The 461,373-nt window shown below is 35.8% G+C and carries 393 protein-coding genes, 14 tRNA genes, 6 rRNA genes, 1 other RNA gene and 2 riboswitches (2 of these 416 only partly in view); of the genes, 236 read left to right on the top strand and 178 right to left on the bottom strand.

The features are described from left to right. From ATE47_RS14840 to ATE47_RS14820, 5 genes are all read left to right on the top strand, one after another. On the top strand, positions 1-904 hold the 3' portion of the coding sequence (locus tag ATE47_RS14840; RefSeq protein WP_062162691.1) for a polyamine aminopropyltransferase. It extends 611 nt beyond the left edge of the window; only the last 904 of its 1,515 coding nucleotides appear in the window; its start codon lies off the left edge, out of view; its stop codon occupies positions 902-904. A 19-nt stretch (positions 905-923) separates the two neighbouring features. Beyond that, positions 924-2,462 carry an NAD(P)/FAD-dependent oxidoreductase gene (locus ATE47_RS14835; RefSeq protein WP_228376282.1) on the top strand — a complete coding sequence of 513 codons (1,539 nt, stop codon included), beginning with the start codon at positions 924-926 and terminating at the stop codon, positions 2,460-2,462. A 42-nt stretch (positions 2,463-2,504) separates the two neighbouring features. Further along, positions 2,505-3,530 (top strand): hypothetical protein, encoded by a 1,026-nt coding sequence (locus tag ATE47_RS14830; protein WP_062162690.1) that lies wholly within the window; start codon positions 2,505-2,507, stop codon positions 3,528-3,530. 28 nt (positions 3,531-3,558) lie between these two features. Then, the gene (locus ATE47_RS14825) at positions 3,559-5,313 is read left to right on the top strand and encodes a discoidin domain-containing protein (RefSeq protein WP_062162689.1); all 1,755 of its coding nucleotides are present in this window, start codon (positions 3,559-3,561) and stop codon (positions 5,311-5,313) included. 168 nt (positions 5,314-5,481) lie between these two features. Then, a complete protein-coding gene (locus tag ATE47_RS14820) occupies positions 5,482-6,699 on the top strand; it encodes a serine hydrolase domain-containing protein (RefSeq protein WP_062162688.1) in 1,218 nt (405 codons plus the stop codon). Positions 6,700-6,774: 75 nt separating this feature from the next. Here the strand turns inward: ATE47_RS14820 and ATE47_RS14815 are convergent, their stop codons facing one another. The 7 genes from ATE47_RS14815 to ATE47_RS14785 form a co-directional block, all read right to left on the bottom strand. Then, positions 6,775-7,632, bottom strand: coding sequence for an alpha/beta hydrolase (locus ATE47_RS14815; RefSeq protein ID WP_062162687.1), 858 nt, complete (start codon positions 7,630-7,632; stop codon positions 6,775-6,777). A gap of 151 nt (positions 7,633-7,783) precedes the next feature. Continuing rightward, positions 7,784-10,045, bottom strand: a complete 2,262-nt coding sequence (locus ATE47_RS14810) for a TonB-dependent receptor domain-containing protein (protein ID WP_062162686.1) — start codon at positions 10,043-10,045, stop codon at positions 7,784-7,786. Positions 10,046-10,397: 352 nt separating this feature from the next. Further along, positions 10,398-10,736 carry a DUF3817 domain-containing protein gene (locus tag ATE47_RS14805; RefSeq protein WP_062162685.1) on the bottom strand — a complete coding sequence of 113 codons (339 nt, stop codon included), beginning with the start codon at positions 10,734-10,736 and terminating at the stop codon, positions 10,398-10,400. Positions 10,737-10,742: 6 nt separating this feature from the next. Continuing rightward, complete coding sequence (locus tag ATE47_RS14800) at positions 10,743-11,543, bottom strand: hypothetical protein (RefSeq protein ID WP_062162684.1); 801 nt, start codon at positions 11,541-11,543, stop codon at positions 10,743-10,745. A 5-nt stretch (positions 11,544-11,548) separates the two neighbouring features. Continuing rightward, positions 11,549-12,133: a nicotinate (nicotinamide) nucleotide adenylyltransferase gene (gene nadD, locus ATE47_RS14795; protein ID WP_062162683.1), complete on the bottom strand. Its 585-nt coding sequence runs from the start codon at positions 12,131-12,133 to the stop codon at positions 11,549-11,551. A gap of 7 nt (positions 12,134-12,140) precedes the next feature. Then, positions 12,141-13,853 carry a single-stranded-DNA-specific exonuclease RecJ gene (gene recJ / locus ATE47_RS14790; protein WP_062162682.1) on the bottom strand — a complete coding sequence of 571 codons (1,713 nt, stop codon included), beginning with the start codon at positions 13,851-13,853 and terminating at the stop codon, positions 12,141-12,143. A gap of 151 nt (positions 13,854-14,004) precedes the next feature. Then, positions 14,005-15,627 carry an ABC-F family ATP-binding cassette domain-containing protein gene (locus ATE47_RS14785; protein ID WP_062162681.1) on the bottom strand — a complete coding sequence of 541 codons (1,623 nt, stop codon included), beginning with the start codon at positions 15,625-15,627 and terminating at the stop codon, positions 14,005-14,007. 213 nt (positions 15,628-15,840) lie between these two features. On the opposite strand from ATE47_RS14785, the gene smpB reads away from it, so the two are divergent. From smpB to ATE47_RS14760, 5 genes are all read left to right on the top strand, one after another. Further along, on the top strand, positions 15,841-16,299 hold the full coding sequence (gene smpB / locus ATE47_RS14780) for an SsrA-binding protein SmpB (protein ID WP_062162680.1): 459 nt from the start codon (positions 15,841-15,843) through the stop codon (positions 16,297-16,299). 77 nt (positions 16,300-16,376) lie between these two features. Beyond that, complete coding sequence (locus tag ATE47_RS14775) at positions 16,377-17,864, top strand: OmpA family protein (protein ID WP_062162679.1); 1,488 nt, start codon at positions 16,377-16,379, stop codon at positions 17,862-17,864. Positions 17,865-17,954: 90 nt separating this feature from the next. Next, entirely contained in the window at positions 17,955-18,695 is a 741-nt protein-coding gene (locus ATE47_RS14770; protein ID WP_062162678.1) for a YebC/PmpR family DNA-binding transcriptional regulator, read from the top strand. Positions 18,696-18,752: 57 nt separating this feature from the next. Continuing rightward, positions 18,753-19,580, top strand: a complete 828-nt coding sequence (locus ATE47_RS14765) for a UDP-2,3-diacylglucosamine diphosphatase (protein WP_062162677.1) — start codon at positions 18,753-18,755, stop codon at positions 19,578-19,580. Then, complete coding sequence (locus ATE47_RS14760; protein WP_062162676.1) at positions 19,577-20,548, top strand: glycosyltransferase family protein; 972 nt, start codon at positions 19,577-19,579, stop codon at positions 20,546-20,548. Before ATE47_RS14765 ends, ATE47_RS14760 begins: the two co-directional genes overlap by 4 nt. On the opposite strand, the gene ATE47_RS14755 is transcribed toward ATE47_RS14760, so the two are convergent. Together ATE47_RS14755 and ATE47_RS14750 are read right to left on the bottom strand one after the other, a co-directional pair. Next, a complete protein-coding gene (locus ATE47_RS14755) occupies positions 20,537-20,827 on the bottom strand; it encodes a GNAT family N-acetyltransferase (RefSeq protein ID WP_062162675.1) in 291 nt (96 codons plus the stop codon). The two genes, ATE47_RS14760 and ATE47_RS14755, sit on opposite strands and share 12 nt — an antisense overlap. 161 nt (positions 20,828-20,988) lie before the next feature. Further along, on the bottom strand, positions 20,989-21,738 hold the full coding sequence (locus ATE47_RS14750) for an RDD family protein (protein WP_062162674.1): 750 nt from the start codon (positions 21,736-21,738) through the stop codon (positions 20,989-20,991). Between the two features lie 26 nt (positions 21,739-21,764). On the opposite strand from ATE47_RS14750, the gene ATE47_RS14745 reads away from it, so the two are divergent. The 8 genes from ATE47_RS14745 to ATE47_RS14710 all read left to right on the top strand — a co-directional run bounded on the left by ATE47_RS14745 (position 21,765) and on the right by ATE47_RS14710 (position 29,187). After that, complete coding sequence (locus ATE47_RS14745; RefSeq protein ID WP_062162673.1) at positions 21,765-22,748, top strand: stage II sporulation protein M; 984 nt, start codon at positions 21,765-21,767, stop codon at positions 22,746-22,748. Beyond that, on the top strand, positions 22,732-23,694 hold the full coding sequence (locus tag ATE47_RS14740; protein WP_062162672.1) for a DUF4013 domain-containing protein: 963 nt from the start codon (positions 22,732-22,734) through the stop codon (positions 23,692-23,694). The genes ATE47_RS14745 and ATE47_RS14740 overlap by 17 nt, the downstream gene beginning before the upstream one ends. Next, a complete protein-coding gene (locus tag ATE47_RS14735) occupies positions 23,687-24,487 on the top strand; it encodes a hypothetical protein (RefSeq protein ID WP_062162671.1) in 801 nt (266 codons plus the stop codon). The genes ATE47_RS14740 and ATE47_RS14735 overlap by 8 nt, the downstream gene beginning before the upstream one ends. Positions 24,488-24,495: 8 nt before the next feature. Then, complete coding sequence (locus tag ATE47_RS14730; RefSeq protein ID WP_062162670.1) at positions 24,496-25,653, top strand: hypothetical protein; 1,158 nt, start codon at positions 24,496-24,498, stop codon at positions 25,651-25,653. A 50-nt stretch (positions 25,654-25,703) separates the two neighbouring features. Further along, the gene (locus tag ATE47_RS14725; protein WP_062162669.1) at positions 25,704-26,735 is read left to right on the top strand and encodes an AAA family ATPase; all 1,032 of its coding nucleotides are present in this window, start codon (positions 25,704-25,706) and stop codon (positions 26,733-26,735) included. Positions 26,736-26,897: 162 nt separating this feature from the next. Continuing rightward, a complete protein-coding gene (locus ATE47_RS14720) occupies positions 26,898-27,389 on the top strand; it encodes a hypothetical protein (RefSeq protein ID WP_062162668.1) in 492 nt (163 codons plus the stop codon). 26 nt (positions 27,390-27,415) lie between these two features. Continuing rightward, complete coding sequence (locus ATE47_RS14715) at positions 27,416-28,738, top strand: DUF58 domain-containing protein (RefSeq protein WP_062162667.1); 1,323 nt, start codon at positions 27,416-27,418, stop codon at positions 28,736-28,738. Positions 28,739-28,761: 23 nt separating this feature from the next. Continuing rightward, positions 28,762-29,187 carry an OsmC family protein gene (locus ATE47_RS14710; RefSeq protein ID WP_062162666.1) on the top strand — a complete coding sequence of 142 codons (426 nt, stop codon included), beginning with the start codon at positions 28,762-28,764 and terminating at the stop codon, positions 29,185-29,187. Positions 29,188-29,258: 71 nt separating this feature from the next. Here the strand turns inward: ATE47_RS14710 and ATE47_RS14705 are convergent, their stop codons facing one another. Together ATE47_RS14705 and ATE47_RS14700 are read right to left on the bottom strand one after the other, a co-directional pair. Next, positions 29,259-30,941, bottom strand: coding sequence for a T9SS type A sorting domain-containing protein (locus ATE47_RS14705; RefSeq protein WP_062162665.1), 1,683 nt, complete (start codon positions 30,939-30,941; stop codon positions 29,259-29,261). A 224-nt stretch (positions 30,942-31,165) separates the two neighbouring features. Then, on the bottom strand, positions 31,166-33,781 hold the full coding sequence (locus ATE47_RS14700) for an MGH1-like glycoside hydrolase domain-containing protein (protein WP_062162664.1): 2,616 nt from the start codon (positions 33,779-33,781) through the stop codon (positions 31,166-31,168). A 189-nt stretch (positions 33,782-33,970) separates the two neighbouring features. Beyond that, positions 33,971-34,077: riboswitch (SAM riboswitch) on the top strand. A 65-nt stretch (positions 34,078-34,142) separates the two neighbouring features. Between ATE47_RS14700 and ATE47_RS14695 the strand changes: the two genes are divergently transcribed. The 7 genes from ATE47_RS14695 (at position 34,143) to metF (ending at position 43,862) form a co-directional block, all read left to right on the top strand. Further along, positions 34,143-35,081 (top strand): alpha/beta fold hydrolase, encoded by a 939-nt coding sequence (locus ATE47_RS14695; RefSeq protein WP_062162663.1) that lies wholly within the window; start codon positions 34,143-34,145, stop codon positions 35,079-35,081. Position 35,082: 1 nt separating this feature from the next. Then, positions 35,083-36,621, top strand: coding sequence for an ACT domain-containing protein (locus ATE47_RS14690; RefSeq protein WP_062162662.1), 1,539 nt, complete (start codon positions 35,083-35,085; stop codon positions 36,619-36,621). Between the two features lie 125 nt (positions 36,622-36,746). Next, positions 36,747-37,907, top strand: a complete 1,161-nt coding sequence (locus ATE47_RS14685) for an O-succinylhomoserine sulfhydrylase (RefSeq protein ID WP_062163573.1) — start codon at positions 36,747-36,749, stop codon at positions 37,905-37,907. A gap of 134 nt (positions 37,908-38,041) precedes the next feature. Beyond that, positions 38,042-39,052 carry a homocysteine S-methyltransferase family protein gene (locus ATE47_RS14680; protein ID WP_062162661.1) on the top strand — a complete coding sequence of 337 codons (1,011 nt, stop codon included), beginning with the start codon at positions 38,042-38,044 and terminating at the stop codon, positions 39,050-39,052. Positions 39,053-39,136: 84 nt separating this feature from the next. Beyond that, complete coding sequence (locus ATE47_RS14675) at positions 39,137-40,228, top strand: fatty acid desaturase family protein (protein ID WP_062162660.1); 1,092 nt, start codon at positions 39,137-39,139, stop codon at positions 40,226-40,228. A 6-nt stretch (positions 40,229-40,234) separates the two neighbouring features. Then, positions 40,235-42,895, top strand: a complete 2,661-nt coding sequence (gene metH / locus ATE47_RS14670) for a methionine synthase (protein ID WP_062162659.1) — start codon at positions 40,235-40,237, stop codon at positions 42,893-42,895. Between the two features lie 7 nt (positions 42,896-42,902). After that, positions 42,903-43,862, top strand: coding sequence for a methylenetetrahydrofolate reductase [NAD(P)H] (metF, locus tag ATE47_RS14665; RefSeq protein WP_062162658.1), 960 nt, complete (start codon positions 42,903-42,905; stop codon positions 43,860-43,862). Positions 43,863-43,929: 67 nt separating this feature from the next. On the opposite strand, the gene ATE47_RS14660 is transcribed toward metF, so the two are convergent. Then, positions 43,930-45,087, bottom strand: a complete 1,158-nt coding sequence (locus tag ATE47_RS14660) for a hypothetical protein (RefSeq protein WP_062162657.1) — start codon at positions 45,085-45,087, stop codon at positions 43,930-43,932. A 97-nt stretch (positions 45,088-45,184) separates the two neighbouring features. Here ATE47_RS14660 and folE point away from each other — a divergent pair, with 97 nt between their 5' ends. The 8 genes from folE to ATE47_RS14620 all read left to right on the top strand — a co-directional run bounded on the left by folE (position 45,185) and on the right by ATE47_RS14620 (position 54,519). Continuing rightward, complete coding sequence (folE, locus tag ATE47_RS14655) at positions 45,185-45,850, top strand: GTP cyclohydrolase I FolE (RefSeq protein ID WP_062162656.1); 666 nt, start codon at positions 45,185-45,187, stop codon at positions 45,848-45,850. A gap of 11 nt (positions 45,851-45,861) precedes the next feature. Continuing rightward, positions 45,862-46,293 (top strand): DinB family protein, encoded by a 432-nt coding sequence (locus ATE47_RS14650; protein ID WP_062162655.1) that lies wholly within the window; start codon positions 45,862-45,864, stop codon positions 46,291-46,293. A gap of 169 nt (positions 46,294-46,462) precedes the next feature. After that, complete coding sequence (cysS, locus tag ATE47_RS14645) at positions 46,463-47,929, top strand: cysteine--tRNA ligase (RefSeq protein WP_062162654.1); 1,467 nt, start codon at positions 46,463-46,465, stop codon at positions 47,927-47,929. A 187-nt stretch (positions 47,930-48,116) separates the two neighbouring features. Further along, complete coding sequence (locus ATE47_RS14640; protein WP_062162653.1) at positions 48,117-49,280, top strand: T9SS type A sorting domain-containing protein; 1,164 nt, start codon at positions 48,117-48,119, stop codon at positions 49,278-49,280. Positions 49,281-49,403: 123 nt separating this feature from the next. Further along, positions 49,404-52,055 (top strand): 4-alpha-glucanotransferase, encoded by a 2,652-nt coding sequence (locus ATE47_RS14635; RefSeq protein ID WP_062162652.1) that lies wholly within the window; start codon positions 49,404-49,406, stop codon positions 52,053-52,055. A 139-nt stretch (positions 52,056-52,194) separates the two neighbouring features. Next, on the top strand, positions 52,195-53,235 hold the full coding sequence (locus tag ATE47_RS14630) for a hypothetical protein (protein ID WP_062162651.1): 1,041 nt from the start codon (positions 52,195-52,197) through the stop codon (positions 53,233-53,235). A gap of 180 nt (positions 53,236-53,415) precedes the next feature. Continuing rightward, positions 53,416-53,883 carry a hypothetical protein gene (locus ATE47_RS14625; protein ID WP_062162650.1) on the top strand — a complete coding sequence of 156 codons (468 nt, stop codon included), beginning with the start codon at positions 53,416-53,418 and terminating at the stop codon, positions 53,881-53,883. Between the two features lie 126 nt (positions 53,884-54,009). Next, positions 54,010-54,519 carry a ferritin gene (locus tag ATE47_RS14620; RefSeq protein ID WP_062162649.1) on the top strand — a complete coding sequence of 170 codons (510 nt, stop codon included), beginning with the start codon at positions 54,010-54,012 and terminating at the stop codon, positions 54,517-54,519. 75 nt (positions 54,520-54,594) lie between these two features. On the opposite strand, the gene ATE47_RS14615 is transcribed toward ATE47_RS14620, so the two are convergent. Together ATE47_RS14615 and ATE47_RS14610 are read right to left on the bottom strand one after the other, a co-directional pair. Then, positions 54,595-55,380 carry a hypothetical protein gene (locus ATE47_RS14615; RefSeq protein WP_062162648.1) on the bottom strand — a complete coding sequence of 262 codons (786 nt, stop codon included), beginning with the start codon at positions 55,378-55,380 and terminating at the stop codon, positions 54,595-54,597. 48 nt (positions 55,381-55,428) lie between these two features. Next, positions 55,429-58,569 (bottom strand): UvrD-helicase domain-containing protein, encoded by a 3,141-nt coding sequence (locus tag ATE47_RS14610; RefSeq protein ID WP_062162647.1) that lies wholly within the window; start codon positions 58,567-58,569, stop codon positions 55,429-55,431. Between the two features lie 181 nt (positions 58,570-58,750). On the opposite strand from ATE47_RS14610, the gene ATE47_RS14605 reads away from it, so the two are divergent. From ATE47_RS14605 to ATE47_RS14595, 3 genes are all read left to right on the top strand, one after another. Then, a complete protein-coding gene (locus ATE47_RS14605; RefSeq protein WP_062162646.1) occupies positions 58,751-59,488 on the top strand; it encodes a carboxypeptidase-like regulatory domain-containing protein in 738 nt (245 codons plus the stop codon). 14 nt (positions 59,489-59,502) lie between these two features. Then, positions 59,503-60,288 carry a hypothetical protein gene (locus ATE47_RS14600; RefSeq protein WP_062162645.1) on the top strand — a complete coding sequence of 262 codons (786 nt, stop codon included), beginning with the start codon at positions 59,503-59,505 and terminating at the stop codon, positions 60,286-60,288. A 101-nt stretch (positions 60,289-60,389) separates the two neighbouring features. After that, complete coding sequence (locus tag ATE47_RS14595) at positions 60,390-61,124, top strand: SIMPL domain-containing protein (RefSeq protein ID WP_062162644.1); 735 nt, start codon at positions 60,390-60,392, stop codon at positions 61,122-61,124. Between the two features lie 146 nt (positions 61,125-61,270). On the opposite strand, the gene ATE47_RS14590 is transcribed toward ATE47_RS14595, so the two are convergent. Genes ATE47_RS14590 through ATE47_RS14570 form a run of 5 tightly spaced genes read right to left on the bottom strand, consistent with a single transcriptional unit; the run spans position 61,271 to position 66,165 of the window. Beyond that, the gene (locus tag ATE47_RS14590) at positions 61,271-61,783 is read right to left on the bottom strand and encodes a GNAT family N-acetyltransferase (RefSeq protein ID WP_062162643.1); all 513 of its coding nucleotides are present in this window, start codon (positions 61,781-61,783) and stop codon (positions 61,271-61,273) included. 2 nt (positions 61,784-61,785) lie between these two features. After that, entirely contained in the window at positions 61,786-62,007 is a 222-nt protein-coding gene (locus ATE47_RS14585; RefSeq protein WP_062162642.1) for a PspC family transcriptional regulator, read from the bottom strand. A gap of 1 nt (position 62,008) precedes the next feature. Further along, positions 62,009-63,274, bottom strand: a complete 1,266-nt coding sequence (locus tag ATE47_RS14580) for a DUF2851 family protein (RefSeq protein WP_062162641.1) — start codon at positions 63,272-63,274, stop codon at positions 62,009-62,011. Positions 63,275-63,301: 27 nt separating this feature from the next. After that, the gene (gene bshA, locus ATE47_RS14575; protein WP_062162640.1) at positions 63,302-64,450 is read right to left on the bottom strand and encodes an N-acetyl-alpha-D-glucosaminyl L-malate synthase BshA; all 1,149 of its coding nucleotides are present in this window, start codon (positions 64,448-64,450) and stop codon (positions 63,302-63,304) included. Next, a complete protein-coding gene (locus ATE47_RS14570) occupies positions 64,450-66,165 on the bottom strand; it encodes a glycoside hydrolase family 3 protein (RefSeq protein WP_062162639.1) in 1,716 nt (571 codons plus the stop codon). Before ATE47_RS14570 ends, bshA begins: the two co-directional genes overlap by 1 nt. 159 nt (positions 66,166-66,324) lie before the next feature. Here ATE47_RS14570 and ATE47_RS14565 point away from each other — a divergent pair, with 159 nt between their 5' ends. Next, on the top strand, positions 66,325-66,813 hold the full coding sequence (locus tag ATE47_RS14565; RefSeq protein WP_147297027.1) for a hypothetical protein: 489 nt from the start codon (positions 66,325-66,327) through the stop codon (positions 66,811-66,813). An 81-nt stretch (positions 66,814-66,894) separates the two neighbouring features. Here the strand turns inward: ATE47_RS14565 and ribA are convergent, their stop codons facing one another. The 8 genes from ribA to ATE47_RS14525 form a co-directional block, all read right to left on the bottom strand. Beyond that, positions 66,895-67,491 carry a GTP cyclohydrolase II gene (gene ribA, locus ATE47_RS14560; protein ID WP_062162637.1) on the bottom strand — a complete coding sequence of 199 codons (597 nt, stop codon included), beginning with the start codon at positions 67,489-67,491 and terminating at the stop codon, positions 66,895-66,897. Between the two features lie 27 nt (positions 67,492-67,518). Beyond that, positions 67,519-67,971: a hypothetical protein gene (locus ATE47_RS14555; RefSeq protein WP_062162636.1), complete on the bottom strand. Its 453-nt coding sequence runs from the start codon at positions 67,969-67,971 to the stop codon at positions 67,519-67,521. Next, entirely contained in the window at positions 67,968-68,582 is a 615-nt protein-coding gene (locus ATE47_RS14550; RefSeq protein WP_062162635.1) for a DUF4254 domain-containing protein, read from the bottom strand. The genes ATE47_RS14555 and ATE47_RS14550 overlap by 4 nt, the downstream gene beginning before the upstream one ends. Before the next feature lie 28 nt (positions 68,583-68,610). Continuing rightward, positions 68,611-68,802: a twin-arginine translocase TatA/TatE family subunit gene (locus tag ATE47_RS14545; protein ID WP_062162634.1), complete on the bottom strand. Its 192-nt coding sequence runs from the start codon at positions 68,800-68,802 to the stop codon at positions 68,611-68,613. A gap of 28 nt (positions 68,803-68,830) precedes the next feature. Next, entirely contained in the window at positions 68,831-70,390 is a 1,560-nt protein-coding gene (locus tag ATE47_RS14540) for a peptidoglycan DD-metalloendopeptidase family protein (protein ID WP_062162633.1), read from the bottom strand. Next, complete coding sequence (locus ATE47_RS14535) at positions 70,387-71,235, bottom strand: DUF4292 domain-containing protein (protein ID WP_062162632.1); 849 nt, start codon at positions 71,233-71,235, stop codon at positions 70,387-70,389. Before ATE47_RS14535 ends, ATE47_RS14540 begins: the two co-directional genes overlap by 4 nt. A gap of 113 nt (positions 71,236-71,348) precedes the next feature. Then, positions 71,349-72,365, bottom strand: a complete 1,017-nt coding sequence (locus tag ATE47_RS14530) for a sugar phosphate nucleotidyltransferase (protein ID WP_062162631.1) — start codon at positions 72,363-72,365, stop codon at positions 71,349-71,351. Positions 72,366-72,503: 138 nt separating this feature from the next. Continuing rightward, complete coding sequence (locus ATE47_RS14525) at positions 72,504-73,925, bottom strand: lipopolysaccharide biosynthesis protein (protein ID WP_062162630.1); 1,422 nt, start codon at positions 73,923-73,925, stop codon at positions 72,504-72,506. A gap of 198 nt (positions 73,926-74,123) precedes the next feature. Between ATE47_RS14525 and ATE47_RS14520 the strand changes: the two genes are divergently transcribed. Continuing rightward, positions 74,124-75,461 (top strand): dihydroorotase, encoded by a 1,338-nt coding sequence (locus ATE47_RS14520; RefSeq protein ID WP_062162629.1) that lies wholly within the window; start codon positions 74,124-74,126, stop codon positions 75,459-75,461. A gap of 132 nt (positions 75,462-75,593) precedes the next feature. Here the strand turns inward: ATE47_RS14520 and ATE47_RS14515 are convergent, their stop codons facing one another. From ATE47_RS14515 to ATE47_RS14495, 5 genes are all read right to left on the bottom strand, one after another. Continuing rightward, complete coding sequence (locus ATE47_RS14515) at positions 75,594-76,490, bottom strand: helix-turn-helix domain-containing protein (protein WP_062162628.1); 897 nt, start codon at positions 76,488-76,490, stop codon at positions 75,594-75,596. Between the two features lie 174 nt (positions 76,491-76,664). Then, positions 76,665-77,666: an aldo/keto reductase gene (locus ATE47_RS14510; protein WP_062162627.1), complete on the bottom strand. Its 1,002-nt coding sequence runs from the start codon at positions 77,664-77,666 to the stop codon at positions 76,665-76,667. A 165-nt stretch (positions 77,667-77,831) separates the two neighbouring features. Then, positions 77,832-80,129 (bottom strand): GH92 family glycosyl hydrolase, encoded by a 2,298-nt coding sequence (locus ATE47_RS14505; protein WP_082632616.1) that lies wholly within the window; start codon positions 80,127-80,129, stop codon positions 77,832-77,834. Positions 80,130-80,205: 76 nt separating this feature from the next. After that, a complete protein-coding gene (locus tag ATE47_RS14500; protein WP_062162626.1) occupies positions 80,206-80,886 on the bottom strand; it encodes a response regulator transcription factor in 681 nt (226 codons plus the stop codon). An 11-nt stretch (positions 80,887-80,897) separates the two neighbouring features. Beyond that, the gene (locus ATE47_RS14495) at positions 80,898-82,151 is read right to left on the bottom strand and encodes a sensor histidine kinase (protein ID WP_062162625.1); all 1,254 of its coding nucleotides are present in this window, start codon (positions 82,149-82,151) and stop codon (positions 80,898-80,900) included. A 168-nt stretch (positions 82,152-82,319) separates the two neighbouring features. On the opposite strand from ATE47_RS14495, the gene ATE47_RS14490 reads away from it, so the two are divergent. The 9 genes from ATE47_RS14490 to ATE47_RS14450 all read left to right on the top strand — a co-directional run bounded on the left by ATE47_RS14490 (position 82,320) and on the right by ATE47_RS14450 (position 90,957). Further along, a complete protein-coding gene (locus ATE47_RS14490; RefSeq protein WP_062162624.1) occupies positions 82,320-82,733 on the top strand; it encodes a DUF1573 domain-containing protein in 414 nt (137 codons plus the stop codon). A gap of 421 nt (positions 82,734-83,154) precedes the next feature. Then, positions 83,155-84,036: an SDR family oxidoreductase gene (locus tag ATE47_RS14485; protein ID WP_062162623.1), complete on the top strand. Its 882-nt coding sequence runs from the start codon at positions 83,155-83,157 to the stop codon at positions 84,034-84,036. Between the two features lie 290 nt (positions 84,037-84,326). Then, on the top strand, positions 84,327-85,196 hold the full coding sequence (locus ATE47_RS14480; RefSeq protein WP_062162622.1) for a DUF2589 domain-containing protein: 870 nt from the start codon (positions 84,327-84,329) through the stop codon (positions 85,194-85,196). Positions 85,197-85,211: 15 nt separating this feature from the next. Further along, complete coding sequence (locus tag ATE47_RS14475; RefSeq protein WP_062162621.1) at positions 85,212-85,934, top strand: hypothetical protein; 723 nt, start codon at positions 85,212-85,214, stop codon at positions 85,932-85,934. Next, positions 85,934-86,512 (top strand): hypothetical protein, encoded by a 579-nt coding sequence (locus tag ATE47_RS14470; protein ID WP_062162620.1) that lies wholly within the window; start codon positions 85,934-85,936, stop codon positions 86,510-86,512. Before ATE47_RS14475 ends, ATE47_RS14470 begins: the two co-directional genes overlap by 1 nt. 13 nt (positions 86,513-86,525) lie before the next feature. After that, positions 86,526-87,782, top strand: a complete 1,257-nt coding sequence (locus tag ATE47_RS14465) for a S8 family peptidase (protein WP_062162619.1) — start codon at positions 86,526-86,528, stop codon at positions 87,780-87,782. A gap of 2 nt (positions 87,783-87,784) precedes the next feature. Further along, positions 87,785-87,988, top strand: a complete 204-nt coding sequence (locus tag ATE47_RS14460) for a hypothetical protein (protein ID WP_062162618.1) — start codon at positions 87,785-87,787, stop codon at positions 87,986-87,988. Between the two features lie 70 nt (positions 87,989-88,058). Beyond that, positions 88,059-88,886: an endonuclease/exonuclease/phosphatase family protein gene (locus ATE47_RS14455; RefSeq protein WP_062163571.1), complete on the top strand. Its 828-nt coding sequence runs from the start codon at positions 88,059-88,061 to the stop codon at positions 88,884-88,886. Positions 88,887-89,094: 208 nt separating this feature from the next. Next, on the top strand, positions 89,095-90,957 hold the full coding sequence (locus ATE47_RS14450; RefSeq protein ID WP_062162617.1) for a M1 family metallopeptidase: 1,863 nt from the start codon (positions 89,095-89,097) through the stop codon (positions 90,955-90,957). A gap of 53 nt (positions 90,958-91,010) precedes the next feature. On the opposite strand, the gene ATE47_RS14445 is transcribed toward ATE47_RS14450, so the two are convergent. The 6 genes from ATE47_RS14445 to clpB all read right to left on the bottom strand — a co-directional run bounded on the left by ATE47_RS14445 (position 91,011) and on the right by clpB (position 97,747). Next, positions 91,011-91,997, bottom strand: coding sequence for a zinc metalloprotease (locus ATE47_RS14445; protein WP_062162616.1), 987 nt, complete (start codon positions 91,995-91,997; stop codon positions 91,011-91,013). 295 nt (positions 91,998-92,292) lie between these two features. After that, complete coding sequence (locus tag ATE47_RS14440) at positions 92,293-92,934, bottom strand: response regulator transcription factor (RefSeq protein ID WP_062162615.1); 642 nt, start codon at positions 92,932-92,934, stop codon at positions 92,293-92,295. Then, entirely contained in the window at positions 92,931-93,698 is a 768-nt protein-coding gene (locus ATE47_RS14435; RefSeq protein WP_228376281.1) for a sensor histidine kinase, read from the bottom strand. Before ATE47_RS14435 ends, ATE47_RS14440 begins: the two co-directional genes overlap by 4 nt. Next, positions 93,695-94,342 (bottom strand): hypothetical protein, encoded by a 648-nt coding sequence (locus tag ATE47_RS14430; RefSeq protein ID WP_062162613.1) that lies wholly within the window; start codon positions 94,340-94,342, stop codon positions 93,695-93,697. The genes ATE47_RS14435 and ATE47_RS14430 overlap by 4 nt, the downstream gene beginning before the upstream one ends. A 40-nt stretch (positions 94,343-94,382) precedes the next feature. Next, positions 94,383-94,931, bottom strand: coding sequence for a hypothetical protein (locus ATE47_RS14425; RefSeq protein WP_062162612.1), 549 nt, complete (start codon positions 94,929-94,931; stop codon positions 94,383-94,385). A gap of 221 nt (positions 94,932-95,152) precedes the next feature. Further along, entirely contained in the window at positions 95,153-97,747 is a 2,595-nt protein-coding gene (gene clpB, locus ATE47_RS14420; RefSeq protein ID WP_062162611.1) for an ATP-dependent chaperone ClpB, read from the bottom strand. Between the two features lie 573 nt (positions 97,748-98,320). Here clpB and ATE47_RS14415 point away from each other — a divergent pair. The 18 genes from ATE47_RS14415 (at position 98,321) to ATE47_RS14330 (ending at position 114,871) form a co-directional block, all read left to right on the top strand. Next, the gene (locus ATE47_RS14415; protein WP_062162610.1) at positions 98,321-98,896 is read left to right on the top strand and encodes a TetR/AcrR family transcriptional regulator; all 576 of its coding nucleotides are present in this window, start codon (positions 98,321-98,323) and stop codon (positions 98,894-98,896) included. A gap of 233 nt (positions 98,897-99,129) precedes the next feature. Beyond that, positions 99,130-100,449, top strand: coding sequence for a phenylacetate--CoA ligase family protein (locus tag ATE47_RS14410; RefSeq protein ID WP_062162609.1), 1,320 nt, complete (start codon positions 99,130-99,132; stop codon positions 100,447-100,449). Continuing rightward, positions 100,446-101,531 carry a 2Fe-2S iron-sulfur cluster-binding protein gene (locus ATE47_RS14405; protein ID WP_062162608.1) on the top strand — a complete coding sequence of 362 codons (1,086 nt, stop codon included), beginning with the start codon at positions 100,446-100,448 and terminating at the stop codon, positions 101,529-101,531. The genes ATE47_RS14410 and ATE47_RS14405 overlap by 4 nt, the downstream gene beginning before the upstream one ends. An 82-nt stretch (positions 101,532-101,613) precedes the next feature. Further along, complete coding sequence (gene paaA, locus ATE47_RS14400; protein ID WP_062162607.1) at positions 101,614-102,552, top strand: 1,2-phenylacetyl-CoA epoxidase subunit PaaA; 939 nt, start codon at positions 101,614-101,616, stop codon at positions 102,550-102,552. A 10-nt stretch (positions 102,553-102,562) separates the two neighbouring features. Continuing rightward, the gene (locus ATE47_RS14395; protein WP_062162606.1) at positions 102,563-103,507 is read left to right on the top strand and encodes a hypothetical protein; all 945 of its coding nucleotides are present in this window, start codon (positions 102,563-102,565) and stop codon (positions 103,505-103,507) included. A 50-nt stretch (positions 103,508-103,557) separates the two neighbouring features. Further along, a complete protein-coding gene (paaB, locus tag ATE47_RS14390; RefSeq protein ID WP_034712733.1) occupies positions 103,558-103,839 on the top strand; it encodes a 1,2-phenylacetyl-CoA epoxidase subunit PaaB in 282 nt (93 codons plus the stop codon). 87 nt (positions 103,840-103,926) lie between these two features. Further along, positions 103,927-104,676: a 1,2-phenylacetyl-CoA epoxidase subunit PaaC gene (gene paaC, locus ATE47_RS14385; protein ID WP_062162605.1), complete on the top strand. Its 750-nt coding sequence runs from the start codon at positions 103,927-103,929 to the stop codon at positions 104,674-104,676. Between the two features lie 178 nt (positions 104,677-104,854). Continuing rightward, the gene (gene paaD / locus ATE47_RS14380; protein ID WP_062162604.1) at positions 104,855-105,319 is read left to right on the top strand and encodes a 1,2-phenylacetyl-CoA epoxidase subunit PaaD; all 465 of its coding nucleotides are present in this window, start codon (positions 104,855-104,857) and stop codon (positions 105,317-105,319) included. Between the two features lie 160 nt (positions 105,320-105,479). Continuing rightward, the gene (locus ATE47_RS14375) at positions 105,480-106,280 is read left to right on the top strand and encodes an enoyl-CoA hydratase/isomerase family protein (protein ID WP_062162603.1); all 801 of its coding nucleotides are present in this window, start codon (positions 105,480-105,482) and stop codon (positions 106,278-106,280) included. A gap of 83 nt (positions 106,281-106,363) precedes the next feature. Next, positions 106,364-107,497 (top strand): 3-hydroxyacyl-CoA dehydrogenase NAD-binding domain-containing protein, encoded by a 1,134-nt coding sequence (locus ATE47_RS14370; protein ID WP_062162602.1) that lies wholly within the window; start codon positions 106,364-106,366, stop codon positions 107,495-107,497. Between the two features lie 101 nt (positions 107,498-107,598). Continuing rightward, positions 107,599-107,913 (top strand): hypothetical protein, encoded by a 315-nt coding sequence (locus tag ATE47_RS14365; protein WP_062162601.1) that lies wholly within the window; start codon positions 107,599-107,601, stop codon positions 107,911-107,913. 2 nt (positions 107,914-107,915) lie between these two features. Further along, entirely contained in the window at positions 107,916-108,329 is a 414-nt protein-coding gene (locus ATE47_RS14360; RefSeq protein WP_062162600.1) for a PaaI family thioesterase, read from the top strand. Between the two features lie 82 nt (positions 108,330-108,411). After that, positions 108,412-109,620, top strand: a complete 1,209-nt coding sequence (pcaF, locus tag ATE47_RS14355) for a 3-oxoadipyl-CoA thiolase (protein ID WP_062162599.1) — start codon at positions 108,412-108,414, stop codon at positions 109,618-109,620. 136 nt (positions 109,621-109,756) lie between these two features. Beyond that, on the top strand, positions 109,757-110,350 hold the full coding sequence (locus ATE47_RS14350; protein ID WP_062162598.1) for an acyltransferase: 594 nt from the start codon (positions 109,757-109,759) through the stop codon (positions 110,348-110,350). 76 nt (positions 110,351-110,426) lie between these two features. Further along, entirely contained in the window at positions 110,427-111,005 is a 579-nt protein-coding gene (locus tag ATE47_RS14345; protein ID WP_062162597.1) for a transposase, read from the top strand. Positions 111,006-111,074: 69 nt separating this feature from the next. Further along, positions 111,075-113,570 carry a phenylacetic acid degradation bifunctional protein PaaZ gene (paaZ, locus tag ATE47_RS14340; protein ID WP_062162596.1) on the top strand — a complete coding sequence of 832 codons (2,496 nt, stop codon included), beginning with the start codon at positions 111,075-111,077 and terminating at the stop codon, positions 113,568-113,570. Positions 113,571-113,635: 65 nt separating this feature from the next. Further along, positions 113,636-114,172 carry an SMI1/KNR4 family protein gene (locus tag ATE47_RS14335; RefSeq protein WP_062162595.1) on the top strand — a complete coding sequence of 179 codons (537 nt, stop codon included), beginning with the start codon at positions 113,636-113,638 and terminating at the stop codon, positions 114,170-114,172. 12 nt (positions 114,173-114,184) lie between these two features. After that, positions 114,185-114,871, top strand: coding sequence for an SMUG2 DNA glycosylase family protein (locus ATE47_RS14330; protein WP_062162594.1), 687 nt, complete (start codon positions 114,185-114,187; stop codon positions 114,869-114,871). Positions 114,872-114,906: 35 nt separating this feature from the next. On the opposite strand, the gene ATE47_RS14325 is transcribed toward ATE47_RS14330, so the two are convergent. The 4 genes from ATE47_RS14325 to ATE47_RS14310 all read right to left on the bottom strand — a co-directional run bounded on the left by ATE47_RS14325 (position 114,907) and on the right by ATE47_RS14310 (position 117,992). Then, positions 114,907-115,842, bottom strand: coding sequence for a phosphatidylinositol-specific phospholipase C (locus ATE47_RS14325; RefSeq protein ID WP_062162593.1), 936 nt, complete (start codon positions 115,840-115,842; stop codon positions 114,907-114,909). Between the two features lie 160 nt (positions 115,843-116,002). Continuing rightward, positions 116,003-116,830 carry a T9SS type A sorting domain-containing protein gene (locus ATE47_RS14320; protein WP_062162592.1) on the bottom strand — a complete coding sequence of 276 codons (828 nt, stop codon included), beginning with the start codon at positions 116,828-116,830 and terminating at the stop codon, positions 116,003-116,005. Positions 116,831-116,869: 39 nt separating this feature from the next. Next, positions 116,870-117,412 carry a phage tail protein gene (locus tag ATE47_RS14315; protein ID WP_062162591.1) on the bottom strand — a complete coding sequence of 181 codons (543 nt, stop codon included), beginning with the start codon at positions 117,410-117,412 and terminating at the stop codon, positions 116,870-116,872. A gap of 40 nt (positions 117,413-117,452) precedes the next feature. Further along, the gene (locus ATE47_RS14310; RefSeq protein WP_062162590.1) at positions 117,453-117,992 is read right to left on the bottom strand and encodes a phage tail protein; all 540 of its coding nucleotides are present in this window, start codon (positions 117,990-117,992) and stop codon (positions 117,453-117,455) included. A 268-nt stretch (positions 117,993-118,260) separates the two neighbouring features. Here ATE47_RS14310 and ATE47_RS14305 point away from each other — a divergent pair, with 268 nt between their 5' ends. The 10 genes from ATE47_RS14305 to ATE47_RS14260 all read left to right on the top strand — a co-directional run bounded on the left by ATE47_RS14305 (position 118,261) and on the right by ATE47_RS14260 (position 124,684). After that, complete coding sequence (locus ATE47_RS14305) at positions 118,261-119,025, top strand: enoyl-CoA hydratase/isomerase family protein (protein ID WP_062162589.1); 765 nt, start codon at positions 118,261-118,263, stop codon at positions 119,023-119,025. 238 nt (positions 119,026-119,263) lie between these two features. Next, positions 119,264-119,881 (top strand): hypothetical protein, encoded by a 618-nt coding sequence (locus ATE47_RS14300; protein WP_062163570.1) that lies wholly within the window; start codon positions 119,264-119,266, stop codon positions 119,879-119,881. Between the two features lie 68 nt (positions 119,882-119,949). Further along, positions 119,950-120,240 carry a winged helix-turn-helix domain-containing protein gene (locus tag ATE47_RS14295; protein ID WP_062162588.1) on the top strand — a complete coding sequence of 97 codons (291 nt, stop codon included), beginning with the start codon at positions 119,950-119,952 and terminating at the stop codon, positions 120,238-120,240. 64 nt (positions 120,241-120,304) lie between these two features. Further along, a complete protein-coding gene (locus ATE47_RS14290) occupies positions 120,305-120,595 on the top strand; it encodes a hypothetical protein (protein ID WP_062162587.1) in 291 nt (96 codons plus the stop codon). Between the two features lie 36 nt (positions 120,596-120,631). Then, positions 120,632-120,922, top strand: coding sequence for a hypothetical protein (locus tag ATE47_RS14285; protein ID WP_062162586.1), 291 nt, complete (start codon positions 120,632-120,634; stop codon positions 120,920-120,922). A gap of 13 nt (positions 120,923-120,935) precedes the next feature. Then, positions 120,936-121,421, top strand: coding sequence for a Coq4 family protein (locus ATE47_RS14280; RefSeq protein ID WP_062162585.1), 486 nt, complete (start codon positions 120,936-120,938; stop codon positions 121,419-121,421). Positions 121,422-121,442: 21 nt separating this feature from the next. After that, a complete protein-coding gene (locus tag ATE47_RS14275; RefSeq protein ID WP_062162584.1) occupies positions 121,443-122,813 on the top strand; it encodes a DUF4153 domain-containing protein in 1,371 nt (456 codons plus the stop codon). A gap of 5 nt (positions 122,814-122,818) precedes the next feature. Further along, a complete protein-coding gene (locus ATE47_RS14270) occupies positions 122,819-123,499 on the top strand; it encodes a DUF1361 domain-containing protein (protein ID WP_228376280.1) in 681 nt (226 codons plus the stop codon). 81 nt (positions 123,500-123,580) lie between these two features. Then, entirely contained in the window at positions 123,581-124,120 is a 540-nt protein-coding gene (locus ATE47_RS14265) for a hypothetical protein (protein WP_062162583.1), read from the top strand. A gap of 51 nt (positions 124,121-124,171) precedes the next feature. Further along, positions 124,172-124,684 (top strand): hypothetical protein, encoded by a 513-nt coding sequence (locus ATE47_RS14260; protein ID WP_062162582.1) that lies wholly within the window; start codon positions 124,172-124,174, stop codon positions 124,682-124,684. A 66-nt stretch (positions 124,685-124,750) separates the two neighbouring features. On the opposite strand, the gene ATE47_RS14255 is transcribed toward ATE47_RS14260, so the two are convergent. From ATE47_RS14255 to ATE47_RS14245, 3 genes are read right to left on the bottom strand one after another with little or no spacing between them, the layout of a single operon-like run. Next, complete coding sequence (locus ATE47_RS14255; protein ID WP_062162581.1) at positions 124,751-125,434, bottom strand: FKBP-type peptidyl-prolyl cis-trans isomerase; 684 nt, start codon at positions 125,432-125,434, stop codon at positions 124,751-124,753. 32 nt (positions 125,435-125,466) lie between these two features. Beyond that, positions 125,467-125,916 carry a D-aminoacyl-tRNA deacylase gene (dtd, locus tag ATE47_RS14250; RefSeq protein ID WP_062162580.1) on the bottom strand — a complete coding sequence of 150 codons (450 nt, stop codon included), beginning with the start codon at positions 125,914-125,916 and terminating at the stop codon, positions 125,467-125,469. Between the two features lie 2 nt (positions 125,917-125,918). Beyond that, positions 125,919-126,371, bottom strand: a complete 453-nt coding sequence (locus ATE47_RS14245; protein WP_062162579.1) for a hypothetical protein — start codon at positions 126,369-126,371, stop codon at positions 125,919-125,921. Between the two features lie 109 nt (positions 126,372-126,480). Here ATE47_RS14245 and greA point away from each other — a divergent pair, with 109 nt between their 5' ends. The 7 genes from greA (at position 126,481) to ATE47_RS14210 (ending at position 132,439) form a co-directional block, all read left to right on the top strand. Further along, positions 126,481-126,951, top strand: a complete 471-nt coding sequence (gene greA / locus ATE47_RS14240; protein WP_062162578.1) for a transcription elongation factor GreA — start codon at positions 126,481-126,483, stop codon at positions 126,949-126,951. Between the two features lie 41 nt (positions 126,952-126,992). Then, positions 126,993-127,382, top strand: a complete 390-nt coding sequence (locus ATE47_RS14235; protein ID WP_062162577.1) for an HIT family protein — start codon at positions 126,993-126,995, stop codon at positions 127,380-127,382. A 68-nt stretch (positions 127,383-127,450) separates the two neighbouring features. After that, positions 127,451-128,638, top strand: a complete 1,188-nt coding sequence (clpX, locus tag ATE47_RS14230) for an ATP-dependent Clp protease ATP-binding subunit ClpX (protein ID WP_062162576.1) — start codon at positions 127,451-127,453, stop codon at positions 128,636-128,638. 120 nt (positions 128,639-128,758) lie between these two features. After that, positions 128,759-130,750 carry a T9SS type A sorting domain-containing protein gene (locus tag ATE47_RS14225; protein WP_062162575.1) on the top strand — a complete coding sequence of 664 codons (1,992 nt, stop codon included), beginning with the start codon at positions 128,759-128,761 and terminating at the stop codon, positions 130,748-130,750. A 4-nt stretch (positions 130,751-130,754) separates the two neighbouring features. Continuing rightward, complete coding sequence (locus tag ATE47_RS14220) at positions 130,755-130,973, top strand: hypothetical protein (RefSeq protein WP_062162574.1); 219 nt, start codon at positions 130,755-130,757, stop codon at positions 130,971-130,973. 61 nt (positions 130,974-131,034) lie between these two features. Continuing rightward, entirely contained in the window at positions 131,035-132,321 is a 1,287-nt protein-coding gene (locus ATE47_RS14215; protein WP_062162573.1) for a TlpA family protein disulfide reductase, read from the top strand. A 44-nt stretch (positions 132,322-132,365) separates the two neighbouring features. Beyond that, positions 132,366-132,439: transfer RNA gene (locus tag ATE47_RS14210), tRNA-Met, on the top strand. Positions 132,440-132,546: 107 nt separating this feature from the next. Here ATE47_RS14210 and ATE47_RS14205 read toward each other — a convergent pair. The 11 genes from ATE47_RS14205 to ATE47_RS14155 form a co-directional block, all read right to left on the bottom strand. Next, the gene (locus ATE47_RS14205; RefSeq protein ID WP_150114832.1) at positions 132,547-133,476 is read right to left on the bottom strand and encodes a hypothetical protein; all 930 of its coding nucleotides are present in this window, start codon (positions 133,474-133,476) and stop codon (positions 132,547-132,549) included. 293 nt (positions 133,477-133,769) lie between these two features. Next, positions 133,770-135,071: an HlyD family secretion protein gene (locus ATE47_RS14200; protein ID WP_062162571.1), complete on the bottom strand. Its 1,302-nt coding sequence runs from the start codon at positions 135,069-135,071 to the stop codon at positions 133,770-133,772. 105 nt (positions 135,072-135,176) lie between these two features. Further along, positions 135,177-135,380 carry a bacteriocin-like protein gene (locus tag ATE47_RS14195; RefSeq protein WP_062162570.1) on the bottom strand — a complete coding sequence of 68 codons (204 nt, stop codon included), beginning with the start codon at positions 135,378-135,380 and terminating at the stop codon, positions 135,177-135,179. Positions 135,381-135,427: 47 nt separating this feature from the next. After that, positions 135,428-137,620 (bottom strand): peptidase domain-containing ABC transporter, encoded by a 2,193-nt coding sequence (locus tag ATE47_RS14190; RefSeq protein ID WP_082632656.1) that lies wholly within the window; start codon positions 137,618-137,620, stop codon positions 135,428-135,430. 97 nt (positions 137,621-137,717) lie between these two features. Beyond that, a complete protein-coding gene (locus tag ATE47_RS14185) occupies positions 137,718-139,229 on the bottom strand; it encodes a vitamin K epoxide reductase family protein (RefSeq protein WP_062162568.1) in 1,512 nt (503 codons plus the stop codon). A 76-nt stretch (positions 139,230-139,305) separates the two neighbouring features. Continuing rightward, positions 139,306-140,106 (bottom strand): GLPGLI family protein, encoded by an 801-nt coding sequence (locus tag ATE47_RS14180; protein WP_228376353.1) that lies wholly within the window; start codon positions 140,104-140,106, stop codon positions 139,306-139,308. 4 nt (positions 140,107-140,110) lie between these two features. Beyond that, the gene (gwsS, locus tag ATE47_RS14175) at positions 140,111-141,208 is read right to left on the bottom strand and encodes a grasp-with-spasm system SPASM domain peptide maturase (protein WP_062162566.1); all 1,098 of its coding nucleotides are present in this window, start codon (positions 141,206-141,208) and stop codon (positions 140,111-140,113) included. Further along, complete coding sequence (locus ATE47_RS14170) at positions 141,205-141,405, bottom strand: hypothetical protein (RefSeq protein WP_062162565.1); 201 nt, start codon at positions 141,403-141,405, stop codon at positions 141,205-141,207. Before ATE47_RS14170 ends, gwsS begins: the two co-directional genes overlap by 4 nt. Next, the gene (gwsG, locus tag ATE47_RS14165) at positions 141,395-142,393 is read right to left on the bottom strand and encodes a grasp-with-spasm system ATP-grasp peptide maturase (RefSeq protein ID WP_062162564.1); all 999 of its coding nucleotides are present in this window, start codon (positions 142,391-142,393) and stop codon (positions 141,395-141,397) included. The genes ATE47_RS14170 and gwsG overlap by 11 nt, the downstream gene beginning before the upstream one ends. Further along, positions 142,390-142,917, bottom strand: coding sequence for a hypothetical protein (locus tag ATE47_RS14160; protein ID WP_185097099.1), 528 nt, complete (start codon positions 142,915-142,917; stop codon positions 142,390-142,392). Before ATE47_RS14160 ends, gwsG begins: the two co-directional genes overlap by 4 nt. Positions 142,918-142,934: 17 nt before the next feature. Next, positions 142,935-143,129: a hypothetical protein gene (locus ATE47_RS14155; RefSeq protein ID WP_062162562.1), complete on the bottom strand. Its 195-nt coding sequence runs from the start codon at positions 143,127-143,129 to the stop codon at positions 142,935-142,937. A gap of 324 nt (positions 143,130-143,453) precedes the next feature. Here ATE47_RS14155 and ATE47_RS14150 point away from each other — a divergent pair, with 324 nt between their 5' ends. The 5 genes from ATE47_RS14150 to ATE47_RS14130 all read left to right on the top strand — a co-directional run bounded on the left by ATE47_RS14150 (position 143,454) and on the right by ATE47_RS14130 (position 150,787). Next, a complete protein-coding gene (locus ATE47_RS14150) occupies positions 143,454-145,193 on the top strand; it encodes a helix-turn-helix domain-containing protein (RefSeq protein ID WP_062162561.1) in 1,740 nt (579 codons plus the stop codon). Between the two features lie 122 nt (positions 145,194-145,315). After that, a complete protein-coding gene (locus ATE47_RS14145) occupies positions 145,316-145,507 on the top strand; it encodes a hypothetical protein (protein WP_062162560.1) in 192 nt (63 codons plus the stop codon). A 64-nt stretch (positions 145,508-145,571) separates the two neighbouring features. Beyond that, positions 145,572-147,755, top strand: a complete 2,184-nt coding sequence (locus tag ATE47_RS14140; protein ID WP_062162559.1) for a prolyl oligopeptidase family serine peptidase — start codon at positions 145,572-145,574, stop codon at positions 147,753-147,755. Between the two features lie 2 nt (positions 147,756-147,757). Further along, a complete protein-coding gene (locus ATE47_RS14135) occupies positions 147,758-149,941 on the top strand; it encodes a lantibiotic dehydratase family protein (RefSeq protein WP_062162558.1) in 2,184 nt (727 codons plus the stop codon). Between the two features lie 3 nt (positions 149,942-149,944). After that, positions 149,945-150,787 (top strand): thiopeptide-type bacteriocin biosynthesis protein, encoded by an 843-nt coding sequence (locus ATE47_RS14130; protein WP_062162557.1) that lies wholly within the window; start codon positions 149,945-149,947, stop codon positions 150,785-150,787. A gap of 389 nt (positions 150,788-151,176) precedes the next feature. Here ATE47_RS14130 and ATE47_RS14125 read toward each other — a convergent pair whose 3' ends face one another. The 4 genes from ATE47_RS14125 to ATE47_RS14110 form a co-directional block, all read right to left on the bottom strand. Beyond that, on the bottom strand, positions 151,177-152,142 hold the full coding sequence (locus ATE47_RS14125) for a DUF3810 domain-containing protein (protein ID WP_082632612.1): 966 nt from the start codon (positions 152,140-152,142) through the stop codon (positions 151,177-151,179). An 85-nt stretch (positions 152,143-152,227) separates the two neighbouring features. Then, entirely contained in the window at positions 152,228-153,988 is a 1,761-nt protein-coding gene (locus tag ATE47_RS19395; RefSeq protein ID WP_062162556.1) for an MFS transporter, read from the bottom strand. 43 nt (positions 153,989-154,031) lie between these two features. Next, complete coding sequence (locus ATE47_RS14115) at positions 154,032-154,760, bottom strand: lysophospholipid acyltransferase family protein (protein WP_082632611.1); 729 nt, start codon at positions 154,758-154,760, stop codon at positions 154,032-154,034. Between the two features lie 3 nt (positions 154,761-154,763). Next, positions 154,764-155,222 (bottom strand): GtrA family protein, encoded by a 459-nt coding sequence (locus ATE47_RS14110; RefSeq protein WP_062162555.1) that lies wholly within the window; start codon positions 155,220-155,222, stop codon positions 154,764-154,766. 231 nt (positions 155,223-155,453) lie between these two features. On the opposite strand from ATE47_RS14110, the gene ATE47_RS14105 reads away from it, so the two are divergent. The 20 genes from ATE47_RS14105 (at position 155,454) to ATE47_RS14005 (ending at position 187,831) form a co-directional block, all read left to right on the top strand. Further along, positions 155,454-155,717, top strand: coding sequence for a hypothetical protein (locus ATE47_RS14105; RefSeq protein WP_062162554.1), 264 nt, complete (start codon positions 155,454-155,456; stop codon positions 155,715-155,717). A gap of 84 nt (positions 155,718-155,801) precedes the next feature. After that, positions 155,802-156,653, top strand: a complete 852-nt coding sequence (locus ATE47_RS14100; protein ID WP_062162553.1) for an ATPase — start codon at positions 155,802-155,804, stop codon at positions 156,651-156,653. A gap of 17 nt (positions 156,654-156,670) precedes the next feature. Next, on the top strand, positions 156,671-158,965 hold the full coding sequence (locus ATE47_RS14095) for an NADP-dependent malic enzyme (RefSeq protein WP_062162552.1): 2,295 nt from the start codon (positions 156,671-156,673) through the stop codon (positions 158,963-158,965). Between the two features lie 26 nt (positions 158,966-158,991). Then, positions 158,992-159,636: an HAD family hydrolase gene (locus ATE47_RS14090; protein WP_062162551.1), complete on the top strand. Its 645-nt coding sequence runs from the start codon at positions 158,992-158,994 to the stop codon at positions 159,634-159,636. 182 nt (positions 159,637-159,818) lie between these two features. Next, on the top strand, positions 159,819-160,403 hold the full coding sequence (gene ruvA / locus ATE47_RS14085) for a Holliday junction branch migration protein RuvA (protein WP_062162550.1): 585 nt from the start codon (positions 159,819-159,821) through the stop codon (positions 160,401-160,403). Between the two features lie 54 nt (positions 160,404-160,457). Continuing rightward, a complete protein-coding gene (sprA, locus tag ATE47_RS14080) occupies positions 160,458-167,486 on the top strand; it encodes a T9SS outer membrane translocon Sov/SprA (RefSeq protein ID WP_062162549.1) in 7,029 nt (2,342 codons plus the stop codon). 110 nt (positions 167,487-167,596) lie between these two features. Further along, positions 167,597-167,974, top strand: a complete 378-nt coding sequence (gene gcvH, locus ATE47_RS14075; protein ID WP_062162548.1) for a glycine cleavage system protein GcvH — start codon at positions 167,597-167,599, stop codon at positions 167,972-167,974. After that, the gene (locus ATE47_RS14070) at positions 167,967-168,326 is read left to right on the top strand and encodes a VanZ family protein (RefSeq protein WP_115982548.1); all 360 of its coding nucleotides are present in this window, start codon (positions 167,967-167,969) and stop codon (positions 168,324-168,326) included. The genes gcvH and ATE47_RS14070 overlap by 8 nt, the downstream gene beginning before the upstream one ends. 1,071 nt (positions 168,327-169,397) lie before the next feature. Beyond that, positions 169,398-170,914 (top strand): 16S ribosomal RNA (locus tag ATE47_RS14060). A gap of 221 nt (positions 170,915-171,135) precedes the next feature. Beyond that, positions 171,136-171,209 (top strand) — tRNA-Ile (locus ATE47_RS14055). Between the two features lie 89 nt (positions 171,210-171,298). Continuing rightward, positions 171,299-171,372 (top strand) — tRNA-Ala (locus ATE47_RS14050). 156 nt (positions 171,373-171,528) lie between these two features. Beyond that, a 23S ribosomal RNA gene (locus ATE47_RS14045) occupies positions 171,529-174,285 on the top strand. Between the two features lie 160 nt (positions 174,286-174,445). Further along, positions 174,446-174,553 (top strand): 5S ribosomal RNA (gene rrf, locus ATE47_RS14040). 1,743 nt (positions 174,554-176,296) lie between these two features. Further along, a 16S ribosomal RNA gene (locus ATE47_RS14035) occupies positions 176,297-177,813 on the top strand. A 221-nt stretch (positions 177,814-178,034) separates the two neighbouring features. Continuing rightward, a tRNA-Ile gene (locus ATE47_RS14030) sits at positions 178,035-178,108 on the top strand. An 89-nt stretch (positions 178,109-178,197) separates the two neighbouring features. Beyond that, positions 178,198-178,271, top strand: a tRNA-Ala gene (locus tag ATE47_RS14025). Between the two features lie 156 nt (positions 178,272-178,427). Continuing rightward, positions 178,428-181,184, top strand: a 23S ribosomal RNA gene (locus ATE47_RS14020). Between the two features lie 160 nt (positions 181,185-181,344). Next, positions 181,345-181,452, top strand: a 5S ribosomal RNA gene (rrf, locus tag ATE47_RS14015). The 16S, 23S and 5S rRNA genes sit together here with 4 tRNA genes alongside, the layout of an rRNA operon. 1,557 nt (positions 181,453-183,009) lie before the next feature. Then, entirely contained in the window at positions 183,010-185,916 is a 2,907-nt protein-coding gene (locus tag ATE47_RS14010) for a SusC/RagA family TonB-linked outer membrane protein (RefSeq protein WP_062162546.1), read from the top strand. Positions 185,917-185,935: 19 nt separating this feature from the next. Further along, a complete protein-coding gene (locus tag ATE47_RS14005; RefSeq protein WP_062162545.1) occupies positions 185,936-187,831 on the top strand; it encodes a SusD/RagB family nutrient-binding outer membrane lipoprotein in 1,896 nt (631 codons plus the stop codon). Positions 187,832-187,916: 85 nt separating this feature from the next. Here the strand turns inward: ATE47_RS14005 and ATE47_RS14000 are convergent, their stop codons facing one another. The 5 genes from ATE47_RS14000 to ATE47_RS13980 form a co-directional block, all read right to left on the bottom strand. Further along, on the bottom strand, positions 187,917-189,521 hold the full coding sequence (locus tag ATE47_RS14000) for a hypothetical protein (RefSeq protein WP_062162544.1): 1,605 nt from the start codon (positions 189,519-189,521) through the stop codon (positions 187,917-187,919). A gap of 129 nt (positions 189,522-189,650) precedes the next feature. Then, the gene (locus tag ATE47_RS13995; protein ID WP_062162543.1) at positions 189,651-190,448 is read right to left on the bottom strand and encodes an SDR family oxidoreductase; all 798 of its coding nucleotides are present in this window, start codon (positions 190,446-190,448) and stop codon (positions 189,651-189,653) included. Next, on the bottom strand, positions 190,448-191,671 hold the full coding sequence (locus tag ATE47_RS13990; RefSeq protein ID WP_062162542.1) for a 3-phosphoshikimate 1-carboxyvinyltransferase: 1,224 nt from the start codon (positions 191,669-191,671) through the stop codon (positions 190,448-190,450). The genes ATE47_RS13995 and ATE47_RS13990 overlap by 1 nt, the downstream gene beginning before the upstream one ends. Before the next feature lie 84 nt (positions 191,672-191,755). After that, positions 191,756-192,082 (bottom strand): nucleotide pyrophosphohydrolase, encoded by a 327-nt coding sequence (locus tag ATE47_RS13985; protein ID WP_062162541.1) that lies wholly within the window; start codon positions 192,080-192,082, stop codon positions 191,756-191,758. Then, on the bottom strand, positions 192,082-193,494 hold the full coding sequence (locus ATE47_RS13980; protein WP_062162540.1) for a hypothetical protein: 1,413 nt from the start codon (positions 193,492-193,494) through the stop codon (positions 192,082-192,084). The genes ATE47_RS13985 and ATE47_RS13980 overlap by 1 nt, the downstream gene beginning before the upstream one ends. Positions 193,495-193,677: 183 nt before the next feature. Between ATE47_RS13980 and ATE47_RS13975 the strand changes: the two genes are divergently transcribed. From ATE47_RS13975 to guaB, 7 genes are all read left to right on the top strand, one after another. Next, positions 193,678-193,929, top strand: a complete 252-nt coding sequence (locus tag ATE47_RS13975) for a type B 50S ribosomal protein L31 (RefSeq protein WP_002976190.1) — start codon at positions 193,678-193,680, stop codon at positions 193,927-193,929. 217 nt (positions 193,930-194,146) lie between these two features. Next, entirely contained in the window at positions 194,147-195,307 is a 1,161-nt protein-coding gene (locus tag ATE47_RS13970) for a GlmU family protein (protein WP_062162539.1), read from the top strand. A gap of 97 nt (positions 195,308-195,404) precedes the next feature. Continuing rightward, positions 195,405-195,914 (top strand): RNA polymerase sigma factor, encoded by a 510-nt coding sequence (locus ATE47_RS13965; protein ID WP_062162538.1) that lies wholly within the window; start codon positions 195,405-195,407, stop codon positions 195,912-195,914. Beyond that, entirely contained in the window at positions 195,889-196,566 is a 678-nt protein-coding gene (locus tag ATE47_RS13960; RefSeq protein WP_185097098.1) for a hypothetical protein, read from the top strand. Before ATE47_RS13965 ends, ATE47_RS13960 begins: the two co-directional genes overlap by 26 nt. Before the next feature lie 68 nt (positions 196,567-196,634). Further along, entirely contained in the window at positions 196,635-197,903 is a 1,269-nt protein-coding gene (locus tag ATE47_RS13955) for a DUF4252 domain-containing protein (protein ID WP_062162537.1), read from the top strand. Between the two features lie 11 nt (positions 197,904-197,914). Then, the gene (locus ATE47_RS13950) at positions 197,915-198,415 is read left to right on the top strand and encodes a DUF4252 domain-containing protein (RefSeq protein ID WP_062162536.1); all 501 of its coding nucleotides are present in this window, start codon (positions 197,915-197,917) and stop codon (positions 198,413-198,415) included. Between the two features lie 168 nt (positions 198,416-198,583). Next, complete coding sequence (guaB, locus tag ATE47_RS13945; RefSeq protein ID WP_062162535.1) at positions 198,584-200,044, top strand: IMP dehydrogenase; 1,461 nt, start codon at positions 198,584-198,586, stop codon at positions 200,042-200,044. A 153-nt stretch (positions 200,045-200,197) separates the two neighbouring features. Here guaB and ATE47_RS13940 read toward each other — a convergent pair whose 3' ends face one another. The 6 genes from ATE47_RS13940 to ATE47_RS13915 all read right to left on the bottom strand — a co-directional run bounded on the left by ATE47_RS13940 (position 200,198) and on the right by ATE47_RS13915 (position 204,094). Next, positions 200,198-200,716 (bottom strand): DsbA family protein, encoded by a 519-nt coding sequence (locus ATE47_RS13940; RefSeq protein WP_062162534.1) that lies wholly within the window; start codon positions 200,714-200,716, stop codon positions 200,198-200,200. Positions 200,717-200,719: 3 nt separating this feature from the next. Next, positions 200,720-201,187: a redoxin domain-containing protein gene (locus ATE47_RS13935; protein WP_082632610.1), complete on the bottom strand. Its 468-nt coding sequence runs from the start codon at positions 201,185-201,187 to the stop codon at positions 200,720-200,722. A 118-nt stretch (positions 201,188-201,305) separates the two neighbouring features. Continuing rightward, positions 201,306-201,503 (bottom strand): KTSC domain-containing protein, encoded by a 198-nt coding sequence (locus ATE47_RS13930; protein WP_062162533.1) that lies wholly within the window; start codon positions 201,501-201,503, stop codon positions 201,306-201,308. Positions 201,504-201,607: 104 nt separating this feature from the next. Continuing rightward, positions 201,608-202,306 (bottom strand): T9SS type A sorting domain-containing protein, encoded by a 699-nt coding sequence (locus ATE47_RS13925; protein WP_062162532.1) that lies wholly within the window; start codon positions 202,304-202,306, stop codon positions 201,608-201,610. Between the two features lie 3 nt (positions 202,307-202,309). Beyond that, on the bottom strand, positions 202,310-202,903 hold the full coding sequence (locus ATE47_RS13920; RefSeq protein ID WP_062162531.1) for a phage tail protein: 594 nt from the start codon (positions 202,901-202,903) through the stop codon (positions 202,310-202,312). 120 nt (positions 202,904-203,023) lie between these two features. Next, positions 203,024-204,094 carry a DUF4407 domain-containing protein gene (locus ATE47_RS13915; protein WP_062162530.1) on the bottom strand — a complete coding sequence of 357 codons (1,071 nt, stop codon included), beginning with the start codon at positions 204,092-204,094 and terminating at the stop codon, positions 203,024-203,026. Positions 204,095-204,262: 168 nt separating this feature from the next. On the opposite strand from ATE47_RS13915, the gene ATE47_RS13910 reads away from it, so the two are divergent. Genes ATE47_RS13910 through ATE47_RS13900 form a run of 3 tightly spaced genes read left to right on the top strand, consistent with a single transcriptional unit; the run spans position 204,263 to position 207,139 of the window. Further along, positions 204,263-206,161 (top strand): zinc-dependent metalloprotease, encoded by a 1,899-nt coding sequence (locus ATE47_RS13910; protein WP_062162529.1) that lies wholly within the window; start codon positions 204,263-204,265, stop codon positions 206,159-206,161. A gap of 39 nt (positions 206,162-206,200) precedes the next feature. Beyond that, complete coding sequence (locus ATE47_RS13905; RefSeq protein WP_150114831.1) at positions 206,201-206,671, top strand: lipocalin family protein; 471 nt, start codon at positions 206,201-206,203, stop codon at positions 206,669-206,671. A 57-nt stretch (positions 206,672-206,728) separates the two neighbouring features. Next, positions 206,729-207,139, top strand: a complete 411-nt coding sequence (locus ATE47_RS13900; protein WP_062162527.1) for a hypothetical protein — start codon at positions 206,729-206,731, stop codon at positions 207,137-207,139. A gap of 14 nt (positions 207,140-207,153) precedes the next feature. On the opposite strand, the gene ruvC is transcribed toward ATE47_RS13900, so the two are convergent. Beyond that, the gene (ruvC, locus tag ATE47_RS13895) at positions 207,154-207,708 is read right to left on the bottom strand and encodes a crossover junction endodeoxyribonuclease RuvC (RefSeq protein ID WP_062162526.1); all 555 of its coding nucleotides are present in this window, start codon (positions 207,706-207,708) and stop codon (positions 207,154-207,156) included. A 68-nt stretch (positions 207,709-207,776) separates the two neighbouring features. On the opposite strand from ruvC, the gene ATE47_RS13890 reads away from it, so the two are divergent. From ATE47_RS13890 to ATE47_RS19575, 3 genes are read left to right on the top strand one after another with little or no spacing between them, the layout of a single operon-like run. Next, complete coding sequence (locus ATE47_RS13890) at positions 207,777-208,007, top strand: hypothetical protein (RefSeq protein WP_062162525.1); 231 nt, start codon at positions 207,777-207,779, stop codon at positions 208,005-208,007. After that, entirely contained in the window at positions 208,007-208,276 is a 270-nt protein-coding gene (locus ATE47_RS13885) for a hypothetical protein (RefSeq protein ID WP_062162524.1), read from the top strand. The genes ATE47_RS13890 and ATE47_RS13885 overlap by 1 nt, the downstream gene beginning before the upstream one ends. Beyond that, positions 208,245-208,514, top strand: a complete 270-nt coding sequence (locus tag ATE47_RS19575) for a T9SS type A sorting domain-containing protein (protein ID WP_082632655.1) — start codon at positions 208,245-208,247, stop codon at positions 208,512-208,514. The genes ATE47_RS13885 and ATE47_RS19575 overlap by 32 nt, the downstream gene beginning before the upstream one ends. Positions 208,515-208,616: 102 nt before the next feature. Here the strand turns inward: ATE47_RS19575 and ATE47_RS13880 are convergent, their stop codons facing one another. The 5 genes from ATE47_RS13880 to ATE47_RS13860 form a co-directional block, all read right to left on the bottom strand. Continuing rightward, positions 208,617-209,144 (bottom strand): 2'-5' RNA ligase family protein, encoded by a 528-nt coding sequence (locus ATE47_RS13880; protein WP_062162523.1) that lies wholly within the window; start codon positions 209,142-209,144, stop codon positions 208,617-208,619. Between the two features lie 10 nt (positions 209,145-209,154). Next, positions 209,155-210,297: a serine hydrolase domain-containing protein gene (locus tag ATE47_RS13875; protein WP_062162522.1), complete on the bottom strand. Its 1,143-nt coding sequence runs from the start codon at positions 210,295-210,297 to the stop codon at positions 209,155-209,157. A 97-nt stretch (positions 210,298-210,394) separates the two neighbouring features. Then, a complete protein-coding gene (locus ATE47_RS13870) occupies positions 210,395-211,105 on the bottom strand; it encodes a diphthine--ammonia ligase (protein ID WP_062163564.1) in 711 nt (236 codons plus the stop codon). 16 nt (positions 211,106-211,121) lie between these two features. After that, positions 211,122-211,892 (bottom strand): hypothetical protein, encoded by a 771-nt coding sequence (locus tag ATE47_RS13865; RefSeq protein WP_062162521.1) that lies wholly within the window; start codon positions 211,890-211,892, stop codon positions 211,122-211,124. Positions 211,893-212,007: 115 nt separating this feature from the next. After that, on the bottom strand, positions 212,008-215,355 hold the full coding sequence (locus tag ATE47_RS13860) for a methylmalonyl-CoA mutase family protein (protein ID WP_062162520.1): 3,348 nt from the start codon (positions 215,353-215,355) through the stop codon (positions 212,008-212,010). Positions 215,356-215,541: 186 nt separating this feature from the next. On the opposite strand from ATE47_RS13860, the gene ATE47_RS13855 reads away from it, so the two are divergent. Further along, positions 215,542-215,874, top strand: a complete 333-nt coding sequence (locus ATE47_RS13855; protein ID WP_062162519.1) for a hypothetical protein — start codon at positions 215,542-215,544, stop codon at positions 215,872-215,874. A gap of 38 nt (positions 215,875-215,912) precedes the next feature. On the opposite strand, the gene ATE47_RS13850 is transcribed toward ATE47_RS13855, so the two are convergent. Then, positions 215,913-217,022 (bottom strand): DUF3667 domain-containing protein, encoded by a 1,110-nt coding sequence (locus ATE47_RS13850; RefSeq protein WP_062163563.1) that lies wholly within the window; start codon positions 217,020-217,022, stop codon positions 215,913-215,915. Between the two features lie 193 nt (positions 217,023-217,215). Between ATE47_RS13850 and rplM the strand changes: the two genes are divergently transcribed. The 3 genes from rplM to rpsB all read left to right on the top strand — a co-directional run bounded on the left by rplM (position 217,216) and on the right by rpsB (position 219,025). Beyond that, positions 217,216-217,671, top strand: coding sequence for a 50S ribosomal protein L13 (gene rplM, locus ATE47_RS13845; protein ID WP_062162518.1), 456 nt, complete (start codon positions 217,216-217,218; stop codon positions 217,669-217,671). 5 nt (positions 217,672-217,676) lie between these two features. Then, entirely contained in the window at positions 217,677-218,063 is a 387-nt protein-coding gene (rpsI, locus tag ATE47_RS13840) for a 30S ribosomal protein S9 (RefSeq protein ID WP_042722891.1), read from the top strand. Between the two features lie 200 nt (positions 218,064-218,263). Further along, the gene (rpsB, locus tag ATE47_RS13835; protein ID WP_062162517.1) at positions 218,264-219,025 is read left to right on the top strand and encodes a 30S ribosomal protein S2; all 762 of its coding nucleotides are present in this window, start codon (positions 218,264-218,266) and stop codon (positions 219,023-219,025) included. Positions 219,026-219,111: 86 nt separating this feature from the next. Here the strand turns inward: rpsB and ATE47_RS13830 are convergent, their stop codons facing one another. The 13 genes from ATE47_RS13830 to tsf all read right to left on the bottom strand — a co-directional run bounded on the left by ATE47_RS13830 (position 219,112) and on the right by tsf (position 243,939). Next, positions 219,112-219,582 carry a DUF6759 domain-containing protein gene (locus tag ATE47_RS13830; RefSeq protein WP_062162516.1) on the bottom strand — a complete coding sequence of 157 codons (471 nt, stop codon included), beginning with the start codon at positions 219,580-219,582 and terminating at the stop codon, positions 219,112-219,114. A 31-nt stretch (positions 219,583-219,613) separates the two neighbouring features. Then, positions 219,614-220,261 carry a DUF6759 domain-containing protein gene (locus ATE47_RS13825; RefSeq protein ID WP_062162515.1) on the bottom strand — a complete coding sequence of 216 codons (648 nt, stop codon included), beginning with the start codon at positions 220,259-220,261 and terminating at the stop codon, positions 219,614-219,616. A gap of 114 nt (positions 220,262-220,375) precedes the next feature. Continuing rightward, the gene (gene trmB, locus ATE47_RS13820; protein ID WP_062162514.1) at positions 220,376-221,053 is read right to left on the bottom strand and encodes a tRNA (guanosine(46)-N7)-methyltransferase TrmB; all 678 of its coding nucleotides are present in this window, start codon (positions 221,051-221,053) and stop codon (positions 220,376-220,378) included. A gap of 78 nt (positions 221,054-221,131) precedes the next feature. Further along, complete coding sequence (locus tag ATE47_RS13815) at positions 221,132-221,920, bottom strand: DUF6759 domain-containing protein (RefSeq protein WP_062162513.1); 789 nt, start codon at positions 221,918-221,920, stop codon at positions 221,132-221,134. A 207-nt stretch (positions 221,921-222,127) separates the two neighbouring features. Beyond that, positions 222,128-222,916: a hypothetical protein gene (locus ATE47_RS13810; RefSeq protein WP_082632608.1), complete on the bottom strand. Its 789-nt coding sequence runs from the start codon at positions 222,914-222,916 to the stop codon at positions 222,128-222,130. A 161-nt stretch (positions 222,917-223,077) separates the two neighbouring features. Then, positions 223,078-226,485, bottom strand: a complete 3,408-nt coding sequence (locus ATE47_RS13805) for a T9SS type B sorting domain-containing protein (RefSeq protein ID WP_062162512.1) — start codon at positions 226,483-226,485, stop codon at positions 223,078-223,080. A gap of 111 nt (positions 226,486-226,596) precedes the next feature. Beyond that, the gene (locus tag ATE47_RS13800) at positions 226,597-229,413 is read right to left on the bottom strand and encodes a T9SS type B sorting domain-containing protein (protein WP_062162511.1); all 2,817 of its coding nucleotides are present in this window, start codon (positions 229,411-229,413) and stop codon (positions 226,597-226,599) included. Positions 229,414-229,526: 113 nt separating this feature from the next. Further along, positions 229,527-232,343 carry a T9SS type B sorting domain-containing protein gene (locus tag ATE47_RS13795; protein ID WP_062162510.1) on the bottom strand — a complete coding sequence of 939 codons (2,817 nt, stop codon included), beginning with the start codon at positions 232,341-232,343 and terminating at the stop codon, positions 229,527-229,529. Between the two features lie 138 nt (positions 232,344-232,481). Continuing rightward, complete coding sequence (locus tag ATE47_RS13790) at positions 232,482-235,301, bottom strand: T9SS type B sorting domain-containing protein (protein ID WP_062162509.1); 2,820 nt, start codon at positions 235,299-235,301, stop codon at positions 232,482-232,484. Between the two features lie 366 nt (positions 235,302-235,667). Next, complete coding sequence (locus ATE47_RS13785; protein ID WP_062162508.1) at positions 235,668-236,033, bottom strand: hypothetical protein; 366 nt, start codon at positions 236,031-236,033, stop codon at positions 235,668-235,670. A 294-nt stretch (positions 236,034-236,327) separates the two neighbouring features. Beyond that, positions 236,328-239,480 carry a T9SS type B sorting domain-containing protein gene (locus tag ATE47_RS13780; protein ID WP_062162507.1) on the bottom strand — a complete coding sequence of 1,051 codons (3,153 nt, stop codon included), beginning with the start codon at positions 239,478-239,480 and terminating at the stop codon, positions 236,328-236,330. 78 nt (positions 239,481-239,558) lie between these two features. Beyond that, positions 239,559-242,918 carry a T9SS type B sorting domain-containing protein gene (locus tag ATE47_RS13775; RefSeq protein WP_062162506.1) on the bottom strand — a complete coding sequence of 1,120 codons (3,360 nt, stop codon included), beginning with the start codon at positions 242,916-242,918 and terminating at the stop codon, positions 239,559-239,561. A gap of 196 nt (positions 242,919-243,114) precedes the next feature. After that, positions 243,115-243,939: a translation elongation factor Ts gene (tsf, locus tag ATE47_RS13770; protein WP_062162505.1), complete on the bottom strand. Its 825-nt coding sequence runs from the start codon at positions 243,937-243,939 to the stop codon at positions 243,115-243,117. Between the two features lie 147 nt (positions 243,940-244,086). On the opposite strand from tsf, the gene ATE47_RS13765 reads away from it, so the two are divergent. Further along, a complete protein-coding gene (locus ATE47_RS13765; RefSeq protein ID WP_062162504.1) occupies positions 244,087-244,788 on the top strand; it encodes a DUF6759 domain-containing protein in 702 nt (233 codons plus the stop codon). A gap of 57 nt (positions 244,789-244,845) precedes the next feature. Here the strand turns inward: ATE47_RS13765 and ATE47_RS13760 are convergent, their stop codons facing one another. Then, complete coding sequence (locus ATE47_RS13760) at positions 244,846-245,802, bottom strand: acetyl-CoA carboxylase carboxyltransferase subunit alpha (protein WP_062162503.1); 957 nt, start codon at positions 245,800-245,802, stop codon at positions 244,846-244,848. Between the two features lie 48 nt (positions 245,803-245,850). Then, positions 245,851-247,356, bottom strand: coding sequence for a glutamate--tRNA ligase (gene gltX, locus ATE47_RS13755; RefSeq protein WP_062162502.1), 1,506 nt, complete (start codon positions 247,354-247,356; stop codon positions 245,851-245,853). A 118-nt stretch (positions 247,357-247,474) separates the two neighbouring features. Between gltX and ATE47_RS13750 the strand changes: the two genes are divergently transcribed. The 4 genes from ATE47_RS13750 to ATE47_RS13735 all read left to right on the top strand — a co-directional run bounded on the left by ATE47_RS13750 (position 247,475) and on the right by ATE47_RS13735 (position 251,025). Continuing rightward, the gene (locus ATE47_RS13750; RefSeq protein ID WP_062162501.1) at positions 247,475-247,819 is read left to right on the top strand and encodes a phosphomannose isomerase type II C-terminal cupin domain; all 345 of its coding nucleotides are present in this window, start codon (positions 247,475-247,477) and stop codon (positions 247,817-247,819) included. A gap of 118 nt (positions 247,820-247,937) precedes the next feature. After that, complete coding sequence (locus ATE47_RS13745) at positions 247,938-249,107, top strand: glycosyltransferase family 2 protein (RefSeq protein ID WP_062162500.1); 1,170 nt, start codon at positions 247,938-247,940, stop codon at positions 249,105-249,107. Then, entirely contained in the window at positions 249,100-249,744 is a 645-nt protein-coding gene (locus ATE47_RS13740) for a glycosyltransferase (RefSeq protein ID WP_062162499.1), read from the top strand. The genes ATE47_RS13745 and ATE47_RS13740 overlap by 8 nt, the downstream gene beginning before the upstream one ends. Positions 249,745-249,765: 21 nt before the next feature. Beyond that, positions 249,766-251,025, top strand: a complete 1,260-nt coding sequence (locus tag ATE47_RS13735) for a glycosyltransferase (protein ID WP_062162498.1) — start codon at positions 249,766-249,768, stop codon at positions 251,023-251,025. A 1-nt stretch (position 251,026) separates the two neighbouring features. On the opposite strand, the gene ATE47_RS13730 is transcribed toward ATE47_RS13735, so the two are convergent. The 12 genes from ATE47_RS13730 to pdxA all read right to left on the bottom strand — a co-directional run bounded on the left by ATE47_RS13730 (position 251,027) and on the right by pdxA (position 262,416). Continuing rightward, a complete protein-coding gene (locus ATE47_RS13730) occupies positions 251,027-252,271 on the bottom strand; it encodes a glycosyltransferase (protein ID WP_062162497.1) in 1,245 nt (414 codons plus the stop codon). A 3-nt stretch (positions 252,272-252,274) separates the two neighbouring features. After that, positions 252,275-253,462: a glycosyltransferase family 4 protein gene (locus ATE47_RS13725; protein WP_062162496.1), complete on the bottom strand. Its 1,188-nt coding sequence runs from the start codon at positions 253,460-253,462 to the stop codon at positions 252,275-252,277. Positions 253,463-253,465: 3 nt separating this feature from the next. Next, complete coding sequence (locus tag ATE47_RS13720; protein ID WP_062162495.1) at positions 253,466-254,452, bottom strand: glycosyltransferase family protein; 987 nt, start codon at positions 254,450-254,452, stop codon at positions 253,466-253,468. A 4-nt stretch (positions 254,453-254,456) separates the two neighbouring features. Continuing rightward, a complete protein-coding gene (locus tag ATE47_RS13715; RefSeq protein ID WP_062162494.1) occupies positions 254,457-255,206 on the bottom strand; it encodes a glycosyltransferase family 2 protein in 750 nt (249 codons plus the stop codon). A 41-nt stretch (positions 255,207-255,247) separates the two neighbouring features. Then, complete coding sequence (locus ATE47_RS13710; protein WP_082632605.1) at positions 255,248-256,012, bottom strand: polysaccharide deacetylase family protein; 765 nt, start codon at positions 256,010-256,012, stop codon at positions 255,248-255,250. Then, positions 256,009-256,797 carry a glycosyltransferase family 2 protein gene (locus ATE47_RS13705; protein WP_062162492.1) on the bottom strand — a complete coding sequence of 263 codons (789 nt, stop codon included), beginning with the start codon at positions 256,795-256,797 and terminating at the stop codon, positions 256,009-256,011. The genes ATE47_RS13710 and ATE47_RS13705 overlap by 4 nt, the downstream gene beginning before the upstream one ends. Positions 256,798-256,803: 6 nt before the next feature. Further along, the gene (rocD, locus tag ATE47_RS13700) at positions 256,804-258,048 is read right to left on the bottom strand and encodes an ornithine--oxo-acid transaminase (protein ID WP_062163561.1); all 1,245 of its coding nucleotides are present in this window, start codon (positions 258,046-258,048) and stop codon (positions 256,804-256,806) included. Positions 258,049-258,379: 331 nt separating this feature from the next. Continuing rightward, positions 258,380-259,735, bottom strand: coding sequence for an acetyl-CoA carboxylase biotin carboxylase subunit (gene accC / locus ATE47_RS13695; RefSeq protein WP_062162491.1), 1,356 nt, complete (start codon positions 259,733-259,735; stop codon positions 258,380-258,382). 104 nt (positions 259,736-259,839) lie between these two features. Beyond that, positions 259,840-260,325, bottom strand: coding sequence for an acetyl-CoA carboxylase biotin carboxyl carrier protein (accB, locus tag ATE47_RS13690; protein WP_062162490.1), 486 nt, complete (start codon positions 260,323-260,325; stop codon positions 259,840-259,842). 127 nt (positions 260,326-260,452) lie between these two features. Continuing rightward, entirely contained in the window at positions 260,453-260,656 is a 204-nt protein-coding gene (gene rpmF / locus ATE47_RS13685; protein WP_007843326.1) for a 50S ribosomal protein L32, read from the bottom strand. Positions 260,657-260,715: 59 nt separating this feature from the next. Continuing rightward, positions 260,716-261,240, bottom strand: coding sequence for a YceD family protein (locus ATE47_RS13680; protein ID WP_062162489.1), 525 nt, complete (start codon positions 261,238-261,240; stop codon positions 260,716-260,718). A gap of 84 nt (positions 261,241-261,324) precedes the next feature. After that, positions 261,325-262,416: a 4-hydroxythreonine-4-phosphate dehydrogenase PdxA gene (gene pdxA, locus ATE47_RS13675; protein ID WP_062162488.1), complete on the bottom strand. Its 1,092-nt coding sequence runs from the start codon at positions 262,414-262,416 to the stop codon at positions 261,325-261,327. A 49-nt stretch (positions 262,417-262,465) separates the two neighbouring features. Here pdxA and ATE47_RS13670 point away from each other — a divergent pair, with 49 nt between their 5' ends. Genes ATE47_RS13670 through ATE47_RS13660 form a run of 3 tightly spaced genes read left to right on the top strand, consistent with a single transcriptional unit; the run spans position 262,466 to position 265,207 of the window. Further along, the gene (locus ATE47_RS13670) at positions 262,466-263,071 is read left to right on the top strand and encodes a riboflavin synthase (RefSeq protein WP_062163560.1); all 606 of its coding nucleotides are present in this window, start codon (positions 262,466-262,468) and stop codon (positions 263,069-263,071) included. Then, a complete protein-coding gene (locus ATE47_RS13665) occupies positions 263,064-264,506 on the top strand; it encodes a sensor histidine kinase (protein WP_228376279.1) in 1,443 nt (480 codons plus the stop codon). Before ATE47_RS13670 ends, ATE47_RS13665 begins: the two co-directional genes overlap by 8 nt. Next, complete coding sequence (locus ATE47_RS13660) at positions 264,506-265,207, top strand: tRNA1(Val) (adenine(37)-N6)-methyltransferase (RefSeq protein ID WP_062162486.1); 702 nt, start codon at positions 264,506-264,508, stop codon at positions 265,205-265,207. The genes ATE47_RS13665 and ATE47_RS13660 overlap by 1 nt, the downstream gene beginning before the upstream one ends. Before the next feature lie 47 nt (positions 265,208-265,254). Here the strand turns inward: ATE47_RS13660 and ATE47_RS13655 are convergent, their stop codons facing one another. After that, complete coding sequence (locus ATE47_RS13655; protein ID WP_062162485.1) at positions 265,255-265,965, bottom strand: cell division ATP-binding protein FtsE; 711 nt, start codon at positions 265,963-265,965, stop codon at positions 265,255-265,257. Positions 265,966-266,121: 156 nt separating this feature from the next. Continuing rightward, a complete protein-coding gene (gene rpmH / locus ATE47_RS13650; protein ID WP_007843334.1) occupies positions 266,122-266,280 on the bottom strand; it encodes a 50S ribosomal protein L34 in 159 nt (52 codons plus the stop codon). A gap of 234 nt (positions 266,281-266,514) precedes the next feature. Here rpmH and ATE47_RS13645 point away from each other — a divergent pair, with 234 nt between their 5' ends. Next, complete coding sequence (locus ATE47_RS13645) at positions 266,515-267,522, top strand: DHH family phosphoesterase (protein ID WP_062162484.1); 1,008 nt, start codon at positions 266,515-266,517, stop codon at positions 267,520-267,522. Positions 267,523-267,583: 61 nt separating this feature from the next. On the opposite strand, the gene ATE47_RS13640 is transcribed toward ATE47_RS13645, so the two are convergent. From ATE47_RS13640 to tilS, 6 genes are all read right to left on the bottom strand, one after another. After that, positions 267,584-268,384 carry a patatin-like phospholipase family protein gene (locus ATE47_RS13640; RefSeq protein ID WP_062162483.1) on the bottom strand — a complete coding sequence of 267 codons (801 nt, stop codon included), beginning with the start codon at positions 268,382-268,384 and terminating at the stop codon, positions 267,584-267,586. A 1-nt stretch (position 268,385) separates the two neighbouring features. Beyond that, entirely contained in the window at positions 268,386-269,168 is a 783-nt protein-coding gene (locus tag ATE47_RS13635) for an alpha/beta fold hydrolase (protein ID WP_062162482.1), read from the bottom strand. A gap of 11 nt (positions 269,169-269,179) precedes the next feature. Then, a complete protein-coding gene (locus tag ATE47_RS13630; protein ID WP_062162481.1) occupies positions 269,180-269,689 on the bottom strand; it encodes a hypothetical protein in 510 nt (169 codons plus the stop codon). A 66-nt stretch (positions 269,690-269,755) separates the two neighbouring features. Beyond that, positions 269,756-270,283 carry an ExbD/TolR family protein gene (locus tag ATE47_RS13625; RefSeq protein WP_062162480.1) on the bottom strand — a complete coding sequence of 176 codons (528 nt, stop codon included), beginning with the start codon at positions 270,281-270,283 and terminating at the stop codon, positions 269,756-269,758. A 209-nt stretch (positions 270,284-270,492) separates the two neighbouring features. Beyond that, complete coding sequence (locus ATE47_RS13620; RefSeq protein WP_062163559.1) at positions 270,493-272,562, bottom strand: protein-disulfide reductase DsbD family protein; 2,070 nt, start codon at positions 272,560-272,562, stop codon at positions 270,493-270,495. Between the two features lies 1 nt (position 272,563). Further along, positions 272,564-273,901 carry a tRNA lysidine(34) synthetase TilS gene (tilS, locus tag ATE47_RS13615; RefSeq protein ID WP_062162479.1) on the bottom strand — a complete coding sequence of 446 codons (1,338 nt, stop codon included), beginning with the start codon at positions 273,899-273,901 and terminating at the stop codon, positions 272,564-272,566. An 86-nt stretch (positions 273,902-273,987) separates the two neighbouring features. On the opposite strand from tilS, the gene ATE47_RS13610 reads away from it, so the two are divergent. The 5 genes from ATE47_RS13610 (at position 273,988) to ATE47_RS13590 (ending at position 278,396) form a co-directional block, all read left to right on the top strand. Then, positions 273,988-274,821 carry an OmpA family protein gene (locus tag ATE47_RS13610; RefSeq protein ID WP_062162478.1) on the top strand — a complete coding sequence of 278 codons (834 nt, stop codon included), beginning with the start codon at positions 273,988-273,990 and terminating at the stop codon, positions 274,819-274,821. Positions 274,822-275,211: 390 nt separating this feature from the next. Further along, a complete protein-coding gene (locus ATE47_RS13605) occupies positions 275,212-275,859 on the top strand; it encodes an O-methyltransferase (RefSeq protein ID WP_062162477.1) in 648 nt (215 codons plus the stop codon). 86 nt (positions 275,860-275,945) lie between these two features. Further along, positions 275,946-276,662, top strand: coding sequence for a C40 family peptidase (locus ATE47_RS13600; RefSeq protein ID WP_062162476.1), 717 nt, complete (start codon positions 275,946-275,948; stop codon positions 276,660-276,662). 20 nt (positions 276,663-276,682) lie between these two features. Continuing rightward, positions 276,683-277,150, top strand: coding sequence for a DUF1648 domain-containing protein (locus ATE47_RS13595; RefSeq protein ID WP_062162475.1), 468 nt, complete (start codon positions 276,683-276,685; stop codon positions 277,148-277,150). 16 nt (positions 277,151-277,166) lie between these two features. Further along, positions 277,167-278,396 (top strand): 3-deoxy-D-manno-octulosonic acid transferase, encoded by a 1,230-nt coding sequence (locus ATE47_RS13590; protein WP_062162474.1) that lies wholly within the window; start codon positions 277,167-277,169, stop codon positions 278,394-278,396. Here the strand turns inward: ATE47_RS13590 and ATE47_RS13585 are convergent. Genes ATE47_RS13585 through ATE47_RS13575 form a run of 3 tightly spaced genes read right to left on the bottom strand, consistent with a single transcriptional unit; the run spans position 278,388 to position 280,768 of the window. Further along, positions 278,388-279,014, bottom strand: a complete 627-nt coding sequence (locus tag ATE47_RS13585; RefSeq protein WP_062162473.1) for a hypothetical protein — start codon at positions 279,012-279,014, stop codon at positions 278,388-278,390. The two genes, ATE47_RS13590 and ATE47_RS13585, sit on opposite strands and share 9 nt — an antisense overlap. After that, positions 279,014-279,772, bottom strand: a complete 759-nt coding sequence (locus ATE47_RS13580) for a glycosyltransferase family 2 protein (protein WP_062162472.1) — start codon at positions 279,770-279,772, stop codon at positions 279,014-279,016. Before ATE47_RS13580 ends, ATE47_RS13585 begins: the two co-directional genes overlap by 1 nt. Before the next feature lie 18 nt (positions 279,773-279,790). Continuing rightward, a complete protein-coding gene (locus ATE47_RS13575; protein WP_062162471.1) occupies positions 279,791-280,768 on the bottom strand; it encodes an acyltransferase family protein in 978 nt (325 codons plus the stop codon). A gap of 198 nt (positions 280,769-280,966) precedes the next feature. Between ATE47_RS13575 and ATE47_RS13570 the strand changes: the two genes are divergently transcribed. The 11 genes from ATE47_RS13570 (at position 280,967) to ATE47_RS13520 (ending at position 291,437) form a co-directional block, all read left to right on the top strand. Then, positions 280,967-281,437 carry a lipocalin family protein gene (locus ATE47_RS13570; RefSeq protein ID WP_062162470.1) on the top strand — a complete coding sequence of 157 codons (471 nt, stop codon included), beginning with the start codon at positions 280,967-280,969 and terminating at the stop codon, positions 281,435-281,437. A gap of 174 nt (positions 281,438-281,611) precedes the next feature. Next, positions 281,612-284,428, top strand: a complete 2,817-nt coding sequence (gene leuS / locus ATE47_RS13565) for a leucine--tRNA ligase (RefSeq protein WP_062162469.1) — start codon at positions 281,612-281,614, stop codon at positions 284,426-284,428. Positions 284,429-284,670: 242 nt separating this feature from the next. Further along, complete coding sequence (locus tag ATE47_RS13560; protein WP_062162468.1) at positions 284,671-285,534, top strand: MotA/TolQ/ExbB proton channel family protein; 864 nt, start codon at positions 284,671-284,673, stop codon at positions 285,532-285,534. A gap of 59 nt (positions 285,535-285,593) precedes the next feature. Beyond that, complete coding sequence (locus ATE47_RS13555) at positions 285,594-286,202, top strand: ExbD/TolR family protein (RefSeq protein WP_062162467.1); 609 nt, start codon at positions 285,594-285,596, stop codon at positions 286,200-286,202. 12 nt (positions 286,203-286,214) lie between these two features. Then, complete coding sequence (locus ATE47_RS13550; protein ID WP_062162466.1) at positions 286,215-286,787, top strand: ExbD/TolR family protein; 573 nt, start codon at positions 286,215-286,217, stop codon at positions 286,785-286,787. Positions 286,788-286,811: 24 nt separating this feature from the next. Continuing rightward, entirely contained in the window at positions 286,812-287,654 is an 843-nt protein-coding gene (locus ATE47_RS13545) for an energy transducer TonB (protein WP_062162465.1), read from the top strand. Between the two features lie 73 nt (positions 287,655-287,727). Then, positions 287,728-287,925 carry a DUF308 domain-containing protein gene (locus ATE47_RS13540; RefSeq protein WP_185097097.1) on the top strand — a complete coding sequence of 66 codons (198 nt, stop codon included), beginning with the start codon at positions 287,728-287,730 and terminating at the stop codon, positions 287,923-287,925. Beyond that, on the top strand, positions 287,915-288,787 hold the full coding sequence (locus ATE47_RS13535; protein ID WP_062162464.1) for a PstS family phosphate ABC transporter substrate-binding protein: 873 nt from the start codon (positions 287,915-287,917) through the stop codon (positions 288,785-288,787). The genes ATE47_RS13540 and ATE47_RS13535 overlap by 11 nt, the downstream gene beginning before the upstream one ends. Positions 288,788-288,875: 88 nt before the next feature. After that, positions 288,876-290,525 carry a tetratricopeptide repeat protein gene (locus ATE47_RS13530; protein WP_062162463.1) on the top strand — a complete coding sequence of 550 codons (1,650 nt, stop codon included), beginning with the start codon at positions 288,876-288,878 and terminating at the stop codon, positions 290,523-290,525. A gap of 81 nt (positions 290,526-290,606) precedes the next feature. Next, the gene (gene bshB1, locus ATE47_RS13525; RefSeq protein WP_062162462.1) at positions 290,607-291,326 is read left to right on the top strand and encodes a bacillithiol biosynthesis deacetylase BshB1; all 720 of its coding nucleotides are present in this window, start codon (positions 290,607-290,609) and stop codon (positions 291,324-291,326) included. A gap of 35 nt (positions 291,327-291,361) precedes the next feature. Continuing rightward, a tRNA-His gene (locus tag ATE47_RS13520) sits at positions 291,362-291,437 on the top strand. Between the two features lie 180 nt (positions 291,438-291,617). Here ATE47_RS13520 and ATE47_RS13515 read toward each other — a convergent pair. Together ATE47_RS13515 and ATE47_RS13510 are read right to left on the bottom strand one after the other, a co-directional pair. Then, the gene (locus ATE47_RS13515; protein WP_027375472.1) at positions 291,618-291,953 is read right to left on the bottom strand and encodes a DUF3276 family protein; all 336 of its coding nucleotides are present in this window, start codon (positions 291,951-291,953) and stop codon (positions 291,618-291,620) included. A gap of 99 nt (positions 291,954-292,052) precedes the next feature. Then, positions 292,053-293,714 carry an ABC transporter ATP-binding protein gene (locus tag ATE47_RS13510; RefSeq protein WP_062162461.1) on the bottom strand — a complete coding sequence of 554 codons (1,662 nt, stop codon included), beginning with the start codon at positions 293,712-293,714 and terminating at the stop codon, positions 292,053-292,055. An 89-nt stretch (positions 293,715-293,803) separates the two neighbouring features. Between ATE47_RS13510 and ATE47_RS13505 the strand changes: the two genes are divergently transcribed. From ATE47_RS13505 to ATE47_RS13490, 4 genes are all read left to right on the top strand, one after another. Next, complete coding sequence (locus tag ATE47_RS13505) at positions 293,804-294,709, top strand: transcription antitermination protein NusB (RefSeq protein ID WP_062162460.1); 906 nt, start codon at positions 293,804-293,806, stop codon at positions 294,707-294,709. Position 294,710: 1 nt separating this feature from the next. Continuing rightward, positions 294,711-295,217 (top strand): DUF1573 domain-containing protein, encoded by a 507-nt coding sequence (locus tag ATE47_RS13500; protein ID WP_062162459.1) that lies wholly within the window; start codon positions 294,711-294,713, stop codon positions 295,215-295,217. A gap of 4 nt (positions 295,218-295,221) precedes the next feature. Continuing rightward, a complete protein-coding gene (gene yajC / locus ATE47_RS13495; protein ID WP_062162458.1) occupies positions 295,222-295,593 on the top strand; it encodes a preprotein translocase subunit YajC in 372 nt (123 codons plus the stop codon). 227 nt (positions 295,594-295,820) lie between these two features. Beyond that, positions 295,821-296,552 carry an SDR family NAD(P)-dependent oxidoreductase gene (locus ATE47_RS13490; protein ID WP_062162457.1) on the top strand — a complete coding sequence of 244 codons (732 nt, stop codon included), beginning with the start codon at positions 295,821-295,823 and terminating at the stop codon, positions 296,550-296,552. Here the strand turns inward: ATE47_RS13490 and ATE47_RS13485 are convergent, their stop codons facing one another. The 4 genes from ATE47_RS13485 to ku all read right to left on the bottom strand — a co-directional run bounded on the left by ATE47_RS13485 (position 296,553) and on the right by ku (position 300,494). Next, positions 296,553-297,092, bottom strand: a complete 540-nt coding sequence (locus ATE47_RS13485; protein ID WP_062162456.1) for a hypothetical protein — start codon at positions 297,090-297,092, stop codon at positions 296,553-296,555. A 47-nt stretch (positions 297,093-297,139) separates the two neighbouring features. After that, complete coding sequence (gene ligD / locus ATE47_RS13480; protein WP_062163557.1) at positions 297,140-299,029, bottom strand: DNA ligase D; 1,890 nt, start codon at positions 299,027-299,029, stop codon at positions 297,140-297,142. Between the two features lie 77 nt (positions 299,030-299,106). Beyond that, the gene (locus ATE47_RS13475) at positions 299,107-299,709 is read right to left on the bottom strand and encodes a DNA polymerase ligase N-terminal domain-containing protein (protein WP_062162455.1); all 603 of its coding nucleotides are present in this window, start codon (positions 299,707-299,709) and stop codon (positions 299,107-299,109) included. Then, on the bottom strand, positions 299,709-300,494 hold the full coding sequence (gene ku / locus ATE47_RS13470; protein WP_062162454.1) for a non-homologous end joining protein Ku: 786 nt from the start codon (positions 300,492-300,494) through the stop codon (positions 299,709-299,711). The genes ATE47_RS13475 and ku overlap by 1 nt, the downstream gene beginning before the upstream one ends. Before the next feature lie 175 nt (positions 300,495-300,669). Between ku and ATE47_RS13465 the strand changes: the two genes are divergently transcribed. The 3 genes from ATE47_RS13465 (at position 300,670) to ATE47_RS13455 (ending at position 303,263) form a co-directional block, all read left to right on the top strand. Beyond that, positions 300,670-301,443 carry a hypothetical protein gene (locus tag ATE47_RS13465; RefSeq protein WP_062162453.1) on the top strand — a complete coding sequence of 258 codons (774 nt, stop codon included), beginning with the start codon at positions 300,670-300,672 and terminating at the stop codon, positions 301,441-301,443. A 135-nt stretch (positions 301,444-301,578) separates the two neighbouring features. Next, on the top strand, positions 301,579-302,034 hold the full coding sequence (locus ATE47_RS13460; protein ID WP_062162452.1) for an Hsp20/alpha crystallin family protein: 456 nt from the start codon (positions 301,579-301,581) through the stop codon (positions 302,032-302,034). Between the two features lie 86 nt (positions 302,035-302,120). Next, positions 302,121-303,263 carry a cation:proton antiporter gene (locus ATE47_RS13455; protein ID WP_062162451.1) on the top strand — a complete coding sequence of 381 codons (1,143 nt, stop codon included), beginning with the start codon at positions 302,121-302,123 and terminating at the stop codon, positions 303,261-303,263. 23 nt (positions 303,264-303,286) lie between these two features. Here ATE47_RS13455 and ATE47_RS13450 read toward each other — a convergent pair whose 3' ends face one another. Continuing rightward, on the bottom strand, positions 303,287-303,514 hold the full coding sequence (locus tag ATE47_RS13450; protein ID WP_062162450.1) for a DUF7660 family protein: 228 nt from the start codon (positions 303,512-303,514) through the stop codon (positions 303,287-303,289). Between the two features lie 42 nt (positions 303,515-303,556). Next, positions 303,557-305,311 (bottom strand): aspartate--tRNA ligase, encoded by a 1,755-nt coding sequence (gene aspS / locus ATE47_RS13445; RefSeq protein ID WP_062162449.1) that lies wholly within the window; start codon positions 305,309-305,311, stop codon positions 303,557-303,559. A gap of 331 nt (positions 305,312-305,642) precedes the next feature. Between aspS and ATE47_RS13435 the strand changes: the two genes are divergently transcribed. The 4 genes from ATE47_RS13435 (at position 305,643) to ATE47_RS18925 (ending at position 308,403) form a co-directional block, all read left to right on the top strand. Beyond that, the gene (locus tag ATE47_RS13435; protein ID WP_062162447.1) at positions 305,643-306,230 is read left to right on the top strand and encodes a sigma-70 family RNA polymerase sigma factor; all 588 of its coding nucleotides are present in this window, start codon (positions 305,643-305,645) and stop codon (positions 306,228-306,230) included. 2 nt (positions 306,231-306,232) lie between these two features. Further along, the gene (locus tag ATE47_RS13430; RefSeq protein WP_062162446.1) at positions 306,233-306,499 is read left to right on the top strand and encodes a hypothetical protein; all 267 of its coding nucleotides are present in this window, start codon (positions 306,233-306,235) and stop codon (positions 306,497-306,499) included. A gap of 201 nt (positions 306,500-306,700) precedes the next feature. Continuing rightward, positions 306,701-308,095 carry an MATE family efflux transporter gene (locus ATE47_RS13425; protein WP_062162445.1) on the top strand — a complete coding sequence of 465 codons (1,395 nt, stop codon included), beginning with the start codon at positions 306,701-306,703 and terminating at the stop codon, positions 308,093-308,095. A 185-nt stretch (positions 308,096-308,280) separates the two neighbouring features. Further along, positions 308,281-308,403 carry a 30S ribosomal protein THX gene (locus tag ATE47_RS18925; RefSeq protein WP_082632603.1) on the top strand — a complete coding sequence of 41 codons (123 nt, stop codon included), beginning with the start codon at positions 308,281-308,283 and terminating at the stop codon, positions 308,401-308,403. 56 nt (positions 308,404-308,459) lie between these two features. Here the strand turns inward: ATE47_RS18925 and ATE47_RS13420 are convergent, their stop codons facing one another. After that, complete coding sequence (locus ATE47_RS13420; RefSeq protein WP_062162444.1) at positions 308,460-309,119, bottom strand: DUF937 domain-containing protein; 660 nt, start codon at positions 309,117-309,119, stop codon at positions 308,460-308,462. Between the two features lie 123 nt (positions 309,120-309,242). Further along, a complete protein-coding gene (locus tag ATE47_RS13415) occupies positions 309,243-309,752 on the bottom strand; it encodes a DUF2480 family protein (RefSeq protein ID WP_062162443.1) in 510 nt (169 codons plus the stop codon). A 146-nt stretch (positions 309,753-309,898) separates the two neighbouring features. Between ATE47_RS13415 and lpxB the strand changes: the two genes are divergently transcribed. The 9 genes from lpxB to ATE47_RS13370 all read left to right on the top strand — a co-directional run bounded on the left by lpxB (position 309,899) and on the right by ATE47_RS13370 (position 320,980). After that, positions 309,899-311,002 (top strand): lipid-A-disaccharide synthase, encoded by a 1,104-nt coding sequence (lpxB, locus tag ATE47_RS13410; RefSeq protein WP_062162442.1) that lies wholly within the window; start codon positions 309,899-309,901, stop codon positions 311,000-311,002. Positions 311,003-311,150: 148 nt separating this feature from the next. Further along, positions 311,151-312,920 (top strand): ComEC/Rec2 family competence protein, encoded by a 1,770-nt coding sequence (locus ATE47_RS13405; RefSeq protein WP_062162441.1) that lies wholly within the window; start codon positions 311,151-311,153, stop codon positions 312,918-312,920. 144 nt (positions 312,921-313,064) lie between these two features. Next, entirely contained in the window at positions 313,065-313,730 is a 666-nt protein-coding gene (locus tag ATE47_RS13400; RefSeq protein ID WP_062162440.1) for a succinate dehydrogenase cytochrome b subunit, read from the top strand. A 14-nt stretch (positions 313,731-313,744) separates the two neighbouring features. After that, positions 313,745-315,757, top strand: coding sequence for a fumarate reductase/succinate dehydrogenase flavoprotein subunit (locus ATE47_RS13395; RefSeq protein ID WP_062162439.1), 2,013 nt, complete (start codon positions 313,745-313,747; stop codon positions 315,755-315,757). A gap of 24 nt (positions 315,758-315,781) precedes the next feature. Beyond that, on the top strand, positions 315,782-316,549 hold the full coding sequence (locus tag ATE47_RS13390) for a succinate dehydrogenase/fumarate reductase iron-sulfur subunit (protein ID WP_062162438.1): 768 nt from the start codon (positions 315,782-315,784) through the stop codon (positions 316,547-316,549). Positions 316,550-316,685: 136 nt separating this feature from the next. Then, a complete protein-coding gene (locus tag ATE47_RS13385; protein WP_062162437.1) occupies positions 316,686-318,236 on the top strand; it encodes a TlpA family protein disulfide reductase in 1,551 nt (516 codons plus the stop codon). 154 nt (positions 318,237-318,390) lie between these two features. Continuing rightward, positions 318,391-319,800: a 23S rRNA (uracil(1939)-C(5))-methyltransferase RlmD gene (rlmD, locus tag ATE47_RS13380; RefSeq protein ID WP_062163556.1), complete on the top strand. Its 1,410-nt coding sequence runs from the start codon at positions 318,391-318,393 to the stop codon at positions 319,798-319,800. 72 nt (positions 319,801-319,872) lie between these two features. Further along, positions 319,873-320,355 carry a DUF6452 family protein gene (locus ATE47_RS13375; protein WP_062162436.1) on the top strand — a complete coding sequence of 161 codons (483 nt, stop codon included), beginning with the start codon at positions 319,873-319,875 and terminating at the stop codon, positions 320,353-320,355. Next, positions 320,321-320,980, top strand: coding sequence for a DUF6048 family protein (locus ATE47_RS13370; RefSeq protein ID WP_062162435.1), 660 nt, complete (start codon positions 320,321-320,323; stop codon positions 320,978-320,980). The genes ATE47_RS13375 and ATE47_RS13370 overlap by 35 nt, the downstream gene beginning before the upstream one ends. Here ATE47_RS13370 and ATE47_RS13365 read toward each other — a convergent pair. After that, complete coding sequence (locus ATE47_RS13365; RefSeq protein ID WP_062162434.1) at positions 320,977-321,459, bottom strand: hypothetical protein; 483 nt, start codon at positions 321,457-321,459, stop codon at positions 320,977-320,979. The genes ATE47_RS13370 and ATE47_RS13365 overlap by 4 nt on opposite strands. A 99-nt stretch (positions 321,460-321,558) precedes the next feature. Here ATE47_RS13365 and ATE47_RS13360 point away from each other — a divergent pair, with 99 nt between their 5' ends. From ATE47_RS13360 to ATE47_RS13345, 4 genes are all read left to right on the top strand, one after another. Beyond that, the gene (locus tag ATE47_RS13360; RefSeq protein ID WP_062162433.1) at positions 321,559-323,571 is read left to right on the top strand and encodes a M43 family zinc metalloprotease; all 2,013 of its coding nucleotides are present in this window, start codon (positions 321,559-321,561) and stop codon (positions 323,569-323,571) included. Positions 323,572-323,791: 220 nt separating this feature from the next. Then, a complete protein-coding gene (locus ATE47_RS13355) occupies positions 323,792-326,710 on the top strand; it encodes a reprolysin-like metallopeptidase (RefSeq protein ID WP_062162432.1) in 2,919 nt (972 codons plus the stop codon). A gap of 283 nt (positions 326,711-326,993) precedes the next feature. After that, positions 326,994-329,003, top strand: coding sequence for a M43 family zinc metalloprotease (locus tag ATE47_RS13350; RefSeq protein WP_062162431.1), 2,010 nt, complete (start codon positions 326,994-326,996; stop codon positions 329,001-329,003). A gap of 312 nt (positions 329,004-329,315) precedes the next feature. Then, complete coding sequence (locus ATE47_RS13345) at positions 329,316-335,768, top strand: GEVED domain-containing protein (protein ID WP_062162430.1); 6,453 nt, start codon at positions 329,316-329,318, stop codon at positions 335,766-335,768. A 208-nt stretch (positions 335,769-335,976) separates the two neighbouring features. On the opposite strand, the gene coaE is transcribed toward ATE47_RS13345, so the two are convergent. The 4 genes from coaE to ruvB are packed head-to-tail and all read right to left on the bottom strand — an operon-like array spanning position 335,977 to position 339,150. Beyond that, positions 335,977-336,612 carry a dephospho-CoA kinase gene (gene coaE / locus ATE47_RS13340; RefSeq protein ID WP_062162429.1) on the bottom strand — a complete coding sequence of 212 codons (636 nt, stop codon included), beginning with the start codon at positions 336,610-336,612 and terminating at the stop codon, positions 335,977-335,979. An 8-nt stretch (positions 336,613-336,620) separates the two neighbouring features. Further along, the gene (locus ATE47_RS13335; protein ID WP_062162428.1) at positions 336,621-337,487 is read right to left on the bottom strand and encodes an MBL fold metallo-hydrolase; all 867 of its coding nucleotides are present in this window, start codon (positions 337,485-337,487) and stop codon (positions 336,621-336,623) included. Positions 337,488-337,513: 26 nt separating this feature from the next. After that, complete coding sequence (locus ATE47_RS13330; RefSeq protein WP_062162427.1) at positions 337,514-338,122, bottom strand: FMN-binding negative transcriptional regulator; 609 nt, start codon at positions 338,120-338,122, stop codon at positions 337,514-337,516. A gap of 5 nt (positions 338,123-338,127) precedes the next feature. Continuing rightward, entirely contained in the window at positions 338,128-339,150 is a 1,023-nt protein-coding gene (gene ruvB, locus ATE47_RS13325; RefSeq protein ID WP_062162426.1) for a Holliday junction branch migration DNA helicase RuvB, read from the bottom strand. A gap of 255 nt (positions 339,151-339,405) precedes the next feature. On the opposite strand from ruvB, the gene hutI reads away from it, so the two are divergent. From hutI to ATE47_RS13305, 3 genes are all read left to right on the top strand, one after another. Then, a complete protein-coding gene (gene hutI, locus ATE47_RS13320; protein WP_062162425.1) occupies positions 339,406-340,635 on the top strand; it encodes an imidazolonepropionase in 1,230 nt (409 codons plus the stop codon). Positions 340,636-340,876: 241 nt separating this feature from the next. Continuing rightward, the gene (gene hutG / locus ATE47_RS13310) at positions 340,877-341,791 is read left to right on the top strand and encodes a formimidoylglutamase (RefSeq protein WP_062162423.1); all 915 of its coding nucleotides are present in this window, start codon (positions 340,877-340,879) and stop codon (positions 341,789-341,791) included. Positions 341,792-341,926: 135 nt separating this feature from the next. Then, the gene (locus ATE47_RS13305) at positions 341,927-343,219 is read left to right on the top strand and encodes an NAD-dependent succinate-semialdehyde dehydrogenase (RefSeq protein WP_062162422.1); all 1,293 of its coding nucleotides are present in this window, start codon (positions 341,927-341,929) and stop codon (positions 343,217-343,219) included. 75 nt (positions 343,220-343,294) lie between these two features. Here ATE47_RS13305 and pyk read toward each other — a convergent pair whose 3' ends face one another. Genes pyk through ATE47_RS13280 form a run of 5 tightly spaced genes read right to left on the bottom strand, consistent with a single transcriptional unit; the run spans position 343,295 to position 347,473 of the window. Further along, positions 343,295-344,740, bottom strand: a complete 1,446-nt coding sequence (gene pyk / locus ATE47_RS13300) for a pyruvate kinase (protein WP_062162421.1) — start codon at positions 344,738-344,740, stop codon at positions 343,295-343,297. After that, complete coding sequence (locus ATE47_RS13295; protein ID WP_062162420.1) at positions 344,733-345,206, bottom strand: IPExxxVDY family protein; 474 nt, start codon at positions 345,204-345,206, stop codon at positions 344,733-344,735. Before ATE47_RS13295 ends, pyk begins: the two co-directional genes overlap by 8 nt. Next, positions 345,184-345,945, bottom strand: coding sequence for a ribonuclease III (gene rnc / locus ATE47_RS13290; protein WP_062162419.1), 762 nt, complete (start codon positions 345,943-345,945; stop codon positions 345,184-345,186). Before rnc ends, ATE47_RS13295 begins: the two co-directional genes overlap by 23 nt. 9 nt (positions 345,946-345,954) lie before the next feature. Then, positions 345,955-347,199 (bottom strand): beta-ketoacyl-ACP synthase II, encoded by a 1,245-nt coding sequence (gene fabF / locus ATE47_RS13285; RefSeq protein ID WP_062162418.1) that lies wholly within the window; start codon positions 347,197-347,199, stop codon positions 345,955-345,957. Positions 347,200-347,233: 34 nt separating this feature from the next. After that, positions 347,234-347,473, bottom strand: a complete 240-nt coding sequence (locus tag ATE47_RS13280; protein WP_002976354.1) for an acyl carrier protein — start codon at positions 347,471-347,473, stop codon at positions 347,234-347,236. A 327-nt stretch (positions 347,474-347,800) separates the two neighbouring features. Between ATE47_RS13280 and ATE47_RS13275 the strand changes: the two genes are divergently transcribed. From ATE47_RS13275 to ATE47_RS13265, 3 genes are read left to right on the top strand one after another with little or no spacing between them, the layout of a single operon-like run. Further along, positions 347,801-348,697, top strand: a complete 897-nt coding sequence (locus ATE47_RS13275; protein ID WP_062162417.1) for an oxidoreductase — start codon at positions 347,801-347,803, stop codon at positions 348,695-348,697. A 54-nt stretch (positions 348,698-348,751) separates the two neighbouring features. Further along, positions 348,752-349,558, top strand: a complete 807-nt coding sequence (locus ATE47_RS13270; RefSeq protein ID WP_062162416.1) for a helix-turn-helix domain-containing protein — start codon at positions 348,752-348,754, stop codon at positions 349,556-349,558. A gap of 6 nt (positions 349,559-349,564) precedes the next feature. Beyond that, positions 349,565-350,044, top strand: a complete 480-nt coding sequence (locus ATE47_RS13265) for a thermonuclease family protein (RefSeq protein ID WP_062162415.1) — start codon at positions 349,565-349,567, stop codon at positions 350,042-350,044. Between the two features lie 54 nt (positions 350,045-350,098). Here ATE47_RS13265 and ATE47_RS13260 read toward each other — a convergent pair whose 3' ends face one another. Both ATE47_RS13260 and ssrA read right to left on the bottom strand, forming a co-directional pair. Continuing rightward, positions 350,099-351,523, bottom strand: a complete 1,425-nt coding sequence (locus ATE47_RS13260; protein ID WP_062162414.1) for a hypothetical protein — start codon at positions 351,521-351,523, stop codon at positions 350,099-350,101. A 143-nt stretch (positions 351,524-351,666) separates the two neighbouring features. Beyond that, positions 351,667-352,068: a transfer-messenger RNA gene (ssrA, locus tag ATE47_RS13255) on the bottom strand. A 242-nt stretch (positions 352,069-352,310) separates the two neighbouring features. On the opposite strand from ssrA, the gene rpsU reads away from it, so the two are divergent. The 33 genes from rpsU to ATE47_RS13085 all read left to right on the top strand — a co-directional run bounded on the left by rpsU (position 352,311) and on the right by ATE47_RS13085 (position 382,100). Continuing rightward, on the top strand, positions 352,311-352,508 hold the full coding sequence (gene rpsU / locus ATE47_RS13250; RefSeq protein ID WP_062162413.1) for a 30S ribosomal protein S21: 198 nt from the start codon (positions 352,311-352,313) through the stop codon (positions 352,506-352,508). 81 nt (positions 352,509-352,589) lie between these two features. Continuing rightward, complete coding sequence (locus ATE47_RS13245; RefSeq protein WP_062163555.1) at positions 352,590-353,477, top strand: tyrosine-type recombinase/integrase; 888 nt, start codon at positions 352,590-352,592, stop codon at positions 353,475-353,477. Next, on the top strand, positions 353,474-353,764 hold the full coding sequence (locus ATE47_RS13240) for an HPF/RaiA family ribosome-associated protein (protein WP_062162412.1): 291 nt from the start codon (positions 353,474-353,476) through the stop codon (positions 353,762-353,764). The genes ATE47_RS13245 and ATE47_RS13240 overlap by 4 nt, the downstream gene beginning before the upstream one ends. Before the next feature lie 108 nt (positions 353,765-353,872). Further along, a tRNA-Thr gene (locus ATE47_RS13235) sits at positions 353,873-353,946 on the top strand. Positions 353,947-353,966: 20 nt separating this feature from the next. After that, positions 353,967-354,047: transfer RNA gene (locus tag ATE47_RS13230), tRNA-Tyr, on the top strand. 85 nt (positions 354,048-354,132) lie between these two features. Further along, positions 354,133-354,205: transfer RNA gene (locus tag ATE47_RS13225), tRNA-Gly, on the top strand. Between the two features lie 92 nt (positions 354,206-354,297). Next, positions 354,298-354,371: transfer RNA gene (locus tag ATE47_RS13220), tRNA-Thr, on the top strand. A 20-nt stretch (positions 354,372-354,391) separates the two neighbouring features. Further along, a tRNA-Tyr gene (locus tag ATE47_RS13215) sits at positions 354,392-354,472 on the top strand. A gap of 85 nt (positions 354,473-354,557) precedes the next feature. Beyond that, positions 354,558-354,630 (top strand) — tRNA-Gly (locus ATE47_RS13210). A gap of 42 nt (positions 354,631-354,672) precedes the next feature. Next, positions 354,673-354,744, top strand: a tRNA-Thr gene (locus ATE47_RS13205). A gap of 270 nt (positions 354,745-355,014) precedes the next feature. Continuing rightward, positions 355,015-355,695: a response regulator transcription factor gene (locus ATE47_RS13200; protein ID WP_062162411.1), complete on the top strand. Its 681-nt coding sequence runs from the start codon at positions 355,015-355,017 to the stop codon at positions 355,693-355,695. Then, positions 355,696-357,060 (top strand): ATP-binding protein, encoded by a 1,365-nt coding sequence (locus ATE47_RS13195; protein WP_062162410.1) that lies wholly within the window; start codon positions 355,696-355,698, stop codon positions 357,058-357,060. 213 nt (positions 357,061-357,273) lie between these two features. Continuing rightward, positions 357,274-358,515 carry a TolC family protein gene (locus ATE47_RS13190; RefSeq protein ID WP_082632601.1) on the top strand — a complete coding sequence of 414 codons (1,242 nt, stop codon included), beginning with the start codon at positions 357,274-357,276 and terminating at the stop codon, positions 358,513-358,515. Position 358,516: 1 nt separating this feature from the next. Then, the gene (locus ATE47_RS13185) at positions 358,517-359,602 is read left to right on the top strand and encodes an efflux RND transporter periplasmic adaptor subunit (protein WP_062162409.1); all 1,086 of its coding nucleotides are present in this window, start codon (positions 358,517-358,519) and stop codon (positions 359,600-359,602) included. Positions 359,603-359,651: 49 nt separating this feature from the next. Then, positions 359,652-362,750 carry an efflux RND transporter permease subunit gene (locus ATE47_RS13180; RefSeq protein ID WP_062162408.1) on the top strand — a complete coding sequence of 1,033 codons (3,099 nt, stop codon included), beginning with the start codon at positions 359,652-359,654 and terminating at the stop codon, positions 362,748-362,750. Between the two features lie 257 nt (positions 362,751-363,007). Next, positions 363,008-364,219: an elongation factor Tu gene (gene tuf, locus ATE47_RS13170; protein WP_062162406.1), complete on the top strand. Its 1,212-nt coding sequence runs from the start codon at positions 363,008-363,010 to the stop codon at positions 364,217-364,219. Between the two features lie 57 nt (positions 364,220-364,276). Then, positions 364,277-364,347: transfer RNA gene (locus ATE47_RS13165), tRNA-Trp, on the top strand. A gap of 12 nt (positions 364,348-364,359) precedes the next feature. Beyond that, the gene (gene secE / locus ATE47_RS13160; protein WP_039369543.1) at positions 364,360-364,566 is read left to right on the top strand and encodes a preprotein translocase subunit SecE; all 207 of its coding nucleotides are present in this window, start codon (positions 364,360-364,362) and stop codon (positions 364,564-364,566) included. A 21-nt stretch (positions 364,567-364,587) separates the two neighbouring features. Beyond that, complete coding sequence (nusG, locus tag ATE47_RS13155; RefSeq protein WP_062162405.1) at positions 364,588-365,130, top strand: transcription termination/antitermination protein NusG; 543 nt, start codon at positions 364,588-364,590, stop codon at positions 365,128-365,130. Between the two features lie 365 nt (positions 365,131-365,495). Then, positions 365,496-366,359, top strand: a complete 864-nt coding sequence (locus ATE47_RS13150; protein ID WP_062162404.1) for a hypothetical protein — start codon at positions 365,496-365,498, stop codon at positions 366,357-366,359. A gap of 245 nt (positions 366,360-366,604) precedes the next feature. Beyond that, a complete protein-coding gene (rplK, locus tag ATE47_RS13145; RefSeq protein ID WP_062162403.1) occupies positions 366,605-367,048 on the top strand; it encodes a 50S ribosomal protein L11 in 444 nt (147 codons plus the stop codon). Positions 367,049-367,059: 11 nt separating this feature from the next. Next, the gene (rplA, locus tag ATE47_RS13140; protein ID WP_062162402.1) at positions 367,060-367,752 is read left to right on the top strand and encodes a 50S ribosomal protein L1; all 693 of its coding nucleotides are present in this window, start codon (positions 367,060-367,062) and stop codon (positions 367,750-367,752) included. A gap of 17 nt (positions 367,753-367,769) precedes the next feature. Next, on the top strand, positions 367,770-368,363 hold the full coding sequence (gene rplJ, locus ATE47_RS13135; protein WP_062162401.1) for a 50S ribosomal protein L10: 594 nt from the start codon (positions 367,770-367,772) through the stop codon (positions 368,361-368,363). Positions 368,364-368,409: 46 nt separating this feature from the next. Then, on the top strand, positions 368,410-368,778 hold the full coding sequence (rplL, locus tag ATE47_RS13130) for a 50S ribosomal protein L7/L12 (protein ID WP_042721315.1): 369 nt from the start codon (positions 368,410-368,412) through the stop codon (positions 368,776-368,778). A 638-nt stretch (positions 368,779-369,416) separates the two neighbouring features. Further along, a complete protein-coding gene (gene rpoB / locus ATE47_RS13125; protein ID WP_062162400.1) occupies positions 369,417-373,238 on the top strand; it encodes a DNA-directed RNA polymerase subunit beta in 3,822 nt (1,273 codons plus the stop codon). Between the two features lie 122 nt (positions 373,239-373,360). After that, positions 373,361-377,626, top strand: a complete 4,266-nt coding sequence (gene rpoC / locus ATE47_RS13120) for a DNA-directed RNA polymerase subunit beta' (RefSeq protein WP_062162399.1) — start codon at positions 373,361-373,363, stop codon at positions 377,624-377,626. Between the two features lie 92 nt (positions 377,627-377,718). Then, positions 377,719-378,024: a DUF3467 domain-containing protein gene (locus tag ATE47_RS13115; RefSeq protein ID WP_034723398.1), complete on the top strand. Its 306-nt coding sequence runs from the start codon at positions 377,719-377,721 to the stop codon at positions 378,022-378,024. Positions 378,025-378,294: 270 nt separating this feature from the next. Next, on the top strand, positions 378,295-378,945 hold the full coding sequence (locus ATE47_RS13110) for a Crp/Fnr family transcriptional regulator (RefSeq protein ID WP_062162398.1): 651 nt from the start codon (positions 378,295-378,297) through the stop codon (positions 378,943-378,945). A 123-nt stretch (positions 378,946-379,068) separates the two neighbouring features. Next, on the top strand, positions 379,069-379,911 hold the full coding sequence (locus tag ATE47_RS13105; protein ID WP_062162397.1) for a DUF5777 family beta-barrel protein: 843 nt from the start codon (positions 379,069-379,071) through the stop codon (positions 379,909-379,911). Position 379,912: 1 nt separating this feature from the next. Further along, the gene (locus ATE47_RS13100) at positions 379,913-380,263 is read left to right on the top strand and encodes a c-type cytochrome (RefSeq protein WP_082632599.1); all 351 of its coding nucleotides are present in this window, start codon (positions 379,913-379,915) and stop codon (positions 380,261-380,263) included. Positions 380,264-380,274: 11 nt separating this feature from the next. Beyond that, positions 380,275-380,820 carry a YceI family protein gene (locus ATE47_RS13095; RefSeq protein ID WP_062162395.1) on the top strand — a complete coding sequence of 182 codons (546 nt, stop codon included), beginning with the start codon at positions 380,275-380,277 and terminating at the stop codon, positions 380,818-380,820. Beyond that, complete coding sequence (locus tag ATE47_RS13090) at positions 380,817-381,344, top strand: ankyrin repeat domain-containing protein (protein ID WP_062162394.1); 528 nt, start codon at positions 380,817-380,819, stop codon at positions 381,342-381,344. The genes ATE47_RS13095 and ATE47_RS13090 overlap by 4 nt, the downstream gene beginning before the upstream one ends. Positions 381,345-381,347: 3 nt before the next feature. Next, complete coding sequence (locus ATE47_RS13085; protein WP_062162393.1) at positions 381,348-382,100, top strand: T9SS type A sorting domain-containing protein; 753 nt, start codon at positions 381,348-381,350, stop codon at positions 382,098-382,100. A gap of 168 nt (positions 382,101-382,268) precedes the next feature. Here the strand turns inward: ATE47_RS13085 and ATE47_RS13080 are convergent, their stop codons facing one another. From ATE47_RS13080 to ATE47_RS13065, 4 genes are read right to left on the bottom strand one after another with little or no spacing between them, the layout of a single operon-like run. Beyond that, positions 382,269-382,622 carry a hypothetical protein gene (locus ATE47_RS13080; RefSeq protein ID WP_062162392.1) on the bottom strand — a complete coding sequence of 118 codons (354 nt, stop codon included), beginning with the start codon at positions 382,620-382,622 and terminating at the stop codon, positions 382,269-382,271. Further along, on the bottom strand, positions 382,622-386,068 hold the full coding sequence (locus ATE47_RS13075; RefSeq protein WP_062162391.1) for a DUF6443 domain-containing protein: 3,447 nt from the start codon (positions 386,066-386,068) through the stop codon (positions 382,622-382,624). Before ATE47_RS13075 ends, ATE47_RS13080 begins: the two co-directional genes overlap by 1 nt. Positions 386,069-386,075: 7 nt before the next feature. Then, on the bottom strand, positions 386,076-389,213 hold the full coding sequence (locus ATE47_RS13070) for a hypothetical protein (RefSeq protein ID WP_185097096.1): 3,138 nt from the start codon (positions 389,211-389,213) through the stop codon (positions 386,076-386,078). A gap of 12 nt (positions 389,214-389,225) precedes the next feature. Next, positions 389,226-390,812 (bottom strand): T9SS type A sorting domain-containing protein, encoded by a 1,587-nt coding sequence (locus ATE47_RS13065; protein WP_062162389.1) that lies wholly within the window; start codon positions 390,810-390,812, stop codon positions 389,226-389,228. A gap of 384 nt (positions 390,813-391,196) precedes the next feature. On the opposite strand from ATE47_RS13065, the gene ATE47_RS13060 reads away from it, so the two are divergent. Next, positions 391,197-392,480: an alkaline phosphatase family protein gene (locus ATE47_RS13060; RefSeq protein WP_062162388.1), complete on the top strand. Its 1,284-nt coding sequence runs from the start codon at positions 391,197-391,199 to the stop codon at positions 392,478-392,480. Positions 392,481-392,544: 64 nt separating this feature from the next. Here ATE47_RS13060 and ATE47_RS13055 read toward each other — a convergent pair whose 3' ends face one another. After that, on the bottom strand, positions 392,545-393,429 hold the full coding sequence (locus tag ATE47_RS13055; protein WP_062162387.1) for an NmrA family NAD(P)-binding protein: 885 nt from the start codon (positions 393,427-393,429) through the stop codon (positions 392,545-392,547). 81 nt (positions 393,430-393,510) lie between these two features. On the opposite strand from ATE47_RS13055, the gene ATE47_RS13050 reads away from it, so the two are divergent. Beyond that, positions 393,511-393,873, top strand: coding sequence for a winged helix-turn-helix transcriptional regulator (locus ATE47_RS13050; RefSeq protein WP_062162386.1), 363 nt, complete (start codon positions 393,511-393,513; stop codon positions 393,871-393,873). A 190-nt stretch (positions 393,874-394,063) separates the two neighbouring features. Next, positions 394,064-395,392 (top strand): carboxylesterase family protein, encoded by a 1,329-nt coding sequence (locus tag ATE47_RS13045; RefSeq protein ID WP_062162385.1) that lies wholly within the window; start codon positions 394,064-394,066, stop codon positions 395,390-395,392. Positions 395,393-395,486: 94 nt separating this feature from the next. Here the strand turns inward: ATE47_RS13045 and ATE47_RS13040 are convergent, their stop codons facing one another. The 5 genes from ATE47_RS13040 to lpxK form a co-directional block, all read right to left on the bottom strand. Beyond that, positions 395,487-396,959, bottom strand: coding sequence for an alpha-amylase (locus tag ATE47_RS13040; RefSeq protein WP_062162384.1), 1,473 nt, complete (start codon positions 396,957-396,959; stop codon positions 395,487-395,489). A gap of 40 nt (positions 396,960-396,999) precedes the next feature. Further along, the gene (gene dinB / locus ATE47_RS13035) at positions 397,000-398,100 is read right to left on the bottom strand and encodes a DNA polymerase IV (protein ID WP_062162383.1); all 1,101 of its coding nucleotides are present in this window, start codon (positions 398,098-398,100) and stop codon (positions 397,000-397,002) included. 97 nt (positions 398,101-398,197) lie between these two features. Further along, positions 398,198-398,713, bottom strand: coding sequence for a TlpA family protein disulfide reductase (locus tag ATE47_RS13030; RefSeq protein WP_062162382.1), 516 nt, complete (start codon positions 398,711-398,713; stop codon positions 398,198-398,200). Between the two features lie 104 nt (positions 398,714-398,817). Then, entirely contained in the window at positions 398,818-399,633 is an 816-nt protein-coding gene (locus ATE47_RS13025; RefSeq protein WP_062162381.1) for a purine-nucleoside phosphorylase, read from the bottom strand. Beyond that, the gene (lpxK, locus tag ATE47_RS13020; protein WP_062162380.1) at positions 399,617-400,642 is read right to left on the bottom strand and encodes a tetraacyldisaccharide 4'-kinase; all 1,026 of its coding nucleotides are present in this window, start codon (positions 400,640-400,642) and stop codon (positions 399,617-399,619) included. The genes ATE47_RS13025 and lpxK overlap by 17 nt, the downstream gene beginning before the upstream one ends. A gap of 108 nt (positions 400,643-400,750) precedes the next feature. Between lpxK and truA the strand changes: the two genes are divergently transcribed. The 5 genes from truA to ATE47_RS12995 all read left to right on the top strand — a co-directional run bounded on the left by truA (position 400,751) and on the right by ATE47_RS12995 (position 405,611). Continuing rightward, the gene (gene truA / locus ATE47_RS13015; RefSeq protein ID WP_062162379.1) at positions 400,751-401,485 is read left to right on the top strand and encodes a tRNA pseudouridine(38-40) synthase TruA; all 735 of its coding nucleotides are present in this window, start codon (positions 400,751-400,753) and stop codon (positions 401,483-401,485) included. A 20-nt stretch (positions 401,486-401,505) separates the two neighbouring features. Beyond that, positions 401,506-401,847, top strand: a complete 342-nt coding sequence (locus ATE47_RS13010) for a hypothetical protein (protein WP_062162378.1) — start codon at positions 401,506-401,508, stop codon at positions 401,845-401,847. A 107-nt stretch (positions 401,848-401,954) separates the two neighbouring features. Next, entirely contained in the window at positions 401,955-402,542 is a 588-nt protein-coding gene (locus tag ATE47_RS13005; protein ID WP_062162377.1) for a Crp/Fnr family transcriptional regulator, read from the top strand. Between the two features lie 82 nt (positions 402,543-402,624). Beyond that, positions 402,625-403,395: an alpha/beta hydrolase gene (locus ATE47_RS13000; protein WP_062162376.1), complete on the top strand. Its 771-nt coding sequence runs from the start codon at positions 402,625-402,627 to the stop codon at positions 403,393-403,395. 458 nt (positions 403,396-403,853) lie between these two features. Beyond that, on the top strand, positions 403,854-405,611 hold the full coding sequence (locus ATE47_RS12995) for an ABC transporter ATP-binding protein (RefSeq protein ID WP_062162375.1): 1,758 nt from the start codon (positions 403,854-403,856) through the stop codon (positions 405,609-405,611). Between the two features lie 8 nt (positions 405,612-405,619). Here the strand turns inward: ATE47_RS12995 and ATE47_RS12990 are convergent, their stop codons facing one another. Beyond that, positions 405,620-408,013 carry a patatin-like phospholipase family protein gene (locus ATE47_RS12990; RefSeq protein ID WP_062162374.1) on the bottom strand — a complete coding sequence of 798 codons (2,394 nt, stop codon included), beginning with the start codon at positions 408,011-408,013 and terminating at the stop codon, positions 405,620-405,622. 355 nt (positions 408,014-408,368) lie between these two features. On the opposite strand from ATE47_RS12990, the gene ATE47_RS12985 reads away from it, so the two are divergent. After that, positions 408,369-408,581: a hypothetical protein gene (locus ATE47_RS12985; protein ID WP_062162373.1), complete on the top strand. Its 213-nt coding sequence runs from the start codon at positions 408,369-408,371 to the stop codon at positions 408,579-408,581. 56 nt (positions 408,582-408,637) lie between these two features. Here ATE47_RS12985 and ATE47_RS12980 read toward each other — a convergent pair whose 3' ends face one another. The 11 genes from ATE47_RS12980 to ATE47_RS12930 form a co-directional block, all read right to left on the bottom strand. Beyond that, positions 408,638-409,930 (bottom strand): MFS transporter, encoded by a 1,293-nt coding sequence (locus ATE47_RS12980; protein ID WP_062162372.1) that lies wholly within the window; start codon positions 409,928-409,930, stop codon positions 408,638-408,640. 107 nt (positions 409,931-410,037) lie between these two features. After that, entirely contained in the window at positions 410,038-410,898 is an 861-nt protein-coding gene (locus tag ATE47_RS12975; RefSeq protein WP_062162371.1) for a hypothetical protein, read from the bottom strand. A 95-nt stretch (positions 410,899-410,993) separates the two neighbouring features. Beyond that, complete coding sequence (locus ATE47_RS12970; RefSeq protein ID WP_062162370.1) at positions 410,994-411,749, bottom strand: DUF3575 domain-containing protein; 756 nt, start codon at positions 411,747-411,749, stop codon at positions 410,994-410,996. Between the two features lie 205 nt (positions 411,750-411,954). After that, positions 411,955-412,953: a T9SS type A sorting domain-containing protein gene (locus ATE47_RS12965; protein ID WP_062162369.1), complete on the bottom strand. Its 999-nt coding sequence runs from the start codon at positions 412,951-412,953 to the stop codon at positions 411,955-411,957. A 231-nt stretch (positions 412,954-413,184) separates the two neighbouring features. After that, positions 413,185-413,835 (bottom strand): 3,4-dihydroxy-2-butanone-4-phosphate synthase, encoded by a 651-nt coding sequence (gene ribB, locus ATE47_RS12960; protein WP_062162368.1) that lies wholly within the window; start codon positions 413,833-413,835, stop codon positions 413,185-413,187. Between the two features lie 93 nt (positions 413,836-413,928). After that, positions 413,929-414,059: riboswitch (FMN riboswitch) on the bottom strand. Positions 414,060-414,174: 115 nt separating this feature from the next. Then, entirely contained in the window at positions 414,175-414,753 is a 579-nt protein-coding gene (locus tag ATE47_RS12955) for a peroxiredoxin family protein (protein WP_062162367.1), read from the bottom strand. Between the two features lie 97 nt (positions 414,754-414,850). Then, positions 414,851-416,092: an RNA polymerase sigma factor gene (locus ATE47_RS12950; RefSeq protein WP_062162366.1), complete on the bottom strand. Its 1,242-nt coding sequence runs from the start codon at positions 416,090-416,092 to the stop codon at positions 414,851-414,853. 19 nt (positions 416,093-416,111) lie between these two features. Then, positions 416,112-416,462 carry a YciI family protein gene (locus ATE47_RS12945; RefSeq protein WP_062162365.1) on the bottom strand — a complete coding sequence of 117 codons (351 nt, stop codon included), beginning with the start codon at positions 416,460-416,462 and terminating at the stop codon, positions 416,112-416,114. A 68-nt stretch (positions 416,463-416,530) separates the two neighbouring features. Continuing rightward, positions 416,531-417,286 carry an SDR family oxidoreductase gene (locus ATE47_RS12940; RefSeq protein WP_062163553.1) on the bottom strand — a complete coding sequence of 252 codons (756 nt, stop codon included), beginning with the start codon at positions 417,284-417,286 and terminating at the stop codon, positions 416,531-416,533. A 180-nt stretch (positions 417,287-417,466) separates the two neighbouring features. Beyond that, on the bottom strand, positions 417,467-417,793 hold the full coding sequence (locus ATE47_RS12935) for a DUF2200 domain-containing protein (protein WP_062162364.1): 327 nt from the start codon (positions 417,791-417,793) through the stop codon (positions 417,467-417,469). 38 nt (positions 417,794-417,831) lie between these two features. After that, on the bottom strand, positions 417,832-418,377 hold the full coding sequence (locus ATE47_RS12930) for a dihydrofolate reductase family protein (RefSeq protein WP_062162363.1): 546 nt from the start codon (positions 418,375-418,377) through the stop codon (positions 417,832-417,834). 534 nt (positions 418,378-418,911) lie between these two features. Here ATE47_RS12930 and ATE47_RS12925 point away from each other — a divergent pair. Next, positions 418,912-419,331, top strand: a complete 420-nt coding sequence (locus ATE47_RS12925; protein WP_147296971.1) for a hypothetical protein — start codon at positions 418,912-418,914, stop codon at positions 419,329-419,331. A 14-nt stretch (positions 419,332-419,345) separates the two neighbouring features. After that, the gene (locus ATE47_RS12920; RefSeq protein WP_062162361.1) at positions 419,346-420,008 is read left to right on the top strand and encodes a hypothetical protein; all 663 of its coding nucleotides are present in this window, start codon (positions 419,346-419,348) and stop codon (positions 420,006-420,008) included. A gap of 70 nt (positions 420,009-420,078) precedes the next feature. Here the strand turns inward: ATE47_RS12920 and ATE47_RS12915 are convergent, their stop codons facing one another. The 8 genes from ATE47_RS12915 to ATE47_RS12880 form a co-directional block, all read right to left on the bottom strand. Next, a complete protein-coding gene (locus ATE47_RS12915; RefSeq protein WP_062162360.1) occupies positions 420,079-420,597 on the bottom strand; it encodes a DinB family protein in 519 nt (172 codons plus the stop codon). A gap of 90 nt (positions 420,598-420,687) precedes the next feature. Beyond that, complete coding sequence (locus ATE47_RS12910) at positions 420,688-421,419, bottom strand: hypothetical protein (RefSeq protein WP_062162359.1); 732 nt, start codon at positions 421,417-421,419, stop codon at positions 420,688-420,690. After that, complete coding sequence (locus ATE47_RS12905; protein WP_062162358.1) at positions 421,416-423,008, bottom strand: RNA-directed DNA polymerase; 1,593 nt, start codon at positions 423,006-423,008, stop codon at positions 421,416-421,418. Before ATE47_RS12905 ends, ATE47_RS12910 begins: the two co-directional genes overlap by 4 nt. 120 nt (positions 423,009-423,128) lie before the next feature. Then, positions 423,129-424,754, bottom strand: a complete 1,626-nt coding sequence (groL, locus tag ATE47_RS12900; protein WP_062162357.1) for a chaperonin GroEL — start codon at positions 424,752-424,754, stop codon at positions 423,129-423,131. 109 nt (positions 424,755-424,863) lie between these two features. Further along, entirely contained in the window at positions 424,864-425,142 is a 279-nt protein-coding gene (locus ATE47_RS12895; RefSeq protein WP_027381417.1) for a co-chaperone GroES, read from the bottom strand. 148 nt (positions 425,143-425,290) lie between these two features. Continuing rightward, a complete protein-coding gene (locus tag ATE47_RS12890; protein WP_062162356.1) occupies positions 425,291-426,493 on the bottom strand; it encodes a cation:dicarboxylate symporter family transporter in 1,203 nt (400 codons plus the stop codon). Positions 426,494-426,586: 93 nt separating this feature from the next. After that, on the bottom strand, positions 426,587-427,873 hold the full coding sequence (locus ATE47_RS12885; protein ID WP_062162355.1) for a CitMHS family transporter: 1,287 nt from the start codon (positions 427,871-427,873) through the stop codon (positions 426,587-426,589). Positions 427,874-427,890: 17 nt separating this feature from the next. Continuing rightward, entirely contained in the window at positions 427,891-428,583 is a 693-nt protein-coding gene (locus tag ATE47_RS12880; RefSeq protein WP_062162354.1) for a DUF2490 domain-containing protein, read from the bottom strand. A gap of 229 nt (positions 428,584-428,812) precedes the next feature. Here ATE47_RS12880 and ATE47_RS12875 point away from each other — a divergent pair, with 229 nt between their 5' ends. The 3 genes from ATE47_RS12875 (at position 428,813) to ATE47_RS12865 (ending at position 431,179) form a co-directional block, all read left to right on the top strand. Continuing rightward, positions 428,813-429,847, top strand: a complete 1,035-nt coding sequence (locus tag ATE47_RS12875) for a sensor histidine kinase (RefSeq protein ID WP_062162353.1) — start codon at positions 428,813-428,815, stop codon at positions 429,845-429,847. Further along, positions 429,840-430,538, top strand: a complete 699-nt coding sequence (locus ATE47_RS12870) for a LytR/AlgR family response regulator transcription factor (RefSeq protein WP_062162352.1) — start codon at positions 429,840-429,842, stop codon at positions 430,536-430,538. The genes ATE47_RS12875 and ATE47_RS12870 overlap by 8 nt, the downstream gene beginning before the upstream one ends. Positions 430,539-430,615: 77 nt before the next feature. After that, on the top strand, positions 430,616-431,179 hold the full coding sequence (locus ATE47_RS12865) for a hypothetical protein (protein WP_062162351.1): 564 nt from the start codon (positions 430,616-430,618) through the stop codon (positions 431,177-431,179). Between the two features lie 57 nt (positions 431,180-431,236). Here the strand turns inward: ATE47_RS12865 and ATE47_RS12860 are convergent, their stop codons facing one another. The 3 genes from ATE47_RS12860 to ATE47_RS12850 form a co-directional block, all read right to left on the bottom strand. Next, positions 431,237-432,124 (bottom strand): hypothetical protein, encoded by an 888-nt coding sequence (locus ATE47_RS12860; protein WP_062162350.1) that lies wholly within the window; start codon positions 432,122-432,124, stop codon positions 431,237-431,239. A 92-nt stretch (positions 432,125-432,216) separates the two neighbouring features. Continuing rightward, positions 432,217-434,595, bottom strand: a complete 2,379-nt coding sequence (locus ATE47_RS12855) for a M1 family metallopeptidase (protein ID WP_062162349.1) — start codon at positions 434,593-434,595, stop codon at positions 432,217-432,219. A gap of 68 nt (positions 434,596-434,663) precedes the next feature. Further along, a complete protein-coding gene (locus tag ATE47_RS12850) occupies positions 434,664-435,242 on the bottom strand; it encodes a HupE/UreJ family protein (protein ID WP_062162348.1) in 579 nt (192 codons plus the stop codon). A 69-nt stretch (positions 435,243-435,311) separates the two neighbouring features. On the opposite strand from ATE47_RS12850, the gene ATE47_RS12845 reads away from it, so the two are divergent. Together ATE47_RS12845 and ATE47_RS12840 are read left to right on the top strand one after the other, a co-directional pair. Beyond that, positions 435,312-435,812 (top strand): DUF6702 family protein, encoded by a 501-nt coding sequence (locus ATE47_RS12845; RefSeq protein ID WP_062162347.1) that lies wholly within the window; start codon positions 435,312-435,314, stop codon positions 435,810-435,812. 177 nt (positions 435,813-435,989) lie between these two features. Then, entirely contained in the window at positions 435,990-437,237 is a 1,248-nt protein-coding gene (locus ATE47_RS12840; protein WP_062162346.1) for a hypothetical protein, read from the top strand. A 44-nt stretch (positions 437,238-437,281) separates the two neighbouring features. Here the strand turns inward: ATE47_RS12840 and ATE47_RS12835 are convergent, their stop codons facing one another. From ATE47_RS12835 to radA, 3 genes are all read right to left on the bottom strand, one after another. Next, positions 437,282-437,875 carry an acyl carrier protein phosphodiesterase gene (locus ATE47_RS12835; protein ID WP_062162345.1) on the bottom strand — a complete coding sequence of 198 codons (594 nt, stop codon included), beginning with the start codon at positions 437,873-437,875 and terminating at the stop codon, positions 437,282-437,284. A 105-nt stretch (positions 437,876-437,980) separates the two neighbouring features. Further along, complete coding sequence (locus ATE47_RS12830) at positions 437,981-439,324, bottom strand: M57 family metalloprotease (protein ID WP_062162344.1); 1,344 nt, start codon at positions 439,322-439,324, stop codon at positions 437,981-437,983. 73 nt (positions 439,325-439,397) lie between these two features. Continuing rightward, a complete protein-coding gene (gene radA, locus ATE47_RS12825; RefSeq protein ID WP_062162343.1) occupies positions 439,398-440,747 on the bottom strand; it encodes a DNA repair protein RadA in 1,350 nt (449 codons plus the stop codon). Between the two features lie 127 nt (positions 440,748-440,874). Here radA and ATE47_RS12820 point away from each other — a divergent pair, with 127 nt between their 5' ends. From ATE47_RS12820 to yidC, 3 genes are all read left to right on the top strand, one after another. Beyond that, positions 440,875-441,444 carry a YceI family protein gene (locus tag ATE47_RS12820; protein WP_062162342.1) on the top strand — a complete coding sequence of 190 codons (570 nt, stop codon included), beginning with the start codon at positions 440,875-440,877 and terminating at the stop codon, positions 441,442-441,444. 210 nt (positions 441,445-441,654) lie between these two features. Then, a complete protein-coding gene (locus tag ATE47_RS12815; protein WP_062162341.1) occupies positions 441,655-443,262 on the top strand; it encodes a CTP synthase in 1,608 nt (535 codons plus the stop codon). Between the two features lie 177 nt (positions 443,263-443,439). Next, on the top strand, positions 443,440-445,236 hold the full coding sequence (yidC, locus tag ATE47_RS12810; protein ID WP_062162340.1) for a membrane protein insertase YidC: 1,797 nt from the start codon (positions 443,440-443,442) through the stop codon (positions 445,234-445,236). A 93-nt stretch (positions 445,237-445,329) separates the two neighbouring features. Here yidC and ATE47_RS12805 read toward each other — a convergent pair whose 3' ends face one another. Further along, positions 445,330-445,914, bottom strand: coding sequence for a ribonuclease HII (locus ATE47_RS12805; RefSeq protein WP_062162339.1), 585 nt, complete (start codon positions 445,912-445,914; stop codon positions 445,330-445,332). A gap of 112 nt (positions 445,915-446,026) precedes the next feature. On the opposite strand from ATE47_RS12805, the gene ATE47_RS12800 reads away from it, so the two are divergent. From ATE47_RS12800 to argS, 5 genes are all read left to right on the top strand, one after another. Further along, positions 446,027-449,026, top strand: coding sequence for a SusC/RagA family TonB-linked outer membrane protein (locus ATE47_RS12800; RefSeq protein ID WP_062162338.1), 3,000 nt, complete (start codon positions 446,027-446,029; stop codon positions 449,024-449,026). 8 nt (positions 449,027-449,034) lie between these two features. Next, positions 449,035-450,687 carry a SusD/RagB family nutrient-binding outer membrane lipoprotein gene (locus ATE47_RS12795; RefSeq protein WP_062162337.1) on the top strand — a complete coding sequence of 551 codons (1,653 nt, stop codon included), beginning with the start codon at positions 449,035-449,037 and terminating at the stop codon, positions 450,685-450,687. 396 nt (positions 450,688-451,083) lie between these two features. Further along, on the top strand, positions 451,084-454,104 hold the full coding sequence (locus ATE47_RS12790) for a SusC/RagA family TonB-linked outer membrane protein (protein ID WP_062162336.1): 3,021 nt from the start codon (positions 451,084-451,086) through the stop codon (positions 454,102-454,104). Positions 454,105-454,116: 12 nt separating this feature from the next. Then, positions 454,117-455,574 (top strand): SusD/RagB family nutrient-binding outer membrane lipoprotein, encoded by a 1,458-nt coding sequence (locus tag ATE47_RS12785; protein WP_062162335.1) that lies wholly within the window; start codon positions 454,117-454,119, stop codon positions 455,572-455,574. A gap of 135 nt (positions 455,575-455,709) precedes the next feature. Beyond that, complete coding sequence (gene argS, locus ATE47_RS12780) at positions 455,710-457,470, top strand: arginine--tRNA ligase (protein WP_062162334.1); 1,761 nt, start codon at positions 455,710-455,712, stop codon at positions 457,468-457,470. A 42-nt stretch (positions 457,471-457,512) separates the two neighbouring features. Here argS and ATE47_RS12775 read toward each other — a convergent pair whose 3' ends face one another. The 3 genes from ATE47_RS12775 to tamL all read right to left on the bottom strand — a co-directional run. Beyond that, positions 457,513-459,105, bottom strand: coding sequence for a discoidin domain-containing protein (locus ATE47_RS12775; protein WP_185097095.1), 1,593 nt, complete (start codon positions 459,103-459,105; stop codon positions 457,513-457,515). 264 nt (positions 459,106-459,369) lie between these two features. Continuing rightward, entirely contained in the window at positions 459,370-460,311 is a 942-nt protein-coding gene (locus ATE47_RS12770; RefSeq protein WP_062162332.1) for a YihY/virulence factor BrkB family protein, read from the bottom strand. 75 nt (positions 460,312-460,386) lie between these two features. Further along, positions 460,387-461,373: the 3' end of a translocation and assembly module lipoprotein TamL gene (tamL, locus tag ATE47_RS12765; protein WP_062162331.1), read on the bottom strand. Its footprint extends 1,341 nt past the window's final position; the window shows 987 of its 2,328 coding nt (coding positions 1,342-2,328); its start codon lies beyond the right edge, outside the window; its stop codon occupies positions 460,387-460,389.

The following is a 461,373-nucleotide window of genomic DNA, read 5'->3' as shown; positions in this document are numbered from 1 at the left end:
AGCCTTCGTTTTTCTTTTGGCGCTTTTCATTTTTTCGGATAAAATTTTATCATTTTCAGAAGAGAAATTATACGGTGAAAATGTAGTCTATACTAAAAGTTCACCTTATCAGAGAATTGTTTTGACGAGGAATAACCGTGAGTTTAGGTTATATTTAAACAACAATTTACAGTTTTCCTCCACCGATGAATATCGTTACCATGAAGCATTGGTTCATCCCGCAATGTCGATGGCGAAAAATATCGATCATGTTCTAATTCTCGGTGGTGGAGATGGTTTTGCTGCCCGAGAGGTTTTAAAGTATAAAGAAGTTAAAAATGTCACGCTTGTAGATTTGGACGGAGAAATGACGAATTTTTTCAAAACCAATCAGACCATGCGTGAGCTGAATCAGAGTTCACTTTCAAATCCAAAAGTTAAGGTGATCAATAAAGACGCTTACATTTGGGTAAAAGAAAACAAACAAAAATATGGTGTGGTTATCATTGATTTTCCGGATCCATCCAACTACAGCTTGGGAAAATTATATTCGTTACAGTTTTATAAAGAACTGGAAAAGCTGACAAACCTTGATACAAAAATCGTTGTTCAGACAACTTCACCCTATTTTGCTCCAAAATCTTTTTGGTGTATAGAAAAGACGATCAATCAGATATTTCCCTTTACTTCGGCGTACCATACGTATGTTCCGTCTTTTGGGGAATGGGGGTTTTCGATGGGATCTTTTGAGCCGGTCAACAACAGGATTTACAGAAAAATCCCGAATTTAAAATTCTATGATTATAATTTTCCGCAATTATCCTATTTCACAAAAGATATGAAAGCGAAAGATATAGAAGTCAATCGTTTAGATAATCAAATTTTAGTGCGCTATTTTGATGAGGAGTGGGGGAAAGTACAGTAGAAAAGATTTCCTTAAAACAATGTTTTTAGGCAGTCTGATGCTTCCTTTTTTGCAATATTGCGAAAAAAAAGGAAAGTCATTGTTACTTAAAGTTACCGGAACCAATCACGTTCTAGGGCATAAGCTTTGGGCTAAAGATTTTCCGGAACCAACAGAAGAAGTTCATACAAAATATCTTATCGTTGGCGGAGGTATTTCAGGGCTTTCAGCGTGTAGATTTTTCAGTCAGAATAATGAAAATGACTATCTTTTACTGGAAATGGAAAATCGTTTGGGAGGAAATTCATCAAATGGACAAAATAAATTCACAAAATTTCCTTTGGGAGCGCATTATTTACCATTACCCAATAAAGAAAATACAGAAATCATCGACTTTTTAAAAGAATGCAAAATTTATCAGGGCGAAGATGAAAACGGTGATCCGATTTTAGATGAATATCAGATGACTTTTCCTCAGCAGGAAAGATTATTTTTTAAAAATTCATGGCAAAACGATATTGTTCCACAAAAAGGAATTTCCACGGAAACGCAGAAAGAATTTGACCGCTTTTTCAAATTGATGGATGATTTTCGCGAAAAAAAGAGTGAAGATGGAAAATATTGGTTTGCTATTCCGGTAGAAGATTCCAGTTTTGATCCGGAGGTAATCCAATTGGAAAAAATGTTGTTTAAAAGCTTTCTTACAGCAGAAAATTTTAAGTCGGAAGAGCTTCTTTGGTTACTGGATTATTCTTGTCGTGATGATTACGGGTTGGGGATTGATTACGTTTCGGCTTGGGCCGGAATCCATTATTTTGCAGGAAGAAAAAATAATTGGAGCAAAAAATATAAAGATCAGGTTTTTACCTGGCCGGAAGGCAATGCCTGGTTAGCAAAGCATTTATCAGAGTATTCAAAAGGAAAGTCTTCAACTAATCATTTAGTTTTTAATGTTAAAATCAATGATAAAGTTGAGGTCTTAAGCTTTGATAATGTTCAGAAAAAGACAAAAAAAATCATTGCTGAAAAAGTATTATTTGCGACTCCACAATTTGTAAACGAAAGGATTTTCAATAAAAAAAGAGCTGGAAACTTCAACTATGTGCCGTGGCTTTTGACGACGATTACCTTGAAAAATGAATTCGGGGGTGACGAAGAATTAGCTTGGGATAATGTGATTTATGGCTCAGACGGATTAGGTTATATTTACGATCAGCACCAGAATGTGGACCAGATTATCGGCGAAAAAGTAATCACTTATTACAGAAGTTTTTCAACGGGTGATTGTAGAAAAGCAAGAAAAAAACTATACGCTTTAAAAGAAGAACAGCTGAAAAATTTAGTATTGGAAGATTTAAAGAAAGCTCATCCTCTGATCGAAGATTTTATCATAGAAATGCAGTTTCATAAAATCGGTCATGCAATGATTGCCCCCGTTCCGAATCAAATTTTTGGGAAACAGGAGGCAAAACAGCCAATTGAAGGAAAAATTTTCTTTGCACATTCAGATGTATCGGGGATTTCAATTTTTGAGGAAGCTTTTTATCAAGGACTTAGAACAGCAAAACAGATGTTATGAAATCGTTTACGATTGCATATGATCATAAAATAATATGTAGATATGAAACAGCCTTGGATACATAATGCAAAAACAGACGGTTGGTTTATTTTATCACCACCTTTTTTGATTTTGCTTATTATTTTTCTTTTCCAAAAACAAATTCAGGGATTAGAAAACCAGTATTCTTTTTATACCTGGCTTTTTCTGATTGTTTTTGTGGATGTTGCGCATGTTTATTCAACATTATTTAAAACGTATTTCGTCAAAGAAGAAATTCAAAAAAGAAAACTTTTATATTACGGAATTCCAGCCTTAAGCTGGGTATTGGGATTGATTTTATACCAGTTTGGAAGCTTGACCTTTTGGTCGGTTCTGGCTTTAATTGCAGTTTTTCATTTTATTCGCCAGCAATATGGTTTCATGAGAATTTATGCTCGTTTCGAACCCAACAATTGGAGTAAGAGAATCGATGAGGTTGCCATTTATTCAGCAACAATTTATCCGATGCTGTATTGGTTTAAGACGCCTCGTGCTTTCACATGGTTTGTAGAAAATGAATTTAATTGGCTTCAAAATATTCCCGATTACAGAAACTTTATTACCGTTCTATATTTCATAATTTTAACGATTTGGGTTTTTAAAACTATTTTTGAATTTGTTAAATCAAGAAAGTTCAACATCCCTAAAATCGCTTTGATTATAGGTACTTATCTGTCATGGTATTTCGGTATTGTGTATTTTAATAATGATTTGGTTTTTACTTTTCTTAATGTCATTTCTCACGGAATTCCTTATGTAGCCTTAATTTATATCAGGGAAATCCAACAAAAAGAATCGCAGCAATTGAATAAACTTTCCATATTTAAATCTGCTTTCGGAATTGTTTTATTTATTTCAATAATTCTTGGTTTTGCTTTATTTGAGGAATTTTTATGGGAAATTTTGATTTGGCGCGAACATTTTTCTTTTAATTTTAAAATTTCATTAAATTGGTTCCAGGTTTTAGTTCCGTTGCTGGTTGTTCCGCAGTTAACACATTACCTATTAGACGGTTTTATTTGGCGTAAACCGAAAAAAGTTAACTAAATTTGCTTTTAATGTAAAAATTATGAAGATGCAGAAGTACTTATTTTTGTGTGCTTTTTTGTTGGCAATAGGTTTCAACGCACAACAAAAAACATTTTGTAACCCAATTAATATCGATTACGGTTACACCCCGTTTGAAAATTTTTCAAAACAAGGAAGACACCGCGCTACAGCGGATCCTGTGATTGTTAATTTTAAAGAAAAATTATTCCTTTTTTCTACCAATCAGGAAGGATACTGGTATAGTGATGATATGCTGGACTGGAAGTTTGTTAAGAGAAAATTCCTTAGAGACAACAAATATATCCATGATTTGAATGCACCTGCCGTTTGGAAAATGAAAGATACACTATATGTGTTCGGATCAACCTGGGAACAGGATTTCCCGATCTGGAAAAGTACAAATCCCACAAAAGACGATTGGCAAATAGCAGTCGATACATTGAAGGTAGGGGCTTGGGATCCCGCTTTTCATTATGACGAAGACAAAAATAAGCTGTACCTCTATTGGGGATCCAGCAACGAATGGCCGTTATTGGGAACCGAAGTGAAAGTAAAAACATTACAGTCCGAAGGTTTTGTAAAACCGATTATCAGATTAAAACCTGAAGATCACGGCTGGGAAAGATTTGGAGAATATAATGATAATGTTTTCCTGCAGCCTTTCGTAGAAGGGGCTTGGATGACAAAGCACAACGGAAAATATTATATGCAGTACGGAGCGCCGGCAACGGAATTCAGTGGATATTCCGATGGGGTTTATGTAAGTAAAGATCCTTTGGAAGGCTTCGAATATCAACAGCACAACCCATTTTCCTATAAACCCGGAGGTTTTGCCAGAGGAGCGGGACATGGCGCCACTTTTGAGGATAACTACAAAAACTGGTGGCATGTTTCAACGATTTTTATTTCCACTAAAAATAATTTTGAAAGAAGATTAGGAATTTGGCCGGCAGGATTTGACAAAGATGATGTGATGTACACCAACACAGCTTATGGAGATTACCCGACTTTGCTTCCGAAATATGCACAGGGAAAAGATTTTTCTAAAGGCCTTTTCGCCGGCTGGATGTTGCTGAACTACAATAAACCGGTTCAGGTGTCTTCAACACTGGGAGGATATCATTCTAACTATGCGGTGGATGAGGATATTAAAACGTATTGGAGTGCAAAAACCGGGAATTCAGGGGAGTGGTTCCAGACAGATTTAGGAGAAGTTTCTACAATCAATGCTATTCAAATTAATTATGCGGATCAGGATGTTGAGTTTTTAGGTAAAACTTTAGGCAAAATGCATCAATATAAAATTTACGGTTCCAATGACGGTAAAAAATGGAATGTAATTGTAGATAAAAGCAAAAATACAAAAGACGTTCCTCACGATTATGTAGAACTGGATAAGCCTGCAAAAGCAAGGTTCCTGAAAATGGAAAATTTAAAAATGCCAACAGGAAAATTTGCATTAAGTGGTTTCAGAGTGTTTGGAAAAGGACCGGGCGCAGCTCCTAAAAAAGTGGAAGATTTCGTTCCACTAAGATCAGATCCGAAAAAGTTTGGTGAAAGAAGGAGCATCTGGATGAAGTGGAAACAAAATCAGGATGCAGACGGATATGTGATTTATTGGGGGAAATCTCCGGATAAATTGTACGGAAGCATCATGGTGTACGGAAAAAATGAATATTTCTTCACCGGAGCAGACAGGGTAGATTCTTATTATTTTCAGATCGAAGCTTTCAATGCGAATGGTATTTCGGAAAGAACAGAAGTTTTTAAATCAGAATAAAATATTTAATTGAAAATATAATAGCCTCGGGAATTTAATATTTCTGAGGCTTTTTATTTTAAATAAGTGAATTTGAAGCAATGAAAAGAAAAATTTTAAACAGTCAATCCCTATTCGTTGAAATATTTATAAAAAATAACGAAATTAGCATCATAAATAAATTAAACTATGAAAAAACTCAGACTTCTTACTCTTTCATTGTTTTTGCCCTTTGTTTTTGCGGGATGCGGAGATGATGAAAAAGAGAATAACTATCAGCTTGAGCTGGACGCTGTAGTGAAAAATATTCACTCTAATCTTCAGAGAGATCTCAATACGGATGTTCCTTCGTTAAGCGTTTATATAGTTTCACCGAGAGGTACTTATTTCAGTACGGTAAAAGGCACCAATGGTACAGCCGTAACACCAAATACGTATTTCCGTTTTGCAAGCAATACCAAGAATTTTACCTCAACGGCAATTTTAAAAATGATGCAGGACGGCTGGCTGAATCTAGATGATAAAATCACAGCTAATATTCCCGGAACAACAGTTCCGTACACTCCGGATGTGGCAGACTGGAACTTTCCACACAAAAATGAAATTACGATTCGTCAGATTTTACAGCATAATGCGGGAATCTATGACCTGACAAATGATGCTTCACAATACAATATCGGTGGAGAAACTTATGCAGAGCACATGCTGACAACCAATCCTGATTTCCAGTTTTCGGCTTCAGATTATGCAAAAGTTCTGAAAGATCATAATTTGACGTATGGTCCGCCGAATACGGTTTATCATTATTCCAATACGGGATATACGATTTTAAGTGAGATTATTGCAAGAATTTATTCTCAAAAAACAAATTCAATCAAAACGTACGGAGATTTTATGTTTGACCAAATTGTAGGTCCGGGTTCAAAGAAACCTTTAGGAATCAAGTTTCCTGAACTGGCTTCAGATAAGCAACTGCCTTCGCCGTACGTAAAAGGATTAATTAAATTTTCCAGTCATGATGAGGTAACGGATCAGAAAAATGCAAGCGCCCACATCGGGGAAGGAAATGGAGTAGGAACTATGGTAATGCTGAGCGATTATATCAGAACTCTAATGAAAGGGCAGAATGTTTTGTACGCTTCAAGTGCAGAATTGATGAGAACCAGCAAAGGTCCTGCTACAACTTCCGGATATGCTCTGGGATGTTCAGATTTTACTGGAATCGGGTATGGACACAACGGTGCAACGGAAGGATATTTGTCTTTAATGGCTTATGATCCGAAATCCGATGTTTCTGTGGTAGTGCTGTTTCCTTTCTGGGATGTTAGAAGCGATGAGAAGTTTACAAGATGTTTAAATACCCTGAATACCACTGCTATTGAGGCGAAAAGAACTTTGGGATATTAGTTTTAAATACAAAAAACACTAATTTTTTCAAGAATAAGCACAACTAAAATTAAAATAAAAACGCTTTGAAAACTTTCAGAGCGTTTTATTTTTGTCTATGTTCTTCAGGAAATTACTGATCTTATTAATTAGAAAAGTTGAATGAGATTTCTCCTCCCATGAAAGATGGTTTCCGTTAAACTCATAAGATTCATGGTATACTTTATTTTTATCCATAGTTGAATCTAGAATCTTCTTCTGAGACATCGGAACCACTTCGTCCTGAGTTCCATAAAAAGAAATGGTTGGCGTTGAAGTAGCGGTAATCCAGTGAGTAGGGCTTCCAAAATTCATTGGAGATATATTTTTATCAACAATTTTAGGATCTATCAAATGTTTTTCAAGAAAAGAATAATCATCATAATTTTTGAAATCTGGATCGCTGAGATCGGCAGGACCAACAATATTTACAACGGCTTTTACCTTTTTATCCTGATCAAATTTATAAGCATAGAGCATTGACAGGCTTCCGCCGGCGCTGTTTCCGAGAAGAATGTATCTGGGTTTATAATTTAATTTCTTTTCTACTTTTAGCATTGCATTTTTAATGTCGTCCATTTGGTTTGGAAGGGCAAATTGTTTGGTGGAAGCGAGCCTGTAATCCATATTTACAAAAGTATGGGTAGGAAATTTTTTCATTAAATCGAAAGTAAAGCTTGTGATCTGAGATCTTTCCCCTCCACGCCATCCGCCACCGTGAATAATGATGAAGACACCTTCTTTAGACTTATTTTTGGGGATGTAAATGTCCATTTCCTGTTGTGGATCTTCACCATAAGAAACATTTTTTTCGATGGTAAAGGATGCATTTTTGCCAAGTTCAATTTTTTTCTGACAACCAGTTGAAAGTGCCATCATTAATAAGCCCCCGAGAATTAATACATACTTTTTCATACTTATTTATTATAATTGACTTAAATAAATTAATACTAAAATCAAGCCGTTGACAGTAAAATATTAACTTAATAATTAAATTTTAAAAAATAAAAAACCCGCCGAATTGCCGACGGGTTACCACAAAATAATTTTATATGAAGAATGATTGTTATCTCGTTCTGTTTTTAATAGCATCAGAAGCACTTTCGATGTCTCTTACTTTTTTCACCTTTTGGTTTCCGAAGTTGTAAGTAATGCTTACCGTTAGGTTTCTTCTGTACTGGTCATTTCTGATGTAATTGTAGTTTCCATTGTCCTGGAAGTCTTCAATTTCTACGATATTAGTTCTCAGAACGTCATTTACATTTACGGCAAAAGTCCAGTCGTTCCAGTTTTTCTTTAAGCTTAAATCTAAGCTCATCAAGTTTTTAAGCACTCCAAGCTCGATTTGCTGTTTGTCTATATAGAAGAAATTTGCACCTAAGAACCAAGTTTTCTTTTTGTCAAGACGAAGCGTGTTGTTGGTTTGAATAACAACGCTGGTAGACTTTCTGTTGTTGATGTAATCGTCAAAAACCTGTCCTGTCGTAGGATCTGTATTCAAGAATCCATCATTGATATTGTGCTGCACTCCAACATTGAAATTGGTGGTAAGGTATTGTTTGAAGAACGTTTTTTGAATTCCCACCATAGCAGACATTTCCTGCTTGTCTCCGAAATTGGTTCTGATATAGGCCAATTGTATTCTTTCCTGATTCGTTTTTGGGTCGATATAGCTTCTCTGTAAAGGAACTTGGGTAATCTGATCTTTTACATACGTGTGATTTAAAATAAAGAAGTATGAGTTTTTATACATATATGTTAACTCCTGATTGTACGTAGATGAAGCTTTTACAAAAGGGTTGTTTTGGGTATAATTATCTTCTGTAATAAGGTTTTTCACAGGGTTCAGCTCCCAGAAACTAGGTCTTCTCATTCTGCTTGAAAATGAATAAGACAAATTATTCTTATCATTTATGGCATAATTGAAGCTTAAATAAGGTAAAAGATTATTATAATTTCTTTCAATTTTCTGGTTGGATTCTACATTGTTTTTCCAGCTGTCCGCAGTTCCTAAACTGTTGGTGATCTCATATCTTGTCCCCACTTTCCCGGATAATTTATCAGAGAATTTCTTTTCAAAAGTTACATATACACCGTAAATGTTTTCATCATAAATGAAATGGTTAAAATCATTTTCTGAAGGAAGCTGGTTCCCTGAAATATCGTATGGATAGGTGTAATTTTTTGTATCGTTGTCGGTTTTAGTTTTGTTAAAATTCCCTCCGGCAGAAAAAGTAAAGTCATTTTTAAACTTTTGGATGTAATCTACCGTTCCGGAAAAGTTATTGATGATCTGAGGGATATCCTGGATTATTTTTTTGCTGTTTTGGGTGAAATCTCCTGCTGGATCTTTAATCATCGTATTATTATCAGAATACTGGAATCTTTTATAATTAAGATAAGCGGCATTCAAATTCAATTTGCTTCCCAAAGAATCAAGCTTTAATTCATAGTTTAAATTGACTGAATTGTTGTAATTCCTTGCATCTTCTTTATTTTTCGTTTTTGTGTAATTGGTAGAAGCCAAATTTCCATTTTCATCATATCTCGTTATCGTATTTAATAAATTAATAGTTGAGTTGTAGCTTTTATTCGCCCAGGAATTCCAGGATAGAGCCAGATTACTTTTTTCGGTTAATTGATAATCAATATTTAAATATCCACCAATGTTTTTGTTCGGATCGTCGATATCACCAACGGATTCATTTTGGACGTTACCGGTTCTATTTCTTAAAATATAAGATTGCGGATTAATACTTTCGCCGCCGCTCAAATTTGCATTAATTCCCAGCTTATCTTTTCTGTAATTCACGGAAAAGCTTGCATTGCTGGAGTTATATTTATTCTGTGAGTTCGACATTCTCATATTCCCGCTTGTCCCGTCACTCATTTTTTTCTTCAGCACGATATTGATGATTCCGTCTGAAGATTCTACCTGATATTCACTTCCAGGAACGGTAATCACCTCAATTCTCTGGATGTTTTCGGCAGGTGTATTTTTTAGGAATTGAGTTAAGGATTCTGCATCCATATTGGTTTTTCTCCCGTTGATGAAGATTAGTGCGTTGTTTTTTCCTGTGATTTTCAATGTTTTATCATCCGTTGTCGATAAAAGTGGAGTTTGCTTTAATAAATCAAAAGTTGTATTTCCTTTTGTAACAGGAGATGCGGCAACGTCATACACAAAACGGTCACTTTGTTTTTTGAAGATCTGTTTTGTCATCGTTACCCCTTCAATGGTTTTAGTTTTTACAGTGTCTTGTTTTTTTTCCTGTGCGAAGGTTAATCCGCTGAAAAATATAGCTGCGATGAGAATTGGCGTTTTCATGATGTTTATTTTAGAAAGTTTAATAGCTTGTATTTTTTATTATCTAACATTGCAAAGATATATAATAAATTTAGTATCATGCAATACAAAGTACTTAAAATATTTGTAATACTAATTTAACTAATTGATTTTCAGTGACTAAAAATTTATGTTAAATATGAATTTCAAAGGCTTTGTTATTTAATGAGACAATTTTGCCCCGACTTTTGTTACATCACAGGGTGAAATTTGTTGAGAATTAAAAGAAAATTAATAATCAGGAAGAGGAAATTGTTGTGAAAATTTAATTGTAAACAGCTCCTCGGAAATGTATTTAGCAAAAAAAAGAACCAAATTTTGGTTCTTTTAAATTTTATTCTCTATCGAAACGGGCGAGTTTTTTATCGACCCAAATGGTGGCAAAAGGAAAAAATGCCGAGAGTAGGGCAAACACAAAATCCTCATCATCCCATTGGAAAATCTTTCTCGCAGGCAGGCAAAGCAAAAGGTAAAGCGTAAAAAATAACCCATGCAAACTACCGATCACGCTAATGAAAATAATAGAATATAAATTTTCATCATAACGTATCCAGATCATCGCAACACCATACAGTAATAAACAGGAAATAGCTTCCGCCAGACAAACCTGTCTGAACCATTTAATGACTCTTTCCTGAGAATATTTTGAGAAAAATTTTTCTATGAAATTCATTTTAAGTTATTTATAATAAATTTTGAAAGATGTTTTTACTCCATCATATCTTCCACTATTTTCTGAGAGTACAAAGATAGGGGAATTAATAAAATCTTTAATCTTCCTTTCGAGATAAGGAATGAATTGTTTGTTATGATTATCATCAATATGATGCTCAAAACTCTCTAATAATAATTTATGATTTTCATAATCAAAGTTCAATTGGACTATTGTAAAAGAAGCGTTTTTCAGTAGAGAACTTTTATAACCTTTCGGATAAATAAAATTTTTGAAAAACAATTTATTAATCATTTCATCTGCAATTGCATCGTTATTATCATAAATCCAATCTAAATGCTCGTTGTATTCAAAAATTATCGATGGATTTTTATTAATATATTCCAGAAGAGATTGCCTAACAAGACTTAACATGAAATCTTCACCAAACTTTTTCTCAGTGAAAACATTCATGTAACGATGATAACATTTATCCGTTGTATAATGATGAGGTAGATCGCTGCCAGATCCTATTCCTCCCCAACTTATATTATGGTTTTGTAATAAACTTTGAAGTTCTTTTTTAGCGGGAAAATCGCTGTCAGAAGGAACAGAGTTGTAAATATAATATTTGTTTTGAGTTTTAGAATCAGCAACTGCTCTTAGAGAATCCTTACTACAACGCTCATTGTAATATTTTATACGTTCTTGAAATATCTTGATACGTTCTTCTAAATCCTGTTGTTTTTTAATAGAATCTTCCTTAGAAATAGTTTGCCCGAAAGCAAACAGCTGAGCAAAAAGAAATAAAAAAAAATAGAATCTCATCTCAATTATTTATAAAAACTACTACCGTCCAAATATTCAAAAACTTCCGGCGGCAACATTGGCCGTACATTTTTACCGTCTCTGATCATGTTTCGGATTTCCGTTGCAGAAAGTTCAATAACAGGAGCTTTAATCAAAGAAATATTGTCATGCTGAAGATATTCTGAATCTTTTTTTTCACCCTCAAACATTCTTGGATAAACAATAATATGATGATTTTTAATTAAAGTTTCAGAATTTTTCCACTTATGAAGGCTGCCCAAATTATCTTCACCCATAATTAAGCTAAAAGAATAATCGGGATATTTTTCATGAAGATATGTCAGAGTATCAATCGTATAGCTCGGTTGTGGAAGTGAAAATTCTACATTAGAAGCACGCATTTTAGGATAGTTTTTTACGGCAAGCTGCACCATATCCAATCTGTTGTGATCCTTTAACAAAGATTTTTTTTCTTTAAAAGGATTTTGCGGACTTACCACAAACCACAATTCATCCATATCGGAATTCTCCAGAATGTAATTTGCCAGAATTAAATGCCCAATATGAATCGGGTTAAACGAACCAAAAAACAAACCTATCTTTTTCATGATATTTCTAATCCCTAAACTTTACATCCTTGATATTCAGATAATGCGTAACATTGCCTTTCCAGTGATTCTCTTCAAGTGTGAAAGCAAGATCAAAGCTTTTATTTCTAAAATCATCAGCATGTTGGCCTAGTTTAAAACCTACACATTCTATATTTCTTCCGGTAGATTCCTGTTTGATATAAAATTTCAGGTGATTATTATCTTTACCCATCGTTTTTATATATCCGGAAATCTTTTGATTGGTTAAAGCTAAAATCGGTTTCATATTATGAGGCCCGAAAGGAGCCAGTTTTCTGTGGAAATTGATAAACTCCCTGTTGATCTCATCAACCTGGATCACAGAATCTATCGTAATACAAGGTTCCTTCTGGTGTTCCTGGATCTTTTCAGAAACCACTCTTTCAAACTTTTCTTTGAAAGCATCAAATTTGTCCTTCTCCATGGAAAGTCCCGCCGCTGCATGATGCCCTCCAAATTTTAAGAAATATTCCGAGCACATATCTAATGCCTCATGCACATCAAAATCTGAAACGGATCTTGCCGAAGCTACCATTTCACCATTATTTCCGTCGGTAAAAACAAGGGTAGGTTTGTAATAGGTTTCAATTAATCTTGAAGCCACAATCCCGATTACGCCTTTGTTCCATTCCGGGTGGTAAACAATGGTGGTATATTTTGTTTCCTGTTGAGATTCAATGACTTGGTTTAATGCTGAAAGGGTAGAATTCATATCCAGTTCTCTTCTTTCATCATTAAGATCCATAATGTCGCTTACAATCTGATGAGCGTGTTTGAGATTATCCGAAACCATTAATTCAACAGCTGCTCTTCCGTGTGAAATTCTTCCTGCAGCATTGATTTTCGGGGCAATTTCAAAAACGATGTTTGAGATTTCGAAGTGAGAAAGCTTATCATCAGGAATTAATAATCTTAATCCTAAATTTCTTGTTTTTCGTAACACTTTCAGTCCCATTTTAGCCAAAACCCTATTTTCGCCCGTCATAGAAACGATATCTGCAGCAATGGAAATGGCGAGAAGGTCTGTTAATTCAAATAATTCCGCTTCGGGAAGTTTATAAATTGTATTTAAACCCTGGCAAAGCTTAAAACCAACGCCACATCCGGAAAGTTCCTTGAATGGATAACGGCAGTCAATTCTTTTTGGATCCAGAACTGCAACAGCGTTTGGAATTTCATCTCCGGGTAAATGGTGATCACAAATGATAAAATCAATGCCTAAATTTTGTGCATAGCTTATCATATCCAAAGCCTTGATCCCGCAGTCCAGAGCAATGATTAGGGAAAAGCCATTTTCTTTGGCAAAATCTATCCCTTCGGTAGAAATACCGTATCCTTCAGAGTTTCTGTCTGGAATATAATAATCTAAATATTTTTTCTGAACAATTTTGCTGAGGTAAAGGTACATCAGGGCAACAGCGGTGGTTCCGTCTACATCATAATCACCGTAAACAAGTATTTTTTCTCCGTTTTCGATGGCTGTGGCAATTCGCTCTACGGCTTTCTGCATATCCGCCATCAGGAAGGGGTTGTGGATGTCGCTAACGTTTGGTTTGAAAAACTCTCTTGCCTTCTGATAATTGTCAATTCCTCTAAGAACGAGGAGTTTAGATTCGAAAGTTCCAAAACCAAGTGACGAACTTAATCCATCCACAATTTCCTCATCAGGTTCGGGCTTATAAATCCATTTTTGACTCATTTCACAAAAATAAGGAAAATATATTTTAAAAAGTAGTGCTGCCTTGTTAATATAAAAATTTAGATTCTAATAATTATTACTATCCGGCAAACAAAATAGCTACTCACAGGAGTAGCTATTTTTATTTTTGAACTAAGAATTTAGTTTACTATTAAGAGTACATTTTCTCTCTTAATTCCTTTACTTTTTTATCAGCAAGATATTCATCGTAAGTCATCTCTCTGTCGATGATTCCTTGCGGAGTCAGTTCGATGATTCTGTTACAGACTGTCTGAAGCATTTCGTGGTCATGAGATGCCAGTAAAAGATTTCCTTTAAAGTTAGACAATGAGTTGTTCAAAGTCGTGATACTTTCAAGGTCTAAGTGGTTGGTAGGCTCGTCTAATAAAAGAACGTTTGCCTTCTGAAGCATCATTCTGCTGAACATACATCTCATTTTTTCACCACCAGAAAGTACTTTACAAGATTTCAAAGCTTCATCTCCTGAGAAAAGCATTCTTCCCAAGAATCCTCTCATGAATTCTTCGTGGCGCTCTTCATCATTTTTTGTGAATTGTCTCAACCAATCAACTAAGCTGATATCTTCCTGGAAGAAATTGGTATTGTCTAAAGGCATGTGAGACTGGTTTGTAGTAACTCCCCAGGCAACAGTTCCTTTATCTGCTTGAACATTTCCGGCTAAAATCTCAAAGAATTCTGTAATTGCCAATGAATTTTTAGACAAAACAGCAACTTTATCCCCTTTTTTAAGGTTTAAATCAATGTTTGAGAATAATAATTCTCCGTCTTTAGTTTTTTCAAGACCTTTTACATCCAAAATCTGATCACCCGCTTCTCTTTCCATTTCGAAAATGATGGCAGGATATCTTCTTGAAGATGGTTTAATATCATCGATATTTAATTTATCGATCATTTTCTTTCTTGCAGTTGCCTGTTTAGCTTTTGCAACGTTTGAACTAAATCTTGCGATGAAGTCCTGCAGCTCTTTCTTCTTTTCTTCCGCTTTCTTGTTAGCCTGAGCTCTTTGTCTCGTAGCCAATTGTGAAGCCTGATACCAGAAAGAGTAGTTACCTGTATAAAGGTTAAGTTTAGCATAATCCAAGTCACCGATGTGCGTACAAACCGTGTCTAAGAAGTGACGGTCGTGAGATACAACAATTACCGTATTTTCGTAATCTGCAAGGAAATCTTCCAACCAAGAAATTGTGTCAATATCAAGGTCATTCGTAGGCTCATCCAGAATCAATACATCAGGGTTTCCGAAAAGTGCCTGAGCTAATAGAACTTTTACTTTGTCCTTATTCTCAAGCTCACCCATCATCTGCCAGTGCATATCGTCTTTAATACCAACGTTTGAAAGCATGGTCTGTGCATCTGATTCTGCAGTCCATCCACCCATTTCATCATAGATTACTCCAAGTTCACCTGCTTTGATGCCGTCTTCGTCGGAAAAGTCTTCTTTTGCGTAAAGCGCATCCATCTCCTCCTTTATCTCGAATAATCTTTTATTTCCTCTTAAAACGGTTTCAAGAACCGTAAAATTATCATATGCAAAGTGATCCTGCTCAAGAACTGACATCCTTTTTCCAGGTTCCAAAGATATGTGTCCTGTAGTCGGGTCCTGCTTTCCTGTTAATATTTTAAGGAATGTAGACTTTCCTGCACCATTTGCTCCGATGATCCCGTAGCAGTTTCCTTTCGTAAACATAATGTTTACCTCGTCAAAAAGAACCCTTTTCCCGAATTGTAAAGATAAGTTAGATACTGTTAACATATAGTTTTGTAAATTTGGCGCAAAAATACGAAAAGAATTTGGGTATTTGTAATAATGTAATAGTCAAGTTTTTAAATGTGGAGTATTTTTTATATATTTCATTAATTATTTAATGTGTGGGAGTTGTGGAAAAGGATTAATAAAGATGATACACTCCTAGATATTATGATTTTAACAATTTAATTATAAATTATAATTAAAAAGAATTTTAGAATGAAGATTGAAAAGACAGTTAATATATTAAATAGAAGAGCTAGATTTGAATACGAAATTCTCGAAGAATTTGAGGCGGGAATGGTTTTAACGGGGACAGAAATAAAATCTTTGCGTTCTTCGAAAGCGTCTATCGCAGAATCGTTCTGCCAGTTTATTGATGGGGAATTGTATATCATTAATATGATGATTGATGAGTACAAATTAGGCACTTTTTACAATCACAAGGCAAAAAGGGAACGGAAATTGCTGTTGCACAAAAAAGAATTGCAAAAGCTCGAAAAAAAGCTAAAGGATGCAGGGAACACTATAATTCCCTTAAAACTATATATCAACGACAGGGGAAAAGCGAAGGTTTTGATTGCCTTAGCCAGAGGGAAAAAGCTTTTTGATAAGAGGGAGAGCATAAAAGATAGAGAAAATAAACGTAACCTGGACAGAATATTAAAGAAAAGTTAAAAATCATTTGAAAAACTTTGTATATAAAGAAAAATTATATTTATTTTGCATTATCAATTATTTAATCATTTAATTCTATGAAAAATCTAAAATTAGGAATTTCAGCATTGGCACTTACTGTTGCTTCTACTGTGTTCGCTCAGACTACCAACAATCCGTGGATGATCGGGGTTGGTGCTCACGCGGAAAACCATATGGCACAGAGAGACAATTTCAGTAATACGTTCTCTGCTAATAATTTGACGAAGACAATGTTCAATATGAACAACTTCTCTATTACACCTCCATTGTCTAAGCTTATCGTAGCTAGAAACATTGGTAAGGGTTTAGTAATCGACTGGCAAACTACAGTAGGAAATGTTGAAAACAAAAGATTCAACATGGGGAAAGAATTCTTCCTTCAAACTGGTCTTGGTTTCCAAGCTAAAGCTGCAGGTCTTTTATGGAATGAAGAATCTTGGTTCGATCCATATTTAAGAGTTGGTGCTAACTACCTAAGACATGACCATTCTTCTCTTACTTTCCCAAGAACTGACGCAAATGGAGCGATTGTTACAAACGGAGAGAACGGTAATGAAAATGGTAAAGCTAACTTCTTTACTCTTGCTACTGGTGCAGGTATCAACTTCTGGGTAACTAAAAACTTCGGTCTTGGTATCCAAGGTGATTATGTTTCAACTCCAGGTAACAAGTCTGGTGTTGCTAACTTCTGGCAAGCTGGAGCATCATTGAACTTCAGATTTGGTAACAGAGACAGAGATAAGGATGGTATCTTAGATAAAGACGATTTATGTCCTGATACACCAGGTTTACCAGAATTCCAAGGATGTCCTGATACTGACGGTGATGGAGTTCCAGATAAAGACGATCAATGTCCAGATGTGGCTGGTCCAGTTGAAAACAACGGATGCCCTTGGCCAGATACTGACGGTGACGGTGTAATCGACAAAGATGATGCTTGTCCTACAGTTGCAGGTCCTGCTGAAAACAACGGTTGTCCTTGGCCAGATACAGACGGTGACGGTATCCTTGATAAAGATGATGCTTGTCCTACTGTTCCAGGTCTTCCAGAATACAACGGATGTCCTAAGCCTAAAACTGTAGTTGCTGACGAATTAGAAACTAACTTTAGAGCTGTATTCTTTGATTTCAACAAAGCTACTATCAAAGCTGAGTCTACTCCAGCATTAGATAAAGCTGCTGACATCATTAAGAAAGAAGGTGGTAACTATCTATTAGAAGGTAGAACTGATAAAAAAGGAACTGAGGCTTACAACTTGAAGTTATCTAGAGAAAGAGCTGCTGCTGTAGTTGCTGCTTTAGATGCAAGAGGTGTAGATCCAAACGCTCTTAAATCAGTAGGTGTTGGTGAAGCTAAAGCTACAATCGATGAAAAAGCGACTGATGCTGAAAGACAAGCTGACAGAAAAGTAGTTGTAAAAGCTATTGAAAATGCTGACGAGTGGAACGCAATCAAGAAAAGAGATTACGAAGATGCTCCAGTGAAAAAAGCAACTAAGAAGAAAGCTACTGCTAAGAAAAAAGTAGTTAAAAAAAGAAAATAATTAAATTTTTCTAAATATAATACCTCCAATTATTTGGGGGTATTTTTTTTTCGTTGACTTTTAATTAATTTTGTGGAAATTTAAAATAAAATGGGAAGAGCGTTTGAATATAGAAAAGCTTCTAAAATGGCCAGATGGGATAAAATGGCCAAAACTTTCTCTAAAATTGGTAAAGACATTGCCTTGGCTGTAAAAGCAGGTGGATCCGATCCCGAAGCAAATCCGGCATTAAGAAGATGTATCCAGAATGCAAAAGGGGCAAACATGCCAAAAGATAATGTAGACAGAGCCATCAAAAAAGCAAGCGGTGCAGATGCAGAAAACTATGAAGAGGTTACTTATGAAGGATATGGACAGGGTGGTGTTGCATTCTTTGTAGAATGTACTACTAATAATACAACAAGAACTGTTGCCAATGTAAGAGCAATTTTCAATAAGTTTGATGGTAACCTTGGAAAGAATGGAGAATTGGCGTTTATCTTCGACAGAAAAGGGATTTTCAGTATCGATATGTCTCAAATCAAAATGGATTGGGATGATTTTGAAATGGAAATGATCGACGGTGGAGCAGAAGATGTGGAAAAAGATGAGGAAGAAGTAATGATCACAACGGCTTTCGAAGATTTCGGTTCATTGTCTCATAAGCTAGACGAGTTGGGGATTGAAGCAAAAAGCGCAGAACTTCAAAGGATTCCAAATAATACCAAAGAAGTAAACGAAGAGCAATTCAAAGCGAATATGAAAATGCTTGAGCGTTTTGAAGATGACGACGACGTACAAAACGTTTATCACAACATGGAAATCACAGAAGAGTTGATGAACTCGTTGTAAAAAATAATATAACATTCATATATAGTTAACTTTCAATTAGTTTCTTTGCATAAAACTATGAAAAGAAACGTTGAATTAGTTATCATATCGGATGTTCATTTGGGGACTTATGGATGTAAGGCTAAAGAATTATTAAGATATCTTAATTCTATTCAGCCTAAAACTTTGGTTTTGAATGGTGATATCATCGATATCTGGCAATTCAAAAAGTCTTACTTCCCTAAACCTCATTTAAAAGTGATCAAAAAGATCCTTTCATTTGCTACAAAAAACACAGATGTCTTTTACATTACCGGAAACCACGACGAAATGTTCCGGAAGTTTACCGACTTCGAATTGGGTAAGCTGAAAGTCTGCAACAAAATCTTCTTAGAACTCAATAATAAAAAAGCATGGATCTTCCACGGGGATGTTTTCGATGCATCCGTTCAGCATTCTAAATGGATTGCCAAGCTCGGGGGGAAGGGCTACGATCTTTTAATCATAATTAATAATGTCGTAAATTGGTTTCTTGAGAAAATGGGCAGAGAAAAATATTCGTTTTCAAAGAAGATTAAAAACAATGTAAAAAAAGCGGTAAAATATATCGGTGATTTTGAACTGACGGCTTCTGAACTGGCTATTGACAACCATTACGATTACGTGATTTGCGGACACATCCATCAGCCGCAGATTCGGGAAGTGATCAATAAGAAAGGTTCCTGCACTTATCTGAATTCAGGAGACTGGATTGAAAACCTTTCGGCCTTGGAATACAATGATAATGAATGGAAAATCTTCTATTATGACGAACATAAAGATTCGTTAAAAGATGACGAAACAGAAGAAATTCAGGAGATGGATAATGCCGAGCTTTTGAAAATAGTTACCAATTTTACACTATGAAAATTTTATACGCATTTCAGGGAACCGGAAACGGTCACGTGGCCCGTGCACAGGAGATTGTTCCTATTCTAAAAAAATATGCATCGGTTGATACTTTGATCAGTGGACATCAATCGCAATTAAAGGCTGATTTTGACGTTAATTTTCAACACAAAGGAATTTCCCTTCTTTATGACAAAACAGGCGGTTTATCCTATCGAAAAACTTTCACAGAGAATAAATTTCTTGAAGCCATTAAAACGATAAAAGAAATTGAGCTCTCAAAATACGATTTGATCATCAATGATTACGAACCTCTTACAGGTTGGGCCTGTAAATTAAAGAAACTTCCAATGATCGAATTGAGCCATCAGGCTTCCATGTTGTTTAAGGAAACACCCAAGCCTGAAAAGAAAGACTTTTTCGGTGAACTGGTGTTAAAATATTATGTTCCCAGTGACAGGAAAATAGGTTTTCATTTTGAAAATTATCATCCTCAGATTAAAAAACCGGTGATCAGGAGAAAAATACGAAATCTTCACCCTGATAAAAAAGGTTTTTATTTGGTTTATCTTCCCAGTTTTTCAGATGAAAATATCATTAAAGTATTAAAGCAGATTTCTGTTGAATGGAAAGTTTTTTCCAAGTACAGCAAGCTTCAGTTTAAAGATAGCAATGTTGAGGTTTTCCCGATTGATGAAATTCAATATTTAAAATCTTTTGAAAATTGTGACGGAATTCTTTGCAACGCAGGTTTTGAAAGCCCTGCAGAAGCACTTTTTATGGATAAGAAATTGTTTGTAATTCCTATTCATAATCAGTACGAGCAGGAATGCAATGCCTGTGCTTTAGATAAAATGGGAATACCGAATTCTAAGGTTTTGAAGCTGGAGGAAATACAAAATTGGGTAGCCTCCGACCAGCATCTTAAAGTCAACTACCCTGATGATATTGAAGAAATTTTGGTAAATGAAGTTTTAACGCTGTAAAAAAACATCGTCTACATCACTCATTCTCATCATCACAGATCTTGCGTAAGAACAGTGCGGATACACTTTCCAGTTATTCTCCCGTGCAAATTTAATGGCTTCTTCCACTAAATATTTCCCCATTCCGCGTCCTTCAAATTCCGGATGCACCAACACAAAAGAAATGATGAATCTGTTTTCTTCAGGGAAAATTGTATATGTCAATCTTCCGACTTCTTTAATTTCATTATTTAATGTAATGACTCCGCCGTTTCCTGATTTATTGTTTTCAAATTTCATAATCTAAGCTTTATAATTGTAAAAATACAAAAACCACACCGCGGGCATTTTGATGTAGATCAATTAATGTGAATGGTGAATTTGTTTCAATTGTCAATTTATTAAACCTTAATTAAAAGATACACAATTAACTTGCAAAACAAAATTAATCATTGACGGAATTAGCTGTCTTTCCCGGTGTAATAATTGTAATCTTTAATTATAACCCCGATAAACTGCCTTTCCGTCATCTTTCTGGGGTCTACTTCCACCTTTATGATACTTTTTATTTTGTCAGAAAGCTTGCTGATAATCTGTCGGTCGTCGACTCTTAATGCTTTTGTATAATTGTCTTTAATAATTCTCATATCATTGTCGCTCAGTACAATAACCTGTGGAAAAGTGGGAATATAATCTTCATGAATGTTTTCCAGAATGGTATGGGAAATATTAATGTTGTTTTTTAATGAAATTACAGCTGTTCCGGCAGCCATGTCGCCCAACCGTTGGTTGTTTTTAGAAACAATCATTGAAACCAATCCAACAACACAGATAAAGGTTGTATCAATAATTCTGAAAATCCATCGAATCATATAATCTCCAAATCCGGCTTGATAACCATCGATTTTCACCACACGGATTTTCATCAGTTTTTTACCAGGAGTTTGTCCTTCCATCAGGCTTTCCAAAACTAAAGAATAAATAAAAGTAGGGAAAAGAAGAATGATATAAACAGCTCGTACAGACCAATTATCCAGGCCGTTTAAGAGGTAGCCCAAATCTAGAATGTTGAAAAAAAGATAGAAAATACAGAAACCATAAGCCACTTTTATTAATAAATCAATAATAAATGCAATCATCCGGTCTCCAACACTTGCAATGTTGAAATTAATATTTACATTTTGTGAAGTATTAATCGCGATTTGAGACATATTTTTTATTATTTTAGCCTTACAATATGAGAGAGGTTTATTTCATTAAACAAAATAAAGAAAAATGGTTGGGAATCGAACAGGTTATTCAAGGGAAAATTAAAAAAAATCCTGATGACCTGTCTTCGTTGTACATTAATCTCGTTAATGATCTTTCCTTTGCCCAGACCTACTATCCCAAAAGCAATACAACAGTTTACCTGAATCACCTGTCTTCTCAGATCTTTCAGAAAATTTATAAAACAAAAAGGGTTGAAGAAAACCGGTTTTTGTATTTCTTCAAAACAGAAGTTCCTTTGTTGGTTTATCAGTACAGGAGATATTTGGGATATGCTTTTTTGTTTTTTGCCTTGTTTACCTTGATCGGGGTGCTTTCAGCAATTTATGATAAAGATTTTGCCAATGTTATTTTAGGTGAAGATTATGTCAATCAGACCATTGAGAATATTAAGGACGGAAATGCTGTCGGAATATATCAAAGCGGCTCTACTTGGGGAAGCACAATCGGGATTATTTTTAATAACATTGGCGTGGGGGCCAAGCTTTATATCTACGGAATTACCGGCGGTGTCGGGACTTTGTGGGCACTGCTTTCCAATAGTGTCATGTTGGGGTCTTTCCAGTATTTCTTTTATGATTATGGAGCTTTAAAAGACAGTGCGAGAGGAATTTGGCTTCATGGTGTTTTTGAAATTTTTGCCATGGTCATTGAGGCAATGTGTGGATTGATTTTGGGGGCATCTATTTTATTTCCAAGAACTTTTTCAAGATTTAATTCTTTTAAAAACGGATTTAGAGATTCATTTAAAATATTTTTGAGCACGGTTCCATTCACGATCTGTGCAGGAATTATTGAAGGATATGTGACACGACATGCTCTGAAAATGCCTTTATTTTTAAATTTAATAATCATTTTTGGATGTTTGGCTGTCATCGGATTTTATTATTTTGTGTATCCTTCTATTGTAAACAAAAAAATTAATAACCAAATCAATGATGCAGTTTTATAAAAAGAGAGATTTTGGAACTTTTATAAGTGATAGTTTCGCTTTTTTTAAGTTACACGGAAAAAATTACTTCAAGAATTTTATTCTCCTGAACGGATTATTGCTAATCTTAATGGTTGTTTTAATAATCTTAGGATTCAGAGAGTTTTTCGGAGTATTGTTAGGCTCGAATATTGGCGGGCAAAGCTACTATTTTGAGCAGATGCTTACCGATAACTTAGGGCTGTTTATTCTGTTGGGTGTTTTATTGTTCATTATTTCAACAGCTTTAATGACCATTAATTTCCTTTTCCCGGTTTTCTATATGAAAAGAGTCGCAGAAGGACATAAGGATATAAAAACGGATGATCTTTTAAGCGATTTTAAAGCAAACGGAAAAAAAGTTTTTCTTACCTACTTGGGGCTGACTTTCCTTGTAATGCCCGCTGCAACAATCCTTTTTGGATTTTCATATTTTCTGATTATTATTTTTATCGGGATTGTTTTGATGCTGTTTGTAGGGCCTACTTTGTTCAACATCATCCTTTTTCTTTGCTATGATTATTTTAATTCAGAAAGAGGCTTTTTTGAAAGCCTAAGCTATGCAGTGCGGTCACAATTTTCCTATACAAACGGAAGAGAAGGCTCTCCTTACTGGAAATATTGGGGATCAACTCTTATCATGGGCATCCTTTTTTATATTATCACCGCGATCTTTTCATCAATTCCGATGATTTTGTATTTTGTAACCCTTACTACAACGACATCCAACGCCGAATTTGAAAAAAATCCGCTCGGAGGCAGCTTCGGAATGCTTATATTTTTTCTTTATGGGGTTTCTACATTGGTTTCGTCTTTTTTGATGAACGTAATGTATGTCAATTCCGGGTTGATGTATTATGACAGCCGGACGGATCTCCACCAGAAAGTAGAATTGGAAGAAATAGAAACCATTGGTATTAATGAATAAAATTCTTCTTTTTTTACTGATTTTTTTCTCTGTTGAATTTGCCTACGCTCAGACAGAAGACGATCCGCCACCGCCGATCGAGGAAGTGTATGTAGATTCTCTGGATACGGGACACTACAAAAATATGTACCGTGCAGATTCTATTTTAGCGAAAAGTCCCGTTACGGAAAACACTGTTTATCCTAAGAAATTCAAGGAAAATATTCCCTCAAGATATAAAGGAAAAGACTTCGATTACACCACCGTAAAACCAAGAATGTCTTTTTTTGAAAAGCTGATGCAAAAAATTGAGAGGATTTTACAGAGCATTTTCGGAGAGACCATTTTTACAAAATCAGGGAATTTTGCAGGGGTTCTGCTTCGTTTTTTTGCTATTGTTCTTGTCGGGTTCCTGTTGTATTTTATTATTAAATTTTTGCTGGGGAAAAACGGAAATTTCTTGTTTGGAAAGAAAAACAGGAAAGTTGACATCAAAGATGAAGAATTGCACGAAGATATTCATGAGATCAATTTTCCGGAAAGTATTTTGAAATTTGAAAAATCAGGTGATTTCAGGTCTGCCGTTCGTTACCAGTTTTTATTTACTCTAAAAAAGTTAAGTGATAAAAAACTAATTGTCTGGAATCCGGAAAAAACAAATAAAGATTATGTTTCAGAACTAAAAGCTCCACATTTGAAGGATGAGTTCTACAACCTTTCTTATATCTTCGATTATGTCTGGTATGGTGAATTCGCTATTGATGAAGAAAACTACCTGAAATTTAAGAATCAGTATCAATCCTTTAAACCGTAAAATTTATCATGAACAAAACTTTCAAAATATATGCTGTGATTTTCATCGTTGTGATGATTATTATTGCGTTGTTTGAAGTAAATAAAACGGAAAGCACAGACTGGCGAAAAAATTTTGATCTCAATCAGAAATCGCCTTTCGGGTTATTTGTTTTTGATCATGAAATAAAAAATCTTTTTAAAAATAAGGTTAAAAAAATAGATCAGACACCTTATGATTACTACAATCAGAACAAAAAAGAATCGCACAATATTTTAATTATTGAAAGTGAAATCGATAGGCAGTCGTGGAATAAAATCTTAAATGCAGTTTCCACCGGTTCGGATGCTATGCTTATCGTAAGCGAAATTCCAAGGGATATTTCCGATAGTATAGGATATTACGACTCAAAGATTTCTTTTGAAGACGAAAATGTGTTGAAATTAACAGATACAAAATATCAGAACGACTTTATTAAGCTTGACAAATTCCCGTCCGGAAGGGGCTTTACGTTCATTAAACCCAATGTTGAAGTATTAGGAAAAACCGTAGAAAAAAATAATACCGACCAGGCGAATTTTATTAAGATAAAGTTTGGAAAAGGAAATATTTATGTTCATTGTGAGCCGCTTTTCATTACAAATTATTATTTATTAAAGTCAGGAAATGTAAAATATACACAGGATGTTTTTTCGTATCTTGAGGATAAGGAAACACTGTGGTTTGTGGAAAGTAATTCCAAAACATCGCAGTTTTTCCTGAGATTTATCCTTTCAAATCCTGCCCTGAAATATGCATGGTGGGTGTTGTTGGGAGGTCTGGTTTTATTTATTTTCTTTAATGCAAAAAGAAAACAGCGTATTGTTCCGGTAATTGAACCGTTAAAAAATACTTCCGTTGATTTTGTGAAAAGCATCGGGAATTTATATTTGCAGGAGGGAGACTTCCACGATATGATGGCAAAAAAAGCCCAGTATTTTTTAAATAAAGTAAGAATGGACCTTTTAATTGATACCCAAAATTTAGACGAAGAATTTGCAAAAAAACTTCAACTGAAAACCGGAAAACCAATGGAAATGATCAATGAAGCTGTCGGTTTTATCAAAAAAGCGCAGGATCCTTATGCGAGTGTCATGAAAGAAGATCTGGGAAGAATGAATAAATTGCTGGACGAAATTTTAAAATAAATTAAAACATAAAATTGATGGAAACATCAAAATTAAAAAGATAAAAATTTATGGAAAACCTTGAAAACCAAAATGTAGAAAATCAAAGTTCTATAAATATTGATAAAAAAGAAGATCAGTTCCAGTCGAGAATTGACATGATTGAGCTTAGAGCAAGCCTGGAGAAAGTAAAATCCGAGATTGCAAAAGTAATTGTAGGCCAGGAAAATATGGTTGAGCATCTTTTGGCTGCGCTTTTATCAAACGGTCACGTTTTGATCGAAGGCGTTCCGGGAGTGGCAAAAACCATCACGGCAAAATTACTGGCAAAAACCATTGATGTGGGCTTCAGCAGAATCCAGTTCACTCCGGATCTGATGCCTTCCGATATTTTAGGAACATCAATTTTTAATGTAAAAAATTCTGAATTTGAATTTAAACAAGGTCCAATTTTCTCTAATTTCATTTTAATAGATGAAATCAACAGATCGCCGGCGAAAACCCAGGCTGCTTTGTTTGAAGTAATGGAAGAAAGGCAAATCACAATGGATGGGACCCGTTATACGATGGAAGAGCCGTTTTTGGTGGTAGCCACTCAAAACCCGATCGAGCATGAAGGAACGTACCGACTTCCGGAAGCTCAGCTAGACCGCTTTCTTTTTAAAATAAATGTTGGATATCCGAACCTTGAACAGGAAATATCGATCATCAAAAACCAGCACGAAAGCAAAAGAGAGGATAAAACTGACGTCGTCAACAAAGTAATCACGGCCCAACAATTGAAAAATTATCAACATTTGGTAAAAGAAATCATAGTTGAGACACAGCTAATGGAATACATCGCGAAAATCATCGTCAACACAAGAGAAAACCAATTCTTGTATTTGGGAGCTTCTCCGAGAGCCAGTTTGGCTTTGTTAACGGCTTCAAAGTCATTTGCAGCATTAAGAGGAAGAGATTTTGTAACCCCGGAAGACATCAAAGAAGCAAGTTATGCCGTATTGAGACACCGGGTAATTGTATCGCCGGAAAGAGAAATGGAGGGCTTAACCGCAGATGAAATTATCAGACAGATTTTAGAAGGAATAGAAATCCCAAGATAGGTGGCAGATATAAGGTTTTAGGTTATAGTTTAACAATTCGAGTTGTAAGATTTGGAGTTATGGCTAATTTTAAAGAGCTTTTAGTTTGGCAGAAATCAATTGAAGATAAATGCTTTTAATTTTTTAAAGCTATAAATAACTATCAAACAGCTAATGTAGGAAATGAAGAGTATAAAAATAGAAATTATTGTAATGATTTTACTTTGGATTAGTGTCATTGCATCAGTAAATATAAACCAGGATTTTAATCCTCTGTTTCTTTGCGGGGTTATAGGGTTATTTTTATCATCAGTATTATACATAAAATTCAAAGATTATAGTTTGATTATTTTATTAGTGTTGCTCTTTTTAGGATCTTTAAATTTTATTCAGCTTTTTACATTTATAAGAATAAACTTTATTAAATTAAATCTTCCAATCACAATTTTGTTTGCTTTGGTTTTATATAAAAGATATAATGAATTAAAAGACAATTTTTCAGGAACAACCAATCATGATCGAAAAGAGGAAAGAAATAAAAAGATAATTTATTTCAAAGAAAAATTTCAAAATTTATCCATTGAAGAGCTAGAATATAATTTAGAAAATGAGCATTTAACTGATGAAGCAAAGATTGCATCAAATATACTTTTAAATGAAAAAAAGCAGGCATAAATCTTAAAAGCCTGCAACCCGGAAAAATGAAAAACTTATACATCAATACACGCTTTTTTTTCGCACTCATTGGAGTGGGGATTCTGTATGTTTTTGCATTTTTCTTTCCGTTTTTGATGTGGGCTGCACATATTGCTCTACTGTTGTGTTTCCTAGCAGCGATGGTGGATTATCTTTTTGTATTTAATCAAAAGGACGGGATTTCAGCGCAAAGAATTTTACCGGAGAAATTGTCGAATGGCGATGAAAATCCCGTGAAAGTTGATATTAAAAATAATTATGGTTTTAAAATTAATGTTAGAGTTATTGATGAAATTCCGTTTCAGTTTCAGAAGAGAGATTTTTTGATTGAAAAGCAGATTGAACCGGGAAGGAACAACTTTTTCCAATATATTTTAGAGCCGAAAGAAAGGGGAGAGTATAACTTTGGGAGTTTAAATATCTATGTTTCATCCCCGTTGGGTTTTGTTTCAAAGAGGTTTAATTTTCAGAAAGATGCCAATTTGCCAGCCTATCCATCATTTATTCATCTTCGAAAATATGAATTGATGGCGTTGCAAAGCGAATTTTTATTAGGCGGAATAAAAAAAATCCGAAAACTGGGACACACCATGGAATTCGAGCAAATCAAAGACTATGTTCCCGGTGATGATATCAGAACAATCAACTGGAAAGCAACATCCAAGACCAACCGTTTAATGGTCAATCAGTTTCAGGACGAAAAATCTCAACGGATTTTTATGCTGATAGATACCGGACGAACAATGAAAATGCCTTTCAAAGGATTGAGTTTACTGGATTATTCGATTAATGCAACGATGGCTTTATCTCACATTATCCTTAAAAAAGGGGACCGCGCAGGAATGATGACATTCTCAAAGAAAACCGAAAATAAAATCGCAGCCGAAAATAAATCCGGACAGCTGAGAAAGATTTCTGAAGCGCTTTATAATATTAAAACTGATTTCTTTGAAAGTGATTTTAACCGGTTGTATCAGGATGTAAAATATTCATTAAATCAGAGAAGCTTAATATTATTATTCACTAATTTTGAAACATTGGACGGGTTAAACCGACAGTTGAAATACCTTCGGGGAATTGCTAAGAATCATTTATTGGTCGTGGTTTTCTTTAAAAATGCAGAGCTTCAGACTTTAATTCATAAAAATCCGGAAAGCATGCAGGAAATTTATGACGAGATCATTGCTGAGAAATTTGAGTTTGAAAAAAAATTAATTATCCAGGAACTCAGAAAATACGGAATTTATACGGTCTATACCTTGCCTGAGAATTTAAATATCGATGTTATCAATAAATATCTTGAGATAAAAGCGAGGGGAATTTTATAATTTAGCAATAAGCAATAAGCAAAATGAAAATAACACTTAATAGAATCAACGACGATTATTTATTTGAATGTACCAATTCTCAAGGAAATTCAATTCTTTTGGATAATACAACCCAGCCCGGTGCGAAAGGCGTTTCACCAATGGAAAGCGTTCTAATGGCGGTTGCCGGATGCAGCGGAATCGATGTGGTTTCTATTTTAAAAAAACAAAGACAGGAAATTACAGATTTCAAGGCGGAAGTAGAAGGAGAGAGGATTCCTGTGGATGATGCAAAACCTTTTAAATCAATTAAAGTTAAATTCCTTCTTGAAGGGAATATCGATCCTAAAAAAGCTCAGAAAGCAGCACAATTATCTTTTGAAAAATATTGCTCTGTTTCCAAAACTTTGGAGCCGACGGTTGAGATTGGATATGAAGTCTACGTAAACGGAGAGATCGTTCAGGCTTAAATCAATTTTAAATAAAAATAAAACCCGGATAAAATTATTTATCCGGGTTTTTAGTATGAATGTGTAAATTATTATCTCTTGATTGTTTTCATGCTTTTTACAGAGCCATCTTTCATTGTTAATGTCAAAATATACATTCCTGATTTCAGTTCTCCCAGGAATAATGTAGAAGATGGATTTTCAACAGTTTTTACAGTAATTCCTGAAAGGTCTGTTACCACTGCTTTTTTCACATTTTCTGCTTTTTCGATAGATAAAGTATTGACAAATGGATTTGGGTAAGCAATTCTTTCTTTTTCTTTTGCGTTGATTTCGTTTGTTGCTAAAGCCAGCGGCTGAAGAGTAATGGTTACCGTTAAGGTATTATTATCAACCTTATTGTAGTCTGCGCTGCAATCTGATCCTCCGTAAACTCTCCATGCCCTAAGTTCGAAGTTTACAGCTCCGGTAAGATCATTGGCTAGCGTAAGGCCGGTTCTGTTGTAAGAATATGTTCCGCCGGTAGATCCCGCACCTTCTGCTATAGAAGCTTCAGTATTTCCGTTTGAAGTACAAACCAGTAAGCTTCTCTGTTCAGACATCCATCCGTTGCTTGCTGTGGTCATTGTGTAGGAAACGGCAGTGGATTTGATTTTATATCCTGCCGGTACATTTACCGTTAATCCTCCTGCACAGTTTGTAGTGGAAGTTGTTGTAACTCCTGTGTCATCAAATTGTGTGTTGATATCACCCAATGTATAAACCGTACTGATCTGCCCCGGAGTAAATTCTTTCATTTTCCAGAAGCTTTGTGAAGAGCCTCCACAATTGGATCTTACCCAGAAATAATAGGTTTGTCCTATTGTTAAGTTATTTAATGTTACAGAAGTTCCCGATGTTACTGATCCTGTAGGCGTTGTTGTAGCTGTAGGTGCCGTAGGAGAAGTGCTGTAATAATACTGATATCCTGAAGAAGGCGCACCTGTTGCAGGAGCTGACCAGCTTAAAGTTCCGCTATCTGTTGTGGTTGTAGCCGTAATATCTGTAGGGGTAGGACACGGATTGAAGGCGTCCGCAGAAATTGCGAATATATTCGGAATCCCTCCTGTTCCGGTCTTAGTGATCGTAACGCTTTTTACACTTTTTGCTTGGTTGGCAGCGTCGATTGCTAAAGGAATCTGGTATAATCTCGGATCTGTCCCATATCCAGACTCTAAATTGTCATTAGCAATATTAATCCTCCCGATTCCCTGGATGGCATAATTGCTTCCGTAATACCAGTCTGTAATACTGATTCCCGTAAAGGTTTGTGAAGTATTGTCTGTAAAATTCACATCCACATCTACAGTGCAATCTCCACTTCCTCCTGTTGCCAGCATGTATAAGCTTATGGCAGGAAGAGGTGTTGTAAACATCAAAGTCCCGTTGTTATTGGTGTTTTCCAGTCTCAATGAATTGTTGGCGCTGTAAGATGCCATCTGGTAAGACAATCCCGGAGTAGAAGCTACGGCGGTGTTGATAATTCCGTTGATGGGAAGTCCGTAAGTAAGTGGTGCATCTGTTGCAGATAATTGAAAATCTTTCGAAACAAATGCAAAGTTAACACCATCCACATCATCATTGGTTGAGGTAGCGGAAGATCCTACTCCATTTGCGATCACATCAGCGTTGAAGCCGCTTTGTACGGGTATCGGCTGATATTGCTGGGCGCTCATCTGAGTAGTAAACATGCTGGCTAAAAATAAGCCTGCAAGAGGTAGTAGTTTTTCTTTCATAAAAAAAAATTTTGGCTTTTCAGGTGCTAAGATAATTATTTTGTTGTTAAAAATTTAAAGCATATTAAAACTTAATGTTGATTTTTTACTGTTTTTAAGAAATAAATGTATTATTTTTCAGTTTAAATAGATTTTAGCTATAATTTGTTAATTTGTGATTGAGGTCATAAATATAATGTGGTACATAGTAAAAAAAATCCCCTTCGTTTGAAAGGGGGATTAAATTATATAGTCATTCTAGGTTTTAATAATTTCGCGACCGTCGCCGTCCATCCTGTCTGATGGGAGGCACCAACTCCTCGGCCGTTATCTCCATGGAAATATTCAAAGAAAGTAATGTAATCCTTAAAATTTTCATCATAATTAAACTTCGCATTTCCACCGTTGAATGGTCTTTGCCCGTATTCATCCTTTAAGAAAATAGAGCACAGCCTTTTTCCGATGTTTTGTGCGACTTCATCCAGGTTTTTCTTCTCGCCACTTCCCGTCGGAAGCTCCACTTTCATGCTGTTTCCATAATAAAAATGAAATCTCTGTAAGCTCTCAACAATCAAAAAATTGATAGGGAACCAAATCGGGCCTCTCCAGTTGCTGTTTCCGCCAAACATCCGGCTGTCACTCTCTGCAGGAGTATAATACACCATATTTTCATTCCCATGAACAGAAAAAACAAACGGGTTTTCTTCATACACTTTCGACATGGCGCGAATTCCGTACGAGCTTAAAAACTCATTTTCATCCAGCATTCTTGAAAGAACTTTTGTTAATCGGGTTTTACGGAGAATGCTCATCAGATGTTTTCTTCCGTGGCCCTCCTCATCCCAATGTGAAACAAGCTTTGTCAGTTCAGGTTTATTCTTCAAAACCCAATCCATCCTCTCACGGAAATTAGGCATTTTTTCTAATAGTTTATGATCGACAATCTCCACCGCAAACATAGGAATTAAACCAACAATACTTCTTAATTTCAATGAAACACTGTCACCATTTCCAAGCTGTAATACATCATAGAAAAATCCGTCTTCCTCGTTCCAAAGTCCTTTTGTACCTTCACCAAGATTTTCCATCGCTTCGGCGATATAAAGGTAATGTTCAAAAAACTTGATCGCCATATCCTCATAAACTTGATAATACTGAGCCAGTTCCATAGCAATTCGCATCATATTCAAAGCATACATCGCCATCCAGCTTGTTCCGTCGGCCTGCTCAAGGTGCTGTCCGTCCTTCAAAATCATATTTCGGTCAAAAGCACCGATGTTATCGAGTCCCAGAAAGCCTCCTCCGAAGATATTTTTACCGTTTTTATCTTTTCTGTTAACCCACCAGGTGAAATTTAAAAGTAATTTCTGGAAAACTTTTTCTAAAAATAAAAGATCCGGTTTTCCATTATGTTTTTCATCAATTTTAAAGACCCTGAAGCAAGACCAGGCATGGACAGGCGGATTTACATCACTCAGGTTCCATTCGTAGGCAGGGAGCTGTCCGTTTGGATGCATGTACCATTCTTTGGTTAATAAAAGAAGCTGTCCTTTCGCAAATTCCGCATCAATAATCGCAAACGGCACACAATGGAAGGCCAAGTCCCAGGTTGCATACCAGGGATATTCCCATTTATCAGGCATTGAGATAATGTCTTTATTATGGAGATGGTTCCACTCTGTATTTCTTACATAATTATTAAAATCTCTCGGAGCTTCATAATTCGGGTCTCCTTTCAGCCATTTTCCGACATTGTAATGATAGAATTGCTTATTCCAAAGAAGTCCAGCAAAAGCTTGTCTCTGAACGTTTTTTTCGTCATCATCATTGATATCCTGTTGAATTTCATTATAAAATTCATTGGCTTCGTCAATTCTAACTTCGAAAATCTCATCAAATTGATAAAAAGGCTCATCAAGATCGTTAGGTGATAGTCTGAAATCAAACGTTTTAGATTGTCTTGCCTCAATTATTTCATCAATTAAAAATGCAGCCTTCGTTCCTCTTTTTTCAGGATTTATGGTGTTGCTTCCGTAAATTATATAATCATTAATTCCATCTTTAAAATAAGTATTTCCCGGATATGGAGCGCCGTGCAACTTTGGATTGTTGGTTTCATTATCGCAGAAAACACTTTCCACATTGATGTTCTTCGAATAAAACTTTTTAATGGAAATACTGTCGTGTATAATATCAATACAGCCTTCCTGTGAAGCATTTGTCCCACCTTTGTAAGTGTTGTAGCCCCATTTCCAGTTATTCCTGAACCAAACGGTGGGTGCTACCACAATAGGAGCGTCATTCTGGCTTCTGTTACAAACCGTGACTCTCACTAAGATATCATCTTGGTTGGCCTTTGCATATTCAATAAAAATATCAAAATATTCATCATTATCAAAAATTCCGGTATCGAAAATTTCGTATTCCGGTTCTTTTTTGCTGCGTCTGGCATTTTCGGCACGGATATCTTCATATGGAAAGGCATTGATAGGATATTTGTACACCATTTTCATATAGCTGTGAGTAGGTGTATTATCCAGGTAATAAAAGATTTCTTTGATGTCTTCCCCGTGATTTCCCTGAGGATTGCTCAGCCCGAAAAAGCGCTCTTTTATCATCTTATCTTTCTTATTCCAGAACGAAAGTGCAAAACAGAAGAGCTGCTTTGCATCGGAGATTCCCGCAATTCCTTCTTCGCCCCAGCGGTAGGCGTAGCTTTCTGCAGTACTATGATTAGCGAAATTCCAGGCATCACCGTTTGAGCTGTAATCTTCACGTACATTTCCCCATTGGCGGTTACTTACGTAAGGCCCCCAGTTTTTCCAGTCAGTATCTTGTAATCTTTGTTTTTCAGCAATCATATCTCAGCATTTTCAATTACGAAGTTAGTTTTTTTGAAAAATAATTCCAACTTTCTAATTCTGAATAATTTTTAATATTTTATCCAAAATGTCCTATCCATCAATGCTTCCATATTAAAATTAAATTTTTTTTAAATATTTAAAATTAAATTTTTATCTTTGCACCATTCGATCATTCACATATTGAAAATGTTATCAAGAAAGGTTGAGGGATTAGACCCTGTGAAACCTTAGCAACCCTTTGCGGAAGTAAAGAAGGTGCTACGTTCTACCAATTTATTTTGGACAGATAACTTACTGAAGTTCTTTCAGCCATTTCTCGTGGCATTTTCAAATTGTATTATCAAAAAGTATAATAGAATTGAAAACAGAACTTAAACATATTAATATTTCGTATCAAACCAATTCCCAAAAGGAATACCATATCCCGTTGAGCTATCAGCTTTTCGGGAAAGAGCTGTTTTCTTCACCGATAGTTTTAGTTAATCATGCTTTAACCGGAAACTCCAATGTTTCAGGGGAAAAAGGGTGGTGGAAACAACTGATTGGAGAAAACCAGGTGATCGATACGAACAAATATACTGTTCTGTGTTTCAATATTCCCGGAAACGGTTACGATGATTTTTTAATTGATGACTATGAAGATTTCACTCCTTCGGATATTGCTAATATCTTTTTAAAAGGACTTGAAATTTTAAAAATTAAAAGTTTACATGTCATTATCGGAGGCTCTCTTGGAGGCGGAATCGGCTGGGAAATGCTGGCAAAAAATCCAAATCTTGCCGAAATCTTTATTCCCATTGCCTGCGATTTTAAAACCCATGACTGGCTTCATGCGCAATGCCTGGTTCAGAAATTTTTGTTAAATCAAAGTGGCGAACCATTACAAAAAGCCAGAATTCATGCGATGTTGTGCTACAGAACACCTCAATCTTTAAACGATAGATTTCAAAACAAATACAATCAGGAAAAACAGAACCTGGAATCGGAAGACTGGCTTATTTATCACGGAAATGCTTTAAACGAAAGGTTTAGTTTAAAATCTTATAAGCTGATGAATCATTTATTAATGAATATTAATGCAGAAGAGAATCAACTGGTAAAGATACAGGCACGAATGCACATGATCTCCGTTGATACAGACTTATTCTTTCCCGCTTCCGAAATCCGAATGTGTTTTGAAAAGCTTAAAGAAAAAAAGGAAAATCTTTTCTATCACGAGATCAAATCAATTCATGGGCACGATGCCTTCTTAATGGAATACGAACAATTAAATAACATCATTAAAAATATTTTGTAGAATGGAAAATGCTAACGAAATAAAATTTTTAAAAAACAGATCAATCATCAAATTTGAAGGAGAAGATTTCTTGGGTGAAATCGGGATTGACGGACGAATTTTTAAAGCGCTTACACTGGCGCGAATCAGTGTTGGGGTAATTTCTCAACAGGCCATCGAAAACGGATTATCAATTTTGGTTCAGGAAGCTGATTCCGAAAAAGCAGTTAATTGTCTGATTGACGAATTTGAAGCAGAAAGAAAATCAGGGAAAGTTTCCCAGATTTACAGTATAAATAATGTCTCTGTCATTGGTTTTGTAGCAGAAGATTTCAATAAAGTATTGGCAGAACTGGCCCGAAACAATGTTTTCCCATTGCTTTTAAACCAAATTGCAAGCGAAAAACGGGTAAATATTGTCGTAACTTCTTCACAAGACGAAAAAGCAAAAAATATCATCGAATCCGAGATTTCTAAAAAACCAAAAACGGTTCATCTAGCAATTATCGGACACGGAAATGTTGGTAAAACTTTGATCAATCAGGTTTTACAGTCATCGGAAGAAATCAGAAGACGTAAAAAAATTGATTTGAAAGTTGTGGCCGTTGCGAATTCAAGAAAAATAGCTTTTAATAAAAAAGGTTTTGATAACAATTGGAATGATGAGGTTTTGACAGCGGAAAGTCCATCAGATGTTCAGGAATTAATCAATTTTTCAAAAGAAAACCAACTGGAAAACCTGATTGTTGTTGATAATACGGCAAGCAAGGATTTTGTTCATAATTATCATACGTTGGCAGAAAATGGTTTCGATCTGGTGTCTTCCAACAAGATTTTCAATACGCTTCCAATCGAAGAATACCGTAAACTAAGATATACGTTGAACAAAAATAACAGACGTTATCTGTACGAAACGAATGTTGGTGCAGGCTTACCATTAATTGACACGATAAAATTATTACACCTTTCAGGAGAAAACATCACAAGAATCAAAGGCGTTTTCTCAGGAACATTGAGCTATGTTTTCAATAATTTTTCTTTGAGAAACGATAAATTTTCCACAATCATCAATGAAGCCTTGGAAAAAGGATATACGGAACCGGACCCGAGAGAGGATTTGTCAGGAAATGACGTTGCCAGAAAGCTGTTGATTTTAGCTAGAGAATTAGATCTAATCAATGAATTTGATGATATCAATATTCAAAATCTTGTTCCTGGAAGTTTAAGTTCAATTTCTAAACCGGAATTCCTTTTCAGACTGGAAGAATTGGATGAAGAATATCAAAAAATTAAAGAAAATCAGGAGCCGGATCATGTGTTGAGATATGTTGGAGATTTACACGGCGATTTGCAGAAAGACAAAGGCGAACTTGATGTAAAACTGATTTCGGTTCCCGCAACTTCCGCTTTGGGGCAGTTAAAAGGTTCAGATTCAATTTTTGAAATATATACCGAAAGTTACGGCGAACATCCGATTGTCATAATGGGAGCCGGAGCCGGAGCTCAGGTTACGGCAAGAGGTGTTTTCGGAGATATTTTAAGAGTAAGTGAAACAAAATAAATTAATGTAACAATATAGTAATGTATCAATGTAACAATTTGTAAAAAAGGTTTTTAAATTGATACTTTATAAAGATAAATAAGTTTATGAGCGATAATTTTCAACCGGAAACTAACAACGAGCAACTGTCAAACTTTGAAACACTTGCTATAAGAACGCAAACCGAAAGATCTCAGTTTGACGAGCATTCTACGCCGTTGTATTTGACGTCCAGCTTTATTTTTCAGGATGCGGAAGATATGCGGGCGAGTTTTGCAGAAGAAAAGCCTAAAAATCTATACAGCCGGTTTTCAAACCCGAATGTTACGGAATTCACCGATAAAATCGCAAAAATGGAAGGTGCAGAAGCAGCTTATGCCTTTGCGACGGGGATGGCGGCGATTTATTCAACGTTTGCAACTTTGTTGAATGCAGGAGATCATATTTTAAGCTGCCAGTCGGTTTTTGGTTCTACCCATACTTTGTTTACAAAATATTTTCCTAAGTGGAATATCGAAACAACCTATTTCAAAGCCGAAGACGCAGAAAATATTGAAAAATATATTCAGTCCAATACAAAAATCCTATATCTGGAAACACCGACAAATCCAGCAATTGGGATTTTGGACTTAGAATTTTTCGGACAAATTGCAAAAAAACATAATCTGATCTTTGTTGTAGACAACTGCTTTGCAACACCTTATCTTCAGCAGCCGATCAAATATGGTGCAGATATTGTTGTACATTCTGCAACGAAACTGATTGATGGACAAGGACGGGTTTTGGGTGGAGTAGCAGTCGGAAGAGAGGATTTAATTCGTGAAATCTATCTTTTTGCAAGAAATACTGGACCTGCAATGTCACCTTTCAACGCTTGGGTTTTATCGAAAAGCCTGGAGACATTGGCAATTCGTGTTGAAAGACACTGCGAAAATGCCTTAAAAGTGGCTGAATTTTTAGAAAACCACCCCAATGTAGAATTGGTGAAATATCCATTCTTACAATCTCATCCAAGCTACGAGATTGCGAAAAAACAAATGAAGTTAGGCGGAAATATTGTAGCGTTCGAAATCAAAGGCGGAATTGAAGGCGGCAGAAGATTTTTAGACAACATAAAAATGTGTTCACTATCTGCAAACCTTGGAGACACCAGGACAATTGTAACACATCCTGCATCTACAACACACTCAAAATTAACGGATGAAGAGAGAAATGAAGTAGGAATTACTGCAGGTCTCGTTCGTTGTTCGGTAGGTTTGGAAAATGTGGATGATATTATTGCAGATTTAAAACAAGCATTGGATTAAAATAATTTGGGCAGCTATTTCCGCCTTCCGCTCCCGCTTTTTTTGTTTCGCTTTGCTACACAAAAAAGAGCTCCGCTCAAGTCGGGCTGCGAAAAACCGGAGTGTCCAACAATAACAATAAATCAAAAAAATAAATGAAAAATTCAGAACAATTATACAAAGCATTATCCGAGAGGATTTTAATTCTTGACGGAGCAATGGGAACGATGCTTCAACGATACAAATTCGAGGAAGAAGATTATCGTGGCGAGCGTTTCAAAGATTGGGCGCATCCCGTAAAAGGAAACAACGATTTACTTTCCTTGACGCAACCGCACGCAATCGAGGAAGTTCACAGAAAATATCTGGAAGCAGGAGCAGACATTCTGGAAACCAACACTTTCTCAGGAACGACAATCGCAATGGCAGATTATCACATGGAAGAATTGGTTTACGAACTGAATTATGAATCTGCAAAAATCGCCAGAAAAGTCTGCGACGAATTTACTGCTAAGAATCCTGATAAACCAAGATTTGTCGCAGGTTCCATCGGTCCGACCAACAGAACGGCAAGCTTAAGCCCGGATGTAAACGATCCGGGGTATCGCGCCATTACTTTTGATGAATTGAGAATGGCTTACAAGCAGCAGTCAGAAGCTTTGCTGGACGGAGGTTCAGATATTTTATTGGTTGAAACGATTTTTGATACACTGAATGCGAAAGCCGCTTTATTCGCGATCGATGAAATTCAGGACGAAAGAGGAATTAAGATCCCGATCATGGTTTCAGGAACAATTACAGATGCGTCAGGAAGAACGTTGAGCGGACAAACTGCAGAAGCATTTTTGATCTCAGTTTCACACTTAAATTTACTAAGCGTTGGCTTCAATTGTGCATTGGGAGCGAATCAGTTGACACCATATTTAGAAACATTGGCGCATAATTCAGAATTCCACGTTTCAGCATATCCGAATGCCGGTCTTCCAAACGCTTTCGGAAAATATGACGAAACACCTGAAGATATGGCAAGCCAGATTAAAGAATACGTAGAAAAAGGATTGATCAATATTATCGGAGGATGTTGCGGAACGACACCCGATCACATCAAAGCCATTGCAGATTTGGTTGAGAAATATGAACCGAGGAAATTGAAGGAATTTGTCTGATTTAATAGATTTTTTTTATTGAATCAGTAAAAAAGAAACGGAATTTTAATATTATCTTTAAATATAACACAAAATTTAAATGTAATGGAAAAGCCGATTTACTTAAAAGATTCAGACGATGCAAAACTGTTTAATGAACTAAGAAAGAAAGTGAACCAACGAGTAGCAGCCATTCCCGAAGACAGGGATATTTATATTAAGATCAAAGCAATCATACTGCCTTTGGTCTATTTTGGGTTGTATTTTTTCGCGGTTTTTAATGCCGAAAGACCTTGGATTTATATCTCAAGTTTTGTGTTGATGGGGATTTCTTTGGTTTTAATTTATTTAAATTTAATTCACGAAGCAGCACACAACAATATTTATAAAAGCAAAAAATTAAACGGACTCGTACTTCAAATTTTCGATTTCGTAGGTGCCAATTCATACATCTGGAAAAAACGCCATATCGCAAGTCACCACGCTTACCCCAATGTAGACGGCTGGGACACAGATATTGAGCAAAGCGGACTTCTTTTAATTGTTCCGTGGGTTAAGGCAAAAGGAATTCAAAAGTATCAACATTTCTTTTTCTTTTTGGTTTATCCTTTATACTTGTTCAATTGGATGTTTATCAGGGATTTCAGAGACTTTTTTGATAAAGAAAGAGTGATTTTAAAAACTCAGGGAGCCATTCCTATGAAAGAAAAAGTGAAGATGGTTACCTTTAAATTATTTTATTTCTTTTATCAGATTGCGGTTCCGATTATATTTTTTAAGGTTTCGGTTGGTCTTGCTTTCGGAGCCTGGTTTTTGCAGGTGATTTCGGCAAGTATTTTTGCACTGTTTGTGTTATTGCCTTTACATCCGCTTCCGGACAACGCTTTTCCGAAACTGGATGAGAAAAACGGATTGCCGTTCAGCTGGTTGAATCATCAATTCGAGGTAACGAATGATTTAAAGGAAAACAATTGGTTTGTAAGAAATATTTTAGGGAATTTCAACTTTCACGTTGCCCATCATTTATTTCCAAATTACAGCTATCTCTATTATAATGAAATTACGGATGAAATAGAAAAATTCGCCAAAGAACATAATTTAGCCTATAAAAGGTTCCCCATATTTACTGCTTTAGGCAAACATGTTGATTTGCTTAAACAAAATGCAAATAATGCATATTACATTTTAGAAGAATAAAAATTGATGAAATATTTAAGATTATCGGGGCTTGAGCCTTTGATTATTACACCGGAAAGTAACTTCATCAACGTTGGTGAAAGAACAAACGTTGCCGGGTCCAAAAAGTTTTTAAGATTAATAAAAGAAGAAAAATTTTCTGAAGCATTAGATATCGCCCGCCATCAGGTTGAAGGCGGTGCGCAGATTCTTGATGTTAATTTTGATGACGGATTGATCGATGGAAAAGCTTCCATGATAAAATTCCTGAACTTAATTGCTTCAGAACCGGATATTTCCAGAATCCCGATTATGATCGACTCCTCAAAATGGGAGATTTTAGAGGCCGGACTTCAAGTGGTTCAAGGAAAATCTGTCGTGAATTCTATCAGCTTGAAAGGTGGTGAAGAAGAATTCATCAAACAGGCAAAAGCAATTAAAAGATATGGTGCAGCGGTCATTGTCATGGCTTTTGATGAAGACGGGCAAGCCGATAATTTCGACCGTAGAATTGAAATTTCAAAACGTTCTTATGATATTTTGGTGAATCAGATTGGTTTTCCGGCTGAAGATATCATTTTTGATTTAAATATTTTCCCCGTCGCAACCGGAATGGACGAGCACAGAAGGAATGCAATCGACTTCATTGAGGCAACACGATGGGTTCGACAAAATCTTCCGTACGCTTCCGTAAGCGGTGGGGTGAGTAATGTTTCGTTCTCTTTCCGTGGAAATGATACAGTGAGAGAAGCGATGCATTCGGTTTTCCTGTACCACGCCATTCAGGCAGGAATGAATATCGGGATCGTAAATCCTGCGATGTTGGAGGTTTATGATGAAATTAATAAAGAACTATTAGAGCTCGTTGAAGATGTAATTCTAGACAAAAGAGAGGACGCAACAGAAAGGCTTCTTGACTATTCCGAAAAGCATAAATCCGTTAAAAAAGAGGTCGTTGAAGAACTTGAATGGCGAACGAGACCTTTGCAGGAAAGAATCACACATGCTTTGGTAAAAGGAATCGACCGTTTTATCGAAGAAGATGTGGAGGAGGCAAGATTACAGTCAGAAAAACCCTTGCATGTAATTGAGGTTAATTTAATGACCGGAATGGGCGTTGTCGGGGATTTATTCGGAAGCGGAAAAATGTTCCTTCCTCAGGTTGTAAAATCAGCACGGGTAATGAAAAAAGCGGTTGCTTATTTACAGCCGTTTATTGAAGCTGAAAAAGACGGTTCAAGACCCGCCAACGGAAAAGTTTTGATGGCCACCGTAAAAGGCGATGTCCACGATATTGGTAAAAATATTGTGAGCGTTGTGTTGGGTTGTAATAATTATGAAATCGTCGATTTGGGAGTAATGGTTCCCGCTGAAAAAATTATTCAGGCCGCAATTGATCATAATGTTGATGTGATCGGATTGAGTGGCTTAATTACACCAAGTTTGGACGAAATGGTGTATATTGCTCAGGAACTGGAAAGGCAAAACCTTAATTTTCCTTTATTGATCGGAGGTGCAACTACTTCAAAAGCACATACCGCCGTAAAAATCGATTTAAAATATAAAAACGCTGTAGTTCACGTAAATGATGCTTCCAGAGCGGTAAATGTCGTGAGTTCTTTGTTGGGTGACAGAAATAAGGAATATGTTGATGATTTAAAAAGCGAATATTCGGAATTCCGTGAGAAGTTTTTGAACCGACAGGTGGATAAAGAATACGTTTCAATTGAAGACGCAAGAAGAGATAAATTTAAAATCGATTGGGAAAATGAAGAAATTTTCACCCCAAATCAATTAGGCATCCAGGTTTTTGAGAATCAGGATCTGAATGAATTGGTCCCTTTCATCGACTGGTCACCGTTTTTCAGAAGCTGGGATCTTCACGGGAAATATCCGAATATTTTTGATGATGAGGTTGTTGGAGCTCAGGCAAAAGAATTATTTAAAGACGCTCAGGTTATTCTAAAAAGAATTTTAGATGAAAAATCTTTAACCGCAAAAGCAATTTTCGGAATTTTTAAAGCCAATTCTGATGAAAATGATGATATTTTAATTTTTGATGAAAATAATCAGCCGCAGTCAAAATTCATCACATTAAGACAGCAATTACAAAAGTCAAAAGGAAAAGAATATTTGGCTTTAAGTGATTTTATAGCACCTCAAAGTTCAGGAAAAACCGATTATGTTGGAGCTTTTTGTGTGACAACAGGTTTCGGAACGGATGAATTATCAGAAGAATATGAAAAAGCAAACGACGATTATAATGCGATCATGGTAAAAGCTCTTGCCGACCGTTTTGCAGAAGCCTACGCGGAATTTTTACATAAAAAAGTGAGAACAGAATATTGGGGATACGCTAATCAAGAAAATTTAAGCAATGAAGATTTAATTGCTGAAAAATATAAAGGAATTCGTCCTGCGCCAGGCTATCCAGCGTGTCCGGATCACTTGGAAAAACATGCGATTTGGGATCTTTTAAAAGTGGAAGAAAATATCGGAGTTTATTTGACTGAAAGTTTAGCCATGTTCCCGACAGCTTCGGTTTCGGGATATTATTTCGGGAGCCCGCACGCCAAATATTTTGGGTTGGGAAAAATTACAGAAGACCAGTTGAAAGACTACTCAAAAAGAAAAGGGATTTCTTTACAGGAAGCCAGAAAATGGTTGTCACCTAATTTAGCAGATTAAAATTAAAATGAAGATAACAGACCACATAAAAAATGCAAATGGAAAAACTTTATTTTCCCTCGAAGTTGTTCCGCCACAAAAGGGAATCGGGATCGAAGATTTGTACATGAATATAGACCCGTTGATGGAATTTAAGCCGCCTTTCATTGATGTTACGACGTCCAGGGAAGAATATATTTATATCGATAAAGGAAATGGTTTGATGGAGCGCAGAATCACAAGAATGCGTCCCGGAACGTTAGGGATTTGTGCCGCCATTCAGCATAAATATAATGTAGATACTGTTCCACACCTGCTTTGCGGAGGTTTTACAAAAGAAGAAACAGAATATCTTTTAGTGGATTGTATGTACCTAGGAATCGATAATGTTATGGCGTTGAGAGGTGATGCAATGAAAGGGCATCAATATTTTGAGCCTACTCCGGGAGGTCATGCAAGTGCGATGGATCTGGTTCATCAGATCAATGATTTGGGAAGAGGGAAATATCTTCATAATCAGGATGATGCGTGTGATGAATTGAATAAATTCTGCATCGGAGTTGCCGGCTATCCTGAAAAGCATATGGAAGCTCCGTCTATGAATTATGACTTAAAATGGCTAAAACAAAAGGTTGATGCAGGTGCAGATTACATTGTAACGCAAATGTTTTTTGATAATAAAAAGTTTATTGAGTTTGTTACCAAAGCCAGGGAAATGGGAATTACAGTTCCTATTATTCCGGGGATTAAGCCAATTGCAACGAAGAAACACCTTAAAATTCTGCCACAGATTTTTAAAATCGATTTGCCCGAAGAATTAATTAACGAAGTGGAAAAAGCAAAAAATAATGATGCTGTAAAACAGATCGGAGTAGAATGGTCGATTGCGCAATGCAAGGAACTGTTGGAGTTCGGAGTTCCGGTTTTGCATTTTTATTCGATGGGAAAAAGTGATAATATTAAAAAAGTAGCTGGAGAGTTGTTCTAAATAAAGAAATATTTGATTTTTTAAAGCCCTTTTAAGTTTCGGCGGCGGCTTTGCCGCCGCCGAAACTCTATCCTATCATTGGATGCCTTTCAAATGCTTTATTTCGATCAAACAAGAATCTATAAGTTGCCAGTTTTCGGGTCACTGTGGTATCCAGACTTTCGGCGATCTTAATCATTTTTGGGTTAAAATCACCGATCCACTGCAATTCGGTAGTTTTAAAATCGGTATGTTTTCTCAGATGTTGAGTTCCTTCCCAGATCATGTAGCCTTCCAACCCTTTCCTCTGCCATTCCGGAACCACTCCAAAAACAAGGCCCACCATTTTTTCGTTCTTTTTAAACCTTTTCACCCATAAAAATGTAAGTTTTTCCCATATTCCAAACTTTCCATTTAAATATTTAAACCATTGATTCAAATCCGGGATATTCATCCACATGGCAACGGGCTTATCGTTTTCATAAACAAACCATGAAATATGTTCATTGATAATGGGTTTCATTATTTTAAACATTTTCAGGACTTTGGCCTCACTCATATGTTTTCCTTCTCCATGTGCAGCCCAGGCTTTATTATAAACTTCGGTAAAATCTTTTGCAAACTTCTCCAGGTTATTTTTTTTCATTGGTTGAGCAGAAATTGCAGGATTTTTACTGTGTTTTGCATGCATTACAGTAAAAACTCTGGAAACCTCCGCGAAAATTGGTCTTGAAAAACAAAGCTGCTCAAAATAAATTTTAAAACCATAATTCTCAAAAAGCTCTTTGTAATAAGGAAAATTATAATTCATTCCATAAAGAGGTTCGATGAATCCGTCAATGAGAAGTCCCCAGAATTTATCGCGCTCCCCGAAATTTATCGGTCCGTCCATAGCTTCCATTCCTCTTTGCTGAAGCCAGCTTTTACAATAATCAAAAATAAAGTTGGCTGTTTCCTGATCATTAATACAGTCAAAAAAACCGATTCCTCCCGTTGGCTGACTTTGTTTGTAGCTTTTATTCACAAAAACGGCAACTTTCCCAACAGTTTGATTTTGATTATTTTTAAATAAAAACCTGGCGCATTCTCCGGATTTGTAAAATCTGCTTTTTTCAGGATTGAAAATTTCCTCGATGTCCTTATCTAAAGGCCTGATGTAATTTTTATCCTCACGATAAAGCCTCGCGGGAAACTCTAAAAATTCTGTTTTTTGGTTTTCATTGTGTACTTCTTCAACAATAATCATGGCTAATAATGAGAATGGATTTAAAATAATATTTTTTAGCTTAATTTGAAATTAATGAAACAGATTTTATCCGTATTTTTGTGCAAATTAAATAAAAATGGTTGATTTTACTGATAACGACGATGATATTTTCACTGGAAAAGAACATACGCCTGTACGGGAAGATGCTTTTGATAAATCACCAGAAGAAAAAATAGAAAAAATAACGGAGCTTTTCGGGGAAATTATGCATACTTTGGGTATGGATATGACGGATGATTCTCTGAAAGATTCTCCAAGAAGAGTGGCAAAAATGTACGTTAACGAAATTTTCGGAGGACTTTTGCCAGAAAATAAGCCGGGAATTTCTACATTTTCCAATAAATATAAATACAGCCAGATGTTGGTGGAAAAAGACATCACGGTGTATTCTTTTTGTGAACATCATTTTTTGCCGATCATCGGCAGAGCACACGTTGCTTATATCTCAAACGGTGAAGTTATCGGGCTTTCGAAAATTAACAGGATTGTAGATTATTACGCCAAAAGGCCACAGGTACAGGAAAGACTGACGATGCAGATTGTAAATGCTTTGAAAGAAGCTTTGGGGACCAAGAATGTAGCCTGCATTATTGACGCGAAGCATCTTTGTGTTAATTGCAGGGGAATTAAAGACACGGCAAGTTCCACCATTACGGCAGAACTGAGCGGAATTTTCAAAACCAATCCTATTACGAGGCAGGAATTTTTACATTATGTAGGAAGTCATGCAAAATTGGACTAAATTTGAACTAAATGGATTATCAGATTCTTAAAAATATTGTTGAGGAAGAGCTTCTGAGATTTGAAGAAATCTACGAAGAAGACTGGTCATATAAAATTTCCCCCGAAAAGTGGTCTAAAAAAGAAGTTTTAGGTCACCTTTGTGATAGTGCTTTGTCCAATATCAGGAGGTTTGTGATCACTCAATATAAAGAAAATGAGAATATAGTCTATGATCAGGATTTTTGGGTAAAAGCTCAGAATTATCAGAATATTCCGACTTCTGATATCATTAATCTTTGGAAGTTTTTGAATTTTCAGATTGTGAATGTTGTGGAAAATATTCCTGATGAAGCTTTGACGAGAACCTGTGACATGACAAAAACCGAACCTCAGATTTTCACATTAGAATTTATTATCAATGATTATATTGATCATTTGCGACATCATTTAAAAGCTATTTAATAATGATAAAATTTAAAAAAGTTTCAGACAAGATTTTTGTAACAACCATTATTTGTTGTTGCCAGGAATGTTGTTGGTAAAAGATTTTGTCTTGTACACTGGACTTTGATGTAATATCCTTCGGGCTTGCATTAAAAATTTAAATCATTAAACTTTTAATAAAAAATCAATGCAATTAAAAATATACAACTCTCTTACAGGAGAAAAAGAAATATTTAAACCAATTTTAGACGGAAATGTTGGAATGTACGTTTGTGGACCTACCGTTTACAGCAATGTGCATTTGGGAAATGTGAGAACTTTCCTTTCCTTCGACTTCATTTACAGAAGCCTTATGCATCTGGGTTACAAGGTAAGATATGTAAGAAATATCACCGATGCAGGCCATCTTACCGACGATGGAGACGTTAATAACGACCGATTTGTAAAGCAAACACGTTTGGAAAAACTGGAACCCATGGAAATCGTACAAAAATATACGGTTGATTTTCATAAAGTCCTGGAAATGTTCAACTTTTTGCCACCTAATATTGAACCGACGGCAACAGGCCATATCGTTGAGCAAATCGAATTAACCCAAAAGTTAATTGAAAAAGGTTTCGCTTACGAAAGCAATGGTTCTGTATATTTCGACGTGTTGGAATACAACAGAAGAGGTTTAAATTATGGTGAACTTTCAAAAAGAAATATCGAAGAACTTTTTGCAAACACGCGTGATCTTGACGGACAGGGTGAAAAGAAAAACCCACAGGATTTTGCCCTTTGGAAAAAAGCGTCTCCGGCTCACATCATGAGATGGAATTCGCCATGGGGAGAAGGTTTCCCGGGATGGCATCTTGAGTGTACTGCAATGAGTACTAAATATTTAGGTGAAACTTTTGATATTCACGGAGGCGGAATGGATCTGAAATTCCCACACCACGAATGTGAAATTGCCCAGGGAAAAGCTTGCAATGATGCTGCTCCGGTAAATTACTGGATGCATGCTAATATGTTGACAATGAATTCTCAACGGATGAGTAAATCAACAGGGAATTACATTTTACCGATGCAGTTGGTTACCGGTGAAAATGATTTCTTTGAAAAATCTTTCCATCCGTCGATTGTACGTTTCTGCTTTTTGCAGGCGCATTACAGAAGTGTTTTGGATATCTCCAATGATGCGATGATTGCCAGTGAAAAAGGTTTCATCAGATTAATGGAAGCTGTTAAAGTATTAAACTCAATCACTCCGAATGATGAAAAACAATCAGCTTTCAGTCTTGAAGAATGGAAGAATAAAGCTTATGATGCTTTAACGGATGATTTTAATTCGCCAGTTTTAATTGCTCATTTATTTGAAGCCGTAAAATATATTTTTGCTTTAAATGATGGTAAAGAAACGATCTCGACTAAAGATTTAGAGGAATTAAAATCTACTTTAAATGCTTTGATTTTTGATGTGTTGGGATTACAGACGATTGAGGAAAATAACAATGAAAAACTGGACCAGACCTTAAAAGTTTTAATTGAGTTAAGAAACCAGGCAAGAAAATCGAAAAACTTTGAACTTTCAGATCAAATTCGAGACAAACTCCTTGCAGAAGGCATTGAATTGAAAGATGGACGAGACGGAACAACTTATGTTTTGAATTAGAATTTTAAAAATATTTTATATAACTCTCACAGTTTTTGTGGGAGTTTTTTTATGCATAACCCTGTCATTCTGACGAAGGAAGAATCTCATTACATTGAAAGAAAATTAAAAGGAATTTTTTTGTCATTCAATTTATAAATTACGTAACTTAGTCATACTAAAATGATTAAACTAAAATTTATATAATATGAAAAAACTTTTATTCCCTTTATTTTTGCTTTTAGCAGGAGCAAATGTAAACGCACAGCAAGACTTTTTTGCACTTGTGGGAAAGGATACGCCAAGTATTATTTTCAATGATTTTCGTGCAATTGATGCAACGAACGGTACTTCCGGAGAGAAAATTTTCACATCAGATTTTTCTGCAAAAGTTTTCTCACAGACAAGAAATGGTTCTGTAACTGAGGACAAGAGTTCATACAACAATTCTCAGGCAATTAATATGGCAACATTAGCCTATGATTTCAACAACAATTTGGTGTACATGCCGATGTTTTCTTCCAATATTTATGTTTTAAATGCAAAAACAAAAGACATTACCTTGGTTGAAAATACTGTTGCCAGAGTCACTTCGTGCGACATCAATTCTCACATGACAAGAATGGCAACAGGCTATGACGGAAATATTTATGCGATCAACAACGCCGGAACACAGTTTCTACAAATCAGCAAAAAAAGAAATCAATATGTTGTAAATGATCTTGGGATCATTAAAGACGATGCTTCAAACGGGAAAAATTCTTTTACAAAAATAGAAACAGGTTTTGGTGGAGACATGATTGCCGATGCAGACCATAATTTCTACGTTTTTTCTGCGTATGGAAATGTTTTTAAAATTTCAACTAAAGAATTAAAAGCGAAATTTGTAGGTAAAATTTCCGGTATTCCTGAAAATTATTCCGTTAACGGCTCTGCTGTGAATGCAAAAGGAAATGTAGTCATTGCAAGTGCAAAAGGTGCGCCTATGTATGAAGTTGATTTGAATACTTTACAGGCAAAACAAATTGGAGGCGAACAAAATTTGCATATTTATGATTTAGCAAGTAAATATTTCGCGAATGATAAGGCTGTTTCCAACAACGTTTTTGCTAATCTTGATATTTATCCAACAAGAGTTGATGAACAATTTATCAATATCAATGTTAACGATAAAACAGTAAAAGGAAATATTAAATTCAATGTTTTTGACTTATCAGGTAAAAACGTGATGACACAGAATTTATCTGTAAAAGAAGGCTCTTTGAATCAGCAGGTTTACCTTAAAAATCTGGTGACTGGAGCTTACCTGGTGAGCATTACCGATGAATCAGGAAAAATATTATTAAACAAGAAAATTCTGGTAACGGAATAATCTTTTAACTTTGTTTAAAATCTAAACCTTTTCGAGTATTTGAGAAGGTTTTTTTAATGAATATTTGATATTCGATAAGTTTTGTTTTTCGAGATTAAAATGTATTTTTATAAAAAAATGTAAATGAAGCTTTATTTTAATGTAGGTTACAGTGCAAAAGCAGGAGAGAAGTTGTTGCTGGTTATCGATGGAGAAGGAGCTGTATTACAAAGCCATATCATGTTTTATGCAGAAAATGGCTTGTGGAAATGTGAGGTAGATTATTTTTCAAAATCTATTTCTTATAAGTATCAGCTTGTGGACGACAGGGGAAATATTCTGCGCGAAGAATTTGTTTCACATCACCTCAATTTTCCTCACAACTATAAGGAATTCATGATTTTTGATGAATGGAACAATAAAAATTTTCCTGAAAATTACTTAAATAACAAAATTCTTTACAATAAGCTGAACCAGTTTTCTCCTGAAAAAGTTTCAGTGTTGAAAAAACACACCCATTTATTCAGAATTGAAGCGCCGATTTACAACCCGAACTGGAAGATTGTAGTAATCGGGAGTACGGCTTCGTTGGGAAATTGGGATTATGACAAAGCAATTCATCTGTCACAAACGGAAATCGGAATTTGGGAGGCATCTGTTGAAATTCCTGAAAATGAATATATTCAGTTTAAATATTGTCTTTATGACAAGGAAAAAGGCAAAGTCATTGATGTGGAAACGGGTGAAAACAGATTCACTGTCCCGAATCAGATGAAGGATGTTTTACATGTAGTTTCGAATCATTATTTTAAATTCAAGCTGTATCAGCTGTATCACGATGCAGGAGTTGCAGTTCCGATTTTTTCATTACGAACTGAAGACGGTTTCGGGGTAGGGGAATTTTCTGATATGAAAAAACTGGCGGATTGGGCTCAGGAAACTAATCTTGGAATTATCCAGATTTTACCGATCAATGATACGACAGCGAATTATAGCTGGACGGATTCTTATCCTTATGCTGCCGTTTCCATTTATGCCCTGCATCCTAAGTATATTTCTCTGGAAAACCTTGATTTTGAATTACCGAAAGATTTAGTTGAAGAATATAAAAGTGAAAAAGCAGCATTAAATGTTTTAGAGCTTATCGATTATGAGAAAGTAATTTCCTCAAAATGGAAGTATTTGAAAGCTGTTTTTAATGCGAGTAAAGACCAGATTTATAAAGATAGAAGTTTCAAAAAATTCATAAAAGACAATGAGTCCTGGCTGATTCCTTACGCTGCATTCTGCGTGTTGAGGGACAAATACAAAACACCGAATTTCAATGAATGGAAAACGCACAAAAAATATATTGCAGGCAAAATTTCGCAATTTTTTACTGCGAAAAGTAAAGATTACGATGCCTCAATGCTCCACGCCTGGGTTCAGTTCCAGCTTCATAAGCAATTGAAGGATGCGATAGATTATACCCATAGTTTGGGAGTTTCTGTAAAAGGAGACTTGCCAATCGGTATTTACAGACATTCGGTGGAAGCATGGACGGAACCTGAACTATTCGGGATGGATTTCCAGGCAGGAGCACCTCCGGATCACTTTACGGAACTTGGTCAAAACTGGGAATTCCCGACTTATAATTGGGATGCCATGAAGGCAGATGATTTCAAATGGTGGAAAAACAGATTTAAAGCATTAGAACAGTATTTTGATGCTATGAGAATTGATCATATTTTAGGCTTTTTCAGAATCTGGAGGATGCCTATTTCCGCTACACAAGGGATTTTGGGTTACTTTTATCCTGCCGTTCCCATTACTTTGGAGGAATTTAATGCATGGCATATTCCGTTTAATTTTGACAGGTATTGCAAGCCTTTTATCAATGAGCAGATCCTTTGGAATTATTTTGGAGAAGATAAAGAAAAGGCTCTTGAGTTTATTGATAGTAATGAAGATGGAATGTATTCATTTAAAGAAGAATTTAATACTCAGAGAAAACTATCTGATTTCTTTAAAAAGAATCCTCGCGGTACGATTGAAGAACAATTGATTTCCCTTTGTGCGAACGTTTTATTTTTAATTGAAGAGAAAGACGGGCAGATAGTTTATCATCCTAGATTTAATATTTATAATACAGATTCGTATAAATATTTGTCGGATTGGGAAAAGAAATCCATCTATGACCTTTACCATGACTATTTCTTTAGGAGACAGGACTATCTTTGGTATCAAAAAGCAATGGAAAAACTTCCGGTAATGCTCAATGCAACGAAAATGCTGATTTGTGGTGAAGATTTGGGTATGGTTCCGGATTGTGTGCCGGCGGTGATGGATGAATTGGCGATTGTTGCTTTAAAAGTTCAAAGAATGCCTTCTGATGACATTCCTTTTTATAATCCTAAAAACGCAGGTTATCTTAACGTAGTTACGGCTTCTTCACATGACAGTTCCACATTGAGGCAATGGTGGAAAGAAGATCCGGCCTTAACGCAGAAATATTTTAACCAACAATTAGTTCAATACGGAAAATCTCCTGAGGAAATGGATTCTCATATTTCAGGAATTATTATGAAACAGCATCTTTACAGCGATGCGATGCTCGCGATTTTCCCCATTCAGGAGTTTTTGGCTACCGATGAGGAGCTTATGAATCCTGAAATGGACAATGAAAGAATTAATGATCCTTCTGTTTTTCCTCATTATTGGCGATATAGAATGCATTTGACATTAGAAAAGCTAAAAGGACAGGAAGATTTTAATCAAAAGATAGCAAATTGGGTAAAAGATAGCGGGCGAATGTAAATTTAACATTTGGTTATCAATTAGTTAATGACAAATTAAAAGAAGTTTTATCAAAAGATTTAACTTCTTTTTTTTATTTACATCAAAAAGATAGAATAGAAATATTCCACTATATATTAACCAATTAACGACTATAGAAATGAAAAAAATATTAATCGGTTTTGCTATGAGTCTGGCGACTTTGTCGTTTGCTCAGCAGTATCCAAATGACGGATGGGGAGATGATGACGGATATTATCAGAATGATGGCTACTACAGTGATCAGGACGACCAGAATTATTTCCCTGATGATTATTACTACAATTATCCTCAGGATTATTATCCCAATGATTATTACCAAAGCAATTATAACGACTACAGAAACAGTATTGTCAGTATCAACTGGAATGTGTTTTTTAATCAAAACAGATTGTCTCGTTGGCAGATAGATCAGATTTTAAGACTGAATAATTTGTATATAAGTTTCTCTACCTGGAATAATTTTTACAGATACAATCCGGACAGATGGTACTACGATAGATTCTACGCGCTGCAGAGAATTATGGGACCGAGAGTTTTTGTAGTCTTCCAGAATAACTATTACAGAGGATACAGCCCGGTGGTTTATTTCCAGAATTACAGAAGAACGCACTATGCGTCAATCTGCAGACCGATGCCGCGTTATAGAAACGTAAATATAAATATCTACAGAGTGGAGAGATCAAGATTCCACAGAATGGATAATCCTACTTTCAATATTGTAAGAAGAAGTGACAGACCGAATAACGGCTTCAGAGGACCTGGACGGGACGGTAATAATTCAGGAGGTTTCCGTAATAATGACAATAGAAATAATAATTCCGGCGGTTTCAGAGGAAGCAATGATAACGGAGTGAGAAATAATGGAGGCTTTAGAGGAAACAGTGATAATGGCGTAAGAAGTAATGGAGGCTTCAGAGGAAATAGTGATAATGGTGTAAGAAATAACGGCGGTTTCCGTACGGAAAGAGTTGAGAATAATGGTGGCGGATTCCGAGGTGGAGAGAGAAGAGAAAGCGCTCCTAAAAGAGAAAATAATGGTGGCGGTTTCAGAAAGGAAGGTGGTTTCAAGAGAAATGAGAATTCCGCTCCTAGACAAAATAATGGCGGTGGCGAAAAGCGTGGAAATGGAGGCTTCCGAAACGGATTTGCGAAAAATTAATTTTCATATATTATATTTAAGTGGTGTGAGGGCAGATTTTAGGATCTGCTCTTTTTTTTGTTTTTGTTTGATTTTTAAATTAATATTAAAATTTAACATTTTTTGTGAATATTTGACTTTAACTTTAGTTTTAACTAATAATCAAAAAGATGTATAACAATTAATTAAATTTTTAAAAAGATGAAAAAATTAGTTTTAGCAATAGCATTTATCGGAATGGGAGGTTTTGCAATGGCACAACAGACAACTCCAACTCCACAGGAAAAAGAAGCAAGAAGAGCAGAAATGCAACAAAAATTCCAACAGAGAGAACAGGAACATTTGGCTCAGATGCAAAAAGATTTAAACCTTAACCAAGGTCAGGTAGAAAAAATCAAAACACTTCAGGAAAGAAAAAAATCTGAAATGAAAGCTGAGTTTGATAAAAATAAAGATCAGAGACAGGCCAGAATGGAACAAATGAAGGCTAAAAGGGCCCAGATGGATGCAGATATGAAACAAATCCTGACTCCTGAGCAGTATGATAAATGGCAGGCAGGTAGAAAAGCTAAAATGGAGCAAAGAAAAATGGCGATGAAAGAGAGAGGTATGAAAGGTGGTAAAATGATGAAGAAGCCAATGAACACGGCAACTCCGGAAGCCAATTAATAGTTTATAATTTTGATTTTTTAATGTTATGAGAGCGGGATTTATTCCGCTCTCTTTGTATTAATCTCCATTAAATTTTTGATTTCCGGGTATAATCCCTAATTTTGACTATAAAATTTATTACTTATGGTTAGCGAGAAAATTGCAACATTAATTAACGAACAAATAGCTCACGAACAATACGCTGCACAATATTATCTGTCAATGTCTGCCTGGTTTTCAGCAAAGGATCTTGACGGAATTGCCAATTATTTCAGAGTGCAAAGCAAAGAAGAATTAATGCACGCAGATAAAATGTTTGATTATCTGAATGACGTGGGAGGTGAAATTATCATAGGAGAAATCCCAAAACCACCGCATGAATTTGCCAATGCAATAGATATTTTCGAAAAAGCTCTGGAACATGAAAAAAAGGTTACCAAAAGTATTTTCAATATTGTGAAAAATGCTAATGATGAGGGAGATTTTGCTACAACTTCTTTCCTGCAATGGTTCATCAACGAGCAGGTAGAAGAGGAAGCAAGCGCATCTCAATTGGTCACTAAAATCAAGATGGTAAGTGATAACCCTTCTGCTTTATATCTTTTTGATCAGGAATTGGGACAAAGAGTTTTTACTCCGGATGCTACGGCTTAATAATTTCTTATTGATAATATAAAGTTTCGGCGGTGCCTTTGGCACCGCCGAAACTATTTTAAAAAATCTATTGAATTATCCTTTCGTTAAAATCACTTTTTCACCTTCAGCCTTTAAGCTTCTATCACTCTCATTTTCGTGAATATATTGTAGTTCCAAAATATTTCCTTTTATGGTAAATTGATAAAGATCCGGATTTGTAGAATTGGCCTTATAAAAAAGAATTCCATCGAATTTCTGTATTCCGTCCACAAAACTATTGATTACTTCATATTTGCTGTATCCTTTAAAATTCACTTTGCCATCGCTTTCAAAATTGATTTTAGCTTTACCATTCTTTTCGGTATAGCTTCCTTCAAAAAGGATTTTTCTAAGCTCGGTCGGGAGATCGTTATTTATCTTTTGATAAACATCAGTTTTGTTAGGGAAAACCATTTCAAGCTTGTTGGAGCTGTTCATTTTTAGTTCAAAAGGTTCTGTGAAATCAGCGTTGTAAACTTTGATCATTTCATCCTTTGCAAACTCATTTTTAGCTTCGTCAAACTTTATTTGTACATCATATCCACCTTCCTCGGCGGTAAAACCCTTCAATAGGGCAACACCTTTCAGCAATTCGTTTTTATCAAGCGTTAAAAATAAAATTTTGGTTTTGCTTTCCCTGTTTGGATAAACGGACTTTGTCTTTTTGATTTTTTCGAGGTAGCTGCCGTCAACCCAGGTTCCTGCCATTTGCTCAGCAGCTTTTGCCAAAGGAGTTTCGGGAGTTGAAGCGGTTTGGGTTGTAGTATTTGAAGATTCAGTCTGGTTTTTACCACACGAAATAAGAACAGCAACAAGTGCTATCTGTGTAATTTTTTTCATCTGTTTTTTAATTTAATGAAGAGTGCTGTGCAAAATCTGTGCCTGCCTTTATAAATAGATAAGCTGTGTTTTCAATACTTTTCTTCCCAGATTTTCTAAAATATTCTTATAATTTTCAATTTGTTTTTCGTTTTTTATGCTTTCTTCACCTGTTTTAAAATCGACAATAATATAACCCTCATTACTTTTCAGAATCCGGTCGGGGCGATAAACCCGGCTTTCTCCATTTTCAGAAATCATAATATCTTTTTCATTGATTACTTCCCATTTTTCATCAAAAACTTCGCTGTACGTTTCGATGATTTGCTCCAGATTTTGTTGAATTTCATCTCTTTCTTCTATGGTGATCTGTCCTTCCAGAACATAGCATTCAAGTACTTTCCCTATATCTTTTGCGGTATTGATTTGCGATAATAATTCATGAACGAAAAGTCCGATTCTTACCTTTTCATTCCGAACCTGATAATTTTTCGACGGAGTAGCAATTTTTATGGAAGTGCTTTTTTCATTAATATTTTTCAGATTACGAATATCTTTTGTTTTAAAAGATGAAGTTTTATTTTTTGAATATTTTTTCAGCATTTCAGGATGAACTTCATACAAATCAAACTCGTCAAGATTTTCCGTGTTTTTAGATTGCAGAAACTCCAGCAGCTCAAGATTATTAGACGTTTTGTTAGCTTTTTGGATATAAAAAAACAACTGTTCTACAGGTCTTGTTGTTGCAACATATTGAAGGCAAAGCCGATCAACAAAGTTTTTATAAGAATTTTGTTTGTTGAATTTTTCAATTTCTTCGTCGTAAACTTCAAGACTTTTATTGAATTGATTAATATTAACTGATTTTAAAACCGCATCCTGAGTCGTTTCAAACCAATTCGTAAATTCTGCGTCCCGGTTTTTATTTATCATCGGAATAAAAACAATCGGAAATTCCAGGCCTTTTGCCTTGTGGATTGTCATAATCTGCACTGCATCAATGTTTTCAGAAGCTTGAATGGTATATGTTGATGCTTCTTCATCCCAATATTTCAAAAATTCTTTCGTACTTGCACCGGCATTTTGTGTAAAATTAAAAAGCATTTCCAGGAAGTTTAGAAGGAAATCCGTTTCTTTGTTTTCAACCGAAAATTCATTGACGTAATATTCTACAAAGTTGTATAAATTAAATTTCGGAAAATTATCCTGCTTTAATTTCAGCGCATATTTCTGCTGAATACATGAAAGAATTTCTTCATAAGATTCAATATCCAGAATTTCTTTCATTTCCAGGGTGAAGTCTGTCATGTGAATCCTCCCCAATTTATTCAGATAATACATCATCATGATTAAATTAGGCTTATTCTTCGGGTTGACTTCCCATTTCAAGAATTCAATAACAGCTTTCAACGTATTTGATAATTCCAGCGTAAGGCCTTTTTCTGAAATGGTTTTAATATTAGTTTCTACCCCTTTGTAATTCACTTTCAGGGTTCCTAATTTCTGAGAATAACTGAAAATGTCAAAATTTCCACGGCAAAGAATTGTAATGTCTGAAAATTTAAAACCATTATCCAGAATTTCCTGAATATCTTTCCGCATTCTTTCAGAAGTATCATTGTAGAAATCCTCATTGGTTAAGTTTTCTATAAGATTCACCTTTACGCGCCCTTCAATACCTGATTTCGGATTTTGTTCGGCATCCGTCCCGAAAATGTTTTTATGTTCTTCTTCTAAAATATCAGAGTGAAATTTATAAAGGTCATTATTGAATTTCACAATATTTTTTGCACTTCGCCAGTTGTCTTTTAAAATAAGAAGTTCAGCTTGTTTTGGTGAAATTTCTTTTTTATTGATAATGTCCAGCATTAGTTTACTTTCACCGCCACGGAAACGATAAATACTTTGTTTCGGGTCACCAACCAGTGTGAATGAAGTGTTTTCAGTAGAAATAGAATGGTCTCTCAACGGGACGAAATTCTGCCACTGAAGCTCGGACGTATCCTGAAACTCATCGAAAAAATAATGCTGAAATTGTGAGCCGACTTTTTCATAAATAAATGCAGACGGTTCGTTCCGCAGACTTTCGTTGATGAGAATATTGAATTTTGAAAGTAAAACCAAATCATTTTCATCTTCAATTTTTTTTAATTCATCCTGAATATCTTTATTAACTTTTAAAGGAAGAAGAGCTGATAAAATTTTCTCTTTTTTCTGTGTTTCGATGTATAAAAGAATCAGCTGCATTCTGTATTCCAGCAATTGATCAAGGATTTCAAAAATTTCAGATTCCTTATGTTTTGATTTCGTAGCAGCACCTTTTCTATAATTATTTACTACGGATTCTTCTGCTGTGGTAGGAAAAGGAAATCCTGGTCTTTTTTGATTGTAAAAATCTAATACTTTAGTAAAGAATCTACCAATCCCGTTTTTTCCCTGTGCAAAATCTTCAATATCAATATTTCTTGATTGAAATAATTCAATGGACTTTGTAGCAAGTTCGACAGCTAGCTTTTTGTTAGATACAATCTCTTTTCGAAGTGTATTTTTTATGTTTTCGTAATTCGTATTGTCGAAGTCTTTATTGTTTTTAAGATGCTCATAATGAATATCTTTTACAAATTCTTTTGCAGAGTCATAAAGACTTTTATTTAAATTAATCCTTTCATTATTCTCAAGGCTGTAATCCACATAATCCATAAAAGAATTGGAAATCACTTCATCTTCCCCGATTTGGTCGAGCATTTTATCAACTGCTTCAATTAAAAATGGCTCTGCTTCTATTTCAAGGTTGAAATTTTTCGCCAAACCTAATTCATAAGAAAAACTTCTTACAAGACGGGAATTGAAGCGGTCAATCGTTCCAATATTTAAAGTAGAATAATTATGAAGAACATAATCGAGCAGTTTTTTTGCACGGTGATGCAATTCGTCAATGGTAATTTTTAAACCTTCTTCCTCAAATGCCTTTTGAATATTCTTTAAATCTATATTTTCAGCGAAATTATCCGCGGAAAAACTCCCCAGCCAGGACAATATTCTTTCCTTCATTTCATTGGCAGCTTTGTTGGTAAAAGTCAATGCCAAAATATTCCTGATCGACTGCTGTTGATTAGGATATCGAAGACAGATCATCAAGAGACGCTGAACGAGGGCATAAGTCTTCCCCGAGCCTGCTGAAGCGTTGATAACTGTATAAGAATTTTGCATTTTTGAATAGAATTGTGACTGCAAGTTAGCTAAATTTTAAGTGAAATTTTAACAATTTTAATTCACTATTTAACAGTTTTGAAATTAAAAATCTAAAATAATTCCTAAAACACGTTAACTCTGGTTAAACTTATGGTATAATTTAAAAATAACTTTAGTTTTGCTTTATAAAAAATAGCCTGTGAAACTTAAACTATTCTTTTCTTTATTTACCTTACTTTTTATCAATATTAATGCCCAGGATTATATTTTTGGGAAGATTGTTACAGAAGATAATGCTGAAATTCCGGATGTAACAGTGATCAATATCAGAACAGACGAGAGATCGACAACCAACCGTGACGGACATTTTATGATTTCCGGAAGGGTAGGTGACGAATTACGTTTTGTAAAAACCGGCTACGAACGTGCGAATAAAAAGATCACAAAAGAAAATATCACCTCTCCGATCAATGTGACGCTGACAAGATCTGCAATTCTGATCGCGGAAGTTGAAATTAAGAAAGGCGTTACAGGAGATATTAAAGTAGATTCAAAAAACCTGAATCCTTCCAAAAAAGTGCAAAAATTAAAAAGCGATCTTGCAGTTTATATGTCTCAAAAATCTGATCCCGGAGTTTTGGCTGCGAGAGCCGGAGAGTTTGTGCAGCCTGTTACGAAAGGAGTTTTTTCATTAGGGAAAATTAAAAATAAATGGGACGATATTGATTTCATGAGCTATCTTCAAACGGCTTTAGGAGACAAATTCTTTGAAGATCTTAAAATTGATAAGTCACAAATCCAGCATTTTATTCTTTATATTTTCAGGAGTGGTTTTGAAAGAAAATTTATCCTTAAATACGGCTATTGCAACGATTCAGATTTAAATAGATTCAAAAATGCAGTGCTGAATAGAATATCTTTGTATAAGACTCCATAAATTTAAAATATTTTATGAAAAGTCAGATTATTAAAGGTTTGTACATTATTTGTTGTTTTGTTTTTGCTAATTTTTATTCACAGCAAACCATAACGGGTAAGATTTCAGATGAAAATAATTTTGATTTGGGAGGTGTAACGGTTATTAATATTGCTAAAGATCAAAAAGTATCTACCAATTCTTCCGGCGAATTTTCTATTGAGGCGACAAATAATGATGAGCTGAGGTTCATAAAAGCAGGCTTTGAAAGAGCTTCTATAAGAGTTCTTACCAATGGAAATAACCCCTTTCTGTTTGTTAAAATGGTCAGAATCGCACAGGAAATTGAAGAGGTCGAACTTACAAAAATTACCGGTGATTTATCAAAAGATTCTAAAAGGGTAGCGAAGGTTGACAAAGGAAAAATTGTTGAAGATGCGGTCGGGCTTCCTCAACCCGTCGGGAAAATGCGTGAAAAACCCGCAGAAGTGAAGCAGGTTTTGATTCCGATGCTTCTAGGACAACTGAATGTGCAGGGAATGTACGATCTGATCAGCGGAAAAGCGAGGAGGCAGAAACGGCAGTACAGATATGATGATCTTCAGGAAGATATCATCTGGATTAAGGAAAGGGTAGAGGAAGAATATTTTACAAAAGAAGGAATTCCTAAGGAGCGAATTTCAGAATTTATTGAATATTCATTTTTGTCTGAACCTCAGGTAAGGATGTTTGTAAGAGCAAAAAATTTATCTGGCGCATTGCTAAGACTGGAAAAAACCATCCCGCCTTATGTGGAAAGATTGAAAGAAAGTAAGCAATAGTAAATGTTAAAAAAATCTTAAAATTGGAATGAAAATTGATAATAATTATTCTATGTAAATGAAAATGTTTCAATTACAACAATCAAATTCCACAAAGTTTTATGAATAAAAACATTATTGCGATCACAATTGCCGCCCTTGGGTTCGTTATTGGCCTCGGGATTCTTGGAAATGCTATTAAAAACAGAAACAAATCTGAAAACACTATTTCTGTTACGGGTCTGGGAACCAAGCAATTCACTTCCGATCTCATTACATGGTCTGGAAGCTTTTCTAAAAATAATTTTGATTTAAAGGCAGCTTACGACGAACTGGCTTTAGACAGGAAAGTCATCAATGATTATTTGCTGTCAAAGGGAATTAAGCAAAACGAAATTGTTTTTTCTTCGGTTGATATTCAAAAACAGTTCAGGAATTATACAGATTCCAACGGAAATAATGTTCAGGGTGAGTTTTCAGGATATAATCTCTCACAAAAAGTTTCCATAGAAAGTAAAGAAGTAGCGAAAATTGAAAACCTTTCCAGAAATATCACGGAAATTATCAATCGTGGAATAGAATTCACTTCATCTTCCCCGAATTACTTCTATACCAAACTTGCAACTGTAAAACAGGAAATGATTGCGGCTGCAACGAAGGATGCTAAAGCGCGCGCCGAAAAAATTGCAGAGAATTCAGGAAGCAGTTTAGGAAATTTGAAAAAAGCAACAATGGGAGTTATCCAGATTACAGCACCGAATTCCAATGAAGATTATTCTTATGGCGGGACTTTCAACACGGCTTCCAAAGATAAGGAAGCAAGCATTACGATTAAGTTGGAGTATGGAGTGAATTAAATTTTACTAATACAAATATTTCTCCCACGGATTTCACAGATTACACAAATGTTTATGTTAAATATTTTTTTTTAAAACTATACATAATAATCTGTGGAATCCGTGGGAAACAAAAAACGCTGAATACTTCCAGCGTTTAATATATTTTAATGATAAACAACATCATAAATTTCATCTTTGACTTCCTCTAAATTTTCAGGAATATAATTTGCCAGCAACCAAAGCTCCAAAGGGCTTTTCCCGACTCCGTAACTCGGCTGAACATACATTTCGTCAATCAGATGGAACCCGTTTTTCTGATAAAAAGAAAATCTTCTTAATGCATCCTCATTTTTATTTCCGTGCTCAATTTCCAATACGATTCTTGGATAATTTTCAAATAAATAATTGGTAATAGTTGAGCCTAATTTTTGATTTCTAAATTCAGCAAAAACTTCAAAATGCTCCACAAAATTAAAATTACTCAGTTCCCAGATAATGAGGTAACCGATATTTTTTGCATCGTGTAAAACGGAGATTATTTTCACATTCGGATGGGAAAACAAAGTCGTAAACTGACTGTCATTTCTCCTTTCATCCTCAGGAAAAGTACTGCAGTATGAAGCGAAGATTTCCTGGACCCTGTAGTCTTCAGGAGAAGTTATTTGTAAAAATTCCATGATTATAAGTCAAAAACGTTGGGCCGTCTTGTGATGAACATATCCTTGATCCACAAAGTAAAAGCCAGCCCCAGATAAATTAAAAAGAAAAATCCTGCCGTTGCAAAAGTTGAATATATAAAGAAAACACGAAGCTTGGAAACCGGAATTCCCAATTTGGTTCCCATTCTTGTAAGAACGCCAAACCATTCTCTTTCCATTTTATGGCGGATATTATCAAACATTTTAAGATTCTTTTAAAATTTTAAATCCAATACTGCAATTTAAGCAATTTTTTTCTTCACAGGAATTTTTGAAGTGATAAATCAGACTTTGGCTTTCTAAAGCTGTTTTAAATTTTAAGCCCAATTTCTTCCAATCATCAGTAATTGAATTTTTTTCCGCAGATAAATTGTTATAGAAATGGAGAATTTCATCAGCAATTTCTTCGTTGTGGTATTTATGATAAGTATATTTTAAAGGTAAAACAGTGTTTAGGATAATTAATTCAATAAAGTCTTTACTTACAATTTTCGGCTGGTCAATTTTTGAAATTTTCCCGAAATTAAAATGATTATTCCAATATTCTGAAGCTTTTATATCTTTAAATATTTCAAATAGTTGATCTGAAGTTTTTACATTAATAATTTTTGAAAATAAACTCTGATGCTGATGATAAAGATTGGCTAGCTGTGACAAACGAATTGTCGGGAAATTCGGAGGACGGAGTCTTAAAAATTTTGGATGAAATTTCAGATCTGAAATATTGAACTTAGCTTTAATAAAATCAAATTCTCTTTTCCAAATTTTCATTTGTTCATCTTCAGGATTTTCGAGCCAGCCGGAAACCCCGAAGAATAGAGCTTCTAGTTGGATTTCGTTTTGGCGGATTTTATTGATGCTATTAAAATCAATGCTTTCTGCAATTTGTTTAAAAATAAAGGCATTTACTTTTAAACCAAAAGAATAGGCCAGGCTGTGAAATAAAACCACTTCAAAATTATTTTTAAATTGTTCTAAGCTTTTCTCGAATTCCAGAGACTTTTCTTCCAATTTTTTGAGAACATTTTCTTCATGGAAATTGACGGGAATTATATTGGGATTAAAAATATTTTCGCAGGGAATAAATTGATTGCCACTGATCAGCTTTTCATATTTCCAAAGAATATTTTCATCAATGTGGGTTCTCAGTTCTAAAGTAGGAACATTTTTATCTTTAAGCTCATCAATTTCTGCATCGTTTTGAAAAACAACGTGAAGAATAATATTTTGATAATTGGGGTCTTGAGAATGATTATGAAAAATCCAGTCGGAAGATTTTACGTGAAGTTCGATGTTTCCGGCTAAAATAATATTGTTGGTCTTAATTTTCGCCGTTAAGAAATCCGGTCCGGAATCGGTATTCCATTTTCCGAAATCTAATATTTCAACGGAATTTCCTTCAATATCTTTGAAGTCAAAATGCTTAAAAACTTTAAAGTTCCAAAGATATTGAAGTAATTTTTCCGTCATGAGTGTGACACAAATATAGCAGAATCGCTAGACTTTTGCCAACTCCTTATTAAAATTTTCTATAGTTGTTCTATACATTTCTTCATATATAGGAAGAATGTTTTTCAAATCGAATTTTATCGCCTGATCTTTCGCATTTTTCTTCATTTTGGCTAAAAGTTCTTCATTGCTCAACAATTTGATGCAATAATTACTCATTGCTTCCACATTTCCGATTTCTGCCAAATAACCAGTTTCTCCCTGAATATTTACTTCAGGAATTCCACCCGCGTTCGAACTGATAACCGGTGTATTTGCAGCCATTGCTTCCAATGCCGCCAAACCGAAACTTTCCTGCTCGGAAGGCAATAAAAACACGTCTGAAAGCTGAAGAATCCTGTACAAATCATTTACTTTTCCAAGCAAACGGATTTTCGAAATCAATTCTGGGTTTTCTTCCAAAAACTGATTTACTTTTTCCATGTCCGGACCTTCACCGATAATTATTAATTTTGACTTTACCTTTTTCTCAACATTTTTGAAAATCTGCAAAACTTCATCCACACGTTTTACAGGACGTAAATTGGACACGTGAATTAAAATTTTCTCATCAGCATTAGCAAATTGAGTTCGTTGGCATTCATTGCATTCATCAAATTCAGAATTATCAATGAAATTCGTAATAACCTGAATCTCTTTTTTAATTTTAAAAAATTGAAGGGTATCTCTTTTTAAACTTTCAGAAACAGAAGTAATCGCATCTGATTGATTGATAGAGAATTCCACCGCATGTTTATAGCTCGGATGCTGGCCTACCAACGTAATATCCGTTCCGTGAAGGGTTGTCACCAGGGGAATATCGTTGTTGTCTTCCTTAAGCATTTGTTTTGCCGTAAAAGCTGCGTATGCATAAGGAATCGCATAGTGAGCGTGAAGCAAATCAAGTTTGTAAAGATTGACAACACGGTATATCATCGAACTCAGCGCAATATCATAAGGCTGATACTGGAAAAGCGGATAGGTCTGAACATTTACTCTGTGAAAGAAAATATTCGGATTGGTGATATCTAATCTTGCGGGAAGCGCCGAACTTATAAAATGAACCTCATAGCCTTTATTGGCCAGAGACATCCCAAGTTCCGTTGCTACGATTCCGCTTCCTCCGTATGTTGGATAGCAAAGTATGCCTATTTTCATTAGTTTATGGGTGTTTTTAGTGTATCTATTTGTAATGGTGTGAAATCTATTCCCATGCCTGCTTTTAGTTTGTCATTAACCAAAACGGGAAGTCTGCCGGAAATTTTTCTCTTTCCCGTTAAAGCATGAGCTGTCGCCGTCATCGAATCATCATTGTTTTCATAAGAAACAAGCACTGTTGAAACTTTCGAAATATCAATGTCTTTCAAAGCATAAGGGCTTCCGAAAACGTTTAAAATAACATTCTGATTTTTTGTAAGATCCGCTAGAATTTTCTTCGATTCTGCAGAAATTTTATAAGGTTTGTAAGCGGTAGAATTATCTTTATGAAACCCGACAATCACTGTAGAATTGACAGGAATAGTACTGATTTCACTGGCTTTTTTAATGATGATATTTGAGCCTAATTGATTCGCGAAAGTCTGATAAGGTGCTTCCTCCAAAGGAACATAGTAAATCTGTTTCCCTTGTAGCGGCAACAGTTTTTTATCATCTTTTAATAAAGTAATAGCTTCTGAATAAAGGTTTCTGACTAGAATTTCATGAGTTTCATTATTCAAATCGTCATTGATATTTTCAGGATTTTTCGGAGTGTATTGATTTAAACCTAAAAAATATTTAGTCAAAAGAATTTTTTTCACACTTTCTTCCACTCTTGATTGAGGAATTTCTCTGTTGTCAATGGCTTTTTGAATTAATTTTTTTCCATCAGCAACCCCTTGAGAGAAGAGCATGATGTCATTTCCTGCTTTAAAAGCTAATGCATCCAATTCTCCCGGCTTGTATTTATTGGCTACAGCACCCATGTTTAAAGCATCGGTGATGATTAAGCCCTTATATCCTAATTTATTTTTCAATAATCCTGTGATAATATTTTTAGAAACCGAAGCCGGAATCCCTTTTGCCGGTTCCAATGCCGGTACATATAAATGAGCTACCATTACACCTCCAATTCCTTTATCCATTAATGCTTTAAAAGGAGCAAGCTCAACATTATTTAATCTTTCCAGATTGTGCGAAACAACGGGCAGATCGAGATGTGAATCCGTGCTGGTGTCGCCGTGTCCCGGAAAATGCTTGATTGCAGCTAAGATATTATTATCCTGAAGACCATTGGCATAAGAAAGGGCAGAGCTGATCACGTTATTTACCTCAGATCCGAAACTTCTGTTTCCAATAATAGGATTATTTGGATTTGTGTTGACATCCACAACCGGTGCAAAGTCCCAATTGATGCCCATTCTGTGGCAGTCTTCGGCAATTTTGGCAGACATCTGCTGGATCATGTTTTTATTCTGAATCGCACCTAAAGTCATTGCCCATGGAAACTTGTGAGCCGTTGCAATTCTCTGGTAAAGTCCCCATTCTGCATCCATCCCGATCATTAAAGGAATCTTTGATTTTTGCTGAAATTCATTAACAAGGTTTATTTCCCTTGCTGCATCATCCTGCATTAAAATCAGACCTCCGATTTTATCATTATTAACGATGCTTCTTACCTTACTGATCTCATCTTCACCCCTATTGGTATAAAGTGCAACGATGAAAAGCTGTCCCAATTTTTCGTCTTGTGAAAGTAATTTGTATGTTTTGTCAACCCATTGATTTGCCTTTTTCAAATCTTCCTTTGAAATATTTTTAGGTTGATATTGAGCTGAAAGATTTAAGCTTATAAATAAGAAAGTGAGGAGGGAAGTATAAACCAGTTTCTTCATAATTTTTGAATAAGAACAAAAATACAATTAAAAAAATGATGAAAACAATGTTTTTGAAATTTTTGGTATATGATTTGAATACGCTTTATAAATAATATTAATAATAACTAAACTTTTATAAAAATGAAAAAATTTCTTCCAATTTTATTAATAGCTTTTGTGAGCTTATTCATATTTAGCTGTGATGATGATAATGATAATAATTTTGTAGATCATGATACTTATTCACAAATGAGAGATGCTACGGGAACATTTTCTGCTTCTAATACTTATACACTTTCAATGGATATCAATATTCAGAATACAGATGTAGTATTGGTATATAGAAAAGTAGGGGGTAACTGGCAAAGCATACCTAAAACTTATTATTTAGATAATGTGGTTGCACCGGCAACTGGTAGAGAATTAGACTATAATTTTGATTTTAATACTCAAGAAGTTAATATTTCAACATCAGCTAATTTTAATCAAGCTTCAATGTCAGCTGCAGAAGCAAATCAATACTTAAACAACCAGACATTTAGAGTGGTATTAGTTCCGGCAAGCGCAGGAAAAACTGCAAATTCGGTAGATAAAAGCGATTATAATGCAGTTGTAAAATACTACAATCTTGATGAGTCTAAAGTAAAGACTATTAAAGTCAATTAAGAAAATATATCTTTTCAGTTTTTTATAATTACAAAAAAGCTCCGAAGAATTTCTTCGGAGCTTTTGCTTTTATCTAGTTATTTAATTGTCATTATCATCAAGTAAATGACCAAAATAATCTTTCTTTGTTTTAAGGTAACCTTTACTCATCTCGTTGGCTGGAATTTGTAAAGGAATTCTTGAGTTTAAGTGAATATTACTTTCTTTTACATACTTTACCTTTTCAGGATTATTGGTAAGAAGGTTAATATCTTTTACTTCTAATAAATTTAATATTTCAATAGCAACACCGAAGTTTCTGTCATCTGCGGGAAGTCCCAGTTTTAAATTGGCTTCTACGGTGTCAAAGCCTTTTTCCTGAAGAGAATATGCTTTTAATTTATTGATGATCCCGATATTCCTTCCTTCCTGTCGAAGGTAAATAATGATTCCCCCATTTTCATGGATATATTTCATTGCAGCGTCAAGTTGCTGCCCACATTCACATTTTTTTGAATGGAAAACTTCTCCGGTTATACATTCTGAATGGAAACGCACATTCACAGGTTTTGAAAAATCTGTATTTTCTGCGATAATTGCCATGTGAGGCATCCAGTCATTTTCGTTTTCAGAGAAAGCGATCATTCGGAAACTGCCGTGTTCTGTAGGAACGTTGGCTTCCGCCTGAATTTTAGTCATTAATGTCCTAATTATTAATTATTAGTTTTAATTTTTTATAGAATCTTCAATTACAGAAATATTGGTTTTTAATCTTACCAGGTATCTGTTAAGAACCTCATCATCATCTTTATTAAGATGCTGTCTCAGTTTCTGAATTTTTTTGTAAGACTTTTCGAAATCTTTTAAGGCTCTGTTTTTCCCCGAAACATTACTGGCGTCGATTGCATATAGATAATTCTGTAAGCTGTATTTTAGCGTAGTGATTTCGGTATTTAATGCTGTATTTTTAAACTGGGGAAAAGTAGCAATCAAATTAGATATTTCGGATGCATTTACATTTTCCTTTACATTAATTTCAATGTTGTTTTTGTTACCTCTGTCAGAATCAGAACCTTTGGTTTCGCTATAAAAACTAGTTGACAACGGAGAAAAATTTGGCTTTTCCGTTGCACAAGATGTTATAATCAGTAATACTCCAAAAAAAAGTAGTCGTTTCATTTTTGTTGCCCCTTTTGATAAAGGATTGGGTTAAGACTTTCATCGTTGTACATTTTCATTTGTTTGTACACTTTCATCTTAACATCACCGTTTTCAATATCAGTAAGCAACTGATTAATAGAAGTAGAAAGATCCTCCTGCTGGGTAAGAAGAACGTCTAATTTTGCCTGGCAATTAGCTCTGTGTTCTTCAGAAGCGGATTCTCGATTTGCCTCTAACGACATGTGATAAACCTTTAATGCAAGAATTGATAGTCTGTCTACCGCCCAGGCGATAGTTTCAGTATTGATTTTTGCATCAGGTTTAGGAGTTATATTTTCAAACTTATTAAGAAACCAACTGTCTATAAACTCCACCAGATCAGTTCTTTGCTGATTGGAGGCATCTATTCTTCTTTTGAGTTGAAGAGCTTCAGCTGGATTAATATTTTCATCTCTAATTATATCTTCCAAATGCCATTGAACGGTATCAATCCAGTTCTTTGCATACAAAATCCGTTCCAAAGTGTCTTTTTCGAACGGGTTATTAATTAGAGTGTTAACGTCATCAGACACGTGATAATCTTCAATAGATTGATTAAAGACTTTCCATGCGGTCTCTGTAAAATTCATTGATCTTAAAGAATTTGGTTGCGAAGAATTATTGTTTGTCCGTTTTGTTCTCAGAACCTGGCTTGTCTTCTTCTTTTACTGCATCTTTAAACTCCTTAATACCAGAACCTACACCTCTCATTAATTCCGGGATTTTCTTACCTCCGAAAAGTAATACAAGAAGTATTGCTACGATTAGGATGTGTTGCCAAGATAAGGCAAGTATTGTTAAAGTATTCATTTCAATTTTTTTACAAAGTTAATCTTTTTTAATAAGAAACCCAACCTAATGGATCAACTGGCGTGGTTCCGTTCCATACCTGGAAATCAAGGGTGTAAGAGCCATCAAAATCCTGACCTACAACACCTACCAGAGTTCCTGCAGAGACCTGCTGCCCTTTAGAAACGCTTACACTTGCAAGGTTAGAGTAAATGGTGAAATAAGTTCCGTGTTTCAGCATAACGGTTTTTGTACCATCACTATTCGCCAATACCGAAGAAACAGTTCCCGGGAATACCGACTTTGCGCGTGTACCGGAAGGAACAGAAATCTTAATACCATTATTTTCCTCATCAATATTTTTGAAAACAGGGTGAGGATGTCTTCCGAAACGGTGAGTAATCTGCCCTTTATCAACAGGGAATCCCATTCTTCCTTTATTGTCTGCGAAATTGCTTCCTGCCACGGTAGAAACTCCGAAATTGGTCATCGCTTTTGTTTCTGCAGCCTTTTTCTCATCTTCTTTTCTCTTCGATAATGCAGCTTCAGCAGCTCTTGCGGCAACTAACTTATTAGATGCTTCTTTTGCCCTTAGTGCAGCTTCATCAGATGCTTTTTTTGCAGCTACTTTTCTTGCCTCGTCTCTTGCTGTTGCTTCTGTTCTGGCAGCTTCTTCAGTACGTTTTCTTTCCTCTTCAGCTCTTTTTGCGGCTAATTCAGCGGTTTTTCTGGCTTCAGCTTCAGCGGCTAATCTTTCTTTCTCCAAAGCGGCGGCTCTAGCCTTATTTTCGGCTTCAATTCTTGCTTTTTCTCTTTCAGCGGCAATTTTTGCCAGACGGATTTTTTCTGCCTCAGCCTTTTTTCTTGCTTCCTCTTCTGCCTTAGCTCTTCTGATTTCTTCAGCAATAATTACTCTGATTTGACCTTCGAGTGCTTTAGACTGAGTTTGTTTTTGTCTAAGCTCTGCCGTTAGCTTGGATTCGTTTTTCTTGAATTCTGTTACCAATTGCTCTTTCTGAGCCCTTTCGGCATTAATGGTTGTTAAATCTTTCTGTTGATTTACCAATAAATTCGCTTTTTCCCGTGCAGAGTTCTGTTTCAAAGCAATTGATCTTTTGATCTGAGCGGCAGCGTTTGTGATTTCTGCGGCTTTTTTATCTTGATAATCTGAATATTGTTTAAGATATTGAACTCTTCGGATAGCCTCTCCTAAGTTTTTAGCAGAAAGAATGAAGGTTACCTTATTTTGGACACCTTTATTTTTATAAGCATTGACCAAAACTTTCGCGTAATTGTCTCTAAGGACTTTCAGTTCTCTGTTTTGGCGGTTGATTTCCAGCTGACGAAGATAGATTTCATCTTCGATAAACCTTTTTTCCTTTTGGGTATTGTTGTAAACCTTTTCTCGTAATGCTAATTTTTTATTAACATTATCAAGGTAGGCGATGGAAAGTTTGGATTCGCTTCTGGTTTTAGCTAAATCCGAATTTATTTGTGCAATTTGTTTTTTAAGTTCGGCATTTTGTTTTTGTAATTGTTCCTTGTTTTTTTGCCCATATTGCAGTGTGAACAATAAAATACCTATTAAAAAGCTAAATTTTTTAATCATTTAATCTCAATTTTCTTGTAACTAGATGGCACGGAATAGGGTGTATCCATCCTCGAAAAGTCAAATTTCGTATTTTCCAGTAAAATCTGACTGCTTTTTGAGCCTTTTATAATTATTTTAACATTTCTCGGAAGACGGATTCCATTGATCTCTTCCCAATTGCTGTATGAAATTTCCAGCTCATCCGGAGATAACACATCTTTTAGATTTACACTTAATAAATCATAGTTGGTATCATACTGCAAAATAATTTTGTATTCCCTTGTTTTTTCGTCGGTTACAATTTTTTGATTGACATTAGAAGCCATTTTGAAACCCTGGGCATTTTGTGTAAGCGTAAACTGTGAATCGTTGAGCTTAACAAAAGTTCTTCCCATCAGGATTTTTTCCAATGATTTGTAATCAATGAAATTGACATTCAATAAGTTATTTAAATAATCAAAATCAGAATCGATGTAAGTTTTGGATGTTTTGTCCTGGCCTTTAATTCCTTCCGGAGTTGCAATTCCACGGGCAACATTGATGATAAATGCCTGAAGGTTCATCCATACTTTTTTATCTTTTTCAATATAAATTGTAGCGTCAAGAGTCGGAATAAAGCTTCCTGTTTCCACATTTACCTTGCTGCTGATTTTTATCTGCTCGAATTGCGGCGGAATCAATACATGCTCAAAAAACGTAAGTTTGTTTCTTATCGGCTGGTTGGCATCTTTTGGATTATTATCATCCTCCAAAACATAAGTACTGTCTATTTTAATAGTATTGTCTCTCTTTTTATGGGCATTTCTTGTTTTACAAGACGTTACCACAAAAAGCAATAATAATATTATGATCCAGTTTTTCATGTATTTATCTTTCAATTTTTAAAAAAAACGTTGCAATATTAACGCCAAACCACACAAAACATTTTGTGTGGTTTGATTATATCTTATTTAAGTTAAATATTTTCCGTCTATAACTATTTGGACAGGAAATCTAAAACCGAATAATCTCCTAAAGAAATTTCTCTTGCCACTCCGAAATACTGAGCAGAATTTCCGATCATTGAATTGGAAAGGTTTCCGTGATTGATTCTTGTATTCTCCTGAATCAAAGAATTTTCAATATTTGAATTTACAATAACCGTATTATTCCCCAAAGATACTCCCGGGCCCACTTTTGAGTTTGAAATTCTTACATTCTCACCAATAAAACAAGGTTGGATGATCAATGAATTTTCAATAACAGCCGAAGTCGGAAAAGTTGACATTTCCTCTCTTTCGTATTCAAGAATTTTGCTGTTGGTTTCTACGGTCGCGTTTTTGTTTCCGCAATCCATCCAGTCATTTACTTTTCCTAAAGAGAATTTTGCACCTTTTGCCCTTAAGTTTTCTAATGCAGTTGTTAGTTGATACTCGCCGCCGTTTTTAATATCATTATCCATGATATAATTGATCTCACTCATCAGTTTTTCAGCGCTGCTGAAATAATAAATACCAATAATGGCAAGATCTGAAACGAAAGTTTGAGGCTTTTCCACAAAATCAGTGATGAAACCGTAGTTGTCCAGTTTTACAACTCCGAAAGCGGAAGGATCTTCTACGCTTTTCACCCAAATTACACCGTCTGAATTTTTATCCAGCACGAAATCTGCACGGAAAAGTGTATCTGCAAAAGCAATGACAACATCTCCACTCATGGATTGCTCGGCACATTTGATAGCGTGAGCCGTTCCCAGAGGGTCGTTTTGATAATAAATGCTACCTTTTGCTCCTAATTTTTCAGCGATCTGTATCAAAGATTTTTCAATCTCCGGGCCAAAATCTCCGATGATAAAAGCTACTTCTTCAATTTTTTCCCCTGCAACTTTAGCAATATCTTCCACCAATCTCTGTACAATTGGTTTTCCAGCGATAGGAATAAGAGGTTTTGGAACAGTCAGTGTATGTGGACGTAATCTGGAACCACGTCCAGCCATAGGAACAATAATTTTCATAAATTATATAAAGATGTTTTGTTTAATATTTAGGTTAAAGATAATAATTAAAACCATTCATGTGGTATGATTTATATCTTTTTAAACATTTGTTTACATTAAAATAAATTTGTTTATTATCAAAAGAGAGACCAAAGTTTAGTTTCTCTTAATTCTGGATAAAAGCATGTCTTTTTCAGAATAGATAAGGATTCCTGTATAAACTAGAAACAGTAAGTTTCCTATCCAGAAATTGTAATCGAAAAAATTTACAATTGCATAGCTGAAAACCGCCAGAAGAACAATAAAAATAGAAATTTTCTTCATCCTATAAGGTATAGGATAATATTTTTGACCTAAAAAATAGGAAAGAACCATCATGACGAAATACGCAGCCAATGTCACCCAAGCTGAAACCATGAAACCGTATTGTCTTAAAAGCAAAAGGTTTAAAATAATGGTAATAATTGCTCCTGTCCAGGAAATATAAGTTCCTACCCGCGTTCTGTCAGTCACTTTGTACCAGGTTGAAAGATTGTAATAAATCCCAAAAAATAAGTTGGCAATCACAATAATCGGGATAATATTTAAGGCAACCCAGTAAGAACTATTTGGGACAAGCAAAAATTTTATCCATGAAACGTTTGCAATGATTCCCAATGCTACAATTGAAGCAAAAAACGAAAAATATTCCGTCACTTTTGCATACGTGAGTTTGGCATTTTCGTTTTGCATTTGTTTGAAGAAAAATGGTTCGATTCCCATTCTGTAGGCCGTAACGAAAAGTGTCATCAAAACAGCCATTTTATAGCAACCACCATAAGCTCCGGCATCGCCATCATCAATAATGAATTTCTGAATGAATTTGTCAAAATTTTCATTGACCATAAAAGCGAGACCGGCAATCATCATAGGCCAGGAATATTTGATCATTTGAAGAAAAAGATCTTTGGAAAATTGAAGTTTAACCTTAAAAATAATTGGTAAAACCAACAAAAATCCTAAAAAGCTTGATGCTAAATTACTATAAAAAGGATATGATACATTTTCTTTTAAACCTAGTTTAAAACTGAATTCCCGAGGAATATAAAGGAATAAAGCAATAACAAATATACTTTGAAAAACAGCCTGTGTCACTCGGATTGCGGTATATCTTATTGGCTTATTGTGAAACCTGAACCACGCCAGAGGAATCACAAGAAGATTGTCGAAAAATGCAATCCATGCAAACCATCTGATGAATTCGGGCGTTTTTTCATAGCCAAAAACATTAGCGATTGGTTGGTTGAATAATAAAACCAATATCAGGAAAACAGTTGATAAACCCGATAAAAACCAAAATGAAGTATTGAAAACTTTCTGCTCATTGTCTTTATCTGAGGAAAATCTAAAGTAAGCAGTTTCAAAGCCGAAAGAGAGAACAATATTGATAAATGAAATGAGTGCATAAAGATTAGTGAAAATTGCAAAATCTTCATTATTAATATTTTTAATGAACAAATAATTAAGCAATACAACAATTATCCTCGGCATAATCGCTCCAATTCCATATATAATTGTCTCGTTAAGAAGTTTCTTCAAAATGTGAAATTTTTCTGCAAATGTAAATATTTAGAAATTGATTTTTTATCAGCAAGCTTAAAATTCATTCATAAACCTTAATTTTGCTTTTTGTAGAGGTTGGATATTAGAAGTTAGAAATTAGTGATTACTTATAACTCATAATTCATAACTCAAATCTAACTTCTAATATCCAACCTCTAATTTCTAAAAAAGTAAATGAAAACCTTAATCAAAAACGTAAAAATCGTAAACGAAGGAAAGATTGTTGAAGGCGATATTTTAATTGAAAATGATTTAATTTCTAAAATAAATTCTAATATTTCTGAAGAAGCAGATCAAGTTATTGATGGTTCGGGAAAATATCTTTTACCGGGCGTGATTGATGATCAGGTACATTTCCGTGAGCCGGGTTTAACGCACAAAGGCGATATTGAAACCGAATCGCGTGCTGCAATTGCTGGTGGAACAACAAGTTTTATCGATCAGCCCAACACTGTTCCCAATGCTGTAACTCAGGAATTATTAGCCGATAAATACGAAATTGCTTCTCAGAAAGCCTACGCCAATTACGGTTTTATGATGGGTGGAACGAATGATAATCTGGAGGAAGTCTTAAAGACAAATCCGAGAAATGTTCCCGGAATTAAGCTGTTTTTAGGTTCATCAACAGGAAATATGTTGGTCGACAATCCTGAAACACTGGAAAATATTTTTAGCAATACAAAAATGCTGATCGCCGTTCATTGTGAAGATGAAGCGACCATTAAAGCCAATACTCAAAAATATCTGGATGAATATGGCGAAGATATTCCAGTGAAATTTCATCACTTGATCAGAAGTGAAGAAGCTTGTTATAAATCTTCATCAAAGGCAATTGAACTGGCGAAAAAAACAGGAGCAAGACTTCACGTTTTCCATTTGTCGACAGCAAAGGAAACGGAACTTTTCAGAAATGATATTCCTTTAAAAGATAAAAAAATTACCGCGGAAGTTTGTGTTCATCACCTGACTTTCACAAATGAAGATTACGACACAAAAGGCGGGTTAATCAAATGGAATCCTGCCGTAAAAACGCAAAAAGACAAGGACGGACTTTGGGAAGCGTTGTTGGATGACAGAATTGATGTGATTGCAACCGATCATGCGCCTCATACATGGGAAGAAAAACAGAATGTCTACACAAAATGTCCTTCCGGAGCGCCTTTGGTGCAGCATTCATTGGTTGTAATGCTGGAAAATTATAAAAACGGAAAAATTTCTTTAGAAAAAATCGTTGAAAAAATGTCTCATAATCCTGCGATTCTTTTCAGAGTTGAAAAAAGAGGTTTTGTGAGAGAAGGCTACAAAGCCGATTTAGTTTTGGTTGATTTAAATGAAAACTGGACTGTCGCCAAAGAAAATGTCCTGTACAAATGCGGTTGGAGCCCATTGGAAGGAATGAATTTCCATTCTAAAGTCACTCACACTTTTGTCAACGGAAATCTGGTTTACGACAACGGAAAAATTAATGAACAAAAATTCGGGGAGCGACTGCTTTTTGAAGTTCAGGAATAAATTGAACAAAAGCCTCACAATAATTATATCAATAGGAGCGGGCTTTAGCCCGCTTTTCATTATCAAATTTATTTTATCTCCCACAGATTTCTCAGATTTTACAGATGATTGCGTTTAAAGATCTGTGGAAATTTAATTAAAAGACTGCCGGAATTCCAAAGGCGACATCTTCGTTTTCTTTTTAAAAAGTGTACTGAAAGACTGCGAATGTTCAAATCCTAATTCATAAGCAATTTCACTTATTGAAAGTTCTGTTGTTGAAAGCTTCTCTTTTGCTTTACTGATCAATTTTTCATGAATATGCTGCTGTGTATTCTGTCCGGTATGAACTCTCAAAAAGTCACTTAAATAATTAGCAGAAAGATTCATCGCTTCCGCAAGCTGGTGAACCGTTAAAAGACCCTTTTCAGATGATTCTGTATTAAAATAATCATTTAAATAAGATTCAAATTTCGTTAAAAGCTGATGGCTTCCACTTTTTCGGGTAATAAACTGCCTCTCATAAAACCGTTTGGAATAATTTAATAACAATTCAATCTGCGATAAAATAATTTCCTGCGTATGATGGTCGATATGCTGACATTCCTTATTAATTTTATTCATGATTTCGAGTAAATCATTCTCTTCATCTTCAGATAAATGCAGTGCTTCATTCACGGCATACGAGAAAAATCCGTAAGAAGAGATCGTCTTTGCTAAAGAATGCTTCAGCAAAAAATCTTCATGAAAAATCAGCAGATAGCCGGTATTTTCACAATCCATCGTCTGCAAATCCAGATACTGAACCTGATTGGGTGCCGTAAAACTCAATACACCTTTATCATAATCGTAATGTTGCTGTCCGTATTTTATTTTTCCCTTGGCATTCCGTTTTAGGGCGACACAATAATATCTGCTGACAAAACCTTTCCAGACATCATCTTCAATAAAAACACTTTCATGAAGATTGATAACACTTACCATCGGATGCTTCGGTTCGGGAAGCGAAAGCAGTTTATGAAATGCAGAAATAGATTTTATCGTGTTCATAATTTTTAAACTTTAATAATGATTTTTGGGCGCCTTTTCCGTCTTCCACTCCCGCTTTTTTGCTTCGCAAAAAGAGCTCCGTTCAAGCCGGGGCGCGATCGTATTCCGCCATAAAACCTAACAGGTTTCAAAAACCTGTTAGGTTTGAGTTATTTTAACAATTAAAGTTACAAATTAATAATCCAACAATCCCATACTGAATTCATCATAAGGAGCACCTGTATCCGTTCCCAGCGGTACAATACTTTCCAGCTTCTGAAGTTCGGCTTCACTTAAAACAATGTTACCGGCTTCAATATTTTGTTCAAGATATTTTCTACGTTTTGTTCCGGGAATCGGAACGATCCCCTTGCTGATGATCCAGGCTAGAGCCAATTGAGAAGACGTTACATTTTTTTCTTTCGCAAGATCTTCAATCGCTTCTACGAGTTCAAGGTTTTTATGAAAATGCTGTTCCTGAAAACGAGGAATTCCTCTGCGGAAATCATTTTCCGGCAAATCATCAATAGAACGGATCTGTCCGGACAAAAACCCTCGTCCTAAAGGCGAATAAGCCACAAAACCGATTCCTAATTCATTTAAAGTTTTGATTACACCTTTTTCTTCTACCGTTCTTTCGAATAAAGAAAATTCACTTTGTACAGCCGTAATCGGATGAATTGCGTGTGCTCTTTTTACCGTTTCTGAAGATACTTCCGACAAACCGATGTAACCGATTTTTCCTTCCTTAACCAAATCACTCATCGCTCCAACAGTTTCTTCAACAGGAATATTCTTATCCAGGCGGTGCATATAATAAAGGTCGATGTAATCAGTTTTAAGATTTTTAAGAGAACGCTCGACTGCTTTTTTTACATAGTTTTTGCTTCCGTTAATTTTCCAGGTGATTTGTTCATTATCGTCAATTTCCCAACCGAATTTAGTGGCAATAATATATTGGTCACGGTTTCCCTCAATAGCTTTTGCAATTAACCGTTCATTCGTAAAAGGTCCGTACAAATCGGCAGTGTCCAGAAAGTTTCCACCCAATTCCAAAGAACGGTGAATGGTTGCAATAGCTTCTTTTTCATCAGCTTTCCCATAAGTATCCACATCGCCAAAACCCGTCATTCCCATACATCCCAAACCGATATTCGGAACGAGTAATCCTTGATTTCCTAATTTTACTTTATTCATATTCTGTTGATTTTTAACAATACAAAATTCAGCAGAAATTACGAGTCTGATGTATGCAAAACGATGATTGTCGTATTTAAATTACGGATTAACTTCTTTAACCCTAATTGTGAAAATTATAACGCAATCATCTGTGAAAATCTGAGAAATCTGTGGGAAATTAAATTATTTCCTAACCTTAGAACTCATATAAAAACTCAATTTCCCACCATTCATAATATCAGAATGTTTCAGTGTAAAGTTTTTTATTTCTTTGCCGTTGAGAAGAATTTTTTCAACATACACATTCTTAGGGCGCTGATTGATGGCTTCGATTTCAAACCTTTTTCCATTTTCTAAATTTAAAACAGCACTGTCAATCGCTGGACTTCCAATCGCATAATCTTCCGAACCGGGAGCAACGGGATAAAAACCAAGCGAACTCAAAATATACCACGCACTCATTTGTCCTGCATCATCATTTCCTCCCAATCCATCAGGAGTTGCTTTGTATTGCATTTCTAAAATCCGTCTGATCTGCGCCTGAGTTTTCCACGGCTGTCCTGCCCAATTATAAAAATAAGCAACGTGATGCGCCGGTTCGTTTCCATGAACGTAACCGCCGATAATTCCTTCTCTTGTAATATCTTCCGTGTCTGCAAAAAACTCGTCGGGCAAATGCATGGTGAACAATTCGTCTAATTTTAAAGCGAATTTTTTCTTTCCGCCCATTAGTTGAATCAATTCATCCGGATTTTGAGGAACGAAGAAGCTGTAGTTCCATGAATTTCCTTCAATAAAACCTTGTCCGTGCGTACTCAATGCATTAAAATCTTTCTTAAAACTTCCATCCGCCAAACGAGGACGCATGAATCCGATCGATTTATCGAAATTATTTTTCCAGTTTTCAGAACGTTTGATGAACTGATTATAAATTTCCGTTTCACCCAAATGTTTCGCCAACTGAGCAATCGCCCAGTCGTCATAAGCATATTCTAAGGTGTTGGAAACCGAAGTTCCACTTTTTTCAGCAGGAATATATCCCAAATCTATATATTGCCCGATTCCTTCATAATCCCTTTTATTTGCCGTTTCAATACATGCTTTCAGAGCTTCTTTTGGGTCGCCGTCATAATTTCCTTTGATAATCGCATCTGCAACCACACTCACGCTGTGATAGCCGCTCATACACCAATTATCATTCGCGTAATGTGACCAGATCGGCAACATTTTCATGGAAAATTGGTTGTAATGAGCCATCATCGATTTCACCATGTCATTATTTCTTTTCGGCTGAATAATGTTAAAAAACGGATGAAGCGCACGATAAGTGTCCCAAATTGAGAAGGTTGTATAGTTCGTAAAACCTTCCGCTTTGTGAATATTTTGATCTAAACCTTTATATTCTCCGTTGACGTCCGTATATGTTGTCGGACTGATAAATGTGTGATACATTGCGGTATAAAAGTTCGTTTTTTCGGTTTCAGAACCTTTAATGACGATTTTATTTAGTTCCTTATTCCAGTCTTCCTGAGCTTTTGCTTTGACCTGATCGAAAGATAAATTTCCGGCTTCTGTTTCTAAATTTTCCAATGCATTCGCTTGGCTAACAGGTGAAATTGCCAGCTTAACTTCAATCGCTTCATTTTCATTCGTATCAAAATCAAAATACATTTTCAGATTTTTTCCAGCGATTTCCGGAAAGTTTTTGGTTTGATCAAATTTTCTCCAAAATCCATTATAAACTTGTTTTCCGTCATAGTTTTTCTGACCGTAAGATTTGAATGGCTTTGAGAATTTCATTGCAAAATAAACCGTTCTCGTTCTTGCCCAGCCGTTTGTTTGACGGTAGCCAGTAATTGTATTTCCGTTTTCAACACGAACATAAGTCCATACATTTTTACCGTCATAATTGTAAATTCCAGCCATCAAATCCAAAATAATATGTGCCTGGTCAGATTTTGGAAAAGTGTAGCGATGAACTCCGACTCTCGTTGTTGCCGTTAATTCTGCTAAAATATTATGATCCTCAAGCTTTACTTTATAATAACCTGCTTCTGCTTTTTCGTTTTGATGTGAAAATCTGCTTCTGTAGCCATTTTCAGGATTGGAAGCCGTTCCGGGATTTAATTGAAGTTTACCAACAGTCGGCACGATTAAAAAATCCCCCAAATCAGAATGACCTGTTCCACTAAAATGAGTCGAGCTGAAACCTACAATCGTTTTATCTTCGTATCGATATCCTGCGCAATATTTGTAAACTTCGCCGTTGTATTTTCCATTCAGGTCATAAGAAATTGTATCCGTTTCCGGACTTAATTGTACGGCTCCAAAAGGTGCAGTTGCTCCGGGATATATATGTCCCATTTTTTCTGTCCCGATTAATGGATTGACATATTGATAGAGCTTTTCGAATTGTTGAGCTTTAAAATTTAAATTAAATAATAAAAATAATAGAAAAACAGAAGTTCCCGAATTTTTCATGAATACGTAAATTTTCGAATGATAAAAGTAATCAAAATCAAAGAATAATTTTTATTGTTTTGATTAATGTAACTTATTATTTTTCAGAAAAGCGGAAACCAATTCCGTGCAGATTTTCAATGATTATATTTTGTTCATTGGCAAAAACTTTTCTCAATCTTGAAATAAAAACATCCAGACTTCGTCCCATAAAATAATCATCGTCGCCCCAAACGGCTTTTAAAATATCCTGCCTTTTTAAGACTGTATTTTTGTGGAGGATGAAATATAGAAGCAATTCGGATTCTCTTTGGGTAAGCGAAATAGTGTTTTCTACATCTTGTAAAGTGTAATTTTTAGGATCGAAATTGTATTTTCCGACTTTGTATTTCTGAGGAAAAGATTCTGTTTTCTTTGATCGTTTCAGGAAAACTTCAATTTTAAGAATAAGTTCCTCAATACTGAATGGTTTTACCAGATAATCATCTGCTCCGATTTTCAGGCCTTTAATTCTGTCTTCTTTCAAAGCTTTTGCGGAGATGAAAATGATAGGGATTTCAGAGTTTTTATCGCGAATATATTGTGCCAATTCAAAACCGTTCATTTCAGGCATCATGATATCTAACAGGCAGATGTCGAAACTTCCATTATTGAATGCTTCAAGTGCCGATTTCCCGTCAGAATAACAGTCGATTTCATAATAATTTTCCAGACTATCCTGAATTAGAAAAGCGATGGTTTTATCATCTTCGGCATATAAAATTTTAGATTTTTCCATGATTTGCCCTATTATTTTTGTGACGGTAAAAACAGCGTGACAGTAATCCCTTTATCGATGTTGTTTTCAACTGAAATCTTCCAGTTATGCTGTTGAACGATTTTTTTTACATAAAATAAGCCCAGTCCAAAACCGTTCACCTCATCACTTTTTTTTGTATTGATCCGGTAAAATTTATCAAAAATATGAGGAATATTTTTAGCAGGAATTCCTATCCCGTTATCTTTAAATTTTAAATATAAACCTTTTACATCCTTAAATGAAGAAATAATAATTTCAGGTTTAGTTTCGCAATATTTAATAGAATTATCTAAAATATTATAAATGATATTTGTAAAGTGAAATTCATCTGCAATGATTGATATATTGCTGTCAATTTCTATTTTGACAGAAAGATTTTCATTCTTTTGCTTTATGGTGTCTGCAATTTCCTGAATAAAAGGCAATAAAATTATTCTTTGAGGTTTTAATGACAATCCCGAAGCGTCATTTTTAGCAATATTCAATATTTTTTCAATATGATTATTAAGCTTGTAACTTTGATCGGTGATAATCGAAATATAGGTTTGTAGTTTAGGATTTTCCTTTATTATTTCTTGCTTTTTCAATGCTTCTGAAGCCAAAAGTATGGATGAAAGAGGAGTCTTGAACTCATGGGTCATATTGTTGATAAAATCCCGTTGCAGCTCCGAGAATTTTTTCTGTTGAATAATCGTATAAATAGAATAAACATACACCAAAAGAATGATGATAAGAGCAAACGTCAGCAAATACCAAAAACGCAGCGAACTAATCAGATACGTCGTTTTATCCGGAAAACGGATTGAAAAATAATACACCAGATTTTTATGTTTTGGGAATTTAATAACCTTATTATTTGGACTTTCCTGATGAGTAGAGATGTATTTTCCATAAACCATTTTGTCACTATGGCAATTGTATAATGCGTAAACATAATCGGTATTTATTTGCAGACGTGTAAATTCAGTTTTAAGATAATGTTCCAATACTGCTGGATGAAATTCATTATTGATATTTACCACATAATAGTCATTAGAAATATTCTGTACCGGGCTTTCATTAAAAGAAGTTTTCCCACCAGAAAGTTTGTCAACCACTTCCAGCAAAGCAATGTTCACCGTTTGGTTAAATTTTTTATCCTCAAGATTATATGCTTGTCTTGTCCATAGAAGTTGGGCTATCAAAATTCCGATAATAGCGATCAACCCGAGAGTTATTATAATATTGAGTTTTTTTATTTCCATTTAATGAAGCAATATTATCCAAAAATATCTATTTATCTTTTATCATTAACAACTTGTTAACAAATGTTTGAGAGCGATTAACAAGTTACACCAATATTCAGCTTTACATTTGCTATATCAAAAAATAACAATCGGTTTCATTTTTAACCATTAATAAAAATTTATATCATGAAAAATTTAAAAATTACAGCTTTTTTAGCAGTTTTGGCATTCTCTCCGTTTTACGCAAATGTGTTTCCTGTTGAAGGAACCCCTGTCGTAAAAGTACTTGCAGATGCAATCAAATGGAAATCAGAATCTATTGATGTTGGAAATATTCCTCAGGGAAAACCAAAATTAATCAGATTTGAATTTACTAACACAACGAAAAAGCCAATCGTTATCGAAAATGTAGCACCATCATGTGGTTGTACAACAGCAGATTACACAAAAACGCCAATTCTTCCGGGAAAAAAAGGATTTGTAGAAGCAAGCTATAATGCAGCAGCTCCGGGTGCATTTATGAAAACGGTAAACGTTACCACAAGCGACAGCAAAACTCCAAAAACTCTTTCTTTTAAGGGAACTGTGGTGACTTCATAATTAATTTAATCTTGTTCAATATAAAAACAGCCTGATAATTTTGTCAGGTTGTTTTTTGTATTTATTTTAAGGAGCAATTTCCCGCTTTTCGCACTCGCTATTTTCCTGGTTTTTTGGTTGCGGCGGCAAAGCCGCCGCAACCAAAAAACCAGGAAAATGAGCTCAAACAATGCTACAATCGGGGCTAGGGTTGTAGTCATTCATTTAAATACTGGGAAATATTCGAAAAATTGTCATCTCTGTCAAGGATCTACACACAAATCTTACCATACTATTTTGTAAAGTTTGAAATTCTTATTTATAAATCATTTCTTTTGATTCTTTAAGGTTAAAATCAAAACAATTATTTGCAGCATCATTTCTTAACTTATTTTAAAGCACCGCGTCTCAATATTTACTATTTTTAAGAAAAATAAAAAATATGAATCTATATACACAGCCGATGTTGCGTGAAGATGCTTTGAAAGATAAAGTTGCCATCGTTACTGGTGGCGGAAGCGGACTTGGAAAGGCAATGACCAAATATTTCCTTCAATTGGGTGCAAAAGTAGTGATCACTTCCAGAAATTTGGAGAAATTACAGGGAACAGCCAAAGAATTGGAAGAGGAAACGGGCGGAAAAGTTCTTTGCGTTGCATGTGACGTAAGAAATTGGGATGAGGTGGAAGCGATGAAAGAAGCGACATTAAAAGAATTCGGAAAAATCGATATTCTATTAAATAATGCAGCAGGAAATTTCATTTCTCCAACAGAAAGATTGACACATTCCGCATTTGATTCTATTTTAGATATTGTTTTAAAAGGAACAAAAAACTGTACACTTTCTATCGGAAAACACTGGATTGATTCAAAAACTTCGGGTACGGTTTTAAATATTGTAACAACTTACGCCTGGACAGGTTCTGCTTACGTCGTTCCATCAGCTTGTGCAAAAGCAGGGGTTTTAGCAATGACAAGATCTCTCGCTGTTGAGTGGGGAAAATATAATATTCGTTTTAATGCAATCGCGCCGGGACCGTTTCCTACGAAAGGAGCTTGGGACAGATTGCTTCCGGGTGATATGAAAGATCAGTTTGATTTAGCTAAAAAAAATCCGCTGAAAAGAGTCGGAGAACATCAGGAACTGGCCAATCTTGCTGCTTACCTCGTTTCTGATTTTTCATCTTTTGTAAATGGTGAAGTCGTAACAATTGATGGCGGAGAGTGGTTGCAGGGTGCAGGCGAATTTAATATGCTGGAAGCTATTCCACAGGAAATGTGGGATGCATTGGAAGCAATGATTAAGGCCAAGAAGTCTAATTAACAATATATTAATGTTTTTATTGTCATTCTGAATAGGACGAAGTGGAATGAAGAATCTCTATAAATGATGCCGAGATTCTTCCTTTGTCAGAATGACAATGCCACTACAATACAATAGGTTTTTGTAAGAAAGTAAAACCTTAAAATAAAAAGTAGATTCTCAATCGGGATCTACTTTTTTATTTTGGGGGATTTTACGGTTAAGGTTTAGGAAATTTACTGATATACTTCACTGGCAGGCGACATAAATTTGCAGTAGAAATTTTTTAATAACCAAAACAAACAAAAAACATGGAAACATTAAAGTCGGTGTTGGAAGCAAACCACACTAAGAAATCAAAAAATGAATTGATCGACCTTTTAACAGGATTGGAAAAATCATTAACCCCTGCAGTTTACGAAAAAGTTTCAGGAATCGAAACTTCTGAGCTGGCAAATCTTTCAAACAAAGACTTATTAAGCATCATCGAAAACTTCAAGAAAAATTACGATGAAAAATGGGAGAAGTCTTTCGCTGGAGTGTCTTCAGAAATATTAAAAATGATTTCCGGAAGAATGGCTGCTGATGATCAGGTTTTTAAAACGTCAGGTGCGGAAAGTGCAGATTTTGCGGCAGAATTAGGAAGTATCGATTTCGCGAAAATCATCGGAGGACCGCTTGATGCTTGTGTAAAAGCTCAGTCTAATGCAGCGATCAGTACGGTAAATTTCATCCAACAAGTTGGATTTGAAAAAGACGGGGACAACAACAAACTTCGTATGGCAGAATTCAAGTACAAAAAACATGTGCCGAATCCTGAGTACAAAAATGAAGAAGAAACTCCAAACGTTGATGCTACGATCGAGCAGGATGTTGAAATTTCAGTTCCTTTCATCGCATTATTGAATGTTCCAAGCTTTAGAATCGAAACTTGTGATGTAGATTTTAACGTAAAATTAAATTCAACGTATACAAAAGACGTAAGCGACGAATTCGGGATCAAAGCAGGAGCTTCAGGAGGTTTCGGGCCGGTGAAATTCAATGTGGACGTTTCTTACAAGAGAACTTCAAGCACAGGAATTAAAGTGGAAAAAGAATATTCTCTTGGAGTAAAAGTAAAGGCTACGAATGACGAAATGCCTGCAGGATTGGAAAAAGTTCTTGGATTGCTTGCTCAATAAAAACTTTTACGAGACATGGTCAAATTATCAGATTACCTGGATTATCTCAATAACGAGATAATTCAGGCTCGTAAAAAAGCAGACGAAAATGCGGTTGCCATCGCAAAAGAATATGCTAATCACGAGTATTTAAAATATTTTAAAGTTCCCCGATATTCGCTTCCGAGCGTGAAAATGGATATTCCCATCAAAATCACCGATATTGATTCTGATGCGGACAGGAATTTTCCTTTAGATGAATCAAAATTAATTGATGACGTCAACAAAAGAATTCTTGTCATTAATAAAGAAAGACAATTGAACATCCAGCCGATTTCGACAAAAACTATTCAGAATGACGATTTTAAAGGAATATTGAATAATGTAAGAGGTGGTGGCGGAATGGAATCAAGCCGACTTTCAAAAATTGAAACCACGACACAGACTCCGGATATTAAACCATTACCGACAAAAGCCATTGCCGCAACTCCGCAAAAACCGGTGGCAAGACCAACAGAAGGGACAACAACCGAAGAGGAATCTACTGCTTTAAAACAAATTTATTCAGAAGTTTTGAACAGGTACAGCTTGATTAATTCAAAATTAAACAACATTTATATCGATCCAAACACCAATTCCGCCGAAGACAAGGACAAATTATTCATCAACCTTCACGTGGAAATGGAGGAAGAGGGAATCAGAATCGTTTCTTACCAGGATAAGGACGGAAAAACCATCGAACAAATAACTTTTGAGTAATGCAGGAACTCGTTCATCATACGATACAGAAAATTCAGGAATTGCTGGAACATTTCAACAAAGTTCAGGAGCTTTATCTGTTGAAATCTTTTGATTTTGATGGGCAGTTTGAGACATTTCTTAATGAATTTTTAGAATATTTAAGATCGAAAGGAAATACCACTTATGAGTCTGAAGTGTTGAAAGTCATGAATATGATTTCTACTGTAAAGAGAGGTTTTAATCCAGTTCAGATGGAAAAAATAACGTCGGCAAAACGTGAAACGCTTTGGGGATTTTCATTCAATGCGATGGAGACAATTCATGGATTTTTAATGGAAATGCATGCCAAAGAAAAAAAGAAGCTCGACGAGGCGGAAGAATTGCTTTCGGGGTTAATTATTTCTTTATATCAAAACGGAATCTTGGATGATGACAAAGTAAAGGAGCTGAATTCTGTTGCTAAGATTGAAGTATTCTGGACCTCACTGGTCAATCAGAATACGCAGATTTCCGGAATTAATAAAAAACTACGACTGACCATGATTTCGGAAGATATTTTCTTAATTCTTGAAGAAGTTATTTTAAAATTAAACTAAAAAACAAATTGCCATGGAAAAAGAAAGATATATTGTTGTTTTGGATGATCAGCAGAAAAATTCCCTCAGAAAAGTGGAGAATGAATTGGAGGTCACCATCACCTCATCAGAATTTCTTTCATCTGAAAACCGTTCTTATGAAGTGATTGATAATGAAAACGGAGTTTTATACAAAAACCTCGGCATTCTGGTCGTTGAAAATATGGATGAAGCACAACTGAAAAGTGCCGTAAAAAACGACTCGAATCCGATCGTTTATTTTGAAAAAGAAAGAGAATTTTTTTCAGCAGATGAATTATCAATTATTAATGAATTGAAAAAGCAGTCCGCAGAAATTGCAGGCAAAATCACCGAGCTGGAAAAGTATATTATAAATAAGCCGCTGCCTCAAAAACCCTTGGTAGAAATGGAGTGGGGCTTAAAAGCTTTAGGTCTCGAAAGCTCCCTGTACACGGGAAAAGATGTTGATATCTGTATTCTGGATACCGGCCTTGAGCTTTCGCATCCTGATTTTTCAGGAAGAGAAATTGAAGGAAAATCTTTCATAAGCGGGGAAGACTGGAACCGCGATCCCAACGGTCACGGAACCCATTGCGCCGGAGTTGCAGCGGGAAATATCAGGCTCGACAACGGAAAACGTTATGGAGTTGCAAAAGATGTTAATTTAAAAATTGCCAAAGTTCTTTCCGATGCAGGAAAAGGAACAACAAGCAGCGTCATTGATGCGATAGACTGGGCGATTACCAAGAAATTCAGGATTCTATCATTGTCATTAGCATCTGTAGTAAAATTAAATGAAGCACCATCACCGCTTTTTGAAACGGTAGGAGCGAGAGCGTTGGAAAATAACTGTTTAATCATAGCTGCAGCCGGAAACGACAGCAGTCGGCCTTCTATTCCGAAACCTGTTTCTTCTCCCGCCAATGCCGCTTCCATCATGTCGGTTGCTGCGATTGACGGACAAATGAAAGTCGCAAAATTTTCTAATGCCGGGCTCAATCCTACCACAGGAGGCTGCATAAATATTTGCGCTCCAGGGGTTGATATTATCAGTTCGTATCCCAAAAATACAAAAAATAAAAGCAGTGATTATTACGCCATGAGCGGTACAAGTATGGCTGCACCACATGTTTCAGGACTTGCCGCGCTTTTCATGGAGCAGTTTCCCGAAAAATCTGCAAAAGAAATCTGGGAACTGATAGAAACCAAAGCAAAACCGATTGAAGGATTGAAATATCGTGACATCGGAAGCGGATTAATACAGGTTTAAACATGAAAACATACCTAGCAGTTCTGAAACATGACATCAATATCAAAGATCTTGAAGCAGAACTTAAAAAGAAAAACATAAAACCGGCGGCTCACTACAAAACAATAGGGGTAGTAAAATTAGAAAGTGAAAAGCCGGTTTCACCAAAAGATTTTAAGGATTATTTTCTTTCTATTGAAGAAGATAAAGATAATTTAACAATATAATTGATATTTAAGGCTTCTCTGTTCCGGAGAAGTCTTATTTTTGTTGCTTTGTTAATTAAAATATATGGTTATGAATTTCAGATTTTCAATCGTATTTATGATGTTTTTTGCGTTGGGGTTTTCTCAGGATCTTAAAGTAATGAGTTTCAATATCAGGCTGAATGTAGATTCTGATAAAGAGAATTCGTGGACGAACAGAAAACAGGATGTTGCAGATTTATTAACGTACTATCATCCCGATTATTTCGGCGTTCAGGAAGCACTTCCGGATCAGATGAAGGATATTAAAAACGGTTTAAAAAATTACGATTATGTAGGTGTTGGAAGAGATGATGGTAAGGAAAAAGGAGAGTTTTCTGCTATTTTTTATGATACAAACAGATTGCAGATTGTTAATTCAGGAACGTTCTGGCTTTCCGAAACGCCTGAAAAACCTTCAAAAGGCTGGGATGCTGCTTTGAATAGAATCTGTACTTACGCTGTTTTCAAGGATAAAAAATCTAAGAAAGAATTTATGGCACTGAACATTCATTTTGATCATATCGGAAATGTTGCAAGGGTAAAATCTTCAGAATTAATTTTAAAGAAAATCAAAGAAATCAATCCTAAAAATTTACCTGTAGCTTTAAGCGGTGATTTTAATTTAACGGAAGACTCAGAACCGATTAAAATTATTTCACAAAACCTGCAGGATACTTTTTATCATTCTGAAACGAAACATTACGGCCCGAAAGGAACTTTTACAGCATTCAATGTCAATGAAGTTCCAAAAGACAGGATTGATTATATTTTTACAAAAGGTTTCAAAATAAAATCTCACCGACATATTAACGACAGAAGGGAAAACCTGCTGTATCCATCGGATCATTTCCCGGTTTTGGTAGATTTGCAGTTTTAATTATCTACAGCGTTTGTCATCCTGAAAAGATCCATGCACGAATCATTTCATACTATTTCTAAAACTTTGCTTAAATACTTTCAGGATGACAAACCTTCTGACTTTTTTGAATGATTTGGATCAGAAAAATTATACAAACGAGCAATAATTGTATTGCTGTTTTTTGTTACTTTTATGTTAAATTAATACCTATATAAAAAAGATTTTAATGAAAAGATTGGTTTTGGGTTTATTGCTGTTGGCTTCATGGCAATTTTCCGCGCAGGAACTATATATGCCGAGAAATATTAAAAAAGCCTACGAAAACGGAACCCGCGATTTGTCGGGAGCACCGGGCAAAAATTATTGGCAGAATAAGGGAATTTATAATGTTGAAGTAAAGGTGGACGCCAACTCAAAAACAGTTTCAGGGAAAGAAACAATTGTCTACAGCAACAACAGCCCGGACGATCTTGATGAATTAGCCATAAGATTCGTTAATAATCTTCACAAGCCACAATCTCCAAGATCCGGTTTTGTTTCCAAGGATTTTTTGTCTTTAGGTTTAGATATTAAATCATTTATCGTAAATGGTGAAAAATATACTGTAAATAGTGATGATTGGGGAACGGTTGAAAAGATAAAATTAAATTCAGCTTTAAAATCTAAAGCAAAAGCAGAAATAAAAATAGAGTGGGAATATCCGTTATCCGTACAAAGCGGAAGGGAAGGGCAGATTGATCCCGAAACATTTTACGTAGCCTATTCTTTCCCGAGAATCTCTGTATATGACGACTACAACGGTTGGGATATGCTTCCACATTCTGATAGACAGGAATTTTACAATGATTTTAATGATTATAATTTTGCGATCACGGCTCCTAAAAATTATGTTGTCTGGGCAACGGGGGATTTTTTAAATCCTGATGCTGTTTTGCAGCCTGAATATTTGAAAAGATATAAAGCTTCCTTAAAAAGCGATAAGGTAATTCATATTGCGACCAAACAGGAAATGGAATCCGGAAAAGTGACCAAACAAAATAAATGGAATGTCTGGAAATTCAAGGCCAACCACATCACGGATTTTTGTTTTGCATTGAGCAATCATTATGTCTGGGATGCGGCAAGTGTTCAGCTGAAAACAAAAAGAGCCAGTGTTCAGGCGGGTTACAGGCCGGAAGCAAAAGATTTTGAACATTATGTAGACTGGATGCGTTACAACCTGGATTGGTTCTCAAAAAACTGGCCGGGTATAGAATATCCGTACAATGTAATGACGGCAATTCAAGGGTATGCTGACATGGAATATCCAATGATGATCAACGATTCCAGCATTCCGGATAATTTTCAGGATGCGAGATTGACGGCAGATCATGAGATTGCACACACGTATTTTCCTTTTTACATGGGAATTAACGAGACGCGGTATGCTTTCATGGATGAAGGCTGGGCAACCACTCTGGAATATCTAATTGGGATTGATGAAAATGGTGAAGCTGCGGCGAAAGAATTTTACCAGAATTTCAGGGTAAAAAGATGGATCAATGATCCTTCGGCAGAACAGGATCAGCCAATTATTTCGATGAGTACGCAGGTAAGTGGAGCAGGATATGGAAACAATTCTTATGTGAAAGCTTCTTTGTCTTATTTAGCTTTAAAGGATTATCTGGGTGATGATTTATTTAAAAAAGCATTACATCATTATATGAACAACTGGAACGGGAAACACCCAACTCCATGGGATTATTTTAATTCGATGAATACAGGATCCGGGAAAAATCTGAACTGGTTCTTCAACAACTGGTTTTATACCAACAATTATATTGATCTTAAAATCTCCAATATTTCTCAAATGAACGATCTTCTTACTGTGAATATTGACAATGTCGGAGGTTTTGCTATTCCTTTTGATGCGTTGTTGACTTATGAAGACGGAACTGTGGAAAAGCTGCATTTTTCACCATCAGTTTGGGAAAAAGACCAAAAACAAACCATGCTGACCATTCCGATTAAGAAAAAAGTAAAATCTGTGAATCTGGATGGTGGTATTTATATAGATTATACGCCGGAAGATAATTTGAAAAATATATAAAAAAGTAAAGCCTGAGAATTTCTCAGGCTTTATTATTAAATGTTTTGAGCTTTTTAATTTATCCTCAATCCTGCTCTTGGTCCTGCTGAAGCAATTACAGATTGAATTCTTGTTTTCTGCCCTCCTGAGAACATAAACATCGCTGCATCATCCACATAGTCCATATAATTCATGAACATCACAGATCTCTGAACGCCGCTGCATGTATTAAGCAAAGGATAAGTCGGCTTACCATAATTGGCGGTAGTCTGTGTTGGAGTATCCGCTACCAGGTCATTTCCGCAATTAGCATCTCCCCAGATGTGTCTTAAGTTCAGGTAATGACCTACTTCATGAGTCGCAGTTCTTCCTAAGTTATAAGGAACTGCAGAAGTATTACCGAAATATTTGGCTGCAATTACAACGCCGTCATTCCAAAGTCCTGCAGATTCAGGGAAAGTTGCGTATCCTAATACACTTCCCATTTCTCCCACTACCCAAATGTTAAAATAATGAGTAGGGTCGGTAGCATCCAATCCTTTGGATGAAGTTTTCTTCATTGCATCATTCGTTCTCCAGTTTCTTACCGTTGTAGATTTTCTGTTTACCTGTGCCAGACGGAATTTTACGCCTGTGTTTCCTGCGGCTACAGCAGCAAATTCTGTCGGGATTTTATTAATATCACTATTTGTGGCTGAAAAATCGGCGTTCAGTGTATTAATCTGAGACTGGATCTGTGCATCTGAAATATTCTCTGCTGCCGTTCTGTAAAGAACATTTACAACCACAGGAATCTCCACCGTACCATCGGGAAGGACTTTTCCTAGTTTTACATCATTCATGAACTTTTCAGTATGGGCTTCCAAAGCTTCGTATTTCTGCCTAAGCTGAGCATTGTTTTTTAAAGCTTCCTGGCGTACTTCTTCAGAAGCACAACCTCTTTTGAATAAACCTGATGATTCAGGAGTTGTGGATGAATCTTCAGACTGGTTGGTCAAATTGTCATTGTTACAAGATGATACTAATCCCAGCGCAAGGATTCCGAATAATAGTTTTTTCATAAATTCTCTTTTTTGTAATTAAGAATATGAAATTAATTTTTTTTCAATTAATATGCAATAATAATTTTCAAGATATGTTATGGATGTAATAATTATTTTTATTTTCAATTGATTTGTTTATATTCAATCTCGTTTATTTCTGATTTTTATGTAAAATTTAAACTTGATTTAAAATATTATGATTTATTAAAATTTGCATAGTACTCCGAAACGTGATTTAAATTATGGTTAAAAAATAAAATCCCATCTTGGAATTAAGACAGGATTTAAAGTTTAAATATAAGTGAATGTTAATTTAAGATTCCGCAAAACCGTTTTTAATGGCAAAAACAGCCAGTCCGACGCGGGTTTTTAGATCTAATTTATCACAAAGCTGATCCCTGTAACTTTCCACGGTTCTTGGGCTGCAGCACATTTTATCGGCAATTTCTTTGTAGCTCAGCTCGGTTACGGTGTATTTCAAAAACTCTTTTTCGCGGTCGGAAATTCTTATACTGTTCGCAGAATCTTCGTTATTCATATTGGAAAAAATAATCTTTGAAGCCCATTCCGGGTAGAAAAATCCGTCTGTATTGAGTTTTGTTAAGGCGTTTTCCAGCTCTTTCGGATGGGTGTTTTTCAGTAAGTAGCCTTTTGCTCCATTTTTGATCATTTTGATCACACTTTTGTCGTCACCCTGCATGCTCAGCGCCATTACTTTGATGTTCGGGTGGTGTTCCTTAAGCCAGAGAACGGTTTCAAAACCATCCATGATCGGCATGCTGATATCCATTAAAATGATATCCGGAACTTTGCTGTTGTTTTCAAATTTCTGGATGAGGTCTTTTCCGTTTTCGGCAACGTAGATGACTTCAAACTCTTTAAAATTATCAATAATTCCTTCTAAAGCTTTGGCGATAAGTACGTGATCGTCAACAATTACGATTGTCTTTTTCATGGCTGTCTTTTTAAAATAATATTGAGCGTTGTTCCCTTGCTTTTCTCACTGTCGAGACTGAAATCTGCCCCGATGATCTCGGCTCTGTTTTTCATGTTGGTAAGTCCGATGCCGTTGGATTTAATGTTCGATTTGTCGAATCCTACACCATCATCTTTGATATTCAGTTCCCAAAGTGATTCTTCGGAAGTATTCAGGTTAATGAAAATATTCTTGCATTTTGCATGTTTTATGCTGTTCTGAATAAATTCCTGCGTTATCCTCAAAAGTACATTTTTGTGGGCAAATCCTAAATCGAGCTGTTTAAAATTATGCTCAAAACTTACTTTACATTTTTTAAAAGAATTGGTATTGTCTACTTCTTCCTGTATTAAAGTTACGATTTCCTTTTGGTTAATATTATCATCCGTCAAAGTTTTTGAAAGGCTTCTCAAATCCTGCAACGACTGGTTGATGATTTGTGAAACCTGATCGATTCTTTCACTGACTTCCGGAACTTTGTTTTCATACAGAAGTTGCTGTGTATAAAGGCTTACCAATGTTAATTTCTGCCCGATATTATCATGAAGCTCGCGCCCGATCTGCTGCATGGTTGCTTGTTGGATTTCCAGTTGAGTGGCCAAAAGCTCACGTTTATGAATTTCGTTTTTTACTTCAATTTCATTTAAATATTCCTTTTTGCGATGCTTATATTTTCGGATATAAACCATGATGGCGGCCACAAACAACACAAAAAATATGTTGAAAAGGATGAGTGTTATCAAGAGCTCTGTTTTCCCCATATAAATGAAATTGAGAATAATAAATACATAAGAATTCCGGAAATCAGAAAATAAGCAAAATAGATATTAAAAATTTCTCTGTAAGGCCTTATCAGCTCCAAAAAAGTCCAGAACGGTAAAGTTCCGATATAAAATAAAGTTACCCCAAGATTAATATAAAACATCCTGTTTTTATCAAAATTAAGGATTTCGGAATCATTAATCTGTTTATAATATTCCATCACGACCAGGATCATTAAAATAAGACAGCCTAAGGTATAATTTAACGAAAGCATGACTTTATCTGAGGAAAACAGCAATTCACTCGGGATGAATGAAAGCAGGTAAACCAGTGATAATATAATGAAAAGCTTCGGCCTCCGGAAAGATTTTGCGGCATACAGCCAATAGAAAAATATAAACTGTACTGGGATTACAAAATAGTTGAAAAATGCCTGTTTATTATAATCAATTAAATACCCCGCCCATTTTCCTATGGATTCGCACAGGAAAATAAAAATCAGGTAAAACACAAAATATTTCCATGACTGATCTTTTATGCGTTTGTAAAATATAAGAGAGATTACAGCGGCAAGTCCTTCTGCAATGTACATAGATTCATATACCATTTTTTGGAAATCAGTCATTGTGTTTGATGTTTATTTGATTGTAATATTAACTAAAATTTTAGAATAATTCTGTTTTCGTGCTATCCGGCGGTATCAAAGTCCCGTGATTCTGTGCAAGCGATTGTTCGGCAGGGTCATTGACATTTCTGCTGGAAGCCATTGCTAAAACTTCACCGCTATTACCTGAACCCAGAGGATTGAAGTCGTAAGGCAATATTTCACCTTCTTCATCTTCCATTTTCATGGTAGGAATCATGACCAAAGTATGTTTTTGAGCATATTCTACCCCGATTGGCGTATCTGCCATGATTTCCCAATCAGCAGTTTTCGGATATGCGGCGTAATAAAATCTTATTCCTAAATCTTCTTCTGTAACAGTAGGATTGCTCTTTTGAGTTTCAGTTTCGATGTCAGAAATAAATTTTTTCAGTGTAGGCAGATCAAAATGGATGGAATGTGCATCGTCAAAGCCTAATTTATCCTTAATAGACACCAGATGGTTGTTTCTGTAGTTGTTGATCAGGGTCTGGATAAAGTTGCATATCATGGTGTTTGGCACTGAGATTGGCTCAAGTGTTTCAACGTCTAAAGTTTGTTTTGTTTTCATAAAGCTAGTTTTTATAGTATGATGTTAGTTGGTACTGCAAATTTCGGAAAAAATTTATGTTAAAAGGACACGGTTTTTCACCCTTTCTCTACCGTATTTTTACGGATTGTAAATTTTAATTAAAATTATAAAGAATAATTCACATTTTAACTAAAAAATAAGTGCCGCAGATTTCTCTACAGCACTTACTTACAAAAATAATATATATGAAAAAAAACTACTTATATTTCTGCCGGTCTGAAAACCAGACCTGTTTCTTCAAAATAATCTAAAGTGATTCTATCGCCGTCATTCACGGTTCCTGCCAAAATCTCTCTTGACAATTTATTTAATACTTCCTGTTGGATTACTCTTTTCAAAGGTCTTGCCCCAAAAGCAGGATCGTAACCTTTATTCATTAAATAATCTACAGCATCCTGAGTGGCAGTCATAATGATGTTTCGTTTTGCCAGCATATCATTAAATCCTCTCAACTGATATTGAACGATTTTTCCAATTTCTTTTTTTCTTAAAGGCTGGAATAGCACCACTTCATCAATTCTGTTCAAGAATTCCGGACGCAACGTTTGTTTTAATAAATCGAAAACTTCATCTTTTGTTTTATCAACAATTTCGTCCTGATTTTCTTCTGTAATATTCTCAAAATTCTCCTGAATTAAGTGTGAACCTAAATTCGAGGTCATAATGATAATGGAGTTCTTGAAATTTACAACACGTCCTTTATTATCCGTCAAACGACCGTCGTCCAAAACTTGAAGTAAAGTATTGAAGACATCCGGATGCGCTTTTTCAATTTCATCCAAAAGAACCACGGAATAAGGCCTTCTTCTCACTGCTTCAGTCAACTGACCGCCTTCATCATATCCAACATATCCCGGAGGTGCACCGACAAGCCTAGACACGCTGTGTCTTTCCTGATATTCACTCATATCGATTCTCGTCATATTGTTTTCATCGTCAAATAAAAACTCAGCTAATGCCTTTGCTAATTCAGTTTTTCCAACTCCGGTTGTTCCTAAGAATAAGAACGATCCGATTGGCTTTTTCTCGTCGCTCAATCCCGCTCTGTTTCTTCTGATTGCATCAGCAACTGCTTGAATCGCTTCATCTTGCCCTACAACCCTGTGGTGGAGTTCGGTTTCAAGATGTAATAATTTTTCTCTTTCGGATTGAAGAAGCTTCGTAACAGGAATCCCCGTCCACTTTCCAATGACTTCAGAAATGTTTTCTGCGGTTACTTCTTCTTTAATCAATTCATTCTGATGGTTTTGCATCTCTAGTTCAAGTTTCTGCAAAGCATCTTCCTTCTCTTTAATTTTTCCGTACTGAATTTCAGCAACTTTTGCGTAGTCTCCTGCTCTTGAAGCTCTTTCTGCTTCTAATTTCAGAGATTCAATATCTTTTTTAATCTGGGTTAAATCCTCAGATTTTTGTTTCTCTTTCAGCCATTTAGCATTAATTTCATTTCTCTGTTCGGAAATTTTCGAAATATCTTCTTTTAAATGGTCGATTTTTGTTTGATTGCCCTCCCTTGAAATGGCAGCCAATTCAATTTCCAGCTGCATTAATTTCCTGTCTAAAACATCCAGTTCTTCAGGTTTTGAATTGATTTCCATTCTCAACTTCGCCGAAGCTTCATCAATCAAATCAATCGCTTTATCCGGTAAAAATCGGTCAGAAATATATCGTTGAGACATTTCCACTGCCGCAATGATCGCTTCGTCTTTAATTCTTACTTTGTGGTGCGCTTCATATTTATCTTTAATTCCACGAAGGATCGAAATTGCGGATTCAGTATCCGGTTCTTCCACCATCACTTTCTGGAAACGTCTTTCAAGTGCTTTGTCTTTTTCAAAATATTTTTGATATTCATTTAAAGTGGTTGCTCCAATTGCTCTTAATTCTCCTCTTGCTAAAGCTGGTTTCAGAATATTTGCTGCATCCATCGCACCTTCACCACCTCCAGCTCCTACCAAAGTGTGAATTTCATCGATGAAGAGAATAATTTGTCCGTCTGATTTAATGACTTCATTTACGACAGATTTTAACCTTTCTTCAAATTCTCCTTTATATTTTGCACCGGCGATCAACGCTCCCATATCCAATGAATACAACGTTTTATCCATCAGATTTTCAGGAATATCTCCAGAAATAATTCTGTGCGCAATTCCTTCTGCGATCGCGGTTTTACCAACTCCCGGTTCACCAATAAGAATCGGATTGTTTTTCGTTCTTCTTGAAAGAATCTGCAAAACTCTCCTGATTTCTTCATCACGCCCGATAACTGGATCTAATTTTCCTTCGGCAGCGAGTTCGTTGAAGTTTTTAGCATATTTATTTAAGGATTGGTAAGTTTCTTCTGAGCTTGCAGAAGTCGCCTTGCTTCCTTTTCTTAATTCTTTAATTCCCCCTTCCAGAAGGCTTTTCGTAACGCCCATATCTTTCAGCATCTTCGAAACTTCTGAATTGGTATCTAACAATGAAAGCCATAAATGTTCGATCGTTACATATTCGTCGCCCATTTTTTTAGCGATATTAGGCGCATCAAGCAATACTTTGTTTGCTGATTGTGAAAGGTAAATGTTTCCTCCCTGTACTTTCGGAAGCTTTTCTAAATTTTCACGGTTGCGCTCTCTTACCAACGTGGCATCTGCTTCAGATTTTTTTAATAAAAAAGGCGATATGTTTTCATCTACCTGAAAGATTCCTTCAAGTAAATGTTGAGGTTCTATTTGCTGGTTACCGAATTCCATTGCAACTTGCTGTGCTGCCTGGATGGCTTCTTGTGATTTTACAGTATATTGATTTAAGTTCATATTATAAGTGATTTAAAAATTAAAAGATTTAATGATTTAAAATATTAATACCAAAATTTATTCTATTCTTCTAAAAACATCAAGAAACTAAATTTTCAGGCTTAGCTTCTTAATGCTATCAATTATTTATCATTTAATTCGATTACTTTATCGCAAAAACTGTTCAATTATTAAATTTACAAAAAATATGGACAAAATTTCCGAATATTGTATTTTTAACTCAAAATTAACTTGACAAAATTTCCGATAATTAAAAATTTTATTTAAAAGAATGGAAAAGTCGTCACAGGATCTATAAATCAAGCGGAGTAAAAAATTCCCCTCCCTTGGAGGGGTGGCGAAAATTCAACGAATTTGACGGGGTGGTTAAAAATGTGAGTTTCGGCTAAAGGAGATTCTCTCTTTAAAGGATTCAACGCAGTCAATGACAAACAAAACATTCTTGGCTGAGTGAAACGCCTTTGCTAACAAAAATATATGAAATTACTTTAAATAAATCTTTGCGAACCTTGTGTTAAAATAATTCTTACAAAATCAAATATTAAAATCAAAATAATTACTTTTGCGTCTCACATGGAACTTAAAGAAAAACAAAGGAAAATATTAGACGTTGCTGTAGAACTTTTCAAGGAGAAAGGTTATATAGGAAGTTCTGTAAGAGATTTGGCGACAAAGCTTAATATTAAAGCAGCTTCATTATATGCACACATCCGTTCCAAGGAAGAAATTCTGGAATGGATATGCTTTGGTATTGCTCAGGAATTTTTTGATGAGCTTCAGGAGGTGAAAAACACTGATATTCCTCCAAGAGAAAAATTAAATTTATTTATTGATAAACATTTATCAATTGTTCTTAAAAACCGCGATGTTACTCATATTTATTCCAATGAATGGAAACATTTGGAGGAAAGGCTTCCCGAATTTGTAGAATTAAGAAAAAAATATCAACAGGAAGTTGAGGAATTGATTTCTGAAATTTATAAAGCCGAAAACTGGGAATTAAGATCACCGACTTTTACGACAAGATTTATTCTTCATACTTTAAATAATTCTTATTTCTGGTTCAAAAGAAATATTGAATCCACTACTGAAATTACTGATGAAATTAGGGATAAGATACTTTACGGACTTCTCGGAAATCAGAAGTAATGATCATTTTTTTACCTTCCTTTAAGCACCATTTGTCCTTCTGACGAAAGGAAGAATCTCAACTTTATTATTAGAGATTCTTCAATACACTTCGTTTCGTTCAGAATGACAACTTAAACGCAAGATTTGCCTTAATCTAAACCTCAATTAATTCAAAATCTGACAAAAATCATAAAAATTTTGCCATGAAGAAAATTCTTTTTAAATTTACACCTAACAAATGTTAGTTAGTAATGAAGTTTGATGTTGAATATCTAAGTCTTAATGAATTGAGAAAGCTCCAGTCCGAGAGACTGGTGAATTTGGTGGGTTATCTTAAGGAGAAGTCGGATTTTTATAAAGGAAAATTTGATGAATTAGGAATATCAACTGGAGAAATAAGGTCAATTGAAGATATTTCAAAACTACCGATTACGTACAAACAGGATTTAAGAGACAATTATCCGTTCGGATTATTTACTGTTCCGAAAAATGAACTGCAGAGAATTCACTGTTCAAGCGGAACAACAGGAAAACCAACGGTTGTAGGATATACGAAAGAAGACGTTGATTTATTCAGCGAAGTAGTAGCAAGATCATTGAATGCAGCAGGAGCAAAACCGGGAATGCAGTTACACAACGCTTATGGATACGGAATTTTCACAGGCGGACTTGGACTTCATTACGGAGCTGAAAAATTAGGAATGAGCGTTCTCCCGATTTCGGGCGGAATGACAACGAGACAGGTTGATTTAATTATAGATTTTAAGCCTGAAGTAATCTGCTGTTCACCTTCTTACGCTTTAACAATCGCTGATGAATTTGCGAAAAGAGGAATCTCGGCAGACGAAATCAGTTTAAAATATGCCGTTTTAGGCTCAGAACCTTGGACGGAGATTATCAGACATCATATTGAAGAAAAACTAGGCGTTCATGCAACCAATATTTATGGGTTAAGTGAAATTATCGGACCCGGAGTTTCGATGGAAGATTTTGAGGAAAAAGGTGGAGCTTACATTTGGGAAGATCATTTTTATCCTGAAATTTTAGATCCGATTACAAAACAACCGGTTCCTTTCGGGGAAGAAGGCGTTTTGGTGATTACGACTTTAACGAAAAAAGCAATGCCACTTTTACGGTATTGGACGAACGATATAACGAGTCTTTACTATGACAAAAACTCAAAAAGAACCATGGTTAAAATGAAACCGATTCTTGGAAGAGCCGATGATATGCTGATTGTAAGAGGGGTGAATGTGTATCCAAGTCAGATTGAAGAAGCATTTTCTCATGTGGAAGGAGTCGTTCCAAATTATTATTTAACACCGATTGAAAAAGAACAGATGTGTGTTGCGTTGGATATTGATCTGGAAATTGATGATGAGTTTGTAAAAGCCAAACAAATTGAAATAAATACCGACGATTATGCTATTTTTGTCGGAAACTTTGGAAAAAGTATAGAAAACGAAATAAAAAAACGGGTAGGAATCACCACGAAAGTGAAAATTCATGCTCAGGACAGTTTGCCTAAGTGCGAAGGTGGAAAAATTAATAGAATACTAAAAACAAAATGAATTCATTTTATAAATTAAAAACCGTAAAGGTTCAGAAAGATACTAACGATGCAGTGAATGTAGCCGTTGAAATTCCTGAGGAACTGAAGGATAAATTCAGGTTCAAGCAGGGGCAGTATCTTAATTTCCGAATGATGATCGACGGAAACGAAGAGAGACGTTCTTATTCTATCTGCAATGCTCCGAGTGAAAAAAGCAACACGCTAGAAGTATTGGTGAAGCTGCTGGAAAACGGAAAAGTTTCCGGTTATTTCAACGAACATCTTCACATGGATGAAATGCTTGAAGTAATGCCTCCAATGGGTGGTTTTAACACCACTTATCACCCAACTAATGTGAAAACTTACATCGGTCTGGCGGCAGGAAGCGGAATTTCTCCGGTATTGTCAAATATTAAAGAAAGCCTTTACCAAGAACCGAATTCAAACGCTTATCTGTTCTACAGCAACAGAAGCATGAATCATGTGATGAAAAAGGCAGAGATCGATAAATTGGTTGAAACTTTTAACGGAAGACTGAAAGTTGTTTATTTAGTAAGCCGCGAACAGCATGAAGATCCGATTTTTGAAGGAAGAATTTCTCCTGAAAAATTAGAGCTTTTATTTGAAAGATATGCTGAAATCGATGTTAAAGAAGCAACATATTTCATCTGCGGACCTTCGGAGATGATTAAAGGGATTGCAGATTATCTAAAGAAGGATAAAAAAGTACCTGCCATTCAGGTTTTATTTGAATATTTCACCGCTCCTGACGAAGAAAATTCTGAGGAAATGAGTGATGAATTCAAGGCAATTGCCAATATCGAAAGTATGGTGACAGTAATCATTGATGACGATGAATATTCGTTCCACCTTAATTCCAAAAAAGAGAGTATCTTAGATAAAGCATTGAAAGACAATCTTCCCGTACCTTTTGCGTGCAAAGGAGGAGTTTGTTGTACGTGTAAAGCCGAGGTTTTGGAAGGAGAAGTTTTCATGGAGAAAAACTACGCGCTTACCGAAGATGAAGTGGCCAGAGGTTACGTTCTAACGTGTCAATGTCACCCGACAACGAATGTGGTGATGCTTAATTATGATGTTTAATTAATATAACAATGTAATAGTTTACCAGTGTAACAATCATTGGTACATTGTTAGACTGATACATTGTTAAATTGGAAAAATTATGGATTTAGAAAAATTTGTACAATACGTACACGACGAAAATAAAGTAGAACCAAAAGATGTAATGCCCGATGATTACAGAAAACTATTGGTTCGTCAGATTTCACAGCACGCACATTCTGAGATTGTCGGAATGTTGCCGGAAGCCAACTGGATCTCCAGAGCACCTTCATTGAGACGAAAAATGGCTCTTTTGGCCAAAGTTCAGGATGAAGCTGGTCACGGTTTATATTTATATTCTGCAACAGAAACTCTAGGAAACGGAACCATCAGAGCTGACAGAGACGCCACTTATGAAGATATGTTGGAAGGAAAAGCAAAATATTCAAGTATTTTCAACTATCCGACATTGAGTTGGGCGGATATCGGCGCAATCGGTTGGTTGGTTGATGGTGCAGCGATTATGAATCAGGTTATGTTGATGGGAAATTCTTATGGTCCTTATTCAAGAGCGATGGTGAAAATCTGTAAAGAAGAATCTTTTCACCAAAGACAGGGTTACGAGATTTTAATGGCACTTTGCCGTGGTACAAAACAGCAGAAAGAAATGGCTCAGGCTTCGTTAGATCGTTTCTGGTGGCCGGCTTTAATGATGTTTGGCCCAAATGATGACAGTTCGCCAAACTCAAAAATCTCTATGAATTACAGAGTAAAAAGAGAAAGTAACGACAGTCTTCGTCAGAGATTTATTGACGTTACTGTTCCTCAGGCGGAATTCTTGGGATTAACCATTCCTGATAAAGATTTAAAATGGAATGAGGAAAGACAGCATTACGATTTCGGAGAACTTCCCTGGGATGAATTCATGACAATTCTAAAAGGAAACGGACCTTGTAATAAGAAACGTATCGAAACGAAGAGAAAAGCTCAAAGAGAAAATTCATGGGTAAAAGAAGCGGCGGCTGCTTTTGCAGAGAAACAACAAGAAGCGACTAAGTAATTTAGATTCTATGAACTGGGATTATTTTAAAATTATTTTTATACCTGTAATTGTAGTAACATTTATCAGAGTGTTATTTGGAGCAAATATTTTTGAAAATTTTTCCAGTGTCATGTCTCTGAATTTTTTCATTACTGTTCCTTTTGTGTTAGGGGCTTTGATGATTTATTTGTCAAAAGAGAAAGATAAACCTAGCTATACGTATAGAATTTTTTTTCCTTGGGTAGGAGTTTGTTTTTTTGTAGCAGTCACAATAGCATTTCAAATTGAAGGATGGGCTTGCTGGATAATGATAACACCTTTGTTTTTATTGTTTTCATCATTAGGAGGCTTGTTTGGAGGCTATATAAAATCTAGAAAAAGAGATAGATTGAATATTTCACTTGTAATATTATTGCCTTTTTTAATTGCACCAATTGAGAAATCAATAAAAACTCAAAAACAGGTGTTTAAAACTTTTACAAGCATTAGAATTCATTCAACCAAAGAGAAAATTTGGGAAAATGTAACTTCCGTAAAAAGGATTGGATCTAATGAAGAGCATTCAAAGCTAACAAAGTTTTTAGGTTTTCCGATGCCTGTAGAAGCTGTTTTAGATAAGAATGAAATAGGTGGATTTAGAAAAGCTGTTTTCGAAAAAGGTTTAATCTTCAACGAAACGGTTACTGATTATTCGGATTTTAATAAAATGAGCTTTGAAATAAAAGCAAATACTTATGATATTCCATCAACGACTTTAGATGAACATATTTTAATTGGAGGTGAATATTTTGATATGCTTAACGGAACATATGTACTTAAAAAAATATCAGAAAATGAATATGATTTGATTTTATATTCAAATTTTTCACTCAACACAACATTTAATTTTTATGCTGGGCTTTGGGGAGAATGGATAATGAAAGATATACAGAATAATATACTTCAAGTCATTAAAAATAGGAGTGAAGTATAATATATTTAAATAAAGAATTTTTAAATCATTTAAATTTATAACATAAAGAAATGAGTCAATTAGATATGTGGGAAGTGTTTATTCAGACTAAACCGGGATTATCTCACAAACACGTTGGAATTGTACAGGCGCCAACAGCAGAAATGGCTTTGCAGAACGCAAGAGACGTTTATACAAGAAGAAAGGAAGGAACTTCAGTTTGGGTGGTTCCAAGTAAATATATTGTGACTTCAGAAGGAGTGGATAAAGAAGCTTTCTTTGATCCTGCTGATGACAAATTGTACCGTCACCCGACGTTCTACGATATTCCTAACGATGTAAAAAATATGTAATTAATAAAGATTTTAAGATGTGATATCAGATACCAGACTTATTGTCAATCTGAAATCTAATGTCTGAAATCTGAAATCTACTAAACAATGAACCCATTATATAATTATTTATTAAAACTAGCGGACGACAGTTTCATTATGGGACAGCGTTTGTCTGCGTGGTGCGGTGAAGGTCCTTATTTAGAGGAAGATATTGCATTGACAAACATCGCTTTGGATGAACTTGGACAGGCCAATAACTTCTATGTTTACGCCTCAAGAGTTGCCGATAACGGTAAAAGTGAAGATGATTTGGCATTTTTAAGATACGAACATGAATATCTGAATGCACATTTAACCGAGCTTCCGAATGAAGATTATGCACAGACGATTCTTAAAGTGTATACTTTCTCTGTCTATCAGAAATTAATGTATGAAGCATTGTCAAATTCTGCTGACGAAGAACTTTCTGCCATTGCTCAGAAATCTTTGAAAGAAGTGAGATATCATTACACTCACGCTGCTTCCTGGATGAAAATTTTCGCTCAGGGAACAGAAGAAAGTAAAATGCGTTTAGAAAAAGCCATCGAAAATATCTGGGAATATACAAAAGGTTTATTTGCAAAAGTGGAAGGGGAAGATGATTTAATTGCTTTAAATATCACTCCGAATGTGGATGAATTATACAACCAGTTTATCTCAATCACAGAAAAAGATTTCGCCGATTTTGGGTTGGAATATCCGACAGATCATTTCATGCAGCCAAAATCCAGAACAGGATATCACACAGAATATTTCGGATTTATCCTTTGTGAATTGCAATATATGCAGAGAGCGTATCCGGGGTGCACATGGTAGAGATAGAAACCTAACAGGTTTTTAAAACCTGTTAGGTTTACAAATAACGTGTAAAATATATCAGTTTACTTATTCTTAGTTGACTTTGCTAAGTGAAACGCCTTTGTGAACTTAAAAACGTTTAGTAGTCAAAAAAAACTTTGCGCACTTTGCGTTAAAAAAATCAAAGTAAAAAAGATTGAAAAATCCTTTAGAAATATTAGAACTCGTTCCCGATCCCGAAATCCCGGTAATCAATATCGTGGAATTAGGCATTGTAAGAGAAGCAAAAGTTACGAGCGAGAATTCTTGTGAAGTAACCATTACTCCGACTTATTCTGCCTGTCCCGCTATGTTTACTATTGAGGAAGACATCATCAAGATCATGAAGGAAAACGGTTGGGACGCGAAAGTGGTCACTAAAATGTTTCCGATTTGGACAACAGATTGGTTGACAGATGAAGCGAGAGAAAAACTTCGTGTCTACGGAATCTCACCTCCCGAAAAAGGAGCCGACGAACACTACATCGGGAAACCGAAAAAATGCCCGCGTTGTGGTTCTATGAACTCAAAGCAGATCAGTAGATTCGGGTCTACTTTGTGTAAGGCTTCATATCAGTGTTTAGACTGTTTAGAGCCTTTTGATTATTTTAAATGTCACTAAAATTAATGTAGTAATATAAAATATAACAGTTTACCAATATGTTCAGCATGACATTACAATTGTTACATTGTTAGACTGATAAATTGTCACATTATGACTATATTAGGACATTGTTAAATCTTTGAATTTTTAAATAATTTAATCTTTAAATTAGAAAATTATGTACACACAACTCGATATTGAAACGCATTTTGACGGAAAACTTAAAATTGCTTACCTCAATCAGCCAGACACAATGAACGCGCTTACAAAGCCTTCTTTATCAGATCTAAAAGATTTTATTAAAGAATGCAGCGATGACGAAACAGTAAGATGTGTTGCCATTTCAGGGAGAGGAAGAGCCTTTTGCTCTGGTCAGAACCTGGATGATGCTTTTGTGCAAGGCAATGAGCATCATGACAACGATATTATCAGAAAAATTGTAGTAGATTATTACAATCCTCTGGTTACAGAAATTACACATTGCAAAAAACCGGTTGTAGCATTGGTAAATGGCCCTGCAGTAGGAGCTGGTGCGATGTTGGCTTTGATTTCTGACTTTGTTTTGGCAGTTGACAAATCATATTTTGCTCAGGCGTTTTCAAACATTGGATTGATTCCTGATACGGGTGGAACGTATTTCTTACCAAAATTATTGGGGAGACAATTGGCAAATTACTTAGCATTTACAGGAAAAAGATTATCTGCGGAAGAAGCAAAATCTTACGGGTTGGTGGCTGAAGTTTTCACTGAGGAAGAATTCGCACCAAAATCAATGGAAATCCTTGAAAAAATGGCAAATATGCCGACTGCAGCGATTAAATTAACTAAAAAAGCATTCGCAGCTTCTTACAATAATACGTTGAAAGAGCAACTGGAATTAGAAGGTGATTTGCAACAGGCAGCAGCTGAAACAGAAGATTTTAAAGAAGGTGTACAAGCCTTTTTACAAAAAAGAAAACCTAATTATAAAGGAAAATAAATTATAGAAATTAGAAATTAGAGGTTAGAAATTAGCATGCGAAAGTCTAACTTCTAACTTCTGGATTCTAACATCTATAAAAAATGAAAAATGTAGGAATTATCGGTGCCGGAACTATGGGAATTGGCATCGCACAAGTAGCCGCAACAAACGGATGCAAAGTTTGGGTCTATGACGCGAATGCAAAACAAGTAGAAACGGCAACGGTAGGTTTGGAAAAAACATTAACTAAATTGGTTGATAAACAAAAAATTTCGGCAGAAAAAATGACTGAAATTCTAGCTAATATTTCCATCGCTACCGAATTGAAGGACTTCAAAGATTGCGAATTAATCATCGAAGCCATTATCGAAAATAAAGAAATTAAAACCAAAGTTTTCACGGAGTTAGAAAAGCATGTTTCAGAAAGCTGTGTGATTGGTTCTAATACATCCTCAATTTCAATCACCTCTCTCGGTGCGGAATTACAAAAACCGGAGCGTTTCATCGGAATTCACTTCTTCAATCCGGCTCCTTTGATGCCTTTGGTTGAGGTCATTCCATCTTTACTTACAGAAAAATCTTTAGCGGAAAAAATCTACAATCTCATGAAAGATTGGGGCAAAATGCCTGTGATTGCTAAGGATATTCCTGGATTTATTGTGAACAGAATTGCCCGTCCTTACTACGGTGAAGCCTTGAGAATTGTTGAAGAGAATATCGCTACTCCGGAACAGGTGGATGAAGCCATGAAAACAATCGGAAACTTCAAAATGGGGCCTTTTGAATTAATGGATTTAATTGGTGTTGATGTAAATTTCTCTGTAACAACAACCGTTTACAAAGATTATTTCTACGACCCAAAATATAAACCATCTTTATTACAACAAAGAATGTCGGAAGCCAAACTTCACGGCAGAAAAACCGGAAAAGGCTTCTACGATTACACTGAAGGTGCAGAAAAACCTGTTGCTCAAAAAGACGATGCTCTTTATCAACAAATATTTTTAAGAATTATTTCAATGTTAATCAATGAAGCCGTGGAAGCGAAAAGATTAGGCGTTGCGAACGATGAAGATATTGAATTAGCAATGCAAAAAGGAGTTAATTATCCAAAAGGATTATTGGCTTGGGGAAAAGAAATCGGTTATGCAAAAATCTCCGAAACCCTACAGTATCTTTACGAAGAATATCAGGAAGAAAGATACAGACAAAGCTCATTACTGCGTAAAATGTAACAATATACCAATCTAAGAATGTAGTAATCGCACTGTCATTCTGAGCAAAGCGAAGAATCTCATTGGTAAACTGCTACATTGTTAAATTATTAGATTAAAAAATGGATATAGACGGATTCCGGGCCGAATTAGAAACAAGGCTTCTCATTGAAAAAGAATACATCATTCAGGAGCTTTCTTCGATAAATGATTATCAGGAAAAGCTTGAATTATTAGGAAAATTTAATGAAAAATATAAAGAGCTGATCAAAAGATTAGCGAATGAAAATGGGATTGATGTAAATGCTCCTTATCCAACTGAAAATCCGTCAAATTCAGAAAATCTTTCATACGAGCAAATAATTCTTGGTAAAACCATGAGTATTTATGACAAATTGGTTGACGAATTATATGAAGAAATAACAAGCGTAAATTAGAAATGAATCCAAGACAAGTTGCAGATTATATGTTCGATCAGGATTATTTTTCCCAATGGATGAATATCAAAATAATCGAGGTTAAAGAAAATTATTGTTTACTGGAAATGCCCATCAAAAAGGACATGATTAATGGGTTAAAAACCGTTCACGGAGGCGTCACATTTGCTTTTGCAGATTCTGCATTGGCATTTTCGTCCAACAACACCGGAGATGCGGCTGTTGCCCTGAACTGTATCATCAATTTTACCAAAGCCGGAAGAGAAGGCGATATTTTCAGAGCAGAAAGTGTTTTGGTAAATGACACCAGGAAAACCGCTGTTTACGACATTAAAATTACCAATCAAAACGAAGAGTTAGTTGCGAAATTTGTCGGGACAGTTTATAAAATAGGAAAAAAAGTAATAGAATTATAAAAAAGATAAAAGACATCAGATGTCAGATAACAGATTCGTGTTTGTCTGAAATCTGAAATCTAGTATCTAAAATCTAATAAAAATGAACAACGTATATATCATAGATTACATCAGAACTCCTATTTCAAAATTACAGGGAGGTTTATCAGAAGTGAGAGCCGATGATTTGGCGGCAATCGTTCTAAAAGACATTGTTGCAAGAAACCCTGAAGTTCCTGTTGAGGAAATTGAGGATGTTATTTTCGGATGCGCAAATCAAGCGGGAGAAGATAACAGAAACGTAGCCAGAATGGGACTTTTATTAGCTGGACTTCCGTACAAAATCGGAGGTGAAACAGTAAACAGACTGTGTGCTTCTGGAATGTCGGCGGTGGCGAATGCTTTCCGTTCAATTGCTTCTGGTGAAGGTGAAATTTACATCGCAGGTGGAGTGGAGCATATGACGCGTTCACCTTATGTAATGTCAAAACCAAGTACAGCTTTTGGGAGAGACAGCCAGATGTTTGACACTACTTTCGGATGGAGATTTATTAATCCAAAAATGAAAGAAATGTACGGTGTTGACGGAATGGGAGACACTGCTGAAAACTTAGCCGATATGCACAACATCAGCAGAGAAGATCAGGATAAATTTGCTCTTTGGTCACAACAAAAAGCCACAAAAGCTCAGGAAAGCGGAAGATTGGCAGAAGAAATTGTAAAAGTTGAAATTCCACAAAAGAAAGGCGATCCAAAAATTTTCGATAAAGATGAATTCATTAAACCAACTTCTTCAATGGAAGGTCTTGGAAAACTTCGTCCGGCTTTCAGAAAAGAAGGCGGAACGGTAACTGCCGGAAATGCTTCAGGAATGAATGACGGAGCCGCAGCTCTTATTTTAGCAAGTGAAGAAGCGGTTAAAAAATACGGGTTGAAACCAAAAGCTAAGATTTTAGGATCTTCTGTTGCTGGTGTTGAGCCAAGAATCATGGGAATCGGACCAGTTGAAGCAACTCAGAAATTATTGAAAAGATTGAATCTTTCACTAGACGACATGGATGTTATCGAATTGAATGAAGCTTTTGCCGCTCAATCTTTAGCAGTAACCAGAAGCTTAGGTTTAAAAGATGACGATTCAAGAGTAAATCCAAACGGAGGAGCCATCGCGATCGGTCACCCACTTGGAGTTTCCGGTGCCAGAATTATCGGTTCTGCTGCTTTAGAACTTCAAAAACAAAATAAAAAATATGCCTTGTGTACTCTTTGTATCGGTGTTGGACAAGGTTATGCAATGGTAATTGAAAAAGTATAACTTTTTCAATAATGTAACAATATAGAAATGTATCAATGTAACAATTTACGATCTGTCATTCTGAACAAAGTGAAGAATCTCATTGATAAACTGTTAGATTGATACATTGTTAAATTAAATTTTCAACAAAAATTTTATGAACATTTACTCATATCACGGAATTCGTCCCATCATAAAATCTTCCGCTTACGTTCACCCACAAGCGGTGATTATCGGAAATGTGGAAATTGGTGAAGAAGTTTATATCGGTCCAAACGCGGTAATCCGTGGTGACTGGGGTAAAATTATCATCAAAGACGGTGCGAATGTTCAGGAAAACTGTACACTTCACGTTTTTCCGGGGATTGAAACTGTTTTGGAAGAATCTGCACACATTGGGCACGGTGCAATCATCCATTCCGGACACATCGGAAAGAATTGTCTTGTTGGAATGAATGCTGTCGTAATGGATAAAGCCATTATCGGAGATGAATGCATCATTGGTGCATTGGCTTTTGTTCCTGCGAATTTCAAATGTGATGCAAGAAAATTAATTGTTGGAAGTCCTGCAAAAATCATCCGTGATGTTTCTGATGAAATGATTAAATGGAAAACAGAAGGCACAAAATTGTATCAGGAACTGGCAAGAGAAGGGAAAGACGCGATTCTGCCTTGCGAGCCTTTTACAGAATATGTTCAGCAAACGCCTACCAAAATTGTTGATTACAGCATTTGGGATGATGTGAAATAATTCTGATCGAAGTCAAACCTAACGGGTTTTTAAAACCCGTTAGGTTTAAAAAGATTAGTTCAATTAAAAATTAAAAATGATTAATACAGAAAGTTTTGAGTTTGAATCTGTTTATCACGTTTTTTCTCATGTAAATGGAAAAGAATTTATTTTTCGTGAAGAGACAAACTATCAATTTTTTCTGAAACAGTTAGATAAATATATTATCCAAATTGCAGATATTTATGCGTATTGTCTGTTGCCGAATCATTTTCATTTACTATTAAGATTTAAAAATATTGAAGGTATAAATGTTGAAGACGAACATCAGTTTTTAATGAAGAACTTTGGTAATTTTCTGAATTCTTATGCTAAGGCATTTAATAAAAAGTATAATAGAAAAGGAGCTCTTTTTCTTAACGCTGTAAAGCGAAAGAAAATATCAGATGAGAAATATTTACTGAAAGTTTTGCATTACATCCATAATAATCCAATTAATCACGGATTTGTAAATAAGGTTGATCAATGGAAGCATTCTTCATATAATTCATATTTAAATCTTGAGAAAGAAAGTAAATTGAATAGAATGGAGATCATGCAATATTTTGATTCGTTAGATGTTTTTAAGAATTATCATCAATCTAATGTTGAATATGATTTTTTAAATTTAGAATAATTGTTAATAATCAAACCTAACGGGTTTTTAAAACCCGTTAGGTTTCCTTGAATAAAAATAAAAAACTATATGAACAAACTAAAAAACTATATCCACGGCGAATGGATTGAAGGTACCGGAAACGGGATTCCTTTATTCAATGCTGTAACGGGAGAAAAGGTTGCTGTTTCTGATACAGAAGGGCTGAATTTTGAACAGGCTCTAGATTATGGCAGAACAGTCGGTTACAAAAATCTTTCTTCAATGACTTTCTATGATCGTGGAGAAATGTTGAAAAAGGTGGCGCTTTACCTGTTGGAAAGAAAGAAAAAATATTATGAATTATCATATAAAACCGGGGCAACTCATGTTGATTCCTGGGTAGATATCGAAGGAGGTTTCGGTACGTTTTTCACCTATTCCGGATTGGCGAAGAGAATGCTCCCAAATACTCCGTTTTGGGTAGATGGAGATACTCAGAAAATCTCTGCTAATGGAACTTTCCTGGGAACTCACATTTTAACGCCGAGTGAAGGGGTTTCAATTCAGATTAATGCTTATAATTTCCCTGTCTGGGGAATGTTGGAAAAACTGTCAACTTCATTGTTGGCGGGCGTTCCTTCAATCGTGAAGCCATCTCCGTTTGGTTCTTATCTTACGAATGCTGTTTTCCAGGATATGATCGAAAGTGGGATTCTTCCGGAAGGAGCCGTTCAATTGGTTTGTGGTGAGCCGGGAAATATTCTGGATTATGTTCAGGATGGAGATTCTGTATTATTTACGGGTTCTGCAACGACAGGTAGAAAATTAAAATCTTTACCTTCTGTGGCCGGAAATGCTGTTCGTTTCAATATGGAAGCCGATTCTCTGAACTGCTCAATTCTTGGATTGGACGCTAAACCAGGAACTCCGGAATTTAATCTGTTCATCAAAGAAGTTCGTAACGAAATGACCACGAAGGCCGGACAAAAATGTACGGCGATCAGAAGAATTATTGTTCCGGAAAATTTAGTTGGAGACGTTCAGAATGCTTTATCTAAAGCGTTGGATCAGACTAAAATCGGAAGTCCTTTAAGCAGGGAAACCAGAATGGGCTCTTTGGTAGGAAGACAGCAATACGATGAAGTGGTAAGAAAAATTGATATTTTAAAAACTGAAAACGAACTTGTTTATGACGGGAAACACGAGCTTGTAGATGCAAGCTATGAAAACGGAGCATTTATGAGTCCGAAATTATTCTTAAATGATAAACCTTTTGAGAAAAATATCTCTCATGATGTCGAGGCTTTCGGGCCGGTTTCTACGTTAATGCCTTACAAAGATGCGGAAGAAGCTGCAGCCTTAGCAAAAAGAGGAAAAGGAAGTTTAGTAGGTTCAATTGTTTCTTATGACGACAACTTCGTGGCGGAAACTTCATGGAAAATGGCTTCTCAACACGGTAGAATTTTCGTGTTAAACAGAGATAATGCAAAAGAAAGTACAGGTCACGGTTCGCCGCTTCCGACTTTGATGCATGGTGGTCCCGGAAGAGCTGGTGGGGGCGAGGAAATGGGCGGATTAAGCGGTCTTCATTTCTTCCTTCAGAAAACAGCAATTCAGGGTACTCCGGATACATTGACGGCAATTACCAAAGTATATCAGCAGGGAGCGGAGAAAAAATTTGCAGATAAACACCCTTTTCAGAAATATTTTGAAGACGTTGAAGTTGGAGATTCGTTGGAAACAGCGGGCAGAACGGTTACCGATGCTGATATCGTTAATTTCTCCAATGTTTCGTGGGATCATTTCTACGCACACACAGATGCAACGAGCTTAACAGGAACGATCTTCGATAAAACCGTTGCTCACGGATATTTTATCCTTTCTGCGGCGGCGGGATTGTTCGTTTCAGGTAAAAAAGGACCTGTTATTGCAAATTACGGACTGGAAAACTGTTCTTTCTTCAAACCTGTTTATGCGGGAGATACGATGACGGTTTACTTGACGGCAAAAGAAAAAATCAACCGTGGGGTAAAGGGAAGAAATATTCCTTCCGGAGTTGTAAAGTGGCTTGTTGAGGTTGTGAATCAGAGAGATGAGATAGTTTGTGTAGCGACTATTTTAACATTGGTTGCGAAAAAATCTCCCTTCATCGATTTAAACTTAAAAAATATTCAAAAAACTTTAAATGGCTTAACTGAAAACACCCAGCCAAGTTGGGGCAAAATGTCTCCTCAACAGATGATTGAACATTTGGAGCACGGAGTTTTGGTGAGTTTAGGCGAACCGGAAGCAGATAAATGCTTTACACCGGAAGAGCAGTTGGAAAAATGGCAGGATTCTTTATACAATCACAGAAAAATGCCGAAAGATTTCCCTGCACCATTCTTAGCTGAAGATGAGAAGCTTTTGGAATTAAGACATAAAAATTTGGAAGCTGCAAAACAGTCTTTCATGGATAATTTAAAGAGATTCTCCATTTATTATAAAGAAAATCCGCAAGCTGAGCACATGAATTTCGTGTTCGGAAAATTAAACAAAGAAATGTGGGAACTGATGCATAAAAAACATTTTACCCATCATTTTGAGCAGTTTGGATTGATTTAATTCAAAATAAATAATAATTTTAAGGAGCTTTTTTACAGGGCTCCTTTTTTTAATCAAAATTAAATATGGAATTAAAATTTTTCAAAGACTTTGATTTTACAGATTTCTGGAATGAAAGCAGCTATTCGGAGAGAGATTATATCGAAGAATTTCCGGATGATGAAATGATAGCTTCTGTTGAGAAAGAGCTCGGTTACAAGCTTCCTGCGTCATACATCGAACTGATGAGGATTCAGAATGGAGGATTGGTGGAAAAATCTTGCTTTCCGACAACAGAAAGTACTTCCTGGGCGGAAGATCACGTAGCTATTACCGGAATTATGGGAATTGGAAGGAATAAAACGTACTCGATCTGCGGAGAATTGGGAAGTAAGTTTATGATCGAGGAATGGGGATATCCAAACGATGGAGTGTATGTAGGTGATTGCCCGTCTGCCGGTCATGATATGATTTTGCTGGATTATTCAAAATGTGGGAAAGATGGTGAACCGGAGGTTGTGCACGTTGATCAGGAAAGCGATTATAAAAAGACTTTTCTGGCAAAAGATTTTGAAACATTTATTAAAGGCTTAAAAAATGAAGAAGAATTTGATGTTGAATAATGTATGATTAACATGAATAAAACCTTTGCAGAACAAGTTGTTGATTTTAACCGGAATTTAAAATACAGCGGAAATCTTCCCGATGACTTTCAGGTGTTGAATCCATATCTGGATAATCCGGAAACAATGGAAGTGATGCAACAATTTTATCAAAAGTTTTACAATGATTCCAATAAGAGGAAGTTTTTGATCGGAATCAATCCAAGCCGCCACGGAGCGGGCGTTACAGGAGTTCCTTTCACCGACACAAAACGCCTGGAAAGCGTTTGTGGAATTACAATGAAATCAACGTATACTCATGAAGTTTCTTCCGTTTTTATGTATGACATGATCGCTGAATATGGTGGTGTAGAAGAGTTTTACAGAGATATTTATATCAATTCGCCGTTTCCTTTGACTATTGTCAGAAAATCTAAAGGAAGCTGGATCAATGCCAATTATTATGATGATAAAGAGCTTTTTAATGACGTAAAAGATTTTATGATTGATTCATTAAAAAAGCACCTCAGCTTACATCTCGATATTTCGGAAGTTTTTATTTTGGGAAAAAAGAATGCTGATTTTATTTCAAAATTAAATCGAGAAGCAAAACTTTTCGATAAAATGACGGTTCTGGAGCATCCGAGGTATATTCAACAATACAAATCGAAGGAAAAAGAACTTTACATCAACAAATATATTCTTGAGCTTAAAAAATAAAATCCTCTGAATTTTCAGAAGATTCTATTTAATTATTATAATTCTGCCGGAGCAGCAACTTTAAATTCATTTGTATTGATCACGCTTTGGATCAGTTTTTTATAATCAGGATATTCCGGATAATCCATGGGGATGATTCCGTATCGTCCTTTCGAATACGTTTTCAGATAGTCTAAGAATAAAGGATTTACCACTTTCGCCAGATCCCAGGGCCTTGTTGTATCCGGGAGAATTCCTCCGGTGGCACCGGTTCCGCTTGTAAAATTGAAATATAATCTGTCTTTATCTCCGCTTGCAGCATTTAATAATGCACTTTTCACGAATTCATTGAATTTATTCGCTCTGTCTGTACCTTTTGACCAGCTGTAATAGACGTCCTGAACATAGTATTTTACACCGTTATTTTCAAAATTACCCATTGAATCATTTGGCCATTTGTCAAATAAATTGAGACCGTCACTGCTGCTGTCCACGGTTCCGGTACCGAATCTTTTCACAAAGACAATTTTTCCTCTTACTTCATCAAGGGTCGGAATTCTGTTTTCCCGGTAAAAATAAGAAGGATAGTTATTAGAAATGGTAATATTAAAATCATTATAAAACTTTTCCTGCTTACTGTCATTGCTGGGATCAGCCTCATTTTTTACACACATAATGATGGTCTCATCCTTATGTCGCTGTAAAAAGTCTATCAGCATATTGATGACCTGTCCGAAATGAAGATTTAAGCCGAGGCTTCCGTGATAAAACCACAATACATGGTCTTTATCTGCATCATATCCTCTTTTCAGACGGAAATCCAAAAAGCGTATTCCTGAATTGAGCTGATCTGTAAAATTCATGGTTTGGCATTGCGCAGGCATGAAAGCCGTGTCGTAAGTGGCACTGTCGTGAGTTCCCGGTATGGTAAGCTCGGTAAGCTTTTTATTACCATCGATGTTACTCATCCAATTTTGTGTAAATGTGTTCATGGTTTTAATATTTTAATGATTAGTTTTTAAGAAAAATCCCCGAATTTCTTCAGGGATATCATCACACTTATGCATTAGAATCTTTCGCGGTACAATCGCTTATTATTTATAATTTAAGTTTCCCTGGTTATTAGTTTCAACTTTAATAATAAGCTTCTAATTATTTTTTAATAATCTTATAAGATTCCGAGGAAGATTTTATTAGATAATTTCCTGTAGGAAGTTCTGAAATATCAGTTTCTGTCTCGCCTTTTTTAGCTTCAATTGTTTTCACAAGCTGACCGGATTGACTGTAAACTTCTAACTTTTTATTAGCCTCAGTTTTAATGGTTAAAGGACCATTTGTAGGATTAGGATAAATACTCAGTTCTTTTTTAGAAGATTTTACTTCGTTTGCCGCTAGAACTACATTGCTGTCTTTTACCCATGTGAAGGCGTCTAAACTCAGATATACATAGCCTCCGCCTGCAGTAATTTCGAGTTGATCTATTATAATATTGCTGTAATTTTGACCATTAAGGTTTGTAAGATCAATCAGTGTAAAGCCGTTTGTGGTACCCATACTTGTTGCAAAACCTGTTGTTTTGGTTTGTGTAAACTTGGTTACGCCACTTAATTTTCCTGTAATAGTAAGGGTTCCGGAAACGGATAAGGTCAAATCGGCTGCTGAAGCATATACCCAAAATCTATTTACTTTGAATAAATTAGACGTTGTTTTTATACTGAATGAAGTTCCTGTCGCTTGATTTCCCGGCGCCGAATTGTCAATATACCTGTTGTCTACGGCTGAACCGTTCCATCCTGTACCCGGATAATTTGCCTGGATATCATAAGTATTTACATGAGAAAGGATATTAAAAATTACTCCGTTATCAGTAAAACTTGCGCTTCCGTGAGATTCTGTCTCAAACTGTTCTGTACTTGTCTGTCCAAACGAAAATATCGATATGAAAAGACTGCAGATTGTAAGTAGTATAGTACTTTTCATGATGTTTAAAGTTTTAATTTAGGTTGTTTTTTAGAATTTTTATGGTCTTGAAGGATAAATCCCCTCTACACAAATAATGTAGTTCATACCTAGGTAAGGCGGCATATTCTCGATAGGCACATTTGCCCCGTTGAATGTTACCGAAGCTCCGTTTATAGTAGTATCAGGAGCAGCATTTACAAAACTTGGAACGGCCGTGAAGTCTCTTCCGCTTTGTGTTCCTGTAACGGCAATTGAAGTTGTAAGTGTGGGTGTAGCAGTAGTTGCATTAGCGCTTGAAACTTTCAATTGGCTCATGAATGTCGGTAAATTTGTGCTAAGAAGAGTAGTTGAAGGAGATCCTCCTACCTCTCCAAGATTTACGGACTTTCCTGTGTTGGCAATTCCAGAACCGATAGGAGCACGTCCGTTTAAGTTAGGTAAAGCAAAAGTAGTAGTGCCGTTTCCTCCGTATGTTGTTCCTAGAAGGGAAAATAACGCCTGATTTTGTGCAATTGGCAATAGAGCTCCATTGCAGAATAAATATCCTCTTGGGGCAAAATTTCCCGCAAACATTTTTATAGTTGCTAACATTTCTTCCATGATATCTTTTGTTTTTTAGTTATTAGTATTTTATTTTAAATTAAGGTCTTGAAGGGTAAATTCCCTGTACACAGATGATGTAATTGATTCCCAAATAAGGAGGCATATTGTTGATAGGCTGATTTTGTCCCATAAACATTACAGATTGTGCATTGATAACTGTAGTAGGATTACCATCCACATAACTTGGAACAGCAGTAAAATCTCTTCCGCTCTGTGTTCCTGTAATAGCCAAAGATGTACTTGCAGAAGGTACCGCAGAATTAGCATTAGCATTGGCAACTTTCAACTGACTTGCAAAACTTGGTAAATTCATTGACATAATAGTAGTCTGAGGAACTCCCGATTGCTCACCCAATTGGTAAGATTGTCCTGCATTGGTTCCCGCTCCTAGCGGATAACGGCCATTCAGGTTTGGTAAAGCAAAAGTATTGATGCCATCGCCGCCATAGGTAGTTCCTAAAATTGAGAAAAGTGCTGAATTTTGTGCAATGCTCAATAAAGCTCCATTGCAGAACATAAAGTTTACAGGGGCAAAGTTTCCGGAGAACGCTTTGATAACTCCCATTAATTCTTCCATGGTTAATATTTTTCAGTTTTAATATTCCTACTCTTTTCGAGGCTTTTCGGATACCGCCTTTAGTTTTTTTTTAATGTCACTATTAATTGACAATCCAAAGTAACGGCAATCATGAATTTTACAGTAGAGTAGAAAATACCAAATTGAGAATTACGTATTTCTACGTAACAAGACTGCAGCAAAAAATGATACCCCTAATTTATAGGATTAAATTTCTTCAAAACAGCTGTATTTTAGTATTTTTGCATCAATCAATTTAATTTTTAAAATGAACGAATTCGTAGTATCAGAACTTAAAAACAATATCGCCGAAATCATATTCGGTACCCCGAAAAGCAATTCTTTACCGGGAGTTATTCTTGAAAAGCTGGCGCAAACTATTTTAGATGAAGGTGCAAAAGATGAGGTAAAAGCAATTTTAGTAAAAAGTGAAGGTGAAAAAGCATTCTGTGCGGGAGCAAGTTTCGATGAGCTTTTAGCTATTGAAGAATTGGAGGCCTCCGAAAAATTTTTCGGAGGTTTTGCAAAAGTTCTGAACGCGATGAGAAACTGTGGTAAAATAGTGGTGGTAAGAGTTCAGGGTAAAACTACCGGTGGAGGTGTAGGACTTGCCTGTGGAGCAGATTATTGTTTTGCAACAAAAGATTCGGCGTTGGCGTTGACAGAGATTAATCTTGGAATCGGGCCTTTTGTGATCGGGCCTTATGTGGAAAGAAAAATCGGTAAATCCCAGTTTTCCGCAATGGCAATTGATGCAGATTTCAGATCCGCAGAATGGGCGGAGCAACACAATATTTACCATTCTGTTTCAGAGAATATTGAAGAAATGGATGCCAAATTGGAGAAATTCATGCAGACTTTAGCTTCAAGAAGCAAGGATGCTCTGGCCTTGATAAAAAAAGTATCATGGGAAGGAACTGATCATTTCAACGAACTGATGCCGGCAAGAATTCACATGAGTGCAAGCTTAATTCTGGAAGATTCTGCAAAGAAAAATATTGAATCAATTAAAGAAAGATTAAGAGCGAAATAACTTTTGTTTTAATTGTAAAATACACAGCCGATGATTTAATTCATCGGTTTTTTTATGACTGATAGGCATTGTCAAAAGTCAATTTTGCTTCACTAGTTAATGGTGAATTTTTATTTAATTTTAAATTGAAAAGTGAAACGAATTGGCAATTGACAATTCACATTTATTTTTATCTATTTCAAAAAAATATTTTGTCGGTTCAAAAAAAACAATAACTTTGTATTTCAAAGTTCTTTATATGGATTCAAAAAATTATCACGAAGACTTATCACACATTCGTTCCATGATGGAGCGTTCTTCCAGATTTATCTCATTGAGTGGGTTATCCGGAGTTTTTGCGGGATTGGCTGCCATTATTGGAGCTGTTTACGTGTATTTCGTTTTTCAGAGGGAGGGAATAGACTACTTTGATAGCGAGAATCATAATTATACCTCTTCATTGGTGAATGAATTAGTACTGATCGGAACTTTGATATTATTAACAGCAATTTTCAGCGGATACATTTTTACAGCGAATAAAAGCAAGAAGAAAGGATTGAAAATCTGGGATTCGACTACCAAACGACTTTTAACAACCTTTGCTGTGCCGTTGGTGGCTGGAGGTGTTTTTTGTCTTGGACTTCTTTATCACCATCTTTTTGTATTAATAGCCCCTGCAACATTGATTTTTTACGGAATTGCTCTTGTAGGTGCGGAAAGATATACACTCACTGATATAAAATATTTAGGATATTGCCAGATTGTTTTAGGACTTATTTCTTTATTCTTTTTAGGATGGGGATTGCTTTTCTGGGCGTTTGGCTTTGGTATTTTGCATGTTGTGTATGGATTGATTATGCATATAAAATATAAGTAGTTATGAATTAAAACTCTAAAACCCTAATCCCCTAATACTCTATCACTACACACAATATACTATCTGTTATGATAAAAATAAATCAACTCAACAAAGAATTCGAAAGTCGCGTAAGATTGGGCATTATGTCTGTTCTTATAGTCAACGATTGGGTTGATTTTTCGGAAATGAAAAGCTTGCTGGAGATTACGGACGGTAATTTGGCCAGTCACAGTAATGCTTTGGAAAAAGCAGGATATATTGAAGTAAAAAAAGAATTTGTGGGCAAAAAGCCCAGAACATCTTACCGTGTAACACAAAGTGGGAGAGAAGCTTTTACGGAGCACCTTAATGCTTTGGAAAAACTAATAGGAAGATAAAACTTATATTTTTTTATCTTTAAACTTTGTAATTCAAAGTACTTTAAATAATTAAATTAAAAATATGATGACAACAAAACAAAAAACAACGCTCATTTTCGCTGCACCGGTTTTATTAATGGCTGCAACATTTTTTGGAAACAATTTCGTAGAAGGCTGGAACTGGTCACCTTTTGATTTTATCATTGCTGCTGTCCTGCTTTTCGGAACCGCTTTCTTTGTTAATCTGGTAGCCAATTCAAAGAAAAATTTTGTTTCCAAATTAATTATCTGTTCGGTTATTTTACTTGTACTGATGCTGGTTTGGGCAGAGCTGGCAGTCGGAATTTTCGGAAGTCCATTTGCTGGAAGCTAAACTTGTGAAGATTAAAAAAATAAATGAGATTAAATAATGAAAGATTCAACGATTGAAGATATAGGAAAATATACCTTCTGGTTATTTTTCTTGTTGGGAAACATCTGTCTTTTTGGATATGTATTCACAAAAAATGATGTATTTGTGGGTGGAGGTTTAACGCTCTTAGTGCTAGGTACAATTATTAATTTATTGATCGTCACAGCCATATTAATTTACGGAATTGCCCTAAAATCCAAACTTGATATTTGTCTAAAATCTGTAGGTATAATGCTGATCAATATCCCGATTGCTATTGTGTATGCTATAATAGGAATGAATATTTAATAAAAAATAAACTATGAAAAAAATACGTGTCCAATTTCTGCTTTTTGTGTACGATAAGACTCAAAAAATCTACAGGAAATATTTTAAAAAGAAGAAAAGACAATGGCAGTTTACAGAGAAACAGTTGCTTGAATTTCAGGAAGATTCTTTAGGAAGAAAGCTCGGGGAATTTTATAAAAAACACGGATTCACCATGATCCCCAAAATGGAAAACCATGACGTTCACCATCTGATTACCGGATGCGGAACCAATTTCGAGGACGAAATAGCCATGCAGTTTCTTCTTTTAGGAAATGGAAAACTCAATGCGCATCTTTTGGCTGCGGTTGTTTTAGGAGTTTTGATTTTGCCGGAATATTTCAAAATGTACATGAATGCGTATAGAAAAGGTCAAAATATGCGCCCGTTTTATCAATGGGATTTTGAAGCATTATTATGGCAGAATTTCGACCATTTGAAGGACTTCATCCAACAAAAGCAAAGTACAGTTTATCACTAACCTCTAATTTCTAATCTGATTATGAAAACACATCACTATATATTTCTTACAACCGCCTTATTCATCATCGTATTTTACGACCAGAATATAGGGTTGAACCTGGGGATTATCAGTATTATTTATGCAGTACTTACGCTTTTCAGGACTCCTCAAAAAAACAGGACAAAAACCTTTCTTTTCCTTTTTGTGACAAGTATTCTTTCGAGTATTGCATTTGCTTGGTACGGAGATTTTCCTTCATTGTTGGCGGTTGTAAGTTCAATTTTGCTCTTAGGCTACAGATCCAAGAACAGAAGAATGAAAATCCTTCTTCTTATTCCTGTTTTTGTAGTAAATTGTTTTACGGCTATTTGCAGATTCTTCAGTTTCGACGAATGGCTTCCGAAAACAAACACCTCAAAGCTATGGCAGAAAACTTTTGCTTTTGTGTTGATACCTTTACTGTTAATCTCTGTTTTCTTCGGAATTTATTCTGCGGGAAGTGATCATTTTGCCAATCTTTTCACCAATATCGAAATTGATATTAATTTCTGGCAGTTATTTGCCATCACGGTTTTAGGCTTTTTTATCGCTTTTAATTATTGGAATCATGCCGTTGAAAAACTGATCTACAAAAACAACCACATTTTAGACAATGATTTTAAGGAAAAGGATAAAATTCAGAAATCAACCTATTCTTTCCTTGATTTGGATGCCGAGAGAATGAGTGGTGTAATTTCTTTCTTTGCTTTAAATATTTTATTGATTTTTTTCATTATTACTTATAATTACGAGCAATTTTATGAAGTAGCAAAAACTCCTGCCAAACTTTCGGAAGAAACGCATGAAAGGGTGAATGCAGTGATTGTATCTATTATAATGGCCATTCTGGTGATCATGTTTTATTTTAAATCCAATTTTAATTTTGATCCGAAAGCAGGTTTAATGAAAATTTTAGTCAAAATCTGGATTTTAATGAATGCCATTCTGGTAATTTCTGCGATGGTGAAAAATATGGAATATATTCTTAGCTATGGATTTACCTACAAAAGATTAGGAGTTTGTGCGTTTCTGATTTTATCATTGATTGGATTGATTATGACTTTCATTAAAATTCAAATGAAAAAAAGAAATGCTTTCCTTTTCAACAGTATGACCTGGTATTTCTATGCGACAATATTGCTTTGCAGCTATATCAACTGGGGCGGGATCATCACTTCCCAAAATATGAAGCGTAAAGATTTTGTTCTTAATTACCATAAAAATCAAATCAATTTCAATGAAAAGCAACTCCTAAAATATGCTGAAGAAAAAAATGATGAAAAGCTAAAGTCTGAAATTTTAAATAAAATAAAACCACAGAAAGATGAGAAATTCCTCTCCAAAGTCCTTTATTATCAAACGGTAAAGTAATGGAGATGATGAAAAAATTAAAGGAAAGTCAAAGGTTTGAAATCACATTATTGTTGATTTTGATGACAGGGTTCTGTTTTAGCCTTTCCATTTTCAGATATTATTTGAGTGATACGAAAGTGTTTTTATTTTTGAATTGGAATTTATTCCTGGCTTGGATTCCGCTTCTGATCAGTAGTTTTTTAGTCATTTTTAAAATTAAAAGTAAATTTTCTCTAATTAATATCATTGCAGTCTGGATTTTATTTTTCCCGAATTCACCTTACATTCTGACGGATCTTTTTCATTTAAAAATCAGAAGTACAGTACCGATCTGGTATGATTTGATGGTCATTCTTTCTTATGCATGGGCAGGTTTGTTTTGCGGTTTTATCAGTTTGCTGGATATTGAAAGGCTGCTTTCGGATTATTTTAAAAAACCGACGATCAATTTTGTCACCGTTTTCTTTTTATTCTTATCCAGTTTTGGGGTATATCTCGGACGATTCCTGAGATGGAACAGCTGGGATATTCTGAATAACCCTTTCGGCTTGTTTAATGATATTTTGTCCAGAATTATCTATCCGGCGGAACATCCAAAGACCTGGGCTATCACTCTTCTGATGGGAGTTATGCTTAATTTTATGTATTTAATGCTTAAATCTATAAGAAACCAAAATGTACTGAAAACCGTTAATGAAAACTAGAATTCCAATAAATTTTTAGTATCATAAAACCGTTATTGGAACAATTTTGGCTTCTAAATAGTATCATTTAAAAAAGATAGTATGAAAAAATCCTTATTGCTGATCCCGCTGATTATTGTTGCATGTAAAAAAGACCCGAATATTTCGGAAACTCAGAAACAAGACTCAATAATGGTTACAGAACAGCCCGCTTCTACAGAAAAAACAGATTCCGCGGCATTGAGAATGAAGGATTCAATCATTAATAATGCTCCTAAAACCAAAGAAGTTTTGCGTACGGGTGTGATGAGAAATGTGAAAGACGGACAAATCATAAGAACGGCCGATGCAGAACAGCTTCCTTTCACGTTGGGCGAGGAATTCACAAAAGACGATCAGGAATTTATTTTAAAAATAACAGATTTTGACAAGCCCAGTATCAAAGCTAAAATTTCCACGAAAGAAAAAGATTTCAATATCCGCTTCAATCAGATAAAACTACCAAACGGCGATTATGACGGGCCTTTCGGAAGAGAAATCACTTATGAAGTGAAAGAGAAAGGCGAGGTTTGGCTTATTATCGGAAAAAGCAATATGGCTTCCGGAAATACAAAAGGGGCTTTTACTGTAAGTGTTGAATAATTATTATCAATTTGGTATAATTTCTGCAACCTAAACTTTAAAATTATCATTATGAAAAATATATTTTTGACAGCGGCAGTGGCTTCGGTTGCTTTGGTAAGTTGTGGAACAGTGCAGTCGTTAGTTCAGAATACATTTCCCTATACGGCCAATGTTTTAGTTTCTACGGGAGTTCCCGCTAATAAAGAGGTTTCCTCTACTGCAACGGCTTCCAATGTCCAGACATGGTTTGGCGGAAACAACAATGCACAGATTAAAGATGTAAGAATTTCGGATGCAAAAGTTTCCGTAGTTTCACCTTCTGGTGGAAATCTTAGTGCTTTTAAATCAATAAAAGTATATATTTCGTCAAGCGGAACGGGAGAAAGACTGGTAGCTTCAAGATCAAACATTTCCACTGATGCTTCAAGCCTGACACTGGATCTGGAAAATTCCGGATTTTTGGATGAAGTGGTGAAAAGTACGGGAGTTACTGTAAGAACGGTTTATGAACTGAAAAATCAAACAAGTTCAGACATGAACCTTAGAATTGCACTTAATTTCAGCAGTGTTCCTGCGAAATAGTTTTTTATAAAAGTTTATTTTTAAGAAAACGTCTTTCAAATTTATTGAAAGACGTTTTTATTTTTATTATTTAAAATCTACTAACTCCACATCGAAGATAAGCGCTGCTCCCGGAGGAATCACGCCGCCGGCTCCATTATCACCATATGCTAATTCAGATGGAATATAGAATCTGTATTTTGCACCTTTGCTCATCAGTTGTATACCTTCAGTCCATCCTTTGATCACTCCGGAAAGGTTTAATTCGATTGGTTTTCCGCCGTTTTTATCCGTAGAATCGAAAACGGTTCCGTCCATCAGCTTTCCTGTGTAAGTTACATTGGCTGTACTTGATGCAGTTGGTTTTGCTTTTCCGTCTCCTTCTTTCAAAACTTCGTACTGCAGGCCACTTGGCGTTGTTTTTACATTTTTGTTTAGTTTGTTTTTAGCAAGAAATTCTGCGCTTTTCTTTTTATTTTCTTCTGCTTTTATTTTTTCCTGAGCCTGTTTTTTTTCATTTTGCTTCTGCATGAAACCTTGCAGGAAAGTACCCATTTCTTCTTTTGGAAATAATCTTGGCTTATCAGAAAATTCATCTTTTATAGCTTGGGCCAAAAGATCTGCATCAGCAGGAAATCCTTGTTTCTTCATGTTTTGAGCAATGTCAAGCCCGATATAATAAGACGCTTTCTGTTCGTCGGTATAGGTTTTTTGAGCAAATACAACGTTTACTCCTGTCAAAAGAACTAAGGTAATTAATGTTTTTTTCATTGTTAATTTTAAAATATAATCTGTTTGTAAATTTAAGATTTTGTAATAGAATCCATCACGATCGTCACCGGGCCGTCATTAATTAAAGAAACTTTCATATCGGCTCCAAAAATGCCGCTCTCGGTTTTTAATCCTGATTTTGAAATTTGTTCTTTAAAATAATCAAAAAGTGGAATGGCTTTATCCGGTTTTGCAGCTTTAATGAAAGACGGGCGATTTCCTTTTTTATAGTCCGCAATCAAGGTAAACTGACTGATACACAGTATTTCTCCTGCGATATCAACAACGGATAAATTCAGTTTTCCTTCATCATCCCCGAAAATCCTTAAGTTTAAAATTTTCTGAACCAGCCAATCAGCATCAGCTGTTGAATCATTTTCATCAATTCCTACCAAAAGCATTAATCCTTTTCCGATTTCACCTACAATTTTTCCGTCAACTTTTACATGGGATTCGGAAACTCTTTGTATGACGACCTTCATTTTTAATAATAAATATTTAAGATTTTTCCCGCAGGATCATAGTTGTAAAGATAAGTTTTGGGAGGTACATTAGCAACTGCAGTAGGCTGTCCGGTAAGTAAAATCCATTCTGCATTGTCTTTCGGGCATACTACTTTTATATTATCTTTTACTTCCAGTGTTGTGTTGCTGTCCGGGCAGATGTGCGGTGCATTTCTGTCGTATATTTTGAAAGTGGTATCAGAAGCTCTTACGATGATAAGGCCTCTTGTTCCGGATTGCTGTTCATTGATGTAAACCCAGCCTCCAACCTGGTTCAAAGCATAATAGGCAGGGAGATTAAGGTTTAAGGTTACATTAATAGGATTATTGGGAAAACAACTTACAGTATCCTCACGGCTTCCACATGAATTAAGAGCTAAATTATTGAAAATCAATAATGTAATTATAGACAGAATTGAAAAAGTTTTTTTCATTTCAATTTAAATTTTTATATATTTGTAAAAATAAAACGATTACAACACGAAAACATTGTCCGGCAAATGTCGGATTATTTTTTTATACTAAAACTAAATTTTGAAAATTATGGCAAGCTATGTTACAAAGGAGGGATTAGAGAAAATGAAAGCTGAGCTGGAACAGTTAGAAACTGTGGAAAGACCAAAAATTACCCAGCAGATCGCTGAAGCCAGAGATAAAGGAGATTTGTCTGAAAATGCAGAGTACGATGCGGCTAAAGAGGCTCAAGGTATGCTTGAAATGAGAATTTCTAAGCTAAAAGATGTCATTGCTACTTCTAAAATCATAGACGAAAGTCAGTTAGATACTTCAAAAGTTTCCATCCTTACCACGGTAAGACTTAAAAATAATGCAACAAAACAGGAACAGGTATTTACATTGGTTCCTGATAATGAAAGTGATCTTAAAACCGGGAGAATTTCTGTAAACACGCCGATCGCAAAGGGCCTGCTTGGAAAAGCTGTTGGAGAAACTGCTGATATTACGTTGCCAAACGGAAACAAATTGTCTTTTGAAGTTTTGGAAATAACATTATAATTAACTCATAATTTTTAACTTCTAACTCATAACTTAAAGAAATGAGCACAATATTCACAAAAATCATCAACGGCGAAATACCTTCCTACAAAATTGCCGAAAATGAGCACTTTATCGCTTTTTTGGATGCAATGCCGCTTGTAAAAGGACATACACTGGTGGTTCCCAAAAAAGAAGTTGATCTTATTTTTGATCTGGAAAGTGAAGAATACAAGAATCTTTGGGGATTCGCTCAGGAAGTAGCCAAGAAAGTCAAACAGGCGATTCCCTGTGTGAGAGTAGGAGTGGCGGTTGTAGGATTGGAAGTTCCTCACGCACATATTCACTTGATTCCTTTAAATAAAGTAGAGGATATGAATTTTAAAAATGAAAGATTAAAATTAACAACCGAAGAGTACACTGAAATTCAGAACTCGATTATTAATTCTTAAAAATAACAGAAGCTCGTAAACTAACTTACGAGTTTCTTTAATCTATACCTTATATATTATATATAAAAATGAATTCAAACCAATGTTCTTTCTGCGGAAGAAAAAGAAATGAAGTGCAGATGCTGATTTCCGGCCAGAATGGTTTTATTTGCGAAAACTGTATCGAGCAGGCTCATGTCATTGTAAAAGATAGTGCTTCCAAAACGGGATATTCTCCTGCAGAAAATATAAACGAACTGAAGAAACCAAAAGAAATCAAAGAATTTCTTAATCAGTATGTAATAGGACAGGACCAGGCAAAAAAGCAATTGTCAATTGCGGTTTATAATCATTATAAAAGATTGCTTCACGCCCAGGATGAAAACAGGGAAGTTGAGCTGGAGAAATCAAACATCATCATGATCGGGGAGACCGGAACGGGTAAAACCTTATTGGCAAAAACCATCGCAAGAGAATTGAATGTGCCGTTCTGTATTGTTGACGCCACAATTCTTACTGAAGCAGGATATGTGGGGGAAGATGTTGAAAGTATTCTTTCAAGACTTTTAATGGTAGCCGACTATGATGTGGAAAAAGCCGAAAGAGGCATCGTATTTATTGATGAGATTGATAAAATTGCCAGAAAATCTGATAACCCGAGTATCACCAGAGATGTTTCGGGAGAAGGTGTTCAGCAGGGTTTATTAAAATTACTGGAAGGAAGTATTGTGAATGTTCCGCCTCAGGGAGGAAGAAAACATCCGGATCAAAAATATATTCAGGTGAATACTCAGAACATCCTGTTTATCGCTGGTGGTGCTTTTGATGGCATCAAAGAGATTATCGAAAGAAGAATGAACAAACAGGCCATAGGCTTTAGTTCAGAAAAAATCAATAAGACGGATGAAGATGAATATATATTAACGAATATTAATGCAATTGATCTTCGTTCTTTCGGATTAATTCCCGAACTTTTAGGCAGATTTCCAATCATCACTTACCTCGATAAACTCACGAAAGAGGTCATGGTAAGAATCATGAAAGAGCCGAAAAATTCAATTGTGAATCAATTTGTGGAGCTTTTCAAAATGGATGGCACGAATTTGGTTTTTACAGATGGTGCAATTGAAAAAATTGTAGAGGAGACCATTGAAAAAGGTTTAGGAGCAAGAGGATTGAGGGGAACAACCGAAAAAGTCCTTGAAGACTATATGTTTTCAATAGGTGAGGAAAAGGAAATAATATTAACGGAAGATAATATTTTTGTTAATAAATGAAAAAATATTTTGTTTTTTCTTGAAAAATAACATACCTTTGCAGTTGAGATATTGTATTAATATACAAGCGATTGTAATTTGATGCATGAAATTTGTATTAACACACAAATAATTTATACAATGAGAAAAAGTTTATTTGCTATTGGTTTATTAGCAGCGATAGGTTCTGTTCAGGCGCAGAATGTTCTATTACATATAGATGACGCAGCTAACACGTATGTGAGTGAAGGCGCTCTGGTTTATTCCGGAGGAGGCGTTCAGACGAGAGGTGACGGTACTATGGATATTCATGGTAACGTTATGGTAGTAGGAACTGCCGGAGATGCTTTTAAAACAATTACCACTGCTGGTGCAGACAAGACTTTTGGTGGTAGTATAATGTTGAGGCTAAACAATCCGGGATCTTATGCTACTTCTACTTATGGCCAGTTATATATTGACGGATTGAGTCAAGCTAATATTACAGGTATTGTAAGTAAAGAATTTAGAGCTGACAGACATGGTAACGGTAACTATTTCCAACAGATTGCGATGCCTTTCTCTGGTAAAGTACTTGGAAGTTTAGCTGCAGAATTTAGTAAGAATTTTAACATAAACAGATATGGTGATCCGATTTTGAAATTCGATCATTTTAATGCTGTTTCTAATCACTTTACAAATCTGGCAACTGGAGCAACGAGTGACCCAACAGGATATTATATGTTGAAATCAACAAATAATAATCTTAATACAAGTACTCCACCAGCTACTCAGCCAACTATTGCCCCAACACCTGTAGGTTCTGTTTATACCCTTAATGGAAAACCTTATGCTAATCTTGCAAGCCCTGTAACTTTACAGAATGCTGCAGCAAGCGTGAATTTCGGATCGGGAGGTAACGCTATAAACAGTTATGGCGAGAAGTACAATACTTATATTGATGATAATTTCGATTTTACAGTTTCTGGACCATGGGCAGGAACATTCGGTAAGAACTATTATCAATTCGGAAACCCATTCCTTACAAACTTAGATTTATCTAAAATTGGATTCATCGAGAATGGAGGAGTAACTGATGGTAACAATATAGTAAATATCTGGGGAGTAGAATACAATCCAGGTACTGTAGTTACGCTTGCGAATGGTGCAACGTATGCTACCGGAAATCAAGTACAGACATTTAATGCAAGTGGAATACCTGCTGGTGATATAGGTCTTGTTATTAAGCCTATGCAGTCTTTCAAAATTAAACTAAGAGATAATACAGCACAGACTTTAAATTTTAATACTCTTAGAAGATTTGCTAATACTGCGAGAGCTGCAGCAACAGACTATAGTGTTGTAGCTGCTAAAAATTCAGGTGCTGGTGCTAAAGGAACTACTAATACTTTAAAACAATTAGGAGTTATTGCTTTAGATGCAACAGGAAATGAAATAGGTCGTACTTATTATGTTGTTTCTCCTGCATCAGTTACAGGTCATCAAAGCTCCAATGCTACGACAATTCAATCAATGGCTATAGGAGGTATTGTATTAGGTACCTTTGAAGAGGCACTGACAGGTGGCTATGATCCTAATTATACTTCAGTATATTCATTATATATTAATGAAGCTAATGAAGATAATTTCAAAGGTAAAAACGTTAAACTAGTTAACTTCAACCCGGGAGTAAAATCTTATAAGTTTGAGGTTAGAGAGAATGCAGAATTAATCAACAACGGTGCTCATCAGTTATCTTCGGGAATCGGCTTTTATTATAAAGCTGCGAATGGAACTGTGCAGCAAGCCAAACAAGGAGATATTGTTCCTGTAAACGGAGCAGAGTATGACTTGTATTACGGTGAGCCAAGTAATGTTGTTTTAGCAGCAACAGATATTAAAGCAGCAGCACCTGTAAGAACACAAGTTGTTTATAACTCTGCGATTGAAAACTATATTGTAAGATTTGATCCAAACTGGAAAAAAGCAGATATTGAGGTTTATGATATGAGTGGTAAATTGGTTATCTCCAAAAAAGCGGTAGATGCTACTAGAGACTTTGTAATTGAATTAGATGGTAAAATCAAAAATTCTTACATCGTGAAAGTTGTTTCTGACAAAGGAGATATTGTTAACACTAAAATCTTAAAATAAATATATGAAAACTATAAATAAACTAGTCTCAGCTTTTTTTCTTTTAGCAATTACGTTGATTCATGCTCAAAGTACACCACCAAATCCAATTGGAGGAGGAGGGGGAGGTAATGGTACAGGAGCACCATCTTCGCCAATTGATATGTATGTGTATGGATTAGGTATCATCGCAGTAATGTTTATTGCTTTTTTTACAAAGAAATATTCAGGCAAAAAAATATAAAATTTTATTAAAATAATATTAAACTCTCTGATTAGTCAGAGAGTTTTTTTATTTTTACGATATGAAAAAGATTTACATAATATCGGCAATATTAGCCGCATTTTCATTACAGGCACAATTCACTGTTACTATTCAGGCTCCGGCAGATTTTAAGGATCAGGATGCAATTCTATATACTTTAAATGGTTCAAAAGATATTATCTTTTCAAAGGAACAGAGTAAAAATAATACCTGGACTTTTAAATATCCAACAAATTATATGGGGATGATGAAAGTCTATTTCCCAACTTCCAATAATACATTCAATTTTATTTCTGAAAATAAAAATGTAAATGTTAAGCTTGAAACCCAGACGAATAAAATTAAAAATATCATCTATCTGGACGAGACAAATGATATCATGAGTAAAATCCAGGAGGGCTCTCAAAAAAAGGAGCTTATATTGCCTGCATTATCTCAGATTAAAGAATATTATAAGGATGATACAGACTTTGGCAAAGCCTTAAAAACAGAAATAAACAGGCTTGCCGGTAATACGGGCGGAGTTGATCAGACGCAGCATCCGTTTATTTATTACTACAATACAAACTACAGTAAATTTCTTTCGACAGACGCAGCAAAAAAAGCAACTCAGGATGATATTATTAATTTTATTGATAAATCTAATGATATGCTTGAGACTTCGTCACTGTTGAGACCGATTTTAGTGGGTTATCTTAATTCGGGGGGAAACACAAATGTGACTGCTTCTGTGGATAAGCTTTTAGACAGACTAAAGGTAGAAACACCTCGTGGACAGACGGTTTTGTCTGAGTTGATTGATATTTTTGATGTATATGAAATGGCAGACTATAAGGAAAAATACCTTAATTTTGCTAAAAATCTGAAATGTACAATCACAGATAGATTGGCTTCTACACTGAAGTCTAATGCAAATGTAGAATTGGGAGCAGCATTTCCAAACTATAAATTCCAATCACCTGTAAATACAACCGCAAAATCACTTTATGACGTTAAAGCTGATAAAAAAGTGATTGTATTTTGGTCGTCTACATGCTCACACTGTGAAACTGAGCTTCCTCAATTATTATCAAAATATAATGATTTAAAAGCTAAAAATATTCAAATTGTTGGGTTATCATTAGATATTGATAAAGATTCTTATTCTAAAAAAATTACAGCATTTCCTTGGGTGAATGATTCGGAATTAAGGGGATGGAATAGTACTTATGTAGATACCTATAATGTTCATGCAACTCCTACGTATTTTATTTTAGATGCTAACAATAAGATAATCAATAAACCAGATCACGTGGGCGATGTTTTGGAGTATTTTAAGTTAAAATAATTTTGGAGGTAAGTAAATATTTTCTATATTTGCACCACCAAAACGGCGAGGTAGCTCAGTTGGTTAGAGCGCAGGATTCATAACCCTGAGGTCACGGGTTCAATTCCCGTCTTCGCTACAAACAAAGGGTTGTAAGAAATTTTCTTACAACCCTTTTACTTTATCTAAATTTTAAATATCTCAATTAAGAGTAAACTTTATTCCAGTTTAAATTTGTGAATTATTCTAATTAGCGATTTTATAACCATAAAGTGAACTTAATACAACCTGATAAACATTTCCACTACTTACCGAGGCCGCTCCCGACATACTTACTGTTTCTCCTGCATTCAGATAAGTGATGCACGAGACGTTGGTCCCAGCAAATGCACCCGGATTTGACAGAAAAGACTGAACCAGTACATTATTGGGAGTAGTAGCATAATTCTTAACAAGATACAATACGACAAAACCAAATGTCGGGGTCCCCGGAACAAGCCCATTATCGAATTGAGTAGATCCATAAAACATATAATATCCGTTTGTAGGAGCTGTGAATCTTCCATTTGTAGTATTCAAGGCATTTCCGGAATTGATGACGGTTCCCTGAGGATAATTAAATTCGGTTTGAATATATGAGGATCCCGGTGTAGCAGTGCCGGTTTGTCTTGTAGAAGTAGGTACTGTGGAAAAAACATAGTTTGAAGAAGCAGCTGGTAAACTATTGGAATTTGACAACAGGATAAGTTCCCAGGTTGTTCCCGTAAGAGTCCCTTTACTGATAAAGAAACCATAATATCCGGCAGGAATATCAACAAAAGATACCCCGGCTCCGCTTTGGTTGTCAATTAATTCAGTTCCGTTGGCTGCAATCCTGAGAACAGCTGAACCCGTATTTTTAAAATGATAAGTACGCCCCATAAAATTGCCCGATCCGCTGATGCCGGCAGGCAATGTTAAAGTCCCGTTTGTATTGGCACTGTACGCTAAATAATAATCGTCAGCTCCCACCAGACCGCCTATAGTTACGGATCTGTAATTTGCTGCAAAAGCTCCGTTTACAGTAAGCTTACTGCCCGGAGAATCTGTACCAATACCCACATACCCGGCCTGTGCCGATAAATAAGCAGAATGTAAACCTCCCGCCAATAAAGCTGTGAAAAGTATCTTTTTCATAATAAAAAATATTAATTTGTAATAAGTTGTAATGCTTTTGAAGAATGGTACTTTAAAAAAAAACATTAAATAGTTTTTATTTAAAGAATAGCCCAGCATTTTTCTATGTGCAACATACAGGAATAAAATATAGCTGTAAAATAAATACTGTAAAATCTTTTCTACAACGCTGTAGAATTATTTACTGCAAATTTTGAAATCAAATTAATATTATTATAAAAGAGTAGGCTCCTATTTCTTTGAAACAGGAGTTATAGATTAAGATTTTAAATTAAGAATTTTTTTATTTAGGACTAACTTTGATACCCCAATAATTTCCTCATTTGGTAGAAGAATCTTTCGATGAGCCTTAAATCCTGTGTAACAATTTCGGCGTTTCCTTTAAGTTCTTTATCAAAAGGAAGTTGTTTGTTATAGGTAGTTTTTAAACCTTTAGGAAGAACTACATCTACATAATAATTTCCTTTATCATCAGGAGTAAGAGAAATATTTTGAACCTTACCTTCCACAATACCGTATTCCTGATAACGGTAATTGTCCAGTTTGATTAAAACTTTTTCCCCTGGAGTAATCTTCCCGGAATTAACTGCTGGTACAGACATTCTTCCCACCAGACTTTCCTTATTTTTTGGAAGAATGGATAAAATAGCATCTCCGGCTTTTATAAACTGGTTTTCACCAAAAAACTGCTGGAAGCTTGCCACACCTTCCGTATTGGAAATGATAAGGTAATTCTGCTCCCAATCTTTTAGAGATTTTCTTAGCTGCTCAAACAGCTGCAAGGTCTGCGAAGAGTAAGTAATTTTGTCCTTTTCGGTGTTAATAGCGGTTCCGCTTTTTGTTTTATTGAGATTAGAGATTCCTTCTTCGATCTGAGAGAGGGAGATGGTAATATTTTCTAAATTCTGTTGAGCCTGGAGATATTTTATTTTTTCATTTTCCAGTTCTACCTGGGCAATTACACCCTGATTAAACAATTCCTGAGAACGCTGGAAATTTTTTTTTGTAAGCTCATATTTTGCCTGTTCGAGGCTTTTCTGTTGTTTAAGGGTTGCAATTCTCACCCGATATTCAGAAAGGCTTTGATTAGCGGCTAGATTTTCCGGGGCATAAGGCTGGAGCCTTGTAAATAAAGCTTCATCCTGAAAAGCTTTGGCAAAATTATTATAATCACTTTGCAGCTCACCGAGTTTAAAATGTGAAGTTTCGTGAAGAGGAAAAGACGCCAATTGATTTGGGGATACGGAATCTATGAGTTTTTTTAGTGCTAAAACATCCTTATAATTAGCAGTGGACTGCATAACCATCAAAACTTCATTTTTATGAACCTGTTGCTGATTTTTAATGAAAATTTTTTCGATTTTAGCATTGGTTCGCGCTTCCAGTTTTTCTGGTGGATTTTGAGAGGTCACCATAATAGGAGCGGGGATAAACTCTGGATATTTAATAATATAGCTCATGATCATAATAAGGACTAGAATGATCAAAATAATGGTGTTTCCCCAACGGATCATCCAGTGAGGAGGCTGTGTAAGGATATCCTGAACGCTTTCCGAGCGAAGCTCAATAGTATCTAAAATGTCTTTTTCTTTCATTATGTATCGTTATCTTTTCATAAACCAGTCAGGGCTTTTTTAAACCCCGACTGGCTGGATATTCACAATAATCATCAAAGATTATTGAGTTTGTTTCTTGAATCTTTACAACGGCAATGTATAATCACACTTCGGATTATTGCCGACCTCAACTCCCGGAATTGCGCCATCCGGGCAGTAGCGGTTGCATGCATTCCATTGTTTAACGGTGCCGATGTAGCAGAAGCAATTGCATGGAAATACAGGAATCGGGCCTGCACCATGAACTTCTTTTAAATTTTGTCTTTCGATTTTTCTTAAATTTTTCATAACTATAAGATTTTGAGTTGGTTATTTAAATTTAATAAAAATATTTATCAATTTCCCAGTTCCAGTTGATTTTTTACCAAGCGGTAATATTCACCTCTTAAAGAAACCAGTTCGGTGTGGCTTCCTTCTTCTACCACTTTTCCTTTGTCCAGTACTATGATTTTATCGGCATGCTTCACTGTTGAAAGCCTGTGAGCAATGACAATGGCTGTTTTTCCTTTAAAGAATTGTTCGAGATTTTCCATGATGACTTTTTCGTTATTGGCATCAAGGGCGGAAGTGGCTTCATCAAAGAAAATGTATTCCGGGGATTTGTAAACCGCTCTGGCAATAAAAAGCCGCTGCTTTTGTCCACCACTCACTCCCAGACCTTCATTCCCGATTTTGGTATTGTAGCTTAAAGGAAGTTCTTCAATAAAGTCTTTGATATTGGCGATTTCTACGGCTCTTCTTAATTTTTGCTTGTCGACATAATCTTCTCCCACAGCAATATTATTGGCAATGGAATCATTAAAAACATAGCCTTCCTGCATCACTACCCCGCAATGATCCCGCCAGAATCTTGGAGAAATATTTTTAAGTTTGGTATTTCCAAGTTTTATCTCTCCTTGTGTGGGCTCATAAAATTTCATTAATAATTTTAAAAGAGTAGTCTTTCCACTTCCGCTGGCTCCTACGATGGCGGTGGTTTTCTGATACGGAATCGTTAGATTTAAATTTTCAAAAACAAATTGATCTGAACCAATATACCTGAAGGAAAGGTTTTCTATTTCGATATCTTTTTGTGGAATATCGTGGGCATATTGTTCGTCTTTACTTTCCTCATCGTCTTTATCATGGATCTCACCGAGCCTTTCCAGGGAGATTTTAGCGTCCTGGGTTTGTTTAATAAAATCAATTAACTGAAGTAGTGGGCTGTTGAGCTGTCCGATGATATACTGTACAGAAAGCATCATACCCAGCGTTAAATTTCCACTTAAAACAAGCTTCGCAGAGAGAAAACTTACCAAAATATCCTTCATTTGGTTGATAAAATTCCCTCCAACGGATTGCCACTGTTCAAGAGACAGAGATTTTATTCTTATTTTAAATAATTTAACTTGTAAAAACTCCCAATCCCATCGTTTTTGTTTTTCGGCATTATGCATTTTGATTTCCTGCATTCCGTTGATCAGCTCTATTACTTTGCTCTGTTCCTGGGAAACCTGGGAAAATCTTTTGTAATCCAGCTCTTTTCTTTTGCCAAGGAAAAAACTGATCCACCCGATGTAGGCAACAGCCCCAACAAGGTAAACGATAAACAGCCTGTAATCATAGAATAATAGAACGATGCTGAAAATAATCAGGTTGACCAATGAAAACAGGGTATTCAGGGAAGAGCTGGTCAGAAGCTGCTCGATTCTGTGGTGGTCGTTGATTCTCTGCATGATATCTCCGGTCATCCTGGTATCAAAAAAGCTGATGGGAAGCTTCATTAATTTAATAAAGAAATCGGAAATAATGGAAATATTAATCCTTGCAGAAAGGTGAAGTAAAATCCAGCTACGGATCACCTCGATTCCCATTCTCCCAATGAAAAGCATGATCTGGGCCAAAAGAACAAGATAAATAAAATTAAGATCCTGATTCTGAATCCCGACATCGACAATACTTTGGGTAAGGAAAGGAAAGATAAGGGAGAGTAAACTTCCTGCTAAAAGCCCAACAGCAAGCTGGACAACAAGTGATTTATATTTTAACAGATATTTTGAAAGGAAGGAAAAACTGGCCTTACTTTCTTTATCATCAAATTCGGTTTGAAAGAAAGCAGGTGTTGTTTCTAAGATTAAAACAATGCCTTCTTCAGTTTTTTCGTTGGCATTTTCCCCGATCCAAAGCTTGATGAATTCATCCCGTGTATAGGTAATGAGCCCATAACTTGGATCTGAAATATAGACTTTATTATTTTTGTCGATTTTATAAACTACGACAAAGTGATTTTTGTTCCAGTGAACGATACATGGAAAAGGAACTTCCTCGGCTAGAGTCTCAAAATTGATCTGTACCCCCAGTGAACGATATCCTAAATCTTCAGCAGCATCACTGAGTCCCAAAAGGCTACTTCCCTCACGCGTGGTCTCGGAAAGGTTACGAATCTGCTGCAGGGAGATGCTCTTCCCGTAATGTTTACTTACAATACGGAGGCAGGTAGGACCACAGTCTTTGGAATCGGGCTGGCGGTAAAATGGAAAGGATTTCAAGTTTATCAATTTGTATTTTAAATAAATTGTCGTCATTGTGACGACAGTTCTTTCTGATTTTAAGTCTAAAAATAAGTATTTTTATTTAATTTAATTTTTATATTATTTCTTCATCTTCTGTCAACTCATCAATGAAGTAATAAATATCTTCGCGGTCATATTTTTCCGGAAACTGATACCCGTTGATTAAGATAATTGGAGTAAAATTCAGTCCGGCATCTCTGTTTTCTATGGACATATTAATCAGAGGTTCTAAGTTTTCATGAGTTGATGCGGCAGCGGTTTTTTGTCTTATTTTATCTTCATCTTTGGTTTCAAACCAATATTCAACGATATTAAGGAATTCCTTTTCCGTTTTGTTTTTGTAAATATACATGAAATCTGAAATGAGACCGGTGAATTTTTCGTTCTGTTTTTCCGAAGAATAATTGAATCTCATTTGTACAGAAATGTCATTGGGGTATTTCACCAATAAATTTTCCATAATCTTGTGAGCGTCTTTACAAAATCCACAATAAGGATTTGATATGATTGATATTTTTAACCTGGCTTCTTTACTGCCTACAGAAAAAGTTTCGTTATCTGTAAACGTGATTTTTTCTTTTTCTAAAAGTTCTCTTTTGAATAGCTCATAATTTCTTTTAAATCTTAAATTTTTAGCATTTGATTTTTGTAAATTTTCTTTTTCATTAAGTGTATTATTTAAATATAAAATCAATGAGAAAGAAACTACCCAAAGGATAAGACTCAACAAAGAAGTTGTTAAATCAAAATAGGTATTATCAAACAAAAAGATACTGATGATCAGCTGGGCAATCAAAACTGAAATAATCAAAAGGCAGACTCTGCAGAAAGCCTTTTCTACAAATCCCTGAATATAAAGTGAGTATCCAATTGCAATTACCGATGCAAGAGTAAAACCTTTAATGATGAAAGATGTTGCTGGTAAAAATAAACCAAGAACAGTAATACCAATGAAATATATTAATGAAAAATCAGAGAATTTCAATCCTAAAATACTCGTTTTGTCCTGATCGATGATTTTATTACAGGAGTTCACAGTTTGACTTGTTGCAGAATCCCCACCACAGATACTTCCGATAACCGTCGAAGTATTACCAAATTTCTGATTAAAAATTTCCAATGAAATATAAACCCCGATCATAGAAAGGATATTGAAGGCCCCCTCATACCAGGTCTGATTCAGAAGAGTGTAAATTGCTATAATAGCAAATATGGCATAAATAAAAGGTTTGTAACTGGTTACCGACTTGTTTTCAACATTTTCCTTTTCAAAAAGTAAGACAAAATCAGTTGCTTTTTTATGAAGTTCTTCTTTGTTTAAAGTTTTCGCTTTATCTGAATATATTGAGTAATTATTTCCTGTTTTTTTCACTAAAGAGAAAGTATTGTCTACAATGGCAATAAATTCTTCCGGCAATTCATCCCAATATTCTTTATCCAGTTCGTAGGCGTCATTCCTTACACCCATAAAGTTTAATGTATCGCTAAAAGCCAGCGCAGACGGGTAATTGGGATGTGAATTGAACTGAAAGAGAAACTCCTGTTTGTCGAGTTTAAGGTAATTGATGAGTTTGTCCAATAGCATATTAATATTTTTAACTAAAATACGCAGATGTTTGAAAAAAACAAATGGTTTTTCAATTTTATGTGATTTATATTAATTATGGATACTTGGTGGCTTCAGATAATTCTATGGGATTGTTGTTGTTCTTCATGTGCTTCTGTTCACTTTTCGTAAGCTCATTATAATCAGGTTTAAATTGTTTACCATTCTCATCTTGCCAGAGAACTTTTATATTTCCTGCTTTCATTTCCCGATATGGGTCATTGTAATGGTCAATAAGAACTTTTGCAAGTTGTTTTTTTGTTACTTCCAGGAAGGTTATAGAAAAATAATTTATATCTGTAATTTCATTTTTTTTTATTCCTGTGAAACTGAATTCATAATTATCTTTCATATCTTTCATATATATGATTAATCCTGGTAATCCATTGAAGAGAGAAGGTCCTTCCTGTATTGCAATATCTGTAGTAAACCAGACTTCCCAGTCCCGACAGGAATAGTTTAAAGTTGCTTTTTGACAATTATAGCCTGCTATTTTTTTTGTTTCGCTATTTATATTCCAATGAAATGTAGGTATATTGTCGGACAATTTATACAAATCCCGTAGAAGCACAGTAAATTTTGATATTTTTTTTGTTTTAAAATCCTTTATAACCATAAAGTCGTAGTCATATTTAATCTGGCTTTTAATTCCCTTCTTTCTATTTTCAATTACTGTGGAATCATTCTCAAACTGATCCTGGGAATAAAATTTAGATTTATTATCTTTTATAAGTAAGATCATATTTTTATTTTTAATCTCTTTCTCTAATGAATCTGTTTTATAATTCATACGATAATATACTTTGTAATTTTGGGCAATCGACTGATTAAAAATTAATGTTGTAAGGACGCACATTGTTTTAAATAATATTTTCCAGCTCATAGTATTGTATTGCTTTTTGTTTTAGAGGATTTTTACTCCATTCTTGCCATTCTCCTGAGTAAGGGTCATAGCCACATTTCAAAGGTTTAGAAATATCCAAACTATTTTCATTGATATGAGTTCTTTCAGTATAAGCCCTGCAATCAGTGCAAATATACCGGAACTCGCAATCTTTGCAAACTTCTATTTTATCTTTGGTGAGATTCCAATATTTTTTGAAATCTTTATGTTCTAAAACCTCTTCCAAAGTTGTATCCATTATATTCCCAAAACTTTGAGGCATAGAAGGGCAATTTTTTATATTACCGGCAGCATCAATGCCTATTTTTTTATGAAGACAGGAGTTGTGATGGTGTGATTCAGAAACTATTCTTAAATTAATTGGACTCATATTTTCTGCTATTTCGCCGCAACTTTTACAATTATGAATCTTTTTTTTATGTAAAAAAATCTTATCCGAAGACATTTTATCTGCAATTGTTGCTTGGAAATTATAAATATCTATTTGTGTGATAATGTTATAATTGCATAATATTTTTGCAAGTTTATAGCAATTAAAATTTAAGAAATCATTCTTCACTAGGATAATTTGAATATCTTTCAAGAAGTTATTTCCTGATTTTGAAATTTTATCTATAAAATTTATCAAGATTTTCATGTCATTTACATAGAAAATTCTCATTTGCAAACTTTGTACTCTTAGCTTTTCAAAATCATATTCAATTTTTTCTAGATATGAAAGATTAGATTGAGCATCTATATCTATGATTGCATTAGTTATTTCAAACGGCTGTTTATGTTGTAAATTGATTTTAGGAAATAGAGAAGCTTCTTCTTCGTCCAAAACTTCAAAAATTAATTCATCTTTTAAGAGAAATTTTTTATAATCATCAAGTATTTTTACGCTTTCTGGGTGTGTTTTTTTTAATAATTCGAAATCTATGATGCTACTATGGGCTAAAATATCAGCAAAGTCATTGGGTATATAGTAATATAAATTTCTTGTTGTATCCAATAGTAATGTTCTTATATGACCTTTGCAGAGAATAATATCACTAAATAATTTATATATCATAATTTTGAAATGGGCTTATATAATTTTCTTGAAAATGTAATAGAATTTTTTATCTTATTATTTCCTTTAATTTGTAAATTTTCATTATTATCAAGAATATTTTTTTTTACTTTTAGTTTTCCTAAATCGAGTAGTATAAAACTGCTGTTGATTTTTTTTAATTTGTTTTTTAACAATGTTTCATGATTATTCTGCATGTAATTTACTTTTTAAGTGTAATACTAACTCTTCTTCAATAAAATAATTACAAGGATATGACACCATCCCAAATTGACCTACCGGATTGACCTCTAAAAAATAATATTGATTATCATAGCTTTTAATCAAATCAATAGAACCCATCGTCAGATGTAATTCATTCATCAACTTTTTCAACATATCTTCTATTTTTTGAGGAAGTTGATAAGGGATTTTTCTATTAGGTCGTTTAAAATCATAATTCCTGAAATCAACCTTTGTATGCTTATTTTTATTTGAAAAAATTGCCATAGAATAAAATTTACCCTCTAAGAAAAATACTCTGATTTCAAATCTTTTTTTTATTTCTTCCTGAAAAAGAGAATTTGAAAAATTTTTCCCAGTAGTTTTTATGTCTGAAACTTTTTTTGTATGAGTGACAAATATTCCACCTTTTTCAGCTGTAAAGCTTGTCGCTTCATATATAGGCTTAGTAATTAGGTCTTTTCCAATATTTTGTAAGGCTTGTTGATTATTGGTTATGTATGTTTCTGGAATTGTCAATCCTGTTTTTTTCGCAATTTTTAGAACCTGTATTTTTTCTACAGATAATATATCTTTATAATAATCATACCATTTCCAATTTGGATAGAAATCAAACAATATTCTTAAAAATTTATTATTTTCTGCAAAAATGAATTTTGAAAGAGTAACAGCATTATGATCAATTATACCACCTATTTTTGTAATGCTTTCACTGCTTTGGTCAATAAATCTCCTGCACCAGACAATTTCAATCTCATCTAGATTAACTTTAAGATTAAGTAAAATGTCAGTTATTATTATTTTTTCTGATTGAAAATCAATAAAGACATCATATAATTTAGGGTTATTTATTTGATCTATGTTAAGTCTTACATAAGGAATTTTGTGAAAATCAAACCAACAACATATATCATTGGTTGTTTCATCGAAAAAAGATTTTGAAATGACTAAGATGTTACTCATAAAATAAGTCCTTTAAATTCTTGATCAGCATACGATTCTATGTCTATATCGTAGCTTAACTTTAGTGCTTCAGTAGATTTGTTTTTTCTACAAATTTTTATCTCCTTCACGACAAAAAGATAATTTCGATCTTGATAAGAAAAATATCTTTTTAGCATTTTTTTTTGTCCTCCAATATCTTCAATAATATCATAACACAAATATTTTTTACCGTCTTCAGTGGTCACTGTTCTAGCATTTTTCTCCAAAATGTCAGGAAGATTTTTTATGAGAAACAGTGACGTAATAATATTATTATTACAATAGTTATTCACTATTGATTTTTGTCGATTACTGAAAATTATTTTTCCATAACTTTTATGAAAATAATACTTGGAGTTTTTTCTAAGACCTAAACTTTTGAATGATACAGCATTTTTCTGGTTTTGTATAACATAACTGAACTTTTCATCTTTTAGAGGAGTAACCTCTGTAGATGTTTTGCAGGCCATGAGAAAAATGGTTACGGCAAAAGCCGTAACCATCTTATTTGTAATGTTATTTAACATGCCCAATCACTGTCATCACACGTTCCGTCATTCGAAGGATGAGCATCACCCTTGTGTCCTGTCATTACAAGTGTGTCGCAACCAGAAGATATAGTACTGGTACTAGAATTTAATAGGCCACCTTTTACTGTGATTAAATCATTCTTTTTGATTTTTTTGCCATTTAAAGACGCTAATGTTTTTTTCATTTCTTGTTAAATTTTAAATTTAATAAATAATTTTTGTCATACAATCCCTGACATGGGTTTCGCTGATCAGCGTTTTATATTTTCTTTTCTTACTGTACACATAAGAAAAAGAAATATGCATTTGTGCTTTTGCCTGAGACAAAGATGATACAGATTAATATTTTTCACAAGCAGAGTATTCCAAAATTGATCAATTTCGAGATAATATATGTTAAAATTGATCAATCTATCAGTATTGTAATTTATAATGTGTTGATTTTTAATAGATTATTTAACATGTGAAAATAATAAAAATGTGGTATTATTGCATTTCAAAAAACACTTATGCATAAAATTTTGTTACTTCCTTTCCTTTTTTATATTGGCTCATACCTTTCTCAAAGTGTAAAGAGCTTTTATATTCCTGATTCCTTAAAAAATAAAAGCTTTGAACAGCTAGAGAAATCTTATAGTAAAGAATTTCGGCAAGATCATAAAGCAATAATGTATGCATATACTTTTTTAGAAAAAGCTAAAAAAGAAAAGAATGTCAAAAAACAGTTTGATGGATACTTTTTTCTTTTCACAAAATTTAAAAAGAATGTCAAATACATTGACAGCATACAAAATATCATTAATAAAAGCAGTAATATAGATGAATTATCATATGGGAATTATAAAATTGGAGATATCTATTATAATTGTAATAAATATGATCAGGCATTATCTTATTATTTAAAGGCACTTCCTTATGCAAAAAAAAATAATAATACGAAGGAAGTCGTTTTGATAAAGCATGCAATTGGAAAAATAAAATATTTCACTTATGATTATGAAGAAGCTTTAAAAATATTTAAAGAAAATTACAATTATATAAAAAACGAAGAAAAAGAAGATCCGGGTAATTATTTATCCATTTTACATAGCTTAGCAATTACATATAGTGCAGTAGGAAAGTACGATTCCGCTTATGTTTATGCAGAAATGGGTAGATCTAAATGTCTTCTTTATAATAAGAAATATTATTTTAAAGTATATGATCTTAGTTGCTATATTATTAAGTTTTACCTAAAAGACTATCTAAAGTCAGTTAAAGGGTTAAAACAAAATATTGATTATTTTAAAAAATATGACTCTACCAATCTTGGGATATCCTATATGTACCTATCTATGAATTTTCAGAAATTAAATAATAAACATGAATATTTTTATTATTTTAATAAAATGGATTCTGTACAGAAAAGAATAAGCTTTATACGTCCAGAGTTGATTAATTTATATAAATATTCCTTGCAATATTATGAAAAAGAAGGCAACAAAGAAAAACAAATTTATCTTATAGATAGACTTATAGGCCTTAATGAAGTTATATATGAATCAAATTATAAATTTTCTAAAAAGATTCATCAAAAGTTTGACACTCCTGAGCTATTAGAGCAAAAAGAAAAATTAATTTTAAATTTAGATAAACGGAATACTGCATTGTACGGGCTACTTGGTGGAGGCCTATTGTTACTTTTTATATTCATCTATTTATATAATATTAATCGGAGCAAATTGAAACTCTATCAAGTCCAGGCTCAAAAATTAATTGATACACAAAATGAAAGTTCTGAAATTTATAAATTAAATAATTCTGAGAAACTAGAGATAGAAAATCACGTAACACAAATTCCTAATCTTTTATTTAATGAAAAAAATAATAAAGTTAAAAGTCCAATTCCCGAAAATGTTAAACAAGCACTTATTCTAAAATTAGAAAATTTCGAAAAGCAAAAAATATTCATTACTAAAAATATTACATTGTATTCTTTATCTAAAGATTTTGAAACAAATAGAGACTACTTGTCTAAAATAATTAATGAAATAAAAGACAAAAGCTTTTCACAATATTTAAATGAGTTGCGTATTAATTTTGCAATTACAGAATTAAAGGAAAACAAAAAATTAAGGTTAAAAACTATAGCTGCTATTGCAGAAGATGTGGGTTTTAATAATGTAGAATCTTTTACGAAAGCATTTAAAAATGTTACAGGGACTTTACCTTCTTATTATATAAGAATTTTACGTGAGAATGATAACTGATTCAAAATTAGTATTTTATCAAAATAATAATACGATATTGATCAATGTCGGCAACTTAATATAATGATATTTTGGAAAAAGCACTTATTTTGGACCGATTAAAAAAGCAAAAATCAAATAGAATGAAAAAACAAAAACAAAAAGCGCAAAAGAAATTATCTTTAAAAAAATTACAACTGGTAAGTGTTGCTAATTTAAGAATAATTACAGGTGGAAATGGTGGAAATGGTGGAAATGGCGGAGATGGTGGTAATAATACAGGCGATCTAGGACAAGCAACAGCAATAAATGCTCTTAATAACTATTTAAAATAGTTGTTTTAAGATGTAAGGTACAGAATTGTACCTTACATCTTCACTTACATCATACTTTAATAATATGAAATATATAATCACTTTTTTGATTTTTTGTTATCAAATTTTATTTTCTCAAACACAGCCAATAATCAAATCAATACCCTCAACTGATCAATATTTTGAAACAAAAGTAATTGATGAATATCGTAATATTGAGAATGTAAAAGATTCATCTGTCATAGATTGGATGAAAGAACAAAATAGCTATGCGAATTCTGTTTTACAGTCTATTCCAAATCGCCAATATTTGATTGACAAGCTTGGTGAGATGGATAGTAAGAACGAGTATTCTATCTCTTATTTGCAGGTTACAAATAATGATAAATACTTTTACTTAAAAAGACAGGTTAAAGAAAATACCCCTAAATTGTATGTTCGAAATGGATTTAATGGGAAAGAAGAGTTACTATTTACCTCTGCTGAATATAAAAGAAATAATAAAGAATATGTTATAAATTACATAAAACCTAATTATGACGGATCTAAGATTGTTGTTGCCTTAACCGAAGGAGGGAAAGAGGTAGGAGAAATGATTATAATTGATGTTGAGAAAAAAATCAGACTACCTTATACAATTACTCATTGTTGGCCATCTGATGGTGGTGGAGTTTCTTGGTTGCCTAACAATAATGGTTTTATTTATCTGCATTACCCTATAGTGGATAATAAGTCAAATTTATTTTTAAAAAATATGACTGCAGTATTATATAAAATTGGCGATGATCCTGAGGAAATTTACCCAATATTGTCAAAAAAAGAGTACCCAGAACTGAATTTAAAAGAAGAAGATTTCCCTATTGTTTCAATTAATAGAAATAATCCTAACTACTTAATAGGAAAAATTGGAGGAGCTGCAAATTTTTCAGATACTTATTATTCTGATTTCTCGGAATTAAACAACAAACATATTAATTGGAAACCTTTGTATAAAAAAGAGGATAAAGTTGTTGATTATGTATTAGTAAAAGATGAATTATATTATGTAAGTGCCAAAGGTGTGAAAAACAATTTTGTTGCGCGTACGTCATTAAAAAAACCTAATTTCTTACAACCAGAAATAATTATAGATGAGAAGAAAGATGAAGTGATTGGATCCGTATACTCAACAAAAGATGGCTTATTTATTACAACAACAAAAAATGGAGTAGAGTCCAAATTATATTTTTATAATTCACAAAAAAAACTTCAGGAAATTACTTTACCAATTTCGGCTGGTAATGTAACTTTAACAACAAAATCAAACAATTTTTCTGATATTTGGATTACTTGTTCAGGATGGAACAGTCCGGATAGAAGATATAAATACAATATCTCGGAAAATAAATTTATTCCTGAGAATACAAATCCTATTATAGATTTTCCTGAATTTAAAGATGTAAAAGTTTTAGAAACGACCGTTAAATCTTATGATGGAAAAGATATTCCTTTATCCGTAATCTATAACAAAGAATTAAATCCTAAAGAAAAATTACCTTTATTGGTTTTAGGCTATGGAGCATATAGTAATTCTTATAGTCCTTTTTATGCTAGAATAGCTTTGCTATGGGCTATAAAAGGAGGAATAGTAGCATATACGCATGTAAGAGGCGGTGGAGAGAAAGGAGAAGACTGGCATTTGGGAGGTTTTAAGAAAACAAAACCTAATTCGTGGAAGGACTTTATTTCTTGTATAGAATATATGCATAAAAAAGGATACTCAAATCCAAGTAAAACAGCTATTTGGGGAATCAGTGCTGGAGGAATAGTAGTAGGCAGAACAATGACAGAAAGACCGGATTTGATAAAGGCGGTAATAGCAGCTGCAGGAACTTTAAATACAATAAGAGGCGAAGCCTCTCCTAATGGAGCTAATAGTGTAAAAGAATTTGGGACAGTTAAAGATAAAGATGAATTTGAATATTTATATGAAATGGACTCTTATCAACATATTAAAAAAGGAGTGAAATATCCAGCGACTTTAATAACAACAGGATATAATGATCCTAGAGTTCCGGTATGGATGTCAGGGAAATTTGCAGCTAAACTCTTGGCAGATAACGATAACGCTTCGAAGAATCCTATTTTACTGAAGGTTGATTTTGATGGTGGACATGGAAGAGATAATACTAAGAAGAAATCTTATGAAGATACAGCAGATATCTTCGCTTTCGCTTTCTGGCAACTAGGTCACCCAGACTACCAGCCAAAAGAAAACACAAAAAAATAAAAATGCCCCAATTCCCATATCAATTCTTTGAAGAATACATTGTCCGTACTCCTTTATTTTCGTACAAAGACTTTCAGGAGAAGCTGGGCAGAGAAGAAATTTTGGATGATGATTTAAAAGAAATATGCAGTAATCCGGTTTTCCAGGAAGCTATTTATTTGGCATCTCCATATTTACATGAAGAAATTCAGCAGTGGTTCTCAGGGAAAGGTTTCTCTTTAAAAGAATATCAAAAACTAAAAAATACTATACTAAAATATTATAGCCGAATAAGTACGCGTTGTACTCCATTCGGCTTATTTTCATTTGTTCATTTAGGAAATTTTGATAATGAAAAAGCCATTCATGATAATCTAAATAATATCAGAGATACTAAATTAGACATGCACTTTTTGGTAAGTCTGGCTAAAAGTTTTGAGAAAATACCTAAACTAAAGAATCAATTGCGGTTTTTTCCTAACAACAGTATTTACCAGATTAGGGATAATATTCGCTATGTTGAATACGAATATAACAGTGGCAAAAGGAATTACTTTATTTCTTCCGCTCCATTTACAGATGAATTACAGCGGGTATTGGAGTTTTCGGAAGAAGGTAAAACAATCACACAAATTGTAAAAATTCTCATTAATGAAGAAATAAATGAAAATGAAGCCAAAGAATTTTTAGATGAACTTATAGAAAATCAGGTTTTAGTAAGTGAAATGGAGCCTAATGTTTCAGGGATAGATTTTTTAGAAACTATAATTTCGGTTTTAAATAAAATTAAAGCCGAAAAAGAAGTTAAAACTTTACTTTCAACCATATCCAAGCTTAAAGAAATAGACCAACAAATTGGGAATTCAGTTTCAATTTATTCCGAAATTGAAGACTTAATTAAAGGATTTGAAATTGATTATGAGAAAAAGTTTCTCTTTCAAACCGATCTTTACAGTGAAAATGTGTTTACATTACCAACAAGCTGGAAACGCAAACTGAAAGAAGGAATCAGCTTTTTAAATAAAATTTCTTTATTACAAAAAGATTCTCAATTTGAAAAGTTTAAAAAAGTTTTTAATGAAAGGTTCGAAACTCAGGAAATGCCTTTAGCTTATGTTCTTGATGTAGAAGTTGGGATTGGTTACAGGCAAAATGTGCAGGCAAAAGGAGTTCATCATTATTTGGAAGATATCAAATTACCAATTTCAGGAAAGAATCAAAGCCTTACTATTGAACTTACCGCTATCCATAAAATTCTTAATGAAAAATTGCAACAGGCTTTATGGAAAAATAAAACGGTTATTAATTTATCGGAAGATGACTTTAAAGATTTTGAAGAAAAATGGAATGATTTACCCGAAACTATTTCTTTTATGGCAGAAGTTATTTCCGAAGGTAATCAGGAAAAATTATTTTTAAATGGTAGTACGGGAAGTAGTGCTGCAAGCTTCTTAGGTCGGTTTTGTTCCGAAAAATCAACGGTGCAGAACTTAACAAAGACGATTACCCGAAAGGAAGAAGAGCTGAATCAGGATTATATTCTTGGAGAAATCATTCACTTACCCGAAGCCAGGATTGGAAACGTTATCCGGAGGCCTACTTTGAGGAAATATGAAATTCCGTATCTGGCGCAATCTGTTTTACCAAAGGAAAATCAAATATCTGTTGACGATTTATACATTTCTTTAAAGAACAACAGGATTGTTTTACGTTCAAAAAAATTAAACAGAAAAGTAAAACCCTACCTCACAAATGCTCACAATTATTTTTCAGGTACTTTGCCCGTTTACCATTTTTTGGCAGACTTTCACTCTCAGGATACAAGGCCGGGATTGTGGTTCAATTGGGGAGGGCTGGAGGATATCTATCAATTTCTTCCAAGAGTAGAATACAACAATATCATTCTTTCAAAAGCTCAGTGGAGGATTATAGATAAAGAGATCTATGCTTTAGAACAATTAATTTCAGATAAAAAACAATTTTTATCTCAATTGAAAGATTGGAGAAATGAAAGAAAAATTCCTGCTTGGATCCAATGGGTGAAATCGGATAACAAACTTACAGTAAACCTGGAAAACATTGATATGGTAAAAATGTTCATCGATTCAGTCAAATCTGAAAGATCAATTATCATCGAAGAATTTTTATACAATGAAAATGATGATTTTAAACGTGAATTTATTTTTCCAATGTATAAAATTACATAACAAATGATTGAAAGAAAATTTATTCCCGGAACAGAGTGGATTTATTTTAAAATTTACACAGGAGTAAAAACGGCAGATATTATTTTATACGAAAGTATTTTGCCCTTAGTCAGTGGACTTTTAGAAAGGAAACATATCAAAAAATGGTTTTTTATCCGTTACTCTGATCCAAAACCTCACCTGAGAATAAGATTTGAATTAAAAGATACCCGTCATTATAATCTTGTTCTTTCACAAATCAAGGATTCTTTGGAAAAATATTTTGTTTCGGGGGAAATTTCTGATCTTATGCAGAGTACTTATACAAGAGAAATTGAAAGGTATGGTACAGAGATGATTGAGGACGCAGAAATACTCTTTTATTGGCATAGTAATCTCGTAGTGCATGAATATCTCAACTTTGATGATGAAGATAAAATCATTGTTTCAGCATATTATATTGATAAAGTTTTGGATAAATTGAGACTTTCAGCAGATGAAAAATTAAAATGGATAGAAAATTCTAATAACGCTTTTAAAAAAGAATTTAATGCGGGTAAGGAATTAAACTCTCAACTGGATAAAAAGTATAGGGATTTTAAACTAAAGTACACTGATTTTTTAAACTCTGAGGAATATAAATATTTTCGGACTACAATTACTTCTCATATCAATGAAGTTGAGACTATTATAGAAAATTGTAAATCAAAATCTGATAAACTGTTTTTACAAGACTTCTTTGGAAGTATTTTTCACATGAATATCAACAGAATCTTTATCTCAAATCAAAGGGTTTTTGAAATGATCATTTATGATTACTTATTTAGATATTACAAATTTGTAAAGTTTCAGAATCAGGCCACCTGATTTTTGGTTTATCTAAAAAAAGAACCTTAATTTGTTTCGGCAAAAAAATTAAAAGCAAAAAAGTATAAATTAAAAATTTATAAAATGAAAATAATTAATCATTAAACAAATGTTTAATCTGGTGAATTTTTTATGTTAAAATCAAATTTTAAATGACTTTTTTATAGTTATCTAATCAGTAATCAATAAGTCTTTTAAAGGTGACTAAACTCAACAGAACTTAAAAAATCTTAAAGTTTTCATAAAGTTTTAAAAAAAAGGGGAAATGTTTTTGTATTTCTAAAATATATTGTAATTTTACAACGCCTTGAATGAGGGAACAAGTCAAGGTAATAAATTTTTTTTCATCATTTGTGTTTTTAGAATCGTATCGCCTGATACGATTCTTTTCATTTTATATCTTCATAGTTTAAAAGCAGGTCGATAAAATAAGAATAAGTTACTGACCCTTCCTGTTGATTGCTTTTTAGGAAGAGATTGTTCGTAAATCCAAATATATCATCCAGCAGACCTCGATGTCTTAAAACGAACGCTTTTTCGTATGCTCTGTCCCTTTTCATCTCTGGAGAGTAGTTTTTCAACATGTTTTGTACAAATTCTGGATCTTGTTCCACAATGAAATTTAATAAACTTTTTAAAGTAAAATATTCTGTGCTGTATCTTAATTCTGCATTTTGTGATTTAATACCAATTAAATAACCTATAAAGTTTGCTTCCTGCTCTCTGGCAAAACCAAGTTGATGAGAACTTTCATGAGCAGAAGTGAAGGGAATGTAGGTGTTCGGCAGTTCTGAATTAAATTGGGCTTCAGCAGTAAAAGGGTTGTAATAGCCCAGAATCCCTGTAAAATTCATGATATTTTTAAATATACTTGGCTTAAAGGAATTGATTTGAGGTGCTTTTTTATCAGAAATATATGGTGGCAATTTCGATTGTTGGAAAAGAATCTCTCGTTGGATTGATTCCAGATCGGTTATGATAAAAACTCCGTTCCGGTCTTGTTTTACCGCTTTCCGTGTCTCTTTGCATTTGGCGAGATACTTTAAGCTTAAGGCCTTTGCTTTGGCTAGGTCCGGCTCATCTTGAGTAGCTAATTTTTTGATAAGAGGAACCTGGAAATAAAGCATTCCCCAAAATACCTGGTACGTAAAATAAAAGATATTGATTATGGTGAGTAATCGTAACAATGAGCTGTTCCGGCTTGTTTTTTTAAAGCTTTTAACAATGAAATAAACTATAATAATCCCAAGCACAACATAAAGCACATCTCCAAATGAAAATGGAATCCACGAGAAGATTGTCTGATGAATGGCTTTCTGAGCTTCAAAGAAATGCTCAAAAAAAGAAATCATCATTCCTGATTTTGAGAAGATATAGAACAAAAGAAATTGGGCAAGTAATAAACCCGCCCAAAATCTTTTCTTATATATTATTTTTATATTAATGACCACCACCTTTTGATTCTTCAACCTCTACACCTTGTTTTTTTAATATCGCAGGTGCAATAAATCCATAAAATGCAAGATAAATAAAACAAATAATAGGGATGATATATGAGAAGTGTGTCCATGTAATTCCCATAATTCCCTCAGGACTTGTTTTGTCGAAATCACAAAGCCAACCTTGTATAAGCGGGATAATACCTCCACCCAAGATCATCATCACAAGGAATGAAGATGCTTTTCCAGTGTTTTTTCCAAGCCCTGCAATAGCAAGGTCGAAAATAGAAGGCCACATGATAGAGCAGAAAAGACCACCTGAAATAAAGAAGTATTTTGCAATTTCTTTATCAGGATAGACCAGACCTAAAAGCATCATCACAACTCCCGCAATACCAAAAATCATTAGCGTTTTACCTGCATTTTTACCTCCGATAAAGCTCATGATGATAAATGCTATAATCCATAAAGCATAAATATAGAAAGATGAAACATCTTTACCGCTTAATTCGTTGGCAACAATAATAATTCCGAATGCAATGAAAGGAACTACAAATTTCAGAATAAGATTACTAGCCTTAGAAATATTGAAAACATTGATACTACCGTTCCATCTTCCGATCATCAAACTTCCCCAGTATAAAGATACAAACGGGGCGATATTATGCTCAAGAACCCCTCCGAACTCTTTCGTATGAAGCAAAGCCGGAAGATTACTGATGATAGAAACTTCTACACCTACATACAGGAAAATGGCAAGCATCCCCAAATAAAGCTGAGGATAGGAGAAAATACTGAACTTCGGTGTACCTTGTTCAAGTTCTGCCTCTTCCTCTTTCGCAGGATCTTCGATTTTTGAGAACAACATGAAAATAGCTACCAAAATAAATGCAATTCCTAAAACAATAAATGGAACTTTCACCATTTTAAGATTGTCTTTTACAAATTCTATAGGATAATTGATGTTGCTTGAACGTTGTTTTATTTCACCCAGCTTTGTGGCATAAGCATCAATTTGTGCTTCTGCATTTGCCGGATTTTGATCGATTTGTGCAACCTGAGTATCAAGGTCTGCTATATTTTTTTCAATAGTAGAAACAACTTCTTGTACTTTTACCGGATCATCCTGAGTGTCTTTTTTCAGGGCAATAATATTTTTTGAAAGCTCTTCCTTATGAGCTGTAAATTCATTTTTTACAATTTCAATTTTAGACAAATTGGGATCTGGTGCTTTAGATTCATTTTTATCTCCCATCCCGAAAAGGGCAATTCCTACAAGGATCGGCCCGATTGTAGTTCCAAGAGAGTTAATTCCGCCGGCTAAAGTAAGACGGTGAGCTCCCGTTCGGGGACTTCCCATTTTAATAGCAAGGGGATTGGCAACGATCTGCTGTACAGAAAAACCAAGACCTACAATGAATAAAGCTGATAAGAAAAACCAAAAGCTGGCTGCCGAAGCTGCCGGAACAAACAAAAATGCGCCAAAAGCAGATAGCCCCAAACCTACAGCAAGTGTTTTCTTATAACCGAATTTTTGAAGGATATCACTTTTTAAAGAAATGATAAAGAAGATTACCGATCCCACAAAATAGGCTACATAAAACGCCCATGCTACAAGCTGGCTCTGGACCTGGGAAAGGACAAACCATTTTTTGAAAACGGGAATTAATATATCATTACTGGCGGCAACAAAACCCCAGAAAAAGAAAACGACTATTAAGGATAGGAATTGTGACCATTTGGTCTGTTGATTAGAATCCATAGATTATTGATAATTGTTGAAAACAAATATATTATTATTTCTTTTAATTATAGTGTTCCAGCAAGGTTTTTTTTATTTTATCAAATGCCTCTGCTTTTAGATTTTTAGGAGAATCTGAAGGTTCCAAAATTACGTTAAAGTAAACTTTTACCTTCCCGGGATACCCTTTTGAATTATCAAACGGGAAAATTTCCTTTAATCCTGCAAAAGTATAGATCACAAGAGGGGAATTATGTTTGGATGAGAGCGTAAAAGCTCCATCTTTAAATTCGTCTAAAATAATAGAAGTATCATCAGGTACGCCTCCTTCAGGGAAAATGACGATACTGTTTCCTTCCTCCATCTTTTCAGCGCATCTCCGGTATACATCGGCGCGGCTCCTTGCACTTCCCCGGTCTACCATCACACAGATTCTTTTATAGATGGTCCCAAAGATAGGGATTTTTACCAGTTCTTTTTTTCCGACAAAACAAACGGGATGATCCCTGCACAAAATGCACATCATCATAATATCCATAATCGACGTATGGTTGGAAATGAAAACGTACTGTTGGGTTTTGTCTAATTTTTGATCGGATAGCCGGGTCAGTTCATATCTTAAACCCATTCCGTAAAACATGCAGTAGCTCCAGTATCTTATAAACTGGTAAGCATATTTATAATGTTTTTTACTGAACGATAAAATATAGACCGGTATCCCGAATAATACGGTAAAAACAAAAGCCAGTAACAGCAGCCAGAATCTCCAGAGGTAATTTAGAATCTTTGTCACAGCTTATCCGTTAAAAATTACTTTTTTCTTTACAGAATAATTGAGGATCGAAACCAATAAAATAGCTGCGATTTTACTGATCATTTCCGGGCTTAGCGTATAAACCCTCAAATCAATATTATCCTTAAAAATAAAGCTGTAAAAAACCTGGAAGAAACCAAGGCTTAATAAGGTCGAAACGAAAGAAACCATCATGAAATAAGCAAACTCTCTCCTTTTAGAATGCTTTCCTCTTTCAAAGACAAACCAGATGCTCAGGAAATAATTTGTAATAATCCCACAGCAGGTAGAGAAAATATTACTCAGAGGGTAGTGTATCCCGTGGAAGTTCATCTCTCTGGGAAGGAACTGGGGAAGATAAGTGCTGAAAACCTTAAAGCTTCCTATTTCTACAATAGCGCTGAGCCCTCCCGCAATGATGAAGAACAAAACTTGTTTCTGGCGTATTAGTATTTCTCTCATTCAATATGATATGACATGCAAATTTATAACTATATGTTAAACAGTAAAAAAAGTTGTTAAAAATTTTTTTACCATCAAAATAATTTCTAAATTTAATTTTCTGAATGATGTAAATTTCACCTGATAATAAATTCATTTTCAACTGCTTGTTGATGGTTTTTTCTATCTTGTAATGCGTGATTGAAACACGTACAATCAAACATTTTAGAACCATTTTATAATAATATTTGTATGAAACGTCAAAACAAATACAGAAAATTCCAGCTTCAGCAAAAAAATATTGAGGCTCTTGAAAGAGAGAATTCCCGTTTCAAACGAGTATACTCAGAATACGAAAATATGTCCGACGAGCTTTGGAGCCTTGAAAACTCAAGCGGAGAATCTGTACCGGATGATTTTATTAATGCAATGCTCCTTCAGACTTCATATCTTGAAGACGAAATCGAAGATTGGCTAATACAATTCAATGAAAAGAAAACAGAGGTAAAAGACTAATGATTTTAGACAGCTCGGCCCTCTTTTTAAAGATGGTTTAAAGATAAATTCATAATTTAGCATCTTTAAACTAAAATCTAAAATATGGTTGCTATTGTTGATAGTGGGTCTACTAAGTCGGATTGGGTAATATTGGATGAATTCAAAAAAGTATTTTTAAAAACGGAAACCATTGGTTTCAATCCCAATTTTATCAACAAAGAGCTCATTGTTCCGGAAATTGAAAAGAATACAAGCTTAACATCTGTTAAAAATTCTATCAAAAAGATTTATTTCTACGGCTCCGGTTGTGGTATTCAAAAAAACTGTGATACTATTGTTGAAGAATTAGGCAAAGTATTTGCTGATGCACAGATTACCGTAAGAGAAGACCTTTTGGCGGCAGCATATGCAGCTTATCAGGGAAGACCTGCAATCGTCTGCATCATGGGGACAGGCTCTAATTCTTGCTATTTCGACGGAGAAAATTTAAAGATAAAACTTCCTTCTCTTGGCTTCCTGATGGGAGATGAGGGCAGTGGCAGCGCCATTGGAAAACAATTGGTGCGTAGATTTTTTATGCAAAAGCTTCCTACTGATCTCAGCCAGGAATTTCAGGAAATTTATAGCTTAACAATTGATGATGCATTAAAAAATATGTATCATACGACCAGACCTAATGCTTATTTAGCGAATTTCAATAAATTTGTGATAGACAGAAAAAACCATCCTTACCTTCGAGCCATGGTGATGGAGGAAATGAAAAACTTTTTCGACTATCAGGTTCTTCCCTATGAAGAATCAAAAGAAGCGGAAATCAATTTTATTGGTTCCATAGCTTATTACTACGAAGATATTTTACGTTCTGCAGCTGCGGAACTCAATCTTAATGTGGGACAGATTGTACAAAAACCTATCGAAAGTTTAGTCAATTACCATATTAAATATATACTATAAATAAAAAACAAAATTTTATGTCAAGTAAAACTCACCGCGACGAAAAGAACTTTAATCAGGCCGCGTTAGATTATCATAAAGCCGAACCTAAAGGAAAAATTGAAGTAATCCCTTCAAAACCGCACTCATCACAGAGAGATTTGTCATTGGCGTATTCGCCCGGGGTTGCAGTTCCTTGTATGGAAATCCACGAAAAACCGGAAACAGTATATGATTACACGGGAAAAGGAAATCTCGTAGCTGTTATTTCTAATGGTACAGCGGTTCTGGGATTAGGAGACATTGGTGCTGAGGCTTCAAAGCCGGTAATGGAAGGGAAAGGTCTTTTGTTCAAAATTTTTGCGGATATCAACGTTTTTGATATTGAAATCAACGAAAAAGATCCAGATAAATTTATTGATATTGTAAAAGGTATTGCTCCCACTTTTGGAGGAATTAATCTTGAAGATATCAAAGCTCCGGAAGCATTTTATATCGAGCAAAGATTAAAGGAAGAGCTGGATATTCCTTTGATGCATGATGATCAGCATGGTACGGCAATTATTTCAGCAGCCGCTTTGATCAATTCTTTGCAGATTGCAAACAAGAAGATCGATGAGGTAAAAATGGTTGTAAACGGGGCAGGAGCAGCAGCAATTGCTTGTACCAACCTGTATATTTCTCTTGGTTTAAAAAGAGAAAATGTGTTAATGTGCGACAGTAAAGGAGTTATCAATCATAAAAGAGAAAATCTTACCCCGGAAAAAATAGATTTCATCGCTCAAACTGATATTGAAACATTGGAAGATGCCGTAAAAGGTTCGGATGTTTTCATCGGATTATCAAAAGGAAACGTCATGACTCCCGAAATGTTATTGAGCATGAGCGAAAATCCAATCGTTTTTGCACTGGCAAACCCGGACCCGGAAATCGCTTACGATTTAGCCTTTGAAACCAGAAAAGATGTAATCATGGCGACGGGAAGAAGTGATTATCCTAATCAGGTTAACAATGTTTTAGGTTTTCCTTACATTTTCCGTGGTGCATTGGATGTTCAGGCGAGAGGTATTAATGAAGAAATGAAACTGGCAGCCGTTCATGCAATTGCAGATCTGGCGAAAGAACCTGTTCCGGAAGCGGTAATTCTGGCTTATAATGTCCAGAATTTGCAGTTCGGAAGAGAGTATTTTATTCCGAAACCATTTGATAACAGGTTGATTACTAAAGTTTCGAGTGCAGTTGCAAAAGCTGCCATTGAAAGTGGTGTTGCAAGAAAAACGATTGCCGATTTCGAAGAATATGAAAGCAGCCTTCTCGACAGAATGGGAAGAGATGAGAAGCTGGTAAGAATGATGCAGAGCCGTGCAAAATCAAACCCGAAAAGAATCACTTTAGGAAATGCCGAAGAATATAATGTATTAAAAGCTGCCCAGATTTTATATGAAGAAGGAATTGCGTATCCGAGTCTTTTAGGAGATAAAAAATACATTAAAGAACAAATGGAGCGTTTCGGGATCAATCTTGATGTGCCGATTATCGATCCAAGCGATGATGATCAGAAGGAAAACAGAAAAAAATACCGTGAAACCCTTTGGAAGCTTCGTCAGAGAAAAGGTATGAATGAGTATAAGGCAAAAAGATACGTTCGTCAGAGAGATTATTTCGGGCCTTTGATGTTGAGACACGGTGATACAGACGGATTGATCGTTGGTTTCTCTAAAAATTATGTTTCTGTTTTAAGACCTGTTTTAGAAGTTATTGAAAAAGATAAAGGTGTTGATAAAGTAGCGGCGATGATGATGATTTTATCTGAAAAGAAGCCGATTTTCTTCGCTGATACCTCGGTTAATCAGAATCCTACGGCTGAAGATTTGGTAAATATTGCTAAAATGGCAGAATTTACTGTAAAATCTTTCGCTATTGAGCCGAGAATTGCCATGCTTGGATTTGAAAATTTTGCCGCAATTTCTGATACTTCGAAAAAAGTAGCAAAAGCGGTAAGCATTCTCCATGAAAAATATCCTAAAATGGTTGTAGACGGAGAAATCCAGCCGGATTTTGCGATGAATGCAGATCATTTGAGCGATTATCCTTTCTCAAAATTAGAAACAACCCCAGCCAATACATTCATCTTCCCGAATCTAGAAAGTGCGAATTTATCATACAAAATTATCAGAGGGATGAAAGTAGCCCAGGTTATCGGGCCGATTTTGATGGGATTGAAGCAGCCGGTGCATGTTTTACAGATGAGGTCAAGTGTTGATGAGATCGTTAACCTTGCTACAATTGCTGTTCTTGATGCTCAAAGAAGAGAGAAAAAAGACAAAAAATAAATATAAAACACACAAATTTTGAAAAAATGAGATTTAATGAAAAAGCAATAATTTTTGATATGGACGGAACTCTCGTAGACAACATCCGTTATCACGAAGAATCCTGGCTTATTTTCCTGAAAGAACATGGAATTGACATGGAACCTGATAATTTTGCAGCCCAGAATCATGGAACAATGGACGAAATGATTATTCGTTTTTTTGGAGAAGGTTTATCCGGTGGCCGCGTTCAGGAATTAGGGTTAAAAAAGGAAGAAACGTATCAGAATCTATATCAGAAACATATCAGAGAGGTAAATGGATTAACACCGTTTCTTCAGAAATTAGCTCAAAAGAATATTAAGACTGGTCTTGCAACGATGGGAATTCCTTCCAGTATTGATTTTATCTTAAATAGTTTGAATATCAGAAACTATTTTCATGAAATTACAGGTGGAATAGAAGTTACCAAAGGTAAGCCGCACCCTGAAATATTCCTGAAAACACTTGAAAAACTGAACGTTGACGGTAAGGAAGCGGTAGCTGTAGAAGACTCGGTTGGCGGAATAAAAGCGGCAAAAAATGCAGGCTTGAAAGTAGTGGGAATTGCCACAACACATTCCAAAGAAGAGATGATGGACAACGGATGTTTTCATGTAATTAATGATTATTCTGAGATAGAAATTGCTTGAAAATATTTTTAATCAAATAATTTCAAAACATAAATATTTTAAAGACTCCGATTTTGGAGTCTTTTGCTTTTACATCAAATTATTAAAATGATAGATAAAAATTAAGTTAAAAATCATTCGGGCGTGAAATGAAAACATTAATTAGTTTAATTTGCTATATTTGGGAGTTTTAAAAATTAATAATGATATTTTCACTACAAGGCATCGTTCAGGAACTTACGCCTACCTACGCAGTGATCAACGTACAAGGAGTTGGTTACTATGTAGGTATAAGTTTGATGACTTCACAAACTCTTACCATCAATAAGGAAACCTTTCTTTTTGTTCAGCAGATCATTAGAGAAGACGCACATTTACTTTTTGGTTTTAACACTCGTTCTGAAAAAGAAATGTTCAATCTGTTAATAAGCGTTAATGGTGTTGGAGCTGTTTCAGCCCTTATTTTATTATCAACTTTAAGCCTCGATGAGATTGCTTCTGCGATACTTTCAAAGAACAGTGTATTGATCCAAAAGGCCAAAGGAATCGGTGCAAAAACCGCGGAAAGGATTATTGTTGACCTTAAAGATAAAGTCCAGAAATTCAGTAATCCGGAAGAAAATATTTCTACATTTGTAAATAATAAAATAAAGGAAGAAGCGTTATCTGCATTAGAAGTTTTAGGCATTCCCAAACGAATGAGCGAGAAGCTTGCAGATAGAATAATAAAACAAAATCCTGACATTTCAATAGAAGAGTTGGTAAAACAAATTTTAAAAAACATTTAACATTTGGTGGAAAATAATAAGTATCTCAATATATTTTTGTTCCTGTCGTTCTTTATGTCAGTCAGTGTCTTTGCGCAGCAGAGACCGGTACGCGACACGGCAATTATCAAGAAAGATTATCAGTTGGCAGATCCTACGCAGTATGAGGCTTACTATGATATAAAAACCGGAATGTATTTCGTGTACCCAAAAGTCGGGAATACCATTACAGGACAGCCCACGGCGATGTCTCCGGAAGATTACAAGGAGTTCATGATGTCGGCGCAGACAAAGGCTTACTACAAAGAAAAATCAGACCGATATAGCTTGATGTTCAGGAAAGATAAATCTGATGCGGCGAGAAAAGGATTGATTCCTTCTCTGACAATTAACAACAGGCTTTTTGAAACCATTTTTGGGAGCAACAAAATTGAAATTATCCCTTCCGGATATGCCTCTTTCGACTTCGGAGGACTCTATCAGAAAATTGATAATCCATTAATTTTACCTCAAAACAGAACAAGTTTTACCTTTGATATAGACCAGAGAATTCAGCTTGGGTTAATTGGAAAAGTGGGTGAAAACCTGCAGTTGAAAGCCAACTATGACACCCAAAGCGGTTTTGCCTTTGAAAACCGGATGAATTTGGTATGGCAGGCAAAAGGCAGCTGGAAAGACCTTCAGCAAACGGGTTTGGATAATGTTGATAAACCAAGTGCGGGAGGCGAAGATAAAATTATTAAAAGAGTAGAATTCGGTAACGTAAATATGCCACTGTCAACCAGTTTGATACGTGGCTCTCAATCGTTATTCGGGGTCAAAACGGAATTCCAGCTTGGAAAAACATACGGAACCGTCGTGCTTTCCCAACAGCAGGGTGAAGCCAGGAATATTACGGTCCAGGGTGGTGGTGTCATGAACACATTTAAGCTTAATGCGATTGATTATGAAGATAATCAGCACTATTTTTTAGGGCATTATTTCTTAAATAGTTATGATAATTCATTGTTAAATTATCCTCAGATCAATTCAAAGATAAGCATCACAAGAATGGAGGTTTGGGTGTTAGATCAAGGGAATAGCAACTTACAATATCAGAAAAGTATCGTCGGGATCAGGGATTTAGGTGATGGAGGCGGTCTTCCGAACAATGACCAGACAGGTTTCAATCTGTATTCTACAATCAGCGCGTTACCGGGAGTAAGAGACGCAGGTACAGCTTATAACGCCATTAAAGGAAATAATCTTCCTGTCGCTACCGGAGGAACGGAGCCTTATGTGGATGGGGAGCAATTTATTTTTAACAAAAAAGCAAGAAGATTAAATCAAAACGAATATACATTACAGCCTCAGTTAGGTTACATTTCATTAAATCAAAAATTAAATGATAATCAGCTTTTGGCGGTATCATTCTCCTATACTGTGAATGGAAGTAATCAGGTATATAAAGTAGGGGAGTTCTCTGAAGAAAGTACTGTTTTGGTTACTAAACTTTTGAAACCGAATACAACGGTAAAAACTACATCCCCAATGTGGAACTTGATGATGAAAAACATCTATTCTTTGGATGCGGGACAGGTAAATCAGGACGGATTTATCCTGAATGTATTGTACAGAGATCCACAGTCTGGAGGTAAAGTAAATTACTTACCTGTAAGTGATCCAATCATTCGAAGCCAGCCTTTAATCAAATTATTAAACTGGGATAGATTGAATGTAAACGGTGATTTACAAAATAACGGAGGCTCAACGGGTGACGGTATTTTTGACTTTGTCAACGGAATTACGGTAAGGCCGGAAACGGGAAGAGTAATCTTCACAAAAGTTCAGCCTTTCGGTAACTATATTCAGGGCGTGATAGGAAGTAATGATCCACAATTTGTTTTCTCGGATCTTTATAGTCAGCAGAAACAGGTTGCTACATCGAGTAACCTTGCCCAAAGATATACCATTGAAGGGCGTTACAAAGGAACTCAGGGACAGGGGATTTCTTTAGGAGCAGTGAATGTTCCTCAGGGTTCTGTAAAAGTTTCCGCCAATGGAGTTCAGTTGACGGAAGGCATTGATTATACCGTAGATTATATGCTCGGAACAGTTACGATCATTAATGAGCAGGTAAAACAATCCGGACAGGCAATCAATATTTCATTAGAAAATCAATTGACATTTAATACGCAGAGAAAAAGATTCTTAGGATTAAACTTAGAAAGAAGATTTAATGAAAACTTTATCTTAGGAGCTACGGTTGTCAACTATTCCGAATCGCCGCTTACCCAAAAAGTAAGCTATGGCCAGGAAGCAGTGAACAACACAATGGCGGGCATCAACTTGATGTACAACAATCAGCTTCCTTTCCTGACGAGATTAACAGACAAAATCCCATTAGTAAATACAGAAGCTCCATCCAATTTGAATTTCAAAATGGAAGCGGCATATTTGCTTCCTGGATTAAATAAAGGAATCAACGATCAGTCTTATATCGACGATTTTGAACAGACAACTTCTAAAATTTCATTAAAAGAACCAACAGCCTGGAGCTTAGCTTCAAAACCTGAAAAAAATCAAACTGATCCCCTTTTCACAGGAGCAGGTAAAAATAATGATATTACGGAAGGCTACGGAAGAGGTTTGCTGTCATGGTACAACATTGACCCGAGATTCTGGGGAGTTGGAGGTAAAGCTCCGACGGGAATTACGCCACAGTCGGTTTCAAACCACGCTTCAAGAAGAGTTCAATTCTCTGAAATCTTCAACAACAGGGATTTTGTAGCAGGTGAACAGACGTACACGAATACATTCGATATTTCATATTATCCTACCGAAAAAGGACCTTACAACGTAAATTCTACCCCTGAAAGTACATCACAAAGATGGGCGGGTATCATGAGACCGATTACAGTTTCAAACTTTGTAAATTCAAATATTGAATATGTTGAGTTCTGGATGATGGATCCGTATGCAGATGGAAATACTTTAGGAACCGCTCCAAAGCTATTATTGCAATTAGGTAACGTTTCTGAAGATATCCTGAAAGATGGACAAATGCAGTATGAAAATGGTTTACCAAGTCCTGGAGCAGGTTCTACAACTACAAATTCAAACTGGGGAACTCAGCCAAAACAACCACCGATTTTATATGCTTTCTCAAGTGAAGGAGCAGACAGAGTAGCGCAGGATGCCGGGTATGATGGATTAAGCTCTGACCAGGAAGCTGCATTATTTGGAAATACTTTTGTAAATCCAGTAACAGGAGTAAATGACCCTGCAGTGGATGATTTCGTATTCTACTTATCAGATAAGTTTACAGGAAATCAGGCTTCATCTGTAATCCAGAGATACAAATACTTCAGAAATCCGGAAGGAAACTCTCAGAGTAATTCTTTGGAGGTGGCTTCCCAGACTCCGGATGCGGAAGATATTAATAAAGATTACAACTTAGATCAAAGTGAGAGCTATAACCAATATGAAGTAGATCTGGCCCAGCCAAGCTTAGCTTTAGGAACAAATAATATCGTAGATGTTAAAACTGTTCAGGCACAATTCCAGAATGGACAGACTGCTCCGGTAAAATGGTATTTATTCAGAATTCCGGTTTCACAATATGTAAATACTGCGGGGGATGCAGATCCTTCAGTTTTAAATAATGTAAGATTTGCAAGGTTATTATTAAAAGGTTTCGACCAGACTTCAACATTGAGATTCGGAACAATGGACCTTGTAAGATCAGACTGGAGAAAATATCCTAAGAATATTGCAAAAACTAATGATCCCGCAACAGATGAAGGGTCACTTGTTGATACAACTCTTCAAAATCTTGAGGTAGGAAGTGTGAATATCGAAGAAAACGCTTTAAACCAGCCTCCTTATGTATTGCCTCCGGGAATCGACAGACAGATTTTGAGCGGAAATGCAGGTGCACAGAGACAAAACGAAGCCTCATTATATTTAAAAGCTAATGATTTATTGGCTACAGAAGCAAAAGGAGTGTTTAAAAACACCACTCTTGATATGAGAAGATACAAGAAGCTTAAGGTTTTTGTACACGCTCACGATCCTATTAACAGAGATCCAAATGTTGGATTAATGGATGAGAAAACTAAGTTTTTCATTCGTATTGGTAGTGATGCTACGGACAACTATTATGAATATGAAGCTTCTTTGAAATTAACTTCAACCAACGCAACGGCACCAATGGAAATCTGGCCAATGGAAAATGAAGTTGATCTTGATATCCAAAGTTTTGTTGATGCTAAAATCAGAAGAGATAAAAACTTCCCGAATGATATTACAAAAAGAATTCAGGATAGTGAATTTGGGGGAGATGTAAACTTTAAAAAACTTTATATTAAAGGTCGTCCAAGTTTAGGAAATATTACTACAATTATGCTGGGGATTAGAAATGCAGGTAACAGAGGAGCTGTTTCCATAGACAGGATTCTTTGGGTAAACGAAATCCGTCTTTCTGAAATCGAAAACGACGGAGGTTATGCAGGAAATGCAAGCTTGAACTTCAATCTTGGAGATTTTGCAACCGTGAATACAAGTGCATCGTATACTTCAGTTGGATTCGGGAATATTGATTCTAAACCGGCGGAAAGAAACCAGTCGACACAATCTGCTTTCAGTATCAATACAGCAGTTAATGTTGATAAATTCTTACCGGAAAAGAGTGGTGTTAAAATCCCATTAAACTATTCTTATTCCCAGACTATCGAAGATCCGAAATACAATCCTTTGGATACCGATGTGGAATTCAACCAGGCTCCGAATAAAGAGCAGCTGAAAAAGGTAGCAAGAACCTACACTCAGCAAAGAAGTATCGGAGTGGTAAATATGCACAAGGAAAGAATGAACCAGAATAGAAAGCCTAAATTCTATGATGTGGAAAACCTTTCCGTGACTGCGGTTTACAATGATGATTTCTATAGAGATATTTACACAAAGAGAAATTACAGACAATATCTGAGAGGATATATTGATTACAATTATACTTTCAAACCGTGGGTGATCAAGCCATTCAACAAAATGATCAGCGATACGGCAAAGTCTGCAAAATATTTGAAATGGGTGAAAGAATTCAACTTCAATCCGGTTCCGACAAGATTCTCTTTCAGAACAGAAGTTGACAGAAACTACAACGAATTAGAATTTAGAAATATTGATGCTATTTTAAGCGGAAATTACAATGATGATTTTGCGGCTATCAAAAACAGAAACTTCTATTTCGGATGGCAGTATGGTTTAGGATTTAATTTTACAAAATCGTTAAAGCTTGAAATTAACTCTGCAACAAGAACCCTGAATGATAATGTGGATGTAAATTCAATGGATAACAAATCGATCTTCGGAGATGTTTTCAGAGCCGGAAGACCTGTTTTGTATAACCACAGAGTTCAGCTGAATTACAAATTACCATTCCAGTACCTTCCGTATTTAGATTTTATTGATGCAGAAGTAGGGTATGGCTTTACGTATAACTGGAACTCAAGATCTACAGTGTTGCTTTCAAGTCCGGACGGTAGTTTAGGATCAATTGGTCAGAACACCAATGTGATTCAGGCTACAGGTTCAGCAGACTTCACGAAATTCTTCGGTCAGTTTAAATATTTTAAAGATATTTCAACCAAACTTCAAAAACGTAAGCAGGAAATTGATTCATTAAATAACGTTTATACGCAGGCTTGGGAGAAAAAGAGATACGCTTATAAAAAATATAAGTTTAAAAACAGACTGACTCCGCTTCAGAGCATGGCCTATTTATTAACATCGTTCAAGCAGTTGGATATTAATTATTCTGAAAACAACGGTACCGTTCTTCCGGGATTATTATCTGCACCTAACTGGTACGGTTACGGACAGACTCTGGGAGGACCTACCATCGGATTTTTGCTTGGATCACAGGCGGATATCAGAAGAACGGTAATGGAAAACGGATGGGTAAGTGATTCGGAATTCATGACAGATCCTTACGTCCGGATGTCGACAAGGGAATTGCGGGCCAATTTACAGATAATGCCGATGAACGATCTCAGAATTGATATCAGTGCATTGCACAACTATAACAGGAATTTTACCCATACCGGGTTTAACTATAGAGATCAGAATACAGGAATTGCAAATCCAAACTTTACATTTGCAAATGATATGGTAACCTATTCAAACTCTGTCATACTTCTGAAAACCGCCTTCAAAGATGGAGCCGCGATTTATCAGGCAATAAGGGAAAATGCAAGGGCTCTATCACTACAAATGCCGGGACAGATAGAATCAAACGGATTTAAGGATGGCTACGGAATTTCAAATGCTTATATTTTAATTCCTGCATTCCGTGCAGCAGTAGAAGGTAAGTCTCCAAAAGAGATGACCAACCCGAAAAAAGCAGGACTGCCGATTCCAAACTGGAAGATTACTTATTCAGGACTAAGAAACGTCCCGATTATCAACGGTCAGTTCTCGAAATTTGATATCCTGCATTCTTATCAGGCGACCTATACAGCGACGGGTATTCAGTCGAGTATTGATTATTTTAACAGTCTTAATGCATACGATGCTACCCAAAGAGATATTAACGATGACTATATTAATCCGTTTACCTTCGCTCAGGTGGGTTATGTGGAGAACTTCTCACCACTTATCGGGGTAGATGTTACGATGAGAAATAATATGCAGTTCGGTATCCAATACAACAGATTAAGAACCTTATTGTTAGGATTGGTAAACCATACTTTAACGGAAGATTCAAATAGCGAATATGTAGTAAGAGTAGGGTATATCATCAGAAATTTCAGATTAGGTACCAATAATATTAGAGGAAAAGGGAAAGGCAAAGGAAGCGACCTGAACATCAGAGGAGACTTCTCATTAAGAGACAGTAAAACAAGCATTACCAACATCTTATTGGATGACTCTCAGATCACAGGAGGTCAGAAACTAATGAATATTAAAGTTTCTGCAGACTACAACGTTTCAGAAAACCTAAATCTAAGAGTATTCTACGAACAGATGACTTCTAAATATAAGATCTCAACGGCGTTCCCACTGTCAACGATCAGAGCAGGTATTTCTGCGACGTTTACATTCGGAGACTCGGGTGGTGGCTTCTAATTAGAACTAAAACAAATTTTAATGTCCTTCAACTTTGGAGGACATTTTTTATATCCGATATTTGAACCTTGTAGAATTTTGAATACATTTGTAGAAATAAAAATTAAAAAATGAACACACCATCAGAATTAAAGTACACTAAAGATCACGAATGGATTAAGATTGAAGGTAACGTAGCTACAATCGGTATCACAGACTTCGCGCAGGGCGAGCTTGGAGATATCGTTTATGTAGATGTGGATACTGTAGATGATGATCTTAAGGGAGGTGCCACTTTCGGAAGTGTTGAAGCCGTAAAAACAGTTTCAGATTTATTCTTACCAATTTCAGGAAAAGTTATTGAATTCAATTCGGAACTGGAAAGCCAGCCGGAATTGTTGAATACAGACCCTTATGGAAACGGATGGATCATCAAATTAGAAGTTGCTGAAGGTGCTGATCATTCAGACTTGATTTCTGCTGAAGAATACCAGGCAATCATTGGATAAAATTTCAAAAATACTGAGTAAGATATTGCCCATCTACTGGGCATTTCTTACTTATATGCTTCTCAAGCCGGGAGAAGAAAACCATGAATATTGGTTCATGTTCAACGGCATCGACAAAGCCTTACACCTAAGCATCTTTGCAGCACTTGGTTTCTGTTTCATAGCTGCATTCCCTAGAATCAGATTTTCCTATTTCATTCAGATCATCCTTATATATGCATTCCTTACCGAAATTCTTCAGGAAGAAATGGGTCTGGGAAGATCCATGGAAACCTTAGACATCGTTGCCGATACTATCGGATGCCTTATCGGATACTCTATATATAAGGTACTCTTCAAAAAATTCTCCTGAACTTCACAATAAAACATTAACTTCCTCTATACAAGCTCTGATTTTTCTTAGAAGCTAATCCAGCTATCCACTCATACTCCTCACGCCAACCCTTTTCCCACTCCAAACCCTCTCTCCCACATCCCGTTGCGGGGTAACCGTTCCTATCTGGGCTAGGATGTCCCGTACCCTTATAGAGGCAGCCCACAACAATAATACCGGTTTTTTCCTCAATCCCACCCATAATCCACCCACCTATACCTATCATTATAACCAGCATTATAAATTCCCCTCCTTTGGAACCACCCCGTCAAAAATTCAGAGAATTTTTGACGGGGTGGTTCCAAAGCCAACATAAACATTATTCGCAACCCAAACCTTATAGGTTTTTAAAACCTATAAGGTTTATTAGAAAACCACCAGCCACCAACCTTCATCAACAACTTAGCCTAATGGGTATCACAACCTCTGTTCTCCTACTCTCACCCTTCCAGCCCTCCAACTCTCTGACTCTTTAACCCGTCGCACAATACCTATCACCCCCTCGTTTAAAATTATTGATTCAGGCTTTCAGTGACTTATGATTGTCTATGAATAAAATATGAACATTATGTTAAATAGATTTGGAAGTATGGGGTAAAAGTGATTACTTTTGCCCCACTGAAAACGAGAGTATGTCAGTAGCGCAGAGGAGCTTTAAGGAAAGCGGTTAAGATTAAAAAGAACTACTTTGTAGTATATCAGTACTATAGGAGGATAGGACAAAAAACTTTAATTTTTTTAATAAAAAAAAGTTGTGAGTTTTAAAAGTTTTTGTATCTTTGCAGTCCGGTAAAACGGGAGCGCAGGAGTAGGATTGATTGAGTGGGAATGGAGAGATTAGGGTGAATTAAAAAACTTTAAAATTCTTTGTAAAAACATTTGGTCAATTAGGAAATAATTTTTACTTTTGCACACGCAAATACGGCAATGCTTAACGACAGAAAAAGGCAGCCGGGAAAGCGGAAGAAAAGAGATCATTGAAAAATAGATATAACAACCAAGTAAGGAAAAACTAAAGCGTCAAAACTTTGAGTGAGTCAGAACAAACATACAATGGAGAGTTTGATCCTGGCTCAGGATGAACGCTAGCGGGAGGCCTAACACATGCAAGCCGAGCGGTAGAGTCTCTTCGGAGACTTGAGAGCGGCGCACGGGTGCGGAACACGTGTGCAACCTGCCTTTATCAGGGAGATAGCCTTTCGAAAGGAAGATTAATACCCCATAATATATTGAGTGGCATCACTTGATATTGAAAACTACGGTGGATAGAGATGGGCACGCGCAAGATTAGATAGTTGGTAGGGTAACGGCCTACCAAGTCAATGATCTTTAGGGGGCCTGAGAGGGTGATCCCCCACACTGGTACTGAGACACGGACCAGACTCCTACGGGAGGCAGCAGTGAGGAATATTGGACAATGGGTGAGAGCCTGATCCAGCCATCCCGCGTGAAGGACGACGGCCCTATGGGTTGTAAACTTCTTTTGTATAGGGATAAACCTTTCCTCGTGAGGAAAGCTGAAGGTACTATACGAATAAGCACCGGCTAACTCCGTGCCAGCAGCCGCGGTAATACGGAGGGTGCAAGCGTTATCCGGATTTATTGGGTTTAAAGGGTCCGTAGGCGGATCTGTAAGTCAGTGGTGAAATCTCATAGCTCAACTATGAAACTGCCATTGATACTGCAGGTCTTGAGTAAGGTAGAAGTAGCTGGAATAAGTAGTGTAGCGGTGAAATGCATAGATATTACTTAGAACACCAATTGCGAAGGCAGGTTACTATGTCTTAACTGACGCTGATGGACGAAAGCGTGGGGAGCGAACAGGATTAGATACCCTGGTAGTCCACGCCGTAAACGATGCTAACTCGTTTTTGGGCTTTCGGGTTCAGAGACTAAGCGAAAGTGATAAGTTAGCCACCTGGGGAGTACGTTCGCAAGAATGAAACTCAAAGGAATTGACGGGGGCCCGCACAAGCGGTGGATTATGTGGTTTAATTCGATGATACGCGAGGAACCTTACCAAGGCTTAAATGGGAATTGATCGGTTTAGAAATAGACCTTCCTTCGGGCAATTTTCAAGGTGCTGCATGGTTGTCGTCAGCTCGTGCCGTGAGGTGTTAGGTTAAGTCCTGCAACGAGCGCAACCCCTGTCACTAGTTGCCATCATTCAGTTGGGGACTCTAGTGAGACTGCCTACGCAAGTAGAGAGGAAGGTGGGGATGACGTCAAATCATCACGGCCCTTACGCCTTGGGCCACACACGTAATACAATGGCCAGTACAGAGGGCTGCTACCAGGCGACTGGATGCTAATCTCGAAAGCTGGTCTCAGTTCGGATTGGAGTCTGCAACTCGACTCTATGAAGCTGGAATCGCTAGTAATCGCGCATCAGCCATGGCGCGGTGAATACGTTCCCGGGCCTTGTACACACCGCCCGTCAAGCCATGGAAGTCTGGGGTACCTGAAGTCGGTGACCGTAACAGGAGCTGCCTAGGGTAAAACAGGTAACTAGGGCTAAGTCGTAACAAGGTAGCCGTACCGGAAGGTGCGGCTGGAACATCTCATTTTAGAGCGTCTTTCGGGACGATAAACAAAATTAGTATCGCAAGATACAAAGTACTTACTTAAAGAGAGGCTTTAGTTTTTTATTTGGTTGATTTATATTTAAAAACATACAAAACCCACTAGAAATTAGTATAGGGATAGAGATACAAGAGCCGAGAGCCAAGAACCAAGACGAATGCAAAAGTCTTGTATCTAGCATCTAGGATCTGTTAGTCTAAAAGACAGTCTCGTAGCTCAGCTGGTTAGAGCGCTACACTGATAATGTAGAGGTCGGCAGTTCGAGCCTGCCCGAGACTACTAATTGTAAAAGACGGGAAGATATAAGATGCTAGACATCAGATTTAAAAGTCTGAGATCTGGAATCTGGAATCTGAAGTCTACTAGAGGGGGAATTAGCTCAGCTGGCTAGAGCGCCTGCCTTGCACGCAGGAGGTCAAGGGTTCGACTCCCTTATTCTCCACAGTTTTGAAGACTTAGTTTAAAAGTTACGGATGGAGCCAAAAACAACATCTGTTCATTAAGTTGACAAGAAGAATTTGATCATTGACATTAACGGTAAAGACATCACAAAGAGAAAACCGAGCACTTATAAGTGCTTGAGTAACCTAAAAATAGGAAAGAAATCGTTAAGGGCGTATGGCGGATGCCTAGGCTTTCAGAGGCGAAGAAGGACGTGGTAAGCTGCGAAAAGCTCGGGGGATTGGCACACACGAATTGATCCCGAGATGTCCGAATGGGGCAACCCGGCAGGTTGAAGACCTGTCACCTCGCAAGAGGAGCAAACCCGGAGAACTGAAACATCTAAGTACCCGGAGGAAAAGAAATCGAAGAGATTCCGTAAGTAGTGGCGAGCGAACGCGGATTAGCCCAAAAGTCTTTATATATTTAATAGAATGTACTGGAAAGTGCAGCCATAGAGGGTGATAGCCCCGTATATGAAAGGTATATATAGATGATAAATGAGTAGGGCGGGACACGTGAAATCCTGTCTGAATATGGGGGGACCATCCTCCAAGGCTAAATACTCCTGAAAGACCGATAGTGAACAAGTACTGTGAAGGAAAGGTGAAAAGCACTTCGAATAGAAGGGTGAAATAGAACCTGAAACCGTACGCCTACAAGCGGTCGGAGCCCACAAGTTGGGTGACGGCGTGCCTTTTGCATAATGAGCCTACGAGTTAATTTTACTAGCGAGGTTAAGGACTTCAGGTCCGGAGCCGGAGCGAAAGCGAGTCTGAATAGGGCGCATAGTTAGTAGGATTAGACGCGAAACCTTGTGATCTACCCATGGGCAGGTTGAAGCTCTGGTAACACAGAGTGGAGGACCGAACCGGTTGACGTTGAAAAGTCTTCGGATGACCTGTGGGTAGGGGTGAAAGGCCAATCAAACTGGGAGATAGCTCGTACTCTCCGAAATGCATTTAGGTGCAGCGTCGCAAAAAAGTTTATTAGAGGTAGAGCTACTGATTGGATGCGGGGGTTTCATCGCCTACCAATTCCTGACAAACTCCGAATGCTAATAAATGTTCTGCGGCAGTGAGGGCATGGGTGCTAAGGTCCATGTCCGAGAGGGAAAGAACCCAGACCAACAGCTAAGGTCCCCAAATATATGCTAAGTTGAAGCAACGCGGTTGAACTGCATTGACAGCTAGGATGTTGGCTTGGAAGCAGCCATTCATTTAAAGAGTGCGTAACAGCTCACTAGTCGAGCGGTTCGGCATGGATAATAATCGGGCATAAGCATATTACCGAAGCTATGGATTTATAATTAATTATATCTGGTAGGAGAGCATTCTGTTTGCGCCGAAGCAGTATCGTGAGGTATTGTGGAGCGGACAGAAAAGAAAATGTAGGCATAAGTAACGATAAAGGGGGCGAGAAACCCCCTCACCGAAAGACTAAGGTTTCCTCAGCCATGCTAATCAGCTGAGGGTTAGTCGGGACCTAACGCGAACCCGAAAGGGGTAGTGGATGGACAATGGGTTAATATTCCCATACTTGCTCACACTAAAAAGGGGACGGTTCGACGTAGCTATTGAAGACGGACGGAAGTGTCAAGGCCTAGCCTTCGGGCGAAGCTGTTATAGTGAAATCGGATCCAAGAAAAGCCGAAGTGAAGCAACCCGTACCAAAACCGACACAGGTGGTCGAGGAGAGAATCCTAAGGTGCTCGAGTGAGTCGTGGCTAAGGAACTAGGCAAAATAGTCTCGTAACTTCGGAAGAAGAGACGCCATCAGCAATGGTGGCCGCAGTGAAGAGGCCCAGGCGACTGTTTATCAAAAACACAGGACTCTGCTAAATCGAAAGATGCTGTATAGGGTCTGACACCTGCCCGGTGCTGGAAGGTTAAGGAAGGGCGTTAGCAGCAATGCGAAGCGTTTGACTGAAGCCCCAGTAAACGGCGGCCGTAACTATAACGGTCCTAAGGTAGCGAAATTCCTTGTCGGGTAAGTTCCGACCTGCACGAATGGTGTAACGATCTGGGCACTGTCTCAGCCACGAGCTCGGTGAAATTGTAGTATCGGTGAAGATGCCGATTACCCGCAATGGGACGAAAAGACCCTGTGAACCTTTACTATAACTTCGTATTGACTTTGAGTAAGTAATGTGTAGGATAGGTGGGAGGCTTTGAAGCATGCACGCTAGTGTGTGTGGAGCCAACGTTGAAATACCACCCTTTACTTACTTGGAGCCTAACTTCTTTTAGAAGGACATTGCGTGGTGGGTAGTTTGACTGGGGTGGTCGCCTCCAAAAGAGTAACGGAGGCTTTCAAAGGTACCCTCAGCACGCTTGGTAACCGTGCGTAGAGTGTAATGGCATAAGGGTGCTTGACTGTGAGACCTACAAGTCGATCAGGTGCGAAAGCAGGACATAGTGATCCGGTGGTTCCGTATGGAAGGGCCATCGCTCATAGGATAAAAGGTACTCCGGGGATAACAGGCTAGTCTCCCCCAAGAGCTCACATCGACGGGGAGGTTCGGCACCTCGATGTCGGCTCGTCACATCCTGGGGCTGGAGAAGGTCCCAAGGGTTGGGCTGTTCGCCCATTAAAGTGGCACGCGAGCTGGGTTCAGAACGTCGTGAGACAGTTCGGTCTCTATCTATTGCGGGCGTTAGATGTTTGAGAGGGCTTGATTCTAGTACGAGAGGACCGAATTGAACAAACCTCTGGTGTATCAGTTGTACCGCCAGGTGCACCGCTGAGTAGCTACGTTTGGAAGAGATAAACACTGAAAGCATATAAGTGTGAAACTCGCCTCAAGATGAGACATCTTTTAAGGGTCGTTGGAGATGACAACGTTGATAGGCTACAGGTGTAAAGTTGGTAACAGCATAGCCGAGTAGTACTAATTACCCGTAGATTTATAGCCTATTGGTTACTATAAAACAAGCCTTATAAGTGCAACCAAGGTTTTGTCTTTGTGAAAGTTTTTATCGATTAAAACAGATGTCAGATAGAAGACATCAGATTTAAGACCATTAAAAGTCTGAAATCTGAAATCTCACCTCTGATATCTTATATACAACCTTTAGGGTGGTTTTAGCGGTGGGGCTCACCTGTTCCCATTCCGAACACAGAAGTTAAGCCCACCAGCGCCGATGGTACTGCGAAAGCGGGAGAGTAGGTCGCCGCCGGTTTTTATTTAAAACTCCTTCATCAATCGATGAAGGAGTTTTTTTATGCCCAAAAAGCAAAAAACTACAAATGCTAAAATCAAAAACAAAAGAATAAACAAAAGTCTCATACATAAATGTGTATGAGACTTTTTTCGTTTTATACCATAACAACTCCATACCCCAAAAAAAATAGATGAGTAATAAGCAATGGTAATTAATAATTTTGCTAGATGCTAGATGCTAGATGCTAGATGCTAGATGCTAAATGCTAAATGCGGGGAGCTCCGGAGGAGCGACCTGTTAATAGCCCAGATTATATGTTTGGATGTATCAGCCCTGTAAGGGCGGCCTGTAGCTACAAAGATATTTAATGTAGTATAGAAATATTTAAAAATCATCCATTGTTAGATGCCGGAATATATTTCAATAAAAGTCGCAAAAAGTTATTCTTAATTCATTTTACTTCTTACACTATTTTTTAATGGTAGAAAATGTGATGAAAGAATTTTATATTTTTATTCTATCAATATCTCAAAGCTTGTCATTCTGAAAGAATCTAAACAAAGGATTATTAATATTTTTTAGTAGCCCATTAAACTACATTAAGCTTTTGAGCAGGACAACTTTTTAATCAAAAAAATACCACAAACATCTGTGCAAATCCGTGTTATCAGTGATTAAATAAAAAACAAAATAACTTACACTTACCTAAATCCTCAAAGCTTTTAAAAACCTTGAAAATTTTTTCTTAATGCCCTATACTAAAAGACTATTTTTGATCCAACTGGAATTAGCCTTCTCCAAAATTAAAATCTAAAGAAAAGAGTTTGTATACAAAAAATGCAGTTTAGATTCCTTCGGAATGACAGTAATGTATATAAATCAAATTAGTTTTAATTTTTATAATCTAAAAGTTTTTAATCTCAGAATAAGAAAATGTAGAATTAGATCTTCATCAGAATGACAAACGAAACAGTAAAGAAAAAAGAATTCTTTTACATTACTTTATTTGGGCACGATAATCTTTACCGCCAACTCCCCAACCCCAACCTTATAGGTTTTTAAAACCTATAAGGTTTATTAGAAAACCACCAGCCACCAACCTTCATCAACAACTTAGCCTAATGGGTATCACAACCTCTGTTCTCCTACTCTCACCCTTCCAGCCCTCCAACTCTCTGACTCTTTAACCCGTCGCACAATACCTATCACCCCCTCGTTTAAAATTATTGATTCAGGCTTTCAGTGACTTATGATTGTCTATGAATAAAATATGAACATTATGTTAAATAGATTTGGAAGTATGGGGTAAAAGTGATTACTTTTGCCCCACTGAAAACGAGAGTATGTCAGTAGCGCAGAGGAGCTTTAAGGAAAGCGGTTAAGATTAAAAAGAACTACTTTGTAGTATATCAGTACTATAGGAGGATAGGACAAAAAACTTTAATTTTTTTAATAAAAAAAAGTTGTGAGTTTTAAAAGTTTTTGTATCTTTGCAGTCCGGTAAAACGGGAGCGCAGGAGTAGGATTGATTGAGTGGGAATGGAGAGATTAGGGTGAATTAAAAAACTTTAAAATTCTTTGTAAAAACATTTGGTCAATTAGGAAATAATTTTTACTTTTGCACACGCAAATACGGCAATGCTTAACGACAGAAAAAGGCAGCCGGGAAAGCGGAAGAAAAGAGATCATTGAAAAATAGATATAACAACCAAGTAAGGAAAAACTAAAGCGTCAAAACTTTGAGTGAGTCAGAACAAACATACAATGGAGAGTTTGATCCTGGCTCAGGATGAACGCTAGCGGGAGGCCTAACACATGCAAGCCGAGCGGTAGAGTCTCTTCGGAGACTTGAGAGCGGCGCACGGGTGCGGAACACGTGTGCAACCTGCCTTTATCAGGGAGATAGCCTTTCGAAAGGAAGATTAATACCCCATAATATATTGAGTGGCATCACTTGATATTGAAAACTACGGTGGATAGAGATGGGCACGCGCAAGATTAGATAGTTGGTAGGGTAACGGCCTACCAAGTCAATGATCTTTAGGGGGCCTGAGAGGGTGATCCCCCACACTGGTACTGAGACACGGACCAGACTCCTACGGGAGGCAGCAGTGAGGAATATTGGACAATGGGTGAGAGCCTGATCCAGCCATCCCGCGTGAAGGACGACGGCCCTATGGGTTGTAAACTTCTTTTGTATAGGGATAAACCTTTCCTCGTGAGGAAAGCTGAAGGTACTATACGAATAAGCACCGGCTAACTCCGTGCCAGCAGCCGCGGTAATACGGAGGGTGCAAGCGTTATCCGGATTTATTGGGTTTAAAGGGTCCGTAGGCGGATCTGTAAGTCAGTGGTGAAATCTCATAGCTCAACTATGAAACTGCCATTGATACTGCAGGTCTTGAGTAAGGTAGAAGTAGCTGGAATAAGTAGTGTAGCGGTGAAATGCATAGATATTACTTAGAACACCAATTGCGAAGGCAGGTTACTATGTCTTAACTGACGCTGATGGACGAAAGCGTGGGGAGCGAACAGGATTAGATACCCTGGTAGTCCACGCCGTAAACGATGCTAACTCGTTTTTGGGCTTTCGGGTTCAGAGACTAAGCGAAAGTGATAAGTTAGCCACCTGGGGAGTACGTTCGCAAGAATGAAACTCAAAGGAATTGACGGGGGCCCGCACAAGCGGTGGATTATGTGGTTTAATTCGATGATACGCGAGGAACCTTACCAAGGCTTAAATGGGAATTGATCGGTTTAGAAATAGACCTTCCTTCGGGCAATTTTCAAGGTGCTGCATGGTTGTCGTCAGCTCGTGCCGTGAGGTGTTAGGTTAAGTCCTGCAACGAGCGCAACCCCTGTCACTAGTTGCCATCATTCAGTTGGGGACTCTAGTGAGACTGCCTACGCAAGTAGAGAGGAAGGTGGGGATGACGTCAAATCATCACGGCCCTTACGCCTTGGGCCACACACGTAATACAATGGCCAGTACAGAGGGCTGCTACCAGGCGACTGGATGCTAATCTCGAAAGCTGGTCTCAGTTCGGATTGGAGTCTGCAACTCGACTCTATGAAGCTGGAATCGCTAGTAATCGCGCATCAGCCATGGCGCGGTGAATACGTTCCCGGGCCTTGTACACACCGCCCGTCAAGCCATGGAAGTCTGGGGTACCTGAAGTCGGTGACCGTAACAGGAGCTGCCTAGGGTAAAACAGGTAACTAGGGCTAAGTCGTAACAAGGTAGCCGTACCGGAAGGTGCGGCTGGAACATCTCATTTTAGAGCGTCTTTCGGGACGATAAACAAAATTAGTATCGCAAGATACAAAGTACTTACTTAAAGAGAGGCTTTAGTTTTTTATTTGGTTGATTTATATTTAAAAACATACAAAACCCACTAGAAATTAGTATAGGGATAGAGATACAAGAGCCGAGAGCCAAGAACCAAGACGAATGCAAAAGTCTTGTATCTAGCATCTAGGATCTGTTAGTCTAAAAGACAGTCTCGTAGCTCAGCTGGTTAGAGCGCTACACTGATAATGTAGAGGTCGGCAGTTCGAGCCTGCCCGAGACTACTAATTGTAAAAGACGGGAAGATATAAGATGCTAGACATCAGATTTAAAAGTCTGAGATCTGGAATCTGGAATCTGAAGTCTACTAGAGGGGGAATTAGCTCAGCTGGCTAGAGCGCCTGCCTTGCACGCAGGAGGTCAAGGGTTCGACTCCCTTATTCTCCACAGTTTTGAAGACTTAGTTTAAAAGTTACGGATGGAGCCAAAAACAACATCTGTTCATTAAGTTGACAAGAAGAATTTGATCATTGACATTAACGGTAAAGACATCACAAAGAGAAAACCGAGCACTTATAAGTGCTTGAGTAACCTAAAAATAGGAAAGAAATCGTTAAGGGCGTATGGCGGATGCCTAGGCTTTCAGAGGCGAAGAAGGACGTGGTAAGCTGCGAAAAGCTCGGGGGATTGGCACACACGAATTGATCCCGAGATGTCCGAATGGGGCAACCCGGCAGGTTGAAGACCTGTCACCTCGCAAGAGGAGCAAACCCGGAGAACTGAAACATCTAAGTACCCGGAGGAAAAGAAATCGAAGAGATTCCGTAAGTAGTGGCGAGCGAACGCGGATTAGCCCAAAAGTCTTTATATATTTAATAGAATGTACTGGAAAGTGCAGCCATAGAGGGTGATAGCCCCGTATATGAAAGGTATATATAGATGATAAATGAGTAGGGCGGGACACGTGAAATCCTGTCTGAATATGGGGGGACCATCCTCCAAGGCTAAATACTCCTGAAAGACCGATAGTGAACAAGTACTGTGAAGGAAAGGTGAAAAGCACTTCGAATAGAAGGGTGAAATAGAACCTGAAACCGTACGCCTACAAGCGGTCGGAGCCCACAAGTTGGGTGACGGCGTGCCTTTTGCATAATGAGCCTACGAGTTAATTTTACTAGCGAGGTTAAGGACTTCAGGTCCGGAGCCGGAGCGAAAGCGAGTCTGAATAGGGCGCATAGTTAGTAGGATTAGACGCGAAACCTTGTGATCTACCCATGGGCAGGTTGAAGCTCTGGTAACACAGAGTGGAGGACCGAACCGGTTGACGTTGAAAAGTCTTCGGATGACCTGTGGGTAGGGGTGAAAGGCCAATCAAACTGGGAGATAGCTCGTACTCTCCGAAATGCATTTAGGTGCAGCGTCGCAAAAAAGTTTATTAGAGGTAGAGCTACTGATTGGATGCGGGGGTTTCATCGCCTACCAATTCCTGACAAACTCCGAATGCTAATAAATGTTCTGCGGCAGTGAGGGCATGGGTGCTAAGGTCCATGTCCGAGAGGGAAAGAACCCAGACCAACAGCTAAGGTCCCCAAATATATGCTAAGTTGAAGCAACGCGGTTGAACTGCATTGACAGCTAGGATGTTGGCTTGGAAGCAGCCATTCATTTAAAGAGTGCGTAACAGCTCACTAGTCGAGCGGTTCGGCATGGATAATAATCGGGCATAAGCATATTACCGAAGCTATGGATTTATAATTAATTATATCTGGTAGGAGAGCATTCTGTTTGCGCCGAAGCAGTATCGTGAGGTATTGTGGAGCGGACAGAAAAGAAAATGTAGGCATAAGTAACGATAAAGGGGGCGAGAAACCCCCTCACCGAAAGACTAAGGTTTCCTCAGCCATGCTAATCAGCTGAGGGTTAGTCGGGACCTAACGCGAACCCGAAAGGGGTAGTGGATGGACAATGGGTTAATATTCCCATACTTGCTCACACTAAAAAGGGGACGGTTCGACGTAGCTATTGAAGACGGACGGAAGTGTCAAGGCCTAGCCTTCGGGCGAAGCTGTTATAGTGAAATCGGATCCAAGAAAAGCCGAAGTGAAGCAACCCGTACCAAAACCGACACAGGTGGTCGAGGAGAGAATCCTAAGGTGCTCGAGTGAGTCGTGGCTAAGGAACTAGGCAAAATAGTCTCGTAACTTCGGAAGAAGAGACGCCATCAGCAATGGTGGCCGCAGTGAAGAGGCCCAGGCGACTGTTTATCAAAAACACAGGACTCTGCTAAATCGAAAGATGCTGTATAGGGTCTGACACCTGCCCGGTGCTGGAAGGTTAAGGAAGGGCGTTAGCAGCAATGCGAAGCGTTTGACTGAAGCCCCAGTAAACGGCGGCCGTAACTATAACGGTCCTAAGGTAGCGAAATTCCTTGTCGGGTAAGTTCCGACCTGCACGAATGGTGTAACGATCTGGGCACTGTCTCAGCCACGAGCTCGGTGAAATTGTAGTATCGGTGAAGATGCCGATTACCCGCAATGGGACGAAAAGACCCTGTGAACCTTTACTATAACTTCGTATTGACTTTGAGTAAGTAATGTGTAGGATAGGTGGGAGGCTTTGAAGCATGCACGCTAGTGTGTGTGGAGCCAACGTTGAAATACCACCCTTTACTTACTTGGAGCCTAACTTCTTTTAGAAGGACATTGCGTGGTGGGTAGTTTGACTGGGGTGGTCGCCTCCAAAAGAGTAACGGAGGCTTTCAAAGGTACCCTCAGCACGCTTGGTAACCGTGCGTAGAGTGTAATGGCATAAGGGTGCTTGACTGTGAGACCTACAAGTCGATCAGGTGCGAAAGCAGGACATAGTGATCCGGTGGTTCCGTATGGAAGGGCCATCGCTCATAGGATAAAAGGTACTCCGGGGATAACAGGCTAGTCTCCCCCAAGAGCTCACATCGACGGGGAGGTTCGGCACCTCGATGTCGGCTCGTCACATCCTGGGGCTGGAGAAGGTCCCAAGGGTTGGGCTGTTCGCCCATTAAAGTGGCACGCGAGCTGGGTTCAGAACGTCGTGAGACAGTTCGGTCTCTATCTATTGCGGGCGTTAGATGTTTGAGAGGGCTTGATTCTAGTACGAGAGGACCGAATTGAACAAACCTCTGGTGTATCAGTTGTACCGCCAGGTGCACCGCTGAGTAGCTACGTTTGGAAGAGATAAACACTGAAAGCATATAAGTGTGAAACTCGCCTCAAGATGAGACATCTTTTAAGGGTCGTTGGAGATGACAACGTTGATAGGCTACAGGTGTAAAGTTGGTAACAGCATAGCCGAGTAGTACTAATTACCCGTAGATTTATAGCCTATTGGTTACTATAAAACAAGCCTTATAAGTGCAACCAAGGTTTTGTCTTTGTGAAAGTTTTTATCGATTAAAACAGATGTCAGATAGAAGACATCAGATTTAAGACCATTAAAAGTCTGAAATCTGAAATCTCACCTCTGATATCTTATATACAACCTTTAGGGTGGTTTTAGCGGTGGGGCTCACCTGTTCCCATTCCGAACACAGAAGTTAAGCCCACCAGCGCCGATGGTACTGCGAAAGCGGGAGAGTAGGTCGCCGCCGGTTTTTATTTAAAACTCCTTCATCAATCGATGAAGGAGTTTTTTTATGCCCAAAAAGCAAAAAACTACAAACGCTAAAATCAAAAACAAAAGAATAAACAAAAGTCTCATACATAAATGTGTATGAGACTTTTTTCGTTTTATACCATAACAACTCCATACCCCAAAAAAAATAGATGAGTAATAAGCAATGGTAATTAATAATTTTGCTAGATGCTAGATGCTAGATGCTAGATGCTAGATGCTAAATGCTAAATGCGGGGAGCTCCGGAGGAGCGATCTGTTAATAGCCCAGATTATATGTTTGGATTATGAGCCCTGTAAGGGCGGCCTATCGAAGTAAAACAATCTTAAACCCCTTTAACTTTCATACTCTCTTTGTCATCCTGGAAGGATCTAAAATCTTCTTTAATAGGAAATCTTCATTATACATTTTACGAACAATGAGCTTTTATTTACATTTAAAAATCTGCTTAATCACCAATCTGCGAGAGATCATTCTTCATTCTTAATTACCATTTATATATTATCGTCTTGTGTTACCTGGCTAAGTTTACACCTTTGTTTACCTTTTATATTTAAAATTAAATTATTCTTTGTCTTGCTTTGCGTTAAAAAATCCAAATAACCAAAAAAACTGTTCATTATCTTCCGCTCCTTTATTTTTGCTAAATGCTAAATGCTAAATGCTAAATGCTAAATGCTAAATGCTAAATGCTAAATGCTAAATGCTAAATGCGGGGAGCTCCGGAGGAGCGACCTGTTAATAGCCCAGATTATATGTTTGGATGTATGAGCCCTGTAAGGGCGGCCTGTAACTACAAAGATATTAATGTAGTATAGAAATATTTAAAAATCATCCATTGTTAGATACCGGAAGAAACTTAAGAGGTTTGAGGTTCTTGTGCTTATGGGAGCTACTTTGAAACCACTCCCGTCAAAAATATTTGAATTTTTTGCCACCCTCCAGAGGAGGGGAATTTAATGCTGTTAATGATAATGTTGTAAATGGTTTGATTGATAAAGCGGGGATTGTTTCACAACTTCTATTGCCTGAATTGTAGGGAGACCCTAGCCCAGATAGGAGCGGTTACCCCGCAACTGGATGTAGGAGAGTTGGAAGGTTTGTGGCAGGAAAGCAATGGCGTGAGGAGTATGAGCGGATAGCTGGAAATAGCTCCTAATTACTTTAAAGGTTTATAATTAGCGATGTTTAATAAAATTTCTATAATTAATGTTCCATAGAAAATTGCTATGGATTTTTCAATTGGGATTAAGCATTGATATCTCGTATATGAAGCTTAATGCTAAGCCAAGATTTTTGGGCTTTATTTTCAGACTTTATGATGTTGCTTAAATGTTTAAATAAGAAATATTATAAAATAATTTATTAATGAAAATAATTTTTTTCTTTAAATTTTTATTTTATCACGAAAATGTGATTACTTTTATTAATATTTTTAAATAAAAAAAATTAACAATCAACTATAACTCTTATTTCACTAAGTATATTGTTAAGAAATTATTAAAATATTACTAATGTTTATAGCAAATCGCATTTATGAAAAAAACTATTTTTAAGATTGGATTGCTTCAATCCACGTTATTCTGTTTAGGTGGATTGTACGCGCAAAATAGTGACTCTATTAAAACAACAAAAATTGAAGAAGTCGTAGTTACTGCGTATGGTGTTAAAAAAGAAAAGAAAGCTCTGGGATATTCTTTCCAAGATGTAAAAGGACAAAGCCTTGTTGATGCGAAGGAAAATAATGTGACCAATGCTTTAGTAGGTAAAGTTGCTGGACTTCAAGTTATAAAAGGTGGTTTTGGACCAGGTTCATCTTCAAAAATTAATCTGCGGGGGTTTAACTCATTTAGTGGAGATAATCAACCTCTTATTGTTGTAGACGGAGTTCCTTTGAGTAATAATCTAGGATCAAAGGTCAAACAAAATGGAAAGGATTATAATAATGATTTTTGGAATCCTGATCTCGATATGGGAAATGGGTTGAGTGACATCAATCCTGATGATATTGAAAGTGTTTCTGTGTTGAAAGGTGGTGCCGCCTCTGCATTGTACGGTTCTAGAGGTGGAAATGGCGTTATTTTGATTACGACAAAAACTGGCAAGAGAAAAGGAGGTATCGGAATCACTTATTCTACGAGCTTAGGCTTTGAAAATATATTTATGAAGCCAGATTTGCAGCATAGCTTCGCACAGGGTAGTAATGGATTGTCAAATCCTGCAGGAGTTGATAATACAGCTTCATGGGGACCTTCGTTTGATGGGTCCATGACAGTTCATGATAATTTAAAAAACTTTTTTAAAACCGGGACTAATGCTCAGCATACCTTAAGTTTCCAAGAAACTTTAGGAGAAGGAACGAGCTTATATACTTCTGCAAATTATTTAAGCAGTAATAGCCAAATTCCGAATTCTAAATATGAAAGATTCAATTTTATGGCAAAAATGAATTCTAATTTTGGAGCGAATAAAAGATGGACAACCGAGATAAAGGCTCAATATATGAGCGTTAAAGGAAAGAATAGGCCTTCATCAGGACGAGGAGATGGTAATTATTATCCAAATATTCTTTTAATGCCTCAAAATATTGACGTAAGAGATTACCGTGAGGGACAAATGCAGAACGGAGTAATGTCACGGTGGATTACTTCTAATGGAATCAATCCTTACTGGTCTGCATATAACAGTCTTAACGAAGATAAAAAGGATCGTTTCTTGTTAAATGCATATCTTAAATATCAATTTAATAATTGGCTGAGTGCAGATGTAAGATTGGGAACAGATTTTTATTCTCTAAATGCAGATGCAAAAGTATGGACGGGATCTTCTCGTAACAATTCTTATGCAACAAGTCAGGAAAAGTTTTATGAAAATAACTATATAGCAAGTTTAAATGCTAAAAAAGATAATATCATTGGCAAATGGGGAGGCTCACTTTCTGTATATGGACAAATGATGGAAAGCCGAACTAAGGCACTTTACTTTACAACACAGAATCTTATATTAGCCAACGTATTCAGTACAAGCAATACAAGTGATCTTGCATCAATTACTACAACTGAGGTTGATCAGTGGAAAAAAATCAATTCAGTATTTGCTGCTGCAGAAATTAATTATGACGGGTATTGGTTTATTAATGCTACAGCCAGAAATGACTGGTCTTCCACTTTGAATATTTCTAACAGGTCTTATTTTTATTCTTCTATAAGCACATCGTTGGTTTTAACGGATATGTTTAAGAAATTAAATGGCACAAGTTCCAAGGTATTGACATTTGCTAAACTTCGTGCAGCCTATGCTTCTACAGGAAACTCTTTAGCACCTCAGCAATTATATAACACTTATTTTGCATCCACAGATCCTACAGGACACATTACACTCACTAGGAATAAAATCCTTTTTAATTCAGATTTACATGCAGAAAAACTTAAAACTTTCGAAGTGGGGGCAGATATGAAGTTTTTTGATAGGGTTTCATTAGATGTAAGTTATTTTAATAATAATGCGACAGATCAGCTGATTGCAATCCCAATCAACCCGCTTTCAGGATATGAAAGAATGATGATCAATTCCGGAGGCCTTCATAACAGAGGTTTTGAAGTTGTATTAAATACAGATATTTTCAAGAAAGAAAATTTTGTTTGGAATTTCAATGCTAATTTTTCTACTTTAAAAAGTAATATCGACAAAATTGATGGAAATGTCACAAAATACCTTTTAGGCGGTTACGATACAGTGGGGATTTTTGCTGAAGTCGGAAGACCTTATGGAGCTATCTATGGCACGAAATTTTTAAGAGTTGAAGATCAAAATAGCCCTTATTTCGGGAAGCTTATTGTAGGATCAAATGGTTTGCCTATAGCTACTTCTGATAGTCAATATCTGGGAGATCAGAATCCAAGGGCTTTATTTGGGCTTACAAATAGTTTCACATATAAAAATTTTGGACTTTCTTTTTTAATTGATGGAAGAATCGGAGGAAAGTTTTTCTCATCAACTCAGGCAGCACTGCAAAATGCAGGTCTCGCAGCAGATACAGCTCCAGGGGGAATGCGTGATAATGTTATACTTGATGCCGTTGTCCAAAATGGCAATAGCTATACAGCAAATACCACTGAAATTACACAACAAGATTATTGGACAGCAGTTACAACATCCGGAGGAAATCTGGGAATTAACGAACAGAATATTTATGATGCAACTAATATTAGGTTAAGAAATGTTCAGTTAACCTATAATTTTCCTAAAAGTATTTTCCAGAAAATTGCTTTGCAAAGTGCAAAAATAGCTTTCACGGCAAACAATGTATGGATGATCTACAGCAAAACAAAAGGCATTGATCCGGAATCTGTATTTGCAATCAACTCCAATGCTGTAGGATTTGAAAATCTTGCATTTCCTACAACAAGATCATACTTATTTACAATCACACTAGGTTTCTAAACACCAAAAACTGACAAAAATGAAAAAATATATCTTATCTTTTTTTGCATTAGCAGTACTTTCTGTTTCATGTAATGATTTTGAAGACATTAATAATAATCCTTTCTCTGTTGATATTAATAAAGCAGAACCGGAATATTTCTTAAACAACTCTATTCTTGGAGCACAGCAAGACCCCAATATTGCAGAGCGTGTCTTTGTCCTATATTGGAAAACCGCAGCAAGACAGCATCTCTCAACAGGAATTGCCGGCGGAAGCTATGACGATTCCTGGACTTCGGAATACTGGAAATATATTTCAGAATGGCTGAATAATGCGAATGCAGCAATACAAGTTGCCAATGAGAAAAAAGCACTTGGACAGGGGAAGCCTTATTATGACAACATTATTCAGGTTTCCAGAATCTGGAGAGCCTATTTAATGAGTGAATTTTCTGATAATTTCGGGCCACAGCCAATTCAGGCTTTTCAGGGAACTAATCCTACTTTTAATTCTGAAAAAGAAGTGTATTATTTTATTTTAGACGAATTGAAAGATGCTGTTGATAAAATGGACGTCAATCAAGGTCCTCCTTCAAACTCTAATGCCTATGACATGGTTTATGGTTTTAATTGGAGCAAGTGGGTAAAATATGCGAACTCCTTGAGAATGAGAATTGCCATGAGAATTTCAGAAATAGATCCTGCAAAAGCAAAAATAGAATTTGAAGCTGCAGCCAATTCAAATATGTTTATCAGTAGCAGTACAGAGAATTTTGCAGTGGCGGAAAAACCGGGTTGGGATGCTTTAACAGGGGTAATGTCCAGAGAGTGGAACTCACAGATTTTATCGGGAACTTTAAATAATATGTATATCGGTTTGGGAGGAATTAATTCCACATCCCAATTGCCGGCGTCACAACATGCTGCTGTAAAAGCCAATGATTATTTAGGAATAAAATACGATCAGCAGTTCACAACAATGACGAATGACCCAAGCGCAGGATATTGGCTGGATGGTTTACCAAACAAAATTGACCCGAGAGCCTATAAAACATTTTATATTCCGGGAGATCTTACAAGTCCGATTTATTCTCTTTACCCGACATATACCAATCAGGCCACAACCAATTTCGGTAAGTTGACTTTTGCAGATAATTCACAAATCACAGTAAACGCAGTAAATACCTGGAACGCCTATACAATAGGAAACTGGGGAGTAAAAGGACAAAGAAACGGATTAAGAAATGTTGTCGGTTGTATGCCGGCTCTAGGAAAACAATATAGAGAAAGTACAAATTCCAGAATATTTTTCGCTAGTTGGGAATCTTATTTCCTGATTGCTGAAGCAGCTTTAAAAGGCTGGGCGACACCAATGAGTGATGAAGCGGCTTACAATAAAGGAATTCAGGACAGTTTTACCTATAATAATGTTTCTCAATTCTTTGGGCAATATATTGCTTCTACAGATTATAACAGAGATGGAACCTCAGTGTCGTACAACCATACGACAGAGCCGGGGGCAAGTCATGTGATGCAGTACAAAGATCCTGCTACCAATAATCTTGTTTCAGTGAATATCAATTATCCGGTAAATACGATCTATAAAAATGGGGCTTTTAAAAATGATAAGCTCACAAAAATTATTACCCAAAAATATATTGCCAACACGCCATGGCTTCCATTAGAATCCTGGAGCGATCACAGAAGATTAGGACTTCCATTTTTCGAGAATCCTGCGATTGAGACTCCGCTTGTGAATTTACCGAACCTGAGCTCAGGAAATTATATGACCAATTCAATTAAAAATTTTCCTCAGAGATTAAAATATCCAAGTACATTTAGAAATACGGATCAGACAGGATATGATAAAGCCGTCCAGCTTCTCGGAGGTGAAGACGCCGTTCTTACTCCGCTTTGGTGGGCGAAACATTAAAAATATAACTAAGCTAAAGAATCTTTTTTCAGGGTCCCTTTCAATATTTGAAGGGGACTTTTTAGTATTGTTGACTTAAATTTAATTAAAATCTGCTCAGAATCCCCCAATGGATTTTTATATCATTAAATTTAAAAGGATTCCCAAATTCATTACCATTGGAAAGCTGGAAGCTCATCAGCCCGATCGGAATAAAGAAATTAAAACCGAGCCCGACACTATAAAGCTTGGGTTTTACATTTAAAGATTTATTGTTGAGCTGGCCATACTGCCCAAAAACATCAAAGAAAGCCTGATTCCCGATGAGATACCGGTATTCTAAACCACCATAATAATAAAAGTCGGCGGCAAGGGAGTTTTCATTGAAACCCCGCATGGAATTCCAGCCCCCGAAGCGGTACAATTCGTTTGCTGAAAAGTCAATTTTTGAGTCCATCATGGCTCCTTCCGCTTTTATATTAAGGAAATGATTTCCGTTAATATGATAATTATGCTCTCCAAAGAAATAGAATTGATTTTGTGGAGCTTTAATGTTGTCTTTTGTGTAAGTGGTTGTCAGATAATCATATCCGCCATTTATTTTTGTCTTGTAAAGGAAAAGGTCAATGTCCGTCGGTTCTATCATTTCAAACCAGATTCCAATCCCTTTTTTGTTGTAATCTTTCCCCTGAACATATAATGTATCGATTATACTGGAACTTTCAAATGTTCCTCTCAATCCGATTTTATTTCGGTTGTTAATATGATAATAAAATGCTGGAAGAGCTTTTACATTCGCGAAGGTAGAGTCTTGTCTGAAAATATTCACTTTCATATTCAACCCCACATTTGATTTAAAAAGATAAGGAATATCTGTTTGAAGGTCAAATGTTTGTCCTTTATCGGGATTTCTCTGCCAATATAAATTAATGGTTTCAAAGCCGTTGAAAATGTTCCTGAAATTGACATTCAGGGTTCCGTTTAAGGTGAATTTATCCGTTTTATCATTCCCAAAACCAATCACTCCATCAAAAGTATTCGTTTTTTTCTTTTCCATGAAGAGATAAATACTCGTAGAATCTTTTGTAAATAAGGTTTGCGGCGGTCTTTCCAACGTGACAAACTGGTGGCTTTGGAAGTTTTTATTAATGGCAATAAGATTTTTATCGTCATACGTTTTTCCCTTGAATTCCTTTTCAAGATTTTTCATAAATCTCTTAGGAACTCTTTCATAGCCCTTGACTACAAAACCGTCAATGGTTCGTTTATCATTTTTATTGATATCTAATTCTACAACCGGATAGCCGTTTTTCTGACCTTTATATTTTGATTTAATTCTACTGAAAGCAAAACCATCATCAATATACGTTTTGTTGATTTTTTTCTTTGTTGAGTCTAAATTTTTAGTAAAAAATTCTTTCTGAATTTTCGTTTTCTGTATAATGGAATCGGAAAGATTAACGTAGGTTTCATTGAAATTTTTTCCTTTATCAAAAATAATTTCCGTACTGTCACCGATTACTTTTACTTCTTTTAATTGAGTAAAAAAATAATTATTCTGAGCCAGAGAATCCAGAAACTTCACTGCAGAAGCGGAATCTTTTACTTTTTTCTTAACCTTCGTTTCTGAATCTATGAGAAAATAATGCTTCTTCTGCGCTTGTATAAAAACGCAAAACAGTATAAAAAATATTTTTAAAATTAACTTCAAATAGGTAAAAAGTTTAAAAATGTCTTGTTTGTCATTCCGTAGAATCTAAGCAAGGTATTTTAATATTTAAATAAAAATCTTAATAATTTAAAATATTTATTATTATAAAATTTGTTTTAATAACTGAAACTAAGCCAGTTTATTATATTTTTTCATTAAATTCTCATAAGTTCCCTGCGGAAGAATCCATTTCAAAGGAACCCCCATTTTCTGCCCGAATTTACCAAAATAATAATGAGCTTTCCACTTATTTTTAGTTAAAAGTACATCGACGTATTCTGCAACTTCCAGAGGTTCAGTTCCGTCTCCAACATGAGAGTTCATCAAAGCATATACTTTATCGAAAACATTTTTATAAGGCTCGGAAACTTTTGTTCTTACTCGGTTTTCCGCGATATTGGTTTTGATATCCCCCAAATGCAGCGAACAAACATGGATATTCCATGGGTAAACTTCATATCTCATCGCCTCAGTTACTTTATCCAAAGCCGATTTTGAGGCTGAATAAAATCCCCGGAAAGGCAATCCCATTTCGCTTCCTATACTGGAAACATTGATGATCTGCCCGAATTTATTTTCACGCATTTTCGGCAAAACTGCACTCATCATCTGGACTGCACCCACAAGATTTAGATTAAATAATCTTAAAATATCTTCCTTCGTAGAATCTTCCACAGCGCCCACCATTCCCATTCCGGCGTTGTTGATCAGGACATCAATTCTGGTTTCTGTTTTCAAGACTTCTGCAATCGCATTTTGAACAGCTTCATTATCTGTAATATCAGTTGGAATAGATTTAAAATATTGACTTTCTGTATGTTTTCTGCTCAATCCATAAACTTTATGGCCTTTTTTCCCGAAATATTCTGCTAAAACGAAGCCTATTCCGGAGGAAGTTCCTGTGATGATGATGGTTTTTGTATTCATTAGTTTTTAGTTAAAATAGTATTTAAATCTTCCCAAAACATAGGATAAGATTTTTCTACAACATCTTCGTCTTCAATATTTAATGCTGCAATCAGGCAAAACGGAGCAAAACTCATGGCCATTCTGTGATCCTGATAGGTTTTTATAGAAATATTCTCTTCTGGTTCGCTAAAACTGATTGATTTTATACTTAAATCTGTAATTTCAGTTTCTGTCCCGATTTTTTTTAATTCATTATATAAAGCCAGCAACCTGTCGGTTTCTTTCACTCTTAAAGTTCCCAAGCCTGAAATTTCAAAAGGAATTTTCAACGCCGAAGCTGTCACACAAAGTGTTTGGGCAATATCCGGGCAATTGTTCATATCCAAAACAATCTTTTCAGGAAACTGGAAATTGGAATTTGCCTGAAGGGTAATTTTATGCTCGTTTTCTGCAAAAATGGTTTTAATTCCAAAAAACTCTTCATAGATTTTTGCAATCGCAGAATCCCCTTGTGTTGATTCTTTGTAGAAGCTTTTCAGGTGAATTGTTTCTCTTCCTAATGCTGCGATAGAATAGAAATATGATGCTGAACTCCAGTCACTTTCCACCTCATAATTTATAATTGATGAATGATTATTGATAAATGATTCAACTTTGATTGTATTTCCAGTGAAGCTATTTTTAATTCCGAATTTGGTTAAAATATCCAGCGTCATTTCAATGTAAGACCTTGAAGTCACTTCGCCAACAAGATTTATTTCTAGGCCATTTTCCAGTTTTCCCGCGATCAATAGGAGAGAAGTGATAAACTGGCTCGAAATATTTGCCGGAACATCTACTTTAGCCTGGGTGATTTTTCTTCCTGTGATTTTCAATGGTGGAAAGCCTTCATTTTCAAGATATTCAATTTCAACTCCAAGATTTTGTAAAGCAGTGACCAGATTTTTGATCGGTCTTTCTTTCATTCTTTTTGAGCCGGTAAGAATGGTAGTTTTACCTTCCATTATTGAATAATAAGAAGTCAGGAAACGCATTGCCGTCCCTGCGTGGTGAATATCAACAATATCTGTATTTTGTTCCAATGCTTTTTTCAGCAATTGTGTATCCTGCGAATTGGAAAGATTTCCGATTTTTATGTTTTTAAACAGACTTTCTAAAATCAACAAACGATTCGAAATACTTTTCGAACCGCTGATCTGTACTGTTTTATCCCCGATTAATTTTGATTTTTCTAACTTCATTTCTTAAGTAAGGAAGCTGGAGGTAAGAAGCTGGAAGTTAAGTATTGAGCTAAACCTCCGGCTTCCATCATCCATCTTCCATCATTATTTTAATTTCTCATTATTCTGATGACGGTCTTTATCGCGATCAGTCTTTATCTTCATTTTTCTGTCGAAAGCTTCCTGCAGATTTACTCCGGTTTGATTGGCCAGACACAACGTTACAAACAAAACATCCGCCAGCTCTTCACCCAAATCTTTATTTTTGTCGCTTTCCTTCTCGCTTTGTTCGCCATATCTTCTTGCGATGATTCTCGCCACTTCCCCGACTTCTTCCGTCAGCATGGCCATATTGGTAAGCTCGTTGAAATAACGGACGCCAATTGTTTTTATCCATTCATCGACTTGCTGCTGCAGATTGGTAATTTCCATTATTGATACTGATAAGCTCCCAAAGTAGGATTTGAAGTTCTTGAAACATTCGCAATATCTGTAGGAACTGTCGCAGCTACTGCCGTACTTCCTTTGCCGATTGCAGGCGAGTTTTGCTTCACTCTTAAATTCATCTGTGCAGCAAAATAATTAACAAACAACGGATCCTGATTTTTTATCGACTGGATCACACTCGGATTGCTGTCAAATGGGAAACCTGCTTCTGATGTACTGGAATATTTTAACAAACAGTTTTCAAACACAAAATTGAATAATTGTCCCGGAGTCTGCTCAAAATTCACAGAATTATCCCTGTCGGAATAAACAATACTGTTCCTTACATTAAGGATAAGAGCGCCTTGCTCCGTTTGTCCGGAGTCGTTTGTCCATTCATTGGTTGCAAAAATCCCGTTCCTGTTGTATGATTGTAATAAATTTGAATAATTGGCAATAGTAGAATGAATATAACTGTGAGTTCCACCCTTGAAAATTCCGATAGCAGATTCTCCACAATTGTTCATGACTAAATTTTTAGCATTAACGGTAGAAGCCACCGCATAAATTCCGTATTCCTGGAAAGTATGGATGAAGGAATTATTGATTGTAGCATTGGTCTGCTTCATTTCAAGGCCTTTGGTACCGCCGAAAAGTCTCGCATAATTCATGTTAAGGGTAGATCCAGCGTCCATCTTTATAGATTTCCAGCTTTTAGGAATCGTATCATAAGCAGGGTCATTTCTATCACCTCGAAGAACAACATTGTTGGCTAAAGTTCCGTTAATATTTAATGAAGCTCCGGAAAGGACTTTCATTCCGCTGTTTTTATGGAAATAAACTTTTGTTCCGGCTTCAATATCTAAGGTAACATTCTGATCGATCGTTAAATCCCCGTAAATAATTTTCGCTTTATCCTTTGTCCACGTAGTATGGGTGGTGATAGCATTAGGATTTGAAGGGGTTTCGATGAAAAATTCTGCATCCTGAACCACAGAGAATAACACCACTTGTTGCTGAGCAACAGGGCTTTGGAATAAGATTTTATCTTCAGCAATCGCTTCCGGACCGCTTGCTTCCGGTGCAATTTCTACGAAAATATAAAGACTGTCTTTCTTTCTTAATGGTACATCTTTAAAATCATGACCCGGTTTTCCGTCTACATTTATCTTATATAAAGAAGAAGCCCCTTTTTCAAGATAAATTCTTGGAATCAGGATATCTTTGTCTTCATTATTATATACTTTTACAGCATACGTCTCAGAACGGACCTGATGATAGACAGTATCGCAAAATACGGTGTCTTTTGAAAATCTCAATTCCTGAGAGGGAGCATCAAAACTAATATCATCTTTATTACAGGATACAGCCATAATAAGCATCCAGAAAGAAAAAGCCAGTAATAATTTGAATTTCATCGAAATTATATTTTTAAATAGATTTCAAATTTAACGAAAATACTTTGAATTTCTTATGAAGAAAAAAATATTGATCGGGTATTTGGAAATTAAAAAAAATATTGTATTTTTGCACCCTAAAATTAGCAGAGAAATATCCATTACTATTTCGAAGGCAAACTTTAATTTTTTAAAAATTGTATTATGAAAAACGGAATTCACCCAGAAAATTATAGACTTGTTGTTTTCAAAGATATGAGTAACGACGAGGTGTTTCTTTGCAAGTCTACTGCAGAAACAAAAGACACAATCGAGTACGAAGGACAAGAGTATCCTCTAATCAAAATGGAAATTTCTTCAACTTCTCACCCGTTCTACACAGGTAAAGTAAAATTAGTTGACACTGCAGGTAGAGTTGATAAATTTATGAACAAATACAAAAAATTCGCTAAGTAATTTTTTGCAATTAAAATATTTTAAAGTCTTTCGGTTTTCCGGAAGACTTTTTTGTTTGATTTAATGTAGAATTTAAAGCTGGATATTAAAAGTTAGTTCTAGTATTTGTATTTTTGCTTTACTAGGAACAAAAAATTATAAGTTAAAATGAATGGACTGTCAAAACTTCCATCCTCTAACTTCTAACTTCTAGCCTCTAACATCTAACTTAATAAAAATGCAATTAGTATTTTCAGATGCACAATATTGGGAAGATTTTCTCCCTCTTACTTTTACAAGACCGGTTGCAGAAATGCGATGCGGAATCCTTACTTTCTCCGAAAGATGGCAGAAAATTTTGGAGAACACGGAAATTTCTTATTTCACGGAAAATTATCTTCAAAATAAATTCAGTAACCCTGAAGAAAAAGAGAGTCTTTTTTTGGTTACTAATTTTTTGCCGACAGAAAATGTAATACAACAAATAAAAGATTTGAAGCAGGGTGAAGCATTGGTTTATGAAGATGAACTGATTGCGGCAAGAATCAATATGAAGGATTTTTCTTTGAACCAGATTGAAAAAATGACGGATATTAAAGAAGAGCTGACTTTCTTTAAAAAACCAACAGATCTTTTTACCTATAATCACAAAGCCATCGATTTTGATTTTGAATTGCTTACAAAAGGCAGAATTTCACAGGAACTTTCTTCAACGAACGGATTTTTAGGAGATAAAAAAGATTTATTTATTGAAGAAGGTGCACAAATTGAGTTCTCCACTTTAAATACCAAAACCGGAAAAATTTATATCGGGAAAAATGCCGAAGTGATGGAGGGTTGTAATCTTCGTGGCCCGATTTCCTTGGGTGAAGATTCTAAGTTTAATTTGGGAGCGAAAATTTATGGTTCAACGACGGTTGGACCGCATTGTAAAGTTGGAGGTGAAGTTAATAACATCATTATTTTCGGATATTCCAGCAAGGGACATGATGGATTTCTAGGGAATTCCGTAGTGGGAGAGTGGTGTAATTTCGGGGCAGATACCAATTCATCAAACTTGAAAAATAATTATGGTCACGTAAAATTATGGAATTACCGCACAAAAGCCTTTGAAGATACAGGCTTACAATTTGCCGGCCTAATCATGGGTGACCATTCTAAAACAGCCATCAATACTCAGTTGAACACAGGAACGGTTGTTGGGGTAGCTTCCAATATTTTTAAAGAAGGCTTTCCTCCGAATCTGGTAGAGAATTTTTCGTGGGGCGGTTTTAAGGATGATGAAAGATTTAAACTGGATAAAGCCTACGAAGTGGCAGAACGGGCAATGGCGAGAAGAAAAGTAGCTTTGACTGATGAGGATAAGGCTATTTTTAAATTTATTTTTGATACGTATTAATAAGTATATAAAAAAACTTCAAAATATTTTGAAGTTTTTTTGTTTTTGATGTAATAAAACTGAAATTCCAATTGTCTTACCTATAGAAACAAAACTTATGACCCAAGATACTTTCAAGAATACGGTATTTATTCTCAAAAATGAGATGTATCGCTTTGCGAAAAGGTTTGTCATGAGTAGTGATGAGGCGGAAGATGTGGTGCAGGACTTGATGATAAAATTCTGGCAGAAAAAAGATGAGCTGGAAAAGTTTGGGAACTTAAAATCCTATGCATTGAAAGCCGTCCGGAACGAATGCCTGAACAGACTGAAACACCATGAAGTAAAGCGGGGATTCGCGGATATGCAGCTTCATCGGTCAGAGCTTTACAGCATGGATGTAAACAATTTGAAGGAATATATTATCAGCTTTATTAATGAGCTTCCGGAAAAACAAAAGACAGTGATCCATTTGAAAGACGTAGAAGAATATGAAGTTTCGGAAATCGCCGAAATGTTGGAAATGGAAGAGAATGCAGTAAGAGTAAATCTTATGCGGGCCAGACAAAAAGTAAAAGAACAAATTTCACAATTGATGGATTATGAACAACGACAAATTTCAGAATAAATACGACGAGATCTTCCAGAATATAAAGGAAGAAAAAATGGACTGGGATTTTGAGGATTTCCTGAAAAAAGCAGAAGGAAAACAAGATGAAGTGGAAGACAACGGAGCCCCAATTATCCCGATTGACTCCAAAACGAAACCTTCATTCCCGAAATGGTTCTGGATGGTGGCAGGTGTAGTTTTGCTGTTGAGCATTGGTTTTCTTTTTAATTATCAAAATTCTGATGTAAAAGATCAGGCGCAGTTGGTAGAAAATCAGATCAAAAATCAGAAAAATGATTTTATTGAAGAAAATAATGATCATCAGGAACAGGTAGCGGTAAATCATCCAAACGATACAATTGAAGCGAAAAAAGATTCTATTTTCCAGGAAAATACAGTGGCAGAGAAAGATGTTTTAGATGAAATTCTACCCAAAAGAGGAAGGCTTAAAAAAGAAAGAAAGCCGCAGTTTGTAGACAATTCCTCTTACAGAAAATATAAAAAAGCTTCAGATTCTACGGGATATCAGGATTCTTACGTGATTGTAAACGGTAAAAAAATCGAAAACGTAGAAGAAGCCATTAATGTGACTAAATATTCATTCCAAATATTTGCAAATAACGTCAGTGAAAAATTAGTACAACCAAAAGTCGTTGACGACGATTATTAATTAACCTTTAAAATAAGATTGTATGCACCTGATCAGGCACTAATAATCAAAAAAATAAAAATTGACTCATGAAAAAAATAATAATAATATTCGCCCTTGCTTTTTCCCATTTCTACAATGTGTATGGGCAGAAAGACAAGCTCGACCAGCTTTTTGAAAAATATCAGGAAGTCGAAGGCGTGACCTCCATAAAAATTGCAAAACCAATGTTCGGGATGCTCAGCAGCTTAGATTTGGGAGATGCAGAATTAGACCAGATGAAACCTTTATTATCAAAAATCAACGGTCTGAAAGTTTTTATAGCTGAAAAGTCGACAGATGGCAAATCAATGAAAGGACAGAAATTAGCTCAAATCAATAAAGATATTTCTTCTTACCTGAGTGATTTGAACTACAGTGAAATCATGACTATGAACAGCGGAGGAGCCAAAATAAAATTCCTCTCTTCTGAAGAGAAAAACGGAATCATGGATGATCTGTTGTTAAGCATCGACAGCGGTGGTGACGAAAATATTCTGGTGAAGTTAGACGGAAAACTTTCAATGGATGACATTAATAAAATTATCAGCTCCAGTGAAACTAAAATCAATCCGATTACCAATACCAGAAGCAGTCTGACATCAGACAATACGTCTTCCTATTTAAGTGGTGAATCCAGAAGCGTTGGAGAATTCTCCGGAATTCATGTGAGTACGGGTGTGAATGTTGTTTTCAAACAGGAAAGCCCTACAAACATCAAGGTAATTGCCGATGCCGACAAACTACAATATATCATGACAAAAGTGGAAAACGGTGTTCTGAAAGTTTATGTTGATAACAAAGGACAGAAGAACTTAAAGTTTAAAAACATCAGCGTAAATGTTTCTTCTCCAAGAATGGACAATATCAAAACGTCTTCAGGATCAACTTTTACGACCATCAATTCTGTAAGAGAAAATAATCTTACCATCGACGCGTCATCAGGTTCTGTGGTAAAAGGAAAATTCCATATTGCCAACGAAACTAATGTTGAAGCGACTTCAGGTTCAGATATTAAAATCGATCTTAATTCAAAAAACCTGGTATTCAAAGGTTCTAGCGGATCAGATTCAAGTATTGAAGGGCAGGCCGGAATGGCAAAGTTTGATATCAGCAGCGGCGCGATTTGTAAAGGTGAAAATTTCAGAGCCAATCAGGTAGAGGCAGAATCTACTTCAGGAGCAAGCATTTCTGTGAATGTTGTTGATAAATTAAAAGCAAAAGCTTCTTCTGGAGGTTTGATTAAATATAAAGGAAATCCGGAAATCACTTCTGATATCAGCAAAATGTCCGGCGGATCTTTAAAGCAAATTAACTAAAACCAATCACCATGAAAACTTTAAAAAACATTTTCTTGATCGTTTGTACGATGTTCCTGCTACAGTCGTGCGTAGTTTCGGAAAGACCGAATATGGCTTTCTTTTCAGAATCGGGACACGATTTTAAAGGCGCAAAATTTGTGAGCATCAATGTTCCGATGTTGCTGGCAAAACCTTACATCAAAAAAGCTTTAAAAGAAGACGGTGAAAGTGAAGAGATCATTAACCTCGTAAGAAAAGTTTCAAAAATAAAGGTAATGACCGTAGAAAATGGGGACCGACAAATGCTGAAAGATTTTGTTAATTATTTAAATAACAACAATTACGAAGACTGGGCAACCATAAAGCACGACGGCGATAATGTAAATATCCGCGTAAAACAAAAAGGTGAAACTATTAAAAATATGCTGATCACTGTAAATTCTGATAATGAGTTGGTTTTTGTAGATGTGAAAGGAAGTTTTACGGCTAAAGATATTTCAAAAATGATTGCTTCGGCAACGGATAAATAAGGCACTTTATATTCAATATCATATACTAATTTTATTTTGTACAAGAGAACCGTTCCGGAATTCCGGGCGGTTTTTTGATTTAAGTTATTGATTATTAAGTTTTATTTAAACTATCAAAATCGATTTTCGTATCTCGCTGAAAAGTCTTAATTTTGCAAGAAAGTAAAGATGTCTATTCATAACAAAATTGTAGAGACAGCCATCACTTTCGATGACGTGCTTCTAGTCCCTTCTTATTCAGAAGTTTTACCTAATCAGGTTTCATTAAAATCAAGACTTACCGATAAAATTACGCTTAATGTTCCGATAGTTTCTGCTGCGATGGACACCGTTACAGAGGCCGATCTGGCAATTGCTTTGGCAAGAGTGGGCGGTTTGGGTTTTATTCATAAGAATATGACGATCGCGGAACAGGCTGCACAGGTAAACCGTGTAAAACGTTCGGAAAACGGAATGATTTCCGACCCTATCACGCTTTCAAAAGATCATACGCTGGCTCAGGCGAAGGAAACAATGGCTAAATATAAGATCTCCGGCCTTCCGGTTGTGGATCCCGATAATATTTTAATCGGTATTATTACCAACAGGGACGTAAAATATCAGGAAAACCTTGATATGAAGGTCGAAGAGATCATGACGAAAGAAAATCTGATCACTTCCGATAAAGATACAAACCTTGAAAAAGCTAAAGAAATTCTTCTTAAAAGCAGAATTGAAAAGCTTCCTATCGTTGACAAAAACAATAAACTAGTTGGTTTAATTACCATTAAAGATATTGACAACCAGTTAGAATATCCGAATGCCAACAAAGATCAGAACGGTCGTTTGATCGTAGGAGCCGGTGTTGGTGTTGGTGAAGACACGATGGACAGGATCGCCGCTTTGGTACAAGCAGGTGTTGATATCGTAGGAATTGATTCTGCACACGGTCACTCTAAAGGAGTTTTAGATAAAATTTCTGAGATCAGAAAGGCATATCCGGATTTGGATATCGTTGGCGGAAATATTGTAACGGCTGAAGCTGCGGAAGATTTAATTAAAGCAGGAGCAAACGTTCTGAAAGTAGGTGTTGGTCCGGGTTCTATCTGTACAACGAGAGTTGTGGCGGGTGTTGGAGTTCCTCAATTGTCTGCTATTTACAACGTTTACGAATTTGCTAAAACTAAGAATGTTGCCGTAATTGCAGATGGTGGCATCAAGCTTTCGGGAGATATTGTAAAAGCAATTGCAAGTGGAGCAGGAGCCGTAATGTTGGGCTCACTTTTAGCCGGAACTGACGAAGCACCGGGTGAAGAAATTATCTTCCAGGGAAGAAAATTCAAGTCATACCAGGGAATGGGAAGCCTTTCTGCAATGAAGAGAGGTGGAAAAGAAAGATATTTCCAGAGTGAAGCTAAGAAATTCGTTCCGGAAGGTATTGAAGGTAGAGTTCCTCACAAAGGTAAACTAGAAGATGTTATTTTCCAATTAACAGGAGGTTTAAGAGCCGGAATGGGATATTGTGGAGCTAAGGATATTGAAGCTTTACAAAACGACACAAAAATGGTAATGATCACAGGAAGCGGATTGAAAGAATCTCACCCTCACGATGTTATCATCACTCAGGAAGCCCCGAATTATTCTTTGTAATAATAAATTAAATATAAAAAAAGCTATCTCAATGTTGAGGTAGCTTTTTTATTTTTTTGATGAGGTTTTATCAATAGGAGCGGGCTTTAGCCCGCTTTTAAAAGACGTTGTAGATTGGCTTTAGCCCAAACTTATATTTCAATTATTCTTCAACTAAGAAATTAGTTCAACAAAAGAATTGTATGTTCCGTCATAATCCTCCCATTTTTGGTCATTAACAAAGAATGAGGGAGTGCCGTTTACACCGCTTCTTACGCCGCCTTCAAAATCACTTTCAATTTTATCCTGAATATCGGCCGTGTTAATATCATTTTCAATTTTATTAAAATCAAGCTGTAACGTTTTTACGGATTCTTTCAGCATTTCTTCATTCAGACTGTCCTGATTTTCGTAGATGAGATCGTGCATTTCCCAAAACTTCCCTTGCTTTCCGGCAGCTTCAGCAATAGTGGCAGCAGCCATTGCGTATTGATGAGAATCAGTTAAGGGAAAATTCCTAAAGACAAAAGCCACATCATCACCGTATTCATCCACAAACTTTTTCACTAAAGGAAAGGCGTGTCCACAATAAGGACACTGGTAATCTCCATATTCCACCAAAACGATTTTTGCTGTTTCCAGATTTCCCTGAACATGGTCATTCGGACCGATTGGAATTCTTAATGTAGACATAAATTATGAGTTTTTATTTAAATTTTCTAAAGCATCAATAATCCCGTCAGCGCCGGGATTGATTCCGTCCGGCGACAGATAGCTCCACTGGATTGTTCCTTCTTTATCAATTACGAATAAGGCTCGTTTTGAAGTTCCCTTTTCCTCATTATAAACGCCATATTTTTTCGAAATTTCACCTTTTGGGTTAAAATCTGCAAGCAACGGATAATGCAGTTTCCGGTCTGCCATAAAAGCATCATGACACCAAGAACTATCCACGGAAATCCCTAAAATCTCAGCGTTGTATTTACGGAAAATGCTGAGCATTTCATTATATAAAGCAACCTGATCTCCGCAGACAGGGCTCCAGTCTGCCGGATAAAAGACCAAAATTAAGTTTTTACCTAAAAAATCTGATCGTTTTAATTTCTGGTCGGGAGTAGCGTGTAGCTCGAAATCCGGTGCCGGTGTTCCTTTTTCTAATATCATATTATTTTGTGGTGTTTGATTAAAATAAATCTATTTGTATGAATTGTAGAATAAAATTAGGAATAAGTATTTGATTATGATGTAATCGGTTGCTTAAATTTATCTTAAATAATTTCCATCATTCAACCTTTTTATATTTAAACTTAGGCTTAATTACATAATTTAAAAATCTGCCTTTCGACTGCGCTGTTCGAAACCTGTCAAAAATCTCTGTCGGAACTTTCAGGTAATCATACACTGCTCCAGACTGATATATGATTCGCAATATTTCAGTTTCCGGAAAATAAATATAATTATTGACGACTGAGGATGGCATGTATAATTTTCTACAAAAAATGTTCCTTAATGAAAAAAGAAAAACCTCCGAAAAATTTCGAAGGCTTTCAATATAATTAAGATTTTATAGAGACATTGTGTGTTTTATTTTTTCACGAATTTAAATTCATGAGTCTGGAAGTTCTTGGTATTGATTTTTAACAAATAAACACCTGAAGTGAGTTGAGAAACATTAATCTTCTGATCAAATGCTTCCGATTTTACAAGCTGGCCAGCCATATTGTAAATCTGAATAGACTGCCCGTTGTCAATTCCGGAAATTCTGATCATATCAGCAACCGGATTTGGGAAAATCTGGATTTTAGAATCTCCTTTCACATCTGAAACAGCAAGTGAGCCGCTGTGAACGTCACCAGTCATGGTCGAATTTGCTGAAGTTAAGTTTCCGCCACAACCTCCTGCTGTTTGAGTGAATGTGGTATTTTCAACCCAAGTTCCAAAGGTAATTGAGGGTGGGTTAGGTAAAAAGTTATTATTTCCGGTAGAATTATAATAAATCAAATTTGGATTTGCAAATGTCCCATATCCCTCATCAGCCAGAAACTCCCATCTTGACAAAGCATTATTCCACTGAATTTTGAATTCGCATGTACCTAAGCCGCTGCAGGATTGTCCATCAACAGGAGTGGTAATGTAAATGTTTTTATTGTAAGCATCTACGCCTGTTTTACTGAAAACAAAATTTTGATTGTCAAATACATTATGACAGCCATTGAATGTAATGGTCTGTTGTGCAAAAGCCGAACTCCCAAGAGCTAGGCATAATAAGTAAAGTGTTTTCATAGCTTATGGGTGTGATGGGTAAATTCCGTATAATGCGATAATACATTTCAGAGTTACAAATGGTGGCCTGTTTTCGTGAGGCTGGCTTCCTCCTGTAGGATTTACCATTGTTGCTTTCATTGTGGTATTCGCGTTTGCGTCAGAATATTCTTTGTCTAATCCTTTTGTGTCTGCCGGAAGTGTATTTGTCGGTGTGTTCTGATTTCCTTCGGCTGTTACGGCATTTACAGTATGAGAGTGAGACGGCATTTGTGTTACTAATAAGGTTACACTTTCTGATCCGCCTGATTGTCCCATTATGTAGTTTGTAGGTCCTCCGGGAGCCTGCCCTTCATGAACAAGTACTCTTCCCCTCATGTCTGGTAAGGCAAAAGTTGTGGTTCCGTTTCCACCATACATCGTTCCAAGAAGTGAAAATAGAGCCTGATTTTGTGATATTGACATTAATTGTCCATTACAAGGTGCCCAGTTTTGCGGAACAAAATTATAAGGTACGAATGCAATCTGCCCTAGGAAAGGATCTGATCCTTGAGCTTTTAAAGAATTTGTGAATGCACAGCTGAAGATCAGCGCACATGCTAAAGCTAGTTTTTTCATGGTGTTAGTTTTATTTTTTAGGTTGTATCAAAGTTATAAAATATTCAACATATTTTGTTTAAAAAATAAAAAAACCTTCCAGAGTTAGCTGAAAGGTAAATTTATTTTAATATAAATGAATTATTTGTACAAATTATCTTTAAAATCATCAATCCTGAAATCCGTCAGGGCATTTCCTTTTTCTACTTTTTCTTTTGAATAGAGTCGGAAATCATTTTCTGTTTTTTCTAAAAGGTAATCGTAAGGTCCGACGTGGGAAATCAGCTTAACCAAAACCGGGGAAATTTCAAGGCAAATAAATAATCCCATAATGAAAGCCGCAGCCACACCAATGATCGCAGAATTTTTGCCCAGCTCATCCAAAGCCTGTAGTCGTGCCGCAAAACCATTGAATTTATCTTCAAATGTTTCCGTTGATTTTCTTTCTGTTTCCAGATTGGTATAGACCTTCGAAATTTCTTTATCTAAATATTCCAGTCTTGAAGCCACCTGCTTCTGGTAATTTTCAAGATCCTGTCTTCTTTGCTCTTTGAGCTCTTGCTTACGTTTTGCGTTCGGGCCGAAGCCTTCTTTTCCACTCGTTAATCCGGATTGTTTTCCTAAAATCTCTTTTTCAAGTTCCACCGCAGCAGAATCATATGATTTTTGATATAGGGCAACTTTATCGGAAATCTGTTTCTTTTCAGTTTCAAAAGGGCCGCTCTGTTGAAGGATTCTTCCGTTCATTTCGCCCTGAAGCTGTTTTTTATTCCTTTGGATAATAGTATTTAATTGTTTATTAACTTCCTTTTCAAAAATTTTAAGCTCCAAAGGTTTAGAAATAATAATTCCTAAAAAAGTTGCGAGAACCAAGCGGGGAATTGCCATTAAAATCTGATTCCACCAGGTTCCTGTTTTCTTAATAGAAGAAACGATATAACGATCCAGGTTGAAGATCATCAGTCCCCATAAAACTCCAAAACCAATAGATGTCCAGATATTATCAAATACAGTATACATCGCATAACCTGCGGAAAGCGTAGCAAAAACAGCCGTAAAAAGAACAATACCTCCAATTCCTGAAAACTTATTCCATTCGCTTGGTGTTTTTCTTAAAATATGAATGTTTCCTCCGGAACAGACCATTAGAAACTTTTGGAACCAATTTATTTTATGATTCTGTTGATTTATAGTTTGTTGGTTATTTTTCATGCTAGAAAATTTATACAAATATAATACTAAAAATCATACCATTGTAAAAGATAGTATTATGTTTTACCAAGTATGCTGTTTTGTATTTAAGTTAGAAATAGTTTTTAATTTTCTTTTAAATAATTAAATTACTATATTCGCAAAGTTTTTAACTTAAAAATATAAATAATGAGAAGATTTGTACTTTTACTTACATTAATTACTTTTTTTAATGTATTTTCCCAGAATAATCAAAATTTTTGCGGTTTTGATACTGAAATGGAAAAAATGGACATGAAATATCCTAATTTAAAGAAAATTAGACAGCAGACTGACTTAAAATTCAGCAGTATTAACAAGCAGTCGTATTTGAATAAAGTAGGAGGCGCAAGCTCATGGAATGGTCTTTATACAGGGCAAGTATATGAAATTCCTGTTGTAGTGCATGTCATAGAATCGAATGCTGCAGCAAATGCCAATCTGGCGGTTACTGATCAGGAAATTATAAACTGGATAGACAGGGCCAATAGAATGTATGCAACTACGTATGGCAATAGTTTTTATCCGGAAGGTTCTGGTCCTGCAGGAGGTAATGTAATGCCTTTTAAGCTTGTGCTTGCGAAAAGGTCTCCGAGCTGTACTCCTACAACAGGAATTGTAAGATACAATGGAAGTGTTCTTGCAGGATATGATACAGGTGGTGTAGCAATGCAGGGGAATAATGGTGCATCGGATTCTGCAATTAAAAATCAATTAGCACCACACTGGCCAGAAAATTCTTATTTTAATATCTATGTTGTAATAGGGTTTGATGGGCAACAGCAGCTAAGTTACGGATTAATGGGGTATGCGAGATTCCCGGATTCTTATGATTATGGCTATGAAAGTTTCATGAAGGTGGCAACCATTAAAAATGCTAATGACACAACTCTTACCCATGAATTGGGACACGCGTTCGGGTTATACCATACTTTTCAGGGGGTAAGTCATACAAGCCAGAATACTTGTCCGCCTAATAATAACTGTGCGACGGATGGAGACAGGGTTTGTGACACATCACCATCACGAAGTATGTACGGAGTACCAGTTCCCAATAACAGCAGTATTGATCCATGTACAGGAGTAAACTATGATGGAACTCAATATAATGTGATGAATTATACTAATTCCAACAGGAAATTTACGCAAGGCCAAAGAGAAAGAGCGATCCTCATGATGATGGAATATAGAAGTAATCTTCTGAATTCTCTGGGGGCAAAAGACCCTTCTGTAGCAGTTCCATCTCCTGTCTCTGTAATTGCAGCACAATGTAATCCGGTAGGTACTGCACATCCGGCGAATAATAACTTTGCAATTGGTCCATATAGAGTGCAAATGAATACTATTAATAGTATGACCAACGGGTATGATTCTGATGAAGCGGCACCTATATTCTATGCGGATTATGCTAATGCTACTTGTATAAGACCGGCTTACTACACGGATATTGCTGCAAATTCAGCAACTCCTATTGATGTTACGTATGCTAATGGCTTTAGTCAATCTAATAAATTTAGAACAAAAATTTGGATAGATTATAATAACAATGGTGCATTTGAAGCATCAGAATTAGTAGTAAATAATTTATCCGCTATGATTCCTGGCGGAGAGGAAATGGTACTTACAAGTAACATCACCCCTCCTGCAACTGCTGTTAAAAATGTATATCTGAGAATGAGGGTTGCTGTAGACGCTGCCACTTTTGCATCAGCTGTTCTTCCGGACTATGATGCATGTTCCCAATTACAGTACGGTCAGATGGAAGATTATGCTGTAAGAATCATGGATGTTTTAGGAACTTCTGAAGTAAAAGATAATTCAAACGCTACAATAGTGTTTGTAAAGGCCGAGAATACATTAAAACTATTAGGAAACAAAAATGAAGTTTTCGGGGATTATCAAATTTCAGAGATGAGCGGAAAGCTAATTCAGAAAGGAAATTCAAAGACAAACGAAATTAAAATTTATCATGAGCTTCCAAAAGGAGTTTATATTATTAATCATTCTAATAATGGAATAAAAAACTCAAAAAAATTCTTAGTTAACTAATACAACAAGCCCTTGAAAAAGGGCTTTTATTTTTATATTATGAATAAAGGACTATGTTTTATTCTTTTTTGCATGATGGCCAGCTGCCAGTCACAAAAAAGAGTTGTAAAGCCAGATAATAAAGTTGAGCAAAGTAATGACAACCTTAAAACCGACCTTCTCGGAAGCTGGAAACTAATTGAAAGGAAGTATGCAGATGGCGTTGAAAAAAAGATATATCCATTACATCAATGTGAGAAAGAGTATACCTTGGTTTTTGAGAAAGTAAGCGGAAATACACTGCTAACCAAAAATTATGCAACAGGAAAGAACTGCCAGATTAAAAGCAGCTCCGGCCCGCTTTCTGTGTCTATATCAGAAAGCTCTTTTTCATATCTTGATGTAGATCTAAAAAGAACAGAACGGTATAAAATATCATCCCCAAAAAAACTTTCCATCTTCTATAATGAAATCTTATATGGTAAAGCAAGACAAATAGAAGACCTATACGAAAGATTAGAAAAAAGGTAAAATGTCGTTTTGAAAAATAATAGTATCTTTAATATATCAACCACAAAAAGTTTAGATATGAAAAATGTTATTAAATTTTCAATGATCTGTATGACACTGTTCTTGGTTTCCTGTAATAAAGAGAAAACTATAGATGACGAGTTGAAAGAGGCCGCGGCAAACATGAATAAGCTGACTCCCCAGATTCTTAATGATGGAGTACGTCTGGATAGCGTTTCAGCTCTACCGAATAAGATTTTTAAATATAATTATACATTAACGGATGATGTAAAAGAAAGTGTGACCCCGCAAGAGATCGAAACTTTCAAAAGTCAAGCGAAGGAAGGTGCAATTCGCGTGGTAAAAACTTCAGCAGATATGCAGGAATTCCGTGATAATGATGTGACCCTACAATATTCTTATTTCGACAAAAACGGAAAACCGACTGCCGATTTTATTATCAAACCTGAAGAATATAAATCTAAATAAGAACTTAATTAAAATTATTTCAAACGATCAGGATTTTGTTTTAGAAAACTTTCCCAGCCGGTATAAGATTTCGTATCAGCAATTGTTCCGGAATTGAAGTGATGGCAGACTGCAACCGCCAAGCCATCGGAAGCATCAAGATATTTTGTGGGAAATTCTTTAAGATTTAAAAGATTTTGAAGCATTCCCGCCACCTGTTCTTTGCTCGCATTTCCATTGCCTGTAATCGCCATTTTTATTTTTTTCGGAGAGTACTCAGTAATGGGAATATTTCTGTGAAGGCTTGCAGCCATTGCAACACCCTGTGCACGTCCCAATTTTAGCATACTTTGAACATTTTTTCCGTAAAAAGGAGCTTCCAAAGCCACTTCATCAGGGTGAAATTCGTCAATTAAAGCTAAGGTTTTATCAAAAATATATTTAAGTTTAGTTTCGTGATTGGGATATTTTTTCAGCAATAATTCATGGATGGAAATCATTTCCATTTTTCCTTTTTTTACCGAAATAATTCCAAAACCCATTATCGTAGTTCCTGGGTCAATTCCTAAAATAATTTTCTCTGCGATCATCGGGTCAAAGATATGACTTCTAATTTTTTTAACGATAAAAAATATTCTTAACTTAACAAAAAATAACCATGAAAAATTTAATTGTTTTCACCTTTCCTTTTTGTTTTTTTTCGAGCTTTTTGCAGTTGACGGATTTAAATACAAAAAGTGAAAGTACAACGATCAGCACGGTGAGTAAAAACTCACAAATTATCTTCCTCTTTTTTAAAATTGATAAAAACAGATTCCGGACAGGAAAAAATTACCTTACAGGAAAAGAAAATTACAGAAGGGAAATTAAAATCAACCTTGAATTCTGATGAAAGTAATGCCCAGAACGGAGATTGTAGAAGATCCTCTGAATCCTTCAAGAGAAGTTTATGATAAAGAAGAAGTCAGCAGGGTGAAAATTTCTCTTCAAAATGCTGAGTTTAGTGTAAGATATTCACATTCTGCCGAAATCCAAATGGTGAAAATTGAGAAGATCTCCACAAACGGAAAACAATTAGTATCACTCAAAGGCTATAATCATGAAAAAAACTTAATTATCACTTTTTATCGGGAGCTTTTGTTTTGCTCAGGTTTTTGAGACGGTTCCGGTTTTACAGAACGAGGTACAGGCGCAGGAACGTAGATTTGCCATCTATCCGAATCCGACAGCTAATGAGTTTTATATTAAAGGAAAACAGAACTTTTCTAAAAATGTAAACGTTGCTTTATACGATGCTTCGGGAAAGCTGATTCCTGTAAAATCTGATTTAAAAGATTCTGAAACACTGTATGTTGATATTAATAATTTACCTTCCGGAGTTTATACTCTGATGTAACTCAGGATAAGGAACTTCTTATTTCTCAGAAGATTATTAAAGAATAATTTAACATAAAATAATTCATGTAATCGGCTCTGATAGCCGATTTTTTGTTTTAAATTAAATTTTATCCAGCTTTTTCTCCGCAATTGGAACCCAATTCTGATCGTGGCGAAGAAGTAATATATTGTCAACTAAAAATTTAGTTTTGTATTCTTTGTCTTTATAAATTTCCCATGCTTTCAGATAATTTTCATACGTCAGATTCCTGTAACCTACGGTCATGTGAGGATTAAATGATTGGTTTATAAAATTAAATCTTTCACGAACTCTTGCATGTAAATCTTTCAGTTGATCATTCTGTTCGGGCTGTACAAAAATGACCGGGTTTTTAGGATTCCCAAAGCTTCCAAAACTATTTAATTCTATTTCAAAAGGAGAGATATGAGTGTCGATTTTTCCGAAGGCTTCATAAATATCATTTTCCAAAGCAAGCTCTCTTGAAAATGGCGGAAACAAAGTAATGTGCGCATCATTCTTCAATGCTTTTGAATTTTCATAATGTAAAGCAAGATCCCTTTTGAAAATCTTTACTTCTTCAATGATTTCCTGCGGTGGATAAATGGCTATGAAATAGAGTTTTTTCATGGAAAATAATTTACATTTTCACGGTTGTTTTAGTAGTTTTTTCACCTCCCATTTGCACAACAGTATTTTCAATGGCATCCGTTATTTTTTTGATCTCAACGTGTGGCTTAAAGATCATGTTTTTCCCTTTCCCTTCATCTGCAATATTGGATAAAATAATGACAGAAGTTTTTGTGTGGGGATAATAAATATTCAAAGAAGGTGAGCCTTTGACATAACCGCTGTGAAAGTACGTGTCGGGCTTTTCAGTATTTGTCATAATTCCGTATCCGTAACCCATTTTCCCAAAAACAGGATGGTGTCTTTCGGCACTTTTGGCGGTGAATTTTTTTAAAGTCTCCGTGTTTAAAATTTTTCCACTGTACAAAGCATTATTCCAAAGATGAAGATCATCAATAGTCGAAAGAATTCCGCCCGCTGGAATGCCAATGTCTTTGCTTCCTAATCTTTTCGGCATGTTCTGTATTTTCTCGAAAACTTTTTCATTTCCCAGATAGGCTCCGGCAAAATTATTTCCTTCAAACTGAGTTCCTATGAAAGAGTGAGTCATTCCGGCCTTTTTGAAAAGCTCCAGTACATTTCTGTGATAAGATTTCCCTGAAATTTTTTCTATAATTTTCCCTAGAGTATTGAAGCCGTCGTTTGAATAAAAGAAATCAGAGCCACTTCTAAACTGCAATTTTCCTCCCAAAGTATTCAGTCCGGAAGTATGGTTCAAAAGCTGATGAATGGTAATATCTTTATATTCTTTATTTTGAAATTCACTCAAATATTCCGAGACTTTATCATCTACATTCAACTTTCCCTGTTCAGATAAAAGCAGTGTCAGAACGGCGGTAAACTGCTTGCTCACAGAACCGATGGCAAATATTGTATTATTATCAATTTCTAATTTATTTTTAAAATCTGAATAGCCCTGGTTTTTCCTGTATAATTCAATTGAATCTTTGAAAATAGCAACACTTCCATTAAAACTATATTTTTTAAAAACTGAGTCAATTTGGTTTTTCAAGAGTTTTTTTTCGAAAACAGTAATTGTACTGTCGACAATGGCTTTTTTGTCGATGGGTTTTGCTTTAATTTCTTTTTGACATGAAATTAAATTAACAAAAATGAAAAACAATATTAAAATTTGATAAGCTTTTCTAATCATTGGTAAGAAATAAATTTTTTAAACATTTGCTATCCATAAAAATAAGAAAAACCTCATAATTTTCATTAAGAGGTTTAATAGTTATTTAAAATTATTCTTATTTCGCGATCAGATCACAAAACCAGAAAATGTATTCGTCATCTTTTTCATTCTGATCTGATTTTGGTTTCGGATATGTTTTTTTGACTGTCTCCCCAATTTCAAAATTAATAGGATTTTTAAAAATAGGGCCGTCAAAAGTGAAAGTGTGAAATTCTCCGTTTTCTCCGCAAGGATCAACATTTTCAGGTAAATCTTTAATGAAGTTTTCATCAATAATCCTTCCTGCAAAACTTTTGTCGAGATACGTTTCATTTACACAAGTAACAATTGTTTTAAAACCAAGATCCAGAAATTCATGGATGAGGTCGGTTGTATTCTGTTTCCAAAGTGGAAAAACGGCTTCCATCCCGATGGATTGCAATTGATCTTCCCTGTATTTCCTTAAATCTTCCAAAAAAATATCCCCGAAAATTGAATGAGTGACACCCTGAAGTTTTATTTCATTCATAGTTTTGCCCATGATCTCGCGGTATTCTTCCATGGATGGCTCTTTGGGAAGTTCCATTTTAATTAAATTTAATTCTAAACTTTCCGCCTGTTTTTCAAGCAAAGAAACGTGAACGCCGTGCATAGAAATTCTCTGGAAATCCTTATTAATGCTTGTTAACAAAGAAGTGACTTCAAATTGGTCTTCCTTTAAAATTTTATACAATGAAAGCGCAGAATCTTTTCCGCTGCTCCAGTTGGAGATGGCTTTCGGTTTCATTAATTTATTCTGGATTTTATTTTGCTGCATCATTCATTTCTGCTTTAAATTGTGCCATTCCAGCTTTGGTGCTTCCTTTATCAGTGGCTGTTTCCCATTCTTTTATAGCTTTGGCTTTGTCTCCCAAACTGTAATAATAACTTCCTAAAACCGTATGACCTTCAATCTCGCCCATGCTGATGATTTTCTGTCCTAACTTGATAATTTCAGGGTTTTGTTTAAGTTTTTTCAGTTTATTTTTTAAGACAGCTTCCATTCCACCCGCATCGTTCATGACCATTAATCCAAATTTCTCCATACAGGCTTTTGCAAGACCTCTGGTACACAAATCATCAATAGTTTTTGTATAATTTCCCATTGCATTTTCATCAAATAATTTGTCAAGATCATTAGATTTTACTCTTGTCTTACGATAATATTCGTAAAGAAGCTGTGCATTTTTCTTAGCCAGGGTGTTATCTTTTCTGTTGTTTTCGGCGATGCTGTCTTTTTTTAAGTCCCATTTGGTATCTTTTACCCAGGTTGAATTGCCGGACAAACGGTTTTTAGACATTTTAAAAATAAAAATATCCTTATCAGGAAAAACTACCACAGAATCATTCTTTACAAAGTAATCTCCCTTTCCATATCCTGCGATATCGACTTTTCCATTGCCATCAAAGGCAAAATACGGGTATAAAGTTTCTTTAGAATTGGTCATAAAATAACCCTGGAGGTTGTTGTCGGCTTCTTGAGCATTGAAAAGCCCGCTGGAAATAATCCCAATCAGGAATAAAATGTATTTCATGAGTTAAAATGTTTTCTGTGGAGTAAAAGTACAAAAAACCTCAAAGAAATTTCCTTGAGGTTTGATTTATAATTATTAAAACAGTTAGTAGTCAAATTGCCCGTCCGGCTACGGACTACATGTTTCTTCTGTATTTACCGCCTACTTCAAATAAAGCATTGGTGATTTGTCCAAGCGAACAATATTTTACGGCATCCATCATTACATTAAATAAATTCTGCTGATTGATGGCTGCGTGTTGAAGTTTTTTAAGAGCTTCTTCGGATTTATCTTCATTTGCTTTTTGGAAATTATGAAGTGTCTCGATCTGAACCTGCTTTTCTTCCTCAGTCGAACGGATCACTTCTCCCGGACGAACCGTTGGCGAACCGTCTTTTCCTAAGAAAGTATTTACCCCGATGATTGGGTATTCTCCGGTATGTTTCAACCATTCGTAATGCATGGATTCTTCCTGAATTTTTGAACGTTGGTACATCGTTTCCATCGCACCCAAAACACCACCTCTTTCTGTGATTCTGTCGAATTCAGCATAAACAGCTTCTTCAACTAAATCCGTTAATTCTTCAATAATAAATGAACCTTGAAGCGGATTTTCATTTTTCGCCAATCCTAATTCTTTATTGATAATTAACTGAATCGCCATTGCTCTTCTCACAGACTGCTCAGTCGGTGTTGTAATCGCCTCGTCGTAAGCATTCGTGTGAAGAGAATTACAGTTGTCATAGATCGCATAAAGAGCCTGAAGGGTTGTTCTGATATCATTGAAATCAATTTCCTGAGCGTGAAGCGAACGGCCTGAAGTCTGGATGTGGTATTTCAGCATCTGGCTTCTTTCGTCTGCTCCGTACTTCAGCTTCATTGCTTTTGCCCAGATTCTTCTTGCTACACGGCCGATCACTGAATATTCAGGGTCGATACCGTTAGAGAAGAAGAATGATAAATTCGGTGCAAAATCATTGATATCCATTCCTCTTGACAAATAATATTCCACATACGTGAAACCGTTTGCCAATGTAAATGCCAGCTGAGAAACCGGATTCGCACCCGCTTCTGCAATGTGATATCCTGAAATAGAAACCGAATAGAAGTTTCTTACTTTTTCGGTAATAAAATATTCCTGAACGTCGCCCATCAAACGAAGGGCAAATTCAGTGGAGAAAATACATGTATTCTGAGCCTGGTCTTCTTTTAAAATATCAGCCTGAACCGTTCCACGAACCGTTGCAATTGTTTTAGCTTTAATTTCAGCATAAGCCTCAGCAGGAATAACTTCATCACCCGTAATTCCTAATAATTTTAAACCTAGACCATTGTTGGAAGGAGGAAGTTCTCCGTTATATTTTGGTCTTTCTAAGCCTTTATCGTCAAATTTTGCTTTTAAAACAGCTTCAACTTTATCCTGGAGATTATGTTCAGCGATGTATTTTTCAACATTCTGATCGATGGCTGCGTTCATAAAGAAGGCCAACAACATCGGCGCCGGTCCGTTGATCGTCATTGAAACGGAAGTCATTGCATTCACCAAATCAAATCCGGAATACAATTTTTTCGCATCATCTAAAGTCGCAATTGAAACTCCCGCATTTCCAATTTTACCGTAAATATCCGGTGGTAAAGCAGGGTCTTGACCGTACAACGTTACAGAGTCAAAGGCTGTTGACAGACGTTTTGCATCCATTTCTGCAGAAACATAGTGGAATCTTCTGTTGGTTCTTTCAGGACCGCCTTCTCCGGCAAACATTCTTGTCGGGTCTTCTCCTGTTCTTTTGAAAGGATAAATTCCCGCTGTATAAGGAAACCCTCCAGGAAGGTTTTCCTGACCTTTCCATTTGATCAAATCACCCCAATCGGTGTATTTTGGAAGAGCAATTTTTGGAATTCTTAAATGGGATAAAGATTCGGTTGAGGTTTCAACTTTAATTTCTTTTCCACGAACGAAATAGGAATAAAACTCTTCATGGAAGGCTTTTTTAGTGTCTTCCCAAGTTTTCAGGAAGTCGATATTTTCCTGTTGAAGGTCTTTTTCTGCTTTCTGATATTCAGCATCCAACGTTTCATTAGAAAGGAATTTTTTTACACCTTCAATATGATACATTTTTCTTGCTAATTCAGCCTGTTTTTCAACATTGGCGTCGTATTGTCTGTTGTTTTCAACGATTTCAGATAAATAACGAACTCTTTTTGGAGGAATGATCGTTACTTCGTCTGTAATTTCCTGTTCAACAAAACCTTGCAAATTTAACCCTGAAAATTTATCGTTTACTTTTGCAACTAATCTGTTGTATAATTCTGTTGTTCCGTGATCGTTGAACTGAGATGCTTTTGTCGCATAAACAGGCATGTCATCCAATGGACTTTCCCACAACAAATGGTTTCTCTGGAACTGTTTTCTTACGGCTTGAAGCGCATCTAAAGCACCACGTTTGTCAGATTTATTTAAAGCAACTAAATCTGCGTAATCCAACATGTCAATTTTTTCCAACTGTGTTGAAGCTCCGTATTCAGGAGTCATTACGTACATTGAAACATCCGCAAAATCAGATACTTCCGAGCCGGACTGTCCGATACCTGAAGTTTCCAAAATGATTACATCAGGATGAGCCAATTTCAATACATTTAATGCTGAATGTATGAACGGAGAAACAGAAACATTGTTTTCTCTAGTCGCCATCGAACGCATATAAACTCGTGGATCATTGATCGCGTTCATACGGATTCTGTCACCCAACAATGCACCTCCGGTTTTCTTTTTTGAAGGGTCAATGGAAATGATCGCTATTTTTTTATCTGGATTTGAACGAATGAAACGTCTTACCAATTCGTCTGTCAAAGAAGATTTTCCCGCTCCACCAGTTCCGGTGATACCAATGATCGGAATATTTAAGCCTTTTGATTTTTCATCGATCGCTTTTACCAAATCAGGTTTTTCTTCTGAGAAGTTTTCAACAGCAGAAATAATTTTAGCGATGCTCGTAGAATTTTCAAAACTAATTGAATCTAAGTCATTTGCCGTAACGTCTTTACCTGTCGCGAAATCAGATCTTTTTACCAAATCGTCGATCATTCCCTGTAAACCAAGCTCACGGCCGTCGTCCGGAGAATAAATTCTGTCGATTCCGTAAGACATGATATCTTCGATTTCTTCAGGCAGAATTACACCGCCGCCGCCGCCAAAAATCTTGATTTGCGGAGAGTTTTTCTCTCTTAAAAGGTCGTAGATATATTTAAAATATTCGTTGTGACCGCCTTGATAAGAAGTTAGTGCAATTGCGTTGGCATCTTCCTGGATGGCTGTATTCACCACTTCTTCGGCAGATTTGTCGTGACCAAGGTGGATGACTTCACATCCTGTTCCCTGAATGACACGGCGCATGATATTAATCGCAGCATCATGGCCGTCGAATAACGACGCAGCTGTTACGATTCTTACTTTGTTTTTAGGAGTATATTTTTGGGTTTCCATAAAAAATCTAGAAAATTTCTGAATTTCCAAATATAACAATAAAATAACAACCTAAAATTTCTGTTTAAACTTTTGATTTTTAAATCATTAAATAATTTATAGGGAATAAATTTCTTCCATATTAACAAACATTCGTTTAGAAATGATAACTAAATTCCTAATTTTGCATCCATAATATATTAAGGTATGAAAAAGGCGCTGCTATATTTTGCATTAGGAACGGTTGTAAGTTTTTTAATTAATTATTTCTTTTACAGCTCAGAAAATATTGGTCTTGATATTTATTATGCCGTAGCTTTCGGTTTTGCATGGGGAATCGCTTATTATTTGGATACCCCGAATTTCACATTACCGCAAAAGTTGGGTTTGTCTTTTGTGGCAATGGGAGTTTTAGTTTTAATCGGAACTTTGATTTTCAACCTTGAATTGGCTATTCCTTCCGTACTCAAATTTTCTACGGTTTTTGTTGCGTATTATTTAATTGCAAGCTTCAGAGGAAGTAAGTCACTGAGAAAATAAAAAATGAGACTGTCTTAAAGGCGGTCTCATTTTATATTTTAGTGAATCATCAGGAAGCTTACTAAAGCTAGGCCCGTGACCAGAATCATAAATGCAAAGAAATTAATGGTAAATAATATGACCCCAATTATAAAGCTTATTACGCCATGTGTATGATAAACCCGGTGATGAGCAATAAAGAAGTACATCATACTATATAGCAATAAAACTGTTATCAATAAGTATAACAGAACATTAATAAATCCAATGTCTATTACACTTGTTAATTTTGCGATGAGGAATATAAATAAGATATTTAGCAGAAGAAATGAGAAATAATGCAATGTGAAAACCCCATGATCGAAATACCACCATTTTTTCTTATTATGAAAAATCCATAGAAAGAAAGCAAATAGTGGAAGATAGATGAAAAGAGCCTTTGGCATGTTATGAAAAGACTTTTCTGCCAGATTTTTAATAATTTCGGCTTTTGTAACGCCCTTTTCCTTTAGTTCGAAGAATTTGTGAGCTAATGGAATTCTTATAAAATCCAAAGCTGATGGGTTTTTAGTAACCGCTGAATCATAGGATTTTCTCGTTTTGTATCCTCCGTAATTTACATCGTCATCTATCTTCTTATCCATTTCGAGGGTCTCTTCGAAATCATTTATTTTAGTAGAGTCAGACAATAATGTATTGAGTTTTTTAACAGTTGCTGAATCTTGTTTACTAAGATTTTTTTCAGCTTTAATGCTGTCGAGTATTTTCTTTGTTTCGGCGGTTTTCATTTTTTCAAAAAAACTCGCTTTATCCGAATTTCCGGCATCTTTACGATCTGCTAAATTAATATTTAACATAGGAAAAAGTGCAAATGTGAAAAAAGTAATGAAACTGACAAAAATATAAAGCTTTACAGGCGGCACGAATTTCTGCCTTTTACCTTCCAAATAAGTACTTGTAAGCTTTCCCGGTTTTATCAGCAGATTTTTTAATGTACCCCAAAACTGGCCGTCATAATGTGTAAAGTCCTCGAAAAAGTGTGTAAAAAGATAATAGAAGGGTTGTCTCGTTTCAACATTTTCCTGTCCGCAGTGTGGGCAGAATCTTTCTTCTACCTCATGTCCGCAATTCAGACAGTTTTTTTCAATCCGTATTTTACCGTGGCTCATAGTTTTATAGGTTTGGGCAAATATAATTATTTCAGGAAAACGAAAATTATTGATTTTGAATAAATATAAATTCTGTATAAGCTCATGCCTCATTCAATATATTAGATAAAATATGTTTTTGCATTCCAAAAATAATTTGTACCTTTGCACACCCTTTTAGGGGAAAATTATGTTTAATCTTTAACTAAAACGTGTGAATACATTAAGTTACAAAACTGTTTCAGCGAACAAAGCTACTGCTAATAAAGAATGGGTTGTGGTAGACGCTGAAGGACAGCCGTTAGGAAGACTAGCTTCTACGGTTGCAAAGATTTTGAGAGGTAAGCACAAGACGAACTTTACACCTCACGTAGATTGTGGTGATAACGTAATCGTTTTGAATGCTGGGAAAGTTACTCTTTCCGGAAACAAGTGGAACGATAAGACTTATATCTGGCATACAGGTTATCCTGGAGGTCAAAAGTCTATGACTGCGGCTGAACTTCAAAAGAAAGATTCTTTAAAAGTATTGGAAAAATCTGTAAAAGGTATGTTACCTAAAAACAGATTAGGATCTGCTTTATTGAAGAACCTTTACTTATATGAAGGAACTGAGCACAAACATGAAGCTCAACAGCCTAAAACAATTAATGTTAACGAATTTAAATAATTAATATGTCTATAGTTCACAAAATCGGAAGAAGAAAGACTTCTGTAGCGAGAGTTTATGTAAGACCAGGTTCTGGAAACATTACAGTAAACGGTAAAGATGCTGCAACTTATTTCTCTACAGACGTGATGGTTTACAAATTAAACCAACCGTTTATCCTTTCTGAAACTGTTGGTCAGTATGACGTTACCGTAAATGTTTTCGGTGGTGGTAATACAGGTCAGGCAGAAGCTATCAGATTAGGTATTTCAAGAGCTTTATGTGAGATCAATGCTGAATTCAGATTAGCTTTGAAGCCAGCTGGTTTACTTACAAGAGATGCAAGAATGGTGGAAAGAAAGAAGCCAGGTCAGAAAAAAGCAAGAAAGAGATTCCAGTTCTCAAAACGTTAAGAACTGCGGTAAGCTTAGAGCAATATGCAATAAGCTATTTGAAAAACTTATTAAACTTTTTAACTCGCTTGAAGCTTACAGCTTAATGCCTAAAGCCTAAAGCAAATTGCCCGTTACGTTTAGCATCCAAACACTTCTCCCATCTAAAGAAGTTGTTGATTGTTTAAAAGACGGAAAGTAAACTAACAAAAACAGAAAACATGGCAAAAGCAAATGTAAAAGACCTTCTAGAGGCTGGCGTACACTTCGGTCACATGACTAGAAAGTGGAACCCAAATATGGCTCCATACATTTTTATGGAGAAAAATGGTATTCACATTGTAGACTTACATAAAACAGCAGTTAAGTTGGACGAAGCTTGTAACGCTTTAGAAAAATTAACTTCTGCAGGTAAAAAAGTTCTTTTCGTAGCTACTAAAAAGCAAGCGAAAGAGGTAGTTGCAAAGCACGCTGCTGAACTTAATATGCCTTATATTACAGAAAGATGGCCTGGTGGTATGTTGACGAACTTCGTTACAATCAGAAAGGCTGTAAAGAAAATGAACTCTATCGACAAAATGAAAAAAGACGGTACGTTCGAAACTTTATCTAAAAAAGAAAGATTACAGGTAGACAGACAAAGAGCTAACCTAGAGAAAAACTTAGGTTCTATCTCTGACATGGTTCGTCTTCCTTCTGCAATCTTCGTTGTAGATATCATGAGAGAGCATATCGCTGTAACTGAAGCTAAGAAATTAGGTATCCCGGTTTTCGGTATTGTTGATACAAACTCTGACCCTAGAAAAGTAGATTTCGTTATCCCAGGAAACGATGATGCTTCTAAGTCTATCGATATGATTTTGAGCATCGTTTCAGAATCTATCAAAGATGGTCAGTCTCAAAGAAAAGCTGATAAAGAAAAATCTAAAGAAGAAGGAGAAGTAGTATCTGCTGATAAAGATGCTGATTTCGATGCAGAATAATTAAGATTGTTTCTTTTAAATAAAAAAACGCTGGATCTCAAGATTCAGCGTTTTTTGTTTATAAAACTAAGTTTTTACCGTTCTAGTTAATTAGAAAGCTTCACGTTATAAGAGCTTGTAATGAACTTTGTTTTTTGATAAACCGTGTTGCAAATCATCCCCGAAAGGTTATAATTTTGATTCTTAGGCACCATTACAGCACCTATTTTATTGGTTCCAATCGGGATTTTTTTGAAATAGTTGTTTCCACTTATCGTTAACACCATATTACAACGGGAATTGTTTTCCACCGTAATGGAAGTTTTAAGGTTATCCGAAGAATCATTCAATAAATCTGTTAAAACGTCTGCAGTCTCTGATTTATAAGTTTTTATTAAATTTTGATATTCTCTTTCTGTCTGGCTTGCGGAAGTTGTACTGCTTCCCGTATTTGAGCTTGTAGGGTGGGGCTTTCTAACAGGATTACCAGCCGTTGTTTTGTAATGTCTTGTCTCACAACTGTTCAGAAATAAAGAAATAACAGTAACAGCCACGGAAAAAGGAAATAGCTTTCTCATATAAAAATTTTCAGACTGTAAATTTACAATTTTACTTTTTCCCGGAAACTATATGAATTCCAACTTGCGTAGGATTGCTTATCGTTAAAAAAATACTTTTATTGATGTCTTTTTTAGAAGAATATACAACATCACAAACATTGCTTGTTAAGGTGTAATTCCCTTTATTAATAACAATAAAGTTTTCTCCTTTCGCAGGAACCGCCATATTATAAAAATTTTTACCCTGAATTCTTAAGACAAGGTTGCAGTCTGAATGGTTTTTAAACAAAAGAATAACCTCTTTACTGCTGATGTCTTCATTAAACATGGCATTGAGCAGCTTTACAGTCTTCTCCTTATGTTCGTTAGAAGTAGAAGCGAGCAGCTTTTTGAACTCTTCTGCTTCCGCAGAATTGGAATTTTTAAAGATGCCGCTAGGGATGTCAGAAATAACGGGTCTTGCTTCCATTGGCTTTGCATTTTCCTTACCTTTTGTCCATTCTGCATTTTTTAGAGCAATTAATTTAGGTTTTAATACTCTTCTTTTGGGATCATCGGGATGTGCAGTTTTCAGGAAGCTTTCGATTTCTGCTATATCTTTACTTTCAAGAATATTCTTAGCATTTTTAGCATTGTCACTTGTGCTGCATGAGATCAATAGTAGAACTAATGAAATGATTAGGGAATTTTTTTTCATAAATGATGAATTTTAATAAATTATTTTTCATTGACTTAGAGTGTGTGTTTTATTGAAATGATAATATAACTAGATGAGATTATGATGGTCATATTATTCTTTCATCTTTGCATATTAATGAATTCTAAATTTTATGTAAGTAATCGTTTTTCCTTTGGAAGAAAACAATTCTTCGTAATAGGTTCTGATATCTCTTAGATGCTCAGTTTTTGGGTCATACTCTGGAGCTCCATAAATATCATGGTGGGCAGTAAGTATTTCATAGCCAAGACCTTGTAATAGACCTAAAGTGTATCCGTGAAGGAATTCGGAATCTGTCTTTAAGTGAACAATTCCACCCGGTTTCAGGAATTTTTTGTATCTGTTTAAAAAATCCGGATGGGTCAGTCTGTGTTTTGTACGCTTGTATTTGATCTGCGGATCAGGGAATGTGATCCAGATTTCATCTACTTCGTTTTCTCCAAAAAAAGAATCAACAAGCTCAATCTGAGTTCTTAAGAAAGCAACATTGTTCATGCCGTTTTCAACAGCTTCTTTAGCCCCGAACCAAAATCTTGCCCCTTTGATATCAATACCGATAAAATTTTTCTCAGGGAATGTTTTAGCAAGACCTACCGAATATTCACCTTTTCCACAGCCTAGCTCAAGAATGATTGGGTGATCATTCTTGAAGAAATCTGTTCGCCATTTTCCCTTAAGGTTAAAACCACTTAAAGCTTCTTCCCTTGTTGGTTGAATAACATTCGGTAATATCTTGTTTTCTGCGAATCTTGCTAATTTATTTTTACCCATGAGTTTTAAAATCCCGCAAAATTAACGAAATTTCCGCAAATGCCTCGTTTTTAGCGATAAAAAATAACTATGATCGATTTATTTCTTGGCCGAACTTCCCAACGCTACCATTAAAGCCTTTTGAATTGTTTTCTGAGATGCATATTGCGCTCCGCACACAATACTTGTAAAAAGGTAATCTCCTTTTTGTACAACAATAGAATTGTCACCGTGCGCAGGAACAGGAAGTCTGTATTTTGTAGTCCCGATTCCCTCCATTCTTACGATGATATTACAGTCAGATTTGTTCTCTATCATCACAATACATTCTTTGGTATTCGGGTCATTGTCGAAAAGCGAATTAAGAATTTTTACTGTTTTATTTTTATGTTCCACCGGGTTTTCCGCCATTAGCATATTGAATTCCGAGGCTTCTGCATCAGGAATTGCGGCGGTAGGTTTTGCAACTTCAGGAGTGGTGGGGGCAACAAAGACATTCTTCGGTGTGCTTGGTGTATAGACCACGGCAGCCTGTCCCATCTGGAGCTGTTTCTGATATTTTGCTATCTGTTTTTGTCTGATGATAGCATTCATTTCCTCGAAAGATATTTTTGTGGAAGGCCTTCTTTTAAGCATAGCAAGCCAGTCCTGCATCTGCTTTACTTTGGTGTCTCCGGGTTGTGCATTTTTGATGTACTCTTTCATCATGTCCATTACACGGGGTTTCAGGACAGACCGGCGTGGGTCATCAGGATGCGCATCTCTCAGAAAGGCATTGATTTCGTAAATATTTTTACTTTTTAAAATTTCACTGTAATCTTTTCCTTTTTTCTGGGCAGAAAGATTGACGAATAATATGGCACTAAAAAGTAGAAGTATCTTTTTCATTCACTAATATTAAATTTAAAAAAATAAAATATTTTTTTTCCTTTTTTTGTGTTGGTGATTGGTATTAGTTTTTTAGTGTCTAGTTGATAACGGAAATTAAGCTATTTTTATTTTTAAACTCCGAATTTTCGCTAAATTAAACATTATTTAAAAAAAACAAAAAATGTATCGTAATTTTTGATACTCTTAATGTTATTAAACAGTCTGTTATTTTACAATTTCCTGGAGGTGAGAATTTCTCAGTCTTCTCTGATAAATAGGCATATATTTTTCAATAGGAATTTTTACGGCTTCAAAATTACCCGCCAAAATATAAGGCTCAATATTTTCCGAAGTATAAACGAATTGTAGAAAATTATCAATTAAATTTTCAGGAATTTTAAATCTTGTGAAATATTCTTTTCCTAAATAATTTTTAACCTGTGTGATGGAATTATTCATCCTTTCATAAGCTACATATCGCTGCTTTTTCTTCCTTTCACCGGACAAAATATCATAGATGCTTTCCAGGCTGAAAGTAAGGCCTCCGTCTCGCAATCCCGCTACAGGAAGCTGTGGAGGTGTTCCGTCGCCTTTCGGTTCCGGCAGGCCGATCACTTTTTTTATGGCAAGGCCTTTATCAGCTTTTTTCAGAGCATTTACATCATATCTCAGATTTCCTGTAGGCTTGAATCTGTTGATGACTACTTCCTGAATTTCACGGTAAGCTACTTTTAACTCAATTAAATTTTTCGGACCCAGCATTTGAGGGGTAAGCTTAATATCTTTTCTTTCTGTAACAATCGAGGTAAAACGGATGAGATCTCCCGGGCTTGCCGGAATAGTAAAATCACCGTTGTAATCGGTAAGAACCGTTTTCTGGGTTGAAAGATTGGTTACATATACCTGGTTGAGATATAATACCGAATTGTCTCTGAGAAAAACTTCTCCAGAATAGATTTGAGCGTTAATTTTTACCAGAAAAACCAACAGCAATAAGGTAAACAACTTCTTCATATAATGTGGCAAAATTACGCAGAAAAGCATCAATGTATACCTATTTTATTAGTGAAAACAGGTTAAAGTTATATTAAACTTTACGATAAAATTGTTAATGAATGTTATAGAATATGTTTTCATTAATAAATTATGAAAAAACTTCATTTAAAATTCAAAAATTAATAATTTTTTACCAGAAGCCAGCTAGAATATTTTACTGTAGTTGTTCCGCCAAATTCTGTCCAGCTGATGAAATACCAGTAAGTTGCCGTATTTACGGGTCTTCCTGTGATTTTTCCGTCCCAGATGAATCGGTTGGCAGATGAACCTCTGAAGATTTCGGCTCCGTATCTGTCAAAAATTCTGAACTCTACATTGTCGTTATTCATTAATGAAGAATAGTCTATGGCATCGTTGTAGCCGTCTAAGTTTGGTGTAATGGTATTTATTAAATTAATAATAACAAAAGGCCTTGTTATCTCTTCGCATCTTCTGGAATCACGTACATGGATAATGTGGTTTCCTCTCGGAACATTCATAAAGACATTGGTATCCTGCCAGTCTACACCATTCAGAGAATACTGATAAGGAGGAGTTCCTCCACTGACCCCGATGGTCACGGTAGTTCCGTTGATGTCAATAGAAGTGATAACTGGAAGTGGAGACTCTGTAACGGTTACGTGTTGTCTGTAGGTACAGCCGTCAACAGTAAGATCTACCCAATAATTTCCTGCCGGAACATTAGTAATGGAAGGTGTAGTGGCTCCCGTACTCCATAGATAACTGTCAAATCCCGGCCCTGCATTTAATGTCGTTAATGTTTTAGGACAAATAATTTTATCAACTAAAATATCAGACTTTTTCGGGATTTTAATAGTGATTGTGATGGAGGCAATATTGGGGCATTCTCCCGGTTTTTCAAATCTTATGTAAATGGTTTGTGTACCGGTAAAATTTATTGGGTTTGCTATTGGAGCTACATCGTTCTGTGCATCTGCCAAACTTCCGTGGTAGGTCACCGTTACCAAAGGATCTGTAGTAAACAAGCTTATATACGGAGTAAGATTAATCGATTTGATTCCATCAAGGTCATCATCGCAAACCGTTTCGGTATGAGTCGTTTTTATCAAAGGAATTTTTCCGCCAACTGTAAATATAAGCGGTTTGATAACGGGAGGACAACCATCTGGAGAATCTACTCTGATATAAATGGTCGTGGTTGTTGTATAACTCCAGTTATTAGGAAGTGTATTGGTGTTTCCAGCGGTAGCATCCGCTAAATTGGCATAATATCTCACTCCCGTAAAATAAGTCGGGTTACTGAGAACAATGGCTGTAATATCTGATAAAGTAACATTTACCGAACCATCTACAGCTTCATCACAAAATACCCCTGTATAATTTGAGGTCACTTGTGCATAAGGAAACAAATTGAGTGTGATTTGTGCAATACTTTTACACCCGATTGCATTGGTCACCACTGCATAAACAATAGTTCCGTGAGTAGCATTATAAGCTGTAGCAGGCGTAATTAAAGCCGCGGGATTTTCGTTTTGGGCATCAATGAGGGTAGGGTAATAGGTAATGGTTACCGGGGAGTTACCTGTGACATTTGCTGTAGTCAAATTAAACGTTCCCTGGCCTGTTCCGTTATTATTACAAGCGTTCAGGGTAGCATTATTTGTTATTAAAGCCTGGATGTTTAGGGTTACGGTTACTGTTTCGCAATCCGTAAAATCTGGATCATTTCCACAAAATGTATAAGTGAAAGTATCGGTTCCTGTTGTTCCGGGAGTTGTTACTGTGTAGGTAATTACTCCGGTTGTAGGGTTGATGACTGCAGTTCCTAAAGAAGGTGCGGTAAGAATAGCCACCGTCGAAGGAACAGGTGTTTGTGTTGAACTCGTAAAAGTAGGAGTAATGATTTTAGTGCTGCAGATATCATAAGTTACCGCAGTTTGTCTTGTGCAGTTTAAAACTTTGAATTGTTCAGTTATAAGAGGTGCGCAGCTTCCCATCGTTACAGAACAGGTGTAATATCCCGGTTGCGTAGGCGTTATTGAAGGTGATGTTGCTCCAGGAATAGGGTTCCCGTTGATATACCATTGATAAGTATCATAGATAATAGGGTCAATTGTAAGAACAATTCCCGGAATACAGTCGCCTCCGGATTTTAAAATTACAGGCTGAGTCGGGAATCCGGCAAAGAACCCACCATATCCTACCGCGTCACTTCCTGCATTGATACCGGCTGTGATTGCCTTGGAAGAAACGATAGTGATGGTTCCCGTTGTATTCGGAATTCCGTAAGTAACCCAATTATTGGTTCCTGTCATATCGAAAGGGCCCGTTGTCGCAGGAGGTGTAACTCCGTTTACGGTAACAACAGCGCCTTTTTCTGTGATTAAATTTAATTTGGTAGGAACATTTAAAATACCGGTCGGATTACCGTTGGAATGAACAAAGTTTTCATCAATAAGACCAAGTTCATTAATCTGTTTTGGCAAATAACAGTTAAGGGCAGGAATAAAATTAAAACCGCCTGTTGCCACTTCATTACCTGTACCAGTGGAATTTCCTGCAAGAATCTGATAAATGTAAACGTTTTTGGTACTTTTAATATATAAATTATAATGGTTATTTCCTTGAAGTTGATATTTGGTACCCGGTATCCTGAAGTATTCTCCGGTATTTAAAACTGCTATGGGAACCAGCTCATTGTTCACGCGGACTTCTGTGTTATCTTCGGTTGCTACCACCAAAGCACCTTCCATGTTTGATGTTATAGCTCCGTTACCTTTTACCAGGGCAAATTCATTTCCTAATCTGTCTACCGGAACAGCCTGATCCATCAAAATATCCGAGCTGCTGGGAAAATTTCCCGCATATTGACCGTTAAAATTCCCATTGGTGACGTTTACAGGCTTTGTGGCGACAATTTTAGCCCCGATAAAGCCGTCAGAATTCCCCGAATTGCTTCCACTTCCGTCAATGATATAGGATTGACCTTTATTTAAGGTAAAAGTCATGGTCGGAGTTGTGGTTCCAGTGGTCCCGTTTGAGAATTGTACGGTAGGTTTATATCCTGAGATGGTCACTACAGTGTTGTCTTCCGTTGCCAGGATACTTGTCATAAAATTCAAAATAGGATTAATGACCGTAATGGGAGCGTGGGCAGCATAGAATAATTTTCCGGTGGAAGGAATTCCTTTTGAAGTAATGATTTCCGCGTGATTGAAAACAGAAAACCTTAGATTGGCATAAAACGGAAATTCCGCTTTTACATAAAGTCCTTTAGTGGTGGGCGTAAAAAGGTCGGCCTGTAGTGTTGTAATGATATAATTTCTTAATATATCAACTTTTTGAGGGTTTCCTTTGCTGATATTTACAGTAGCAATTAAAACATTATTATTATAGATACTTACCGGAAACGGAGTCGTACGGTTAGTAGAAAGATATAATTTCTGGTAAGGATTCGGGTTTCCGGTACGGTCTACCATAGGCGCAAACCAGTGTTCCCTATCCAATTGAGCAAATGTAGAGGCGAAGAAATAAAATATAAATAAAAAGGATAGAATTTTCTTCATTTAGTTACAGCTTTTATCACAAATTTAATAATAAAAACTGGTAATGGCTTAAAAAATAAATAAAAAACCATGATTTTAAAATCATGGTTTCTACGAGGTTATGTTAATTTCTTATTCCACATTTTTTACGAGGATCCAGCCGGAATATTTTATTTGAGTTTGCGCCTTATTTGGCTCTGTCCAGGTGATCTCATACCAATAAGTTGCGGTAGGAACTTTTTTGCCATACATGGTTCCGTCCCATTTGTAGGCACTAAACTGGTTTGCCTGATGCACCTTATTTCCGTACCTGTCGAAGATATTGAATACAAGATTTTTCTTGTATGATAATTCCGAATAATCAATATAGTCATTCCTGTTGTCTCCATTCGGAGTGATGGCATTCAGAAGATTAGGAACGGTAACGGTGACGTCTATCGGCTCACAATTATAAAAATCTTTTACATAAATACTGTTTTCACCTCTCGGAAGATTTCCAAAGAAGTTTGAATCCTGCCATGTAACGCCGTCCAAAGAGTATTTATAAGGTGCTGTTCCTCCGATTACAGTAACAGTAATGGTATTATTTTTAATATCAAGATTCGAAATTACTGGCTGTTCTGCGGCAAAAACTTTTACATCTTGTGTAGTGTAGCATTCACCTGTTTTCAGTTTTACCCAATAGGCTCCCACAGGTACCGTGATCGCTTGAGTTGTAGCTCCGGTGTTCCATTCATAGCCATCAAATCCCGGCCCCGCATCTAGTGTTGCTTTATTTTCAATACAGATAATTTTATCGGTTAAAACGGTAGATTTTACCGGAGGAAGTACTGTCAGGGTAATTTCTGCAATACTGAAACACCCGTTTGAGTTGGTTACCTTTACATAAACTTTTGTATTGGATGAGATATAATTCAGAGTGCTTGTAATAACATTTGTCCCATTGGTAAGGTCCGCCATAGTAGGGTAATACAGTTTGGTAACACCAAATTGTGACGTAACAGCAGCGCTTTCAAGATTGAATGAAGCTTTACTCGGATTTGATTCGATATAGCATGCTCTTAAACTTGCGTTCTGCACAGTAGGATTTGGATCTACTGATAAATTTAAAGTTACCTGCTCACATCCTACTCCTGTTGTCGGGTTTGCACAGAAATGATATACTATTACATCACTTCCTACATAGTTAGGAGTTGCCGTGTAGGTAATAGTTCCTGCGGCATCAATTGTCGCCGTACCATGAGTCGGAGCAACATCAATCTGAACCGAACTCGGAATAAATGCTACGGTATGATTCGTAAATTTCGGAATGATTGTTTTTTTTGCTTCGCAGACAACTGATGATACTGTAACTTGTTCATAACAAGAATCCAACGAATAAATAGGTGTCGTTACAAAACATCCTCCCATACCCACTTTTACGGTATAATCTCCCGGCTGCATCGGCGTGTAAGTGTATGTATTCGCTCCAGGAATAGGAACTCCATTAAGGTACCATTGATAAGTTTCAAAACTGTCACCTGTTTCCAATACCACTCCCGGAACACAGTCGCCGGTTTTGCTGATGGCCGGAACTGAGGAGAATCCCGCAAAATATCCACCGTATCCTACAACACCGCTTCCTCCTGCAATTCCCGCAGTAACGGCTTTAGTGGAAATAATCGTGACATTTCCGGTAACTCCCGTCAATGAATAGGAAACCCAATCCATCGTTCCCGTTACGTCATAAGGCCCTTGAGCTGCAGTAGGTGTAACACCGTTTACTGTTACAGCCGCGCCTTTTTCTGTTAAGATATTTAATTTAATATTATTTGTAGACTGGGGAAGCATTTCAATATTCCCGATTTCATCAATTTTTCTAGGTAATAGGCAGTTGAGCGGAGGAATATAATTAAAACCAATTGTTGCGCTGGAAGTTGCTGTTCCGGCAAGAAGCTGGTAAACGTAGGCATTTTTGGTTGTTTTTACGTACATATTGTAATGGCCACTTCCCTGATCGATATAGTTGGTATTATTAGGTTCGTTTACGCGGTAATGTTCACCTTCATCAATGGTGGCAACGGGAGCCAGATTGTCGTTTACATAGATTTCGGTATCATCTTCTGTAGCTACAATCAGAACATCTTCTGTTTTAGCTGAAATATTTCCATAACCTTTTACAATGACAAATTCTTTTCCTAGTCTATCGGTGGGAACGGATTGATCCATTACAATATCTCCACCCGTAAGTGGTGTCCCAATATTGTATTCTCCCAAAAAGTTTCCGTTGGTAACAGAAACCGGCTTATCCGAAGTGATTTTAGCACCAATAAAACCGGTTGCATTTCCCGGCTGATTTCCTCTTCCTTCGATAATGTATGATTGTCCTTTATTTAAAGTAATTGAAAAGCTTGGAGTTGTCGTTGCAGTAGTACCATTTGTGAAAACAACAGCGGAATCATACCCTGAAACGGTAACGGTAGTATTATCTTCTGTTGCCAGAATTCCCGTTGTAAAATTCATACCGGAGGTGGAGTTGGTAATAGGAGCTACAACAGCATAAAATTTTGTACCAACGCCGGCTTTTCCTTTTGATGTTAAAATTTCACCATGCGCCGGAACCACAAATCTGAACGTCGCGAAGAAAGGTTTTGTTCCTTTTAAATATAATCCTTTAGTTCCTACAGTAAAAAGATCTGCAGCTGAAGAACCAATCATATCTGCGGCAGTGATATTATATACCTGAGGGTTTCCCTTGCTTATGGAAACAGTCCCAAGCACCACATTGTTATTGTAAATAGTAACATCAAACGGTGTTGCAGAGTCCGTTGATAGATATAATGCTTGTTTGGCGGTAGAAGATAAATTAGCTGCTGAAAAGGGTGCAAACCAATGTTCCGTATCTCTCTGCGCCGAAATCTTTATGAATGTAAAAACAAGTAAAAGTAAAAAGTAGAATTGTTTTTTCATAGTCAAATGATTAGTTTTAACAAAAATAGATTTTTATTTCTAAATATTTAGAAAAAGCATAAAAAAAACACGGTTTTGAAGCCGTGTTTTTAATAATTTTAATTAAATATTGTTTATTCTCGGTTTTTCACCATGATCCATCCGGAATATTTTATCGGTGTTTGCTTGCTGTTTGGCTCGTTCCAGCTTAGATCGAACCAATAATTTCCTGTGGAAACTTTTTTACCTCCAACAGTACCGTTCCATTTGTATCCGCTGGTTTTGTTTCCTTCGTGTAATTTTGTTCCGTATCTGTCATAAATGTTGAATACAAAATTCGGTTTATGGGATAAAGCAGAATAATCAAGTACATCATTTACGCCGTCTCCGTTTGGTGTTATTACATTGATGAGGTTAGGTACGGTAATTTCAACATCAATAGGCTCACAGTTGTAATCATCTTTTACATAAACCATACTGTTTCCTCTTGGTACATTGGTAAATACATTGCTGGTCTGCCAATTGATATTATCCATTGAATATTGATAAGGAGCAGTACCCCCAACTACATTTACCGTAACGGTATTATTGGAAATATCAATATTTGAGATTACAGGCTGCTCGGAAGCATATACTTTTACAGTTTGTCTTGTAACGCAAGTTCCTGTTTTCAGGTCTACCCAATATGTACCGGCCCCAACATTGTTGATGGACTGGGTAGTTGCACCGGTGCTCCATTCATAAGCCGTAAAACCAGGTCCTGCATCTAATGTTGTCATATCTTCAATACAGATAATTTTATCTTCCAATATATTTGAATAGACTGGAGGGAGAACAATAAGTGTAACCTTAGCTATTCTGTAACACCCGTTTGCATTGCTTACTTTAATATAAACCACTCCGTTTGGAGCTATGTAAGCTGTAGGATTCAAAATTTCATTGGTGCCGTTCTGGGCATCGGTAGGAGAAGGGTAATATTGTTTTACAATACCTGTCTGGCTTGTAACTGCCGCCGTTGTCAGATTAAATAGCGCTGTTGCCGGATTAGACTCAATAAAACAAGACCTTAATGATGCGTCTGTTACAACCGGGCTTTCAGAAACGGTTAAAGTTAAAGTTACCTGTTCGCAATCCGTAAAATCAGGATCGTTTCCACAGAATTTGTATACAATCGTGTCAGTTCCCGTAAAGCCGAAGTTGGGTGTGTAGCCAATCACTCCGCTAGGATCAACAATCACAGTTCCGTTTGTAGGTGGAGTTACAATGGTTACCGTACTCGGTACATAAGACTGTGTAGAGTTTGTAAATTCCGGAATGATGGCTTTAAATCCTTCACAAACAGTCAGTGCTTTTGTAGACTGATGAAGACATGTGAAAACTTTGTAAACAGGCGTTACTGCAGGAGGACATGATCCTACTGTAATTCTTACCGTATAATTTCCTGCAACTGTAGGGGAGTATGTATTGGAATTTGCTCCCGGAATTGGAGTTCCGTTTAAGAACCATTGGTATGTATCATAGCTGTCATCTACTTCAAGAATAATTCCCGGAATACAGTCTCCGGTTTGCTTAGCAATTAAAGGAATAGAAGAAAACCCTGCAAAATATCCACCATATCCTGCTGAGCTGTACCCTCCGTTCACACCGGCTGTTACTGCTTTTGTTGAGGTAATTGTCACATTTCCTGTGATTCCTGTGATGGCATACGTTACCCATTGTGTATTTCCGGTGAGCGGATAAGGACCTTGGGCTGCAGTAGGTGTTGCGCCGTTTACGGTAACGGCTGCGCCAACTTCTGTTAAAATATTAAGTTTTAAAGTAATTGCTGAGGTAATATTAGGCATTTCATTAATCTTGCCTATTTCATCAATTTTTCTCGGTAAAAAACAATTCAATGGAGGGATATAGTTGTAACCACCTGTATTTCTTGCCGATCCAGCACCTACCAATTGGTATAAATAAACATTTTTAGTGGTTCTCACATAAAGATTGGAGTGACCTCCACCCTGATCTTTATATTCACTTTGTAGAATCCTGTAATATTCTCCTTCATCAATTGTGGCAACTGGTGTGGTAGCGTCATTTAAATAAATATCCGTATCATTTTCTGTGGCGATAATGATCCCGCCCTCCATGTTGGCAGAACTGGTAGTGATACTTTTTACCATGGCAAACTCATTTCCAAGACGGTCTGTAGGAACAGACTGATCCATGATGAGGTCCGCACCGTCTGAAGAAGTTGTAGTAGCATAGAATCCGTTTGCATTACCGTTGGTAACGGAAATTGGCTTGGTAGATTCAATTTTGGCACCAATAAAACCGTCTCTGTTTACCGGAGTGGTTGTAGATAAACCTGTAAGGATATAAGACTGTCCTTTATTAAGGTTTACGGTCATGGTCAAAGGAGTTGGCGACGGTACATTTACAAACGAAATGTTCGGGTCGTATCCGGAAACTGTAACCGTGGTATTGTCTTCGGTTGCTAAAATTCCGGTCGTAAAATTCTTATCTGTCGCAGCTACCGTAACCGGCGTTGCTGCGGCATAAAATTTTGTGCCGATACCTGCTTTACCTTTAGAGGTGATGATTTCGCCATGCGAGCTCACCGCAGCTCTCAGTGAAACGAAATAAGGTCTGTCACCTTTGGTATAAACTCCCAAATTGGTAGGCACCGCCGCGCTTGATGCAGCGGTTGTTCTTATTAAATTTGCATTTAAAGCAAAAGTTTGTGGTGAGCCCTTGCTGACATTAACGGTTCCAATCACAGTATTGTTGTTATAAATCTTTACTTCAAACGGAGTGGTGGCATCCGTAGAAAAATAAAGAACGTGATTGTAGACACCGCCCGTAGAAACGTCATAGTAAGGGGCAAACCAATGGTCTGTGTCTCTTTGTGCAAAGAGTGTATTAAATGCACAGAGCATTAATACAAAAGATAGAAATCTTTTCATAAATATGGAATTAGGATTACTGCAAAAATAGAAAATTTCTATTAAGGTTTCTTTACATTCTACTTAAAATGTGCTTTTTAAGCAATAAAAAAACCATAATTTTTAAAAATCATGGTTAAAATATTTATATTTTAAAGATTATTCTCTGTTTTTCACCAGAATCCATCCGGAATACTTTACTGCGGTTTGCTTACGGTTGGGCTCATTCCAGCTTATATCAAACCAATATGTTCCCGTTGGTACTTTGTGACCGGCTACTGCACCGTTCCACTTGTAGTTGTTGTCTTTGTTTCCCTGATGCATTTTTGTTCCGTATCTGTCATAAATATTAAATACAAAATTCGGTTTGTGGGATAATGCTGAATAATCAATCACATCATTGATGCCGTCTCCATTGGGAGTGATGGTATTGATGAGATCAGGAATTGTAATTTCGATATCAATAGGTTCACAATCATAAGCATCTTTTACATAAATTTTTGCATTACCTCTTGTAACATTCGTAAATATATTGCTGGTCTGCCAATTGATATTGTCTATAGAATACTGATACGGGGCAGTTCCACCGATAACATGTACTGTGACTGTATTATTTGTAATATCAATATTTGAAATTACCGGCTGCTCCGATGGATAAACTTTTACATTTTGTCTTACCACGCAGCTTCCTGTTTTCAGGTCTACCCAATAGCTTCCTACGCCAACACTGTTGATGGTCTGGGTAGTAGCTCCGGTGCTCCATGTATATGAAGTAAAGCCGGGACCGGCATCCAGGGTAGTGGTGTCTTCAATACAGATAATTTTATCATTTAATGTGGTGGAATATACTTGTGGAAGTACGATAAGGGTAACCTGGGCAATTTTAAAGCATCCGTTTGCGTTGGTTACTTTAATGTAAACCACACCGTTTGGTGCTATATAATTTGTAGGGTTTAGAATTTCGTTGGTTCCGTTTTGTGCATCAGTAAGCGATGGATAGTATTTCTTGGTGATTCCTGTTTGTGTTGTAACCGGAGCTGTTGTTAAATCAAATAAGGCTTTTGCAGGATTAGATTCCAGGGCGCAGGATCTTAGCGTTGCATCGTTTACAATAGGATTTTCAGAGACCGTTAATGTTAAAGTTACCTCTTCACAATCAATAAATTCGGGATCGTTGCCGCAGAATTTGTATACAATTATGTCAGTCCCCGTAAACCCCGGGTTGGCTAGATAACCAATCACACCATTGGGATCAATAGTCACAGATCCGTTTGTGGGAGGAGTTACAATGGTTACCGTACTCGGTACATAAGACTGTGTAGAGTTTGTAAATTCCGGAATGATGGCTTTAAATCCTTCACAAACAGTCAGTGCTTGTGTAGACTGATAAAGACAGGTGTATACTTTGTAAACGGCTGTTGTTACGGCAGGACATGATCCTACTGTGATTTTTACGGTATAATTTCCCGCAACTGTCGGTGTATAGGCGTAGGAGTTTGCTCCGGGAATCGGAGTTCCATTGAGTTGCCATTGATAGGTGTCATAGCTGTCTTCTACAGACAATGTCACTCCGGGAATACAGTTTCCTTGTTTTGTAATAATCGGAACTTTAGAAAAACCTGCAAAGTATCCTCCATAACCTGCTGTAGCGTAGCCTCCGTTTACCCCTGCGGTTACCGCTTTGGTGGAGGTAATCGTTACATTTCCTGTGATTCCTGTGATTCCGTATGTTACCCATTGTGCATTCCCTGTCAGCGGATAAGGTCCTTGAGCCGGAGTAGGTGTCACTCCATTTACGGTAACTGTGGCTCCGGCTTCTGTTAAGATGTTAAGTTTTAAATCAATGGGTACAGTAGTAATGCCGGGCATTTCATTAATCTTGCCTATTTCATCAATCTTTCTTGGTAGAAAACAGTTTAATGGTGGGATATAATTATAGCCCCCTGTATAATTTCCAGGGCCAACTCCTATAAGCTGATACAGGTAAGTATTTTTAGTTGTCCTGATGAACATATTGAAATGTCCGCCTCCCTGGTTTTTGTATTCATTTTGTAGAATCCTGTAATATTCTCCTTCGTCAATGGTTGCTACCGGAGTTGTTCCGTCATTTAAATATATTTCAGTGTTATTTTCTGTACCAATAATGATTCCGCCTTCCATATTATCATTACTCGTAGACAGACTTTTTACCATAGCAAATTCGTTTCCTAAATATTCTGTAGGTACGGATTGATCCATAATTAGATCCGCTCCTAGTAAAAAACTAGTATTAGCATAATATCCGAGAGAATTACCGTTTGTAACAGATATGGGTTTGTTTGCTTCAATTTTAGCTCCTATAAATCCATTACTGTTAGCGGCAGCGTCTGCCGATCTCCCAGCTATAACATAAGATTGCCCTTTATTTAATGTAAAAATAATTTGTACTGGAGTAGGAGAAGGGATATTGATAAATTTGCAATTTGGGTTATATCCTGAAATTGTAACCGTAGTATTGTCTTCCGTGGCTAAAATACCTGTTGTGAAATTCAGTACAGACGAACTGATGGGATTGGGTGCTGCAGCGGCATAGAATTTTTTCCCGATACCCGCTCTCCCTTTCGAAGTAATGATTTCTCCATGAGCCACTTCGGCTATCCTTAAGGATGCAAAATAAGGTTTTCCACCTTGTGTGTAAATTCCTAAATTTAGGGGTGTTGATGCATTCTGTTCATCATTTGTTTTAATGGTATTTGTGTTTAGAGTAAAAGATTGCGGGTTGCCTTTACTTATAGTTACTGTTCCGATGACAACATTGCTACTATAAATGTTTACATCAAACGGAGTCGTAGAATCTGTTGAAAAATAAAGTGCTGGGACAAAATTGGTATTAAACGATGAATCGAAATACGGCGCAAACCAGTGTTCTGTATCTTTTTGAGCAAAGATTGTATTGATTGATAGAAATATCAAAACAAAAGAAAGTAAATATTTTTTCATAGCATTGTGTTGGAATAACAAAAATATAATAATTTTTGATATATCAAAATATTTTTGTTATTATTAACAATAAATCAATTAATCAAACTATATATTAAATAATTTATAATTTATTACGTAAAATAAAAAGTATATGATAATAATTTAAATTTGCCTTCTTTGAAATGTTATTTTTCTCTCTTTTTGTTGATTTAATTGATAAATTCCTTTTGATTATGTTAAATTTGCTAGATAAAATAAAAAAACCACGATTAAAAATCATGATTAAAATATTTATATTTTAAAGATTATTCTCTGTTTTTCACCAGAATCCATCCGGAATACTTTACTGCGGTTTGCTTACGGTTGGGCTCATTCCAGCTTATATCAAACCAATTGTGCTACCCTTAATGAAGCAAGGTAAGGTTTATCTCCCTTCGTATAAATTCCTAAATTGATTGGTTTTAAAGTGTTCCATTTATCATCAGTCCTGATAAAAGCTGCATCTACAGTAAAAGATTGTGGATTTCCTTTGCTGATAGTCACTGTTCCGATGACAACATTGTTATTGTAAATGTTTACATCAAACGGAGTTGTGGAGTCTGTAGAGAGGTAAAGAGCATGTACATATCGGCCAAAACCGGTCAGGGTAGAATCGAAATACGGTGCAAACCAATGTTCTGTATCTTTCTGGGCAAAGACTGTATTAATTGTTAGAAATAGTAATACAAAAGAGAGTAAACATCTTTTCATAGCATAGTGTGTTAGAATGCGCAAAAATAGAATATTTTTTAATATCTCAATGTATTTATGTTTTTATTATCAATAAATTAATTAAATTGGTTATTTTATTTACAGTTGATAAAATTATATATAAAACTAAGATTATATCATAATAATTTTAATTTATTTTGTTTGAAATATTATTTTTCTCTCTTTTTATTGTTTTAATTAATACATTTCTATTGATTTAATGTTTAACCTTTGCGAAAACGGCACAAAAAAACCACGCTATTAAAGCGTGGTTCAAAATTTATAATATAAATTTTAGTCTATGTTTTTTACCAAAATCCAACCAGTGTATTTAATTGGAGTTTTTGCTTTATTTGGTTCATTCCAATTGATATGATACCAATATGTTCCGGTTACTAATTTTTTATCATAATGTTTACCGTCCCATTTGTAGTTGTTGAATTTATCACCAGTGAAGATCTTGTTACCATATCTGTCATAGATTACGAAAGAGAGATTGTCTTTATAAGCCAACTCGCTGTAATCGATAAAGTCGTTCTTGTTGTCTCCGTTTGGTGTAATTGTATTGATAAGGTTCGGTACTGTAATTTCTACTGAGATTGGTGTACAGTTATAAGCATCTCTCACATAGAATGTATGCTGACCTCTGGAAAGACCTGTGAATACATTAGAATCCTGCCAGTTTGTAGGTGAATCCACCGCATACTGATAAGGTCCTTTTCCACCCGATACATGTACTGTTACCGTATTGTTGGAAATTTCAAGTTCTGTAATTACAGGGTCTGTAGCTTTTTTAACGCTTACAAACTGCTTCACAAAACATCCGTTGTCTTCAAGAATTACCCAATACTCACCCACAGTAGCACCCGGTAAAACCTGAGTGGTGGCTCCAGTATTCCATTCGTAAGATGCATAACCTGGACCTGCGTCAAGATTTGTTCTTGCGTCGATACAAATTGTTTTATCTACTAAAAGAGGGGATCTCTTAGGCGGAATCACTTTTAAGTTAACCTTAGCAATGGCATAACATCCCTGGCTGTTGTATACTCTTACGTAAGCAGCACCATTTCCTGAAATATATTCATTAGCAATAAGAATTTCATTAGTTCCGTTGCTTGCATCCACGAATGTAGGATAATACTTTTTAGTGATTGGGGTTTCTGATGAAACCACTGCAATTGTTAAATTAAATTTAGCTCTTGCTTCATCATTTTCAAGGAAGCATTCGCTTAATGTAGCTTCGTTTACAACCGGTGTAGGAAGGAATTCTAATGTGATTTTTGCACTTCCGGTACATCCTTCACTTGTTGTTACCAATACATAAACAGCGCCTGCTGCAGAAAGATAATTTGTAGGATTTGTAATCATATTGGTTCCTGCATTCAGATCTGCCAGTGTAGGGTAGAATTTCTTAACTACAGGATTGAGTAATGTAACTGGAGCTGTTGTAAGATCAAAGAATCCTTTTCCGTCATACTGACAGGCCTTAATCGTAACATCTTGTAAGATGAAAGGAACAACATTTAAGTTTAAAGTTACATGTTCGCAGTCAATGAATTCAGTAGCGTTACCGCAGAACTGATAAACGATTTGATCCGCTCCAAGATATCCAGGGTTTGGAATATAAGTAATTTGTCCTGTTGATGTGTTCAGTGTAGCTGTTCCGTGAGTAGGGTACGTAAGAATAGTTACTGTACTAGCTACCGGAACCTGGCTCGTAGTGAACGAGAATGTAGGAGTGATTACTTTAGTTGCACAAGCATTTAAGTTGGCTGTTGTATTTCTGATACATGAGAATACTTTATAGACTGGTGTTGTAACAGGAGGACATGTTCCCATTGTTACTTTTACCGTATAGTTTCCTGCCTGTGTTGGTGTATAAGTAGCCAGTGTAGCTCCCGAAATGGCAACACCATTTAGGAACCATTGATAGGTTTCAAAGCTGTCGTCCACTTCCAATACAATTCCAGGTACACAATCTCCCGATTGTTTTGCAATAACCGGAATTGAGGAGAATCCTGCAAAATATCCACCATATCCTACAGCACCACTACCTCCGGCAATACCGGCTGTTACGGCTTTTGTAGAGTTTACAGTTACATTTCCAGATAATCCAGGAATGGAATAAGATACCCAAGCTGTGGTTCCGGTAACAGGATAAGGCCCCTGTGCCGCAGTAGGAGTAGTTACCGGTCCGGCACCAACACTATAGCTAACTGCAGCTCCTGCTTCTGTTAAAATATTTAATTTAATATCGGGACTCAAACTCCCGTTTAGATCATTAATTAATGCTATTTCATCGATTTTTCTTGGTAAGAAACAGTTCAAAGGCGGGATATAGTTGTATCCCAGTGTTGCAATACTTGTCGAAAGACCTGCAAGAAGCTGATAAACATATACATTTTTACTGGTTTTAATGTACATATTATAATGTCCGTTACCCTGATCGATATAGTTGACATTATTGGCCGGAGTTGTGTTATTCGGGCCATTTACTCTATAGAATTGTCCTTCGTTAAGGGTTGCCACTACCGGGCCGCCATTGATTTGTACCTCTGTGTTGTTTTCAGTTGCAATAATCAAAGCATCTTCCATCTGGGCGGTGATATTACCATTTCCTTTTACCAAAACAAACTCATTTCCAAGCCTGTCTACGGGTACAGATTGATCCATAATAATATCCGAACTTCCACCTACAGGTCCCCATGCAAATTGACCGTTAAAGTTACCGTTCGTTACAGAAACGGGCTTGTCTGATTCAATTTTGGCACCAATAAAACCGGATTGGTTTCCTGCCTGGGTTCCACGTCCTTCAATAATGTAAGACTGCCCCTTATTCAATGTAAAAGACATTGATGGAGTTGTGGCACCAGTGTTTCCGTTAGAAAAAACAACCGAAGAAGAATATCCAGACACTGTTACGACTGTATTATTCTCAGTTGCTAAGATCCCTGTTGTGAAATTATAAAGAGTATTTCCAGGATCAGTAATAGGTGCAGCCGCAGCATAAAACTTCTTACCGATACCTGCTTTTCCTTTAGATACCAAAATCTCGCCGTGGCTGGTAATTGAAAGCCTAAGATTGGCATAATAAGGTTTGGTTGCTTTTGTATAAATACCTTTTGTAATAGGTGTAAAAAGATCAGATTGTGTGGTAGCTACAAGGTTCGCCGAAGCTGGGAGCCCCGGAGGCGGAGTAGTTGCAAGTAAATTAAATACCTGAGGATTGCTTTTGGAAATTGTAACGGTACCAATTAAAATATTGTTGTTATAAATTTCTACAGGAAACGGTGTTGTAGAATCTGTAGAGAAATATATCGCTTGGGCGTGTGAGGTCATTCCAGCGCGGGACATCATCGGTGCAAACCAATGTTCTGTGTCCCTTTGGGCAAAGAGAGTATTAATCGTTAAAAAAACTAATACTAAGCTGAGTAGAAATCTTTTCATATATTAGGAATTAGGATTTCTACAAATTTAATATAATATTTGAAATATTGTTAATAAATTGTAAAGAAAGTTAAAATATTATTCCCGATTTTTAACTAATATCCACCCTGAGTAAGAAACTGGTAATTTGGTATCCGGCTCAACCCATCTCAGTAAATACCAATAAGTTCCCGTTGACAGCGGCCTTCCGTTGAGCTTTCCATCCCAGATGTAATCTTTGTTCGTTGATCTGTAAACGGGAGCCCCATAACGGTCAACCACTTCTATCGAAACATCTTGTTTTATTCTAAGATCGGAATAATTTAACACATCATTAAGCCCATCTCCATTTGGTGTAATTGCATTGATAAGATTTAATACTAAAAATTCTTTAATCACCGGAGTACATCCGTCGGCTCCTAAAACATAGACGGTGTGCATTCCTCTCGACAATCCTGTAAAGATATTAGAAGTTTGATAATCAATTCCATTCAAAGAATATTGATATGGAGCAGTTCCCCCTGAAACAAAAACAGTAGCATTATATCCTGAAACTTCAATTTTTGTAATAGTTGGAGCCTGTGTAGTTGTAACATTAACATGCTGACGGTAAATACAGCCATTAAATCCTAAATCTACATAATAACTTCCGGCGCCCACAGCAACGGTTTGCGTTGTAGCTCCCGTACTCCAGGTATAAGAAGTAAATCCTGGACCTGCATCTAAAGTGACCTGTTCATTAGGACAAACCACCTGATCATGAAGCCTGTCTGATTTTTTAGGAGTTTTTAAATTAATTGTCAGAACTCCTGTGCTTGGGCATTCGGTTGGACTTGTAAATCTTATATAAAATGTACTTGCAGCAGTAATGTTCTGGATAGGCGAGACTGCATTGGTTCCGGCTTGTGCATTTGCTAAAGTAGTATGGAATGTCAGGATAACAGCAGGATCCGCTGTAAATAAGTTTTTATAATCATTAAGGTTTACACTTTCAGAACCGCTGATATCATTGTCGCAGACTTCAGCAGTTGCGGTTCCGGTAAGCAGAGTGATTCTGTTTCCTATTTTAAAATTAATCTGACCAAAAGCAGCAGGACAATTTCCTGTAAGCGCATCTACTCTTACATAAACCGTTGTATTGGCTGTGTATGTCCAGTTGGCAGGTAAAGTATTGGCGTTTCCTGCATTAGCATCAGTTTGATTTAAATAATATCTTACATTAAAACCCGTAGAATTTGTGACAATCACAGGAGAAATATTGGCGAAATTTACATTAACAATTCCATCAAAATTATCATCACAAAGCGTTGCATTGAAGTTACTTGTATTAATATTCGGAGATGGGGTAGTAGTCAAGGTAATCTGAGCCACTTTCATACATCCGTATTGGGAAGTCACATTGGCGTAAATGGTTCCGGCAGGCCCGCTGTAAGTGGCCGGTATTGCAATTGGAGTTCCCGCTAAAGCAGAATTTGTAAAATATTGAACAGTAATTCCCGGATCCGGCGAAACACTCACAGAAGTAAGATCAAAAGTACCATTTCCACTGGCGTCACCACACGATGTAAGAGATCCGTTGGTGGTCTGTAGAACATCAATATTAATAATGATTTTAAAATATTCAAAATCAGCAGGATTTCCGTTTCCTTCTACATAATAAATAAATGTATCTGTGGTATCAGCTGTAAGTCCCGGATTGGGTGTGTAGGAAATTTCCCCTGTGACAGGATTTACGGTTGCTGTTCCCGAAATAGGTGCTGAAATAATGCTTGTATGTGATGGAGCAATTGTCTGTGTGGAAGTTGTGAAAACCGGTGAAATGACTTTCGTATTACAAGATCCGATAGTATAAGTGGTCGTTGTGATTGGAGGGCACACCGTGTAATTGTAGCCATTTGTAAGCTTTGATTCACAATTGTTTTTTGTGATTAAGCAGGTGTATGTTCCTGCTCCGTATAATTCCGGGTTAATAGAAAATGAAGTCGCTCCCGGAATAGGGTTTCCGTTAAGATACCACTGATATCCATCGTAAGAATTGTCAACCTGTAATATAATTCCCGTGTAGCAGTCTCCGGTTTTTGAAATGGCAGGAATGGATGAAAAGCCTGCAAAATAACCCCCATAACCCACTGCGCCGCTTCCGGCCGCGATTCCTGCAGTTACAGATTTTGTGGAATTAACAGTAATTGTCCCGGTTACATTGGGAACAGAATAGGTAACCCAGTTCGGATTTCCGTTGACAGGATAAGGTCCGTTTGCCGCAGCAATAGCATTGCCGTTTAATGTAACGGTAGCACCGGTCTGGGTAATGATATTCAATTTGGTATTGTAAGACTGGCTTCCGATTTTATTGATAAACCCAATTTCATCAATTTTATTAGGCATAAAACAGCTTAAAGGAGGAATAAAATTCATTCCACCGGTAGGATATTCATTCGTTCCTGTATTTCCGGAAACTCCTGCCAATAACTGGTATACGTATATATTTTTGTTGGAAGAAATCCCCATATTATAATTATCATTGCCTCCCTGATATACATAATTCATGCTCGGAACCATATAATATTGTCCTGCATTCAGGATAATTCCGGAGCTTATACCGTTTATTGTAAGTTGGGTATTGTCTTCAGTAGCAATTACCAATGCGGTTTCCATTTCGGAAGCAATAGTGCCGTTGCCCTTTACTACGACAAAATCTTTTCCTAATCTTTCGACAGGAACTGCCTGATCCATTAAGACATCGTTGTTGGTGAAGTTTAAAGAAGTATAAATACCATTAAAGTTTCCGTTCGTGACAGAAATTGGTTTTGTGGCTTCTATTTTTGCACCGACCAATCCGTTAAGATTATAGAAAGAATCGGTACTTACAGCCTCCAAGATATAGGATTGACCTTTATTTAATGTAACTGTTTTTGTAGGAGAAGAACTTCCGTCAGAAAAAACAACATTCGGGTTATATCCTGAAACGACTACCGATGTATTGTCTTCTGTTGCAGTAATCCCAATGGTTGAATTGACATAATAAGCAACACCCGTAATCGGCGCCATTCCTGCATAAAATGTAGTTCCAAGACTGGCCAGTCCTTTTGACGTAATGATTTCCGCGTGGTTTTGTAGGGAAAATCTGTAGTTGGCGAAGAATTTCTTTGGACCTTTTACGTACATTCCCATTGCATTGGGTATGAAAAGATCGCCGGGATTTTCAGTAATTAAAAAATAATTGGGAATACTTACCTGGGCCGGATTTCCTTTACTAACCTGTACTGTGGTAAAAAGCGTATTGTTATTATAAATCTGAACGGAAAATGGTGTAGTTTCGTTAGTAGACAGGTATAGATATCCCTGAAGGCCGGTCGTTGCTGCTTTCGCAGACATGGGGGCAAACCAGTGATCAGTATCAAGCTGCGCATTGAATAATAAGCAAAGAAAAGTACAAATGGTTAATAGAAGTTTTTTCATGATTCTCAATAAGGGGTGCAAATGTAAGTATTAAAAATCAAAATTTTACATAAAAAATTCTACTATAATCTGATATTGGCTTAAATTATTGAAAATTTAATTTATTTTTAATATTTAAAATAATCTCATAATTCCGTGAAATAAAAATCCCGATGAAAAAAATCACCGGGATCAATATTTTTAAATCTGAAAAAGATTATAAGCTTACTCTTACAAATCCTGTTACTTTAAGATCAGCATTTACAGACTTTACATAATCAGCAACAGACATGCTGCTATCTTTAATAAAATCCTGGTGTACCAAAGTGTTGTCTTTGTAGAATCTCTGCATTTTACCTTTCAAAATATTGTCGATAATGTTGGCAGGTTTCCCTTCTTCAGTAAGTTTGTGTCTTTCGATTTCTAATTCTTTATCGATAGTTTCTTGAGAAACAGCGTTTTCGTCAAGAGCGATAGGGTTCATAGCAGCAACCTGCATAGAAACAGCCTTAGCAGCTTCGTCAGCTCCATCTACTTTAGCAGAAAGAGAAGTGATTGCAGCGATTTTGTTTCCAGCGTGGATGTAAGCTCCCAAGAAAGGCCCTGTAATTCTTTCGAAAGCTCCGATCTCGATTTTTTCACCGATAACACCTGTTTGCTCAACTAATTTTTCAGCAACAGTAAGTCCGTGGAAATCTGTAGCTAAAAGTTCTTCTTTAGTAGCAGCGAAAATAGCCATTTCAGCTAATTCGTAAGCAAGCTCGATGAACGCTTCGTTTTTAGCAACGAAATCAGTCTCACAATTTAAAGAGATGATTGTCCCTAATGTGTTGTCTTCGTTTACTCTAGCGATCACAGCTCCTTCAGAAGAGTCTCTGTCAGCTCTGTTAGCAGCAACTTTCTGTCCTTTTTTCCTAAGGATATCTACTGCTTTTTCGAAGTCTCCTTCAGCTTCAACTAAAGCTTTTTTGCAGTCCATCATACCTGCACCTGTCTGGTTTCTCAATTTTGCTACGTCTGCAGCAGCTGGTGTATAAGACATAATATCTATTATTTTTTTATTGTAAGTGTTAGTATTAATTTTTTAGCTTAATTTTAAAGCAGTGCAAAGATAATGATTTTAATGATAAACTAAAAAATGACTTTTTGCGTTATTTGTATATTTAATAGAATTTTAAATGTTTAATTAATGAAAAAAATATTTCTCCTCATATTTTTATGCCTTTTTACCTTAGGTTTTTCGCAAAAAAAGAAAAAAGCGAAAACAAAAGCCATTGTAGAAAAGGAAACCATCATCATTTACACGGAAAATGATGCGGAAGCTACTACAGAAGCGAGAGTTATTGCAGGATTTTTAAAGCAAAATCCAGGGCACGCCAAAACGGATTATTTCAAAAAGAAATTAATTCAAATGATCATGGCGAATAATTCTCCGGAAGCAAAACCTACCATCAAACCTTTGAGTGAAGACAAAGTAAAACAAATGGTGTTAGATAACAACAGCCTGAACAGTGCTAAAACAATTGCCGCCAATTCAGGATCGACTCCGGAAAGAACTGTAAACTATGCAAGCATGAGCTCTACAAGTAAAAAAGCCGAGCCAAGTGAAAAAAATAAAAGAACGGCAGCCCTTCTGACCCACATGTTTAATAATGACCCGATGGACAAAGAAGCTTATATTAATATCAAAAATAAATCAAAATGTAATCTGATTGTAAAAATAAGCGGAAAAAGGTACTACAATCTTGATGTTCCGGCCAACGGACAAAACTTTTTGCTGGTAGATAAAGGGGATTATGTGTTGACAACCATGGTTTGCGATGCCAAATATTCATCCATTAAGAAGATCAATAAAGATATTGAGATTGAGTTGAATCTGAGAGAAGATTAAATAATTATAGAATGCTAAATAAAAAACGGTTAAGAAATTTCTTAACCGTTTTTGTTTTTATCCTTTAAATTGCCCCATCGCAATAAATTTATCTTGTCTCTGGGTCTCAAGTTCCTGTCCTGTGAATTTTGAAAAAGCTTTAATATTCTGTAAGATTGAAGCTTTCAAATTTAAATAAGTCGTTTCAGGGTCGTAATGAGCTCCTCCAAGCGGTTCTTCAATGATTCCGTCAATGAATTTTTCTCTTAAAGCATCTTTTGGAGTAAGATTCAATGCATTGGCAGCATCTTCTTTGTGATCCCAGTTTCTCCAAAGGATTGATGAGCAGCTTTCTGGCGCAATCACCGTGTACCAAGTGTTTTCTAACATGTATACCTTGTTTCCGACACCAATTCCCAATGCTCCGCCACTTGCTCCTTCACCGATGATATATGTGAAGATTGGAGTTTTAAGCTGTACCATTTCGAAAATGTTTCTCGCGATAGCTTCACCCTGTCCTCTCTCTTCGGCTTCCAGTCCTGGATAAGCTCCGGGTGTATCCACCAAAGTTACCACAGGAATGTTGAATTTCTCAGCAAGCTTCATTAGTCTTAAAGCTTTCCTGTATCCTTCAGGATTCGGCATCCCGAATCTTCTGTACTGTCTTTCTTTCGTTGTTCTCCCTTTTTGGGTTCCTATGATCATTATTTTCTGACCGTCCAATGTCGCTAAACCACCGATCAGTGCAGGATCATCCGCGAAATTTCTGTCTCCGTGAAGCTCCAAAAAGCTTCCTTTGTCTACCATTCCTTTGATATAATCTAATGTATAAGGACGATCCGGATGACGGGATAGTTGTACTCTTTGCCAAGGGGTAAGATTAGAATAGATTTCTTTTTTCTTTTCTATAATCTTGTCCTCTATCTGGCTACATGCTAATTTTACATCAACACCACTTTCTTCTCCTACTAAAGAACAAGTCTGAAGTTGATCCATCAGGTCTTTTATAGGAAGTTCGAAACTTAAATATTCCATTTCTTGAAGTAAATTAAATCTTTCAAATTTATGAAAAATTATGAAAAACTATTTAAAATTATTGATCGCATTGTTTATTCTGGAGATACTTTCCTCTTTTCCAAGCAGTTCCAGAATATCAGGAACATCCGGACCTTTCAGTTCTCCAACCAAGGCCAGACGCAGCGGCATCATCACTTTACCCATTCCCAAGCCCTTGTTTTCGGCGAAATCATGAACAATTTGCTTTAAATTTTCAGCATTAAAATCAGCAGATTGTAAATTTGCAGCTAATTCTCCCAAAATAGCAGAAGTTTCTTCGTTCCAGGCTTTTTTTGAAGCTTTTTCGTCATAAGAAGTTGGTGCTTCGAAGAAAAACTTTCCATTTTCGTAGATATCTTTCGGGAAAGTGGCTCTTTCTTTCATCAGATGAATAATTTTTAACAATTTCTCATCTTCCATATTTAAATTTAAATCTGATTTTTTTAAAATTTGAAGCAATTCTTCGTCAGATTTCAATTGAATATACTGATGGTTGAACCATTCTGCTTTTTCTTTGCTGAATCTTGCTCCGGCCTTGTGAACTTTATTTAAATCAAATTCTTTCGTCATTTCTTCCAACGATAAAATCTCTTTATCATCGGCAGGAGACCAGCCTAAAAGTGCCACCATATTGATGAAAGCTTCAGGAAGATAACCGCTTTCTCTGTATCCTTGGGAAATATTTCCTGTTGCCGGATCAGTAAAGTTTAAAGGAAAGACAGGGAATCCGAATTTATCACCGTCTCTTTTGCTTAATTTTCCTTTTCCTTCCGGTTTTAAAATCAAAGAAAGGTGCGCAAACTGAGGCGCTTCCCAGCCCATCGCTTCATATAATAAAATGTGCAGACCTAAAGATGGCAACCATTCTTCACCACGGATGACGTGAGAAATTTCCATTTCGTGGTCGTCGATGATGTTGGCGAAGTGATAAGTAGGCATTCCATCGTTTTTCACCAACACTTTATCGTCCAAAGTATTGGTGTTTACAGAGGACTTTCCACGGATGATGTCTTCAAGGTTCAGCGTTCTGTCAACCGGCATTTTGAATCTTACCACGTACGGTGTTTTTTCATCCAGCAATTTCTGAACTTCTTCTTCAGAAAGGGCAAGGCTGTTTTTCAAACGGTTTCTCGTTTTGTTGTCATACGAAAAAACATCACCTTTTGCCTCGTATTCGGCGCGGATGGCGTCTAATTCTTCAGCTGTATCAAAAGCGATGTAAGCATAATCTGTTTTTAAGATCTGCTCTGTATATCTGTCGTAAATATCTCTTCTTTCAGATTGTCTGTATGGAGCGAATTTCCCTCCTTTTTTAGGGCTTTCATCGGCAATAATTCCGCACCATTCAAGGGCTTCCTCGATGTATTCTTCTGCTCCCTCCACATATCTCGCAGTGTCTGTATCTTCAATTCTCAATACAAACTCACCTCCCTGATTTTTAGCAAAAAGATAATCATATAATGCGGTTCTTACGCCTCCCAAGTGTAAAGGTCCGGTAGGACTTGGAGCAAAACGTACTCTTACTTTCTCCATTTTAATTAAAATTTTGATGCAAATTTACTTAAAATTATGTGTTTTAAGCAGGTTTAATGTTTGTGTTATTGGCTTTTTTGTTTTGAATATTTACATTTGTATTTATAAAAAGTAAATTATGTTAGAAATAGGAGAAAGACCGTGGGGAAAATATTTTGTTTTAGCAGATGAACCCAACTATAAATTAAAAAGGATAGAAGTAAATCCGGGACAGAAATTATCTTATCAGTATCACCACAAAAGACAGGAACAGTGGACAGTTATCGAAGGAGATGCCACTGTGGTCCTGGATGATAAGGAAATCAACCTGAAATATGGTGAGAGTATTTTCATCCCTCTTGGCGCGAAACACAGAATGATGAATCTTTCTGATAAGCCTGTTGTTTTCATTGAAGTGCAGACGGGAACGTATTTTGGGGAGGATGATATTGTGAGGATTGAAGATGATTACGACAGAAATTAATTAGATAATAAATCAACAATAATTTAAAACAGTAAGAATTGCAGGATTTTTACTGTTTTTTTTATCTTAATATTTACATTTGTATTTCCTAAGAATAAAACGACAACAGGAATAAATAATGGATAATAATATTTCGCTTTTAATAGGATTAAAAAACAATCTGGAGTTTTCTAAAAGCTGTTATCAGTCAATAAGGGAAAATTATCCTGAGACGGAAATTGTTTTTGTGAGCTATGGAAGTTCTGACGGAACGCATGAATGGCTTACTTCTCTAAAAGACGAAAATCTTGTTTATTTTTCCAGCGCTGAAGGCAAAACACTTTCAGATACTTACAACAAGGCGATTGAAATTTCTACTAAAGATTACGTTTGTTTTTTACACAACGACATGGTTATTGGAAGAAATTTTTTATCAGAACTTGAAATTTCGTTAAAAGAGCACAATCTTGTTTATTATAAAGTTGTAGAACCGCCCATTTTTGCTTCCGACAAGAGGCTTTGGAAAGAAATTCAGGATTTTGGAAGTGATTTTGAAACTTTTCAGTTTGATAATTTTTTTCAATTTGAAAAGGTTCAGGAAAAACAAAAAGGCGAATATACTAATGATGTAAGTTTCTTCCTTGCTGCAAAAAAAGATGTCTTACAAAAGGTAAATGGCCTGGACCCACTTTTTAATCCCATGTTTTGTGAAGATGATGATCTGATTTTAAGATTAAGGATGTCCGGAGAAAAAACATTTGTTTGCCCTAACGCAATAGTGTATCATTTTGTAAGTAAAACATCAAGATTTTCTGAGGAATTTCAAAATCGGACAAAAAAAATAGAGGAAAATTCATTGAGGAATTTCTTGCGTAAATGGGGATTTTTCAATCAATCAAAAACAAAAAAGAAATTAAACATCGGATTGATCCTGGAAAACCCGAACGAAGATGCCATAAAAAATTTGGAAATATTTGTTGATCATATTTATTCTGATTTTAATCCAGAACAATATATTAATGAAGAACAAAAAAATACTTTATTTGATTTAAAAGAAAAGTTCAGGTCTAAAAACTCCGGTTTTTCTGATGATATCATGATAAGATTTGATGCAAAAAAGTTTTCCGAAAAAAATATGTATACTTTCAGGAACCTTTCAGACATTATTGATGATCTTAAAAACTCAAAGAAAAATTTTTTACAGAAACTTTTTACAAAGGATAATACTTTTAAAGTCAATAACCTGACGATAGAAATATTGAACGACAATTCTTACGAAAAACAATTAATAACCAGAAATAATGCTTGATTTTTTAAAACCAATTACGATTACTTACGGGATTACGGTCTGTAATGAACATCAGGAATTAAGGATTCTTCTCGACCTGCTATTGCCACTTATCGATAAGAATGATGAGATTCTTATTCTTCGCGATATTACAAATCCGGATCAGAAAGTAGGTGAACTGCTGGAAGAGTATCAGCCGAAAATAAAAGTTATTGAAACAAAATTGAATGGTGATTTTGCCACTTTTAAGAACAAGCTTATTGAAAATTCGAGTTCGAGATATCTTTTCCAGATTGATGCGGATGAATATCCTACCGAACATTTCATAAAAACATTAAAATCTTACCTGAGAAAGGAAAAAAGTGTGGAAGTTTTTTTTGTTCCGAGAATCAATATTGTTGAAGGTATTACTGAAGAATATGTGAAGGAAATGGGTTGGGATATGAATGAAGAAGGCTACATCAATTTTCCGGATTACCAGGCAAGAATCATAAAAAACAACAAGAAAATCTTCTGGAAGAATAAGGTTCATGAAGTTTTATATGGAAATAAAAATTTTACGGAAGTGCCGAAAGATTATAAATTATCTTTAATACATAAAAAGAATTTTGAAAGACAGAAAAAACAAAATGATTTTTATGAAACGTTAGAAGATTAATCAGTTTAATATACAACAAGAATGGCAGAATTAGGAATTAATGTTTTTGGATTTATTAATGGTGAATTTGGTATTGCAGAAGCTACAAGATTGAATTGCAAGGCGATACAGTCTGTCGGTCTTCCCATAAGCCTGATTAATTATAGTGTAAAAACCAATCATAATAATAATGATCTTACTTTCACGGAATTCTCTGATCATGCACCACATCCGATTAATCTAATCCAGATTTCTCCGTCTGAAACGCCTAATTTCTTTGATTATTTCGATCATTCTTTTTTCAGGGATAAGTATAATATTCTTTATATGGCCTGGGAATCGGAAACTATTCCCGAAGATTATGTGATGAACATGAATCTTTTTGATGAAATCTGGACGCCGTCAACCTATTGTAAAGAATGTATTGAAAAATATGTCAGTCTTCCGGTACAAGTGATTCCTCATCCGATCAATATTGACTTACAGCCAACGGATGATGAAGATGCATTGAAGTTTTATGATAAGAATTTTTTTAATTTTCTTTTCATTTTTGATTACAACAGTTCTATTGAAAGGAAGAATGTGATTAATTTAATTAAGATCTTCCGTAAAACCTTTGATCAGGATGATAACAATGCTTTTTTGACGATAAAAACTTCCCGTTCTACAAAATTTCCTTCTGAGAAAGAACAAATTTTAAAAGAAATAGGAGAATCAAAAAAGATAAAAATTGTTGAAAAGATCTTTGATAAAAACGCTTTAAATTATATCATCAGCAATTGTGACAGCTACATTTCGCTTCACAGATCGGAAGGTTTTGGGCTTACAATGGCGGAGGCAATGTACTTCAAAAAGCCTGTAATCGCAACCGGATATTCCGGGAATCTAGAGTTTATGAATGCAGACAACAGCTTTCTAGTTGAGGGTGAAAAAATATCATACGGCTCTGATGATCTTAATTATAATTCTAATACAATTTGGTCTGAACCTTCATTAAAAGAAGCCGGGGAATATTTGAAAACGGTCTACGAAGGAAGCGATGATGTTCAGGAAAAAGCAGAAAAAGGACAGCAAACTATTGTTAGTAATCTTTCACTGAAAAGAGTAGGAGGGCTTATCAAAAAAAGAAGTGAAGAACTTTTGTCAGAAGATAGAATCAAACAAAATAAATCAACATTAATTAAGCTATACGTAGAAAATATTTTACTGAAAAAGGATCTTAGAATTTATAAGAAAAGTGCCCCGATTCAGTTTATTTACAATATCAAAATGTATATCAGAAATAGAAAAGACAAGAAATAAATTATTTCCTGCCTTTTATCTTCTTAAGAAAATCGTTCACTTTATTTCTAATTTTATTGTAAACGGTTCGTTCAAGATAGTTAATTCGTTTATTTAATTTTTCAATTTCGCTTAAATAGAAAACATTATTCACATCATTGCTGCCTTTATCTTCTTTGTCAAAATTATTAATAAAGCCCAGTCTTATTTTAAATAATTCTCCGATGGTTTCTAATGAAAAATTATTTTCAATTTGCGATTTTGCGTTTTCTCTAAAGTGATCTAAAGCATTAAAATTATTTTTAATATATAGCAATTTCGCTACAGCATCCTGCAGTCGTGGTTTTGCAAGAGTAAGCCCTTCATCAATTAAGCCTTTCGTATTCGATGTTTTGATGAAATCATATTGAACTAAAAGGCTGTTGTTTACATTCATAAAATCCAGGTTTCCGGAATAGCCTGTTCCCATTACAATTTTTCCGTACGCCATTGCTTCCGCCATTGTAAGTCCAAAGCCTTCCGAACCGTGAAGCGAAATCAAAACATCCGATTGCTGAATTAAAGAGTGAAGCTTTTCTTTTGAAAAATGTTCATTGATAATGATAATATTCGGAATATTGTTATATTTTTCCAGAGCTTTTTGAGCGTCCTTACTTCTTTCGAGATTGTGGGTTTTTACGACTAGAACGCTTTCTTTATCATCCTTAAAAACGGTTGTAAAAGCCTCCAAAGTAGCTTCCGGATTCTTTCTGATGGTTGTGCTCAGAGAATCGAAAATGGTAAGATATATCTTTGAATGTTGAGGAATATTGTATTGTGTCTTATCAAAATCTTTTGAATCCTCAAGCTTTTGAATAGGGTGAGAAAATCTGATGACAGGAATTCCCGTATATTTTGTAAAAATGTTGACGCAGAAATCGCTGGGAACCCAAAGTTCATCAAAAACATTTAAAATTTCAACGACTTTATCCGAGACTTCGGGAAATTCCCACGCCCAGTAGATAATATTGTAATGATTTTTTAAATCTAAATCTTGGTTTTTGGAGAAAAAATCGTTAATGAAATTGATATTAATATGAAAAATATTAATTGAAGTTTCAATTTTTGTGGAAGAATTATTTTCAACTTTTTCAAAAGTTTCACTCGAATAATTAATGCGATTTACATTAATTCCAACCTTTTCCAATGCTAGAGCATTCAATCGGGTAGCTTCAGAAATCCCAAAGTTTCCGTCAAAAAAACCATGATAATTTACACTCAACTGCATGGATTATAAAGTTTTAAGTTTTTCTTTTACTTCTTCCGGAGAAAAAGCCCGAAGGCTGTCCACTGAATTCTCACGTAATGTATTCCAAAGTTCTTCATTATTATTCAATTCAAGAATAGCTGCTGCAAAAGTTTTTTCATCATTGGCAATTAATATATTTTTCTTATCGGTGAGCTGCATTCCTTCCGCGCCAATTTCTGTAGTAACTACCGGGAAAAAATACTCAAAAGCCTGCCCGATTTTTCCTTTCACACCGGCTCCAAACCTCAAAGGGGCCACCATAATTTTAGAATTCATAAAATGTTCTTCAATGCTTTCTACAAAGCCTAAAAATTTGAATTTAGGATATTGCTTAATATCCAATTTATCCGCAACATTCCCAATTACACTTACTTCCAGTTCCGGATTTTCTTTCCAAACGAGAGGCATTATTTTTTCATATAAAAATTTCACGGCATCAATATTGGGTTCGTGAATTGATCCTATGAAAATAATTCCTTCACTCTCATGGAAGTTTTTTCTTTCCGAAATCTTAATTTTTGGATAATGAATATTTGAAATCGTGATGATTTTATTTTTATCAGCATACTGGCCCATTATTTCTTTTTCTTTTTCAGAAATGGCAATAATGTAATCCAGTTGAGGGGCAACAACGGTTTCTAAACGGAAAAAATGTTTATAATTTTTCTTTAAAGACAAACGGTTCGGTTCGATTTCAATAGCTCTTTTATACCGTAAAAAATGAATATCCACCATATCGTAAATAAATTTTGTACGAGGTAAAATGCTTTTCATTTTTTTATAGAATAAATTTAATGCAAGTGGTCCATTAAACCAGATATAATCTACATTTTTTAAAGAAGAAAGAAAATAATAAATATTTTCGTGCTTCTTATTTTCTACAAAAACGATGATATTATGCTGTTGATAAAATTTCACATAAGAATCATCTTCAAAATTATTAGGGGCAAACAAAATACAATTGTAGCCTAATTCTTTATATATTAAAATAATTTCTTTGAGTCTGTTGGAGCCGGAATCTTTATCATGGGTAGGAAAATCTTTTGAAGCAAAAAGAATCGTTTTTTTTGAATCATCATACAGATTGATATTGATAATATCTTGAGTATTAAGATTTTTGAGCTTTTCTTTTCTTTTAAAATGTTTTTTTATTTTTTTTAAGATTCCCATCCTTTAGTTTTTATTATCCAGTCCAAATACTTTGTTTACCCAGTGGTCCAGCGTATATCTGTAATAGATTTCTTTTGGAATTTTTTCGTAAGGTGTTTCAAAGAAAGATTTGTCAAGATTACTAATATTTTCGTTTAAAATCAAAATATTATTCGGATTGTAGAAATCATAACCTTTAATGGCTTCATTATCAGTGATAATTTTCTTTTCCAGGGACATGGCCTCAAAAACCCTGAAGCTCAATCCATATTGCCCTTCACGCATCAGGTCAAGTAAAACTTTTGAATTTTTATAATATTTTGGAAGATCGTTATGCGGTATTTTTTTGATACTGAAAATCAGGAACAAATTCTCAGGAACCTTAATGAAAATATTGGTGAGCTGGTGTTTCCATGACTTTTTTCCAATGACCATGATCTGGAATTTCAGGCCAAGATTGATCAGTTTTTTTGCCAGCAGTTTGATTAGCGAAACTCTTCGGTTGTCATAAGATGTGATGTAGAACAGGTCCATCTGCGGATTTTGCTTTTCATTCGGAGTGAAAGGTAGATAGATGTAATTGGTTATCTTTTCAAAACCATGCTTTTCAACATCAATAATATCGAAGGAAAAGATCTTATCAAAAAGATGAAGTTTTCCGTCTACCGGAACCCGCTCAAGATTATCATATAAATAAGTGATCAGCCTGTCCGTATATTTTCTGATTTTTTCGAGTGTTGAAAGATCGAAGGTATCGGGATTCAAAACCAGAATCTGATCCTGGTGTCCAAGCTTTTCCAGAGAATCAAGGACATATTTCTGCCTTTTCTCTGTTTTTAAATTTTTGCTTAAAAAAGTTTTGCTTAAAGCATTGACAGCCCTTTCATTAAAGTTAGAATGAGTAACGGTACTGATTTTTATATGGTGTGCATCAATACCCCGTTTGCATAATGTGTCAACAATATACTTATCATAATCCCAGAAGTCATAACTTATGATACAGATCTTCATTCAACTAATTTTGCTCTTTTTTTAATGATTCATAAGTTTCAAAAACACTCAGCGACTGCAGGAAAGAAAGCTGATATCCTTCTTTTCCGTCCAGAATACCAAGTCTCATAACGTATGCCTTAAAAAACTTAAAAGCCGTTTTAAGATATTGAACTAAAATATTAAACTTTTTACCTTTTGCAGCCAATTCTTTTCCTTTTAAAATTCCGTAATGAATCATTTTTTTTCGGTAAGACTCATAATCTGAAACGGAATAATGAAGCAATTTATTCTTTAAAATTCCTACTGATCCGTTTACTTCAAGCGTTTCATGGACCTTTTTTCCGGCTGTATATCTCGCTTTGGATCTTCTGAAAAGCCTGAAATTTTTATCGGATTGTGTTCCCGAAAAATTAATCGGCTTATTGGCAAAAAAGAATTTCCTGTAAAAATAATAGGCATCTTTTTGCTCAGGTTTATTTAATTCTTCAATAATTTCTTTTCTTAATTCGGGGGTTATTCTTTCATCTCCATCGAGGAATAATACCCAATCGTTTTTTGCTGCATCTAAAGCCAGATTTCTCTGTTTTGTAAAATCTTCAAATGTATTTTGAATAACCTTTACATTAGGGTGCTTTTTTGCAATTTCTACAGTTTTATCTGTACTGTATGAATCTACTACTACTATTTCATCGCAGAAATCAAAACAATCCAGGACTTCCTGTATATTTTTTTCTTCATTATGTGTTATGATTAGACCACTTATATTCATCATAACGTTTTTGTTTGATCAGAAAAATCAAATTTAATATCTTTCTAAAACAGTTTTAATCTTCCAAAGATAAGTTTTAATTTGAATTTTAATAACGAATCTTTGCCTTTTATATCTATTCTACACAGTTCGTATGGCTGATTTGTAGGAAAATAATTCACCTTATTTCCAATTCTTACTGCAAATTCAATTCCTAAATTTTTTAAAACCGAAAAAATTTTCTTTTTTTCAACAGTTTTCTTAGGATATTTTCCGTAGGGATATGCTAATACTTTTGAATAATTTATACCTTCATTATTGAGAATCTGCATATTCGTTTCCAAGTCTGTTTTTATAGAATCAGCAGAAATATCCCTGAAATTCTGATGGTTGTGACTGTGGAGAGCAATCTCAAAATGTTTTTTGTTTAAACTTCTGATGTCTTCAAAACTCATCATGGGGTAATCCTTATATCCTTCCTGAATAAATTTTGTAGGAATAAAAATAGTTGCTTTCAAATCATACTTTTCCAATAACGATGGCAGATAATCCAAATTGTTTTTATATCCGTCGTCAAAGGTAAGAATAATGCTTTTTTTTCCCAATGTGTTGAGTTCAGAAAAAAACTTTGAAGTGTAATTTTTTTTATTTAAATATTCAAACTGCTGTTCAAGGCTTTTAAGGCTCACAGTAAGATCCTCGTGACTTTCCTTTTCGATCTGATGATACATAAGAATAATCAGTCTGTTTTTCGGGAATACAAAAAGGTACAGCCGAAAGTAAACTGTCAGAAAAATGAGTATTAAAAATAAAATTACAATAGAAATCATAAGATTTTACCTTGCTTTTTTTCGATTTCTATCAGCCTGATTTTTTCATACAATTTAATATATTTTAAAAAAGTATAGTATGACATTGTTTTAGCAATATAAAATCCTGGGAATCCGTCTAGAAAGCCAAGCTTAAAGATAAAAACTTTAATAAATTCAAAGATAGGGCTTACAATAATTTTGAAGCGATTTATTTTTTTACCTTTTTCAAACATTTTATCAGCCATCATACAAGAGTAAATATTGATCTTGGTAATATGATGAAAAATACTTTTGTAGGTATAATGGTCAATTTTTCCTTCCAAAAGTCCTGTTTTTTGATCGGTAATCAAGTATTCATGAACTTTATCATCGGAATATCTTGCGCAACCTTTTTTGAAAAGTCTTTCCCTGCAAACATTTCCCCATCCCCCGAATTTTATTGTATGGATCCCTAGGTGGTTGTTAAACTTCGCATTGTAAACATTGTATTCCGCGTTTTTAGAAGAAACAACCATTTGTATTGATTCTTTTAAATCTTCATCGGGAACTTCATCGGCATCCAGAAACAGGATCCATTCGTGGCAACATAAATCAAGGGCATGGTTTTTTTGTTCACCATACCCATTAAATTTTTTTTCAAAGAATTTTACCTGAGGATATTTTTGAGAGCAAATCTCTTTGGTCTTATCGGTTGAAAAGCTATCAACGATTATAATTTCATCTACTGTGTTTTTGAGTGAGTCTAATAACCTTACAATATTTTCTTCTTCATTGTAAGTAATGACTGCGAGTGAAAGTGGCATTTGTGTTTAAAATTCTAATATGGTTTTTTCGATTATTCTGACGCAGTCTAAAAGCTGCTCTTCAGTTATTACCAAAGGTGGTGCCAATCTTATAATATTTCCGTGGGTAGGTTTCGCCAAAAGCCCGTTTTCTTTTAATTTTACACAAAGATTCCACGCGGTAGAGCTGTCTGGAGTATCATTAATTAAAATTGCATTTAATAAACCTTTTCCTCTTACTTTTGTAATTAAATCAGTTTTTTCAATTATTTTTTCAATTTCCGATCTGAACAACTTTCCTAATTCTTCAGCTCTTTCTGATAATTTTTCGTCCTCTACAACATCTAAAGCTGCAACTGCAACTGCACAAGCAATTGGGTTTCCTCCAAAAGTAGAACCGTGTTGACCAGGCTTAATCACATTCATGATTTCATTATTCGCTAGCACAGCCGAAACCGGATACATCCCGCCAGAAAGTGCTTTACCCAAAATCAAAATATCAGGCTGAACATCTTCATGATGACAAGCGATCAGTCTTCCCGTTCTTGCGATCCCTGTTTGAACTTCGTCTGCAATGAAAAGAACGTTGTGTTTTTTACACAATTCTGAGGCATTTTTCAAAAATCCGTCATTCGGAACATAAACTCCGGCTTCCCCTTGAATAGGCTCAACCAAAAACGCTGCAATATTTCCTGCTTCTCTGTTTAAGACTTGTTCTAAAGCTGCAATATCGTTGTAAGGAATTTTTATAAAACCAGGGGTGAAAGGTCCGTAATTTTGGTTTGCATCCGGATCGTTTGAGAAAGAAACAATAGTTGTTGTTCTTCCGTGGAAATTATTTTCGCAAACAATTATTTTCGCTGAATTTTCTGAAATTCCTTTTACTTCGTAGCTCCATTTTCTGGCTAATTTTACGGCTGTTTCCACAGCTTCAGCTCCGGAATTCATAGGTAATACTTTATCAAAACCAAAAAGGGTAGTGATCTTTTTTTCGTATTCTCCCAAATTTGAGTTGTAAAATGCTCTTGACGTTAAAGCTAATTTTTTAGCCTGATTCACTAAAGCTTCAACAATTTTTGGATGAGAATGTCCTTGATTTACAGCAGAATAAGCAGAAAGGAAATCATAATATCTCTTGCCTTCCACATCCCATACGAAAACGCCTTCTCCTTTGTCTAAAACTACGGGAAGAGGGTGATAATTGTGTGCTCCATACTGGTCTTCAAGGTCAATGAAATACTGTGAGTTTTTTACTGTTTCTGTTGTTGACATAAATTTTAGGTTTTCCACAAATTTAAGCATTATAAACGAGAACGATAAACAGAAGCCTGATACTGAAAATAGAAGGATTTAAGTACTTTTTAAGGCTAATGGAAAAGTGAATTAGAAAATATTGCTCTTACAAATTCTATGTTGCAGTTATTCTATCTTTTTCAATCTCAACTTTATCAAAGTTTTAATCTTTGCCAAAGTTATTTTAATCGTTAAAAATAAAAAAATCCCAAAAATAAGCAAGAGCCATGTCAAGATTTCAAACCTTGACGTGGCTAATTAAAAAACCGCCTCAAAAATGAGACGGTTTCAATATTATTTAAAAATAATCTTAGTGATTATCGTATTTTCTATCCATTACAAAATCCTCCATGAATTTTGTAGTATAGTTTCCTGAAAGATAATCTTCATTATCCATCAGTTGTCTGTGGAAAGGAATGGTAGTTTTTACACCTTCAATATAGAATTCTTCCAATGCTCTTCTCATTTTGGCAATCGCTTCCTCACGGGTTTGAGCCGTCGTGATCAGTTTTGCGATCATTGAGTCATAATTAGAAGGAATCGTATATCCTGAATAAACGTGAGTATCTACTCTGATTCCGTGTCCGCCAGGAATATTCAATCCTGTGATTTTTCCCGGAGATGGTCTGAAATCTGCGTAAGGATCTTCCGCGTTGATTCTACACTCGATGGAATGTAATTTTGGATAATAATTGATTCCTGAAATTGGAGTTCCGGCAGCTAAAAGAATTTGTTCTCTGATTAAGTCATAATCTATAACTTGCTCAGTGATAGGGTGTTCCACCTGGATTCTCGTATTCATTTCCATAAAATAGAAATTTCTGTGCTTATCAACCAGGAATTCGATTGTTCCAACACCTTCATATCCAATGAATTCCGCTGCTTTTACAGCTGCTTCACCCATTTTTTCACGAAGTTCATCCGTCATGAACGGAGAAGGAGTTTCTTCCGTTAGTTTCTGGTTTCTTCTTTGTACAGAACAGTCTCTTTCAGAAAGGTGGCAAGCTTTACCATATTGGTCACCTGCAATCTGAATTTCGATATGTCTAGGCTCTTCAATCAGCTTTTCCATGTACATACCTCCGTTTCCGAATGCAGCCACAGCCTCTTGAATTGCAGATTCCCAATGATCTTTCAGGTCTTCAGCTTTCCAAACAGCTCTCATTCCTTTTCCACCACCACCGGCAGTAGCTTTAATCATTACCGGATAACCGGTTTCTTCAGCCACTTTTACCGCATGTTCGTAAGATTCGATCAAGCCGTCAGAACCGGGTACACATGGTACACCGGCAGCTTTCATCGTAGCTTTCGCATTTGCTTTATCTCCCATTTTTTCGATCTGCTCAGGAGAAGCACCGATAAATTTGATGCCGTTTTTCTGGCAGATTCTTGAGAAATTAGCATTTTCAGATAAGAATCCGTAACCCGGGTGGATGGCGTCTGCGTTTGTGATTTCCGCAGCAGCAATAATATTTGGGATTTTCAGATATGAATCTTTACTCATCGCAGGACCGATACAAACTGCTTCATCAGCAAATCTTACGTGAAGACTGTCTTTATCCGCAGTTGAATAAACCGCAACGGTTTTAATTCCCATTTCTTTACAAGTACGTAAAATACGCATTGCAATTTCGCCACGATTGGCAATTAATATTTTTTTGAACATAACTTTAATTAGGTAATTAGATGATTAGGTAATTAGATAATGAGTGTGAAACTTAAAAGTTAGCTATCTAACTTCTAATTTCTAACTTCTAACTTCTAACTAAATTATGATGGATCTACTAAGAATAAAGGTTGATCGTATTCTACAGGCGTAGCATCATCAACTAAAATCTTAACGATTTTTCCGCTTACTTCAGATTCAATTTGGTTGAATAACTTCATTGCTTCGATTACACAAACCGTTTTTCCGATAGACACTTCGTCACCAACGTTTACGAAAACATCTTTATCAGGAGATGGTTTTCTGTAGAAAGTTCCGATCATAGGAGATTTGATCGCGATATATTTGCTGTCGTCAGATGCTGCTTCAGCCTTTTCAGCAGGTGCAGCCGCCGAAGTTGCAGCAGGTGCAGGAGCAGCAGCTACTTGCTGAGGAGCAGTGTGATAAACTGCAGGCTGAGCATAAGTTACTTCGCTTCCGGCTAATGGAGTTTTAATAGTGATTTCGAAATCTTTAGTTTTGTATTTCACTTCAGAAACCTCTGCCTTAGATACAAACTTGATAAGATTTTGTATGTCTTTAATGTCCATAAATATGTTATTTGATTTTGCCTCAAAGATACCAAAAAAACACAAAAAACAACAAAAAACCGCCAAATTTTATCAAAATTGAGCGGTTTTTGTATTAAAATGAGGCTTTTTCGATGAAAAGCGTCTCTTAGTTTTCTTCAGTAGTAGCTACTTCTTTTTCTAATACTACTTTTCCTCTGTAGTATAGTTTTCCTTCATGCCAGTGAGCTCTGTGATATAGGTGAAGCTCTCCTGTTGTTGCATCTTTAGCCAATTGAGGAACTACAGCTTTATAGTGAGTTCTTCTCTTATCTCTTCTTGTAGACGACTGTCTTCTCTTTGGATGTGCCATTTTCTAATAACTTTTTTAATTGATGAGCGATGAGATTCATCATCTCATCATTAAACTATTTAATTTTTATCTTTTAATTTCTTTAATGCGTCCCATCTTGGGTCGCCTTTATGTTCTTCCTCTTCTTCACTTTCTTTCGGACTGAATTTTTCCAGGATTTCCAGATCTTCATCACTTACGTTCGGTGATATCTTTTTCATTGGAATGGAAAGCATCACGTTTTCGTAAATCAACTGTGCTATATTAAAAGCATGATCGGTAGCCGGGATAGTGATTACATCTTCTTCGCTGTCATCATATTCTTCCCCAAACTTTACCAAAACCCTGATCTGATTTTCAATAGGATGATCGAAATTATCGTTTGTAATATCACAAACCAATTCCACCAACCCATGAATCTTTATCTCAAATTCTAAAAAAGTTGTGTGTTTATCAAGTAAAACATCCACCGCGATTCTAGGATTTGTAAATTCCTGTTCAGTGTCAAATAATTGAAAGAACTCTTTATCTATCTCATACTTGAACTCGTGCTTACCGTTTTTCAGTCCGGAAAAGCTAACGTCGTAGTTTCTTAACTTGTCCATAAAATGAGTGTGCAAAAATATGCAATTTTTTTATAATAACAAATAAATTTTCTAACAAATTTACTTAAACTTTGTTTCCAAGATTTAAGCTTCCATATCGTCCGGCAGATCTTCGTCAACCCCGTTATCTACAACCATTTTTCTTGGCTGCAGGCGATTGCTCATAAGATCATTGTATTCAATTCTGTTTTTAAAAATTTTAATAGCGGTAAAAATTGCTTCTGTAAAACTCTGCTCGTCGGCAATATTTTGTCCCGCAATATCATAGGCAACCCCATGATCAGGCGAAGTTCTTATATAGGGAAGTCCCGCTGTATAATTCACTCCTTCTTCATAAGCCAGCGTTTTGAATGGAGCCAGCCCCTGATCGTGATACATTGCTAAAACGGCATCAAAACTTTTATATTTATTCGGCTGGAAAAAGCTGTCCGCCGGAAAAGGCCCGAAAGCCAGAATCCCGTTGTCTGAAAGCTCTTTAATCGCCGGAGCTATGATTTCTATTTCTTCATTTCCGATTACGCCACCGTCTCCGGAATGTGGATTTAAGCCTAAAACGGCAATTTTCGGTTTTGTAATACTAAAATCTTCAATTAAAGTTTGATTCAGAACCCTGATTTGCTTTTTAATTTTTTCCTTAGAAATATTTTCAGCAACCTGAGCAAGAGGAATGTGATGTGTTGAAACGGCAACTTTCAAATCTTCCGTTACCAAAAACATCAGTCCTTTTTTGTTGAATTTTTCTTCAAAATATCCTGTGTGGCCCGCATGTTTAAAGCCCATTTTCATCATTTCGTCTTTATTGATAGGGGCGGTGACCAAAACGTCTATTTCTCCCTTCATTAAAGCTTCTGTAGCAGCTTCCAGAGAGTCAATCGCCATTTTGGTGGATTCTTCCGTTGGAGTTCCAAGCTCTACATTAGAATTTTCCTTAGCGAGGTTTACCATATTTAGTTTTCCTGCCTGAGCCTGCGAAGCTTCATTTATATAATTAAAATTTAAATTTAGCTTAAAAATATTTTTCTGATAGGTGAAAAGTTTTCCCGAACCAAAAATTACTGGAGTGAAAAAATCCGTAATAGTTTTGTCTTTCAGGGACTTCATGATGATTTCGGGACCGATGCCGTTGAAATCTCCAATTGAAATTCCTACTCGTACTTTATGGTTTTTTGGGCTCATTTTGATTATCTTTGAAGATTATAATTTTACAAATTTAGCAAAAAATAATATGTTCACAGGAATAATTGAAGCAGTAGGAGTTATTGAGAAAATTGAAACAAACGGAAGTAATATTGATTTTACGCTTACCTGCCCTTTTACAGATGAATTAAAAATAGATCAAAGCCTTGCCCATAACGGTTGTTGTCTTACGGTTGTGAAAACTGAAGGTGATCAATATGTGGTAACGGCCATCAATGAAACTTTAGAAAAAACCAATCTCGGAAAATGGGAGATAGGAACTGTCGTGAATCTTGAGCGTTGCATGAAAATGGACGGCAGGCTAGACGGGCATATTGTGCAGGGACACGTTGATAAAACGGGGGAAGTGGTGAGCATTGAAAACAAAGACGGAAGTTATTTTATTACTATTAAATATGAAGATAACGGAAGTTTTGTAACCGTTCCTCAAGGGTCAATTACTGTAAACGGAATCAGCTTAACTGTTGCAAAAAGCGAAGAAACACAGTTTTCTGTGGCAATCATTCCATATACCTGGGAATTTACAAACATGAAATATTTGAAATCTGGAGATAAAGTTAATTTAGAATTTGATATAATTGGTAAGTATATTGCTAAGTTAATTAATAAACAGAATGTCATTAAATATGTATAAAGGATATAGCTTAAGAAACCGCGTTTTTTTTGGTTTTTTGCTGGTATGTCTTTTAAGTGTTGTTGCTTCGTCGCTTGTTCCTTATTTTGTTTTAAGGGATAATTCCCTAAAGCAAAGCGAGATTGATATGCATGATAAAACCAGTGCCGTCATGAGGTATCTGGATTATGCAGTGAGCCGGGCAACCATTGATACTGAAGATCTTCCTGTTGTTTTAAGTAATAAGATCTTCGAAATTGCAGATATCAATCAGCATGACATTGTCCTTTATGATCTGAAGGGAAACTATCTGCTTTCCAATAAAGATAAAAGTCTCGTTGAGCAGAAAACAATTCCTCTTAATATTGTCAATAAAATTTTGTCAACCGATGCAAGGGTTGACATCAAAGGTTATGATGCCGCTAAAGAGGCAGGGCTTACATCTTCTTATCTGATTTTAAAAAATAATGAGCTGGAGCCTATTGCGATCGTTTATATTCCTCTTTATCATAACGAGTCTGCTTATATGGAAGTTCTTTCCAAATATGTAAAATATATTATTCTTGTTGATATTTTCTTAATTTTATTCAGTATTTGGTTCAGCTGGGTGATGTCGAACAGTCTAGCGAAAAATATCACTAAGTTTTCTGATATGATTACCCGTATTACATTGTTTGAGAATGAGATGCGCCCAATCAGGTATTACAAAAACGATGAATTGAATGCTTTGGCAAGAGCCTATAACAGAATGATTCTACAAATTCAGGATCAGAAAGAAAGACTTCGTTTTAAAGCATCGGAAGAAGCATGGAGAGAAATGGCAAAACAAGTCGCTCATGAGGTGAAAAACCCTCTGACACCAATGAAACTTACCATCCAGAATTTTGAAAGAAAATTTGATCCTGAAGATCCGAACATCAGAGAACGCGTAAAACAAATGAGCAAAACAATGGTTGATCAGATTGATTTAATCGCAACTGTAGCTTCTGCCTTCTCAGAATTTGCAAAGCTTCCCGAAAAAAATAATGAGGTAATTAATTTGAATAATGAAGTTGAGGATATCCTTCGTGTGTTTAATGATGATAGTATTTTTATGCACTCCAATAAAAATAATATCATGATCAATATGGATAGGATTTATCTGTCCAGAATTATCACGAATCTCGTAACCAATGCAAAACAGGCAGAAAGCGAAGAAAGAAAACTCATTATTAACGTAGATGTAGAGCAGCATCAGAGAAGAGTTATGATCTCTGTTCAGGACAATGGAATCGGTATTCCGGAGAATATATTTGAGAGAATTTTTGAACCTAATTTCACTTCAAAAAACAGCGGAATGGGGCTTGGATTATCCATGGTAAGGAAAATGGTAGAAGATTATAAAGGAGAAATTACCGTAAAATCCGAAGTTGGAAAAGGCTCTACCTTTACCATTACATTGCCAACAAATTTATAGTGAAACCCTTTACTTTTAAGCAATTCGAAATTCAACAGTCAAAAAACGTCTTCCGTGTAGGAACAGACGGAGTTTTGTTGGGCTCTATGGCAACAGTTAACAATGCTTTAAATGTTCTGGAAATAGGAACCGGAACGGGCTTGATTTCGTTAATGCTGGCTCAAAGAAATTCTAATGCCCAATTTTTAGGAATTGATATTAATGAAAAAGCGGCTGATCTCACGAAATTTAATTTTGAAAACTCTCCTTTTAAATCAAGGTTAAAAAACATCCATTGTGATTTTAAAAACTTTGATATGGATAAAAACTTTGATTTAATTGTTTCAAATCCACCTTATTTTGAAGCTTCAGAATCGGAAAAGGATAAAATTGCGAGACAAACGGTTGAACTAAATTTTAAACAGCTTATCTCAAAATCATCAGAATTACTTTCAGAAAACGGAATATTCTCGGTGATAATTCCTGCAGAAGCCGGTAATGATTTTATTGAAATTGCTAAAGAAAATCAATTGTTTTTAATAAAGAAAATTAATATTAAAGGCATTGAAAATTCAAAAACAAAAAGATTAATTCTTGAATTTTCTTTAACTAAAAAAGCTCCCAAAGAATCAGAATTTATCATAGAAAAAAGTCCGAGACAATACTCGGACCAATATCTTGAACTCACGAAGGAGTTTCATATTTTTAAAAGTAGAAATTAGATTTTAGAACTTAGTATATCTAAATTTCTCAATCTCTTAATTATTTACTATTCAAATAACTCTGCCGTATCCAATACGGAAACTTTTCCATCTTCACATCTGATCGCCTCACCTGGGAAATTTTGGATCATGTGATAATCATGTGTTGCCATTACCACAGCAGCTCCGTTTTCAAGGGCTACCTGCTTTAGTAAAGTCATAATTTCGTTGGATGTTTCAGGGTCAAGATTTCCTGTAGGCTCATCCGCTAAAATTAAGTCAGGATGATTTAATAAAGCTCTGGCAATCGCCACACGCTGCTGTTCCCCTCCGGAAAGCTCATGAGGCATTTTGTGCTTTTTACTTTTCATGTTTACACTTCCCAGAACTTCGTTGATACGGTCTTCCATTTTTACCTTATCGTTCCAGCCTGTTGCTTCAAGCACGAATCTTAAGTTTTTTTCAACTGTTCTGTCGGAAAGCAATTGAAAATCCTGGAAAACAATTCCTAATTTTCTTCGAAGGTTTGGAACATCGGAAGTTTTCATCTTTTCAAGATCAAAGCCTACTACCGCTCCATGTCCTGCTGCCAAAGGAATATGCCCGTACAAGGTCTTTAAAAGTGAACTTTTCCCGGAGCCTGTTTTTCCGATAAGATAGCAGAATCTTCCTTTTTTGATGTTCAGGTTTACATCAGAAAGTACAGTGAAGCTTTTCTGCGCAATTTTCGCGTTTTGCAAACTTATGATATTATCTCCGGCAATATGTGTATGTGGCATAATTCAGTTTTAAAAAGTGCTATTTCTAAAATATTTTTTCAGATTTTAAAAATAGGAAAAAGAAGAATAAAGAACCTAAATTTTAGGAAATTTTAACAACAAAAAATGCCTGAAAAACTTCTTTTCAAGCATGATTTGTATATGATAATAAAAAGATTATCTCTTAGCGCGTGATGCACTTACAGTTAAACTCTTTCTGCCTTTAGCTCTTCTCGCAGCCAAAACTCTTCTTCCATTTGGCGTAGACATTCTTTCTCTGAAACCGTGTTTGTTTCTTCTTTTTCTTTCTGATGGCTGGAATGTTCTTTTACTCATTACTATATGTTTAAATCGTAATTATCTATTAATTTTCAGGTTGCAAAGATATGGTTTTTTTTAAAAGTTGCAAACTTTACTCACCTTTTTTTTAATTTTTTGCTATGTTTTTTTATCAGCTATTTATCAGACCTGATTGCTAACGAATTTTTCTATAATCAAAAATAATGACAAAGGATTTATTTAAAAGCTCTATCTTTGAAGACTCAAATTTAAGAAAAAATAAACACAATGATGTTTACACCAGCAGAACTTTTAGAAATCAATACATTACTTACTCCAGAAAACAAAATAGTGATTCTTACCCATTACAATCCGGATGGTGATGCAATTGGTTCTAGCCTTGGTTTAAAACATTATTTGAAAGCAAAAGGAATTTTTGCTGAAGTGATCGTTCCGAATGATTTTCCAAAGTTCCTGAAATGGATGCCTGAAGCCAAAAAAGCGCTGATCGCTGAATACAAAAGAAAAGTTGCTTCTGACCTGATCCATGAAGCGGATGTTATTTTTTGCCTGGATTTTAATTCTCCTTCAAGAATCGGTTTGCTGGGTGACTGGCTGACCAATGCGAAAGGAAAGAAAATCCTTATCGACCACCATCAGCAGCCTGAAAAATTTGATTTTGTGTATTCCGATACCGTTATTCCTGCGACCTGCCAGATGATTTATCATTTGATTGAAGCGATGGACGATGAAAAACTGGTCAACAAAGATATTGCGGAGTGCCTTTATACGGGAATTATGACCGATACGGGTGGTTTCCGTTTCCGTTCCACGAGCGCAACAACACACAGGATTATTGCTAATTTAATTGAAAAAGGAGCAGATCCAGCGATCATAACTTCAAGCACATGGGACACGAATACGGTTTCACGTTTGCATTTATTAGCTTTAATTTTAGGAAGAATTGAAGTGGTAAAAGACGGAACTGTTGCTGTTTTATATCTTACAAGAGAAGAATTGAAAGAATATGGCTTCCAGAAAGGTGATACGGAAGGTTTCGTGAATTATGGGTTAAGTATTCTAGGAGTAAAAATGGCCGCTTTTTTCATGGAAGATCTATATGAAGATTTCATCAAAATTTCTTTCAGGAGTAAAGATGATATGGATGTAAACCAGTTTTCAAGGAAGTATTTCAGTGGAGGAGGCCACATTAATGCAGCGGGCGGAAAATCTAACGAATCTTTACAAGATACAATTGAAACTTTCAAGAAAAGGATTGAAGGGGAAGAAAATTTGTAATTTATATAAATATTATTCTTGCGCAATGACGCTCAAAATCTAAAATCCTACACTCTAAAACTCAAGAAGAAACCCTCGAATATCCCTTTCCTTCAAGCTCTTTACAGGTATATTCGTAAACTTCCTGAAACATCACATCAAGAAACTTTTTATTAAATAAACTGAATTTCGTCATTTTCGGTGGATCAAGAAAAATATCACAAGTACTTGCTTTAGAATAAACGGATTTTGCGATTGCAAGGTGTAAAATCCTGTCAAATTCTTTCATTAAGCTCATGTTTTCAAGGCTGTCATAGCTGATGGAATTGACGTGGGAGGCAATTAAAAAATCGCATTTATCTACGATAGGCTCTATCGGAAGATTGTCCAGCACACCGCCGTCAACATATATTTTTTCTCCAATTTTTACAGGTGGCAAAATAAAAGGAACGCTCGAAGAGGCCAATAATGGCGCAAAAAGTTCACCTTCGGAAAAGAAATCAACAATTCCGTGAGTCATTTCCGTTGCTGCAACATAAACAGGAATTTTAAGTATTTTAAAATCATCTTCAGGAAAAAAATCCATAAATAATTTTAAAATAAATTTTGAACTAAAAATCCCGTTTTTGGAAAGCTTTAAATAGGACCTTGAAAAAAAAGTTGTCTGTTTTACAATATCTATCATTTCGTCCGGCGATTTCCCGAAAGAATAAAATGCCCCGACAATGGATCCTGCGCTGGTCCCTGAGATGATATCAGGCTTCAGGTTATACTCTTCCAAAGCTTTTAAAACTGCTATGTGAGCAATTCCGCGCATTCCACCGCCGGAAAGTGTCAGTCCGATAACCGGTTTCTTTTTTTTGAAAGAGAAGAAATCCAGCATATCAGAAAACTAAGTATTTCGGCATATTATGAAGGAGCTCTGTATTGATGATTTCCGCACAGATACTCGGTTTTTCCCAGTGTCCGTTGTGTCCGCAATCCAGAATATATGATTTGATATTGGTCCTGTCAGGAAGGTTTTTAATTATCATTTCGGTTTTTACTGCATTGTCGTGTTTTCCGGCAATTACAAGGATTTTGGCATCAAGATTTTCAAGGATGTGTCTTTTGTCAGTTCTCTCCACCATCCCTTTTACAGAAGCCAAAGCTCCCAAGTTGTTGGTAGAAAGGGCAACTTCCAATGCAGTTTCAATTTTTCCCTCCAGGATATCTCTTTCATTTGGATTAAATAAATTAGGGATCCCAGCTCTTGCATAATGGGAAAAAGAATCTTTTATGATTCTGTAACTTTTTATGCGTTGTGCTTTTTTTTCTTCGTCATCGGGAAGATAACTGGAAAAAAATAATGTTAAACTTTTAAGATATTGAGGATATTTTTCAGCAAATCCCAAAGAAATATAACCTCCCATGGAATGCCCCAACAAGTGTACTTTTTCTAAATTCTGATCATCCAAAACCCTTTTTACTTCTTCAGCCACCAGTTCCATTGTCTGCACTTCGGCTATAATATCCGACTGTCCGTGACCTGGCAGGTCTATTTTTACCAATGAAAAATTTTCGGACAAATGAGGTTCCATATCGTTCCAGATGGAAATGTTTTCCATAAACCCGTGAAGCAAAACCAAGACTTCTTTTCCGTTTCCTTTTCTCTCGAAATTTAACATAATTAAAAAAATTAAAAGTGGATATCAATATGATCAACAAATCCCGAACCATTTACCATATCCTGCAGGCTGTACGTTTTTCCGCCGTCTTTAGACATGAAAGTTGTCGTTTTCTTTCTAATATAAGGTTTTCCGTTGCTGTTTGCAGAAATACTTTGAGTGATTTCTCCTGTAAAATTCATGTGCTTATCAGAAACAACAGCCATAAAACCTTTTATTGTAACGGAATTTTCCCCGGAATTAATATCTCCTGAAATATCATAATGATCGCCCTCGCCATCAATTTTTTTGAAATCAACAGTTCCTGGATCTTTAATTAAGTTGTGGGTGAATTTATGCGTTCCGCTAAAGTCTTTAAAATTATTTTTATTTCGGATGCTGTCGTTTATTTTTGTTCTTGCAGCATTAATGGAATCAATAATTTTTGTGCTGTCCATCTGGTTTGAAACAGGATTTGCTTCTTTTTTAGAACATGAAATAAATAAAGCTGTAATAGCAATTGCGGTTAAAAAGTTTTTCATTGAATACAAAAAATTATACTCTCAAAAGTAAATAAAAAAGAGCACTTTAAAAATGCTCTTCTTACTTTATTTGGTTAATTCTTCATAAATCTTATTTTCCCAGGGTTTGATATCAGTGATTCCGTAGCGTTCCTTTTTAGAAATCGCGATATTGTCTAGAATATCTACGAAATTTTTATAGTTTGCTTCATCGGTCGGCTTTACAATTACTGTGAAAATTTCAGGTTTCGGAGCATTTTTATGAGCTTCAGAAATAATTTTTGAAATTTTTATTCCACTGAAATCGGTTTCTTTTAAATTACCTGAATTTAAATCTTCTTTAGCTTGTTGATGATAAAATACACGATTATCCTTACCAAGAATAAATGTAATTTGATTGTTTACATCAATGTCTATTGGATGTCTTGGAATTGGATTCGGGTCTTTCGCTGGCAGTCCTAAATCCATTACATTCGGTTTTGTAAAATTTGTGGTAAACATAAAGAATGTGATTAATAAAAATCCGAGGTCTACCATAGGAGTCATATCCACTCTGATCAGCTTTTTTCTTTGTTTGCTTCCTCCTTGCTTTTCTTGTGCAATTACTTCAGCCATAATTAATATTTTTTAAATGTTAAACGGTATTTAATAAAATGTGAAAATTCACTACTTGTTTTATGGAATTTATACAAAGTTTGTACCTAAAATTCAAAAATGATATTAATTTTATTATTTTGTTGAAAATTTAAACTTAAATACTGTTAAAATCAATGTATTAAAAAGCCTTATCAAGTAATGATAAGGCTATATATTTTATGTGAAAATTATTTACTTTTCTTATAATAATTTACACCACATTCAAGGAACTTTTTAAAATCTTCCTTAGGCATGTATCCTGAAACCGGATTGTTGATTACTTTTCCGTCAGGAGTTATTAAAACATAATGCGGCTGGGAATTATTATTAAAATTCACCTGTTGGAATAAGCTCCATCTGTCACCGATCGTTTTTACTTTTTTCACTTGTCCGTCACCCAGGTCGATTTTAGTTTTCTGATCCTCAGGAAGTTCTTCTTTGTCGTCTACGTAAAGAGAGGCCAGAACCACATCGTTTTGGAGAATTGGTAAAATATCAGGCTCGCTCCAGACGAATTCTTCCATTTTTCTACAGTTCTCACAACCATAGCCTGTAAAGTCAATTAAAATTGGCTTGTCTTCTTTTTTAGCTAATTCAATGGCTTTAAAGAAGTCATGTTCAGGATGCATTCCAAGAATTCCGTCTTTTTCATCGTGGAAATAGCTAACATTCAATGGAGGTAAAATTCCGCTTAATAACTGCAGCTTCGGACGGTCAGAAGGAATTAGTCCCTGAATTAAATAAATCACAAATCCGAATCCTAAAACTCCTAAAATCTTTCTTGTAATGGAAATCTTCGGTTTTTTATCATCGTGCGGGAATCTGATTAATCCAAATAAATATAATGCTAATCCAAGCGCAACAAGAATCCATATTGCGATGAAAAGTTCTCTTTTTAAGAAGAAAGTTTTAGAAACAAGGTCTGCTTTTGATAAGAATTTTAAAGCTAAAGCCAATTCTACAAAGCCTAGAACCACTTTCACTGTGTTCATCCAACCTCCTGATTTTGGAAGACTTTGCAACGCTTGCGGAAATAAAGCGAGCAATCCGAAAATAATCGCCCAAGCCAACCCGAAGCCAGCCAAAGCAAATGTCAACAACATCGGAACGTTTGCCGAACCTGTCACTGCACTTCCCAATAAACTTCCCAAAATAGGGCCTGTACATGAGAAAGAAACAATAACTAAAGTCAAAGCCATGAAGAAAATTCCGATGATTCCACCGGCTTCTTCCGCTTTTGAAGATTTGTTGGCAATCGAGCTTGGTAACGTAATATCATAGTATCCGAAGAAACTTCCTGCGAAGAAAATAAATATGATGAAAAACACGATATTCAGCCATACGCTTGTGGAAATTTCGTTGAAAATATTTCCTGCAATCCCATCAATAATGTGGAAAGGAATACTTAATAAAACAAAAATTAAAAGGATAAAGAATCCATAAATTAAAGCATCTCTCTTCCCTTTTGCTTTATTTTTATTCCCTTTTGTAAAGAATGAAACCGTAAGTGGAATCATTGGGAAAACGCATGGAGTCAATAATGCAATCAATCCTCCGATGAATCCTAAGAACAAATAAGTCCAATAGTTTTCCTCAACCTTTGTAGAGGCAGTTCCGCAATCCGTCAATGGTTTTTGGAAATCTATTGATGGTATTTTTAATTGTTTTGGATCCAATTGAGGGTTTTCTGTAACGGTAACCGTTGCATTTGCAGGAGCTACCACTGTAACTTCAGAGGCTTTCGCAGAATCTTTTGCGGGTTCTGTTTTTTCGTCGGTTGCAGCTTCTGCTGTTGCGCCCTTTGGTGTAATTTTTTGATTGAATTCTAAGGTATTCGGGGCCAGACAAACTCTGTCATCACAGGTCTGATAAGTGATTTCAGCCACTACATCTCCTGGTTTTGTCCCGTCTTTTAACTTAAATTTTTGCTTGAAACCGGCAGAATTGGAATAATAAATAATCTTTCCGCCAAAAGCCTCGGAAAATTCTTCATGCTTTTTGCCAACTTCCACAAACTTTCCGATAAGTTCGATATTTTTTCCTGAAACTTTATAATCAGTAGGAATTCCTGTGTCTTCCGGGATGTCTTTAGAATAAATATGCCAGCCACTTTCCATCGTGGCATTCAGCACGGCTTCGTATTGGTTGTCTCCTAATTCGTTGATTGTAAATTTGAATTTTACGGGATTTTTGATTTGTGCATTAATTCCTGTCGCTAAAAACAGAAGAATTAATAAAAACCAGTTTCTAAACTTCATTTTAGTTAAAAATTTTGAGTGTAAATTTTGTTTTTTCATCTTTTTTGTATTTTCCATCTTGTCTATAAGAGACAACTCCGAGTACATTGTTATTACAATCAGACAAGATCCATATTTTTGGCCTTGCTAAAATAGATATTTTTTCATCTCTAAAAAATTTAGAAACTTTCTTTTTCCCGGAAAAACCGGAAGGGTAGAATTCATCACCGTCCTTAAGTCTCCTTAATCGCAAGGGAAACTGGAGTTTTTCAGCATCAAATTCCCATTCAAATTTATTATCGATTTCTTCAATGTCATCAATATGATGTTCAAGATTAATGTCGATTCGGCTTTTTGAAAAGTCAAATTTTTCAATTAAAAGGATTTCATTCTTGCTTCTTTTATCTCTGTCATCAAACTTCCATCCTCCATCCTCCGTTTTCCCGCTTATGACCAGTTCATCATAATTAACCATCAATTGATAATCTTTTGAAAAAAAAGAGCTTCCGTTTTCAGCTTTAAAAATTTTCGAAATTTCTTCTTCTTGATTAAAACCGTACTTTTTTAAAATTTCAAACTTAACAAAGTCATTTTCCTGCACCAGCTTTTTCTTTGATAGAATTTTGTGGTATTTGTTAAAGATAGTAATCCGTTTTTCTATCTCCTGAATCTGTTGCTGAACAAAATCTTTGGTCTGTTTTAAATAGGAAGAACTCTTTTTAAAATTTTCTAAAAAATGTTCATTGGTTTCTAATAATTTCGGAACAATTTCCAGTCTTATTTTATTCCTTAAATAATCACTTTTTGTATTGGAAAGATCTTCGCGGTACTCAATATTGTTTTCTTTTGCAAAAGCGTAGATTTCTTCCTTTGTAAAGTTTAAGAGAGGTCTTAAAATATTATTGTCATTGGTTGGAATTCCACTTAAACCATTGATTCCTGATGCCTTAGAAAGGTTAATGATGAAAGTTTCCAGCTGATCGTTCAGGTGATGAGCCGTTACCAGGAATTCCAGATTTTCGTCTTGTTGAACTTGTTTAAAAAAACGATATCTCAATTCTCTGGCCCAAAGCTGAATCGAGTTTTCCGGCTTTTGATCTTTATCTGAAATTTCGTATAAATGAAATTTAATATGATTTTTTTCACAGAAATCCCGAACAACTTTTTGATCAAGATCCGAATCTTCACCACGAAGCTTATAATTGATATGTGCAATTTGAAAATTTAATCCTAAATCATTAAAAATGTGGGCCAAAACCATAGAATCCACACCGCCGCTCACTGCCAAAAGGAAGGTGTGTTTTTCAGAAGAATGAATAATTTTTTCTAATTGATTTTTAAAGCTTATTATTTTCAACATCTATGCTGAGGATTTCTTTTGTGCAAAGATAATTTATATAATTAAAATGAATTTTCTACCTTTGATTCGTCAAAAAATGATTATTTATGAAAATTTTTAAAATTCTAGCAGTTTCTGCAATGGCGTTGGGAATGACATCTTGTATCAGCAAAAAGCAGTACGATGCACTAAGCTCAAACTACAAGCAATGTATTGAAAACGTGGGTGAAAGACAGAGGGAAATTCAGGATCTGAAATCTCAAAATTCTGCTTTAACGAGTGAGAATAATTTACTAAAAAGTCAGCATGATGCTTTAAAATCTTCACTTGACGCTTGTCTTTCAAATACTGGAAAAAGTTCTGCCAATATCGATAAGTTAGTAGGAGAGATTAATGCTTCAAACTCTTATATCAAGCAATTAATTTCCAGCAATGCTAAAAACGACAGTTTAAATTTAGCATTATCAAACAAATTGAAAAGATCTTTGGACAATGTAGCTGACGATGATGTTCAGGTGAAAGTATTGAAAGGAGTCGTAATGATCTCACTTTCAGATAAAATGTTATATAAAACAGGAGATTACAACGTTTTACCGGCTGCTCAGGAAGTATTAGGGAAAGTGGCTAAAGTGATCAACGATTACGATAAATATTCTGTATTGATCGAAGGTAACACGGATAACGCACCTCTAAACTCACCAAATTTACCAAAAGACAACTGGGATCTTTCTGCATTGAGAGGTACAGCGGTAGCGAAAGTTTTACAAACTCAATTCGGTGTAGATCCGGCAAGAATCACAGCGGGCGGACGTTCCGAATACAATCCTAAAGCGACAAATATGAGCGTTTCAGGAAGAGCGGAAAACAGAAGAACGGAAATCATCATTATGCCTAAGCTTGATGAATTCATGAAATTAATGGATATCACGCCAAAAAAATAATTAAACATCATTCAATCAATAATAATAAATCCCGAAGCAATTCGGGATTTATTTTTTTAATCAAATTAATTCTTCTTTTTTCAATAATGAAATAATTCGTTGAAAAAATGAATTGGATATTTTCGGTTTAGTTTTTTCTAAAGAAGAGCCCGTTTTACCTTGCGGCATCGAGGCTCTTTGATTCTTCGTGTTAATTTGTTTTTCCTCTACATTCATTTTATTTCTTCTAGTGTTTTTACCCTTCTTTGCAAAGGTAGAGCTATTGCAGAGCAAAACTATCCGTATTTTTACGGTAATTGATATGGGGTTTTCCCCATGCTTCAGAATCTTCGGGATTTTTCATGCATTTTCCTTATATTTAAGTAAATTTGAATAACAAAAACTTGTAGAATGAGCTTTTTTGAAGAAAAGAATCCAGAAATGGACAGGTATCTGGAAACACACGCTTCCTCGGAGCCTGAAGTTCTGAAAAAATTAAGAAGGGAAACGTATCAGAAAACAACACAGCCCCATATGATTTCCGGTTATCAGCAGGGAAGATTATTAACCATAATTTCTCAAATGATGCAGCCGAAAAATATTCTTGAAATCGGGACTTTCACGGGATATGCTACACTTTGTTTAACGGCAGGCTTAGCAAAAGACGGAAAAATTACAACACTGGATGTGAATGAAGATTTAGCTTATCTACCCAGAAAATATTTTGCAGAAAGTGAATATTCAAATCAGATTAATTTTAAGATTCAGGATGCGAAGGAATTTTTAAGGGAAACAGATGAGATTTTTGACTTGGTTTTTATTGATGCGGATAAAGAAAATTACGCGGAATATTTTAGATTAATCAAGCCTAAAACAAAATCCGGATCGGTGGTAATGTTTGACAACGTCCTCTGGTACGGGAAAGTGCTGGAAGAAAATCCGAAGCAGAAATCTACACAGATAATTAAGGAATTAAACGATTTGATCGCAAAAGATGATGATTTTGAAAATCTTATTTTACCTTTGCGGGACGGTGTGAATTTCCTTCGCAGGAAATAATTAAAAGATAAAGAATTCGGAGATTTAGAATTAGAAAATACATGAGTTTCTTAATTCCTAAATTTCTTAATCTCTAAATTAATAAGATGAATAAAGGAATTTGTATTGTTACAGTGGCTCCCGTTCGTGCGGAAGGTTCTGACAGAGCGGAAATTGTTACGGAAATATTGTATGGAGAAAGTGCAGATATTTTGGAAGTGAATAAAAACTGGACCAAGATAAAAATGCATTACGACGGCTATGAAGGATGGATGGATACAAAACAGCTAAAGCCTGTGACAGACGAAGAACTGGCAAAACGAAAAGTTACGGTAGTGACTGAAGATTTTTCTTCCGTTTTGATGAATGACGGAAAAACATTACTTTCAATAGGTTCGGAAGTTGAGTTTCCTGTTGTGGCATCGAGAAGAAGCCATGACGTTCGTGAAAGTATTGCTCTCACGGCAAGAGAATTTTTAAATGTTCCCTATCTATGGGGCGGAAAAAGCTTTTTCGCGGTAGACTGTTCCGGGTTTACACAATTGGTTTATAAAGTTCATAACGTGAAATTACCGAGAGATGCCTCTCAGCAGGTTGAAGTGGGAGAATCACTAACTTTTGTTGAGGAAAGCCAACCCGGTGATCTGGCATTTTTTGAAAATGATGAAGGAAGAATCGTGCATGTCGGGATCATGCTGGAGAATCAGAAAATCATCCATGCTTCAGGAAAAGTAAGGATTGACACCCTGGATTCTACGGGAATTTTTAATAAAGAAATGAATAAACATACGCATAAATTGAGAGTTATTAAAAGTGTACTTTAATCTTTAAAAAATCATTTGGGATGGAAAATATTCTTCTTACAATTTTTGATATTTGTAATTTTGGATTACTTGTTTTTTTGTGGTGGTTTACGGTAAAAAATTATAAAACGTTACCACAGACAATTCCTGTTCACTTTGATTTTGACGGTAAAGCAGATAACTTCGGAAGTAAAAAATATTCTTTTTTGATGCCGGTTTTGCTTACTGTATTTTATTTTTTGTTTGCCTTTGTAGTAAGATCTCCCGAATCTACCAATTTTCCTGTAGAAATCACGAAAGATAACCAGGATGCCCAGTTTCTTATCATGGGAGTTTTCATCAGGTGGCTCTTCACATTGGTTACGTTGATCTTCCTGAACAGTCAGGATTATATGTTCAGATATTCCTTTGATGGAAATGCGAAACCGAGGGTTCCGATGGCGACGGCAATTTTCGCAGTGATTGGAAGCTTAATTGTATTATTTATTTTTGTTGGAATATTCAAATGATTAAAAATATTCAATAATGACTTTTCTTTACAACATATTCATCAGTTTGCTCATCTTCGGGATGAAAGTTTTTTCGTTGTTTAATGATAAAACTAAAAAAGGCGTTGAAGGAAGGAAAGAGTCGTTACAAAAAGTAAAATCAGTATTTTCAAAATCTGATAAAGTCATCTGGATGCATGCCGCAAGCCTGGGCGAATATGAGCAGGGACTTCCTGTTTTAGAACAATTAAAAGAAAAATTTCCCACCCATAAAATTCTGTTAACTTTCTTCTCTCCATCGGGGTATGAGAATGTTGTTAAGAAGAAAAATATTGCAGATGTGGTCTGTTATTTACCCTTCGATAAAAAGTCTTATGTAAAAGAGTTTGTTTCACAGTTTTCTGTTGAACTATTTTTTACGGTAAGATATGATTATTGGTATAATCTGTTGGAGGAATTAAAAAATCAAGGGATAAAAACATATGTGATTTCTGCCTTGTTTTATGACAGTCAATCGTTTTTTACTTCGTATGGAAAGTGGTTTGTAAAACAGTTGCGAAAAAATATCGACTGGTTTTTTCATCAGACGCATATGTCTTTTGCTCTGGCCAAAAGTGTAGGGCTTACTCAATCTTCAGTAACGGGCGACACTAGGTTTGATCGTGTAAAACAGTTGAGAAGTCGTAATAATCATGTGGATTTTATCAGTAACTTTATTGGAGATGATAAAGTGGTCGTTTTCGGGAGCTCATGGCAGGCGGAAGAAAAAATTGCGGAAGAGGTTTCGCTGGGGAATCCTTACGCAAAATTGATTATTGCCCCACATGATTTAAAAAGAGTTCAGCATTTAAAGCAGATTTTTCCTGATGCAATTTTATACAGTGAAATTAATAATTCAACTAAAAATTTTCAGTCAAAGATTTTAATTATTGACAGCATCGGTTTGCTTTCAAAATTATATTCTTATGCCGATGTTGCGGTAGTTGGCGGAGGTTTTCATGATGCAGGACTCCATAATATTCTGGAAGCGGCAACTTTTGGTGTTCCGGTAATTTTTGGAAATCATTACAGAAAAAATCCTGAAGCAGATGAACTCATTTCTGTGGATGGCGGAAGATCTTTTGAGAACGCAGGTTTAGCCGCTGATTTTGTAATGTTTTTGATTAATAATGAAGACGCTCTTCAGGCAATGTCGGAAAAGGCAGAGAAATTCGTCACAGAAAAACCGAATTCGACAGAATTAATTATAAAGAAAATTTTATCGTAAAAATCCCTGGTTTTTTATTTCTTTTACGATCTGATCTATATTTTCGGGAATGTTTTCACTTCTCAGCCATGTAAAGTCTAGATTGTTATTAATGCAGAGCTTTTGCAGATAATGATTTTTATTAATTTTTATTTCAATATTTTTAAGGTATTCATCAATCTCCATCCAGTAATCTTCATCCAGTTTTTTGGTAAGAATTAAAGCTTTAAAAATTTTATTAATGATATAAAGATAAAGCTTGTACACATTGTCAAATCTTTGTCGGCCAAGATCTTCGTTGTAATCTAAAATCTTATCAATCAACAATAAATTAAGCGAAACGTCCCCGAATTTATCTGTTGTAATTTTTACATGTTCCGTAATTTCCGCACTTATTTTTCTGACAATTCCCAGGAAATATTTTTGATTTCCGGTATATTTTGAAGCTAGCAAAACTTTCTCACGAACATTTTCTTCCATTGTATCGCGTTTGTCGTCAGTGGTTTCCTGATCGATCAATTCAAAGTACAGTTTTTTAGATAAAAGTTTGTCTTTTTTCAATAGCCTGAAAATGAGGCGGTCTTTTTCTATGCTGGAAAATGCACTCAGGGCGGCTTTAAACTCTTTTGAATACTCCATTAATTGAAAATTTTAGAATATTTTAAAAATCCGTTTAAGGCCCAGTTTGCTGTGTAATACAAAGATTTTAATGTGGAAAATCCCATGAAATCCTTATATACCAGATATTGGTCTTTAATGATATTTTTCTTCTTCCTGGAAACACTGTTTTCACGCATTCTGTATTTTGCGAGGGTCTTTTTTACGGGATACCCTTTTGGTATTTCTTTTAATAAATTCAGCCACATGACGTGGTCTTCACGCTTACTTTTTACCGGGAAGAAAAACTTTCCGACTCTTTTTGTGTCGTAAATGGTGGAAACCGGAGCCAGTCTGCAGGTTTTAAGCAAATTAGAAAAAGTAACGATTTTATCTGCTTCAAAATCTTTTAAAATAGGTTCCATCGTATGTTCATCACATCTGGAATAGTTGCAGTATACGAGTTCTGCATTGTTTTCCTGCATATAGTCGGTCATCGTTTCCAGGTATTCCGGATACCAGAAATCATCGGAATCCAGAAAGGCAATGTATCTCCCCTGAGCTCTTTCAAGGCTTTTATTTCTTGCGTTTCCTGCGCCTCCGTTTTGTTCGAGAACCTGCAGTTTTATCCGAGGATCATTGTATTTTTTTATGATTTCGACGGTATTGTCTTTGGATTGATCGTCGGAAATCAGCCATTCCCAGTTTTCATAGGTCTGGTTTAGGACAGATTGTATTGTTTCCTCGATGAATTCTGCGGAATTATATGATGGAGTGATGATGGAGACCAGATCTTTCATTCGTGCTTTAAAATTAAATTATAAAAATCTTTTTTCATAAAAATGCCATGAACTTACACCGACAGCGATGACAAGCAGCATACAGATAAATGCCATTACAAACGGATTATAATCTTCAAACAGCCCTAAAGTGGTAAAAGTTCTGATGATAGGGAAGTGGAAAATGTAAATTCCGTATGTAAAATCTCCGTATTTTCCGAAGTTATTTAAAAACTTAAAGGAGTAAGCGATATAAAGGACAATAATGCCAACCATCATTGGAGAGAATAATTTGATATCAAAAATCAAATCAATCCAAACGGTAGCCAACGCGATAATGAAAAGCTTGTGTTTATGTTGAATAAATTTATCAAAATTAAAATAAATCAGCATTCCCGCTATAAAATAACACAGCACGCCGGGAAGTTGCTTAGACATTGACATCTTATTTAATCCTTCAAAATAATTAAGATAAACCAATGAAATAAAGTATAAAATAATCAAGCTGATATTCCGGTATTTATTGTTTTTACCAAAAAGCAGGAACAATAACGGGACGCAAAAATAATACGACATTTCTACCTTAAGGGTCCATAAAGCTCCATTCACAGCCTGATTTCCAAAAACTCCCGGAAGCCACGGCGCCTTAAAATTCAAAAACAGAGAATTCCAGAAAAGATATTTGTAAACCTGTGTGTTGCTGAAATATTCGGAAAGAGGAAGTGTACTTACGAAGCTTAATAATATGGCACACAAAAAAACAACGAGCAAATAAGCAGGAACAATTCTATTGATTCTCTTTTTTAAATAGCTTTTTAAGCTGGAAGACCTGTCGTAACTTCTTGCGATAAGAAATCCGCTCACAACGAAAAAACCGAAAACAGCAATCTCTATCGGGCTGTGTTCAAGTATTTTGAGATCTTTTGAAGCACTCAAAGTTCCCAAATGTCCAACGAAAACGATAAAAGCGAGGAGAACACGGATAAAGTCAAAATTATTTTTCGTTATGTCTTGCATTTGCAATGTTTTGTGCAAAAATAGTTTTTTTCGGAGAATAGAGGATTATTCTAAAGTTCAATATTTGTTAAATAGCAGTAATATTGGGCGGAAATCCATTTATAATTTTGAAAATAAATAAGTTTCTAATAATTTTTCACAAAAAACTATTAATTAAATCAAAAAAATTATAATTTTAGCGTCTGAAAAATTTGATACATGAAGAAATTAGCATTACTATTTGCAGGTTTATCATTATTTGTAGCTACTGGATGTAGTGATGATGACAACCCTACTATCGAATATCCGCTTGTTGGAACCTGGCAGCCGGTAAAAGAAGTCGTTACAAGCGTTCCCGTTGGAGGTACTCCTGTTTCAGACGAGATTGCCTATACAGATTGTCAGAAAGAAGGAAGATGGGTTTTCAATGCAGGAAATACAGGGAAAAGAACGGATAAGGGTGACAGCGCAACTCCGGGTATGTGTGATATTACTTTCGACAGAAACTTTACCTATACTTTTGATAAAGACAGTAAAGCTGTTCAGATCAAATATCAGGGAATCGTGGAACCAGACAAAGGGAAAGTGACTACACTCAATGAAAATACCCTGAATCTTACGATCGAAGATACAACAGATCCTACCGAATATAATTCTGTAACCTATACATTCAAGAGAATTCCTCAATAGTATTCAGAATTAATTCTAAAAATAAAGATCTCATCTTCGGATGGGATTTTTTTGTTAATGCTAATTAATCAAAAATTAAATTTCCATTTCTTTTAAAATCATTATTTTTGTGAAAACTAGAGTGGAATTTAAATAATCTAATATCTAGAATCTAACATCTAATATCTATAAAAAGTGTTTTACGATCATCAGCAGATAGAAAAAAAGTGGCAGAAATACTGGGAAGACAATCAAACGTACAAAACTTCCAATAACACAGACAAACCCAAATTTTATGTTCTCGATATGTTTCCGTATCCATCGGGAGCGGGGCTTCATGTAGGCCATCCGCTGGGATATATTGCATCCGATATTTATGCGAGATACAAAAGGCATCAGGGTTTTAATGTTCTCCACCCTGTTGGCTATGATAGTTTTGGGCTTCCTGCTGAGCAATATGCTATTCAGACGGGGCAGCATCCTGCAATTACGACTGGGCAAAATATTACCAGATACGAAGAGCAGTTAAGAAAAATCGGTTTCTCATTCGATTGGAGCAGAGAAGTAAGAACTTCCGATCCTTCCTATTATAAATGGACACAATGGATTTTCATTGAGCTGTTCCATTCATGGTATAATAAAAATACTGATAAAGCAGAATCTATCGAAACGTTAAACAAACATTTTGAAGAAAAAGGAACGGAAGAATTAAATGCCAATCAGAACGATGAATTAAATTTCACGGCAGAAGAATGGAAAAACGCTTCTGAAATTGATAAAGAAGATATCTTATTAAATTACCGTTTAGCTTACAGAGCGGAAACGACGGTAAACTGGTGCCCTGCATTAGGAACAGTATTAGCCAACGACGAAGTAAAAGACGGAAAATCCGAAAGAGGAGGTTTCCCTGTTTATCAGAAAAAAATGATGCAGTGGAGCATGAGGATTTCTGCGTATTCTGAAAGATTATTACAAGGTCTTAAAACGCTGGACTGGCCACAACCATTGAAAGATTCTCAAGAATACTGGATCGGAAAATCCCAGGGAGCGCAGGTGAAATTTGAAATTGAAGCTCACAATAACGAAATCATTGAGGTTTTCACTACAAGACCTGATACTATTTTCGGGGCAACCTTTATGGTATTGGCGCCGGAAAATCCTTTAGTGGAAACAATTACTACAGCAGAACAAAAAGCTGAGGTAGACAATTATATTGAAGAAACTTCCAAAAAAACCGAGAGAGACAGAATGGCTGACGTGAAAAACGTAAGCGGTGCTTTCACGGGAAGTTATGCAATCAATCCGTTCAGCAATGAAAGAATGCCGATCTATATTTCGGATTATGTTTTGATGGGATACGGAACAGGAGCGGTAATGGCGGTTCCTGCACATGACGAGCGCGACCACAGATTTGCAAAGAAATTTAATTTAGAAATTAAAAAAGTAGTAGAAACTGACGAAGACGTTCAGGAAGCTTCTTTTGATTCTAAAGATTCTGTTTGTGTAAATTCTGATTTCTTGAATGGTTTAAATTATAATGAAGCCAAAGCCGTCATCATTACAGCAATCGAGAAAAAAGGAATTGGCCACGGAACAACGAATTACAGACAGCGTGATGCTATTTTCTCAAGGCAGCGTTATTGGGGCGAACCGGTTCCTATATATTATAAGGATGGAATGCCTTACACATTGCCGGCTTCAGCATTGCCTCTGGAACTTCCTGAAGTTGAAAAATATTTACCGACCGAAGACGGAGATCCGCCATTAGGAAATGCAAAAACTTTCGCTTGGGACGAAGCCAATCAAAAAGTGGTGGATACAAACTTAATTGATGAGAAAACAGTTTTCCCGTTAGAATTATCTACAATGCCGGGTTGGGCAGGGAGCTCATGGTATTTCCTTAGATATATGGACCCGAATGATGATGAGGTTTTTGTTAAAAAAGAACTGGCAGATTATTGGGGACAGGTAGATTTATACATCGGAGGTAGCGAGCACGCGACCGGTCACTTGTTGTATTCCCGTTTCTGGAATATGTTCTTAAAGGACAGAGGATATATTAATCATGATGAGCCTTTTCAGAAGTTGATTAATCAGGGGATGATTTTGGGGATGAGTGCTTTTGTGTATAGAATTGATGGTACTAATCAATATGTATCTAAAAATTTAGCAAAAGATTATAAGACTCAGCAAATCCACGTTGACGTATCTTTATTAAAAGGAACATCCGATGAATTAGATACAGAAGCCTTCAAAGCTTGGAGACCGGATTATGCAGACGCAGAATTTATTTTGGAAGACGGAAAATACATCACAGGTCGTGAAGTTGAAAAAATGTCAAAGTCAAAATACAACGTTGTAAATCCTGATGACATTTGTAATGAATATGGAGCAGACGGGTTAAGATTGTATGAAATGTTCTTAGGACCATTGGAACAATCCAAGCCTTGGAACACACAAGGTCTTAGCGGAGTTTACGGTTTCTTAAAAAAATTCTGGAATTTATACTTTAATGGCGAAGTTTTTGAAGTGTCAGATGAGGAACCTACGAAAGAAGAATATAAAGTATTGCATACCTTAATAAAGAAGGTGGTTTACGACATTGAGAACTTCTCTTTCAATACATCTGTATCGTCATTTATGATCGCTGTAAACGAATTGCAAAAAATAAAATGCAACAAACGCAATATTTTAGAACCGTTAGCCGTTATCATTTCTCCTTATGCCCCTCACATCTGTGAAGAGCTTTGGAGCCTGTTGGGTCACAATGAGTCTGTAGAATTCGAGAAATTCCCTGTATTGAATGAGGATTACTTGGTAGAAGACGAAATTCAGTATCCGATAAGCATAAATGGTAAAATGAAGTTTAAAATTTCACTTTCTGCGCAGCTTTCTGCCAAAGAAGTAGAAGATTTAGTACTTCAGGATGACAAAATGCAACAAATTTTGGAAGGCAAAACCCCGAAAAAAATCATTGTTGTTCCTCACAGAATTGTGAATATCGTAATTTAAAAAAAAATTAACATTGGCAAATTAAAAAAAATGCGGCCTCAAAATTTTTAAATTTTTAACGTAATTGTTAAAATTAACGATTATTGCCAAAAAAAGAGAAAATAATTATAATATCGAAATCGTATTAAAATTTCTTTGTCGAAAAAAAGCAAAATGTTTATTTAAGACTCTTGCATTTTAATTAATTTTGCCTTTAATTTACAAACTGTAAAAATTTTTAAAACAATATAATTTAGTTAAATATGGAAATGAATGTTTCAAAAAATGATGAGCAAGTAGTTGCTAGAAAGGCAGGAGGTTTAAATCCAGCTGTTATTATTCCTATTTTATTTCTAATAGGAGTTGCTATTTATTTATTCGTTCTGGGTAACCCAGGAAATTTCAAAGACGCAGACAAACTTGGTAGTGGTTCTGTTGCTTTCTCAAGTGTTGAAGGAAAAGACATTCACCCAGAGTCGTTCTTAGGAATTATCTACAAAGGAGGGGTAATTGTACCGGTATTGATTACTTTCATGATCACGGTAATCGTTTTCTCTTTCGAAAGATATTTCGTACTTGGTAAAGCTGCCGGAAAAGGGAACTTAGACAACTTCGTTGTACAAGTAAGAAGCTTACTAAACCAAAACAAAATTGACGAAGCTTTAGAAGAGTGCGACAGACAGCAAGGTTCTGTAGGTAACGTGGTGAAGGAAGGTCTTACTACTTACAAAGCTTTATCACATGATACTACGCTTAACAAAGAGCAAAAAATGGTAGCGCTTAACAAAGCAATTGAAGAAGCTACTACTCTTGAGATGCCAATGCTTGAGAAAAACATGATGATCCTTTCTACATTAGGTACTGTTGCAACGTTAGTGGCACTTTTAGGTACGGTAATCGGGATGATCAAGGCGTTCTTCGCATTAGGTTCAGGAGGTGGTACTCCGGATGCAGCTGCACTTTCTACAGGTATCTCTGAAGCCTTGATTAATACAGCTTTAGGTATCGGTACTTCAGCTATCGCTATCATCCTTTATAACTTCTTTACTTCTAAAATTGACGGATTAACTTATAAGATCGACGAGATCGCAATGAGCATCCAACAATCTTTCGCTGAATTCAACTAAGAATTAGCAAGGAATTTGCATTAAGTAAAACGAAGTTTAATTAAAAATCATTAATAATAATGGCGAGAGTCAAACCAAAAAGACATGGAGTAGTGACGGATATGACGGCAATGTGTGACGTTGCGTTCCTACTACTTACGTTCTTTATCTTGACCACTCAGTTTAAAAAACCTGACGTGGAGCAGATCAAACCGCCATCTTCAATATCAGAGAAGTTACTTCCTGATGCAAGCTTGATGACCATCAACGCTACTCCGGACGGAAAATTTTATTTCCAGCCGGTAGAAAACGCATCTGAAAGAGTAAAGCTTTTAGACAATATGGGCCAGAAGTATGGTATTACTTTTGACAATAATGAAAAAGCCGCTTTCCAAAGAGTACAGGCAATCGGAGTTCCTATGAACCAGCTGAAAAGCTATCTTGATTTGCCGGAAGATGAGCAGAAGAATTTTAAAAGTCCTAAGGGAATCCCTATGGACAGCACAAATAAGCAATTAGTGGATTGGGTAGAACAGAGTTTAAAAGTAAACCCTGAATACAAACTAGCTATCAAAGGCGACGTTACTACAGAATATCCAAAAGTAAAAAGCTTATTTGAGGGTTTAAGAGATATTGATTTTCTTAAATTTTGGTTGATTACATCACAAGAAGGTAAACCTAACGAATAATATCGATTAGAAATGGCAGAAGTACAAGTACAGGAAAAAGGCGGGAAAGGCGGCAAGGTCCGTTCCAAGAAGCAGAATACCCGCGTAGATATGACTCCGATGGTGGACTTAGGGTTTCTTTTGATTACCTTCTTTATGTTCACAACCACATTCTCAAAACCGAATGTAATGGATTTGGGTCTTCCGGCAAAACCGAAAGATGAAACAAAAAAACCACCTCCAACAGAAATTAAACTTTCTAACTCTATTTCTTTATTATTAGGTAAAGACAATAAGATTTTCTGGCACCAACAAGACAATACGTCTTTAACGGATCAGAATCTTAATGAAACTAGCTTCGACAGAGAAGGAATTAGAAAAGTAATTGAGCAGGCAAAAGCAAATGCGGCAGATAAAACAAAATTTACTGTAATTATCAAACCGACTGACGATGCTGTATATAAAAACTTCGTAGATATCCTTGACGAAATGGCGATTACCAAAAGCGAGCAGTACGGTGTTACTGATCTTAAGCCTTGGGAAAAAGCAATTTATGACAAAAGGGTGGGTAACTCAGGAGCTCCTGCAGCACCGGCTACAAAGTAATTTAAACCATAATATTGTAAATCTATGGCAAATGAAAATGCATACGATCCACGTCTTACCTTAGACGAGATTGTATTTGAAAATAGAAACAAGGAATATGGTGCATACGATTTAAGACATCAGTATCCAAGACTTCTGACGAAATCTTTTATCGTAGGAACAACATTATTCCTGATAGCGGCTTTGTCTCCATTTATCTATCTTACCATTAAAAGGCTTACTGAACCCCCTCCACAAGAAGTGAAGGCAGATTTAGTAGAAATTCTTCAGGAAGATAAAATTATCGAGCAGCCAAAAGAAGAAGAACCACCTCCACCACCTCCACCTCCAAAAGAAGAGGAGAAAATTGAAATTATTCAGAACGTGGTTCCAGAGCCTGTAAAAGCTCCGAAAATTGAAACTCCACCACCACCGATTTCTAAGCAATTAGAAACTCAGACTGGATTGGTAGCTCAGGAAGGTGTAAAAGCTCCGGCTTATACTCCTCCGCCACCGCCACCATCTACTGGTACTAAAACTTCAACTGCTGAAGTGAAGCCTCAGGTTACCAATGATGTATATGAGTCTGTGGATCAATCTGCTGATTTTAGTTCAGGAGGTATCAATGGATTTAGATCTAAATTCATGGATAATTTTGACAATTCTTCAGTGGAAGGGGAAGGTACTTTAAGTACTGAGATCACTTTCGTTGTTGAAAGAGATGGTTCTTTAAGCCAGGTTAAAGCTTCTGGATCAAACCAGGACTTCAACAGAGAGGCCGAAAGAACGGTTAAGAGTATCAAAACTAAGTGGATTCCGGGTAAAGTTAACGGGCAGCCAGTTCGTTCTCGTTTCCGTTTCCCTGTGAAGATGAATTTTGAAGGATAATTTTATCTTTAAATAATAATTAAAAAAGAGAAGCTTATGCTTCTCTTTTTATTTTTTTTGGTATTTTTGTTGTATGATGTTCAATTGGTTATCCCTCATCACGGGATTGTTTTATATCGTTTTAGGAATTGTAGTTATTTTCTACAAATTCTTCTTCACTATTCTGGAGCCTGGTGTTGCCTATGCCCTTGGAGGATTACTGATTCTTTATGGTATTTTCAGAATTTACAGAGCGATTTCAAAAATAAAAGATTCAGGAAATGAAAAATAGTGTTAAAATTATAATGCTGTTTTTTCTTAGTATTATAGCAGTAAGCTGCAAGAATGAGGACAAGTCACCTTCCTATCATAAAGGTGAAATGACGATTTTTACGGATGAATCTTTTAAAAGCGTTACAGAGGCTTTGGCAGAAGGATATATGATCAATTATCCCGAGACGAAAATCAAAGTTGTTACAAAAAAAGAAGATTTAGGCTTTCTTGATTTGTTACATGACAAGGCCAGAATTGCCGTAATGTCAAGAAATTTAAGTCCGGAGGAGATTAAAGCATATGAAGAACAGGTAGATTTAAAGTTTTTACCGGCAAAATTTGCAGCAGATGCAGTTGTTTTTATTGTTCCAAAAGATTCCCCGAAAGAAAGTATTTCGATGGAAGAAATTGCTCAGGGAATGCAGTCTGGAGAAAAAACATTTATTTTTGACGGGGCTAATTCCAGCAACTTAAATTTTGTTGCCCAAAAGCTTAAAAAACAGCCGAAAGATTTAAAATATTCTATCATTCCGGGAAGTAAAAATATTATTGAAGAATTAGGTAAATATCCAAATAAAATCGGTGTGATAGGCCTTAACACTTTCAGTCGTCCTTACGATAAAGAATCTGAACAGCTGAGAAGTATGGTGAAAATTCTTCCTGTTGAAAACAAAGGAAAACTATACAATACAGATTCTGAGAACCTTCGGAAAATGAATTACCCATTCACAAGAACTCTTTATTTTCTAACCAATGAAGGAAATTTCAATATTGCTAACGGCTTTATAAGATATTCATGTACCCAATTGGGGCAGATGATTGTTCAAAAAGAAGGGCTACAACCATATAATTTGTACCGAAGAGAAGTTCAAATGCGTTAAAAAATATTAAATTAACGTTTTACCCTCAATAAGTCTATTATTTTGGTCTGAAAATTGTGTATAATATAATCTTAATTTAAAATATAAAATGAAAGATATAATGATTATGAATGTAAAGAAGATTGCTTTTGGAGCAGCAGTGGTATTTTTTACCAACTTTGCCTTTGCGCAAACAGTACAGGATGGCATCAACAGTATTGATAGCGATAAATTTGCTCAAGCAAAAACTAATTTTACTAATATGATTGCGAAAGAGCCTAGCGCAGAAAATTATTTCTACTTAGGAAATACATTTTTGAAGCAGGTAGAGCCGGATTTCGCAGCAGCTACGGAAAATTTTAATAAAGGTATTGCAGCAGACAGCAAAAGCTATTTGAATAAAATCGGGTTGGCAGCAGTAAAACTTGGAAAAGGTGATAAAAATGCAATTGCTGAAATTCAGAAAGTTGTAACGGATTCCAGAGAAAAAGATGCTGAAGTATTGTTCAGAGCGGCTGAAGCTTTAACGTTATTTGAGAAAAATAACTCTCCGGATCTTGCAATCCAATTCTTAAATAAAGCAATTGAAAGAGCTCAGAGAAAAGAGGTTCCTGCGCACTATTACTATACATTAGGTGATGCTTACAGATTGAAAAGAATGCCTGGTGATGCGATGACAGCTTACGAAAAAGCTTTGCCTTTAGCTAAAAATAAGGCATCGGTTTATACAAGAATCGGTTCTCTATGGATGGCTGCTCAGCAATGGCAACAAGCAAAGACGAATATCGAAAAAGCAATTGCTACAGATCCGTCTTATGCACCTGCATACAAGGTGATGGCAGCTTATGACATTAGATATCAGCAAAATGCAAAAGCGACTCAAGACCTTATCAACTATACAAAATATGCTGATGAGGATCCATATACTCAGTTAGAAATTGCTAAGCTTTATTTTACTAATGAAGATTACGCCAACTCAAAGCAGGTTTTAGATAAGATTTTTGATAAAATTAATGATCCGATTAAGTTTAAATTAAGAGCTTATCAATTATATGCAGATGGAAAATATGCTGAAGCAAAACAAAATATGGACAGCTTCACATCTCAGGCTGACAAATCCAGAATACAGCCTGCAGATCAAGGTTTACAAGGTTTGATCGCAGCAGGACTGGCTAAAACTGAAACGGATGCAGCTAAGAAAACAGCTTTAACAACTGAAGCGCAGCAAAAAATTGCTATTGCTAAAGCTGCTAAGGATGAAACAATGAAATGGGATATGGAATTGGCTAAAATTGCTGGTGGGGGAGCTTCTCAGGCTAATGCGGATGCAGGACCAACAAACCCTGTTATTGAAGGATTAAAGCAAAAAGTTGCGGCTAATGCTCAGGATACAGACTCTTTATTTAAGCTGGCAACAGCTTACCAAGAAGCTAAAAACTGGGGTGGAGCAATCCAGACATGGCAGAAAATGAGTACGCTACTTCCTGATTGGGCTCCGGCTTACTACAGCTTAGGATATTCTTATCAGCAGGCGGGTAATAATGATGCAGCAAAAATTGCTTACGAAAAGTATATTGCTACTGTAAAACCTGCAGAAGTTGATGCAAATAAACAGACTTTAGCATACGCTTACTTCGCGGTAGCTTATCTGTCTAAAGACAGTGATGTTGCTAAGGCTAAGGATTATGTTGCTAAATCTGTACAATTGGATCCTACTTATCAGGATGCGGTAAAATTAAACGCGGAGATCAACAAATAATTTAAAATTTAAATTATATATATTAAACTTCCCATTCGTAATGTTTGGGAAGTTTTTATTTTAAATCTTATCTTTGAAAATATGAAAACAGATATACTTGCTTTTGGTGCGCACCCTGACGACGTGGAACTGGGATGCGGCGGAACAATCGCCAAAATGATTTCTGAAGGAAAAATATGTGCTATCGTTGATCTTACAAAAGGCGAACTGGGCACAAGGGGAACTGATGAAACAAGAAAAATAGAAGCCACAAATTCTGCAAAAATATTAGGAGTTGCTGCCAGAGAAAATCTTGGAATGAAGGATGGCTTTTTGGAAAATTCTGAAGAATATCAGATGAGGATCGTAAAAATGATTCGTAAATACAGGCCGGAAATCGTTTTAGCCAACGCCATTGATGACAGACATCCTGATCATGCAAAAGGAGCGAAATTAGTGTCGGATGCGTGCTTTTTAGCAGGTCTGAGAAAAATAGAAACGGTTTTGGAAGGGGAGAATCAGGAAGTATGGAGACCAAAGCATGTTTTTCATTATATTCAATGGAAAAATATTGAACCGGAATTTGTAATTGATATTTCTGAACATCTGGATAAAAAAATAGAAGCCTGTATGGCATTCAAAACTCAGTTTTATGATCCTACTTCTAAGGAACCGGAGACACCAATTACTTCGAAAGATTTTTATGAAAGCCTGACATATCGTGCGCAGGATTTGGGAAGACTTTCGGGAGTCACTTATGCTGAGGGATTTACGTCTGAGAAGTTGATTGCGATGAAAAATTTTGACGGAATTGTTTGGTAATTTAAAAATCTTCCCTATATTTGCACTCACAAAACGGTGATTGTAGCTCAGTTGGTTAGAGCGTCGGATTGTGGTTCCGAAGGTCGGGGGTTCGAGACCCCTCATTCACCCAATAAAAGTACACTTTTCAAAAGGTGTACTTTTTTATTTTTAGTTATTTTAAATTAAATTTAAAGGAGCTTATCTAGTAAAAATTTAAAATATAAAATTCAAAATTTATAATTTAGAAGAGTTTGGAGCCAAAAAAAGCACCCTTTTTCAGATGCTTGTGTTTTTAAAGTATTTGTTGGCTTAGACCTCGTCGTCAGAATCGATCGTGAATGATCTGCTTTTGAAGTCTTTGTCATGTTTTTCTGATATTACATCCTCACCCTTTTCATTAATGATGAAATCTGTGGACTCATTAAACATCTCCTGAAAACTCTTAAAATCTTCCTTGTAAAGGTAAATTTTGTGTTTCTCGAATGTAGCTTCCCCATTCTCCCCGAAGTTCTTTTTACTTTCGGTAATCGTAAGATAATAATCTCCTGCTTTCGTCTCGCGCACATCAAAGAAATAAGTTCTTCTTCCTGCTTTTAACACCTTCGTGAAAATTTCATTTTCATGGCGTTCCTTGTATTCACTCATTGTTAGATATTTTTTAATCTTGTTAAGAACAAATATAAAAGTTTTCTTTTAATCACAAAATTTTTTTTATGATTTATTTAACATTTGTGAATGAATCAGCTATGCGGTTACGGAATCGGCAATTTCAGTCAGGTTGAGAATTTTATCGGCTCTCTGAGCGCTAGACTCTCTGTGTGTGATGATTATGGATGTTGCGTTATGAATTTTCCTGTCGATATTTTCCAGGATATTTTGCTCGGTTTCGGTGTCCAGGGCAGACAGCGAATCGTCGAAAATGATGATGTTTGGGTCTTTAATCAATGCCCTTGCAATACATATTCTTTGTTTCTGACCTCCCGAAAGCATCACTCCACGCTCTCCAACCATGGTTTTGTATTGTTCCTTGAAGCCAATAATATTTTTATCCACGTCGGCAATTTTTGCATATTCAACTACTTTTTCATGGGTAGGATGGTCAACGGCAAACCCGATATTATTTTCGATGGAATCTGAGAAAAGATAGCTTTCCTGAGGAATATACCCAATGAAATTTCTGTAATTATCTAAATTATGCTCTTTTAAATTTTTACCGTCAATTAAAATTTCACCTTCCGTAGGATCTATTAAACGACATAAAAGTAGGGCTATGGTAGATTTTCCGCTACCCGTTTTCCCCATAATAGCTAAGGATTCTCCGGCTTTTACTTTAAAGCTTAAATTTTCCAACGCTTTGATTCCAGTATTCGGATATACATAAGAAACATTCCTGAACTCAATATCACCTTTTATAGGATAATTTTCAAAATTTTTATTAACGATATCGGATTTTTTATCCATGAATTCATTAATTCTCTGCATGGATGCCTCCGCTCTTTGATTCACGGAAGTTACCCAGCCCACCATTGAAAATGGGAAAATCAACGTGTTGATATACATGAAAAAATCAGCGATTTTACCAATGCTTAATTGTCCGGCAATATATTTTTCACCACCAACCCAGATGATGGCAACATTCAGCAGTCCAATTACAAATAAAATAATGGTAAAGAAATAGGCCTCAGTTTTTGCAAGATCAAGTGCCTTATCCTGGTAATCTGTTACTTTGACTCCATAATTGTTTTTAATATATTTCTCTCTCGCGAAAAATTTTACAACACGAATTCCCGAAAAACTATCCTGTACAAAAGTTGAAATGGCAGACTGGCTTTTCTGCATGATTTTCGACTTTTTATTAATGATAGAACTTACTTTATAAATTGCATAAGATAAGATTGGAAGTGGCAGCAATGTCCAGAGAGTCATTGAAGCATCCGTTTTTATCATGTAGATAGCCGTAATAACAACAAGGACGATCAAGTTGGCAACATACATCACACCGGGTCCCAGATACATTCTTACCGCAACGACATCTTCACTCAATCTGTTCATTAAGTCACCGATTGTGGTCTGCTTATAATCCGTTAAAGATAAATCCTGATAATGCCTGTAAATTTTATTTTTCAGCTCATATTCAATCCTCCTGGAGGCAACAATAATGGTCTGACGCATCATGAAAGTAAAAAATCCCGTCAACAATGAACATCCGACAATAATGGCAACATAAATTAAAACCTGTTGGTTGAAACCCATATTTCCGCTATGTGTAAGCTCATCAACTGATTTTCCTACAAACTGTACCTTATATATATTGAAAAAATTACTGGCAATGATAAATAATACCCCCCAAAATAACAATATCTTGTGTTTCCAAAAATAGGGGTTTAGTGTTTTTAGCGCTTTCATAAAGTTTTACAAAATTACGAAAATGTGATCATATAACGAATTTCATCAATTTTAAATTTTGTATCTTTGCCGTCATAAAAGCTCTTTGAATGTTAGGAAGACGACAAATCCGTGAAAAAATAGTACAGACTGTGTATTCATATTACCAGAACCCTGTAAAATTTGATGTATTAGAGAAAAATATGTTTACAAGTATAGAGAAAATCTATCATCTATACATTTATCAGCTTAATTTTTTGGTAGCCCTGAAAGAATTGGCAGAACATCAAATTGAGATTGGTAAAAATAAATATATTAAAACTGATGCTAATACTAATCCTAATCAGAAATTCATCAACAATCAGGTCTTAATCAAGCTGGAAGAAAATCCGGAAAGACTGTTCTTTACAGGACAGCATAAAGAATTGAAATGGGATATGCATGATGATTTGCTGGTAAAAACCTTTCAGAGGATTACGGCAGGAAAACGATATCAGGATTTCATGAAAGAAGATGGGTATTCTTTTGAAGATGATCAAAAATTCATCGGTAAATTATTTTTAAGATATATCGCTGAAAATGATGATTTTCATGATTATCTTGGAGATAAAGAACTTTCCTGGTATGATGATATCCACATTGCCAACTCAATGGTTCAAAAAACAATTGGTTTCCTGAAAGAAGATGAAGAAAGCAGAACTTTAATTAAGATGATTAAAGATGAGGATGATAAAGATTTTGCCGGAAAATTGTTAAGAGATACTCTGAACAGCTGGGAAAGTAACGAAAAGAAACTGGAAGAAAGACTGGAAAACTGGGATTTGGAAAGAGTTTCTTTAATGGATAAAGTGATTTTATCGGCAGCTATTACGGAGATTGACAACTTTCCTTTTACACCTTCAAGAGTTATTATCAATGAATATATCGAGATTGCAAAAGTATTTGCTACCGACCGTTCGAATATTTTTATTAACGGGATTTTGGATAAATATTGTAAAGATCTAAATAGAATATAAAATGAAAAAGACGTTATCAATTATCGCTTTGTCTATCATAGGCTTTGGTTTGACTTCATGTAAAAAAGAAAACAAAGAAGTTACAGGTACAGAAGTTGCAACGGATTCTGCTGCTACAGCTGCAACTCCGGGTGATTCTGCATCAACTAAAATGTTGACGGCAGGAGAAACTCCGGCGCCAGCTTCAAACCAGCCATTAACAACAATTGCCCTTTCTGAAAACAGCTTCGATTTTGGAAATATCAAAAAAGGGGATAAAGTAGACCATATTTACGAAGTGACAAATACGGGAACTAATCCGTTGGTAATTTCTGAAGTAAAGCCTGGATGTGGATGTACAGCCGGTGATTTTACTAAAGAGCCAATCATGCCTGGTAAAAAAGGAAAGATTACATTACACTTCGATTCTACAAACTTTGACGGAAACGTAAGCAAATTTGCAGATGTGTATGCTAATGTGGAAAAAGCTCCTATTAAATTAACATTCACAGCGAATATTCAACCATAATATAATGAATATACTAACAATTTTTTTACAAGCACCCGCAGCAGGAGGAAATTCTTCCATGATGCTGATCATGATGGGGGTGATGTTTGTAGGTTTTTATTTTTTAATGATAAGACCTCAAATGAGAAAACAAAAACAGGAAAAAAACTTCCAGGAAACTTTAAAAGTAGGAACAAGAGTAGTGCTTACTTCAGGGCTTCACGGAAGAATAGCTCAGGTTCAGGATGATGGTTTCGTGATTGAAACATTATCAGGAAAACTGAAATTCGAAAAAGCAGCTGTTTCAAGAGAATTTACAGAAGCTCGTTTTGGAGATAAAGCAAAAGCTGCTGAAAAAGCAGATGATAAAAAAGAGATTGAAACTGAAAAGAAATAATTTTTTAGTTTTTAAGATATTTCGTTTCGGCGGGGTGAGCAAAGCTCACCCCGCCGAAACTTTTTATAACCTCATTTATATTACACTTAGTTTGTCATTCTGAAATATCTAAGAAAGTAATCTAGATGCTTTTAGGATAACAATACTATGTATGACATGATCTTTTAATTTGTGTTCTTCTTAGTGGAAATATTTGTGGAATTTGTGGTTTAAATTATCTTTGCTCAATGAATCAAAACACAAACAAAACCGTTCTCATTCTGGGTGCCAATTCCGATGTTGCAAAACAATGTATCAAACAATACATTGAAAAAGGATTTTCCGTTATTGCTGCATCGAGAAATACAGATTCTTTGGAAAATTTTGTTATGGAAAATAATCTCAACTCAAAAGTTTCTATATTAAGTTTTGATGTTGTAGATTTCGATTCCCATCAAGAATTTTATGATGAGCTACCTGTAAAACCTCATATTGTAGTTTACGCGGCGGGTTTTTTAGTGGACAATGAAAAGGCTTTGAGAAATTTCAAAGGAAGCCACCAAATGATGATGGTAAATTATATGGGTGCTGTTTCCATCCTTAATATTATTGCGATGGATGAAAGCAATAAAAATCTGGAAAGAATTATTGGATTGTCATCACTTTCGGGTGTGAGAGGACGAAAAAGTAATTTCGTGTACGGAAGTACAAAAGCTGCTTTTACAACTTATTTAGCTGGTTTGAGACAAGAATTGGCTTCAAAAAATATTAAAGTTAATGCTTTGGTTATCGGTTATATAAATACAAAAATCAATGCTGGCCTGGAACTCAACAAAAGCTTAATGATGGAGCCGGATTATGTTGCAAAATTCATTGTCAATGCCGGAAATTCTTTCACCATCGTTCCGAATTTTAAATGGAAGATTATTTATTTAATTTTGAAAGTACTGCCGGAAAGTTTGGTGGCGAAACTTCCGTAGTTATTTTTGTTGTTGAGAGTATTTCTGAAGATAATTTAATAAAATTTCAAATTCACCATCTTTAAGTTCAGATTTATTAATGATGAAATATAAATTGCTTATAGCATTAACAAAAATATAATCGTTTAATTTTATATAAGAAATCTTTTCCCAAATAGTATTAACAGTAGTGAAAGGATTTTTAAATTCAATACTTTTTTGATCTAAAATAATAAAAGAAGATTCATTTTTATTTTTATATTCAGTAATAATTTTATCGGCTTCTTTTTTGAATTTCCTTTTGGATATAAAATATTGATAAATCAAGATAAAACAATATCCACAAAGAAAGATTCCACCGTATCTAAAAAGATAAAAAAGTAAGCTTGTTTCAAAATTTTTTATAGGATAAAAACCTAAAAGTAAAAAGACCAAAGTGAAAATTATAATTCTTATCCAGCCTTTAAAAGATTTACTCCAAACATATTTAAAATAAAAATTTTGATTTTCTCTTTCAAATTTCTCATTAAAAGAAAGTTCAATGGTAATATTTTCGTTCATAATTATTAGTGGAAATGATAGAATTTTATCACTCCAAAAATAGATAATTATTCGGCACCCTGCAACAATTCCAACGCTTTCATCATATCAATTCCCTGTCCTAAAACAGGTTTAAACAAATCTCCTTTTTCTTTAATTCTATCCAAAGCATTATGAATGTTAAAATCCGTTGGCCTCATACCGGGTTTTACCTCATCCCAATCCAACGGCATCGAAACGGAAGCACCCTCTTTTGGTCTCAGGCTGTAAGCACTTGCCAATGTCTGCCCTGTTCTGTTTTGAAGATAATCAAGATAAATTTTCTTATCATCCCTTTTCTGTAAACTCCTTTCTAATGTCGTAATTTTTGGAAGTTGTTCATGAACCTGCTTCATTAAAATATGGGCAAAATCTTTCACCTGGTCAAAATCATATTTTCCACCCATCGGAATATAAACGTGAATTCCCGTACTTCCGGAAGTCTTGCAATAGCCTTTAACTTTAATGGATTTTAAAACTTCATTCACCTGCAAAGCCGTTTCAATCACATCATCAAATGTATTTTTCTTGGAAGGGTCAAGGTCTAAAACCAGAAAATCAGGATGTTCCAAATCGGGAAGGGAAGAATTCCATGGATTAAGATCAATACAGCCCAAATTATTTAAATAAGCCAAAGTCGCCTTGTCATTACAATAAATATAATCGATGTATTTATCATTGGATTCGGAATACACCTGCGTTGTTTTTACCCAATCCGGAATATTGTCGCTTGCATCTTTTTGATAAAAACTCTGCTCTTCAATTCCATTTGGGAAACGGTTCAAAGAAAGCGGACGGTTTTTTAGATGAGGCAAAATATATTCCGCAACAGACTGGTAATATTCTACCACATCACCTTTTGTAATGCCTTCTTTCGGGAAATATATTTTATCCTGATTGGTCAGTTTTACTTTATGTCTGTTCAAAGTAATTTCTTTTTCTTTTTCGGAGGTTTTTGTGGTTTTTTTCGGTGCAGGGTTAGTTTTCATTTCTTTAGGGTTTTCATTAATTTGACTTATATTATTCGTCGAATCACTGATTTCTTCAGGATTTTTATCTTCACGGAGAGTAACAAAAACAGGATGCCGGAAAATCCCGTCTTTGGTGATTTCAGAGAATTTAATTTCACACACCAATTCGGGTTTCACCCATGTGACGGGCATATTTGTTTTAGGTTTTTTCTCAAATGGAGAAGTTTTTACCACCAATTTTTTAAGCCTTTCATACATTCGACTTAATGATTCTTTATTAAAACCTGTTCCCGTATGTCCGGAATAAATCAGCTTTCCGTCAATATATTTTCCTAAAATTAAAGCTCCGAAACCTTGTCTTGAACCTCGAGGCTCCGTAAATCCACAAATAATGACTTCTTCCGTATTGGTGAATTTTATTTTAAGCCAATCCGTAGTTCTGTGATTTTCAACATAAAGGCTGTCTGCTTTTTTCGCGATCATGCCTTCCAGCTTCATTTTTTTCATCTGTTCAAAAAAATCGATTCCTTTTTCCGGAATATGATAGCAATATTTGATTACATCAGTTTCAATTAAAGCATCTTTTAAAAGCTCTTTTCTTTGAACTAAAGGAATATTTTCCGTGGAATGGCCATTGAGCCAAAGAATATCAAAAACCTGATAAACTAAGGCCAGATTTGGGTTATCACCGATTTGTTGAAGCAATTGAAAGTTTGGTTTTCCCGTGTCATCGTAAGCTACAATTTCACCATCAAGAATCATTTTGTGTATTTGGTTCTCAAAATCCTCGGAAACTTTTTCAAATTTTGATAAAAAAGAAATCCCGTTTCGCGAGTAAAATAGGGGGTCATCTTTGCTAAGATCTGCAATGGCACGATAGCCGTCCCATTTTATTTCAAAAATCCAGTCTTCATCATCGAATGCTTTTTCATAGGATTTCGCAAGCATGGGCCTGATGAAATTTTTTAATTTTTTTTCGTCAACCAACGAATTAAATTTTTGGAACCTTGGCTTGGTTTCTGAATTTACGATTTCTTTTTGGCGTTTTTTAGGCTTTTTTTTTCCTCTAAAAATTTTGTAACTAAAGATTTCGGTGAAGTGTTTTCCTCTGCATCATAATTACTTTCTGCAAATTCATCTTTATGTTTAATTAAAAGCCACGAATTATCTTCGTTATTTTTCATTTTAACCAAAGCAAATTCTCCTTTCAGTTTTTTTCCGTATAAAATAAATTTCAACGAACCGGCATGTAATTCTTTCAGCAATTCCTTTTCATCGGAAAGCTTTGAATCATTATCTAATGGCTCATAAGTTCCGCTGTCCCAGATTTCTACCTGCCCGGCTCCGTAATTTCCTTCAGGAATGTTTCCTTCAAAATCTTTGTAATCGTAAGGGTGATCTTCTACCATCATCGCCAGGCGTTTGTCTTTTGGATCCAATGATGGGCCTTTTGGAACAGCCCAGCTTTTCAGAACGCCTTCCATTTCCAAACGAAAATCATAGTGAAGGCGTGACGCCGCATGCCTTTGAATCACAAAAATAAGCTTGTCTTTACTCTTTTTTGCTTTTCCCTTGGGTTCACTTGTTTCGTCAAATTTCCTTTTTGCGTTATAATCTTTGAGAGCCATTACGATGCGTTTTTAGATTTTGAAGTTTGTAAACTGGCTTTTAATTGTGCCATTAAGTCAATCACTTTACCTTCTTTAGCAGGTTCGGCTTTTTTAGCTTTTACATTCTTACCTTTCGCTTTTTGCTTAATAATTTTCATTAAAGATTCGGTATAAGTATCTTTATACATGAAAGGATCGAATTCCTGCGAAAGTTGTTCTATGAGACTGATCGCCATTTTGAGCTCAGCGGGTTTCGGAGCTTTTTTGGCTGGGATTTTTAAATCTTTATAATCCCGGATTTCCTGAGCAAATCGTAAGCGGTTCAAAACCAAAACCTCATCATTGTAAGGGCGTATCATTCCAATCGCTTCACTTTCACGAAGGACGAAGGTTCCAACGCCTACCATTTCTGTTTCAGATAAGGCTTTTAATAAAAGTCTGTAAGCATTTTCACCATTTTTCTGAGGTTCCAGATAATAAGGATTTTCAAAGTAAACGCTGTCAACTTCTATCTCTTTTACGAACTGGTCTATGGAAAGAATTTTTGATTTCTCAGGGCTTGCCGCTTCATAGTCTTCCTCTTCGAGAATGATGTACCTGTCGTCCATGAGATAACCTTTTACAATGTTTTCCCATTTCACTTCTTTACCTGTACTTTCGTTTACTCTTTTGAATTTAATATTGGAAAAATCGGATTTATCAAGCATATCCAAATCCAATTTGCTGGTTTCTGTGGCGGAGTAGATTTTTACAGGAATATTGACTAAACCAAAGCCAATGGCGCCGTTCCAAATTGCTTTCATTGTCTCACGTTTTGTAAGAGCGTGCAATGATTGTGCCGAGTGAAAAATATTTATTAAATGTGGTATTTTTTAGTTTAGATTAAAAATAAGGATCGCTATAATGGAAAAATACAGGAAATAAAGTGGTTAAGCGGTTAATTTATTATTTGTAATTTAAGCCCATAAATATATTTAAATGAAGACAATTTTTACTTTTTTGTTTATACTTGGAATAAACATTTTTTTATCTGCTCAAAAAGTTGATTACAAAAACAATATCATTGCTGTAGATGGTAATAAAATAGGTAAAGTAGAGGTACAGAAACAAAATTTTGGACTGACGAAAAATTTTAACCTTTATTCGATGGACGGCGAAAAATTGGTGATTGCAGTTTTGAGTACGGAATTTGAAGGGGATAAAAATGACAATACAAGTATGTATTACCGTTTCACTTTTCTACCGACAAATCAGGTTGGAATTTTTAAATTATCAACGTTGGGTATGGAGAAGGGCTTCGTAAACCTGATTGGAAAAGGCGGTATCATTGAAGGAAATAGCCTGAATGAAGGTAAAGTAACGGAACTGATTGCATCAAAAGGTGTCACACCAAGAACTGCCGTAAATTATTCACTGGTATCCCGCAACAAAAACTGGCCGATTGAATTAAAAGAAAATAAATCTATCGAACAGGGCGGAGAAAAAATAGGATTCTTTAAGTCTACAGGGAGCTCAGGCGGTCAGGATTCTTATGAATTTTACATTCCTGATGGAGTAATGGTTGCCAAAATAAGTTTTGCGGGAGGAAACAATGCCCAGAACTTTGAATTGTTTACAGCTAAGGATAAGGTTCGTAAAATCGTTTCAATTCCACAGAAAGATAATGTGAAATTTCTTTCCTCAGCAGTAGATCCAAATGCACTTACTCTTAAAAGAATTACGGCTTGGCTAGTACAGAATAATTATTTGTAAGAGTCTGTTAGTTAGTGGTATATGTCATTTTTTCACATTGATTATGACATTTTTTCCATTATATAGATTGGTATATTGTTTGTGAATTTTCAAGTGTGTTATTAATTTATTGTTTAACCTTAAAAATTCGTAATTATGTCAATCGTAAAAAGAAAGAATGGCAGTTTGCTCCCTGCAAATCCACGTATGTTGTTCGACGATTTTTTTAACCGCGAACTTTTTAATTGGGGCAATAACAATTTTTCTTCCACACTTACCACTATTCCTTCTGTGAATATTAAGGAAAATGCGGAAAATTTTGAAGTGGGGGTAGCAGCTCCGGGTATGGAAAAGCAAGACTTTGAAATTACCATGGAAGGAAGCTTGCTTACGATCTCTTCTTCAAAGAAAAATCAGACGGAAGAAGATAATGGAAACTACACACGTCGGGAATTCAGCTATCAGTCTTTTCAGCGAAGTTTCCAGCTTCCAAAGGATGTTGTAGATGAAGATCGGATTGAAGCTAAATATGAAAACGGTGTTTTAAGATTAACGATTCCTAAAACGGAAAACGCTAAAAAGCAAGCTCCCCGAATGATTGAAATTCAGTAACTGGCAATATTTCACAATGGTTTTCCGCTTATGGAAAACCATTTTTTTATTTGTATCTGTTAACCATAATATATTTGTAAGTCCTTATGAATACATTACTTTGGCCGATATGTCTGTTATGCTTTACTACTTTGGGTATGATGTTTTTGCTGAAAAAACTGAAGCAGCCTTATTTAATTGCTTATATAATTGCCGGAATTGTACTGGGTCCCAGTATTTTGAAGGTATTCACAAAACCCGACGAAATTGAAATCATCGGGGAAATAGGAATTTTGCTGATGATGTTTTTTCTCGGTACGGAAATCAATGTTCCGGATAACCGAAGCTTATTGGTAAAACCTGTGATAGCGCAGTGTATGAAAATTCTTTTAAGCATCGCTTTTGCTTTTTTAGTAGGAAATATCATGGAGCTTTCCTTTAAAAGTATTATTTTAATTGCCATCCTTTTTGTTTTTAACAGCACAGCGGTAGTCAGTGAATTCCTGAGGAAACATAATACTTTAAAAACAGCCTTCGGGCTTACAATTCTTAACATGTTAATTCTTCAGGATCTTCTTCTAGCACCGGTTTTGACATTACTTAAAGTCTGGAGTGGTAGCGGTTTTGATTTTTGGAGTATCATACTTCCGGCTATTGTGTGTATCGTTATTTTCTTTGTGTTTAAAAAAATCAGGAACTCCAGGGAAATAAAATTGTGGAGATTCTTCAGGATTATCGGAAACGATCATGATTTACAAGTTTTTATGGGACTGTTTATTTGTCTCGGGTTTGGTCTTTTTGCTGAAGTTATCGGGCTCAGCAGTGCGCTGGGAAGTTTTATTGCGGGGATTTTGGTAGGAAGGATCAATGTCTTCAACTGGCTGGAACGTTCCTTGGCTTCTTTTAAAGTTTTCTTCGTTACTTTATTTTTTGTCTCGATAGGATTACGAATTGATATTTCTTATCTATACTCAAATTATCAGCTTATATTCTTGGGGACATTGGTTGTGTTGATGAGCAACAGTCTCATGTCTGCAATTATTTTCCGTCTGTTGAAGTACAACTGGAAAGACAGTTGGTACGGCGGAGCATTGCTCTCGCAAACCGGAGAATTCGGTATTCTGGCACTTTCCATAGCTTATAAAGCCGGAATTATTGAGTATGGACTTTATAAAACGGGTTTGGGAATCACTTGTTTGTCATTGTTGTTTTCAACGATATGGATTACGATACTTAAAAAAGTTATTTGAAATTTGTAGGGACTTTATTTTTATCATTCATAAATAGAGCTTCCTTTCAAAATATCGGAAAAAACCTTCCAATTAACCATTTCTAAATTAATGTTTTGATTTGTGTTTTTGTAATATCCATCAATGTCTTCAACATAGCTCGACATTGCTTCAAGGTAATCTTCAATAGTTTTGTTTTCCCACCGTTCCTTATTTTCGATAAAATCTGTTCTGAGATTTTCTGTGAATAAAATAAATTCTTGTTTTGTCATTATAAAAATAAAAAAAGCGGAGAAAAAATCCCCGCTTTTAATTTATGCTTTTAAATTCAATTTCAATTCCAGTTCATCAAGCTGCTCATCAGCAATTGCGGCCGGCGCATCAATCATCACATCGCGTCCTGAATTATTTTTAGGGAAAGCAATATAATCTCTGATCACTTCGTTTCCGTCAAGGATTGCTACCAGGCGGTCAAATCCGAAAGCCAGACCACCATGAGGCGGAGCTCCGTATTTGAAGGCGTTCATTAAGAATCCGAACTGTGCTTCTGCTTCTTCTTTCGAGAATCCTAATAAGTCAAACATTTTTGACTGTAAATCTCTGTCGAAAATCCTGATAGAACCACCGCCGATTTCGTTTCCGTTTAAAACCATATCGTAAGCGTTGGCTCTGGCTTTTCCGGGATCAGTTTCCAACAAATGAACATCTTCCGGCTTCGGAGAGGTGAAAGGATGGTGCATCGCGTGATAACGACCGCTTTCTTCATCAAATTCCAATAACGGGAAATCAACCACCCAAAGTGGTGCAAAAACGTCTCCTTTTCTTAATCCCAAACGGTTTCCAAGCTCCATTCTCAACGCAGAAAGCTGAGTTCTTACTTTATGTTCGTTTCCTGAAAGAATTAGCATTAAATCTCCTTCTTTCGCCTCGAATTTCTCGATAATTTTCGCTAAATCTTCCTCGTTGTAGAATTTATTCACAGAAGAAGTTTTTACACCATCATTCTGGAATTTCACCCAAACCATTCCTGAAGCTCCAATTTGAGGTCTTTTCACCCAATCAACAAGCTCGTCGATTTGCTTTCTTGTGTAATCTGCGCAACCTTCAACATTGATTCCGACAACCAATTCGGCGTCATCAAATATTTTGAAATCTTTTCCTTTTACTAATTCATTCAACTCAACGAATTCCATTCCGAAACGGATATCCGGTTTATCGTTTCCGTATTTTTGCATCGCATCAGCGAACGTCATTCTTGGGAAAGCTCCGAATTCCTGGCCTGTAATGTCTTTCAACAACGTTTTCGTCATTCCTTCAAAAACGTTCATCACATCTTCCTGATCTACAAAAGCCATCTCGCAGTCGATTTGTGTAAATTCCGGCTGTCTGTCAGCTCTTAAATCTTCGTCACGGAAACATTTCACGATCTGGAAATATTTATCCATTCCACCCACCATCAATAGTTGTTTAAAGGTTTGTGGAGATTGTGGCAATGCATAAAACTGTCCCGGATTCATTCTGCTCGGAACCACGAAATCGCGCGCGCCTTCCGGAGTAGATTTGATTAAAACGGGAGTTTCAACCTCGATAAATCCTTCGTCTGAAAGGTAGTTTCTCACCTTCTGTGCCATTTTGTGACGGAAGATCAGTTTATCTCTTACCGGAGCTCTTCTGATGTCCAGGTAACGGTATTTCATTCTTAATTCTTCACCACCGTCAGTTTCGACTTCAATTGTGAATGGCGGAAGCTGGGAATCATTAAGAAGGGTTAATTTCTCAACTAAAATTTCGATTTCCCCTGTCGGAATATTGGGGTTTTTGCTTACTCTTTCGATTACTTTTCCTGTAACCTGAATCACAAATTCACGTCCCAGTTTTTTTGCATTTTCCATCAATTCCGCTGAAGAACGGTCCTGGTCGAAAACCAACTGAGTAATTCCGTAACGATCCCGAAGATCTATCCAAATCATAAATCCTTTATCACGAATGGTTTGTACCCATCCTGAAAGTGTAACTTCTTCATTAAGATTTTTTAGAGATAATTCCCCGTTTGTGTGTGATCGAAACATAATTGTTTGTTTAAAGTTCAATGTATAAGACCCAAATTTTTAAGTCTTTAATTTTCGTTTGCAAAGATAAGATTTTTGAAGGTTTTAAAAATAAAAAAACTTCTGAAAGCAAGTTTGGGATATATTTTTAAACATTTCTTTTTTGATGATGATATACTTACTGTTGGAATTAGGAATTTTTTCATACAGAAACAAATGATTAAAATAAAAAATGATGTATCAATATTTAATAGGTTTAAAATATTTCTAAATTTAGTTAAACTATTGATATTGTGTATTTTATAAATTATTTTTTTTAATTTTACCAACTTTATAAACACACGAAAAATAAATGATCGAAAAAAATAATCCCCCGAATCCGGAACAATGGGTAGATGAATTTACAGATTTTTTGTATGCTTTTACCGTGACCAGGGTAGGTTCCAGGGAGGATGCAGAAGATATTGTGCAGGAAACATTTCTTTCCGCTTATAAAGGAATAGGTCAGTTTCAGGGTAAAGCCTCTGTAAAAACATGGCTTACAAGTATTCTTAAAAATAAAATCATAGATTATTACAGGAAAAAAAGCAGCTCGCAACACTATGAAGAATATCTGTCTGATACGGCAGATTCTTTTGAGAATGCTTTTTTTAATCAAAGCAATTATGGAAGATGGAAAAATGATATTAATAGAGATTATATCTCAGAAAGTGCAGACAGCTATATAATAAGCAAAGAATTTTATAGGATTCTTGAGCTTTGCCTTCAAAAGCTTCCACCAAAGCTGAGGCCTGTTTTCGTGGCCAAATATATGATGGATGAAGATTCTCAAAAAATTTGTAAGGATCTTAATATTACTTCGTCAAATTATTGGGTACTTCTTTTTCGTTCAAAAACTTTATTGAGAAGCTGCCTGGAAAAAAATGATATAAGTATTTAAAGATGAATTTTTTAGATAACCTTTTACATAATTGTAAAGAGACTTCCCTTACCATCGTGAAATCCGAAGAAGCTTCTGTTTCCCTTTCTGCATGGCTGAGGATGAAATTTCATATAGCTTTCTGCAATTGCTGCCAGACTTTCAAAAAACAGACAAAAATAATAGATAAAGCTCTTTATAATCATTTTCATAATGAAACTTTAATTGATGCTGAAAAGGCTCCGCAAGACCTTAAAGACAGAATCAAATTAAATTTTAAAGAAAAATAATATCGCTCTTTTCTTTTTAAAGAGCCTGATTTTCATATAGAGAAGCTATTAATCAAGAAAAAGGACATCATTTTAAGGATAATGACGAATGCCGGAATCGTCAAAGAATACAATCCTTTTTCTATCTGATAGAAAAACTTTTCATATGCCAAGTCTTTATCACTTTTGAATCTATATTTTTGCATAACTAAATGACAGATTATGACGAAATATTTTAACTTTCTGAAAAAAGCCTTAAGCGGTGAAGAAGTAGATTATACCACAGCAAGCATAAGAAGTGCGGTGCTCCTTTTGGCCATTCCAATGATGTTGGAAATGGCGATGGAATCTGTATTTGCGTTGGTGGATCTATATTTTGTGGGTCATTTAAAGGAAAGTGGTTATGCGATTCAGACAGTTGGTCTTACGGAATCTGTGCTTTCAATCATGTATTCTATCGCGATCGGGATGAGTATGGCGGCAACTGCCATGGTAGCAAGGAGAATCGGAGAAAAAAATCCTGATCAGGCTTCCAAAAGTGCAGCACAGGTCTTATTGGTTTCGTTTGTGGTGACTTTTATTTTGAGTTTATTCGGAGTGATTTATGCTGAGGAAATTTTAATTCTGATGGGATCAAAGCCTGAGGCAGCAGCTTATGGAAAGGATTTTACAAGAATCATGATGGGAAGCAGCGTTATTATTATGCTTTTATTCTTAATCAACGGTATTTTCAGAGGAGCTGGAAATGCTGCCATTGCCATGAAATCTCTCTGGATTGCTAATATTGCCAATATTATTCTTTGTCCGGTTTTAATCAAAGGTTTAGGCCCGATTCCTGCGATGGGATTGACGGGAGCTGCTTTGGCTACCACTATTGGGCGAAGCATCGGAGTGATGTATCAATTGTATCATCTTTTGGTTGCAGATACGCAAATCCGTATTCATTTAGATTATTTCAAACCTGATTTTAAATTAATAAAATCAACCGTAAAAATTGCAACTCCGGGGATTTTTCAATTCGTGGTTGCTTCATGCAGCTGGATTTTCCTTGCGCAACTGGTGGCGACAACAGGCGGTGAAAATGCTTCTGCGGGATATCAGACAGCTTTAAGGCTGATGATGTTTTTCATGCTTCCGGCTTGGGGATTAAGTAACGCTGCTGCAACTTTAGTAGGACAAAACATGGGAGCCAATGAAATGTTGAGGGCAGAACAATCTGTCATGAAAACTGTAAAATACAATGTGATTTTTATGATCGCAGTAAGCTTAATATTTTTCTTATTGGGCGACTTTTTAGTAGGATTTTTTACACAGGAAGCTGAAATCAAAAATGTTGCTAAAAATGCTTTGCACATTATGAGTGTAGGATTTATTTTCTATGGAATCGGGATGGTGATGATCAATGCTTTCAACGGAGCAGGAGATACATGGACACCAACTTGGGTGAATGTTTTCGGATTTTGGTTGTTCCAGATTCCGTTGGCTTATTTTCTTTCAAAACATTTTGAAATGGGGCCTAAAGGTGTTTTTATATCTATTCCCGCAGCAGAAACTTTAATTACTATCGTAGCTTTCATCTTATTTAAGAGAGGGAAGTGGAAGACAATGAAAGTGTAGAGGAAGGGAAGTTTGAAGCTGGAGGATGGAAGTTTTTTAAAATTGTAAAAATTAACGCTCCAATATTAACTTCCATCCTCCAGCTTCAAACTTCCAGCTAAGATTATAAAAACTTTAACAGCCCAATTCTTTGTTTTTAGAGCCATATTTTCTAAATTCGTAAGCATCAACTAAAATTTATTATTATGGGAAAAGGAGACAAAAAATCTAAAAGAGGTAAGATCAACAATGGAAGCTACGGAAAAAGAAGACCAAGAAAAGCGTCAAAAACTTTGATAGCCTCAGAAGAAAAATCTAAAAAAGAGTAAAAATAAAAAAGACCGAAGAAATTAATCCTCGGTCTTTTTTGTATTACAAAGTTAAATTATTTTCCTCCTAAAAAGCTTCCCAGGATATCTCCTAATCCGCCTCCGCCTTGTTGTTTCTGTTGGTTTCCACCTCCTAGAACGCTTCCAAGAATATCATTCAGTGGATTTCCGGAAGATTGTGACTGTCCGTTTCCAAGAACACTTCCTAAAATGTCATTGAGCGGGCTTGATTGCTGATTTTGAGCCTGATTCGAAGCATTTCCCAGAATTCCTCCCAGTAAATCTCCCAATCCGCCAGCACCAACATTATTCTGTTGCTTTTCTCTTCCGATATATCCCATAATTACCGGAGCCAGCATCGATAAGATAGGACCGATTTTGTCAATGGAAATTCCTGTATTTTGAGACAGCTGGTTTTCTACATTCTGCTTATCCCCACCAAAAACATGGCTGAGAATAGAGTTTCCTTCGTCCTGTCTTGCATCTGCTTGCGAAACATCGTCCAAAATACTTCCGTCGTGATCTTTATCCAGAGCTTTATTTAAAGATTCTGCTTCGTTGGAATCCTGAGATTTGTTTCTAAGATAAGAAATAATCAGTGGGGCAGCCACCGCAAGCAAAGCAATCACCTGGTTTCTGCTGATCCCGAATTTGCCTTCAGCCTGTTCGGCAACCTGATTGCCGGTGTTTCCTGTAAGTAGGTCGATTAAACTCATAGTTTGTGTTTGTTTAATTGTTATGTAAACCAAAGTTATCAAAAAATATTCCTTGATAATTTTTTTTAATTAAAAAACAGTGTTAAAGTTTATGAATTTCTTCAGGAGATTATATTTTCTCTACTAATTTTTTAAAATAGGAACCATTGAGCATGCCTCACCAAACATTAATGATTTTACTACCGGTTTCAATTGTTCTACCAATTCAATATAGGCATTCTCAGGAATTTCTTTATCGGAGCAGCCTTTTACCAGTACTCTTTTATCTCGCATTTCCTCAAAATCATAATTTTTAATGGCATTATGCATTAAAATTACTTCCAGATCTTCACGATTTCCGAAAACAATTTTTTTGGTTACATCAGTAATCTTTGCTGTCAATAAAAAATAAGCCCACAGAGGAACAATCGCATCTGCAGAATTATAGATATAAACATAAGCATCACGGTATTCTTCAACATCAATGGAGGCTACCTTTTCACGAAAATCTTTCTCTTTTAAAATCATCTCCATGAAAAGAAAATCTTTCAGGTCAATGCCTTTTCTCACACCTTTAGGAATGAGATCGGTAAGGTCAAAATTGATAAGACCGCTTTCTGCAACTTTATTTCGGATTTCAAATTCTTCTGACATTTTTATCATTATCTTTGAACAAATTTACAAATTAAGATCTTAAAAACATCTTATTTGTTCTCTATTCCTGTCATAGAAACGTCCCATAATTGCCGATAATGGAAGTTCCTGATGACATTAAAAAAAACAAAAAGATTTCATAAGAAATGAAGTATTACATTATCGCAGGAGAAGCTTCCGGAGACTTGCACGGGGGTAATTTGATGAAAGCTTTGAAACAAAAAGACCCGGATGCAGAATTCAGGTTTTGGGGCGGTGATCTTATGGCTGCCCAAAGCGAAACATTGGTAAAACACTACAAAGATCTTGCTTTTATGGGATTTTTGGAAGTGGCAAAAAACCTGCGGACAATTCTGAATAATATAAAGTTTTGTAAGAAAGATATAAAAAAAAATAAACCGGATGTTTTGATTTTAATTGATTATCCGGGATTCAATTTAAGGATTGCAAAATTTGCGAAAGAACTTGGGATTAAGGTCGTTTATTATATTTCTCCGCAACTTTGGGCCTGGAAAGAAGGCAGAGTAGAAATTATTAAGAAATATGTTGATGAAATGATGGTGATTCTTCCATTTGAAGAAGATTTTTATACAAAACATGGTGTACACTCGCATTTTGTGGGACATCCCTTGCTTGATGCAATTTCTACGCTTGAAAATGTTAATGCTGAAAATTTTAAAGCAGAAAACGGATTAAACGAAAAAGAAATCATCGCACTTTTACCCGGCTCCCGGAAACAGGAAGTGGAAAAAATGCTGGAAATGATGCTTTCGGTAAGGCCTTATTTTAAAGAATATCAGTTCGTAATTGCTGGCGCTCCAAGTCTTCCTCGAGATTTTTATGAGGCCTATGTTGATGATAATGTGTATTTTGTTTCCAATAAAACATATGATCTGCTACGATGTTCAAAAGCAGCTTTGGTAACTTCAGGAACGGCAACATTAGAAACCGCCCTGTTGAATGTTCCCGAAGTAGTTTGCTACCGTGGAAGCAAAGTTTCTTACGCCATTGCGAAAAGATTGGTTAAAAATATAAAGTATATTTCTCTGGTAAATCTCATCATGGATCGGGAGATTGTAAGGGAACTGATCCAAAATGATTTGAATACTAAAAACTTGGTTGAAGAATTGAAAAAGATCATGGAAGGTGAGAAAAGATCTCAAATGTTGAATGATTACGAGCTTTTACGGGAGAAGCTAGGCGGAAAAGGAGCTAGTGAAAAAGCCGCTGAGGTGATTCTGAAAGTTTAAAATATTAAATTGAACAATATAGATCGTAGAAAAAACTTCTACGATTTTTCTTTTAAATAACGAATATGGCTTCTCTTTTAAATTTTTAAAATATTGATGTGCAAATTTCTATCTGAATAAATACTTTCGTGGTACACAAATTTTTTGATTGAATAAACAGCCGCTTCTCATTCTTGCCGTTTGCTTTATTGCAGGCATTTTGTTCCAGGATAAGATTTCTTTGGATAAAAATATCATCTGTCTTCTTGTTGGAATTTGTCTTTTGATTTCAATTTCAACATTTTTAAAATCATATCTTTTACATAAAGCAAAACCTTATTTGTTAGGTTTAATGTTCTTCGGAATCGGTATTATACTGCATTTTTTCAATTCTTTTTCATCTCAAAATATAGCTGTGGCAAAGAATGAAACAATTTTTTTTAAAATTTCCAGAAAATTAAATTCAACAGAGAAGAATAAAAAGTATGAAGCTATAGCTCAAACGGGCAGTACCATATTCAATATTGTTTTATATATTCCTAAAGATCATGATGAGCTGGATTTTAATCATTATTATAAATCTAATGTATTTATTACAAAACCAAAGTCTCCGGAATATGATTTTCAATTTGATTATGCACAATATTTAAGAAGGAAAAATATTGAATATCAATGTTACAGTAATAATGGTGTTTCTTCTGTTCAAAGAAATGATTTGAGCTTAGGTGAAAAATTTTCGCAAAAAAGATTAGAAGTTCTTAAAAAGATCAATGATGCTAAGATGTCTTCCAAAACAAAAGAATTTTTAAAAGGAATTGTTCTTGCTGATCGTACAGAAACGGATACTCAAACCCTGCAGGACTTCAACAGGTCCGGACTGGTTCATTTTCTTGCCATTTCAGGGACGCATATTGTTGTGGTTTTCGGTTTGTTTTACTTTTTGCTCGTAAGAATTTCACCTTTAAAATTCAGGAAATATGCAATTGTTTCGAGCTTGACTTTCATCTGGTTGTTTGCTGCTTTTATTGGATTTGGAAATTCGGTTGTAAGATCCTGTATCATGTTGAGCATATATTATGGATATGTTTTACTTCAAAGAAAACCTGACTTGTTGCATTCTCTGGCTTTATCAGCGTTTATTATTTTAATTGTTGATACCCAACAGATTTTTGATGTCGGTTTTCAGCTGAGTTTTCTTGCTGTATTGGGGATTTTTTGGTTGAATGAACCGATTTTAAAATATTTTCCAAAACAGGATAATCTCTTTAAAAAATTAATTTTTAATACCATTTCAATTTCCGTATCAGCTCAATTGGCTACACTTCCATTGGTTTTATATTATTTTCATCAATTCTCTTTTATCTCAATTATTGCTAATTTTTTCATTGTTCCTTTCTCAGAAATTATCATCGTTTTTTCATTTTTGATGACCGTTTTAATTGCTTTCAGATTTAATTTCAGTTTAATTGATCAGACTTATGATTTTATAATCCGGCTATTATTGAAAATTATTCATTGGTTTGCTGATTTCGATTCATTATTTTTTGAAAACATTTCCATGAATCTGGTTGAAGTTTTTTCTTTGTTTTTAATTGTTTATTTGATGAGGTTCATTATTTTAAAATTTAACATTAAAAATTCTTCAAGGGTGCTGATGTCTGTTTTTGCTTTTTTCCTTTTACGGATTGGTTTTACCTTTTATGAAAATCAAAAGGAGGAGATCTTAGTTCACGAGTTTTCTAAAAATAAGATATTGTCAATAAAGAAGGGTGACAAGGCGTGTTTCTGGATTCAGGATATTGCGGATAGAGAGAAGATTGAGCGGTTTATCATTAATCCTTATTGCGCTTCCAGACGACTGAATGATATTGAGATAAAGTCTTTCCCGAAGTCTGTTCGGCAGGTGGTTTATCATGGTAAAATTTATCAGATAAATTAATTGTTAAATTTTTTATTTTCCCTTTGTTTTATAATGTCTAGAGCTCTTATTTAGAAGTATTACAAACTAGCTTTTTGTGAGATTTCTCACTTTATGATGTAGTTAACATTTCTTAATTTTGTGGAAAATCAAATGTAAACTTATATGGCAGGTTTAACGAGTTCTACGATAGGTAGAAAATATGCTATGGCATTGTCGGCTATGTTTTTGCTGATATTTCTGGTGATGCACCTTTCTGTAAACCTTTTGTCGGTTTTTGGTGAGGATGCTTACAACAATGCTTCGCAATTCATGGGATACAATCCTCTTATTCAATTTGTAATGCAGCCGGTACTGATATTTGCTGTCGTTTTCCATTTTGTAATGGGATTTGTTTTGGAAATTAAAAACCAAAACGCACGTCCTATAAAATACGATTCCAACAATCCTTCTCACAATTCTACATGGATGTCCAGGAATATGATTATTTCCGGTGCTGTGATTCTGGCTTTTGTTTTTCTTCACTTGTATGACTTTTGGCTTCACGAGATGAATTACAAATATGTTGATGGATTACCAATCGAGGAAACACGTTTCTGGGGAGACCTGCATGCAAAGTTTGCAGATCTTTGGAGAGTAGTTTTATATATAATTTCTTTTGTTTTGCTGGGATTGCACTTAGCTCACGGATTTCAGTCTTCATTCCAGTCAATAGGAGCAAGACATCCGAAATATACTCCGGTTATTAAAGCTTTTGGGAAGTGGTATTCTATCCTTATTCCTGCCGGATTTATTTATATTGCAATTTATCACTTCGTAACTCAATTATAATATCAAATATACTTATGAGTAAATTAGATTCAAAAATTCCAGCAGGCCCTCTTAAGGACAAATGGAAAAATCATAAAGATCATATGAACCTTGTTGCACCAAACAACAGAGATAAAATTGATATTATTGTTGTTGGTACAGGTTTGGCAGGTGGTTCTGCAGCTGCTACTTTGGCAGAGCAAGGATACAATGTGAAAGCATTCTGCTATCAGGATTCTCCAAGAAGAGCGCACTCTATTGCGGCTCAGGGAGGTATCAACGCAGCTAAAAATTATCAGGGAGACGGTGACTCTACTTATAGATTATTCTATGACACGATCAAAGGTGGTGACTATAGAGCAAGAGAAGCCAACGTTTACAGATTAGCTGAAGTTTCTGCAAATATTATCGACCAATGTGTTGCTCAGGGTGTTCCTTTCGGAAGAGAATACGGAGGTCAGTTAGATAACCGTTCATTCGGTGGGGTTCAGGTAAAAAGAACTTTTTATGCTAAAGGACAAACAGGTCAGCAATTATTATTAGGTGCATATTCTGCAATGAGCCGTCAGATCGGTAAAGGTAGAATTAAAATGTACAACCGTCACGAAATGATGGATCTTGTAATTGTTGATGGAAAAGCGAGAGGTATTATCGCAAGAAACCTTGTAACAGGTGAGATTGAAAGACATTCTGCTCACGCTGTTGTTATCGCTTCGGGAGGTTACGGAAACGTATATTTCCTTTCTACCAACGCAATGGGTTCAAACGTTTCTGCAGCTTGGAAAATCCATAAAAAGGGAGCGTATTTCGCGAATCCTTGTTATGTACAGATTCACCCAACGTGTATTCCGGTTCACGGAACTCAGCAGTCTAAGCTTACTTTGATGTCTGAATCATTAAGAAACTCAGGAAGAATCTGGGTTCCTAAGAAAATTGAAGATTCTGTGGCCATCAGAGAAGGAAAATTAAGACCTGAAAATATTAAAGAAGAAGACAGGGATTATTATTTGGAAAGAAGATATCCTGCGTTCGGTAACCTTGTACCTAGAGACGTTGCTTCCAGAGCAGCTAAGGAAAGATGCGACGCCGGTTTCGGAATCGAAAATAATGATACAAAAGAAGGTGTTTACCTTGATTTCTCTACAGAGATCATGAAAAAAGGTAGAGAAGCCGCTATCGAAAAACATATTCACAATCCTACGGATCAACAGCTTTACGATTTAGGTAAAAGCTGGGTTGAGGAAAAGTATGGTAACTTATTCGTAATGTATGAAAAAATTACGGCTGATGATCCTTATAAAACTCCAATGAAAATCTATCCTGCAGTGCATTACACAATGGGTGGTGTTTGGGTTGATTACAACCTTCAGTCTACTATTCCGGGATGTTTCGTAATCGGTGAAGCTAACTTCTCAGATCACGGGGCCAACAGATTGGGAGCTTCTGCATTAATGCAAGGTTTGGCCGATGGATATTTCGTACTTCCTTATACTATTGCAGATTATCTTTCTGCAGATATCAGAACAGGAGCAATTCCTACCAATGTAGGAGCATTCGACGAAGCTGAAAAAGGAATAAAAGAGAAAGTTGAATTTTTCTTAAATAATAAAGGAACTCATTCAGTAGATCATTTCCATAAGAGATTAGGACACATTATGTGGAATAAAGTAGGAATGGGAAGAACTCCTGAAGGGTTAAGAGAAGCAATCAGAGAAATCGAAGAAGTAAGAAACGATTTCTGGAAAAACGTAAAAGTTCCGGGAGATAATGATGGTATGAACACAGAGCTTGAAAAAGCGTTCAGAGTAGCAGATTTCCTTGAGCTTGGACAGTTGATGGCTATCGATGCACTACACAGAAATGAATCTTGTGGAGGACATTTCCGTGAAGATCACTCAACTCCTGATGGAGAAGCGGAAAGAGATGACGTTAATTTCAAATACGTCGGAGCTTGGGAATATCAAGGAAGCGATATCAATGCGGAAGTCTTGCATAAAGAAGAGCTAATCTATGACAACATCGAGGTAAAAACAAGAAGTTACAAATAATCTCCAATCTTTAAATATACAATTATGAGTGCAAAAAAAGGCTTACATCTTACGCTGAAAATTTGGAGACAGAAAAATAATAAATCTAAAGGTCAGTTTGAGACTTATAAAATATCGGATGTTTCTACAGATTCTTCATTTCTGGAAATGTTGGACATCCTTAATGAAAACCTGATTAACGAGGGAAAAGAGCCCATAGCTTTCGATCACGACTGTCGTGAAGGGATTTGTGGAATGTGTTCCCTTTATATCAACGGTAGAGCACACGGTCCGGATACAGGGATCACAACTTGCCAGCTTCACATGAGAATGTTCAAAGACGGTGAGACGATCGTTATTGAACCTTGGAGAAGTGCTGCCTTCCCTGTTATTAAAGACTTAATGGTAGACAGAAGTGCATTCGACAGAGTAATGGCCGCAGGTGGTTTTATCTCAGTGAATACTTCTGGTAACACATTGGACGCCAATGCAATTCCGGTTCCCAAAGAAGATGCAGATAAGGCAATGGACGCCGCAGCATGTATCGCTTGTGGGGCTTGTGTGGCTTCGTGTAAAAACGGTTCTGCTATGTTATTCGTAGGAGCTAAGGTTTCTCAGTTCGCATTACTTCCTCAAGGTAGAGTAGAGGCGAAGAGAAGAGTTCTGAATATGGTAAAGGCTATGGATGAAGAAGGATTCGGAAACTGCTCAAATACTGGTGCTTGTGAAGTAGAATGCCCTAAAGGAATTTCACTTGAAAACATCGCCAGAATGAATAGAGAATATATGGCAGCTTTTGTTGACAGAGGATAAAATTAAATTAACAATAAAGAAAAAATCGTCTCCTCAATGGATGACGATTTTTTTTAGTTAAATCTTTCATAAAAGTAGTATTTAATTGCTTTTAGTTTATTGAAAAACTTATTTTTGCGTAATTATAAAATTCAAAATGAAAAAATATCTTTTATTGTTTATCATCGCCGTTTTTGCGATGTCTTGCTCTAAAAAAGTAGAAGTAAAAGGAAAAATCACTGGCGGTTCTCCATTAGAAAGAATCGAATTCATAGAAGCTTCAGGAGTTGCCACTTTACCATTAATTAATATCGGTGTCAATAAAGACGGAACCTTTGCAGGAAGCTTTGATGCTCCTAAAAGTGGAATGTATGTGATTTCCTATGGTGGAAAACAAAATTTAATTTATTTAAAAGGAGGTCAGAAGCTAGAGATTTCAGGAAACGGAATGACTTTCCCATCGGAATATGTTATTACAGGTGATGCCAAAAAGAACAACGACTTCTTTACAGCAACTCAAAAATATCTTTCAAACTATGCTCAGACTGTAAATATGAATGAGCTGATTATGAAAGATGAAAAAACTTTCTTAAAAGGAATTGAAAAAGTACAGGCCGACGTCAACAAAAATATTGATGAAAGCGCTAAGAAATTCAATCCTGATAATGAAGTGATAGCATGGAAGAAAAACGACCTTTCAAGCACATTGCTTACCATTATGAATCAGTATGATATTACACATAAACAAATGGGTAATCCGTCATTCAAAGTAACAAAAACTTTCACTGATTTTGAAAACAAACTTCAGGAAAATAAAGAAGTGATGGTAAAGGAAAATCCTTTCTACAGACAATATCTTTTAGGTAAAATGAGTCCTGACTTCCAAAAATATGCGGAGGCAAACAGCAAAGGAAAAACTGATATCACAACTTCAGAATTATTCACAGAATATTTAAAGAAAAATCAAAAAGACCTTTCACAAACGGCTAAAGATTATTTATTGGCTTTTGTAATGGCTCAATCTGATATTCATCCAGGTTCTCCTGACAAAACTGTTGAGAAAATCAAGAAGATTATTGATACAGATATCAAGGATGCTACTATTAAGGAAGACCTTAAAAAGATTCAGTTTGCTATCAACGGATTCAAAATTGGGGAGCAGGCTCCGGAAGCATCATTAGCAAAACAAGACGGAAAAGCATATAAGCTTTCTGAAAATAAAGGAAAACCGTACTTATTAACTTTCTACGCATCTTGGAATCCTTACATCGGGGAAGCAACAATTCCTGTATTGAAAGAAGTAGTGAACTTCTACAAATCCAAAATGAACTTCGTCTATGTAAACGTTGATGATACAAAAGATCAGTTCATAAAGACAAGTAATTCATTATTAAAAGGAATCACTGGAGTGAATGTTTATGGCGACGGAGGATTAAACTCTGATATTGCTAAAAAATACGGAGTATACGGTTTCAAATTACCGTGCTTTATCGTTGTAGATAAAGACGGTAAAATTGCAAGTAAGCCATTCTTCAACCTTGGAGATCCTGAATTGGTAACAGTTCTGGATAAGCAAACAGGGCTTTCTGCTCCTAAAGTAGACCCAAGAATGCAAATGCAACAAATGCAGCCAGGTATGGATCCTGCAATGGCAGCACCTCAACAAGTGCCACCAACTGCTACTCCTCAGCCGGCTCAGACAAAATAATTTAAATTGAGTATATATAAAAACCTTGTCTTCAGATAAGGTTTTTTTTATTGTATTTTTGCAAACTGAAATGTGAGTTTCGACACACACTTTGTCAAAGTTGAAAATCTTTGACAAAGTTTATAAAAACAATACGAACAATAGAAATCTTTTAATGAAAAGAAATAAGAAAAATATAATTCTTGAAAATATAAAACTCTTAAATGCAGGAGCAAAAGGTATTGCAATAGGCAGAACGGAAGAAGGGAAAACAGTAATGGTTTCCGGAGCAATTCCCGGAGATATTGTGAATGTAAGAGTAAAAAAAGCAAAATCAAAATACTATGAAGGTGAAGCTATGGAAATTCTGCAGGAATCACCTTACAGAGTAAAGCCGAAATGTATCCACTTCAGCGTTTGCGGTGGCTGCAAATGGCAGAATATGAGCTATGAAAAGCAACTGAGCTTCAAGCAGGAAGAAGTTTATAATAATATCAAAAGAATCGGAGGAATTGAAAACTTCGAAACAATTCCTATTTTAGGTTCTGAAGAGCAGTATTTTTATAGAAATAAAATGGAATTCTCTTTCTCGAATGCCCGTTGGCTTACTCAGTATGAAATAAGCTCTGAAGAAAATTTTGGGAATAAAGATGCCTTAGGATTCCATATTCCGGGGATGTGGAGTAAGATTCTTGATCTTAAAGAATGTTTCCTTCAGGAAGATCCTTCCAATGCAATAAGACTGGCGGTAAAAGAATATGCCGTGAAGAATGGCTTAGACTTTTTTGATGTAAAAAATCATGAAGGTTTTTTAAGGACTTTAATGATGAGACAAAACTCAAAAGGCGATTGGATGGTTCTTTTCCAGCTTTACAGAGAGGAAAAAGAAAACAGAGAAAAGCTTTTTGATTTCTTATTGGAGGCATTCCCGCAAATTAAAACCCTGGTGTATGCAATAAATCCAAAACCGAATGATTCAATCTATGATTTAAATATCAATGTTTATTTCGGAGATGGCTTTTTAATGGAGGAAATGGATGGTTTAAAATTTAAAATAGGACCCAAATCATTCTTTCAGACCAATTATAAACAAGCATTGGAACTTTACAGAAAAACCCTTGAATTTGCAGACTTAAAAGGTGATGAAGTTGTTTATGATTTATACACAGGAACGGGGACTATCGCACAATATGTTGCGAGAAAGGCAAAGCATGTAATCGGTATAGAATCCGTACAGGAAGCCATCGACGCAGCCATCGAGCACGCAGAACTGAACGGACTAACTAATACTTCTTTCTACTGCGGAGATATGAAGGATATTTTCAATGACGAGTTCCTTGCTAATCATCCAAAAGCAGATGTATTGATCACAGATCCACCGAGAGATGGGATGCATCAGAAAGTGGTAGAGCAGATTTTAAAGCTTTCCCCTGAGAAAGTGGTGTATGTAAGCTGTAATTCTGCAACTCAGGCCAGAGATTTAGCTTTAATGAAAGAACATTACACAGTAGTAAAGATTTTACCGGTAGATATGTTCCCACAAACTCATCATGTGGAAAATATTGCTTTACTGATTAAAAAATAATTTATTTAAATTTGAAAAAGATCAGATAACATGAACGAAAGTTCCATCTGACCAAAAAATAAAATTATACAGATGAAATATTTTAAATTCCTAATAGCTGTCTGCTTTATCGGCCTGCTGTTTTCATGCGGTGGAGACGACGATATTTGCGAAAGTGGAGAAGGAACCCCGAGAATGAAAGTTTCTTTTAAAAATTTTGAAACAGGAAAAGAAAAAACATTGGATTCTCTGTATGTGGCAGTAGACTACGGTTCCGGAAAGGTTCAACTCGGAAAACAAACCGCTATCACTTCCAGGGTTATACCTTTGCGTGTTGATGACTCTCCTTATACGGATGTTTATTTCAGAGTGTCAGACAAAGGAACTGAATCAAAAATCAGAATAAATTATACAACAAAATCTACGTATGTTTCTCCCGGATGTGGCGTGAAAAAGACCTATGAAAATTTGAATTCTGTATTAGACCCTACAACAACTACTCCGGTGAAAAGTATAGAAGCCGGACAAAACTTTATAGAGAATGAAGACAAGACTAATCTTTACCTTCTTTTTTAGCTTAATCAGCCTTTTGAGCTTTGCTCAGGAGGAAAAAGAGGCAAAAAAAGAAAAATGGAAATATGAACCCAATTTTATGGTTGGTTTTGATGTTCTCAACACGGGAGTTTCATTTTTTTCGGATAGAAAACTGTACCAGGGGTTTATTTCATCTAAAATTACTAATAATATTCACGGTGTCATCGAGGCCGGTTTTGAATCCAATATTTATAATAAAAACAGCTATGATGCGAAAGCCAACGGCCCGTTTCTGAAACTGGGAGCGTTTTATATGTTGGCGAAAGATCCTCAAAATGAGTTTAATGGCTTCTATGCCGGTGGAAAAATAGCAGGTTCATTCTACACCCAGGAATATATGGCTGTTCCTGTAAGAGGTTTTGGAGGCAGCAGCTCATCTATAGCATTTCCTTCTTCTACACAATCATCGTATTGGATGGAAGGTACCATTGGAGGAAGGGTTCAGCTGTTTGAGTCTAATTTTTATATTGATGTTAATCTTCAACCCAGATATTTGGTTTTCACCACAAAACAAGACGATATTCAGCCAATGATAGTTCCTGGCTTTGGAAAAAGTTCTTCAAAATTCGGAATGGGATTTGCGTGGAATGTTGCTTATAAGTTTTAACGTCTTTCAGGTACTGCAGGCTTAAATTTTTGAATTTTACCTTTTAATAATAAATATAATTCCTCCAATTCCTTTGGGGGAATTCCTGCGTCAAAGGATCCTGATTCGTAAGTTTTCCCATTTGAGGTAATTATTACTGTAGAAGCTAATGCTTTGTCTGAGAATCTTCCCGTTGTGGGAGCCTGGAAAGATGATATTTTCGACAGATCAATGAGGGTTGCCACTTTGATTATCTTTTCCCATTCTGCTGGTAAAAGCTTTTCTTTGGTCTCCTGACCGTTGTCTGAAAACATTTTTGATGTTGATGTATAAATAATGATTCTATTTATACCTCTGGTTCTTTCTGTAAGTTCAATTTTATCGATTTTCGTCATTTTTTTAGAAATGGTTGATTTATTTCCATGGTTCAAAGTTTTCACTTGAGAGTTACATGAAATACTGATAATTGAAATTAAAAATATTAATATTAATTTGATCATATTTTGATTTATATTTATTAAAAAGTGTATTTATGTCAAAAGTATTCAAATAAAATAACAAATAATTAATATATTTACATTTCTAAAATTATTTTTAAAATGAGAAAATCTACTACTTTAAGAACTCTTTTTTTGTTACCTATACTCTGTGTAGGATTTATTAACGCACAAATTAATAAAGGAACTAAACATTTTGGAGTTGAAAAGACACCGCAAGAACTGGCAAAATCCCATGGATTTGAAAGGTGCAGCTCTACAGAATATGAAGAATTTTTAAGAAGCGCTTTCCCTGGCAGAATGTCTGTTGATCAATTTGAAGCTTGGTTGAAACCTTTAGTTGAAAAAGCAAAAACTAATAAATCTCAAAATGGTAATATCATTACAATTCCTGTAGTTGTGCATGTTATTCACGGAGGACAGGCCTATGGTACTGCTCCCAATATTGTAGATGAACAAGTAATGTCCCAAATAACGGTAATGAATAACGATTTTCGTAAATTGGCAGGAACTCCGGGATTTAATTCAAGTGCAGTAGGTGCAGATACACAGATACAGTTCGCATTGGCAAAAGTAGATCCTAACGGAAATCCTACAAACGGGATTGATAGGGTAAAAATGTGTCAATCTACTTTCAATAGAGATGCTATTGAAGCTTTTGTAAAACCTGAGACAATTTGGGACCCAACTCAATATATGAATATGTGGAGTCTTTCATTTGCAGCACCGGATACCGGGATTTTAGGATATGCTCAATTTCCGGATGGTTCTGGTCTTCAGGGCTTAGATCCGGTTGGAGGCCCTAATTTTACTGACGGAGTTGTCGCTACCTATAAAACATTCGGAAGTAGTGATTATGGTACAGGATTCCTTTTATCAGCTCCTTATGATAAAGGAAGAACAATGACTCACGAAGTTGGTCATTTTTTAGGCTTAAGACATATTTGGGGGGATGGTGCTTGTGCATCGGATTATTGTGCTGATACACCAACTGCACATACTAAAAACTTTGGTTGTCCTGCTGCTACCCCAAGTTGTGACAATCCTGCAGTTTTTGAAATGGTTCAAAACTATATGGACTACACTGATGATACTTGTATGAATATTTTTACAGTGGATCAAACAGCTAGACTTACAGCTGTAATGAATAATTCTCCTAGAAGAGCCTCATTGAAGACTTCCACAAAAGATGTTGCTATTCAGTTGTTTGCAAATGATGCAGAAGTAAAATTAGAGAGAGCTTGTGGGACTCCAAATTGCAGTACGCCTCAGGCTTTACAGGTATCTCTTTTTAATAGAGGAACAAGCCCTTTGACATCTGCTACAATTAATTATTCAATTAATGGGAGTTCTCAATCCTATATTTGGACCGGAAATTTGGTTCAGGACAAATCTCAACTTATAAATATTCCTGTCGTAGCGGGTACAGCTGCAGGACCTGTGACGGTAAGTATCGCTTCAGCAAATGGTGGAACTGATCAAAGAGTTTCTAACAATACAGCTACTGGAAGTTATGTGGGTACGCCTGCTAATGTTGAAACCAATGTAGTATTTAATCTTCAATTAGATTACTACGGTTCTGAAATATCATGGACGTTGAAAAATAGTACAGGAACTACGGTTTATAGTGGTAACAATTATCCAGATGTACCAAGCCCGACTACAACGACTCCTCTTCCTGCTCTAATTACGCAGAACTGGACATTAAATCCTAATGAATGTTATACATTTACTATAAATGATTCATACGGTGACGGATTCTCCTTATATGGTGGATATTATAATGTTAAATCAACATCCGGAACAACTTTAGTTTCAGGCTCAAGCTTTACAACCACTCAAAGCAGACTTCTTAAAGCGCAAGTTTTAGCTACCGGTGAAACTGTAAAAGAAGAAACATTTGGTATCTATCCAAATCCTGCTTCAGATATATTGAATATTACAAAAGTATCAAACAAGGCTACGTTTGAAATTCACAATGCAGTAGGGCAATTGGTAAAAGGAGGAGTTATTAACAATAAACAGGTAAGAGTAGCTGATTTGGTTAAAGGAACTTATATCATTACAATTAAAGACAATAATATTTCTGAAAACATTAAGTTCATCAAGAAATAATAAGTAATCTTTATATAAATATGATCCCCGGAAATTTCTCCGGGGATTTTTGTTTTATGTCAAGTATAAATCAAAAAAAAACATATAAGTTTGAAAGTATTTTAATTATCAAAATATAGCATTTGAATTGATTAATTTATCAACATGCATCAAAATAATTAATAATTTTTTCAATTTTTAAGAAATGTATGATTATTTTTGAATATTAAAATATCCTTATATGAAAAAACTCATTACTACTTTATTTTGTAGTTTGATAGGAGGAACCATGTTTGCACAATGGTCTCCAGCTACATTTGAAGGAAGATCAGAAAAATCTTCTAATGTAAGAAGTTACTATAAGTTGGATCTTAACACAATAAGAACTCAACTTGCAAGTGCTCAGGAAACGGGGAGAAACGCAAAACCTGTAGAAATTTCTTTACCAACGTTAGATGGTAAGATCGAAAAATTTGCAGTTTACAGTTCTCCGGTGGTAGTCAAAGAATTGGCGGATAGATATCAATTAGGATCCTATGTTGGAGTGGGGGTAGATGATCCTTCAAAATATGTAAGATTCTCTGTAGCTCCGAATGACTTTCAGTCAATGATGGTAAAAGACGGAGTTTATGAGTTCATTGAGCCTCAAAACACAGACAAAACAATCTACGGAGTACATCCGAAGACAAATAAAACTCCAGGCGGTTTTCTTTGTAGTATGAACGAAAGCGCTTTGTCAAAAAAGCAAATAGACGCTTTATATTCAAAAGGTAAATCTTTTACGAACCAACCTACAAATTTTGCCAAAAGCTCTGATCAGAAATACAGAACCATGAGATTGGCAATGTCTGTGACAGGGGAATATACACAATTCCATGGGGGGACAGTAGCAGGCGCATTGGCAGCAATCAATGCTACTATGACAAGAGTAAATGGTGTATTCGAAAAAGATTTTGCATTACATTTAATTGTACAGAATTTTCCGGCAGTAATTTACACAAACGCAGCAACAGATCCATATTCTCCGGCTTCATCAGGAGCAGCAGGGGCATGGAACCTTGAGCTTCAAAATACATTGACTACAAACGTTGGAAATGCTAATTATGATATCGGTCACTTATTCGGAGCATCCGGAGGTGGTGGTAATGCCGGATGTATTGGTTGTGTATGTACAGACCCTACAACAGCAGAGCCTAAAGGTAAAGGTTCTGGGTATACATCTCCTGCAGATGGTATTCCAGAAGGAGACAACTTCGATATTGACTATGTAGCCCACGAACTGGGTCACCAGCTAGGCGCTAACCACACATTCTCGCATAACATTGAAGGTACAGGGGTAAATATGGAACCTGCCTCCGGATCTACAATTATGGGATATGCAGGTATTGTTGCTGGGGCAAATGTTCAGATGCATTCAGATGCTTATTTCCATGTGGCGAGCATTTTACAGGTTGAAGACAATCTTTCCACTACAACTTGTGATATCGAAACCACGGTTACAAATAATCCTCCTGTAATCGGGGCTCTTACAGATTATACAATTCCAAAAGGAACAGCATTTGTTTTAACAGCAACAGCTACGGATCCTGAAAATAATCCAATGACGTATACTTGGGAACAGTTTGACAGTGGCTCTACTCCAGTGACAGGTGTTACAGGGAATAATGCAACAGGAGCATTATTTAGATCCTTAACTCCTACAGCAACCGGAAATACAAGATACTTCCCTAAATTCTCATCAGTATTGGCAGGTAATCTTACAGTTCCTGCAGATTGGGAAACAGTATCGAATGTAGCAAGAGCTACAAATTTTGTGTTAACAGTAAGAGACAATAACCCTGTTTTAACTTCTCAGCAGACACAAAGTGATATTGTAACTGTAACGGTAGGAAACAATGGACCTTTCAGAATAAACTCGACTCAGGTTTATCACAATTTATCGGCTCCATTATTATGGGATGCTGCAGGAACTGCCGCTGCTCCATACAATGCAGCTAACGTTAAAATTGATTATACCACAGACAACGGAACGACTTGGTCAGTACTTTCTGCTTCCACTCCAAATGATGGGGCTGAGAACTTTACTTTCCCTGCAGCATTGAACGGACAGAATATTAAAGTAAGAATTTCTGCTATCGGGAATATTTTTTATACAATCAAGCAGGTATTGGTAACAGCTGCTGCGCCATGTAGCACAACTGCTCCTGCAAATATTGTAGTAAGCGGTATTACAGCATCTTCTGCAATGGTAAGCTGGACTCCTGCTATTGGAGCTACTTATCAGATCAGATACAAAAAAGTTACTGAAACAGTGTGGCAGAATGCATCATCACCAAGCAGTTATATAATTTTATCAGGATTGGAAGAAGGTACTAAATATGATCTTCAGGTATCAACCATCTGTTCTGGAACTCCAGGTGCTTATGGTACAAATAATCAATTCATAACTACTTCTTCTGTTACATATTGCAGCCTTACTTCATCTGACCCTTCTGAAGAATATATTTCTAATGTAACATTGGCAAACATTAATAATACTTCGGGAGCTAGTACATATACAGATTACGGAACAGATGCTACGAAGGTGATCAATCTTGTAAGTGGATCAACAAATAATGTAGTGTCAGTAACTAAAACCTGGCCGGTTGATGTTTATCCGGAAGGGGTAAGAGTTTGGATTGATTTCGACAGAAGCGGAACTTTTGAAACCGGTGAAATGGTATTGAATTCAACTCCAAATACAACGGCTACAGTAAGCAATATATTCCCAGTGCCGGCTACAGCAGTTCAAAACAAAATGTTAAAAATGAGAGTCGCTTTACGTTATAATACGGCTCCTGCAGCTTGTACATCTTATACTTACGGAGAGGTTGAAGACTATAATGTATTGATTACACCTACTGTTTTAGCAACAAGTGATGTAGCTGGTCCTAAAAACGACATTCAGACTTATCCTAACCCTGTTTCAGATGTTTTAAATATTACTAAAGTATCTGATAAGGCAGCTTTCAAAATTTACAGCGCCGCCGGACAATTAGTAAAACAAGGAACAATTAATAACGGACAGATTAATGTTTCTGAGCTAATAAAAGGAGCTTATGTAATTTCAATTGAAGATAAAGGAAAAGATGTATTAACATCTAAGTTTATTAAAAAATAACGAAATCTTTAAATACTAATGAATCCTCAGCTTATCTGAGGATTTTTTTGTTTTCCAGTTTTTGAGATGAAAATTATCACAAAGCTAGTACCGCTGGTATGTTGAATTTTTAAGATCTAGTTTTTGCTGTGAATTACAATTGAAGTTTATAAGTGTTAATAATAGTAATAAATGGAAGTAGTTTTATTTTTTCATTTTATGTAAATCTTTAGAATATATTCCTACAAAAAACAAAAAACAATGACTAAAAACAATATATTTGCAAAAAAAATAAGTTTTTAAAATGAGAAAATCTACTACTTCAAAAACTCTTTTTTTATTGCCTATACTATGTGCAGGAATCTTTAATGCGCAAATTATTAAAGGTACTAAAAACTTTGTAGTTGAAAAAACACCACAAGAATTAGCACAATCCCATGGATTTGAAAGATGCGGAACTACGGAATACGAGGAGTTTTTAAAAAAATCATTCCCTGGCAGAATGTCAGTTGATCAATTCGAAGCTTGGCTGAAACCTTTGGTTGAAAAAGCAAAAGCTGATAAATCTCAAAATGGTAATATCGTTACAATTCCTGTAGTTGTACACGTTATTCACGGAGGACAGGCTTATGGTGCAGCTCCCAATATTGTAGATGAGCAGGTGATGTCTCAGATTACCGTAATGAACAACGACTTTCGTAGATTGGCGGGAACTCCGGGATTTAACTCAAATGTTATAGGTGCTGATACACAGATACAGTTTGCATTGGCAAAAGTAGATCCTAATGGAAATCCTACAAATGGTATTGACAGGGTAAGAATGTGTCAGTCTACTTTTAGAAGAGATATTATTGAAGGTTTCGTAAAGCCTGAGACAATTTGGGATCCAACTCAATATATGAATATGTGGAGTGTTGCATTTGCAGCACCTAATACTAATCTTTTAGGTTATGCCCAATTTCCGGATGGTTCTGGTCTTTCGGGCTTAGATCCAGTTGGAGGTGCTAGTTATACCGACGGAGTTGTTGCTGCCTTTTCTACATTCGGAAGCAGTGATTACGGTACAGGATTTATGTTGTCAGCTCCTTATGATAAAGGAAGAACAATGACTCACGAAGTTGGCCATTTCTTGGGACTAAGACATATTTGGGGAGATGCTTCTTGTGGAACAGATTTTTGTGCTGATACACCAACAGCTCATACTGCAAACTATAACTGTCCTCAAGATATTGTAAGTTGTAATAACCCTGCGATTTTTGAAATGGTTGAAAACTACATGGATTACACTGATGATAGTTGTATGAACATTTTTACAGTGGATCAAACAGCAAGACTTACAGCTGTAATGAATAATTCTCCTAGAAGGGCCTCATTGAAAACTTCTACAAGAGATATTGCTATTCCATTGTTTGCAAATGATGCAGAAGTAAAATTAGAAAGAGCATGCGGTACTCCAAATTGTAGTACGCCTCAGGCTTTGCAGGTATCTCTTTTTAATAGAGGAACAAGTCCGCTAACAACTGCTACGATTAATTATTCGATTAATGGAAATTCTCAATCTTATAACTGGACAGGGAATTTGGCTCAGGATAAATATCAAATTGTAAATCTTCCTGTTAATGCTGGTACGGCTTCAGGGCCTGTAACGGTAAGTATTACCTCAACAAATGGAGGAGCAGATCAAAGAGCTTCTAATAATGTAGCTACCGGAAACTATGTAGGAGCAGCTGCTAATGTTGGAACTAATGTAGTATTTAATCTTCAGTTAGATTACTTCGGTTCTGAAATATCATGGACTTTGAAAAATAGTGCAGGAACTACAGTTTATAGTGGTAATAATTATCCAGATGTAGTAAATCCGGGTCCAAATCCTATTCCTGCTTTAATTACACAGAACTGGACGCTAAACCCTAATGAATGTTATACATTTACTATAAATGATTCATTCGGAGACGGATTCACTTTATATGGTGGATATTACAATGTTAAGTCAACATCAGGAACAACTTTAGTTTCAGGCTCAAGCTTTACAACCACTCAAAGCAGACTTCTTAAAGCACAGATTTTGGCTACTGGCGAAACAACTGTTAAAGAAACATTCGGATTATATCCAAATCCGGCCAATGATGTGTTGAATATTACAAAGGTATCAAACAAAGCTACATTTGAGATTCACAATGCAGTAGGACAATTAGTAAAAGTAGGGTCAATTGATAACAATCAGGTAAGAGTAGCTGAATTAGTGAAAGGGACTTATATCATTACAATTAAAGACAAAAATATTTCTGAAAGCATTAAGTTCATCAAGAAATAATTGATAAATATTTAAATATTAAGAATCCTCAGGTAACTCTGAGGATTTTTTTTGTTATTAAAACTGTTGGAAAAGTCTATTTTTTAATAAATATGAACTTTAAAAAATAAATTCTATTTCTGTTAAAATTCATTAAGAATTATTAAAAATCCCTTAAATACTAGGAAATTTTAATGTTGCCTTATCGTTTTTTTATTCTGAATACTTAAATTGAATCGTTGTGAAATTTGTACAAAAAAAATGGTTATATTTATAAATTAATAACAAAAAATGATTAGATTTGTGTAATTAATATAATAGATTGAGAAAGTTATGAAGAAAAAATTTACTTCTTTCTTTTTCCTCTTTTTGTTTGCGATTACCAGTGCACAATGGAGTCCCACGACATTCAGGGGAGAAAAAACCAGAGCGAACGCCGATATTAAAGGCTATTACTCTCTAGACATCTCTTTACTAAAGTCTCAATTGGCAAAAGCCCAGGAGACGGGGAAAAATGCAAAGCCCGTCACCATCTCTTTGCCAACTTTAGGAGGAAAAATTGAAAAATTTGCCGTTTACAGCTTCCCTGTGGTAGTGAAAGAACTGGCAGATCAGTATCAATTAGGATCTTACGTAGGAGTTGGGATTGACGATCCCGGCAAGTACCTGAGATTTAGTTTGGCACCTGATGATTTTCAGTCAATGATCATTAAGGACGGCAAGCATGAATTCATAGAACCTGTCGACAAAAACAAAACAGTCTACGGTGTGCACCCGAAAACTGATAAATCCAATGAAGGCTTCTTATGTTCTATGAATGAAGACAGACTATCTAAGCAAGAGATAGAAAATCTTTACACGACAGGAAAGGCATTTTCCAATCAGACAACCAATTTCTCAAAAAATTCTGATAAGAAATACAGAACAATGAGACTGGCAATGTCTGTAACAGGGGAGTACACTCAATATTTTGGAGGTACTGTTGCTAATGCACTTACTGCTATTAATGCTACTTTAACCAGAGTAAACGGTGTATTTGAAAAAGATTTCGCTTTACACTTAAACTTACAAAACTTTCCAGGGGTAATTTATACCGATCCGGCTACCGACCCGTATTCACCGGCAGCGCAGATGAACAACTGGAATTTGCAGCTACAACAAACGTTGACTGCAAACGTAGGAAGTGCCAATTATGATATTGGGCACTTATTTGGTGCTTCAGGTGGTGGTGGTAATGCAGGATGTATCGGTTGTGTTTGTATTGATCCTGCCAATAATACGGCTACTCAAAAAGGATCAGGATATACTTCTCCTGCAGATGCGATTCCGCAAGGGGATAATTTTGATATTGATTATGTGGCTCACGAAATGGGACACCAGTTGGGAGCTAACCACACATTCTCTCATGGTCTTGAAGGATCAGGTACAAATCAGGAACCTGGTTCAGGATCTACCATTATGGGATATGCAGGGATCACTGGTGCGAACACTGATGTTCAGCCGCATTCTGATGCTTATTTCCATATTGCAAGTATTAAACAAGTTCAGACTAATTTAATCAGCAAAACTTGTGATGTTGAAACTACAACTACAAACAATCCACCTGTAATTGCTGCTTTACCTACTTATAATATCCCTAAAGGAACGGCTTTCGTTTTAACGGCTTCTGCTACAGATGCTGAAAATGACCCGATGACTTATAGTTGGGAAGAGGTAGATAATGCAAGTGTTACGATTAATAAAAATAATTTAGGAACAACGGCCACTGGAGCAAGCTTCAGATCATTGAGCCCTACAACGAGTCCTACAAGATACTTCCCTAAGCTATCTTCAGTATTGGCTGGAGTTTTAAATAACTCAAACAACCAATGGGAATCAGTTTCTACAATTGCAAGAAACTCTAAGTTTGCTGTAACAGTAAGAGATAATAATCCTGCTGCCAACCAACAACAAACTCAGTTTGCAGAGCAGACTATTACTGTAGGAAATGACGGACCGTTTAAAGTAACAACAACAACGGCTTATAATAATGGTCCTACCAATGTTGCCTGGGATGTTGTAAATACTACGGCTGCTCCTTATAATGTTGCGAATGTTAAAATTGACTATACAACAGATAACGGAGTAACATGGACGGTGCTTTCAGCATCAACGCCTAATGATGGTAGCGAATCATTCAATATTGCCGGCCTTACCGTGGGTAATATTGTGAAAATAAGAGTAGCTGCTATCGGAAATGTATTCTATGCAATTGGAAGCCCAACGGTAGCAAGTTTAGCAAACTGTACAACTGCTCCTCCGGCAGGTATTACAGTTACAGCAATTACTCAAACTACTGCTACAGTTTCATGGACGGCTGCTGCAAATGCAACTTACGTAATCCAGTATCATCCTGTAGGAAGTACAACATGGACTACTGTAACATCAACAGGAAACTCTGTAAACCTTACAGGTTTAAATGACGGTATTCAATACGAAGTACAGGTAGCTACTGTTTGTTCAGGAGTTCAGGGTCCATTCTCTGCATCTACAAACTTTACTACTTTAGGACTTAATTACTGTACAATGACGTCCAGTAACTTTGGTTCAGAATATATTTCTAATGTAACGGTAACTCCGGTAGGAGCTGCAATTATGAGTAACAACTCTGCAGGTTCTACTTATACTGATTATACAGCAACACCAAGTGCTTTGATAAATTTAGTGATCGGATCTACTGGTAACACAGTTTCTGTAACTAAATTCTTCCCTGGTACAATCTGGAGTGAAGCTGTTGGGGTTTGGATCGACTTTAACAGAAACGGAACATTCGAAGCTACTGAGCAGGTGATGAACTCGCCGTCTAGTACAACTACTCCTGTTTCTGCAACATTCAACGTTCCTGCAACGGCTTACAACGGACCTGCTACTACAAGAATGAGAGTGGCGATGAGATACAATTCATCTCCTGTAATGTGTCAAAGTTTTGGGGATGGGGAAGTTGAGGATTATGCTGTGAAATTAATCCAGCCAATTCCTTGTACAAGTAATGCTCCATTAAACCTTACGGTAACAAACCTTACTGCAACTTCTGCATATGTAATGTTTGATCCGATAACAGGTGGTACTTATGTTCTTCAATGGAGACCGCTTGGTTCTACTACATGGACTACTGTTCCTTTAACTACACCGGCTTATACCATTACTGGTCTTACAGAACAGACTCAGTATGAAGTTCAGGTAGCGTATGTTTGTTCTGGTACTACTGGTACATATACTGCGCCTTATCCTTTTACTACTCCGGTAGTTACTTATTGTAATAATACCCCGACTAATAACACGAATGGCTATATATCTAATGTAACAATTACTCCTACGAACTCTTATGTAATGAGTAGTAATTCAGCAGCGAGTACTTATACAAACTTCTCTGCAGACCCTACAAGGTTGGTTACATTAGTGCGTAACTCTACTAATAACTCTATTTCTGTTTCTAAATCTTGGTCTGGTACTTTCCAATCTTTTATAGCTACTTCAGCTTGGATTGATTTTAACAGAAATGGTATTTTTGAAGCAAGTGAAAAAGTAATAGGTGTAGGAACAAGTACTACTACACCAATCACAGCTACATTCACAGTTCCTGCAACTGCTTATAACGGTCCGCAGACACTTAGAATGAGAGTAATTGTTGCTACAAGTACAATTAATGATCCTTGTGCTACGATTTCTGAAGGTGAGGTTGAAGATTACGCTGTTAAGATTATTGATCTTCAGCCATGTACTACAGCTCCGCCATCTCCAATCATGGTAACCAACGTAACAGCTTCTACAGCTCTTGTTTCTTGGATCGGCGCTACTGGTGCTACATACACACTAAGATATAGAACAGGTACAGGTGCTTGGACAACAATTGCCAATGCAACTAACCCTTATTCTATTATTAACCTTAATGCATCTACAACTTATGAAGTTCAGGTAGCTACAATCTGTGGTGGTACTACAGGTGCATGGTCTCCTTCTGTAAACTTTACGACTCCTGCAAGTACATATTGTAATTCAGGAACGGCGACAGTTACAGATGGTTATATCAATAATATTACTGTTACAGGAACTAATACGCCAGCAATGTCAAACAGTTCCGGTCCTACTACTTATACGGATTATTCTAACGACGCTAATAAAATTATCACTTTAGCTCGTAACTCAACGAATAACGTACTGTCTGTAGGTAGAACAATCTTATCAAGCACATATTCTACATATGCATGGATAGATTTCAACGGTGACGGAATATTCAATAATAATCCAAGTACTGTTGCAGGTGGAGAGAGAATCATGAATTTAGGATACTCTTCTACAACACCTGTTACTGCTACATTCAGCGTTCCGGCTGGTGCTTATGCAGGAACGAATAAAGTGAAAATGCGTGTTATCGTATACTTCTTAACTCCAACTGATGCCTGTTCACCGCTTACAAGTAACGGAGAAGTTGAGGATTATCAAGTAAAATTCATCGATATTCAGCCTTGTACTACAGCGGCTCCTCAAGGTATCGTAATGACAAATATTGCAGCTACTACAGCTACAGTATCTTGGATTTCTGCTACGGGTGCTACTTATTTAGTAAGATGGAGAACTACTGCACCAGTGGGTGCTTGGAACGTATCTCCAGCTCCTATTACAGGAAACAGCTACAATATTACAGGACTTACTGAGCAAACAGCTTATGAAGTACAGGTAGCTACAATTTGTGGTGGCGTTCAGGGACCTTGGTCTACATCTACACCATTTACGACAACGCCTATTACTTATTGTAATATGACAGGTACGGGAACTACAGATTTCATTTCTAATGTTACAATGACTTCTGTGAACCCTGGCCTTCCGGTAATGAATAACACATCAGTTCAAACGAACTATATCAGTTATACAACACCGGCTACATTAATCAACTTAGAAATCGGATCTACAGGTAATAAAATTTCTGTAGCTAAAGGATGGTCCGGGGCTACTCAAAATGATGCAGTATCTGCTTGGATTGACTTTAACAGAAACGGTGTATTTGAATCTACAGAGCAAATCATGGCTTCTGCAGCAAGTACAACAACACCTGTAACGGCATTGTTTGCCGTACCTGCAACAGCATACAACGGTCCGTTGACAACAACCATGAGAGTGGTATTAAAACGTACAAGTGCTCCGGTAATGTGTCAGAATGCAGTAAACGGTGAAGTTGAAGATTACGCTGTGAGGTTGAGACCTTGTGTTACAACTACACCTACCAACTTAGCGATCAATACTATTACTCACGTTTCTGCCAATGTAAACTGGACTGTTCCGGCAGGTACACTTACATTCGTTGTAAGATACAGAGTAGTAGGTACTACTACATGGACGGAAGTAATTGCTTCAACACTTTCAGGAAACCCTCCTTTGCCATTAACAGGTTTAACACCTGCTACTACTTATGAGGTACAGATTGCTGCAAGCTGTGGAACCACTCCGGGAACATTTACAGGTAGCCAGACATTCACTACGAGATGTGATCCTACACCTCCGAATGTTACGATAGGTACCGTGACTACAAACTCGGCAGTAGTAAACTGGGCTCCTATTGCAGCTAGCTCAACGTATGTAATAAGATACAGAATTGTAGGAACTACAACATGGACTACTGTCAATGTAACAACTCCGCCTTTCGGTTCTTATACAATTACAGGTTTAAGCCCATATACAACGTATGAAGTACAGATAGCAAATATGTGTAACGGTGAAACTACGGTTAATCCTTGGTCTAATCCTAAAGTATTTACTACAGAAAGAACTTGTGAATTGCCTCCTCCGGGACTTACAATCACAAATCTTACTCCTACAACTGCTGTTGTAATTTGGGATCCTTTCCCTGGAGCTACATATATCTTAAGATATAGAAAAGTGGGTATTCCGAGCTGGACAAGCATTCCGGTTTCTACCAATACTTACACGCTTACAGGATTAATAGAAATGACACAGTATGAAATGCAGGTAGCAAACGTATGTAGTGGTACTCCTGGTACATATACATTACCTTATTTCTTCACTACACCTACTGTAGTTTACTGTCAAATGCAATCTACAGCTTCAAACTCAGAATATATTTCTAAAGTTACAGTGAAGCCAAACGGTAAGCCTGAGATGAATAACCCATCTATCGCTTCCAACTATACAGATTATACAGGTGTTCCTGCTACATTTATCGAATTGGTACAAGGTTCTTCAAACAACCAGATTACCATTGAGAAAAAATTAAGCGGAGGTACTGAAGCGGGAGTTGCAGTCTGGATCGACTTCAACAGAAACGGTTATTTCGATATTAACGAAAGAATCATGGCTGCAGCACCAAACACTCAGCAAACGGCAAGTACTACATTCTCTGTTCCGGCAGATGCATTCGTAAGCTTAACAGACTACAAATATGTGGTAATGAGAGTGGCGATGGCAAAAGACGCTATCCCAGTGAACTGTACAAGCTTCCCGAATGGTGAGGTTGAAGATTATACCGTAAGAATTTCTAAACAAATTGTTCCGAACCCGGTAAACCAAACGGATATCTTAATTTATCCGAATCCGGTAAGCACAGTATTGTATGTGAAAAATATCAGCAAAAAAGCTAATTATAAGATCTACAACGCTGCAGGACAATTAGTATCAAACGGAATTATCCTAAACAACAAGATTGATGTTCATGCATTGATAAATGGAGTTTATGTAATAGACATTCAGGATGGAGACGCAATCTCTGTTCAGAAGAAATTTATCAAAGAATAGAAATACCATTTAATATTTAATCCAATTCAATAGGCTCTCAGTAATGGGGGCCTATTTTTTTGTTTTTTGATATAGAGATGCTTCTATGGGCTCAGCATGACGACCCTTAATAATAAACGTTATTTTGCCAGTAGCGATGTTATGCTGAGTTTTCCGAAGTATCTCCACAAAAAAACTCGCTAGAAATTAATTCTAACGAGCTTCAGTTTTATTCTATATCGAAGATGATCTTTTCGGTTTGATCCTTTAAATCCTCTAGATTTGTATTGTTGTAAATAATGCAGTCTGCCAGTTTTATCTTTTCTTTTTCCGGCATTTGCTTTTCCATGACAGATTGTACTTCCCGATAAGTTTTGCCGTCCCTGTCCATCACCCTTTTTATTCTGATATTATCTTCGGCGGTTACCAAAATAGATTTATAGCATTGCAGGTTTAGTTTTAATTCAAATAATAAAGCTGTTTCTTTAAAAACTAAATATTTGGTTTGCCTCTTCACCCAATCTTCAAAATCAATCCGGACAGCAGGATGAATGATTTCGTTTAATTTTTGAAGTAAATCGTTATCATTAAAAACTTTTTCCGCTACAAATTTTCGGTCATAAAGACCATTTTTGTCATAAGCTTCTTCGCCTAAAAGTTCTTTGATTTTTACCTTTAGATCTTCGTTGTCATTCACAATATCTTTCGCTCTGTCATCCGAATAATATACCGGAAAACCGCAGTCTTCAATGTATTTTGCAACGGTAGTTTTTCCAGAGCCTATTCCGCCTGTTAGGCCAATGATTTTAGGTGCTGATAACGGTTCCGGTTCCGCTTTCTGAGTTTCTGAATGTAATTCTTCCATAATTTAAATTAATATCCAAAAACATCGTTAAAACTAAAGGTCTCATCAAGTCTTACACCTTTTTCGGTCATTTTAAGACTTGCCAGCTCGTTGTGGGCATCGTGTTCAAAGAATAGTAAATATTCATTGTCGATACATTGCTTTAAGAACTTACCTTTTTCTTCCATCGTTAAAAGCGGTCGCGTATCATATCCCATCACATAAACCGGATTGATATGACCCGCTGTTGGGATCAGATCTGCTGCAAAAACAATTGTTTTTTCCTGATACTGGATTACGGGTAACATCTGTTTTTCCGTGTGACCGTCAACGAAAATGACATCCATTTTCAAATCCGGAGCAAAACCGTAATTTCCCGTAGCAGGAAGCGGCAAAAAGTTTAATTGTCCACTTTCTTGCATCGGGATAATATTTTCCTTTAAAAAGCTTGCTTTTTCTCTCGGATTAGGTTCTGTTGCCCATTTCCAGTGATTTTCATTCGTCCAGAATTGTGCATTTTTGAAGGCCGGTCTGTAGCCTGTTTTGTCATCATTCCATTCAATCGCACCGCCACAGTGGTCGAAATGAAGGTGAGTAAGGAAAACATCGGTGATATCTTCTTTTACAAAGCCGTATTTTTTTAAGTTTTTATCCAGATTATCGTCACCCCAGAGCGAATAGTGACCAAAGAATTTTTCGTCCTGTTTGTTTCCAAGACCACAATCTATCAAGATTAATTTTTTTCCGTCTTCTACGAGAAGGGCGCGGGTTCCCAGTTCGATCAGGTTTCTTTCGTCTGCAGGGTTGGTTTTTTCCCACAGACTCTTTGGGACGACTCCAAACATGGCACCGCCATCCAGTTTAAATTTTCCGCACTGTATTGGATATAATTTCATATAATATTAAGTTTATAATGTATTTATTATTTTAATAGTTTCATTTTTTCAGCAATTTTTTTTCCGTTTTCGTCACCATTTTCAAGATTTGAAATGATGTTCCGGAAATCGTGTTCTTTTCTGTTTTGAGAAAGCTTTTGTTTAATAAAAATCTCAGTTGGGATTATTTTTAATCCAAAAGCACCTTTCATTTCTTTTTCCACAAACTTCTTTCCCATATCTTTTACCATTACGGGACATTGCTGAACTTTTTCGTATTTATAAGTTAATTTTTCAAGATGATTATACAGTTCTTCTTGATTCATCAATTCCACTTTTCCGTAGATCTGTACCGCTTCATAATTCCACGTCGAAACATTGATATGGTCGTACCAGCTGCTTGAAATATAGGTATGCGCTCCCAGAAAATCACAAAGAACTTCATCCCCGTTTTTCAAAGTTTTTGCCTGCGGATTCGCCCTTGAAATATGAGTTTCAATATAAATATTTTCTGCATTATCCTCATTCAGCATCATCATGGAATGGGTCGCACGGATTTTATCCACAGAAGAAATTAATAAAGCAAAAGCATTTTCCCCGATGATTTCTTTCATCAGGTTGTAGTCTTCGCTTTTATATAATTTAGGTATAAACATAAAACCTAGAATAATTCGCCCGGATTTTTAGGAATAGCAATATTTAAATGTCGATAAGCCTTTTCTGTAACTTCCCGCCCCCTCGGAGTCCTTATAATAAACCCTTCCTGAATCAAAAACGGTTCATAAACTTCTTCCAAAGTCTCAGGGTTCTCTGCAATCGACGTTGCCAACGCAGAAATTCCGACAGGCTTCCCTTTGAAGTTTTCAATCATCACGCGCATGATTTTATTATCCATTTCATCCAACCCAAATTCGTCTACATTCAATGAATTCAGAGCGAATTTTGTAATATTAATTTCAATTTCGCCATTACCTTTTATCTCTGCAAAATCCCGGACTCTTCTCAAAAGTGCATTGGCAATTCTTGGGGTTCCACGACTTCTTCTTGCGATTTCTATGGCAGCATCTTCATAAATTTTCACACCCAAAACTCTTGCACTTCTTATAATAATCATTGATAAAAGCTCAATCGTATAATATTCCAGTCTGCTTTGGATCCCGAATCTGGCGAGCATTGGTTTTGTCAGCATTCCGCTTCTTGTTGTGGCTCCAACCAACGTAAAAGGATTCAGGCTAATCTGAACACTTCTTGCATTCGGCCCGGTTTCCAGCATAATATCGATCTTATAATCTTCCATTGCAGAATAAAGATATTCTTCCACAATAGGCGATAACCTGTGAATTTCATCGATGAAAAGCACGTCATTTTCTTCCAGATTCGTGAGTAAGCCTGCCAAACTTCCCGGTTTATCCAAAACGGGTCCGGAAGTAACTTTGCAGTTTACTCCAAGCTCATTGGCAATAATATTGGCTAAAGTAGTTTTACCCAAACCCGGAGGGCCGTGCAGCAAAACATGGTCTAGCGCACCGCCACGTTTCTTGGCAGCAGTAACGAAAACTTCAAGATTATCCAAAGTTTTCCTTTGTCCTGCAAAATCCTTAAAGCTCTGGGGACGAATCTGTTCTTCCTGCATGAGCTCTTCATGGGAATAATTGTCTTTGTCTGGATGTAAAAAATCAGGCATTAATTCATTTTCATTTACTTCAAAGATAAGGAATTTAGGTTAAGGTTCAGAAGCTGATTTTGAGCAAAATTAAGATTTTAGAACAACAAATATTTTGAGTATTTTTGAGTGAGGAAATAAAGATAAAGCTATAGGCTTCTTTATGCTTGGATTCCTACGGAATGACAAAATAATGGAAACGCAATTTTGTCATGCTGAAAGCATCTAAGCAAGTAAGAATAATGCTACTCTATCTAAAACTTAACCTAAAACTAAATGAAATTAATTGGACCTTTCAAGCAGGTAGTAACCCTTGCCAATCTTCCGTTAAGAGGAAAACTTTCCGATGACCAACTTGAAATTATTGTCGATGGTGGAATTTTAATTAACCAAGATAAAATTCAGCAAGTCGGAAACTTTGAAATATTAAAATCTGAAAATCAAAATATAGAGATTGAAACAATTGAAGGTGAACAAATTGTTCTTCCGGCTTTTGTTGATTCACATACACATATTTGTTTTGGTGGAAACCGGGCGAATGATTTTGCCATGCGTAATGCAGGAAAAACTTATCTGGAAATAGCCGAAAGTGGCGGCGGAATCTGGAGTTCTGTACAACATACAAGAAATGCTTCGGAGGAAGATTTATTAAAAACTTTACTGGAAAGAATTGACTTTTTAATCGATCTTGGAATTACAACCATTGAGGTGAAAAGCGGGTACGGATTAGATGTTGAAAACGAACTGAAAATGCTTCGAATTATTAAAAAAGCTCAGGCGCAAACGCGGGCAACACTAGTTCCGACCTGTCTTTCCGCACATCTGAAGCCAAGAGATTTTGAAGGAAGTAATGAAGAATATTTACAGTATATTTTATCTGAAATTTTGCCTAAGGTAAAAGAAGAAAACCTGGCAAAACGAGTTGATATTTTCATCGAAAAATCGGCATTTCAACCGGAGGAGAGTAAGGATTTTTTGCTTAAAACTAAAGATTTAGGTTTTGAAATTACTGTTCATGCAGATCAATTTACACCAGGAAGCTCAAGAATTGCAGTGGAGGTCGGTGCGAAATCGGCAGACCATCTGGAAGCTACCATTGATGAAGATATTGAGTTTTTAGCACAGTCAGATACTGTTGCAACAGCACTTCCGGGAGCGAGTTTAGGCTTAGGAGAAAGGTTTACACCTGCGAGAAAATTATTGGATGCAGGAGCAATTTTAGCGATTGCCAGTGACTGGAATCCTGGGTCTGCACCAATGGGAAATCTCATAACCCAGGCGTCTATTTTAGCAACATTTGAAAAACTGACAACAGCAGAAGTTTTAGCGGGAATAACTTTCCGTTCGGCATTTGCACTTGGTCTGGATGACAGAGGAAGGCTGGGGGAAAATTTAAAGGCTGATTTTGTGACCTTTAAAACTAATAATTTCCAGAATGTACTTTATAATCAAGGAAGTTTGAAGGCGGAAAAGATTTACATTGATGGTAATAGTATTTTAAAATAAATGAAGAAATTTATTATATATTTAATATCCATCTTGATCTCAATCGAGCTATTTGTTTTAATGTCGAAAGCTTGGAGCTATATAATGTTGAATTTAGCTTCAAATGAAAAAGAAGTTAGTATTAAAACAATTAGTATATGCTCAGCTTGGATGATTGTATTTATTGGATTGAGTATTATAAGTATTTATTTCTTTATAAAATTTATTAAGAATCTTTATAATTTAATTAAAAAGAGTTAGGATGATCTGGCAGGGAAGATTAGACGGTGAAGAGCTTCTTTACCACAGAATATTTCAAAGAGTAAGAGAAGAAAATGATTATGATGTAGTTTCAACTAAAGATTTCGTTTTACACGGATTTGCGGTTGATGAAGGCGTTCGGAGGAATAAAGGAAGACAAGGTGCAAAAGATGCTCCGGATGTGATACGTAAAAATATGGCTAATTTTCCGGTCATTCTTCCGGATTTTTCGTTGCTTGATTTTGGAAATATTTCCTGTGAAGACGGAAATCTGGAGAATGCCCAGAATACGCTTGCTAAAAATGTTTCAAAAGTCTTATTGAAAGGTGGAAAGTCTCTTGTTTTGGGTGGCGGACATGAAGTTACCTATGCTCATTATTTGGGTATAACAACAGCTTTTCCTGAGCAGAAAATCGGGATTATCAATATTGATGCACATTTCGATAATAGAGAACCTGAAAATGGAGTAGGATCAAGTTCCGGAACAGGATTTTGGCAAATCGCGCAGGAAGGTGAAATTAATTCTTTGCATATCGGAATTCAGAGAAATTCTAATACTTTGAAATTATTTGATACTGCACATCAGTTTGGAATGAAATATATTCTGGCTGACGAGCTTTTCTTTGAAAATCTTCCGTCAATTTACCAACGGATTGATGAATTGTTGGATAAGGTAGATTATGCTTATCTGACGATCTGTATGGATGTTTTTAATGCATCAATTGCTCCGGGAGTTTCGGCTTCAGCTTATAATGGGATTTTTGCAGATGCAACATTTATGCATTTTTACAGGCATATTTTAAAAAACGAAAAACTGTTAGCTTTGGATGTGGCAGAAGTCAATCCGTCATTTGACATTCAGGAAAGGACAGCGAGATTGGCAGCATGTCTTATGAATGAATGGTTTCTGATATAAAATTATATTTCGTTGATAGAGAAAATCATTATTTTATTTCAACTTAAGGAACAAAATTTGCTGCTTTCATGGTGCTTTTAAGACAAAGGCATTTAATAAATTCAGTTCGACTGAATTTAAAACATTAACTACATTATGGAACAATCAATTGAAAATAAACTTATTAAAGCAGATAAGGCATTTTCAGAATGGAAAAAAACACCATTCGAAGACAGACAGAAACTTATTGCAAAAGCAGCTGAAATTTTAAAAAATAATTCTGAAAAGTTTGGTTCAATTATCACAACTGAAATGAATAAGCCGATTTCACAGTCGATTGCAGAGGTTGAAAAATGTGCTTTAATGATGAATTATTATGCAGATGCTGAAAATATTTTAAAACCTGAAAAAGTAGATTCCGAATATTCTTATTCCGAAATTCATTATGTTCCGAAAGGTGTGATTTTAGGCGTAATGCCCTGGAATTTTCCTTTCTGGCAGGTATTGAGATTTGCTGTTCCTGCGATTTTGGCTGGAAATACCGTTGTGTTGAAACATGCTTCAATCTGTTTCGGCAGCGGAAATGCAATTGAGGAAGTTCTTTTGGAAGCTGGTTTCCCTGAGGGGATTTTCCAGAATCTTGAAGTCGGGCATAATGAGGTTAAGGAAATCCTTGAACATGAGGCTGTAAAAGGTGTGAGCCTGACTGGAAGTGGTAGGGCAGGAGCGGAAGTAGCCTCAACAGCCGGTTTAAATATGAAAAAATCCTTACTGGAATTAGGCGGAAGCGATGCTTTCATTGTTTTAGATGATGCGGATTTGGATAAAGCTGCCAAAGTAGGAGCTCAGGCAAGGCTTCAAAATTGCGGACAAACCTGTGTAGCGGCGAAAAGATTTATTATTGATGAAAAAATTGAGGATGTATTTCTTCCGAAATTTATTGAAGAATATAAAAAATTTGTTCCCGGAAATCCAATGGATAAGGAAACGAAGATTTCCGGAATGGCAAGACCTGATTTGGCGGACGATTTAGAAAAGCAATTTAAAAAAGCCTTAGAAAACGGAGCAGAAATTATGATTCCGCTGGAAAGAATTTCTGATCATGAATTCAAGCCGGGCTTAATTCGGGTATATGAAGGAAATCCTATTTTACAGGAAGAGCTTTTCGGGCCGTTAGGAATGGTAATGGTTGCTAAAAATGACGAAGAAGCCTTAAAAATGGCTAATGATATTCCATTTGGACTTTCAAATTCTGTTTGGACAAATGACAAAGACCGTCAATTATTTTTTATAGAAAATCTGGAATCGGGGACGGTAAATATTAATAGAATGACAAGCTCAGACCCGCGTTTTCCATTCGGAGGAACAAAGGCTTCAGGCTATGGAACAGAACTTTCTTTATTAGCGTTAAAGGAATTTGTAACAGCAAAAACAATTGTAGGAAATTAATTAGATTTAAACATAAAAAAACTCCCGAAAAATATCGGGAGTTTTTTATTTTATAATAGTTTAATTTGTTGATAATTAAACTGTTGTTAGTCTTAATGTATTTGTTTTTCCGCCTTCATACGATGGAGTAGCATTGATGTTGATCACAAAGTCTCCTGTTTCGATATAACCGTAGTTGTGAGTCAGCATATTTACCTGGATAATCGTCTCATCCGTAGATTTTTTCATGTCATAATAATATGCGTGAACGCCCCAAACAAGGTTTAGCATCGTAATAACTCTCTTATTACCACTGAAAACAATAATGTGCGAATCCGGTCTGTGCGCGGAAAGCTGAAATGCAGTATACCCGGAATGAGTCAGAGTTACGATCGCAGCCACATTAGTTGTCTTTGCAATTCTTACCGCTGCAAGACACACCCTGTTTGTAATGAATCTCTCATCAATACAGTTGTAATCCTTTTCAATCGGCTCATTTTTGTGCTGGTAAAAATGTGTCATCTCGATGTTTTTCACAATTTTAGCCATATTTTCAACTACCTGAACCGGATATCTTCCTACAGAAGTTTCTCCCGAAAGCATCACGGCATCAGCTCCATCCAATACAGAATTGGCAACATCGTTTACCTCTGCTCTTGTAGGAGTCAAGCTGTTGATCATCGTTTCCATCATCTGCGTTGCGATAATTACCGGCTTTGAGTAGAACCTTGCTTTTTCAACCAAAGTTTTCTGGATAGCAGGAACTTCTTCCATCGGAACCTCAACACCTAGGTCACCACGGGCAACCATCAATCCATCGCATTCCAATAGGATCTGTTCGATATTTTGTACACCTTCAGGCTTTTCAATCTTCGCGATAATCGGAGTTTTGAATTTGCCGTTCGGATGTTTTGCAATTAATTCTTTTAAGTCAATAATATCCTGGGCATGACGAACGAAAGAAAGTGCAATCCAGTCAACTTCCTGATCAAGCATGAAATTGGCGTCCTGAATGTCTTTTTCCGTTAAGGCAGGAAGTGAAACTTTCGTATTCGGAAGGTTTACTCCTTTTTTAGAGCTCAAAGGTCCCCCTTGAATTGTTTTTGCTTTTACGGTATCTTTTTCATTCGTTTCAATTACCTCCAGAACCAGTTTCCCGTCATCGATAAGGATTCTTTCCCCTACTTTTACGTCTTGTGGAAACTGTTGGTAAGTCATGTAAACCTTCGTAGAATCACCTTCGATCTTCTCATTGGTGAAGGTAAGAATATCTCCCGGGTTAAGGTAAGAACCTTCCTTTACAACACCAACTCTCAGTTTAGGACCTTGTAAGTCACCAAGAATTCCTACTGAAAAGCCGTATTCTTTGTTAAGTTCTCTGATTATTTCAATATTTTTTCGAACTAAGTCATAATCCGCATGTGAGAAATTTATTCTAAAAACATCGACACCTGCTCTCATTAGTCCTAACATTACTTCTTTCGACGATGAAGCCGGGCCAAGTGTTGCGATAATTTTTGTCTTCTTTAAATACTTATTCATAATACTGGATAATTTGATAAAGTTCTTCATCAGAACTTAATGTATAATCTTGAATTGGAAACACAAGATTTTCAGGGAGCAAAATTACGGAAAATTCAGGAAATTGTTCCGATGTATGTAAAATATATTCTACATCTGCCTGATTATTTAATAAAAATTTAATATTTCCTTCTTCTGAGAAAAGTTCTGTTTGTATTTTTTTTTGTTTACTTTCAGAAGATTTGTTTGAAATGAAAGTAAAACATGTTTTTGTAAACCTGTGATAAGCTTCAAATCTTGGAAAAAGATAATCATAATAAGACCCGTGAAAGATGAGGTCATCAATCCTTTTGAAAGTCAGATCGTTTATTTGATTTATTTTATAGAAAAACTCATAATCAGGTATATTTTTGGCTAATCTTACCAATCCTATGGTAATATCTTCAAATTCTATATCATCGAGATCATAAAGCTTTTGGATTTCCAAGTATGTTTTCTTTTTTGTTTAAAATATAAAATGCTCTCTGTGCTGCCTTTTCCTCTGCTTTCTTCTTGGAAGTTTCTGTGGCATTGGCGATTCTTTCTTCCCCGAGCCATACATGACACCGGAAGACAATCGACTTATTTACCTGAATTTCTTCGCAAGTTTCGTACTTTATATTCACTTTCTTCTTCTGGCTCCATTCGAGCAGAAGACCTTTGTAGCTTACAATTTTATTTTCAAGCTTGTTAATTTCCCCAGGAGTTAAAAGTCTCTCGAGGATAATTTTTCTGCAGGTATCATAATGGAAATCAAGATAAACAGCACCAATTAATGCTTCAAATAAATTTCCAGAGATATTTTCACCCAAAGCCACAGAACCTGTTTTTTGTAAAAGATCTGTAAGTTTTAGGTCGTCCCCTAATTTATTAAGATTTTTCCTATTAACAATCTTAGATTTCATTTGTGTCAAATATCCTTCATTAGCTTGAGGGTAAGTCTGGAATAAATGACAAGAAATAATTGTACCCAAAACAGAATCCCCCAAAAACTCAAGCCTTTCATAATTACTGTCTTGATTTTTAGAAGAACTTTTTAAGGAGAAAGCTTCACGGTAAAGCGCAACATTTTGTACCTCGGTACCTAACATTTTGCTGAGCTCGGTACTAAGAAAATAATCTCTCTCCGTTAATTTTCTTTTTCTGTTTTTGAGAAGGAATTTAGAAAAGTATTTCTGTAACTCCATTCATTGAATTTAGATTTTCGTAAATAGAACGCAAGCATTATGCCCACCAAACCCAAAAGTATTACTCATGGCTACTTTTACATCTTTTTTCACAGCGTTGATGAATGTAAAATTCAATCTGCTGTCAATATTTTCATCATCAGTAAAATGGTTGATGGTAGGAGGAACAATACCATGAATAATAGTTCCCAACGCAGCAATAGCCTCAATAACTCCGGCAGCACCCAACAGGTGGCCTGTCATTGATTTTGTAGAATTAATCTGAATGTCGTAAGCGTGTTCTCCTAATAATTTTGAAATCGCGTTAGATTCTGCAATATCTCCTAATGGAGTAGATGTACCGTGCATATTGATATGATCTACTTCATCAGTAGTTAATCCTGCATCTTCCAGACAACTCTTCATTACCAGATAAGCTCCTAAACCTTCAGGATGCGGTGCTGTCATGTGATGTGCATCTGCACTAAGACCGCCACCTTTTAATTCTGCATAAATTGTTGCACCACGTTTTACCGCGTGCTCATATTCTTCAAGGATGATACATCCTGCTCCTTCACCCAGTACAAATCCATCTCTGTCTTTATCGAAAGGTCTTGAAGCTGTTTTCGGATCATCATTTCTTGTAGAAAGTGCCATCATTGCATTGAATCCACCGACACCACTTGCTGTAACGGCTGCTTCTGAGCCTCCACATACAATCACGTCTGCTTTTCCCAGCTGGATCAGCATTTTGGAATCAATTAAAGCATTTGCTGAAGATGCGCATGCAGAAACAGTAGTATAATTCGGACCATGGAAACCATACTCAATAGAGATATGTCCCGGTGTGATGTCCGCAATCATTTTAGGAATAAAGAAAGGGTTGAATCTAGGAATTTCCGTATTGGCCCATCCCAGAACTTCAGTTTCGAAAGTCTCCAGACCTCCGATTCCTGAACCCCAGATTACTCCCACTCTGTGTTTGTCTACACTATCTTCAATAATTCTTGAGTGTGCTACTGCTTCTCTTGCAGCAACAAGCCCAAGCTGTGTATTTCTATCCATTTTTTTAGCTTCTTTCTTATCGAAATGCTGCAACGGATCGAAATTTTTCACTTCGCAAGCGAATTTTGTCTTAAAGTTTGTGGCATCAAAAAGAGTAATCGGAGCGGCACCGCTCTCACCTTTTACAAGATTTTCCCAGTATTCTTTTGCATTATTTCCAATCGGCGTTATTGCTCCAAAACCGGTTACAACTACTCTTTTTAATTCCATAAACTTTGTTAATTTTCTTTTTTGTTGAAGAATATTATTTATTTACTACTTCTTCGATATAAGCGATAGCGTGTCCTACAGTAGTAATTTTTTCAGCTTGGTCATCAGGGATTTGAATATTGAATTCCTTTTCAAATTCCATGATTAACTCAACTGTATCTAAAGAATCAGCTCCTAGATCGTTTGTGAAGCTAGCTTCAGGAGTTACTTCTGTTTCTTCAACGTCAAGCTTATCAGCGATGATAGCTTTTACTCTTGATGCAATGTCTGACATAGTAAATTATTTTTTTTAATTGTTAGATGGTGCAAATATATAAAATTCTTTACGATAAAACATTTTTTTAGTCTTTTTTGTGCCTCTCAGATGTGCATTTTATGATATGTAGGTTTAGTGTTTTAGTTTTCAGGTATTTATATTTTAACATTTCATACACTTATTTTTATTTTAATTAAAATAAACTTATTCCATCCTTATATTATATGGTATATAAAATCAGGATATTATAAAATGACTTTTTAAACAAACCAAAATTGAGCTTTTCAACAAAACAGGACCATCCTGATTTGACGGAAATTTGTATCAAACAAAATAAATAATAAAATGAAAAAAGTTTGGTTTATTACAGGAAGCTCAAAAGGTTTAGGAAAAAGCCTTGTGGAAGCGGTTTTATTAAAAGGTGATTATGTTGTGGCTACAGCAAGAAATCCGCAGCAATTAAATGATTTGGCTGAAGAATACCCGGAGCAATTACTCACATTGGAATTAGATGTTCAAAATAAAGAACAGATTTATTCTACAATAGAAGAAGCTGTCAAACATTTTGGAAGGATTGATGTTTTGGTGAATAATGCCGGTTTTGGAATTACAGGAGCAGCGGAAGCTTTTACAAATGAGCAGGTCAGAAGCCAGCTGGAGGTGAATTTGTATGCGCCGATAGAGGTGACAAGAGCGGTTTTACCTTATATGAGAAAACAACGTTCCGGAAATATTTTGCAGATAAGCTCAATTGGTGGCAGAGTAGGAAATGCGGGACTTTCTATTTATCAGGCGGCAAAATTCGGGCTTGCCGGCTTTTCGGAATCCCTAAGTAAAGAAGTTGCACCTTTAGGAATCAAGGTCACAAGCATTGAGCCAGGTGGCTTCCGTACAGACTGGGCGGGCCCTTCCATGAGCTTTGCTAAGGATATTGAAGGGTATGAAACGACTGTTGGCGGTGTAAAAGAACACCTTACTTCAGGGAAATTCGTTCCGATGGGTGATCCGGCAAAAGCTGCCAAAGTGATGATTGATATTGTGAATCACGAAAATCCGCCGTTGCATTTGGTGTTGGGGAGCGAGGCAGCTGCAATTCTGAGAGCGACAGACGAAAAAAGAAAAGAGGAATTTGAAAAATGGCTTGATGTAAGTGTTTCCACTGATCACGACGATGCAGTGAATATTTTTGAAACCGAATATGGAAAACAATATCTGGCGCATAAAGGCATTAGTTTAAAATAATTTTAAGAATGAGACTGTATTTTCACAGTCTCATTTTAATTATATTTGTGTAAAATGAAACCGAAAAGAGAAGATTTTGAAAACATTGTATTTTCCTGCTACACTCAGGTGAGCCGGCAGGGAGAGCATTTTGTGTCTGATCATGTATTGAGCTATCAGATTGCAGGAGATTTGGTTTTAAATGATGGGATTAATGATTATTCTGCGACCGACGGCTCCATCCGTTTTTTGAAAAGAAATCAATTATTGAAATTCGTAAAGCAGCCGCCTCCGGAGGGTGAATTCAAATCATTGTCAATTTATCTTGATCAGCGGATATTAAAAGATTTCAGCCTTGAATATCAATTAACTTCGGAAAGAAAACAATTTAATAAGCCATTATTGCTCTTAACCGAAAATCCATTATTGCAAAATTTCATGCAGTCGTTGCTGGTGTATCAATTTTCGGATAAACTTTCTGATCCCCGGTTGGTTGAATTAAAAATAAAGGAAGCTCTCATCTTATTATTACAGGAACAGCCGGATCTAAAGGATGTTTTATTTGACTTTACCGAACCCGGAAAACTTGATATTGAAGCTTTTATGAATAAAAATTTTTATTTTAATGTCAATCTGGATCGCTTTGCCTATCTCACGGGCAGAAGTCTGGCTACTTTTAAACGGGATTTCGAGAAAATATTCGGGATTACTCCTGGAAAGTGGCTATTGCAGAAGCGTTTGCAGGAGGCACATTATCTTTTGGAGAAAGGGAAAATGGCTTCTGATATTTATCTTGACCTTGGCTTTGAAGATCTTTCACATTTTTCATTTGCCTTTAAAAAACAGTTTGGTCTGGCGCCGAGCAAAATAATTTCAGCTTAAATTTTAATGAGAAAATTCATTTTTATAACATTGTTTTTAATTTCTAATTTAATTTTTTCACAAGTTAAAGGAACCATTATAGCTATAAAAGATGGCGATACGGTAGTTGCTTTATTACCAGATAAAACCCAGGAAACCTTGCGGCTGGCAGACGTTGATTGCCCCGAAAATGGACAAGCCTTTGGGAAAAATGCCAAACAATTTACAAGCTCACAGGTTTTTGGTAAAACAGTGACATTTTATAGAATCGGAAAAGATAAATACAGGAGAACTATCGCAAAAATATTTTATGATAATGATAAATATTTGTCTAAAGAAATTATAAAAGCAGGTTTTGGATGGTGGTATTTTAAGGCTTCAAAAAATTTGGAATTACAGAAGTTTCAAGATGATGCGAAGGAAAAGAAGCTGGGTTTGTGGGCGGATAAAAATGCAGTCTCACCCTGGGATTACAGAGAAAGCAAAAAGAAAAAGAAGGTAATATAATTGAATTAAATATTAAAATAAAAGAGGTTTTGTGATGCAAGACCTCTTTTTTATTTAAAATTTCAGTTTTCTCATTTTGAAAAAAAGGTTTCTGTAGAAAGGATAGATTCCCAGTTTTTTCATCATCGCAATTTGATGATGTTTTTTTGTTGGGTTGATGGGGATTTGAGCCAGCTTTTCATCTGTAATTTTTAAAATAAGCTCATAAACTTTATGGTAATATTTATCCCTGTTTTTCCTTTTTGTTGAAAGGAGTAAATTCAGTAAATACCTATTGTTGAAAGGAGATATGACAACATTCTGAGTATTAGAAATTGATTTCGAAGCTCCTGCCCAATTTGGCATTTTATGTTCCCAATATATATAATCTAAAAGATGAATGTTGTGAGTTGTGGTTTCCTTCCATTCTTTTATGGCATTTTTCTCATATTCACCATCTTTTAAGCCTAAAATAAAACAAATATCACTCAAAGAAAGGCTGTTGGGAAGGGGATCATAAAAATTCCTGGCAACTTCACTGATATTACCATTAATAATATAGCGTCCCGGGAAGTGAATGTTCATGAGAGCAGCCATTTTATGACCTTTTACTTCATCCTTCCAAATGATGGGTTTTGTATTTTCTGCCAGCTCAATATTAGATAAATTATAATCAATAACCTTCAGCTCTCTGGAAAAAGAATTGACGATTTCGGTGGCAATTTTTACATCTTGTTTCCCTTCTTCCGTATTGTGATTTAAAACAAAATAATCGGCTTTGTCAGCATTTTTCAATGAGGCGGCAAATAGTATTCTGGAATCCCAGCCGGCTGTGACAGCAAGTGCAACGTCTTTGTGATAAGCGATGCTTTCAATGGATGATTCAAGTATAGTAAGGGCTTCTTTTGCAACGGTTTTATCATCTAATATCGGTAGGGAAGCTGTAGGATAATATCTTACGTATTTTTTATTTTCAATATCGTAATAAAAATTCGAGATCAGTTTATTGATATATTTGAAAGGTGTCTTGCTGAAAATATTTATTTTCTTTTCAATAATATATGATGGGGCATTTTCATGATAAATGCCTTTCCCTTCACCTGTTGAAATAATGAAATTAGGCTGTGCACTGATGTAAATCTCATCATTCTGATGATAAATATACGTTTCCAACTGTCCGGCTGCATCATTGAATAGGTAATTTTTGCCGCTTTCAAAAAAGATAAAAATAAAAAATCCGGTCAGTTTATTTATTTTTTCAATTTTCTGATCCAGACTTAAGTGGATGAGGGAATCTACTATTTCCGAATTGGATTGCTTCGAGTTTTCAAAATCAAAACATTCACCGAAAAAAATAACATCTTCTTTACATACAAGGTTTTCCGTGTTGGATTTATGTATCTGGATGTTAAGGTTGTTATGATAAAAGATTTCCCCATTGCTCATGGGGAAATCAATTTTTTTATTACTAATTATATATTGGAATGGAGAAATTTCCATTGTTTATTTCTTTATAATTTTCCCGGTAAAGTTAGTGTTTTTCCTATTATTTTTTAGATGTTTAGACTTATTGTTTGCTGAGATTTTTTGAATAAAAAAAGAGAATGTGTAATAATTAATTTACAAATTCTCTTTAGTTTAAAAAGTGGAGTTGGAGGGATTCGAACCCTCGTCCAAACAAGCAATACATAAGATTTCTACATGCTTATTCTGCTATTGGTTTTCGACTGGAGGCAGAGAGCAGACACCCAACTTCCAGCTTATCTTCTGAGGTTTTCGAGTTTTAGACGAAGTGGCTAAAACCTTATTTCTGCATTCCTATATCCCAGAATCAAACGCCGCAGAACAGAGCATTTGTGGAATATCTTGCTTCCCTACTGAAATCTTCGGGAAAACGCTTGATCTACTATACTTCGATATTAAGCTGCAAGAGCGAACTCTTCGTTGCCAGTTAAAATTTTGTAGCAAGGGATTATAGAGATCGCGCTACGGTTCTCTGCATGCTTACTTACCCATTGACCTTGCTGTCGAAACCAGTCAACCCCATGAATAAATGTATGCAAATATAAGACTTTTGTTCAAATATGATTAGTATTAGCAATAGCTTTTTTGTATGTTGATTTTAAAATGATAATTATGATTATAATCATCAATAAAAAAGTACCTCAAAGCCGACTGGCATTATGATTCTTTAATTTAAACAATTAAATTTTATTAGAAAAAGGACATTTGTTTTGTATTTTAACAAAAAAATCCTACTTTTGCAATCCAAAATGAGATGTAAAATATGTTAATAATTCCAGTAAAAGATGGTGAATCCATCGACAGAGCATTAAAAAAATATAAAAGAAAATTTGATAAAACAGGTACAGTTCGTCAATTAAGATCTAGACAAGCGTTTATTAAACCTTCTGTTACTTTAAGACAAGCTAGACTAAAAGCGGCTCACAAGCAAAGAAACCTGAGCAAGGAAGAGCAGGCTTAAGAAAAATTTTCTTAAACACATAATAATTCATTCTTTAAATAGTTATATTTGAAGAATGAATTTTTGTTTTTATACGTAATGATGCTGGATAAATTTTTAGACTATTTGCAATTTGAAAAGAGGTATTCTCCTCATACCATTACAAGCTATAAAAAAGATCTTGAGGATTTTTCTCATTTCTATTTAAAAACGGAGTCCTCCGAAGATATTTCCAAAGCAGATAAAAAAATCATTAGAAACTTTATTGTAGAATTAAGCGAAAATAATATTTCGAAAAGAAGTATTAATAGAAAACTTTCCTCACTTCGAAGTTTCTATCTTTTCCTTTTAAAAATAGGTGAAATTAAAGTTTCTCCTACCGAAAGTATTTCCTCCCTGAAATTTTACCCCGAAAAGCAAATTCCTATGTCTAAAGAGGAAATGCAGACCCTTAATGATACGGTTTTTGAGCAGCTGCATGATCTTTTGGAGAAATGCATTATGGAAGTGCTTTATCAAACAGGTATCCGTAAGGCCGAGCTTTGTGGTATGATGTTTGAGAATGTTAATCTAAGCATGAACGAACTTAAAATAATCGGTAAAGGAAATAAACAAAGGGTAATTCCTATTTCCGTAGAATTATCAGATCTGCTGAAAAGTTATTTGAAAATACGCCAGCCGCAGACAGAATATAGATCATATTTTTTTGTAAATAAGAAAGGCAAAAAACTCACCGAAAAATTTGTTTATGTGGTGGTTAATAAGTACCTTAGTCTTATATCCACAAAGGAAAAAAGAAGTCCTCATATCCTTCGTCATAGCTTTGCTACACACGTTTTGGATAATGGGGCAGAGATCTCTAAAGTAAAGAAAATATTAGGACATTCCAGCCTTGCTAGTACGCAGGTCTATACGAATGCTAATATTGAACAATTGAAAAAAGTGTTTAATCAGGCTCATCCAAGAGCCTCAAAAAATGACGAATTATGAAGATCACAGTACAATCACTTGGTTTAACTCCTCACGAACCATTAGAATTACACATTGAAAAAAAAGTAAGCAAACTTGATACATTTTATGACAAGATTCAGGAATGTAAAGTGTTTTTAAAAGTTGAAAATAATGCGGATAAAATAAACAAAACATCAGAAATTATATTGGTGGTCCCGGGAGAAGATATCGTTGTAAAAAAGACCTGCGCGACTTTTGAAGAAAGTTTAGACCTATGCGTTGATACTGCTAAAAAGCTACTAATCAAGAAAAAAGAATTAGCATAGCAAAAAAAGTTAAAAAAAGTTATTAAAAAATTTGAGAATTCAAAAAAACCGTTCTATATTTGCACTCGCAAAAAGGGAACAGCGTTCTTTTGAATTCTTTTTAATTATGCCTCCATAGCTCAGTTGGCCAGAGCACGTGATTTGTAATCTCGGGGTCGTGGGTTCGAATCCCTCTGGAGGCTCAATTTAATATAAAATATCTGGGGAGATTCCAGAGTGGCTAAATGGGACTGACTGTAACTCAGTTGCTTCGGCTTCGTAGGTTCGAATCCTGCTCTCCCCACATTTTATATTAGACAAAAAGTTGCAAGAATAAAGGAATTTTCCTAAGTTTGCACAGCGTTACCAATAATTTTGGAAACAAAATTGCGGAAGTAGCTCAGTTGGTAGAGCGTCAGCCTTCCAAGCTGAATGTCGCGGGTTCGACCCCCGTCTTCCGCTCAAAAATGTCACACTTTTTAGGGTGATTTTTTTTTCACTACTGAAATGGTGTAGAGTAGAGTTTCTCACAGCATTCAGTCCAATTATTAAATGCCTCCATAGCTCAGTTGGCCAGAGCACGTGATTTGTAATCTCGGGGTCGTGGGTTCGAATCCCTCTGGAGGCTCAATTTAATATAAAATATCTGGGGAGATTCCAGAGTGGCTAAATGGGACTGACTGTAACTCAGTTGCTTCGGCTTCGTAGGTTCGAATCCTGCTCTCCCCACATTTTATATTAGACAAAAAGTTGCAAGAATAAAGGAATTTTCCTAAGTTTGCACAGCGTTACCAATAATTTTGGAAACAAAATTGCGGAAGTAGCTCAGTTGGTAGAGCGTCAGCCTTCCAAGCTGAATGTCGCGGGTTCGACCCCCGTCTTCCGCTCAAATAAAATCACGCTTTTTCAGTGTGATTTTTTTAGTTAATGCCGACTTAGCTCAGCGGTAGAGTGCTTCCTTGGTAAGGAAGAGGTCACGGGTTCAAGTCCCGTAGTTGGCTCTCAATGTAATCCCGAAATTCCTTCGGGATTTTTTTTGCCCAAAATTTTAATTATTAAACAATCTATAAGCATAAAGTTTGTCATGCTGAAAGCATCTCTAAGCTTAACCATTATAAATTAAACTATATCTTTTCATTGTATTACCTTGATAAGTCTAAGCCTTTGTCTATTTTAAATAACCTTAAAATTTAATTAAAACTATTCTTCAACCCTTCAGTCAGTCTCCGAATCATAAAAAATTTCGTTACATTCGTAATAAAATAAGTTTGATGAATATTCTTTTATTGGAAGACGACCTTATTCTTTCGGCGGAACTTTGTAAGTTTTTGGAGTCAAATAACTTCACGTGCGACAAAATTTATGATGGAGAGACATTCCTTCGTCAGATAAAGAACAGCACTTACGATTTGTTTCTGCTTGACATTAATGTGCCCAAAATAAACGGGCTGGATGTGTGTCAGACCATTCGTTCTTTCGATAAAAGTACTCCGATCATTATTATTTCGGCTTACGGCGATTTGTCTGATAAAAAAGATGCCTTTACAAGATTGGCGGATGATTATCTGGTAAAGCCATTTCAGTTTGAGGAGCTGTTGTTGCGCATCAATTCTTTGCTTAGGAGAAAAACGCCTTCAGACAATACTGATCAGGATATCATCAGGATTGATGATTTGATTATCAATAAAACCGAACAGAAAGTTTTTCGGGCCGGAAATGAAATTGCACTCACCTTAAAAGAATTCCAGCTATTGGCTTATCTTGCAGAAGCACAGGGAAGGACGGTTTCAAAACAGCAGATCACAGAAAATGTATGGGAACATAATTTCAATACCAATACAAATACAGTTGAGGTTTATATCAACTTTTTAAGAAAGAAAATTGATAAAGATTTTAAAGTTAAGCTCATTCATACACGCTCCGGCTTCGGATATTATCTAAGTCCATTATAGATGTCTTTAAAACGGAAGATAGCGCTCAATCTCAGTATTGCCTTTTCATTGCTTTTCGGTATTGTGATGACGGTGATTTACATATCCTTTAATGATTTCCGGAGAGACGAATTCAAAGAAAGATTCCGGCAGAGATTGGAGTTTACTTCACATTTTATTGCCAAATCGAAAGATTTTGAAGAAGAAGCACCCGTTTTTTTTAATGAAAATTCCGATAATATTCTTTTAAATGAAACCATTTTAATTTTTAATAATAAAAAAGAACTCATCTATAGTACTATTAAAGACAAAAATGTAACCTGGGATGACGGATTGCTGCAGGAACTCGACCAAAAGAAAGTTATTTATTCCGAAAAAACCGTTCCTGAAATTTACGCGGCAGTTCGTAATATCAACGGTGAAAATTATTACATTCTTACCAGCGCTTTTGATACCAACGGAAAATCCAAATTAGAGTATTTAAAATACCTTTTAATTACATCTTATGTCATGAGTACGCTTCTCATCGGCTTTTTCAGCTATTATTTCATGGGGCAGTTCCTTAAGCCTTTGGAAGATTTAAATCAAGAGATTTCCGAAGTTACGGCCCATAAATTGACAACCCAGATCCCCGTTAGAAATTCCAATGACGAAATTGACGTTCTTGCCCAATCTTTTAATACGATGATTATAAGGTTAAATGACGTTTTCCAGTCACAAAAGGACTTCACGGCAAGTGCATCGCACGAAATCAGGACGCCAATAACCAGGATGGCTTTCCAGTTGGAGAATTTAATTAAATTTGAGCAGCATTCCCCCGAAACTTTATCTTCATTGAAGCAGATTCAGAAAGATGTGTATCAGCTCTCAGACCTTACCAATTCCCTTTTGCTCCTCACAAAATTTGATAAAGAAAACATTCAGAGCATTTATGAAGAGGTGAGAATTGATGAAGTTATTTTTGAATCCTTCGAGGCGGTTGAAAAAAGCTACCCGAAACTGAAAATGGATTTCCTGATCTCTGAAAATACCTCTGAAAATGCACTTTTAACTATAAAAGGTATTCAGTCACTTTTGGATATTGTTTTTATTAATTTGTTTAAAAACGCGGCAGTATATTCTGACAATGCAGAGGTGGATGTTCTGATCACGGAAACTCCTTCATATCTTACTGTTGATGTCATTTCTCACGGCGACATAATTCCGGAAGAAGAGCAGACCAAGCTGTTTGAAGCCTTTATGAGAGGGAATAATTCTCAGAATATTTCCGGATCCGGTCTTGGTTTAAGAATAGTCAAAAGAATCCTGGAATACCACGGCGCAGAAATCAAATATTCATCTCCTGCAAATCTGCTGAATAAATTCAGTGTGATTTTTAATAAATAATTTTTTAACTGAGATTTTAGACGATAGCATTAGCGATGTCATCCTGAACCTGTCGAAGGATTTTCTAAGACTTCAATAAATCAACCTAACAACTTCCTATAATTGTAGAACCAACAATTTACTTCCTCAAAATCAAATTTAATTTTATTTTAAGCTCACTTTAAGCCCGTTTTAATAGCAGAAAGGCAATTTTGTACCATAAAAATAACAAAAATGAACAAAATTGCAGGGCTGTTCATTATCATTTCTTCAATGATGATGGCACAACAGCAAATGTCGCTTTTGGATTGTGAAGAGGCTTTTCAAAAGAACAATTTACAACTGCTCGCCGAACAATATAATATTAATATGGCTGATGCAGATATTTTGCAGGCTAAAATCTGGGAACTTCCACAACTGAGCGGACAAATCAATGCTTATAATCCTGAAGACAGAAAAATTTTCGATGTAGGACGTGCCAAAGGAGCGGAAATTACCCAGTTAATCTACATGGGAGGCAAAAAGAAAAACGAAATTGCCTTTGCAAAATCAAACAAAGGGCTGGCGCAGCTTCAGTTTTCCCAACTTTTGGTTGATCTGAAAGCCCAGCTTCATACGGCATATTATAATCTTTATTACGAAAAATTAAAGCTCGAAAATACCAATAAGCAACTGGGTTACATGAATGACCTACTGGCAGCTTATAAGGTACAGACTGCGAAAGGAAATGTCTCTCTGAAGGACGAAGTAAGGCTACAAAGTATTGTTATTCAATTAAATAACGACAAGATTGGGATCAATAAAAATATTCTTGAATTTGAACAAAACCTAAAAGTTTTAACAGGAATTACAGACGATATCGAACCACAGCTCTCAGAATCTGAAGCGAAGGAAATTCTTGCTGCCCAACCTTTCGGAGACGAAAGTGAATTGCAGAAAAAAGCATTGGAAAATAATGCGGACTATCAATATAATTTAAAATTAATTGACAGCAGCAAACTGTATGCACAGTGGCAAAAATCTCTGAATATTCCTGATTTAAATATCGGAGCGGGCTGGGATCAAAACGGAGGGACTTTTAAAAACGAAGTGAATCTGATGATCGGAATTCCGCTTCCTCTCTGGAAATCAAATAAAGGAAACGTTGAAAAGGCAAATTATGCCATTCAGCAGAATCAAAAAAATGCAGATTTTCAGAAATTAAATCTTGAAACTAAAGTTCAGTCCGCTTTTAAAATCTGGAAATCGCAATACGATCAATTGGCAGAAATCAAAACAGATGATGTGAATAATCTCGAACTGGTATACAACGGAATGCTGAGTAATTTCAAAAAAGGAAACATCAGCCTTATTGAATTTACCGATTTCATGGACAGCTACAGGGAAACGGCTCTGCAGATTTATGATATGAAAAACGGAATCATCCAGTCGGCAGAACAATTGAATCAGCTGGTACAAACAAAAATCTTCTATTAACATGAAAAAAAATATAATCTTAATAATGATGGTTTTGTCAATCATGTCTTGCTCCAAAAAAGAGGAAGAAGCAAAACCACAGGCAAAAAAAGGCTTTGAATTGAGCAATACCATGCTAAAATCCATTGTATTAGCTAAAGTTGAAAAAAAATATATAGAAGATAATTACAATTTCTACGGAAAAATATCCGCCGATAAAAACAGCTATATCGATGTTTATCCGCTTGTTGGAGGAAATGTTTTGAGTGTAAATGTAGAGTTGGGAGACCATGTGACAAAAGGGCAGGTTTTGGCGACCATCCGAAGTACGGAATTAGCTGAGGTTCAGAAAGACGTAAGCGATGCAAAAACAGATTTGGTAGTTGCGGAAAACAATCTCCGTGTCGCCAGAGAAATGTACGAAGGAAAACTTAACACCGAAAGAGATGTGCTGGAAGCCAAAAGCCAGCTGCAGAAAGCACAGGACCAAATGCAGAGAGCAAGTGCGGTGAGTACGGTCTATAATGTGAAAAAAGGGAATATTTACAGTGTTGTGGCCCCGATCAGTGGATATATTGTTCAGAAAAACATCAATAAAGATATGCAGTTGAGGAGTGACAGAAGCGAAAATATTTTCGATGTCGCAAATACAACCAATGTCTGGGCAATTATGAACGTCAATGAATCTGATATCGATAAAATAAGCCTCGGAATGAAAGCTCAGGTTTCTACATTGTCTTATCCTGACAAATTTTTTGATGGAAAAATTGATAAAATATTTAAAATTATCGATCCGCAAACCAATGCGATGCAAGCCAGAGTAGTTTTAGACAATGCCAACGGATTATTAATTCCTGAAAGTAAAGCCACGATAAAAGTCACAAGCTCAGAAAATAATACGGCATTGACGGTTCCTTCAAAAGCGGTGATTTTTGATGATAACAGGAGTTTTGTGGTAATTTATAAATCAAGAACAGATGTTAAGGTGAAAGAAATAAAGGTTTTAAAACAAGTTGGCGACACCACTTACGTTTCCGAAGGTTTGTCTGAAGGAGAAGACGTCATCACCAATAATCAATTGTTGATTTATCGCTCTTTGAATAGTTAAACATCTAGTTATTAGTCTAATATCTAAAGTCTAACCTCTAATTTCTACTATGAATAAATTCATTAAAAATATAATTGCCTTTTCATTAAAAAATAAAGCATTCACCTTTATTTGGGTTGCTGTTTTGGCGGTCGCAGGGTTTATAAGCTTCAAAAATATGCCTATTGAAGCCTTTCCGGACGTTACCAACACCCAGATTATCATCATCACTCAGTGGAATGGGCGAAGCGCGGAAGAAGTCGAACGGTTTGTTACGACACCTATTGAATTGGCGATGAGTCCGGTTCAGAAGAAAACCAGTGTGCGAAGCACCACGATGTTTGGGCTTTCGATTGTGAAGATTCTTTTTGACGATGGTGTGGACGATACTTTTGCCAGAAATCAGGTCAACAACCAATTGCGGACAGTCAGCCTTCCTGATGAAGTAGATCCCGAAGTACAGCCGCCTTACGGACCAACAGGAGAGATTTTCCGATATACGTTGGAGAGTAAAAAGAAAGATTCACGGGAATTATTAACCCTCCAAAATTGGGTGGTCGACCGAGCGCTGAGAGGTGTTCCGGGAGTTGCAGATATCAATGTTTTCGGAGGCCAGGATAAAGTTTTTGAATTAAGTATTGATCCGAGAGCGTTGGATAAATACAATTTAACACCGCTTCAGGTTTACGATGCTGTAACGAAAAGTAATTTAAATGTCGGCGGTGATGTCATCGAGAAAAACGGACAGGCTTATGTGGTGAGAGGAATCGGTTTGGTGAAATCTATTAATGATATTGGGAATATTACGATTGAAAATGACAACGGAAACCCTGTTTTGGTTAAAAATGTTGCTGAAGTTCATGAAAGTTCGATGCCGAGAGTAGGGCAGGCCGGATTAAATAATCATGAAGATACTGTTGAAGGAATTGTCGTCATGAGAAAAGGCGAAAATCCGCGTGAAGTTTTGGTTGGAGTTAAGGCTAAAATTAAAGAATTAAATGAAAAAATCCTTCCGAAAGATGTAAAAATGGTCACCTTCTACGACCGTGACAATTTAATGGATTTCACGACAGAAACTGTCATGCACAATTTACTGGAAGGGATCATTCTGGTAACGGTAATCGTTTTGATTTTTATGGCAGACTGGCGAACGACGTTGATTGTTTCGATTATCATTCCGTTATCCTTATTATTTGCGTTTTTATGTTTAAAACTGGCGGGGATGAGCGCGAATTTACTCTCACTTGGAGCCGTAGATTTCGGAATTATCATTGATGGAGCCGTCGTTATGGTGGAAGGACTTTTCGTAATGCTCGATCATAAAGCCCATAAATACGGACCGGAAAAGTTTAATAAAATGGCAAAAGGAGGTTGGATCAAACAAACGGGAACAGGTTTAGGAAAAGCAATTTTCTTTTCAAAATTAATCATCATTACTTCATTAATTCCGATTTTCTCGTTTCAGAAAGTGGAAGGGAAAATGTTTTCACCATTGGCATTTACATTAGGTTTTGCATTAATCGGGGCTTTGATTTTCACATTGACTTTAGTTCCTGTTCTTTCGCATATTCTATTAAATAAAAATGTTAAAGAAAAAAACAATCCGTTTGTGAATTTCTGGGACAGAATTGTTTTGAAAGGTTTCAACTATACTTTTAGACATAAAAAAATGAGTTTAATGGTTGCTATTTCATTTTTAGCCGTAACATTATTCTCAGGAAAATTTTTAGGGACAGAATTTTTACCGCAGCTAAATGAAGGTTCACTTTGGATCACCGCAGAAATGCCGATGAGTTCATCATTAAAAGAATCGTTGAAAACCGCTGACCTTTTAAAGAAGGATATTATGGGCTTTCCGGAAGTCACGGATGTTCTCGCACAAACGGGCAGAAGTAACGACGGAACCGACCCGAACGGATTTGGATTTGTACAGTTTGCCGTCAATCTTAAACCTAAAGAAGACTGGAAACGAAACATCAGTTACGACGATCTGATTGAAGAAATCGATAAAAAACTTAGGACTTACCAAGGGATTACTTTTAATTATTCTCAACCCATTTCCGACAACGTTGCCGAAGCGGTGGCAGGTTTTAAAGCAGAAAACGGAATTAAAATTTACGGAGATAATTTGCAGACTTTAGACAGATTAGCTGATGAGGTTTTAAAACAAATCAAAGATGTTGATGGCGTAAAAGACCCTGGAATTATAAAAAATATCGGCCAGCCTGAAGTAAGTGTAGTCCTTGATCGGGATAAAATGGCAGCTTACGGAGTAATGCCCGATGACGCGCAATCTGTTCTGGAAATGGCTTTCGGAGGAAAAACCGCCTCAGAGATGTTTGATGGTGAAAGGAAATTCCCGATTCGTCTGCGTTATTCTCAAGAGTACAGAAAAGATGAAAATGATATTGCGGCATTGATGGTTCCTACGCAGGACGGTTCTAAAATTCCGTTAAAAGAAATCAGTACGATTGAAAAAGATAATGGTGCGGCGTTTATTTACAGAGATGATATTAAGCGTTATATTGGGGTTAAATTCTCGATTCGTGACCGTGATCTGGGAAGTACAATTGCTGATGCTCAGGAAAAATTGGCAAAAATTCAACTTCCGGACGGATATTCTGTTGGCTGGACCGGTCAGTTTGAAAACCAGCAGCGAGCTTCGAAACGATTAGCTCAGGTTGTTCCGATTAGTATTTTGGGAATCTTTCTGCTTTTATTTATCCTTTTCGGTAATATGAAAGATTCACTTTTGGTATTGGCGAATGTTCCATTTGCACTGATCGGAGGGATTATTGCACTCCATATCACCAGTATGAATTTTGGAATTTCCGCGGGAGTAGGGATGATTGCATTGCTCGGAATCTGTATTCAAAACGGGGTCATTCTCATCACAGAATTCCATCAAAATGTCAAGAGCGGATTGAGTTTGGATGAAGCTATTTTTAATGGAGTCAAATCCAGAACACGTCCCGTAATTATGACCGCTTTAATGGCTTCAATTGGATTAATGCCTGCAGCGTTGTCAACGGGCATCGGCTCCGAATCTCAAAAACCATTGGCGATTGTAATTATCGGTGGATTGATTACGGCGACAGCTCTTACTTTATTGATTTTCCCGATCATTTTCTGGATCTTCAACAGGACCAAAAAATCACAGCAGATTTAGCTATTCTTTCATTTATATTTATATTATCCGAGCCTGAAACAAATTGTGTTTCAGGCTTTTCCATAAAACGTTTTACAAAGTTTTTTTCAATCGGGAAAAATGTGTAAATTTGCAGTCTCAATACATTGAAATATAAGGTTTGTACTTCATTGGATTTGAATATTGAAACTTTTTTAATAAAAAGGTTTTGGTATTTGAAAAATTCATTATATTTGCACACCGAAAAATTGAAAAACAATAAATAAATAATTTAAATCATGGCAAAGGAAACGTTTAATCGTAACAAACCACACTTGAACATTGGTACTATTGGTCACGTTGACCATGGTAAAACTACTCTTACAGCTGCTATTTCTGCTGTATTAGCTAGCAAAGGTCTTGCTGAGAAAAAAGACTTCTCTGCAATTGACTCTGCTCCAGAAGAAAAAGAAAGAGGTATCACTATCAATACTGCTCACATCGAGTACGAAACTGAAAAAAGACACTATGCTCACGTTGACTGTCCAGGTCACGCCGACTATGTTAAGAACATGGTAACTGGTGCTGCTCAAATGGATGGAGCTATCGTAGTATGTGCTGCAACTGATGGTCCAATGCCTCAGACTAGAGAACATATCCTACTTTGCCGTCAGGTAAACGTACCTAGAATCGTTGTTTTCATGAACAAAGTTGACATGGTAGATGATGCTGAGTTATTAGAGCTTGTTGAAATGGAACTTAGAGACTTATTGTCTACTTATGATTTCGACGGAGATAACTCTCCAGTAATTCAAGGTTCTGCACTTGGTGCACTTACAGCTGCTACTTCAAGCCCAGTAAACACTGATGATCAGTGGTTTAAGAGTGTTGAGCAGTTAATGGATGCTGTTGATACTTGGATCGAAGAGCCAGTAAGAGATACAGATAAGCCATTCTTGATGCCAATCGAAGACGTATTCTCTATTACAGGTAGAGGTACTGTAGCAACTGGTAGAATCGAAGCTGGTATTATCAACACAGGAGATCCTGTTGATATCGTTGGTATGGGTGATGAAAAATTAACTTCTACAATTACAGGGGTTGAGATGTTCAGAAAAATCCTAGACAGAGGTGAAGCTGGTGATAACGTAGGTCTATTGTTGAGAGGTATTGAAAAAACTGACATCAAGAGAGGTATGGTAATCGCTAAGAAAGACTCTGTGAAGCCACACAAAAAATTGAAAGCATCAGTATATATCCTTTCTAAAGAAGAAGGTGGACGTCACACTCCATTCCACAACAAATACCGTCCTCAGTTCTACGTAAGAACTACTGACGTTACAGGTGAGATCTTCTTACCAGAAGGTGTAGAAATGGTAATGCCTGGTGATAACTTAGAGATCACTGTAGAATTGTTACAGCCAATCGCTCTTAACGTAGGTCTTAGATTTGCGATCAGAGAAGGAGGTAGAACAGTTGGTTCAGGTCAGGTTACTGAAATCTTAGATTAATTATCTTAAAATAATAAAGCTTCCGTAAGGAACTTCTTTACGGAAGCTTTTTAATCTACGGGCATCGTCCAATGGTAGGATACCGGTCTCCAAAACCGTTGATCAGGGTTCGAGTCCTTGTGCCCGTGCAAATAACAAATATGAGTTCATTTATCGATTTTTTAAAAGGTTCTTATAACGAATTCAGACATAAAGTTGAATGGCCGAAATGGGCTGATCTGCAGTCTTCTACAATTGTCGTAACGATTGCAACAGTTATTTTGGCATTATTTACTTTTGGAGTTGATGAATTGTTTTCTAAAGCAATCAGCAACATAATAGGAATGCTAATCAACTTGTTCAATTAATAATAAAAGTATTTTCCCACAATGAGCGAATTGAAATGGTATGTGCTGAAAGCAATCAGCGGTCAGGAAAATAAAGTGAAAAACTATATTGAGGCAGAAATCAAACGTTTAGGGTTTGAACAGTATGTTACTCAAGTGGTTATTCCTATGGAAAAGGTCATCCAAGTTAGAAACGGTAAAAAAGTTCCTAAAGAGAAACCTTACTATCCTGGATACTTAATGGTTGAAGCTGATCTGATGGGAGAGATTCCTCACGTTATAAAGAACATTCCTGGAGTTATTTCTTTTTTAAGTTTAACGAAAGGTGGTGATCCTGTTCCAATGAGAAAGTCTGAAGTAAACAGAATGCTTGGAAGAATGGATGAACTTTCTGAATTTGCAAGCGATGTTGAAATCCCTTATGTTGTAGGTGAAAACGTTAAAGTAATTGACGGACCATTCAACGGATTCAACGGAACAGTTGAAAAAATTCTTGAAGATAAAAAGAAAATTGAGGTTTCTGTACTGATTTTCGGTAGAAAAACTCCAATGGAACTTAGCTATATGCAAGTCGAAAAAGTTTAAAAAAAATATTTATCATATAAAACCGCTCTTTGAGCGGTTTTTTTTGTTGCTGTATTCTTTAATTTAAGTGAGTCTACGTTTAATCCAAGAAAAAAATTCATTAAAATATAAATATTGTAAAATGTTTTATTGAATTTTAAAATTCACTTTAATTTGAAAATTATTCTTTAATCAATTTTTTTCCTTATTCATTTTCTGAGGATAAATCAAGATTTGTTTATATCTATCTTCATTATGTATGTTTTTATTAATTATTTTAATCAATGGGAATTAGTCTTAGTAGATTTAAAAGAATATTTCTGCAATGATTATTTGATTAAATATTCTTGATTTCTATTTTTGTCAGAGTTTTAAATCAAACAAGGATGAATAAAAAATTACTTTTAATTATTTCAATATTTTCTTCAAGCTTATTCTTTGCACAAGTAGGGATTAATACTCCTAATCCTCAAGGAATGTTTCATATTGACGGAGCTAGGGACAATCCTAAAACCGGAATCCCTTCTATTGTTCAACAGTCTAATGACTTTACAGTAGCTGTAAATTCGGGAGTGGGACAGGGTACAATATCTGTCGGAATAGGAACTACAGTTCCTACGGAGCGTCTGGATGTTGTGAATGGAAATGTTAGAATAAGAGACATTAATAATAATGTAGGGTTGGGATCGGACAGACTGTTGGTAGCTGATAATAATGGGGTAATTAAGGTTGCTGGGGGAGATGCATTTTCAGTTAATAATTCCGGAAACAGAATTTTAAGTGCTACAGCTGGAGCAACGCTATCTGCTGACAATGACTGGAATGACAATGAATTTACAACCCTGAAATTAGATGAGCAATATGATTCTATGAATGCATACAACCCGCTTACAGGAGAATTTGTGGTTCCTAAAGACGGACTGTACTTTATGTATGGAGTATGTGGGTTTATCACTCCTGCAGAAGGTTCGGGTAGTTTTGACGGTACTTCAGGTGATGCTTTCACGGCGTTGGTGGTAGATGGAGGACGCGTTTCCACTTCTCACAACGTTATATACAGAGGGACAAAAAATCCGGGTATGGCTGCAAGTTTATTCTTTTTGGTTACTAATTCTACATTATGGCTGAAAGCGGGGCAAAAAGTAGCCTTACAATTCCTGACATTTGGTACAAGTAATATGGTTGGCTCTTTGAGTGACTTAAAAATAGATAAAACTTCATCAAAATTAATAATCAACAAGATTCTATAAAAAATTACAATTTTTTTTTCAACGTGTGTCCTTCCTTATCAGATCTTTGATTGGGAAGGTTTTTTTATATATTTAAATGTATTTCTTTAAAACTTTCTAAAAATCAAGGATATCCATTTGCTATTTCAAAAATTTTTTATACTTTTGCAATCCGAAAAGTAGGTTAGCCTAATGTGAGAATGGGGTAACCTGCTGAATAATAATGCTTCCAAACTCATTAATTATTCAAATTTAAAAAACAAACAATGGCTAAGAAAGTCTTTAAAATGGTAAAGCTTCAGGTGAAAGGAGGGGCAGCAAACCCGTCTCCACCAGTAGGTCCAGCTTTGGGTTCTGCAGGTGTTAACATCATGGAGTTTTGTAAGCAATTTAACGGGAGAACCCAAGATAAGCCAGGGCAAGTTTTACCTGTAGTAATTACAGTATACGAAGACAAATCTTTTGAATTCGTTATTAAAACTCCACCTGCAGCGATCCAGTTGATGGATGCCGCTAAAATCAAGGGAGGTTCCGGTGAACCAAACAGAAACAAAGTAGGTTCTGTATCTTGGGATCAGGTAAAGAAAATCGCTGAAGATAAAATGGCAGACCTTAACTGCTTTACAATGGATTCAGCTATTTCTATGGTTGCAGGTACAGCAAGATCTATGGGATTAAGAGTAACAGGAACTAAACCAACTAACGCTTAAAACTTATTGAAATGGCAAAATTAACAAAAAAGCAAAAAGAAGCTTTAAGCAAAGTAGAAAAAGGAAGGATTTATAACCTTTCTGAAGGTTCAGCTCTAGTGAAAGAAGTAAACACTGCAAAGTTTGATGCTTCTGTAGATATCGCTGTAAGATTAGGGGTAGACCCAAGAAAGGCAAACCAAATGGTAAGAGGTGTTGTATCTCTTCCTCACGGTACTGGTAAAGATGTTAAAGTATTAGCTCTTGTTACTCCAGATAAAGAAGCTGAAGCTAAAGCTGCTGGTGCAGACTATGTAGGTCTTGACGAGTATTTAGATAAAATCAAAAGCGGTTGGACAGATGTTGACGTTATCGTTACTATGCCAGCTGTAATGGGTAAATTAGGACCTTTAGGTAGAGTATTAGGACCAAGAGGTTTAATGCCAAACCCTAAATCAGGTACTGTAACAATGGAAATTGGTAAAGCAGTAACTGAGGTGAAAGCTGGTAAAATCGATTTCAAAGTAGATAAATATGGTATCATCCATGCTGCTATCGGTAAAGTATCTTTCGATGCTGATAAATTAAGAGAAAATGCTCAGGAATTAATTTCTACATTGATCAAAATGAAACCGACTGCTGCTAAAGGAACTTATGTAAAAAGCATCTACTTGTCTTCTACAATGAGCCCGGGTATTGCAATTGATACTAAATCTGTTAACTAATATAAATCCTTAAGACAATGACAAAAGACCAAAAAGTTGTAGCAATACAAGAGATCAAAGACTTGCTTCAGGATGCAAAAGTAGTATACGTAGCAGATCTAGACGGATTGAACGCTGCTAAGTCTTCAGAATTCAGAAGACAGGCTTTCAAACAAAATATCAAAGTAAAGGTTGTAAAAAATACACTTTTACAAAAAGCAATGGAGCAGATTGAAGGAGTAGATTACTCTGAAATGTTCCAGACTTTCAAAGGAAACTCTGCATTAATGATCGCTGAGACTTCAAACGCTCCTGCAAAATTAATCAAAGATTTCAGAAAGAAAGAAGAGAAGCCGGCTCTTAAGTCTGCTTTTGTTCAGGAAACTTTCTATGTTGGTGACAACAATCTGGACACTTTAGTAAATATCAAGTCTAGAGAAGAAATGATCGGTGAAATCATCGGATTACTTCAGTCTCCAATCCAGAGAGTTGTTTCTGCTCTTCAAAACAAACCTGAAACAGTAGAAGCTAAAGCTGAAGAAGCTGCACCTGCTGTGGAAGAAACTCCTGCTTCTGAAGCTCCGGAAGCTCCTGCTACAGAAAGCACTGACGAAACGCCAGCTGCTGAATAATTACACTCAAAAAATTAAATAAATAATCAACAAAAACATTACAACAATGTCAGATTTAAAAAATTTAGCTGAAACGCTAGTAAACCTAACAGTAAAAGACGTAAACGAATTAGCTACTATCCTTAAGGATGAGTACGGAATTGAGCCAGCTGCTGCTGCTGTAGTAGTTGCTGCAGGTGGTGCAGGTGAAGCTGCTGAAGAAAAGACTGAATTCGACGTAATTCTTAAGTCTGCAGGTGCTTCTAAATTAGCTATCGTTAAATTAGTAAAAGATTTAACTGGTGCTGGTCTTAAAGAAGCTAAAGATATCGTAGATGGTGCTCCTGCTCCAATCAAAACTGGTATCTCTAAAGACGAAGCTGAAGCTCTTAAGAAGCAATTAGAAGAAGCTGGTGCTGAAGTAGAATTGAAATAATTCTAGTTTACCAAAAATATGAAGCCTGGACATTGTCCGGGCTTTTTTTATTCCCCAATGCAGATTATAATTTTTAAGGAGCTTAATCCCGCTATCCGCACTCGCTATTTTGTATTTTTAGGTTGCGGCGGCTTTGCCGCCGCAACCTAAAAATACAAAATGAGCTCAAACAAATGCTCCTATCGGGGCTAGGATGTCTGTCGGTAAAACAAGATCAATTTAAATTAAATTCAAGGAATAGCAAATTCAAAATTCGCAAAACAAATTATCAAGTCAAATGTTGTAAATGTGGATAAGTTTTTGTATCTTTGCTCCTCTTTTGGCGCGAATAATTGTTTATAAATCTGTAAAATATTGAAAATCAACTCTTTCATGTAAAATCAATGAAAGGGATTTCTTGTATATGGATAGCATCCAATTCTGCCTCAAAAGTAATAAAAATATTTTGCATTACACTGTGAAAAGATATACCAGTGTTGCAGTTAGGAATTAGATTGTAAGAATAAAGAACAAAGAATAAAGATTATTTCTAATAGCGCCAAACATTTGAAATCTTTTCTCTTTTTCAATTCTCTATTATCTTCTCCTGATATTTTTTAATGAATCAAAATATTTTTTAACCCTTTCTTAAAAGTTTTATGAGTAAAACAACATCAACAACTAGGGGAAATCAGAGAGTTAATTTCTCTTCAGCGAAAGGAAAAATCATCACTCCGGACTTTTTGGATATCCAGATTGAGTCTTTTAGTGAATTTTTTCAGCTTGATACGCTTCCTGAAGACAGAAGAGACGAAGGTTTGTATAAGACTTTCCAAGAAAATTTCCCAATTACCGATTCTAGAAACCAGTTTGTATTAGAGTTTTTAGATTACCTGGTAGATTCTCCACGTTATTCAATCGACGAGTGTGTGGAAAGAGGATTGACCTATTCAGTTCCTCTAAAAGCAAGACTTAAATTGTATTGTACAGACCCTGAGCACGAGGATTTCCAGACTGTTGTTCAGGATGTATACTTAGGCCCGGTTCCTTACATGACGCCTAGTGGATCTTTCATCATCAATGGTGCTGAGAGAGTTATCGTTACGCAGCTTCACCGTTCACCTGGTGTATTCTTCGGACAGACTTACCACGCAAACGGAACCAAATTGTACTATTCAAGAATTATTCCTTTCAAAGGATCTTGGATGGAATTTACAACAGATATCAACAGCGTAATGTACGCGTATATCGACCGTAAGAAAAAATTACCATTAACTACCCTTTTAAGAGCTATCGGTTACGAATCTGATAAGGATATCCTTCAGATCTTCGACCTTGCTGAAGAAGTAAAAGTTTCTAAAGCTGCCCTTAAAAAAGTAGAAGGAAGAACATTGGCTGCGAGAGTATTGAACACTTGGTTCGAAGACTTCGTAGATGAAGATACAGGAGAAGTAGTTTCTATCGAAAGAAACGAAATCATCCTGGATAGAGAAACAATCCTTGAAAAAGAACATTTAGATCTTATCCTGGATGCTGGTGTGAAATCTATTTTGATTCACAAAGAAAACAGTAACGAATTCTCTATCATCCAGAATACATTACAAAAAGACCCTACCAACTCTGAAAAAGAAGCGGTAGAATACATTTATCGTCAGTTAAGAAATGCAGATCCGCCAGATGAGGAAACAGCAAGAGGAATCATTGAAAAATTATTCTTCTCTGAGCAAAGATATTCATTAGGTGAAGTAGGACGTTACAGACTAAACAAAAAGTTAGGTCTAAACATCCCTACTACAACTGAAGTTCTTACAAAAGAAGATATCATCGCGATCGTAAGACATTTGATCGAGCTTGTAAACTCTAAAGCAGAGGTTGATGATATCGACCACTTATCAAACAGAAGAATTAAAACTGTTGGTGAGCAATTAGCAGGACAGTTCGGTGTTGGTCTTTCAAGAATTGCAAGAACAATCAAGGAAAGAATGAACGTTAGAGATAACGAAATCTTTACTCCGCTTGACCTTGTAAATGCGAAAACTTTAACATCTGTAATCAACTCGTTCTTTGGTACCAACCAGCTTTCTCAGTTCATGGACCAAACCAACCCACTATCAGAAATCACGCACAAGCGTAGACTTTCTGCACTAGGGCCTGGAGGTTTATCAAGAGAAAGAGCAGGTTTCGAGGTTCGTGACGTTCACCATACTCACTACGGAAGAATTTGCCCGATTGAAACTCCGGAAGGACCAAACATCGGTTTGATTTCATCTTTAGGTATTTATGCTAAAATCAACAGATTAGGTTTCATCGAAACACCATATAGAAAAGTAGCTGATAGTAAGATTGATCTTACCGCAGATCCTATTTATCTAAATGCTGAAGATGAAGAATCTAAAGTAATTGCTCAGGCAAACGTTGAATTAAGTGATAATGGTGATTTCTTAACAGACAGAATCATTGCAAGATTGGATGGTGACTACCCGGTAGTTGAGCCAAGCCAGGTTGACCTTATCGACGTTGCACCAAACCAGATTTCCGGTATTTCAGCTTCATTAATTCCATTCCTGGAGCATGATGATGCGAACCGTGCATTGATGGGATCAAACATGATGCGTCAGGCAGTTCCTCTATTGAAGCCACAGGCTCCAATCGTAGGTACAGGTCTGGAACAACAAGTTGCAAAAGATTCTAGAATTTTGATCAATGCTGAAGGTACAGGTACTGTAGAATATGTAGATGCTGACAAAATCGTTATTAAATATGAAAGAAGCGAAGACGAAGATTTAGTACAATTCGAATCCGCTACTAAAACATATAACTTAACTAAGTTCAGAAAAACCAACCAAAGTACAACAATTACCCTAAGACCAAACGTAAGAGTAGGTGATGTAGTGGAAAAAGGACAGGTACTTTGCGACGGTTATGCTACCGAAAACGGAGAATTGGCTCTTGGTAGAAACTTAGTGGTTGCCTTCATGCCTTGGAAAGGATACAACTTCGAGGATGCAATCGTAATCAACGAAAAAGTTGTACGTGAAGACTGGTTTACTTCAATCCACGTGGATGAATATTCTCTTGAAGTTCGTGATACCAAATTAGGTATGGAAGAGCTTACAGCAGATATTCCGAACGTTTCTGAAGAAGCTACGAAAGATCTTGACGAAAACGGTATGATCAGAATCGGTGCCGAAGTGAAGCCTGGAGACATCATGATCGGTAAGATCACTCCAAAAGGTGAATCTGACCCTACTCCTGAAGAAAAGCTTCTTAGAGCAATCTTTGGTGACAAGGCCGGTGATGTGAAAGATGCTTCATTGAAGGCTGACTCATCATTAAGAGGTGTTGTGATCGACAAGAAATTGTTCTCAAGAAACATTAAAGATAAAAAGAAGAGAACTGAAGAAAAACTTAAGCTTGAAGAGATTGAAAATACTTATAAAGCTAAGTTTGATGATTTGAGAAATACTTTAATTGAAAAATTAAATACACTGGTAAGCGGTAAAACTTCTCAGGGCGTGAAAAATGACCTTGATGAAGAAATTATCGGTAAAGGTGTGAAGTTCACTCACAAATTATTGACATCAGTTGAAGATTATGTAAACGTTAGCGGTTCAGACTGGACGGTAGATAACGATAAAAATGAATTAATCAAACAGTTAATTCACAATTACAAAATCAAGTACAACGATATTCAAGGAGTTAAAAACCGTGAGAAATTCGCAATTTCTATCGGGGATGAGCTTCCTGCAGGTATCATGAAATTGGCTAAAGTTTACATCGCTAAGAAACGTAAGCTGAACGTAGGGGATAAAATGGCGGGACGTCACGGTAACAAAGGTATCGTTTCGAGAATTGTTCGTGAAGAAGATATGCCGTTCCTTGAAGACGGAACACCGGTTGATATCGTATTGAATCCACTTGGGGTACCTTCCCGTATGAACATCGGACAGATTTATGAAACAGTTCTTGGATGGGCTGGTCAGAAATTAGGTCTGAAGTTCGCTACACCAATCTTCGATGGAGCTACTCTTGATCAGATTACTGAATATACAGAAAAAGCAGGTCTTCCTAAATTCGGTCATACTTACCTTTATGATGGTGGTACTGGGGAAAGATTTACTCAGGCTGCAACAGTAGGTATTATCTATATGTTGAAGCTAGGTCACATGGTTGATGATAAGATGCACGCACGTTCTATCGGACCTTACTCGTTGATTACTCAGCAGCCGTTAGGAGGTAAAGCTCAATTCGGAGGTCAGAGATTCGGAGAGATGGAGGTTTGGGCTCTTGAAGCATTCGGAGCATCAAATATCTTGAGAGAAATCCTTACTGTGAAGTCGGATGACGTGATTGGTAGAGCGAAAACTTATGAAGCAATTGCAAAAGGTGAATCCATGCCTGAACCAGGTATTCCGGAATCATTCAACGTATTACTTCACGAGTTACAAGGTCTTGGATTAGACGTAAGATTGGAGGAGTAAGATATCAGATGTCAGACACAAGATGTCAGACTATGACGCTCTAAGAATTTTATAATCCTTGAATTTGGAATGATGATTTCGTCTGAAATCTGAAATCTGAAATCTAAAATCTAAAAAAAATTATGTCAAATAAAAATAAATCAAGTAGATTTAATAAAATAACCATCGGTTTAGCTTCACCGGAATCGATTCTTCAGGAATCGAGAGGGGAGGTTTTAAAGCCGGAAACTATTAACTACAGAACTCACAAACCTGAAAGAGACGGGTTATTCTGTGAGAAAATTTTTGGTCCTGTAAAGGATTACGAATGTGCTTGTGGAAAATACAAGAGAATTCGTTACAAAGGGATCGTTTGTGACCGTTGTGGAGTAGAAGTTACTGAGAAAAAAGTAAGAAGAGAGAGAATCGGGCACATCAACCTTGTAGTTCCAATTGCGCACATCTGGTATTTCCGTTCTTTACCAAACAAAATCGGATACCTTTTAGGAATTCCTTCTAAGAAATTAGATATGATCATCTACTACGAAAGATATGTGGTGATCCAACAGGGTATTGCTAAAAAATTAGACGGTTCTGATTTTGAGCACATGGAATTCTTAACAGAAGAAGAGTATCTTGATATCATGGAAACTCTTCCTATTGAGAACCAGTATCTTGATGATTCTGATCCAAACAAATTCATCGCCAGAATGGGTGCTGAAGCTGTTGAAGATCTTTTAAAAAGAATCGATCTTGATGCATTGTCTTTCGATTTAAGACACAAAGCTCACAATGAAGGTTCAAAACAAAGAAGAACTGAGGCTTTAAAAAGATTAAATGTTGTAGAAGCATTAAGAGGTGCTAATACAAGAATGATCAACAAGCCTGAGTGGATGATTATGCGTGTGCTTCCAGTAATCCCACCAGAACTAAGACCATTAGTTCCGTTGGATGGTGGACGTTTCGCAACTTCCGATTTGAATGACCTTTACAGAAGAGTTATTATCAGAAACAACCGTTTGAAGAGATTATTGGAGATCAAAGCTCCAGAAGTAATCTTGAGAAACGAGAAGCGTATGCTTCAGGAATCAGTAGATTCATTATTCGATAATACAAGAAAATCTTCAGCCGTAAAATCTGAATCAAACAGACCATTGAAATCGCTTTCTGATTCATTGAAAGGTAAGCAGGGGCGTTTCCGTCAGAACTTATTAGGTAAAAGGGTAGATTACTCGGCGCGTTCGGTAATTGTTGTAGGTCCAAACTTACAACTTCACGAATGTGGTATTCCTAAAGATATGGCTGCGGAATTGTACAAACCGTTTATCATTAGAAAACTAATTGAAAGAGGGATTGTAAAAACAGTAAAATCTGCAAAGAGAATTATTGATAGAAAAGAACCAGTAGTATACGATATCCTTGAAAACGTGATGAAAGGTCACCCGGTTTTATTAAACAGGGCACCTACGCTTCACAGACTGGGTATTCAGGCTTTCCAACCTAAGATGATCGAAGGTAAGGCAATCCAGCTACACCCGTTGGTAACAACAGCATTCAACGCCGATTTCGATGGTGACCAGATGGCGGTACACTTACCGTTAGGCCCTGAAGCGATCCTTGAAGCTCAGTTATTGATGTTAGGTTCTCAAAATATCTTGAACCCTGCAAACGGTTCTCCAATTACGGTACCTTCTCAGGACATGGTTCTTGGTCTTTATTTCATGACTAAAGAATTGAGCTCTACAGAAGATATGAAAGTAAAAGGTGAAGGTCTTGCATTCTATTCTCCTGAGGAAGCGGAAATCGCTTATGCAGAAGGTAAAGTTTCTTTAAATGCTAAGGTAAAATGTAGATTACCTGTAAAAGAAGACGGAGAATTAGTAACAAGATTGATCGAAACTACAGTTGGTAGAATTCTATTCAACCAAATCGTACCTAAACAATCAGGATATATTAATGAGCTTCTTACGAAGAAATCATTAAGAAACGTTATCGGTAAGATCCTTGCTGATACAGACTTCCCTACAACTGTGAAGTTCCTGGATGCAATGAAAGACTTAGGATATTCAAATGCATTCAAAGGAGGTCTTTCATTCTCATTAGGAGACATCGTGGTTCCTGTTGAGAAAAAGCAGATGATTGCTACTTCAATTGAAACTGTAGACGAAATTAGAGCCAACTACAACATGGGTCTTATTACGGATACAGAACGTTATAACCAGGTAATCGACGTTTGGACAAACACCAACGCAGGATTAACTGAAATGATCATGAGCAGAATGAAAACCGATCAAGGTGGGTTCAACTCTGTATATATGATGCTTGACTCTGGAGCGAGGGGTTCTAAGGAACAGATCCGTCAGTTATCAGGGATGAGAGGTTTGATGGCAAAACCGCAAAAAGCCGGTTCTACCGGAGCGGAAATTATCGAAAACCCGATCCTTGCAAACTTTAAAGAAGGTCTTTCCATCTTAGAATACTTTATCTCTACCCACGGTGCCCGTAAAGGTCTTGCGGATACCGCTCTTAAGACTGCCGATGCTGGTTACCTTACGAGAAGATTGGTAGACGTTGCTCAGGACGTTATCGTTACAGAAGACGACTGTGGAACTTTAAGAGGTACAGAAGTTACTGCACTTAAGAAAAATGACGAGATCGTTGAAAGAATTTCAGAAAGAATCTTAGGTAGAGTTTCTCTTCATAATATCTATGACCCGGAATCTGATGAATTAATCATTGAAGCAGATCAGGTAATCAATGAAGAATTTGCTAAAAGAATCGAAGAGGTTGGATTAGAAGCTGTTGAAGTTCGTTCACCACTGACTTGTGAAGCTAAAAAAGGAATCTGTGCAAAATGCTACGGTAGAAACTTAGCTACTGGTAAAACAATCCACATGGGTGAAGCGGTAGGTGTAATTGCTGCTCAGTCTATTGGGGAACCGGGAACTCAGCTTACGTTGAGAACTTTCCACCAGGGTGGGGTTTCAACCAACGTATCTGAAAACCCTTCAATTGTTGCCAGAAGAGACGGTATCGTAGAATTGGATGAAGTAAGAACAATTACTTCTGAAGATGAAAGCGGAAACACTGCTGAAGTAGTGGTATCTCGTACAACAGAATTTAGATTAGTTGCTGATAATGAATCAAGAACTCCATTGATGATCGCAAACGTACCTTACGGTTCGATATTAGCGGTGAAACCTGGAGATAAAGTGAAAAAAGGCGATGTGATCTGTTCATGGGATCCTTACAACGCGGTAATCATTGCTGAAACTGCTGGTAAGGTTGAATATGAAGATATCATTCAGGGTATTTCATTCCAGCTTGAAATTGACGAACAGACAGGATTCGAAGAGAAAGTAATCTCTGAATCCAGAAATAAGAAAGCCGTACCTACTTTGAAAGTGGTAGATTCTAAAGGAGTTGAACAAAAAGGTTACAACTTACCGGTAGGAGCCCACTTAATGGTAAACGATGGTGAAAAAATTAAGGCTGGTAAAGTCTTAATCAAAATCCCGAGAAAATCTGCAAAAGCAGGGGATATCACCGGAGGTCTTCCGAGAGTTACCGAATTATTCGAAGCAAGAAACCCTTCAAACCCGGCGGTTGTTACAGAAATCGATGGGGTAGTTTCTTACGGGAAAATTAAGAGAGGTAACCGTGAACTTATTGTTGAGGCTAAAACTGGAGAGAGAAAAATTTATTTAGTTAAATTATCAAACCAGATCTTAGTTCAGGAGAATGACTTCGTAAGAGCCGGTTCGCCGCTTTCTGACGGATCAATTACTCCGGAAGACATCTTAAGAATTAAAGGTCCAACTGCGGTTCAGGAATATTTAGTAAATGAAATTCAGGAAGTTTACCGTCTACAAGGGGTAAAAATCGACGACAAGCATTTCGAAATCATCGTAAGACAGATGATGACTAAAGTATCAATCGTTGATGGAGGTGATACTCAGTTCCTTGAAGGAGCTCTTGAGCACAAATACGATTTCTTGGAAGAAAACAACAGAGTATTCGGACTTAAAGTGGTTACTGAGGCTGGTGATTCTAAAATCTTCAAGCCGGGACAGATGATTACAGCAAGAGAATTAAGAGACGAAAACTCCAAGCTTAAGCGTGAAGATCAGAAATTAGTTGAAGTAAGAGAAGCTTTACCTGCTACAGCAACGCCTGTACTGCAAGGTATTACAAGAGCAGCTCTTCAGACGAAATCATTCATGTCTGCAGCATCGTTCCAGGAAACAACTAAGGTTCTGAACGAAGCAGCAGTTGCCGGTAAGGTAGATTACCTGAGCGGTCTTAAAGAAAATGTAATTGTAGGACACAGAATTCCTGCAGGTACAGGTCTTAAGGAATATCAGAATGTGATCGTAGGTTCTAAAAAAGAATTCGAAGATCTTAACTAAAATTAATAATTTGAAATTTGAGGATTGAAATTATTTTTATACTTTCACATTCTCAAATTTCGAATTTATTTAAAATATAATATACAATAACAATGGACAACAATCAAAATCCACAAGACGGAAACATCAACATCGAATTAAACGAAATGGTAGCTGCAGGAGTTTACGCTAATTTAGCTTTAGTAAACCACTCTCCATCTGAATTCGTAGTAGATTTCATCCAATTAATGCCGGGTGTACAACAAGCTAAAGTAAGATCAAGAATCATTCTTGCTCCTCTTCACGCTAAAAGAGTATTAAGCGCTCTTCAACAAAACATCGCAAACTACGAGCAACAATTCGGAGAAATCAAAGAAGTTGAGCCTTTCGTATTAGGTGGAAACAACGTACAAGCGTAAGATTTTCTTAACAATATAAGAACAATGCCTCAATTTAATTGGGGCATTTTTTGTGCTTTAAATTTTAATTAAAGTTAAATCAACAGCATAAAAATTCCCCTTCTCTGGAGGGGTGGCGAAAATTCAAAATGAATTTTTGACGGGGTGGTCTAAACATTCAGCAAAACATAAAAAATCATTCAGTTCTCATTAAATAAATTTAATAGATAAAAAATAACCGTATGAATTATTCAATTTTATATATTTGTTTTTGGATATGATATAACAGATATGATAAATAATAAATTTATTCTTAATAAATTCGGCTTTTTGGGTGAAGACTTTTCAAAAGAGCTCAACCAACATGCATTGATAACGGATATTAAAGCAAAAACCGAAATTATTACCGAAGGGCAAAAAGTACGGTATGTTCCTTTTTTAATAAAAGGCTCCATTAAAGTGTATTCTTTAAATGACGGAAGAGAGTTAATTTACTATTACGTAAGACCGAATGACAGCTGTCTGATGACTTTTTCATCAATTTTTAGTGATTATACGAGCAAGGTTTACGCGATGGCAGAAGAAGATTCGGAAGTAATGCTGATTCCTGCTTCTGTATTGCATGACTGGCTGATCCGTTTTCCTGAAATCAATAAGCTTTTTTATAACGAGTATGATAAAAGGTTTACCGATGTCATGAATATGGTAAATGACGCCGTTTTTCATAAACTTGATAAAAGAATTGTAAATTATATCAAACAACAGATATCAGTCACAGGGCAGAATCCCATCAAGCTTACCCATCGTGAAATTGCAAGTAATTTAGGCACATCCAGAGAAGTTGTGAGCAGAGTTTTGAAAAAAGTGGAAAATGAGGGAGAAATTATTCAGACCAAGGAGGGCATAAAAATACCTGTAAATGAAAATGTTAGACAAGGCTAATAAAAATTGTTTACTTATTTTAAAACTTTAATTGATAAAAACAATTTAGTCGGTGACTTTTATCACGCGATTTTGCAGTCATAAGTCTATATGTTTGTTATACTAATTTAATTAAAAATGTGTATGACAAAAACTCTCTTATTTTTGTCAATATTTGTCTCAGGTCTTGCTTTTGCACAGGAGGACCTACTGAAGGATATTGACACAATTCAAACAAGTACCGAAACTTCCCAGCCCGCTTTTAAAGCATTACAGATTGTCACAGGGCAATCCACAAAACTAACGGCAAAAAATGAATGGTACATCGTCGTAGCACACCGTTTTGGAGATGTAAGCCACGGCTTCAAAGAATTCTTTGGACTGGATGATGCTTCTACCAAGCTAGGAGTAATCTACGGTGTGACAGATGGGCTTTCATTAAGTCTTTCCAGAGAAACCAACATGAAAACTTTTGAAGGTGCTGCAAAATATAAGTTAGTAAAGCAAAGTGAAAAATTTCCTGTTGATATTGTAGGATATAATGTTTTGGCTGTAAATACTGATCTCAGCAAGGACAATTATCCGCATCTTCAGTTCGGAGACAGGCTTTCTTACCTTACCCAGGCTTTAATTTCGAGAAGATTCAGCGACAAATTTTCTTTACAATTAACACCATCTTATGTTCACAAAAACCTATACGAGCCTAATATTGAAGATAAAAACCAATTTCTGACAGGATTAGGAGGCCGTTATAAAATTTCAAAAAGAATTTCCATCAATGCGGAATATTTTGTGAATTTCGACAATCACAGTTTTTATAAAAATCCACTGTCATTAGGGATGGATATAGAAACCGGGGGACACGTTTTCCAGCTTTTATTTACGAATTCCCAACTTAATTCAGACATCGGTTATCTTACCAATGCTACCGGAAAGTGGGAAAAAGGACAGATTTTCTTTGGTTTTAATCTTTATAGAGTTTTTTAATATGAGGAAGTTAATTTATATATTTTCATCGGTGGTTTTGTTGATTGCTTGTGAAAGTAGAACCTATGAAGAGATCTCAGACAATACGCCAATTGCTGAGCAGGTAACTTATGCAAAAGATGTGAAACCGATTATTGAAGCCAACTGTATTGGATGCCACTCCGCGGGCGGCCCAGCTTCTTTCCAGCCATGGACAAGCTATGATCAGGTAAAAACTCACATTGATAATATTTTGGACAGAATACAAAGGCCAAACGGCGATCCTCTGAAAATGCCTCAGGGCGGAAGTTTATCACCATCACAAATTAATATTTTCACCAAATGGAAAGCCGACGGGCTTATCGAAAATTAAAAAAGAATTATATGAAAAAGCTAGTATTACTTATTATGTCGTTGCTTTTTGCCAATCTTGCTTTAGCACAAAAATATATGACTAAAACAGGAAAAGTAACGTTTGAAGCATCCGTACCCTTATTTGAGGATGTTTTTGCGCAGGATGACAACAATGTGGGGGTCATTAATGCTGATACGGGAGATTTTGCTTCGGTTTCCGTGGTTAAAAATTTCCATTTTAAAACAAAATTAATGGAAGAGCATTTCAACGAAAGTTATGCCGAAACCGCAAAATATCCTAAAGCTACTTTTACAGGTAAGATTGTAAATTTTGATAAAAATAAACTTTCTTCAACTCCACAGAAATATACTGTTCAGGGAACATTAAATTTTCATGGAGTGAATAAGGCTTATACTTCAAATGCTAATATTCATACCAAAGACGGGAAAATTTATATGACCGGAGGTTTTGTTGCAAGACCTGCAGATCATAATGTAACAATCCCGAAAATGGTTACCAAAAAGATTGCAGAAAGTGTGAATGTTCAATATACTTATGTACTGTTAAAACAATGAAAAAGTTGATTTTAATGATAAGTATTTTCCTGAGTTTTACATTTGTATCTGCTCAGGAAAAAGCAAAATCGATTTTTGATATTGCCAGAACCGGTACTGTAACTGAAGTAAAAGAACTGATGAAACAGAACCCGGATATTATCAATCAAACTAACGATAGCGGATTTTCACCACTTATTCTGGCATGTTACAGAGGCAACGTGGAAGTGGCTAAGTTTTTAATGGATAATGTGAAAGATATTAATTATAAAAGCCAGGAAGGAACTGCATTGGCAGGGCTATCGGTGAAGTATAATAAGGATTTGGTAGAGCATATTCTAAAGAAAAATGCGAATCCGAATCTCGCGGATACTACAGGATCTACTCCTTTATTTTGGGCTGTAAAATTTGGTAATAAAGAACTAATCGAGCTATTACTAAAATACAAAGCTGACAAAACTATAAAAGATTCTCAAGGAATGACTCCTTTTGAATATGCCTTACAAACAAACAATAAAGAAATCATCAACCTCTTAAAAAATTAAAATATGAAAAAAGTTTTACTAACATTATCAATGGCTCTTGCAACTTCTCTCGGAGCCCAGTTTTTTTCCTCAGGAACAGTGAGTCTAGGCTCAACCGGAATGACTGTAAAGTTGGTAACATCACCAACTGAGGCTACTTTAACCTTAATTGGCCCAGACAATTCATTTATGGGAATCGGATTTGGGAGTAGCGGAATGGCAGCAGGTGCGGACGGATTTATTTATAATTCTACTGCTAATAGAGATTATAGTTTTAATGGAGTTGGCGCTACCCCGTCTGCAGATGCAGCTCAAGACTGGACTGTAACATCTAATACAACTAGCGGAGGAACAAGAACAGTAATTGCTACCAGAAGTTTAGCAGGCGGAGCAGGAGATACAGCAATACCAAACGCTGCGGGACCTTTCGGAATTTTCTTTGCAAAAGGTAATAATACTTTGACTATAAGCAATCATGGAGCAGGTAACAGAGGATATGCTACCTTAAACATGGCAGGAGTTTTAGGAACAAATGACTTCGCTCTCGAGAGTAAAAAGGTTGTTCTTTACCCTAATCCCGCCAAAGAAACCGTTAGCTTCAAAAATGCTGATAAAATAAAATCAGTTGATATTTTTGAATCTACAGGAAGAAAAGTAAGATCTATAAAAATGAATGGAAACGAAATCAATGTTTCTGATTTGAAATCCGGAAATTATTATTTTGAAATTACTTTGAAGGATGGATCGACTTCTTTTGAGCAGTTGATTAAGGAGTAGATTACAGGAGCTGGATAATACTTGCTACTTTATAGTGCTGAAAACTTAAAATATTACTGTATTATAGTTCTGTTCCATATACAAAACAGAACATTATAACAACAAAACCCACCGCAATTGCGGTGGGTTATTTTTATCTACGCAAAGTCTCAGACTTTGCGTAGCAGGTTAAGGATTTGGCAATTCCAAATCTTTCATATCTTCATAATTAAGATTTAAAACTTTATTAGGATTTTTTATTGTAATGTTCAATGATCCTTTGGGTTTTATTATTGAATCTCCTATATTAATTTGATTTTCCCATTCCCTATAAATTATAATACTATCTTTTTTATATACAATATAAGGGATACCATGATTATTATAATCAATAAATTTTCTAATTACAATAGAATATATATTCTCATTTTTTATTTTTTCTAAATAAGAATTTTCACTAGAATGAGGAAGTATAAAATTATAAATAACAATAATTAAAAAAGCAACCGAAATTAACAACATGTTTAAACTTTTTCTATTCATTATTTTCTTTTTAAATTAATAAATTGAGTATGAGTCCTAGCAAGTGACGCTCCAATTGATGGTTTTCCAAAACCATATGTAACTCCAAAAGTAGTATATCCTCCATCATATCTTCCAGCTTGCATTAGATTATAATCTTTCCCAGATCCAACAAAATTATTTGTTGCTGAAGACGCCCCTAAGACAAATCCCCCGCCGTATCCTAAACTTACGCTATTACCAAATCCTTGAAAATCTCTTCTAGCATTAAATAATGTTTCCGGATTAGAGGCTTTAATAGCATTAAAATCAGCGCTAAAGCCTGCAGAAACAGACATAGACCATCCCACAGAATAATATAGTTTACCACCAAAAGTTCCAGTATCCGCATCTGCTACATATCCAAGGCTACCCGTAACTCCAAAAGGTCCCATCAACTGTTTCGTATAAGAAATTTGAGCCGATAAACCACTCACACTTGTTGCAGAAGAAGTAATCGTCTCTCCATTAATCGTAGTAATAGAGTTATTATTTTCAGCATGGGATAGTGTGAAGCTGTTATCTCCTGTTTTTTCTGTTGCAGAACCATTTAAATGTAGATAATACATTCTATCTTGACCATTATAAGATTCGCCAAATTGATATCTTTTACCTAAATGTTTATAACCCTTAATTTCCTTATTTGAATCTTTCCATTCATAATTACCCGTCTTAAGATTTTGATACCAATCTGATGGTGAAGTGCTATCATTTATTAGGTCACCCATTGTTATAAATTGATCTGGTTTTCTCCCATCCGGATCAACAAATCGAATGGGATTATTAAAAGCATAATTATATGGACTGTGTCTTGTCATCTTCTCTGCCAGCGGATCAACCACACCCCATCTACCTAAGTCAGGCATATAAAACCTTGCTCCATAATCATACATTCCTGTCTCCTGCAATTCTTTGCCATTATACTTATACTGATAACTAGGATTTCCAGCTAATCCATTATATCCTTCATGTTTTAATCCAAAAGGATAATAATTATTTTCTTCAAGAACTTCTACTCCCGAACCATTATTAAAATAGCTGATTCTTATATTTCCTAAATGGTCTGTATAGTTGTAAATATACTTATTATTTTCAAAATTAAAATAACCTTCGGAGGTAGGGGAAAACTTCAATACAGCATTCTCATATTGGAAACCATCCAAATAATCGGTTATTTTACTGCCAAAAATTTTCTTTACTTTTCCACCATCGGCTCTATAGATATAAGAGGTATTTCCCAGTGATGAGGTAATTTGTTTCGGTAAATTCTGATAGTTGTATTGGATTAAAGAAATTCCTTTATCCAAATGGTTGGTCATATTACCATTGACGTCGTAAGATATTGTACTTCCGCCTAATGGATAACCTGAATTATTCTGTGATGCATCTGAAACTGTGATAAGCCTGTTTCCTGCATAGGTATAAATGAGCTCATCGATTTGCTGAGCCGTAGTTTGGGGAGCGACAGGTTTTCCCATTCGGACCAATCGGGTGATATTCCCATTTAAATCATAGTTATAATATTCATGGAAATATCCTACCCATACAATAGAGGAATTAGGTTCCAGATAATATCCTCCTACCAGACGATTAAGAGGATCGTATTCATAATTATATCTTCTTAAAACATCATCTTGTGAGCTTTTCCAGTCTATCTCCGAAATGTTTCCATTATATTGTGGAATCCAACCACCAGATTGTGGATTCTGATACTTCATTTCATATCCGTACAATTTCCCACTCAAATTTGCAGGATCATTGATCTTGGTCATCCAGCCCCTGATATTGTAAGCATAATCAACACTCTGCAAAGGACTGGAAGGAGTTGTTCCTCCTACTTTTTTATTTGTAATCTGAGAAATCTCATTATAAGTATTCTGGGCTAGATATTCAACGGGATTTGTATCTATCTGATGAGTATGTGATAATAACCTATTCTGATGATCATAAGTGAAATTTTCTGTAATGATTTTGTCTGCATCACCATTTAGTCTCTTATGTCTGGTAATACTTTGCTGAACTGCTCCTGCAAAATCAAGTTTGGAATCTACCTTGGTTCTTCCACCCAAATGATTAATGGAATAAGACCCGATTGCTCTTCCTTTTTTATCGTAATAGGTGTAATTCTTCGTCCAGTTATCATCTTCAATATTCTTTACCAGACTCATTACAGGAAGGCTTTTCGTGCTAACACCTAATGTATTCGGAGTTTCAGTTAATGGTGCTTCACCAAATATATCTGTTGGGAAAGAAGGGTTAAAATAGTATCCAGGATAAGAGTCATAATAATTAATACTTAAAATATTAGTAATACTTGAAGTGAAATACGTGTTGGAATAATAAATAGTCATTCCGTTTTTTGTAAATCCTGTAGAATCTCTTGATTCGGTAATACTCAAATCATTAACTATATTTTGCCAGGTTATTCTATCTCCTCCAGAATTGACAATCCCTGTATAAACGATTCTTCCAAAACTGTCATATTTTGTAAACAGCCACTTGCCTTGAGATTTAAGGTTTGTGTCCTGATTCATCACTAATTGATCAGCCTTGTTATACACCATATATTCCCAGCCTTTGCCCGGAAGCTTCTTTTCAACCAATCTGTTCCTGCCGTCATATATATACTGATAGCACAAATCATTAAGCACCGTATTAGGATCTGCTGCTAAAGTAGCCAACGGCGGAATTACAAACGCCAATTGATTGTAATCGTTATAAACGTAATAAGTGTCAACATTTTCTGTTCCGTTCACTTTCCTTACCAGCAAAACCTGTCCCCGTCCGTTTTTGAATTCTATAGTCTGGTTGCCATCTTCGTCTGTAACCGTGTTTTTATACAACTGGCCTGCTGCATATCCTGTTGAAGAAAGGCTAAGGCTTGATGTAAATGTAGTATAATTAAATGTTGCTATATATTTCTTTACTTCACCATCAATATTAGCATCGTAGCCAAATTGTACAGGTTTGGTTTGCCATGCCGATCCAACTTGTTTCTGTTGCAAAACCCTATCCAGAGGTGAGTTTTCCAATACTTTCTCGGAAAATGCTTTTTCATTGATATAGGTATTGGTGGGATCTCCAATAGGAAAATCTACTAAACCCTGTGTTTGAGAATATATTGCTCCATTATTTGTTCCCTGCTGTGGTACGGGAAGATAATCTCTGGTCTGACGCCCAAATCCATCATAAATAATTGGACTGACAACGTCTTTCCCCAGTGGTGATGCTTTGATATTAACCACTTGTTTGGGTCTTCCTAAACCATCGAAATACTGTACGGTTTCTGAAGTTTTGGTAGGCGTGGTTCCGTTATAATCTAAATAGGTTTTTGAATAAACGTAATTTTCCGTGGAACTTGACTGGTTTTGGGCATAAGCAAAACCTGATACCAATAAAGTTCCTATAGGAATTAAGATTTTTTTCATCAGTTTATTAGTTTTTATAATTGTATTTGAATTCTTTTAATAGCTTGCCTGTCTGGTTTCCTTCTCTGATTTCCATAAGCCTGTTGGCGGTATCATAGAGGTAAACTTCTCTTATTCCTGATGGAGGAGTTATACTTCTTACCCCTATCAACGGATCATAAGTGTAGGTAGTTATTTGGTAACCTGATAAAGCCGTATTGTTCCTGAATGAATCTAATACTGTTAATAATGCTGTTTCGTCATTGTTTCTTCCCGCTGAAGCATCCGTGTTGGAGGCATTAATAATAGTATCAATCATTGATTGTGGGATATCTGATAACTTTGCACCTTCTATTTTAACAATTGGCTGTGTTTGGTTGTAACCCCAGATGATAGTTGTGGGAATCCCGTCTTTGGTGGTGTACTGTTGTAAGTTACCTCTTGAATCATATTTGTCATAAGAAATATCGGTAACTGTAGTATTAATATTCTGAAGATCATAAGATAATACAGAAGTTGGCAATACCAAATTCCCTGTTTGGGATGTAGGAAGTGAAGCTGGATAAACATTCTTATGGCGAGAGATGATCTTACCAGCATCATTTATATCTTTCTTATTTATCAACGTATTTTCTATGGGAAGGGAAATCATATTTTTACTGATCATTAAAGAATTTCCATCTTGGACAGCATATTTAATTTGTTGTACATTGACCGAACCATCAGAAGAAATCGTTTGTTTATTGGTCAATTGAAAATCCGGTGTTCCGCTGTAGGTAAAGTTTTCTGTAGTAACGGCCTCTCTTTGCTGCCCACCTGCATAGAAATAGTCATGGGTTTCTTTTTTAGTAAGATTCGTTGGATAATAATACCTTTTATTGGCCTGGACAGCTGGTCCTGATAAATGAATTTCCGCAGCATAGTCACTATATCTGTTCGGGTTTTCATTATAGGTGTAAATGTTTTTTTTCAACAAAAAGTTTTGATTATCATAGATAATTTCCTGCTTAATTTTCCCTCTCTCTTCACTGGCATCATTTAAATAAATTCCAATATAATTTTTTGCCAGTTCCAGATCATCGGCAAGGCGGAGCGTATTATTCGTATTAATTGCAATATTAGTATCATTAATGTCTGGGTTTGTTGAATAATTAGAAAAATAGGATTCTACTTTTCCTTTATTGGTTTGGAATTCTGTTACCTTACCGTAACTTATCATAGATGATTCCAATAAAGTAGGCATCAATGATGATGACCTCCAGTAAAGGAGTGTTTGAGGAGGGACAAAATCTCCGGCAGGAAGGTTAAGCCGTATTGTATACCTTGGCCATTGGCTTAGAATACCATCTGAATAGGCGTATTCTTTTTTTTGGACTGCGATACCATCAATTTCCTCGGTGATGCTTTTAATTCTGGCTCCTCCTGCAATTCCACTGTATGTCATCAACTGGGGCAGATAAGCATTATTTTTTTTCCTTTCTATCCTATAGTTATAATTGTGTTCTTCAAATTCAAACTTTGTTAAGCCTTTTGTAGGGTAAATTACTTCTTTTAACAAGCCTAATTTGGCAAAATTAAAATCCGGTTCCCGAATAGAAGATGTATAATAGTAGTCACCTGCCGCATCATACTGTTCCTGAGGGATTAAATATTGAAGACTTTCGTTTCCTGCTTTTCCATTATAAAACCCCCAATAATCAATCTGTTTTGTAATTGCTTTTGGAAATACAGTTCCACTCGGAATATCATAATTAAAAATATAGGGATTTTTTCCATTCTCCTTAAGCTGTTTAAGAAAAAGCCTTGGATATGATCCCTGACTTGCAGTGCCTCCTATAAGCTCATAATTGAAAATGAACTGATTGACTTTTTTAGCACCTGAATATAACGTGATTGAATCAACTTTTGTATTTTGTATTCTTTGAAAATATGAAATATCAGTGCTTTCATAATTAAAGGTATAGGGCTGTAAAGATTGCTTAATATTAACATTAAAGCCGTTACCTGTAATATTTTCCAGGATTACTCTTTTAGTTACTGAATATGATTTCTCACTGCCCTGGCAAGCGGTGATTGCTGACAGATGACATTTCATATCCTGTAGGTATAGTTTATTGTAAATTATAAACTGTTTCCTAAGCTGTACCAGATCGCCTATGCCGTGCCAGTCGAAATAGTCTGAACCTCCATTACAAAATGAATCACTTAAGATAGAATCATCTCTATAATTATAATTAACAATCTCCCCATTACTATATTCTATTTTCTTTAAATGCCATGCCGTAATAACCGGCAGGCCTGATTTTGTTTCAGTATTTTGCTGATCGCGGGAAAGATTGATGTTGTATTCTAAGTTTCTAGATTCACCACCAAAATAATAGATATTTCCTCTTGAATCTGTAATTTTTATCTCAGAATATAGCGGCTTACATTGATTAGTAATTGGTTGAATGCTTACATTTGATATATCCACTTTAAAGCCTTTAACATTATCACCAAGCATCCTGATCTGATTATCATTATCAACAAAAAACTTACCGTTGATACCGTTAAAGTTAAAGCTGAAAATATCAGCATCTCCATCATAGGCTGTATATACATCACAGCCCTTCAGTTTATAATCAAGATCACCTGTAAAACCTCCAGTACTGGAGCTTAAATTAAAAATACCTGTATTTGTATGTAAAGGAAGACAGTTCTGCTTGTTTCGTAAACCTACAATCAGCCCATCCTTAGTCTGACCGAAAAGTCCACCCGAGGTAGCGCTTGCTCCTTTTTGGTCATCAGCAATAGATCTTATCTCTCGAGTTATAACTCCTCCCATATTAAGATGCCAATTGAGCCCAACGATATCAGGTCTTTTATTAGGAACAAAGCCTGCAAAATTATATCCTAATGATACTGATATATTATCTCCTAATTGATTTGACTTCATGTTTATAAGTGGGATATCCAGATTAGGTTCACCGATATATTTATTAACAGGAGTATTGCCATATCTCACAAAGTCGCTGGTCTGTGGAGGTTTTATATTTGATAAAACATTATAAGAAAAAGGACTTCTTTCATCCGCTCCATTAGTAATTTGTGAATAGCCAGAAAAAGATACTGACAATAGGAATAATTGTAATATATAAATTATTGGGTTCTTTTTTATGTTTTTCATGTATTATTAGTGTTATTTCTTAATCAACTTGGCGTTAGCTGTTTTATTGGTATCCGTTTTAATGGTAATCAGATAAGCTCCCTGGATTAAAGGCTGGGTATTGATCTTGGTTACCTTGTTTTTGGTTTTCAAACTTTGCAACTGTCTTCCGGACATATCATACAACAAAATATCTGCTTCCTTAAAATCAAAACCTATTTCTACATAAGCATAGTCCGATACAGGATTTGGATAAATCTTAATATCCTGCTTTTCGATCAGCTGATCAATTTGCTTATCTCCCAGCTTTACAATCTTCCAGTTTTCTTTTCCAAGCTCTTCTGCACTGGTTCCTGCCAGAATAATGGAACCATCTCTGTTTAATTTAATATCAGATAACCTTTCCTCTTTTTTTCTGGATTCTCCCTTCACATGCTTTCTCCACTGCTCATTTCCATTCTGGTCTACATAAAGCATCCAAAACGTTTCGTCTTCATTCTCTATTCTTCCTTCTGCCTGGGTGTAACCGCCAAGCAATATCCCTGTGGTAATATCTTGATTCCTGGTTCTTGTATCCTGGCTCTTTGTAATAACACTCATTCCCATCAAAACATCCCTGTTCTTGAAATTATAAGATTTCTGCCAGATTTCTTCCCCTTTTTCATTAAGTGAAATAAGCCAAAGGTCTGTTCCTTCTTCAATTCCCACGGTTTTATTTCCTGATCTCTCCGATCTCGATTCTCCTCCGATTAAAAAGCCTGTTGATGTTAAAGCGAGTGTTCGCAAATGATCGTCACTTTTTCCTCCAAAGTTCCTTTCCCATTCTACCTTTCCGTCTTTGTTAAGTTTAATGATCCAGTAATCTCCTTCACCGAAGTTTTCTGTTTGTTTTGAGGTTGCAGATGAAAGGTTGTTGGTTGCAGCTTTTCCACTGCGTGAATACACTCCCAATAAAGCTCCACCATCTTTGGTAGGAATCATTTTCTCTACTTCATCGAGCCCTTTTCCACCTAATATAATTTGAGAGGCTATGCCTCCGTTTTTATCCAGTCTTACAATCAAAACATCTTTGGAGCCGTAACCTTTTGCTGAGTTTTGAATATTACCCGCAACAAAAAATCCAAAATCCGTGGTTTGAATTACAGCTCTTGCTTCTTCATCTGCTTGAGTACCGATTGTTTTCTGCCACAATTCATCACCGAATTCATTGAGTCTAATCAGCCAAATATCTGAACCGCCTTTGGATTCTTCTTTTTTGTCTAAAGATTTTCCACTATAAGAAGTTCCGGAGAGAAGGAAGCCTCCTTCCTGGGTATTCACCGTTGCAGATAAAAAATCATGGTTCTGCCCTGAGAAATACTTTTCCCAGACTTCTTCTCCTTGCTGGTTTAATTTGACCAAATGATAGTCGTAGCCATTATTTTGTTTACTGCCTGAAGCTTGAAGCTTATCGCTCTGAATTGAGCTTCCTGTAATTAAATACTGCTGGTCAATGGTGGTGGTTACCTGGCTTAAAAAATCCTGGGTCGAGGATTTGATGTCTTTCTGCCAAACCACTTCCTGGGCATACAATATCGAAGCCGTGCATAACAATATTGCACAGAAGTAAAGTTTTTTCATGTTTATTATGAAATGTTAAATATTATTGTATTTAAATGCATATAGAAAATGCACCTGTAGAGTGTAGTTATTCTTATTCGTAAGTTTGTTTTTGTGTTTTAAATTGATACCACAAAACTAAAACTTTTAAATTTCTCCGCCAAGAGATTTTTTTATATTTTTCTTTCATAACACGTTGATTAATATTGTGAAAAGCAAAGCTACAATTGAGAGGCGACAGAACTTGTCGTAATTTTTTATTTACTAATTAATATGTATAACGAATAAAACTGTTCTTGATAATTTTAATTTAACACAAGATATTGTAGCATTATTTAATCCTTTTTTAACCCAGAAAACTTTTCTGAGAAGCTTTCAGAGAGTAACTTTGCCAAAATTTTTATAATGAAGCTTGGTTTACAATTTTTACTGTTAATTTTCTCGTTAACAGTTTTTGGGCAAAAAGGAACAGTTGACACGACGCAGGTTGTTATCCCGAACAGATACAACAGTGTTGAAGCACAGACAAAACCTTATGTGATTATGATTTCGGCAGACGGCTTCCGCTATGATTATGCTAAAAAATATAATGCTGGAAATCTTTTGAAGTTTTCAGATCAGGGAATTCAGGCAAAAGCGATGATTCCCAGTTATCCGAGCATTACTTTCCCTAATCATTGGAGTTTGATTACCGGACTTTATCCTTCGCATCACGGATTGATTGATAATTATTTTTATGATTACAAAAGGAACGAAGCCTATGCAATGAGCGACAGGAAAAATGCAGAAGACGGAAGCTGGTACGGTGGAATTCCACTTTGGGGATTGGCTGAAAAACAGGGAATGGTTTCTGCTTCATTAATGTGGGTAGGATCTGCAAGTGAGGCAGGTGGAAAACGTCCGAGCTATTATTATCCTTATCACGAAAAATTTACACCCTCGGAAAAAGTAGATAAAGTAATCAATTGGTTAAAGCTTCCGATGGATAAAAGACCTCATTTTATCTCATTATATTTTCCGGAAGTTGATGGGAGCGGGCATCATTTCGGACCGGATTCCAAAGAAACGGAAGAAGCAGTGCATTTAGTTGATAAAGCAATAGGAGAGTTGGTACAGAAAGTCAATGATTTAGGATTAAAAAATGTAAATTTTATCTTTGTTTCAGATCACGGAATGATAAAAGTAGATGGCGGAAATCCTTTAGAAATTCCTGAAATACTTTTAAATAAAGATAAATTTGATATTTATAATTCTCAGACTTTATTAAGGGTTTATGTTAAAAACCCGGCGGAGGTTCAAAATGTTTATAAAGAATTAAAAACCAGTAAAACCGGTGAATATGAAGTGTATCTGACTAGAAAATTCCCTAAGTATCTTCATTTCAGAGCAAAAGATGATCAATACAACAGGGTAGGACAGATTCTATTGGTCCCAAAAGCTCCAAAAGTATTTTTACCAAAAGGAAAAACCACTTCGGTTGGAAAGCATGGCTACAATCCGAAATTAGTTCCTGAAATGAAGGCCACTTTTTTTGCCTGGGGGCCTGAATTTAAAAATAACTTTACCATCGGAGAATTTGAAAATATCAATGTTTATCCTTTAGTTGCTGAAATATTAGGACTAAAAATTGATCAGCCGATTGATGGGAAATTAAAAGTTTTAAAAAAAACATTAAAACAGAATAATTAAAGTTTTAGTTAATTAATATCTTTTAAAAATAGGTTTCGGCGAGCCGAAGGCTCGCCGAAACCATTTAAGAATTAAATTTTTCAGCAAACTCTTTCGCAAATTTCTCCAACTTAACATCTCCATCCACAAGTTCCCCATGCTCAACAAAATCTTTTTGCACAACACCTGTTCTTATTCCTCTTCCCATTTCAGTATACATCTCAGCTATTTCCTGTGGAAGACCGGCCTGAAGCATTTCGTTTAATGAATCTTCATCTTTAAACTCAACCCAAGGAAGTTCAGGCTTTCCAATGACATTACCAATAATTTTAGCAATATCAGACGCTTCACGAAGATCACTGACGATATATCTTACATTTTTCCCCTCTATAATTTTTACCAGTTCTTCCGCAGCAGCTTTAGCAATATCAGTTGGATGAACCAATGGAATTTTTATATTCTCAGGGTAATTTGAGCCAATAATTCCTGCACTTTTGATTAAAGGAATATCATTAAAAAAATTAATGTAAAAATATCCGGCTCTCAAAAATGTTATGGAAGTTTTTTCCAGTTCATTGTAGAATTTTTCGATGTAATGCAGCCCTTTTATCGGACCGTTTTCAATTGAAGATTCGGCGCCGGTACTGCTTAGCATTACCACTCTTTTGACTTCTGTTTGCTTAATGGCTTCTGCATAGTTTTTCCCTGCATTAATGGTGTTTTCAATAATGTTTTCAGTTCCCAGACTAGGAGGTGTCATTAAGAAAGCTGCATCTGCTCCTTCAAAAGTTTTAACTAAAAAATTTAAATTCGTAATAGATCCAATAGCTGCTTTTGCTCCCAGCGTTTCAATCTCACTTTTTTTGGATTCGTTGCTGCTGACTATGGTAATATCATGTCCTTCTGCAACTAATTGTTGAGCAAGAGGTTTTGCTACATTTCCTAATGATCCTGTGATTACAATTTTCATAATGAATATTTTTTTATTTCTGAGAACAAAGTTATATTTGTACTTACTTTTATACAAGTACTTACCCTAAAGTATGTAATTATGACAGCAATTAAAGAAAGCTCTACGATCCAGCAGAATAAGAAATATGCACTGGATATGTGCCCTGTAACCTATATTATGGAAAAAATCGGTGGTTTCTGGAAACCCATTATTTTATACCATCTTTCAAATGGTGATAAAAGATATAGTGAACTAAAAAGGGCAATTCCGGCGGTTACAGAAAAGATGTTGATTCAACATTTAAAACAATTGGAAAATGACGGATTGATCATCAGAACGGCAAAACCTGTTGTTCCACCTCATGTAACTTATGAGTTGAGCGAAGCTGGAAAAGGATTGATCCCTGTGATTAATTCAATGGCAGAATGGGCTATGAAAGATATGAACGAAAGTAAATTATAAAACTTTAAATTAATTGCTTAAACACAAATTATGACAAATATTTTTCACCAATAACACGGATGTGTAATAAATTATTTATTTAAATTAAAGCAAAAATTAATGTATCAGTATTTTCGTAAATAATAAAAATTTGTAAATTGTGTTGGAAATAACAGCTTAAAGCCTACGCTTACTGCTTAAAGCAAACCGGATGACCACACAGCAAAATATCGGAACTCATACATTTCAAACTCCTTTTGGAAAAATTTTAGCATTAAAAGAAAACGGTGTTATAAAAGCTAAAAGCATCCGCTATGCCCGTTCTAAAAGGTACAAATCGCCTGTTCCTTTAGAGGTTGCAGAATTCTCCGAGGAAATTATAGATAAAATTCCTGTTTGTCCGCAAAATATCAGTCCGCTTTTGGAAAGACTGATAGGAAAGACTGATATTGAAAGATTTCATCCCGACGAATCTACACAATTCCTGACCATTACCCGCCCCGAAAATCTCAATAAAAATGAAGAACTTCCCGTTGTAGTCTGGATTCATGGAGGCTCTTACGAAATCGGCTGTGGAGATCTTCCAACTTCGGATCCTACGGTTTGGGTAAAAGAACAGAATATTATTGTTGTTTCGGTTTCCTATCGATTAGGGCTTTTTGGTTTTTTGGGTGGTCATGAAAACAGGCCGGCCAATCTTGGTTTATTTGACATTATTGAAGCTTTAAAATGGATTCAGAAAAATATTCAAAGTTTTGGAGGAAGTCCCAAAAATATTACATTGTTCGGACAGTCTTCCGGAGGCGATGCCATTGCCCATCTGATGATTTCTGTAGGTGTTGAAAACTTGTTTCATCGGGCAATTATTCACAGTGCACCACTTGGCTTCCGACACAAAAGACAAAAAATGTCATCTGAATTTTTCCGCAAAACAGAATTTTTAAAAAATGAAGCCGATCCTTTGAAAATGGTAGAAAAGTATGTGAATTTTTTACCTTCTTTCAGCAAATATGGTTTAAAATCTTCAATGCCATTTTGTACACAATATGGTTATCCTCCTTTATGTAGCGAAGAAGAAAGTCTTGAAAAATGGAGGAAAAATGCAAAGAAATATGATGTCTTAATGGGTTTAAATAATGATGAAACCGCTTTCTATGTAAAAACAGCAGAAAAAGGAATTTATACTTATCTGCCTCATAAAATTCTCAATAAAATTGTCCGAAGAACAACAGAATCTATTTACGGAAAGCCGGCAAATATTTTTGCTGAAAACTATGTTTCCGGAGGTGGAAATATTTATTTATTTAAAATCCATTCAACTTTAAAAAATTATATCGGAGCGTCACATTGTTTTGATCTTCCTTTGATTTTCGCCAATGAAATAGCGTGGAAATCTTCGGCAATATTAAAAGATATTCCATGGAAATATATTTTTGAAAATGGCAGAAAAATAAGGTCGCTTTGGGCAGAATTTGCCCGAACCGGAAAGATTTCAGACGATTCTGAGAAACCGGAAATTCTTCATCTCCGAAAAATTTAGTTTAATTTTTAAACACAAATAGCACTAATTTTTTAGCACTAATATCCACGAATAATTATGTCGTTAGTGAAAACATTAGTGCTATTTGTGTTAATTATTCAGCGATCCAAACACTCACATTTCCAGCCGGAACCGGAAATTTTCCCCAACCGTTTTCATCGATTTTTATTTTATCTTCAAATCTGCGGAGCATGTCGTAAAATGTTTTTCCAATGTACTTTTCTCCCATTTCCATAGGTTTTTCGTAAGCATCTTTATTGCTCAAAACTACTGCACAGCCGGAATGTTCATCATCTCCTTCACGGACCCAGCCAAGGCAATTGGCATCCTCAAAATAATCCCTTTGTTCACCGTAAGCGTGATCTTTTCTGGCTTTCAGAAGCTCTTCAATACCGTCAACTTTATCTAAAAATATCTCCTGATCATTTCCTTCCCTGTCTTTGTCGATGTAATGTGCACCATATAAATCGGGGTAAAAAACACATGGATAACCATCTTTTCTCAATAAAATTAAGGCATAAGCTAAAGGTTTAAACCATTTTTCAACAGGCGCTTCAAGATCTTGCAAAGGCTGCGTGTCATGATTGTCAACCAAGCTTACGGAATGAAGCGGATCAGCCTGTGTAAGGCTTCCGTCAAAAATTCTTCTTAAGTCGTAGGAACCTCCTTCTTTTGATGCATTGTGGAAATTATTCTGCAACGAACTGTCGAAAAGGCTCATACAACCTTCTGTCACTTCAATGTACTTCTGGAGCAAATTAAGATATCCGGGAGCCCAGTATTCTCCGACGGCAAAAATGTTTTTTCCTGAGTTGGAACGTAATAAAGTCAGCCATTCTTTGTAAAAATCAAAAGAAATATGTTTTAAAGCATCCAGTCTTACTCCGTCGAAATCTGTTTCATCGAAGTACCACTTTGCCCAGCCATTAAGCTCTTCACGTACGAAAGGATTGCGATGCTCAATGTCATTGTACATCAGATAATCATAGTTGCCTTTTTCATCATCAATCATCTCTTCCCAGTCGGTTCCATATTCATTTTTAATTTTAAAAATATGGGAATCCATTCCTTCAGCATAATCTACGCCGCTGAAACAGGTAAAATTCCATTCAAAATCAGAATATTTTTTTGCACGGCCCGGAAATGTGAATTTTGTATAGGATTGGATTTCTATTTCGTCTGAAATAATTTTCTCCCTGTTCTCTTCATCCACTTTGAAGGCTTTGAAAGTTTCCAGCTCATCACCGCCACCTTTGTGGCCCAGAACAATATCAACAATCACCTTGATGCCTTGTTGTTTTAAGGCTTTAATAGCCTTGAGATAATCTTCTTTTGTCCCGTATTTGGTGGGAATTGTGCCTTTCTGGTCGAATTCGCCGAGGTCAAAAAGATCATAGGCGTCATAACCAATGGAGTGTCCGCCGTTGGCTCCTTTGTAAGCCGGGGGAAACCATACCGATGTGATTCCTAATTCTGCTAAATATTTCGCGCTTTTTTCTGCTTCCTTCCATAGTTTTCCGTCTCCTTCCGAATACCAGTGGAAAAACTGAATCATCGTTTCATTCATAGATTGTAAAATTTGGTCACTACAATTTAGCGAAAAATTTTCAATCCTGATTTTCGAATTCCTTAAACGGTATTTTTAGTTGAACGGAAACTAGCTTTTTTTCTTCTGTATTAAGCTGAGAAAGTGATAATCCTAAAAGCCGGACAGGCTTGTCAAAAGGGCGAAGTTCCCAGAGCTTTTTTCCTGTGGCAAAATATTGTTCCGCGGACGAAAAATATTCTTCTTTGGTAATGCTTCTGGTGAATAATGAGAAGTCTTTATATTTAATTTTTAAAGTTAAAGTTCTGCCGAGGATATTATTTTTCTGTAGGCGATTATGAAGTTCTTCACTTAAGCTCTGTAATTTTTCATTCACCTGTTGTTCGTCGAAAAGATCTTCAAAAAAAGTTCTTTCCACGGCTACACTTTTCTGGATCCGATGAGGTTTTACTTCAGAATTATGAATACCGCGAACAACATTGTAATAATAGGCTCCGGACTTCCCGAAGATTCTTGTAAGGTCTTCAATGGACCTTTTCTTTAAATCTTTTCCTTTAAAAATGCCTAAACTAAACATTTTGTTAGCCGTAACTTTCCCTACACCGTAAAATTTCTCCACGGGTAATTCTTCCAGAAAGCTTTCTACCTTATCGGGGTGAATGGTTTTTTGTCCGTTGGGTTTGTTGATGTCAGAGGCAACTTTTGCCAGGAATTTGTTTACAGAAATCCCTGCGGAAGCTGTAAGTCCGGTTTGTTCAAAAATTTTCTGGCGGATTTCCTTTGCAATCTGATTGGCAGATTCTATTCCTTTTTTGTTTTCGGTAACATCGAGATAAGCTTCGTCCAAAGAAAGAGGCTCTACCAGATCGGTATATTCATAAAAGATCTCACGGATTTTTCTGGAAATCTCTTTGTAGCGGGGAAAACGGGGAGAAACAAAAATAAGATGCGGGCATTTTTCTTTTGCCGTCTTACTCGGCATTGCAGATCGTACTCCAAATTTTCTGGCTTCATAACTCGCTGCTGCCACCACGCCGCGATGCTGTCCGCCAACGGCAATGGCTTTACCCTTCAATGCAGGATTGTCATGCTGTTCTACGGAAGCATAAAATGCATCCATATCAACATGAATTATTTTGCGTATTGAAAAAGGCAAATCCATATCACAAAGATATGGATTCTTGTATTTTATTGTTATGATTTAAAGATTAGGATTTATGTTTAAATTTAAAATCTCAACCTTAGTTTTAATCTTAAATTTATTTCAAAAGCTTATCAATTGTAGCTTGGATTTCCGGGTCTTCCGGTGATATGGCGTAATATTTTGCAATGGTAGATTTTTGATCAATGACCATGTATCTCGGAATCCAATTGAGATCAATATAATTATTAAATTCATTTTTCCAGCCGGAAGCAAACCAATAGTTTTCTTTTTCCTTCATAGTAAATCTTTCAAGACTTTGGTCAAATTTCTCTTTTGAACGTTCCAGTGAAAGGAATACAAAATCAACATTCGGATTATTTTTTTCCAGTTCTTCTGCTTTTGGAAGGGCTTTCAGACAGTCTCTACACCATCCGGCCCAGAAATCAATCACTAAAACTTTTCCTTTATGCTGATCCAGAATTTGTTGTATGGTGATGCTTTTTCCTTCTTCATCTTCCAGCTTTTGATTTAATGCTTCTTTGGAAAAGCTTGTTTTAAGAACTTTTGGAGTTTGTTGTGAACAGCCTAATCCGAAGATTCCCATCATTAAAATTAATAATAACTTTTTCATTTTTCAATTTCATTTTAATGCAAATCTAAACAATGAAACGCAATTTGTGGTAGGTTTCCTCATGAATTAGGAGAAATTTAAGAGATTGAGATTTTCTATGGCGGTTAAGAATAATTTTTTACCAAGCCTTTTACAACATCAATTACATTAGGCATGGCTTTATTGGCAGCATTCAAAACTTCCTCGTGAGAGATGGAATAGGCAATATCCGGTCCGCCAAGATCCGTTATGATGGAAATACAGAAAACATCCATACCCATGTGTTTTGCAACAATAACTTCGGGAACGGTGCTCATCCCCACCATATCGCCGCCGATTGCTTTGATCATGCCATATTCTGCGGGAGTTTCGAAAGTTGGTCCCTGCAAAGCAACATAAACTCCCTGGTGAATTTTAATGTTGTTTTCTTTAGCGACCTGCTCAGCAATTGTGATCATTTTTTTATTGTAAGGCTCGCTCATATCAACGAAACGAGGTCCCAATTCATCAATATTTCTGCCGCGAAGAGGATGTTCAGGCATCATATTGATGTGATCTTTTACGATAGCAATATCGGCAATGCTGTAGTTCGGGTTGATACCGCCGGAAGCGTTGGAAAGTATCAGGTTTTTAATTCCTAAGAGATGAAAAACCCTGATCGGAAAGACAACTGCTTCAATGGAATGACCTTCATAATAATGAAATCGGCCGCTCATCATCAGAACTTTTTTGCCTTCAAGAATACCATAGATTAATTTTCCGCCGTGGCCTACAACGGTTGTCTGTGGAAAATTGGGAATATCTTTGTATTCTAAGGAATGGATAATTTCAACTTCATCCTGCAATTTTCCCAATCCCGAACCCAGAACGATCGCGAAATCGGGTGTTTCTTTAATGATGTTTTTAATAAAATTGGACGTCTGATTAATTTTTTCTAACATAATCTAAGATGATTTGGTTGAATTCTTCCTTTTTATCAATGATTACATTGATAGGCCAGTAGTAAACAATATCTCTAAGATAGTCAAAAGTTTTAAGACGGACGTAATCTTTTTCGGTCGTTAAAATTAATTTATATTCACCCAGTTTTTTATATTCGGCAACGATTTTTTTAATATCATCATCCGTAAAATTATGATGGTCCCTGAATTTTAAATGGGTTACTCTCTGCGAAAATTTTGCCAGATGCTGCAACAGAGGTTTCGGATTTGCAATTCCTGTAATCAGGAGAATGTCATAATAGTTGAGGTTATTATCAGGAAGCATTTTTTCTTTCCCGTATACATTTTCGTCATAGCCGATCGATGAAAAGAAAACCTTTTGCTTGTATGACGGCCTGATTCTCGATATATAATATTGCTTGGTTTCTTCCGTAAGTTCGTCAGGACACTTGCTCACCATAATAATATCCGCTCTCTTTGATCCAGCTCTTGATTCTCTCAGATCTCCGGCAGGAAGCAGGTGGTCTTTAAAGTAGGGGTCATTAAAATCCGTCATCAGGATATTGAATCCAGGTTTTATAGCTCTGTGCTGCATGGCATCATCCAACACCAAAACATCAAGATCCATGTCTGAAATCACTTTCTGTGCTCCGGGAACTCTTTCTTCGGAAACAGCGACTACGAAACGGTTTTTGAAACGTTCAAATAATTGCATCGCTTCATCACCTACCATTTTATAATTGCTTTCATAATTGGTGACGGCATATCCCTTCGTGAGCCTTCCGTAACCTCTGGAAAGGACCCCCGTTCTGTAATGTTTGGCTAAAAACTGGGCAAGATACATTACCATCGGTGATTTTCCGCTTCCGCCCACAGAAAGGTTTCCGACGCATATTATCGGAGTTTTGAATTTTGTTGATTTTAAAATTCCCAGATCATACATTGTGTTTCGGATACCCGTTGCCAAATGATAACCGAGGGAAAAAGGATAAAGGTACCATCTTTTCATACGATTGCAAAAATAATAATTTTTGGACGCTTTGCTTCAATATTCTGAATGAGTTTTCAACAAATATTTCATTAAATTAAAGTATTTTTGTAGAGTTATTTTATCACATTGAGGTATTTTATTGAGTTTTCTTACAACGGTAAAAATTATTTCGGTTACCAAATTCAGCCGAATGCCGTTTCCGTGCAGGAAGAATTGGAAAAAGCACTGTCCACGATTTTAAGGGAGGAGATTAAAACAATGGGTGCCGGAAGGACTGATACAGGAGTTCATGCAAAGAAAATTTTCGCACATTTTGACACGGAAAAAATTTTGGATGATAATCTTTCCCACAAACTGAACAGTTTTCTTCCCCCTGATATTTCGATTAAAAGAATTTTTAGGGTAAAAGATGGTTTTCATGCTCGTTTTGATGCAACCTACAGAACTTATGAATATTATATTTCATTAGAAAAAAATCCTTTTACGGAAGAATTTGCGTGGCAGCATTGGAGAAGGCCTTTGGATATTAATCCAATGAATGAAGCGTGTGAAATTTTATTTGAATATGAAGATTTTACAAGTTTCGCAAAACTACATACCGACAACAAAACCAACCTCTGCAAAATATACAAAGCGGAGTGGGAGCAGAGTGGGAGTGAACTAAAATTTACAGTTTCTGCCAACCGTTTTTTGAGAAATATGGTGAGGGCAATAGTGGGAACAATGGTGGACATCGGGGCCGGAAAAATAAAACCCGAAGATCTCAGAAAAGTGATTGAAAATAAAAACCGTAATTCTGCGGGAACTTCTGCACCGGCGCATGGTTTGTATTTGGTGGATGTGGGGTATGAATTTGAGTAAAATATTTAAATAAAAACATTATGATGTCAATTTTTATTATGATCGGAGCATACAGATATTATGCTGGATTAGCTGAAAGATTCGGGAAAACGAAATGGCAGCTGGGGCTTTTAGCCATTGCAATTTATCTTGGTTTTCAGATGTTATTTCTTTTTTGTTATATAATTTATGAAAGACTTACAAATCCTGAGTTTGTGAGCAATAATAATTTTGGAAGTTTTACATTTGTTAATTTTATAAGCTGGCTGTTTGCAATTGTTGTTGTGTACACATTTCACACCTATCTTGAAAAGAAATTTACAAAAGAACAAATAAAAAAGCCGTCTTTGGAAATCGAGAAAATCGGTAGTGAAGAATTATAATAATGTTGGTGGCTGAGGTTCTCGAAGTCACCATTGATTTTGAATATTGAATGCGGATTCGAGAGCTTCAGCCATCGTATTTGTGATTTAACTTAAAGCTTAAAACCATGGAATCAATAGAAAAACTGGCTTTCGCGCTCAATCATTTCGCAGGTCTTGCGGAAGAAGATTTTAAAATGTCTGAAAATTATTGGCTGCCCAAAAGTTATAAAAAAGGTGATTTCTATAATCTTCGCGGAACGGTTTGCACGTATTTCGGGTTTATTGTGGATGGTGTTTTCCGATCTTACACCATTGACGAAAAAACGGGGGAAGAGAAAAATGTTTTTCTATATTCTGCAAACGGTTTTGTGGTCTCTTTTAAAAGCTTTATCAATCAGATTCCGTGCGATTATCATACACAGGCTTTAACGGATGCTACAATTATTTATATCCGATATACAGATTTACTTTCCCTTTATCAGCAATCGCATCGTTGGGAAAAATTCGGCAGGCTTCTCGCTCAGGAAGCTTTCAATGTTACGATGTCCAGAATCGAAGGGTTTATCTTAAAATCTCCTGAAGAACGGTATTTAGATTTAATAAAACAACATCCTGATATTTTCAATAATGTTCCGCTGTATCATATTTCTTCGTATTTAGGGATTCAGGGACCGTCTCTGAGTAGGATAAGAAAAAGAATTTCAGGGAAATAGCACGATTTTAACCAAGGTTAAAATTATCCTCATTTTATCTCCGCAACTTTGTCTCATAATTAAACCAATAAAAATAAAAATTATGAAAACAAAAACTATCGTATTAATTCATGGGTTATTTGTGAATAATACAAGCTGGAAAGAATGGAAAACTTATTTTGAAGCTCGGGGTTATACTGTACATACTCCTGCAAATCCAGGACACGACGGAGATCCGAAACAATTAAAAAGAAATATTCCTTCTGATTTGAAAAATGTAGGATTTGATGATGTGGTTAATTATTTATCACAATTTATTGATACACTACCTGAAAAGCCAATTATTATCGGTCATTCATTCGGTGGATTGATGGTTCAAAAATTGATTGACATGGGAAAAGCTGTTGCAGGAGTAAGCATCGACGGTGCTCCTCCAAAAAATGTAATGGCTCCTTTTTCTACCGTGAAAGTCGTTTGGCCGGTGGTGAATTTCTTCAAAGGAAACTCTGTATTTTTAGGTTCAAAAGAATGGTATCACAAAGCGTTTTTCAACAATTATTCAAAAGAAGAAAGTGATAAGCTGTACGAAACGGTTGCCGCTCCGGAAAGTAGAAAACTGGCGAGAGATCCGTTATTTAAATCTTCAGCAAAATTAGATTTACAAAAGCTTCATGAACCGTTGTTATTCATCGCAGGTTCCAACGACAATATTTTTCCTGCTGCCTTTTCAAGAAAAATAGCGGGAGCTTATAAAGACAAAAACAGTATTGTCGATTTTAAGGAATTTCCAGGAAGAAGCCATTTTATTGCAGGTGAAAAAGGTTGGGAAGAAGTAGCAGACTATGTTTTAAATTGGCTGAAAAAGGTGATTTAAAATATTATATAGAATTGAAGAGAGACGGCTTGGAGAGTTTGTCTCTTTTTTTATTAAGTGCTTTTGTATTCGAGAGGACAAACTTTGTATTCTACCTCTAAGGTTAAAGAACGACTGCAATCCTAGCCCGGATTGACTCTATAGTTTTAAATTTGAATCGTCGAAACTCGTTCCTCGTTTTGTAGCATTTGTTTGAGCGCATTTTACGGGTTTTTCGGGGCGGCGGCAAAGCCGCCGCCCCGAAAAACCCGTAAAATGGCGAGTGCAGAAAGCTGGAAATAGTTTCTAGTAAACTAATGGGGGAATTTATAATCCAATACAAACAAAAACATATCTATACCATAAATAATATCGATCTGAATTTTTCATCAGGAATTCATCAAGTTGTAAAGGCTGGGAAATTATAAAGTCTTATTTTTGCAGAGAATTTTATTTTAATTCTTTCTTCAATTCGTACAATGAAAAAACAAGATACCTGGGGGATTGTAAAGAGGTTGTTCTTTATCGGAATGAAGTTTCGTTCTTGGTTCATCCTTACTTTAGTAATCTCCATTATATTGGCAATAGTTTCTACTTACAGGCCTTATCTCACCATGGAGGTTGTGGATAATGACATCACAAAGCTTCAGGATAAGGCTTTGATGATGAAACACATCTATATTTTGGTAGGTTTGGTGTTTGCGGAAACGGTCCTGAACTTTTTCCTGGTGTATTTCTCCAATTATATCTCCCAAAATGTAATCAGGGATATCAGGGAAAGGCTTTACAGTAAGCTTATTTATTTTAAGACATCCTTTTTTGATAAAACTCCGATCGGGCAGTTGGTAACGAGAGCCGTGGGAGATGTTGAAACCATTGCAACGGTTTATACAGACGGCTTTTTGATGGTTTTCGGGGATGTCCTTAGAATTATTTTTGTTTTGGTGATGATGTTCAGTACCAATGTTCATCTGAGTTACATTACGTTGGCAATTTTACCTTTAATGGTGGTGATTACAAGGTTTTTCCAGAAAAGATTAAAAAAGGCTTTTGGTGATGAAAGAACTTGGACGGCCAATCAGAACTCTTTTGTACAGGAAAGACTGGCGGGAATGCCTATCATCCAGGTTTTCAACAGACAGGAATCTGAGTTTAAGAAGTTTGATGATATTAATATTACCCTGAAAGGAGCATTATTGAGAACGGTTTTCATTTTCTCATTGTTCTTTCCTGTGGTCGAACTAATTTCTTCACTTTTCATAGGTTTTATCTTATTTTATGGAGGTTATATTACGATCAGTGCGGGTGTTGTTATTGCCTTTATCCAATATATTTCGATGCTGATTCGTCCGTTGAGACAAATTGCGGATCGATTCAACAATATCCAGAGAGGTATTGTAGGTGCAGAAAGGGTTTTAGGATTAATGGATGAAGAAAACTCGATGCCGAATACCGGAAAAGTGCAAAAAGATCACTTTGCCGGAAAAATTGAATTCCAGAATGTTCATTTTGCATACGATGAAAAGCAGGAAGTTTTAAAGGGAATTGATTTTAAAGTAAATCCGGGTGAAACGGTAGCGATAGTCGGAGCGACTGGAGCCGGAAAATCTACGATTATTAGTCTTATTACAAGACTTTATGATATTAATTCAGGGAAAATTCTTATTGATGATATTGACCTGAAAGATTATGAATTGTATAATTTAAGAAGCCACATCGGGGTGGTGTTGCAGGATGTTTTCTTATTCCACGGAAGTATTTTTGAAAATCTTGCTTTTGGGGATGATACAATTACTTTAGATAAAATAAAAGCAGGCGCAAAAGAAATTGAGGTTGATGATTTTATTGAAAGTCTTCCCGGAGGTTATGATTATGTAGTGAGCGAAAGAGGCTCATCTATCTCTTTAGGACAGAGACAATTGTTATCGTTTTTAAGAGCTTATTTATCCGATCCTAAGATTTTAATTTTGGATGAAGCTACATCTTCCATCGACCACGAAAGTGAAAAATTAATCCAGAGAGCAACAGAAAAAATTACCAAAAACAGAACGTCAATTATCATTGCACACAGGCTTTCAACCATTGAAAAGGCTGATAAAATCATCGTAATGGAGCATGGGAAAATCGTTGAAGAAGGAAAGCACCTTGAGCTTTTAGACAAAAACGGATATTATGCGACTTTGTACAAAGCCCAGCTGAGACACGAGGTGGAAATGGAAGAAGAGCAGCAAAATTAATACTGTTCTTAAAACTTAAAGCCTATACTGAAATATACTCTCCAGAAATTAATAATATTATTTTTAGAAACATTAATATTGATAGGTCCTAGAATAGATTCGTATCCCAAATTAAGACCATACCCATAGAAACCTGTACTGTTTTTAAAAGGTGAAAGCTCATCACTTCCTCTTCCATACTGAAAAGAAGGAGTAAGATAAAGATGCTTGTAAATATTATACTGAACATCCATTCTCAGTTTGGCAAAAGAATTTGCGGGTATTTCTTTTTGTCTAAGACCATTAAATTCCGGATTGGTTCCGCTAAAATTGTACTCGCTTCCGCCAAGGTTATATTTTTGATTTAAAAATAAATAAGGACTCTTTTCTTCTGAATCTAAGCCCGAACTTAGACGTACATCTGTATTTTTAGATGAGAAATGTGCTCCCAAAAAAGCATTGGTTCTTATGGCGAGCCTTTTGGTAATTGGAAGAACAAAATTTTCGTTAATTGTGATGCTTAATAGATTTTTTGGAACATTATAATATGAGGTAACCGGATTCAGATATTCATAAAGATACGGCTGTACATTTTCTAAATTATATAATTTGTATTGATCTCCAAAATAATATTTCGTCATAACCTGTAGATTATTTCCGGAGGTTGGATAATATCTTTCGTTCAGATTATTCTGGTTGAATTTAAAAAATATACCAAAATTATTATGCTGATATACCTTATTGTCTGAGCTGACACCTGTTAATACCTGACCTAATTTATCTGTAGAACGATTAATTTTTTCAGTATTATATTCAATTCCTAATGATGCCATTGCATTGGGAACAAGGTTGTAATTAATAGCTGTATTGACGTTGGTGTTTCGGTAAATATAATCAGGGCTGTTGAAACTGCCTGTGTCGTAGTCAAATTCACTACTTGACCGAAGCAGAAAGTCATTACTTTTCAGATGATAGGTGGTTCCTTCGGCACTGATCCACCAGCGTAAACTGTTGTCCAGAAATTTTTGAAACTGCAGACGGGCTTTGAAACGTTCGGAAATATCTATCGTAGCCAGGGCGCGAAACCTGTGTGCAATATTCCGGTAAGTATAGTTTACGATAATACCAACAGACTGTTCATTATCATAATGTAATGCAAGCTTAAAAGCTCCTGCTCTTACCCTTTTTATAAAAGTATTCATGATCAGACCATCCTCAGAATCTGTATAAGTATAATAAACCTTTTCGTATTGCCTCATACCAAAAATTTTGTCAATGGATTCATTTACAGTTTTTGCGTCATAGTATTGCCCCTCGGTTAAGCCCATGACATTTTTAATGCTTTCTATTTCGGAAAGATTATTTAAAGGGGTACCGTTGTCTTCGCTGTATGTGAATTTTATGGTGGGTTTCTTTACTTCTTCAATCAGTTTATGATCATAAATAATTCCCAGCCTACGTTGTTGATCTGCTAAAGCAACAAATTCCGGAATATGTTTTTTAGCTTCCTGTTCGCCAATTTTAATGATTTCTTTATATTTTTTAAAGTCTTTTGTAGTGTAATTATTAAGAGGCGCTACAAAATCAACCAAAATATCCGACATTTTCTTTTGCAGGTTATAATCCTGAACAGAATGAAAGGCATGGGTCTGGTAGATCATTTTCATAGGATTTTCTATTTCCTTTTTTGTGAAAAGTCTGAAGCCTGTGTATCCCCCGATAATATAATCTGCACCCATATTTTTCACTTCTTGTACCGGAAAATTGCGGTCCAGCCCACCGTCTACAAGAAGTTTCCCATCAATATATACCGGAGCAAAAGCAGCTGGAATGGCTAATGTAGACCGTATTGCCAATGGCAGCGAGCCTTTTTTCTGCATGACAAGTCCGCCGTTTACGATATCAGAAGAGGTAAGCTGTACAGGAATGCGGAGCTTGCTGAAATCATTGATATGTTTTGCCGGGAAAGTGAGTGTATTGAGTACTTCAGACATATATTGCCCTTCTATAAAAGAGCTTGGTAATGTAGGCAGGCCGCCTGCAACCGGAAATTCTATGATATATTTATTGTACTCATCTTTCTCGCTGATATTTACCTTATTGTAAGGGATTTTATTACTTAAAACTCTTTTCCAGTCGGTGGAGTAAACTATTTTTTTTAATTCCTCTCCGTTGTAGCCCATGCCGTATAGCCCTCCCAAAATACCACCCATACTCGTTCCCGTGATATAGTCTACCTTTATTCCCAGGGAATCTATAACTTTTAAAATCCCGATATGTGCAAAACCTTTTGCTCCGCCTCCGCTTAAAGCGAGCCCGAATTTTGTGTCTTTAGTTATGATTTTTGTCTCAGTCTTTAGTGAATCTTGTGCAGAAAACAGCATGTATGCAGAAATACATAGAAGAGCCAGAATTTTTTTCATTATAAGTATTTGCCAACAAAAATATATAAAAATAATTATTGGTTTTTAAGGCTTAATAGGTATTTTTTTAATCAAAATTTAATTTTTTATTTATTTTTTATTGAATGGAAACTTTCGATTTTTAATGAAATAATTCACCCGTGATTTTTTAAAAAAATATTAAAATTTAAATAAGATCTATAAACGTTGTGAAATCTGTTTCATATTTTTGAATAAATTAAATAAATGTTAACCAAATATTACATTTGTATTAATAAATTTATTAACTTTAATCTAGAATTTAAACATCACCCCTGCAAAATGGTAGGGTGTTTGATGTAAAAGATAATTATTTAATTAAATCCAAAAAATATAGATGAAGAATATCCAAGATGAATTTCAAGTCTTCAAAGACGAATTGAAAAAGTTGAATATCGATGTACAGAAAGTGGTGAAAGTAGGGAACGGCAGTATGGATTTCCATGAAGTTTTCTATAAGTCCCCGAGGTATCAAGATGTAAAAAGCGTATATGTTCAGCGTCATAATCTGGACAATATTCTTGAAAAATTCAAGCAAGCCTATCATTAAAAATAGAACGCGCGGCTCAGAGAATCTGAGCCGCGAGTTTTTCTAAGTCATAGAAATCAATCTCTATCCAATGTGGAAGTCTTTTTAGTGTCTTTCATTGTAGCGTAAACAATAAATGAAAAGAAGATACAGGCTGTAATATACCAGTAAAAGTAGTGTTCCACATTTTCCTGCTTAAACCAAAGGGCAATATATTCTGCTGTTCCTCCAAAAATGGCGACCGTCAAAGCATATGGCAATCCAACACCTAAAGCTCTCACTTCAGAAGGAAACAATTCAGCTTTCACAACAGCATTAATGGATGTATAACCACTCACAATAATCAAAGCGGCCATAATTAAAAAAAATGCGCCCCACATTGAAGTTGTAGTACTTAAAGCATTGAGAAGAGGATAAGTGAAAATTGTTCCCAATATTCCAAAGCTCAGCAAAAGCGGTCTTCTTCCTATTTTATCAGACAAAGCCCCGAATACAGGCTGCAGACAAGCAAAAATAAAGAGTGAAATAAAGGAAATTAAAGTCGATTCTTCTTTGGTAAGATGAACCGTATTCACCAAAAATTTCTGCATATAGGTTGTATAAGTATAAAATGCCAAAGTTCCACCCAAAGTCAGTCCTATAACGGTTAATAATGCTTTTGGATGCTTTAATAATTCTGTGATTGAGCCTTTTTTGTTTTCGCTGAGGTTCTTTTTATTTTCAAAAGCTTCGGTTTCGTGAAGATTGGCTCTTAAATACAAGGCCACAACGGAAAGTATAGCCCCAATCACAAAAGGAATCCTCCATCCCCAATCTTCAAGCTGAGCTTCTGTTAACAATAATTTCTGCAAAATCAACTGAATTCCCAATGCTATGAGCTGTCCGCCGATCAGGGTTACATACTGAAAACTTGAGTAAAATCCTCTCCGGTCGCTGGTTGCCATTTCGCTGAGGTAGGTTGCGGAAACACCATATTCACCACCCACGCTTAAACCTTGTAATAGCCTCGCAATCAATAATAATGCTGGAGCCAGGACACCGATTGTTTTGTAAGTCGGGGTTAAAGCAATTAACAAAGAACCGAACGACATTAGCAAAACCGAAAGAGTCATCGCTCTTTTTCTCCCGATTTTATCAGCAATACTCCCAAAAAGCCAGCCTCCAACCGGTCGCATCAGAAATCCTACCGCAAAAATTCCTGCCGTATTCAAAAGTTGGGCCGTCATACTGGAATTCGGAAAAAACGAATGTGAAAAGTAAATGGCAAATGCAGCATAAGCATACCAGTCATACCATTCTACAAGATTTCCTATGGAACCGCCGACTATAGCCTTAATTCTTTGGGCGGTAGTAATCTGTGATGAATTCATAAATAGAGAGTAGCATTAAAGTAAATTGTGAATGTCAATAGTGAATAGTGACTTTGGAGTGCTAAAAATTGACAACAAAGTTAATTGACAATTCACCATTGATTATATTATCCTTTTCCAAAAAGTCTTTTCATTTTCCCGAAAAAGCCGGAATTTTTTTCCTGTTTTGGAACATTTAGAGTTGAATTTGTGACCGTTTCAACTAAATCCTGAGCAACAGTATTTTCAGTGACACGAATTCTCTTGGGTTCCTCGATTTCATGACCGGTCAATCTTTCATAATTGATTTTTGCTTTGTTAAAAATATCAATTTCTGCTTCAGATCTATCATCAACTTGCGCAATTTCCGGGAAAAGACCGCTGCCAGATTTTACAGAATCACACTCAAAATCATTCATGATTCCCATGTAAATTCTTATCGACATTTCGATTTGGCCGGCTTTTTCGTAATGTTCGGCAAATTGAAGCATATCATCTCCGATTTCATATTTTTCGAGAACGTTTCCGACGGAATTGCTGATCTGCGCTTTCGTTGCAGCAAGATTGGCAACGGCTTTTTCTTCATCGGATTTGTTTTTCAGGCGATCAATAAATTCCTGAAGCTGGGTTCTGATTTCAAGATTAATTGGATAAATATGGGCAATATCTGTTAAATAGACGCCTTTATTCATCGCATTATCTGCCATCAACCGAATGAAGCCACCCATCTTAAAAGTAAGTTCTACCAAAAGATTGGAGAAATTTTTTAATTCCTCTATATCGATGTTTGAAGTTTCAAGAGCTTTGTAAATTTCAAAACCTTCCAGGAATTCTTCCTGATATTTGTCGGCATCGAAACTTTCTGAATCAACTTCTACTGTATTGTTATTTAAAATTTCGAAGAGATATTGATGAATTTTAAAATTGTCGGAATTTTTAAGAACTTCCTTTAATTCTTCAAATTTATTTTGTTTAATTAAATCGATCATTTCAGATTATATAAGTCTCCGAATATACAAATTTCGGGAATAATAAAAACCGCTCTGTGAAGAGAACGGCTTTAAGTTTTTATTTAAATTAGATCTTAAAATCTATATCCCAAAGACAGTCCGCTTCTGAATCCAATCCACGGTCCGTCAATCAAGATTCTTGCTCCGTTGGCATTGGTTTCCACGGTGTAATTCACAAATGGAACATCCAGATTTTCTATTTCCTGTTTCAATTGCGCCTGCATATCCGGGGTGAGGACAACATCGCTCGTCATGGTAAAATCTCCTTTTCCGGCTCCGTAATGAGCTCCGGCAATCCATAAATCTAATACCAAATTCTGTTTGCTCGTAAGGAAAAACTGTACCCCAACCATCACGCCGCCACTGTTTCCATTGGCATTACCGAAACCTTTCAACGGAATCTGGTACGTGGTCCCACTGAACGTATAATCATAATAAAAATCGAAAGTGTTGGTTGTAATTTTGGTATATCGGTAATATGGCGCAACATAAAATCCCTTTCCGTAGCCTGCACCAAAATAAAACCGGGGTTCTATGGTGAAATTAAATGCTTTTACCTCAAGATTTTGAAATCTTCGTTCATCTTCATCACTTAAAAAAGAGTTGATAAAAGGAACTTTTCCTTCCGGCATCGCTCCAAAGCTCATATTCACCGAAAACCAATGATTAATAGCTCTTTCGTAAGCCAAATTGATGTTTCGGAATGCGTAAGCTGTAACGTTCGTTTTTACAATATTCATCTTTTCGGAAGGAGTGGAAGCTGCTGTTGCTTCCTGAGCCTGGATTCCTGAAAAAATAAAGCAGGGAAGTAGAATGAAATATTTTTTCATGATTTTATATTTTAAGATTGGTGTATGGAGGTGAGAGCAAAAAACGGGCAAATAATTAATAAAATTTAAGTTTAATTGTTGTTTATGATGAAATTTAATAATACAATTAATAATTATGAATGAATTTTTTTAATTTAAGTCAATAAAAAATCCGCTTAGAAATTTTCCAGGCGGATTGATATATTAATTAAAAATTGTAAGTTTTTTATTTCTTAATAAATTTTGAAGATTCAGCTTTTTTATTTCCTGAAACTTCGATGAAATAAGCTGCAGGAGGAAGTTCGGAAACCTGTACTTTTCCTGCCTTCATATCAGATGTCTTGATTAGTTTTCCGTCCAGGCTATAGATTTTCGCTGTTGAATAATTTTCAGTTTGCCCTTTAAATTCAATAAAATCCTGTGCCGGATTCGGGTAAATTTTTAATCCTTCTTTTTTACTTGTAAAATCTCCGGTGGATAAAGAGGCAAGATTCAAAGCCTGTGCACTATTTGTCGTTTGGTTATTAATTCCTGCCAAAGGAACATTAATAACTATTTGAGTTGTACTAAATGAAGGAAACTTGTGAACGTTGTCATAATACGAATATGCCGTATTTACAATCGTTCCGATCGGTAAAATATAAGAAGTGTCAGCTGGCGAATGCAAGTTGAAATTCTGTACAGATTTGATTCTCAAAACATTAGTATAGGTATTCCCGCCCAGCAACAAAGTTCCCCATGCATCCGCTGAAACATTGATGGTTCCTTTACATAAGCCGCTTGCTGAAGGAGAGGTGAATGTTCCCTGCGCCTGATCCGTTTCAGAATATCCAAAAGCTGCTGGATAAGAAATAAATGTTCCGTTGTTTACAGAAAGATTTAATGTAGCATCGGAAGTCACAAGACCGGTAATCTCTAATTTCGCTGCCGATTGTTTGTAGAAAATCGTATTTCCCGAACCCACCATTTTTAGAGTAGAACCCGGAAAAGTGGAAATTTCTGTTGCATTCGGGGTAGAATAATTGGTTTGGGATAAGGTTGTAAATGTTAAGGCCGCATTGTTGAATGTAGTATTTGCTCCAGTTGCAGAATTGTCCGGAGTTCCGGTTACCGCAACATTGGTTGAGGATTCGCCGGGATTAGGATCGTTAAAAGCTTTGGTAATCGTAGTTTGTGCTGTGCAAAGGCCATAAGCCGACAGCAGAAAAAATAGAGTTTGTTTCATGGTACAATCATTTCGATAAAGATACTTAAAAAACTGAAATTCAATTGTTTTTTTATTTGAGATACCACATTTATAATAAAAAAACCGCTCAAAAAATGAACGGTTATTCTGTACGTTAAATTTGTCAGGTTATGAAGCTGGAGGTGTGAAGCTGGAAGTTAATAATAGTCATAAAGTATAAAAATAAACACTTCAAGAATAAGTTTCCTGCATTCCTCTTTCAGGCTCAAATTAATTCTGACTGATCATCATCTTCCGATAAGAATAAATATCCTCAATCGTTACGACGGTCATTTCTTTTTTTGTTGCAAAATCTACAATTTCCGGAAGCCTGGCCATGGTTCCGTCTTCGTTGGTGAGCTCACAAAGTACGGCATCTTCACCAAGATTGGCCAGCTTTACAAGGTCTACGCTTCCTTCCGTGTGGCCGCGTCTTTCAAAAACACCGTCTTTTTTAGCAATTAAAGGAAAAACGTGTCCCGGACTTGCAATTTGTTCTGCTTTTGCATTTTCGGCGACAGCTGTTCTGATCGTTGTTACACGGTCTTTTGCTGAAACTCCGGATTCAACGCCTTCTTTGGCTTCAATGGAAATGGTAAATGCCGTTTGATTTTTTGAATTGTTGGTTTCCACCATCGGACGAAGATTCAGATTTTTACTTTTCTCTTCCGAAATGCACAGGCAAACGATTCCGCTGCATTCGCGGATCAGAAGTGCCATGTCTTTTTCTGTGATTGTGGAGGCCGGAAAGATGATATCGCCTTCGTTTTCGCGGTTTTCATCGTCTACTAAAAGGATGCCTTTTCCCTGTTGTAATGTTAGAAGTGCTTTTTCAACACGTTCTTTCGGAGTTGCCCCGAATTTTTCAATTAATTTTTCCATGTTATTTTACTTTTGAAAGTTAAAATACACTTCGGTACATGGAAATGAAATACAAGACAATGAGTCCATCGAAATAGCCTCACTGATTTGTTCCATTTTCTTCTCCCATCCAGACTATAACTGTCGGTTTTGGAATTCCACCAAATCAGTCCTTTTCGTTAAAAAAAAAGGAGTCGCGGACTGTAACCGCCGGTAGGGAATTGCACCCTGCCCCGAAGAAAACTTATACTAAGTTTTTACTGTATGTTTTGTTTTAATTTAATTCATTGTTTTTATTTAACGTACAGACTGCTAATTTCGGGAAGTTTTTTGGAATGGGGAAGGGGTCTTGCATAAATCTTACTTAGCAGCAACTTTTATACTGTCCAATTTTCGCGTAATTTCAATGATGTTTCCGCCGCCACAGGAAGAATGAATCACTTTTCCGTTGATGTCAATAAGTATTTTGGCGGGGCTGCAAAAGATATTATAATTAAGTTTTTCAGATTTATCATAAGATTTTGTATTGTCAATCTGCTCAAATAAAATATTTGACTGATTAAGATAATCTTTCAGCTCTTTTTCATTTTCTATAAAGCCTTCTACAATACCGATAAAAGCGGCATTATTTTTAAATTCTTTATAAAGAGCATTATACTCTTCCGGCATATCGTAAGTGTCACTCTTTTTCAGATAAGATTTATCATAGATAAAAATAACGAGATTTTTACCCTTATAATTTTCTGAGTTGAAGGTAGTTCCGTTGATTGTTTTAGCCGAGAAATATTTTGGTTTTGCATGTAAAAAAAGATCGATCTGATTTTTTTTCATCTCTTTAGCCTGTTCTTGAAAGTCTTTTAGAAATTTTTGTTTTTTTTCTTCTTTGCTTTCACATGAAAGTATTGATACGATGGTCAAAAGGGCTAGGATTTTTTTCATGGTGTAATTTTTACTAATGCATCCAAATATACATTAATATTTTACACTTTATTTTTATTAAAATTGCTGGAGAAAAATCAATTCGGGGCCTGAAAATTTAGATATTCTTTTCTGTTAAAGCTTTAATATACTTTCTCAGCGTGTCAGAAACCGAACTGGAATTAGAAAGCTTCAAAGCCTTTTCAAAATTTTCTTTTGCTTTAAAATTATCAATATCAGTATAAAGATGCCCTAAAAGCGAGTAATAAAAAGGATTATCAAGAAGCTTTAATTTCTCTGCTTCTACAATGGCTGCAGAATTTCCTCTTACCTTAGCAAAAGCAAAAGTTCGGTTGAGAGCAGCGATAGGAGAGTATTCAATCTGTAAAAGCTGGTTGTACAATTGCAGGATATTTTCCCATTTTTCATCGGTATCTTTTTTCTTGGTGTGCCAATAGGCTATGGCGGCTTCCAGGTGAAACTTTGTTAAAAAATTTCCGTTTGCGCTTTGATTTAGATAATAAATTCCTTTTTCGATCAGATCATAATCCCAGAGTTTATCGTCCTGTTCTTCATACAAAATGCTTTCTCCTTTTTCATTAAATCTGGCATTGAATCTGGAAGAATGAAAATACATCAACGATAATAAAGCTTTGGTAGCGGGAGTATTCGTAGTTTTATTTTCTATCAGAATCGAAGTGAGCCGTATCGCTTCCTGACAAAAATCCTGTCTGAGAATCGTGTTTTGAGAAGTAGAATAATAGCCTTCGGAAAATAATAGATATAAAGCGGTAAGAACAGTTTCTAAGTTGCTGCTGATCTGTGAGATAGAAGGTTGTTCTATTTTTATGCCTTCAGTTTTTAATTTTTCTTTGGCGCGCTGCAATCTTTTGTAAACGACTTCTTTATTGATCAAAAAAGCATCTGCAATTTCCTGTGTCCCAAATCCACAGAGTAAATTTAAGGCTAAAGAAATCTGGGAATCCTTTGAAATAGCCGGATTACAGATCGTAAACATCATCGCGAGCTGACTGTCCGTAATATTTTTCTGGGAAAGATCAATTTCAAGCTCTTCATATCCGGAGGAAGAGTATTTTATCTCAGTGGAAATTTTTTGGTGAAAAAGAGAATCCCGTTTAAAATAATTTTTAGATTTATTCTTTGCAACGGTGTACAGCCAGGCCGTTGGATTTTCTGGAATACCGTTGAGGCTCCATGTTTCTGAGGCGGTGAGAAAGGTGTCACTTACGATGTCTTCGGCAATTTCGATGTGATCAATACCGAAGGTAGAACAGAGCACGGAAACAATTTTCCGGTACTCTGTTCTGAATAAGTTGGGTATTAATGCATTTTCGTGCATTTACTTTAATTTTAAAAAATTATTCAGTTGCAGGTGGAATTGCCATTCTCACCTCCACGCTTGCTCCCCACTGAAGAATCGGGCATCCTTTTGCGATTTCCACTGCTTCGTCATAATCATTAGCTCTGATGATGAACATTCCGCCGATTGATTCTTTGATTTCCGCGTAAGGACCGTTGGTTACTGTGTCATTTTTTACGACTCTTCCGCCAAGATCCCATCTTTTTGGAGGTGCAACCAATTTATTCTGCGCTGCAATTCCTCCCAGCCAGTCCTGGAATGGCTGGATGGCAGCCTGCATCTGCTCCGGAGACGGTGATGCGTCTTTATTGATAATATCTCTGTGTATTGCTATTAAAAACTCGTTCATGATTTTTGATTTAAAATTTTAATAAATGTAATTGGATTGTATAAATTTAATAATAAAAACGGTTGTTTCTATCTCTGGTTTTCAGGATTGGAAATCCATTCGTCGTACTGAATTGTTCCCAATTTCGCTTTCGTTCCCGGAATTAAAGTAGAATTATTTAAAGGTGCCCCAAAATAAGTTGCATCCGGATTTGAAACCACCTCATCTGTATTTTTCATGACCGTTGTGTATTTTTTCACAAGATCAGATAATTTAATTTTATCCGGGCCACCGATTTCTACGATTGTATTTTTCGGCTCACCAATGGTTACTTCTGTCATTGCTTTTACCACGTCATCCGAAGCGATAGGCTGGATTAAAGCCGGAGAAACCAAAATTTTATTGTCAACTGTGCTTGACTTAACAATTCCGCCAACAAATTCAAAGAACTGCGTTGAATGTACGATGGTGTAAGGGATTTCGGCATTTTTGATAATGTCTTCCTGGACCTGTTTTGCCCTGAAATAGCCGCTTTCCTGCAAACGTTCCGTTCCTACAACCGATAAGGCAATGTGATGATTTACACCTGCTTTTTTCTCTGCTGCAATTAAGTTTTCACCTGATGTTTTGAAGAAATTCATAACATCGTCGTCCGCAAAAGAAGGGGAGTTGGCTACGTCTACAACAACGTCAACATTTTCCAATGCCTGGTCCAATCCTTCTCCCGTAATGGTATTTACACCCGAATTGGGGGAAGCGGACAAAACCTCGTGCCCTAAATTTCTAAGGCTGTCGACAAGCTTGCTTCCGATAAGCCCTGTACCGCCGATTACTGTGATTTTCATTGTATAATTTTTTTTTTTTGGATTATACTGTAATGACAATCGGATTTTCGGGATTGGACAAAAAATGTAAAAATAATTGAGGATGGGGGATGAAAGCTGGAGGAGAGAGGTTGTTACCGTAATATTACAGTGTATTTGTTAACTTCCAGCTTCTCCCCTCCAACTTCCGACCAAAAAAATCTATTTCCTTAGAATTTTATCCATTGATTTTCCTTTGGCGAGTTCGTCAATCATTTTATCGAGATATCGGATGTTCCGCATCAATTCTTCTTCAATTTCTTCAATCCGGTAACCGCAGATCACGCCTTTTATCATTGAAACATTAGGGTTTATTTGAGGTGCCTGCTCAAAAAAGTCTCTAAAATTGGTTTTGTTTTCCAGTATTTCCTGGAGATTTTTTTCATCATATCCAGTTAACCAAAAAATAATTTCATGTACTTCTTCTTTTGTTCGCCCCTTTTTTTCGGCTTTTTGAATATAATGCGGATAAACTCCGGCAAAAGACATATTGTAAACTCTTTCGTTATTTTTATTCTGCACTGTTTTTATTTTTCAGGTTCATAAATTAGCTGTACCACTCCCGATTTGAAGGTGTTTGTTTTAATTAATTTTAAATTTAATCTTTCCTTTAAATCTTCAAATAATGGTTTCCCTTTTCCCAAAGCGATCGGGTGAACGGAAATCCTGTAAACATCAATTAAATTTGAGTTGATGAACGTTTTAATAAGGCTTGCACCGCCATACAGCCAGATATTTTTCCCGCCTTGTTTTTTGATTTCCTCTACTTTTTCCGGAATATCAGAATTGATAAAAGTTGCCTTTTCATCTTCTCTATTCTGGCTGGAAAAGACATATTTGTTTTTTGAATGAACGGCTTCCCAAAGCTTCTGTTCTTCCGGACTTGCATTTTCATCAGCCTGATAATTTCCCCAGGAATCATAACTTACCCTTCCATAGAAAATGGTATCGATGCTTGACAAAAAACCATCAAAATCCATATCGTCATCCATGATGCACCAATCGATTTCTCCGTTTGGGCCTTCTATAAATCCGTCTAATGTTACTGCTAAATCTAGAATTACTTTTTTCATTTTCTTAAGTATGATTGTGAATTTTACAAATAATGGTCAGTTAACAATCTGGGCAACATGAATGAACTCTCCTGTGATTTTGTAACTGATTGTATTCATAATATTTATGTTTTATCGGTATTATTTATTGTGTTTAACATTGGAGACACTAAGATAAAAAAAATGAAGGTTGTTTTTTTAAGGAATCAACTCATGTTTAAAATTCATTAAAATTTTAATTTTTCAATATTTTTTCAATTATATTTAATTTAATTATTGATTATTTAAACATTCTAATTATTTAATAGGTATTTAATAATAAAAGGGCATGGAAATTGAATACTCTGCGGAAAATAATTTATGTATATTATTATTGTATGTTCATTAGTCATCTTGAGCTTATTTCTGATCAATACTCCCAAATTGAGAGAGTTCAGAAACAGGCATAAAAGAACTTTTGAATTTTTTATATCCTTGATTTCTACTTTTACCGGTCTTTTTGTTGCGCTAAGTATAAGCACTGTTTTATCAGATGTCAGCCAGAAAAAAAATTTGGTGAAACTACTAACAGCAACCAATCTTTCTATTGAAAGCAATGAAATGAGAACCCAGGGAATGTATCTTAATCCTGCAAAAAAAGGCGCAGACATTAATGAATTAATACAAAATGCCCCGGTAGAAATGCCCAAGCTTTATGGTGAAATGGAAAATAATGCTTTAGTCTCAGAACATTTTTCATCCAATGCGTTCCAGGCATATATTTTATGCAGTGATAATATGGAAACGTTTGTAAAAAATGCCAACATATCTCATGTTACAGCCGAAAGAAAAATGGATGTTCTGAATAAATACCTGAAGTATCTTAATCTCGCCAAACAAATAAATATATTGGAAATCAATAAGCTAAATGGCGAAATCTCACAATCGAAAGAAGATGAGGAGATAAAAAAATTAACACAACAATTAACTAATTAAAAAATCAACACAAAATGAAAAAAGCATTATTAATCGCAGTTTTAGCAACAGCTATTATATCACTGGACAGCTGCAAAAAAAACGAAACAAAAGCAGAAGCCAAAATAGATTTTACACAGTCTTATGAAGCCGCAGCACTGGCTTTGGCAGATGCCCAGAAAAATTATGATGAAGCTGTTGCCTCCAAGGTTCCTGATAGAATAGAAGCTGCCACATTGGAACTGCAAACCGCTCAGGATAAATATATTGAGTCTAAAAATATGTATGTTGCCAAAGGAGGAACCGTAAAATCTGAATATGAAAATTACCTGCAAACTTCCTCACAGACATTGAAAAATATCATTGTATCTTCAGGTTCTAAGACTATCCAGACGGCAGGAAAGGTAGTAAACGGTGCTATCAACACCACGGGAAAAATTGCAACCGGAACCGTAAATACAGTAAATGGTGTGGCGAATGATGTTGTAGACGGAAAATTACCGGGCAAAGTTGTCAGTACAGCTGAAAATGTAGCCCAAAAAACCGGACTGAATGAAGTTACCAAAACAGCAGAATCCGGAGTGAAATCCACTGTAAATACGGCAACTACAGAAGTCAAAAAAACGAGCACCGAAGTAAAGAAAACCGCTGACCAGGGAATCAGTAAGGTGAAAGAGGGAATTAACAGTATTTTTTAAATATATAATTGGGTAATAAAGAAAACCGTTCTGGAAGCAGGACGGTTTTTTTATTTAATTTGGATTTAGCTTAATTGATGCTCATTACGTCTGCATCTTTATAGATATTCCAATAATTGTAATCTGTCATTGGAGCGTCTGTTATTCCGACATTTCGTCCCATGGTTACAATCTGCCCTCTGTGATAAGTTCCGTGGATAATGACATGCTGGATATACTCATACTTGGAAAAATCACATTGAAACCATTGCGATTCGATTTTTATATTTTTTGCTAAATCTTCTTCAGACAGGCCTTCAACATATTTCATGAGCTTTTCCGAGTTGTTTTTTATTCCCGCGAAAATTTCATCTTTCGTTGTTTTAGCTGAAGTTTCTTCAAAATTAAAATCATTGTTTTCAGCAATATGGCTCCACCAATATTCCTGGGTTTGCCAGATGTGATGTAATGTTTTTAAGATCGTCGGGAAACTTGAAATAACTTCCTGATTAAGCTGTTCATCAGACTTTGTGGAAAGCCAGTCGATGTACTTGTTGACCACCCAGTTGTTGTATTGGGCGGTGTGGGTGATTAGGGTTTTTAGATTCATATTGATATTTTTTGTGGGTTTTTGTTTCGTAAAAATAATTAAAAGTCTTTAATGTTTATTGATTATAATCGAGATTAACATTACTTTGGTCTAAAATCTACTATCAATATTTACTTCCCTAGTAAAACTGTCTAAGAGAGATTTAAAAGATTCACTTGTAGATTTGCCTGCAGAAATATCATAAATTAATTTTTCGACAGTGAATTTACAATAAGTTCCTTTTCTTGGATTATATAATCCAGCATATTTCCAATTTTTATTACCTTTAACATGTGATAATGCTAAATAGATGATAAGTTGTTTAAGATCTGAAGAACGAAAATTTCTTTGTACTGTCTTGATTTCATATAATGTCTCATCAATTTCTAAGTCACCAATCAAATCTGAAATAATACCATATCCGGAAAATTTTGGTTTGAATGAACTAGATATGACAGTGACCTTATTTAGAAATTCGAAAATATTATTACAAATATTTTGACAGTCATTTTTTTCATTTTCTGAAAAATTTATTTCTTCATAGGTTATGTTTCCGTTTCTCCAAATCTCAAATGCAGTTTGTTCAATAATTGGCTTTAATTTTGTTTCTGTCCAAACATCAGTATATTCATTTTTTTTTGAAGAAACCTTTTCTACAATATTAAATGCTAATTGTGAAACTAAGTCATATCTTATTCCTTCAGAATAGTTAGTAACGATCTCTTGATTGATAATTTTTGGCTTGGCTTCATTAAATAATTTCATATAACTCGCTGTTAGCAACGGAAAATGTTGTTTCCAAATATCAGTGAATTTTTCTGCTAAATCTCTTTCACTTATCATACTAAGATTTTTTGTTTTGTTTGACTCTTTTTACTAAACCACTCTTTGATAAGGTTTTCTTCTATAGTAAAACGTTTTTTATTGTGATCTCTCCAATGTTGACCTTCGTCGCCTAATACGTATGAAGAAAACATAAAAGCGCGTCGTTCCCACATAGATAAAGTAGAAAAATTACTTTTGACATCGATAAGCCAATAATGGCAATCCCAATTTGACATTGCAATAATTATTTGCCTCCGCAATAAGTGATTAGTTGCTGTATCATATAACTTTATAAATAGTGATTCCTTACCATGTGAATGTCTTAATGATAAAATTTGAATAATATAATTAACATTTAAGTCAATTTTTGTTAGGTAGCTATCGTTTTGAAACAGATTTAACAGTTCTTTGTCAATAAAGTCTTGGATATGAGGGCCTAATTCATCATAAATCCCTCTAATTAATCGCAGTATAGATGGGAAAACTGGTGATAAGGTTAAGAGATTATTACTGTCAAGTAAAATTTTTATTGCTGATATTTGATGATGAGAATCCATGACTTTAATAGCATTTATTGCTTGCTTCGTAACAGTTTGATCTATAGTCGATTTATTAACCTCCTTGGAAAGGATTCCAATAATATCAATTTCTTGAACAGCTTTTTTCAGGTCTTCGTAATCATCTATTGCAGTAGGAGAGTATGGATCAAACCTAATTGAAATATTTAATAATTTCTGTTCATCATCACTCTCAATAGATTCAATATTTTGTGGGTCTAAAAATTTATGTATATCTTGAAATTCTTGTGATGTGAGAATTTTTGTTTTCCCTTTTTGTAGTTCCAATTGGTCATTAGCCAATTTTTCAGAAAGAAAAATTAAATTTTTATAACCTTCAGATTCTGAATTACAAAAAATAGTGTAGTCGTCAGCATATCTACAAAATATAATAGCTTGAGAGTTGAGATGTTTATCTGCATGAGTTAATGATAATTCAGCTAAAATACGTGCAGCAGGTCCTCCCACTGGTAATCCATAAGAAATTGTTCCTGAAAAGTGACTTAAAAGTGTTAAAATTTTCTCAGTTGTGTTTGAACTATTTAATCTCTTTAATTCGTTTTCTAATTTATGGTGATTTATTCTCGGATAAAAATTAGATATATCTGTCTGAAGCACAAAGGGATATTTTGTTGATAATTCAATACACTTTTTCTTATAATCAATCCATGTCGTATTTTGAAATAAAGTACTTTTTGTTTTGTCCCATTTATATCGATAAGAAAATATTTTGTTTTCTGAAATAGGAATTCTAATATCTTCTATTTTCTGTGCAATGGAAATTACCAAACCTAAAAAATATGCATTCCAAAAAGGTTCTATTAGGGTTGCACGTCTAAAACCGTAATACCCTACTTGGCTAGCCTTAACAATCGTTAATGGTGGAGAACTTATTAAATGGGTTGAAAAATTTTTATGAATATTTTCCAAAATATCTAGTGTTTCTTCAATTCTATCCTCAAATAAGTTTCTTTCGAATGGAAAAGGAAATACATCAGTATCACCATGAGCGATAATATTTTTTATTGCTTTTCTAAAGTTTTCTCTCATAATAAGTTTACATGGTTTAGATTATAAATTTATTTAAAAATTTTATAATATTTATAATTAAAAAAAACCGCTCCACAAAAGTAGAACGGTTTTAATATATTACCTCGGTCGTTGACCGTATTACATCATTCCTGGCATTCCACCACCCATTGGCATAGCTGGTTCGTCTTTTTTCACTTCAGTGATTACACATTCCGTTGTAAGAAGCATTCCTGAAACAGAAGCTGCATTTTCAAGGGCAACTCTTGTTACTTTTGTTGGGTCGATGATCCCTGCTTCAAACATGTTTACATACTCGTCAGTTTTTGCGTTGTATCCGAAGTCTCCGCTTCCTTCCGCTACTTTAGCAACGATTACAGAACCTTCACCACCAGCGTTGGCAACGATTTGTCTTAATGGCTCCTCGATTGCTCTTTTCACGATTTTCATACCTGTAGTTTCGTCAGGATTAATTCCTGTAAGGTTTTCTAAAGCAGAGATCGCTCTTACGAAGGCAACACCACCACCAGCAACGATACCTTCTTCTACAGCCGCTCTTGTAGCGTGTAATGCATCGTCAACTCTGTCTTTTTTCTCCTTCATTTCAACTTCAGAAGCTGCACCTACGTAAAGTACGGCAACACCTCCGGCTAATTTAGCCAATCTTTCCTGAAGCTTTTCTTTATCATAGTCAGAAGTGGAAGTTTCCATCTGAGCTTTGATCTGAGCAACTCTGCCTTTGATTTTGCTTTCTTCACCACCACCGTTTACGATTGTTGTGTTGTCTTTGTCGATCTGAATTTTTTCAGCAGTTCCCAACATATCGATAGAGATGTTTTCCATTGTGAAACCTTGCTCTTCAGAGATAACCTGACCTCCAGTTAAGATCGCGATATCTTCCAGCATTGCTTTTCTTCTGTCCCCAAATCCTGGAGCTTTTACAGCAGCAATTTTAAGAGAACCTCTTAATTTGTTTACCACTAAAGTAGCCAAAGCTTCACCTTCAACTTCTTCAGAGATGATTAATAATGACTTACCTCCCTGAGCGATTGGCTCAAGAACAGGAAGTAATTCTTTCATTGAAGAGATTTTTTTCTCTACTAGAAGGATATATGGATTTTCAAGCTCAGCCAACATTTTCTCAGGGTTTGTCACGAAATATGGCGACTGGTACCCTCTGTCGAACTGCATACCTTCTACAACATCTACCGTTGTGTCAGTACCTTTCGCTTCTTCTACCGTGATAACTCCTTCTTTACCAACTTTCCCAAACGCCTCAGCGATCAAAGAACCGATAGTATCATCGTTGTTAGCAGAAATAGAAGCTACCTGCTTGATTTTTTCTGAAGAATCTCCAACAGCCTGAGATTGAGCTTTAAGGTTTTCAACAACTGCAGTTACCGCCTTGTCGATTCCTCTTTTAAGATCCATTGGATTTGCTCCTGCAGCTACGTTTTTAAGACCTTCTCTTACGATAGCCTGAGCCAAAACAGTAGCGGTAGTAGTACCGTCTCCTGCGATATCATTAGTTTTGGAAGCCACTTCTTTTACCATCTGTGCTCCCATGTTTTCTACTCTGTCTTCAAGTTCGATTTCTTTCGCTACAGAAACACCGTCTTTCGTTACGTGAGGTGCACCGAAAGATTTTTCGATTACAACATTTCTACCTTTTGGTCCCAATGTTACTTTTACTGCATTAGCCAATGCATCAACTCCTCTTTTTAAAGCGTCTCTTGATTCAATATCGAATTTTATTTCTTTTGCCATTTTGATTTAGATATTAGATGTTAGATGTCAGAAATTAGACATTTAACTTATGTTTAATTTGATTTTTAATTTGAATAAGTCTGAAATCTGATGTCTTGTGTCTGGAGTCTTATCCAATTACACCAAGTAAATCTCCCTCTTTTACAATTAAATAATCTTTTCCTTCCAGCTTTAATTCAGAACCTGAATATTTTCCATAAAGAACTTTGTCACCTACTTTAACAGTTGTAGGCTCATCTTTTTTACCAGGTCCTACTGCCACCACCGTACCTTCCTGTGGTTTTTCTTTTGCGGTGTCCGGAATAATAATACCTGAAGCTGTCTTAGTTTCTGCAGCGATCGGCTCGATCAAAACTCTGTCTGCTAATGGTTTAAAGTTTACTGACATAATATATTTAATTTTTTAATTATTCTGTGTTGTAATTCTCTAAATACGTGCCAAGCGGCCTAAAGGAAATTTTTGGCAGATTTTGATTTTACAGAGTGGAAATTTTGGCAGAAAAAATATGGATTGTCCTTTTAAATATTAGTTTAAATCATTCTGAAGCAGGATGAAGCTTTGAAATTATAGCAGCGGAAACGGCTATTCCTATAAAGTTGGTTACAGATCTGGCTTCATTCATAAAACGGTCTACGCTGTATAAAAGTGCGATATCCGTTAACGGAATTTTTCCGAATTTATCAAGCGTAAAAATTAAAGCTAAAAATCCTGAGCCCGGAACTCCGGAAGCCGTTTTTGAGGTGATGGAGATAATCAGAAACAATATTCCATAATCTTTTACATCCATCGGAATATTATAAAACTGAACAAGAAACATACACGAAGCCGAAAGATAAATACATGCTCCGGCAAGGTTGAAATTGTAGCCCAGCGGAATCAGAAACCGGATCACTTTTTTTGCATAACCCTGACTTTCGAGTTTTTCAAAAATCATTGGAAATGCTGTTTTGGATGATGAGGTGGTCATTACCAGGATGATTTCATCTTTTATACTGATGAGAAATTCCCTGAAGTTTAATTTATAAATATGGCAGATTGCATTTAAAATTCCAAATATAAATATAAGGCTCGCCAGATATACCGTCGCTACAATCTTACTTAACGGAAGCAGCGTATTGATGCCGTAGATAGAGATTCCGTAAGCAATATTGCAAAAAATAATGATGGGAAGTGCGATGTACAGGTATTTTATAACGATATAAAACAGTTCCATCCCGGAATTTAAAACATTTGTAAGCTTTGGACTTCTCAGTTTTCCGGCAATAATCCCGATAAGGATTGAAAGCAAAAGAAAAATGGTATATCTGCTGTTATAAAGTGTGAAAAAATCTGAATTTTGGGAAGCAAATTCAAAACGTTTCGGAATTGTTGAATGGATTTTGCTAAGATCGATTCCGGTATCGGCTCCAGGCTTGATTAAAAAACCTAAAGAAAACCCTAAAATAATACTTATAGACGTGATGGAAAGAAAATAAATAGCTGTATGTAAGATGATCTTATTGGAATTTTTTGTTTCAAACAAATTCACAATTCCATAAATGATCGCAATAAATATCACCGGAAGAATCAACGCTTCCAGAATGCTGAAAAAATAATAATTGATAAGCTCCAGCTTTCTGCTGAACGCAGGGAAATAATATCCGGAAACCACCCCGCCTATAATGGCTATAAATACATACAAGGTAAGATTCCTTAAATATTTACTGGTAAACGTTTTTTTTGTTTGAAAAGGTGACATCAATGCGCTTCTATTGATACAAAAATAAAATTTATATTGAGATATGAAACAATTAATTAATATATAAAGACATAAAAAATTCCCGGAATGATCTTAAATCACTCCAAGAATCAATGCACTCACCAACATGACAATTGATGATCCGATTGCCCATTTGATGGTATATTTCAAATGATCTGAAAATTCTACTCCCGCCAGAGAAACCAACAGGTATGTGGATGGTACAAGAGGGCTTAATAAATGAGATGCCTGTCCCACAAGGCTCGCTCTTCCCAAAACATCGGCAGGAATTCCCAATTGAGCTCCGGTAGAAGTAATTACAGGTAAAATACCAAAATAATAAGCGTCATTGGTAAGGAAAAATGTAAGAGGAACACTGAATATTGCAGTAATAATATTTAAAATACCGCCCCAGCTTTCAGGGACAATTCCTATGATACTGTTTCCCATCGCCTGCATGATTCCGGTTCCGTTGAGAATCCCGGTGAAAATTCCTGCCGCGAAGATCATCCCTGCCACAGATAATGCATTTCCGGCATGTTTTGTTACAATTTTCTGCTGGTCTTTAAGTTGTGGATAATTAATAACGGCAGCTATACAAAAGGCGAGCATAAAGGCTATGGCTAAAGGAATCAGGTCTAAAATCATTATGACAAGCAAGGTCATGGTAAGGGCAAAATTTATCCAGATCAGTTTAGGTCTCAGAAGTTTAGGATTGCTTTCTCCTACAATATCGTTGGTGCTGTAATTGGTGTATTTTCCATGTTTTGCAATTTTTCTTTTTTCTTTTACGCCAAGAATATATGCTACAAATATTACCCATAAAATACCGATAAACATTATAGGAATCATCGGAACAAATATTTCTGTATGGCTCATTTTGAGAGAGCTCATCACTCTGGCTGTAGGGCCTCCCCAAGGCAGAATATTCATAATTCCTCCGGCGAGCATTACAATACAGGTCAGGATCAATGGATTCATCCCTTGTTTTTTGTATAAAGGAAGCATGGCGGCCACTACAATAATATAAGTGGAAGAGCCGTCGCCGTCAAGAGAAACCAACGTAGTAAGAATAGCTGTTCCTACCGTTGTTTTCACCGGATTATCTCCTACAGCTTTCAGTATTAGATTGACTAATGGCTCAAAAAGCCCAGTATCTATCATTAAACTGAAAAAAAGGATAGCGAAAATCAGCATCACGCCCGTCATGGCGATTTCTTTGATTCCGCTTTTTGTCATTTCGCCAAGTTCGGATCCGTAGCCTGCTGCGATCGCAATGATTACGGGAACCAATACTAAGGCGGTAAGCGGGGTCATTTTTTTGGACATAATCAGAACCATAAAAATGATGATCATCAGGAATCCTAGAATTGTAAGCATAATATTATGATTTAAGATTATTTATTTTTTTTTCTCCAGTCGAAGCTGTTTCTAAAGCCGATATAAGCATAGTTACTGGTTTTTCCGGTTTCCAATTGATTGATGAAAGCAAGTTCCAGAGCAGAATTTTTACCTGTTTTAATACCAATTCCCGCGGTAATTCGGTTGCTGTCAAAAGGCTCGTCTTTTACCATATTCATTCTGATTTCATTTTTCAGGATACCGTATAGTTTTTCCTTTTCTCCTTTTTTGTTAAAAGGTATTTTTACTGAAATAAGGTATCTTAGCCTTACTACAAATTCATCAGGATTATTGATAAAACGCTCTTCCACACGCAGTCGGTTGGAAATGGAAGTCCTTCCAATATTATTTTCCATGGTTACCTGCTGGAAAGGTCTTTTTTCGTAACGGATCTTCTTTGAACCATCAGAATTATATGACTCTAAAATAAGGAACATCGCACCGGCAGCCGGTTTTATTCCGTTGGCAACTTCATGATCTATATAAGCATTTACCAGGAAAAGCCTCGTGTCAAGCGCAAGGTCAAAAGAACGGTATTGTGCAAGCGACGTAAGTGTATTTTTGTCGGTGAGCTTCGCAGACATCAGGTATTGGAACCACATATTGTAATTATCCCTGCTTTGAGCCTGAAAAACGGGAGCAAGAAATAATAAGAATAAAGGGATCAACTTAAATAGAATTCTTTTCATGTAACATTGAGTTAATATTGTAACTTCTCAAATATATCCATTACACATATCGGCTCGGGAATTTTTCAATCAATGGCAATTTTTATCAGTGAACTGCATTTTCCCATCAAAAAGATGGTATATTTGAAATCTTTGAAACAAGCATCCGGGAATGTTTTTATTTGTAAATATTGTAGTTATATTATTGATTTTTAGGGTTTTGTTTAGCTCTAAGATTTTAAATAAACTAATGTCTTACCGCTGGAAATTCTTGTTGGGATTTCAGCATATATTTTTCTTTTTGGTGTTTGTTTTAATGATTTATTTCACAGAAAATACCTTCCTCGATCCGCCGGACCTTATTTGGAGTATTGTTTTTAATATTATTTACAGCTCAGGAATTTATTATTGGGTTTATCAATATCTTGTTCCGAAATTTTATTTGTCGAATAAATACCCGGAATTTATTTTATATGCACTGATATGCTTTTTGATCTCAAGCCTTTTCAGGATTTTGTCTGAACCGGCTATTTTCAACCTGCATTTTTCAAAAGAAGAATCCAACATAAGTTTTTTGTACAATGTGTACATCACTCAGGCAATTGTGATTCTCGTGGCTTCATTTTTAGGTATTACAAAAGATAAATTTATCATCGAGCAGGATGTGGCAGATCTTGGCGAGCAGAAAGAACAGCTGTATATTGATTTGCTTAAGTCTAAGCTGAGCCCGCATTTTTTACTCAACACCCTGAACAATATTTATGTAAACAGTTTTGTGCCGACCGAGAAAACATCCAATTCCATTTTGCAGCTCAGCAAATTGCTGCAGTATATTATTTATGACAGCGGAAAAGAAAAAATAAGCATCGCGCAGGAATTTTCTTCCCTGAAATCCCTTGCTGAATTGTATCAGTTAAAATATAATAATCAGCTTGATATTATTTTTACTATTGAAAATGAGGAAGCCTGTGATGTGATTGAAATTCCGCCATCGATTTTTCTTACCCTTTTTGAAAATGCACTGAAACATTCTGCGATTGGGATGGAATCTTCCGCTTTTGTGAAAATTTTATTCACAATTGAAAACCATGAGATTATTTTTACCATTGAAAATTCTATTGCTGAAAACAAAAATTATTCTTCTGACATAGGGTATCACGGTCTTGGCAATAAGGCAATTACCGGAATACTGGAAAAATATTATCCTGAGAAATACAGTTTTTCTTCTGAAGCTTTAGATCAGAAAAATTACAGAACCATTTTAAAAGTTAATTACAATGGCTGATTTGAAAATAGTAAGCGTTGACGACGAGTATCCGGCCCTGCAACTGGTAAAACAGTACTGCAGCAATATTGATGAGGTTGAAATATTGGAATCCTTCCAGAATCCGGTTCATGCCCTGGAATATTTAAAAGAAAACAGACCTGATCTTGTTATTTTAGATATAAATATGCCCATGATCAACGGCATTGAGCTTCTGGAAAGCCTTCCATACAAGCCATTGTGCATTTTTATGACCTTAGAAACACAGCACGCGGTGAAAGCTTTTGAGCTGGATGTTGTCCATTATCTTGTAAAGCCGGTTGATTTTGAAACCTTCAAAAAAGCAATTAACAAAGCAAAAGATTTTCTCCAATTCAAGAAATCCACAGAAAATAAAACTAAGGAAGATTTTATTATGTTTAAATCAAACTATGTCATCAATAAAGTTTTTCTGAAGGATATTCTATGGGTTGAAGGTTTTGGTGAATATATTATTCTGGTAACTTCTTTCAAAAAGTACATGATCTTAGACCGAATGTCAAATTTTGAAGAGAAATTCCATGATTTTGGTTTTATCAGAATTCATAAATCTTATATTGTATTATCCTCACACATAAATTCTTACGATACAAATTCCGTGTATCTGGAAGGAGGTGAGAAGCTGCCACTCGGGAGAACCTATAAAAGTTTTTTGAAGAATTACCTGAATTAATTAACATAAAAAAAATATTTTCATTTGTTTTTAAAATAATTATATCTTTGCAGGGTAAAAACATAAAAAATACATTGATGAAAAAATTATTAAATGTTGCAGTCACTGCAATGACACTACTATGGAGTGCGAATACTTTTGCACAAACTGTTCAGGAACCGGAGTTCATTGGCGAATGTATGGTTTTAAAATCTGACAATACTACCCAATTACTTCAAAAACACACGACACAGATGCGTTCCGCTATGAATGCAGGAATGGTACTTGTTGGGATCGGAAGTGTAAAGTCAAAGCTGCAGATTGATGGTTGCTGCTCTGCTACGAAGCTTAAAGTTTCGGATAATATCCAGTTTATCATTCGTTCTGTCGACAATAATACAGACCCGATGGCGATTGTGAAAATTTTCCGTTTTGATTCGAGCAAAAAATACAGAAGGGCGGAAGTTTCTTCAGAAAACAACTGGGGAACGGTGAAAACCAACAAGCTTCAATACCTTAATTTCTCAGGGAAAAAGTATGGAAACAATTCTTATCTTATTACCTTAAAAGACAGAGTGCCGGGAGAATATGGGATTACTATTACCAACCCGAATGCTCTTGATGAAAAGAGTACAATTGTATCAACTTTTTCGATTCAATAATAAACAAAAAAGAGGCTGCCCTTGAGACAGCCTCTTTTTGTTTAAAAGGAATAGTCATTATTTACAAGACTCTTTGTAATCATCAATCAGTTTTTTGTACATGTTCGTAAACAATTCCGTTCTGTACTTCATATTAATTTTTGAAGCTTCTGCTCCTCTTTTTCCTTTCAGCAAAGCTTTTCTTTCAGGGTCCATTGCCTTTTTGTTTTCTTTAAAAGTTTTGTTGGAAAAATATTCATTTTCTCTTGCCTCATCTACTTTTTTTAGAAATTCCGGGCAGTCGGCTCCAACAATTTCGTAAGCTTTGTAGAATTTTTTATACAACGTTTTCATATTGAATAAGGCCAGCGGGCTTAGCGAGCTGTAATCTACCGGAGCAACAGCATAAGTTTCATCCGGCTTGCTTAAATAAATCATTACATACATCAGTTGGCAGTTGTCTTCGCTTCCATTAGATCCTGCTGAAAAGTTATCTCCAAAATCGGCTTTACACGTCATGCTTCTATATCCGTAAAGGTTGATTGGTCCTTTTTCCATCAAGGGTAGCATCAGTACTTTTCCTTCAGATTCCATTTCCAGATCATTATTTATTTCCTTTACAAGACGTTTGTCTAATTGAAATTGTTCCTGCGTTTCTTCATTGGTATAAATCAGGCTTTTGATATCGGAAACAGGGATTTGCTGTACTTGAGTATCGCTTTTTGAGGATTTGAATTTTACTTCTTTTCTGTCTAAATTAGCATGTTTTGGGCCTTTTCCCATCATGCTAAAAGTTGCAACATCCGGAAGCATAAAATCCTGTGCAAAACCTTTTTTTGTGCTGCCGTCTTCCATAAGAATCTCAATAGGCAGGAAATCTCTTTTCCCGGTGTAGAATTGCAGAGACTGAGCAATAAAGTTCTGTGCTGACAGGATGAACAGCAACAGGCAACTAAGTTTTTTCATGGTTTTTTCAAAGTTTTTTAATGGTGAGCAAATCTAAAAAAAAAGTATTCAAAAACTGAATACTTTTTATATAAATAAATATATTTTATCTGTTACTTTTTTCCTGCGGCCTGCATCGGATTTACCTTTCCGTTGGAAGCTCCTCTTGCATTTCCGGCTTCTTTTTGCTTAAACAAATCAAACTTGGAAACCTGTGCTGTTCCGCCGTCGTTGCTCCAAAGATTGTTTGAAGTATCAATATCGGCAGTTTCTCTCATTGGATCCAACTGAATTGACTTTAATTTTTTATCAAAATAATACGTCTTGGAAACTTTCTGCTCATTCATTCTCCAAATCTGGGCAGAAGATTTATCAGTCAGTTTTGAGCCGTCTTCAAATGTAAATTCAAGAAGAATAGGCATTACCAGACCACCTTTGTTCGTGAAATCAATTTGATAAGCGGTCATATTTTTAAACTTGTCTTTTTCCTTTTGAGTTAAAGGATCAGTACCTTCAAATTTGAAATCGTATTCCTTTTCGGTGTCAACTTTTTCCTGACCTCTGTCATATCTGTAGTAAAAATCCTGTGCATCCTTGTCTTTTTCTACATAAAAAGTGATGTTTTTATCTTCTCTGTTTCTGATTTTTGAAATGTCTTCAAATTCATTTACAGCAGGTTTTTCAACTTTATATTTAACTTCTTTTGCTGCTCTCGGAGCTGTATTTAAATCCGGAACCGCCACAGTTACTTTCTCAATTGCGATATCTACAGGATCTGTTCCGTAGAACCATCCTCTCCAGAACCAATCCAGATCCTCACCGCTCGCATCTTCCATTGTTCTGAAGAAATCCGCAGGTTCAGGATGCTTGAAAGCCCATCTTTTTGAATAGGTTTTAAAAGCTTTGTCAAAAAGCTCCCTTCCCATAATTGTTTCACGAAGGATATTCAACCCTGTTGCCGGTTTTGCATACGCATTCGGGCCAAACTGAACAATATTTTCAGAGTTTGACATGATGGGTTCCAGCTGATCTTTCGGAAGCTTCATGTAATCAACAATCGTCCAGGCCGGACCTCTTTTTGACGGGAATTTGTTGTCCCATTTTTCTTCGGTAAGATATTCCACGAAAGTATTTAAACCTTCATCCATCCACGTCCACTGCCTTTCATCGGAGTTAATAATCATCGGGAAAAAGTTGTGCCCAACCTCATGGATAATTACACCCAGCATTCCATTTTTTGTTCCTTCAGAATAGGTTCCGTCTTTTTCTGTTCTTCCGAAATTGAAGCAGATCATCGGATATTCCATCCCATTTGCGGCCTCTACAGACTGTGCTACAGGATAAGGATACGGAATTGTAAACTCTGAATAAGTTTTAATAGTATGCGCAACAGCTTTTGTAGAATATTTTCTGTATAATCCATAAGCTTCTTTTGGATAAAAGCTCATGGCCATTACTTTATTGTTGTTTTCAGGAATCGTTACACCCATTCCGTCCCAAACAAATTTTCTGGAGGAAGTCCAGGCAAAATCTCTTACATTGCTAGCTTCAAAAACCCATGTTTTTCTTTGTTTTGAATGATTTTTTTCTGCTTTTTTAGCTTCATCCAATGTTACGATTTCCACCGGCTCATTTGCAGTTTTGGATTTATTATATCTTGCGAGCTGCTCTGATGTTAAAACCTGGTCATAATTTTTACATTCACCGGTTCCGCCCACAATATGATCTGCAGGAACATTCATGGAAACTTTAAAATCCCCAAAAACAAGGGCAAATTCTCCTCTTCCCGTAAACTGGTGGTTCTGCCATCCGTGAAAATCGCTGTAAACACACATTCTCGGATACCATTGTGCCATCGTGTAAAGGTCGTTTCCGTCTTCAGGAAAGTTTTCATAACCGCCTCGGCCGCCCATTTTCATTCTGTTTGGAATATTGTAGTTCCAGTCTATTTTGAATGTAAGTTTTTCGCCTTTTTTTAAAGCTTTAGGTAAATCAATACGCATCATGGTCTTGTTTACCGTATATTTTAAAGGATTTCCTGATGCATCGGTTACTTTTTCAAGATTTACACCATATCCGTTGTCTTTTACAGGTAATTCCGTAGCTTTTAACTGTTGGTCATTGCTTGCTTTCGGAAGGGTGGAAGAATAAGCAAAATCAGCTTTTTTTACACTTGACTGCTGATTTTCATCCAGTTGAAGCCAGATATATTCCAGTTCGTCCGGGGAATTGTTGTAATAAGTTACCGTTTCCGATCCCTTCAGGTTTCTTTTATCTTCATCCAGATAAGCTGTGATATCGTAATCAGCCCTGTTCTGCCAATAGCCGTGGCCAGGCGCTCCCGAAGCAGTTCTGTAGATGTTCGGAGTGGGAAGGATGGTTCCTAATTGTTCGAATTTGTTCCCGTGGTTGCTTCCGGGATTATTCTGAATATTCTGAGCGGTTAACCCGACATAAGCAAATACTGAAAGTGCGGCAACTTTTAGTTTCATAAACCGAATTTTTTTAAGAATTAACAAATATAATAATAAGTAGTTGAAAACTTGAAAATGTTTCACGCTTAAAAAGGAATTCTTTCTAAAGTCATTTTCAATGATAATGCAAAAACACCTGAGGAAACAAACAGTATCCAGTCTTTCTTGTTAACCTTGAATAAGTTAAGCAAAATAAAAAGCAAAATTAAAATGGCAAAAACAATTACAATTTGTCCCAGCTCCAGGCCAATATTAAAGCCTAACAACGGAACGGCAATGCTTTGGCTCTTCGCGATCATTACCCTTGCTGTATTCGCAAAACCCATCCCATGGATCAGCCCGAAAATTAAGGCTAAGTAATAATTGGCTTTCATGAGAGACTGTTTTTTATTTTTCATCAGAATATTTCCTAATGAGGTTAAAACAATGGTTAACGGAATTAAAAACTCAACCCAGTCAGAATTAACTCTTACAATATCTAAAATGCTTAACGCTAAGGTTATGGAATGTCCGATGGTAAAAGCAGTCACTAGAATTAATATTTTTTTCCAGTCGGTGTAAGAATAAACAGCTATTAAAGCTAATACGAAAAGCTGATGATCAAGCGCGTCAAGAGAAATGATATGTTCCCAGCCAAGCTTTAAATAAAATTGAAAATCCTGCATCATAAGTAAAATATAAATGCTTACGAAAATAATGATTAATTTCGGAACAAATTTAACTGACCAGATTTTATGAAGAATTTGTGGATTTTTTTGCTTGCGATTGTTTTTTTATTCTCTTTTACTAAGGCGAAACATCCTTATCATGTGGGTTCTGTAGAAATTAATTACAATCAGAAATCGAAAACTTTTGAAGTAACAGGACGTTTCTTTTTAGATGATCTGGAAAGCGGGTTAAGTAAAAAATACGGAAAACCTTATCATTTTAATGATCCCAAATATAAAGCTTTGCTTAAAGAAGCGCTTAACAATTACTGCTCTGAGTATTTTAAGCTTAAAACTAATAATAAATTCCTGAAAGTCAATTTTATAGGTTATGAAGAAGACCAGGAATCTGTAAACATTTACCTGGAATCAGAAGCTGTGGAAACCCCAAAGAAAGTGGAAGCTGCTGTTAGTTTTTTGTATAATCTTTTTGATGACCAGATTAATATTGTACACATAATAGTGGATGGGAAAAGGAAAAGTGAAAAGCTTGCTTATCCTAACCGCTACCTGTTTCAGCAATTCTGATCTTTGTTTTTTTTGTTTTATATATTGTTACTGTGCTATTTACACACAAGTAGTATATGGATGGTATGGTGTTTTTTCTTCCGTGAGCAATAAAATTCTCTAGTTTAGGGTATTAATTTCTGATTCTAACTACACTAAGAAAAATTATTTACTCTTAAAATTTAAAAAACATCATTTATGAAAAAAAACAGATTATTGGTCTTATTATTATTACTTAGTACACTATCGTTTGCTCAGGTTGGGATAAAAACGTCAAATCCTTTAGCAACCTTACATGTGGATGGGGCGAAAGACAATCCTGCTTCTGGAAATCCCAATGCAACGCAGGAAAGTAATGATGTAGTTGTAACCACTGCCGGGAAATTAGGAGTAGGAACAATTACACCGGAAGTAAAAATGCATATTGTTGCAACTGCTGCAACCGCGAACAGATTCAATTTAATAGATGTACCGGCAGGAACCAATCAATATGTAGCCTTAGCTTTGAGAAATACATCTCCTTTGGCAACAGGAAATTATTCTCTTTTAGGATTTACAAATAACGGCCCTACATCTGGAGGTGCCAATTGGGGAATAGGAACAGTACGCACAGGAAATACAGCTATAAATGGCAGACAGGAAGAATTTTTTATAGGGAATTCTGTGGGTGGAACTTATAATGAACGAATGAGAGTGAATGCACAGGGAAATGTTGGGATAGGAGCTCCAGCACCCAATCCGAGTGCATTATTAGAATTATCGAGCACAACAAAAGGTTTTCTTCCTACAAGACTTACTACTGCACAGCGTGACGCTATTAATCCAAAACCTGAAGGATTGATGATTTATAATTTGGATATTCATTGTATGCAATATTGGAATGCCACAAAATGGGTAGGAGATTGTGATGGTTCTACACCATCTCCGGTAATTGATGCTTGTACAGCAGGACTTAATGGTAATGGTGTTTTAGGAAGGTCAGATTTTCCTAATACATATCAGGTATTTTCTGGTCCTCCAGTTTATGTTACGGTTTCCACTTCTAATGTCGGTGCAGGACAAGCTGTGCAAACCTGTGGAGCTACTACGACTACTGATTCATGGAGATTAGGAGAAGGTGGGGCAAGCTCAATTACATTCACATTTAGCAGACCAATACAACATACTGATTTTAGGATTAATGGGATATCTCAGGCGAATTCTTCAGGAAATTCATTTATTACACTATCTGCCAAAAATGGATCTACAGACGTAACCAACTTTGGTTCCGGACAAAGTTGTTATGGGTATTCCACAACTGCTTCTACAAGCAGTATTGGTACCAATGGGACATTTCACACAGGTGTCAATACTTATGTTACGTCAGTAACTATTACTCATAATGGTAGGGCGGGATCAGATCCTGTTAACCTTAATATGGTTTTGTGCGGTGCAATAACACAATAGGTTATCTAAAAAAAAACAGGCTGCTTTTAAGAACAGCCTGTTTTTTATTTTTCCAATTGTAAAAGTGAATTAATTCCTTTTGCATGTTCCATTAAATCAGGGAAGAATTTATCGTAACATCGTTGAAGTACTTCTTTATTTTCTAAAAAAGCTTCATAAACAGGAATATCTTTATCCAAATATTTAGCTTTATTCAAAACATTTCGCATACTATACATTATATTTTTGTCTTCACGATAATTATAAAGCCAGTCGTCTTCTTCCATTCTTACAAGCATTCTTTTAAAGTTTTCCGGAAGATATTTTTCGTGGTCATTTAGGATTTTATAAACATGTAAAGAATGTGCCTTCCATTCTGCCAAAGTATTTAAAGTAAGGTCATTAGCAACAAAATAATCCATAGAAACATCCACAAAAGCACCTGCATACAACCTTACCAAAGGAGCAAAAACTTTTTTCGCTTCATGAATGGCAGGATGAGAATCCGTAAAAGTGTCGATGGCCCGATGTAAAGTAATTCCGTCCTGAATATCTTTCGGGAAAGAAAAACGATCCTTATTGCGAATAAAATCTTCCAAAAACTGACCGACAATCTGTCCGTCTTTGAAGGTGAGAAAAGAATGAGCCAAATAATTCATATTACGAGATAAGGAATAAAAAAATCCCCTGAATAAATTTAAAACATTCAGAGGACTTAATTATTATTTTAAAAGAAATTTTATGTAATGATAGATTTATTTCGGTTAAAAGCTTGTGCCAGTAGACTGTTTTCCTTGTGAAAGAACCTCAAAAGCAGGTAAGGAAGCTGCGGGCATAAATTCTGAAACAACACAGCCAAAACGTAAAAAGCCAAAAGCTTCATCACACGGATTTGTTTGCCCTATTGCGGTTCCAGTTGGTTCGGAATTATAATTAAGAGAAGGATTTGCCCAACGGTTGATCCTTGTACATGAAATGCCTATATCGGAACATTCCCTATTATAGGCCATGATTGTTCTCCATCTTTGGGAAGGTGAGCTTGAAGTTCCCAAGTTGATAGCAGTCCTGTTGACATAGCCATGATGATGGCTGCAGGGCACTATTGTTTTATCCTCATACCAATTGTGTTTTAGTCCCATATTATGTCCTATTTCGTGAGCCAGTGTATAATTGTTAACTACTACACTATAACGGGAAAGGGAAAATGCCAAACTTTTCGAATAATTGGTAGGATGTGTATTTACATATCCTAAACCAGAGGAGCCGGTATTTCCTATAATCAGGGCACAGACATCTGCTCCATAAGTTGTTCTTAATGTGTGGATTTCATCCATGAAACCATCTCCATTTGCTCTGAACCTATCCAGGTCAGTTTTGCTATTATCCTTTAATTCTGTATAGTTAATTTCACCGGCATAGACTAAATTAACTGAAAGATTTGTAACACCGGAGCTAAGCAGACTGCTGTTAAAATTAGTTATAGCAGTCGCAAGAAAAGAAGTGCTTTGTGGCAAGCCGCCCCAGGCTGCTACTGCCGCGTTTGTCAAAATTGCCATCACATCAACCCTGCTGTTATCGCAAATAGTTGTAGAAGGTGAACAAATATTAGCATTTGTTTTTCCGGAATTTTTGTCTTCCGTTTCGCCCATAATATAATCGTTTTCATCCTCATCCGGAATTATTTGTTCATTTACAACGGAAACTGCGAAAATATCACCATTTGTTTGATGAAACATTACTTTTTTTTCACTACCTGAAGCATACATACCTGTGACAATGCGGTCGTATTCTGAAAAAACTAATTCTGCAGTGGGATCACCATCAATAGAATAAACATACGATGTACTTTTGTTTGAGTATTTGTAAATTCGGATAGGTTTGGCCTTAATATTCTTATCATCCGGAATTTTTATTTGCAGTTCAGAATTAAGGTTAAAAGAAGGCTGGGAAAAATAGTGTGTCGAAACATAGCTTTTTGCCAGATCAGTGCTGATTCTCTGATTACTTTTCAAATTATTCTCACTAATAGAATTTTTAAAGATTTTGTTTTGTGCAAACAGCACACAGGAACAAAATACCAAAAGGCTTGTGATAAATTTTGTTTTCATGACTTATTGATTTTTAATGATTTGGGTAAATAAATTTACAAAAATTTCTTAAAAACCAATAAAATATTTCACCCTATAGTAACTTATTATGGAAGTCCTCTATTTTACTCACTTCTTCAATTTTTATCGCGAATTTTTTCTTTGAAAGTTTGTTTAAATTAGATATAAAAATTTTCTCGTAACCCAATTTTTCAGCTTCGATAATTCGTTGTTCGGCTTGTGCGACCGGACGGATTTCTCCGCTCAAGCCAATTTCTCCTGCAAAACAATAATGTTCGGAAATCGCAATATCTTCGTTTGAAGACAGAATAGAAGCTACGACGGCCAGATCCAATGCGGGATCATCAGTTTTTATTCCTCCGGTGATATTTAAAAAAACATCTTTTGCACCCAGTTGAAAACCGGCTCTTTTTTCCAAAACGGCCAAAAGCATATTTAATCTTTTGGCATCAAAACCCGTTGAACTTCTCTGAGGTGTTCCATAAACAGCTGTACTTACCAAAGCCTGAATTTCCAGTAACATAGGTCGGTTTCCTTCCAAAGTTACTGCTACGGAATTTCCGGAAAGTTCCTCGAATTTCTTTGTAATTAAAATTTCTGATGGATTTTTAATTTCCTTTAAACCTTGAGAAACCATTTCATAAATCCCGATCTCGGAAGTTGATCCGAAACGGTTTTTATTGGCTCTCAACAGTCTGAAAAGGTGATTTCTGTCGCCATCGAAATTCAAAACAACGTCCACCATGTGTTCCAAAACCTTTGGGCCGGCAATCTGACCGTCTTTGGTGATATGGCCAACTAGAAAAACGGGAATATTGTTTTCTTTGGCGTATTTAATGATCTCGTTGGAGCATTCTCTGATCTGGGAAACTGTTCCGGGAGAGCTTTCTATTAATTGAGATTGTAATGTCTGAATGGAGTCGATAATCATAAAATCAGGCTCCAGTTTTTTAGCTTCGTGAAGAATTTTTTCCAGAGAAGTTTCTGTAAAAAGAAAACAGTTGGGATTTTGAATATCCGTTAATCTGTCGGCTCTCATTTTGATCTGGGAAGCACTTTCCTCGCCTGAAACGTAGAAGATTTTTTTCTTCATCTTCAAAGCCAATTGAAGAAGCAGAGTAGACTTACCAATTCCGGGTTCACCACCAATTAATGTAACGGAACCTAAGACAATTCCGCCTCCCAAAACGCGATTGAGTTCTTCGGAAGGGGTTTTTATTCTTGGTTCTTCGCTGGTTTCTACCTCAATAATATTAATGACATGCTGTTTCGATTTTGAAAAAGGCGGAGTTTTAGATGAGGTTTTTTCTACAACTTCTTCCACCAAAGTATTCCATTCTCCACAGTTTTTGCATTGTCCCATCCATTGGGAATATTGGGTTCCGCAGTTTTGACAGAAATATGCTGTTCTTAATTTTGCCATACTGTAAAATTATGAAAAAACTTAGCATCAAAAAATTTTAAATAACTGAAAAAAATAACATACATCAATGTCACGTTATAACAACTGGCTTACATTTGTCATAAGATTAATCTAAAAAATATATACAATGAAAAAGGTATTTTTAACTTTTGTATTCGCTTTTTTAAGTGTTGTTGCTTTTGCTCAGACAGCCTGGAAAGTAGATCCAATGCATTCTTCCGTAAATTTCAATATCAAGCATATGGGAATCAGCTTTGTGCAGGGAAGATTTGATAAATTCGACGGAAAAGCTACCACTAAAGGAAATAATCTCGATGGTGCGGAAATATCTGCAACGGTAGACGTAAGCTCTATCAATACAGGCGTTGAAATGAGAGATAAACATCTGAAAAGCGCAGATTTCTTCGATGCGGAAAAGTTTCCAAATATGACTTTCGAGACATCTTCTATTACAAAGGATAAAAATAATTCTTATACATTAAAAGGAAAGCTGACCATCAAAGATGTAACAAAAGAAATCAGTGTTCCTGTAACTTTCGGGGGTATTGCAAAAAACCAGCAGGGAAAAGAGGTGATGGGTTTCCAGACAACATTTAAAGTAAACCGTTTAGATTACAATATTAAATACGATCCTACGGGAGCAGGTGTGGCTAAAGACGTTGACGTTAACTTATATTTTGAGTTAATTAAGCAATAGTTTTCATATATAATTTGGTTTAGGAAAAGGTTTTCAATGTATATTGGGAACCTTTTTTAATGATGGTGACTTCAAGAACCTCAGCAACTAAGTGTGTGTAACAGTCGCTTAGTTTGTTTAAAATCTAAAATTCATAATCTAAAATCTAAAATTATAAAATGAAATTGCTTTGTATTTCTTTTTCCCCTAACTTTGCACAAACCTAATCTAATGAGTAAAAAGAATACAAAGTACATCTTTGTGACAGGAGGTGTAACTTCATCTTTGGGGAAAGGAATCGTTTCTGCTTCTCTGGGACTTCTACTAAAATCACGCGGCTTTAATGTAACGATCCAAAAACTAGATCCTTATATCAATATCGACCCAGGAACACTGAATCCTTATGAACACGGAGAATGCTATGTAACCGAAGATGGTGCGGAAACGGATCTGGATTTAGGTCACTATGAGCGTTATTTGGATGCTCCAACTTCCCAAAACAACAACGTTACCACAGGAAAAATTTACCAGACTGTAATCGAAAAAGAAAGAAAAGGAGACTTCCTTGGAAAAACAGTGCAGGTAATTCCTCATATTACGAACGAAATCAAACGTAGAATTAAAATTTTATCTAAGCAGAACTACGATATTATCATTACTGAGATCGGAGGAACTGTAGGAGATATTGAATCTTTGCCTTACATCGAAACTGTTCGCCAGTTGAAGTGGGAATTGGGGGAGAAAAATTCTATGGTAATTCACCTTACTTTATTGCCGTATCTGGCTTCAAGTGGAGAATTAAAAACAAAACCTTCCCAGCATTCCGTTCGTCAGTTGATGGAAAGCGGAATTATGGCGGATGTTTTAGTATGCAGAACGGAACACACGATTCCAAAAGATCAGAGAGCAAAATTGGCCCAATTCTGTAATGTTTCTTTAGATAATGTAATTGAATGTAAAGATCTGGAAACAATCTATGAAGTTCCGATGTATCTTCAGAAGCAAAATTTTGATGATGTAGTTCTTAAAGAATTAGATCTTAAAAATGATAAAGAAGCTGATCTTAAAGACTGGAAAACTTTCCTTAAAAAATTCAAAAACCCTAAAAAATCTGTAGAAATTGCTTTAGTAGGAAAATATATTTCTCTGCAGGATTCTTATATTTCTATTGCTGAAGCTTTCAAACATGCGGGGGCAAGTCTTGAAACTGAAGTAAAAGTAAGATGGGTATACAGTGGTGATATTACTGCTGAAAATATTAAAGATACTTTAAATGGTGTTGATGGAATCCTTATTGCTCCAGGTTTTGGCGATAGAGGAATTGAAGGTAAAGTGCTTACAGCACAGTATGCAAGGGAAAATAAAGTTCCGATGTTGGGAATTTGTTTAGGAATGCAAATTATGACGATCGAGTTTGCGAGAAATGTACTTGGGCACACAAAAGCCAATTCAATGGAATTTGATACTTCCACACCGGATCCTGTGATTTCAATTATGGAGGAACAGAAAAATGTTGTAGATAAAGGCGGAACTATGCGTCTTGGGGCTTGGAAATGTGCTGTGAAAAACGGTTCCAAATTATCTGAGATCTACGGAAGCAAAAATATTTCTGAAAGACACCGTCACAGATATGAATTCAACAGTGATTATTTATCCCAATTTGAGAAAAACGGTTTCCTTGCAACAGGTACAAACCCGGAAACAGGATTGGTAGAAGCATTGGAATTGCCGGATCACCCGTTCTACGTGGGAGTTCAGTATCACCCGGAATATAAGAGCACGGTAGCGACACCGCATCCGTTATTCAGAGCTTTTATTAAGGCTTGTGAAAAGAAATAAGGTAATTTTTTAATTACAAACGTCATAAATAAACTCAGGTTGATTATTATCAGCTTGAGTTTATTATATAGTAATATATTATAAGGTAGAGTTTTGATAAAAAAACAGTATTTTTGTCGACTCGAAATACGTACAGATGTACGTGCAGATAAAGTTAAAAATTTTAATAAAGATAAAATGCAACAGAACAACGGACTCGATAAAAGCCAAATGATAAGTTTTGCGGTTTTATGTTTGGTTCTCTTTGGTTTCATGTTTTATTTCCAAAACAAGCAATCGAAAGAGGAAGAAGTAAAAGCTCAGCAGCAAAAAACCGAACAGGTAAAAAGTACTGTAAAACAAACTCAGGCAAGCAATATCAATCCCAATGTAACTCCTAATGCCATTCAGACGGCAAATCTTGCTAATAAAGAATTGAAAATTGAATTTGCAAGCTTAGGAGGGCAGGTTTCGAAAGTAGAACTTGCAGAATACAAAGCATATGATCATAAAACAGATAAGGCAGATCTTCCGCTTTACCTGATCACTAAAAATAATTCCAACTACGGATTCCAGTTCAAAGACAAAACAGGGAAAGTAATCAATACCAAAGATTTGGTTTTTTCCCCTACAGTTAATGGAAATGCTGTGACGATGACGGCTAATTACAATGGAGCGGTTATCCAGTTCATTTATACTTTACTTCCAAAATATACATTAGATTTTAAAGTAAGAACTCAGGGGCTTGCTAAAATCACTTCTGATAACAAAGCAGATTTTATCTGGGATTATAATGTAAGAAACCTTGAAAAAGGTAGAGCTCAAGAACAGTCTCACTCAGAATTCTCTTATGCTTTCAATAATTATAAAGACTATGATTATGACGGAAGAACAACAATGGAGGAGGAAAAAGAAACCCTTAACTGGATCGGCGTAAAACAGCAGTTCTTCACTTCAGTAATTGAAGCTAAAACTGGATTCACCAACAGTAAAGGAAATCAGGAAACTGTTGAGGAAGGAGAATATTTGAAGAAACTTAATTATGAAGGTTTTGTTCAAATGACAGGCAGCGAGCTTAATCAGGATTTTACCTGGTACTTTATGCCACTGGATTTACCATTATTAAAATCTTACGATAAAAACTTCGACGAAATTTTACCATTAGGATGGTCTTTCATCGGATGGATGAACAGAGGATTCTTTATTCCGATCTATAATTTTATAGCATCATGGGGATTAACAGCCGGTTGGGTAATTTTCTTGCTGACAATTCTTGTTAAGTTGATCTTGTCGCCAATTATGTACAAGCAGCATAAACTGAGTGCAATGATGAGAGTAATCCGTCCCGAAATTGATGAGGCCAATGCAAAATTCAAGGATGCAGATCCAATGAAAAAGCAACAGGCTACCATGGAAATCTACCGAAAGGCCGGAGTAAATCAGATGGCGGGATGTTTGCCGGCATTGGTTCAGATCCCGATTTTCTATGCGCTATTCCGTTTCTTTCCGAACTTTATTGATTTGAGAGGACAAGGTTTCTGGTTTGCAAAAGATTTGACGGCTTATGATGATTTGATTAAATTACCATTTAAAATTCCTTTCTTAGGAGATCACTTGAGTGTTTTTGCTATTGCATGTACAGTTGTTATCTTAATTTATACAATCATGACTTCCGGAAACATGCAGCAGCCACAACAGGAAGGTATGCCGAATATGAAAGTGTTAATGTACATCTTCCCGATTACATTCTTATTCTTCTTAAATACCTCAGCATCTGGTCTTTCGTGGTATTATTTTGTATCGAATGCGATTAACATTTTAATTATCCTAGTCATTAAATATTTAATTCTGGATGAAAAGAAAATCCACGCTCAAATTCAGGCCAACAAAGAAAAACCGAAAGCGGAAGGTAAATTCCAGAAAAGAATGCGAGAAATGATGGAGAAAGCTCAGGAGCAACAAAAAACGCAGGAACAACAAAGGAAAAAGAAATAATTCCAAATGAAAATAAAAAAAAGAGAAGTAAAATATGCTTCTCTTTTTTTATTTCTTAATTTTCGTTAAAATATAAAATTTATAGGAATATATTTAATCGTATTTCAGCCTGAAAGACTGTCTGTGGTATTTTGTAGGCCCAAATTTTATAAGTGCATCCTGATGCTTTTTAGTAGCGTACCCGAAATTGGTATCCCAGCCGTATTCCGGATGTTCATCATGAAGATTAATCATTAATTTATCTCTGTAATTTTTTGCTAAAATAGAAGCAGCAGCAATTGATAAAACCTTTGCATCTCCCTGAATTATGCACTGATGAGGTATATAATTATAAGGATGGAACCTGTTTCCGTCTACCAAAATAAGTTCAGGGCGCAATGTTAATTTATCAAGAGCCCGATGCATGGCATGGATACTTGCATTAAGGATATTATGCTGGTCTATAAACTCCGCGGGCAATTCGGCAATGGCATAATCTTTAACGTTATCTTTTATATAGCTATCAAGATCCATTCTTGTCTTGAAAGTTAATTTTTTTGAGTCATTAACAAGGTTTTGGTTAAAATTTTCATCCAAAATTACAGCAGCTGCTACCACGGGACCACTTAAACAGCCTCTTCCGACCTCATCACACCCTGCTTCAACGTAAAAAACCGACCATTTTTTTATTAAATCCATAATTATATTACTGTTACTTACCAAAAACCATGCAAATTTAAATATTTTTAACAAAACATTTGGCTGCTTTGGTAAAGTTTTACATATTTGCACTAAAATAATCAATTTAAATATGAAGAAATTAACTACAAGTGTTTTAGCTGTAGTTTTAACATCCTCATTCGTGATGTTAAGCGCACAGCAAACACCTAATGACAGCTTGAAAACTACTGATATTCGTGAGGTGGTTGTTACAGGAGCTTTAGGTTTAAAGAAAAGACAAGATGCTGTAACTTCTACCAACCAAGTAGTAAATAATGCTGAAATTACTCAAGCTAATAACCCTAACGCAGTTCAAGCCTTAACGGGTAAAGTTTCCGGTTTGCAGATTAATACAACAAATAATTCTGTAAACTCATCAACAAGAGTTGTATTAAGAGGACCAAGATCTATCTCAGGAAATAACCAGGCATTGGTTGTTATTGATGGAGTAATATCTTCATTAGATATTTTACAAAACATACCACCGGAAATTATTGATAATATGAATATTATCAAAGGTATGCAAGGTGCTGCTTTATATGGTGAAAGAGGAAGTAATGGTGTTATTGTAGTTACAACAAAAAGAGGAACAAAATCAGAAAAATTACAGTTTAATCTTACAAGTTCAATTGACTTTTCAAGTGTTTTTAAACTGCCAATCAGACAAAAACTTTATGGACAGGGTTATCCTGGTGATACTTTTGATACTACTGATTACGGTGGTGCAAACTGGACTCCGTATGAAAATACAAACTGGGGCCCTGCTTATTCATCTGTTTTAGGTGGACAATCATTATTAGTAGGTATGCCGCAGGCAGACAATACTTGGTTGAAAGAGACTTTTGATTATAAGAAAGATGGAATGTCAAATTTCTTTAAAACTGGAGTTTTAATTCAAAATGGATTATCTGTAACAGCAGGTGGATCTGATTCTTACGTTTTCTTATCTGTAAACAGAGCAGAAAATGACTTTGTAGTTGATAAGGATTATTTGAAAAGAAATAACTTTATCTTAAAAGCCGGAAAGCAATTAGGTAAGTTTAGAATTGATGGAAACGTAAATTATTTAGACAGAAGAACATCAACTACTAATTCTAGTTTGTATGGTCAGTTACTTCAAACTCCTACGAACGTTGATGTAAGACAATTCAGACATTCTCTTCCGGATGCCAGTTATAGTATTTATACTGTTAACCCTTACTGGACTATTGATAACGATAGAACAGATGTTAAAGACAGAACATTTACGGGATTAATTAATTTGGAATATAAGCTAAATGATCATATTTCATTTACTTATGCAGGAACTATAGTTTCCGGATCTACCGTAGAAGAAAGTCATGTGAATGCTTTTGCTTTTGATAGAGAATATAAAGATACCGATACACCGATTGATGGTACACATCCAACAGATTATGGTCTTGACCCGATTGTATCGAACTATTATAAAACTGTAGGTACTAGCTTCAGGTACTATGGAGATTTAATGGCAAACTTTGATTATAACTTAACGGATGACTTAAGCTTTAGGTTTAACGTAGGTCATAACATTCAGGATGCATCTTCTTCCACTGTGCAGGTTGGTGGTGAGAATCTTAAAATTCCAGGATGGTATCATATCAATAATGTATTACAACCTGATCAATTTTATAGTCTTAATAACAATAATACAAGACAAAGATCTTTTGCATGGTTTGCCAATTTAGATTTAGGGTATAAAGACTTTTTATATTTTAACGGAACCTTTAGATATGAGAAAAGTTCACTTACAAGTGTGAACCCGGTAACTATACAAGGTGTTCAGTTGCCATTTAGCAACAAGGGGTATCCATATTATTCTTTCGGAGCTTCATTTATTCCAACAAAAGCATTTGCAAGCATTAAAGGAGATATACTAAATTATGCAAAAGTAAGCTTGAATTACAGTAGAGTAGGAAACAGTTCTACGATTAATCTATACGGATTAGACAGAGTCGGTGCGTTTCCTGTAGGATATCCGTTTGGATCACTTTCATCTTATTTGCCTACAACTACTGTATATGCACAAGACATTGAGCCGGAATTCTATTACTCAAAAGAAGCTTCATTACAATTAGGTTTCCTTAAAGACAGAATTACTTTAGATGCTTCAATATTTAGAAATGATAATAAAAACTTTATCACAACAATTTCTACTTCTTCTGCTTCTGGGATAACTAATTTCCAGGATAATATTGGAAACAGTAGAAACCAGGGGTATGAATTAGATTTAGGATTAACACCTATTAAAACTAAGGATTTTGAATGGAAACTAAGAGGATCTTATTCAACTTATGATACGGAAATTTTATCTTTGGCAGAGGGTGCTGACGAAGTAGCTTTATATAGCTCTCCTGCTACCAATGTTGGTATATTTGCTGTAAAAGGTGAAAACTTCCCTGTTATTAAAGGAACAAAATATCAAAGAGATCCAAATGGAAATATTATTGTAAATGCAAATGGTAATCCTTTGGCTACGACAACCTTTGAAGTTCTTGGAAAAGTAAATCCTGATTATATTTTAGGATTTAGTACTTCATTTAAATTTAAAGGACTTACTCTAAGCGCAACTGCAGATTATAGAACAGGGAACAGTTTTGTGTCCATAGCAAAAGCAAGTTTAGGATCTACCGGAGCATCTGAGAAAACAGCTGATTTTGACAGATCTCAAGGATATGTAATTCCTAATTCGGTACAATTAGTAAATGGACAATATGTTCCTAATACTACGCCGGTAGGTAATGATCCAAGTTATTTTGGAGTAATGAATTATTTCACAACTGCGGCTTATTCATCTGTGGGTGAAGAGTTTGTTGTAGATGGTACTGCATTAAAAGTGAGAGAAATTGCTTTGACTTATGATTTACCGAAATCAATCCTAAGAAACACTTTTGTAAATTCATTAGCAATAGGTGTGTATGCAAGAAATCCATTCTTCATTTATGCTAAAGATAACAGAAACTTTAATGATCCTGAAACAGCAAATACTAATGGTAATGCAGGAGGTGTTGCTGTTACAGGACAATATCCTAGTATGAGAACTTTTGGTTTTAACCTTAATGTAACTTTTTAATTAACAAAATGAAAAATAATAAATTTTTAGTAACAATTCTAGCTGCCGCTTTAAGCTTTAGTGCTACCTCTTGTAGTAATGAATTTTTGGATGTAAATGATAATCCGAATGCAATACAGGCAGAAAATATTACTCCTGAACTTATACTTCCTGGTGCTATCACTAGTGCTTACAGAACACAGGCGGGAACTATGATGCAGTTTGGTAATCTTATGATGAACAGTTGGGCAGGAAATTCATATACAATTGCGGGACCTTATTCTAGAGAATTTAGTTTATCCAGTGTAGATAATACTTTCTATAGAGGAATTTGGGAAGGCTTATATCCAAGGGTTGCCAATTTCGACCAAATGGAGAAATTTACCAATAACAATCATGAGCAAGATTACTATATTGCTATTGCTAAGATTATGAAGGCATATTATATGCAGTATATCGTTGACTTATATGGAGATGCTCCTTATAGCGAGGCTTTCATGGGACAGCAGAATACTACACCTAAATATGATAATGATGCAGATATTTATAAAAATTTAATATCTAAATTGGAAGAAGCTAATGCTTTAATTAATGCAGCTAATACATCGCCGGATATACATGTTTTAGAACCTGTTTCTGATATTGTTTTTGGTGGAGATATGGATAAATGGAAAGCCCTTTCTAATACCATTAAACTTAGAATGTTACTTAGAATGTCTAAAGTAACAGGTGATTTAGCGACATATAGAGACGCAAAATTACAAACTTTATCAGGTGCAACATTTATAGATGAAGAGGTAACAGTCAACCCGGGGTATTCGTCAGGTAGTGATGATAAGATGAATCCATTCATTTTAAACTGGGCTAGAAATGCTTCAGGACAACAAGTGTCAAACTATGCTGTAGTAGTTGTTTCTGAGCATATGGCTAATTCGCTTGAAGGAAATGTTATCTTAAATGATGGTAACTATAGCAAATTTACAGGTCTTAAAGATCCTAGGAGAACAAGACTATTTACAGCAGTAAATTCGGTAGATTCAAATGGTAACAATTTTACTGGATTAAAAGGTGTAAGACAAGGAAATGTACCTGGTCAGCCAGGAGTACCGGTAAATAATGTTAATACTTCAAAATTAGGTACTGGTAATTTTTCAGGTGGGGCTGCTATTGCTACCTGGTTAGATGTAATTGCTCAGAATAACTTAAGAGGTGGTGTTCTTTTCTCTAAAGCTGAAAGTAATTTACTTCAAGCTGAAGCAGCGCTTAGATGGCCTTCAATCTTTAGTTTTTCTCCAGCAACTAAATTTGATGCTGCTATTCTTGCTAATGCAACATGGCTGGGTACAAACACAACTAATGCCGCTTGGACAAACTATATCAATGGTATTGCTACAAGACCAGGATTAGGCTGGACAGGAACTGATAATCAAAAACTTGAGGCAATTATGACTCAAAAATGGATTGCATTGACTAACATTAATCCAACTGAAATGTTCATTGAGTATAACAGAACAGGTTATCCATTCACTCCAATGGCTACCATTGCTCAATTTCCTAATAAGCCTTACAGATTGGTATATCCAAACTCTGAGTATGTGGCAAATTCAGCCAATGTTCCAAACATTTCAAGTGCACAGGTATTTGTGAAAAATCAATTCACTCCTTTCTGGAATCAAAACTAATTGAGAACAAAACAATTTATATAAGTAAAACCGCCTTAATAGGGCGGTTTTTTTATTTGACTGAAAAAATTAACTATGTTATACATAGCGGGTAAAATAGATGTTTATAAAATAATTCCTGTTTAAATATTTGATTTTCAATTGATAGTAATGAAATTAGTATTAGTTCTTTACATTATTAGTATAGATAATATCAATTGTTAAAAATTTGATTTAATTTAAAATTAAGTTTAGTTAGGTTAATTTAATTTGTTAAAACTTGTATTTTTAACAAATTAAATTAAATAATCTATATCTTTTAACTTACTTTTTTGAATAATTGTTAAATTTATCACTTTTTCTTTTGTCATTTTAAGAAAGTTTTACAACTTTGTGTTAAGCAAAATTTAATTTGATATGAAGAAATTAACAGCGGGTGTACTTACCTTGGTACTATCCTCATCCCTAGCTGTTGCTAATGCACAACAGACAAAGGATACCATCAAAACACAAGATATTGAAGGTGTTGTAGTAACAGCACTAGGTATTAAGAGAGAAAAAAAATCTCTAGGTTATTCATCACAAACTTTAGATGCCGAAAAAATAAACTCAGTTCCTACAAATAACTTTGTTAATAACCTTTCGGGTAAAGTTGCCGGTATGGAAATTAAGAATAACGGGAACTTCGGTGGATCCAGTAATATTGTTTTAAGAGGAACAAAGAGTATTACCGGTGACAACCAGGCATTAATAGTACTTGATGGTGTACCAATTATAAGTGGAAACCTAAACTCGGGTGACGCCTCGAGAGGTCGTGACGGATTTGACTTTGGTAACGCTACAGCAGATATTGACCCGAACAACATTGAGTCAATAAACGTACTTAAAGGTGCTGCAGCTACTGCATTATACGGAAGTATGGCGGCAAATGGAGCGGTAATTATTACAACTAAAAAAGGTAAGAAAAGTAAAACTCTCGGGCTTTCATTAAGTTCTACTGTTTCAGTAGGAGAAATGGATAAAAAAACCTTCCCTAAATATCAGAATCTATACGGAGGAGGATATGGCGGAGAAGATAGTTTTTTAACCGGAGATGTAAATGGAGATGGTATCGATGATATTATTTCTTCAACGGCAGACGATGCTTCTTATGGTCCTGCTTTTAACCCTAACTTGTTGGTTTATCAATGGGATGCATTTGTACCGGGTGATCCAAATTATGGTAAAGCAACTCCGTGGGTAGCTCCTAAAAATAACCCAACCAAATTTTTCCAAAAATCACTTTCATTTGTTAATAGTTTTAATTTAAATGGAGGAGATGAGCTAAATACCTATAACTTAACGGTTACCAATAACTATGAGACAGGTATAATGCCTAACAGTAGATTGAATAAAAATATGTTAAGCGGTAGCTACAGCAGAAAGTTTGCAGATAATTTTACAGCTCGTACATTTTTAACATTCAATGATCAAACTACAATCGGAAGAAACTCCGTGGGGTATGGAGATAATATTTTAACTGGTTTCAGACAATGGTATCCATTAAATGTTGACATCTTACAGCTAAGAGATACTTATTTTAGAACAAGACAAAACTATACCTGGAATATGAATAATGCTCTGGGTGGAGACTTGTCTCCTGCTTTCTGGAATAACCCATATTGGGACAGATATGAGAATTTTTCTTCCGATGATAAAACCAGGTTAATAGCAGGTGCAGAATTATCTTATGATGTTACCAGCAAATTCAACATCTTAGGAAGAGCGACCATTGACTATACAAATAGTAAGCAGGAAATCAGAAAGGCAGTAGGTAGCCATGCTGAAGAGTTCGGATTGTCACAAGCTGATGAAACTTCTGGATACTGGGTGTTTGATGATACTATCATGAGACAGACTTATGATTTAATCGGGCGATATACATGGAATATTTCTGACAAAATGAATGCTTTATTTGTTGCGGGAGGACAATTCATGGATCAGCACCAAAGAAGTATGGAAAACTCTACCACAGGAGGATTGATCATTCCAGGGTTATATACTATTGGAAATTCAAGAGCATACTTTCCACCGATAGAAACTGATATTAAAGGTCAAAAGGCAGGTATTTATGCCCAGGCATCATTTGATTATGATAAATTTTTATTCTTAGAAGGTACCATCCGTAATGATACATCTTCTGCTTTACCTAAAGCGAATAGAAATTACACCTATTTCTCCTTAGGTTCAAGTTTTATTTTCTCTGAGTTTATTAAAACTAATTGGTTAAGTTTTGGAAAAGTAAGATTGAGCTATGCAGAAGTGGGGAACGATATGGCTTTCGGAAGACCTGGATTCTTTGCTAATAGAGGAACTGTAAGTGGGCTTCCTATGGCAGATATTAACACTACATATGTAGATTTTGAGGCTTTAAAGCCAGAAAGACAAAAAAGCTGGGAAGTTGGTTTGGAAGCATCAATGTTCAAGAGAAGAGTCTCTTTAGATGTTTCATTATATAAAACAAATACTCAAGATTTATTATTCAGTGTTCCACAATCACCATCTTCAACATATAGTTTCTCTTTAATTAATGCAGGGGAAACTGAAAATAAAGGTATTGAAGTAGCTTTAGGATTAGTACCATTAAAAAGTAAAGACTTCCAATGGGATATCAACTTAAACTGGGCTAAGAACAGAAATATGGTTATTGCTTTAAGACAAGGAAGAGATAATTTACAATTAGCAAGCTTCCAGGAAACTACTCTTAATGCTACTGTAGGGGAAGCTTACGGAACATTCAGGGGAACTGGGTTTGTTTATGATGCAAACGGAAATAAAGTTGTAGATGAAGACGGACATTATTTGACAGTGTCAGATAAAGTTTTAGGAAATATTCAGCCAGACTGGATAGGAGGTGTTTATAATACTTTCAAATATAAAAATTTCTCTCTAGGTTTCTTGATTGATGTGAAAAAAGGCGGTAGTGTATATTCACTTGACCAATCTTACGGAAGTTTTACTGGTATGTATGAATACACAGCTGGGTTAAATGATTTAGGAAATCCTATCAGAAACTCACTTGCAAACGGAGGAGGTATAATTTTACCAGGTGTTAAAGAGGACGGTACTCCAAATGATGTTAGAGTTGATGCATCTTTTGCAGGAGGAGCCTATGGAACAGATGCAGGCTTGCCTCAGGAAGCATTTATTTATGATGCATCATATGTGAAATTACGTGAAGCAAAAATTTCCTATAGTTTACCAGCTGACTTGTTGAGAAATACCTTTATTAAAGGAGCTACTTTCAGTTTGCTTGGCCAAAACTTATGGATTATTCATAAAAACCTTCCGGATGCAGATCCTGAAGCAGGTACATCTTCCGGAAACATTCAGGGATTCCAGTCAGGAGTTATGCCAACTACACGTATTTACTCATTCAATGTTAAATTAGATTTCTAAATCAGAATTAAAATGAAAAAGATATTATCAATACTTACAATAAGTTCATTAGCTATGTTGAGTTGTGTCAACGGAGATGATGATTTTAATAATAATCGAAGCCAGCCATATGAAGTTCCTGCAGAGCCACTTTTGACAAATGCTCAAAAAGAGCTAATGGATCAAATGGAAACGCCAAGTGTTAACTTGAACGTATTCAGGTTCTTCCAGCATTACTTGGCTACAACAATATATAGAAATGATGCACGTTTCAACTTTACAGGTACAAGAAAAGTGCCTGATAATATGTGGCTTGCATTGTATACTGATGTGCTGGGAAGCTTAAATCAGGCAAAGAAAATAATTCCATCAGAAGTAAAGCCTCCTCAAATTCCACAGGCTACATGGGATAAACAACAAGCTAATAAATTAGCAATTATTAATTTACTGGAAGTTTATACTTATCAAGTTTTAGTCGATAGTTTTGGAAATGTTCCATATTCTGAGGCTGCAAAACCTGAAACATTTGTTCTTCCGAAATATGATGATGCAAAAACTATTTATTCTGATTTAATTAACAGATTAAATTCTGCCGTAGCAACATTAGATCCCGCATATGGTAGTTTTGCCACAGGAGATAATATTTATAATGGTAATGTTGCAGACTGGATCATTGTTGCAAATAGTTTAAAACTTAAAATAGGTATCAACCTTGCTGATGTTAATCCTACTTTAGCAAAACAAACCGTTGAGTCTGCATTTGCCGGAGGGGTAATGCTTACCAATTCGCAAAACTCATTATTTAAATATGATGCAACATCCCCGAATTTCAACAGATTATATGCGGAAGTAATTGCCAGTAACAGAAATGATTTTGTTGCAGAAGAGGGTATTGTAGATGTGATGAATAGCTTGAATGATCCAAGAAGACCATTTTATTTCACCACAGTTAATGGGAGTTATGTAGGAGGTACAGTAGGATTGACTAATAACTATGCTGATAATTCACATATTGGTAATAGCTTATTGGCTCCAAATAAACCAGGACTATTATTTGATGCTTCAGAAGTTAATTTCTATTTAGCAGAAGCATCTGCAAGAGGTTATAACGTTGGAGGTACGGCACAGCAATACTATGAAGACGCTATCAAAAGATCATTGGAGCAATGGGGTGTAGCGCCTGCAGATATTACAACTTATTTAGCAAATCCTAGTGTTGCATTCTCTCCTGCCAATTGGAAACAAAGCATTGGGCAACAAGCTTGGATTGCCATGTTCAACAGAGGATTTGAATCTTGGAATTTCTTCCGAAGACTTGACTATCCAGCATTGACAGCTCCTAATGCTGTGGCTGCTGCGGCAGGTAAAGTCCCTACAAGATTGACTTATCCTATTAATGAGCAAACAGTTAACGGAGCAAATTGGGGTCAGGCGTCATCTGCTATTGGTGGTGACAAACTGACAACAAAAGTATTCTGGGACGTAAATTAATAAAAACTAGAACACATTAGTTAACATTCATATTTACCGCCTTCGGGCGGTTTTTTTATTTCCGTATATTTGTATTTTAAAATTTGATTTGAAATTGAGGCTACTTTCTTTAGCCTTTAAAAATTAATAGAGCACATGAATATTAAAAATATAATAGAAGAAAAACTTTCAGAAATTATCTTAAATGTCTATCAGTTGAAAGGAATTAATCTGGAAATTCAGGAGAATAAAACTGAATTCGAAGGAGATTTTACCATCGTAACCTTTCTATTGGTGAAACAGTTGAAAAAAAATCCGGAAAGTATTGGTGTTGAGCTGGGAGAAGCCTTGACGGAGCAAACAGATTTATTAGAAAGCTTCAATGTTGTAAAAGGGTTCCTTAATGTAAAAATTAAAAATCATTTTTTTATAGATAATTTTTCATCTGTAATGAATGATTTCGATACAATTGAAAAGAAAGATTCTACGGTAATGGTAGAATATTCTTCCCCAAATACCAATAAGCCACTCCATTTAGGTCATATCAGAAATAATTTATTAGGATTTTCTGTTGCACAGATTCTTAAGGAAGACGGATATGATGTTATTAAAACTCAGATTATTAATGATAGAGGAATTCATATTTGTAAGTCTATGCTGGCTTGGGAAAAATATGGAAAGGGGGAAACTCCGGATGTCCTGGAAACAAAAGGTGATAAATTCGTAGGAAACTATTACGTAAAATTCGATCAGGAATACAAAAAAGAAATTGCTGAACTTGTTTCACAGGGAATCGAAGAAGAGCAGGCAAAAAAAGAAGCTCCTTTGATGAAAGAAGCTCAAAAAATGCTTTTGGATTGGGAAAATGGAGATGAAAAAGTAAGAAGTCTTTGGAACGAAATGAATGCTTGGGTTTACAAAGGGTTCAACGAAACATATAGCAGATTGGGAGTAGATTTTGATCAGGTTCAATATGAAAGCAATACCTATATTTTAGGTAAAGACCTTATTCAGGAAGGCTTGAATAAAGGAGTTTTATATCAAAAAGAAGACGGTTCTGTTTGGTGTGATTTGACGGATGAAGGTTTGGATCAGAAATTATTATTACGTTCAGACGGTACTTCGGTGTATATGACCCAGGATTTGGGAACCGCGGTAGAACGTTTTAAACAAAATAATATTCAAAAGTTAATTTATACCGTTGGAAACGAACAGGATTATCACTTCCAGGTTTTATTTAAAATTTTAGGAAAGCTCGGGTATTCATGGGCAGATCAATTATACCACTTATCTTACGGAATGGTGGAGCTTCCAAACGGAAAAATGAAATCCCGTGAAGGAACTGTGGTGGATGCTGATGATTTGATGCAGGAAATGTACGAAGCGGCAAAAGCTAAAACTCAGGAACTTGGTAAGCTTGAAGGTCTTTCAGACGAAGAAAAACATATTTCATACGAAATAATTGGCCAGGCTGCATTGAAATATTTTATGCTGAAAGTTGATCCTAAGAAGAAAATGTTATTCAATCCGGCCGAAAGTATTGATTTCAATGGTAATACAGGACCCTTTATTCTTTACACTTATGCCAGAGTTCAATCTTTATTAAATAAAGCAAGTTACCAATATAAAGCAGTTGCCGAAATCGAGTTCAATCAACATGAAAAAGAGCTGATTATGCTGTTGTCAAATTATAAAGAGATCGTTGCAAGATCTGCGGAATTATTAAGTCCGGCTTTGATCGCCAACTACGTCTATGATTTGGTGAAATCTTATAATTCTTTTTATCAGAGCAATAATATTTTAAAGCTTGAGGATGAAAATTTAAAGCAGGCACGTTTGAATTTATCAGACCTTACTGCAAAAACAATAAAAAAATGTTTACATCTTTTAGGAATAAAAACAGTAAACAGAATGTAAAAAAAATCCCTTTTGAAAATTTTCAGAAGGGATTTTTTACTTTTATTGATAAATACCTATTTCAGGCACGGCTACATAAGGTTGGCCGTCATAGCTGCTATAGAAAACAATGCGTATATATCTTGCATATTTATAGGCCCCGAACTGGGCGTATTGTTTGGAGGTAGTATTAGTCAAATCATAACTGCCCTGATACTCCCAGCCTGAAGACGTATTCGGTCTGGTATGGATCTGTATACGCTTGGCAGTTCTTGTCAATCCTTGATGTTGGATGAAGGAAGCTCCAAGAATCCATTTTGCACTGGCCATATCTATATCAAAATAATAAGGGAATTGTTGCGGTTGCCCGGGAATAGGGGCTGTTTGAACAGATCCCGCAGCATAATTGGTGTGCCAATAAGTATTAATATCACCGTCTATTGCCAGCGAAGCAGGATGAGCACCATACTGTGAACTGGAAGATACTGCCCATCCTGCAGTGCTTACAGGGAAATTAAGATCCGGAACCCCATTCTTAATTGTAAAAGGAAAAGTTGCCCATTTTATAGTACCATCAGTGAATTCTGCTGCTATCGTAAAATCGTAAGGACGGTCTTGTAAATGCAAATCATTAATAGTGACATAGGAGTGGAATGTTTTACTTGCATTTGGGGCGTCCGTGCCGGATACAGCAAAATAAGAATGGCTAGGATTATAATAAGAATTAAGTGATATAATAGAGCCGTTGGTATTATAAGTTCCCCAGATGTGGATAACACCATTGCTTACACTATGGTTAATGCTGGTCACTTCAAAATTATAATTGCCGGTATAAAAAAAATTGGACGATTGAGGTGCTGTTGCAAATACTTCACAGGTGGCAAGTAAAGCACAACTTGCTTTTGTAAGAATGGTAGAAGAGTGACCATAGGTGCTATTGCCCAGCCCCATTAAAGAGGTTCCGTAGCCCGGTACACTTTCCTGAGTTTTGGGTAAAGCATCATGACGTAAGTTGAATCCGTGGCCAAGCTCATGTAAAAAACCACCCATAGAAGCTATTACCTGATTACCTCGGGAACTTTTTTCATTAAAATATTGCATATCAAATGCTTCATTATCCCCCACGATAGCACCTCGGCTTACTCCATAATAAAACCCGTTGTACGGAATTGGGGTGCCTATGCTTGGCGTTGCAATAAATATCAAAGTATGGTTACTTGTTTTATCTGAAGGGTGAGAGGCAAAATAAGCCATCACTTCAGAATGTATTTGGGTAGTTGTGGATATGGAATTATAGGAAGCCATTGTTCCAGACCCTTTTACTACGTTAATTTTTATCCTGTTGGTTGCCGGGTCTTTTAGTAAGCCAAAGGTTCTGTTGCCATAGCCCCAATTATACATGTTGGTTCTGTAATAATCCTGTGCATGCAACAATATTTCGCTCAGTCTTCTTTCGTATTCCGGTCTTGCAGTAACGTCGGAAGGGATGAAATAGACTACATTGAGGTTATAAGGTAAAGGGGATGTGTAGGGTCCCAATGTAACTTTACTACTTTTAAGCTCAGTGTTTGTTGCAATTTCATCTTCAATCATATCTTCCCTACAGCTTACAAATAGCAAAAGAAGATTGATTAATACAATTTTTAAGGTTTTCATTTTCATAATTCTTATTTGTGATTACTCAACAAATATTTGAATTATGAAGTGGAATTATAGAATGAGATGTATTATTTACAGTTAATCAATTTAACATAATACGGATTGAAGTATTAATTGCGGAAAGATTAAGTTATTGATGATTAGTGGTTTATGATTTTCTTATTGTTAATGGTCTTAATTTTAAGTGTTAACACCTTAGAGTAACGGCATATACTCCTTTTTAAAAATATTTTAAAGAATAAAAGCGATGGTTGAAAGTAATTATCCAACAGAAGAATCTGTATTTTCAGATTTTTTCATGCTGTCTTCATATAGTTTTGCATCACTCCATTTGGCATGTTTCGACGGAGATATTTTGTAGCCTTTTTTATAAGCATACACCTTTGTATATTCCGCGCCGAAGAAAATCAGCATACAGGAATAATTGATCCACATCATGATTAAAATCACTGTTCCCGCCGTTCCGAAAGCTGAAGTTGGTTTCGCCGTTCCAAAATAAAGACTCAACAGAAATTTTCCTAAAGTAAATAAAACGGCCGTCAGAAAAGCTCCTCTCCAAACAGGTCTCCAGCTTACTTTTACATCCGGAAGCACTTTAAACATTAAAGCAAAAAGAAGCATTACAAACCCGAATCCTACGGCAAAATTCACGAGCTCAACCAACATATAAGTTTCAAACCCGAAATATTCTGTTATAATTTTATTAAAAACACTTATTAATGAAGATAAAATCATGGTAATCATTAATAAAAACCCTAGGATCAGAATCATTCCCAGTGAATTGGCCCTGTCCAGAAGGAATTTTACCAATGCCTTTTTGGGAGCAGATTTTACATCCCAAAGTGTATTCAAAGAATGTTGAAGCTGAAAAAACAGGGTCGTGGAACCAAAAACCAAAGAACCTACACCTACGGCTTTCATGAAAATATTTTGTTTATCAATTAATGCTCCGGCAATCATATTTTCAATACTTTTCGATACTTCGGAACCCATAATTCCGCCGATCTGCTTACTGATTTCTCCACGGATGGCTTCTTCACCAAAAAAATATCCGGCAATCCAGATGATAATAATCAATAGCCCAGGAATCGAAAAAATAGCATAGTATGCTAGACTCGCCGAATCTTTAGATGCAGAAGAATTATTCCATTCTGTGAAAGATTCTTTTAAAACTTCCCAGAAAAACTTAATGTTTTTTACCATTTGTTGTGTTTTTTTACCTAGTTTAAAAATATCATAAATATGTTTAAGCTCTTCATTATCATAAATAAAATTGCCTTAAAAAGGATACCCAATCGCAATATTCAGGATAAGATTATCTTTTCTCCAGCTCGAATCCCCGAAATTTATTTTATCAAATGTCCATCTGTCATTTTTTTCATAATAAGGAACTCTCAACGGCATCGCGAGATCCAGTCTTAAAATTAAAATAGAAAAATCCAGTCTTAAACCAACTCCGGCTCCCACTGCAACCTCACTTAAAAATTCCTTTGAAAATTTGGCTCCCGGTCGATCTGGATCTTCATTAACAAGCCAAATATTTCCTGCATCCGCAAAAACGGCAACATTTAAAAATTTATAAAGATTGGCGCGGTATTCTGCATTCAATTCAAGTTTTACATCACCTGATTGGTCAAAATAGTAACCTTCAGGAATTGTCCTCGGATCAAAGCTTCCAGGCCCTAAAGTTCTCGCTCTGAATGCTCTCACACTATTACTTCCTCCGGAGAAAAACTGCTTGGAAAAAGGAACGTGCTCAGAGTTTCCATAGGGATATGCAACCCCCGCAATGAATCTTGTGGCTAAAGAAGTTTTTTCCGTGAATTTATGGTAGAACCTGAAGTCATTTTCAATTTTTGCATATTGACTGAAAGGAACCCCGAAAATAGCTTTTTCCTTATCTTTTTTTACATTTGCTCCTGTTATCAAACCTGTAATATTTCCCGCCAGATCCAATGTCCCTTTATAATACATCGTATTGGGTCTTTGCTGCATCGTATTTGTATAGGTATAAGAATATACCGGGCCAAAGATCAGCTGCGGTTCTACAACCCTTTTCATAGCGTCATTTCCGGCAGATCTTTCATTATATAAATCGGTGATATTGGCTGGGGAAACATACGTGATGTCAATAATTTTCAGATCATGTTCTTTTCTGATATTTTCTTTCCAGACATAGCCGAAAGATCCGGTAAAAGTATTTAAAGAGTAATATTCTGTACGGTTTTGAAGCTCATAGCCTAAAGTAATATTGGTTCTCGGCAC

This window comes from Chryseobacterium sp. IHB B 17019 (genome assembly GCF_001456155.1).
GTDB lineage: Bacteria > Bacteroidota > Bacteroidia > Flavobacteriales > Weeksellaceae > Chryseobacterium.
Note: the sequence above shows the minus strand (reverse complement) of the source record. Positions and strands in the feature narration are given on the sequence as shown.

Bases quoted from the DNA above. Each gene is read 5' to 3' on its own strand.
- ATE47_RS14835 (WP_228376282.1), top strand. From the start codon at position 924: ATGTTTTTAGGCAGTCTGATGCTTCCTTTTTTGCAATATTGCGAAAAA.
- ATE47_RS14830 (WP_062162690.1), top strand. From the start codon at position 2,505: ATGAAACAGCCTTGGATACATAATGCAAAAACAGACGGTTGGTTTATT.
- ATE47_RS14825 (WP_062162689.1), top strand. From the start codon at position 3,559: ATGCAGAAGTACTTATTTTTGTGTGCTTTTTTGTTGGCAATAGGTTTC.
- ATE47_RS14820 (WP_062162688.1), top strand. From the start codon at position 5,482: ATGAAAAAACTCAGACTTCTTACTCTTTCATTGTTTTTGCCCTTTGTT.
- ATE47_RS14815 (WP_062162687.1), bottom strand. From the start codon at position 7,632: ATGAAAAAGTATGTATTAATTCTCGGGGGCTTATTAATGATGGCACTT.
- ATE47_RS14810 (WP_062162686.1), bottom strand. From the start codon at position 10,045: ATGAAAACGCCAATTCTCATCGCAGCTATATTTTTCAGCGGATTAACC.
- ATE47_RS14805 (WP_062162685.1), bottom strand. From the start codon at position 10,736: ATGAATTTCATAGAAAAATTTTTCTCAAAATATTCTCAGGAAAGAGTC.
- ATE47_RS14800 (WP_062162684.1), bottom strand. From the start codon at position 11,543: ATGAGATTCTATTTTTTTTTATTTCTTTTTGCTCAGCTGTTTGCTTTC.
- nadD (WP_062162683.1), bottom strand. From the start codon at position 12,133: ATGAAAAAGATAGGTTTGTTTTTTGGTTCGTTTAACCCGATTCATATT.
- recJ (WP_062162682.1), bottom strand. From the start codon at position 13,853: ATGAGTCAAAAATGGATTTATAAGCCCGAACCTGATGAGGAAATTGTG.
- ATE47_RS14785 (WP_062162681.1), bottom strand. From the start codon at position 15,627: ATGTTAACAGTATCTAACTTATCTTTACAATTCGGGAAAAGGGTTCTT.
- smpB (WP_062162680.1), top strand. From the start codon at position 15,841: ATGAAGATTGAAAAGACAGTTAATATATTAAATAGAAGAGCTAGATTT.
- ATE47_RS14775 (WP_062162679.1), top strand. From the start codon at position 16,377: ATGAAAAATCTAAAATTAGGAATTTCAGCATTGGCACTTACTGTTGCT.
- ATE47_RS14770 (WP_062162678.1), top strand. From the start codon at position 17,955: ATGGGAAGAGCGTTTGAATATAGAAAAGCTTCTAAAATGGCCAGATGG.
- ATE47_RS14765 (WP_062162677.1), top strand. From the start codon at position 18,753: ATGAAAAGAAACGTTGAATTAGTTATCATATCGGATGTTCATTTGGGG.
- ATE47_RS14760 (WP_062162676.1), top strand. From the start codon at position 19,577: ATGAAAATTTTATACGCATTTCAGGGAACCGGAAACGGTCACGTGGCC.
- ATE47_RS14755 (WP_062162675.1), bottom strand. From the start codon at position 20,827: ATGAAATTTGAAAACAATAAATCAGGAAACGGCGGAGTCATTACATTA.
- ATE47_RS14750 (WP_062162674.1), bottom strand. From the start codon at position 21,738: ATGTCTCAAATCGCGATTAATACTTCACAAAATGTAAATATTAATTTC.
- ATE47_RS14745 (WP_062162673.1), top strand. From the start codon at position 21,765: ATGAGAGAGGTTTATTTCATTAAACAAAATAAAGAAAAATGGTTGGGA.
- ATE47_RS14740 (WP_062162672.1), top strand. From the start codon at position 22,732: ATGATGCAGTTTTATAAAAAGAGAGATTTTGGAACTTTTATAAGTGAT.
- ATE47_RS14735 (WP_062162671.1), top strand. From the start codon at position 23,687: ATGAATAAAATTCTTCTTTTTTTACTGATTTTTTTCTCTGTTGAATTT.
- ATE47_RS14730 (WP_062162670.1), top strand. From the start codon at position 24,496: ATGAACAAAACTTTCAAAATATATGCTGTGATTTTCATCGTTGTGATG.
- ATE47_RS14725 (WP_062162669.1), top strand. From the start codon at position 25,704: ATGGAAAACCTTGAAAACCAAAATGTAGAAAATCAAAGTTCTATAAAT.
- ATE47_RS14720 (WP_062162668.1), top strand. From the start codon at position 26,898: ATGAAGAGTATAAAAATAGAAATTATTGTAATGATTTTACTTTGGATT.
- ATE47_RS14715 (WP_062162667.1), top strand. From the start codon at position 27,416: ATGAAAAACTTATACATCAATACACGCTTTTTTTTCGCACTCATTGGA.
- ATE47_RS14710 (WP_062162666.1), top strand. From the start codon at position 28,762: ATGAAAATAACACTTAATAGAATCAACGACGATTATTTATTTGAATGT.
- ATE47_RS14705 (WP_062162665.1), bottom strand. From the start codon at position 30,941: ATGAAAGAAAAACTACTACCTCTTGCAGGCTTATTTTTAGCCAGCATG.
- ATE47_RS14700 (WP_062162664.1), bottom strand. From the start codon at position 33,781: ATGATTGCTGAAAAACAAAGATTACAAGATACTGACTGGAAAAACTGG.
- ATE47_RS14690 (WP_062162662.1), top strand. From the start codon at position 35,083: ATGGAAAATGCTAACGAAATAAAATTTTTAAAAAACAGATCAATCATC.
- ATE47_RS14680 (WP_062162661.1), top strand. From the start codon at position 38,042: ATGAAAAATTCAGAACAATTATACAAAGCATTATCCGAGAGGATTTTA.
- ATE47_RS14675 (WP_062162660.1), top strand. From the start codon at position 39,137: ATGGAAAAGCCGATTTACTTAAAAGATTCAGACGATGCAAAACTGTTT.
- metH (WP_062162659.1), top strand. From the start codon at position 40,235: ATGAAATATTTAAGATTATCGGGGCTTGAGCCTTTGATTATTACACCG.
- metF (WP_062162658.1), top strand. From the start codon at position 42,903: ATGAAGATAACAGACCACATAAAAAATGCAAATGGAAAAACTTTATTT.
- ATE47_RS14660 (WP_062162657.1), bottom strand. From the start codon at position 45,087: ATGATTATTGTTGAAGAAGTACACAATGAAAACCAAAAAACAGAATTT.
- folE (WP_062162656.1), top strand. From the start codon at position 45,185: ATGGTTGATTTTACTGATAACGACGATGATATTTTCACTGGAAAAGAA.
- ATE47_RS14650 (WP_062162655.1), top strand. From the start codon at position 45,862: ATGGATTATCAGATTCTTAAAAATATTGTTGAGGAAGAGCTTCTGAGA.
- cysS (WP_062162654.1), top strand. From the start codon at position 46,463: ATGCAATTAAAAATATACAACTCTCTTACAGGAGAAAAAGAAATATTT.
- ATE47_RS14640 (WP_062162653.1), top strand. From the start codon at position 48,117: ATGAAAAAACTTTTATTCCCTTTATTTTTGCTTTTAGCAGGAGCAAAT.
- ATE47_RS14635 (WP_062162652.1), top strand. From the start codon at position 49,404: ATGAAGCTTTATTTTAATGTAGGTTACAGTGCAAAAGCAGGAGAGAAG.
- ATE47_RS14630 (WP_062162651.1), top strand. From the start codon at position 52,195: ATGAAAAAAATATTAATCGGTTTTGCTATGAGTCTGGCGACTTTGTCG.
- ATE47_RS14625 (WP_062162650.1), top strand. From the start codon at position 53,416: ATGAAAAAATTAGTTTTAGCAATAGCATTTATCGGAATGGGAGGTTTT.
- ATE47_RS14620 (WP_062162649.1), top strand. From the start codon at position 54,010: ATGGTTAGCGAGAAAATTGCAACATTAATTAACGAACAAATAGCTCAC.
- ATE47_RS14615 (WP_062162648.1), bottom strand. From the start codon at position 55,380: ATGAAAAAAATTACACAGATAGCACTTGTTGCTGTTCTTATTTCGTGT.
- ATE47_RS14610 (WP_062162647.1), bottom strand. From the start codon at position 58,569: ATGCAAAATTCTTATACAGTTATCAACGCTTCAGCAGGCTCGGGGAAG.
- ATE47_RS14600 (WP_062162645.1), top strand. From the start codon at position 59,503: ATGAAAAGTCAGATTATTAAAGGTTTGTACATTATTTGTTGTTTTGTT.
- ATE47_RS14595 (WP_062162644.1), top strand. From the start codon at position 60,390: ATGAATAAAAACATTATTGCGATCACAATTGCCGCCCTTGGGTTCGTT.
- ATE47_RS14590 (WP_062162643.1), bottom strand. From the start codon at position 61,783: ATGGAATTTTTACAAATAACTTCTCCTGAAGACTACAGGGTCCAGGAA.
- ATE47_RS14585 (WP_062162642.1), bottom strand. From the start codon at position 62,007: ATGTTTGATAATATCCGCCATAAAATGGAAAGAGAATGGTTTGGCGTT.
- ATE47_RS14580 (WP_062162641.1), bottom strand. From the start codon at position 63,274: ATGACGGAAAAATTACTTCAATATCTTTGGAACTTTAAAGTTTTTAAG.
- bshA (WP_062162640.1), bottom strand. From the start codon at position 64,450: ATGAAAATAGGCATACTTTGCTATCCAACATACGGAGGAAGCGGAATC.
- ATE47_RS14570 (WP_062162639.1), bottom strand. From the start codon at position 66,165: ATGAAGAAACTGGTTTATACTTCCCTCCTCACTTTCTTATTTATAAGC.
- ribA (WP_062162637.1), bottom strand. From the start codon at position 67,491: ATGACTAAAATTCAGGCGGAAGCCAACGTTCCTACAGAACACGGCAGT.
- ATE47_RS14555 (WP_062162636.1), bottom strand. From the start codon at position 67,971: ATGAAACGACTACTTTTTTTTGGAGTATTACTGATTATAACATCTTGT.
- ATE47_RS14550 (WP_062162635.1), bottom strand. From the start codon at position 68,582: ATGAATTTTACAGAGACCGCATGGAAAGTCTTTAATCAATCTATTGAA.
- ATE47_RS14545 (WP_062162634.1), bottom strand. From the start codon at position 68,802: ATGAATACTTTAACAATACTTGCCTTATCTTGGCAACACATCCTAATC.
- ATE47_RS14540 (WP_062162633.1), bottom strand. From the start codon at position 70,390: ATGATTAAAAAATTTAGCTTTTTAATAGGTATTTTATTGTTCACACTG.
- ATE47_RS14535 (WP_062162632.1), bottom strand. From the start codon at position 71,235: ATGAAAAACTGGATCATAATATTATTATTGCTTTTTGTGGTAACGTCT.
- ATE47_RS14530 (WP_062162631.1), bottom strand. From the start codon at position 72,365: ATGAAAATTATTGTTCCTATGGCTGGACGTGGTTCCAGATTACGTCCA.
- ATE47_RS14520 (WP_062162629.1), top strand. From the start codon at position 74,124: ATGAAAACCTTAATCAAAAACGTAAAAATCGTAAACGAAGGAAAGATT.
- ATE47_RS14515 (WP_062162628.1), bottom strand. From the start codon at position 76,490: ATGAACACGATAAAATCTATTTCTGCATTTCATAAACTGCTTTCGCTT.
- ATE47_RS14510 (WP_062162627.1), bottom strand. From the start codon at position 77,666: ATGAATAAAGTAAAATTAGGAAATCAAGGATTACTCGTTCCGAATATC.
- ATE47_RS14505 (WP_082632616.1), bottom strand. From the start codon at position 80,129: ATGAAAAATTCGGGAACTTCTGTTTTTCTATTATTTTTATTATTTAAT.
- ATE47_RS14500 (WP_062162626.1), bottom strand. From the start codon at position 80,886: ATGGAAAAATCTAAAATTTTATATGCCGAAGATGATAAAACCATCGCT.
- ATE47_RS14495 (WP_062162625.1), bottom strand. From the start codon at position 82,151: ATGGAAATAAAAAAACTCAATATTATAATAACTCTCGGGTTGATCGCT.
- ATE47_RS14490 (WP_062162624.1), top strand. From the start codon at position 82,320: ATGAAAAATTTAAAAATTACAGCTTTTTTAGCAGTTTTGGCATTCTCT.
- ATE47_RS14485 (WP_062162623.1), top strand. From the start codon at position 83,155: ATGAATCTATATACACAGCCGATGTTGCGTGAAGATGCTTTGAAAGAT.
- ATE47_RS14480 (WP_062162622.1), top strand. From the start codon at position 84,327: ATGGAAACATTAAAGTCGGTGTTGGAAGCAAACCACACTAAGAAATCA.
- ATE47_RS14475 (WP_062162621.1), top strand. From the start codon at position 85,212: ATGGTCAAATTATCAGATTACCTGGATTATCTCAATAACGAGATAATT.
- ATE47_RS14470 (WP_062162620.1), top strand. From the start codon at position 85,934: ATGCAGGAACTCGTTCATCATACGATACAGAAAATTCAGGAATTGCTG.
- ATE47_RS14465 (WP_062162619.1), top strand. From the start codon at position 86,526: ATGGAAAAAGAAAGATATATTGTTGTTTTGGATGATCAGCAGAAAAAT.
- ATE47_RS14460 (WP_062162618.1), top strand. From the start codon at position 87,785: ATGAAAACATACCTAGCAGTTCTGAAACATGACATCAATATCAAAGAT.
- ATE47_RS14455 (WP_062163571.1), top strand. From the start codon at position 88,059: ATGAATTTCAGATTTTCAATCGTATTTATGATGTTTTTTGCGTTGGGG.
- ATE47_RS14450 (WP_062162617.1), top strand. From the start codon at position 89,095: ATGAAAAGATTGGTTTTGGGTTTATTGCTGTTGGCTTCATGGCAATTT.
- ATE47_RS14445 (WP_062162616.1), bottom strand. From the start codon at position 91,997: ATGAAAAAACTATTATTCGGAATCCTTGCGCTGGGATTAGTATCATCT.
- ATE47_RS14440 (WP_062162615.1), bottom strand. From the start codon at position 92,934: ATGAAAAAGACAATCGTAATTGTTGACGATCACGTACTTATCGCCAAA.
- ATE47_RS14430 (WP_062162613.1), bottom strand. From the start codon at position 94,342: ATGACTGATTTCCAAAAAATGGTATATGAATCTATGTACATTGCAGAA.
- ATE47_RS14425 (WP_062162612.1), bottom strand. From the start codon at position 94,931: ATGAAAACAAAACAAACTTTAGACGTTGAAACACTTGAGCCAATCTCA.
- clpB (WP_062162611.1), bottom strand. From the start codon at position 97,747: ATGAACTTAAATCAATATACTGTAAAATCACAAGAAGCCATCCAGGCA.
- ATE47_RS14415 (WP_062162610.1), top strand. From the start codon at position 98,321: ATGGAACTTAAAGAAAAACAAAGGAAAATATTAGACGTTGCTGTAGAA.
- ATE47_RS14410 (WP_062162609.1), top strand. From the start codon at position 99,130: ATGAAGTTTGATGTTGAATATCTAAGTCTTAATGAATTGAGAAAGCTC.
- ATE47_RS14405 (WP_062162608.1), top strand. From the start codon at position 100,446: ATGAATTCATTTTATAAATTAAAAACCGTAAAGGTTCAGAAAGATACT.
- paaA (WP_062162607.1), top strand. From the start codon at position 101,614: ATGGATTTAGAAAAATTTGTACAATACGTACACGACGAAAATAAAGTA.
- ATE47_RS14395 (WP_062162606.1), top strand. From the start codon at position 102,563: ATGAACTGGGATTATTTTAAAATTATTTTTATACCTGTAATTGTAGTA.
- paaB (WP_034712733.1), top strand. From the start codon at position 103,558: ATGAGTCAATTAGATATGTGGGAAGTGTTTATTCAGACTAAACCGGGA.
- paaC (WP_062162605.1), top strand. From the start codon at position 103,927: ATGAACCCATTATATAATTATTTATTAAAACTAGCGGACGACAGTTTC.
- ATE47_RS14375 (WP_062162603.1), top strand. From the start codon at position 105,480: ATGTACACACAACTCGATATTGAAACGCATTTTGACGGAAAACTTAAA.
- ATE47_RS14370 (WP_062162602.1), top strand. From the start codon at position 106,364: ATGAAAAATGTAGGAATTATCGGTGCCGGAACTATGGGAATTGGCATC.
- ATE47_RS14365 (WP_062162601.1), top strand. From the start codon at position 107,599: ATGGATATAGACGGATTCCGGGCCGAATTAGAAACAAGGCTTCTCATT.
- ATE47_RS14360 (WP_062162600.1), top strand. From the start codon at position 107,916: ATGAATCCAAGACAAGTTGCAGATTATATGTTCGATCAGGATTATTTT.
- pcaF (WP_062162599.1), top strand. From the start codon at position 108,412: ATGAACAACGTATATATCATAGATTACATCAGAACTCCTATTTCAAAA.
- ATE47_RS14350 (WP_062162598.1), top strand. From the start codon at position 109,757: ATGAACATTTACTCATATCACGGAATTCGTCCCATCATAAAATCTTCC.
- ATE47_RS14345 (WP_062162597.1), top strand. From the start codon at position 110,427: ATGATTAATACAGAAAGTTTTGAGTTTGAATCTGTTTATCACGTTTTT.
- paaZ (WP_062162596.1), top strand. From the start codon at position 111,075: ATGAACAAACTAAAAAACTATATCCACGGCGAATGGATTGAAGGTACC.
- ATE47_RS14335 (WP_062162595.1), top strand. From the start codon at position 113,636: ATGGAATTAAAATTTTTCAAAGACTTTGATTTTACAGATTTCTGGAAT.
- ATE47_RS14330 (WP_062162594.1), top strand. From the start codon at position 114,185: ATGAATAAAACCTTTGCAGAACAAGTTGTTGATTTTAACCGGAATTTA.
- ATE47_RS14325 (WP_062162593.1), bottom strand. From the start codon at position 115,842: ATGAACACATTTACACAAAATTGGATGAGTAACATCGATGGTAATAAA.
- ATE47_RS14320 (WP_062162592.1), bottom strand. From the start codon at position 116,830: ATGAAAAGTACTATACTACTTACAATCTGCAGTCTTTTCATATCGATA.
- ATE47_RS14315 (WP_062162591.1), bottom strand. From the start codon at position 117,412: ATGGAAGAAATGTTAGCAACTATAAAAATGTTTGCGGGAAATTTTGCC.
- ATE47_RS14310 (WP_062162590.1), bottom strand. From the start codon at position 117,992: ATGGAAGAATTAATGGGAGTTATCAAAGCGTTCTCCGGAAACTTTGCC.
- ATE47_RS14305 (WP_062162589.1), top strand. From the start codon at position 118,261: ATGAACGAATTCGTAGTATCAGAACTTAAAAACAATATCGCCGAAATC.
- ATE47_RS14300 (WP_062163570.1), top strand. From the start codon at position 119,264: ATGGATTCAAAAAATTATCACGAAGACTTATCACACATTCGTTCCATG.
- ATE47_RS14295 (WP_062162588.1), top strand. From the start codon at position 119,950: ATGATAAAAATAAATCAACTCAACAAAGAATTCGAAAGTCGCGTAAGA.
- ATE47_RS14290 (WP_062162587.1), top strand. From the start codon at position 120,305: ATGATGACAACAAAACAAAAAACAACGCTCATTTTCGCTGCACCGGTT.
- ATE47_RS14285 (WP_062162586.1), top strand. From the start codon at position 120,632: ATGAAAGATTCAACGATTGAAGATATAGGAAAATATACCTTCTGGTTA.
- ATE47_RS14280 (WP_062162585.1), top strand. From the start codon at position 120,936: ATGAAAAAAATACGTGTCCAATTTCTGCTTTTTGTGTACGATAAGACT.
- ATE47_RS14275 (WP_062162584.1), top strand. From the start codon at position 121,443: ATGAAAACACATCACTATATATTTCTTACAACCGCCTTATTCATCATC.
- ATE47_RS14270 (WP_228376280.1), top strand. From the start codon at position 122,819: ATGATGAAAAAATTAAAGGAAAGTCAAAGGTTTGAAATCACATTATTG.
- ATE47_RS14265 (WP_062162583.1), top strand. From the start codon at position 123,581: ATGAAAAAATCCTTATTGCTGATCCCGCTGATTATTGTTGCATGTAAA.
- ATE47_RS14260 (WP_062162582.1), top strand. From the start codon at position 124,172: ATGAAAAATATATTTTTGACAGCGGCAGTGGCTTCGGTTGCTTTGGTA.
- ATE47_RS14255 (WP_062162581.1), bottom strand. From the start codon at position 125,434: ATGAAAAAAACATTAATTACCTTAGTTCTTTTGACAGGAGTAAACGTT.
- dtd (WP_062162580.1), bottom strand. From the start codon at position 125,916: ATGAAGGTCGTCATACAAAGAGTTTCCGAATCCCATGTAAAAGTTGAC.
- ATE47_RS14245 (WP_062162579.1), bottom strand. From the start codon at position 126,371: ATGAAAAAAACTTTTTCAATTCTGTCTATAATTACATTATTGATTTTC.
- greA (WP_062162578.1), top strand. From the start codon at position 126,481: ATGGCAAGCTATGTTACAAAGGAGGGATTAGAGAAAATGAAAGCTGAG.
- ATE47_RS14235 (WP_062162577.1), top strand. From the start codon at position 126,993: ATGAGCACAATATTCACAAAAATCATCAACGGCGAAATACCTTCCTAC.
- clpX (WP_062162576.1), top strand. From the start codon at position 127,451: ATGAATTCAAACCAATGTTCTTTCTGCGGAAGAAAAAGAAATGAAGTG.
- ATE47_RS14225 (WP_062162575.1), top strand. From the start codon at position 128,759: ATGAGAAAAAGTTTATTTGCTATTGGTTTATTAGCAGCGATAGGTTCT.
- ATE47_RS14220 (WP_062162574.1), top strand. From the start codon at position 130,755: ATGAAAACTATAAATAAACTAGTCTCAGCTTTTTTTCTTTTAGCAATT.
- ATE47_RS14215 (WP_062162573.1), top strand. From the start codon at position 131,035: ATGAAAAAGATTTACATAATATCGGCAATATTAGCCGCATTTTCATTA.
- ATE47_RS14205 (WP_150114832.1), bottom strand. From the start codon at position 133,476: ATGAAAAAGATACTTTTCACAGCTTTATTGGCGGGAGGTTTACATTCT.
- ATE47_RS14200 (WP_062162571.1), bottom strand. From the start codon at position 135,071: ATGAAAGAAAAAGACATTTTAGATACTATTGAGCTTCGCTCGGAAAGC.
- ATE47_RS14195 (WP_062162570.1), bottom strand. From the start codon at position 135,380: ATGAAAAATTTAAGAAAAATCGAAAGACAAAATTTAAAAGAAGTTCAT.
- ATE47_RS14185 (WP_062162568.1), bottom strand. From the start codon at position 139,229: ATGCTATTGGACAAACTCATCAATTACCTTAAACTCGACAAACAGGAG.
- ATE47_RS14180 (WP_228376353.1), bottom strand. From the start codon at position 140,106: ATGTGCGTCCTTACAACATTAATTTTTAATCAGTCGATTGCCCAAAAT.
- gwsS (WP_062162566.1), bottom strand. From the start codon at position 141,208: ATGATATATAAATTATTTAGTGATATTATTCTCTGCAAAGGTCATATA.
- ATE47_RS14170 (WP_062162565.1), bottom strand. From the start codon at position 141,405: ATGCAGAATAATCATGAAACATTGTTAAAAAACAAATTAAAAAAAATC.
- gwsG (WP_062162564.1), bottom strand. From the start codon at position 142,393: ATGAGTAACATCTTAGTCATTTCAAAATCTTTTTTCGATGAAACAACC.
- ATE47_RS14160 (WP_185097099.1), bottom strand. From the start codon at position 142,917: ATGGTTACGGCTTTTGCCGTAACCATTTTTCTCATGGCCTGCAAAACA.
- ATE47_RS14155 (WP_062162562.1), bottom strand. From the start codon at position 143,129: ATGAAAAAAACATTAGCGTCTTTAAATGGCAAAAAAATCAAAAAGAAT.
- ATE47_RS14150 (WP_062162561.1), top strand. From the start codon at position 143,454: ATGCATAAAATTTTGTTACTTCCTTTCCTTTTTTATATTGGCTCATAC.
- ATE47_RS14145 (WP_062162560.1), top strand. From the start codon at position 145,316: ATGAAAAAACAAAAACAAAAAGCGCAAAAGAAATTATCTTTAAAAAAA.
- ATE47_RS14140 (WP_062162559.1), top strand. From the start codon at position 145,572: ATGAAATATATAATCACTTTTTTGATTTTTTGTTATCAAATTTTATTT.
- ATE47_RS14135 (WP_062162558.1), top strand. From the start codon at position 147,758: ATGCCCCAATTCCCATATCAATTCTTTGAAGAATACATTGTCCGTACT.
- ATE47_RS14130 (WP_062162557.1), top strand. From the start codon at position 149,945: ATGATTGAAAGAAAATTTATTCCCGGAACAGAGTGGATTTATTTTAAA.
- ATE47_RS14125 (WP_082632612.1), bottom strand. From the start codon at position 152,142: ATGATGATTTCTTTTTTTGAGCATTTCTTTGAAGCTCAGAAAGCCATT.
- ATE47_RS19395 (WP_062162556.1), bottom strand. From the start codon at position 153,988: ATGGATTCTAATCAACAGACCAAATGGTCACAATTCCTATCCTTAATA.
- ATE47_RS14110 (WP_062162555.1), bottom strand. From the start codon at position 155,222: ATGAGAGAAATACTAATACGCCAGAAACAAGTTTTGTTCTTCATCATT.
- ATE47_RS14105 (WP_062162554.1), top strand. From the start codon at position 155,454: ATGAAACGTCAAAACAAATACAGAAAATTCCAGCTTCAGCAAAAAAAT.
- ATE47_RS14100 (WP_062162553.1), top strand. From the start codon at position 155,802: ATGGTTGCTATTGTTGATAGTGGGTCTACTAAGTCGGATTGGGTAATA.
- ATE47_RS14095 (WP_062162552.1), top strand. From the start codon at position 156,671: ATGTCAAGTAAAACTCACCGCGACGAAAAGAACTTTAATCAGGCCGCG.
- ATE47_RS14090 (WP_062162551.1), top strand. From the start codon at position 158,992: ATGAGATTTAATGAAAAAGCAATAATTTTTGATATGGACGGAACTCTC.
- ruvA (WP_062162550.1), top strand. From the start codon at position 159,819: ATGATATTTTCACTACAAGGCATCGTTCAGGAACTTACGCCTACCTAC.
- sprA (WP_062162549.1), top strand. From the start codon at position 160,458: ATGTCAGTCAGTGTCTTTGCGCAGCAGAGACCGGTACGCGACACGGCA.
- gcvH (WP_062162548.1), top strand. From the start codon at position 167,597: ATGAACACACCATCAGAATTAAAGTACACTAAAGATCACGAATGGATT.
- ATE47_RS14010 (WP_062162546.1), top strand. From the start codon at position 183,010: ATGAAAAAAACTATTTTTAAGATTGGATTGCTTCAATCCACGTTATTC.
- ATE47_RS14005 (WP_062162545.1), top strand. From the start codon at position 185,936: ATGAAAAAATATATCTTATCTTTTTTTGCATTAGCAGTACTTTCTGTT.
- ATE47_RS13995 (WP_062162543.1), bottom strand. From the start codon at position 190,448: ATGAATACAAAAACCATCATCATCACAGGAACTTCCTCCGGAATAGGC.
- ATE47_RS13990 (WP_062162542.1), bottom strand. From the start codon at position 191,671: ATGAAGTTAGAAAAATCAAAATTAATCGGGGATAAAACAGTACAGATC.
- ATE47_RS13985 (WP_062162541.1), bottom strand. From the start codon at position 192,082: ATGGAAATTACCAATCTGCAGCAGCAAGTCGATGAATGGATAAAAACA.
- ATE47_RS13980 (WP_062162540.1), bottom strand. From the start codon at position 193,494: ATGAAATTCAAATTATTACTGGCTTTTTCTTTCTGGATGCTTATTATG.
- ATE47_RS13975 (WP_002976190.1), top strand. From the start codon at position 193,678: ATGAAAAACGGAATTCACCCAGAAAATTATAGACTTGTTGTTTTCAAA.
- ATE47_RS13970 (WP_062162539.1), top strand. From the start codon at position 194,147: ATGCAATTAGTATTTTCAGATGCACAATATTGGGAAGATTTTCTCCCT.
- ATE47_RS13965 (WP_062162538.1), top strand. From the start codon at position 195,405: ATGACCCAAGATACTTTCAAGAATACGGTATTTATTCTCAAAAATGAG.
- ATE47_RS13960 (WP_185097098.1), top strand. From the start codon at position 195,889: ATGAACAACGACAAATTTCAGAATAAATACGACGAGATCTTCCAGAAT.
- ATE47_RS13955 (WP_062162537.1), top strand. From the start codon at position 196,635: ATGAAAAAAATAATAATAATATTCGCCCTTGCTTTTTCCCATTTCTAC.
- ATE47_RS13950 (WP_062162536.1), top strand. From the start codon at position 197,915: ATGAAAACTTTAAAAAACATTTTCTTGATCGTTTGTACGATGTTCCTG.
- guaB (WP_062162535.1), top strand. From the start codon at position 198,584: ATGTCTATTCATAACAAAATTGTAGAGACAGCCATCACTTTCGATGAC.
- ATE47_RS13940 (WP_062162534.1), bottom strand. From the start codon at position 200,716: ATGTCTACATTAAGAATTCCAATCGGTCCGAATGACCATGTTCAGGGA.
- ATE47_RS13935 (WP_082632610.1), bottom strand. From the start codon at position 201,187: ATGATATTAGAAAAAGGAACACCGGCACCGGATTTCGAGCTACACGCT.
- ATE47_RS13930 (WP_062162533.1), bottom strand. From the start codon at position 201,503: ATGCCATCCTCAGTCGTCAATAATTATATTTATTTTCCGGAAACTGAA.
- ATE47_RS13925 (WP_062162532.1), bottom strand. From the start codon at position 202,306: ATGAAAACACTTTACTTATTATGCCTAGCTCTTGGGAGTTCGGCTTTT.
- ATE47_RS13920 (WP_062162531.1), bottom strand. From the start codon at position 202,903: ATGAAAAAACTAGCTTTAGCATGTGCGCTGATCTTCAGCTGTGCATTC.
- ATE47_RS13915 (WP_062162530.1), bottom strand. From the start codon at position 204,094: ATGAAAAATAACCAACAAACTATAAATCAACAGAATCATAAAATAAAT.
- ATE47_RS13910 (WP_062162529.1), top strand. From the start codon at position 204,263: ATGAGAAGATTTGTACTTTTACTTACATTAATTACTTTTTTTAATGTA.
- ATE47_RS13905 (WP_150114831.1), top strand. From the start codon at position 206,201: ATGAATAAAGGACTATGTTTTATTCTTTTTTGCATGATGGCCAGCTGC.
- ATE47_RS13900 (WP_062162527.1), top strand. From the start codon at position 206,729: ATGAAAAATGTTATTAAATTTTCAATGATCTGTATGACACTGTTCTTG.
- ruvC (WP_062162526.1), bottom strand. From the start codon at position 207,708: ATGATCGCAGAGAAAATTATTTTAGGAATTGACCCAGGAACTACGATA.
- ATE47_RS13890 (WP_062162525.1), top strand. From the start codon at position 207,777: ATGAAAAATTTAATTGTTTTCACCTTTCCTTTTTGTTTTTTTTCGAGC.
- ATE47_RS13885 (WP_062162524.1), top strand. From the start codon at position 208,007: ATGAAAGTAATGCCCAGAACGGAGATTGTAGAAGATCCTCTGAATCCT.
- ATE47_RS13880 (WP_062162523.1), bottom strand. From the start codon at position 209,144: ATGAAAAAACTCTATTTCATAGCCATTTATCCACCGCAGGAAATCATT.
- ATE47_RS13875 (WP_062162522.1), bottom strand. From the start codon at position 210,297: ATGATTAGAAAAGCTTATCAAATTTTAATATTGTTTTTCATTTTTGTT.
- ATE47_RS13870 (WP_062163564.1), bottom strand. From the start codon at position 211,105: ATGAAACCGAAAGCCATCTCCAACTGGAGCAGCGGAAAAGATTCTGCG.
- ATE47_RS13865 (WP_062162521.1), bottom strand. From the start codon at position 211,892: ATGAAATACATTTTATTCCTGATTGGGATTATTTCCAGCGGGCTTTTC.
- ATE47_RS13860 (WP_062162520.1), bottom strand. From the start codon at position 215,355: ATGGAAACCCAAAAATATACTCCTAAAAACAAAGTAAGAATCGTAACA.
- ATE47_RS13855 (WP_062162519.1), top strand. From the start codon at position 215,542: ATGAAAAAGGCGCTGCTATATTTTGCATTAGGAACGGTTGTAAGTTTT.
- ATE47_RS13850 (WP_062163563.1), bottom strand. From the start codon at position 217,022: ATGAGCCACGGTAAAATACGGATTGAAAAAAACTGTCTGAATTGCGGA.
- rpsI (WP_042722891.1), top strand. From the start codon at position 217,677: ATGTCTATAGTTCACAAAATCGGAAGAAGAAAGACTTCTGTAGCGAGA.
- rpsB (WP_062162517.1), top strand. From the start codon at position 218,264: ATGGCAAAAGCAAATGTAAAAGACCTTCTAGAGGCTGGCGTACACTTC.
- ATE47_RS13830 (WP_062162516.1), bottom strand. From the start codon at position 219,582: ATGAGAAAGCTATTTCCTTTTTCCGTGGCTGTTACTGTTATTTCTTTA.
- ATE47_RS13825 (WP_062162515.1), bottom strand. From the start codon at position 220,261: ATGAAAAAAAATTCCCTAATCATTTCATTAGTTCTACTATTGATCTCA.
- trmB (WP_062162514.1), bottom strand. From the start codon at position 221,053: ATGGGTAAAAATAAATTAGCAAGATTCGCAGAAAACAAGATATTACCG.
- ATE47_RS13815 (WP_062162513.1), bottom strand. From the start codon at position 221,920: ATGAAAAAGATACTTCTACTTTTTAGTGCCATATTATTCGTCAATCTT.
- ATE47_RS13810 (WP_082632608.1), bottom strand. From the start codon at position 222,916: ATGAAGAAGTTGTTTACCTTATTGCTGTTGGTTTTTCTGGTAAAAATT.
- ATE47_RS13805 (WP_062162512.1), bottom strand. From the start codon at position 226,485: ATGAAGAAAATTCTATCCTTTTTATTTATATTTTATTTCTTCGCCTCT.
- ATE47_RS13800 (WP_062162511.1), bottom strand. From the start codon at position 229,413: ATGAAAAAACAATTCTACTTTTTACTTTTACTTGTTTTTACATTCATA.
- ATE47_RS13795 (WP_062162510.1), bottom strand. From the start codon at position 232,343: ATGAAAAGATTTCTATCTTTTGTATTAATGCTCTGTGCATTTAATACA.
- ATE47_RS13790 (WP_062162509.1), bottom strand. From the start codon at position 235,301: ATGAAAAAATATTTACTTTCTTTTGTTTTGATATTTCTATCAATCAAT.
- ATE47_RS13785 (WP_062162508.1), bottom strand. From the start codon at position 236,033: ATGAAAAGATGTTTACTCTCTTTTGTATTACTATTTCTAACAATTAAT.
- ATE47_RS13780 (WP_062162507.1), bottom strand. From the start codon at position 239,480: ATGAAAAGATTTCTACTCAGCTTAGTATTAGTTTTTTTAACGATTAAT.
- ATE47_RS13775 (WP_062162506.1), bottom strand. From the start codon at position 242,918: ATGAAAAAACTTCTATTAACCATTTGTACTTTTCTTTGCTTATTATTC.
- tsf (WP_062162505.1), bottom strand. From the start codon at position 243,939: ATGTCTTATACACCAGCTGCTGCAGACGTAGCAAAATTGAGAAACCAG.
- ATE47_RS13765 (WP_062162504.1), top strand. From the start codon at position 244,087: ATGAAAAAAATATTTCTCCTCATATTTTTATGCCTTTTTACCTTAGGT.
- ATE47_RS13760 (WP_062162503.1), bottom strand. From the start codon at position 245,802: ATGGAATATTTAAGTTTCGAACTTCCTATAAAAGACCTGATGGATCAA.
- gltX (WP_062162502.1), bottom strand. From the start codon at position 247,356: ATGGAGAAAGTAAGAGTACGTTTTGCTCCAAGTCCTACCGGACCTTTA.
- ATE47_RS13750 (WP_062162501.1), top strand. From the start codon at position 247,475: ATGTTAGAAATAGGAGAAAGACCGTGGGGAAAATATTTTGTTTTAGCA.
- ATE47_RS13745 (WP_062162500.1), top strand. From the start codon at position 247,938: ATGGATAATAATATTTCGCTTTTAATAGGATTAAAAAACAATCTGGAG.
- ATE47_RS13740 (WP_062162499.1), top strand. From the start codon at position 249,100: ATGCTTGATTTTTTAAAACCAATTACGATTACTTACGGGATTACGGTC.
- ATE47_RS13735 (WP_062162498.1), top strand. From the start codon at position 249,766: ATGGCAGAATTAGGAATTAATGTTTTTGGATTTATTAATGGTGAATTT.
- ATE47_RS13730 (WP_062162497.1), bottom strand. From the start codon at position 252,271: ATGCAGTTGAGTGTAAATTATCATGGTTTTTTTGACGGAAACTTTGGG.
- ATE47_RS13725 (WP_062162496.1), bottom strand. From the start codon at position 253,462: ATGGGAATCTTAAAAAAAATAAAAAAACATTTTAAAAGAAAAGAAAAG.
- ATE47_RS13720 (WP_062162495.1), bottom strand. From the start codon at position 254,452: ATGAAGATCTGTATCATAAGTTATGACTTCTGGGATTATGATAAGTAT.
- ATE47_RS13715 (WP_062162494.1), bottom strand. From the start codon at position 255,206: ATGATGAATATAAGTGGTCTAATCATAACACATAATGAAGAAAAAAAT.
- ATE47_RS13710 (WP_082632605.1), bottom strand. From the start codon at position 256,012: ATGATTTCTATTGTAATTTTATTTTTAATACTCATTTTTCTGACAGTT.
- ATE47_RS13705 (WP_062162492.1), bottom strand. From the start codon at position 256,797: ATGCCACTTTCACTCGCAGTCATTACTTACAATGAAGAAGAAAATATT.
- rocD (WP_062163561.1), bottom strand. From the start codon at position 258,048: ATGTCAACAACAGAAACAGTAAAAAACTCACAGTATTTCATTGACCTT.
- accC (WP_062162491.1), bottom strand. From the start codon at position 259,735: ATGTTCAAAAAAATATTAATTGCCAATCGTGGCGAAATTGCAATGCGT.
- accB (WP_062162490.1), bottom strand. From the start codon at position 260,325: ATGGACATTAAAGACATACAAAATCTTATCAAGTTTGTATCTAAGGCA.
- rpmF (WP_007843326.1), bottom strand. From the start codon at position 260,656: ATGGCACATCCAAAGAGAAGACAGTCGTCTACAAGAAGAGATAAGAGA.
- ATE47_RS13680 (WP_062162489.1), bottom strand. From the start codon at position 261,240: ATGGACAAGTTAAGAAACTACGACGTTAGCTTTTCCGGACTGAAAAAC.
- pdxA (WP_062162488.1), bottom strand. From the start codon at position 262,416: ATGAGCCCAAAAAACCATAAAGTACGAGTAGGAATTTCAATTGGAGAT.
- ATE47_RS13670 (WP_062163560.1), top strand. From the start codon at position 262,466: ATGTTCACAGGAATAATTGAAGCAGTAGGAGTTATTGAGAAAATTGAA.
- ATE47_RS13665 (WP_228376279.1), top strand. From the start codon at position 263,064: ATGTATAAAGGATATAGCTTAAGAAACCGCGTTTTTTTTGGTTTTTTG.
- ATE47_RS13655 (WP_062162485.1), bottom strand. From the start codon at position 265,965: ATGCCACATACACATATTGCCGGAGATAATATCATAAGTTTGCAAAAC.
- rpmH (WP_007843334.1), bottom strand. From the start codon at position 266,280: ATGAGTAAAAGAACATTCCAGCCATCAGAAAGAAAAAGAAGAAACAAA.
- ATE47_RS13645 (WP_062162484.1), top strand. From the start codon at position 266,515: ATGTTTACACCAGCAGAACTTTTAGAAATCAATACATTACTTACTCCA.
- ATE47_RS13640 (WP_062162483.1), bottom strand. From the start codon at position 268,384: ATGCTGGATTTCTTCTCTTTCAAAAAAAAGAAACCGGTTATCGGACTG.
- ATE47_RS13635 (WP_062162482.1), bottom strand. From the start codon at position 269,168: ATGTTAAATTTCGAGAGAAAAGGAAACGGAAAAGAAGTCTTGGTTTTG.
- ATE47_RS13630 (WP_062162481.1), bottom strand. From the start codon at position 269,689: ATGAAAAACTTTTTAACCGCAATTGCTATTACAGCTTTATTTATTTCA.
- ATE47_RS13625 (WP_062162480.1), bottom strand. From the start codon at position 270,283: ATGGCTGAAGTAATTGCACAAGAAAAGCAAGGAGGAAGCAAACAAAGA.
- ATE47_RS13620 (WP_062163559.1), bottom strand. From the start codon at position 272,562: ATGAAGTTTAGAAACTGGTTTTTATTAATTCTTCTGTTTTTAGCGACA.
- tilS (WP_062162479.1), bottom strand. From the start codon at position 273,901: ATGTTGAAAATAATAAGCTTTAAAAATCAATTAGAAAAAATTATTCAT.
- ATE47_RS13610 (WP_062162478.1), top strand. From the start codon at position 273,988: ATGAAAATTTTTAAAATTCTAGCAGTTTCTGCAATGGCGTTGGGAATG.
- ATE47_RS13605 (WP_062162477.1), top strand. From the start codon at position 275,212: ATGAGCTTTTTTGAAGAAAAGAATCCAGAAATGGACAGGTATCTGGAA.
- ATE47_RS13600 (WP_062162476.1), top strand. From the start codon at position 275,946: ATGAATAAAGGAATTTGTATTGTTACAGTGGCTCCCGTTCGTGCGGAA.
- ATE47_RS13595 (WP_062162475.1), top strand. From the start codon at position 276,683: ATGGAAAATATTCTTCTTACAATTTTTGATATTTGTAATTTTGGATTA.
- ATE47_RS13590 (WP_062162474.1), top strand. From the start codon at position 277,167: ATGACTTTTCTTTACAACATATTCATCAGTTTGCTCATCTTCGGGATG.
- ATE47_RS13585 (WP_062162473.1), bottom strand. From the start codon at position 279,014: ATGGAGTATTCAAAAGAGTTTAAAGCCGCCCTGAGTGCATTTTCCAGC.
- ATE47_RS13580 (WP_062162472.1), bottom strand. From the start codon at position 279,772: ATGAAAGATCTGGTCTCCATCATCACTCCATCATATAATTCCGCAGAA.
- ATE47_RS13575 (WP_062162471.1), bottom strand. From the start codon at position 280,768: ATGCAAGACATAACGAAAAATAATTTTGACTTTATCCGTGTTCTCCTC.
- ATE47_RS13570 (WP_062162470.1), top strand. From the start codon at position 280,967: ATGAAGAAATTAGCATTACTATTTGCAGGTTTATCATTATTTGTAGCT.
- ATE47_RS13560 (WP_062162468.1), top strand. From the start codon at position 284,671: ATGGAAATGAATGTTTCAAAAAATGATGAGCAAGTAGTTGCTAGAAAG.
- ATE47_RS13555 (WP_062162467.1), top strand. From the start codon at position 285,594: ATGGCGAGAGTCAAACCAAAAAGACATGGAGTAGTGACGGATATGACG.
- ATE47_RS13550 (WP_062162466.1), top strand. From the start codon at position 286,215: ATGGCAGAAGTACAAGTACAGGAAAAAGGCGGGAAAGGCGGCAAGGTC.
- ATE47_RS13545 (WP_062162465.1), top strand. From the start codon at position 286,812: ATGGCAAATGAAAATGCATACGATCCACGTCTTACCTTAGACGAGATT.
- ATE47_RS13540 (WP_185097097.1), top strand. From the start codon at position 287,728: ATGATGTTCAATTGGTTATCCCTCATCACGGGATTGTTTTATATCGTT.
- ATE47_RS13535 (WP_062162464.1), top strand. From the start codon at position 287,915: ATGAAAAATAGTGTTAAAATTATAATGCTGTTTTTTCTTAGTATTATA.
- ATE47_RS13530 (WP_062162463.1), top strand. From the start codon at position 288,876: ATGAAAGATATAATGATTATGAATGTAAAGAAGATTGCTTTTGGAGCA.
- bshB1 (WP_062162462.1), top strand. From the start codon at position 290,607: ATGAAAACAGATATACTTGCTTTTGGTGCGCACCCTGACGACGTGGAA.
- ATE47_RS13515 (WP_027375472.1), bottom strand. From the start codon at position 291,953: ATGAGTGAATACAAGGAACGCCATGAAAATGAAATTTTCACGAAGGTG.
- ATE47_RS13510 (WP_062162461.1), bottom strand. From the start codon at position 293,714: ATGAAAGCGCTAAAAACACTAAACCCCTATTTTTGGAAACACAAGATA.
- ATE47_RS13505 (WP_062162460.1), top strand. From the start codon at position 293,804: ATGTTAGGAAGACGACAAATCCGTGAAAAAATAGTACAGACTGTGTAT.
- ATE47_RS13500 (WP_062162459.1), top strand. From the start codon at position 294,711: ATGAAAAAGACGTTATCAATTATCGCTTTGTCTATCATAGGCTTTGGT.
- yajC (WP_062162458.1), top strand. From the start codon at position 295,222: ATGAATATACTAACAATTTTTTTACAAGCACCCGCAGCAGGAGGAAAT.
- ATE47_RS13490 (WP_062162457.1), top strand. From the start codon at position 295,821: ATGAATCAAAACACAAACAAAACCGTTCTCATTCTGGGTGCCAATTCC.
- ATE47_RS13485 (WP_062162456.1), bottom strand. From the start codon at position 297,092: ATGAACGAAAATATTACCATTGAACTTTCTTTTAATGAGAAATTTGAA.
- ligD (WP_062163557.1), bottom strand. From the start codon at position 299,029: ATGCTTGCGAAATCCTATGAAAAAGCATTCGATGATGAAGACTGGATT.
- ATE47_RS13475 (WP_062162455.1), bottom strand. From the start codon at position 299,709: ATGGCTCTCAAAGATTATAACGCAAAAAGGAAATTTGACGAAACAAGT.
- ku (WP_062162454.1), bottom strand. From the start codon at position 300,494: ATGAAAGCAATTTGGAACGGCGCCATTGGCTTTGGTTTAGTCAATATT.
- ATE47_RS13465 (WP_062162453.1), top strand. From the start codon at position 300,670: ATGAAGACAATTTTTACTTTTTTGTTTATACTTGGAATAAACATTTTT.
- ATE47_RS13460 (WP_062162452.1), top strand. From the start codon at position 301,579: ATGTCAATCGTAAAAAGAAAGAATGGCAGTTTGCTCCCTGCAAATCCA.
- ATE47_RS13455 (WP_062162451.1), top strand. From the start codon at position 302,121: ATGAATACATTACTTTGGCCGATATGTCTGTTATGCTTTACTACTTTG.
- ATE47_RS13450 (WP_062162450.1), bottom strand. From the start codon at position 303,514: ATGACAAAACAAGAATTTATTTTATTCACAGAAAATCTCAGAACAGAT.
- aspS (WP_062162449.1), bottom strand. From the start codon at position 305,311: ATGTTTCGATCACACACAAACGGGGAATTATCTCTAAAAAATCTTAAT.
- ATE47_RS13435 (WP_062162447.1), top strand. From the start codon at position 305,643: ATGATCGAAAAAAATAATCCCCCGAATCCGGAACAATGGGTAGATGAA.
- ATE47_RS13430 (WP_062162446.1), top strand. From the start codon at position 306,233: ATGAATTTTTTAGATAACCTTTTACATAATTGTAAAGAGACTTCCCTT.
- ATE47_RS13425 (WP_062162445.1), top strand. From the start codon at position 306,701: ATGACGAAATATTTTAACTTTCTGAAAAAAGCCTTAAGCGGTGAAGAA.
- ATE47_RS18925 (WP_082632603.1), top strand. From the start codon at position 308,281: ATGGGAAAAGGAGACAAAAAATCTAAAAGAGGTAAGATCAACAATGGA.
- ATE47_RS13420 (WP_062162444.1), bottom strand. From the start codon at position 309,119: ATGAGTTTAATCGACCTACTTACAGGAAACACCGGCAATCAGGTTGCC.
- ATE47_RS13415 (WP_062162443.1), bottom strand. From the start codon at position 309,752: ATGTCAGAAGAATTTGAAATCCGAAATAAAGTTGCAGAAAGCGGTCTT.
- lpxB (WP_062162442.1), top strand. From the start codon at position 309,899: ATGAAGTATTACATTATCGCAGGAGAAGCTTCCGGAGACTTGCACGGG.
- ATE47_RS13400 (WP_062162440.1), top strand. From the start codon at position 313,065: ATGGCAGGTTTAACGAGTTCTACGATAGGTAGAAAATATGCTATGGCA.
- ATE47_RS13395 (WP_062162439.1), top strand. From the start codon at position 313,745: ATGAGTAAATTAGATTCAAAAATTCCAGCAGGCCCTCTTAAGGACAAA.
- ATE47_RS13390 (WP_062162438.1), top strand. From the start codon at position 315,782: ATGAGTGCAAAAAAAGGCTTACATCTTACGCTGAAAATTTGGAGACAG.
- ATE47_RS13385 (WP_062162437.1), top strand. From the start codon at position 316,686: ATGAAAAAATATCTTTTATTGTTTATCATCGCCGTTTTTGCGATGTCT.
- rlmD (WP_062163556.1), top strand. From the start codon at position 318,391: ATGAAAAGAAATAAGAAAAATATAATTCTTGAAAATATAAAACTCTTA.
- ATE47_RS13375 (WP_062162436.1), top strand. From the start codon at position 319,873: ATGAAATATTTTAAATTCCTAATAGCTGTCTGCTTTATCGGCCTGCTG.
- ATE47_RS13370 (WP_062162435.1), top strand. From the start codon at position 320,321: ATGAAGACAAGACTAATCTTTACCTTCTTTTTTAGCTTAATCAGCCTT.
- ATE47_RS13365 (WP_062162434.1), bottom strand. From the start codon at position 321,459: ATGATCAAATTAATATTAATATTTTTAATTTCAATTATCAGTATTTCA.
- ATE47_RS13360 (WP_062162433.1), top strand. From the start codon at position 321,559: ATGAGAAAATCTACTACTTTAAGAACTCTTTTTTTGTTACCTATACTC.
- ATE47_RS13355 (WP_062162432.1), top strand. From the start codon at position 323,792: ATGAAAAAACTCATTACTACTTTATTTTGTAGTTTGATAGGAGGAACC.
- ATE47_RS13350 (WP_062162431.1), top strand. From the start codon at position 326,994: ATGAGAAAATCTACTACTTCAAAAACTCTTTTTTTATTGCCTATACTA.
- ATE47_RS13345 (WP_062162430.1), top strand. From the start codon at position 329,316: ATGAAGAAAAAATTTACTTCTTTCTTTTTCCTCTTTTTGTTTGCGATT.
- coaE (WP_062162429.1), bottom strand. From the start codon at position 336,612: ATGGAAGAATTACATTCAGAAACTCAGAAAGCGGAACCGGAACCGTTA.
- ATE47_RS13335 (WP_062162428.1), bottom strand. From the start codon at position 337,487: ATGAAATTATATCCAATACAGTGCGGAAAATTTAAACTGGATGGCGGT.
- ATE47_RS13330 (WP_062162427.1), bottom strand. From the start codon at position 338,122: ATGTTTATACCTAAATTATATAAAAGCGAAGACTACAACCTGATGAAA.
- ruvB (WP_062162426.1), bottom strand. From the start codon at position 339,150: ATGCCTGATTTTTTACATCCAGACAAAGACAATTATTCCCATGAAGAG.
- hutI (WP_062162425.1), top strand. From the start codon at position 339,406: ATGAAATTAATTGGACCTTTCAAGCAGGTAGTAACCCTTGCCAATCTT.
- hutG (WP_062162423.1), top strand. From the start codon at position 340,877: ATGATCTGGCAGGGAAGATTAGACGGTGAAGAGCTTCTTTACCACAGA.
- ATE47_RS13305 (WP_062162422.1), top strand. From the start codon at position 341,927: ATGGAACAATCAATTGAAAATAAACTTATTAAAGCAGATAAGGCATTT.
- pyk (WP_062162421.1), bottom strand. From the start codon at position 344,740: ATGAATAAGTATTTAAAGAAGACAAAAATTATCGCAACACTTGGCCCG.
- rnc (WP_062162419.1), bottom strand. From the start codon at position 345,945: ATGGAGTTACAGAAATACTTTTCTAAATTCCTTCTCAAAAACAGAAAA.
- fabF (WP_062162418.1), bottom strand. From the start codon at position 347,199: ATGGAATTAAAAAGAGTAGTTGTAACCGGTTTTGGAGCAATAACGCCG.
- ATE47_RS13280 (WP_002976354.1), bottom strand. From the start codon at position 347,473: ATGTCAGACATTGCATCAAGAGTAAAAGCTATCATCGCTGATAAGCTT.
- ATE47_RS13275 (WP_062162417.1), top strand. From the start codon at position 347,801: ATGAAAAAAGTTTGGTTTATTACAGGAAGCTCAAAAGGTTTAGGAAAA.
- ATE47_RS13270 (WP_062162416.1), top strand. From the start codon at position 348,752: ATGAAACCGAAAAGAGAAGATTTTGAAAACATTGTATTTTCCTGCTAC.
- ATE47_RS13265 (WP_062162415.1), top strand. From the start codon at position 349,565: ATGAGAAAATTCATTTTTATAACATTGTTTTTAATTTCTAATTTAATT.
- ATE47_RS13260 (WP_062162414.1), bottom strand. From the start codon at position 351,523: ATGGAAATTTCTCCATTCCAATATATAATTAGTAATAAAAAAATTGAT.
- rpsU (WP_062162413.1), top strand. From the start codon at position 352,311: ATGTTAATAATTCCAGTAAAAGATGGTGAATCCATCGACAGAGCATTA.
- ATE47_RS13245 (WP_062163555.1), top strand. From the start codon at position 352,590: ATGCTGGATAAATTTTTAGACTATTTGCAATTTGAAAAGAGGTATTCT.
- ATE47_RS13240 (WP_062162412.1), top strand. From the start codon at position 353,474: ATGAAGATCACAGTACAATCACTTGGTTTAACTCCTCACGAACCATTA.
- ATE47_RS13200 (WP_062162411.1), top strand. From the start codon at position 355,015: ATGAATATTCTTTTATTGGAAGACGACCTTATTCTTTCGGCGGAACTT.
- ATE47_RS13195 (WP_062162410.1), top strand. From the start codon at position 355,696: ATGTCTTTAAAACGGAAGATAGCGCTCAATCTCAGTATTGCCTTTTCA.
- ATE47_RS13190 (WP_082632601.1), top strand. From the start codon at position 357,274: ATGAACAAAATTGCAGGGCTGTTCATTATCATTTCTTCAATGATGATG.
- ATE47_RS13185 (WP_062162409.1), top strand. From the start codon at position 358,517: ATGAAAAAAAATATAATCTTAATAATGATGGTTTTGTCAATCATGTCT.
- ATE47_RS13180 (WP_062162408.1), top strand. From the start codon at position 359,652: ATGAATAAATTCATTAAAAATATAATTGCCTTTTCATTAAAAAATAAA.
- tuf (WP_062162406.1), top strand. From the start codon at position 363,008: ATGGCAAAGGAAACGTTTAATCGTAACAAACCACACTTGAACATTGGT.
- secE (WP_039369543.1), top strand. From the start codon at position 364,360: ATGAGTTCATTTATCGATTTTTTAAAAGGTTCTTATAACGAATTCAGA.
- nusG (WP_062162405.1), top strand. From the start codon at position 364,588: ATGAGCGAATTGAAATGGTATGTGCTGAAAGCAATCAGCGGTCAGGAA.
- ATE47_RS13150 (WP_062162404.1), top strand. From the start codon at position 365,496: ATGAATAAAAAATTACTTTTAATTATTTCAATATTTTCTTCAAGCTTA.
- rplK (WP_062162403.1), top strand. From the start codon at position 366,605: ATGGCTAAGAAAGTCTTTAAAATGGTAAAGCTTCAGGTGAAAGGAGGG.
- rplA (WP_062162402.1), top strand. From the start codon at position 367,060: ATGGCAAAATTAACAAAAAAGCAAAAAGAAGCTTTAAGCAAAGTAGAA.
- rplJ (WP_062162401.1), top strand. From the start codon at position 367,770: ATGACAAAAGACCAAAAAGTTGTAGCAATACAAGAGATCAAAGACTTG.
- rplL (WP_042721315.1), top strand. From the start codon at position 368,410: ATGTCAGATTTAAAAAATTTAGCTGAAACGCTAGTAAACCTAACAGTA.
- rpoB (WP_062162400.1), top strand. From the start codon at position 369,417: ATGAGTAAAACAACATCAACAACTAGGGGAAATCAGAGAGTTAATTTC.
- rpoC (WP_062162399.1), top strand. From the start codon at position 373,361: ATGTCAAATAAAAATAAATCAAGTAGATTTAATAAAATAACCATCGGT.
- ATE47_RS13115 (WP_034723398.1), top strand. From the start codon at position 377,719: ATGGACAACAATCAAAATCCACAAGACGGAAACATCAACATCGAATTA.
- ATE47_RS13110 (WP_062162398.1), top strand. From the start codon at position 378,295: ATGATAAATAATAAATTTATTCTTAATAAATTCGGCTTTTTGGGTGAA.
- ATE47_RS13105 (WP_062162397.1), top strand. From the start codon at position 379,069: ATGACAAAAACTCTCTTATTTTTGTCAATATTTGTCTCAGGTCTTGCT.
- ATE47_RS13100 (WP_082632599.1), top strand. From the start codon at position 379,913: ATGAGGAAGTTAATTTATATATTTTCATCGGTGGTTTTGTTGATTGCT.
- ATE47_RS13095 (WP_062162395.1), top strand. From the start codon at position 380,275: ATGAAAAAGCTAGTATTACTTATTATGTCGTTGCTTTTTGCCAATCTT.
- ATE47_RS13090 (WP_062162394.1), top strand. From the start codon at position 380,817: ATGAAAAAGTTGATTTTAATGATAAGTATTTTCCTGAGTTTTACATTT.
- ATE47_RS13085 (WP_062162393.1), top strand. From the start codon at position 381,348: ATGAAAAAAGTTTTACTAACATTATCAATGGCTCTTGCAACTTCTCTC.
- ATE47_RS13080 (WP_062162392.1), bottom strand. From the start codon at position 382,622: ATGAATAGAAAAAGTTTAAACATGTTGTTAATTTCGGTTGCTTTTTTA.
- ATE47_RS13075 (WP_062162391.1), bottom strand. From the start codon at position 386,068: ATGAAAAAAATCTTAATTCCTATAGGAACTTTATTGGTATCAGGTTTT.
- ATE47_RS13070 (WP_185097096.1), bottom strand. From the start codon at position 389,213: ATGAAAAACATAAAAAAGAACCCAATAATTTATATATTACAATTATTC.
- ATE47_RS13065 (WP_062162389.1), bottom strand. From the start codon at position 390,812: ATGAAAAAACTTTACTTCTGTGCAATATTGTTATGCACGGCTTCGATA.
- ATE47_RS13060 (WP_062162388.1), top strand. From the start codon at position 391,197: ATGAAGCTTGGTTTACAATTTTTACTGTTAATTTTCTCGTTAACAGTT.
- ATE47_RS13055 (WP_062162387.1), bottom strand. From the start codon at position 393,429: ATGAAAATTGTAATCACAGGATCATTAGGAAATGTAGCAAAACCTCTT.
- ATE47_RS13050 (WP_062162386.1), top strand. From the start codon at position 393,511: ATGACAGCAATTAAAGAAAGCTCTACGATCCAGCAGAATAAGAAATAT.
- ATE47_RS13045 (WP_062162385.1), top strand. From the start codon at position 394,064: ATGACCACACAGCAAAATATCGGAACTCATACATTTCAAACTCCTTTT.
- ATE47_RS13040 (WP_062162384.1), bottom strand. From the start codon at position 396,959: ATGAATGAAACGATGATTCAGTTTTTCCACTGGTATTCGGAAGGAGAC.
- dinB (WP_062162383.1), bottom strand. From the start codon at position 398,100: ATGGATTTGCCTTTTTCAATACGCAAAATAATTCATGTTGATATGGAT.
- ATE47_RS13030 (WP_062162382.1), bottom strand. From the start codon at position 398,713: ATGAAAAAGTTATTATTAATTTTAATGATGGGAATCTTCGGATTAGGC.
- ATE47_RS13025 (WP_062162381.1), bottom strand. From the start codon at position 399,633: ATGTTAGAAAAAATTAATCAGACGTCCAATTTTATTAAAAACATCATT.
- lpxK (WP_062162380.1), bottom strand. From the start codon at position 400,642: ATGAAAAGATGGTACCTTTATCCTTTTTCCCTCGGTTATCATTTGGCA.
- ATE47_RS13010 (WP_062162378.1), top strand. From the start codon at position 401,506: ATGATGTCAATTTTTATTATGATCGGAGCATACAGATATTATGCTGGA.
- ATE47_RS13005 (WP_062162377.1), top strand. From the start codon at position 401,955: ATGGAATCAATAGAAAAACTGGCTTTCGCGCTCAATCATTTCGCAGGT.
- ATE47_RS13000 (WP_062162376.1), top strand. From the start codon at position 402,625: ATGAAAACAAAAACTATCGTATTAATTCATGGGTTATTTGTGAATAAT.
- ATE47_RS12995 (WP_062162375.1), top strand. From the start codon at position 403,854: ATGAAAAAACAAGATACCTGGGGGATTGTAAAGAGGTTGTTCTTTATC.
- ATE47_RS12990 (WP_062162374.1), bottom strand. From the start codon at position 408,013: ATGAAAAAAATTCTGGCTCTTCTATGTATTTCTGCATACATGCTGTTT.
- ATE47_RS12985 (WP_062162373.1), top strand. From the start codon at position 408,369: ATGAAGAATATCCAAGATGAATTTCAAGTCTTCAAAGACGAATTGAAA.
- ATE47_RS12980 (WP_062162372.1), bottom strand. From the start codon at position 409,930: ATGAATTCATCACAGATTACTACCGCCCAAAGAATTAAGGCTATAGTC.
- ATE47_RS12975 (WP_062162371.1), bottom strand. From the start codon at position 410,898: ATGATCGATTTAATTAAACAAAATAAATTTGAAGAATTAAAGGAAGTT.
- ATE47_RS12970 (WP_062162370.1), bottom strand. From the start codon at position 411,749: ATGAAAAAATATTTCATTCTACTTCCCTGCTTTATTTTTTCAGGAATC.
- ATE47_RS12965 (WP_062162369.1), bottom strand. From the start codon at position 412,953: ATGAAACAAACTCTATTTTTTCTGCTGTCGGCTTATGGCCTTTGCACA.
- ribB (WP_062162368.1), bottom strand. From the start codon at position 413,835: ATGGAAAAATTAATTGAAAAATTCGGGGCAACTCCGAAAGAACGTGTT.
- ATE47_RS12955 (WP_062162367.1), bottom strand. From the start codon at position 414,753: ATGAAAAAAATCCTAGCCCTTTTGACCATCGTATCAATACTTTCATGT.
- ATE47_RS12950 (WP_062162366.1), bottom strand. From the start codon at position 416,092: ATGCACGAAAATGCATTAATACCCAACTTATTCAGAACAGAGTACCGG.
- ATE47_RS12945 (WP_062162365.1), bottom strand. From the start codon at position 416,462: ATGAACGAGTTTTTAATAGCAATACACAGAGATATTATCAATAAAGAC.
- ATE47_RS12940 (WP_062163553.1), bottom strand. From the start codon at position 417,286: ATGAAAATCACAGTAATCGGCGGTACAGGGCTTATCGGAAGCAAGCTT.
- ATE47_RS12935 (WP_062162364.1), bottom strand. From the start codon at position 417,793: ATGTCTTTTGCCGGAGTTTATCCGCATTATATTCAAAAAGCCGAAAAA.
- ATE47_RS12930 (WP_062162363.1), bottom strand. From the start codon at position 418,377: ATGAAAAAAGTAATTCTAGATTTAGCAGTAACATTAGACGGATTTATA.
- ATE47_RS12920 (WP_062162361.1), top strand. From the start codon at position 419,346: ATGAAAAAAGCATTATTAATCGCAGTTTTAGCAACAGCTATTATATCA.
- ATE47_RS12915 (WP_062162360.1), bottom strand. From the start codon at position 420,597: ATGAATCTAAAAACCCTAATCACCCACACCGCCCAATACAACAACTGG.
- ATE47_RS12910 (WP_062162359.1), bottom strand. From the start codon at position 421,419: ATGATAAGTGAAAGAGATTTAGCAGAAAAATTCACTGATATTTGGAAA.
- ATE47_RS12905 (WP_062162358.1), bottom strand. From the start codon at position 423,008: ATGAGAGAAAACTTTAGAAAAGCAATAAAAAATATTATCGCTCATGGT.
- groL (WP_062162357.1), bottom strand. From the start codon at position 424,754: ATGGCAAAAGAAATAAAATTCGATATTGAATCAAGAGACGCTTTAAAA.
- ATE47_RS12895 (WP_027381417.1), bottom strand. From the start codon at position 425,142: ATGTCAGTAAACTTTAAACCATTAGCAGACAGAGTTTTGATCGAGCCG.
- ATE47_RS12890 (WP_062162356.1), bottom strand. From the start codon at position 426,493: ATGTCACCTTTTCAAACAAAAAAAACGTTTACCAGTAAATATTTAAGG.
- ATE47_RS12885 (WP_062162355.1), bottom strand. From the start codon at position 427,873: ATGCTTACAATTCTAGGATTCCTGATGATCATCATTTTTATGGTTCTG.
- ATE47_RS12880 (WP_062162354.1), bottom strand. From the start codon at position 428,583: ATGAAAAGAATTCTATTTAAGTTGATCCCTTTATTCTTATTATTTCTT.
- ATE47_RS12875 (WP_062162353.1), top strand. From the start codon at position 428,813: ATGTCTTACCGCTGGAAATTCTTGTTGGGATTTCAGCATATATTTTTC.
- ATE47_RS12870 (WP_062162352.1), top strand. From the start codon at position 429,840: ATGGCTGATTTGAAAATAGTAAGCGTTGACGACGAGTATCCGGCCCTG.
- ATE47_RS12865 (WP_062162351.1), top strand. From the start codon at position 430,616: ATGAAAAAATTATTAAATGTTGCAGTCACTGCAATGACACTACTATGG.
- ATE47_RS12860 (WP_062162350.1), bottom strand. From the start codon at position 432,124: ATGAAAAAACTTAGTTGCCTGTTGCTGTTCATCCTGTCAGCACAGAAC.
- ATE47_RS12855 (WP_062162349.1), bottom strand. From the start codon at position 434,595: ATGAAACTAAAAGTTGCCGCACTTTCAGTATTTGCTTATGTCGGGTTA.
- ATE47_RS12850 (WP_062162348.1), bottom strand. From the start codon at position 435,242: ATGCAGGATTTTCAATTTTATTTAAAGCTTGGCTGGGAACATATCATT.
- ATE47_RS12845 (WP_062162347.1), top strand. From the start codon at position 435,312: ATGAAGAATTTGTGGATTTTTTTGCTTGCGATTGTTTTTTTATTCTCT.
- ATE47_RS12840 (WP_062162346.1), top strand. From the start codon at position 435,990: ATGAAAAAAAACAGATTATTGGTCTTATTATTATTACTTAGTACACTA.
- ATE47_RS12835 (WP_062162345.1), bottom strand. From the start codon at position 437,875: ATGAATTATTTGGCTCATTCTTTTCTCACCTTCAAAGACGGACAGATT.
- ATE47_RS12830 (WP_062162344.1), bottom strand. From the start codon at position 439,324: ATGAAAACAAAATTTATCACAAGCCTTTTGGTATTTTGTTCCTGTGTG.
- radA (WP_062162343.1), bottom strand. From the start codon at position 440,747: ATGGCAAAATTAAGAACAGCATATTTCTGTCAAAACTGCGGAACCCAA.
- ATE47_RS12820 (WP_062162342.1), top strand. From the start codon at position 440,875: ATGAAAAAGGTATTTTTAACTTTTGTATTCGCTTTTTTAAGTGTTGTT.
- ATE47_RS12815 (WP_062162341.1), top strand. From the start codon at position 441,655: ATGAGTAAAAAGAATACAAAGTACATCTTTGTGACAGGAGGTGTAACT.
- yidC (WP_062162340.1), top strand. From the start codon at position 443,440: ATGCAACAGAACAACGGACTCGATAAAAGCCAAATGATAAGTTTTGCG.
- ATE47_RS12805 (WP_062162339.1), bottom strand. From the start codon at position 445,914: ATGGATTTAATAAAAAAATGGTCGGTTTTTTACGTTGAAGCAGGGTGT.
- ATE47_RS12800 (WP_062162338.1), top strand. From the start codon at position 446,027: ATGAAGAAATTAACTACAAGTGTTTTAGCTGTAGTTTTAACATCCTCA.
- ATE47_RS12795 (WP_062162337.1), top strand. From the start codon at position 449,035: ATGAAAAATAATAAATTTTTAGTAACAATTCTAGCTGCCGCTTTAAGC.
- ATE47_RS12790 (WP_062162336.1), top strand. From the start codon at position 451,084: ATGAAGAAATTAACAGCGGGTGTACTTACCTTGGTACTATCCTCATCC.
- ATE47_RS12785 (WP_062162335.1), top strand. From the start codon at position 454,117: ATGAAAAAGATATTATCAATACTTACAATAAGTTCATTAGCTATGTTG.
- argS (WP_062162334.1), top strand. From the start codon at position 455,710: ATGAATATTAAAAATATAATAGAAGAAAAACTTTCAGAAATTATCTTA.
- ATE47_RS12775 (WP_185097095.1), bottom strand. From the start codon at position 459,105: ATGAAAACCTTAAAAATTGTATTAATCAATCTTCTTTTGCTATTTGTA.
- ATE47_RS12770 (WP_062162332.1), bottom strand. From the start codon at position 460,311: ATGGTAAAAAACATTAAGTTTTTCTGGGAAGTTTTAAAAGAATCTTTC.